This window comes from Pseudomonas sp. WP18 (genome assembly GCF_036689585.1).
Taxonomy (GTDB): Bacteria; Pseudomonadota; Gammaproteobacteria; order Pseudomonadales; family Pseudomonadaceae; genus Aquipseudomonas; species Aquipseudomonas chlororaphis_E.
Genome location: NZ_CP144758.1, coordinates 1,471,731 through 1,933,103 on the forward strand (window position 1 = coordinate 1,471,731; position 461,373 = coordinate 1,933,103).

General features: G+C 62.2%; 398 protein-coding genes, 2 tRNA genes, 8 pseudogenes and 1 riboswitch (2 of these 409 running past the window's edge). Of the genes and pseudogenes, 264 read left to right on the forward strand and 144 right to left on the reverse strand.

What is annotated here, in order from left to right; all coding sequences use genetic code 11:
* The 3 genes in view from V5F23_RS06480 to V5F23_RS06490 are tightly spaced (at most 32 nt apart) and all read right to left on the reverse strand, a layout consistent with a single transcriptional unit that may run on beyond the window.
* Positions 1–693, reverse strand: partial view of an alkene reductase gene (locus tag V5F23_RS06480; protein ID WP_042730867.1) — the 5' portion only. Its footprint begins 357 nt before the window's first position; 693 of the gene's 1,050 nt are visible here — the first part of the coding sequence; its start codon is at positions 691–693; its stop codon lies off the left edge, out of view.
* 32 nt (positions 694–725) lie between these two features.
* The gene (locus V5F23_RS06485; protein WP_042730868.1) at positions 726–1,892 is read right to left on the reverse strand and encodes an MFS transporter; all 1,167 of its coding nucleotides are present in this window, start codon (positions 1,890–1,892) and stop codon (positions 726–728) included.
* 18 nt (positions 1,893–1,910) lie between these two features.
* The gene (locus V5F23_RS06490; protein WP_042730869.1) at positions 1,911–2,213 is read right to left on the reverse strand and encodes a metalloregulator ArsR/SmtB family transcription factor; all 303 of its coding nucleotides are present in this window, start codon (positions 2,211–2,213) and stop codon (positions 1,911–1,913) included.
* A 165-nt stretch (positions 2,214–2,378) separates the two neighbouring features.
* Here V5F23_RS06490 and V5F23_RS06495 point away from each other — a divergent pair, with 165 nt between their 5' ends.
* The gene (locus V5F23_RS06495; RefSeq protein ID WP_042730870.1) at positions 2,379–2,963 is read left to right on the forward strand and encodes an ACP phosphodiesterase; all 585 of its coding nucleotides are present in this window, start codon (positions 2,379–2,381) and stop codon (positions 2,961–2,963) included.
* Between the two features lie 114 nt (positions 2,964–3,077).
* Here V5F23_RS06495 and V5F23_RS06500 read toward each other — a convergent pair whose 3' ends face one another.
* Both V5F23_RS06500 and olsB read right to left on the reverse strand, forming a co-directional pair.
* Positions 3,078–3,869 carry a lysophospholipid acyltransferase family protein gene (locus V5F23_RS06500; protein WP_047738489.1) on the reverse strand — a complete coding sequence of 264 codons (792 nt, stop codon included), beginning with the start codon at positions 3,867–3,869 and terminating at the stop codon, positions 3,078–3,080.
* On the reverse strand, positions 3,869–4,624 hold the full coding sequence (olsB, locus tag V5F23_RS06505; RefSeq protein ID WP_003198679.1) for an L-ornithine N(alpha)-acyltransferase: 756 nt from the start codon (positions 4,622–4,624) through the stop codon (positions 3,869–3,871). The genes V5F23_RS06500 and olsB overlap by 1 nt, the downstream gene beginning before the upstream one ends.
* 147 nt (positions 4,625–4,771) lie before the next feature.
* On the opposite strand from olsB, the gene V5F23_RS06510 reads away from it, so the two are divergent.
* From V5F23_RS06510 to V5F23_RS06530, 5 genes are all read left to right on the forward strand, one after another.
* Positions 4,772–5,656, forward strand: a complete 885-nt coding sequence (locus V5F23_RS06510) for an acyl-CoA dehydrogenase (RefSeq protein WP_212803476.1) — start codon at positions 4,772–4,774, stop codon at positions 5,654–5,656.
* A gap of 236 nt (positions 5,657–5,892) precedes the next feature.
* Complete coding sequence (locus V5F23_RS06515; RefSeq protein ID WP_042731087.1) at positions 5,893–6,987, forward strand: serine hydrolase; 1,095 nt, start codon at positions 5,893–5,895, stop codon at positions 6,985–6,987.
* Positions 6,984–7,295, forward strand: coding sequence for a hypothetical protein (locus V5F23_RS06520; RefSeq protein ID WP_042731086.1), 312 nt, complete (start codon positions 6,984–6,986; stop codon positions 7,293–7,295). The genes V5F23_RS06515 and V5F23_RS06520 overlap by 4 nt, the downstream gene beginning before the upstream one ends.
* 234 nt (positions 7,296–7,529) lie before the next feature.
* The gene (locus tag V5F23_RS06525; RefSeq protein ID WP_042731085.1) at positions 7,530–8,120 is read left to right on the forward strand and encodes a YceI family protein; all 591 of its coding nucleotides are present in this window, start codon (positions 7,530–7,532) and stop codon (positions 8,118–8,120) included.
* Position 8,121: 1 nt separating this feature from the next.
* Positions 8,122–9,279, forward strand: a complete 1,158-nt coding sequence (locus tag V5F23_RS06530; RefSeq protein WP_047738495.1) for a phosphatidylserine/phosphatidylglycerophosphate/cardiolipin synthase family protein — start codon at positions 8,122–8,124, stop codon at positions 9,277–9,279.
* A 132-nt stretch (positions 9,280–9,411) separates the two neighbouring features.
* Here the strand turns inward: V5F23_RS06530 and bglX are convergent, their stop codons facing one another.
* The gene (bglX, locus tag V5F23_RS06535) at positions 9,412–11,703 is read right to left on the reverse strand and encodes a beta-glucosidase BglX (RefSeq protein WP_338497806.1); all 2,292 of its coding nucleotides are present in this window, start codon (positions 11,701–11,703) and stop codon (positions 9,412–9,414) included.
* A 247-nt stretch (positions 11,704–11,950) separates the two neighbouring features.
* On the opposite strand from bglX, the gene V5F23_RS06540 reads away from it, so the two are divergent.
* From V5F23_RS06540 to V5F23_RS06560, 5 genes are all read left to right on the forward strand, one after another.
* A complete protein-coding gene (locus V5F23_RS06540; RefSeq protein WP_042731082.1) occupies positions 11,951–12,559 on the forward strand; it encodes a LemA family protein in 609 nt (202 codons plus the stop codon).
* A 28-nt stretch (positions 12,560–12,587) separates the two neighbouring features.
* Positions 12,588–13,358: a TPM domain-containing protein gene (locus V5F23_RS06545; protein ID WP_042731081.1), complete on the forward strand. Its 771-nt coding sequence runs from the start codon at positions 12,588–12,590 to the stop codon at positions 13,356–13,358.
* A 28-nt stretch (positions 13,359–13,386) separates the two neighbouring features.
* Positions 13,387–14,004 (forward strand): TPM domain-containing protein, encoded by a 618-nt coding sequence (locus tag V5F23_RS06550; protein ID WP_042731080.1) that lies wholly within the window; start codon positions 13,387–13,389, stop codon positions 14,002–14,004.
* A 243-nt stretch (positions 14,005–14,247) separates the two neighbouring features.
* Positions 14,248–15,462, forward strand: coding sequence for an SAM-dependent methyltransferase (locus tag V5F23_RS06555; RefSeq protein WP_042731079.1), 1,215 nt, complete (start codon positions 14,248–14,250; stop codon positions 15,460–15,462).
* Positions 15,463–15,662: 200 nt separating this feature from the next.
* Entirely contained in the window at positions 15,663–16,244 is a 582-nt protein-coding gene (locus tag V5F23_RS06560; protein WP_042731078.1) for a DJ-1/PfpI family protein, read from the forward strand.
* A gap of 50 nt (positions 16,245–16,294) precedes the next feature.
* On the opposite strand, the gene V5F23_RS06565 is transcribed toward V5F23_RS06560, so the two are convergent.
* The gene (locus V5F23_RS06565) at positions 16,295–17,314 is read right to left on the reverse strand and encodes a DUF4917 family protein (protein ID WP_042731077.1); all 1,020 of its coding nucleotides are present in this window, start codon (positions 17,312–17,314) and stop codon (positions 16,295–16,297) included.
* Between the two features lie 140 nt (positions 17,315–17,454).
* On the opposite strand from V5F23_RS06565, the gene yiaY reads away from it, so the two are divergent.
* Positions 17,455–18,603, forward strand: a complete 1,149-nt coding sequence (yiaY, locus tag V5F23_RS06570; protein ID WP_338474376.1) for an L-threonine dehydrogenase — start codon at positions 17,455–17,457, stop codon at positions 18,601–18,603.
* On the opposite strand, the gene V5F23_RS06575 is transcribed toward yiaY, so the two are convergent.
* The gene (locus V5F23_RS06575) at positions 18,600–19,763 is read right to left on the reverse strand and encodes an MFS transporter (RefSeq protein ID WP_042731459.1); all 1,164 of its coding nucleotides are present in this window, start codon (positions 19,761–19,763) and stop codon (positions 18,600–18,602) included. The two genes, yiaY and V5F23_RS06575, sit on opposite strands and share 4 nt — an antisense overlap.
* Before the next feature lie 13 nt (positions 19,764–19,776).
* A complete protein-coding gene (locus tag V5F23_RS06580; protein ID WP_042731458.1) occupies positions 19,777–21,012 on the reverse strand; it encodes an aminotransferase class I/II-fold pyridoxal phosphate-dependent enzyme in 1,236 nt (411 codons plus the stop codon).
* A 326-nt stretch (positions 21,013–21,338) separates the two neighbouring features.
* On the opposite strand from V5F23_RS06580, the gene V5F23_RS06585 reads away from it, so the two are divergent.
* Positions 21,339–22,688, forward strand: a complete 1,350-nt coding sequence (locus tag V5F23_RS06585; protein ID WP_042731457.1) for a diguanylate cyclase — start codon at positions 21,339–21,341, stop codon at positions 22,686–22,688.
* A gap of 125 nt (positions 22,689–22,813) precedes the next feature.
* Entirely contained in the window at positions 22,814–23,317 is a 504-nt protein-coding gene (locus V5F23_RS06590; RefSeq protein WP_042731456.1) for a DUF4142 domain-containing protein, read from the forward strand.
* A gap of 91 nt (positions 23,318–23,408) precedes the next feature.
* Here the strand turns inward: V5F23_RS06590 and V5F23_RS06595 are convergent, their stop codons facing one another.
* Positions 23,409–23,813, reverse strand: a complete 405-nt coding sequence (locus tag V5F23_RS06595) for a low affinity iron permease family protein (RefSeq protein ID WP_042731455.1) — start codon at positions 23,811–23,813, stop codon at positions 23,409–23,411.
* Between the two features lie 210 nt (positions 23,814–24,023).
* On the opposite strand from V5F23_RS06595, the gene V5F23_RS06600 reads away from it, so the two are divergent.
* Positions 24,024–24,329: a type II toxin-antitoxin system HicB family antitoxin gene (locus V5F23_RS06600; protein ID WP_234407889.1), complete on the forward strand. Its 306-nt coding sequence runs from the start codon at positions 24,024–24,026 to the stop codon at positions 24,327–24,329.
* 3 nt (positions 24,330–24,332) lie between these two features.
* Here the strand turns inward: V5F23_RS06600 and V5F23_RS06605 are convergent.
* The 12 genes and pseudogenes from V5F23_RS06605 to V5F23_RS06660 all read right to left on the reverse strand — a co-directional run bounded on the left by V5F23_RS06605 (position 24,333) and on the right by V5F23_RS06660 (position 37,386).
* A tRNA-Gly gene (locus tag V5F23_RS06605) sits at positions 24,333–24,406 on the reverse strand.
* Positions 24,407–24,566: 160 nt separating this feature from the next.
* Positions 24,567–25,451, reverse strand: a complete 885-nt coding sequence (locus V5F23_RS06610; RefSeq protein WP_042731453.1) for an alpha/beta hydrolase — start codon at positions 25,449–25,451, stop codon at positions 24,567–24,569.
* Between the two features lie 311 nt (positions 25,452–25,762).
* Complete coding sequence (locus tag V5F23_RS06615; protein WP_123579521.1) at positions 25,763–26,455, reverse strand: pseudouridine synthase; 693 nt, start codon at positions 26,453–26,455, stop codon at positions 25,763–25,765.
* A 33-nt stretch (positions 26,456–26,488) separates the two neighbouring features.
* Entirely contained in the window at positions 26,489–26,707 is a 219-nt protein-coding gene (locus tag V5F23_RS06620) for a cysteine-rich CWC family protein (protein ID WP_123579520.1), read from the reverse strand.
* Positions 26,700–27,317 (reverse strand): annotated as a pseudogene (locus tag V5F23_RS06625) (GGDEF domain-containing protein); the annotation flags it as partial. The pseudogene V5F23_RS06625 and the gene V5F23_RS06620, both read right to left, overlap by 8 nt.
* A gap of 250 nt (positions 27,318–27,567) precedes the next feature.
* A complete protein-coding gene (gene atzF / locus V5F23_RS06630; RefSeq protein ID WP_212803483.1) occupies positions 27,568–29,346 on the reverse strand; it encodes an allophanate hydrolase in 1,779 nt (592 codons plus the stop codon).
* A gap of 22 nt (positions 29,347–29,368) precedes the next feature.
* Positions 29,369–33,010 carry an urea carboxylase gene (gene uca / locus V5F23_RS06635; protein WP_338497817.1) on the reverse strand — a complete coding sequence of 1,214 codons (3,642 nt, stop codon included), beginning with the start codon at positions 33,008–33,010 and terminating at the stop codon, positions 29,369–29,371.
* Positions 33,011–33,310: 300 nt separating this feature from the next.
* Positions 33,311–33,952: an urea amidolyase associated protein UAAP2 gene (locus V5F23_RS06640; RefSeq protein WP_042732480.1), complete on the reverse strand. Its 642-nt coding sequence runs from the start codon at positions 33,950–33,952 to the stop codon at positions 33,311–33,313.
* A gap of 11 nt (positions 33,953–33,963) precedes the next feature.
* Positions 33,964–34,689, reverse strand: a complete 726-nt coding sequence (locus V5F23_RS06645; RefSeq protein ID WP_123579516.1) for an urea amidolyase associated protein UAAP1 — start codon at positions 34,687–34,689, stop codon at positions 33,964–33,966.
* Positions 34,690–34,702: 13 nt separating this feature from the next.
* Positions 34,703–35,491: an ABC transporter ATP-binding protein gene (locus tag V5F23_RS06650; protein WP_042731928.1), complete on the reverse strand. Its 789-nt coding sequence runs from the start codon at positions 35,489–35,491 to the stop codon at positions 34,703–34,705.
* Entirely contained in the window at positions 35,488–36,303 is an 816-nt protein-coding gene (locus tag V5F23_RS06655) for an ABC transporter permease (RefSeq protein ID WP_042731927.1), read from the reverse strand. The genes V5F23_RS06650 and V5F23_RS06655 overlap by 4 nt, the downstream gene beginning before the upstream one ends.
* A 15-nt stretch (positions 36,304–36,318) precedes the next feature.
* Entirely contained in the window at positions 36,319–37,386 is a 1,068-nt protein-coding gene (locus V5F23_RS06660; RefSeq protein WP_042731926.1) for a putative urea ABC transporter substrate-binding protein, read from the reverse strand.
* 60 nt (positions 37,387–37,446) lie between these two features.
* A riboswitch (guanidine-I (ykkC/yxkD leader) is annotated at positions 37,447–37,548 on the reverse strand.
* Positions 37,549–37,851: 303 nt separating this feature from the next.
* On the opposite strand from V5F23_RS06660, the gene V5F23_RS06665 reads away from it, so the two are divergent.
* The gene (locus tag V5F23_RS06665; protein ID WP_080922149.1) at positions 37,852–38,247 is read left to right on the forward strand and encodes a hypothetical protein; all 396 of its coding nucleotides are present in this window, start codon (positions 37,852–37,854) and stop codon (positions 38,245–38,247) included.
* 95 nt (positions 38,248–38,342) lie between these two features.
* Here V5F23_RS06665 and V5F23_RS06670 read toward each other — a convergent pair whose 3' ends face one another.
* A complete protein-coding gene (locus V5F23_RS06670; RefSeq protein ID WP_042731925.1) occupies positions 38,343–39,455 on the reverse strand; it encodes an enoyl-CoA hydratase/isomerase family protein in 1,113 nt (370 codons plus the stop codon).
* Between the two features lie 128 nt (positions 39,456–39,583).
* On the opposite strand from V5F23_RS06670, the gene ung reads away from it, so the two are divergent.
* A complete protein-coding gene (ung, locus tag V5F23_RS06675; protein ID WP_161796124.1) occupies positions 39,584–40,279 on the forward strand; it encodes a uracil-DNA glycosylase in 696 nt (231 codons plus the stop codon).
* Positions 40,280–40,336: 57 nt separating this feature from the next.
* On the opposite strand, the gene V5F23_RS06680 is transcribed toward ung, so the two are convergent.
* The 4 genes from V5F23_RS06680 to V5F23_RS06695 are packed head-to-tail and all read right to left on the reverse strand — an operon-like array spanning position 40,337 to position 44,377.
* Positions 40,337–41,374 (reverse strand): AbrB family transcriptional regulator, encoded by a 1,038-nt coding sequence (locus tag V5F23_RS06680; RefSeq protein ID WP_042731923.1) that lies wholly within the window; start codon positions 41,372–41,374, stop codon positions 40,337–40,339.
* On the reverse strand, positions 41,367–42,881 hold the full coding sequence (locus V5F23_RS06685; protein ID WP_338497820.1) for a tripartite tricarboxylate transporter permease: 1,515 nt from the start codon (positions 42,879–42,881) through the stop codon (positions 41,367–41,369). The genes V5F23_RS06680 and V5F23_RS06685 overlap by 8 nt, the downstream gene beginning before the upstream one ends.
* Position 42,882: 1 nt before the next feature.
* A complete protein-coding gene (locus V5F23_RS06690; RefSeq protein ID WP_042732117.1) occupies positions 42,883–43,344 on the reverse strand; it encodes a tripartite tricarboxylate transporter TctB family protein in 462 nt (153 codons plus the stop codon).
* 55 nt (positions 43,345–43,399) lie between these two features.
* Positions 43,400–44,377 carry a tripartite tricarboxylate transporter substrate binding protein gene (locus V5F23_RS06695; RefSeq protein ID WP_042732116.1) on the reverse strand — a complete coding sequence of 326 codons (978 nt, stop codon included), beginning with the start codon at positions 44,375–44,377 and terminating at the stop codon, positions 43,400–43,402.
* A 447-nt stretch (positions 44,378–44,824) separates the two neighbouring features.
* On the opposite strand from V5F23_RS06695, the gene V5F23_RS06700 reads away from it, so the two are divergent.
* Both V5F23_RS06700 and V5F23_RS06705 read left to right on the forward strand, forming a co-directional pair.
* On the forward strand, positions 44,825–45,496 hold the full coding sequence (locus tag V5F23_RS06700; RefSeq protein ID WP_042732115.1) for a response regulator: 672 nt from the start codon (positions 44,825–44,827) through the stop codon (positions 45,494–45,496).
* Entirely contained in the window at positions 45,489–46,880 is a 1,392-nt protein-coding gene (locus V5F23_RS06705) for a sensor histidine kinase (protein WP_042732114.1), read from the forward strand. The genes V5F23_RS06700 and V5F23_RS06705 overlap by 8 nt, the downstream gene beginning before the upstream one ends.
* Before the next feature lie 29 nt (positions 46,881–46,909).
* Here V5F23_RS06705 and V5F23_RS06710 read toward each other — a convergent pair whose 3' ends face one another.
* Both V5F23_RS06710 and V5F23_RS06715 read right to left on the reverse strand, forming a co-directional pair.
* Positions 46,910–47,731, reverse strand: coding sequence for an HDOD domain-containing protein (locus V5F23_RS06710; protein WP_042732113.1), 822 nt, complete (start codon positions 47,729–47,731; stop codon positions 46,910–46,912).
* 35 nt (positions 47,732–47,766) lie between these two features.
* On the reverse strand, positions 47,767–48,708 hold the full coding sequence (locus tag V5F23_RS06715) for a folate-binding protein YgfZ (protein ID WP_338497822.1): 942 nt from the start codon (positions 48,706–48,708) through the stop codon (positions 47,767–47,769).
* Positions 48,709–48,857: 149 nt separating this feature from the next.
* Here V5F23_RS06715 and V5F23_RS06720 point away from each other — a divergent pair, with 149 nt between their 5' ends.
* Both V5F23_RS06720 and V5F23_RS06725 read left to right on the forward strand, forming a co-directional pair.
* Entirely contained in the window at positions 48,858–49,112 is a 255-nt protein-coding gene (locus V5F23_RS06720) for a succinate dehydrogenase assembly factor 2 (protein WP_042732111.1), read from the forward strand.
* On the forward strand, positions 49,096–49,548 hold the full coding sequence (locus V5F23_RS06725) for a protein YgfX (RefSeq protein WP_212803486.1): 453 nt from the start codon (positions 49,096–49,098) through the stop codon (positions 49,546–49,548). Before V5F23_RS06720 ends, V5F23_RS06725 begins: the two co-directional genes overlap by 17 nt.
* Here V5F23_RS06725 and nadB read toward each other — a convergent pair.
* Positions 49,517–51,133 (reverse strand): L-aspartate oxidase, encoded by a 1,617-nt coding sequence (gene nadB, locus V5F23_RS06730; RefSeq protein ID WP_212803487.1) that lies wholly within the window; start codon positions 51,131–51,133, stop codon positions 49,517–49,519. The genes V5F23_RS06725 and nadB overlap by 32 nt on opposite strands.
* Before the next feature lie 559 nt (positions 51,134–51,692).
* On the opposite strand from nadB, the gene rpoE reads away from it, so the two are divergent.
* From rpoE to V5F23_RS06750, 4 genes are all read left to right on the forward strand, one after another.
* Positions 51,693–52,274: an RNA polymerase sigma factor RpoE gene (rpoE, locus tag V5F23_RS06735; RefSeq protein ID WP_003172477.1), complete on the forward strand. Its 582-nt coding sequence runs from the start codon at positions 51,693–51,695 to the stop codon at positions 52,272–52,274.
* Between the two features lie 31 nt (positions 52,275–52,305).
* Complete coding sequence (locus V5F23_RS06740) at positions 52,306–52,893, forward strand: RseA family anti-sigma factor (RefSeq protein ID WP_042732348.1); 588 nt, start codon at positions 52,306–52,308, stop codon at positions 52,891–52,893.
* A 13-nt stretch (positions 52,894–52,906) separates the two neighbouring features.
* Complete coding sequence (locus tag V5F23_RS06745) at positions 52,907–53,854, forward strand: MucB/RseB C-terminal domain-containing protein (protein ID WP_042732347.1); 948 nt, start codon at positions 52,907–52,909, stop codon at positions 53,852–53,854.
* 231 nt (positions 53,855–54,085) lie between these two features.
* Entirely contained in the window at positions 54,086–55,516 is a 1,431-nt protein-coding gene (locus V5F23_RS06750; protein WP_042732346.1) for a DegQ family serine endoprotease, read from the forward strand.
* Positions 55,517–55,655: 139 nt separating this feature from the next.
* Here the strand turns inward: V5F23_RS06750 and V5F23_RS06755 are convergent, their stop codons facing one another.
* On the reverse strand, positions 55,656–57,089 hold the full coding sequence (locus V5F23_RS06755) for a M48 family metalloprotease (protein ID WP_047739241.1): 1,434 nt from the start codon (positions 57,087–57,089) through the stop codon (positions 55,656–55,658).
* Between the two features lie 98 nt (positions 57,090–57,187).
* Here V5F23_RS06755 and V5F23_RS06760 point away from each other — a divergent pair, with 98 nt between their 5' ends.
* Both V5F23_RS06760 and V5F23_RS06765 read left to right on the forward strand, forming a co-directional pair.
* Positions 57,188–57,427, forward strand: a complete 240-nt coding sequence (locus V5F23_RS06760) for a sulfurtransferase TusA family protein (RefSeq protein ID WP_025212368.1) — start codon at positions 57,188–57,190, stop codon at positions 57,425–57,427.
* Positions 57,428–57,457: 30 nt separating this feature from the next.
* Entirely contained in the window at positions 57,458–58,528 is a 1,071-nt protein-coding gene (locus V5F23_RS06765; RefSeq protein ID WP_042731971.1) for an AI-2E family transporter, read from the forward strand.
* Between the two features lie 138 nt (positions 58,529–58,666).
* On the opposite strand, the gene V5F23_RS06770 is transcribed toward V5F23_RS06765, so the two are convergent.
* Both V5F23_RS06770 and V5F23_RS06775 read right to left on the reverse strand, forming a co-directional pair.
* Positions 58,667–59,140, reverse strand: a complete 474-nt coding sequence (locus V5F23_RS06770; protein WP_042731972.1) for a peroxiredoxin — start codon at positions 59,138–59,140, stop codon at positions 58,667–58,669.
* A 10-nt stretch (positions 59,141–59,150) separates the two neighbouring features.
* Positions 59,151–59,711: a glycine cleavage system protein R gene (locus V5F23_RS06775; protein ID WP_003184325.1), complete on the reverse strand. Its 561-nt coding sequence runs from the start codon at positions 59,709–59,711 to the stop codon at positions 59,151–59,153.
* Positions 59,712–60,028: 317 nt separating this feature from the next.
* On the opposite strand from V5F23_RS06775, the gene dapA reads away from it, so the two are divergent.
* The 8 genes from dapA (at position 60,029) to V5F23_RS06815 (ending at position 66,495) form a co-directional block, all read left to right on the forward strand.
* Positions 60,029–60,907, forward strand: a complete 879-nt coding sequence (gene dapA, locus V5F23_RS06780; protein ID WP_042731973.1) for a 4-hydroxy-tetrahydrodipicolinate synthase — start codon at positions 60,029–60,031, stop codon at positions 60,905–60,907.
* A 17-nt stretch (positions 60,908–60,924) separates the two neighbouring features.
* Positions 60,925–62,040, forward strand: coding sequence for an outer membrane protein assembly factor BamC (gene bamC / locus V5F23_RS06785; protein WP_042731974.1), 1,116 nt, complete (start codon positions 60,925–60,927; stop codon positions 62,038–62,040).
* A 4-nt stretch (positions 62,041–62,044) separates the two neighbouring features.
* Positions 62,045–62,803 (forward strand): MBL fold metallo-hydrolase, encoded by a 759-nt coding sequence (locus V5F23_RS06790; protein ID WP_042731975.1) that lies wholly within the window; start codon positions 62,045–62,047, stop codon positions 62,801–62,803.
* Between the two features lie 27 nt (positions 62,804–62,830).
* Positions 62,831–63,544 (forward strand): phosphoribosylaminoimidazolesuccinocarboxamide synthase, encoded by a 714-nt coding sequence (purC, locus tag V5F23_RS06795; RefSeq protein ID WP_016963914.1) that lies wholly within the window; start codon positions 62,831–62,833, stop codon positions 63,542–63,544.
* Positions 63,545–63,627: 83 nt separating this feature from the next.
* Positions 63,628–63,717 (forward strand) — tRNA-Ser (locus tag V5F23_RS06800).
* Between the two features lie 213 nt (positions 63,718–63,930).
* A complete protein-coding gene (locus V5F23_RS06805) occupies positions 63,931–64,164 on the forward strand; it encodes a type II toxin-antitoxin system Phd/YefM family antitoxin (RefSeq protein WP_221178971.1) in 234 nt (77 codons plus the stop codon).
* A gap of 10 nt (positions 64,165–64,174) precedes the next feature.
* Positions 64,175–64,459: a type II toxin-antitoxin system RelE/ParE family toxin gene (locus V5F23_RS06810; RefSeq protein ID WP_123579511.1), complete on the forward strand. Its 285-nt coding sequence runs from the start codon at positions 64,175–64,177 to the stop codon at positions 64,457–64,459.
* Positions 64,460–64,860: 401 nt separating this feature from the next.
* Positions 64,861–66,495: a methyl-accepting chemotaxis protein gene (locus V5F23_RS06815; RefSeq protein WP_212803488.1), complete on the forward strand. Its 1,635-nt coding sequence runs from the start codon at positions 64,861–64,863 to the stop codon at positions 66,493–66,495.
* 42 nt (positions 66,496–66,537) lie between these two features.
* Here the strand turns inward: V5F23_RS06815 and V5F23_RS06820 are convergent, their stop codons facing one another.
* The gene (locus tag V5F23_RS06820) at positions 66,538–66,729 is read right to left on the reverse strand and encodes a DUF1508 domain-containing protein (protein ID WP_042729651.1); all 192 of its coding nucleotides are present in this window, start codon (positions 66,727–66,729) and stop codon (positions 66,538–66,540) included.
* A 338-nt stretch (positions 66,730–67,067) separates the two neighbouring features.
* Between V5F23_RS06820 and V5F23_RS06825 the strand changes: the two genes are divergently transcribed.
* The 6 genes from V5F23_RS06825 to V5F23_RS06850 all read left to right on the forward strand — a co-directional run bounded on the left by V5F23_RS06825 (position 67,068) and on the right by V5F23_RS06850 (position 73,137).
* Positions 67,068–68,036 carry a glycosyltransferase family 2 protein gene (locus V5F23_RS06825; RefSeq protein ID WP_042729652.1) on the forward strand — a complete coding sequence of 323 codons (969 nt, stop codon included), beginning with the start codon at positions 67,068–67,070 and terminating at the stop codon, positions 68,034–68,036.
* Positions 68,037–68,039: 3 nt separating this feature from the next.
* Complete coding sequence (locus tag V5F23_RS06830) at positions 68,040–68,750, forward strand: methyltransferase domain-containing protein (protein WP_047739235.1); 711 nt, start codon at positions 68,040–68,042, stop codon at positions 68,748–68,750.
* 5 nt (positions 68,751–68,755) lie between these two features.
* Positions 68,756–69,130, forward strand: a complete 375-nt coding sequence (locus V5F23_RS06835; protein ID WP_042729668.1) for a GtrA family protein — start codon at positions 68,756–68,758, stop codon at positions 69,128–69,130.
* Complete coding sequence (locus V5F23_RS06840; RefSeq protein ID WP_338497824.1) at positions 69,127–71,211, forward strand: DUF6311 domain-containing protein; 2,085 nt, start codon at positions 69,127–69,129, stop codon at positions 71,209–71,211. Before V5F23_RS06835 ends, V5F23_RS06840 begins: the two co-directional genes overlap by 4 nt.
* A gap of 536 nt (positions 71,212–71,747) precedes the next feature.
* Entirely contained in the window at positions 71,748–72,671 is a 924-nt protein-coding gene (locus V5F23_RS06845) for a LysR family transcriptional regulator (RefSeq protein WP_042729655.1), read from the forward strand.
* Between the two features lie 100 nt (positions 72,672–72,771).
* Complete coding sequence (locus tag V5F23_RS06850) at positions 72,772–73,137, forward strand: 5-carboxymethyl-2-hydroxymuconate Delta-isomerase (protein WP_042729656.1); 366 nt, start codon at positions 72,772–72,774, stop codon at positions 73,135–73,137.
* A 12-nt stretch (positions 73,138–73,149) separates the two neighbouring features.
* Here the strand turns inward: V5F23_RS06850 and V5F23_RS06855 are convergent, their stop codons facing one another.
* Positions 73,150–74,073, reverse strand: coding sequence for a LysR family transcriptional regulator (locus V5F23_RS06855; RefSeq protein WP_047739233.1), 924 nt, complete (start codon positions 74,071–74,073; stop codon positions 73,150–73,152).
* 511 nt (positions 74,074–74,584) lie between these two features.
* Between V5F23_RS06855 and V5F23_RS06860 the strand changes: the two genes are divergently transcribed.
* The 6 genes from V5F23_RS06860 to V5F23_RS06885 all read left to right on the forward strand — a co-directional run bounded on the left by V5F23_RS06860 (position 74,585) and on the right by V5F23_RS06885 (position 81,119).
* Positions 74,585–75,967, forward strand: a complete 1,383-nt coding sequence (locus V5F23_RS06860) for a glutamine synthetase family protein (protein WP_338497826.1) — start codon at positions 74,585–74,587, stop codon at positions 75,965–75,967.
* A 191-nt stretch (positions 75,968–76,158) separates the two neighbouring features.
* Positions 76,159–77,808 (forward strand): phosphoethanolamine--lipid A transferase, encoded by a 1,650-nt coding sequence (locus V5F23_RS06865; protein WP_042729659.1) that lies wholly within the window; start codon positions 76,159–76,161, stop codon positions 77,806–77,808.
* A 69-nt stretch (positions 77,809–77,877) separates the two neighbouring features.
* Positions 77,878–78,519: a class I SAM-dependent methyltransferase gene (locus tag V5F23_RS06870; protein WP_338474388.1), complete on the forward strand. Its 642-nt coding sequence runs from the start codon at positions 77,878–77,880 to the stop codon at positions 78,517–78,519.
* Between the two features lie 121 nt (positions 78,520–78,640).
* Positions 78,641–79,774: a ribonuclease D gene (gene rnd / locus V5F23_RS06875; RefSeq protein WP_338497827.1), complete on the forward strand. Its 1,134-nt coding sequence runs from the start codon at positions 78,641–78,643 to the stop codon at positions 79,772–79,774.
* Positions 79,771–80,064, forward strand: coding sequence for a YcgL domain-containing protein (locus tag V5F23_RS06880; RefSeq protein ID WP_042729662.1), 294 nt, complete (start codon positions 79,771–79,773; stop codon positions 80,062–80,064). Before rnd ends, V5F23_RS06880 begins: the two co-directional genes overlap by 4 nt.
* A gap of 122 nt (positions 80,065–80,186) precedes the next feature.
* The gene (locus V5F23_RS06885; RefSeq protein ID WP_042729663.1) at positions 80,187–81,119 is read left to right on the forward strand and encodes a D-2-hydroxyacid dehydrogenase; all 933 of its coding nucleotides are present in this window, start codon (positions 80,187–80,189) and stop codon (positions 81,117–81,119) included.
* Between the two features lie 124 nt (positions 81,120–81,243).
* Here V5F23_RS06885 and V5F23_RS06890 read toward each other — a convergent pair whose 3' ends face one another.
* Positions 81,244–81,837 carry a nitroreductase family protein gene (locus V5F23_RS06890; RefSeq protein WP_042729664.1) on the reverse strand — a complete coding sequence of 198 codons (594 nt, stop codon included), beginning with the start codon at positions 81,835–81,837 and terminating at the stop codon, positions 81,244–81,246.
* A 160-nt stretch (positions 81,838–81,997) separates the two neighbouring features.
* Between V5F23_RS06890 and V5F23_RS06895 the strand changes: the two genes are divergently transcribed.
* Both V5F23_RS06895 and V5F23_RS06900 read left to right on the forward strand, forming a co-directional pair.
* On the forward strand, positions 81,998–82,447 hold the full coding sequence (locus V5F23_RS06895) for a YcgN family cysteine cluster protein (protein ID WP_042729665.1): 450 nt from the start codon (positions 81,998–82,000) through the stop codon (positions 82,445–82,447).
* Positions 82,448–82,477: 30 nt separating this feature from the next.
* On the forward strand, positions 82,478–83,707 hold the full coding sequence (locus tag V5F23_RS06900; RefSeq protein WP_042729666.1) for a hypothetical protein: 1,230 nt from the start codon (positions 82,478–82,480) through the stop codon (positions 83,705–83,707).
* Positions 83,708–83,828: 121 nt separating this feature from the next.
* Here V5F23_RS06900 and V5F23_RS06905 read toward each other — a convergent pair whose 3' ends face one another.
* The 4 genes from V5F23_RS06905 to V5F23_RS06920 form a co-directional block, all read right to left on the reverse strand.
* Positions 83,829–84,206, reverse strand: coding sequence for a DUF2892 domain-containing protein (locus V5F23_RS06905; protein ID WP_042729667.1), 378 nt, complete (start codon positions 84,204–84,206; stop codon positions 83,829–83,831).
* A 77-nt stretch (positions 84,207–84,283) separates the two neighbouring features.
* The gene (locus V5F23_RS06910; protein ID WP_003198862.1) at positions 84,284–84,754 is read right to left on the reverse strand and encodes an RNA methyltransferase; all 471 of its coding nucleotides are present in this window, start codon (positions 84,752–84,754) and stop codon (positions 84,284–84,286) included.
* Positions 84,755–84,981: 227 nt separating this feature from the next.
* Positions 84,982–85,356: a YajD family HNH nuclease gene (locus V5F23_RS06915; RefSeq protein WP_003184246.1), complete on the reverse strand. Its 375-nt coding sequence runs from the start codon at positions 85,354–85,356 to the stop codon at positions 84,982–84,984.
* 47 nt (positions 85,357–85,403) lie between these two features.
* The gene (locus V5F23_RS06920) at positions 85,404–86,090 is read right to left on the reverse strand and encodes an MnmC family methyltransferase (RefSeq protein ID WP_212803492.1); all 687 of its coding nucleotides are present in this window, start codon (positions 86,088–86,090) and stop codon (positions 85,404–85,406) included.
* 124 nt (positions 86,091–86,214) lie between these two features.
* Here V5F23_RS06920 and V5F23_RS06925 point away from each other — a divergent pair, with 124 nt between their 5' ends.
* Positions 86,215–86,502, forward strand: coding sequence for a hypothetical protein (locus V5F23_RS06925; protein WP_047739228.1), 288 nt, complete (start codon positions 86,215–86,217; stop codon positions 86,500–86,502).
* Between the two features lie 131 nt (positions 86,503–86,633).
* Here the strand turns inward: V5F23_RS06925 and V5F23_RS06930 are convergent, their stop codons facing one another.
* Both V5F23_RS06930 and V5F23_RS06935 read right to left on the reverse strand, forming a co-directional pair.
* Complete coding sequence (locus tag V5F23_RS06930) at positions 86,634–87,107, reverse strand: cyclic nucleotide-binding domain-containing protein (protein ID WP_042732995.1); 474 nt, start codon at positions 87,105–87,107, stop codon at positions 86,634–86,636.
* Positions 87,108–87,306: 199 nt separating this feature from the next.
* On the reverse strand, positions 87,307–89,361 hold the full coding sequence (locus tag V5F23_RS06935) for a S9 family peptidase (RefSeq protein ID WP_338497829.1): 2,055 nt from the start codon (positions 89,359–89,361) through the stop codon (positions 87,307–87,309).
* Between the two features lie 101 nt (positions 89,362–89,462).
* Between V5F23_RS06935 and V5F23_RS06940 the strand changes: the two genes are divergently transcribed.
* From V5F23_RS06940 to V5F23_RS06970, 7 genes are all read left to right on the forward strand, one after another.
* Complete coding sequence (locus tag V5F23_RS06940) at positions 89,463–89,960, forward strand: hypothetical protein (protein ID WP_042732977.1); 498 nt, start codon at positions 89,463–89,465, stop codon at positions 89,958–89,960.
* Positions 89,961–89,992: 32 nt separating this feature from the next.
* Complete coding sequence (locus V5F23_RS06945) at positions 89,993–90,769, forward strand: class II glutamine amidotransferase (RefSeq protein WP_042732978.1); 777 nt, start codon at positions 89,993–89,995, stop codon at positions 90,767–90,769.
* Positions 90,770–90,781: 12 nt separating this feature from the next.
* The gene (locus V5F23_RS06950; RefSeq protein WP_042732979.1) at positions 90,782–91,324 is read left to right on the forward strand and encodes a DUF2937 family protein; all 543 of its coding nucleotides are present in this window, start codon (positions 90,782–90,784) and stop codon (positions 91,322–91,324) included.
* A 299-nt stretch (positions 91,325–91,623) separates the two neighbouring features.
* Entirely contained in the window at positions 91,624–92,910 is a 1,287-nt protein-coding gene (locus V5F23_RS06955) for an MFS transporter (RefSeq protein WP_042731663.1), read from the forward strand.
* Between the two features lie 61 nt (positions 92,911–92,971).
* A complete protein-coding gene (locus V5F23_RS06960) occupies positions 92,972–93,724 on the forward strand; it encodes a 5-oxoprolinase subunit PxpA (RefSeq protein ID WP_042731662.1) in 753 nt (250 codons plus the stop codon).
* Complete coding sequence (pxpB, locus tag V5F23_RS06965) at positions 93,721–94,425, forward strand: 5-oxoprolinase subunit PxpB (RefSeq protein WP_042731661.1); 705 nt, start codon at positions 93,721–93,723, stop codon at positions 94,423–94,425. Before V5F23_RS06960 ends, pxpB begins: the two co-directional genes overlap by 4 nt.
* Positions 94,422–95,342: a biotin-dependent carboxyltransferase family protein gene (locus V5F23_RS06970; protein ID WP_042731660.1), complete on the forward strand. Its 921-nt coding sequence runs from the start codon at positions 94,422–94,424 to the stop codon at positions 95,340–95,342. Before pxpB ends, V5F23_RS06970 begins: the two co-directional genes overlap by 4 nt.
* Positions 95,343–95,459: 117 nt before the next feature.
* On the opposite strand, the gene V5F23_RS06975 is transcribed toward V5F23_RS06970, so the two are convergent.
* The 3 genes from V5F23_RS06975 to V5F23_RS06985 form a co-directional block, all read right to left on the reverse strand.
* Complete coding sequence (locus tag V5F23_RS06975) at positions 95,460–96,638, reverse strand: VWA domain-containing protein (protein WP_042731659.1); 1,179 nt, start codon at positions 96,636–96,638, stop codon at positions 95,460–95,462.
* A 34-nt stretch (positions 96,639–96,672) separates the two neighbouring features.
* The gene (locus V5F23_RS06980) at positions 96,673–97,518 is read right to left on the reverse strand and encodes a MoxR family ATPase (protein ID WP_042731658.1); all 846 of its coding nucleotides are present in this window, start codon (positions 97,516–97,518) and stop codon (positions 96,673–96,675) included.
* A 168-nt stretch (positions 97,519–97,686) separates the two neighbouring features.
* Positions 97,687–98,763, reverse strand: a complete 1,077-nt coding sequence (locus V5F23_RS06985; protein ID WP_042731657.1) for a DUF748 domain-containing protein — start codon at positions 98,761–98,763, stop codon at positions 97,687–97,689.
* A 130-nt stretch (positions 98,764–98,893) separates the two neighbouring features.
* Between V5F23_RS06985 and cysK the strand changes: the two genes are divergently transcribed.
* Positions 98,894–99,868 carry a cysteine synthase A gene (gene cysK, locus V5F23_RS06990; protein ID WP_042731656.1) on the forward strand — a complete coding sequence of 325 codons (975 nt, stop codon included), beginning with the start codon at positions 98,894–98,896 and terminating at the stop codon, positions 99,866–99,868.
* Between the two features lie 324 nt (positions 99,869–100,192).
* Positions 100,193–101,131 (forward strand): aspartyl/asparaginyl beta-hydroxylase domain-containing protein, encoded by a 939-nt coding sequence (locus tag V5F23_RS06995; protein ID WP_042731655.1) that lies wholly within the window; start codon positions 100,193–100,195, stop codon positions 101,129–101,131.
* A gap of 98 nt (positions 101,132–101,229) precedes the next feature.
* On the opposite strand, the gene V5F23_RS07000 is transcribed toward V5F23_RS06995, so the two are convergent.
* Complete coding sequence (locus tag V5F23_RS07000; RefSeq protein WP_047739224.1) at positions 101,230–102,132, reverse strand: DMT family transporter; 903 nt, start codon at positions 102,130–102,132, stop codon at positions 101,230–101,232.
* Between the two features lie 130 nt (positions 102,133–102,262).
* On the opposite strand from V5F23_RS07000, the gene aceK reads away from it, so the two are divergent.
* The 8 genes from aceK (at position 102,263) to V5F23_RS07040 (ending at position 114,606) form a co-directional block, all read left to right on the forward strand.
* Positions 102,263–103,972 (forward strand): bifunctional isocitrate dehydrogenase kinase/phosphatase, encoded by a 1,710-nt coding sequence (gene aceK / locus V5F23_RS07005; RefSeq protein WP_338497834.1) that lies wholly within the window; start codon positions 102,263–102,265, stop codon positions 103,970–103,972.
* A 119-nt stretch (positions 103,973–104,091) separates the two neighbouring features.
* The gene (gene hrpA / locus V5F23_RS07010) at positions 104,092–108,003 is read left to right on the forward strand and encodes an ATP-dependent RNA helicase HrpA (RefSeq protein WP_042730830.1); all 3,912 of its coding nucleotides are present in this window, start codon (positions 104,092–104,094) and stop codon (positions 108,001–108,003) included.
* Positions 108,004–108,332: 329 nt separating this feature from the next.
* Positions 108,333–109,454 carry a beta-ketoacyl-ACP synthase III gene (locus V5F23_RS07015; protein WP_042730831.1) on the forward strand — a complete coding sequence of 374 codons (1,122 nt, stop codon included), beginning with the start codon at positions 108,333–108,335 and terminating at the stop codon, positions 109,452–109,454.
* A 195-nt stretch (positions 109,455–109,649) separates the two neighbouring features.
* Positions 109,650–110,261 (forward strand): RNA polymerase sigma factor, encoded by a 612-nt coding sequence (locus V5F23_RS07020; protein ID WP_042730832.1) that lies wholly within the window; start codon positions 109,650–109,652, stop codon positions 110,259–110,261.
* A complete protein-coding gene (locus tag V5F23_RS07025; RefSeq protein ID WP_042730833.1) occupies positions 110,255–110,491 on the forward strand; it encodes a zf-HC2 domain-containing protein in 237 nt (78 codons plus the stop codon). The genes V5F23_RS07020 and V5F23_RS07025 overlap by 7 nt, the downstream gene beginning before the upstream one ends.
* 287 nt (positions 110,492–110,778) lie before the next feature.
* The gene (locus V5F23_RS07030; RefSeq protein ID WP_042730834.1) at positions 110,779–112,089 is read left to right on the forward strand and encodes an OprO/OprP family phosphate-selective porin; all 1,311 of its coding nucleotides are present in this window, start codon (positions 110,779–110,781) and stop codon (positions 112,087–112,089) included.
* A 188-nt stretch (positions 112,090–112,277) separates the two neighbouring features.
* Positions 112,278–113,354: an RHS repeat-associated core domain-containing protein gene (locus V5F23_RS07035; RefSeq protein ID WP_237614165.1), complete on the forward strand. Its 1,077-nt coding sequence runs from the start codon at positions 112,278–112,280 to the stop codon at positions 113,352–113,354.
* Between the two features lie 127 nt (positions 113,355–113,481).
* On the forward strand, positions 113,482–114,606 hold the full coding sequence (locus tag V5F23_RS07040; RefSeq protein ID WP_042730836.1) for a GNAT family N-acetyltransferase: 1,125 nt from the start codon (positions 113,482–113,484) through the stop codon (positions 114,604–114,606).
* Positions 114,607–114,781: 175 nt separating this feature from the next.
* Here V5F23_RS07040 and V5F23_RS07045 read toward each other — a convergent pair whose 3' ends face one another.
* The 4 genes from V5F23_RS07045 to V5F23_RS07060 form a co-directional block, all read right to left on the reverse strand.
* Positions 114,782–116,614 carry an ABC transporter ATP-binding protein gene (locus V5F23_RS07045; RefSeq protein ID WP_042731671.1) on the reverse strand — a complete coding sequence of 611 codons (1,833 nt, stop codon included), beginning with the start codon at positions 116,612–116,614 and terminating at the stop codon, positions 114,782–114,784.
* 80 nt (positions 116,615–116,694) lie between these two features.
* Positions 116,695–117,249: a peptidylprolyl isomerase gene (locus V5F23_RS07050; protein WP_042731672.1), complete on the reverse strand. Its 555-nt coding sequence runs from the start codon at positions 117,247–117,249 to the stop codon at positions 116,695–116,697.
* A gap of 4 nt (positions 117,250–117,253) precedes the next feature.
* Positions 117,254–118,057 carry an alpha/beta hydrolase gene (locus tag V5F23_RS07055; RefSeq protein WP_042731673.1) on the reverse strand — a complete coding sequence of 268 codons (804 nt, stop codon included), beginning with the start codon at positions 118,055–118,057 and terminating at the stop codon, positions 117,254–117,256.
* Between the two features lie 12 nt (positions 118,058–118,069).
* The gene (locus V5F23_RS07060) at positions 118,070–118,993 is read right to left on the reverse strand and encodes a LysR family transcriptional regulator (protein WP_042731674.1); all 924 of its coding nucleotides are present in this window, start codon (positions 118,991–118,993) and stop codon (positions 118,070–118,072) included.
* A gap of 50 nt (positions 118,994–119,043) precedes the next feature.
* On the opposite strand from V5F23_RS07060, the gene V5F23_RS07065 reads away from it, so the two are divergent.
* The 3 genes from V5F23_RS07065 (at position 119,044) to V5F23_RS07075 (ending at position 121,369) form a co-directional block, all read left to right on the forward strand.
* Positions 119,044–119,358, forward strand: a complete 315-nt coding sequence (locus V5F23_RS07065; protein ID WP_042731675.1) for a hypothetical protein — start codon at positions 119,044–119,046, stop codon at positions 119,356–119,358.
* Between the two features lie 151 nt (positions 119,359–119,509).
* A complete protein-coding gene (locus V5F23_RS07070) occupies positions 119,510–120,109 on the forward strand; it encodes an FMN-dependent NADH-azoreductase (protein ID WP_042731676.1) in 600 nt (199 codons plus the stop codon).
* 393 nt (positions 120,110–120,502) lie between these two features.
* Positions 120,503–121,369, forward strand: coding sequence for a carboxylate/amino acid/amine transporter (locus V5F23_RS07075; RefSeq protein WP_042731677.1), 867 nt, complete (start codon positions 120,503–120,505; stop codon positions 121,367–121,369).
* Between the two features lie 111 nt (positions 121,370–121,480).
* Here V5F23_RS07075 and V5F23_RS07080 read toward each other — a convergent pair whose 3' ends face one another.
* Positions 121,481–122,779, reverse strand: a complete 1,299-nt coding sequence (locus V5F23_RS07080) for a mechanosensitive ion channel family protein (protein ID WP_042731678.1) — start codon at positions 122,777–122,779, stop codon at positions 121,481–121,483.
* 193 nt (positions 122,780–122,972) lie between these two features.
* Between V5F23_RS07080 and V5F23_RS07085 the strand changes: the two genes are divergently transcribed.
* Positions 122,973–124,319: a DEAD/DEAH box helicase gene (locus V5F23_RS07085; RefSeq protein ID WP_042731679.1), complete on the forward strand. Its 1,347-nt coding sequence runs from the start codon at positions 122,973–122,975 to the stop codon at positions 124,317–124,319.
* 245 nt (positions 124,320–124,564) lie between these two features.
* Here V5F23_RS07085 and V5F23_RS07090 read toward each other — a convergent pair whose 3' ends face one another.
* Positions 124,565–124,837 carry a hypothetical protein gene (locus V5F23_RS07090; RefSeq protein WP_042732913.1) on the reverse strand — a complete coding sequence of 91 codons (273 nt, stop codon included), beginning with the start codon at positions 124,835–124,837 and terminating at the stop codon, positions 124,565–124,567.
* 216 nt (positions 124,838–125,053) lie between these two features.
* Here V5F23_RS07090 and V5F23_RS07095 point away from each other — a divergent pair, with 216 nt between their 5' ends.
* The 5 genes from V5F23_RS07095 (at position 125,054) to V5F23_RS07115 (ending at position 141,378) form a co-directional block, all read left to right on the forward strand.
* Positions 125,054–126,760 carry a ShlB/FhaC/HecB family hemolysin secretion/activation protein gene (locus tag V5F23_RS07095; RefSeq protein WP_053146339.1) on the forward strand — a complete coding sequence of 569 codons (1,707 nt, stop codon included), beginning with the start codon at positions 125,054–125,056 and terminating at the stop codon, positions 126,758–126,760.
* A 24-nt stretch (positions 126,761–126,784) separates the two neighbouring features.
* On the forward strand, positions 126,785–139,660 hold the full coding sequence (locus V5F23_RS07100; RefSeq protein ID WP_338497840.1) for a filamentous hemagglutinin N-terminal domain-containing protein: 12,876 nt from the start codon (positions 126,785–126,787) through the stop codon (positions 139,658–139,660).
* Between the two features lie 8 nt (positions 139,661–139,668).
* Positions 139,669–139,914 carry a hypothetical protein gene (locus V5F23_RS07105; protein ID WP_080922174.1) on the forward strand — a complete coding sequence of 82 codons (246 nt, stop codon included), beginning with the start codon at positions 139,669–139,671 and terminating at the stop codon, positions 139,912–139,914.
* Between the two features lie 226 nt (positions 139,915–140,140).
* Positions 140,141–140,842 carry a transposase gene (locus V5F23_RS07110; RefSeq protein WP_053146343.1) on the forward strand — a complete coding sequence of 234 codons (702 nt, stop codon included), beginning with the start codon at positions 140,141–140,143 and terminating at the stop codon, positions 140,840–140,842.
* A 287-nt stretch (positions 140,843–141,129) separates the two neighbouring features.
* Positions 141,130–141,378, forward strand: a complete 249-nt coding sequence (locus tag V5F23_RS07115; RefSeq protein WP_338497843.1) for a MafI family immunity protein — start codon at positions 141,130–141,132, stop codon at positions 141,376–141,378.
* A 380-nt stretch (positions 141,379–141,758) separates the two neighbouring features.
* On the opposite strand, the gene V5F23_RS07120 is transcribed toward V5F23_RS07115, so the two are convergent.
* Positions 141,759–142,952, reverse strand: a complete 1,194-nt coding sequence (locus V5F23_RS07120) for an IS4 family transposase (protein WP_338497845.1) — start codon at positions 142,950–142,952, stop codon at positions 141,759–141,761.
* A 213-nt stretch (positions 142,953–143,165) separates the two neighbouring features.
* Here V5F23_RS07120 and V5F23_RS07125 point away from each other — a divergent pair, with 213 nt between their 5' ends.
* The 3 genes and pseudogenes from V5F23_RS07125 to V5F23_RS07135 all read left to right on the forward strand — a co-directional run bounded on the left by V5F23_RS07125 (position 143,166) and on the right by V5F23_RS07135 (position 144,609).
* On the forward strand, positions 143,166–143,576 hold the full coding sequence (locus V5F23_RS07125; RefSeq protein ID WP_152622967.1) for a hypothetical protein: 411 nt from the start codon (positions 143,166–143,168) through the stop codon (positions 143,574–143,576).
* Positions 143,577–143,717: 141 nt separating this feature from the next.
* A pseudogene (locus V5F23_RS07130) lies at positions 143,718–143,879 on the forward strand (transposase); the annotation flags it as partial.
* A gap of 205 nt (positions 143,880–144,084) precedes the next feature.
* Positions 144,085–144,609 (forward strand): hypothetical protein, encoded by a 525-nt coding sequence (locus tag V5F23_RS07135; protein ID WP_338497847.1) that lies wholly within the window; start codon positions 144,085–144,087, stop codon positions 144,607–144,609.
* A gap of 48 nt (positions 144,610–144,657) precedes the next feature.
* Here V5F23_RS07135 and V5F23_RS07140 read toward each other — a convergent pair whose 3' ends face one another.
* Positions 144,658–144,930, reverse strand: a complete 273-nt coding sequence (locus V5F23_RS07140) for a hypothetical protein (RefSeq protein WP_042732337.1) — start codon at positions 144,928–144,930, stop codon at positions 144,658–144,660.
* Positions 144,931–145,690: 760 nt separating this feature from the next.
* Here V5F23_RS07140 and V5F23_RS07145 point away from each other — a divergent pair.
* Positions 145,691–145,948, forward strand: a complete 258-nt coding sequence (locus V5F23_RS07145) for a BrnA antitoxin family protein (RefSeq protein WP_042732339.1) — start codon at positions 145,691–145,693, stop codon at positions 145,946–145,948.
* 189 nt (positions 145,949–146,137) lie between these two features.
* Here the strand turns inward: V5F23_RS07145 and V5F23_RS07150 are convergent.
* A pseudogene (locus V5F23_RS07150) lies at positions 146,138–146,870 on the reverse strand (thioredoxin family protein).
* 215 nt (positions 146,871–147,085) lie between these two features.
* Here V5F23_RS07150 and V5F23_RS07155 point away from each other — a divergent pair.
* Positions 147,086–147,478 carry a transcriptional regulator gene (locus tag V5F23_RS07155; RefSeq protein ID WP_042732336.1) on the forward strand — a complete coding sequence of 131 codons (393 nt, stop codon included), beginning with the start codon at positions 147,086–147,088 and terminating at the stop codon, positions 147,476–147,478.
* A 125-nt stretch (positions 147,479–147,603) separates the two neighbouring features.
* Here V5F23_RS07155 and V5F23_RS07160 read toward each other — a convergent pair whose 3' ends face one another.
* The 3 genes from V5F23_RS07160 to V5F23_RS07170 form a co-directional block, all read right to left on the reverse strand.
* The gene (locus V5F23_RS07160) at positions 147,604–148,470 is read right to left on the reverse strand and encodes a DUF6279 family lipoprotein (RefSeq protein WP_042732335.1); all 867 of its coding nucleotides are present in this window, start codon (positions 148,468–148,470) and stop codon (positions 147,604–147,606) included.
* A 238-nt stretch (positions 148,471–148,708) separates the two neighbouring features.
* On the reverse strand, positions 148,709–149,419 hold the full coding sequence (locus V5F23_RS07165; protein WP_053146361.1) for a TorF family putative porin: 711 nt from the start codon (positions 149,417–149,419) through the stop codon (positions 148,709–148,711).
* 198 nt (positions 149,420–149,617) lie between these two features.
* The gene (locus V5F23_RS07170; protein ID WP_018607615.1) at positions 149,618–149,806 is read right to left on the reverse strand and encodes a hypothetical protein; all 189 of its coding nucleotides are present in this window, start codon (positions 149,804–149,806) and stop codon (positions 149,618–149,620) included.
* Between the two features lie 338 nt (positions 149,807–150,144).
* On the opposite strand from V5F23_RS07170, the gene V5F23_RS07175 reads away from it, so the two are divergent.
* Together V5F23_RS07175 and V5F23_RS07180 are read left to right on the forward strand one after the other, a co-directional pair.
* Positions 150,145–150,981, forward strand: a complete 837-nt coding sequence (locus V5F23_RS07175; RefSeq protein WP_338497851.1) for a S1-like domain-containing RNA-binding protein — start codon at positions 150,145–150,147, stop codon at positions 150,979–150,981.
* Positions 150,982–151,519: 538 nt separating this feature from the next.
* Positions 151,520–152,871, forward strand: a pseudogene (locus V5F23_RS07180) (NCS1 family nucleobase:cation symporter-1).
* Here V5F23_RS07180 and V5F23_RS07185 read toward each other — a convergent pair.
* Entirely contained in the window at positions 152,872–154,044 is a 1,173-nt protein-coding gene (locus V5F23_RS07185) for a YbfB/YjiJ family MFS transporter (RefSeq protein WP_047737710.1), read from the reverse strand.
* Positions 154,045–154,146: 102 nt separating this feature from the next.
* On the opposite strand from V5F23_RS07185, the gene V5F23_RS07190 reads away from it, so the two are divergent.
* Both V5F23_RS07190 and V5F23_RS07195 read left to right on the forward strand, forming a co-directional pair.
* On the forward strand, positions 154,147–155,040 hold the full coding sequence (locus V5F23_RS07190; RefSeq protein ID WP_047737706.1) for a LysR family transcriptional regulator: 894 nt from the start codon (positions 154,147–154,149) through the stop codon (positions 155,038–155,040).
* A 139-nt stretch (positions 155,041–155,179) separates the two neighbouring features.
* Complete coding sequence (locus V5F23_RS07195) at positions 155,180–155,308, forward strand: PA1414 family protein (RefSeq protein WP_003198971.1); 129 nt, start codon at positions 155,180–155,182, stop codon at positions 155,306–155,308.
* A gap of 121 nt (positions 155,309–155,429) precedes the next feature.
* Here V5F23_RS07195 and V5F23_RS07200 read toward each other — a convergent pair whose 3' ends face one another.
* The 4 genes from V5F23_RS07200 to speB all read right to left on the reverse strand — a co-directional run bounded on the left by V5F23_RS07200 (position 155,430) and on the right by speB (position 159,929).
* Positions 155,430–156,818, reverse strand: a complete 1,389-nt coding sequence (locus V5F23_RS07200; protein ID WP_042732951.1) for a sodium:solute symporter — start codon at positions 156,816–156,818, stop codon at positions 155,430–155,432.
* A gap of 134 nt (positions 156,819–156,952) precedes the next feature.
* Positions 156,953–158,491, reverse strand: a complete 1,539-nt coding sequence (locus V5F23_RS07205) for a cytosine permease (protein ID WP_338498867.1) — start codon at positions 158,489–158,491, stop codon at positions 156,953–156,955.
* Positions 158,492–158,542: 51 nt separating this feature from the next.
* The gene (locus V5F23_RS07210; RefSeq protein WP_042732846.1) at positions 158,543–158,968 is read right to left on the reverse strand and encodes a nuclear transport factor 2 family protein; all 426 of its coding nucleotides are present in this window, start codon (positions 158,966–158,968) and stop codon (positions 158,543–158,545) included.
* 10 nt (positions 158,969–158,978) lie between these two features.
* Positions 158,979–159,929 (reverse strand): agmatinase, encoded by a 951-nt coding sequence (gene speB, locus V5F23_RS07215; RefSeq protein WP_053146376.1) that lies wholly within the window; start codon positions 159,927–159,929, stop codon positions 158,979–158,981.
* A gap of 328 nt (positions 159,930–160,257) precedes the next feature.
* On the opposite strand from speB, the gene V5F23_RS07220 reads away from it, so the two are divergent.
* Together V5F23_RS07220 and V5F23_RS07225 are read left to right on the forward strand one after the other, a co-directional pair.
* Positions 160,258–161,151, forward strand: a complete 894-nt coding sequence (locus tag V5F23_RS07220) for a LysR family transcriptional regulator (RefSeq protein WP_047737698.1) — start codon at positions 160,258–160,260, stop codon at positions 161,149–161,151.
* Positions 161,152–161,160: 9 nt separating this feature from the next.
* Complete coding sequence (locus V5F23_RS07225) at positions 161,161–161,757, forward strand: DTW domain-containing protein (RefSeq protein WP_338497856.1); 597 nt, start codon at positions 161,161–161,163, stop codon at positions 161,755–161,757.
* Positions 161,758–161,889: 132 nt separating this feature from the next.
* Here the strand turns inward: V5F23_RS07225 and V5F23_RS07230 are convergent, their stop codons facing one another.
* From V5F23_RS07230 to V5F23_RS07240, 3 genes are all read right to left on the reverse strand, one after another.
* Positions 161,890–163,254, reverse strand: a complete 1,365-nt coding sequence (locus V5F23_RS07230) for an HlyD family type I secretion periplasmic adaptor subunit (RefSeq protein ID WP_338497860.1) — start codon at positions 163,252–163,254, stop codon at positions 161,890–161,892.
* A gap of 184 nt (positions 163,255–163,438) precedes the next feature.
* Entirely contained in the window at positions 163,439–165,598 is a 2,160-nt protein-coding gene (locus V5F23_RS07235) for a type I secretion system permease/ATPase (protein ID WP_338497861.1), read from the reverse strand.
* An 18-nt stretch (positions 165,599–165,616) separates the two neighbouring features.
* Positions 165,617–166,975, reverse strand: a complete 1,359-nt coding sequence (locus V5F23_RS07240) for a TolC family outer membrane protein (RefSeq protein WP_042732802.1) — start codon at positions 166,973–166,975, stop codon at positions 165,617–165,619.
* 451 nt (positions 166,976–167,426) lie between these two features.
* Between V5F23_RS07240 and V5F23_RS07245 the strand changes: the two genes are divergently transcribed.
* The gene (locus tag V5F23_RS07245) at positions 167,427–175,283 is read left to right on the forward strand and encodes a retention module-containing protein (protein ID WP_338497862.1); all 7,857 of its coding nucleotides are present in this window, start codon (positions 167,427–167,429) and stop codon (positions 175,281–175,283) included.
* Positions 175,284–175,394: 111 nt separating this feature from the next.
* Here the strand turns inward: V5F23_RS07245 and V5F23_RS07250 are convergent, their stop codons facing one another.
* The 3 genes from V5F23_RS07250 to V5F23_RS07260 form a co-directional block, all read right to left on the reverse strand.
* Entirely contained in the window at positions 175,395–177,257 is a 1,863-nt protein-coding gene (locus V5F23_RS07250; protein ID WP_338497864.1) for a trypsin-like peptidase domain-containing protein, read from the reverse strand.
* A gap of 112 nt (positions 177,258–177,369) precedes the next feature.
* Positions 177,370–177,765 (reverse strand): YbaN family protein, encoded by a 396-nt coding sequence (locus tag V5F23_RS07255; RefSeq protein WP_212803512.1) that lies wholly within the window; start codon positions 177,763–177,765, stop codon positions 177,370–177,372.
* A gap of 8 nt (positions 177,766–177,773) precedes the next feature.
* Positions 177,774–178,361 (reverse strand): YecA family protein, encoded by a 588-nt coding sequence (locus V5F23_RS07260; protein ID WP_030141133.1) that lies wholly within the window; start codon positions 178,359–178,361, stop codon positions 177,774–177,776.
* Between the two features lie 451 nt (positions 178,362–178,812).
* Between V5F23_RS07260 and recQ the strand changes: the two genes are divergently transcribed.
* The 3 genes from recQ (at position 178,813) to V5F23_RS07275 (ending at position 183,611) form a co-directional block, all read left to right on the forward strand.
* Positions 178,813–180,939 (forward strand): DNA helicase RecQ, encoded by a 2,127-nt coding sequence (gene recQ, locus V5F23_RS07265; RefSeq protein WP_042730119.1) that lies wholly within the window; start codon positions 178,813–178,815, stop codon positions 180,937–180,939.
* Positions 180,940–181,056: 117 nt separating this feature from the next.
* Complete coding sequence (locus V5F23_RS07270; RefSeq protein ID WP_042730118.1) at positions 181,057–181,491, forward strand: MarR family transcriptional regulator; 435 nt, start codon at positions 181,057–181,059, stop codon at positions 181,489–181,491.
* Between the two features lie 101 nt (positions 181,492–181,592).
* Complete coding sequence (locus tag V5F23_RS07275) at positions 181,593–183,611, forward strand: FimV/HubP family polar landmark protein (RefSeq protein WP_338497866.1); 2,019 nt, start codon at positions 181,593–181,595, stop codon at positions 183,609–183,611.
* Between the two features lie 61 nt (positions 183,612–183,672).
* Here the strand turns inward: V5F23_RS07275 and V5F23_RS07280 are convergent, their stop codons facing one another.
* A complete protein-coding gene (locus V5F23_RS07280; protein ID WP_338497868.1) occupies positions 183,673–185,874 on the reverse strand; it encodes a patatin-like phospholipase family protein in 2,202 nt (733 codons plus the stop codon).
* Positions 185,875–185,943: 69 nt separating this feature from the next.
* On the opposite strand from V5F23_RS07280, the gene V5F23_RS07285 reads away from it, so the two are divergent.
* Positions 185,944–186,231, forward strand: coding sequence for a SelT/SelW/SelH family protein (locus V5F23_RS07285; protein ID WP_042730115.1), 288 nt, complete (start codon positions 185,944–185,946; stop codon positions 186,229–186,231).
* On the opposite strand, the gene V5F23_RS07290 is transcribed toward V5F23_RS07285, so the two are convergent.
* Positions 186,225–187,115, reverse strand: a complete 891-nt coding sequence (locus V5F23_RS07290) for a DMT family transporter (RefSeq protein ID WP_047737677.1) — start codon at positions 187,113–187,115, stop codon at positions 186,225–186,227. The genes V5F23_RS07285 and V5F23_RS07290 overlap by 7 nt on opposite strands.
* A gap of 212 nt (positions 187,116–187,327) precedes the next feature.
* Entirely contained in the window at positions 187,328–188,077 is a 750-nt protein-coding gene (locus tag V5F23_RS07295) for an AraC family transcriptional regulator (protein WP_047737675.1), read from the reverse strand.
* Positions 188,078–188,212: 135 nt separating this feature from the next.
* Here V5F23_RS07295 and V5F23_RS07300 point away from each other — a divergent pair, with 135 nt between their 5' ends.
* On the forward strand, positions 188,213–189,028 hold the full coding sequence (locus V5F23_RS07300) for a UDP-2,3-diacylglucosamine diphosphatase (protein ID WP_042730112.1): 816 nt from the start codon (positions 188,213–188,215) through the stop codon (positions 189,026–189,028).
* A 16-nt stretch (positions 189,029–189,044) separates the two neighbouring features.
* On the opposite strand, the gene V5F23_RS07305 is transcribed toward V5F23_RS07300, so the two are convergent.
* Together V5F23_RS07305 and V5F23_RS07310 are read right to left on the reverse strand one after the other, a co-directional pair.
* On the reverse strand, positions 189,045–189,632 hold the full coding sequence (locus V5F23_RS07305) for an HD domain-containing protein (protein WP_042730111.1): 588 nt from the start codon (positions 189,630–189,632) through the stop codon (positions 189,045–189,047).
* Between the two features lie 21 nt (positions 189,633–189,653).
* Positions 189,654–189,965 carry a DUF962 domain-containing protein gene (locus tag V5F23_RS07310; RefSeq protein WP_338497871.1) on the reverse strand — a complete coding sequence of 104 codons (312 nt, stop codon included), beginning with the start codon at positions 189,963–189,965 and terminating at the stop codon, positions 189,654–189,656.
* Positions 189,966–190,102: 137 nt separating this feature from the next.
* Here V5F23_RS07310 and V5F23_RS07315 point away from each other — a divergent pair, with 137 nt between their 5' ends.
* Positions 190,103–191,164 (forward strand): AraC family transcriptional regulator, encoded by a 1,062-nt coding sequence (locus tag V5F23_RS07315; RefSeq protein ID WP_338497876.1) that lies wholly within the window; start codon positions 190,103–190,105, stop codon positions 191,162–191,164.
* On the opposite strand, the gene V5F23_RS07320 is transcribed toward V5F23_RS07315, so the two are convergent.
* Positions 191,121–192,575: a TrkH family potassium uptake protein gene (locus tag V5F23_RS07320; protein ID WP_042730108.1), complete on the reverse strand. Its 1,455-nt coding sequence runs from the start codon at positions 192,573–192,575 to the stop codon at positions 191,121–191,123. The genes V5F23_RS07315 and V5F23_RS07320 overlap by 44 nt on opposite strands.
* 165 nt (positions 192,576–192,740) lie before the next feature.
* Between V5F23_RS07320 and V5F23_RS07325 the strand changes: the two genes are divergently transcribed.
* Positions 192,741–193,304: an NAD(P)H nitroreductase gene (locus V5F23_RS07325; RefSeq protein WP_042730107.1), complete on the forward strand. Its 564-nt coding sequence runs from the start codon at positions 192,741–192,743 to the stop codon at positions 193,302–193,304.
* 182 nt (positions 193,305–193,486) lie between these two features.
* Here V5F23_RS07325 and V5F23_RS07330 read toward each other — a convergent pair whose 3' ends face one another.
* The 3 genes from V5F23_RS07330 to phhA all read right to left on the reverse strand — a co-directional run bounded on the left by V5F23_RS07330 (position 193,487) and on the right by phhA (position 195,919).
* Positions 193,487–194,680: an amino acid aminotransferase gene (locus V5F23_RS07330; protein WP_338497879.1), complete on the reverse strand. Its 1,194-nt coding sequence runs from the start codon at positions 194,678–194,680 to the stop codon at positions 193,487–193,489.
* Positions 194,680–195,036 carry a 4a-hydroxytetrahydrobiopterin dehydratase gene (locus V5F23_RS07335; protein WP_047737665.1) on the reverse strand — a complete coding sequence of 119 codons (357 nt, stop codon included), beginning with the start codon at positions 195,034–195,036 and terminating at the stop codon, positions 194,680–194,682. The genes V5F23_RS07330 and V5F23_RS07335 overlap by 1 nt, the downstream gene beginning before the upstream one ends.
* Positions 195,037–195,133: 97 nt before the next feature.
* Positions 195,134–195,919: a phenylalanine 4-monooxygenase gene (gene phhA, locus V5F23_RS07340; protein WP_047737662.1), complete on the reverse strand. Its 786-nt coding sequence runs from the start codon at positions 195,917–195,919 to the stop codon at positions 195,134–195,136.
* Between the two features lie 285 nt (positions 195,920–196,204).
* Between phhA and V5F23_RS07345 the strand changes: the two genes are divergently transcribed.
* The 58 genes and pseudogenes from V5F23_RS07345 (at position 196,205) to V5F23_RS07630 (ending at position 261,838) form a co-directional block, all read left to right on the forward strand.
* Positions 196,205–197,764, forward strand: a complete 1,560-nt coding sequence (locus V5F23_RS07345) for a sigma-54-dependent transcriptional regulator (RefSeq protein WP_338497881.1) — start codon at positions 196,205–196,207, stop codon at positions 197,762–197,764.
* 129 nt (positions 197,765–197,893) lie between these two features.
* The gene (locus tag V5F23_RS07350; protein WP_042731951.1) at positions 197,894–198,595 is read left to right on the forward strand and encodes a WbqC family protein; all 702 of its coding nucleotides are present in this window, start codon (positions 197,894–197,896) and stop codon (positions 198,593–198,595) included.
* A 50-nt stretch (positions 198,596–198,645) separates the two neighbouring features.
* Positions 198,646–202,188: a glycosyltransferase gene (locus V5F23_RS07355; RefSeq protein WP_338497883.1), complete on the forward strand. Its 3,543-nt coding sequence runs from the start codon at positions 198,646–198,648 to the stop codon at positions 202,186–202,188.
* 43 nt (positions 202,189–202,231) lie between these two features.
* Positions 202,232–202,960 carry a class I SAM-dependent methyltransferase gene (locus V5F23_RS07360; protein WP_047737654.1) on the forward strand — a complete coding sequence of 243 codons (729 nt, stop codon included), beginning with the start codon at positions 202,232–202,234 and terminating at the stop codon, positions 202,958–202,960.
* Positions 202,957–203,805 (forward strand): NAD(P)-dependent oxidoreductase, encoded by an 849-nt coding sequence (locus V5F23_RS07365; protein ID WP_042729474.1) that lies wholly within the window; start codon positions 202,957–202,959, stop codon positions 203,803–203,805. The genes V5F23_RS07360 and V5F23_RS07365 overlap by 4 nt, the downstream gene beginning before the upstream one ends.
* Entirely contained in the window at positions 203,802–204,779 is a 978-nt protein-coding gene (locus tag V5F23_RS07370) for an ATP-grasp domain-containing protein (protein ID WP_042729473.1), read from the forward strand. Before V5F23_RS07365 ends, V5F23_RS07370 begins: the two co-directional genes overlap by 4 nt.
* The gene (locus V5F23_RS07375) at positions 204,760–205,437 is read left to right on the forward strand and encodes a metallophosphoesterase family protein (RefSeq protein WP_042729472.1); all 678 of its coding nucleotides are present in this window, start codon (positions 204,760–204,762) and stop codon (positions 205,435–205,437) included. Before V5F23_RS07370 ends, V5F23_RS07375 begins: the two co-directional genes overlap by 20 nt.
* A 51-nt stretch (positions 205,438–205,488) precedes the next feature.
* Positions 205,489–206,634: a dTDP-4-amino-4,6-dideoxygalactose transaminase gene (gene rffA / locus V5F23_RS07380; protein ID WP_042729471.1), complete on the forward strand. Its 1,146-nt coding sequence runs from the start codon at positions 205,489–205,491 to the stop codon at positions 206,632–206,634.
* A gap of 232 nt (positions 206,635–206,866) precedes the next feature.
* On the forward strand, positions 206,867–207,604 hold the full coding sequence (locus V5F23_RS07385; RefSeq protein ID WP_003199043.1) for a flagellar basal body rod protein FlgF: 738 nt from the start codon (positions 206,867–206,869) through the stop codon (positions 207,602–207,604).
* 49 nt (positions 207,605–207,653) lie between these two features.
* The gene (flgG, locus tag V5F23_RS07390) at positions 207,654–208,439 is read left to right on the forward strand and encodes a flagellar basal-body rod protein FlgG (protein WP_042729470.1); all 786 of its coding nucleotides are present in this window, start codon (positions 207,654–207,656) and stop codon (positions 208,437–208,439) included.
* Between the two features lie 70 nt (positions 208,440–208,509).
* Positions 208,510–209,205 carry a flagellar basal body L-ring protein FlgH gene (gene flgH, locus V5F23_RS07395; RefSeq protein WP_042729469.1) on the forward strand — a complete coding sequence of 232 codons (696 nt, stop codon included), beginning with the start codon at positions 208,510–208,512 and terminating at the stop codon, positions 209,203–209,205.
* A gap of 42 nt (positions 209,206–209,247) precedes the next feature.
* A complete protein-coding gene (locus V5F23_RS07400; protein WP_161796106.1) occupies positions 209,248–210,321 on the forward strand; it encodes a flagellar basal body P-ring protein FlgI in 1,074 nt (357 codons plus the stop codon).
* 10 nt (positions 210,322–210,331) lie between these two features.
* Complete coding sequence (gene flgJ, locus V5F23_RS07405; RefSeq protein ID WP_212803518.1) at positions 210,332–211,636, forward strand: flagellar assembly peptidoglycan hydrolase FlgJ; 1,305 nt, start codon at positions 210,332–210,334, stop codon at positions 211,634–211,636.
* 10 nt (positions 211,637–211,646) lie between these two features.
* A complete protein-coding gene (flgK, locus tag V5F23_RS07410) occupies positions 211,647–213,713 on the forward strand; it encodes a flagellar hook-associated protein FlgK (protein WP_047737644.1) in 2,067 nt (688 codons plus the stop codon).
* Between the two features lie 13 nt (positions 213,714–213,726).
* Complete coding sequence (locus tag V5F23_RS07415) at positions 213,727–215,292, forward strand: flagellar hook-associated protein 3 (protein WP_042729465.1); 1,566 nt, start codon at positions 213,727–213,729, stop codon at positions 215,290–215,292.
* 108 nt (positions 215,293–215,400) lie between these two features.
* Positions 215,401–218,982 (forward strand): glycosyltransferase, encoded by a 3,582-nt coding sequence (locus tag V5F23_RS07420; RefSeq protein ID WP_212803862.1) that lies wholly within the window; start codon positions 215,401–215,403, stop codon positions 218,980–218,982.
* Positions 218,983–219,045: 63 nt separating this feature from the next.
* Complete coding sequence (locus tag V5F23_RS07425) at positions 219,046–221,949, forward strand: TIGR00180 family glycosyltransferase (protein WP_338497884.1); 2,904 nt, start codon at positions 219,046–219,048, stop codon at positions 221,947–221,949.
* A gap of 318 nt (positions 221,950–222,267) precedes the next feature.
* Positions 222,268–223,194, forward strand: a complete 927-nt coding sequence (locus tag V5F23_RS07430; RefSeq protein ID WP_042729478.1) for a ketoacyl-ACP synthase III — start codon at positions 222,268–222,270, stop codon at positions 223,192–223,194.
* 337 nt (positions 223,195–223,531) lie between these two features.
* Positions 223,532–224,380, forward strand: a complete 849-nt coding sequence (locus V5F23_RS07435) for a flagellin domain-containing protein (protein ID WP_042729463.1) — start codon at positions 223,532–223,534, stop codon at positions 224,378–224,380.
* A 72-nt stretch (positions 224,381–224,452) separates the two neighbouring features.
* On the forward strand, positions 224,453–224,818 hold the full coding sequence (locus V5F23_RS07440; protein WP_047737641.1) for a flagellar protein FlaG: 366 nt from the start codon (positions 224,453–224,455) through the stop codon (positions 224,816–224,818).
* A gap of 82 nt (positions 224,819–224,900) precedes the next feature.
* Complete coding sequence (fliD, locus tag V5F23_RS07445) at positions 224,901–226,331, forward strand: flagellar filament capping protein FliD (RefSeq protein ID WP_047737639.1); 1,431 nt, start codon at positions 224,901–224,903, stop codon at positions 226,329–226,331.
* A 131-nt stretch (positions 226,332–226,462) separates the two neighbouring features.
* Positions 226,463–226,858 (forward strand): flagellar export chaperone FliS, encoded by a 396-nt coding sequence (gene fliS / locus V5F23_RS07450; RefSeq protein ID WP_042732556.1) that lies wholly within the window; start codon positions 226,463–226,465, stop codon positions 226,856–226,858.
* An 11-nt stretch (positions 226,859–226,869) separates the two neighbouring features.
* Positions 226,870–227,166, forward strand: a complete 297-nt coding sequence (locus V5F23_RS07455; protein WP_042732557.1) for a hypothetical protein — start codon at positions 226,870–226,872, stop codon at positions 227,164–227,166.
* A gap of 169 nt (positions 227,167–227,335) precedes the next feature.
* Entirely contained in the window at positions 227,336–228,811 is a 1,476-nt protein-coding gene (locus V5F23_RS07460) for a sigma-54 dependent transcriptional regulator (protein WP_042732558.1), read from the forward strand.
* Positions 228,812–229,049: 238 nt separating this feature from the next.
* Positions 229,050–230,240 (forward strand): ATP-binding protein, encoded by a 1,191-nt coding sequence (locus V5F23_RS07465; RefSeq protein ID WP_185057655.1) that lies wholly within the window; start codon positions 229,050–229,052, stop codon positions 230,238–230,240.
* Positions 230,241–230,245: 5 nt separating this feature from the next.
* Positions 230,246–231,640, forward strand: a complete 1,395-nt coding sequence (locus V5F23_RS07470; protein WP_047737636.1) for a sigma-54 dependent transcriptional regulator — start codon at positions 230,246–230,248, stop codon at positions 231,638–231,640.
* Positions 231,641–231,855: 215 nt separating this feature from the next.
* On the forward strand, positions 231,856–232,182 hold the full coding sequence (gene fliE / locus V5F23_RS07475) for a flagellar hook-basal body complex protein FliE (RefSeq protein ID WP_042731730.1): 327 nt from the start codon (positions 231,856–231,858) through the stop codon (positions 232,180–232,182).
* Between the two features lie 15 nt (positions 232,183–232,197).
* Entirely contained in the window at positions 232,198–233,982 is a 1,785-nt protein-coding gene (fliF, locus tag V5F23_RS07480) for a flagellar basal-body MS-ring/collar protein FliF (RefSeq protein ID WP_042731731.1), read from the forward strand.
* A complete protein-coding gene (fliG, locus tag V5F23_RS07485; protein ID WP_024778656.1) occupies positions 233,975–234,994 on the forward strand; it encodes a flagellar motor switch protein FliG in 1,020 nt (339 codons plus the stop codon). The genes fliF and fliG overlap by 8 nt, the downstream gene beginning before the upstream one ends.
* Positions 234,995–235,001: 7 nt before the next feature.
* Positions 235,002–235,832, forward strand: a complete 831-nt coding sequence (gene fliH, locus V5F23_RS07490; protein WP_123578557.1) for a flagellar assembly protein FliH — start codon at positions 235,002–235,004, stop codon at positions 235,830–235,832.
* Positions 235,822–237,180: a flagellar protein export ATPase FliI gene (gene fliI / locus V5F23_RS07495; RefSeq protein WP_042731733.1), complete on the forward strand. Its 1,359-nt coding sequence runs from the start codon at positions 235,822–235,824 to the stop codon at positions 237,178–237,180. Before fliH ends, fliI begins: the two co-directional genes overlap by 11 nt.
* A gap of 6 nt (positions 237,181–237,186) precedes the next feature.
* Positions 237,187–237,636, forward strand: a complete 450-nt coding sequence (fliJ, locus tag V5F23_RS07500; protein ID WP_042731734.1) for a flagellar export protein FliJ — start codon at positions 237,187–237,189, stop codon at positions 237,634–237,636.
* A gap of 111 nt (positions 237,637–237,747) precedes the next feature.
* Positions 237,748–238,059, forward strand: a pseudogene (locus V5F23_RS07505) (STAS domain-containing protein); the annotation flags it as partial.
* Positions 238,060–238,132: 73 nt separating this feature from the next.
* Positions 238,133–239,839, forward strand: coding sequence for a fused response regulator/phosphatase (locus V5F23_RS07510; protein ID WP_042731735.1), 1,707 nt, complete (start codon positions 238,133–238,135; stop codon positions 239,837–239,839).
* A gap of 30 nt (positions 239,840–239,869) precedes the next feature.
* A complete protein-coding gene (locus V5F23_RS07515; protein ID WP_042731736.1) occupies positions 239,870–240,214 on the forward strand; it encodes an Hpt domain-containing protein in 345 nt (114 codons plus the stop codon).
* An 88-nt stretch (positions 240,215–240,302) separates the two neighbouring features.
* On the forward strand, positions 240,303–241,667 hold the full coding sequence (locus V5F23_RS07520) for a flagellar hook-length control protein FliK (protein WP_338497886.1): 1,365 nt from the start codon (positions 240,303–240,305) through the stop codon (positions 241,665–241,667).
* Positions 241,668–241,870: 203 nt separating this feature from the next.
* Positions 241,871–242,374 (forward strand): flagellar basal body-associated protein FliL, encoded by a 504-nt coding sequence (gene fliL, locus V5F23_RS07525; protein WP_042729111.1) that lies wholly within the window; start codon positions 241,871–241,873, stop codon positions 242,372–242,374.
* Between the two features lie 9 nt (positions 242,375–242,383).
* Positions 242,384–243,352, forward strand: a complete 969-nt coding sequence (gene fliM, locus V5F23_RS07530; protein ID WP_003184019.1) for a flagellar motor switch protein FliM — start codon at positions 242,384–242,386, stop codon at positions 243,350–243,352.
* 75 nt (positions 243,353–243,427) lie between these two features.
* The gene (gene fliN, locus V5F23_RS07535) at positions 243,428–243,886 is read left to right on the forward strand and encodes a flagellar motor switch protein FliN (protein ID WP_042729112.1); all 459 of its coding nucleotides are present in this window, start codon (positions 243,428–243,430) and stop codon (positions 243,884–243,886) included.
* Positions 243,887–244,324 (forward strand): flagellar biosynthetic protein FliO, encoded by a 438-nt coding sequence (gene fliO / locus V5F23_RS07540; RefSeq protein WP_047737631.1) that lies wholly within the window; start codon positions 243,887–243,889, stop codon positions 244,322–244,324.
* The gene (gene fliP / locus V5F23_RS07545) at positions 244,324–245,073 is read left to right on the forward strand and encodes a flagellar type III secretion system pore protein FliP (RefSeq protein ID WP_042729114.1); all 750 of its coding nucleotides are present in this window, start codon (positions 244,324–244,326) and stop codon (positions 245,071–245,073) included. Before fliO ends, fliP begins: the two co-directional genes overlap by 1 nt.
* Before the next feature lie 23 nt (positions 245,074–245,096).
* Positions 245,097–245,366: a flagellar biosynthesis protein FliQ gene (fliQ, locus tag V5F23_RS07550; protein ID WP_042729115.1), complete on the forward strand. Its 270-nt coding sequence runs from the start codon at positions 245,097–245,099 to the stop codon at positions 245,364–245,366.
* Positions 245,367–245,370: 4 nt separating this feature from the next.
* Positions 245,371–246,153 carry a flagellar biosynthetic protein FliR gene (fliR, locus tag V5F23_RS07555; protein WP_047737628.1) on the forward strand — a complete coding sequence of 261 codons (783 nt, stop codon included), beginning with the start codon at positions 245,371–245,373 and terminating at the stop codon, positions 246,151–246,153.
* Between the two features lie 2 nt (positions 246,154–246,155).
* Entirely contained in the window at positions 246,156–247,292 is a 1,137-nt protein-coding gene (flhB, locus tag V5F23_RS07560) for a flagellar biosynthesis protein FlhB (RefSeq protein ID WP_042729117.1), read from the forward strand.
* A gap of 136 nt (positions 247,293–247,428) precedes the next feature.
* Entirely contained in the window at positions 247,429–249,558 is a 2,130-nt protein-coding gene (flhA, locus tag V5F23_RS07565; RefSeq protein ID WP_042729118.1) for a flagellar biosynthesis protein FlhA, read from the forward strand.
* A gap of 11 nt (positions 249,559–249,569) precedes the next feature.
* A complete protein-coding gene (flhF, locus tag V5F23_RS07570; RefSeq protein WP_042729119.1) occupies positions 249,570–250,919 on the forward strand; it encodes a flagellar biosynthesis protein FlhF in 1,350 nt (449 codons plus the stop codon).
* 114 nt (positions 250,920–251,033) lie between these two features.
* On the forward strand, positions 251,034–251,864 hold the full coding sequence (fleN, locus tag V5F23_RS07575) for a flagellar synthesis regulator FleN (protein WP_042729120.1): 831 nt from the start codon (positions 251,034–251,036) through the stop codon (positions 251,862–251,864).
* On the forward strand, positions 251,861–252,604 hold the full coding sequence (gene fliA, locus V5F23_RS07580) for an RNA polymerase sigma factor FliA (RefSeq protein ID WP_042729121.1): 744 nt from the start codon (positions 251,861–251,863) through the stop codon (positions 252,602–252,604). Before fleN ends, fliA begins: the two co-directional genes overlap by 4 nt.
* Before the next feature lie 160 nt (positions 252,605–252,764).
* Positions 252,765–253,136 (forward strand): chemotaxis response regulator CheY, encoded by a 372-nt coding sequence (locus V5F23_RS07585; RefSeq protein ID WP_003199125.1) that lies wholly within the window; start codon positions 252,765–252,767, stop codon positions 253,134–253,136.
* 19 nt (positions 253,137–253,155) lie between these two features.
* Positions 253,156–253,941, forward strand: a complete 786-nt coding sequence (locus V5F23_RS07590; RefSeq protein WP_042729122.1) for a protein phosphatase CheZ — start codon at positions 253,156–253,158, stop codon at positions 253,939–253,941.
* A gap of 23 nt (positions 253,942–253,964) precedes the next feature.
* On the forward strand, positions 253,965–256,244 hold the full coding sequence (locus tag V5F23_RS07595) for a chemotaxis protein CheA (RefSeq protein WP_338497891.1): 2,280 nt from the start codon (positions 253,965–253,967) through the stop codon (positions 256,242–256,244).
* A gap of 48 nt (positions 256,245–256,292) precedes the next feature.
* Positions 256,293–257,426 (forward strand): chemotaxis response regulator protein-glutamate methylesterase, encoded by a 1,134-nt coding sequence (locus tag V5F23_RS07600; RefSeq protein WP_123578560.1) that lies wholly within the window; start codon positions 256,293–256,295, stop codon positions 257,424–257,426.
* Positions 257,426–258,166, forward strand: a complete 741-nt coding sequence (locus tag V5F23_RS07605) for a flagellar motor protein (RefSeq protein ID WP_042729125.1) — start codon at positions 257,426–257,428, stop codon at positions 258,164–258,166. The genes V5F23_RS07600 and V5F23_RS07605 overlap by 1 nt, the downstream gene beginning before the upstream one ends.
* 15 nt (positions 258,167–258,181) lie before the next feature.
* Positions 258,182–259,066 carry a flagellar motor protein MotD gene (gene motD / locus V5F23_RS07610; RefSeq protein ID WP_042729126.1) on the forward strand — a complete coding sequence of 295 codons (885 nt, stop codon included), beginning with the start codon at positions 258,182–258,184 and terminating at the stop codon, positions 259,064–259,066.
* A gap of 49 nt (positions 259,067–259,115) precedes the next feature.
* A complete protein-coding gene (locus V5F23_RS07615) occupies positions 259,116–259,907 on the forward strand; it encodes a ParA family protein (RefSeq protein ID WP_042729127.1) in 792 nt (263 codons plus the stop codon).
* Positions 259,908–260,003: 96 nt separating this feature from the next.
* Positions 260,004–260,882, forward strand: a complete 879-nt coding sequence (locus tag V5F23_RS07620) for a CheW domain-containing protein (protein WP_042729128.1) — start codon at positions 260,004–260,006, stop codon at positions 260,880–260,882.
* A gap of 73 nt (positions 260,883–260,955) precedes the next feature.
* Positions 260,956–261,441, forward strand: a complete 486-nt coding sequence (locus V5F23_RS07625; protein ID WP_024778681.1) for a chemotaxis protein CheW — start codon at positions 260,956–260,958, stop codon at positions 261,439–261,441.
* Position 261,442: 1 nt separating this feature from the next.
* Positions 261,443–261,838, forward strand: coding sequence for a DUF2802 domain-containing protein (locus V5F23_RS07630; protein WP_042729129.1), 396 nt, complete (start codon positions 261,443–261,445; stop codon positions 261,836–261,838).
* A 141-nt stretch (positions 261,839–261,979) separates the two neighbouring features.
* On the opposite strand, the gene V5F23_RS07635 is transcribed toward V5F23_RS07630, so the two are convergent.
* Positions 261,980–262,309, reverse strand: a complete 330-nt coding sequence (locus tag V5F23_RS07635) for an EscU/YscU/HrcU family type III secretion system export apparatus switch protein (protein WP_042729130.1) — start codon at positions 262,307–262,309, stop codon at positions 261,980–261,982.
* A complete protein-coding gene (locus V5F23_RS07640) occupies positions 262,306–263,877 on the reverse strand; it encodes a flagellar hook-length control protein FliK (RefSeq protein WP_338497895.1) in 1,572 nt (523 codons plus the stop codon). Before V5F23_RS07640 ends, V5F23_RS07635 begins: the two co-directional genes overlap by 4 nt.
* A 196-nt stretch (positions 263,878–264,073) precedes the next feature.
* On the opposite strand from V5F23_RS07640, the gene ccmA reads away from it, so the two are divergent.
* From ccmA to V5F23_RS07695, 11 genes are all read left to right on the forward strand, one after another.
* Complete coding sequence (gene ccmA, locus V5F23_RS07645) at positions 264,074–264,709, forward strand: cytochrome c biogenesis heme-transporting ATPase CcmA (RefSeq protein WP_042729132.1); 636 nt, start codon at positions 264,074–264,076, stop codon at positions 264,707–264,709.
* Positions 264,706–265,374, forward strand: a complete 669-nt coding sequence (ccmB, locus tag V5F23_RS07650; RefSeq protein WP_042729133.1) for a heme exporter protein CcmB — start codon at positions 264,706–264,708, stop codon at positions 265,372–265,374. Before ccmA ends, ccmB begins: the two co-directional genes overlap by 4 nt.
* 94 nt (positions 265,375–265,468) lie before the next feature.
* Entirely contained in the window at positions 265,469–266,224 is a 756-nt protein-coding gene (locus V5F23_RS07655; protein ID WP_042729134.1) for a heme ABC transporter permease, read from the forward strand.
* Complete coding sequence (ccmD, locus tag V5F23_RS07660) at positions 266,221–266,397, forward strand: heme exporter protein CcmD (RefSeq protein WP_042729135.1); 177 nt, start codon at positions 266,221–266,223, stop codon at positions 266,395–266,397. The genes V5F23_RS07655 and ccmD overlap by 4 nt, the downstream gene beginning before the upstream one ends.
* On the forward strand, positions 266,394–266,849 hold the full coding sequence (gene ccmE, locus V5F23_RS07665; protein WP_042729136.1) for a cytochrome c maturation protein CcmE: 456 nt from the start codon (positions 266,394–266,396) through the stop codon (positions 266,847–266,849). Before ccmD ends, ccmE begins: the two co-directional genes overlap by 4 nt.
* Before the next feature lie 3 nt (positions 266,850–266,852).
* Complete coding sequence (locus tag V5F23_RS07670; RefSeq protein ID WP_123578562.1) at positions 266,853–268,841, forward strand: heme lyase CcmF/NrfE family subunit; 1,989 nt, start codon at positions 266,853–266,855, stop codon at positions 268,839–268,841.
* Entirely contained in the window at positions 268,838–269,374 is a 537-nt protein-coding gene (locus V5F23_RS07675) for a DsbE family thiol:disulfide interchange protein (protein ID WP_053146500.1), read from the forward strand. Before V5F23_RS07670 ends, V5F23_RS07675 begins: the two co-directional genes overlap by 4 nt.
* Entirely contained in the window at positions 269,371–269,844 is a 474-nt protein-coding gene (locus V5F23_RS07680) for a cytochrome c-type biogenesis protein (protein ID WP_013973856.1), read from the forward strand. The genes V5F23_RS07675 and V5F23_RS07680 overlap by 4 nt, the downstream gene beginning before the upstream one ends.
* On the forward strand, positions 269,837–271,057 hold the full coding sequence (gene ccmI / locus V5F23_RS07685) for a c-type cytochrome biogenesis protein CcmI (protein WP_053146502.1): 1,221 nt from the start codon (positions 269,837–269,839) through the stop codon (positions 271,055–271,057). The genes V5F23_RS07680 and ccmI overlap by 8 nt, the downstream gene beginning before the upstream one ends.
* Before the next feature lie 14 nt (positions 271,058–271,071).
* Complete coding sequence (locus V5F23_RS07690) at positions 271,072–271,479, forward strand: hypothetical protein (protein WP_042730425.1); 408 nt, start codon at positions 271,072–271,074, stop codon at positions 271,477–271,479.
* A gap of 429 nt (positions 271,480–271,908) precedes the next feature.
* Positions 271,909–274,002: an LTA synthase family protein gene (locus V5F23_RS07695; protein WP_123578563.1), complete on the forward strand. Its 2,094-nt coding sequence runs from the start codon at positions 271,909–271,911 to the stop codon at positions 274,000–274,002.
* A gap of 58 nt (positions 274,003–274,060) precedes the next feature.
* On the opposite strand, the gene V5F23_RS07700 is transcribed toward V5F23_RS07695, so the two are convergent.
* Positions 274,061–274,213, reverse strand: a complete 153-nt coding sequence (locus V5F23_RS07700) for a DUF3309 family protein (protein ID WP_003183939.1) — start codon at positions 274,211–274,213, stop codon at positions 274,061–274,063.
* Positions 274,214–274,488: 275 nt separating this feature from the next.
* On the opposite strand from V5F23_RS07700, the gene V5F23_RS07705 reads away from it, so the two are divergent.
* The 3 genes from V5F23_RS07705 (at position 274,489) to csrA (ending at position 276,044) form a co-directional block, all read left to right on the forward strand.
* Entirely contained in the window at positions 274,489–275,304 is an 816-nt protein-coding gene (locus tag V5F23_RS07705) for an SDR family oxidoreductase (RefSeq protein WP_042730427.1), read from the forward strand.
* A 57-nt stretch (positions 275,305–275,361) separates the two neighbouring features.
* Positions 275,362–275,694: a YnfA family protein gene (locus V5F23_RS07710; protein ID WP_042730434.1), complete on the forward strand. Its 333-nt coding sequence runs from the start codon at positions 275,362–275,364 to the stop codon at positions 275,692–275,694.
* A 149-nt stretch (positions 275,695–275,843) separates the two neighbouring features.
* The gene (csrA, locus tag V5F23_RS07715) at positions 275,844–276,044 is read left to right on the forward strand and encodes a carbon storage regulator CsrA (protein ID WP_042730428.1); all 201 of its coding nucleotides are present in this window, start codon (positions 275,844–275,846) and stop codon (positions 276,042–276,044) included.
* Here csrA and V5F23_RS07720 read toward each other — a convergent pair.
* The 6 genes from V5F23_RS07720 to mnmC all read right to left on the reverse strand — a co-directional run bounded on the left by V5F23_RS07720 (position 276,033) and on the right by mnmC (position 284,755).
* A complete protein-coding gene (locus tag V5F23_RS07720; protein WP_024778700.1) occupies positions 276,033–276,260 on the reverse strand; it encodes a YheU family protein in 228 nt (75 codons plus the stop codon). The genes csrA and V5F23_RS07720 overlap by 12 nt on opposite strands.
* 188 nt (positions 276,261–276,448) lie before the next feature.
* Positions 276,449–277,636 (reverse strand): osmoprotectant NAGGN system M42 family peptidase, encoded by a 1,188-nt coding sequence (locus tag V5F23_RS07725; RefSeq protein ID WP_161796114.1) that lies wholly within the window; start codon positions 277,634–277,636, stop codon positions 276,449–276,451.
* A gap of 180 nt (positions 277,637–277,816) precedes the next feature.
* The gene (gene ngg, locus V5F23_RS07730) at positions 277,817–279,562 is read right to left on the reverse strand and encodes an N-acetylglutaminylglutamine synthetase (protein WP_123578564.1); all 1,746 of its coding nucleotides are present in this window, start codon (positions 279,560–279,562) and stop codon (positions 277,817–277,819) included.
* 3 nt (positions 279,563–279,565) lie between these two features.
* Positions 279,566–281,338 carry an N-acetylglutaminylglutamine amidotransferase gene (locus V5F23_RS07735; RefSeq protein ID WP_123578565.1) on the reverse strand — a complete coding sequence of 591 codons (1,773 nt, stop codon included), beginning with the start codon at positions 281,336–281,338 and terminating at the stop codon, positions 279,566–279,568.
* 278 nt (positions 281,339–281,616) lie between these two features.
* Positions 281,617–282,486, reverse strand: a complete 870-nt coding sequence (locus V5F23_RS07740) for a D-glucuronyl C5-epimerase family protein (RefSeq protein WP_338497898.1) — start codon at positions 282,484–282,486, stop codon at positions 281,617–281,619.
* Between the two features lie 286 nt (positions 282,487–282,772).
* On the reverse strand, positions 282,773–284,755 hold the full coding sequence (gene mnmC, locus V5F23_RS07745) for a bifunctional tRNA (5-methylaminomethyl-2-thiouridine)(34)-methyltransferase MnmD/FAD-dependent 5-carboxymethylaminomethyl-2-thiouridine(34) oxidoreductase MnmC (RefSeq protein WP_338497899.1): 1,983 nt from the start codon (positions 284,753–284,755) through the stop codon (positions 282,773–282,775).
* Between the two features lie 167 nt (positions 284,756–284,922).
* On the opposite strand from mnmC, the gene pap reads away from it, so the two are divergent.
* Positions 284,923–286,443: a polyphosphate:AMP phosphotransferase gene (pap, locus tag V5F23_RS07750; protein ID WP_042732828.1), complete on the forward strand. Its 1,521-nt coding sequence runs from the start codon at positions 284,923–284,925 to the stop codon at positions 286,441–286,443.
* Between the two features lie 103 nt (positions 286,444–286,546).
* Complete coding sequence (locus V5F23_RS07755) at positions 286,547–287,731, forward strand: thiolase family protein (RefSeq protein WP_042732829.1); 1,185 nt, start codon at positions 286,547–286,549, stop codon at positions 287,729–287,731.
* Positions 287,732–287,946: 215 nt separating this feature from the next.
* Here the strand turns inward: V5F23_RS07755 and V5F23_RS07760 are convergent, their stop codons facing one another.
* Positions 287,947–288,144, reverse strand: coding sequence for a DUF6316 family protein (locus V5F23_RS07760; protein WP_047737600.1), 198 nt, complete (start codon positions 288,142–288,144; stop codon positions 287,947–287,949).
* A 190-nt stretch (positions 288,145–288,334) separates the two neighbouring features.
* Between V5F23_RS07760 and V5F23_RS07765 the strand changes: the two are divergent.
* Positions 288,335–289,296: pseudogene (locus tag V5F23_RS07765) on the forward strand (DMT family transporter).
* Between the two features lie 54 nt (positions 289,297–289,350).
* Here the strand turns inward: V5F23_RS07765 and V5F23_RS07770 are convergent.
* Positions 289,351–290,745 (reverse strand): class II fumarate hydratase, encoded by a 1,395-nt coding sequence (locus V5F23_RS07770; protein ID WP_338497901.1) that lies wholly within the window; start codon positions 290,743–290,745, stop codon positions 289,351–289,353.
* A gap of 191 nt (positions 290,746–290,936) precedes the next feature.
* Between V5F23_RS07770 and V5F23_RS07775 the strand changes: the two genes are divergently transcribed.
* The 7 genes from V5F23_RS07775 to V5F23_RS07805 all read left to right on the forward strand — a co-directional run bounded on the left by V5F23_RS07775 (position 290,937) and on the right by V5F23_RS07805 (position 298,928).
* A complete protein-coding gene (locus tag V5F23_RS07775) occupies positions 290,937–291,458 on the forward strand; it encodes a DUF2059 domain-containing protein (protein ID WP_042732949.1) in 522 nt (173 codons plus the stop codon).
* A 12-nt stretch (positions 291,459–291,470) separates the two neighbouring features.
* Positions 291,471–291,770 carry a BolA family protein gene (locus V5F23_RS07780; protein WP_338474432.1) on the forward strand — a complete coding sequence of 100 codons (300 nt, stop codon included), beginning with the start codon at positions 291,471–291,473 and terminating at the stop codon, positions 291,768–291,770.
* A gap of 260 nt (positions 291,771–292,030) precedes the next feature.
* Entirely contained in the window at positions 292,031–292,972 is a 942-nt protein-coding gene (locus V5F23_RS07785; RefSeq protein ID WP_338497903.1) for a rhodanese-related sulfurtransferase, read from the forward strand.
* Positions 292,973–292,975: 3 nt separating this feature from the next.
* Positions 292,976–293,611 carry a DsbA family protein gene (locus tag V5F23_RS07790; protein ID WP_338497906.1) on the forward strand — a complete coding sequence of 212 codons (636 nt, stop codon included), beginning with the start codon at positions 292,976–292,978 and terminating at the stop codon, positions 293,609–293,611.
* Complete coding sequence (locus V5F23_RS07795; RefSeq protein ID WP_338497908.1) at positions 293,604–295,430, forward strand: ABC transporter ATP-binding protein; 1,827 nt, start codon at positions 293,604–293,606, stop codon at positions 295,428–295,430. Before V5F23_RS07790 ends, V5F23_RS07795 begins: the two co-directional genes overlap by 8 nt.
* A gap of 190 nt (positions 295,431–295,620) precedes the next feature.
* A complete protein-coding gene (locus V5F23_RS07800; protein WP_042731751.1) occupies positions 295,621–298,080 on the forward strand; it encodes an EAL domain-containing protein in 2,460 nt (819 codons plus the stop codon).
* Positions 298,081–298,124: 44 nt separating this feature from the next.
* Positions 298,125–298,928 carry an iron-containing redox enzyme family protein gene (locus V5F23_RS07805; protein WP_042731750.1) on the forward strand — a complete coding sequence of 268 codons (804 nt, stop codon included), beginning with the start codon at positions 298,125–298,127 and terminating at the stop codon, positions 298,926–298,928.
* A 145-nt stretch (positions 298,929–299,073) separates the two neighbouring features.
* Here V5F23_RS07805 and V5F23_RS07810 read toward each other — a convergent pair whose 3' ends face one another.
* The 5 genes from V5F23_RS07810 to V5F23_RS07830 form a co-directional block, all read right to left on the reverse strand.
* Positions 299,074–300,000 (reverse strand): GGDEF domain-containing protein, encoded by a 927-nt coding sequence (locus V5F23_RS07810; RefSeq protein ID WP_042731749.1) that lies wholly within the window; start codon positions 299,998–300,000, stop codon positions 299,074–299,076.
* Positions 300,001–300,360: 360 nt separating this feature from the next.
* Positions 300,361–301,101: a YciK family oxidoreductase gene (locus tag V5F23_RS07815; RefSeq protein WP_042731748.1), complete on the reverse strand. Its 741-nt coding sequence runs from the start codon at positions 301,099–301,101 to the stop codon at positions 300,361–300,363.
* A gap of 188 nt (positions 301,102–301,289) precedes the next feature.
* Positions 301,290–301,961: an N-acetylmuramic acid 6-phosphate phosphatase MupP gene (gene mupP / locus V5F23_RS07820; protein ID WP_047737590.1), complete on the reverse strand. Its 672-nt coding sequence runs from the start codon at positions 301,959–301,961 to the stop codon at positions 301,290–301,292.
* Positions 301,962–301,965: 4 nt separating this feature from the next.
* Complete coding sequence (ubiG, locus tag V5F23_RS07825) at positions 301,966–302,664, reverse strand: bifunctional 2-polyprenyl-6-hydroxyphenol methylase/3-demethylubiquinol 3-O-methyltransferase UbiG (RefSeq protein WP_042728087.1); 699 nt, start codon at positions 302,662–302,664, stop codon at positions 301,966–301,968.
* Positions 302,665–302,727: 63 nt separating this feature from the next.
* Positions 302,728–304,059 (reverse strand): TRZ/ATZ family hydrolase, encoded by a 1,332-nt coding sequence (locus tag V5F23_RS07830; RefSeq protein ID WP_047737587.1) that lies wholly within the window; start codon positions 304,057–304,059, stop codon positions 302,728–302,730.
* A 106-nt stretch (positions 304,060–304,165) separates the two neighbouring features.
* Between V5F23_RS07830 and mtnA the strand changes: the two genes are divergently transcribed.
* The 26 genes from mtnA to V5F23_RS07960 all read left to right on the forward strand — a co-directional run bounded on the left by mtnA (position 304,166) and on the right by V5F23_RS07960 (position 334,601).
* Positions 304,166–305,242, forward strand: coding sequence for an S-methyl-5-thioribose-1-phosphate isomerase (gene mtnA, locus V5F23_RS07835; RefSeq protein WP_042728085.1), 1,077 nt, complete (start codon positions 304,166–304,168; stop codon positions 305,240–305,242).
* Between the two features lie 445 nt (positions 305,243–305,687).
* Positions 305,688–308,351 (forward strand): DNA gyrase subunit A, encoded by a 2,664-nt coding sequence (gene gyrA / locus V5F23_RS07840; protein ID WP_042728084.1) that lies wholly within the window; start codon positions 305,688–305,690, stop codon positions 308,349–308,351.
* 222 nt (positions 308,352–308,573) lie between these two features.
* Entirely contained in the window at positions 308,574–309,659 is a 1,086-nt protein-coding gene (gene serC, locus V5F23_RS07845) for a 3-phosphoserine/phosphohydroxythreonine transaminase (protein WP_042728090.1), read from the forward strand.
* Positions 309,659–310,753 carry a prephenate dehydratase gene (gene pheA / locus V5F23_RS07850; RefSeq protein ID WP_042728083.1) on the forward strand — a complete coding sequence of 365 codons (1,095 nt, stop codon included), beginning with the start codon at positions 309,659–309,661 and terminating at the stop codon, positions 310,751–310,753. The genes serC and pheA overlap by 1 nt, the downstream gene beginning before the upstream one ends.
* A gap of 13 nt (positions 310,754–310,766) precedes the next feature.
* On the forward strand, positions 310,767–311,879 hold the full coding sequence (gene hisC / locus V5F23_RS07855) for a histidinol-phosphate transaminase (protein ID WP_042728082.1): 1,113 nt from the start codon (positions 310,767–310,769) through the stop codon (positions 311,877–311,879).
* 28 nt (positions 311,880–311,907) lie between these two features.
* Positions 311,908–314,115: a bifunctional prephenate dehydrogenase/3-phosphoshikimate 1-carboxyvinyltransferase gene (locus tag V5F23_RS07860; RefSeq protein ID WP_042728081.1), complete on the forward strand. Its 2,208-nt coding sequence runs from the start codon at positions 311,908–311,910 to the stop codon at positions 314,113–314,115.
* Positions 314,112–314,801, forward strand: coding sequence for a (d)CMP kinase (cmk, locus tag V5F23_RS07865; protein WP_047737581.1), 690 nt, complete (start codon positions 314,112–314,114; stop codon positions 314,799–314,801). Before V5F23_RS07860 ends, cmk begins: the two co-directional genes overlap by 4 nt.
* A 120-nt stretch (positions 314,802–314,921) precedes the next feature.
* Positions 314,922–316,616, forward strand: a complete 1,695-nt coding sequence (rpsA, locus tag V5F23_RS07870) for a 30S ribosomal protein S1 (protein ID WP_042728079.1) — start codon at positions 314,922–314,924, stop codon at positions 316,614–316,616.
* 200 nt (positions 316,617–316,816) lie between these two features.
* Positions 316,817–317,095: a hypothetical protein gene (locus V5F23_RS07875; protein ID WP_212803532.1), complete on the forward strand. Its 279-nt coding sequence runs from the start codon at positions 316,817–316,819 to the stop codon at positions 317,093–317,095.
* A 144-nt stretch (positions 317,096–317,239) separates the two neighbouring features.
* The gene (ihfB, locus tag V5F23_RS07880) at positions 317,240–317,533 is read left to right on the forward strand and encodes an integration host factor subunit beta (protein ID WP_042728077.1); all 294 of its coding nucleotides are present in this window, start codon (positions 317,240–317,242) and stop codon (positions 317,531–317,533) included.
* Between the two features lie 24 nt (positions 317,534–317,557).
* On the forward strand, positions 317,558–317,797 hold the full coding sequence (locus V5F23_RS07885; RefSeq protein WP_042728076.1) for a LapA family protein: 240 nt from the start codon (positions 317,558–317,560) through the stop codon (positions 317,795–317,797).
* A gap of 208 nt (positions 317,798–318,005) precedes the next feature.
* Positions 318,006–319,082 carry a dTDP-glucose 4,6-dehydratase gene (rfbB, locus tag V5F23_RS07890; RefSeq protein WP_042728075.1) on the forward strand — a complete coding sequence of 359 codons (1,077 nt, stop codon included), beginning with the start codon at positions 318,006–318,008 and terminating at the stop codon, positions 319,080–319,082.
* Complete coding sequence (rfbD, locus tag V5F23_RS07895) at positions 319,079–319,975, forward strand: dTDP-4-dehydrorhamnose reductase (protein ID WP_338497911.1); 897 nt, start codon at positions 319,079–319,081, stop codon at positions 319,973–319,975. The genes rfbB and rfbD overlap by 4 nt, the downstream gene beginning before the upstream one ends.
* Positions 319,972–320,850 carry a glucose-1-phosphate thymidylyltransferase RfbA gene (gene rfbA / locus V5F23_RS07900; protein ID WP_042728073.1) on the forward strand — a complete coding sequence of 293 codons (879 nt, stop codon included), beginning with the start codon at positions 319,972–319,974 and terminating at the stop codon, positions 320,848–320,850. The genes rfbD and rfbA overlap by 4 nt, the downstream gene beginning before the upstream one ends.
* 161 nt (positions 320,851–321,011) lie before the next feature.
* The gene (locus V5F23_RS07905; RefSeq protein ID WP_042728072.1) at positions 321,012–322,079 is read left to right on the forward strand and encodes a Wzz/FepE/Etk N-terminal domain-containing protein; all 1,068 of its coding nucleotides are present in this window, start codon (positions 321,012–321,014) and stop codon (positions 322,077–322,079) included.
* 40 nt (positions 322,080–322,119) lie between these two features.
* Entirely contained in the window at positions 322,120–323,115 is a 996-nt protein-coding gene (gene rfbC, locus V5F23_RS07910; protein WP_338497913.1) for a dTDP-4-dehydrorhamnose 3,5-epimerase, read from the forward strand.
* Between the two features lie 57 nt (positions 323,116–323,172).
* Entirely contained in the window at positions 323,173–324,294 is a 1,122-nt protein-coding gene (locus tag V5F23_RS07915) for a DegT/DnrJ/EryC1/StrS family aminotransferase (protein ID WP_042728070.1), read from the forward strand.
* A 6-nt stretch (positions 324,295–324,300) separates the two neighbouring features.
* Positions 324,301–325,572, forward strand: coding sequence for an O-antigen translocase (locus tag V5F23_RS07920; RefSeq protein ID WP_338497914.1), 1,272 nt, complete (start codon positions 324,301–324,303; stop codon positions 325,570–325,572).
* A gap of 5 nt (positions 325,573–325,577) precedes the next feature.
* Entirely contained in the window at positions 325,578–326,579 is a 1,002-nt protein-coding gene (locus tag V5F23_RS07925) for a glycosyltransferase family 2 protein (protein ID WP_338497915.1), read from the forward strand.
* Between the two features lie 6 nt (positions 326,580–326,585).
* Complete coding sequence (locus V5F23_RS07930; RefSeq protein WP_338497918.1) at positions 326,586–327,761, forward strand: O-antigen polymerase; 1,176 nt, start codon at positions 326,586–326,588, stop codon at positions 327,759–327,761.
* 53 nt (positions 327,762–327,814) lie between these two features.
* The gene (locus V5F23_RS07935) at positions 327,815–328,948 is read left to right on the forward strand and encodes an NAD-dependent epimerase/dehydratase family protein (RefSeq protein ID WP_042728067.1); all 1,134 of its coding nucleotides are present in this window, start codon (positions 327,815–327,817) and stop codon (positions 328,946–328,948) included.
* 10 nt (positions 328,949–328,958) lie between these two features.
* Positions 328,959–329,525 (forward strand): serine O-acetyltransferase, encoded by a 567-nt coding sequence (locus tag V5F23_RS07940; RefSeq protein WP_042728066.1) that lies wholly within the window; start codon positions 328,959–328,961, stop codon positions 329,523–329,525.
* On the forward strand, positions 329,522–330,520 hold the full coding sequence (locus tag V5F23_RS07945; RefSeq protein WP_338497921.1) for a hypothetical protein: 999 nt from the start codon (positions 329,522–329,524) through the stop codon (positions 330,518–330,520). The genes V5F23_RS07940 and V5F23_RS07945 overlap by 4 nt, the downstream gene beginning before the upstream one ends.
* Positions 330,517–331,497: an NAD-dependent epimerase/dehydratase family protein gene (locus V5F23_RS07950; protein WP_338497922.1), complete on the forward strand. Its 981-nt coding sequence runs from the start codon at positions 330,517–330,519 to the stop codon at positions 331,495–331,497. The genes V5F23_RS07945 and V5F23_RS07950 overlap by 4 nt, the downstream gene beginning before the upstream one ends.
* Positions 331,498–331,508: 11 nt before the next feature.
* The gene (locus tag V5F23_RS07955; protein WP_212803539.1) at positions 331,509–332,534 is read left to right on the forward strand and encodes a glycosyltransferase family 4 protein; all 1,026 of its coding nucleotides are present in this window, start codon (positions 331,509–331,511) and stop codon (positions 332,532–332,534) included.
* A 72-nt stretch (positions 332,535–332,606) separates the two neighbouring features.
* Positions 332,607–334,601 (forward strand): nucleoside-diphosphate sugar epimerase/dehydratase, encoded by a 1,995-nt coding sequence (locus V5F23_RS07960; RefSeq protein ID WP_338497926.1) that lies wholly within the window; start codon positions 332,607–332,609, stop codon positions 334,599–334,601.
* Positions 334,602–334,759: 158 nt separating this feature from the next.
* Here V5F23_RS07960 and V5F23_RS07965 read toward each other — a convergent pair whose 3' ends face one another.
* Positions 334,760–335,254, reverse strand: a complete 495-nt coding sequence (locus tag V5F23_RS07965; protein WP_042728061.1) for an acyltransferase — start codon at positions 335,252–335,254, stop codon at positions 334,760–334,762.
* Positions 335,255–335,680: 426 nt separating this feature from the next.
* Here V5F23_RS07965 and V5F23_RS07970 point away from each other — a divergent pair, with 426 nt between their 5' ends.
* Positions 335,681–336,013, forward strand: coding sequence for a ComEA family DNA-binding protein (locus V5F23_RS07970; protein ID WP_212803540.1), 333 nt, complete (start codon positions 335,681–335,683; stop codon positions 336,011–336,013).
* A gap of 227 nt (positions 336,014–336,240) precedes the next feature.
* Positions 336,241–337,092, forward strand: coding sequence for a DUF1989 domain-containing protein (locus V5F23_RS07975; RefSeq protein WP_338497930.1), 852 nt, complete (start codon positions 336,241–336,243; stop codon positions 337,090–337,092).
* A 221-nt stretch (positions 337,093–337,313) separates the two neighbouring features.
* Here V5F23_RS07975 and V5F23_RS07980 read toward each other — a convergent pair whose 3' ends face one another.
* Together V5F23_RS07980 and eat are read right to left on the reverse strand one after the other, a co-directional pair.
* The gene (locus V5F23_RS07980; RefSeq protein ID WP_003183831.1) at positions 337,314–337,481 is read right to left on the reverse strand and encodes a DUF2897 family protein; all 168 of its coding nucleotides are present in this window, start codon (positions 337,479–337,481) and stop codon (positions 337,314–337,316) included.
* Between the two features lie 119 nt (positions 337,482–337,600).
* On the reverse strand, positions 337,601–338,965 hold the full coding sequence (gene eat, locus V5F23_RS07985) for an ethanolamine permease (protein WP_042728058.1): 1,365 nt from the start codon (positions 338,963–338,965) through the stop codon (positions 337,601–337,603).
* Between the two features lie 372 nt (positions 338,966–339,337).
* Between eat and kdpF the strand changes: the two genes are divergently transcribed.
* From kdpF to V5F23_RS08015, 6 genes are all read left to right on the forward strand, one after another.
* Entirely contained in the window at positions 339,338–339,427 is a 90-nt protein-coding gene (gene kdpF / locus V5F23_RS07990; RefSeq protein ID WP_003218754.1) for a K(+)-transporting ATPase subunit F, read from the forward strand.
* An 8-nt stretch (positions 339,428–339,435) separates the two neighbouring features.
* Entirely contained in the window at positions 339,436–341,130 is a 1,695-nt protein-coding gene (gene kdpA / locus V5F23_RS07995) for a potassium-transporting ATPase subunit KdpA (RefSeq protein WP_212803541.1), read from the forward strand.
* A 16-nt stretch (positions 341,131–341,146) separates the two neighbouring features.
* Entirely contained in the window at positions 341,147–343,195 is a 2,049-nt protein-coding gene (kdpB, locus tag V5F23_RS08000; protein ID WP_338498872.1) for a potassium-transporting ATPase subunit KdpB, read from the forward strand.
* Between the two features lie 63 nt (positions 343,196–343,258).
* Positions 343,259–343,804, forward strand: coding sequence for a potassium-transporting ATPase subunit KdpC (gene kdpC / locus V5F23_RS08005; protein WP_047737560.1), 546 nt, complete (start codon positions 343,259–343,261; stop codon positions 343,802–343,804).
* Between the two features lie 128 nt (positions 343,805–343,932).
* Positions 343,933–346,584 (forward strand): sensor histidine kinase KdpD, encoded by a 2,652-nt coding sequence (locus V5F23_RS08010; RefSeq protein WP_338497934.1) that lies wholly within the window; start codon positions 343,933–343,935, stop codon positions 346,582–346,584.
* A 54-nt stretch (positions 346,585–346,638) separates the two neighbouring features.
* On the forward strand, positions 346,639–347,337 hold the full coding sequence (locus tag V5F23_RS08015; protein WP_338497937.1) for a response regulator: 699 nt from the start codon (positions 346,639–346,641) through the stop codon (positions 347,335–347,337).
* A 168-nt stretch (positions 347,338–347,505) separates the two neighbouring features.
* On the opposite strand, the gene V5F23_RS08020 is transcribed toward V5F23_RS08015, so the two are convergent.
* On the reverse strand, positions 347,506–348,543 hold the full coding sequence (locus V5F23_RS08020; RefSeq protein ID WP_042728337.1) for a patatin-like phospholipase family protein: 1,038 nt from the start codon (positions 348,541–348,543) through the stop codon (positions 347,506–347,508).
* Positions 348,544–348,749: 206 nt separating this feature from the next.
* On the opposite strand from V5F23_RS08020, the gene V5F23_RS08025 reads away from it, so the two are divergent.
* From V5F23_RS08025 to V5F23_RS08035, 3 genes are all read left to right on the forward strand, one after another.
* On the forward strand, positions 348,750–349,040 hold the full coding sequence (locus V5F23_RS08025) for a hypothetical protein (protein ID WP_042728340.1): 291 nt from the start codon (positions 348,750–348,752) through the stop codon (positions 349,038–349,040).
* A 126-nt stretch (positions 349,041–349,166) separates the two neighbouring features.
* On the forward strand, positions 349,167–349,928 hold the full coding sequence (locus V5F23_RS08030; protein WP_047737552.1) for a CHAD domain-containing protein: 762 nt from the start codon (positions 349,167–349,169) through the stop codon (positions 349,926–349,928).
* A 145-nt stretch (positions 349,929–350,073) separates the two neighbouring features.
* Positions 350,074–350,871, forward strand: a complete 798-nt coding sequence (locus tag V5F23_RS08035) for an acyl-CoA thioesterase domain-containing protein (protein WP_042728335.1) — start codon at positions 350,074–350,076, stop codon at positions 350,869–350,871.
* Between the two features lie 18 nt (positions 350,872–350,889).
* Here V5F23_RS08035 and V5F23_RS08040 read toward each other — a convergent pair.
* From V5F23_RS08040 to V5F23_RS08050, 3 genes and pseudogenes are all read right to left on the reverse strand, one after another.
* Positions 350,890–351,102: pseudogene (locus tag V5F23_RS08040) on the reverse strand (terminase); the annotation flags it as partial.
* Positions 351,103–351,388: 286 nt separating this feature from the next.
* Positions 351,389–352,870 carry a methyl-accepting chemotaxis protein gene (locus V5F23_RS08045; protein WP_338497940.1) on the reverse strand — a complete coding sequence of 494 codons (1,482 nt, stop codon included), beginning with the start codon at positions 352,868–352,870 and terminating at the stop codon, positions 351,389–351,391.
* A 207-nt stretch (positions 352,871–353,077) separates the two neighbouring features.
* The gene (locus tag V5F23_RS08050; RefSeq protein ID WP_338497943.1) at positions 353,078–353,887 is read right to left on the reverse strand and encodes a TatD family hydrolase; all 810 of its coding nucleotides are present in this window, start codon (positions 353,885–353,887) and stop codon (positions 353,078–353,080) included.
* A gap of 231 nt (positions 353,888–354,118) precedes the next feature.
* Between V5F23_RS08050 and V5F23_RS08055 the strand changes: the two genes are divergently transcribed.
* The 3 genes from V5F23_RS08055 to V5F23_RS08065 all read left to right on the forward strand — a co-directional run bounded on the left by V5F23_RS08055 (position 354,119) and on the right by V5F23_RS08065 (position 356,685).
* Positions 354,119–355,540 carry a transglycosylase SLT domain-containing protein gene (locus V5F23_RS08055; RefSeq protein ID WP_338497946.1) on the forward strand — a complete coding sequence of 474 codons (1,422 nt, stop codon included), beginning with the start codon at positions 354,119–354,121 and terminating at the stop codon, positions 355,538–355,540.
* Between the two features lie 98 nt (positions 355,541–355,638).
* Complete coding sequence (locus V5F23_RS08060) at positions 355,639–356,073, forward strand: DoxX family protein (RefSeq protein WP_047737539.1); 435 nt, start codon at positions 355,639–355,641, stop codon at positions 356,071–356,073.
* Between the two features lie 303 nt (positions 356,074–356,376).
* Positions 356,377–356,685, forward strand: a complete 309-nt coding sequence (locus V5F23_RS08065; protein ID WP_024618163.1) for a hypothetical protein — start codon at positions 356,377–356,379, stop codon at positions 356,683–356,685.
* 12 nt (positions 356,686–356,697) lie between these two features.
* On the opposite strand, the gene greB is transcribed toward V5F23_RS08065, so the two are convergent.
* The 3 genes from greB to V5F23_RS08080 are packed head-to-tail and all read right to left on the reverse strand — an operon-like array spanning position 356,698 to position 360,417.
* Complete coding sequence (gene greB / locus V5F23_RS08070; RefSeq protein WP_042728330.1) at positions 356,698–357,195, reverse strand: transcription elongation factor GreB; 498 nt, start codon at positions 357,193–357,195, stop codon at positions 356,698–356,700.
* A 34-nt stretch (positions 357,196–357,229) separates the two neighbouring features.
* Positions 357,230–359,734 (reverse strand): ABC transporter permease, encoded by a 2,505-nt coding sequence (locus V5F23_RS08075; RefSeq protein ID WP_047737535.1) that lies wholly within the window; start codon positions 359,732–359,734, stop codon positions 357,230–357,232.
* Positions 359,734–360,417: an ABC transporter ATP-binding protein gene (locus tag V5F23_RS08080; protein WP_042728328.1), complete on the reverse strand. Its 684-nt coding sequence runs from the start codon at positions 360,415–360,417 to the stop codon at positions 359,734–359,736. The genes V5F23_RS08075 and V5F23_RS08080 overlap by 1 nt, the downstream gene beginning before the upstream one ends.
* A 10-nt stretch (positions 360,418–360,427) precedes the next feature.
* Here V5F23_RS08080 and V5F23_RS08085 point away from each other — a divergent pair, with 10 nt between their 5' ends.
* The 3 genes from V5F23_RS08085 (at position 360,428) to V5F23_RS08095 (ending at position 362,489) form a co-directional block, all read left to right on the forward strand.
* The gene (locus V5F23_RS08085; RefSeq protein WP_042728327.1) at positions 360,428–361,033 is read left to right on the forward strand and encodes an arylesterase; all 606 of its coding nucleotides are present in this window, start codon (positions 360,428–360,430) and stop codon (positions 361,031–361,033) included.
* Positions 361,034–361,089: 56 nt separating this feature from the next.
* Positions 361,090–361,383: a hypothetical protein gene (locus V5F23_RS08090; RefSeq protein ID WP_042728326.1), complete on the forward strand. Its 294-nt coding sequence runs from the start codon at positions 361,090–361,092 to the stop codon at positions 361,381–361,383.
* A gap of 134 nt (positions 361,384–361,517) precedes the next feature.
* Complete coding sequence (locus V5F23_RS08095) at positions 361,518–362,489, forward strand: L,D-transpeptidase family protein (RefSeq protein WP_042728325.1); 972 nt, start codon at positions 361,518–361,520, stop codon at positions 362,487–362,489.
* Between the two features lie 127 nt (positions 362,490–362,616).
* Here the strand turns inward: V5F23_RS08095 and oprI are convergent, their stop codons facing one another.
* Positions 362,617–362,868 carry an outer membrane lipoprotei OprI gene (gene oprI / locus V5F23_RS08100; protein WP_025113130.1) on the reverse strand — a complete coding sequence of 84 codons (252 nt, stop codon included), beginning with the start codon at positions 362,866–362,868 and terminating at the stop codon, positions 362,617–362,619.
* Positions 362,869–363,503: 635 nt separating this feature from the next.
* On the opposite strand from oprI, the gene V5F23_RS08105 reads away from it, so the two are divergent.
* Positions 363,504–363,785, forward strand: a complete 282-nt coding sequence (locus V5F23_RS08105) for a GNAT family N-acetyltransferase (RefSeq protein WP_042728324.1) — start codon at positions 363,504–363,506, stop codon at positions 363,783–363,785.
* A gap of 87 nt (positions 363,786–363,872) precedes the next feature.
* Here V5F23_RS08105 and V5F23_RS08110 read toward each other — a convergent pair whose 3' ends face one another.
* Entirely contained in the window at positions 363,873–364,949 is a 1,077-nt protein-coding gene (locus tag V5F23_RS08110; RefSeq protein WP_047737531.1) for a 3-deoxy-7-phosphoheptulonate synthase, read from the reverse strand.
* A gap of 222 nt (positions 364,950–365,171) precedes the next feature.
* Here V5F23_RS08110 and V5F23_RS08115 point away from each other — a divergent pair, with 222 nt between their 5' ends.
* The 4 genes from V5F23_RS08115 (at position 365,172) to cysB (ending at position 368,732) form a co-directional block, all read left to right on the forward strand.
* Positions 365,172–366,125: a putative 2-dehydropantoate 2-reductase gene (locus tag V5F23_RS08115; RefSeq protein WP_042728322.1), complete on the forward strand. Its 954-nt coding sequence runs from the start codon at positions 365,172–365,174 to the stop codon at positions 366,123–366,125.
* A 19-nt stretch (positions 366,126–366,144) separates the two neighbouring features.
* Positions 366,145–367,050 (forward strand): 5'-nucleotidase, encoded by a 906-nt coding sequence (locus tag V5F23_RS08120; RefSeq protein ID WP_047739510.1) that lies wholly within the window; start codon positions 366,145–366,147, stop codon positions 367,048–367,050.
* A gap of 96 nt (positions 367,051–367,146) precedes the next feature.
* On the forward strand, positions 367,147–367,647 hold the full coding sequence (locus V5F23_RS08125; RefSeq protein ID WP_042728320.1) for a universal stress protein: 501 nt from the start codon (positions 367,147–367,149) through the stop codon (positions 367,645–367,647).
* Positions 367,648–367,757: 110 nt separating this feature from the next.
* Positions 367,758–368,732 (forward strand): HTH-type transcriptional regulator CysB, encoded by a 975-nt coding sequence (cysB, locus tag V5F23_RS08130; RefSeq protein ID WP_003183769.1) that lies wholly within the window; start codon positions 367,758–367,760, stop codon positions 368,730–368,732.
* A 9-nt stretch (positions 368,733–368,741) separates the two neighbouring features.
* Here the strand turns inward: cysB and V5F23_RS08135 are convergent, their stop codons facing one another.
* Both V5F23_RS08135 and V5F23_RS08140 read right to left on the reverse strand, forming a co-directional pair.
* Positions 368,742–369,224, reverse strand: a complete 483-nt coding sequence (locus tag V5F23_RS08135; RefSeq protein ID WP_042728319.1) for a GreA/GreB family elongation factor — start codon at positions 369,222–369,224, stop codon at positions 368,742–368,744.
* 2 nt (positions 369,225–369,226) lie between these two features.
* A complete protein-coding gene (locus V5F23_RS08140; protein ID WP_042728318.1) occupies positions 369,227–369,613 on the reverse strand; it encodes a hypothetical protein in 387 nt (128 codons plus the stop codon).
* Positions 369,614–369,740: 127 nt separating this feature from the next.
* Between V5F23_RS08140 and earP the strand changes: the two genes are divergently transcribed.
* Positions 369,741–370,874 (forward strand): elongation factor P maturation arginine rhamnosyltransferase EarP, encoded by a 1,134-nt coding sequence (gene earP, locus V5F23_RS08145; RefSeq protein ID WP_338474443.1) that lies wholly within the window; start codon positions 369,741–369,743, stop codon positions 370,872–370,874.
* A gap of 48 nt (positions 370,875–370,922) precedes the next feature.
* On the forward strand, positions 370,923–371,492 hold the full coding sequence (locus V5F23_RS08150; protein ID WP_003226785.1) for an elongation factor P: 570 nt from the start codon (positions 370,923–370,925) through the stop codon (positions 371,490–371,492).
* A gap of 120 nt (positions 371,493–371,612) precedes the next feature.
* On the opposite strand, the gene V5F23_RS08155 is transcribed toward V5F23_RS08150, so the two are convergent.
* The 3 genes from V5F23_RS08155 to V5F23_RS08165 all read right to left on the reverse strand — a co-directional run bounded on the left by V5F23_RS08155 (position 371,613) and on the right by V5F23_RS08165 (position 373,890).
* Positions 371,613–372,626 (reverse strand): alpha/beta hydrolase, encoded by a 1,014-nt coding sequence (locus V5F23_RS08155; RefSeq protein WP_338497955.1) that lies wholly within the window; start codon positions 372,624–372,626, stop codon positions 371,613–371,615.
* Positions 372,627–372,662: 36 nt separating this feature from the next.
* Positions 372,663–373,082, reverse strand: coding sequence for an organic hydroperoxide resistance protein (locus tag V5F23_RS08160; RefSeq protein WP_047737518.1), 420 nt, complete (start codon positions 373,080–373,082; stop codon positions 372,663–372,665).
* A 346-nt stretch (positions 373,083–373,428) separates the two neighbouring features.
* Positions 373,429–373,890, reverse strand: a complete 462-nt coding sequence (locus V5F23_RS08165; RefSeq protein ID WP_338497959.1) for a MarR family transcriptional regulator — start codon at positions 373,888–373,890, stop codon at positions 373,429–373,431.
* A 145-nt stretch (positions 373,891–374,035) separates the two neighbouring features.
* Here V5F23_RS08165 and V5F23_RS08170 point away from each other — a divergent pair, with 145 nt between their 5' ends.
* The gene (locus tag V5F23_RS08170) at positions 374,036–374,785 is read left to right on the forward strand and encodes a sulfite exporter TauE/SafE family protein (protein WP_042728313.1); all 750 of its coding nucleotides are present in this window, start codon (positions 374,036–374,038) and stop codon (positions 374,783–374,785) included.
* On the opposite strand, the gene V5F23_RS08175 is transcribed toward V5F23_RS08170, so the two are convergent.
* Positions 374,775–375,629 (reverse strand): LysR substrate-binding domain-containing protein, encoded by an 855-nt coding sequence (locus tag V5F23_RS08175; RefSeq protein WP_172679721.1) that lies wholly within the window; start codon positions 375,627–375,629, stop codon positions 374,775–374,777. The genes V5F23_RS08170 and V5F23_RS08175 overlap by 11 nt on opposite strands.
* Before the next feature lie 97 nt (positions 375,630–375,726).
* On the opposite strand from V5F23_RS08175, the gene V5F23_RS08180 reads away from it, so the two are divergent.
* A complete protein-coding gene (locus tag V5F23_RS08180; protein WP_042728311.1) occupies positions 375,727–375,945 on the forward strand; it encodes a DUF1127 domain-containing protein in 219 nt (72 codons plus the stop codon).
* Between the two features lie 64 nt (positions 375,946–376,009).
* A complete protein-coding gene (locus tag V5F23_RS08185; protein WP_338497961.1) occupies positions 376,010–377,239 on the forward strand; it encodes a winged helix-turn-helix domain-containing protein in 1,230 nt (409 codons plus the stop codon).
* Between the two features lie 134 nt (positions 377,240–377,373).
* Here V5F23_RS08185 and V5F23_RS08190 read toward each other — a convergent pair whose 3' ends face one another.
* Complete coding sequence (locus V5F23_RS08190; protein ID WP_042728309.1) at positions 377,374–378,720, reverse strand: 3-deoxy-7-phosphoheptulonate synthase class II; 1,347 nt, start codon at positions 378,718–378,720, stop codon at positions 377,374–377,376.
* Between the two features lie 128 nt (positions 378,721–378,848).
* Between V5F23_RS08190 and V5F23_RS08195 the strand changes: the two genes are divergently transcribed.
* Together V5F23_RS08195 and V5F23_RS08200 are read left to right on the forward strand one after the other, a co-directional pair.
* Positions 378,849–379,604, forward strand: a complete 756-nt coding sequence (locus tag V5F23_RS08195) for a spermidine synthase (protein WP_042728308.1) — start codon at positions 378,849–378,851, stop codon at positions 379,602–379,604.
* A gap of 293 nt (positions 379,605–379,897) precedes the next feature.
* Positions 379,898–381,605: pseudogene (locus V5F23_RS08200) on the forward strand (DEAD/DEAH box helicase).
* Positions 381,606–381,722: 117 nt separating this feature from the next.
* Here the strand turns inward: V5F23_RS08200 and V5F23_RS08205 are convergent.
* A complete protein-coding gene (locus V5F23_RS08205) occupies positions 381,723–382,490 on the reverse strand; it encodes a class III extradiol ring-cleavage dioxygenase (RefSeq protein ID WP_042728306.1) in 768 nt (255 codons plus the stop codon).
* A gap of 103 nt (positions 382,491–382,593) precedes the next feature.
* Between V5F23_RS08205 and V5F23_RS08210 the strand changes: the two genes are divergently transcribed.
* Complete coding sequence (locus V5F23_RS08210) at positions 382,594–383,247, forward strand: thiopurine S-methyltransferase (protein ID WP_338497967.1); 654 nt, start codon at positions 382,594–382,596, stop codon at positions 383,245–383,247.
* 98 nt (positions 383,248–383,345) lie between these two features.
* On the opposite strand, the gene htpX is transcribed toward V5F23_RS08210, so the two are convergent.
* Together htpX and V5F23_RS08220 are read right to left on the reverse strand one after the other, a co-directional pair.
* Positions 383,346–384,233, reverse strand: coding sequence for a protease HtpX (htpX, locus tag V5F23_RS08215; protein WP_042730445.1), 888 nt, complete (start codon positions 384,231–384,233; stop codon positions 383,346–383,348).
* Between the two features lie 301 nt (positions 384,234–384,534).
* Positions 384,535–385,746 (reverse strand): pyridoxal phosphate-dependent aminotransferase, encoded by a 1,212-nt coding sequence (locus tag V5F23_RS08220; protein ID WP_042730444.1) that lies wholly within the window; start codon positions 385,744–385,746, stop codon positions 384,535–384,537.
* 220 nt (positions 385,747–385,966) lie between these two features.
* Here V5F23_RS08220 and msrB point away from each other — a divergent pair, with 220 nt between their 5' ends.
* The 3 genes from msrB to V5F23_RS08235 all read left to right on the forward strand — a co-directional run bounded on the left by msrB (position 385,967) and on the right by V5F23_RS08235 (position 387,547).
* Positions 385,967–386,362 carry a peptide-methionine (R)-S-oxide reductase MsrB gene (gene msrB / locus V5F23_RS08225; protein ID WP_042730443.1) on the forward strand — a complete coding sequence of 132 codons (396 nt, stop codon included), beginning with the start codon at positions 385,967–385,969 and terminating at the stop codon, positions 386,360–386,362.
* 241 nt (positions 386,363–386,603) lie between these two features.
* The gene (locus V5F23_RS08230) at positions 386,604–387,089 is read left to right on the forward strand and encodes a glutathione peroxidase (protein WP_042730442.1); all 486 of its coding nucleotides are present in this window, start codon (positions 386,604–386,606) and stop codon (positions 387,087–387,089) included.
* Positions 387,086–387,547: a MarR family transcriptional regulator gene (locus tag V5F23_RS08235; protein WP_042730441.1), complete on the forward strand. Its 462-nt coding sequence runs from the start codon at positions 387,086–387,088 to the stop codon at positions 387,545–387,547. Before V5F23_RS08230 ends, V5F23_RS08235 begins: the two co-directional genes overlap by 4 nt.
* On the opposite strand, the gene V5F23_RS08240 is transcribed toward V5F23_RS08235, so the two are convergent.
* Complete coding sequence (locus V5F23_RS08240; RefSeq protein ID WP_042730440.1) at positions 387,531–389,852, reverse strand: response regulator; 2,322 nt, start codon at positions 389,850–389,852, stop codon at positions 387,531–387,533. The two genes, V5F23_RS08235 and V5F23_RS08240, sit on opposite strands and share 17 nt — an antisense overlap.
* A 163-nt stretch (positions 389,853–390,015) precedes the next feature.
* Here V5F23_RS08240 and V5F23_RS08245 point away from each other — a divergent pair, with 163 nt between their 5' ends.
* Complete coding sequence (locus V5F23_RS08245) at positions 390,016–390,906, forward strand: ATP-binding protein (protein ID WP_042730439.1); 891 nt, start codon at positions 390,016–390,018, stop codon at positions 390,904–390,906.
* Positions 390,903–391,385, forward strand: a complete 483-nt coding sequence (locus tag V5F23_RS08250; protein WP_042730438.1) for a GAF domain-containing protein — start codon at positions 390,903–390,905, stop codon at positions 391,383–391,385. Before V5F23_RS08245 ends, V5F23_RS08250 begins: the two co-directional genes overlap by 4 nt.
* 110 nt (positions 391,386–391,495) lie before the next feature.
* On the opposite strand, the gene V5F23_RS08255 is transcribed toward V5F23_RS08250, so the two are convergent.
* From V5F23_RS08255 to V5F23_RS08285, 7 genes are all read right to left on the reverse strand, one after another.
* Positions 391,496–394,447, reverse strand: coding sequence for an HD domain-containing phosphohydrolase (locus tag V5F23_RS08255; protein ID WP_338497972.1), 2,952 nt, complete (start codon positions 394,445–394,447; stop codon positions 391,496–391,498).
* Between the two features lie 115 nt (positions 394,448–394,562).
* Complete coding sequence (locus tag V5F23_RS08260; protein WP_338497973.1) at positions 394,563–398,180, reverse strand: transporter substrate-binding domain-containing protein; 3,618 nt, start codon at positions 398,178–398,180, stop codon at positions 394,563–394,565.
* A 10-nt stretch (positions 398,181–398,190) separates the two neighbouring features.
* Entirely contained in the window at positions 398,191–398,817 is a 627-nt protein-coding gene (locus V5F23_RS08265) for a response regulator transcription factor (protein WP_042730435.1), read from the reverse strand.
* A 429-nt stretch (positions 398,818–399,246) separates the two neighbouring features.
* Positions 399,247–400,575 carry a deoxyguanosinetriphosphate triphosphohydrolase gene (locus tag V5F23_RS08270; RefSeq protein ID WP_047737490.1) on the reverse strand — a complete coding sequence of 443 codons (1,329 nt, stop codon included), beginning with the start codon at positions 400,573–400,575 and terminating at the stop codon, positions 399,247–399,249.
* Between the two features lie 99 nt (positions 400,576–400,674).
* On the reverse strand, positions 400,675–401,010 hold the full coding sequence (locus V5F23_RS08275; RefSeq protein WP_042731699.1) for a hypothetical protein: 336 nt from the start codon (positions 401,008–401,010) through the stop codon (positions 400,675–400,677).
* Positions 401,007–401,399, reverse strand: coding sequence for a phage holin family protein (locus V5F23_RS08280; protein ID WP_123578582.1), 393 nt, complete (start codon positions 401,397–401,399; stop codon positions 401,007–401,009). The genes V5F23_RS08275 and V5F23_RS08280 overlap by 4 nt, the downstream gene beginning before the upstream one ends.
* On the reverse strand, positions 401,399–401,713 hold the full coding sequence (locus V5F23_RS08285) for a DUF883 family protein (protein WP_042731698.1): 315 nt from the start codon (positions 401,711–401,713) through the stop codon (positions 401,399–401,401). The genes V5F23_RS08280 and V5F23_RS08285 overlap by 1 nt, the downstream gene beginning before the upstream one ends.
* 339 nt (positions 401,714–402,052) lie before the next feature.
* On the opposite strand from V5F23_RS08285, the gene V5F23_RS08290 reads away from it, so the two are divergent.
* Positions 402,053–403,261, forward strand: coding sequence for an ammonium transporter (locus tag V5F23_RS08290; RefSeq protein WP_042731697.1), 1,209 nt, complete (start codon positions 402,053–402,055; stop codon positions 403,259–403,261).
* Positions 403,262–403,425: 164 nt separating this feature from the next.
* On the opposite strand, the gene V5F23_RS08295 is transcribed toward V5F23_RS08290, so the two are convergent.
* A complete protein-coding gene (locus V5F23_RS08295; protein WP_338497977.1) occupies positions 403,426–405,138 on the reverse strand; it encodes a monovalent cation:proton antiporter-2 (CPA2) family protein in 1,713 nt (570 codons plus the stop codon).
* 189 nt (positions 405,139–405,327) lie between these two features.
* On the opposite strand from V5F23_RS08295, the gene V5F23_RS08300 reads away from it, so the two are divergent.
* The 3 genes from V5F23_RS08300 (at position 405,328) to V5F23_RS08310 (ending at position 406,938) form a co-directional block, all read left to right on the forward strand.
* A complete protein-coding gene (locus tag V5F23_RS08300; RefSeq protein WP_338497980.1) occupies positions 405,328–405,606 on the forward strand; it encodes a glutaredoxin family protein in 279 nt (92 codons plus the stop codon).
* 51 nt (positions 405,607–405,657) lie between these two features.
* The gene (locus V5F23_RS08305) at positions 405,658–405,978 is read left to right on the forward strand and encodes a hypothetical protein (RefSeq protein ID WP_042731694.1); all 321 of its coding nucleotides are present in this window, start codon (positions 405,658–405,660) and stop codon (positions 405,976–405,978) included.
* A 72-nt stretch (positions 405,979–406,050) separates the two neighbouring features.
* Positions 406,051–406,938 (forward strand): pseudouridine synthase, encoded by an 888-nt coding sequence (locus tag V5F23_RS08310; RefSeq protein WP_047737488.1) that lies wholly within the window; start codon positions 406,051–406,053, stop codon positions 406,936–406,938.
* A gap of 184 nt (positions 406,939–407,122) precedes the next feature.
* Here V5F23_RS08310 and V5F23_RS08315 read toward each other — a convergent pair whose 3' ends face one another.
* Positions 407,123–407,344 (reverse strand): YgdI/YgdR family lipoprotein, encoded by a 222-nt coding sequence (locus V5F23_RS08315; protein ID WP_003183689.1) that lies wholly within the window; start codon positions 407,342–407,344, stop codon positions 407,123–407,125.
* Between the two features lie 75 nt (positions 407,345–407,419).
* The gene (gene mobA / locus V5F23_RS08320; RefSeq protein WP_338497983.1) at positions 407,420–408,019 is read right to left on the reverse strand and encodes a molybdenum cofactor guanylyltransferase MobA; all 600 of its coding nucleotides are present in this window, start codon (positions 408,017–408,019) and stop codon (positions 407,420–407,422) included.
* A gap of 78 nt (positions 408,020–408,097) precedes the next feature.
* Between mobA and moaB the strand changes: the two genes are divergently transcribed.
* Together moaB and glp are read left to right on the forward strand one after the other, a co-directional pair.
* A complete protein-coding gene (gene moaB / locus V5F23_RS08325; RefSeq protein WP_042731691.1) occupies positions 408,098–408,637 on the forward strand; it encodes a molybdenum cofactor biosynthesis protein B in 540 nt (179 codons plus the stop codon).
* Positions 408,621–409,847, forward strand: a complete 1,227-nt coding sequence (glp, locus tag V5F23_RS08330; RefSeq protein ID WP_338497986.1) for a gephyrin-like molybdotransferase Glp — start codon at positions 408,621–408,623, stop codon at positions 409,845–409,847. Before moaB ends, glp begins: the two co-directional genes overlap by 17 nt.
* Positions 409,848–409,904: 57 nt before the next feature.
* On the opposite strand, the gene V5F23_RS08335 is transcribed toward glp, so the two are convergent.
* Positions 409,905–410,213, reverse strand: coding sequence for a hypothetical protein (locus V5F23_RS08335; protein ID WP_237614164.1), 309 nt, complete (start codon positions 410,211–410,213; stop codon positions 409,905–409,907).
* Positions 410,214–410,562: 349 nt separating this feature from the next.
* Here V5F23_RS08335 and yegS point away from each other — a divergent pair, with 349 nt between their 5' ends.
* Positions 410,563–411,480 carry a lipid kinase YegS gene (yegS, locus tag V5F23_RS08340; protein ID WP_042730754.1) on the forward strand — a complete coding sequence of 306 codons (918 nt, stop codon included), beginning with the start codon at positions 410,563–410,565 and terminating at the stop codon, positions 411,478–411,480.
* Here yegS and V5F23_RS08345 read toward each other — a convergent pair.
* The 3 genes from V5F23_RS08345 to V5F23_RS08355 form a co-directional block, all read right to left on the reverse strand.
* Entirely contained in the window at positions 411,464–412,123 is a 660-nt protein-coding gene (locus V5F23_RS08345; protein ID WP_042730755.1) for a response regulator transcription factor, read from the reverse strand. The genes yegS and V5F23_RS08345 overlap by 17 nt on opposite strands.
* Entirely contained in the window at positions 412,120–413,013 is an 894-nt protein-coding gene (locus V5F23_RS08350; protein ID WP_338498874.1) for a sensor histidine kinase, read from the reverse strand. The genes V5F23_RS08345 and V5F23_RS08350 overlap by 4 nt, the downstream gene beginning before the upstream one ends.
* 196 nt (positions 413,014–413,209) lie before the next feature.
* Positions 413,210–413,680: a hypothetical protein gene (locus V5F23_RS08355; RefSeq protein WP_042730757.1), complete on the reverse strand. Its 471-nt coding sequence runs from the start codon at positions 413,678–413,680 to the stop codon at positions 413,210–413,212.
* Positions 413,681–414,159: 479 nt separating this feature from the next.
* On the opposite strand from V5F23_RS08355, the gene V5F23_RS08360 reads away from it, so the two are divergent.
* Positions 414,160–415,083 carry a chemotaxis protein CheV gene (locus V5F23_RS08360; RefSeq protein WP_042730758.1) on the forward strand — a complete coding sequence of 308 codons (924 nt, stop codon included), beginning with the start codon at positions 414,160–414,162 and terminating at the stop codon, positions 415,081–415,083.
* A 72-nt stretch (positions 415,084–415,155) separates the two neighbouring features.
* Entirely contained in the window at positions 415,156–415,965 is an 810-nt protein-coding gene (locus V5F23_RS08365) for an MOSC domain-containing protein (RefSeq protein ID WP_338497989.1), read from the forward strand.
* A gap of 83 nt (positions 415,966–416,048) precedes the next feature.
* On the opposite strand, the gene V5F23_RS08370 is transcribed toward V5F23_RS08365, so the two are convergent.
* The 6 genes from V5F23_RS08370 to V5F23_RS08395 all read right to left on the reverse strand — a co-directional run bounded on the left by V5F23_RS08370 (position 416,049) and on the right by V5F23_RS08395 (position 423,676).
* Positions 416,049–416,333 carry a pyrimidine/purine nucleoside phosphorylase gene (locus tag V5F23_RS08370; protein ID WP_042730760.1) on the reverse strand — a complete coding sequence of 95 codons (285 nt, stop codon included), beginning with the start codon at positions 416,331–416,333 and terminating at the stop codon, positions 416,049–416,051.
* Positions 416,334–416,426: 93 nt separating this feature from the next.
* Positions 416,427–416,969 (reverse strand): exonuclease domain-containing protein, encoded by a 543-nt coding sequence (locus tag V5F23_RS08375; RefSeq protein WP_338497991.1) that lies wholly within the window; start codon positions 416,967–416,969, stop codon positions 416,427–416,429.
* 62 nt (positions 416,970–417,031) lie between these two features.
* Positions 417,032–419,005 carry an acetyl/propionyl/methylcrotonyl-CoA carboxylase subunit alpha gene (locus V5F23_RS08380; RefSeq protein WP_338497994.1) on the reverse strand — a complete coding sequence of 658 codons (1,974 nt, stop codon included), beginning with the start codon at positions 419,003–419,005 and terminating at the stop codon, positions 417,032–417,034.
* A 40-nt stretch (positions 419,006–419,045) separates the two neighbouring features.
* Positions 419,046–420,203 (reverse strand): citronellyl-CoA dehydrogenase, encoded by a 1,158-nt coding sequence (atuD, locus tag V5F23_RS08385; protein WP_042730763.1) that lies wholly within the window; start codon positions 420,201–420,203, stop codon positions 419,046–419,048.
* Positions 420,204–420,239: 36 nt separating this feature from the next.
* Positions 420,240–421,856 carry an acyl-CoA carboxylase subunit beta gene (locus V5F23_RS08390; RefSeq protein ID WP_042730764.1) on the reverse strand — a complete coding sequence of 539 codons (1,617 nt, stop codon included), beginning with the start codon at positions 421,854–421,856 and terminating at the stop codon, positions 420,240–420,242.
* Positions 421,857–421,885: 29 nt separating this feature from the next.
* Positions 421,886–423,676 (reverse strand): acyclic terpene utilization AtuA family protein, encoded by a 1,791-nt coding sequence (locus tag V5F23_RS08395; protein ID WP_338497997.1) that lies wholly within the window; start codon positions 423,674–423,676, stop codon positions 421,886–421,888.
* Between the two features lie 177 nt (positions 423,677–423,853).
* Between V5F23_RS08395 and V5F23_RS08400 the strand changes: the two genes are divergently transcribed.
* The 3 genes from V5F23_RS08400 (at position 423,854) to V5F23_RS08410 (ending at position 426,456) form a co-directional block, all read left to right on the forward strand.
* Complete coding sequence (locus V5F23_RS08400; RefSeq protein ID WP_042730200.1) at positions 423,854–424,480, forward strand: TetR/AcrR family transcriptional regulator; 627 nt, start codon at positions 423,854–423,856, stop codon at positions 424,478–424,480.
* A 114-nt stretch (positions 424,481–424,594) separates the two neighbouring features.
* Positions 424,595–425,371, forward strand: coding sequence for a transporter substrate-binding domain-containing protein (locus V5F23_RS08405; protein WP_185057656.1), 777 nt, complete (start codon positions 424,595–424,597; stop codon positions 425,369–425,371).
* 71 nt (positions 425,372–425,442) lie between these two features.
* Positions 425,443–426,456, forward strand: a complete 1,014-nt coding sequence (locus V5F23_RS08410; RefSeq protein ID WP_042730201.1) for a GNAT family N-acetyltransferase — start codon at positions 425,443–425,445, stop codon at positions 426,454–426,456.
* A 69-nt stretch (positions 426,457–426,525) separates the two neighbouring features.
* On the opposite strand, the gene V5F23_RS08415 is transcribed toward V5F23_RS08410, so the two are convergent.
* Positions 426,526–427,074, reverse strand: a complete 549-nt coding sequence (locus V5F23_RS08415) for an RNA polymerase factor sigma-70 (protein ID WP_042730202.1) — start codon at positions 427,072–427,074, stop codon at positions 426,526–426,528.
* Positions 427,075–427,366: 292 nt separating this feature from the next.
* On the opposite strand from V5F23_RS08415, the gene V5F23_RS08420 reads away from it, so the two are divergent.
* Together V5F23_RS08420 and V5F23_RS08425 are read left to right on the forward strand one after the other, a co-directional pair.
* On the forward strand, positions 427,367–440,353 hold the full coding sequence (locus V5F23_RS08420) for a non-ribosomal peptide synthetase (RefSeq protein WP_338497999.1): 12,987 nt from the start codon (positions 427,367–427,369) through the stop codon (positions 440,351–440,353).
* A gap of 193 nt (positions 440,354–440,546) precedes the next feature.
* On the forward strand, positions 440,547–441,353 hold the full coding sequence (locus V5F23_RS08425) for an alpha/beta fold hydrolase (protein WP_053146669.1): 807 nt from the start codon (positions 440,547–440,549) through the stop codon (positions 441,351–441,353).
* Between the two features lie 301 nt (positions 441,354–441,654).
* Here the strand turns inward: V5F23_RS08425 and dsbG are convergent, their stop codons facing one another.
* Genes dsbG through dsbD form a run of 3 tightly spaced genes read right to left on the reverse strand, consistent with a single transcriptional unit; the run spans position 441,655 to position 444,997 of the window.
* Entirely contained in the window at positions 441,655–442,422 is a 768-nt protein-coding gene (gene dsbG / locus V5F23_RS08430; protein WP_338498001.1) for a thiol:disulfide interchange protein DsbG, read from the reverse strand.
* On the reverse strand, positions 442,398–443,267 hold the full coding sequence (locus tag V5F23_RS08435) for a TlpA disulfide reductase family protein (RefSeq protein ID WP_338498004.1): 870 nt from the start codon (positions 443,265–443,267) through the stop codon (positions 442,398–442,400). Before V5F23_RS08435 ends, dsbG begins: the two co-directional genes overlap by 25 nt.
* Positions 443,267–444,997 (reverse strand): protein-disulfide reductase DsbD, encoded by a 1,731-nt coding sequence (gene dsbD / locus V5F23_RS08440; protein WP_338498006.1) that lies wholly within the window; start codon positions 444,995–444,997, stop codon positions 443,267–443,269. The genes V5F23_RS08435 and dsbD overlap by 1 nt, the downstream gene beginning before the upstream one ends.
* A 178-nt stretch (positions 444,998–445,175) precedes the next feature.
* Here dsbD and V5F23_RS08445 point away from each other — a divergent pair, with 178 nt between their 5' ends.
* From V5F23_RS08445 to V5F23_RS08460, 4 genes are all read left to right on the forward strand, one after another.
* Positions 445,176–445,856 (forward strand): response regulator, encoded by a 681-nt coding sequence (locus V5F23_RS08445; protein WP_042731910.1) that lies wholly within the window; start codon positions 445,176–445,178, stop codon positions 445,854–445,856.
* Entirely contained in the window at positions 445,853–447,184 is a 1,332-nt protein-coding gene (locus V5F23_RS08450; protein ID WP_042731911.1) for a sensor histidine kinase, read from the forward strand. The genes V5F23_RS08445 and V5F23_RS08450 overlap by 4 nt, the downstream gene beginning before the upstream one ends.
* 105 nt (positions 447,185–447,289) lie before the next feature.
* Complete coding sequence (locus tag V5F23_RS08455; RefSeq protein WP_042731912.1) at positions 447,290–448,702, forward strand: aspartate aminotransferase family protein; 1,413 nt, start codon at positions 447,290–447,292, stop codon at positions 448,700–448,702.
* Between the two features lie 84 nt (positions 448,703–448,786).
* Complete coding sequence (locus tag V5F23_RS08460; protein WP_338498009.1) at positions 448,787–449,014, forward strand: MbtH family protein; 228 nt, start codon at positions 448,787–448,789, stop codon at positions 449,012–449,014.
* Positions 449,015–449,201: 187 nt separating this feature from the next.
* On the opposite strand, the gene V5F23_RS08465 is transcribed toward V5F23_RS08460, so the two are convergent.
* Complete coding sequence (locus tag V5F23_RS08465) at positions 449,202–450,020, reverse strand: pyruvate, water dikinase regulatory protein (RefSeq protein WP_042732259.1); 819 nt, start codon at positions 450,018–450,020, stop codon at positions 449,202–449,204.
* 179 nt (positions 450,021–450,199) lie between these two features.
* Here V5F23_RS08465 and ppsA point away from each other — a divergent pair, with 179 nt between their 5' ends.
* The 8 genes from ppsA (at position 450,200) to V5F23_RS08505 (ending at position 458,321) form a co-directional block, all read left to right on the forward strand.
* A complete protein-coding gene (gene ppsA / locus V5F23_RS08470; protein WP_042732261.1) occupies positions 450,200–452,575 on the forward strand; it encodes a phosphoenolpyruvate synthase in 2,376 nt (791 codons plus the stop codon).
* 157 nt (positions 452,576–452,732) lie between these two features.
* A complete protein-coding gene (locus tag V5F23_RS08475) occupies positions 452,733–453,722 on the forward strand; it encodes an alpha/beta fold hydrolase (RefSeq protein WP_042732262.1) in 990 nt (329 codons plus the stop codon).
* A gap of 126 nt (positions 453,723–453,848) precedes the next feature.
* Positions 453,849–454,340: a ribonuclease E activity regulator RraA gene (rraA, locus tag V5F23_RS08480; protein WP_042732263.1), complete on the forward strand. Its 492-nt coding sequence runs from the start codon at positions 453,849–453,851 to the stop codon at positions 454,338–454,340.
* 25 nt (positions 454,341–454,365) lie between these two features.
* Complete coding sequence (locus V5F23_RS08485; RefSeq protein ID WP_042732264.1) at positions 454,366–455,361, forward strand: zinc transporter ZntB; 996 nt, start codon at positions 454,366–454,368, stop codon at positions 455,359–455,361.
* Positions 455,362–455,424: 63 nt separating this feature from the next.
* Entirely contained in the window at positions 455,425–455,670 is a 246-nt protein-coding gene (locus V5F23_RS08490; RefSeq protein ID WP_047737446.1) for a hypothetical protein, read from the forward strand.
* A 2-nt stretch (positions 455,671–455,672) separates the two neighbouring features.
* Positions 455,673–456,497, forward strand: coding sequence for a mechanosensitive ion channel domain-containing protein (locus tag V5F23_RS08495; RefSeq protein ID WP_003183617.1), 825 nt, complete (start codon positions 455,673–455,675; stop codon positions 456,495–456,497).
* Positions 456,498–456,588: 91 nt separating this feature from the next.
* Positions 456,589–457,179, forward strand: a complete 591-nt coding sequence (gene sigX, locus V5F23_RS08500) for an RNA polymerase sigma factor SigX (RefSeq protein ID WP_042729583.1) — start codon at positions 456,589–456,591, stop codon at positions 457,177–457,179.
* Positions 457,180–457,286: 107 nt separating this feature from the next.
* The gene (locus V5F23_RS08505) at positions 457,287–458,321 is read left to right on the forward strand and encodes an OmpA family protein (RefSeq protein ID WP_042729584.1); all 1,035 of its coding nucleotides are present in this window, start codon (positions 457,287–457,289) and stop codon (positions 458,319–458,321) included.
* Positions 458,322–458,537: 216 nt separating this feature from the next.
* Here V5F23_RS08505 and cobA read toward each other — a convergent pair whose 3' ends face one another.
* Positions 458,538–459,293, reverse strand: a complete 756-nt coding sequence (cobA, locus tag V5F23_RS08510; RefSeq protein ID WP_042729585.1) for a uroporphyrinogen-III C-methyltransferase — start codon at positions 459,291–459,293, stop codon at positions 458,538–458,540.
* 10 nt (positions 459,294–459,303) lie between these two features.
* Positions 459,304–461,373 carry the 3' portion of a molybdopterin-dependent oxidoreductase gene (locus V5F23_RS08515; protein WP_338498013.1) on the reverse strand. It continues 657 nt past the right edge of the window, so 2,070 of the gene's 2,727 nt are visible here — the last part of the coding sequence; its start codon lies off the right edge, out of view — the gene reads right to left on this strand; its stop codon occupies positions 459,304–459,306.

The window sequence follows — 461,373 nt, forward strand, 5'->3', positions numbered from 1 at the left end:
GTCGGCCCGAGGTGCCAGGTGCACGCCGACCCGGCCGGCGCCCCAGACTTCGATGGCGGCATCGGTCACTTCCAGCAGCAGGCGGGCACGGTTTTCCAGGGAACCGCCGTATTGGTCGGTGCGCTGGTTGGTGCTGCTTTGCAGGAACTGGTCGAGCAGGTAGCCGTTGGCACCATGGATTTCCACACCGTCGAAACCGGCGGCCTTGGCGTTCTCGGCACCGACGCGGTAGGCGTCGACGATGTCGGCGATCTCAGCGGTTTCCAGGGCGCGTGGGGTCGGGTAGTCCGCCAGTGGGCGCACCAGGCTCACATGGCCCTTGGGCTGGATGGCGCTGGGGGCTACCGGGGTTTCGCCGTTCAGGTACGACGGGTGGGAGATCCGGCCGACGTGCCACAGTTGCAGGAAGATCTTGCCGCCGGCGCCGTGGATGGCCTTGGTCACGTTGGCCCAGCCACGCACCTGGTCGTTGGACCAGATGCCGGGGGTGTCCGGGTAACCCACGCCCATCGGCGTGACGGAGGTCGCTTCGCTGAGGATCAGGCCGGCGGAGGCCCGCTGCACGTAATACTCGGCCATCAGGGCGTTGGGGACGCGGCCTGCGTCGGCGCGGCAGCGGGTGAGCGGGGCCATGATGATGCGGTTTTTCAGCTCGATGTCGCCGAGTTTGATAGGGTCGAAAATAGTTGCCATGGATTACAACCTCGAAATGGAAAGGGTAAAAGTCAACGCGTTGCCGGAGCCAGGTCGGGGTTAGCGCCCTGGCGGAAAGTGATCAGGGTGACCAGCAGCGCCAGCACGGCGAGCGCGCCGGCGGCCAGTGGAACGGTGGTCAGGCCGAGGCCGTGGTCGATGACGCTGCCGCCAACCCAGGCGCCCAGGGCGTTGCCGATGTTGAAGGCGCCGATGTTCAGGGTGGAAACCAGGTTCGGCGCGGCCTTGCCGAAGGTCACCACATTGACTTGCAAGGCGGGCACGGCGGCGAAGCAGGCGGTGGCCCAGAGGAACAGCGTGATCTCGGTGGGGATCAGCGCGACGCTGGTCCAGCTCAGCACCGTCGACACCACAGCCATGGTGATGAAGACGCCCATCAGTGTGTTCACCAGGCTCTTGTCCGCCAGCTTGCCGCCGATGATGTTGCCCAGGGTCAGGCCCAGGCCGATCAGCACCAGGGTCCAGGTCACGCCACGGGGCGATACGCCGGTGACCTCTCCCAGCAGCGGCGCGACGTAGGTGAACAGGGTGAACACCGAGGCGGAAAACAACGCGGTCATGCTCAGGGACAACCACAGGCCGGCCCCCTTGAGGGCGACCAGTTCCGAGCGCATGTCGAGCTTTTCTTCATCGCGCTTGGCCGGCAGGAAACGCACCAGGCCGATCAATGCCACCACACCAATGGCTGTCACCGCCCAGAACGTCGAACGCCAGCCGGCTTCCTGGCCCAGCGCGGTGCCCAGGGGCACGCCCAGCACGTTGGCCAGGGTCAGGCCGGTGAACATCAACGCGACGGCCGAGGCGCGTTTGTTGGGCGCCACCAGGCCGGCGGCCACCACCGAGCCGATGCCGAAGAACGCGCCGTGGCACAGGGCAGTGATGACCCGGGCGAACATCAGCACGTTGTAGTCGCTGGCGATGGCGCAGAGCAGGTTGCCGATGATGAAAATGCCCATTAGCGCCACGAGGGCGGCCTTGCGTGGCAGCCGTGCGGTGGCGAGGGCCATGAACGGCGCACCAATGGCCACGCCCAGGGCGTAACCAGTCACCAGCCAGCCGGCGCCAGGTATCGAGACACCCAGGTCGGCCGCCACATCGGGCAGCAGGCCCATGATGACGAACTCGGTGGTGCCGATGGCGAAGGCACTCAGGGCCAGGATGAGGAGCGAGAGGGGCATGTCGGGGTCCTTGTCAGGTCAGAGCTCTTGGCTCATTTGCTGGAGGAACTGCTGGATCAGTTCCTCGTTGCGCTTGAAGAAATGCCACTGACCGACCTTCTGGCTGGTAATCAGCCCCGCCCGTTGCAACACCGCCAGGTGCGCCGAGACCGTGGACTGCGAGAGGCCGCAGCGCTGGTCGATCTGGCCGGCGCAGATACCGAATTCGTGGTTGTGCAACTGCTCGGGGAACTGGACCTTGGGGTCTTTTAGCCAGTTGAGGATGTCTCGCCGTACTGGGTGTGCCAGGGCTTTTATTATTTCGTCGAGGTCGAGGGTCATGGTGGCGGTTCGTAATGGGCTCAAGTGGATAAAACGCTATATCGCGATGAAGCGAACCTTAAATCGTTGCTTCGCGATATACCAATATGTATTTGTTCTGAAGACCGAATAAATCGCTATATCGGGTTATAACGATATGGGCGCGACGGTGCTAAGCTGCCGACCATGAACTATCTCGCACACCTGCACCTCGGCGGCTCGGGCCGCGAACAACTGCTCGGCAGCCTCTACGGCGACTTCGTCAAGGGACCGCTGCAGGGCCAGTACACGCCGCAGATCGAAGCGGCCATTGCGCTGCACCGGCGCATCGACATGTACACCGACCGCCATCCGCTGGTGGATGGCGCCCTGTCGCGTTTTTCCACGGTGCGCCGACGCTATGCCGGCATCGTGCTCGACGTGTTCTTCGATCACTGCCTGGCCCGGGACTGGGCGTCGTACGGCGAGGGGCCGCTGGGGGCGTTCACGTCACGGGTGTACCAGGTGCTTTCTACCGAACCGCAGTTGCCGGGGCGGCTGGCGCAGATTGCGCCACACATGGCGGCGAATGATTGGCTGGGTTCTTATCAGGCGTTCGACGTACTCGAGCAGGTACTGCGCGGTATTTCCCGACGCCTGACCCGCCCCGAGGAACTGGCCGGGGCGATGGAGGAGCTGACCAGGCTCTATGAGCCGTTGAGCGAGGATTTCCGGTTGTTTTATCCACAGCTTCAGGACTTTGCCCAGAGCCAGGTCACACCGAATAACTAAATGTGGGAGCGGGCTTGCTCGCGAAGGCGGTGGATCAGTCAACCTCTGTGTTGAGTGTACTGCCGTCTTCGCGAGCAAGCCCGCTCCCACATGGGATCTGTACAGCGATTCGGATCAGGCCGCGATGGCGGGGCGCATTGGCACTGGCTGCTTTTCGGGCACGGCGCCGAACAACGCCTTGTGCACCGCTTGCTGCGCCTGGAACGCCAGGGCCGCACGCTCCTGGCCGTGGCAGGCGATGGGTTGCAGCAGATGGATGTGCACGTCGCCCCGGTCGTTGGCGAACAACCGCATCAGGTGCGACAACAGGTCGTCGTCGCCAATGAACGGCGCCAGCGAATCAGGCTCGCCATTGCGCAGGTAACGGATCGCCACCGGCTGCAACGCCACGTCCGCATCGATGGCCGCCGACAGCAAGCGACCATGGAAGGTGCGCAACGAACGGCCATCGGTGGTGGTGCCCTCCGGAAACATCAGCAGCGGGTGGTCCTGCTCCAGATGACGGCTCATTTGCTTGCGGATCAACTGGCTGTCGCCCGAGCCGCGACGGATGAACAGGCTACCGGCCTTGGCGGCCAGCCATCCGGCGACCGGCCAGGTACGCACTTCGGCCTTGGACAGGAACGACAGCGGCGTGAGCATGCCCAGCAGCGGGATGTCGGTCCAGGACACGTGGTTGCTGACCCACAGCATCGGCCGTTGCGGCAGTTGCCCATGGACGGTGACGGAAAAGGGCAGGGCATTGCTCAGCCGTGCCATGAAAAAACGCGACCAACGCTGGCGCCGCACCATGGAGTTTGCAATCCCCAGGCGTTCGAACAGGCCGAAAATGCTCGCCATGCAAAGGCCCAGTGTCACCACCAGCAACACCCGCGCGATCCGCGCGTACACGCGCAACCGGCTCATCACACGGCTGCCTTGAAGTGGCGGGCGTAGCGCGGGCAGAGTTCGTCGCGCTTGAGCAGGATGAACACGTCGGCCACTTGGAAATCCTCGTCCCAGCAAGGCTCGCCGCAGATTTTCGCACCCAGGCGCATGTAGGCCTTCAGCAGCGGGGGCATCTCGGCGATGACGTTGGACGGCACGTCGAGGGTCGGCAGCGGTTTTTTTGGTACGGCCTGCAAGTGTTCGGTGCACAGGTAGCGTTCGCGCAGGCGCTGCATGATTGCCTGGGCCTGGATGCCGCCATCTTGCATCGGAATGCTCGCGCAGCCCATCAGGTAGCTGTAGCCGCCTTCGTTCAAAACTTCGGCCAGCTCCCCCCAGAGCACGGCGATGGTGCCGCCGTTGCGGTAGGCCGGGTCGACGCAGGTGCGGCCGATTTCCAGGATCGGGCCCTTGAGGTGGACCAGGCCATGGAGACTGAATTCTTCTTCGCTGTAGAACCGGCCCAGGCTGCTGGCGGCCTGGTGGTCGAGCAGGCGGGTGGTCGCCACGAGGCGGCCGGTGTTCAGGTCGCGTACGCCGATGTGGGCGCAGTGAACATCATAGTCGTCCATGTCCAGACCCATTTCCGCGCCTTTGAGCTTGGCGTTGAATTCGCCACTGAAGACGTTGAAGCGCAGGGCCTGGGCTTCTTGCAAGGCCTGGGCGCCGATCAGGCGTTCGGCTTGCAGGCGGCGTTCATTGCCGGTGTCGCTGATGCGGGCGATCTGGGTCATAGCGAATCTCCGTGCTGGCCGTCTTAAGGTTGCAGCCAATCAACTTTCTTTATGCAGCCATGTTGTGCAAAGTCAGGCTATGTAGCCCCGGTGTCATCGCCATGAAGCTTTGGTGATGCTTATATGACAGCCTTCGAGGAGCCGCCCATGCCCTGGCAAAACCTGATCGAACGCAGTGAACGCCTGCCCGCCCACCCGGACCTGGCCGAGGGTTACGCGACCTTGCAGCAGCGATTGGGGCCGGTGACGCCGTTCGAACTGGCGGTGGCCGGCGCACGGTTGATGGCGACGCCGGGGCTGGCGTTCCTGGTGGGCTATCAGGCGGCGTTGCGCGTGCTCTGGCCCAGTGCGCCCCAGGGCCTGGGCGCGCTGTGTGCCACCGAGCAGCGCAGCCTGCGCCCGGCCGACCTGCACACCCGCCTCGACGACTTGCGCCTGAGCGGGCGCAAGGACTTCGTCACCGCCGGCGACGCCGCCGAGTGGCTGCTCATCGCCGCTCGCAGCGAAGCACCGGGGCAAACGCCGCGGCTGAGCCTGGCGGTGGTCTACCCCGGCGAGCCCGGGGTGAACCTGGAGACACTCCCGGCCATCGCCCTGATGCCCGACATCAGCCATGGCCGCGTACACCTCGACGGCGCCTCGTGTGAATTGCTCGCGGGCGATGGCTGGGATGCCTATGTGAAACCGTTCCGCACCCTGGAAGACCTTTACGTACTCAGCGCCATGACCGCCTGGCTGTATGGCGTGGGGCAAGAGTGCGACTGGCCCCAGGCGCTGCAACTGCGCTTGCTGGCACTGCTCGCCGGGTGCGCGGAAGTGAGCCGGCACAACCCTTCCAGCGCTGCCGGGCATGTACTGCTGGGGGGCTTGTTCGCTCAGTTCCAGGGGCTGGAGGGGGAATTGAATGCCGCACTGGCCGCCGGGCCGACGCCCTGGCGCGAGATGTGGACGCGGGATAACGCCGTGATGGACATGGCGGCGGGCGCGCGGGCCAAGCGGTTGGCCAAGGCGTTGGGCAGCACGGCTAAGTGACCCACCCCTGTGAGGGCGAGCAAGCTCCCACCCGGGATTTGGCGTGTACGCCGCCTTTGCATCCACCACCTGACTCTGTGGGAGCGGGCTTGCCCGCGAAGACGGCGGCACATCCAGCCTCTTCATGACAGACACGCCGCTTTCGCGACCAAGCTCGCTCCCACCTCCCACCCCGGCACTCAAACTGTCATCAAGCTCGACTAGGATCAGCAGGTTCAATCCTGCGAGCCCCACGCATGTCCAAAGGCTGGTTGCTGATCCCGCTCCTGCTGCTCACCCTGAGCGCCCACGCCGAAGACTGGCCTGGCGAGCAATGGCCCACCGGCCCTGCAATCAGTGGGCCGGCGGTTGAAGCCCTGGAGCAATACGCTTTCCCGGCTCGGGACGACGCCACCCGTCAAGGCATCCGTACCGACGCGCTGCTGGTGATCCAGGACGGTCGCCTGGTCTACGAACGCTACGCCGGGCCGAACAGCGCCGACACCTTGCACCTGACCTGGTCCATCAGCAAAAGCCTGCTGGCGACGCTGTTCGGCGTGGCCTACGGGGAGCGGCTGTTCGATCTGCAGGACCCGGCCGCCCGGTATTACCCGGCCTTGGACCAGCAGCCGACGATGACCCTGGCGGATCTGTTCCACTGGGCGTCCGGCCTGGACTGGCAGGAGGACTACGAATACGCGCCGCTCAATTCGTCGGTGGTGGCGATGCTGTACACCCGCGGACGCCACGACATGGCGGCGTTCACCGCACGCCATGAGCGCTACAGTCCACCGGGTCAGGCGTTCCGTTACTCCAGCGGCGACAGCAACCTGCTGGCGGCGGCGCTGAGGAACATCGTCGGGTCGCAGCGTTATCCCGATTACCCCTGGACGGCCCTGTTCGAACCGCTGGGCATTCGCCGCGCCACCTGGGAAAGCGACACCAGTGGCACGTTCGTCGGTTCGTCCTATGCCTACCTCACGGCACGGGACCTGGCGCGGGTGGGGCTGTTGATGCAGCGCGACGGACGCTGGGGTGAGCGGCAACTGATCCCCAAGGCCTGGGTCGCGTTCAACCGCGAGCCCTTCGTCCACTTTCAGGCCGGCCAGGATGAAGCGGTTCCCGGAGGCCATTGGTGGCTCAATCGCGCCGCTGACCCGGCCATCCACCCTTGGCCCGATGCGCCGCCGGACACGTTCGCCGCGCTGGGCCATTGGGGCCAGGCGTTGTACGTCATTCCCAGCGCGAAGTTGGTGATCGTGCGCTACGGTGATGACCGCGACGGCTTGTATCGCCACAACGAACTGCTCAAGCGTGCGATGGCGGCGTTCGCCGAAACGGTGCAGCCATGAAGCGGCGCTGGCTGCTCGTGCTGTTGGCGGTTCTGTTCGTGGCGCTGGCCAGTTGGCTCTGGCGCGAGCGAACGGCGCTGCGGGTCTTTCCGGACATCATCAGCGCCTACACCGCCAAGGAGTACTGCTCGTGCCGCTACGTGATGCTGCAACCGGCCGACTATTGCCGTGGCTATGTGAAACAGTCGGTGCCCATCAGCGCATTCCTGGAAACCCCAGAGGCCAAACGCGTCACCGTCAGCGGCTTGGGTCGTAGCCACAGCGCGCGGTGGCTGGGAGAGCAGCAGGGGTGTCGGTTGGAGCCCTGAAAGCTGACTTTGGCGGTTGCCTTTTGTGGCGAGGAAACTTGCTTGCGCTCGAGTGTGCAGCGCTCGCAAATTCTTCAGTCGGTCGTAATCTTGGGGCTGCCTCGCAGCCCAGCGGGAGCAAGCTCCCTCGCCACGGAATGTGTGGATAGCCGGTTCACTGTTGCAACAGACAGTTTGCAAGCGGCCCTGGCCCGGTTAAGGTTCGCCACAGGTTTATCTGTCTGCCGAGTGTGTATGTTCAAGCGGTCTCTCTCCCACGCCGTCGCCACCTTGCTACTGGCCTGCGCCGCGCTGCCGGCCCAGGCCAACTGGTACCTGGACGGTGAATCGTCGCGGCTGTCGTTCATCAGCAGCAAGAACGGCAATGTCTCCGAGGTCCAGCGGTTCCTGGTGCTTCATGGTCAAGTCCAGCCCAATGGGCTGGCGCGCCTGGAAGTGGAACTCGACTCCATCAACAGCGGCATCCCCCTGCGGGACGAGCGCATGCGCGCCGAGCTGTTCGAGGTCAAGCAGTTTGCCGAAGCGACGGCCACCGCGCAGATCGACCTGGCACCCATCCAGGACCTGGCCAACGGCGCGCAACTGGAACTGCGCCTGCCGCTGACGGTGGACTTGCATGGCAAGCAGCATGAGTACAACGTCGAGCTGCTGGCCACTCGCCTGGATGAACGCCGCTTCCAGGTGGTGACCCTGGAGCCGGTGGTACTCGACGCCGCGGATTTCGAACTGGCGCCGGGCCTGGAAAAACTGCGCCATCTGGCCGGGTTGTCGGCCATCAGCCTCTCGGTGCCGGTCAATGCGGTGCTGATCTTTACGGCGCGCTGACATGAGCGGCCCGGTCTTCCCCTGGCGTGACGGCAACCGCTTCGAGCTGCTGATCGACGGGCCGCAATTCTTCCCGCGCATGCTGGTGGAAATCGCCCGCGCCCAGGAACAGGTCGAGCTGGAACTGTACCTGGTGGAAGCGGGGCACTGTGCCGAGGCGATGGTCCAGGCCCTGGTGCAGGCGGCCGAGCGCGGTGTTCGCGTGCGGTGCCTGTTCGACGACTACGGCAGCCTGGCGTTTACCCTCAGCCTGCGCAATCGCCTGGTCGAAGCCGGGGTGGAGCTGCGTTTCTACAACCGCCTGAGCTGGCGGCGTTGGGTGCGCAATTTCTACCGTGACCACCGCAAGTTGTTGCTGGTGGACCAGCGCTTGGCAGTGGTGGGCGGCACCGGCGTGACCGATGAATTCTGGAACCCCCTGGATGATCGCAGCGAATGGCACGAGGTGATGGTGGAAATCGTCGGCCCGCTGGTGCTCGACTGGCAGTTGCTGTTTGACCGCCAGTGGCTCGCCAACCGTCATCGGCGCGCCTGGAAGCCGGCTTCCAACTTCGGCTTGCCGCGCCTGCCACGTGTTCCGCCGGCGGGCGAGGGCATGGGGCGGGTGGCGTATGCCGACGCCCGCCAGCACCGCGACATCCTGCAATCATTGTCCCGGGCGCTGAACAGCGGCCAGAAACGCATCTGGATGGCGACCCCGTATTTCCTGCCGACGTGGAACGTCCGGCGCTCCCTGCGCAAGGCAGCGGCCCGGGGTATCGACGTGCGCCTGCTGTTGACCGGCCCGCGCACCGACCACCCCTCCGTGCGCTACGCCGGGCACCGTTACTACCCGCGATTGCTCAAGGCCGGGGTGAAGATCTTTGAGTACCAGCCCTGTTTCCTGCACCTGAAGATGGTGCTGGTGGACGACTGGGTCAGCATCGGCTCGTGTAACTTCGATCACTGGAACCTGCGCTTCAACCTGGAAGCCAACCTCGAAGCCCTGGACCCCGGGCTCAGCCAGGCGGTGGCGGCGAGTTTCGAGCGCGATTTCAGCCAGAGCCTGCAAGTCAGCCTCGACGCCTGGCGGCGCCGACCGCTGTGGAAGCGGTTCAAGCAGCGGCTGTGGGGATGGGTGGACCGGTTGGTGGTGAACCTGTTGGATCGGCGAGGCTAGCCTGAACACCCAGATACAACGGTGGGAACGAGCTTGCTCGCGATGGCGGTCTGATGTTCGACATCTGAGTTGAATGTTAAGCCGCTATCGCGAGCAAGCTCGCTCCCACATGGGTTTTGTGTTGCCTGGGGATCAGAGCAACTCAAAACTCTGTTGCTTCACATCCTGGGAGTCCAGGCCGATCTGCACATTGAACTTGCCCGGTTCGGCGGCGTACTTGAGCTGGGCATTGAAGAACTTCAGGTCATCCTCGCTGATGGTGAAGTGGACGACCTTCTTCTCGCCGGCCTTGAGCATCACCTTGCGGAAGTTCTTCAGTTCCTTCACCGGGCGGATGATCGAGCCGGTCACGTCCTGGATGTACAACTGCACCACGGTCTCGCCGTCACGCTTGCCGGTGTTCTCCACCGTCACGCTGGCGTCGAGCTTGCCGGTCTTGTTCAGCGTGGTCGACGACAGGGCCATGTCCGACAGGCTGAACTCGGTGTAGCTCAGGCCGTAGCCGAAGGGGTAGAGCGGGCCGGTGGTGTCGTCGAAGTATTGCGAGGTGTAGTTGCCTGGCTTGCCGGGTGTGAACGGCCGGCCGATGCTCAGGTGGTTGTAGTAGGTCGGAATCTGCCCAACCGAGCGTGGGAAGGTGATCGGCAGCTTGCCCGATGGGTTGTAGTCGCCGAACAACACGTCGGCGATGGCATTGCCGCCTTCGGTGCCGCTGAACCAGGTTTCCAGGATCGCATCGGCCTGTTGCTGTTCTTCCAGCAACGACAGCGGACGGCCGTTCATCAACACCAGCACCAGCGGCTTGCCGGTGGCCTTCAGGGCCTTGATCAACTCGCGTTGGCTGGCCGGGATGTTCAGTTCGGTGCGGCTCGATGACTCGTGGGACATGCCACGGGATTCACCCACCGCGGCCACCACCACATCGGCGTCCTTAGCGGCTTTCACCGCTTCGTCGATCAGCACCTGGGCCGGACGCGGGTCGTCCACCACTTCCGGGGCATCGAAGTTGAGGAAGTTCAGGTAGTCGAGCACCTTCTTGTCGCTGGTGATGTTGGCGCCACGGACGTAGACCAGTTTCGACTCGGCGCCCAGGGCGCGGGTCATGCCGTCGAACAGCGTGACCGACTGCGCAGGGCGCCCGGCGGCGGCCCAACTGCCCATCATGTCGATCGGCGCCTTGGCCAGCGGGCCGACCAGGGCGATTTTCGCGCTCTTTTTCAGGGGCAGGGTCTGGTTGCGGTTCTCCAGCAACACCAGGCTGCGGCGTGCCACGTCACGGGCGTCGGCGCGGTGCAGGCGGCTTTCGGCGTAGGTGTCGGCCGGGTCATCCTCGGCCTTGCCGATGCGCAGGTACGGGTCCTTGAACAGGCCCATGTCGTACTTGGCAGCCAGCACTTCACGCACCGCGTTGTCGATGTCGCTCTGCTCGATCTCGCCGGACTTGAGCAGCCCCGGCAATTCCTTGCCATACAGCGAGTCGTTCATGCTCATGTCGATGCCGGCCTTGATCGCCAGCTTCGCCGCTTCGCGACCGTCCCGGGCGACGCCGTGCTTGATCAGTTCGAAGATCGCGCCGTGATCGCTCACGGCCAGGCCCTTGAAGCCCCACTCCTTGCGCAGCAGGTCGTGCATCAGCCAGGTGTTGGCCGTGGCCGGTATGCCGTTGATGGAGTTCAGCGCGACCATTACCCCGCCGGCGCCGGCATCGATGGCGGCGCGGTAGGGGGGCAGGTAGTCCTGGTACATTTTCACCGGGCTCATGTCCACGGTGTTGTAGTCCCGGCCGCCTTCCACGGCGCCGTACAGGGCGAAGTGCTTGACGCTGGCCATGATGCTGTCGGCGGCGTTGGCGCCGTTGCCCTGGAACGCCTTGACCATCACCCCGGCGATGCGCGACACCAGGTAGGTGTCTTCGCCAAAGCCTTCGGACGTCCGCCCCCAGCGCGGGTCGCGGGAGATGTCGACCATCGGCGCGAAGGTGATGTCCAGGCTGTCGGCAGCGGCTTCCTGGGCGGCGATGCGCCCGGAGTGGTAGATGGCGTCCATGTCCCAGCTCGACGCCAGGGCCAGGGGGATCGGGAAAATGGTGCGGTGGCCGTGGATCACGTCATAGGCGAAGAACATCGGGATCTTCAACCGGCTGCGCATGGCCGCGTCCTGCATCGGACGGTTTTCATCGCGGGTGATGGAGTTGAACGTGCCGCCGATGTTCCCCGCGGCGATTTCCTTGCGGATCATCTCCCGGGGCATTTCCGGGCCGATGCTAATCAGCCGCAACTGGCCGATCTTCTCTTCGAGGGTCATCTGCTTCATCAGGTTGCTGATGAAGGCATCCTTGTTCTCTATGGGGGCTGGCAGGTTGTCGGCTACTACGGATTGACTGGCCAGGGTGACAAACAGGCCCAGCAAACACAGCTTCTTCATGAATAGTTTTCTCGCAAGCCTAAAGGGCGGTGAGCACACGCCGGTCAGCCAAAATGTGAGGAGCGGCTATTGTTGTTCGGTCAAATACAGCACACTTTCGAGCCCGGTGGGCTGAACTTAGTTTCGCACCGCGCATCTTTTAGCCCATCGCCCTGATTGAATCCAGTGCGGCGGCAGATTATGCCCTAGACGCCGAGGCGATAGGTGGCCGGGTTTTTTAATGTCATGCAAGGGAGAGCTTCACCCGATGAATCTACGACTGAACCACCGCAGTGGCTTACAGGTGCTGGTGCTGATGCTGTTCACCACGCTGCTGGCCGGTTGCGGCATCAACAACATCCCGACCCTGGACGAACAGGCCAAGGCCGCCTGGGGCCAGGTGCAGAACCAGTACCAGCGGCGTGCCGACCTGATCCCCAACCTGGTGGAAACCGTCAAGGGCTACGCCCAGCATGAACAGGAAACCCTCACCGCCGTGGTCGAGGCCCGGGCCAAGGCCACGTCGATCCAGGTCGATGCCAGCACCCTGGACAACCCGGAAAAACTCAAGCAGTTCCAGCAGGCACAGGATCAACTGTCCGGGGCATTGAGCCGGCTGATGGTGGTGTCCGAACGTTATCCGGACCTCAAGGCCAACCAGAACTTCCTGGCCCTGCAATCGCAACTCGAAGGCACCGAGAACCGCATCGCCGTGGCCCGTCGCGACTTCATCCTGGCGGTGCAGCAGTACAACACCGAGATCCGTACCTTCCCGGGACGCCTGTGGCACAGCGTGATGTACAGCGACCTGCCGGTCCGCCAGACCTTCGAGGCCACCAGCCCCGATGCCGAGAAAGCGCCCCAGGTGAAGTTCTGATCGGTACCCGGCGCCTACAGGAGTTCCAATGCGCGTGTTGAAATTTGGCCTGGTGCTGTTGCTCTGGGTGTTTGCAGTCACGGCCCAGGCCGAGTTGAAGTTTCCGGCGCTGACCGGGCGGGTGGTGGACACCGCCCAGTTGCTTGAGCCGGCGGTGCGCGAGCAACTGGATGCGCAGCTCAAGTCCCATGAGCAGGCGACCGGCGAGCAGGTGGTCGTCGTCACGGTGCCAGACCTGCAAGGCGCCAGGATCGAGGACTTCGGCTATCTGCTCGGGCGCCACTGGGGCATCGGGCAGAAGGATAAAAACAACGGCGCCCTGCTGATCGTCGCCCGGGATGACCGTAAACTGCGCATCGAGGTGGGCTACGGCCTGGAGGACCGCCTGACCGACGCCCAGAGTTCGGTGATCATCAACCAGGTGATCACCCCGGCGTTCAAGACCGGCAACTTCAACAAGGGCATCAGCGACGGCGTGTCGGCGATGCTGGTGGTGCTGGGCGGCAGCCCGCTGGATGAACCGGCGCCGGTGTACAGCACGGACGAGCAGCAGGAGGGCGATTTCGTCCAGCGGCACCCGTGGCTGTTCGTCCTGCTGGTGATGCTGTTTATCATCACCGTGATGGTGTGCCAGGTGCTGGGCATCCTGCCCGTAAGCATCGGCAGCTCCAGCGGTTCCAGTAGCAGTGGTTCCAGTGGTGGTTTTGGCGGCGGTGACTCCAGCGACGGAGGGGGCGGCGGAGGCTTCAGCGGGGGCGGTGGCAGTTTTGGAGGCGGCGGTTCGTCGGGCGGCTGGTGACAATAATAATGAACGGGCATTTCTAACCATGGCATTACTGACTGAACACGAACAACGCAAGGTGGCCGAGGCCATTGCCCGGGTCGAGCAGGACACCGACGCCGAGCTGGTCACGGTGCTCGCCGCCCGTGCCGACGACTATGCCTACATCCCGCTGCTGTGGGCCAGCCTGCTGGCCCTGGTGGTGCCCGGCGTGGTGCATTACCTCACGGGCTGGCTGGCGATGCACAGTTTGCTGCTGGTGCAATGGCTCAGCTTCATCGGCTTGTGCCTGGTGTTTCGCATTCCCCGCATCACCACGCACCTGATCCCCCGTTCCGTACGGCATTGGCGCGCCTCCAACCTGGCGCGCCGGCAGTTCCTCGAACAGAACCTGCACCACACGGTGGGCGGCACGGGCATGTTGATCTTCGTCTGCGAGGCCGAGCGCTACGTGGAAATCCTGGTGGACGAGGGCATTTCCAAGCGCCTCGACAACAAGCATTGGGACGCCATCGTCGCCACGTTCACCCAGCAGGTGCGCCAGGGCCAGACGTTGCAGGGCTTCGTGAACTGCATCGAAGCCTGCGGCACCTTGCTCAAGGAACACGTGCCGGTGACCCAGGCGCGCAATGAATTGCCGAACCGGTTGGTGGTGTTGGGCTGAAGATCTGCTGTCGAACATCGTTGTGGCGAGGGGATTTATCCCCGCTGGGGGCGAAGCCCCCCAAAGAGCCGACGGCTGGAACGCCAAGCGATCTGGTCGCCTGTTTTTTTGAGGGCTGCTGCGCAGCCCAACGGGGATAAATCCCCTCGCCACATTAATTTCCCAATTCCCCGTGCCCTCGAACCCCATCCCCCCTAAAATACCCACCACTCCCGTTTCGCCCCGCCCCGAGGCCGCTTGTTCATGTCCGTTACCGCCACCCCCGCCCGTCCCGCGCCGGATCATCACGCCCAGTTCATCGAGCTGTTGCGCACCAGCCTTGCGCAAAACGCTTTCATCAAACTGGTACTGGCCAAGCATGTCGGGGATGAAGCGGACCTCCAGCGGTTGATCATCAAGCCGCTGACGGTCAAGGAGCAGCCGTGCCTGTCCTTCGTCTACCGCTACAAGACCCGCGACATCACCAAGAATTTCCCATTGGCCGAAGGGGTGGACACCGTTGCTGCGCTCTTGCCGGCGTCGTTCAAGAACGCGCACCTGCTGGCGGTCACCGACGAGGCGCAGCTGGAATACAGCAAGAAGGGCAAGCCTTCGCTGTTCAGGAGCAAGCCCCAGCAGTTGCGTGAGGTGCCGTCCGGCGAGCACAACCGCGAGAAGAACCGCTTCCTCGACCTGAGCCGGCCGTTCCTTGCCGACCTGGGTGTGACCAACCACAAGCACGAGCTGATCCCAGCGATGTCGCGCAAGTGGAAGCAGATCAACAAGTTCATCGAGGTGTTCAGCCATGCGCTGACGTCTTCGCCCCTGGCCCTGGACAAGCCGGTGCGGGTCTCGGATTTCGGCTCGGGCAAGGGCTACCTCACCTTCGCCATCCACGATTACCTGCGCAACACCTTGCAGGCCGAGGGCGTGGTCACCGGTGTCGAGCTGCGCGAAGACATGGTCAAGCTGTGCAACGAAGCGGCGGCGCGCCTGGAGCATCCGGGCCTGAGCTTCCAGCACGGTGACGTGCGCAGCGTCGCGCCGAGCGCGGTGGACGTGATGATCGCCTTGCACGCCTGTGACATCGCCACCGACTACGCGATCCACATGGGCATTCGCTCCGGCGCCTCGATCATCATGTGCTCGCCGTGCTGCCACAAACAGATCCGCCTGCAGATCCAGAGCCCAGCCTTGCTCAAGCCCATGCTGCAATACGGCCTGCACCTGGGCCAGCAGGCGGAAATGGTCACCGACAGCCTGCGGGCGCTGTTCCTCGAAGCCTGTGGCTATGAAACCAAGGTGTTCGAGTTCATCTCCCTGGAACACACCAACAAGAACAAGATGATCCTGGCGGTCAAGCGCGCCGAACCCATCGATCCGACCGAACTGCTGCGCAAGATCCAGGAACTCAAGGCGTTCTATCACGTCACCGAGCATTGCCTGGAGACCCTGCTGCGCGCGGATGGACACCTCTGACGCCGCCCCTGTGGGAGCGAGCTTGCTCGCGAAAGCGGTACATCAGCCCCATTGCCGTGGACTGCACACCGTCATCGCGAGCAGGCCTGTTTCTCTCTCGTCGTGCAGCCCGTCCGGTAATGCCGGGTTGGCGCTGCACGGCCGGGCCACCGGGCTACCTTTAATGCGTTCACCCTTCTCGCATACAAAGGAGCTCAACCATGGCCGCCAAGAAAATCCTGATGCTGGTCGGCGATTACGTCGAAGACTATGAAGTGATGGTGCCGTTCCAGGCCTTGCAGATGGTCGGCCATACCGTGCACGCGGTGTGCCCGGACAAGAGCGCCGGGCAGACGGTGCGCACGGCGATCCACGATTTCGAAGGTGACCAGACCTATAGCGAAAAGCCTGGGCACCTGTTTGCCCTCAATCATGACTTCGCCACTGTCGCCGCCGCCGACTACGACGCATTGCTGATCCCGGGCGGGCGTGCGCCGGAATACCTGCGCCTGAATGAAACGGTGTTGCAACTGGTGCGGGATTTCGATCTGGCCGGCAAGCCGATCGCGGCGGTTTGCCACGGCGCGCAATTACTGGCGGCCGCCGGCATCCTCGAAGGTCGCGAATGCAGTGCTTACCCGGCCTGCGCCCCGGAAGTGCGGCTGGCCGGAGGCACCTACATCGACATTCCGGTGACTCAAGGCCATGTCCAGGGCAACCTGGCGACCGCTCCGGCCTGGCCGGCACATCCGAACTGGCTGGCGGGGTTCCTGACCTTGCTGGGCACGGCGATCACGTTATAGCCATGTCGCCAGGCATCGCCAGCGCCTAGGCCACGATGGGGGGGCGGCGGTCAAACCTCCACCGGCACCGCCAGCTTCGGATCGCCCAGGGGATGACTCTTGGCGTCGAAGAACCGCAGCTCCACCGCCAATCCCTGGAACACGTTGGCGTAATGGCGTTTCTGGTGCTGGATGAATGCCTGGCTGCGCGGGTAGATCGAGATCGCCACGACCTTGGGGGCCGCCAGGCGAAGGGCGTCGACGATGTGCCGGTCCTGCTCGCCGAGGGCATGGCCGAACAGGCACAGGTTGTCGCCGTGATGCAGCAACTGGTCGTAGCAGAATGACAGGTAGTCGGAGCTGCGGATGGTCTTGAGCTTGTCCTGGCTCGGGCCTTCATTCACGAACAGCGGCACATCGTCGAGGGTCTTGAGGGTGTTGTTGATGGCGAAGCTGCCCAGCAACGTGCCTTCGGTGGAGCTCAACCTGCGCGCCATGCCGTCCTGGTTGCGCACCAGGTGCAGGCCGCCGTGCAGGTACAGCAGGCGCGGTTTGTCGGTGCTCACCTGGCTCAGATCGAAATGGTGATCGCTGCCCGTGAACAGGTCGGTGAGGGTGCCCGGCGCGTGCTGGATCGCCCAGTGATTGAGCAGGTCGTAGTTGGTGGTGAACACCGTGCGGTAGTGGCTCAACGCCTGATTGAGCGTCGCCAACATGGAAGGCTGCACCAGTCGCCACGGGATGTGCACCGCGTGCACGGTATTGATCAGCGCTTCCTTGATCGCATAGTAGCGGTTGCGCGGGGCGGCGGAGCTGACGGCCAGGGCCTTGTTGACCCGGCTGGTGGTCTTGAGCGCGCCGAGCACCTGCTCGAAGCTGCGCGTCTGCATCGCATCGAACACACTCAACTCCGACGGGCTCAGGGGCTTTTCCTCGACGGTGCGGGCGTTTTCGAACAGTGAGTCGTAGCCGAAATCGTCCCACACCGCGCGACTGGCACCATTGCCCAACAGCAGGCCGCTGAAGTCGGTGCTGGCCTGCAGGGCCGCCCAATCTTCAAGCCGGGCGTCGTATTCGTGGAAATCGGTCATCGCGAAGCTCATCCAAAACGTGGCAAAGGCAGGGCGCGACTTTATCACGACAAACTCTTGAGCCAGATCAAGGAACGCCGTGACTGATCGGTCAATCCTGTATACCCCTACCGATCCGGTCTCTTCCAGGAGCGTGTCCCATGAGCAGCACCTTTTTCATTCCAGCCGTGAACATCATGGGCCTGGGTTGCCTCGACGAGGCGATGACCGCCATTCGCAACTACGGTTTTCGCAAGGCCTTGATCGTCACCGACGCTGGGTTGGCGAAGGCCGGCGTGGCCGGCAAGGTGGCTGAGCTGCTGGCAGTCCAGGACGTCGATGCGGTGATTTTCGACGGCGCCAAGCCCAATCCAAGCATTGCCAACGTCGAGCTTGGGCTGGGGCTGCTGAAGGAGAGCGGGTGCGACTTCGTCGTGTCGCTCGGCGGAGGTTCGCCCCACGATTGCGCCAAGGGCATTGCCCTTTGCGCCACCAACGGCGGGCAGATCCGTGACTATGAAGGCGTGGACCGTTCCAGCAAGCCGCAACTGCCACTGATCGCCATCAACACCACCGCCGGCACGGCCAGCGAGATGACCCGCTTCTGCATCATCACCGACGAGACGCGCCACGTGAAAATGGCGATCGTCGATCGCAACGTGACGCCATTGATGTCGGTGAACGACCCGGCGCTGATGGTCGCGATGCCCAAGGGCCTGACGGCGGCCACCGGCATGGATGCGCTGACCCATGCGGTCGAGGCGTACGTGTCCACCGCTGCCACGCCGATCACCGATGCCTGTGCCCTGAAAGCCGTCACCCTGATCAGCAACAACCTGCGCCTGGCCGTGCGCGACGGCAGCGATCTGGCGGCGCGGGAGAACATGGCCTACGCACAGTTTCTCGCCGGGATGGCGTTCAACAACGCTTCGCTGGGTTTCGTGCACGCCATGGCCCACCAACTGGGTGGCTTCTACGACTTGCCTCACGGGGTGTGCAACGCGGTGCTGTTGCCGCATGTGCAGAGCTTCAATGCCACGGTGTGCGCCGCTCGCCTGGCTGAGGTGGGGCGGGCCATGGGCGTCGACGCGCCGAGGGCCACCCCGGAAGAGGGCGCACAGGCCGCCATCGCGGCGATCCGCAGCCTGGCCCAGGACGTGGACATCCCCGCCGGCTTGCGTGAATTGGGCGTACGCCTCAATGACGTACCGGTCCTGGCCTCCAATGCGCTGAAAGACGCCTGCGGCCTGACCAACCCCCGAGCGGCGGACCAGCGCCAGATCGAGGAAATCTTCCGCAGCGCGTTCTAATCGCCCTGGGGCGGCCTGGACCTCACGCAGGCCATCGCCGCCACACCCAGCAAGGCGCACATCGTCGCCAGTGGCCAGGCCTGTTGGCTCAGCAACAGGCTGGCCACGGCACCGATCACCGAAGCCAGCAGTTGATGCAGGAAACCGCTCAACGCCATGGCATAGGCACCGGCCACCGGCGAGCCTTGGTTGGCCAGGGACAGGCTGATGGGGTAGTTGACCGACTGGCCGAACACCGCAAAGCAATAGGGCAGCCAGAACAGCAAGGCGACGTGGCTCAGCGCCAGGCTGCTGACCAACATGATCGTGCTGCCGGCCAACACCAGGGCAATGCCCCAGCCCATCATCCGCTGCTGGCCGGTACGCAGCACGAAAGCATTGACCGTCAGCGCTCCGAGCAGGTACGCCGCGCTGATCGGCCACCCCAGCAGCCCGTATTCGATGGGCGACCAGTCAAAGCCTTCCTGCAGAATCAATGGCGCTGCGGTATTGAAGGCAATGATCACGCCGTAACCCAGCCCGCCGGCCAATGCCGGTCGCAAAAAGTGACGGTGCCTGAGTATCCGGGCGTAGATTCGCCAGGCCGATGGGCTGTCCTGGCTCGGCGCCACCACCGGAAACCTGGCCCGGGAGACCGCCGCCGCCATGACCAGGCTGGTGGCGCCCACCCCTTGGAAAATCGCCTCCCAACCCAGTGCAGCCTGGATCAACGAGCCCAGGTATTGACCGATGCCGAGGGCCACCACGAAGGCGATGGATATCCATGAAAGGGCCTTGGCCAGCAGGTCACCGCTGAAACTGTCGCGAATCAGCACCCGTGCCATCACCGAGATACCGCTGGCGCCGATGCCCTGGATCAGCCTCATCGCCAGGAATGCCTCGGCGTTGCTGCCCATCGGCAAGGCCAGGTTGCTCAGGCCGTAGAGCCCCAATGCCGCCAGCAACACCACCTTGCGCCCCAGCCGCTGGCTCAGGCTCCCCCACCACAGCATCGGCAGGGCCATGCCGATCAGGTACGCCGCCAGGCCCCAGGACACCCGGGAGGCGTCGGTTCCCAGGGCCTGGGCGATGTCAGGCAGGGCCGGCAAATAGATGCTCATGCCCAGTTGTGCCAGGAACACGGTCGTGCAGGTGACGATCAGGGTGGTGCGGTTGTTCATCAGGAGGCTCGTTTCATGGGCGGATGTCGCGTCCGTGGGCAGCCAGCAGTTGGGTGATGCCTTGGCAGAATTCGCTGATCACCTTTGGCTCCATATCGGCGCGCAGGGTAATACGGATCGCAGCCTTGCCTTGGGGCACCACCGGGAAAAAGACCGCCGAGGTGAAGTACCCTCGTTCGGCCAGTTCGGTCGCCAGGCTGTTCGCCAGGGTGGTTTCACCGCAAGGCACCAGTCGGATCGCCATGGGGCTGCCGTGCTGTTCGGTACGAACGAGGCGGTCGAAGAGGCGGATATTAGCCTGCAAACGCTCCTGCAAGCTGCCGAGCTCGCGGCTGTGGTGCAGGCGAATCGAAGCCATGCCGGCACCGATGGCTGCCGCGTTCAAGCTCTGGGACCAGTTGCTTGGCCCACCGTAGCGTTGCACCAGCGCCTTGTGCCGTTCGCTGCCGAACATCGCCAGCCCACCGCTGGCCCCGAAGGATTTCGCCAGCGAAGCGACGATCAGGGTGCGCTCGTCCAAGGCGGGCAGGCGCGAGCGGACCAGGCCCATGCCGCGCTCCCCGACGGCCGACAGCGCATGAGAATCGTCCAGGTAGAGAAACAGACCGTACCGTTGCTTGAGGTACATCAGGCTGTCCAGGTCCGCGAGGCCGCCCATGCTGTAGGCACCGTCGGCCACGTACGCCACGTTGCGCTGGCGCTTGCACACGTCCTCGATGAAGTCCATGTCGTTGTGCGCACAGGTGAGCACCTGGGTTTCATCGGCGCAAGCCGCCTTGATGTGATTCATCGAATAATGGGCCAGCTTGTCGAACACCATGACGGGCGATCGATTGTCCGAGAAGGCACCGCTGGCCAGCAGCGGCAGGATCCCGGCACTCGCCGCGCTGCACGACAGCGCACTGAGGCAACTGGCGCCGAACAGCTCCGACAATTGGGTCTCGTACTGCGCAAGGATCGCCAGCTTGCAGCGGTTCCTGGAGTTGGCGACTCGCAAGGTCCCGGTTTCCCACAGGGCGGTCATGGCGCCATCCAGCAAGGCCGGGTGGTAATCCAGCCCCAGGTAGGACGTGGTGCAGAAGTGATGGAGGGTACGGCCATATTGGTCGACCAGGACATTGGGCGTCTTGACCTCGACATTGAGCCCTGAGATTTTTCCGGCTTCAGCGCATTGCCAATCCTGATCCGCGAGGGAAATGACTTTACGGTAGTGGGTGAAGCGATGGGTGGGGTGTGCAGTCTGGTTCATGGTTCGATCACATTCCTTGATTCACGACGCTGTCCGTGGCGTGTTTCGTCGCCGTGTTTCCAGACTTTACAGCGCAGGGCCATAGGCTTTGAATCGGTCGTTTCCGGCATGTTTGAGTGTTACTGGAGACTTCTGCGTAGGAGTTTGCCTAGGAACCTGGACGGCAAATCCATTTGCGAGTGCGAGGTGCCGGCAGGTTATGCTCTGCGGGCTGGGGGGCTCTATTCTTTAATGGGGGGGCGTGGCTTGCGCCTCGGTCACCTGCGCTATCCTCATCATGACTTTCGCCCCTTTACCGCTGCACTCACCCGGATGACTCCAGCACCATGGACACCCGAAGCCACACGCCGCTGGCCAGTTACATCGACCTGATGCTGGACGCCGTGTGCGCGGTCGATGGCCAGGGGCGCTTCGTGTTTGTCAGTGCTGCCTGCGAGCGCATTTTCGGCTATACCCCGCAGGAATTGATGGGGCAGGCGATGATCGACCTCGTGCACCCCGCCGATCGCCAGCGTACCCTCGAGGCCGCGCGGGAGATCATGAACGGGGAGCCCAAGCTCAATTTCGAGAACCGCTACCTGCACAAGGATGGCCGGGTGGTGCACATCCTCTGGTCGGCGCGCTGGTCGCCGGTGGACCAATTGCGGATCGCCGTGGCGCGCGACATCACCGAGCGCAAGCTGGCAGAGTCGCGCCAGGCGGCGTTGTATGCGATTTCCGAGGCCGCCCATGCGGCGGCGGACCTGTTGGCGCTGTTCAAGCGCGTCCACCAGATCATCGGCGAATGGCTGCCGGCGTTGAATTTTTCGGTGGCGCTGTACGACGAGCAATGCGCGCAGTTGAACTTCGCCTATCACGTCGACGACCTGGAGCAGCAGCCCGAGCTTCCCGGCACGATGACCGGGCGTTTGTGCGCCGAGGTGATCCGCAGCGGCCAGCCGATCCTGTTGACGCCCGGTTGCAGCTCACTGCCGTCGGGGTTCTGCGACCTCGTGGCGCAGCCGGGCGCGCCCTGTTGGCTCGGTGTGCCGTTGAACTCGCAGAACGGCACGATCGGGGCGCTGATCGTCAAGAGTGCCCCGGACAACGAGCGCTACACCGAGCAGGACAAGGACCTGCTGCAATACGTCTGCGCTCAAATCACCATCGCCATCGAACGCCAGCAATTGCATGCCCGGTTGCAGCACATGGCGCAATACGATCAGTTGACCCAGGTGCCCAACCGTGAATTGCTGCGTGACCGGTTCAAGGCTGCACTGGCCAGCGCCCGTGCCGTGTCGGGGCGCATGGCCTTGCTGTACATCGACCTCGATCGCTTCAAACAGATCAACGACACCTACGGCCACGGTGTAGGCGACCTGTTGTTGCAAGCGGTGGCCAGCCGTCTCAAGGGCTGTATACGGGATGTCGACACCGTGGCGCGCATCGGCGGGGACGAGTTCGTGGTGCTGCTTCATAGCATCCAAGCGTTGGACGATGCTCACCGCGTGCAGGAAAAAATCCGCCAGGTGCTGAGTCAGCCGCTGCGGCTGGACGGCTATTGCCTGAGCATCGAGCCGAGCATCGGGGTCGCTTGTTTTCCCGACCATGGGGTCGAAGATGTGGCGCTGTTCCGTCATGCCGACGAGGCGATGTACGCCGCCAAGCGTCAGAACCATCGGGCATTCAGCCACTGAGCGTAGGTCGCCGTTCGTCGCGGCGAGGCACTTGAATCAAACTTTTCAGCCCTTTTGCCTTTCGAAACCCTGGCAGGTCCCGTGGTGGGGCCGCTGCCGAATGTTCAATTGAGGAGGGCGCGACCATGAACCGGATGGCCACCTTTTTTCGCACCACCAGCCTCGTCGTGTTGATGGGCCTGGGTGCCAACAGTGCCTGGGCCCAATCGCCTGCCGAATTCATCAACGACGCTTCCGCCAAGGGCATGGCCGACATCGAGGCCAGCCGCATGGCCCATGGCAAGGCTGAGTCCAGGGAGGTCAAGGACTACACCATCATGGTGATCAACGACCGTACTACCGCCAACCAACACCTGGCGAAGATCGCGAAGAAGCTCGACTTGCCCGTCGCGCCTCGGGAGGAAATGGCTGACAAGGCCAAGACCCTGATGCCGCAGGTGCAGGAGGGTGAGTCGTTCGAGGCCGCCTATGCCGCCAGCCAGGTCAAGGCCACGGAGGAGGCCATTACCCAGATCCAGGAGCAGGCCCAGACCACCGAAGTGCCTGAGATCAAGGCCTTCGCCGATGAGACCCTGCCCAAGTTGCAAACCCATCTGGAGATGGCCAGGGCGCTGCAAGCCAGCCGCTGAGCCGCTGCACCTTTTGACGTGAGGGCGACATCCATTGCCTTGACGGTGGCCGGGAAGACGCGAGGGGCATCACGCCCCTCGCGTCTTCGTATCAGCACTGATTCAGGTCAACGTTGCTTTTTTGCTCAAGGCCTTCAAGGTTCTTGACCTCGCCCTGGCCCATCGTCTGGTAGTGCTTCCTCAATGCCTCCAGTTGCTTGAGGTCCAGCGATTCGAGACCGAGCATCGCGTTCTGCGCCTCCGCCGTGGCTCGCAACAACTCATCGATCTTCAGGTGCAAGATGTCTGTGTCGCGGTTCTGCGTGTTCTGAATCAGAAATACCATCAGGAAGGTGATGATCGTCGTCGACGTGTTGATGATCAGCTGCCAGGTGTCGTTGAACTGGAAAAAGGGGCCGCTGATCGCCCAAAGCGCCAGTAATACAATGGCGCCCAAGAACGTCTTCGGGCTTCCCGCCCATAGAGCCAGCTTCTGTGCGATTTTTGCGAAGTTCATTGCCGTGTTCCTTAATGGGATTCACCTGTCTGGTGAGACAGCAACGACGCGTTGAAAATTCTGCTTACATTTGCACCGCTCCCACAGGTTTATTTGCGAGAGGCCCCGGGCCGATCAATTGATAACAACCAGCCGGTGTTGTGATGTGCAGTTCTCGGATTCTGCCTACAAGCCAAGCGGAAGGTGTCTGCTATCCACAGGAGTGACCCCGTGAACGTTATGAATTATCAAGGCTACGCCGCTCGGATTGACTACAGTGACGAGGACGGTCTGCTTGTAGGCCATATCGCGGGGATCAAGGATGTCGTCGGGTTTCACGGCGAATCTGTCAGCGAGCTTCGAGCGGCGTTCAAGGAGGCGGTGACTGACTACCTGGAGACGTGCGCCAAGCTGGGGCGCGCACCGCAGAAGCCTTATTCAGGCCATCTCATGTCACTGGAGTGTGCGCTTGAGGAAAAACAGGTTCAGCGCTTTGGGTTGCAGGCATTCCCGGACTTGGATATCCAGGGAAAGTAAATGTGGAGCGGGTGAAGGGAATCGAACCCTCGTTATCAGCTTGGGAAGCTGGAGTAATGCCATTATACGACACCCGCTCAGAGCGGCTGACTTTGTACCAGATGTGGGCGAGGATTTGAAGTTTTTCTTTGCCTGATGCGCGTGCGCTCGTCTACGCAGGCCTTGGATCAAAGCGGTCTTTCGCGGGCAAACCCCGTTTTGTTGGCGCGGGGCGGGGCTTGCTCGCGAGGACTCGTTTCAGATTGCCAGTGCATGGTAGTCCTGCACGAAGCTGTAGCGCGGACGGCTTTCGCGGTGTGTCGGCGTGAGGAAGTTCATCACGGCGTTGCGGCTGTCGCGGCAGGCGGCCTTGTGTTCCATGTCCAGGAAATGCCCGGTGGCTTGCACCGTGCTGAACGTACTGTGCCGGACATGGTTGGCAAAAAGCCTGGCGTCGTCGGCCGAGGTGTATTCATCCCATTCGCCGTTGAGGAACAGTACCGGCACGTTGATTTTTCTCGCCGCGTTGACGTAGCACTGCGGGTCGCTCTGGAGCACGTCAGTGATGTGGAAATGCATCTGGCCGTACTCATGCTCGGCCAGGCTGCTGACATGGCGATAGTTGAAGCGCTTGAACAGCGGCGGCAAATGCTTGCCGATGGTGCTGTTGACCAGGTGGCCGACCCGGTCGCGGTCCAGGTTGCTCAGGTAATCCACGCCACGCTCCAGGTAGTCGCGCATCGGTGCGTTGAGCACCGGCGAGAACGAACTGATCACCGCTTTTTCAATCCGCTGTGGGCGCTGGGCCAGGGCGCTCAACGTGGCGGCGCCGCCCCAGGAAAAGGACAGCACATGCTCGGCGGCAAAGTGGTCGATCAGTTCCAGGAGAATCTGCCCTTCGATCTCCTTGGTGAGCATTCTTTCATGCCGGTTGTGCGCTTTTGACTTACCCGCATAGGGCTGGTCGTACAACACAACGTTGAATTGCGGATGGAGGCTTTTGACGGTCTGTGCAAACGACGCAGTCGTGGCCATCGAGCCGTTGACCATGATGATGGTCTTTTGTGCGGCGTCTGCGCGATAGAACTCCGTGTAAACCCGATACTGACCTTGTATATCCAGCACAGCGATTTCTGGCCTCATGTCATAAGACTCCTGGCAAGCGGGTATGCGCGCAATGAGATTGCACGGGCAATGTGACAGGTAGGCATACGCCTGGAAGATAAGGCCCATGTCGATCCACTGAAGCGGTCGACGGGTGTTGTTGTAGGCGGGCAGTTTGCCGGGAGAGATACGGCGGAGCCTGGGGGCTCTGGCCGGCAAAAAGTTTCTTGGAAGTATGTTGTGACTCATCGGTCACATTTCGGCCGACGGTTTGATTCAAGCAGGGGGACGACCGTTGTGCAAGTACCGCTTGGAAAATTGTTCGACACTTCTGCCCGACGGTAATGGGCTCAGATCAGGCTGATCTCGTCAGCGCCCAGGGCGCGGTACTGGCCCGGTTCGAGAGCAGGGTCCAGCACCAGGGGGCCCATGCGTTCGCGGTGCAGGCGCAACACCTTATTGTCGAAGTGGCCGAACATGCGCTTGACCTGGTGATAACGCCCTTCGACGATGCTCAGGCGCGCCGTGGTCGGCCCCAGCAGCGTCAACCCTGCCGGTTGGGTGGTGAGGTCTTCGAAGGCGAAATACAGACCCCGCGCGAAGGTGTCGGCGTACTCGGCGGTGATCGGCTGTTCGGTTTCGACGTAATAGACCTTGGGCAGCTTGGTCTGCGGTTGGGTCAGGCGGCGCGACCAACTGCCGTCATTGGTGATCAGCATCAGGCCGGTGGTATTGAAGTCCAGGCGCCCGGCGATGTGCAGGTCGTCCTTGTCAGGTTCATCGAGCCAATCGAGCACGGTCGGGTGTTGCGGATCGCGGGTGGCGCTGACGCAGCCGGGTGGCTTGTGCAGCATGAAATACCGTGGACGTCGGCCCGCCTGCAGCACCTCGTCATCGACTTCAACACGACTGAACTCACGCACCTGGGCGTGCGGGTCGGTGACGGTCTGGCCGTCGATCCGCACCCGGCCCGCCACCAGTAACAGGCGGGCCTGCTGGCGATTGAATCGGGGTAGATTGCTGAGAAAGCGGTCAACGCGCATGGGGCAGTTCAGGCCAGGAAGAGGGCGCGCATCTTACGCGATCGGCCGGGGCTTGGCGTGCAGTTGGGCTTCAACCTGTGCACAGCGTGGGCACAGGCAGGATTGATCACGCAGCTCTGCCGGCAGCGCTTCGAGCACGGCCGGGTCGATGCTTACGCCAAAACACCAGCAGGCCCGGTCGACGGTCCTCGGATCGGCGAGTGAGCAATCATTGGCGCCACCGCAGGCGGGGCAAAGGTCAGGTTTATTCATAGCTGGAGTGAGGCATGTCCACACAGGTTCGGTTGCACCCGCTTTGCCGGGCGCGTTGCAGGGCATGATCGGTCCGGGACAGCAGGCTGTGCAAGGTGTCTTCGTCCTGCACCGTGGTCAGTCCGATGCTGACCGTGACCAGCAATTGTTTCCCGCTGCAGAAATAGCGCTGTTTTTCGATGTGCTGACGAATTTTCTCAGCGATTTTCAGACCGGTCTGTCCATCGGTGTCCTTGAGCAGGACGACAAAGGCATCGGTGCTCCAGCGACAGACGATGTCTGAATGCCGCAGGCTCTCAGTCAGGCTGCGGGCGAACCCGGTCAACAGTTGATCGGTGGCGATATGACCGTGAGTGGTGTCCAGTCGCTTGAAGTCGTCCAGTTCCACCAGCAGCGCCGTCAAGGGTCTGGGCTCACGCTGGGCTTCGTGCAGGGCTTGCACGGCCAGCAGATCGAAGCCACGGCGGTTTGGCAATTCGGTCAGGCTGTCGAGGGTGGCCTGGGCGTCGATGCGTTGCTGGTAGTCGTTGATCAGCCGATAAACAATGGTCAGGACCGCCAGTGTCACGAGCACGCCGATCAGCAGGTTCAGGTACAGCGTCCTGAGAATGTGCTCGCGTATCGAGGCCTGGGCTGCGTAATAGCCCAGCAACGTAATGATCAGGAAGCCAGTACCGAGCAGCGCCACCACCGCCAGCAGCGGCTTGCACAGGGAATACAACGGCGAACGGAGCGACATGGCGATTCCCTTGGCGCAGACCCAATGAAGTCAGTTTAGTGGCCTTGTGGGAAAAGACAGTCGATTTTGCCGGTTTGCAAGATTGTGGCGAGGGGATAAATCCCCTCGCCACAGGTACTGTTTACTCAAGGGTAGTTAGATAAGCCCGCCATCCCCCCAGATGGCTGATGTCCTGAGCGCCCTCCAAACCATACGACTCACAGATGAATCCGTTTTCCCAGCGCCCATCGGCCAGTTGCACCTTGCCCAGTCCCAACGGGGCGGGAATGCCAGTCAGGAACGAGCCCAGTTCACTGCTCGGCAGCTCCCAGACTTCGACCTCGATCGCCACGCCGCCTTCACGAACCCGAACCATGCCGGGGCGCGAGGGTGGGCCGCCGGGCAAGGCATGCAGGCGGTAGTCTGGCGAGCTTTGGGTGGCCTCGATCAGCCGGGCGCCGCGTTGCCTGAGCTGCCAGTTCAGCGCCAACCCGTCCAGGTGTGCGCCGCACACGACCAGCCGCGCCCGGTCGTGGCGCGCCGGGTGGACGGCAACGGGCAACGTCTTGTCCTGTTGACGCTGCAAGGCATCGGCCAGGCTCAAGAGGTACTGATCGGTGAAGGCTCGACCGAACAGCGTCACGCCCCAGGGCAAGCCGTTGGCCATGAACGCGCTGGGGACGGCGACGGCGGCGTAGTCCAGCAGGTTCATGAAATTGGTGTAATAACCCAGTTCCGAGTTGCGCAGTACCGGTTCGGCGGCCAGTTCGGCGAGGGTCACTGGCCGGCCGATGGTCGGTGTGAGTACGCAGTCAAGCGCGTCCATGGCTCGGTCGCATTGGGCTTTGAGCGCTTGCAGACGGTACCGGGCGCGGAAGGTCTGTACGCCATCTACCGTAGGCGCTTTCGCCAGCACGGCACGAATGACGGGCAGCACGGCGTCGGGCTCGCGCTCCATCAATGGGCCGGCGACGCTGTAGCGCTCGGCTACCCACGGACCTTCATAAAGCAGCCGTGCGGCTTCCAGGAACGGCGACAGGTCCAGTTCCACGGCTTCGCCGCCCAGGCGTTCGAGTCGTTTGACGGCTTCCTGAAACAGTTGCGGACCTTCAGGGCAACCGAAAAACGCCAGGTCTTGCTGGCGCGGCACACCGAAACGAAAGCGCCGAGGCACGCCGAACGCAGAGCCATCGTTCCACTGCGGGTTGTGGCGGCTGTAGTCGTCACGCGGGTCTGGGCGGGCTGTCAGCGCCAATAGCTGGCTGGCTTCCCTGGCCGTCGCCGTGAAGGTGGTGACGCAGTCCAGTGTGCGACAGGCCGGGACCACGCCCGCCGTGGAGATCAATCCCAGGGTGGCTTTCAATCCCACCAGGTTGTTCAGCGCGGCGGGCACCCGACCGGAGCCGGCGGTATCGGTGCCCAAGGCAAAACTTGCCAGGCCCAGGGCTACGGCCAGCGACGAGCCGGCGCTCGAACCGCCTGCCGGATAGTCGGGCAACACGCTGTTGCGGCAGGCGCCGTAGGGCGAGCGGGTGCCATTGAGCCCGGTGGCGAACTGGTCGAGGTTGGTCTTGCCCAGGGGGATCGCGCCCAGTGCCAGCAACTGCTCGACAATGGTCGCCGAGCGCGGCGGCACATAGGCAAACGCCGGGCAGGCTGCCGTGGTCGGAATGCCGGCCAGGTCGATGTTGTCCTTGATGGCAAACGGCACCCCATACAGCGGCAGGCTCTCCAGGTCGCGGCTTTCCAATGCGGCCAGGTAGGGCTCCAGTTCCTCGACCGTCAGCAGGTGGATGAACACGTGATAGTCCGGGTTCAGCGCCGCGGCTTTTTGGCGCAGTTCCAACAGCAATTTGCGCGGCGTCAGTTCGCCGCTGCGATAGGCATCGCGCAGGTCGTCCAAGCGAAGCGAAAGGTTCATGGTCTTAATCCTTTGATTGAGTTCAGTCACGTTCCAGCACCACGACGCGCTGTCCGGCGCGCACCGCCGAACCGGCCTGGACGCGCACCTCGCGCACCACGCCGGCCGAGGGCGCAAGCAGCGGGATTTCCATCTTCATCGACTCCAGGATGACCAGCACATCGCCGACGGCGACCCGAGCGCCAACCTGCACCTGGACCTGCCAGAGGTTACCGGCGATGTGGCTGTCGACGCTCAGTTGACCTTCGGTCAGCAGCGAATCTTCGCTCGGCGCGATGGGCGGTTCTTCACTGTCAAAGTGCGCCTGGCCACTGGCGATCCAACGCTCGCGCTCGGCATCGAAGGCACCTTGTTGCTGGCGGCGGAACGTGGCGATGCTGTCGGCTTCCTGCAGCAGGAAACGCTGGTAGTCGGCGAGGTTGAGCTGGCTGTGCTCGATCTTCAGGTCGAAGCGGCCCAGGGGGAATTCGCGGCGGATGTTCAGCAGCTCATCGGCGCTGACCGGGTAGAAGCGGATCTGATCGAAGAATCGCAGCAACCAGGGCTTGCCGTCGAATGCGGCGACGTCCCGATAACGATTCCACATCTGCAACGTGCGCCCGACGAACTGATAGCCGCCCGGCCCTTCCATGCCGTACACGCACAGGTAGGCGCCGCCGATGCCCACCGAGTTTTCCGCGGTCCAGGTCCGGGCCGGGTTGTATTTGGTGGTCACCAGTCGATGGCGTGGGTCGAGCGGTGTGGCGACCGGTGCGCCGAGGTAGACGTCCCCCAGGCCCATCACCAGATAGCTGGCGTCAAACACTGTGCGTTGCACTTCGTCGAGGTTGGGCAGGTCGTTGATGCGTCGAATGAACTCCAGGTTGCTCGGGCACCAGGGCGCGTCCTTGCGCACCGTGGTCATGTATTTCTCGATGGCCAGCTGACAGGCCGGGTCATCCCAGGACAGCGGCAGGTGAACGATGCGCGACGGCACTTGCAAGTCCTGCGCGGCGCACACGGCGTCCCACTCACCGGCGACGAGGCTCAGTAGATCGGCCAGGGGCAGTTGTTCGGGTTGATAGTGCACTTGAAGCGAACGAATGCCCGGCGTCAGGTCGATCACCCCGTGCAATTGTTTGTGTTCCAACGCCTGCATCAAGGCATGGGCGCGAAAGCGCAGCACCAGGTCCAGTTCGGGGGCGCCGATTTCCAGCAACAGATGAGTGTCGCCAGCCAAGCGAGCGACCAGGCAGGTATCGTCCTGCCCGATATCCAACACCACAGGCGACACGATCCCCTGTGGGAGCGAGCTTGCTCGCGAAGGCGATGGCACATTCAGCATTGATGTATCCGACAGACCGCTATCGCGAGCAAGCTCGCCCCCACAGGGAGCCCATTTCAGGGCCAGTGAGCGCGCGGTCGATATATCCACCGGCACGAATCGCACCTTGTCCCCCGCCTTGAGTTGCCCCAACTGCCAGAGATCCGCTTCGATCACCGTCACCGGACAGACAAAACCGCCCAGGCTCGGGCCGTCGGGGCCGAGGATGACCGGCATGTCGCCGGTGAAGTCCACGGCGCCGATGGCGTAGGGGTTGTCATGGATATTGGAAGGGTGCAGCCCGGCCTCGCCACCGTCGGCGCGAACCCATTCAGGTTTCGGCCCGATCAGTCGGACGCCGGTGCGGCTGGAGTTGAAGTGCACTTCCCAGGCGGTGTCGAAGAACGTCTGGATGTAGCGCTCGGTGAAATATTCGGGCGCGCCGTGCGGGCCGTAGATCACGCGGATCTGGCGCACGCTCGGCAGTTCCAGGATCGGTGCGCTCGTTGGCGGCAGCGTCGCTTGCTCATCCAGCGGCACCAGATGCAACACGTCGCCGGTACACAACGCCCGTCCGCCATGGCCGCCGAACTGACCGAGGGTAAAGGTGCTTTTGCTGCCCAGGTAATCCGGCACTTGTACGCCACCCTGCAGGCACAGGTAGCTGCGCGCCCCGGCACCGGAAATGTTGCCGATGGCGAGGGTGGAGCCGGCAGTGATCGACAACGGCGTGTTCATCGGTACGGCTTCACCGTCGAGTGTGAGGGCAATCACCGCACCGGTCACCGCCACCCGGGCATCGCAGTTGAAACGCAGCAGTGGCCCGTTCATGGTGATTTCCAATGCCGCCGCACCTTCTTCATTGCCCAGCAGGCGATTGCCCAGGCGCAACGAACGGCTGTCCATCGGTCCTGACGGCGGCACCCCCACTGCCCAGTAACCGAGGCGGCCGGGATAGTCCTGGACGCTGGTCTGGGTGCCGGGGCTGAGCACTTCAACGGTGTTGGCACGGTAGACCAACGTCTCCAGGCAGCGGGTCCAGGGCTGGCCGTTGGCAAACGGTGCATCGAGGAGAATCTGTTGCAGGTAGTCGCGATTGGTTTCGACGCCGTACAGCTGGCTTTCGTCCAGCGCTTGGTGCAAGCCCAGGCGGGCCTGCTCGCGGGTTGGAGCCCAGCGAATGACCTTGGCGATCATCGGGTCGAAGTAGGGCGGGATCTGGCAACCAGCCTCGACCCAGGTGTCGATGCGTAGCTGTTTGCCGTCGGCCTCGGGGAATTTCACGGCGGTCAGTAGCCCCGGGCTTGGCTGGAAGTCCCGACCTGGATCCTCGGCATACAAGCGAGCCTGGATCGCGTGGCCCTCGGCTTTTAAACCCTCGCTCAACGCTTTCAGTGGTGGCAGGTCTCCGGCTGCCAGTTGCACCATCCAACGCACCAGGTCCACGCCCCACACCTGCTCGGTGACACCGTGCTCCACTTGCAGGCGGGTGTTCACTTCCAGGAAATAGAAGCGCCCCGCATCGCTGTCGAAGACGAACTCCACGGTGCCGGCGCTGCGGTAGTTCACGGCCTGGGCCAGTTGGATCGCCGCTGCGCAGAGTTCGTCGGCCATGCCTTCGGGCAGGTTGGGGGCCGGCGTTTCCTCGATGACTTTCTGGTTGCGTCGCTGCACCGAGCAGTCGCGCACGCCCAGGGCGATCACCTGGCCCTGGCCGTCGCCGAACACCTGGACCTCCAGGTGCCGGGCCTTCTCGATGTATTTCTCGATGAACACTCCGGCGTCGCTGAAGTTGTTCTGGCCCAGGCGCTTGACCGCTTCGAAGGATTCGCTCAGTTCGGCGGCACTGCGGCACACGCGCATGCCGATTCCGCCGCCGCCGGCGGTACTTTTGAGCATGACCGGATAACCGATCCGGGTGCCGGCCAACAGTGCGGCGTCGAGGCTGTCGAGCAGTTCGGTGCCTTTGAGCAGAGGCACGCCGTGCTGTCGCGCCAGGTCGCGGGCGGTGTGCTTGAGGCCGAACACACGCAGTTGTTCTGGTGTCGGACCAATGAAGGCGATACCGGCAGCTTCGCAGGCTTCGGCGAAGGCTGCGTTTTCCGAGAGGAAGCCGTAGCCGGGATGAATCGCTGTCGCGCCGCTGCTTTTGGCAATCGCCAGAAGCTTGTCCACCGCCAGATACGTATTGGCCGCCGCGCCTTCGCCCAGGCTGTGGGCTTCGTCGGCCTGCAAGATATGCAGGCTGGCGGCATCGGCTTGGGAATACACCGCCACGCCTTGGACCTTCAGTTCGCCCAAGGTCCGCAGGATGCGGCAAGCGATGGCTCCACGGTTGGCGATCAGGATTTTTTCGAACATGGCATTGCCCCCTCAGGCATGCGTGCTGCCTGAACTGGGATGCGGGCCGTCCCGCAGTTGTCGATGGCCACCGGGGTCGTCCCCGTGAGCGAAATAATCAATCTTACAAACACTGCTGACCCCTGTGGGGGCGGGTTTGCTCGCGAAATCGGTGAGTCAGTCAACATCAATGTCACTGTCGTACCGCTTTCGCGAGCAAGCCCGCTCCCACATGAGGTTTTGGGTGTCAGTGCTGTTTGATGCATTGCCCCGATCGGCTCTGGCACAGCGTGAACAGCCAGCGACGCAGGCAGGTGAGTTTCAGTTCCATATCAAAAGCTCCGCTGGCGTGGGGTTGTAGGCGTTGCAGGGGTTATTCAGTTGCGGGCAGTTGGAGATCAGCACGATCACATCCATCTCGGCCCGCAGGTCGACGTATTTGCCTGGCGCCGAGATCCCGTCTTCGAAGGTCAGGCCGCCGTCGGCGGTGACCGGCACGTTCATGAAAAAGTTGATGTTCGGCCCGATATCGCCCTTGCCCAGGCGACCATCGTGGGCGCAGGCCCGCAGATAATTGTCACGGCAACTGTGCATGTAGCGTTTTTCCAGGGCGTAGCGCACGGTGTTGCTTTCCTGGGCGCAAGCGCCGCCGAGGGTGTCGTGGCGTCCACAGGTGTCCTCGACGATGGTCAGCATCGGGTGGCCGAGGTTGGAATACAGCACGCTGCCGGTGCTCAAATAAACGCTGTTTTGCCGGCGCAGGGTGCGCTGCACGTCGTAGCGCTCCTTGGGGTTGGCCAGGCTGTAGAACAGCGTATCGACTGCCTGGTTACCTTCCAGGTCGAGGATGCGTAGGGTCTGGCCTGCCTTGACCTCCACCAGCCAGGGTTCCCCGGCGGGAATCGTGGCACGGTAGACGGCGGTATCGGGTTGTTTGTGTGCGGTGGCGATGGCGAGTGACATGGCAGCGATCCTCAGGCGAACAGGCGGTCGGTGTTGATGAAGCCGCGCTGGTTTTCCGGGCGCGAAAGGCGGCAGTGCTCGGCGACGCTGGCATCGGCGTTCATCCAGCTGAGCTTGAGCGGTTGCGGGGCGTATTGCGGGTTCGGGTCCATCGGGTGTTGCAGCGCGGTCAGCACCACCAGGGTGTCCATCGGTGCGTACAGCTCGATGTAGTCGCCGGCCTTGGAATGGCCTTCGACGAAGTGAAAGTGGCCGGCCTCATCGACGTTGACCCGGCTGAACAGGTTGAGGGTCATCAACAGGTCGGATAGGCCCAGACCCCATTTGCCCAGTTCCACCAACAGGTTGTCGGTGCCGTTGCGAAAGAAGCCGTTGCGCAGTTCCTGATAGCGCCCCTGACCGTACTTTTGCGCGACTTCCTCGGCGCAGAGCACACCGCCCAGGCTGTCGCTCCAGCCGCAGGTGTCGGCGGTGATTGCCGCCAGTACCCGGCCCATGTCCGAGTAGAGGCAGTGGCCGGCGGTGAGTTTGGCGGTGTGTTGGCATTTGAGGCTGTCAGGCAGGTTCAGGCGTTCGGTTTTCTCGTTGGCATTGAGTAGCGTCAGGCTCACATTGGCCCCGCCGCGCAGATCGGTCAGGCGCAGCAGTTGGCCGCGCTTGAGCACGAACGAACGGTGGCCGCCGCCGGGCAGCAGTTCTTCGGCGAAGGGTGTAAACAAGCGGGTCGAATCGGTCATGGAAAAACTCCTTTCAAGCGATACGCAATGTGCCGGCCAGTTCGGCGGGCAGGGCGTCGACGGCGGCACGGGCGGTGCGGCGGTCGCTGTTCAATGGAATGTCGTAGGTGATGCGTGCGCCATAGGCGCCAGGGGCGTGGGGATCGACACGGACTTTGTCGAACACCAGCAGGCGCGTGCCGAGGCTGAAACCTTCGCTCAGGTCATGGGTGACCATGAACACGGTCAGCCGGGTTTCGCGCCACAGCTCCAGCAACAAGGCATGCATGTCCTTGCGAATGCCCGGGTCGAGGGCGCCGAAGGGTTCGTCCAGCAGCAGGACGCGCGGCTTCATGATCAGTGCCTGGGCGATGGCCAGTCGCTGCTGCATCCCCCCGGACAGTTGCGCCGGGTATTTATCCCGCGCATGGCCGAGTCCGACCTTGTCCAGCAACTGTGCGGCTTCTTCCCGGGCCTGGCGCTTGGCGCTGCCGAACAGACGGCCCAGCAGCGGCGAGCGCGGCAACTCCAGGCCCAGGGCGACGTTGTCCAGCACGCTCAGGTGCGGGAACACCGAGTAGCGCTGGAACACCACGCCCCGGCTCATATCCGGCTCGCCGGACAAGGGGGCGTCGTCCAGGAGAATCTGTCCACGACTGGCGCACTCCTGGCCCAGTAGCAATCGCAGGAAGGTCGACTTGCCGCAACCCGAGGCCCCCACCAATGTGCAGAACTCACCCTCGGCGACGTTCAGGTTCAAGCGCTCCAGTACCACCTGGTCGCCGTACTGTTGCCAGACGTTGTTCACCGTAATGAAGCTCATGCCTTCGCCCCCTCATACCAGGGGAACGCCTGCCGGGTCAGGCGCTTGAGGCCCCAGTCCATCAGCCAGGCGAGCAGGGTGATCCACACCACGTACGGCAAGATCACGTCCATCGCCAGGTAACGGCGCACCAGGAAAATCCGATAGCCCAGCCCATCGGTGGAGGCGATGGCTTCGGCGGCGATCAGAAACAGCCAGGCCGAACCGAGCATCAGTCGCAGGGAAATCAACAGGCGCGGCAGTAATTGCGGCAGCACCACCCGCAGCATCAGGGTCCAGGTCGAGGCGCCGAGGGTCTGGGCCTTGATCAGCAGCTCGGAGGGGATTTCCCGGGCGCGCTGTTCCAGGTCCCGGGCCAGGCTCGGGGTGATGCCAATCACGATCAGCATCACTTTGGACAACTCTCCCAGCCCGAAGACGATGAACAGGATCGGCAGGATAGCCAGCGGCGGCACCATCGACACCACGGTGAGCAGCGGCGATAACGGCGCGCCCAATAGCGGCAACGTGCCGGCGGCCATGCCCAGGCACAGCCCGGCCAGGGCACTGATGCCCAGGCCGATGACTAACCGGCGCAGGCTTGAGCCGGTGTCTTGCCAGAGCAGGTACTCGCCGCTGCGGGCGTCAGCGGTGAAGGCCAGGCGCTTGACCGCATCGGCCATTTGCACGGCGCTGGGTAGCAGTTTGTCGTTGGGATTGTCCGTCAACCGTTCGGCCGAGCCCATGAAGTAGGCGAACAACACCAGCGCGAAAGGCAGGATCACCAGCAACAAGCGGCTGGGGCGATCCGGGTAGCGGTTGATCAGGCGCATGCCAGGTCCTCCGGTTTACAGCTTGGCGTCGGCGGCCAGCTGTACGTAGGTCGGGTCAAAGCGCAGCTTGAGGTTGGCCTTGTCGCCGCGGGTCACGCCATTGGCGAACGTCATGCCGACCGCGTTCGTGTCCTTGGCGCCTTCGCCCAACAAGCCGTGCTGAAAGGAGAACTCGGCCACCTTGCCCATGGTGGCGGGCAGTTGTTCGCTGGTGGCGAAGTTGAGCGCTTCTTTGGGGGTGGCGAACAACTTGGTGGTGTCCAGTTGCGCCTGGAAACCTTTGAGGTCGGTGCCCGAGGCTTTGGCCATGTGTTCCAACGCGGCCTGGCTGGCTGCGTTTTTCGCATTCATCAGCGCCACCACTTCAAACCAGGCGCCGGTCAACGCTTTGCCCAGGGCCGGGTTGTCCTGCAAGGTCTGGGTATTGACCACCATCATGTCCATGATCTCGCCGGGAATCTGGCTGGAGTTGAACACTTCACTGACGCCTGGCTGGGCCTTGATGTCCGAGAGCATCGGGTTCCAGGTGGTGACGGCCTTGACCTGATCGGTGTTGAACGCGGCGGAGATGTCGGCGTCGGAGGTGTTGACGACTTTCAGGTCTTTTTCGGCGAGGCCGACGGAGTCCAGGGCGCGGGCCAGCAGGTAATGGGACACTGACAGTTCCACCAGGTTGACGTCCATGCCCTTGAGATCGGCCACTTTCTTGCCCTCGCCCTTGAGGACGATGCCGTCGTTGCCGTTGGAGAAATCGCTGACGATCAGCGCGGTGCTGTCCACGCCACCGGCCGCGGGAATGGTCAGGGCGTCCATATTGGTCATGGTGCAGCCGTCGAACTGACCGGCGGTGTACTGATTGATGGATTCAACGTAATCGTTGAGCTGCACGACATCGATCTTGATGCCGTACTTTTTTGCCCATTTGTCGACGATGCCTTGGCTGCCGGCGTATTCCCAGGGCATCCAGCCGGCGTAAATGGTCCAGCAGACGCTGAAGTGGTCTTTTTGTGCGGCAGCGGATGAAAAGCTCACGAGGGCCGAGAGGGCGGCGAGGAGCAAGGCGGACAGACGAAGCTTGAGCATGGTGGTTCTCCAGTTGATCAAGGGCGGACAGGAGCAACGCGGCACCGCGAACGGTGGCTTGTCTCCCGGGCTTTTGTCCCGCCGTGTAACCTCAACTGGAGGTCGCCAACTCTCGGACCAGCCACTCGCCAGAAGCGAGCCGGAACCCTAGTCAGCCATTGCAAATTGTGGTGCCGCGAACCTGTGATGACTCCTGCACGGGTTTGTTAAAGCGAGAGACGTGCCAACTCCGGCAAAGGCCCGGGCCAGAGACGGCAGGTGTTGGGGAAGGAGGGGCGAGGGCGGATTTGTGCTTGCTTGTGGTGCTGTCGCGCACCGGAAGAGGGCGACGAGGGACATGTTTCCAGTTGTTGCCATATCGCACCAGATTCCGATTTTGCTGTCTGAATATTCGTCAGTCATCCAAAGACGACTGCCGCCCATCAGCGTCGCTGATGTGGCCCATTCGCGGTCCAGGAGGCCGCCATGTATCGACGACTGCTGCTCCTTGCGTTTCTCGGTTTGACTCTTTCGGCCTGCGTGCCTTACTACGACGGAGACTCGAGCTACTACCGTTCAGAGGTCTACACTTCACCCGCGCCGGTCTACTACGGGGGCGCTGGTTATTATTCGGCCCCACGTGGCTATTACGCACCGCGGTATTACCAACCGGCGCCGCGCTACTATTCGGCCCCGCGCTACTACCAACAAGGCCCGCGCTATTACGCGCCACCGCGGGCCGCCTACCGGCCTTATCCGAACCGGGGTGGCTGGGATGGCTGGGGCGGTCGCGACCGGGGCGGCTGGAATGACGATCGAGGTGGACATGATCATCGAGGACGCGGTGATCATGACGGACGAGGCAGAGGCGGCCACCGCTGATCCCCTGGCAATAAGAAGCGGCGCATCGAGCGCCGCTTTTTTTTGCCTGGCTTACACCCACGTTGTGGCCCGCACTGACAGGGCTCGTTCAACGCCTATTCGTTGGACAAGTCCGCCAACGGGTGCCGACCTTCCCAAGCCTTGTGGAAATGCGCTTGCACCACGGCTTCCGGAATATGGTTGATGTCCGGCCAGTGCCAATGGGGCTTGTGATCCTTGTCGATCAGCCGTGCCCGTACGCCTTCGCTGAATTCCGGATGGCGGCAGCAGTTGAGGCTCAAGGTGTATTCCATTCGGAACACACCGGCCAATGACAGGTGTCGGGCGCGGAGGATCTGCTCCCAGACCAGGTGCGCGGTCAGGGGCGAGCCTTCAGTCATTGTCCGGGCTGCCCGAGCGATCAGCGGGTCCTGGTGGTCCACCAGCAGGCTCAGTGCTTTCCAGGCGCAGCGCACGTCGCTGACATCCAGCCACTCATCGATTTTTTGCCGGCGCGGCAGCCATTGGGCTTCGGGCAGTTGCGCGACGGCTTCCTGCTGCAAGGCTTTGAACAGGCTGTTGAGCTGCATCTGGGTCTGTTCCTGCCAGTTGAGCTGCAACAAGCCTTCGATCAGGTCGTCCTGTTGTTCGTCCAACAGGAAACGGTCGGCCAGGCCCAGGTCGAGGGCATCCCGAGCGTTCATGTGGGCGCCGGTCAGGCCGAGGAACAAACCGAGCTTGCCCGGCAGGCGCGACAGGAACCAACTGGCGCCGACGTCCGGGTACAAGCCGATGCTGATCTCGGGCATCGCCAAGCGACTGCTGGGCGTGACGATGCGCGTGCTGGCGCCTTGCAGCAGGCCCATGCCGCCGCCCAATACGTAGCCATGGCCCCAGCACAGCAGAGGCTTGGGGTAGGTGTGCAGGTTGAAGTCCAGCCGGTATTCCGCCGCGAAGAATTGCGCCGCCAGCGGCGGCACTTCACCGGGACTGGCCCGGCAGGCCTCCACCAGGCTGCGGACTTCACCGCCGGCGCAGAAGGCCTTGGCGCCGTTGCCACGCAGCAGCACGCAGACGATTTGCGGTTCTCTGGCCCAGGCATCGAGACGGTCACGCAGGGCGTTGATCATCGGCAGGGACAGGGCGTTCAGGGTTTTTTCGGCATCCAGGGTGGCGACGCCGATGCGCGCTCCTGTGATACCCGTCAGTTCTTCGAAGTGCAGATTCATCGTGACCTCGATCCGAAATTTGAATGTTCAGTATGACCGTTGCGTGGGAAAGTGCCGGTTCTGTGTCAGATCAATTGACAAGCCATGTAGGCTTTCCTAGGGTGCGCCCATTGTTTCTACCGGGTGCAATCATGACTGCTGATGACCGTATCAAACTCGAACCGAGCTGGAAGCAGGCACTGCGTGCCGAGTTCGACCAGCCCTACATGGCAGAGTTGCGCGAATTCCTGCGTCGGGAGTACGCCGCCGGCAAGGAGATCTACCCACCGGCATCGCTGATCTTCAACGCCCTCAACTCCACGCCGCTGGACAAGGTCAAGGTGGTCATCCTCGGCCAGGACCCGTACCACGGCCCGGGCCAGGCCCACGGCTTGTGCTTCTCGGTGCAGCCGGGCGTGCCGACGCCGCCGTCGCTGGTGAACATCTATAAGGAATTGAAGCGCGACCTGAACATCGACATTCCCAACCACGGCTACCTGCAAAGCTGGGCCGACCAAGGGGTGCTGCTGCTCAACACCACCATGACCGTGGAGCGCGCCAATGCCAATGCCCACGCGGGCAAGGGCTGGCAGCATTTTACCGACCGGGTCATCGAAGTGGTCAGCGAGCACCAGCCGCACCTGGTGTTCCTGCTGTGGGGTGCCCATGCGCAAAGCAAGCAGAAACTGATCGACGCGACCAAGCACCTGGTGCTGACCTCGGTGCATCCGTCGCCGTTATCGGCGTACCGGGGGTTCCTGGGGTGCGGACATTTCAGCCGCACCAACAAGTTCCTCGAACAGCACGGCGAGGCGCCGATCGACTGGCGATTGCCGCCGGTCTGAGTGTTCGTCCTCGGGGCCTGTTCGCCAGCAGGCTCGCGAAGAAAACACCCCAGGCAATCAGGCCTGCCCCTGGCGCCGTATCCAGTAACGGAACAACGGTTCTGCCAGAAACAGCACGAACAACAGTCGCATGACCTGCAACGCCGTCACCAACGGCACCGACAATTGCAGCGTCTCCGCCGTCAAGCTCATTTCCGCGATGCCGCCGGGCATCATGCCGAGGGTCAGTGAGCGCAGGTCCAGGTGGGTCAGTGTGCTCAGGCCCAGGGCCGCGAGGCTGGCGATCAGCATCGTCAACACGGTGCCGATCAGGGTGCGGCCCATGAACGACGGCGCCCGCCGGAAGAACTGTCGGTTGAAATGACAACCCAGGCCGCTGCCGATCAGCCATTGGCCAATCTGGCTGGCGCCGTGGGGCAAGCCGATGTGCAGGTCCCAGCCGATGCTCACTGCCGCGCTCACCAGCAGCGGCCCGAACAGCCACGGGTTGGGTTGGCGCAGGCGCTCCCAGACCCAGGCGAGCAGGGCGCCGGCTGGAAACAGCAGCGCCAACCAGAGCCAGTCCACGGTCGTGGCATGTTGTACCGGGGAGCCTTCGCCCAACAGGTACTTGAACGCCGCGGGCACGCACAGCACCACCACCAGCACCCGCAAGCTCTGGCCCGCGGCGACGCGACTCAGATCGGCGCCGTTACGGGCGCCAAGGTTGACCATTTCGCCGGAGCCGCCCGGCATGCTGGAAAAGAAAGCGGTGGCGCGGTCCTCGCCGGTGCGGCGCATCAGCCAGACACTCACCCCGCTGGACACGCTGGTGATCAGCGCGCCAAAAAAAATCAGGCCGAAGTGGCCCAGGACCTGCTCCATCACCAGGGGCGTGAAGTGCAGGCCGATTCCGATACCCACTACCCATTGGCCGCATTTGCGGCCGCCGGGGATTTCCTTCAACTGCCAGGGTGTCAGGCAGCGCACCAGGATGATCGCCAGCAACGAGCCGACCATCCAGGGCAAGGGCCAGCCAACCAGGCTGGCCAGGTAACCGCCGGCCAGGCCGACCAGCGGTGTTCCCCACCATTGTCTAAAAGTCGCCTCAGACATTGGCCAGGGCACGTCGTTGGGCGGCGCGACGACGCCAGAACCGCAACAATGGCATGAACAGCATGATCGCCGTCAGGATCCAGCAACCGAAGGTGATCGGGCTCAACCAGAGGATCTCCAGTGCGCCATTGGAAATCGACAACGCACGCCGCAGGTTCTGCTCCATCAGGCCGCCCAGGATAAAGCCCAGCAGCACCGGTGACAGCGGGAAGTCCAGCTTGCGCAGGATGTAGCCGAAGATGCCGATGCCGATCATCAGGAACAGGTCGAACGTGGTGGCGTGCACCGCATAGACACCGATGCCGGTGATGATGGCGATGACCGGTACCAGCGCCCAGTTCGGTACCGCCAGGATGCGGGTGAACACGCGGATCATCGGGATGTTGAGGATCACCAGCATGACGTTGGCGATGAACAACGACGCGATCAGGCCCCAGACGATGTCCGGCTGTTGCTGGAACAGCAACGGGCCAGGGGTGATGTTGTACAGCGACAGCGCGCCGATCATCACCGCCGTGGTGCCCGAGCCGGGAACGCCGAGGGTCAGCATCGGCACCAGCGCACCGCAGGCTGCGCCACCGATGGCGGTTTCCGGCGCGGCGAGGCCACGCTTGTCGCCCTGGCCGAACGTGCCGCTGGCACCGGCGATGCGCTTCTCGGTCATGTAGGCCACGGCACTGGCGAGGGTGGCGCCGGCGCCCGGCAACACGCCCATGATGAAACCGAGTAGGCCGCAACGCAGGTTCACGACAAACACCGATGCCGCTTCCTTGAAGTTGAACATCATCCGCCCGGTGGCTTTCACCGCTTCCTGGCCGCGGTGGGTTTTCTCCAACAGCAACAGGATCTCGCTGATGGAAAACAGGCCGAGCACCAGCACGACGAACTGGATCCCGTCGGTCAGGTGGATGTTGTCACCGGTGAAGCGGTACACGCCGCTGTTGGCATCGATCCCGACACTGGACAGGAACAGGCCGATCAGCGCTGCGATAAACGTTTTGAGGGGACGGTCGCCGGCCATGCCACCCAGGCAGACGATGGCGAACACCATCAGGACGAAATACTCCGCCGGTCCGAAGGCAATTGCCCATTTGGCCAGCAGCGGGGCAAACAGGACCATGCCGCAGGTGGCGATGAACGCACCGATGAACGAACTCCACGCCGACAGTGACAACGCCACTCCGGCCAGGCCTTGGCGCGCCATCGGGTAGCCGTCGAGGGTGGTCATCACGGTGGAGGCTTCGCCCGGGATGTTGAGCAGGATCGAGCTAATGCGCCCGCCATATTCGCAACCCAGGTACACGGCGGCCAACAGGATAAGCGCCGACTCCGGCGGCAGGCCAAGGGCGAATGCAATCGGGATCAGCAGTGCCACGCCATTGATCGGGCCCAGACCCGGCAACAAACCGACCACGGTGCCGATCAAGGTGCCGGTCAATGCGGTGACGAGGTTGTAAGGCGTCAGTGCCACGCCAAAACCCTGGCCGAGATAATTCAGGGTATCCATATCAATTCTCCAGGACGTCGAGCAGGCCGAGGGGCAGGGGGACGTCCATCAGCTTGTCGAACAACAGATACAGACCAATGGCCATCAGGCTGATGATCACCACGCTCGGCACCCAACGGCCGCCATACAGGCGTGCCATCGGCACTCCGACCAAAATGCTGGCGAGGATGAAGCCCAAAGGTTCGAAGGTGCCGGCGAACACCAGCAGCAGTGCTATGCAGATGCCGATTTTCTGCAGGGTTTCGCGGTCCAGTTGCGGGTCTTCGTCGCTGTGTATGACCGGTGCGGGACGAAACAGCATGTACAACAAAGCCAGGCCCATCAGCCCAAGCATCAGCAGGGGAAAGGCGCGTGGGCCAACGGGTTCATAAGAAAAAGCCGCCTGGTAAGGCCAGGCCATCAGTGCCAGGCCAACACAGGCCAGCAACAGCACCGCCGCAAAAATACGTTGAAGGGTGAGCATGACTAACTCCTGGGCAGCGTCGGGGTAGCCGACGCCGCCGCGCGAACAGAGACGGTTACTGGATCAGGCCGAACTCTTTGGCCAGCACCTTGTAATCGGCGACTTGCTTCTTCACGTAGGTGTCCAGTTCCTGGCCGGTCATGGCGAACGGGAACAACTCGCGCTGGTCTCGCAGCTTGGCGAACTCTTCGGAGGCCAGCAGCTTGTCGAAGGCGTCTTTCCACCAGGCGTAATCTTCGTCGCTGACCTTTGGCCCGAGGTAGAAGCCGCGCACCACCGGCCAGACGATGTCGTAGCCTTGTTCCTTGGCGGTCGGGATGTCTTTCATTTCCGGCTCGTCGATGCGTTTTTCGGCGAACACGGCCAGCAGGCGCATGTCACCGCTCTGGATATGGGGCATGGAGTCGGAGATGTCGGTACTGCCGACCTGGATGTGCCCGCCGAGCAGGGCAGTAGCGATTTCACCGCCGCCTTCGAGGGCCACATAGCGCAGGTCGCGAGGGTTGATCCCGGCGGCCTTGGCGATGAGTGCGGTCTGCATCCAGTCCTGGCTGCCCACGGTGCCGCCGGAGCCGATGACCACTGAGCCTGGATCTTTCTTCAGGGCTTGTACCAGATCATCGAGGGTCTTGTAGGGCGAATCACTCTTCACTGCGATGGCGCCATAGCTGGTACCGACGGCGGCCAGCCAACGCACGGCGCTTTCGTCGAAGCGACCGAACTTGCCCTGGGCCAGGTTCAACAGCGAGCCGCTGGACCAGGCCACCAGGGTGCCGGCGTCCGCCGGGCGCTGGGCGACCACGGCGTTATAGGCCACCGCGCCAACGCCACCGGGCATGTAGGTGACGCGCATCGGCTTGGTCAGCAGCTTCTGGTTGACCAGTGCGCTTTGCGCAAGCTTGCACGTCAGGTCGAAACCGCCGCCGGGGGAGGCCGGTGCGATGCATTCGGGGCGCTTGGGTTCGGCGAGCAACTGCCCGGCGAACATCAGGCAGCCGGCGGCCAGGACGACTTTACGCAGTGATAGGCTCATTATTGTCTCCACAGGAGTTGTTGTTGTGTGTGGTACGAAGGGGGCGATGCCGGCTCCTTGCCTTGCTCATCGAGGATGGCCGACACAGGTCGTGGCAGGGAGGGGCGCGATGGAACAACGGCAGGCCGGGCAGCAGTGAAGCTGGCCAGGACGGTCTGTTGGAAGCGGGAAAGGTGGGCTGGCACGGTGGCCTGACGCTGCATGGACAGCATGATGAACACTCCGCTTTTATTGTTCTTATCGGCGAAAACGCTTCGAGGCGTTTTTCGTTCGCGATCCGCATCGCGACCGGCAGTCGAAACTGTCCGTCCTGGGACTCTAACGGCCCAACCTTTCGCTAACCTTTCAATACCTTTCAGGCTGTTTTTTGGCTTCACAGTGGGCGTTGCGGCTGTAAACTCCGCGCCAAAGAATGGCGTCGGCCATCCCTGAATCGAGGAATAACCCATGCGTGTTCTGCTCGTCGAAGACCATCTGCAGCTTGCCGAAAGCGTTGCCCAGGCGCTCAAGAGCACCGGTTTGACCGTCGATGTGCTGCACGATGGCGTGGCCGCAGACCTGGCCTTGAGCAGCGAGGAGTACGCCGTGGCCGTCCTCGATGTCGGGCTGCCGCGCATGGACGGTTTCGAAGTGCTGGCGCGCCTGCGGGCTCGCGGCAAGACCCTGCCGGTGCTGATGCTCACCGCCCGCAGCGACGTTAAGGACCGCGTCCACGGCCTGAACCTGGGGGCCGACGATTACCTGGCCAAGCCCTTTGAACTGACCGAGCTGGAGGCCCGGGTCAAGGCGCTGTTGCGGCGCAGTGTCCTGGGCGGCGAACGCCAACAGCGCTGTGGTGGGCTGGTGTATGACCTGGACACCCGTCGTTTCACCCTCGACGATGAACTGCTGACGCTGACATCCCGCGAGCAGGCGGTGCTGGAGGCGTTGATCGCCCGGCCGGGGCGGGTGATGAGCAAGGAGCAGTTGGCCGCCCAGGTATTTGGCCTGGACGAAGAAGCCAGTGCGGATGCCATCGAGATCTACGTCCACCGGCTGCGCAAGAAACTCGATGGCCATGCCGTCGCCATCGTGACGTTCCGTGGCCTGGGCTACCTGCTGGAAAACCGCGATGCATAAGCCCGACAGCCTGCGCTGGCGGTTGCTCTGGAACCTCGCATTGCTGTTGGTGGTGCTGATGCTCGCCAGCGGCCTGAGCGCCTACTGGAACGGTCGCGAAGCCGCGGATACCGCCTATGACCGCACGCTGCTGGCCTCGGCCCGAACCATCGCCGCGGGGCTTTCCCAGCGCGATGGCAGCCTGAGCGCGGACGTGCCCTATGTGGCCCTGGACACCTTCGCCTATGACAGCGCCGGGCGCATTTATTACCAGGTCAATGACATCAACAAGCAGTTGATCTCTGGCTATGAAAACCTTCCCGGCCCGCCGCCCGGTACGCCACGCACCGACGATTACCCGGCCCTGGCGCGCTTCTACAACGCCAGTTACCAGGGCCAGAACGTGCGGGTGGTGAGCCTGCTCAAAGCCGTGAGCGAGCCGAACATGAACGGCATGGCGGAGATTCGCGTTGCGGAGACCGAAGAGGCGCGGGTCAGCATGGCCCGCAGCCTGATGGCCGACACCTTGCTGCGCCTCGGGATGCTGGCCGTGGGGGCGTTGCTGCTGGTGTGGTTCGCGGTCAGTGCCGCATTGCGTCCACTGGAGCGCTTGCGTACGGCGGTGGAGGAGCGCCAGCCGGACGATTTGCGTCCGCTGCCGCTGGTGGAAGTCCAGCATGAGCTCTGGCCCCTGGTGCGGGCCCTCAACCACTTCACCGAGCGGCTGCGCGGGCAGTTCGAGCGCCAGGCGCAATTCATTGCCGATGCCGCCCATGAACTGCGCACACCGTTGGCCGCGCTCAAGGCCCGCCTGGAGCTGGGCTTGCGCGCCAGTGAGCCGGCGACCTGGCGTGAAACCTTGGAAACCGCCGCCCAAGGCACCGACCGCTTGACCCATCTGGCGAATCAGCTGTTGTCCATGGCCCGCGTCGAAAACGGCGCCCGCGCCATCGCCGAGGGCGGCGCGCAGTTGCTCGACATGAGTCAGCTGGCCCGGGAGCTGGGCATGGCCATGGCGCCGCTGGCCCATGCCCGGGGTGTGGCGTTGGCGCTGGAAGCCGATGAGCCGGTGTGGCTGCGGGGCGAGCCGACCTTGCTCAACGAGTTGCTGAGCAACCTGGTGGATAACGCCCTGGCGCATACCCCATCGGGCGGCAACGTGATCCTGCGGGTCACCGCGCCGGCGGTGCTGGAAGTTGAGGACGACGGCCCTGGCATTCCCCTGCACGAGCGCGATCGGGTGTTCGAGCGCTTCTATCGTCGCAACCAGCAAGTGGCCGGGTCCGGCCTGGGGTTGGCGATCGTCGGTGAGATCTGCCGCGCTCACTTGGCGCAGATCACCCTGCACGATGGGCAGGAGCGGGGGCTGAAGGTGCGGGTGAGTTTTGTACCGGGCTCGGACTGATTCCAATGCGCTTCGGCGCACCCGGCTCGCTAGTAAAACATCGACCGCGCTTCTTCGATGTGCGCGCAGCGATCCTTGTTGTCCAGGTCGATGCCCAGCTTCTTGAAGGACGGCACCGCAAACACATCGATCTTGCCGAGAGGGTGGTCGGTGTCTCTGTAGCAATACAGCGCAGCGACCTGCACCAGGTCGACATAATCGACCTGCCGGGTATCCCGGGTGAAATCCAGGTACAAGCCCGGCAGTTTCACCAGCCTCTCTGGAAACTCCCAGACACTGAGCAACTTGTCCCCCAGCACCGGATGAATCGTCTCGATGACATGGTTGAGGCTGACGGGGTCGGACAACAATTCGTTGTTGTCTTGCGCGTACGTCAGGATCGGCAGCACGCCGATCTGGTGCACCAGCCCACCGAGGGCCGCCTGGTCGGGCTTGAGCTGCGTGTAGCCGCGGCACAGCGCATAGCTGACACCGGCGATCTCCAGGCTCTTGCGCCAGACTTCGCGCATTTTCTGTTCGACCACCTCGGAGCGGGCATGGAAAATCTGCTCCATGACCAGGCCAATGGCCAGGTTACTGCTGTAGTTGACGCCAAGCCGGGTGATGGCCGTGTGCAGGTCGGTGACTTCCTGGGTGGCGCGAAGCAGCGGGCTGTTGACCACTTTTATCAGGCGAGCCGAAAGCGCCGTGTCGCGACCGATCACTTTGCTCAGGTTGCTTACGCTGATTTCCGGGTCTTCAGCGGCCCGGCGAATCTGCAGGGCCACTTCCGGTAATGTTGGCAACACCAGGTCATCGTTATCGATGGCCTCCACCAAATCCCGTTGGACCTTCTCCGCCAAATCGCTCATTTCGGTTCTCTAGGGTGTTGCGACAAAGGCTGCGATCAGCGCTGGATCTCGCGGTCGCGGTCCAACTCGTAAGGCAAGTCGAGCAACTGCAGGGTTGGGCCTTCCAGGGCGCCCAGGTGCAGGTTGCCATCTTCCGCTGCTTCGGCCTGCAACACCGCCAGCAGTTCAATGTTTTGCTCGGCTCGCGCAGCCATCACCACTTCGCCGATGGAGCTGCCGTGGGTCGGGGAGAACAGCGCCGTGCCCGGTTCCGGCAGTTCGCTGGCGTCCAGTTGCAGGCGATACAGGCGCCGTTTGAGCTTGCCCAGGTACTGCATGCGGGCGACGATTTCCTGGCCGGTGTAGCAACCTTTCTTGAAACTCACGCCGCCAACGGCTTGCAGGTTGAGCATCTGCGGGATGAACAGCTCACGGGTGGCCGGCATCACCTGACCGATACCGGCGCGGACCTGGCCCAGCAGCCACGGGTTCAGGTCTTTCTCGGCGAGTGCCGCGGCCAGTTGGCTCCTGAGCGCTGGCGCCTGCTCGGCGCGGGCCCAGAGTTCAGCACGGCCGGGGGAAACCCGCACGGCGATCAGCGACTCATGGCGAACCACACTGTCGGTGTCGGCCGGCAGTTCGAGGCCCAGGCCGGCGAGCACGTCGTCGGCGTTTTCCAGGCCGAAGCGAACCCAGGCCAGGCTTTCGTCGGTGAGTTTGGATTTGGAGAACACGGCGTATTTTTTCAGGTCCGCCAGTTGAGGCTCGAGCAGCTCGCTGGCCATCGCCATCAGCACGCCGTCGCCTTCGAGCAGGATGCGGAAGCTCGATTGCATCCGGCCTTTCTGGGTGCAGCGGGCACCAAGGCTGGCACGGCTGTCGCTCAGGTAGTTGAGATTGCAGGTCAATTGACCTTGCAGGAATTTGCCGGCATCCACGCCGCGGACCGCGAGAACGCCTTCGTGGGACAGGGTGCAGAAAAAAGCGGAATCAGCCATGGGACATCGCAGGGTAAAAAGTCTGGTGGACATCATAAGGGGGCGCCCTTGAAATGGGTAGTTCACAAAGGAACGGTCGTGGCCGACCAATGCTGTCTGTTCCACCACGGCGGGGCCTGTATACTTGCGCTCTATTTGAGGAGCGCTCCATGGTCGAAGATGTTGAACTGAATCGCCTCTACTGGCACAGCCGTCGCGGCATGCTTGAGCTGGACGTGTTGCTGGTGCCGTTCGTGAAAGAGGTCTATCCCCATCTCAATGAAACGGACCGCGCGTGCTATGTCCGCCTGCTCGAATGCGAGGACCAGGACATGTTCGGCTGGTTCATGGAGCGTAGCGAATCCGACGATCCAGAGCTGCAGCGCATGGTTCGGATGATTCTGGACCGTGTCCAGCCAAAGTAACCGCTTCGAATGCCGCTGGCAGGCCTCCAGGCAACTGCTGGCGGCCTACCTGCTGGCCCAGGCTGTCGCCCTGGGTTCGTTGTGTCTCCTGTCTGTCCCTTTCCCGTTGGCAGCGCTTGGCGTGGTGCTGTGCCTGGCCCATGGCGCCTGGGTCCTGCCGCGACAGCTCTTGTTGACCCATCGACAGGCCTTCAGTGGTTTGCGTTACGATGCGGCCGGTTGGCACCTGTGGAGCCCGGCTCACGGTTGGCGGGCGGTGCAGTTGCGCCCCGACAGCCTGGCGTTGCCGATGATCGTCGTGCTGCGTTTTCGCCTGCGGGGCGAGTGGCGGGTCCGCTCGCTGTGCGTGCCGCGCGACGCGATGGCGCCGGATGTTCATCGGCGCCTGCGGGTGCGGCTCAGGTTCAGTCGACGTAGGTGGGCGGCACCAGGATAGTGTCCAGTGCCTCGGGCAGTAGGTTCGGGTAGTCGAGGGTGTAATGCAGCCCTCGGCTTTCCTTGCGCTCCATGGCCGAGCGAATCATCAGTTCGGCCACCTGGGCCAGGTTGCGCAGCTCGATCAGGTCGCGACTGACTTTGTAGTTGCTGTAGAACTCGTCGATTTCATCCAGCAGCAAGCGCACCCGATGCTGGGCCCGTTGCAGGCGCTTGTTGGTGCGCACGATCCCCACGTAGTCCCACATGAAACGCCGTAGTTCGTCCCAGTTGTGGGCGATGATCACGTCTTCGTCCGAATCGGTGACCTGGCTGGCGTCCCACGAGGGCAGGGCGGCGGGGATGGCGATCTGTGGCAACTGTTGCAGGATGTCTGCCGCCGCCGAGCGGGCGTAGACGAAGCATTCCAGCAGCGAGTTGCTGGCCATGCGGTTGGCGCCGTGCAGGCCGGTGAAGCTGGTTTCGCCGATGGCGTACAGGCCCGGCACGTCGGTGCGGCCCTGCTGGTCGACCATCACGCCACCGCAGGTGTAGTGCGCCGCCGGCACCACCGGGATCGGTTGCCGGGTGATGTCGATGGAAAACTCCAGGCAACGCTCGTAGACGGTCGGGAAATGGCTCTTGATGAAGGCTTCGGGCTTGTGGCTGATGTCCAGGTAGACGCAATCGATGCCCAGGCGCTTCATTTCATGGTCGATGGCCCGGGCGACGATGTCCCGGGGCGCCAGTTCGGCACGCGGGTCGAAGCGCTGCATGAAGCGTTCACCGTTGGGCAGCTTCAGGTGGGCCCCTTCGCCACGCAGGGCCTCGGTCACCAGGAAACTCTTGGCCAGCGGGTGGTAAAGGCAGGTGGGGTGGAACTGGTTGAATTCCAGGTTCGCCACCCGGCAGCCCGAGCGCCATGCCATGGCGATGCCGTCGCCGCAGGCGCCGTCGGGGTTGCTGGTATAAAGGTAGACTTTCGCGGCCCCGCCGGAGGCCAGGATGACGAAACGCGCGCCGTAGGTGTCGACTTCGCCGGTGCCGCGATTGAGCACGTAGGCGCCCAGGCAACGATCACCCTCCAGGCCCAGGCGCTTTTCGGTAATCAGGTCGACCGCGACGCGCTGCTCCAGCAACTCGATGTTCGGCCGCTGCCGGGCCTGGGCGAGCAATGTCTTGAAGATCGCCGCGCCGGTGGCATCGGCCGCGTGGATGATCCGTCGATGGCTGTGGCCGCCTTCGCGGGTCAGGTGAAATTCGAAACCGCCGTCTTCGTTGCCGGAGTGCTCGTCACGGGTAAATGGCACGCCCTGGTCGATCAGCCACTGGATGGCTTCCCGGCTGTGCTCGACGGTAAAGCGCACCGCGTCCGGGTGACACAGGCCGCCACCAGCGTTGAGGGTGTCGTCGACATGGGACTCGACGGTATCGGTATCGTCCAGGACGGCCGCGACGCCGCCCTGGGCCCAGAATGTCGAGCCGTTGGCCAGGTCGCCCTTGCTCAGCACGGCGATGCGCAAATGCTCCGGCAAGGTCAGGGCAAGGCTCAAACCGGCGGCTCCGCTGCCGATTACCAGAACATCATGTTGGAACTGTTGGCTCATTCGAATGGTTTCCGCTCAAGGCGACCCGGGTCGGGGTTGGCGCAGGACACCGTTTCATCGGGTCACGCAGCCACGCAGCCCACTAGTATATAGAGGGGGGGACCGGCACAATAGCCGGGCGAATCATGGCAATGTGGTACCAGTGTGGTGGAACAGCGGCACGCTTCGTCGGATCGCGGTTTCGCATGGGTGGGCAACAAGGCGGCCGTTTCGAGGACAGAGCGTGGTTTATCCCGTCACGGTTGGCCAATGTCCACTTCACAGCGCTATAAAATAGAGGGAACTTTTGCCAGGCGCCTACGTTCAATAGACGGTTGTCTGCAAAAGGGAGCAGCGTTGGGTGTGCAGGATTTCGATTGAAGTCCTTGCCGACAGGCCCGGCGATAGATTATTCGCGCAGCCGGGGAATCTCGTGCTGCGTTTTTCGTGCGTGCCGAGATCAGAGCGCGCCGGAAACTTGCTTGGAAGGGGGAGAACTTTTGCGAAAAGCCCGAGTCTATGTTTGCAAGCCCGGACAATTAGTAATGCAAGCCTCCTTCGAGCTTATCGAGGAGTGTTCATGCTAACCCAGGAAGAGGATCAGCAGCTGGTTGAGCGCGTACAACGCGGCGACAAGCGAGCTTTCGATCTGCTAGTGCTGAAATACCAGCACAAAATTCTCGGGTTGATCGTGCGGTTCGTGCACGACACCCATGAAGCGCAGGATGTTGCTCAGGAGGCCTTCATCAAGGCCTACCGTGCACTTGGTAATTTTCGCGGCGACAGCGCGTTCTACACGTGGCTTTACCGCATCGCCATCAACACGGCGAAAAACTATCTGGTTTCACGCGGCCGCCGGCCGCCGGATAGCGATGTAAGTTCTGAAGATGCAGAGTTCTACGATGGCGATCACGGCCTCAAGGACCTCGAATCCCCGGAACGCGCATTGCTGCGGGATGAGATCGAGGGCACTGTCCACCGAACCATCCAGCAACTGCCCGAAGATTTGCGTACGGCTTTAACTTTACGCGAGTTCGACGGTCTGAGTTATGAGGACATTGCGAGCGTCATGCAATGTCCGGTGGGTACCGTGCGCTCCCGGATCTTCCGCGCTCGGGAGGCCATCGATAAAGCCCTGCAACCGTTGTTGCAGGAAAACTAAAGACAGCGGCGATAGCCAAGAGAGGAACGCCATGAGTCGTGAAGCCCTGCAGGAATCGCTGTCCGCAGTGATGGATAACGAAGCGGACGAACTGGAATTGCGTCGGGTATTGAATGCCTTTGACGATGTTGAAACCCGTGAGACCTGGGCTCGTTACCAGATCGCTCGGGCTGTAATGCACAAGGACCTGCTGCTTCCGCGCCTGGACATCGCTGCGGCCGTTTCTTCTGCATTGGCTGACGAAGCCGTACCGGCAAAAGCCTCCCGCGGACCATGGCGCAGCCTGGGTCGCCTGGCCGTTGCCGCTTCGGTCACCGTAGCCGTACTGGCCGGTGTGCGCCTGTACAACCAGGATGAGATTGCCGGCGTGCAAATGGCGCAGCAGTCCACCCAGCCTGGCCTCGCCGCTCCACAGGTCAAGGGCCCGGCAGTGCTGGCCGGCTACAGCGAAGGTTCGGAAGCTGCAGGTCCGATGACCAACGGTGTGCTGCAAGGCCAACCTGGCTGGCATGACCAGCGTCTGCCTAACTACCTGCGTCAGCATGCCCAGCAAGCTGCCTTGAAGGGTACTGAAAGCGCGCTGCCCTATGCCCGTGCAGCCAGTATGGAAAACCGTTAATTAAGGACGACCATTGCGCGCCATACCTTTATTCGCGCTGTTGCTGGGAGGCTGGTGTACGGTTCCAGCCTATGCCGATGAGGCTCAGGACTGGTTGAACCGCCTGGGCCAGGCCGAGCAGCAACAAAGCTTCCAGGGCACTTTCGTTTACGAGCGCAACGGTAGTTTCTCTACCCACAACATCTGGCATCGTGTCCAGGATGGCAAGGTCCGCGAGCGGCTACTCCAGCTCGACGGCTCGGCACAGGAAGTCGTGCGCATTGATGGACGGACTCAATGCGTCAGCGGCTCCCTGATCGCGGGGTTGGGCAATACGCCAGACGGCACTGCAAGGGCGCTCGATCCGCAAAAACTCAAGAATTGGTATGACCTTGCCGTCATTGGCAAGTCGCGTGTGGCTGGGCGTCCGGCGGTCATCGTTGCGTTGACGCCCAAGGACCAGCATCGCTACGGCTTCGAACTTCACCTGGACAAAGAGACGGGGTTGCCGCTCAAGTCCTTGTTGCTCAATGACAAGGGGCAACTGCTCGAACGGTTCCAGTTCACGCGCATGAATGTTGCCGCGCCGGCGGAGGCCGATTTGCAGGCCTCGGCTGATTGTAAGGTGGTTGCACAGGACCCGGACAAGGCCGCTGCGGTGAAAGCCTCCTGGCACTCGGACTGGCTGCCGCCGGGCTTCGAGTTGGCCAGCAGTACCGCGCGCAAGGACCCGGACACCAAGGTCCTGGTCAACAGCCTGATGTACGACGATGGCTTGGCGCGCTTCTCGGTGTTCCTTGAGCCATTGAATGGCGCCAACGCCACCGATACCCGTACTCAGCTCGGCCCGACGGCCGCCGTCTCCCGTCGACTCACCACGCCCCAGGGCGAAATGATGGTCACGGTGGTTGGCGAGATTCCCATCGGGACGGCGGAGCGGATCGCGCTGTCCATGCGTTCCGATGTCACGGCGACCCAGTAGCGTATTGGCTGGGTGGCCTGAATGCGCGAAAGGCTGATGGCGCCGGGGTCTGATCGAAATGCCGAAACTTCCTGTCAGCATTTTCATTTGCAAAAACACGGTTTTTTTTCTATTAGGTCAGAGCCGCTCGGCCCTGGCCTTGTCTGTTTGCGGAACAAAAATACCGGCGTATCTTTCCCTGGTATTGCTTGCTCCATATCGCTTAACCATGCTCGTCGTAACGGGAGCCGTATGTCGATACCACGCTTGAAAACCTATCTCTCCATCTTTGCCACCGTGCTTGTGCTCGGCCAGGCTGTCCCTGCCGTGGCAGCCGAGTTGCCTGACTTCACGCAGTTGGTCGAGCAGGCGTCGCCCGCAGTGGTGAACATCAGTACGACCCAGAAGTTGCCGGATCGTCGGGTATCGGACCAGCAGATGCCGGACCTCGAAGGCCTGCCGCCGATGCTGCGCGAGTTCTTCGAGCGCGGGATGCCGCCGCAACCGCGGTCGCCGGGTGGCGGTCGCCAGCGTGAGGCGCAATCCCTGGGTTCCGGCTTCATCATTTCGCCTGATGGCTACATTCTGACCAACAACCACGTGATCGCCGACGCCGATGAGATCCTGGTGCGCCTGGCTGATCGCAGTGAACTCAAGGCCAAGCTGATCGGCACCGACCCACGCTCCGACGTGGCCTTGCTGAAAATCGACGGCAAGGACCTGCCCGTGCTCAAACTGGGTAAATCCCAGGACCTGAAGGCCGGCCAGTGGGTCGTGGCCATCGGTTCACCGTTCGGTTTCGACCACACCGTGACCCAAGGCATTGTCAGCGCCATCGGGCGCAGCTTGCCGAACGAGAACTACGTGCCCTTCATCCAGACCGACGTGCCGATCAATCCGGGTAACTCCGGTGGCCCGCTGTTCAACCTTGCCGGTGAAGTGGTGGGTATCAACTCGCAGATCTACACCCGGTCGGGCGGCTTCATGGGCGTGTCCTTCGCCATCCCGATCGACGTGGCCATGGACGTGTCGAGCCAGCTGAAAAGCGAAGGCAAGGTCAGCCGTGGCTGGCTGGGCGTCGTCATCCAGGAAGTGAACAAGGACCTGGCCGAGTCGTTCGGGCTGGAAAAACCAGCCGGTGCGCTGGTGGCGCAGATCCAGGAAGGGGGGCCGGCGGCCAAAGGCGGCCTGCAAGTGGGTGACGTGATCCTGAGCATGAACGGCCAGCCGATCATCATGTCCGCCGACCTGCCGCACCTGGTGGGCGCCCTCAAGGCCGGTGCCAAGGCCAATCTGGAAGTGATCCGCGAAGGCAAGCGCAAGAATGTCGAACTGACCGTCGGGGCCATTCCCGAGGAAGGCAAGGAGCTGGATTCGCAGACCAAATCCGGTGTCGAGCGCAGCAGCAATCGACTGGGCGTGGCAGTGGCCGAGCTTACCGAAGAGCAGAAGCGCACCCTGGAGCTTCAGGGCGGCGTGGTGATCAAGGAAGTGCAGGACGGTCCTGCGGCCCTGATCGGCTTGCAACCAGGCGACATCATCACTCACCTGAACAACCAGGCCATCGGTTCGGCCAAGGAGTTCACCGATATCGCCAAGGCACTGCCGAAGAATCGCTCGGTGTCGATGCGGGTCCTGCGTCAGGGACGTGCGAGTTTCATCACCTTCAAGCTGGCCGAATGACCGGTTAGCGCCGCAATGAAAAAACCGCCTCAAGAGAGGCGGTTTTTTATGCGTGGTAAATACTGCCTGCCACGCAGATGGGTGACGAGCCCATGACCCTGTGGGAGCTGTGCTGGGCCGTAAACCTGGCGTCGCAGCCTTACCCCATCATGTCCTTGACCATGCGTTCCTGTTCCATGAGCTCCCGTTGCCGGGCGTCGATGCGTGACGACAGCGGGAAGTTGGTGCCGGCGCGACGTTTGGCGAAGTCCAGTTGCTGGATGGCCTGGCGGTAGTCGCCAACCAGCGCGAAGTACTCGGCACGCGCCTGATGCAAGCCAATGATGTTGCCCGACAAGCCGCGAGTCTCGGCCACCATGTACCAAACGTCCGGGTCGTCCGGGCGGGACTTGAGCAGCGTTTCCAGGGCCTTCTCGGCGTCGGCGGGGCGGTTTTGCTTGAGCAGCAGGTCGACCCGTACCTGGTTGAGGGGGTAGTTGCCTGGGTATTGCGTCAGCATCCGGTCGACGCGCGATTGTGCGTCGGCCAGCTTGTTGCTGGTGATGTCCAGGTCAACCTGGGCCAGGTTGTAGATGATTTCGTTGGGTGATTTGGCCAGTAGCGGCTTGAGGTTTTCCCGGGCCTCGTTCAATTGGCCGCCCTTGATCTGCGCGATCGCCAGGCCATAGCGCGCCACGTCGTTCTTCGGGTTCTCATCCAGCTGCGCCCGGAAGCGCTTGGCGCCCAGGCCCGGGGTTTCTTCGTAGATCAACTGGACGCGTGCGCGAATCAGTTGATAACGCACGCTGTCCTCGATGCCGCCCGGCTTGGCCTGTTCGGCGCGGTTACGGGTGTCGGCGATCCGGGATTCGGTCACTGGGTGAGTCAGCAGGAACTCCGGAGGCCGGGCGTCGAAGCGGTACTGGCGCATCAGGCGCTCGAACATGGTCGGCATGGAGCGCGGATCGTAACCGGCCTTCTCCAGGTTCAGGATGCCGATACGGTCGGCCTCCTGTTCATTCTGGCGGGAGAAGCGCCGCTGTTCCTGGATGGCGGCTGCCTGGGTCCCGGCGATGGCGGCGATGCCGGCGTCACCGCCACCGGCGGCGGCGATCACGATGCCGGTCAACAGCGCCGCCATCATCGGCACTTGCATGCGCTGCTGGGCTTCGACGCCGCGGGCGAAGTGGCGTTGCGACAAGTGCGCCAGTTCGTGCGCCATGACCGAGGCGTATTCGCCTTCGGTCTGGGCGTTGAGGAACAGGCCGCCGTTGACCCCTACGATCCCGCCCGGCGCGGCGAAGGCGTTGAGTTGCGGGCTGTTGATCAGGATGAACTCCAGGCGCCGGTCATTGACCTGGCTGGTTTCCACCAGCTTGTAGACGCTGGTTTCAACATAATCCTTGAGCTGTGGATCGTTGAGCTGGGACACCTGGCTGCGCAACAGGGCCAGCCAGGCGCGACCCAGCTGGTGTTCCTGTTCCGGCGAGACGATGGCAGAACTGGCGTCGCCAAGTGACGGCAGGTCGTCGGCGAAGCCCGGTGAGGCAAGCAGGCAAGCGAGCGTCAGCAGGGTGGGGCGCAGAAATGTCATGCACGAAGCCTTAGTCGACAAAGACCTTACTGTAGCCGGACACCGGGCCCGGGACCAGATATTCTAGGCGGCTCAACGACCTGCCGCGGAGTGAACCGATGACCGATGCTGTAGCCCACGATGCCGAACTGGACGCCAGCGGCCTGAACTGCCCGTTGCCGTTGCTCAAGGCCAAGCTGGAACTCAATCGGCTGGCCAGTGGCGCGGTGCTCAAGGTGACCGCCACGGATGCGGGCTCCCAGCGTGATTTCCGCACCTTCGCTCGGTTGGCCGGTCATACGCTGCTGCGTGAAGAAGACGATAACGGCGTTTACCGTTACTGGCTGAAAAAGGCCTGAGCAATCGATGACGCTTCTTAAGGATTTTTAATGTTCAAGGTGTTACGCGACTGGATTCAACGCTACTTCTCCGATGAGGAGGCGGTGGTCCTGGCTGTCCTGCTGTTCCTGGCCTTCACCGCCGTGCTCACCCTGGGCGGCATGCTGGCACCGGTGCTGGCGGGGATGGTGCTGGCGTACCTGATGCAGGGCCTGGTCACCACCCTGGAGCGCCTGCGTTTGCCGGGCGCCGTGGCCGTCGGCTTGGTGTTCGCCCTGTTCATGGGCTTGCTGGTGCTGTTCATCGTGGTGATCGTGCCGCTGCTCTGGCACCAGTTGGTGACGCTGTTCAACGAGTTGCCGGGGATGCTCGCCAAATGGCAGTCGCTGCTGTTGCTGCTGCCCGAGCGTTATCCGCACCTGGTGTCCGACGAGCAGGTACTGCAGACCATCGAGGTGGTGCGCGGGCAGATTGGCAAGTTCGGTCAGTGGGCGCTGACGTTTTCACTGTCCAGCCTGCCGCTGCTGGTCAACATCATGATTTACCTGGTGCTGGTGCCGATCCTGGTGTTCTTCTTTCTCAAGGACCGGGAAATGATCGGGCGCTGGGTCCGGGGCTACCTGCCTCGCGAGCGCACGCTGATCACTCGGGTGGCCCAGGAAATGAACCGCCAGATCGCCAATTACATTCGCGGCAAAGTCATCGAGATTTTCATCTGCGGCGGCGTGACCTACATCGGCTTCGTGGCCCTGGGGCTCAACTACGCGGCGCTGTTGGCCTTGCTGGTGGGAGTTTCCGTGGTGGTGCCGTACGTGGGCACCGTCGTCGTCACCGTGCCGGTGGCGCTGATTGCGCTGTTCCAGTGGGGCTGGAGCGATCAGTTCATTTACCTGATGGCGGTCTACGGGATCATCCAGACCCTGGATGGCAACGTGTTGGTGCCGCTGCTGTTTTCCGAGGCGGTGAACCTGCACCCGGTGGCGATCATCTGCGCGGTGCTGCTGTTCGGCGGGTTGTGGGGGTTCTGGGGCGTGTTCTTCGCCATTCCCCTGGCGACGCTGTTCAAGGCCGTGCTGGATGCGTGGCCGAGCAAGGAGCCGGTGGTGGCGCCGTTGTTGTAGCGGTCACATCTGAATGAGTCGGTGAGGTTGATGGCGCCATCGCGAGCAAGCTCGCTCCCACAGGGATTGATTAACACCACCAATCCATAGTGGGAGCGAGCTTGCTCGCGATGGCGCCAGTACAGGGCAGTGAGAATTTCAGGCCTTGTCGAGCGCCTGGGCCGCCGCCAGCACCGCATCCACATGCCCCGGCACTTTCACACCACGCCACTCCTGGCGCAGTACACCGTCCTTGTCGATCAGGAAGGTGCTGCGATCCACGCCCAGGTATTCCTTGCCATAGAGCTTTTTCAGTTTGATCACATCGAACAGCTGGCAAACGGCTTCGTCCTTGTCGCTGATCAGCTCGAACGGGAATTCCTGTTTGCACTTGAAGTTCTCGTGGGACTTGAGGCTGTCCCGGGAGACGCCGAACACCTCGGTGTTGGCGGCCTGGAACTGCGGGTACAGGTCACGGAACCCCTGGCCTTCGGTGGTGCAGCCTGGCGTGCTGTCCTTCGGGTAGAAGTAGATCACCACCTGCTTGCCTTTCAGGGCCGCGAGGCTGATGGTCTGCCCGCTGGTGGCGGGCGCCTGGAAATCGGTAACCGGTTGGTCGACGGCAACGGCCATGAACGCTTCCTTACATTGGGTTTTGTGGACGCCACGGTTCGATCAGCGCATCCAGGTTCATCGCGTCGGCGAAGTCCAGGAACTGATCGCGCAGCCAGCTGATCTGGGTGCCGGCCGGCAGGGTCACGGTGAACGTGGCATTGAGCATGGTGCCGCCGGTCTGGGGTGCCTGGTAGGTGTCGCAGGTCAGGTTTTCCAGCTCGACGTGGTGGTCCATGAAGAATTGGCACAGCTCGTTGATGATGTCCGGGCGGTAGGCCGAGCTCACGTAGGCCACGTAGGGCAGGGCCTGGGGACGGTTCTCCAACGCGGCGCTGCGCACCACGTTGACGGTGAAGGCGTGCTTCTTCGCCAACACGGGGAGGCTGCCTTCCAGGCGAGCGAGGGCGTCCCAGCTGCCGGAAATTTCCAGCACGAGCGCACTGCATTCGCCGTGACGGGTCAGGCGTGAGGTCACGACGGCGCAGCGATTTTCATGGCTGGCGCGGCACAGGACGTTAGTCAGCTCCATGGGGTTGGCGCCAAGGGCACTGATAACAAGGAATTGTTCGCGGACTGTGGGGGTGGACATGCAGCATTCCTAAAGCGATGAGCGGTCGGTACTTTTTACAGCCCGGTACGGCGCCAGGCCCCGGAAAAGCGCACGGCCCAGGCCCAGTGTCCGGGGTTGCGCCGTGTTCCGCGATGGCAGCAACGGACCGGGACAAACGCAGGATCGGGGCTTGTGGCGACGAAAACGGAGGCTGGAAACCGGCGTACGAGCTTATCGGTACCGATCAAAGCCTGAAGGGTAGCGAAAACCATCGCCAAGGGGAATGGTAGTTCGCTTGTACAAGCATCTTGGCGCCAGTACCATTACCGCTCTCTTTTTCCGGCAGGAGCGGTTTCATGATTGCGGGCAGTATGGTGGCACTGGTCACACCCATGGATGCACAAGGGCATCTTGACTGGGCCAGCCTCAGCAAACTCGTGGACTTCCACCTTGAAAACGGCACCCATGCCATTGTCGCCGTCGGCACCACCGGCGAGTCGGCCACCCTCGACGTCAACGAACACATTGAAGTCATCCGGGCCGTGGTCAAGCAGGTCAATGGTCGCATCCCGGTCATCGCCGGCACCGGCGCCAACTCCACCCGCGAAGCCGTCGAACTGACCCGCAATGCCAAGGAAGCCGGCGCCGATGCCTGCCTGCTGGTTGTCCCGTACTACAACAAGCCGACCCAGGAAGGCCTGTACCAGCACTTCAAGCACATTGCCGAAGCCGTCGACATCCCGCAGATCCTCTATAACGTTCCCGGCCGCACCTCCTGCGACATGCAGGCCGAGACGGTGATCCGCCTGTCCACCGTGCCGAACATCATCGGCATCAAGGAAGCCACGGGCGACATGAAGCGCGCCAAGGCGATTCTCGATGGCGTGAGCGAGGATTTCCTCGTGCTGTCCGGTGACGACCCGACCGCCGTCGAGCTGATCCTGCTGGGTGGCAAGGGCAACATCTCCGTGACTGCCAACGTCGCTCCGCGCGAAATGGCCGACCTGTGCGAGGCCGCGCTCAAGGGCGACGCCGAGACCGCCCGGGCCATCAACGAAAAACTGATGCCGCTGCACAAGGACCTGTTCATCGAGGCCAACCCGATTCCGGTGAAATGGGCCTTGGTCGAAATGGGCCTGATGCACGAGGGTATCCGCCTGCCACTGACCTGGCTGAGCAACACCTGTCATGAACCGCTGCGGCAGGCCATGCGCCAGTCCGGCGTCCTGGTTTAATTGAGGAAGTACAACGCATGAAGCGAATGGCCGGACTTTCCGCACTTGCCTTGATTATCTCCAGCACCAGCGGCTGCGGATGGATCTGGGGGCCGGAAGGTTACTTCCGCGACCGTGGTAGCGATTACCTGCAGGCGCAACAGACTGCACCGATGCAATTGCCGCAAGACGTCAACGTCGCCAAGCGCCTGGATCCGCTGCTGCCGATCCCGCGCAACGTTGCCGACGACACCGCCAAGGGCGAATACGTCGTCCCACGCCCGCAGCCGCTGTCGGCCGTGGCCGAGGCCAGCGACTACACCTTGCAGAAAAGTGGCGATTCCAGCTGGGTCATGGGCCAGCATCCACCGGCTGAAGTCTGGCCCGTGGCAATCCAGTTCTTCCAGGACAACGGTTTCCGCCTGGATGAACAACGCCCGCAGACCGGCGAATTCACCACCACCTGGCAGCGCGCCGATGAACTGTCCGCGGCCATGGGCAAGCGCCTGAGCGCCGCCGGTGTCGCATCCGACGCCGAAACCCGCGTGCGGGTGCGCATCGAGCCTGGCGTGCAGCGCAACACCAGTGAAATCTATGTCGTCAGCGCCGAGCGTCCTGCCGGCAGCACCGCCGACGTGGCCTTCACCAACCGTTCGGTCAACACCGGCCTCGACGCAGCACTGGTCGATGACATGCTGGCCAGCATGAGCCGTACCGCCGAGCAGGGTGGTTCGGTTTCGATGCTCGCCACCCGCGACTACGACACGCCAAGCCGCGTCAGCCTGAGCGAAGACGGCAGCGGCAACCCGGTGCTCAACGTCGGCTCCGACCTGGACCGTGCCTGGTCGAGTGTTGGCCGTGCATTGGAGCAGGGCGAATGGCGAGTTGAAGATATCAACCGCAGCCTGGGCCTGTACTACATCAACCTCGCCGAAAAAGCCGAGAAGAAAGACGAGAAGCCGGGCTTCTTCAGTGGCCTGTTCGGCAGCAAGCCGGACAAGGAAGAAGTTGAAGCCCGTGCCGAGCGCTATCAGGTTCGCCTGAGCAAGGTGGGTGACAGCGTCCAGGTGACCGTCGAGAAGAACATCAACACCGTGGCGCCGGCCGAAGTGGCTCGTAAAGTGTTGAGCGTGATTCAGGACAACCTGGGCTGATCCGATGCGTTTTGCCGTTCTCGGCAGCGGTAGCCAAGGGAACGGCACGCTGGTCGCCAGTGCCGGTACGTATGTGCTGGTCGATTGTGGTTTCTCCCTGCGGGAAACCGAGAAGCGCCTGTTGCGCCTGGGTGTGCATCCGGCGCAACTGAGCGCGATACTCGTGACCCACGAACATGCCGACCACGTGCATGGCGTGGGTTTGCTGTCTCGGCGCTACAATCTGCCGGTGTACCTGAGCCGTGGGACTCTCGGCGGCCTGCGCAAGCCCATCGAACCGGCGGGGTTCGTGGCCGGTGGCGAGCAATTGCGCATCGGCTGCCTGGACATCAGTGTGGTCAGCGTGGCCCATGATGCCCGTGAGCCGACGCAATATGTGTTCAGTGACGGCGAGCGGCGTTTCGGCTTGTTGACCGACCTGGGTTCGTATTGCGACAGGGTGATGGACAGTTACCGCGATCTCGATGCCTTGATGATCGAGTCCAACCACTGTCGTGACATGTTGGCGCGCGGGTACTACCCGTACTTCCTCAAGCAGCGGGTCGGCGGGGAACACGGACATTTGAATAACCACCAGGCCGCGTTCCTGGTGGCCGAGTTGGGCTGGCAAGGCCTGCAACACCTGGTCCTGGCCCATCTGAGCAGCAAGAACAACCTGCCGCAGCTGGCCCGGCAATGTTTTGTCGACACCCTTGGGTGCGACCCGGACTGGCTGCAACTGGCCGATCAAGATTCAGGGCTCGACTGGCGACATATCGCCTAGCCCACTACTTAGCAAGCGGAGCCCATCATGGAAAAACGTGAAGAACTCTACCGCGGCAAAGCCAAGTCGGTTTACAAGACCGACGACGCCGACCGTTTGATCCTGCTGTTTCGCAACGACACCTCGGCGTTCGACGGCAAGCGCATCGAACAGCTGGACCGCAAGGGCATGGTGAACAACAAGTTCAACGCCTTCATCATGCAGAAGCTCGAAGCCGCCGGCGTGCCGACCCAGTTCGACAAGCTGCTGGGCGACAATGAATGCCTGGTCAAGAAGCTGGACATGATCCCGGTCGAGTGCGTCGTGCGTAACTACGCCGCCGGCAGCCTGGTCAAGCGCCTGGGCGTGGAAGAGGGCATGAAGCTCAACCCCTACACCTTCGAATTGTTCCTGAAGGACGACGCCAAGGGCGACCCGTTCATCAACGAATCCCACGTCGTGGCATTCGGCTGGGGCACCGCCGAGCAACTGGCGCGCATGAAGGAACTGTCCCTCAAGGTCAACGAGGTGCTGAGCAAGCTGTTCGACGACGCCGGCCTGCTGCTGGTGGACTTCAAGCTCGAGTTCGGCGTATTCAGCGACGGCTCCATCGTCCTGGGTGACGAATTCAGCCCGGACGGCTGCCGCCTCTGGGACAAGGCCACCAAGAAGAAAATGGACAAGGACCGCTTCCGCCAAGGCCTCGGTGATGTCATCGAAGCCTACGAAGAAGTCGCCCAACGCCTGGGTGTGCCGCTGTAAACGACGCAAGCATCTGATAGCACGGAAAAAATTTCGCTCGGGGGTTCGCTTCCGGCGAATGTGCTGGTATGATGCGCGCCACTGGAGAGATGCCGGAGTGGCCGAACGGGACGGATTCGAAATCCGTTGTACTGGCGACAGTACCTAGGGTTCAAATCCCTATCTCTCCGCCATTATTGAATACGATTAAGCCCCTGAAATGGTTGAACATTTCAGGGGCTTTTTCGTTTTTCGGGTTTGAGTGATTCTAGTGCGCATTGTTTTGCGCATTACTTTACGTATACTCAGGGTGCGCGCCTAAGCAGCGACGTTAACAAATGAATTGAGGCAACTAGCGCATGAGTGCACTTCTAGACCGAGCTGAGCAGGCAGTCTCCGCTACCGCGATGGTTCGCGGTTTCAGTGCGAAATTGAAGGAAGTCACCAGTGGGGAGGTCACCCACCTGGTGATTTTCAAAGACAACGAGCCGGCTGCTGTGTTGGTAGGCGTAGATGCCTATCAAGCCCTGCAGGATGAGCTTGAGGATCTGCGTGCCGAGCGCCTGGCCATCGAGCGTCTGGCAACCTTGGACGAACAGAACACGGTAAGCCTTGAGAGTATGGAGGCTTGCTTCAAGTAGGCAGCAGCTAATGAAATGGAGCGTCCGATTTCACCCCGATGTTGAACATGACTTGAAACAGCTGGGCAATGCCAAGGCGAAACAAATCCTGAAGGTGATACGCGAGCGTATTTCAGAAGGAGAGCCCGAGAAGATCGGTAAGGCCCTTCGTGGAGCGCTTGCCGGTTATCGCCGAATTCGGACGGGTGATGTACGCATCGTCTATCGCATCAACGGCACCGAAATTATCTTGGTCCTGTGTGTAGGCGCAAGACGCGACGATGAAGTTTATGAAGTCGCCAACCGTCGAGTCTGACCAAGCTCTTGTTTTGACATAATTGATAGCACCAAGCCCCTGGAAATGAACATTTCAGGGGCTTTTTCGTTTCTGGCGTTTGATTTTCAGGCGGTGATCTCGTCACAACGCCACGGACTTGGGGCTAGCGCTGATCAACGCTACCCGCTACCCGATTTGCCAGCAGTTCGCCCAGATCGATCACCTGCTGAATACCCATCGCCGCATGCCGCCGTGACCCTTCAAGGTCGAATACTAAAGGTACCGCTTCACAGCCCTGCGGGGGGCAAGCGCCCTCGCCACGCCAATTCCCAGCGTAATCCTCTGTGCATGTCACCACCCTGTGACAATTGCGCTAATGTCTCTCTAGCAGAAGGCTTGCCTGCCGATAGGTAAGACATACCCTAAAAAGGAGTGACCTCATGCCACGGTTCTTCGCCGATCTGGGCTTTCGCTGGAAAATCACCCTGCCCATTGCTTTCCTGGCGTTGTTGCTGGTGTTGATGGGGTGGTCGGGGATGCGGGGCATTGGCCAGGTGACGGAGTCGAGCACGCAATTGACCAACCGTTATCTGCCGGCGATCAGCCTGCTGCTCAACGCCGATCGCGACCTTTACCAGGCGTTTGTCGCCGAACGCAGCCTGCTGGGGGGCAATGCGGGGGAGCATCTGGAGGCGTTGCGGGCCAGTCATCGGGACAACCTGAAGCAGGCTTATGATCGCGTGCAGAAATACGCCGCGATGCAGCCGGGGGCCGATGCGATGGCACTGGTCAGTCAGTTCAATGACCGCTTTGCCCAGTGGTCGCAACTGTCACGGCAGGTGGTCGAGCAGGCGGCAAGCAATCCACAGGCGGCCAGCGCCCTGAGTTTCGGCGAGGGTGAAAGTAAGTTCGATACCATGCGCGATGCCATCGACAAGCTCGGTGAGTTGGAGGATGCCGCGTCGCAACGCGAGGGGCAGGCGGCAATTGATCATGGTGAAGCGGTGGGAGTGCAGCAGGGCGGCATTCTGTTGATTGGGTTGCTCGGCTGCATGGTGTTGATTGCGGTCTTGCCCTTGGTGGTGTTGCGTCCGATGCGGCGTTTGCTGCACCGCGTCGAGCAGATTGCCGAGGGCGGCGGCGATCTGAAGGGGCGCCTCGAGGTGGGCTCGGCGGATGAGCTGGGCCAGCTCGGCAGTGCTTTCAACCGTTTCCTCGACAAGCTGCAACCGCTGATTGCCGAGGTGGGCCGGGTGTCCGGTGAGGTCGATTCAGCGGCACGCGCCATGGCGAAGATGGCGGCGACCAATGATCAACTGATCAGCAGTGAACATGCCGCCCTCGACCAGGTCAGCACCGCCGCGACCCAGATGAGCGCCGCCGTACACGAGGTGGCCCACAATGCGGTGAGCGCGTCCGACGCCGCACAGCAGGCCAGCAGCCAGTCCCGTGAGGGCACCGAGGTGGTCAACAGCACCATCGACTCGATTCGGCAACTCGCCCAGGAAGTGGAAAGTGCGTCGTCTACCATCGAGGCCTTGGCCCAGGAAACTTCCAGCATCGGCGCCGTGCTGGAGGTCATCCGCGGGATTGCCGAGCAGACCAACCTGCTTGCGCTGAACGCAGCCATTGAGGCCGCTCGGGCCGGCGAGCAGGGCCGCGGTTTCGCTGTCGTGGCGGACGAAGTCAGGGCCCTGGCGGCGCGCACCCAGGATTCGACCAAGGACATCCAGGTTCGCATCGAACGCCTGCAATCGGGCGTCGCCAAGGCCGTCCAGGCCATGCAGGTAGGCAGCGGCAAGGCCCGCGACAGTGTCGCGCAGGCCGCCGGGGTCGATCAGGTGCTCAGCGGTACCAGCGGCTCGATCCAGCGGATCAACGACATGGCTGCGCAGATCGCCAACGCCTGCGAGGAGCAGAGCAGTGTCACCGAGGAAATTGCCCGCAATATTTCCGATATCCGTGATTTGTCCAACGAAGCGGCGCAGAATTCCGCCCAGAGCATGCAGGCCAGCCAGCAGCTTTCCACCCTGTCGAAGAACCTGGCGCAATTGACGGGGCGTTTCCGCGTTTGAGGCCGTGGCCCCGGGATCGTGCGTCCTGGAGCCCTCCAACGGTCAGATCTCCTTTACGGGTGTCTCGCCCTGGACGTTCTTGATCAGCCCGATGGCATGCATGCAGTCGGCCTTGTTCACATAGGATTCGCCGCTGGCGATCGTTTCATGGTTGCCGGCCCTCAAGCGCCAGCGCCATTGGCCTTTTCCGGTGCAAAGGGTGCCACGGGTTTGCCGGTAGATTTCAAAATACATCGATTCGCTCCCTGCGATGATTCAGTCAAGACATGTGGTGCACATGTGGCTCACAGCCTAGCCAAGCGGCCGGATTTGGCTACGTGAAAATCGTTTCCATTGGTTATCAGGTATGTCCGGGCGCAGGCTCTGGCAAACGGCTCGACCATGAGTGGAAAACAAGTCATGTTGCGGCCGGCGAGTCTGTGGCAAGTTCCGGTTTCATCCTTGCGTTGCCCTGACCGGTCCTGCTTAATACGGTTCGACACGGGCCTCCTCCAATGAGGGCCTGGGGGCCGGTAACCTGAGGTGGGGCTGTCCGACAGGTCCGAAAACACTATAAGAAAAAGAGCCATCAAGTGACTGAATATCCAGGAACGGATCTGCAAGGACGTCTAGCGCTTTCGCTTGTCATACCGGTTTACAACGAAGTCCAGTCCATTGACTTGTTCATCACCAGGATCGACCAGGTCTTTGTCCATGAATCGCTGGTGGACCTGGAGCTGGTGTTCGTCAATGACGGCAGCGTGGACGACACCCTGGTGCTGCTGCTGGAACGGCAGAAGACCGACCCGCGTATCCGCGTTGTCGACCTGAGTCGCAACTTCGGCAAGGAGGCGGCATTGAGCGCTGGCCTGCAAGCCGCGCGCGGCCAGGCGGTGGTGCCGATCGACGTCGATCTGCAAGACCCTCCCGAGGTCATTCTCGAAATGATCACGCACTGGCGCAACGGTGCCGAGGTGGTGCTGGGGCACCGGGTCAACCGCGACTCCGACTCCTGGGCCAAGCAGGTTTCCGCCAACAGCTTCTACCGCCTGCACAATAAAATCGCCGACCACAAGCTGCCGGAAAACGTCGGTGATTTCCGCTTGATGGATAGGTGCGTGGTCGATGCCTTGCAGACGTTGCCCGAGTCCCGGCGCTTCATGAAAGGGCTGTTTGCCTGGGTTGGGTTCCGCACCACGTACGTCGATTACGTCAGGCCTGAGCGTGCCGCCGGCCACAGCAAGTTCAACGGCTGGCGCCTGTGGAACTTCGCCCTCGAAGGCATCACCAGCTTCAGCACTGAACCGCTGCGCATCTGGACCTACCTGGGGCTGTGCGTCTCGCTGGTGTCTTTCGCCTTTGCGGTGTTCATCATCCTGCGCACCCTGATTTCCGGCATCGACTTGCCAGGTTATGCCTCGCTGATGGTGGCGGTCACGTTCCTCGGTGGGTTGCAATTGATCGGCATCGGCGTGCTGGGGGAGTACCTGGGCCGCACCTACATCGAATCCAAGCGTCGACCGGTGTTCCTGGTGCGACGCATCTATGACCCTAAGGACTGAACCGTGGATCTCAAGGAAACCGATATCCTGGGGCCCGATATCGGGCAGCACTGGTATTACCGTTCCAAGGCGCTCGCCATGCGCCACCTGCTCAAGGGCATTTCGGCCCGTACGTTGCTGGATGTGGGCGCCGGGTCGGGTTTTTTTTCCCACCATCTGCTGACCCATACCGACACGGCCCAGGCGTGGTGCGTGGACATCAGTTACCCGGACGATTCCGATGCCACCACCGCCGGCAAACCGGTTCATTATCGACGCGCCATCGACACGCTGGACGCCGACCTGGTGTTGCTGATGGATGTGCTGGAGCATGTGGACGACGACGTCGGGTTGCTCAAGGGCTATGTCGACAAGGTGCCGTCCGGCAGCCGTTTCCTGATCACCGTGCCGGCGTTCCAGTTTCTCTGGAGCGGCCACGACGATTTCCTCGAACACAAGCGCCGCTATACCCTCGGGCAATTGGAGGGCGTCGTGGCGCAGGCCGGGTTGCAGGTGCAGCAAGGCGCCTATTATTTCGGCCTGGTGTTCCCCATTGCCGCCGGCCTGCGGCTGGTGCAGCGCAGCACGTCCAGCGAGGCGCCCAAGTCCCAGCTGGCGCGGCATCATCCGTGGGTCAACGGTGTGTTGAAGGCCTTGTGCAGCCTGGAGCGCCCGTTCATGGGCGCCAATCGTCTCGCCGGCCTGACGGTGTTCTGCCTGGCGCAGAAGCCGTGACCTGGATGCATTCGCCGTTGCTACGCCGTGCCCTGCGTTTCGGCCTGACGGGCCTGCTCGTCACCGCGATACACGTGGTGGCCGCCGTGGCGTTCATGCACCTGGTCATGGCCAACCCACCGCTGGCCAATGGTTTCGCCTTTATTGTCGCCACTCTCGTTTCCTACCTGATCAACACCCTGTGGAGTTTTTCCAGCCAGTTGCAGGGTCGCACCCTCGCTCGTTTCGTGGTGGTGTCGATCGGCGGGTTCTGGCTGGCGATGCTGGTGGCCTGGGTGGCCCAGAGCGCCGGCCTGGACTACCTGGCGGGCATCGCGGCCGTGGCGCTGATCATCCCGGTGTTTACCTTCATCCTGCACAATTTCTGGACCTATCGATGACCGCTCGCGGCCGGCACTACTCGCTTTCCCTATTGCCCCTGCTGCTGGGTGCGCTGGCATTTCTGCTGGTCATCGGCCCTCGGGTGCTCGACCCGACGAACATTGCCTGGCTGGGGGAGGGCGATGCGGCGACCCACTACATGGGCTGGGCCTTTTTCCGCCATTCGCCCTGGACTTTTCCACTGGGCATGAACCCCTCCTATGGGCTGGAGTTGGGCAACGGGATCATCTTTTCCGATTCCAACCCGCTGCTGGCGTTTATGTTCAAACCTTTCAGCGCCTGGCTCCCGGACACTTTCCAGTATTTCGGTTTCTGGTTGCTGGCCTGTTTTGTCCTGCAGGCCTGGTTCGCCTGGAAGCTGACAGGGTTGTTGTCGTCCTCGGTGTGGGTGCGGTTGCCGGGGACCGGCCTGTTCGTGTTTTCGCCGCCGATGTTCCTGCGCATGGGCGGGCACCTGTCGTTGTCCGGGCATTTCCTGATCCTGGCGGCGCTGTACCAGGCGCTGCGCCCCGGTACAGAGAAGAGTCGGCTGGCGTGGGGGGCGTTGCTGGCGGCAACGGCGTTGGTGCATGCGTACCTGCTGGCGATGGTGGCGTTGATCTGGCTGGCGGACCTGGCGACCCGAACCCACCAGGGCACTTTGTCGCGGCGCCGTGCCGGGATCGAGCTGGCGGGCCTGTTTCTGCTGGTTGCGTTCTGCTGTTGGCAGGCGGGTTATTTCAGTGTGGGCGGCGGGACCGTGGCGGGCGGTTATGGCCTGTATCGCCTGAACGTCATGTCGCTGGTCAACCCCAGCGGCTGGTCGCATGTGTTGCGGGATATCCCCCAGGGGCCGGGGGATTACGAAGGCTTCAATTACCTGGGCTTGGGCATCCTGGTGCTGGCGATCTGCGCGGGCGTGGCCCTGCTGCAAGGCAATACGGGGCTGGGCAGGGCCGTGCGTAACCGGTGGTTGTTGCTGGTGGCGCTGATCGGGCTGACGCTCTTTTCGCTGACCAACCACCTTGGCATCGGCCTGCTGGAGGTGCATTACTGGCTGCCCAAAAGCCTTGAACAAGCGGCGAATGTGTTTCGCGCGGCCGGTCGGATGTTCTGGCCGGTGTTCTACGCCATCGTGTTTGTCGTGATCTTCCTGGTGATCCGGGGCAACAGGCCGCGGGCGGCGGCATGCCTGCTGGCCATCGCCCTGGTGGTCCAGGTCCTGGATACCCATGCCGGCTGGGCTGGCCTGCGCAAGAACCGGATGCAGCCCGCCGCGTCGAGTTGGCCGACCTCGATGAGCGATCCGTTCTGGGCCAGTGCAGCCGGGCATTATTCGAAGGTCCGCACGTTGATGCCGCAGAATCAGCCGGAAAACTGGTTGCTGACCAGTCAGTACGCCCTGAGCCATGGGCTGGGAACCGACGGCGTTTACCTGGGGCGCATGGGCACCCGCGAGATCGAACAGGCCCAACGGCGCGCCGACCAGATGCTTGCCAGCGGTGAGTATGAGGCGGACTCGCTGTACATCCTCGACAGCCGCGCCGCGCTCCTGGCGGCGAAAACCGTTCATCGCCAGACCGACCTGCTGACCCGTGTCGATGGCTTGGTGGTCCTGGCACCGGGCTGGAAGTCCTGCGCCCAGTGCCGGCCATTTGCCGATGAGACGTTGGATGTGCAAGCCCGGCTTGGTGAGCGCCAAGTGTTCAACCGCGCCAATGCGATGCTGACCAGTGGCTGGGGTCGTGTCGAGGATTGGGGCACCTGGTCCGAAGGCATGGCGGCTGAGGTGGTGTTACGCGTACCACCCCAGGCCCGCGGGATTGCCATTGAAGCGGCGGCCTTCATCCAGCCCCGGCATACGAGCCAGCGGGTCGAGGTTTCGATCAATGGTATCGCGGTGCTGTCGACGCGGCTCACTCGCTTGCAGGACAACACCCTCGAGCTGCCGCTGACACCCGCCATTCGAGAGGCGATGGAAGTGGAAGGCCAGGTGCGCGTGCAGTTCCATTTGCCCGATGCCATCAGCCCCAAGGCGCTGGGGTTGGGGACGGATGAGCGAGTCCTGGGGTTGGGGCTGAAATCCCTGACAGTGAACTGAATACTCATCCTGTAGGAGCGGGCCTGTGGGAGTCTGCCCGCGAAAGCGGTGTGTCAGTCGGCGGAGATGTTGGATAGACCGGCCCCTTCGCGGGCAAGCCCGCTCCCACAGATTGATCGTTGGCGGGCACGAGATGTGTGTTCACCGTAGATCCCCGGTGGGAGCGGGCTTGCCCGCGAAAGCGGTGTGTCAGTCGATGGAGAGGTTGGCCAGGCCCGGCCCCTTCGCGGGCAAGCCCGCTCCCACAGGTTGACCCTTGGCGGACACAAGATTTGTGTTCATCGCACATCCCTTGTGGGAGCGGGCTTGCCCGCGAAAGCGGTGTGTCAGTCGGCGGAGATGTTGGCTAGACCGGCCTCTTCGCGGGCAAGTCCGCTCCCACATTTTGGTCGTTGGTGGGCACGGGATGTGTGTTCACCGTAGATCGCCGGTGGGAGTCTGTGGATGATTGCAACCCCGCGCTTGGACCTTTTGTGGATAGACGCGCAACCCTCGGCGTTTCTACACTGCACCCAGTTCGGGATTGGGAGCTGTGGATGAATCGCAACGAATTGCGCAAGGCCGACATCAACCTGATGGTGGTGTTCGAAACGCTGATGCTCGAACGCAACGTCACGCGGGTGGCGGAGAAGTTGTTCCTGGGCCAGCCGACCATCAGCTCGGCCCTGAACCGTTTGCGCAAGATGTTCAACGACCCGCTGTTCATTCGCGTCGGCCATCGCATGGAGCCGACCGCCCGAGCCGAGGAGATCATCCGGCATTTGTCGCCGGCCCTGGACTCGCTGTCGGTGGCCTTGAGCCTGACACACGATTTCGATCCCGCCAGCAGCACCATGACGTTTCGCATCGGCCTGTCGGACGACGTCGAGTTCGGCCTACTGCCGCCCTTGCTGAGCAGCCTGCGCCAGGAAGCGCCGCAAATCGTGTTCGTGGTCCAGCACGTCGACTACTGGCGCATCCCCGACCTGCTGGCATCGGGTGACATCACCGTGGGCATCAGCCAGACGCGTGGGCTGCCGGCCAATGCCAAACGCAAATTGTTGCGACACATCCAGCCCCGGGTATTGCGCGCCGATGCATCGGACACGCCGCTGACCCTCGACGAATACTGCGCGCGCCCGCATGTGCTGGTGTCCCACACCGCCAACGTGGCCGGTTTTGCCGACGAGTGGCTGGCCGAGATCGGTCGGACGCGCCAGGTGGTGCTGTCCGTGCCGCAGTACAGCGCGTTACCGGCGCTGCTGGCGGGCACGGACCTGATCGCCAGCCTGCCGGATTACACCGCCGCGGCAATGGCCGCATCGGGCCAGTTGTTCAGTGAACCTTTTCCCTTCAAGACCCCCACCCTGGACTTGTCCATGGTCTGGCTGAGCCATGTCGACAGCGACCCGGCCGAGCGCTGGCTGCGATCCCGGCTGGAGGCGTTCATGGGCGAACGCATCGCGCCAGGGCGTTCCTGAGCTCGCCGGACGACGAAACAAAAAACTGCCGCACAGACGAAAGTCGAGCTATGGTTGCCAGGTTTCATCACCTCGTCATTCTCGAACCGGAGTCGAATACATGCCCCACCTGCACATGGAGTACACCGCCAACCTGCCCGAGCTCAAGCCCGAGGTCGCCCTGTTGCGCCTCAATAATGCGCTGGTGGCGTCCGGTCAGTTCGCGGCGGAGTCGGACATCAAGAGCCGGGCCATGAAGGTGGAAACGTTTCGGGTCGGCACCGGTCTGGGCGAGCGCGCTTTCGTGCACGTGAAGCTGGCGCTGTTGAGCGGTCGCTCGCCGGAAATCAAGAAGCAACTGGCCGACAGCCTGCTGGCGGTGATCCAGGAGCTGGGTCCTTGGCCGGAAGGCGTGTCCGTGCAACTGTGTGCGGAAATCCTCGACATCGATCGCGGCCCGTACGCCAAGGCCTTGATCGAGCGTTGAGCGTCGGGCGCCTTACCCGGCGCAGGCCTTGATGATCTGTTCGCGCAGCCAGGCATTGGCGCTGTCCTGGTCGGCGGCCTGGCTCCATTGCATGTTCAAGGTAAAACCCGGCAGCCCCTTGGGCACTTCGTGGTGATTGAAGATCGCCTCGTTCGCCAGCAGTTTCTGGATGCGGCGAGGCAGAGTCAGGATGAAGTCGGTGCCGGTGATCATCTTCAGCGCGGCGCTGTAGCTGTTGGCTCGTGCGGCAATCTGGCGCTGGTGCGCCTGCTGCGACAGCCAGCCGTCCACCATGTTGCTGGATGACATCCAGGGTGTCGGAAAAACGTGCCGGCGCTGTACGAATGATTGAAGGCTCAGTTGCGGCTCCAGTGGCGTCGCCCGCTTGTCCACGACACACACCAGCTCTTCCTCCAGCAACTGCCGGGATTTGAAGTCGGCGTGGTTGCTGTGGAAGTTCGGACCAAAGCAGATCACCAGGTCGAGGCTGCCGTCTCGCAGTTCTTCGGCAGGAATATCGGCTTCGAGCTTGTGCACGTTGACCACCACGGGCAGGTCGGCGTAGTCGAAGTTTCGCAGCAACTGCGGCAGGATCACGTGCTCGAAATACTCCGGCGCGCAGATATTGAACGTGATGGCCTGCCGGGTCGGATCGAACGTTGGCGTACCGGCGTGGCACAGGTTGATGCTTTGCAAAATGGCGCGCACGTGGTCGTACATGCCCTCGGCCTTGTAGGTAGGACGCATGCCGGTGCGGGTGTTGATAAACAGCTCGTCTTCGAAACAGGTTCGCAGTTTCTTCAGGCAGTAGCTGACAGTGGACTGGCTGACACACAGCGCCTCGGACACGCCGGTGACGCTGCTTTGCTCGTACACGGCGCTAAACACCATGAGGTCTTGCATATCGAGCTTTCTGAGGGAGTTACTGTTCAGCATCCTTTCTGTCTCTCGCTGTGCTCCTTGCGCGGATCTTGCGCAAACCAGGCTGATGATCGTAACGGAACGATGGTCCCAAGAGAATGCCGGGCAGGCCGTTTCACGGTCGGCAGTGGGACACATAATGTAGGGAATACGACGCGTCGATCAACGCCCGGGTCGATGATTCATTGTTTAGCTCGGCCCGATCCGAACTCCATCAAATCAATGTTTAACGTCTGTAGGTTGTCGTGGGACGCTGCTCGGATCTGTTTTTCAGTGATGCGCTCATGGACGGTTGGCCTTCAGCAAACCCGTACTCGTCACCGACTGCCCTGGGGCCGCGCTGCGTCGCGACGCCCTCGCTGAGCGCGCTGCCTTCGGAACTGGCCTTCTGGGCACTCTGGCATTGTCGCCATGCCCGGCCTCCGGACTGCCGTATTTCCTGTTGATCCCTTCACGGTGCTTGCCCATGCGAGCACGGGTTGACGGCGCCTGGGCGCCTGTCCGACATGACCATACGAGCCTTGTGATGAACCTTGCCAAGACACCCTTCGCGTCAGTACAGCACGCCGACGCCTTCCTCACCGAAAACCCTGATATCGAACTGTTCGAGCTGTTCATTCTCGACAACAACGGCGTGCCTCGCGGCAAGTTGTTGCACCGGGACGAATTGCGGGCGGTCTACACCAGTGGCCGGCCGCTGCCCAGCACGATTCTCGGGCTGACCCTCAATGGCGACGACGTGGAAAACTCCGGGCTGGTGTGGGACGTCGGCGACATCGATTGCCGGGCCTATCCCCTCAGCGGCAGCTTGCAGCGCCTGCCCTGGCGGCTGATCCCCACGGCTGCGGTGCAGGTCAGCATGCACCCCGAGGAGGGAATGCCCGCGACCGTCGCCGATCCGCGCTACCTGCTCAGCCGGGTGATCGCGGCCTTGCAGGCGGACGGCTATTACCCGGTGATGGCGGCGGAGTTGGAGTTCTACCTGCTGGACGCGCAACGCGACAGCCAGGGGCGGCCGCAACCGGCGCGGGATGCTGACGGTGCTCGCCCGAGTGCGACCCAGGTCTATGGTTTGCGTGAGCTGGAACAGATCGAACCGTTCCTGGCGGACCTTTATGCCGCATGCAAGCTCCAGGGGATTCCCGCCCGGACCGCGATTTCCGAGTACGCGCCGGGCCAGGTGGAGATCACCCTCGAGCATCGCGCCGATGCCTTGCAGGCCATGGACGAAGCGGTGCGCTACAAGCGGCTGGTCAAGGGCGTGGCGCATAAACACGGCATGGCCGCGTGCTTCATGGCCAAGCCTTTCGCCCACTTGGCAGGTTCCGGCCTGCACATGCATGTCAGCCTGGCGGACGAGAAGGGCCACAACCTGTTCGCCAGCGAAGCCGCCGAGGGCACGCCGTTGTTGCGCCATGCGGTGGGCGGGATGCTCGAAACCTTGTTCGACTCGTTGCTGATGTTCTGCCCGAACGCCAACTCCTACCGACGCTTCCAAAGCCACAGCTACGCGCCGCTGGCGGCGACCTGGGGCGTGGACAATCGCACCGTGAGCCTGAGGGTGCCGGGCGGTCCCGCTTCGTCCCGGCACATCGAACACCGCATCTGCGGCGCAGACGCCAACCCGTACCTGGCGGCCGCGGCGATATTGGCCGGTATCCATCACGGCATACGCCAGCGGTGCGATCCCGGGGCGCCTGTCGAAGGCAATGGTTATGCCCAGGCGACCGCGTTGTTGCCCACCGACTGGCTCACCACCCTGAGTGCCCTGGAGGCATCGACCTGGGCGCGGGAAGCGTTGGGCGATGAGTTTCTCAATGTTTATCTAGCGGTCAAGCGCGCCGAGTACCGCCAGTTCATGGGGGAGGTGGGCGAGCAGGACTGGCGTTGGTACTTGCATCACGCCTGACGCCCGGGCAAGCCGCGCGGGGCATGCGCCCCGTGCGGCGTGTTGCTTAAAAAATTATTTAATAGCAACTTTTTCACGAAAAATTGATGGTGGCCTACTTAAAGTTTGTGTTGCCGTAGGGAATGAATTTTTCACATTCACCTGCGGCACTTCTTTTTCAAAGAGCAACTTTCAGGAAACCGTCAATCATCATGCCGACTATTAAAGCCGTGCGCCCGGAGTGGGTGACACTGGTGGCCAGTGCCTTCTTGTTAGTGGGCTTCAACATTGTGCTCTGGCAACACTTGCTGGCGATCACCACGGCGGACGCCCGGGGCCTGCTGATGTGCCTGGCCTTTGGCGTGATGATCTTCTGCGCCTTCAACCTGGTGTTGACGCTCGTGGCGTTCCGGCCGCTGCTCAAGCCGGTGTTGATACTGCTGTTCATGATCAGCGCCGGCGTGGCCTATTTCATGGCGCAGTATGGCGTGCTGATCGATGCCGGGATGCTGCGCAACTTTGCCGAAACCAATGCCACGGAAGTCCGCGACCTATTGTCGCTGAAGTTGTTTGCCTACATCGTTTTACTGGGTGTCGTGCCGTCCTGGTTATTGTTCAAGACACCGATCAACTATCGTCGCTGGCCAAGGGAGTTATTAAGTAAGTTGTTGGTCGGCGTGGCGTCGGCGGCGGTGATCGGTGGCGTCGCGTTGGTCAACTACCAAGGGTTGTCGTCGTTGTTTCGCAACCACCACGAATTGCGCCTGATGGTCGTGCCCAGCAACTACATCGGGGCGACCGTCGGCTACTTGCGCGAACAGGTCGCGTCGGCCAAGCAACCCTTCATCGCCGTGGGTGAGGACGCCAGCCGCAACCCGGCCTGGCAAACCCACGGGCGCAAATCCCTGACGGTGCTGGTGGTGGGGGAGAGCGCCCGGGCCGAGAACTTCGGCATCCTCGGCTACAACCGCGACACCACCCCGAACCTGGATAAGGAAGCCGGCCTGATCGCCTTCACCGATGTGCATTCCTGCGGGACCGAGACCGCCGTGTCGGTGCCGTGCATGTTCTCCAACATGGGGCGCAAGAACTACGACGCCAGCAAGGCCAGGAATGAAGAAGGCCTGCTGGACGTGCTCAAGCGTGCCGGGCTGGAGGTGATCTGGCGCGACAACCAGTCTGGCTGCAAGGGTACCTGCGACCGCGTCACATTGCAGGATGTGAGCAACCTCAAGGATCCGGCGCTGTGCGCCAACAGCGAGTGCCGCGACGAAATCCTGTTGCAGGGTCTGCAGCACTTCATCGACAACCTCGACAAAGACACCGTGCTGGTGCTGCACCAGATGGGCAGCCACGGGCCTGAGTACTTCAAGCGCTACCCCAAGGAGTACGAGCACTTCACTCCGGTGTGCGAGAGCAATGCGCTGAACAATTGCAGCCGCGAGAGCATCGTCAACGGCTACGACAATACGTTGGTGTACACCGACCATGTGCTGTCGACGCTGATCGACCTGCTGCGGGCCAACCAGGACAAGGTCGACACGGCCATGCTCTACCTGTCGGACCATGGCGAGTCCCTGGGCGAGTACAACCTGTTCCTCCATGGCACGCCCTACATGCTCGCCCCGGAACAACAGAAGCACGTGGCGATGCTCGCCTGGTTTTCCGACAGCTATCAGAAGGCGTTCTCGGTCGACACCCATTGCTTGCAACTGAGCCGGGAGAAACCTCTGAGCCAAGACAACCTGTTCCATTCGATGCTCGGGCTGCTGGAGGTCAGCAGCAAGGTCTACAACCCGGACCTGGACCTGTTCGCCAATTGCCGCGGCGCGGTCATCGACGGCGTGTTGGCGCGCGAGTGAGTGCCTACACCTTTTTTTCACGCGACGCCGGTTAACCTGTCTGTCATCCATTTCCCAAGAGCCGTTCGTATGTCCGCGTTACCCCCTTCCACCGTCGAGCTTGAGTTCGCCAGGCAGCACGACCAGGAGCATGCGCAGGTCTGCTGCCAACCGGCGCCTCGACGGCTGCGCCTGGCGTTCTGGCGGGATGAGCACATGGTGCGCAACGCCCTGAAAGTGGCTGGTGAACCGGGGTTGGTGCTGGATGTGGCATGCGGGGCCGGGCGGTTCTGGCCGGTGCTGGCTGAGCATGCCAACCGGGTGATCCTGGCGGCGGACCCATCGCCGGACATGCTCGAGCACGCGCTCACCCACCATGGTGGCGCGCTGCTCCAGCGGGTCAGGACGTTTCCCAGTTCGGCGTTCACCATCGGGCTCTCGGCCAACGCGGTGGATTGTATTTTTTGCCTGCAACTGTTTCGGCACGTCAGCGCCAGCGAGCATCGCCTGGCCTTGTTGCGCGAGTTTTATCGGGTCAGCCGCGACACGGTGATCGTTTCGGTGCAAATCGAGGGCCGTCTGAAGATCGGCCATTCTTCGCCGCGCAAACTCGCCGGCAAGGCGGACATCGAGACCGAATTCCGAAAGGCCGGTTTCAACGTGGTGTGGCACCAGGATTTCCTGCCCGGTTTTGCACTGACGCGGGTATATGTATTGCGTAAGACCAGTTAGTTCGTAATGTAGGACTATTCTTGCGTTTGCGCGGGCAATTTCTCTCAGGCTCTGGCTCTACGAATGCTCGCAATCGCCGGCGGCGATATATACTGCGCGCCATTCTTCAAGGGAGAGCCGTGTGGCCATCGATATTCACTGGATTCGCGACAACGATAGCCTCGGTCAGTTTTGCGCCGAATGGCAGCAGTTGCCCTTCGTCGCCCTCGACACCGAATTCATGCGGGTCGACACCTTTTACCCGATTGCCGGCTTGCTGCAGATCGGCGATGGCAAGCGCGCCTACCTGATCGACCCCTTGACCATCGACAACTGGCAACCCCTGGCCGCACTGCTGGAGAACCCGGCGGTGCTCAAGGTGCTGCACGCCTGCAGCGAAGACCTTGAAGTGCTGCTGCGCCTGACGGGCAGCCTGCCCGCGCCGTTGTTCGACACCCAACTGGCCGCCGCGTACCTGAACCTGGGGTTCTCCATGGGGTACTCGCGCCTGGTGCAGGACGTGCTGGGGATCGACCTGCCCAAGGGTGAGACCCGTTCCGACTGGTTGCAACGGCCCTTGTCCGAGACGCAGATCAGCTACGCCGCCGAAGATGCGCTGCATCTGGCGGAAGTTTTCGTACAACTGCGTCCGAAACTGTCCGATGAAAAATACGCCTGGGTCCTGGAGGATGGTGCCGAACTGGTGGCCAACCTGCGTCGTGAAATCGACCCGTATGAGGTGTACCGCGAAGCCAAGCTGGCCTGGAAACTCTCCCGCGCCCAATTGGCCGTGCTGCGCGAGCTGTGTGCCTGGCGCGAGCGTGAGGCGCGTGCCCGCGACCTGCCGCGCAACCGCATCATCCGTGAGCATTCGCTGTGGCCCCTGGCCCGCACGCAGCCGGATAACCTCGGGGCGTTGGCTAAAATCGAAGACATGCACCCGCGCACCGTGCGTCAGGACGGCGAGTTCCTGCTGGACCTGATCCAGCGCGCCGGCAGCGTACCGCCCGACCAATGGCCGCCGGCCGTGGCCGAGCCGTTGCCGATCGAGGCCGCGGCCCTGGTCAAGCGCCTGCGGGCACTGGGACAAGCCGAAGCCGAACGCCTGAGAATTGCCCCGGAGCTGATGCTGCGCAAGAAAACCCTCGAAGCCCTGATCAAGAGCGGCTTTCCCGAGGGCCCTTACCAATTGCCCGATTCGCTGCGTGGCTGGCGCCGCGAATTGATGGGCCAGGCGCTGCTCGACAGCCTGGCCACTGCCGGAGAACAGCCTTGAAACGTATCTGCTCCATCTACCGAAGCTCGAAGAAAAACGAGATGTACCTGTATGTGCTCAAGAGCGATGCACTGGCGCGGGTCCCCGAGCCGTTGATGGCGGCCTTCGGCAAGGCGATCCATGCCTTTGACCTGGTCCTGACCCCGGAGCGACAGCTGTCCCGGGAGGACATCAACCGGGTGCTGGAAAACCTCGATACCCAGGGCTACCACTTGCAGATGCCGCCCGCCGAAGACGAGTACATCGAGCATCTGCCCGAAGAGTTGCTGCGCCGTAACGACCCGGTCTGACAGGTACCCCGAGGCCCCGTCCTGGGGCGCTTGAAACACTGGAATGGATTTATCGATGATGACCCCAGGGCGGAAAACGCTCCGCCGGCGGTCGTCTGTACTGTTTTTGAAAGGTTTGATTCATGCGCGTTCTGATTGCCGAACACGATCATGCGGTATACGCCCAACTGCTGCGCCAGGCTGCCCCCGATCTTGAAGTCCTGACCAGCGGCGATTCCGCCGAACTGGCGCGGCTGGCCGCCGATTGCCCGGTCTGGCTCGGCCAGCCCGACCTGCTCGCCACACTGTTGCGCCAAGGCCACCAGCCGCAGTGGTTGCAGTCGACCTGGGCCGGCATCACGCCGTTGCTTGCCGAAGGCTTGACCCGCGACTACCGCCTGACCCGGGCGGTGGGCATTTTCGGCCAGGTGATGGCCGAATACGTGCTCACCTACATGCTCGGCCATGAGCGCGAGGTCCTGGCGCGCCTGGTCAGCCAGGTGGAGCGCAAATGGGACAACCGGCAGGGACAGGGCCTGGTGGGGCGCAAGGTGTTGATCGTCGGTACGGGCGATATCGGCCAGCGCGTGGCGCAGTTCCTGCTGCCGTTTGGCGTGCAGTTGTATGGCATTGCCAGCGAGGCCCGCGAGCAGGCGCCGTTCGTCGAAGTGGGAGCGCTGGAGGATCTGCCGCGGCTGGTGGGGGAGGCGGACTACGTCATCAACCTGCTGCCCAACACGCCCGACACCCATGATGTGTACGATGCGGCGTTATTCAAGCAGTTCAAGCCCAGCGGTCTGTTCATCAACGTCGGACGCGGCGTGGCGGTGGTGGATGCGGACCTGGTCGAGGCCCTGAAGGAAGGGCACCTGGCCGGCGCGGTGATTGACGTCTGCCGCCAGGAGCCGCTGCCGCAACGCCATCCATTCTGGACTGCCTGGGGCCTGCTGCTCACCGGCCACAGCTCCGCCCCGACCTCGCCACCGATGATGGCGCAGCTGTTCCTGGAAAACCTGCGGGCCTACCAGGCCGGCGAGGCACTGCGCGGGGAAGTGGATTTCACTCGGGGTTACTGAAACCACCGATCAATCTTGTGGGAGCGGGCTTGCTCGCGAAGACGATGGTTCAGCCAGAGTCAATGTTGGCTGACACATCGCCTTCGCGAGCAAGCCCGCTCCCACAGGGGGATTGTGTGGCGGGTTACAGAGTGAAATCGCCTTCGGCCACCAGTTCGCTCAACGGCCGGCGCGGGCTAGGGGTTTCGCGGGCCTGGAGGTACTCGGCCAGGGTGGATTTGTCCCCCAGCTTGCCAATCGCCACGGCCGCGTGCAGGTCATAGCCCTCGGGGATCTTCAGCTCCTGGCGGGTCAGTGCCTGATCGAACCCGGCCATGCCGTGGGTGTGCCAGCCGCTGAGGCTGGCTTGCAGCGCCAGGTGGCCCCAGGCCGCGCCGGTGTCGAAGGCGTGGCTCTGCGCCGGGGTTTCTTCGGTGGCGCCGGGTACGGCGAAGGTGGTCTTCGACACGATGATCACCAGCGCCGAGGCATGCTGGGCCCAGCTGCGGTTGAATTCGTTGAGCAGGCCCAGGAAGCGCTCCCAGTTCGGCGTGTCACGGCGCGCGTACAAGAACCGCCACGGTTGCGAGTTGTAGGCCGATGGCGCCCAGCGCGCGGCTTCGAAAAAGCCCAGCAGGGTGTCTTCGGCAATGCTTTCGCCCGTAAAGGCGCGGGGCGACCAGCGTTCGATGAACTGCGGATGAATGGCGTAATCGGCGATGCGGGAATTGGCGCTCATGACTCACCTGACAGGGCTGTTTGGAAAATGTCGCAACAACCTACGTCGCGGCGTGCGGCCTGACAAGACCCCGCCTACCGACAGTCGCCAATGCTTGGCCTGAAGCAGCCCGGGCACTAGACTGTCGGCCTTTTCACCACCTGATGTTGATGCTTGAGCCATGGCCGCCAAAGTCGAACCGTTCTGGATACGCAAAACCCTCGATCAGCTGGATGCCCAGGAATGGGAATCGCTGTGCGACGGCTGCGGCCTGTGCTGCCTGCAAAAGCTCGAAGACGAAGAAGACAACAGCGTCTACTACACGCGCATCGCCTGCAAACTACTGGACCTCAAGACCTGCCAGTGCAGCGACTATGCCAACCGCCGTGCGTTCGTTCCCGATTGCATTCAACTTACTCCGGGCAAGGCCGATGAGTTCAAGTGGCTGCCACCGACCTGCGGTTATCGGCTGGTCAGCGAGGGCAAGGACCTGCCGCTGTGGCACCACCTTGTCTGCGGTGATCGCGATGCGGTGCACCACGAACGCATTTCCCAGTCCGGGCGCATGCTGGCCGAAGGCAGCGTGCCCGAAGAAGATTGGGAAGATCATCTGATTTTTCGCGCCGGCTGAGCCGCCGGGCATCGCTACCAGGGAGAACCCATGGCTGCAGGATTGAAACGGATGCTGGCGGCCGGGTGCCTGGTCGTGTGTGGCCCTTTGTGGGCGGCGCAGAAAGTCGACCTGGATTATCACGTGCACCTGCTGCCCCAGAGCGACCAGGCCGAAGTGCGCCTGACGCTGGCCCGCGGTTCGGCGGTGCGCAGCCTGGATTTCGACCTCGACGACGGCAGCCGCTACAGTGATTTCAAGGCCGACGGCCAGTGGCAACTGACCCCCGGCAAGCACGCCCGGGGTGTCTGGCGGCCGACAGCCGACAAGGCCAGCCTGAGCTACCGGGTGCGCATCAGCCATACGCGCAAGAATGGCACCTTCGAAACCCGCATGACTCCGACCTGGGCCCTGTTTCGCGGCGACGACCTAGTGCCATCGGCCAAGCTCGACCAGCAGGACGGTGTCGAATTGGTCGCGCGCCTGGAAGTCGAGTTGCGCGACGGCTGGAAAAGCATCGAGACGCCGTGGCCGCGCATCGGCAAGCAACGTTTTCGCATCGACAACCCCTCGCGCCTTTTCGACCGGCCTACCGGCTGGATGCTCGCCGGCAAACTCGGCAGCCGCCGCACACGCCTGGGGGAAACCGAAGTGACGGTGGCCTCGCCCCAAGGCCAGGGCATGCGCCGGATGGACGTGCTGACGCTGCTGACGTTCGTCTGGCCGCAGGTGCAGGCCGTGGTGCCGCGTCATCCCGCCAAGCTGCTGATCGTCGGCGCGGGCGACCCGTTATGGCGCGGTGCCCAGGGCTCCCACGAATCGATCTACCTGCACAGCCGTCCGCCGCTGGTGAGCGAGCGGGGCAGCAGCCCGCTGTTGCGAGAGTTGATGCAAGTGCTGGCACGGGTCAACGACCGTGATCGCAGCGACTGGATCAGCGAGGGGCTGACGGAGTTCTATGCCATCGAACTGCTGCGTCGCGCCGGTGGCCTGAGTGACGAGCGCTATCAGGCCCTCAATGAGCGGCTCGCTCGGGACAGCCGGGGTGTCACGACTTTGCGCGGCGAGCAGATCAGCCCCGCGATGGTGGCCAAGGCGGTCCTGCTGTTGCAGGAACTGGACCGTGAGATCCGCCTGAAAACCCGTAACAAGCGTTCGCTGGACGATGTGCTGCAAGGGGCGATGCGGCTGGAGACGGTCGATACCGAGGAGTTCGTGCAGCTCAGCGAAAGCATCCTGGAGGGCGCTTCCACCGTCCTGGATAACCGCTTGCTTCAGTGACGGCGCTTTCGCGAGCTGGCTCGTTCCCTCAGGGGAATCAACGGTGTTCTGCGGTCTTGTGGCCGAGACACTGTAGGCGCGAGCCTGCTCGCGGTGGGGCCATCAGCCCCGGCGCAAAAGATCAGAGCCCGGCTTTGGGCGAAACCAGCGAATCATTCCCCGTCACCGTAGCCGTGCTCGTCGCCGCTTCGGCGTTGGCCTTCATGCGGCTCAGCTCTTCGCCGGCCTGTTCGATCCGGGCGCGAGCGTTGTCGAGGTTCTGGCGATTTTTTTCCAACAGCGACTTGGCCGAGCAATGCCCGGTGATGCCCCGCGCCAGTGCCATGCCGCCAATGGCCAGTTGAGCCAGCCCGATCACCCCGCCACGGCGCAAGCCCTTGCCCATCATCAGCACCCCACCGGCCAGCGAGCCGATGCGCTCCCAGCCGTGCACGTTCTGCCGCGGGTGGGATTGGAAAGGGGTGCTCTGAATCGGCTCGAATGGATTGTTATCGCTCATGATCTGTCTCCAGTGTGGGGATTGGTATAAAGCTGACTGCCCGAGCGTTTGCCTTGTTCAATCGGATTTGACGCCGATCAGCGGAATTGCGGACCGGAGCGGGTGTTGTTGCCTTTGGCCATGCGGTCGTACAGCACGACGTTGACGGTGGCGGCCAGGTTCATACAGCCCGTGGTCGGGATGTACACCACGTCTTCGCACCAGTCGCGGATGTCCTTGTCCAGCGAGCCGTCTTCGGGGCCGAAGATGTACAGGGCCCGGTCCGGGTGGGTGTATTCGGGCAGCGGACGGGCGCCTTCCACCAGTTCCACGGCCACCGGTACGCAGCCCAGGGGCAGGATTTTCTTCAGGTCGTCGATGCCGATCAGTGGAATGTCGTAGTGGACTTTCTTGGTGTCGGTGACGAAGTCGGCGGCGCGCTCGTAGCGCTTGCCGGTGTAGAACACCGACGCCACGCCGTAGCAGCCGGCGGCGCGCATGACCGAACCGACGTTTTCCGGTGACTTTGGGTTGAACAGACCGATGCAGCTGTAGCGTTTGTTGGCCACGGGCGGGGTGCCTTTGGGGAAAAAGGCGAGATTATACGGGGAATGGGGGAGGGGCGGCAGTTTCGAGATTGGCGGTGACTGTCGGACCGCTTTCGCGAGCAAGCTCGCTCCCACAGGGGGCTATCGGCGTACGTGAGCTTCTGTGTACACCTCGATCCACTGTGGGAGCGAGCTTGCTCGCGAAGAGGCCCTGACAGCCCCTGAAGAGGCTGTCAGGCCCTTGCCGATCACTCGTCCTTCTTCATCAACCCAGCCAGCGCGGCGAAGGGGTTGTGGGTCGCCTTGGCGATTTTCGGCGTGCTGAGGGAGCCGTCGCCGAAGTACTGCTGGTCGGTGTAGCGCGAGTGCTCGTTGTCGTGGCAGTACAGGCACAGCAGTTCCCAGTTGGAACCGTCCTGCGGGTTGTTGTCGTGGTTGTGGTCGCGGTGGTGAACGGTCAGCTCGCTCAGGCGCTTGCCGGAAAATTCACGGGCGCAGCGGCCGCAGACGTGGGGGTACATTTTCAGGGCCTTGTCGCGGTAGCCCATTTCCCGGTCGCGCTGGGCGTCGGCGAGGATGCGGTCCAGCTTGGCGGTGTTGGACGGTGGCGTTGACGAACTCATGGGTTCACCTTGTAGAAAAGACAAATGACGGTTGAATGCAGTTTAGCTCAGCCCTTGAGCTTCTCGGCAATCCAGATGGTGTGGCGGGTGCCTTTGTTGCCGTGGGCGAACACTTGCACTTCCTCGGCCTTGAAGCCGGCTTTTTTCAGTTTGTCGGAAAACTGCCGGTCAGCGCTGGCCGACCACACCGCCAGCACGCCCTTGGGGCGCAGCGCCTTGGCGCAGGCGGCCAGGCCGGCAGCCGAATACAGCCAACTGTTGGCTTTCTGGGTCAGGCCTTCGGGACCGTTGTCGACATCGAGCATGATCGCGTCGAACCCTTGGGGTTCGGCCTGCAGGACCTTGGCCACGTCTTCAAGGCGGATGACGGTGCGCGGGTCCGACAGCGGCCGCCCAGCCTTTTCACCCAGGGGGCCGCGATTCCACTCCACCACGCCGGGCACCAGCTCGGCCACCACCACTTCGGCCTGCTTGCCCAGGTGCTTGAGGGCCGAGGCGAGGGTGAAACCCATGCCAAGGCCGCCAATCAACACTCGTGAATCGGGCCGGCCGGCGACCTTGCGGCAGGGGATCTCGGCCAAGGCATCCTCGGAACCGTGCATGCGCGTGTTCATCAACTGGCCGCCGTCACCGCCCTGGATCTTGATGACGAAGTCTTCGCCGTACTCGAACAGGCACAAGGCGCCGCCGTTGGCCGGGATGGGGGTGGTGTCGAGCAGAACGAAACGTTTCATGGAAGTCTCATGAGGGAGGGTGGACCGGTGTGCCAGCGGGCTGTGCGGTTAATTCCAGTGCATCCATTAGCCACACAGGCCTCCTGGGTCTAGCCTGAAGGCAACAGTCGCCACGGAGCCATTGATGAAGTGCATCATTCTACCGGCCATTGTCCTGGCGGTGTGCTCGATGAGTTGCGCGCAGGCCCAGCAGCCGACGATTCCGGTCAACCCGCCGAGCATCCCCGGTTCGCCCGGCACCGCCACGCCCCTGCCGTACCCGCCGGTCGCGCCCAGCGGCCTACCCAAGACCGGCCCCGGAAGCGCCGGGCCGCCTTTGCTGCCGCCGATCGAAATGCCCCACCCGCCCAAGGACCAACCGCTACCGGGCATGGAGTCGCAAGCGCCGAAGGCCAAGTCGCCGGGGGGATGAACCTGATAGGTGAATGACGGGCCCTGTGGGAGCGGGCTTGCTCGCGAAAGCGGAGTGTCAGTCGACATCAATGTTGTTTGACACTCCGCTTTCGCGAGCAAGCCCGCTCCCACGCCGATTGTGGTTGGCCGTCAGACCTGCTGCGACAGCAGCTGTCCATCGGCCATGCGCAGGCGCTTGGACAGGGACACAGCGAGGGCGCGGATGATCTTGGCGGCGATCTTGGGGGCGTCGTTGAGCATTTTTTCCAGGGAGTCCTTGCCCAGGTTCAGCAACTGGCAGGGGCTGGCCGCGATGCAACTGGCCGAGCGCCGCTCGCCGTCCAGCACGGCCATTTCCCCGAACGCCCGGCCACTGCGCAAGGTGGCGATGGTCACGGGTTGGCCGTCGGGGCCGGTTTTCTGCACGGCCACCTGGCCGGTGTGGATGATGCACATGAAACTGCCCGCATCACCCTCTCGGAAGATCGCCTCGCCCTCGGCGATGGCGCTGATGCTGAAATAGCCCGACGCCGCCGCGAAGTCGGCAGGCTGCAATTGGTCGAACAGGCCGCAGTCCATCAGCCAGTCGCGGATTTCTTTGTTCAGTAAGGTCGGTTCTGACATGTCGTCACGGTCTTTTTCTTGTGTCTGCTACGGTTTGGATTGCTTGGCTGCAAGCAGGGCCCTGTAGGAGCGGGCTTGCCCGCGAAGGCGCCATATCAGTCACTGCTGATGTCGGCTGACACATCGCCTTCGCAAGCAAGCCCGCTCCCAGCTTTTGAGCGCGCGTCGTTTCTAAGACCCGGCCGTCATCCAGAGTTCCTCAGGCCTTGCCCAAAACCTTCAAGACAAATGCATATTCGAGGGCTACGTCACGCAATCCCTGGTAGCGCCCGCTCATGCCACCGTGGCCTGCGCCCAGTTCGGTCTTGAGCAGCAAGGGGTTGTCGTCGGTCTTGGTGGCGCGCAGTTTCGCCACCCACTTGGCCGCTTCCCAGTACTGCACGCGGCTGTCGTTGTAGCCGGCGATGACCAGCAGCGCCGGGTATGCCTGGGCCTTGACGTTTTCGTACGGGGCGTAGGCGCGGATCCGATCATAGACGTCCGGCTCCTGCGGGTTGCCCCATTCGTCGTATTCGGTGACGGTCAGTGGCAGCTCCGGGTCGAGCATGGTGTTGAGCACATCGACGAACGGCACTTCGGCAATGGCGACCTTGAACAGCTCCGGGCGTTGATTGAGCACCGCGCCGATCAACAGGCCACCGGCGCTGCCGCCACTGATCGCCAACTGCTCGGCGGTGGTGAAACCGTTGGCGATCAAATGCTCGGCGCAGGCGATGAAGTCGCTGAAAGTGTTGGCCTTGTGCTCCTGCTTGCCGGCGCGGTACCAGGCTTCGCCCAGTTCACCGCCACCGCGTACGTGGGCGATGGCGAACGCCACGCCGCGATCGAGCAAACTCAGCCGTGCGTGGGAAAACCAGGGGTCGAGGCTCTGGCCATAGGCGCCGTAGCCGTACAGGTACAGCGGCACCGGTTGGCCGAGGGCCTCGCGCTTGACCACCAGGCTGATGGGAACTTGCGTGCCATCCGGGGCCGTGGCCCAGATCCGCTGGCTGACGTAGGCGTCGGCATCGAACGGCCCCAGCACCGGGGTTTGCTTGAGGACCACCTGCTCACCGCTGGCCAGGTCCAGTTGGCGGATCTGCGCGGGGCGGTTCAAGGCTTCGTAACGCAGGCGAATGCGCGGGCTGGAAAACTCCAGGCTGTTCTGCACGTGCAGGCTGTAGGCGGCGTCCGGCAGTTGCACGCGATAGGCCGGCAGGTCCTGTGGGTGGACTTCGATGATCGGCAGGCCACCTTCGCGCAGGCTCAGGGTCATCGCCTCGGCATTCAGGCTCAGGCCGTCGATCATCACCGTTTCGCTGTGGGGAATGAGGTTCTGCCAGTCGGCTTCGGTCGGCGCTATGCCGGTGTCCGCGGCCTGGTACAGGGCAAAGTTGATGCCGTCGCGGTTGCTGCGGATCAGCCAGGTCCACTGGCCATCCAGCAGGCCGTGGTCGAGGTCGTATTCGTGGTGTTCGCGCCGTGGCGCCAGGCAAGTGAAAGGCTGTTGCGGGTGCGCGGCATCCAGCACCCAGGCTTCGCTGGTGGTCTTGCTGCCCAGGGACAGGATCAACTGGCGCTCGGAGCTGGAACGGTAGCAGTGCAGGAAGAAACGTCCATCCGGCTCGTGGAACACTTCTTCGGCGGCGGTGCCATCCAGGCGATAGCGCCAGAGCTTGTGGGGGCGATGGGTGTCGTCCAGTTCGCCGAAGAACAGCGTCAGGCTGTCGTTGGCCCACGTCATGCTGCCGTCGCAGTGTTCGAAGGACAGTTCACTGATCTTGTCGTTGGACAGTTCCTTGACGAACAGCGTGTAGATCTCGTCGCCGGTGGTGTCCAGGCTGTAGGCCAGGCGCTGGTGGTCGGGGCTGATGCTGAACGCACCGAGGGAAAAGAAACCGCCGCCCGCCAGCGCGTTCGGGTCCAGCAGCAGTTGTTCGCGACTCTCGTCCACGCTCAGGCTGTCGTCGGCCGGACGCGGGCAGCGGTAATGGCGCGGGTATTCGTCGCCGGCGGTGGTGCGGGTGTAGTACAGGTACGGTCCCCAGGGCGAGGGCAGGGACAGGTCGGTCTCCAGGATCCGTCCCTTGATCTCCTGGAACAGGGCCTCGCGCAGGTCGGCCTGGTCGGCGAGTTGGTCTTCCTGGTAGCTGTTTTCGGCCTTGAGGTAGTCGAGCACCGCGTCGGTGTCGCGTTCCTGCAGCCAGGCGTACGGGTCCACCCCGGCGTCCCTGCGGGCAATCGGGGCGTTGGAAACGTGGGCAGATAAGGACATGGAAGGCTCTCGAACGTTGTACGAAAAGGGGCTTGGCAGACGCCGGGGCAGCCTGACGAGCGAAAAGTCGTTACTATAAGCGCCTCTTTGCCTGCCTTGCCATGGACACCATGACCGAGAACGACTATCTGATCGCCTGGGGCCTCTATGCCTTCGCGGCCCTGGGCTGCCTGCTGGTGTGGATGCGCATGACCCGCTGGATGTGGCGCTGGTTGCGCGAGCCGCTGCGCTTGCTGATGGCGGTGTTGCTGTTCTGCCCGACCATTGTCGACCCGGTGAAGGACAAGTTTGCCCCTGCCGTGGCCATTGTCGCCCTGGACGTGCTGTTCAAGGTGGGCAACAACGTATGGCGGGCCGCGTCCGACCTGCTCATGTACGGCATGATCGCGTTCGGCGTCTACTTGCTCTTCGCGCTGGTGCGCTTGCCCATCGAGCGCGCATCCAATGCCCGCAAGGCACGTGCCGCCGCCGCAAAAGCCGCTGCCGCCGCCGATGAGCCCGAGGATGAGCCGCCGTTCGGCGTGGCCGGCGATGATCGCTACGGTCGTCCGCCGGTGCCGAGCAATCCCCAGCGTTCGCGCATCGAACCGCGCCTGTAGCCAAGCCTGCCTTTTGAAGCGAGAGTCCGAGCATGTGTGAGTTACTGGGCATGAGCGCCAATGTGCCGACCGACATCGTGTTCAGCTTTACCGGGCTGATGCAGCGCGGGGGCAAGACCGGGCCGCACCGGGACGGCTGGGGCATCGCCTTCTACGAAGGCCGGGGCTTGCGCCTGTTCCAGGACCCGGCCGCCAGCAGCGAGTCGGAAGTGGCGAACCTGGTGCAGCGCTATCCGATCAAGAGTGAAGTGGTGATCGGGCATATTCGCCAGGCCAACGTCGGCAAGGTCTGCCTGGCCAACACGCACCCGTTCGTGCGCGAGCTGTGGGGCCGCAACTGGTGTTTCGCCCACAACGGCCAGCTCGCGGATTTCCAGCCGGGCGTGAGTTTCTACCGCCCGGTGGGCGACACCGACAGCGAAGCGGCCTTCTGCGATTTGCTCAACCGCGTGCGCCAGGCCTTCCCGGAACCGGTGGACGTGGAGCAACTGCTGCCGGCGCTGATCGAAGCCTGCGGCGAATACCGTCGCAAAGGCGTGTTCAATTGCCTGTTGAGCGACGGCGACTGGCTGTTCTGCTATTGCTCGACCAAACTGGCCCAGATCACTCGGCGTGCGCCATTCGGCCCGGCACGGCTGAAGGATGTCGACGTGATCGTCGATTTCCAGGCCGAAACCACGCCCAACGACGTGGTCACGGTGATCGCCACCGAGCCCTTGACCGAAAACGAAACCTGGACCCGCTACGAACCGGGCCAATGGAGCCTGTGGCGGCGCGGCGAATGCGTCAGCCAGGGCCGGACCGAATAAGGACGTCACGCTATGTTGCTCAGTTATCTACGGCTGGTGTTGTTCGCGATTGGCCTGCTGGTGGGGGTCCAGGTGCCGGGCTTCATCAATGATTACGCCAAGCGGGTCGAGGCCCACCTGATCGAGGCACAGACAGGCCTGCAAGGTTTCCAGGGCACCGCCAACCAGTTTTTCAAGGGTGACATGCAGGCCCTGGTCGCCCATTACCGCGCCAGCGAAGACCCGATCTTTCGCAGCGACGCCGACAGCCTGAACACCTTGCTCGTGCGCCAGCAGGCCTTGGACAAGCAGTTCCAGGCGATGCAGGGGCCGTGGTACATCCGCTTGCTGCAAGTGGCACTGGCCGCAGACCCGGACATTCGCAAGGAAACCTGGAACGGCTACAGCTACCAGATCCTGCTGACCCCCGAGGCCATGGTCTGGGGCATCAGCGGCGCAATGCTGCTGTCGTTCGGCCTGGAATGCCTGTTCCGCCTGATCGACTGGGTCGTGCTGGGCGGCAAGCGCCTGCGCCAGAGCCGACCGATCGAAGAGCGGGATTTGCGCGGGCTTTGACGCTCACGCTAGAACGCTTTTTGTGGCGAGGGAGCTTGCTCCCGCTTGAGTGCGAAGCGCTCATCGCTTTTTTGGGGCCGCTGCGCGCTGGAGCGCCAGCCCGGCCCAGCGGAGCAAGCTCCCTCGCCACAAAGGCTTTGCGCCGTTTCCGCGGGTAGTTCTACCCATCAACTTTTTCTTATGACCCGTCCGAGGTTTTATTAGTAGGACGCGCCGGCGCCTGCGCTCAAGAATCACGGCACCCGATCCCGACGTTTGCAGCGTCGAGGCTTAAAACAATAAAACCGTGGAGAACCACCATGAGTGCACCCGACATGCTCGGCGTCCCCGAGTCCAAGGCCCGTTCCGGCCCGTTCGATTGGTATCGCAACATCAACCAACAGGAACGTCGCACATTCTGGAGTTGCAAGATCGGCTACGCCTTGGACGGCATGGACACGCAGATGCTCAGTTTCGTGGTGCCGACGCTCATCGCGATGTGGGGCATCACCACCGGTCAGGCGGGGCTGATTCACACCAGCACCCTGATCGCCTCGGCACTTGGCGGTTGGGTGGCCGGCATTCTCTCGGATCGTATCGGCCGGGTCCGCACCCTCCAACTGACCGTGCTGTGGTTCGCGTTCTTCACCTTCCTCTGCGGCTTTGCCCAGAACTACGAACAATTGTTGATCGCCCGTACGCTGATGGGCTTCGGCTTCGGCGGCGAGTGGACCGCTGGCGCGGTGTTGATGGGCGAGGTGATTCGCGCCAAGGACCGTGGCAAGGCGGTGGGCATGGTGCAATCGGGATGGGCGCTGGGTTGGGGCATGACGGCGATTCTGTACGCGCTGCTGTTCTCGGTGCTGGCGCCGGAAGACGCCTGGCGCGCGCTGTTCATCCTTGGCATCGTGCCAGCGGTGTTCGTGATTTTCGTCCGTCGGCTGGTCAAGGACCCGGAGGTCTACAACCAGACCAAGGCCCGCCTGGCGTCTGGCAATAACGCCAGGTTCTACGAGATTTTCGCCCCCGGCATCCTCTTCACCACGATCCGCGCTTCGCTGCTGACCACCGGCGCCCTGGGTGGCTACTATGCAATCACGTCCTGGCTGCCGACGTTCCTGAAGAACGAGCGCGGCTTGAGCGTGCTGGGCACCGGTGGCTACCTGGCGATGGTGATCGTCGGCTCCTACGTGGGTTACGTCATCAGCGCATACTTGTCGGACATACTGGGGCGCAAGAAAAATTTCGTCCTGTTCGCCGTCGGCTCGTTCACCATCGTGCTGCTGTACACCCAGGTGCCGGTGAGCAATAACGTGATGCTCTGGCTGGGCTTTCCCCTGGGCTTCTTTGCCTCCGGGATGTTCAGCGGCATGGGCTCGTTCCTCACCGAGCTGTTCCCCACACGTATCCGGGGCTCGGGCCAGGGTTTTTGCTACAACATTGGTCGGGCGGTGGCGGCATTGTTCCCGCTGCTGATCGGCCTGCTGAGCCAGCGGGTGCCGTTGAGCGTCGGGATCGGTGCGTTTGCGGCCGTGTCCTACGGCGTGGTGATTCTGGCGGCCCTGAGCCTGCCGGAAACCCAAGGCAAGCAACTGGAAGCCGAGTAACGAGTAACCTGGGGGTGTGTGCCCCCAGGGTCAGAAGAAAGTACCTACAGGAGCGTTCAGCGTGAACCGCCTGCTATTGAATTGTGACATCGGCGAAAGCTTCGGCAGTTGGACCATGGGTCTGGACGCCGAAGTGATGCCCTTCATCGATTGCGCCAACATCGCCTGCGGCTTTCACGCCGGCGACCCGAGCATCATGCGCAAGACCGTCAGCCTGGCCCTGGCCAACGGCGTGCAGATCGGCGCACACCCGGCCTATCAGGACCTGGCCGGCTTCGGCCGCCGCTCCATGGCCTACGCTGCCCAGGAACTGCAGGACCTGTTGCACTACCAGATCGGCGCCCTCGACGGCATCTGCCGGGCCCAGGGTGGACGGGTCAGCTACGTCAAGCCGCACGGCGCGATGTACAACGACATGATGGCCAACCCGGCGCAGTTGCGCGCGGTGATCGAGGCGGTGGCCCACTATGACCCGGACCTGCCGCTGATGCTCATGGCGACCCGGGATAACAGCGCCGCCCAGGCCCTGGGTGACGAATATGGCCTGACGTTGTGGTTCGAAGCCTTCGCCGACCGTGCCTACGACAGCGCTGGCCGCCTGGTGTCGCGGCAGGCGCCGGGGGCGGTGCATCACGATCCCGAAGCCATCATTGCCCAGGCCCTGACCATTGCCCGTGGCGATGCCTTGGCCGCCAGCGATGGCAGCGCGTTGATCCTGCACGCCAATACCTTGTGCGTGCACGGTGACAACGCCAGCTCCGTGGCCGCCGTGCAACGCATCCGCGAAGCGCTGGACCGGCAGCGTGCGTCATGAAGCCACGTGTGGAAGTGGTCGCGGTGGACTGCCTGATGGTGCGCCTGTTCGATGAAATCGCCGAAGACAACATGCCGTGGATGCTCGCCGCCAGCGAGCGCCTGCGCGCGGTGTTCGCCGCCGACCTGATCGACCTGGTGCCGTCCTACACCACGTTGATGGTGCATTACGATCTGTTGGCCTTGAGCCCGGCGCAGGCCCGGTCGCTGGTCAGCGAGGCGCTGAACCATTTGTCGCCCGATGCTCGCTCGGCTGGGCGCTGCCATGTGCTGCCGGTGTGGTACGACCTGAGCGTCGGACCGGAACTTCTGCTGTTGTCGGGTCGCAGCGGGTTGACCGTGGAGCAGGTGATCCGGCGCCACAGCGAACACGAGTACCAGGTTTTCGCCCTGGGCTTCGCTCCGGGGTTTGCCTTCATGGGGTTGGTGGACGAAGCGCTCGCCGCGCCGCGCCTGGACACGCCGCGCAAGCGGGTGGCCGCAGGCAGCGTCGGGATTGCCGAGCGCCAGACCGCGGCGTACCCGCTGGTGTCGCCTGGCGGCTGGAACCTGATCGGCCGCACCCCGGCCAAACTGTTCGACCGTGAACGTGACGGCTACAGCCTGATGCAACCCGGCGACACGGTGCGTTTTGTCGCCGTGGACCGCGCCGAGTTCATCCGCTTGGGCGGCGATGACACACCCCAGGAGGCCCAGGCATGAGCCGCTTATTGATCCAGGCCAGCACCCCGCTGTGCCTGTTGCAGGACGCCGGCCGCTTTGGCGTCCGCCACCTGGGCGTGACCCAGGGCGGTGCGGCGGATTGGCTGTCGATGGCCTGGGCCAACTGGATGCTGGGCAATGCCCTGGACGCGGCGGTGGTGGAAGTCACCCTTGGCGGCTTCACGCTGGTGGCCGAGGACGACTGCGTGCTGGCGCTGGCCGGGGCCGACCTGGGCGCCCGGGTGGACGGCCAGGCCGTGGCGCCTTGGCGCTATTTCAGCCTGCGCAAAGGCCAATCCCTGGCGCTCACCCAGCCCGTGCTGGGGGCTCGTGCCTACCTTGCGGCCCCTGGCGGCTTCGAAGCCCCGGCGGTGTTGGGCAGCCGGGCAACGGTGGTGCGCGAAGCGCTCGGCGGGTTGGATGGGCTGGGGCGGGCGTTGGCTCGCGGCGAGCGCTTGAGCTATGGGGGGGCGGCCACGCCTCGGCCGATGCCGGGCCGGTTGATCCCGGATTTCCAGCAGGCTCAGCCGCTGGAGCTGATCCTGGGCGCGCAGAACGGGGCGTTCAGTGGCCGCAGCCTGTTCGATGCGTTCAACACGCCCTGGACGCTGGACAGCCGCGCCGATCGCATGGGCATCCGCCTGCTGGGAACGCCGCTGGAGTACCAGGGCCCGCCGATGATTTCCGAAGGCATTCCCCTGGGGGCCGTGCAGGTGCCGCCGGACGGCCAGCCCATCGTGTTGCTCAACGACCGGCAAACCATCGGTGGCTACCCGCGTCTGGGCGCCTTGACCCCGCTGGCCCTGGCCCGGTTGGCGCAATGCCTGCCGGGGGCGCAGGTGCGGTTGCGGCCGGTGGTGCAGGAGGTGGCGCATCGGCAGCAGGTGGAGTGCTTGCGCGGTTTTCTCGACCGCTAAAAGCATCGCGAGCAAGCTCGCTCCCACAGGGGATCTCATGTGTGACGAAGATCCAGTGTGGGAGCGAGCTTGCTCCGGGCGGCGATCCGACGATGAGGCCCTAAAGGGCACCAACGATCACTTGGAAAGAAACCGCATCCCTTCCTCCAACCCTCGCAGGGTCAGCGGATACATCCGGTCCTCCACCAGTTCCCGCACGATGTTGGTGGAGGCGGTGTAGCCCCAGGTGTCCTTGGGGTAGGGGTTGATCCAGATGAGTTTCTTGTACTTCTCCATGAAGCGCTGCATCCACACGTAGCCCGCTTCTTCGTTCCAGTGCTCGACGCTGCCGCCCGGCTGGGTGATTTCATAGGGCGCCATGGCGGCGTCGCCGATGAAGATCACTTTGTAGTCGGCGCCGTACTTGTGCAGCAGGTCCTGGGTGGAGGTGCGTTCGGAGGTGCGGCGCAGGTTGTTCTTCCACACCGACTCGTACACGAAGTTGTGGAAGTAGAAGTACTCCAGGTGCTTGAACTCGGTCTTGCAGGCCGAGAACAGCTCTTCGCAGATCTTCACGTGGGCATCCATCGAACCGCCGATGTCGAACAGCAACAGCAGCTTGACGGTGTTGCGCCGCTCCGGCCGCATCTGGATGTTCAACAGGCCGGCATCCCGGGCGGTATGGTCGATGGTGCCGTCGATGTCCAGCTCTTCGGCCGCGCCCTGGCGGGCAAACTTGCGCAGGCGGCGCAGGGCGATCTTGATGTTGCGGGTGCCCAATTCCACCTGGTCGTCGAGGTTCTTGTACTCGCGTTGGTCCCAGACCTTCACGGCCTTGCCCTGGCGCTTGCCGGCGTCGCCGACACGGATGCCTTCGGGGTTGAAACCCCCGGAGCCGAACGGGCTGGTGCCGCCGGTGCCGATCCACTTGTTGCCGCCGGCATGGCGTTCCTTCTGTTCTTCCAGGCGCTTCTTGAATTCCTCGATCAGCTTGTCGAGGCCACCCAGGGACTGGATCTGCGCCCGCTCTTCATCGGTCAGCGAGCGCTCGAACTCCTTGCGCAACCAGTCTTCGGGGATCAGCGCCTGGAGATGATCGTCGAGTTTCTCCAGGCCATTGAAGTAAGCGGCGAAGGCCCGGTCGAACTTGTCGAAATGGCGTTCGTCCTTCACCAGGATCGCCCGGGACAGGTAATAGAACTCGTCCATGTCGGCGAAGATCACCCGCTGTTTCAGCGCATTGATCAGGTCCAGCAGTTCACGCACCGACACGGGCACCTTGGCGGCGCGCATCTCATTGAACAGGTTCAGCAGCATGGCAGTTGCCCTCGCGCTTGTTGACGAAGAGGGCTCAACGCGTGCCGCGACGGCTCATGAACGCCAGGCGCTCAAGCAGCTGCACGTCCTGTTCGTTCTTGACCAGGGCACCGGCCAGCGGCGGGATGGCCTTGGTGGGGTCGCGCTCGCGCAGGACCGCGTCACCGATGTTGTCGGCCATCAACAGCTTGAGCCAGTCCACCAGCTCGGAGGTGGAGGGCTTTTTCTTGAGGCCCGGCACCTTGCGCACGTCGAAGAACACGTCCAGCGCTTCGCTGACCAGGTCTTTCTTGATATCCGGGTAATGCACATCGACGATCTTCTGCAGCGTCGCGCGGTCCGGGAAGGCGATATAGTGGAAGAAGCAGCGGCGCAGGAAGGCGTCCGGCAGCTCCTTTTCATTATTGGAGGTAATGATGATGATCGGCCGCTGCTTGGCCTTGATGGTTTCGTCGGTCTCGTAGACGTAGAACTCCATCTTGTCGAGTTCTTGCAGCAGGTCGTTGGGGAACTCGATGTCGGCCTTGTCGATCTCGTCGATCAGCAGGATGACCCGTTCCTCGGACTCGAACGCTTCCCAGAGCTTGCCTTTCTTCAGGTAGTTGCGCACGTCATGGACCTTGTCCACACCCAGTTGCGAGTCCCGCAGGCGGCTGACCGCGTCGTACTCGTACAGGCCTTGGTGAGCCTTGGTGGTGGACTTGATGTGCCAGGTGATCAGGCGGGCGCCGAAGGACTCAGCCAGTTGCTCGGCCAGCATGGTCTTGCCGGTGCCCGGTTCGCCCTTGACCAGCAGCGGCCGCTCCAGGGTGATGGCGGCGTTGACGGCCAGCTTCAGGTCATCGGTGGCCACGTAGGCGCGGGTGCCTTCGAACTTCATCTGCGGATTCCTCGAACGTGTCGTCGGCCCGGCGAGGCGGGGCGCGCGAAAATAAATGTCGTGCCCGACTATAACGCGACGTCCCGCCGACTGTGAACGCAGACGCTGTATTCAGTCTCTGAATGGAGCGTCACATGTTGACCCGGTCTCACTACAGGATTGATGCGCCTAGTCTTTGGATGGCGGTGGCTGTTCATAGCGGGCGTTGAAGGCCTGGACGAAGCCGTTGCGCAATATCTGCAGGAAGGCTTCGAAGGCGCTGATGTTCTGTTGATGGACATTGCCGCTGAGTTCGACCCGGGTGGCGAACTGGTTCTTGCGCTGGTTCTTCAGTGTCGTTTCACCCGCGCCGACCAGCGCTTCCCAGACCGAGCGGAAAATGTTCTTTTTCTCGTTTTCCACGTCCTGCTGCCAATCGAAGACGTCCACATCGCGCAGCAGCGGCTTGATGTAGCCGCTGAGCTTGGCGTCGGTCGCCTGCGCTTCGATCACCAGGTCGCCGTGGCCGGCGTTGAAGTCGAACTTGCCATAGGCCGCGGCGAAGTCGTTGAGGCGCTTGAGTTCGATGTCCGTGGCCCGCAGGCGGAAATCGAAATCCTCGAAATTGCTCAGTGGATCGAAGGTGGCCAGCACTTCCAGGGGCGCGTGCTCGGCCACCAGCGCCTTGCCCTCGAAACGCGCGTCACGCTTGCCTTCGGTGTCGACCACGTTGGTCAGGTTATAGAAGCTGGCATTGACGTCGGTGGCCCGCAGGTTGACGGGCGGCTTGGAGTTGAAGTTGCGAAAGGTCACGTGGCCATCCCTGATCCGCACTTCGTTGAAGGTGATGGGCAGCAGTTTGCTCAGTTGTTCGCGCCAGTTGGTGCCCTGACCGGTCTGGGAGTTCTGTCGGTTGCCACCGCCGTCGACGAAGTTCACTTCGGGCCGGGCGAACTCCGCCTCGGCCACCACCGCATGGTCGTACCACAGCGAATGCCAACTGACGGACAAATCGACCAGCGGTGCATCGACGAAAGGCACCGGGACCTTGCCGTCGACCTTGATGATTTTCAGGCCGTTGATCCGATAGGCCCCGCGCCACCAGGCCAGGTCCACGTCGGTGACTTGGCCGCGATAATCGCCCATATTCGCCAACTTGTCGTTCAGGTAGTCGCGAACCAGATAAGGCAAGGTGAAGTGCAAGGCCACCAGCAGCACGACGAGGGCGGCGAGTCCCCACAGTGGCCAGCTGTATCGACGCTTCATGTCAGTCAGTCTCCAGCGTTGTTAAAGCCATTGACCGTTGTCGCCGTGCGAACGTTCGGTGCAACTGGACGCCCATGGGCAACAGGCTTACCTTAAAGCGCTTAACTATCCGCAGCCTCAAGGACCGGTCATGAGCCGCATATTCGTCGACAACGCCCATTCCATTGGCAATACGCCGCTGGTGCAGATCAACCGCATCGCGCCGCGTGGCGTGACCATCCTGGCCAAGATCGAGGGGCGCAACCCGGGTTATTCGGTCAAGTGCCGGATCGGCGCGAACATGATCTGGGACGCCGAAAGCACCGGCAGGCTCAAGCCGGGCATGACCATCATCGAACCGACCTCGGGCAACACCGGTATCGGCCTGGCGTTCGTCGCCGCCGCCCGCGGCTACAAGCTGATGCTGACCATGCCGGCGTCCATGAGCGTCGAGCGGCGCAAGGTGCTCAAGGCCCTGGGCGCGGAACTGGTGCTCACCGAGCCGGCCAAGGGCATGAAAGGCGCCATCGAGAAGGCCGCCGAGATCCTCGCCAGCGACCCTTCCCGCTATTTCATGCCGCAGCAGTTCGAAAATCCGGCGAACCCGGCGATCCACGAAAAAACCACCGGCCCGGAAATCTGGAACGACACCGATGGCGCGGTGGATGTGCTGGTCGCGGGGGTCGGCACCGGGGGAACCATCACCGGCGTTTCACGGTATATCAAGAACACGTGTGGCAAGCCGATCCTGTCGGTGGCGGTCGAGCCCGAAACCTCGCCGGTGATTACCCAGGCGATGGCGGGGCAGGAGATCAAGCCCAGCCCCCACAAGATCCAGGGGATCGGTGCCGGCTTCGTGCCGAAGAACCTTGACCTGTCGATCGTCGACCAGGTCGAGCGGGTCACCGACGAGGAGTCCAAGGCCATGGCTTTGCGCCTGATGCAGGAGGAGGGCATCCTCTGCGGCATCTCTTGCGGCGCGGCGATGGCCGTGGCCGTGCGCCTGGCGGAAAAACCGGAAATGCAGGGCAAGACCCTGGTGGTGATCCTGCCGGATTCGGGCGAGCGCTATCTGTCGAGCATGTTGTTCAGTGATTTGTTCACCGAGCAGGAGATCCAGCAGTAACGGCCAAGCAATCGATGCTTTTTGTGGCGAGGGGATTTATCCCCGTTGGGTTGCGAAGCGACCCCAAACCCGACCCCGAGATAAATGGAGCCGGATGAGTTGTTGGGACTGCTGCGCAGTCCAGCGGGGATAAATCCCCTCGTCACAGTGGACTGCATCAGCCAACGTTCAGCTCATGCGTGTTAAGAAGGGCATTGTTGCGTCATTCTCAACAGTGAATGTTGCCTGGGGCGGTTTCTTCCCCGGGCAAGGCTCTATACCATGGCCGGCCGTCGCGCCGGGCTGATGGCGTTGCGCAAGTCGTTTTGGACAAGGAGTTTTACAATGACCGTTTCGTTTGTCGCCAAGGCCTCGGTATTGCTGCTGTTCCTGGGCAGTACGCTGTATGTGCACTTGCGCGGTCGCGCGCGTTTGCCGGTATTGCGCCAGTTCGTCAATCACTCGGCCTTGTTCGCCCCCTACAACGCCTTGATGTACCTGTTTTCCGGCGTGCCCTCCAAGCCCTACCTGGACCGCAGCAAATTTCCCGAGCTGGATGTGCTCAAGGACAACTGGCACGTCATTCGTGACGAGGCCATGCACCTGTTCGACGAGGGCTACATCCGGGCCGCGGAAAAGAACAACGATGCCGGCTTCGGATCGTTCTTCAAGAAAGGCTGGAAGCGCTTCTACCTCAAGTGGTACGACAAACCGCTGCCGTCTGCCGAGCTGCTGTGCCCGAAAACCGTCGAGCTGGTCAGCGCCATTCCCAACGTGAAGGGCGCAATGTTTGCCCTGCTGCCGGGCGGTAGCCATCTGAACCCTCACCGGGACCCGTTCGCCGGTTCCCTGCGCTATCACCTGGGGCTGTCCACGCCCAATTCCGACGACTGCCGGATCTTTGTCGACGGCCAGGTCTATGCCTGGCGTGATGGCGAAGACGTCATGTTCGATGAGACCTACGTGCACTGGGTCAAGAACGAAACCCCGCAAACCCGGGTGATCTTGTTCTGCGACGTCGAACGCCCGCTGAAAAGCCGGCTGATGACCCGTCTCAACCGCGCCATCAGTGCCTTCCTCGGTCGCGCCACCGCACCGCAGAACCTCGACGACGAACGCGTCGGCGGGATCAACCAGGCTTACGCCTGGAGCAAGAGGTTCAGTGACGGCTTCAGTGGTCAGGTCAAGCAGTGGAAGCGCAAGCATCCCAAGGCCTACCGGGTGATGCGCCCCGTGTTGGCGGTGCTGGTGCTGACGGCCCTGGGCTACTGGTTGTTCGGCTGACCTATGGCGAGGGAGCTTGCTCCCGCTGGGTGGCGCAGCCGCCCCAGAAAACGAGGGCCGCTTCGCGCCCGGCGAGAGCAAGCTTCCTCGCCACGGCCTTACTCTACCTCAACAGGCTTCGTCACCCCTGGCTTCAACACCAGCCACAACGCCGCCGCAATCAGCACCCCGCCATACAGATGCGCCATGCCCAGCGGCTCATCCAGCAGCAACGCCCCCCACAACACGCCGAACGGCGGGATCAGGAAGGTCACGGTCATGGACTTGACCGGACCGATGGAACTGAGCAGCCGGAAGTACAGAATGTACGCCAGTGCCGTGCACACCAGCCCCAACCCCAGCAGCGACAACCAGACGCTCCAGCCGCCCCAGCTGGCCGGGGGCTGGCTGATGGCGGTGTAGCCGAACAGCGGCAGCAAGAACACCGTGGCGCCGAACATGCTGCCCAGCGCGGCGAGGCGGCTGTCCAACCCCCCTTGATGATCGAGCCAGCGGCGAGTGAGGAAGCCGGCAAAGCCATAGCAGGTGGTCGCCAGCAGGCAGGCGAGGGCGCCCATCAGCAATTGCAGGTCGAAGGCCACCGGCCCGGCGCCGGTCAGGATACCCACCCCGAACAGGCCCAGGAACACCCCGCTGACCTTGGCCACGGTGAGTTTTTCGCTGAAGAACAGGCCGCCGATCAGCACGCCCATCAATGGCGTGGTGGCGTTGAAGATGGCCGAGTAGCCGGCGGGCAACACCTGGGCCGCCAGCGAGTAGAACGTGGCCGGGATGCCCGAGTTGATCAGGCCCAGCACCATCACCACTTTGAGCTTGCCGCGAAAATCAAAGTCGATACGCATCAGCGTCAGGATGACCAGCAGGCCGACGAAGGCGATGGACACGCGAAAAAATGCAGTGGGGATCGTGCCAATGACGGGGGCGATAATGCGCATGAACAGAAAGCTGGCCCCCCAGATGGCGGCCAGTGATAGCAAACGCAGGGTATCGACGAGGTTCACGGTGCTTTCCTGGCAGAATCGGGCGACAAGTGTCGCTGCCCCGGATACCGATGGCAATGGTTGCGCTGGCGCGCGATTGGCCTCTAAGCTCAGTCGCCAATAACAAGCCTGACCCGCCGAGGTTCACCCTATGCCGCAACCATGGCCCGCCACCGATATCGCCCGTTCGATCCTCGAAGGCTTCGACGATTATCGCGAGCATTTCCGGCAGATTACCGACGGCGCCCGCGCCCGGTTCGAGCAGGCCCAGTGGCTGGAGGCGCAAGCGGCGTCGGCGGCGCGGATCAATCTGTATGAAGAAAAAGTCTTTGAAACCGTGGCGCGGCTGCGCAAGGCCTTCGAAGCCGAGGCGTTGATGGACGTGGGCTGCTGGCCGCTGGTCAAGAGCGCCTACATCAGCCTGATCGACCTGCGTTTCGACGATGAACTGTCGGAAACCTGGTACAACTCGATCTTCTGCGGGCTGTTCAGCCACGACCTGATCAGCGACGGCACCATGTTCATCCACACCACCCGGCCCAGCCTGCGCCGGGCCCGGGCCGCCCAGACGCGTACCTACAAGCCCCAGGGCCAGCTCGACCGGATGCTGGCGAACATCTTCGCCGACTACCGCTTCAGCGAGGACTACGCCGACCTGCCGGGCGACCTGCAGCGCCTCGAAGCCCAACTGCGCGAGAACCTGCCGGACTGGGTCTGCAAGGACCCGGAACTGACGGTGGAGTTGTTTTCCTCAGTGCTGTACCGCAACAAGGGCGCCTACCTGGTGGGCCGGATCTACACCCAGGACGACCAATGGCCCCTGGTGATCCCGCTGTTGCACCGCGAAGGCCGGGGCATCCAGATCGACGCGCTAATCACCGACGAGGCGCAGGTGTCGATCATCTTCTCGTTCACCCGTTCGTACTTCATGGTGGACGTACCGGTGCCGGCGGAATTCATCGGCTTTCTCAAGCGCATCCTGCCGGGCAAGCACATTGCCGAGCTGTACACCTCCATCGGTTTCTACAAGCACGGTAAGTCCGAATTCTACCGGGCGCTGATCAACCACCTGGCGAACACCGACGACCAGTTCATCATGGCGCCGGGGGTACGCGGCATGGTCATGAGCGTGTTCACCCTGCCGGGCTTCAACACTGTGTTCAAAATCATCAAGGACCGTTTCTCGCCGTCGAAAAACGTCGACCGGGCCACGGTGATCGAGAAGTATCGCCTGGTGAAAAGTGTCGATCGGGTTGGGCGCATGGCCGATACCCAGGAGTTCGCCGACTTCCGCTTCCCGCTGAGCAAGTTCGAGCCGGCCTGCCTGGAAGAACTGCTCGACGTGGCACCGTCCACGGTGTCGGTGGAGGGCGATACCGTGCTGATTCGCCATTGCTGGACCGAGCGGCGCATGACGCCGTTGAACCTCTACCTGGAAAACGCCAGCGAGGCCCAGGTGCGCGAGGCGCTGGAAGACTACGGCCTGGCGATCAAGCAACTGGCGGCGGCGAACATTTTCCCCGGTGACATGTTGCTCAAGAACTTCGGCGTGACCCGCCACGGCCGCGTGGTGTTCTACGACTACGATGAGATCTGCTTCCTCACCGAAGCCAACTTCCGCCACATCCCCCAGCCCCGCACGCCGGAAGACGAGATGGCCTCCGAGCCCTGGTATTCCATCGGCCCGCTGGACGTGTTCCCCGAGGAATTCCCACCGTTCCTGTTCGCCGACGTGGGCCAGCGCAAGCTGTTCGACCAATTGCACGGCGAGCTGTACAACGCCGACTACTGGAAAGGCCTGCAAGAGGCCATCCGGGCGGGGAAGGTGATCGACGTGTTCCCGTATCGGCGCAAGGGATAGAAGCAGCTTCAAGCTTCAAGCTTCAAGCGGTAAGTTTTGGGTTTCCGGTCAACGCGGCTTGCAACTTGCAGCTTGCAGCTTGAAACTTGCCGCTGCTCTTTTTTCCCCTTGCGTACCTGATGACTGACCAAGCCCCCGCTATCGACAAGCTGCTGAAGAACCTCGACCACGCCATGCTCGCCGACCGTCACCGGTTGCGGCGCCAGTTGCTCGAGCTGCGCAAGAAACCCGACGAGGCCAAGCTGGCCCAGTGGGTGGCGCGCATGCAGGCATCGTGTGACCAGGTGCTGGCGCGTAAGGCCAGCCTGCCGGTGATTCGCTACGACGACAATCTGCCGATCGCGGCCAAGCGCGATGAAATCAAGGACGCGTTGCTCAAGCATCAGGTGTTGATCATCGCGGGCGAAACCGGCTCGGGCAAAACCACCCAGTTGCCAAAGATCTGCCTGGAAATCGGTCGCGGTCAGCATGGCCTGATCGGCCACACCCAGCCGCGCCGCATCGCCGCTCGCAGCGTTGCCAGCCGGGTCGCCGAGGAACTGGCGACGCCGTTGGGCGCGCTGGTGGGCTACCAGGTGCGGTTCGAGGACCAGAGCGACGCCAACACCCTGATCAAGCTGATGACCGACGGCATCCTGCTGGCCGAGACCCAGAACGATCGCTACCTCGAACGCTACGACACGATCATCGTCGACGAGGCCCACGAACGCAGCCTGAACATCGATTTCCTGCTGGGCTATCTCAAGACCCTGCTGCCGCGCCGCCCGGACCTGAAAGTCATCATCACCTCGGCGACCATCGATCTTGAGCGCTTCTCCAAGCATTTCGACGATGCGCCGATCGTGGAGGTCTCGGGGCGCACCTTCCCGGTGGAAACCTGGTATCGGCCGCTGACCCTGGAGCAGGACGAAGAAGGCAACCGGGTCGAAGACGACCTGACCGTCGACCAGGCGATCCTCGCCACCCTCGATGAAATCGCCGCCCATGAACGCAGCGAGCGCCGTAGCCCCGGTGACGTGCTGGTGTTCCTGCCAGGCGAGCGGGAGATTCGTGACGCGGCGGAAATGCTGCGCAAGGCCCAGCTCAAGCACACCGAGATCCTGCCGTTGTATGCGCGCTTGTCCCCGGCCGAACAACAGCGAATTTTCCAGTCCCATCCGGGGCGGCGCGTGGTGCTGGCGACCAACGTCGCCGAAACCTCGCTGACCGTGCCGGGCATCCGCTACGTCATCGACAGCGGAACCGCGCGTATCAGCCGCTACAGCTACCGGGCCAAGGTCCAGCGCCTGCCCATCGAAGCCATTTCCCAGGCCAGCGCCAACCAGCGCAAGGGCCGTTGCGGCCGGGTCGAGCCGGGGATCTGTGTGCGGTTGTACAGCGAGGAGGATTTCCTCGGCCGGCCGGAATTCACCGACCCCGAGATCCTGCGCACCAACCTGGCGGCGGTGATCCTGCAGATGCTGCACCTGCGCCTCGGTGAGATCACCGATTTCCCGTTCATCGAGCCGCCGGACGGCAAGGCCATCAGCGACGGTTTCAACCTGCTGCAAGAGTTGTCGGCGGTGGACCGCAATGGCCAGCTCACGGCGTTGGGCCGCCAGTTGGCCCGCCTGCCGGTAGACCCGCGCATGGGTCGCATGCTGCTGGAAGCGGCGAAGCTGGGAAGCCTGCAGGAGGTGCTGATCGTGGCCAGCGCCATGTCGGTCCAGGATCCGCGCGAGCGTCCGCCCGAGCGCCAGCAGGCCGCCGACCAGGCCCACGCCCAGTGGAAGGACACGGACTCGGACTTCGCCGGGCTGGTCAACCTGTGGCGCGGTTTCGAAGAGCAGCGCCAGGCCCTGACCGCCAGCCCGTTACGCAACTGGTGCCGGAAGAACTTCCTCAACTACTTGCGCCTGCGCGAGTGGCGCGACGCCCATCGGCAATTGAGCCTGATCTGCCGCGACCTGCAGTTGAGCCTCAACAAGGAACCGGCGGATTACCCGAAGCTGCACAAGGCGGTGCTCTCGGGGCTGCTCAGCCAGATTGGCCAGAAGACCGAGGACGGCGACTACCTGGGGGCCCGTCAACGGCGGTTCTGGGTCCACCCGTCATCCGGCCTGGGCAAGAAACGCCCGCAGTGGCTGATGACCGCCGAGCTGGTGGAAACCACCAAGCTGTATGCGCGCATGGTCGCCAAGATCGAGCCGGACTGGATCGAGCCGCTGGCCGGACACCTGATCAAGAAGAACCATTTCGAACCCCATTGGGAGAAGAAGCGCGGGCAGGTGGTGGCGTACGAGCAGATCACCCTGTTCGGGCTGATCGTGGTCGGTCGTCGGCCGGTGCACTACGGGCCGGTGGACCCGGTGGTCTCCCGCGAACTGTTCATCCGCGAAGCGCTGGTGCGTGGCGAGATCCAGTCCCGGGCCAAGTGCCTGGGGGCCAATACCCGGCTGCTGGAGCAGCTCGACGAGCTGGAGGCCAAGGCCCGTCGTCGCGACATCCTGGCGGATGAAGAAACGCTGTTCGGTTTCTACGACGCGCGCTTGCCAGCGGAGATCCACCAGACCGCGACGTTCGACAGTTGGTACCGGATCAACAGCCAGAAAGACCCGCAACTGCTGATTATGCGCGAAGAAGACGTACTGGCTCGCGAGGCCAGCGAGGTCACCGCCGCGTACTACCCGGACACCTTGCGCGTCGGCGACCTGACCTTGCCGTTGAGCTACCACTTCGAGCCCAACCACCCCCGCGATGGCGTGACCTTGCGCGTACCGGCGCCGCTGTTGCCGATGTTGCCACCGGAGCGCTTGGAGTGGCTGGTGCCGGGGATGATCGAGGCCAAGTGCATCGCCCTGGTGCGCAACCTGCCCAAGGCCTTGCGCAAGAATTTCGTGCCAGTGCCGGACTTCGTCAAGGCCGCGCTGCAACGCATCACCTTCGCCGAGGGTTCGTTACCCCAGGCCCTGGGGCGTGAACTGCTGCGCATGACCGGGGCGCGGGTTAGCGACGAAGCCTGGGTCGAAGCGGCGCAGCAAGTCGAAAGTCATCTGCGCATGAACCTGGAAATCGTCGACGGCCAGGGCAAGTTCCTCGGCGAAGGCCGCGACCTGGCCGAACTGACGGCGCGCTTTGCCGAGGCCAGCCAGGCCGCATTGGCGGTGCCGCAAACGGCGAAAAGCCAGGCGCCGGTGGAGGCGAAAGTCTTTGCGCCGGTGGCCGAGAAAACCCAACAGAAGATCGCCGGGCTGTCGATGACGGTCTACCCGGCGCTGGTGGAAGAGGGCGGCGTGGTCAAGGAAGGGCGCTTCCCGACACCGGCCGAAGCCGAGTTCCAGCACCGCCGCGCCTTGCAGCGCCTGTTGATGCAACAACTGGCCGAGTCCGCCAAGTTCCTGCGCGGCAAGCTGCCGGGGCTGACCGAGTTGGGCCTGCTGTATCGCGAGCTGGGGCGCATCGACAGCCTGGTCGAAGATATCCTGCTGGCGAGCCTCGACAGTTGCGTGCTGGACGGCGAGGCGAGCCTGCCCCGCGACGGCGCCGCGCTCGCCTCCCTGGCCGAGCGCAAGCGCGGCGGGTGGACCGAGCACGCCGAGCGTCTGGCGAAGCTGACCCTGGACATCCTCAAGCTCTGGCACGGCCTGCAAAAGCGCTTCAAGGGCAAGATCGACCTGGCCCAGGCCGTGGCTCTGAACGACATCAAGCAGCAGCTCGGCCACCTGGTGTACCCGGGCTTCGTGCGCGAAACTCCGCATCAATGGCTCAAGGAACTGCCGCGCTACCTCAAGGCCATCGAGCAGCGCTTCGAGAAGCTCGGCGGCCAGGTGCAGAAGGACCGAGTCTGGAGCGGCGAGCTGTCGAACCTCTGGGCCCAATACCAGGCCCGTGCCGACAAACATGCCCAGGAAGGCAAGCGCGACCCGCAACTGGAGTTGTACCGCTGGTGGCTGGAGGAATACCGGGTGTCGCTGTTCGCCCAGCAGTTGGGCACCAAGGTGCCGATTTCCGACAAGCGCCTGGGCAAGCAATGGAGCCAGGTGGAACCGTGATCGCAAAGCCCCTCTAACCCCTGTGGGAGCGAGCTTGCTCGCGATAGCGGTGTATCAGTCAACATCAATGCAGGCCGAACCATCGCTATCGCGAGCAAGCTCGCTCCCACAGGGTATGGGGTTGTGATGAATGGAGAATGGGCCAAACCCCAGGGTTTATGGCAAACTTCGCGCCTATAAATGCCGGTCCCGTGGTTTTTGAGCTTCAATCCCTCGGGCGGATCGGAATAAAGCGCTGCCAGGGCTGCTTCCCCGGATGGGAAAAGTCCCTTTGTGTATTGGTACGTCGGTGCCAATGCTTTCTGCCTGAACAGATCAGAGACACGCCCATGCATAACGTCGTCATCAGCGGCACCGGCCTGTACACCCCGGCCAACAGCATCTCCAACGAAGAACTGGTGCACTCCTTCAATACCTATGTCGCCCAGTTCAACGCCGACAACGCCGAGGCCATCGAGCGCGGTGAAGTGGAGGCGCTGACCGAATCCAATGCCGCGTTCATCGAAAAGGCTTCTGGTATCAAGAGCCGCTTTGTCATGGACAAGGACGGCATCCTCGACCCGCAACGCATGACCCCGCGTCTGCCCGAGCGCTCCAACGACGAGTGGTCGGTGCTCTGCGAAATGGCGGTCGGTGCCGCCAGGCAAGCCCTGGAGCGCGCCGGCCGCACCGCTGCCGACATCGACGGCGTGATCGTCGCCTGTTCCAACCTGCAGCGGCCGTACCCGGCCATCGCCATCGAGGTTCAGGAAGCGCTGGGCATCGAGGGCTTCGGCTTCGACATGAACGTGGCCTGCTCCTCGGCAACGTTCGGCATCCAGGCCGCCGCCAACAGCGTGCAACTGGGCCAGGCCCGGGCGATCCTGATGGTCAACCCGGAAGTGTGCACCGGGCACCTGAACTTCCGTGACCGCGACAGCCACTTCATCTTCGGCGACGCGGCCACCGCCGTGATCATCGAACGCGCCGACCAGGCCACCTCGGCGCACCAGTTCGACGTGGTCAGCACCAAGTTGCTGACCAAGTTCTCCAACAACATCCGCAACAACTTCGGCTTCCTCAACCGCGCCGCTGAAGAGGGTGTCGGCAGCCGGGACAAACTGTTCGTCCAGGAAGGCCGCAAGGTGTTCCGCGACGTCTGCCCGATGGTGGCCGAACTGATCGGCGCCCACCTGGATGAGAACCAACTGGACGTCGGCCAGGTGAAGCGTTTCTGGCTGCACCAGGCCAACCTGAGCATGAACCAGTTGATCGTGCGCAAGCTGCTGGGACGCGAAGCCACCGAAGAAGAAGCCCCGGTCATCCTCGACCGCTACGCCAACACCAGTTCGGCAGGTTCGGTCATTGCTTTCCACCTGTACCAGGATGACCTGCCGGCGGGCACCGTGGCCGTTCTCAGCTCGTTTGGCGCCGGCTATTCGATTGGCAGTGTGATTCTGCGCAAGCGTTGATCCACTGTTGCGGTGAGCGGATTTTGTGGCGAGGGGATTTATCCCCGCTGGGCTGCGCAGCAGCCTCAAAACAGGCGATGCACTCATCCTGATATACCGTGATGCGTGAGATTAGGGTCGCTTCGCAACCCAGCGGGGATAAATCCCCTCGCCACAAAAGCAATATCAAGTTTCCCTGGCATTTGGGGCGTTTGAATGACCGCCAGCGATGACACCCAACTGCTCCAGCGCCTGCTGGCCGGTGAGCAGCGTGCCTACAAGGAACTGGTCAGTACCTACCAGGGCCCGATGCGCGCGGTCGCCTATGCCATCGTCGGCAACCGCCACGCCGACGAAGTGGTGCAGGACGCCTGGTTGTCGGTGGTGCGCAATCTCAGCGGTTTCCAGGGGCGTTCCAGCCTCAAGACCTGGCTGTTGACCATCACCGCCAATGCCGCCAAGGGCCGCTACAAGCAGAACCGGCGGGAAGTGCTGCTCGACGATCTGCCGGCGCCCCACGGCACCCTGGGCGACGAACGCTTCGCCGCCGACGGGCATTGGTTGCTGGCACCGTTCGCCTGGCACCAGGACACCCCCGAAGCCCTGCTCACGGAAAGCGAGTTGCGCGATTGCCTGGAGCACACCTTGCTCAGCCTGTCGGACCTGCAGGGCAGTGTGCTGACCCTGCGTGAGCGTCAGGGCCTGGAGCTGGAAGAAATCTGTAATCTTCTCGACATCTCGCTCTCCAACGTTCGTGTGCTGTTGCATCGCGCCCGGCTAAAGGTCTTCGCGACCGTGGAACATTTCGAGGAAACCGGCGAATGCTGACCTGCAAGGAACAAGTGGCGCGCTCCAGCGATTACCTCGATGGGCAACTGAGCTTTCGCGAGCGCCTGATGGTGCGCCATCACCTGATGTTCTGCCCCAACTGTCGGCGTTTCATCCGCCAGATGCGCCTGATGCAGGCGACCCTGAGAAAACTCCCTGAACCGCCGGTGCCCGATCTCGACCACCTCGCCGAAAAACTTGCGGCCGAACGTCGTCGATCCAGCCACTAAAATCCGCCAACCGCGCAATTTGTGGGAGCGGGCTTGCTCGCGAATACGGTGGCACATTCGATATCCATGTCGACTGGCACACCGCTTTCGCGAGCGAGCCCGCTCCCACAGGGGGCTGCGTCGCCTCTGGTTATTCCCTTTCGAAGTAAAAAGTTCCGCTGTCATAAAATCTTTATGTGATAGCAACTCGCCTGACACAACCTGCCGCCAAGATCCCCTCCCAACACCAGCGGGCCCAGTTCCGCGTGTTTTCTAACGCATAGACTACCAACTAGGGGAATTCTTCGATGATCCGTAAGCACTTCGCAGGTTTTGCCGCCAGCGCACTGGCAATGGCAGTAACCGCCCAGGCTTTCGCCGGCACCGTCACCACCGATGGCGCCGATATCGTGGTCAAGACCAAGGGCGGCCTTGAGGTCGCTACCACTGACAAAGAGTTCAGCTTCAAGCTCGGCGGTCGTTTGCAGGCTGACTACAGCCAGTTCGACGGGATCTACACCGACAACGGCAAATCTGCCGATGCCGCTTACATCCGTCGCGCATTCCTGGAACTGTCCGGCGTGCTGTACACGGACTGGGCCTACACCATCAACTACGACATGTCCCACAACAGCGGCGACTCGGACAACGGCTACTTCGACGAAGCGTCCCTGGCCTATAACGGTTTCAAACCAGTGTCGATCAAGGTCGGTCGTTTCGACCCCGACTTCGGCCTGGAAAAAGCCACCAGCTCCAAGTGGGTCACCGCGCCTGAGCGTAACGCTGCTTACGACCTGATCGACTGGGCCAACAGCCACCAGAACGGCCTGGGCCTGCAAGCGTCCAGCACCTTCGCCGATTCGTTCTATGCATCGGCCGGTGTGTTCAGCAAGGACACCGACGACACCGACGGCGACAGCGTCAAGCAAGTCAACGGCCGCTTCGTGTTCGCCCCGATGCACGAGGCTGGCAACGTGTTGCACTTCGGTGTGAACGTGGCCTCGCGCGATGTCTCCGACACCGTGTTCGATGCACGTTATCGCTCTCGCCTGGGCATGCGTGGCGTAGAAACCCTCGGCGGCAACGATGCCGGCCCTAACGGTAACCGTCCGGTACTGGGCGGTGCCAACAACTCGCCGGCCGGTTCCTACGACCGCGACACCGCGTTCGGCCTGGAAGCCGCCTTCGCCATGGGGCCTGCGTCGATCCAGGGTGAGTACATCACCCGCAAGACCAAGGCTGATGCCGACGGCTTCGAAGACCTCAAGGGCCATGGCTTCTACGTTCAGGGCGCCTACACCCTCACCGGTGAATCGCGCGGCTATAAAGTGGGCAAGTTCGACGCCATCAAGCCTCAGAACAAATCCATCGGCGCCTGGGAAGTGTTCTATCGCTACGACAGCATGACCGTCGAAGACGACAACATCACCACCGCCAGCGCCACCCGCGACGTCGGCGATGCCGAAGCCAAGGTGCACAACCTGGGCGTGAACTGGTACGCCAACGAAGCGGTGAAAATCTCCGCCGCCTACATCAAGGCCAAGACCGACAAAGTCACCAACGTCAACGGTGACGACGACGGCGATGGTTTTGTCATGCGCGCCCAGTACGTGTTCTAAGCCACGTACCGCTACACCGCTCTCGCTTCATCCGTTAAGCTCCTTTGAACCCCGCCTCTGGCGGGGTTTTTTTTGGCCTTTTTTCCGGGGGCACTGTACGGGCATGCACCTGTAAACCCTGACAGTTTCACGGTTTCCGGAAAACGTGCTTACTTCGTTCAGGCGCAATGGCAGATGCGGAGAACGACATGGCGGGTTCAGATAAAGTAGGACAGCCTGGGTCCAATGGCTCTCTCGGCGACTCCGGGGTTTCACGCAACGAAACGACTGACGGCTTTCACTATGACGCGCTGGACAACTTGATTGGTCGAACGACCTCCGCCGGTAGAGAGCAACGTTTCTACCGAAGCGATGAATTGGCGAATGAAACCAACGGGAACATCAACAGCACTTTCATCCGCGCCGAGGGTGTCGTACTTGCCGAGCACCGGACCGGCAGTGGTTCAGAGGTCATGCTGTTGGCGGGCGATGACAAGAACAGCGTGTTGAGTGAGATCAGCCAGGGTGCTGTCAAAAGCATCGCTTATTCGGCGTACGGCCATCTTACGCAGAGCGCCTCGGTGAACTGTCATCTGGGCTACAACGGCGAACGACGTGAGACACAAACCGGTTGGTATTTGTTGGGCAACGGCTACAGAGTCTTCAATCCGTTGTTGATGCGATTTCACAGTCCGGACAACTTGAGCCCGTTTGGCAAGGGGGGCTTGAATGCGTATATCTATTGCGTGGGGGATCCGATAAATAGCGTGGATCCAACGGGGCATAGTCCGTGGGGATGGTTGCTGAGAGGTTTCAGGAACACGATTGGATCTCCAAGGGTCACCACCGCTACGCCTGGTTATGAAAAATTGCCGAAGATACTTTCTAGAAATTCGAAGTCTCATCCGACAACGTTGTATCCGATTGAAAAGAAACATATTTCTCGTTTGAGAAAACGAGCGCTTTTGTTTTGGGATGATGCGGAGAAAGCAGGGCAGCGCAATGCTTTGGATTTCGAGACATTGAAAGATGATGCGATATTAGCCACTACGGCTCACGAGTACGCCAAAAAAAACGAAGGGAAAATCGGTATCACTAGGGAGGGCGCTGCGACAATCAAGAGAGTCGCCGAGGATTACGATTCTAGAATGGCAATCAGAGCTCTTGCGAATAAAGGTAGAGTTCGGGCGAACCTAGAAGTCCAAATTAAGGAAGTCAGAGCTGCAAGGCCGCGTGAGCCAAACGTAAGGAAGCGGCACTTAGGTTATCAGCCTGACGGTGATTGATCGAATGGAGTAGCAATGGGAATTCACGCCCATCGGCCATGAACTCAAAAACTACTTTGCTCCTCGTCTCACCGGGTCCAGATAGGCGATACTCGCTCCATCCATCGTCCGGCTATCGAGGACCCGCATGCCGCTTCACGTACTGGACACTCTCTCCACCATCGCGTCCCAGGAATGGGACGCGATGGTGCCCGACCATCAACCGTTCCTGCGCCACGCCTTCCTGAGCTCCCTGGAAGACAGTGCCAGCCTCGGCCCGCAATCCGGTTGGCAGCCCGAGCATTTGCTGCTCGTCGAAGACGGTCGTCTGCTGGCCGCCTTGCCCAGTTACCGCAAGTGGCATTCCTACGGTGAGTACGTGTTCGACCACGGCTGGGCCGATGCGTGTGCCCGGGCCGGTATCGACTATTACCCCAAGCTGCTGACGGCGGTGCCGTTCAGCCCGGTCAGCGGTCCGCGTCTGCTGGCGGCGCGGGGGGAGGATGGGCTGGCGTTGTTGGGCAGCGTGCCGGGGTATCTGGAGGTCGAGGGGCTGTCCAGCGCCCACATCAACTTTACCGATGACTTCACCGATACCGCGCTGGCCGGGCAGGAGGGTTGGTTGCAGCGGATTGGCTGCCAGTACCATTGGCAGAATCGCGGTTACCGGGACTTCCAGGATTTTCTCGATGCGCTCAGTTCCCGCAAGCGCAAGCAGATGCGCAAGGAGCGCGAGCAGGTGGCGGGGCAGGGCATCGAGTTCGAATGGCTCGATGGCCATCAACTGGACGAGGCGCAGTGGGATTTCGTCTACGCCTGTTACGCCAACACCTACGCGGTGCGTCGGCAGGCGCCGTACCTGACGCGGGCGTTCTTCAGCCTGCTGGCCGAACGCATGCCCGAGGCGATTCGCGTGGTGCTGGCCAAGCAAGGCTCACGGCCGGTGGCGATGGCCTTCAGCCTGGTGGGCGGCGACAGCTTCTATGGGCGTTACTGGGGTTGCCTGGCGGAATACGATCGCTTGCACTTCGAGACCTGTTTCTACCAGGGCATGGATTATGCGATTGCCCACGGCTTGCAACGCTTCGATGCCGGTGCCCAGGGCGAGCACAAATTGATACGTGGGTTCGAGCCGGTGATCACCCGGTCGTGGCATTACTTGCGCCATCCGGGGTTGAAGGCCGCGGTGGCGGACTTCCTGGCGCGCGAGCAGGAAGGGGTTTTGGCTTACGCCGAGGAGGCCAGGACTGCACTGCCGTATCGACAGTGCTGAACTCACTGGCTGGCACGGCCCTCTGTGGCGAGGGGATTTATCCCCGCTGGGCTGCGAAGCAGCCCTAAAACCTGGCACCTCGGTGTATCAGGCTGATTGAGTTGGACTCTTTTGGGGCTGCTCCGCAGCCCAGCGGGGATAAATCCCCTCGCCACAGGTACGGTTGAGTCAGGTCCTAGTCGATCCCCACAAACCCACCCGTCTGGTGCTGCCACAGCCGCGCATACAACCCGCCGTGCGCCAGCAGTTCGGCGTGGCTGCCGGTTTCGGCGATGCGGCCATGCTCCAGGACCACCAACCGGTCCATCCGGGCGATGGTGGAGAGGCGGTGGGCGATGGCGATCACCGTCTTGCCTTGCATCAGGGTCTCGAGGCTTTCCTGGATCGCCGCTTCGACTTCCGAGTCCAGGGCTGACGTTGCTTCGTCCATGATCAGGATCGGCGCATCCTTGAGCAGCACCCGCGCGATAGCGATGCGCTGGCGCTGGCCGCCGGAGAGTTTCACGCCGCGCTCACCCACGTGGGCATCGAAGCCGGTGCGCCCCTCGGCGTCCGACAGCAGCGGGATGAACTCATCGGCGCGGGCCTTGTGCACGGCCTCCCAGAGCTGTGCGTCGGTGGCGTCGGGCTTGCCGTAGAGCAGGTTCTCGCGAATCGAACGGTGCAGCAGCGAGGTGTCCTGGGTGATCATGCCGATGCGCGAGCGCAGGCTTTCCTGGCTCACTTCGGCAATGTCCTGGCCGTCGATGAGAATGCGCCCGCCCTGCACGTCATAGAGACGCAGCAGCAGGTTGACCAAGGTGGACTTACCGGCGCCGGACGGACCGATCAGGCCGATCTTCTCACCGGACTTGATGGTCAGGTTGAGGTCGCTGATCACCCCGCTTTTCTTGCCATAGTGGAAGTCCACATGTTCGAAGCGCACCTCGCCCCGGGCCACCGCCAGGGGCTTGGCCTGGTCGCGGTCGGTGACGCTGACCGGCTGGGCGATGGTCTGTAGGCCATCCTGGACCATGCCGATGTTTTCAAAGATGCCGTTGACCACCCACATGATCCAGCCGGACATGTTGACGATGCGAATCACCAGCCCGGTCGCCAGGGCAATCGCGCCGACGCTGATCAGCGATTGGGTCCACAGCCACAGCGCCAGGCCCGTGGTGCCGACGATCAGCAGGCCGTTCATGCTGGTAATGACCACGTCCATGCTGGTCACCACGCGGCCGGCCAGCTGGGCTTTTTCGGTCTGTTCCTGGATCGCCTCGCGGGCGTATTGCTGTTCGAAGTTGGTGTGGGCGAACAGCTTCAGGGTGGTGATGTTGGTGTAACCGTCGACGATCCGGCCCATGAGCTTGGAGCGGGCATCGGACGACACCACCGAGCGCTCCTTGACCCGCGGCACGAAGTAGCACAGGGCGCCGATGTAGGCGGCGATCCAGAGCAACAGCGGGATCATCAGGCGCCAGTCGGCCTCGGCGAACAGCACCAGCGAGCTGATGGCGTAGATCAGCACGTGCCACAGCGCATCCACGGCCTGCACCGCCGAGTCGCGCAGGGAGTTGCCGGTCTGCATGATGCGCTGGGCGATGCGCCCGGCAAAATCGTTCTGGAAGAAATTCAGGCTCTGCTTGAGCACATAGCTGTGGTTCTGCCAGCGGATCAGGCTGGTCATGCCGGGGCTCAGGGTCTGGTGCACCAGCAGGTCATGCAGGGCCACGAAAATGGGGCGAAAGATCAGCGCCACCACGGCCATCCAGGCCAGCTCCAGGCCGTGGATCTTGAAGAAGTCCACATTGGGCGTGCCCTGGGCCAGGTCGATGATGCGGCTCAGGTAGCTGAACAGCGCCACTTCGATCAGTGCGCCGACCAGGCCCACCACCAGCAGCACGGCGAAGCTCGGCCAGACCTGTTTCAGGTAATAGGTGTAGAAGGGTAGGACGCGGTTCGGCGGTGCCGAAGTGGGGGCGTCGCGGAAGATGTCGATCAGTTGTTCGAAACGGCGATAAACCATCGGTCAATGCCCTGGCAGGGGCTCTCCTTTTGCTGTGAGCGGCGCGCGATTGGCCTCGCCGCTCAGGCTTGCCGTGTGCCTCAGTCGATGCGCTTGGCCGACTTGATGATCACAGGGTCGATTGGCACGTTCTGCATGCCTTGCTTGGTGGTGGTCTGAGAGTTGACGATGATGTCCACCACGTCCATGCCCTTGACCACTTTGGCGAACACCGCGTAACCGGCGTCACGGCCCGGGTCGAGGAACGCATTGTCGGCCACGTTGATGAAGAACTGGCTGGTGGCCGAGTTCGGATCGGAAGTGCGGGCCATCGACAAGGTGCCGCGAACGTTATGCAGGCCATTGCTGGCTTCGTTCTTGATCGGTGCCTTGGTGTCCTTCTGTTGCATCTGTTGGGTGAAACCGCCGCCCTGGGCCATGAAGCCGGGGATCACGCGGTGGAAAATCGTGTTGTTGTAGAAACCGCTGTCCACGTACTCGAGAAAGTTCTTGGTACTGATAGGGGCCTTGACCGGGTCCAGTTCGATTTCGATCTGGCCATTGGTGGTCTCCAGCAGCACGTGAGGCGCAGGCGCGGCCATCAGGTTGGCGGCGAACAATACGGTACCGGCGGCGAGGGCGATTTTTTTCAGCATGGGGTCAGTGATCCTGAGTGGTGGAGTCGGTTGCGCTCAAGAAGTGCAACAGGGTTTGGTTGAAGCGTTCGGGTTGATCCAGCGGGGTAGCGTGCCGTGAATCGGCGATGACCGCCAGTTGCGCATTCGGCAGCCGCTTCACATAGGCTTCTTTGAGCGCCACAGGGGTGTAGTCATGGTCGGCGCAGATGACGAGCGTTGGACAGGTGACCTGCGACAGTCGTTCCTGGACGCCCCAACCCACGATCGCGTCGAAGCTGGCGAGATAAGCACGTTTGTCGTTCTTTGCCCAGCGTCGGGCCATTTCCAGGCGTAACTCGATCTGCCCGGGCTTGGGAAACAACTTGGCGCCCAGGGCCTTGCCGATGGTTTCCAGGCTGAGGAGGCGCATCAGGCTCCAGCGCTTGAACCATTGCCAGCAGTCGTCGGGCGTGCGGACCTTGACTTCGGGGGCGCTGTTGACGATGCACAGGCTCCTGACCCGCGCAGGTTCGTCCACGGCCAGCTGAAAGGCGATCATCCCGCCCATGGACCAGCCCACCAGGTGCACCGGGCCGAGGTCGAGGTGTTCGATCAGGGCGATCAGGTCGGCGCTGAAACCCTCGATGCTGTAGCGCTCGCGAGGCTTGTCGGAGCGGCCGTGGCCGCGCACGTCCATGACGATCAATCGATAGTGAGCGGACAGCGCCGGGATCTGCTGTTCCCAGTCCCGAGTGCTGGAACCCAGGCCGTGGACCAGCAGCAAGGGCGCACCGTGGCCGTATTCCTCGTAGTGCAGGTGACAACCTTCATGTTCGAAGTAGGCCATCGATGACTCCTGTCAGGCTTGTTCAGGGGCGGCGAACGGCGCATCCAGCGGCGCGGTGTCGAAGGTGCGCAGCAGTTCGACGAGGATCTGCGTTGCCGGGCCCAGGGGTTTTTCCTTGTTTGAATACAGGTAGAAACTCGGGTTACGGCTGCCACCCTGATCCAAGGGTAGTCGTTTGAGCGTGCCTTCCTTGAGTTCTCGCTCGATCATGTGCCGGGGCAGCCAGGCGAAGCCCAGGCCGCTGCTGACGAACGTGGCGGCGGTGGCGAGGCTGCCGACGGTCCAGCGCTGCTCGGCGCCGAGCCAGCCCACGTCCCGGGGTTGCTGGCGCCCGGAGTCGCGGATCACCACTTGCAGCTGGCTTTCCAGGTCCTGGAAGCTCAGTTCGCGATTGAGCCGGTGCAGGGCATGTTCAGGGTGCGCCACTGCGACGAACTCTACATCGCTCAACTCCGCGCCGAGGTAGCCAGGAATATTGAAACTGCTGATCGCCAGATCGGCCACGCCTTCGAGCAACACTTCCTCCACCCCCGACAGCACCTCTTCGCGCAGCCGGACCCGGCAGCCACGGCTTTGCGGCATGAACGCCGTCAACGCGCGCACCAGGCGGGCCGAGGGGTAGGCCGCGTCGACCACCAGGCGCACTTCCGCTTCCCAGCCTTGCTCCATGTGGTGGGCCAGGTCTTCCAACTGGCTGGCCTGTTTCACCAGTTGCCGGGAGCGCCGCAGCAACACGCCGCCGGCCTCGGTCAACACGGCCTTGCGCCCGTCGATCCGCAGCAGCGGCACGCCGAGCTGGTCCTGCATGCGGGCCACGGTGTAGCTGACCGATGACTGGGAGCGATGCAACACTTCGGCGGCCTGGGCGAAACCGCCGTGGTCCACCACGGCCTGCAACGTTCGCCATTGATCAAGGGTCACGCGGGGCGCTTTCATATTGAGCTCCTCTTGTCCTAAGCTGGCGGTCCCTGGGTGGAGACTGCCGAATGAAAAAAATCTGTTGTGCGGTGCTGGCCTTGCTGCCGCTGACCGCGTTTGCGTACCCGATCGATGTGGAAAAACACCTCAACGGCCTGAGCATCGACTACAACGCCTACGACACCGATGCCGACATCGGCTCCATCCAGGTCAACAACTACGGCAACACGGACGCGGCGTGCACGGTGGTCTTTCGCAACGGCCCCGAAGCGCCACGCACCCGCAAGCTCGAAGTCGCCGCCGGCAAGTTCAAGAACGCCACGGCCAAGTTCAACCGCAACATCATCAAGCTGCGCATCGTGCTGACCTGCCAACCGAAATAACGGCATAGCGGGGCAAGCGCCGAGTGCTTGCTCCGCTTATAAACGAATTTATCGATGCTTTACAGCAGTTATTTGCGCTTTTTCATCGATATGCTCATGTTTAATCTTCACTCCATCGACTGACAACATTTTCAGATGGAGCCTACAACCCATGTCACGCGTCCTGATCATCGAAAGCAGCGCCCGCCAGCAAGACTCGGTTTCCCGTCAACTGACTCAGACGTTCATCAACCAGTGGAAAGCCGCGCACCCGGCCGATGAGATCAAGGTCCGTGACCTGGCCGTCAACCCGGTGCCGCACCTTGACGCCAACCTGCTGGGTGGCTGGATGAAGCCTGCCGAGCAACGCAACGACAGCGAAAATGCCTCGCTGGAACGTTCCGATCAGTTGACGGAGGAACTGTTGGCCGCCGATGTGCTGGTGATGGCGGCGCCGATGTACAACTTCGCGATTCCAAGCACCTTGAAGGCCTGGCTCGACCACGTACTGCGTGCCGGCGTGACCTTCAAATACACCCCCACCGGCCCGCAAGGCCTGCTGACCGGCAAACGCGCCTTCGTGCTGACCGCCCGTGGCGGTATCCATGCCGGCGGCAGCACTGACCATCAGGAACCGTACCTGCGCCAGGTCATGGGCTTCATCGGGATCCACGACGTGACCTTCATCCATGCCGAGGGCATGAACCTGGGCGGCGACTTCCAGGAGAAGGGCCTGAACCAGGCCAATGCCAAGCTCTCCCAGGTCGCCTGATCCGTTAATCCTCGGGTAATCGCCAGGTGGTCTAGTGACCTGGCGCTTCCCTTCAAACCGTTTTGCGCATCGAACCTCCCTTTGCACTTATTGCTCCTGAGTGCATCAGCCCGATTGAACGCCCTGGCGAGATCGGGCTTTTTTTTGCCTGCGATTTCACTCACACAAAACCCTTTGTGGGAGCAGGCTTGCCCGCGAAGGCGGCTCATCAGTGACAAATTTGTTGGCTGACACGCCGCTTTCGCGGGCAAGCCCGCTCCCACACGGAAGTGCGGTGCTTACGGATCTTGTGTGCGCTGGGCTGGATCTGTGAATGCACCGCCGCCATCGCCAGCAAACTCGCCCCCACCGCGTAAAACCGCTATCTTCGCCGCCATTCGAAACGAGGGGCTTATGGGCTATCTACTTTTTGTGACGCTGATCCAGGCGTTTTCCTTCAGCCTGATCGGCGAGTACCTGGCCGGGCACGTCGACAGCTATTTCGCGGTGCTAGTGCGGGTCGTGCTGGCAGGGCTGGTGTTCATTCCATTGACGCGCTGGCGCCAGGTCGAGCCGTCGTTCATGCGCGGCATGTTGCTGATCGGTGCCTTGCAGTTCGGCGTGACCTACGTCTGCCTGTACCTGAGCTTCCGGGTGTTGACGGTGCCAGAAGTGTTGCTCTTTACCATCCTGACCCCGCTGCACGTCACCCTGATCGAAGACGCACTGAACCGCCGCTTCAACCCATGGGCGTTGATCGCGGCGCTGGTGGCCGTGGCCGGTGCGGCGGTGATTCGCTATGACCGGATCAACCCGGATTTCTTCATGGGCTTTTTGCTCCTGCAACTGGCCAACTTCACCTACGCGGCCGGGCAGGTGCTGTACAAGCACCTGGTGGCCCGCCACCCCAGCGACCTGCCGCACTACCGGCGTTTCGGCTATTTCTACCTCGGTGCGCTGGCGGTGGCGTTGCCGGCGTTCCTGCTGTTCGGCAAGGCCGACTTCTGGCCCGAGGCACCGCTGCAATGGGGCGTGCTGCTGTTTCTCGGCCTGGTGTCCACCGCGCTGGGGCTGTACTGGTGGAACAAGGGCGCGTGCCTGGTCAACGGCGGCACGCTGGCGGTGATGAACAACCTGCATGTGCCGGTAGGGTTGCTGCTGAACCTGCTGATCTGGAACCAGCACGAAGCACTGGGCCGCTTGCTGCTGGGCGGGTCAGTGATATTGGCGGCGGTGTGGATCAGCCGGTTGGGGGTACGCCAGCCTCAGCCTTCACCCTGAACACTGTAGGAGCGAGCTAGCTCGCGATAGCCGATCATCAGTCAGCATCTATGTTTCTGACACACCGCTATCGCGAGCAAGCTCGCTCCCACAGGGGGGTGGTGGTTGGCTTTAGACCACCTGCTTCTGCGGCTCCGGCAGGTGGCTCGCCCCCAACACCGCCGGCAGCAGGCCTGAGCGCAGGTCCGTGCCGCTGGGCTGTTGGTACAGGTTCAGGCCGAACTCCGGCATCACCGCCAGCAGGTAATCGAAGATATCCCCCTGGATCCGCTCATAGTCGGCCCACACCGTGGTGCGGGTGAAACAGTAGATTTCCAGGGGGATGCCCTGGGCCGTGGTCTGCAACTGGCGGACCATGCAAGTCATGTTCGGCTGGATCTCGGCGTGGCTTTTCAGGTAGGCGAGGGCATAGGCGCGGAAGGTCCCCAGGTTGGTCATGCGTCGACGGTTCGCCGACATTGCCGCGACGTTGCCCTGGGCTTCGTTCCAGGCCTTGAGCTCAGCTTGCTTGCGGCTGATGTAATCCGTCAGCAGCCGCACCTGGGTCAGGCGCTGTTCTTCCTCGTCATGCAGAAAACGCACGCCGCTGGCGTCGATGAACAGGCTGCGCTTGATGCGTCGGCCGCCGGATTGCTGCATGCCACGCCAGTTCTTGAACGACTCGGACATCAGGCGCCAGGTCGGGATCGAGACGATGGTCTTGTCGAAGTTCTGCACCTTGACCGTGTGCAAAGTGATGTCCACCACGTCGCCGTCCGCCCCGACCTGGGGCATCTCGATCCAGTCGCCGACCCGCAACATGTCGTTGCTGGTCAACTGCACGCTGGCGACGAACGACAGCAAGGTGTCCTTGTAGACCAGCAGGATCACCGCCGACATCGCACCCAGGCCGGACAGCAGCAACAGCGGCGAGCGGTCGATCAGGGTGGCGACGATGATGATCGCGGCAAACACATACAGCACCATCTTGGTCAGTTGCACGTAGCCTTTGATCGAGCGGGTGCGCGCGTGCTCGGTGCGCGCGTAGACATCCAGCAGGGCACTGAGCAGCGCACTGAGGGCCAGCACCATGAATAGGATGGTGAAGGCCGTGGCGACATTGCCAAGGAACACCAGGCTGGCCTTGCTCAGTTCCGGCACCAGGTGCAGGCCGAACTGGATGATCAGCGACGGCGTTGTCTGCGCCAGGCGATGGAAGACCTTGTTCTGGCGCAGGTCATTGATCCAGTGCAGGGCCGGTTGGCGCCCCAGCAGCTTGGCGGCGTGCAGGATCAGGTAGCGCGCCACGCGCCCGAGCACCAGCGCAATCACCAGCAGCAACATCAGGCCGAGGCCGGAGTGCAGGAGTGGGTGCTGGTCTAGGGCACCCCAGAGGTCTTGAAGGTGGACCCAGAGTTGTTTGATATCCATGGACGAAACGGTTCTTCTCTATAAGACGCGACGGCGCGATTAGAGCATTTAAGCCGGCCCAGGTGACCGTTAGGGCGCGCGGAGGCCGGAAAAAATCGCATATTGTCGGCGTTTGCATAAAGAAACTCGGCCTTCGCGCTCGAAACCGTTACCCTATGCAGCTGTTTTTTTGCATTTCTTCGAGGTAGCACCCGTGTTTTCCGAATTCGCCCTGCACGAACGCCTGCTCAAAGCCGTGGCCGAGCTTAAATTTGTCGAGCCAACGCCCGTGCAGGCAGCGGCCATTCCGCTCGCGCTCCAAGGGCGTGACCTGCGGGTGACGGCGCAAACCGGCAGTGGCAAGACCGCTGCGTTCGTGCTGCCGATTCTCAACCGCCTGATCGGCCCGGCCAAGGTCCGCGTCAGCATCAAGACCCTGATCCTGCTGCCGACCCGTGAACTGGCCCAGCAGACCTTGAAGGAAGTGGAGCGCTTCTCGCAGTTCACCTTCATCAAGTCCGGCCTGATCACCGGCGGTGAAGACTTCAAGGTCCAGGCCGCCATGCTGCGCAAGGTGCCGGACATCCTGATCGGCACCCCAGGGCGGATGATCGAACAGTTGAACGCCGGCAACCTGGACCTCAAGGAGGTCGAAGTGCTGGTATTGGACGAAGCCGACCGCATGCTGGACATGGGCTTTGCCGAAGACGTGCAGCGCCTGGTGGACGAGTGCGCCAATCGCCAGCAGACCATGCTGTTCTCCGCCACCACCGGTGGTTCGGGCCTGCGCGAGATGGTCGCCAAGGTGCTGAACAACCCTGAGCACTTGCAGCTCAACGCGGTCAGCCAACTGAACTCCACGACCCGCCAGCAGATCATCACGGCGGACCACAACCAGCACAAAGAGCAGATCGTGAACTGGTTGCTGGCCAACGAAACCTACGAAAAGGCCATTGTGTTCACCAACACCCGCGCCATGGCCGACCGCATCTACGGTCGCCTGGTGGCGCAGGAATACAAGGCTTTCGTCCTGCACGGCGAGAAAGACCAGAAGGACCGCAAGCTGGCCATCGACCGCCTCAAGCAGGGCGGCGTGAAAATCCTCGTCGCCACCGACGTTGCCGCCCGCGGCCTGGACGTGGACGGCCTGGACATGGTCATCAACTTCGACATGCCTCGCAGCGGCGATGAATACGTGCACCGCATCGGCCGTACCGGCCGCGCCGGCAATGACGGCCTGGCGATCTCGCTGATCTGCCACGGCGACTGGAACCTGATGTCGAGCATCGAACGCTACCTCAAGCAGAGCTTCGAGCGCCGCACCATCAAGGAAGTCAAGGGCACCTACAGCGGACCGAAAAAGGTCAAGGCGTCGGGCAAGGCCGTTGGCGTGAAGAAGAAAAAGGTCGACGGCAAGGGCGACAAGAAGAAAGCCGCCGCCAAGTCCCCGACCAAGCGCAAGACCGCCAACCGCCCGAAAGCCGACGCGCCTTCGCTGGTCAGCAAGGACGGCATGGCCCCGCTCAAGCGTCGCAAGCCAGAGGCTCCGGCGGCGGAGTGAGGGGGCTGTAGCGTTGCAAAAAAAACCGGACCCTGAGTCCGGTTTTTTTTTTTGCCTGGCACAGGAACCGTGGCGAGGGAGCTTGCTCCCGCTGGGCTGCGCAGCGGCCCCATCAGGCTGCCTGTTCACCTGACTCAAGGGGTTGATCCCACGTTTGGGATGTTTCGCACGGGAGCATTCGCCTGCCGGCTCAGCGGGAGCAAGCTCCCTCGCCACAAAGACCTGTGGCACTCCGGTTGGGGCAATCAACCCGCCTTCTGCTGCGCCTCTTTCAACTCTTGCAAACGCTTGTCGATCAACTGGCACTTGTCCGGCAAATCCTTGCTGGCGGTCTTCAGATCCATGGCCTGCAGTTCATCGTTGATTTCCTTGGCCTTGGCCGGATTCTGCTGAGTGAGCCTGGTCACTTCCTGGGCCAGTTGCTCGCGTTTGGCGGTGGCTTCCTCGGGCGTGCAGGCCCAGGCGGGCAGGGCGCAGGCGAGGGTGGTGGCCAGGGTGAGTTTCAGGAAGGTTTTCATGGGGCGGGCCTCGTATTCCTTGTTGGGCGGGTAAGGGGTTGAGGCTGGTTTGGGCCTGAAAGTTCACCTTGAAAGAGTTCAATCCGACGTCACCGGGTTTCCGACCAACGTTCCATGAAACTTTCATTTTTCGGGCAGTGGTTAATTGACGCCAAAATGATGGCTCTCTAATATCGCGCCACTATTTTGATGTCATTTTTGCTCGAGGGATCGAACATGTCCTCACCCGCCCATTGGGCGAGGTTGTGCCTGGCTCTGCTGTGCCTTTCTCCGCTGACCGACGCCCGCGCCGCCCCGACACCCGGTGAAACCGACCTGATCCGTGAGCGCCAGAATCGCCTGCTCGAAGAGCAGCAGCGTCGCCTGGAGGAGCTCAAGGACTTGCCGGGCCAGGAAGCGAAGCCGGCCCAGCCGACGGCGCCGGTCGATGCCCGTTGTTTCCCCATCAAGACCATCGAACTCAAGGGCGCAGACAGTCTCTCCGCCAGTGAGCGCGAGCGTCTGCTCAAACCTTACATCGGCCAGTGCCTGGGGGTGACCCAGCTCAACGAGTTGCTCAAGGTCATCACCGACCGCTACATCGAAAAAGGCCTGGTCACCAGTCGTGCCTACCTGCCGCAGCAGGATCTGTCGGGCGGGCACTTGAGCGTGCTGGTGGTGGAAGGGCGGCTCGAAGGCCTTGAAGGCGCCGAGAACAGCCAACTGTCGGATCGTGAGCTGGCGATGGCGTTTCCCGGCAAGGCCGGCGACCTGGTCAACCTTCGAGAGATCGAACAGATGGTGGACCAGCTCAATCGCCTGCCGTCGAACCAGGCAAAAATGGAGCTGACCCCCGGCCAGAACGTTGGCGGCAGTGAAGTGCGCGTCACCAATGACCCGCGAAAGCCCTGGCGTGCCGGCCTGTCGCGCAGCAACGACGGCCAGCGCAGCACCGGTGAGCAACAGTGGGGCACTCGCTTTGAATGGGACAGCCCGCTGGGCCTGGCTGATCAACTGATGTTGCGCGGTGGTCACGACGCGATGACCGACCACCAGCACACCTCCAACAACGCCATGCTCTATTACAACCTGCCGTTTGGCTGGTGGAACGTCAGCTACACCTACAGCCAGAGCGAGTACCGCTCGCAGATCGCGGCGAACGGTTTCAACTTCAAGCAGACCGGCGACAGCCAGAACCACCAGTTGCGCGTTGAGCGAGTGATCCACCGCGATGCTCTGAGCAAGACCTCCCTGAACACTGGCCTGGCTTACCTGCGCAGCAATAACTTCATCGAAGACAGCAAGCTGGCGGTCAGCAGCAATCGCCTGAGCGAAGCACAGTTCGGCATCAACCATGGCCGGCGGGTCGGCAGCGCCTTCATCAACCTGGACCTGGGCATGCAGCAAGGCATTGGCGCGTTCGATGCCCAGGACAACAACAGCCCGGGCCCCGGCCAGGCCGATGCCCGCTACCGCAAGTACACCGCCACCGCCAGTTACCTGCTGCCCTTCAAGCTGTGGAACGAGTCGTTCAGTTTCAGCAGCCTGATGACCGGTCAGCGCAGCGAGGATGTGCTGTTCAGCCCGCAGCGCATAAGCCTGGGCGGGCAGTCGTCGATTCGCGGCTACAAGGATCAGTCGCTGTCCGGCGACAGCGGTGGCTACTGGCGCAACGACCTGCGTTGGAGCCGTCCGATCTCCCAGGCCTGGCTGCGCCCGGTCTTCGCCGAATACGGCGCCAGCCTTGGCTACGACCAGGGCGTGATCCGCGGTGACCGCTACAACGGCGATCAGCACGGGCGCATGTCGAGCAACTCGGCGGAGCTGTTTGCCCGCGGCGAGCACCTGACCGCCAGCGTCACCTTCGCCCATTCCCTGGAACGGCCGGATCCCCTGACCGAGCGCGAAGCGCCGATCTACTTCCGCCTGGACGTACTTCTTTAATTTTTGCTGCAAAGAGACTTGAACATGGACGCTCGCCAATACGCCTTCCTGGCCCGCCAACCTTCTGCTGCCCTGCAAACCCGCGAACGGTTCTGCGGCATGCCCAAGCGCGGCCTGGCGTTCCTGTTGGCCAACGTCATGTTCTGGCAACCGATGTGGGCCCAGGCCGACGGGATTGCCGTCAGTGCGGCGGGCACCGGCCTGGACCGGGCCGGCAATGGCGTGCCCATCGTCAACATCGCCCGGCCCAACGGCAACGGCCTGTCGCACAACCAGTTCACGGACTACAACGTCGGCAGCAACGGCGTGATCCTCAACAACGCCACCGCCCGCACCCAGGCCACGCAACTGGGCGGGATCATCCTCGGCAACCCGAACCTGAGCGGCACCGCGGCCACGACCATCCTCAACGAAGTCAACGGCGGCAACCCCAGCCAACTGCGCGGCTACACCGAAGTGGCGGGGCAGTCGGCCCGCGTCATCGTCGCCAACCCCTACGGCATCACCTGTAACGGCTGTGGGTTCATCAACAGCCCGCAAGTGACCTTGAGCACCGGTAAACCGGTGGTGGAAAACGGTCGGCTGGACCGCTACCAAGTGGACCAGGGCAGCGTCACCGTCGAAGGCGCCGGTCTCAACGCCACCAACGTCGACCGCTTCGAAATCATCACCCGCAGCGCCAGGATCAACGCCGAGATCCAGGCAAAAAACCTGACGATTGTTGCCGGTCGCAACGACGTCAACGCCGACACCCTCAACGCCACCGCCCGCGCCGACGACGGCAGCGCCAAGCCGCAACTGGCCATCGACTCCTCGGCCCTGGGCGGGATGTACGCCGGAGCCATCAAGCTGGTGGGCACCGAGGCCGGCGTCGGTGTGAAGCTGGACGGCAAACTGATCGCCAGCGGCGGCGACATCCAGCTCGATGCCAACGGCCAGTTGAGCCTGGCCGAGACCTCCGCCACGGGCGCGGTCAACGTCAAGGCGGCCAGCGCCACCGTGCAAGGCGCGGTCTATGCCGGCACCGCACTGAATGTGCAGACCCAAGGCAACCTGAGCAACCAGCAAACCCTCGCGGCGCGAGACAGCATCACCCTGAACGCGGGCGGGCAGTTGACCAACAGCGGCATTATCGAGGCCGGGGTCAATGCGGATAACACGCGTAATGCGGCGGGGGATGTGAGCCTGACGGCGCAGAGTCTGAGTAACGAGGGTAAGAGCGTTGTTGCCAGTCGTAATCTCACAGCCAACGTGACGCAGACGCTGAGTAACCAAGGCGGAACGCTGAGCGGTGGGCAGACCACCACGGTCAACGCCGCGACCCTGGACAACCAAAACCAAGGTCGGGTGCTGAGCAACAATACCCTGAACATCACCGCCAACACACTGCTCAACACCCAGGGCACGGTCAGCAGCAACGGCAACCTGACGGCCAATGTCGGGCAGTTGAATAACACCCGTGGCGAATTTACCGGCCTGAGCGGCGTCACGTTGCGCGTTGCTTCGCTGGACAACGTCGCGGGTCTGGTCGCGGCGGGGCAAGGGTTGGATATCAATGCCAGCGGCCAGGTGAACAACCGCAGTGGTCGGCTCACTTCAAGCAAGAGCGTCCAGCTCGGTGCTGCGTCGATGGATAACACGGCGGGCCGTTTGCTCAGTGACGGCGCGCTCACCGCCAGCCTTTCGGCGCAACTGCTGAATCAGGCGGGATTGCTATCGTCGGCTGGACTGCTGACGCTCAATGCGGCGAGCCTGGACAACCGCCAGAATGGCGTTGTCACCACTATCCAGGCCGCCGGCCTCAATGTAGGCAAGGTGGATAACCGCGGCGGTGAGCTGTCGAGTCAGGGCGCCCTGACGCTGACCGGCACCGAGCTGGATAATGGCAACAGCGGCAAACTGATTGCCTACGGCGACCTGCGCCTGACCCTGGAACGCCTGAGCAACCAGAGCCAGGGCGTGATCTCCAGCCGAAGCGCCTTGGCAGTCAACGCCGGGCAACTGGACAACCGCCAGGGTTCGCTTTACGCCCGGCAAGGGATGAACCTGGACCTGAGCGGGCAACTGCTCAATGCCCAAGGCGGCATCAAAGGCGATACCACCGCCAACGTCAAAGCCGCCGGGATCACTAACGATGCGGGCCAACTGACCAGCGTCGGTGCGTTGAACATCGACAGCGCCGCGACCTTGAGCAACCTGGGCGGTAGCGTGATCAGCGGCGACACGCTGCTGTTGAAGGCCGGCCAGGTGAACAACGCCACCGGTCGCATTGCCAGCGCCAAGGCCCTGAATGCCAGCGTCACCGGGCTGGCGCAACAGAATGGCCAACTGGTCAGCAACACCAGTCTCTCTCTTGACCTTAACCATGGGCAGTTGAGCAACCAGGGCGGGCTGATCAGTACTCCCGGCGCGCTGCTGCTGAACAACCTCGCCGCTGTGGATAACCGTGGCGGTGAGATCTCCAGCGACAAGGCCTTCAGCCTGGACGCCAGTGCGTTGGACAACAGTGCTGGCAAGGTCGTCAGCAAGCAGGGCCTCAACCTGACTATTGCCCAGGCGTTGAACAACGCCCAAGGACGGATCTCGGCCAATGGCCTTGCCGTGCGCGCAGCCAGCCTGGACAACAGCAGCGGCACCTTGAGCAGCGACGCCGACCTGAGCGTGAACCTCGACGCCGCGCTGACTAACCTGGCGGGGGAAGTGTCCAGTGCCGGGCTGACCCGACTCAACGCAATGACCCTGAACAACCGCAACGGCCAGGTGCTGGGCGATAACGCCCTGGAGATCACCCTGGGTGGTGCGCTGGACAACCGTGAGGGCGTGCTCGGTTCGGGCAAGCGGGTGGACATCCAGGCCGCCAGCCTGAACAACAGCGGCGGCGGGCAGATAATCAGCGACGACAGCCTGCGCGCCCGCATCAGCGGCCTGCTGGACAACCAGAGCCAGGGCGAAGTGATTGCCAAAGGCGCACTGGACCTGCAAACCGGCAGCCTCGACAACCGTAGCGGACGCCTCACCGGCAAGGATCTGCTGACCTTGCGCAGCGATTCGCTCGACAACCGTGGCGGCAACGTCCGTGCTGACAAAGCGCTGCAACTGACAGTCGCGCAACTGGACAATCGCAACAACGGCGTCATCACCGGCAAGGCCCAGGTCACCGTCGAAAGCACGCGGCTGGACAACAGCGGTGGCCTACTGAGCAGCGTCGGCCCGCTGAACTTGAAGGCCGATGAAGTACAGAACGGTCTTGGCCGAATCTCCAGCCAAACCGACCTCACCGCCGTGATCGATACCTTGCAACAGCAGGGCGGTGCGCTGGTCGCCCAAGGCAACCTGAGCCTGACCGGCAGCGTTCTGGATAACCGCAACGGTGGCTTGGTCGGCACTACAAAAGCGCTGGATCTGCAGGTGGGGCAGATCGATAACCGCGCGGGCGAACTGTCCGCGGGGCTGGGCGTCAAGGTCGGCGCTCAACGGCTGGACAACAGCGACGGCGGCAAACTGATTGCCGGCAACGCTCTTGAATTGAAAGTCGCGCAACTGATCAACCAGACCAAGGGCCTGATCCACGCCCAAGGCGGCCTCACGCTCACCGGCGGCACCCTGGACAACAGCGCAGGCTCCCTCAGCAGCCTTGAGGCGTTGGTGATCACCCTCGACAACGCACTGCTCAATAACAAAGGCCTGATCAGCAGCGAAGATGCACTGACCGTCAACGCCGGCAGCCTCGACAACACTGCCGGCAGCCTGGGCAGCGCCGGTGCGTTGTCGCTTGTCAGTACGGGCGGTTTGATCAACCAGGGCGGCTCCATCAGCACCGATGCCGCGCTGACGCTCAACAGCGCCAGCCTGGACAATAGCCAGAAAGGCCTGGTCTCGGGCAGCGCCGCCACTGAAGTGCGCACTGGCGCTTTCAATAACAGCCAGGGCGGGCGCCTGACCTCGGGCAATACCCTCACGCTCACCGCCACTCAGGTGAACAACGCCGCTGGCCGTATCGCCAGCAGCCAGGCCCTGAGTGCATCGGTCACTGGCCTGGATCAACAGCAAGGCGAGTTGTTCAGCAACACCCGCGTCAGCCTGGACATGAACCAAGGCCAACTGAACAACCAGGGCGGCCTGATCAACGCCCCGGGTCTGTTGCTGCTCAGCAACCTCAAGGACGTCAACAACCAGGGCGGTGAAATTTCCAGCCGGCTGGCGTTCACCCTGGCGGCGCGCAACCTCGATAACAGCGGCGGCAAATTGCTCAGCAACCAAGGCCTGATGCTTCGAACAGTGCAGGCGCTGAACAACGCCAAAGGGATTATCTCGGCCGCGTCCGTGGACAGCCACAGCGCCAGCCTGGATAACCGTGATGGCCTGATCAGCAGCCTCGATCAACTCGATTTGACTGTCGATACGTTGCTCGACAACCAGCGCGGTTCGCTGATCGCCGACGGCGCGCTGGTATTGAACGCTGATCGCCTGGACAACCGCACCGCCAGCATCGCCGGCAAAGCCGGGCTCGACGTCACCGTCACCGCCCTGGACAACCGTCAAGGCACGCTGGTCAGCACCACGGACCTGACCTTGAAGGCATCCAGCCTGGACAACCGTCAGGCCGGTTTGATCGGCGCAACAAAAGCGCTGGATCTCAAGGTTGACGATCTCGACAACCGTGGCGGCGAGCTGAGCGGCAACACGGGTGTCACCCTGGTGAGCAAAAACCTCGACAACAGCGACAGCGGCCAGTTATTCGCCGGGCAGACGCTGAAGCTCACCGTGGACAAACTGATCAACCGCAACAAGGGCCTGCTCAGTGCCAAGACACAGTTGAACCTCGATGGCGCTTCGCTGGACAACAGCGGCGGCTATCTGATCAGCCAGCAAAACCAGCGCATCGAGCTCAGTGGCGACCTGATCAACACTCAAGGTCAACTCAGCAGCGAAGGTACCCTGGACGTCAGCGCCGCCAACCTGAGCAACACCGGCGGCAGCCTGTCCAGTGCGGCCAATCTCACGGTTAAAAGCCTGGGCCGCCTCGACAACCAGGGCGGCGAACTGGTGACCGACGGCGCGTTGCTCCTCACCAGCACGGCGCTGGACAACCGTCAGCAGGGCAGCATCAGCGGCAAAGGTGCGGTGAACGTCACCACCGGCGCGTTCGACAACAGCCAGAACGGACGCCTCAACAGCGGCAGCACCCTGAGCCTCAACGCGGCCCAGGTCACCAACCAGGACGGCGGCCGTATCGGCAGCCAAGGCGCGCTGACGGCTTCGGTGTCCGGCCTGGATCAACAGGGTGGCCAGCTGTTCAGCAACACCTCGCTGAGCCTGGACCTGAACAACGGCCAGCTCAACAACCAGAACGGCCTGATCAACGCCCCCGGCACGCTGCTGCTGAAAAACCTGCTCGGCGTGAACAACCAGGGCGGCGAAATTTCCAGCGCCCAAGCCTTCACCCTGGCGGCGCAAAGCCTCAACAACGACGGCGGCCGGTTGCTCAGCAACCAGGGCCTGACCCTGCGCATCGCCCAGGCGCTGAACAACGTCAAGGGCCTGATCGGCGCGACAACCGTCGATGCCCACGCCCAAAGCCTGAACAACAATGGCGGCACACTCACCAGTCGCAGCAACCTCGTTCTGGCGATCGATCAACAACTGGATAACCAGGCCCAAGGCCTCATCAGCGCCGCGCAATTGCTCACGCTCAACAGCGGCAATCTGAACAACCAGGGCGGCAGCGTGTTGGCCAGCGGTGCCTTGCTCCTCAACGCCATGGCGCTTAACAACAGCGCCAACGGCCTGATCAATGCCCAGGGTGATCTCACGCTGACTGCCAACGCGCTGGACTCCAGCGACGGTGGCGAAGTGTCGGCCAAGGGCGATATGCACCTGACCCTCGCGGCGTTGACCCAAGACGGTGGGCGTCTGTTGGGCGAACAAGCCATGGCGCTGAACCTGGGCGGCCATGACCTGAACAACCGCAATGGCCTGATCACCGCTAAAGGTCCGCTGACCCTCAACGGCCTGCGCAACCTGAACAACCAGAGCGGCGAAATTTCCAGTAGCCAGAGCTTCACGCTCAGCGGCCAGACACTCGATAACAGCGGCGGCAAACTGATCAGCAGCCAGAGCCTGAGCCTCGACGGCGATAGCTTGGTCAACCAGAGCGGCTTGATCTCTGGATGGCAAGACTTGCAGGTCAATGGCAGCAGCCTGGACAACCGCAACAACGGCACGCTCTCCAGCCGCAACGGGGACGTCGGCGTCACCCTCAGCGCAGCGCTGCTCAACGGCGCTGCCGGTGCGCTGGTCAGCCAGAAAAAACTCACGGTCAGCGCCGCCAGCCTGGATAACCGGGGCGGGATTCTTTCCAGCGGTGCCGACCAGACCCTGACCGTCACGGGCGGTTTGCTGAACAACGCCCAAGGCGGCCTGATCGACAGCGGCGCAACCCTGGTCATGAACGCCATGACGCTGGGCAACGCCAACGGCACCCTCAATGCACAGAACGCTCTGAGCTTCACCGGCACCAGCCTGGACAACAGCGGTGGCAACCTGATCGGCAACGCCGCTGTCACCCTGGACCTGCTCGGCGCCCTGACCAACACCAACGGCAAGCTCGCCAGCGTCGGCCCCCTGCGGGTCGAGCGCGCCACGCAAATCAACAACCAGGGCGGCCAGATCGCCAGCCAAGGCCTGTTGACCTTGCTCACCGGTGGCCTGGACAACCGCAATCGCGGCACCGTCGCGGCTAATGATCAATTGATCCTCAACACGACCGGCACGGTACAGAACGACGCCGACGGTCTGATCTACAGCCAGAACAGCGACGTGCAGATCGACGCGGCCAGCCTCGGCAACGGTAAGGGTGTCGTGCAAAGCCAGGGCGCGCTGACGCTCACCGTGACCGGCGACATCGACAACCAGAGCGGCCGCCTCCAAGCCAAGGCCGGTGACGTGGCGGTCGTCGGGCGCAACCTGGACAACCGCGGCGGCGTGCTCGCCAGCCTGCAAGGCCTGCTCACCACCCAACTGAGCGGCGTGCTGAAAAACGGCTACGACCTGAACAACAACCGCCAGGGCGGCATCACCCAGGCCCAGCGCCTGAACCTGATCGCCCTCGGCGGCCTCGACAACTACGGCGGGCGCATCTCCGCGCAAACCGGCGACGCCACCGTCACCACCCGCAACTTCGACAACCGCAACGGCGGCCTCTACGCCAAAGGCAAGGTCAACGTCACCGGCAACGATTTCGATAACAGCGGCGACAACGACGGCCAGATCGCCGGCAGCCAGATCGACCTGAACCTCACCGGCGCGCTGAACAACCGCCTGGGCATCATCGAGAGCGACAGCACCCTGGCAATCAAAGCGGCGAGCCTCGATAACCAGACCGGGCAGTTGCGGGCATTGGGCGGGAGCGGTACGACCAACTTCCAGATTGGTGGGCTGTTCGATAACCGTAACGGCACGCTGGAAACCGCCAACAACGGCCTGATCCTCAACGCCGCCAACTTCCAGAACCTGGGCGGCAGCTTGTTGCATGTTGGCAGCGGCGACTTTGACATCTCCACCGCCAACCTCACCAACGCCGGCGGCAGCCTCGTCACCCGCGGCGGCTTGACGCTGACCGCAGACAGCTGGACCAACAGCAGCGTGATCCAGGCCGGGCGACTGACCGTCAATGTGAACAACCTGACGCAGACCGGGACGGGGCAGTTGCTGGCTTCTACCCGTTTGGTGGGGAGTGGGGGAAATTGGAGCAATGATGGGCTGATTGCCAGTGATGGTTCGATCAACCTTACCTTGGGGGGGAGCTATGTTGGCAACGGGCGGATGTCGAGTCTCGGTGGGATTGACCTGACCGCGGCCCAACTGAGTCTGGGCGCGGCCTCCAGCATCGCCGGTGGTGGTGACTCGACAGTGACCATCGGCGGACAACTGAGCAACGCCGGGCGTCTCACCTCCAGTGCCAACCTGACCGTCCAGGCCGGAAACCTCATCAACGCCGGGACCCTGGGTTCGGCCCGCAACCTCGTGTTGAAAACCCCTTCGCTGCTTAATGACCGTGGGTTGGTATTCAGCGGTGCGGATATGACGCTGGGGGTGAGTAACTTCACCAACCAGAGCGGTGATCTTTACGGGTTGGGGAATGTGTTGATAGGGGGTTATGGCGCCGCCGCGCGAGCCGCCAGCGTAAACAACGTCTCCGGTTCGATGGAGAGCGGCGGCACATTCACGATCAACGCCGATGGGTTCCAGAACCGTACCGAGGGTGCGGTGGCGTCTGGTGGGCGCAAGCTGATTTCGGGGTTTATCGCCAATATATGTAATGACTGCAAAGGGGACTACTACACCTTCACACTGGCGGCCCGTGAGGTCTTCGAAAGTGTTGACAACGACACCAGTGCCTCGTCATTGCTGACGGCCGGCAAGGATTTCGTGTTCCAAGGCAGCAGCTTTCTCAACAGTAAAAGTACGGTGAGCGCCGGCGGCAATATCAACATCGTGGCCGACAACGTGCAGAACATCGGTGCGCAGAACGGAACCATCGAGCGCACCCGCATGTATCAAGTCGCAGGTATGAGCGACGGCGGTACTGGACGGTTTTTCGCCAACGTCCTGACTCCTTACAACCAGCGCAATAACCCTGATTTCCCGTATGTCTATTACCTTGATCTGGACGGGAATATTCACAAGGCCATCCCCAAATCGACTCGCTACAGGGAAGGGGGGCGAGACGGTGAATCGTTTTCCGTGGTGAGTCTTACAGATGCCGATACAGGGGGCACGGTCAAAACACGTGGAGACTACAACCTCGTACTGCCCGGGCTGGCCTACGGTTTCGAGAACACCACGCAATCCCAGTACGATCCGAACAACCTGCTTCAGATGCCAAACCTGGATCAGTACAACCTTCTAAGTGACATCGAAATCGCCAAAGACAGTTCCGGCACCGCCAGTACAGTCGGCAGCCGTAACGCCGTCATCCAGGCCGGCGGTAACGTCTCGATCACCGCCACCAAAGACCTGCAGAACAGTGTCATCCATGAGGACTACACCGCCAGCGGCGGTACCAACAAAGTCGCGAATACCCAGGCAAGCGGAACCGGCACCACCATCGTCAGGATCAACAATCAGCTGCCACCTGATCGCGCCCAGCAGCAGGTGAACCCACTGAGCCTTCCTGGCTTCGCCTTGCCAACCGGTCAAAACGGTCTGTTCCGCCTGAGCGGCCAAGGTGGTTCGGCTCAACAGGCCACTCAGGCCAACTCCGGCTCGCCAAACTGGAGCATGGGCAGCGCCTCGATCAGCACCAGCCAGCGCCAACAAGACCTGCCGGATACTCAAGCCCGTGCTGTCCAGGTAGGTGCGATCGCGGCGGTGGGTGCCAGTGATCGGCAACTGTCCCTGATCGCTCGTCAAGCCAACGACAGCGACGTGAGCGCCAGTACGCTCAACGTCAGTGCGCCTGCACAAGACAGCCACTCGCTGCCGATGCCAAGTCGCAACAGCAGCAGCGCCGGGACTCAAGTGGCCGCGGTGAATGTCACAGGCACCAACCTGCTCCCAACGGCCCAGGTCGTCCCCCAGGTGGGCAATGTGGTTGATACGCCAGCCGCCAGCCAGACGGTCGCGCGCGTTCAAGGTATACCAGAGACCTCCTTCAAGCCTAACCCGCAAAAGTACCTGATCGAGACCAACCCGGTACTCACCGACCTCAAGTCGTTCATGAGCTCGGACTACCTGCTGCAAAACCTTGGCTACGACCCGGACCAAAGCGCCAAACGCCTGGGCGACGGCCTCTACGAACAGCGCTTGATCCAACAAGCGGTCGTCGCCCGTACCGGCCAGCGCTTCATCGACGGCCAGACCAGCGACGAAGGCCTGTTCAAATACCTGATGAACAACGCCATCGCCAGCAAGCAGGAGCTCGGCCTGTCGGTGGGCGTGACGCTGACTTCAGAGCAAGTTGCTGCGCTGACCCACGACATCGTCTGGCTCGAAGAGCACGAAGTGAATGGCGAAAAAGTCTTGGTACCGGTGTTGTACCTGGCGCAGACCGAAGGCCGCCTCGGGCCTACCGGTGCGCTGATCGCCGGTAATGACGTGACGCTGATCGCCGGCCAAAACCTCGACAACGTCGGCACCCTGCGCGCTTCCAATAATCTTTCGGCGACCGCTGGCAAAGACCTCGTCAACAGTGGCTTGATCGAGGCCGGTAATCGCCTGGACGTGTTGGCGGTCAACAACATCGCCAACCAGGCCGGTGGGATCCTCGCCGGGCGTGACGTCAGCATCAAGGCGGTGATGGGGGACGTCGTCAACGAGCGTACCGTTACCACCGCAAACGACAGTCGGCGACAGGACTTCATGGACAGCGCCGCCCGTATCGAGGCTGCCAATGACCTGGACATGGGTGCCGGACGCGATTTCAAGAGCGTCGGTAGCGTCATGGTCAGTGGTCGTGACACCACGATCGATGCCGGTCGGGACGCGATCATTGCCTCAGCCCAACAGGAAAGTGCCAGCAACAACGGCGTTCGCAAAAGCGCGGTGACGCAATTCGGCTCCAGCGCCCAAGCAGGTCGCGACCTGACCGTGAACGCTGGTCGGGATTTCACTGCCATCGCCAGCCAACTCGGGGCCGAGCGCAACGTCGCATTGACCGCCGGGGAGAATATGACCATCTCCTCCGCAACTGACGAAACCCACTCTTATTCCAAAACGAAAAAAGTCACCACCCAGGAAGATCACGTCAAACAGATTGGAAGCGCCATCAGCGCTGGCGGTGACGTGACGATGGGGGCCGGAAAAGACATGGCCATCATCTCCAGCCGCATCAGTGCCGGGGATGAGGCTTACCTGGTGGCGGGCGAAAACCTCGACGTCTTGGCGGCGCAGGACAGTGACTACTCGCTGTACGACAAAAAGAAAAAGGGCAGTTGGGGGAAAAAGCAGACCAAGCATGACGAGGTGACCAAGGTCACGAACGTGGGGAGTGAAATCACCACCGGAGGCGATTTGACGTTGGTCAGTGGGGATGACCAGCGGTATCAGGCTGCGAAGTTGAACAGTGGGGCTGACCTGACTGTGCAGAGTGGAGGGACGATTACTTTTGAGGGGGTGAAGGATCTAGTCCAGGAGACGCATACCAAAAGCAATGGCGATGCGTTCTGGACCTCATCGAAAGGAAAGGGCAACACCGACGAAACCCTGCGCCAGACCCAGCTGGTGGCCGCCGGCAGCATCATGATCAAGGCGGTCGATGGCCTTCATATCGATGTCACGCAGGTCAATAAGGAAACGGTTAGCCAATCCATCGATGCGATGGTCAAGGCTGATCCGAAACTGGCTTGGTTGAAAGAGGCCGAAGCGCGGGGGGATGTGGATTGGCGGCAAGTGAAGGAGATTCATGAGTCGTTCAAGTACAGCAACTCCGGGTTGGGGCCTGCTTCGCAGTTGATCATCGCGATCATGATGTCCGTAGTCATGGGCCCGGCAGGTCTGGGCGTAGTAAGTGCAGGCGCTGGTGGGGCTATCGCCACCAGTCTGGCGACTACGGCGGTGACCAGCACCATTAACAACAAGGGCGACCTTGGGGCTGCGTTTAAGGAAACGTTTAGTGCGGATAGTCTGAAAGGGGCTGCCATTGCGGGGGTCACCGCCGGCGTACTTAATTACGCAGACGCCAATTGGTTCTCCGCCGCATCGCAAGGTCCAAAAGCCGCCAACCTACTCACCAGCACCAACTTCACCGATGTTGCTATCCGGACGGGTGGCCGCGCGGTGCTCTCCAGTGGCATCTCGACTGCCATTGGTGGAGGCAGTTTTGGTGACAACCTTGGTGCGGCTTTGGCGGGAGAGGCTGGTAGTGTGGCGATGGCCACGGGGTTTAACTGGGTTGGTGATACCGTTAAGTTTCCAGATGGCGGCCTTCAGAAAATTGTTGCACACGCGATCATGGGAGGGCTGCTGGCTGAACTGACGGGGAGTGATTTCAAGACAGGTGCGGTCGCTGCTGGCTTGAATGAAGCGCTGATTCCCGGCCTGACCACACTTGCGAATGGAAACGAAGAACTGCAGGTGGCGCTGTCGCAACTGACGGGGTTGTTAGCAGCGGCTGCGGTCGGAGGCGATCTGGATACAGCCTCTAAGATCGCCCAGAACGCGACTACCTATAACTATCTGTTTCATGCGGAATTGGTTGAAAAAGAACAAAAGCTGAATGCCTGCACGTCACCAGCCGAGTGCCAGTCCATCCGGGACTACTACAACAACCTTGACGCTGCCCGGAACAAGGAATTTGGTCAGTTCTGTCGACAAAACCCAACGGGCTGCGGGACGATCACGCAGCAGTTGGTGGCTGAAATTCCTGAAAATGAAAAATTGCTTGAGGCGGTCAGGGTTTCCGGCAGCAAAACCAGTTTTGCAGATTCAATACAACTTTGGTTGTCTGCACAGAATAACCAGCAGGCCATCAATACCAGCATTGTAGAGAAGTCCCGGTCTGAAAATGGGCAGGTAGTAGGGCTGTTGACGGACGTTGCTTTGGGGGCGCTGTATCCGGACCTGTTCGCATCGACTGCTGGGGGGAAGGGTGGTACAACTGGAATTAAGATCGGGGTTGTAGGGAACGATGGTGCAAAGGAAATAGGGACGATTACCACAAGAACAACAAAAAATACCACTCGATTAGGAGGGGAAGCCGGTGAGCCGGCGATTAAAATTACCTATAAAGATGGTACGGAATTCGATATGACCAGGACTCGAGTTAAAGAAACAGAGCTCAATCCTTACGTGCCGGGGGCGACACGGCCGATTAGATATGAGGATGCGTTAGATAATAAGGGAATTAAAAGAGCACCTACTCAGAAAGAGTTGGACTGGTTTAACAGTATTAAGTGGTAAGGTGAATTATGCGTGACTCGAAAACCGGTGAGATAATTATGGTGGCTATCCATCCGAAGTATGGGCCTTTTATTCGGGTTTCAACGTATGAAGATGCAGGTGCGCTAGAAGATTTGCTGGATGAAAAATATTTTGTAGTGTATTGGAAGTCCGTTCCTCATGATCTTGTCGATAGTGGAGGGAATGAATATTATTTTGGTAATGCTGCGGATCCTCTGAAGCTACAGATTATTTTAGATTCAATTTTATTTTGAACTGGGAAAAGAGGAGGAAGATTTGAATGGCACTTCCTTAACGTGTTAGCAAAAAGGGGACAGCAAACAGGGGGCAGATTTATTTTTCAATCCTCTGCCACGCTGAAAGCTTCCAAGGATACAGGAAGCGAATATGCCAAGAATGCGGCGAAAACAGAAAAAGGGGACAGATTTATTTTTCATTCCTCTGCTACGCTGAAAGCTTCCAAGGATACAGGAAGCGAATATGCCAAGAATGGGACGTATTGTTTTACCAAATTATCCGCATCACGTGGTACAGCGCGGCCATAACCGGCAGGTAGTGTTTGCGGCGGCGGAGGATTATCAGCGCTATCTATCTGATCTGCGTGAGCTGAAGGATGCGTTCGGAGTAAAGGTCTACGCCTATTGCCTGATGACGAATCATGTCCATTTGTTGCTAGCTCCAGGGGAGTCGACCGTTGGGCTGGGGCAGTTAATGAAGGCACTGGCTGCCCGTGCGACGCGCTATCGAAATCGATTGGAAGGGCGTTCAGGCACCCTGTGGGAAAGCCGTTACAAATCCAGCGTGGTCCAGTCGGATTCATATTTGCTCGCTTGTAGTCGTTACATTGAGTTGAATCCTGTACGTGCTCGTATGGTCGCTGATGTCGCAGACTATGTATGGTCGAGCTATCGAAGCCGGGTAAGTGATGGGCCTGGTAGGTGCTGGTTAGATGCTGATCCCTGCTTCTTGGCTTTGGGTGATACCCCGCTGGAGCGGCAGCTTCGGTATGGGGAGTTTGTGCGCCAAGCCATTCCGTCTGATCAGCTTCGATTGATCCGCGATGCCTTGCAGCGAGGCCAACTGACGGGAACAAGCCGTTTCGTAGATGAGGTGGAGCGAATTGTTGGTGTGAGGGTAGAGCAGCGAGGGCAGGGGCGGCCGAGGGCTGAGTTGGGAAAATAAATCTGTCCCCTTTGTGCGGAGGACATCTATGGCCGGGAGCCCCAGGAAAAACAGCTTTCCCTGCCTCTTGGAACGGCGATAAGGTCATGCACAATGTTTCTGACTTGGCTACAGATCCTAAAGCTTCGTGGTCGCAATTGACTGGTAAGCCTGGTGCCCAGCTCACCACGAAAGGTAAGCCTGTCCGCTGGGCTGTAGAGGGTGTGCGTGATGGTGTGAATATTCGTGTAATAGTTGAGCCTCATGGAGAGGGGATTATTACTGCATATCCTAAGTAGAGGTATGACGTGCGCGAGCCAGAAGAAATAATAAAAGCAGTCTTGGAAGAGATTTCGGGATGCTTTGGCGACGATACAGAAAAAAATGTCAAAGAGCTTCTCGTATGTGGAGAGCCTGGAGTTGCGCTGGAAGTGCTTTGCTCCCAGTTAGTAGAATTTGACATAGCTATTCCATTTGAAACGAAAGAGCAGCTTGCAATGGTGGCAGGTTTCATGGGAATGGATATTGAGGAGTTGCAAGATTTAAAATCTTTGTAGTTTTTTTGGTGCAAATAGAAAAAGGGGACGGAAAAGGGGACAGATTCTGAGGGATCCCCACAAATCTACTCCAATGCCTGCGCCTCTTGATGAGTCTCTGCGCACAGCACGTGCTCAAGCCTCTCCAAGGTGCTTGTAGGGAAATAATAAAAGAGGACAGATTTATTTTCCGAAAAAAAGGTGCCGGTATGAGGCGTTTGTACGCCAAATTATTCCGACTGATCAGATTCGATTGATCCTCGATGCGTTGCAGCGAGGTAAATTGACGGGTACAAACCGTTTGTGGAGCGGATTGTGGGTGTGCGCGTAGAGCAGCGAGGACAGGGAGGGCGAGGACTGAGTCGGAAAAATAAATCTGTCCCTGAGGGATCCCCACAAATCTACTCCAGTGCCTGCGCCTCTTGATGTACCTCTGCGCGCAGCGCGTGCTCAAGCCTCTCCAAGGTGCTTCGAGAATTTGAACCGCGTCCGCTGCGCGAGTATTCCAAGCCCAGCCGCCACAGCGATAGCACTCGTCGGCGTTTAAGGCTGTTGCTTTGAAAACGGTGCTCATGACCCGCTTCGCGGGCCTGCAACCCTGTTAAACACATGATGTAATTAGCCAGAGCCGAGATCAGCAAAAGCACTTCGATTCGGCGTGGACAGCGACTCCGATGGCGAGTGATGCCTACGCCAAAATACTCACTTTTTACATCCCTGAAGCCTTCTTCTATCTGCATGCGCTGTTTGTAAATGGCCACGATTTTCGATGGGTTCCATTGATCTTCCGGCAGGTTGCTGGCCAACAACCAGGGCTCTCGTTCACGATTGGCCGATTGCCTACTGAGTTTGTTTTTGGCAATTGAGCCGGTGACACGCTGGTGTTTGCGACCCTTTGCCGAATGCCTAACGCAATACAGATGAATGATGTGCGGAGCGCTCTGGGTCATCTCGATCCGTCCCAGTGACTTCGGTGAGGACGATGCCAGAGCGTAGAGGCTTTTAACGGGTACCCAAGTGTCTGCGTCGTTTCGGTAGAGATCCCGATTACGCACACGTCCCACGTAATACCAGCCTTGCGCTTCGACGGCTTTGATCCATGGCCGGCGAAAACCTGCATCAGCCACAAGGATCGGAACGCAGTCTTTGGGGAGTATTTCGGCCAGCGTTTGTAGCAGTCGTTTTTGATATTTCGGACAACCCTCGCGTTCGTGAACACTCTCGTAGATCGGGAACGAACGTCCTGCCAAAGGGATGGCAGCGCGCAACAAAAAGAACTCTCCAGCCGCATCAATAGGTGACCAGTCAACCAGGATCAACGGATGTTTCAGCGAGCTCAGCAATGCTCTCAGCATGACCCAGTAGAACAACGGGCGCTCGGTTTGCAGATGCCGATTACCCAGCAACCGATCCACTCGCTTGATGGTGTGTTTGGGATAGGCTTTGCTCGGCAAGAATCGACCAAGCCCCGTCAGAGTGAGCCGACGTCCTCGGAGTAAAGCGCTGACACAACACATCAACGTTTTCAGACGATGAGAATGAACATCGGGAAGTGCTTGGGCGAGCGCGCTGTGTAAGAATCGGATGGCCTGCATGGGTCGGGATCTTGTTTTGTGTGGTGCAACACAAGCTGCCGATTCATGCAGGTCTCTTCAATATTCCAACTTCTTGATTTTGCGTAAGAAAATTCGGGGATCCCTCAGAATCTGTCCCCTTTTTTTCTTTTTTTCTTTTTTTCTTTTTTTCTTAGACGGTGTGCTGTATAGAAAGCCCTCTAATTTAACGCATATACCCGTGGATTTCTAGATATGAAAAGTATTGCTTACTACTCTGCGCTGCCTGACTCAATGACTAGTGGCGAGCTTTGTTCTGAATTTCTAGAATTATTGGGCGGTCTTGAGTCTGAAGGTGTAAGTAGTGATGATTTTTTAAAGTCATTATTAGAGTTGAGTGATAGGCAATGGCATACCTATAGTCTTTTAGAAGCTAGCCTCAAAGAACGAATTGAGCGATGCTTGATGTCATTGTGGGATGGTTACGATCTAGTTATGACTGAAGATGTGATTGGTATTATGGTGAGATTAGGTCTTGAGGGGATAAGTAACTTTCTGGCCTCGCGCTCACCAAAAGAGGTATCGTCGGAAGTTTTCAACGAGATTTCACGTGCCCTCTCTGAACTAGGCAGTTCAGTTTCAGATCCATTCAGTGGTATGCGTTAAAGGGTACAAAAACAACTGGCGGGGCGGTAGACCGTGCTACTACTGGGATTGAGGGGGAAAAAGGGGAAAAGGAGGGGAAAAGGAGAGAAAAAGGGGACAGATTTATTTTCCGAAAATGGGGGGCGGTATGAGGCATCTGCACGCCAAATTATTTTGGCTGATCAGATTCGATTGATCCGCGATGCGTTGCAGCGAGGCCAATTGACGGGTACAAGCCGTTTCGTAGACGAGGTCGAGCGGATTGTGGGTGCGCGCGTAGAGCGGCGAGGACAGGGGCGGCCGAGAACTGAGTCAGGAAAATAAATTTGTCCCCTTTTTTACTCCAAATTATTTTGGCTGATCAGATTCGATTTATCCGCGATGCGTTGCAGCGAGGTCAATTGACGGGTACAAGCCGTTTCGTAGACGAGGTCGAGCGGATTGTGGGTGCGCGCGTAGAGCGGCGAGCACGGGGGCGACCGAGGACTGAGTCGGGAAAATAAATCTGTCCCTTTTTTGCTTTTTGATCTTGTCGCTGTCAAGTTGCAAAACCAACGTCCGAGACTCTTCCCCAACCCTGCTCAACAACGGTATCCAGCTCCAACAAAACAAAATAGCCGTCGACGCCCAGCATGCCAAGGTCATCATGAAAGCGACAGGCAACGTCGTCCCAGTGGAGTTTTCAATCAGGCGCGCAATGGACCCGGACCAGCGCCTTGATGTGCAGGGAACCGTAGTGGATTCCGGTCGTGGCAAAGTGTTCGGCTGGGTTGTCAAGCTTAACGAAGCGACTCACAGAGCGACCTTGAAGCACTTCCCTCAGTTGGAAGTCCAAGCCGACCCGGACCAGCCATTCGAGGTATCGGGTTACGCCAGCGGTGAGAGTATCAACCGTGGCTACCGCTGTGGTCCGATCAACACCACGTTCACGCCGGAGAAAGGTAAGGTTTACTTGGCGGAGTTTCAGTTTGTGGGTCAGGGTTGTGAGCTGCATGTCTATGCCACCACGCAGCCTCAGCAGCGCATTCCTGTTACGAGCGCACCTAGCCTTTGATTTGGTTTATGAGTGCGAAACGGGCGACCAACAGGTCGCCCATTTTCATTATTCCGCCGCCTGCGCTCGTAACCGCCGTCCAATCACATCCATCACATCACACCCATCGCGCAACGCTATCGTTATCATTTTGCAAAAGTCGGAAAGCACGACGGTGTCGGAGCTGATATCCGAACGAAACGCGATGTTCTCCAACACCTGAGTCACGGTCCGAATACGGTAGTCGGCGGTTTCGAAAAGGACGTCGAGTGGAGCTTCGGTGTCGATGAGCAGGGTGGCGGGGACGCAGTCGATGCCAGTGATGGGCATGTATCGATTCATTTTGAAGATCTCTGTTTGATTGGCTGAAAGCCATCACTCAGTCGTCGCCAAACAATTGGGTGGTGGCTGTGCGCAGGTTGGCGAACCGGTTACAGAGAAAACCGGCAGATCCGAAGATCTCCCGCGCACAGCCGCCGTGGAATATAGCGGCTTTGCGGGTGCGTCGGTACCTGCAATGAGCTGGTAGCTTTCGCATTCTCTGTAGTCGGGTCGCCAAACCCGAATCGCCTTTTGGGGCGATGGGGGACTATAGGCCGACCCATCCCGAGCCACAAGACGCCACTTTCCGAGCTTTGTGTAGGACCTTTGGCCCTGCATCAGTCGGCTTTTGGGGCTGCCGCGGGTCAGGCAAAGCAAGCGACTGCTACGCAGTCGAGCGGGAGCAAGCTCCCTCGCCACGGAGCGATGTCGGCCTAAGGATTGGTTTTTAGCCGTATGAGCAGCCATGTGGCTTGGCGTCTTCATACTTCATCACGGTAGCGGAGCAAGTTCCCGTTTCCTTGACTACGACCTGCTGTAATTCTGTCCGTCTGTTTCGCAGGAGGTTTCCACGTCTGTGCAGGTTCTTTCGTACTTTTTTTCGGGATGCGTCTGATTTCAGAAGAACGGTTTCGGCAGTAGTCTTCGGTGAAGAGGCGCCATGCGTCGAACCATTGGCTTGATCAAATCGATGATTGGCATGGTCGTGTACATCGAGCTGCGGGGCGATGTGATCTGCATCATCTCCTTCCGAAAAGCCATAAGCAGGAGGCCATACGGTATGGCGAAAACATCGAAAACTGACTGGGAGCGCCTGGCCAAGTTGAATGACCCGAACATCGATACCAGCGATATTCCTGAGCTGGGTGAGGATTTCTTCCGCCGCGCGGAGCTGCGTGTTCCAACAAAACAAGCGGTGACCATTCGCCTCGACTCCGATGTGCTGGAGTGGTTCAAGGGGCAGGGCGCTGGTTACCAGACGCGCATCAATCAACTTCTGCGTCAGTACATGCAAGCGCAGCAAAACCACCGGCAATAAAGGATCCAGCAATGAAACGGGCGAATCAGGTCGTCCGTTTTCATTATTGTTCTTCCTGCGGCCGCAATCGTTTCCAATCACATTCAAGTGGTGGTGTTGATTCAGGCATCGCGGGCGCCTGCTACGCAGTCGAGCGGGAGCGAGCTCCCTCGCCACAGGGGTCGCGCTCGACTTGTGCGGGTTGGCGCATCAGTCGTGGCAGCAGCTGTGTGGCTTGGCCTCGTCGTACTTATCGTGATGCCGTACCCAGTCCCATGATTTCGTCCTCATTACGACCCTTCGGCGTGAGGTCGAGGTAGTGGTAGGTCCCGACCAGCATGTCCAAACCTCGGGCATAGGTGGAGTAGGTGTGAAAGATCTCGCCGGCTTGGTTGCGATAGAAGACGCTCAGGCCTGGGAGTTCGCCTTCGGCGGTGTCGGTTTTTTCGTAGTTGTAGGTGGCCGTTCCGGCAGCGGTGTCTTCGGCTTTGAAACTGACGCCGAAGTCGTCGTTGAAGTCGCAACCGTTTGAGGAGACCCAGTCGAAGGCCCAGCCCATGCGCCGCTTGAACGGCTGGAATTCGGCGAACGGCGCGCGGGAGACGGCGACCACTGCCACGTCGTGATGGGCGAGGTGTTGGTTGGCGCCGTCGATGTGGTCGGACAGGAAGGAGCAACCGTGGCAACCTTCTTTCCAGCCGGGGCCGAACATGAAGTGGTAGACGACCAGTTGGCTGCGGTCGCCGAACAGGTCGGCCAGGCTGAGTTCGCCGTGGGGGCCCTGGAAGCGATAGGGTTTGTCGATCTTGACCCAGGGCAGGGCGCGGCGTTCGGCGCTGAGTCTGTCCCGTTCGCGGGTAAAGGCTTTTTCGTGGGCCAGGTGTTCGCGGCGCGCAGCGAGCCATTCTTCCCGCGAGACGACTGGATGATTCTCGACGTTCATGATGATTTCTCCTGTAGTCAGGGTCGTTCAGCAGGTGCTTGTGTCAGTGGTCGTTTGGCCGTGTGTGAATTCGACAGACCGTTGGTCGGCAGATGAAATGGCCCGTCGGGAAGCCCAGCTGAACGGCGGCGCAGCGTCTCGGTCACACCCTTAGTGTCTTTATTTGCGAAACAGGACACTGGGAAGGCATCTCATTCTTTGGAGGATGGACCAGGATGACGACTTATAACTGGGACTTGATCGAACGGTTGCTGCACGAAGTGCAGAACGGCGCCGGCCACAGCTTTACCCCTCGGCCTTATGCGGAGCAGCACGCGGCGGCCAAGGCGGCGCAGGGCGAGGAGATCGAGAATCTCGATCATCTGAAAGCGGTTGCCGGGGAGTATGAAAAGCTGCTGCTGGAGCGTGGCTTCATTGAACCGCGGCCGGAGGAAGAAGGCGGTAATGGCGAGAACTTCGTGCTCACGCCCCGCGGTTCGCGCTTGCTGAGCCTGATTGACAGCAGCATTCCGGGCAATGATCACCCACGCCAGGTGCTGGATGAGCAGGACGATGCGCTGGATGAGTTCACGTTCGATGACTTGGCTTCGAAGGCGCAGATTGCTTGATGGGTGTGCGCCTTGTTTGTGGGAGCAGGCTTGCCCGCGAATGCGCCGTGTCAGCCAACATGATCGTTAGCTGGTAGATCGCATTCGCGGGCAAGCCCGCTCCCACATTGGATTTTTTTGTGGTTTCAAGAGCGTGCCGATTTCAGGCATTTCAGGTCGCTGAAGTCCTTCTTCACCCCGTCGATTTTCTTCAGCAAACGCTCGCGCTGGGGCGGGGTGCTGTCGGCCAGCAGGTCGATCAACAGGCTGAGGGCCTGGGCTTCGGTCTTGCTGAAGGCTTCGCGATAGGCCGGGGTCCAGAGGCTTTCGCGGTTGACCAGCAGTTGCTCGATGCGCTGCGGGAAATCGGGGCTGTGGCGTTGGGCCACGGCTTGGCTGAACTGGTTCTGCCAGTGGGCGCGGTTGGCGATCCACTGTTGGTTCTGGTCGCCGAGGGCAGTGGACCATGCCATCACACGTTGACGCTGAGCCTCGTTGATTGGGCCGAGCCAGTCGTTCAGGCGTTTCTCCATGCGTTTGCTGCGCGCCTGGATTTGCTCCTGCAATGACGGCTTGAGGTATTCCTCCTGGCGCTTGCGCTGGTCCTTGACGAAGGCGGCGTCCATGTCCGCCACTTGTTCGTCGCTAAGCCCCTGGAGCAACTGGATGGCCGACGGGGTGATTTCCCGGGCGGTTTCGGCGATGGCGGCCTTGGCTTCCTGAGTGCGCTGTTGCAGGGCGGCATCGGTCACCCGGTTGGTTTGCACCATGGTCTTGAGGCGGTCCAGCCAGTCGAGGTAGCCCGGTAGCTGCGTGGTGCAGTGCCAACTCAGGTGTTGCTTGAGGCGTTCGTTGAACCAGTCTTTTTGCTCGCCGTTGATTTCCAGGTAGTCATTGAGGGTCCACGGGATGATCAGGTCGAGGTTGCGGTAGGCCAGGCCTACCCGGCTGCAGGCGGTGAGCGTCAATAGCACGGCGATGAACAGGGCGGTGCGTGTTAACCAGCGCGACATGAGCGAGTCCTTGCGAGGGCGTAGGTGCTTTGTTGGAGCATTGCAGACGCGCGGCAGTTCAGCCGATTAAAAGCGTAACGCCTAGGATGTGTACGAAATAGTTTGAAACGCAGGTTAGGCAAGGCAAAAACCGGCTTGGAACGACCGGGGTCGCGCTCGACTTGACTGGTTGTCAATGAGCATTCCGAGCCGGTTTTTAACGCCGCATAACCAAGTTTCAAGCTATTTCTTACATAGCCTAGTAAAAAGGGTGGGCCATCTTGAGGGTCAGCAGGCTGTCGCACTGGCTGTTGTGCCCGGAATAGGCCGAGCAGCTGCTGCCGCTGAGGCTCGAGTCGCTGTAGATCAGGTCCAGGTCGAGGCCTTTCCAGGGGCGGGAAATTTTCAGCGACCAGTCACTGAAGCTGCTGACATAACCGTTGTCCACCGACACGGGCGTGTTGAGCTGGTGGGTGGTGTACTTGGCGCTGATGCCGATGCCGAAGGGCACGTTGCCGCCGAGGTCGGCAAACAGCGTGCTGTTCAGCTTATCCGGATCGTTGCTCAAGGCAGCACCGAAGCGGCTGCCGAGCACGGTCAGGCCGCCGAAGAATTCCTGGCTGTCGAGGGTATCGGCGGTGGGATAGCTGTAATGGATCAGGCCGACTTCATAGCCAAGCGTCTGGTCGAAGGGGTGTTTAAAGCCCATGTAGGAATCGACTTCAAGGTCCGACGTCAGACCGGCGCTCGGGGACCATTGGCCGGCGTACCAGCCGCTGTCGTGGCTCAGGTCCAGGCCGCCATGGAACGAGCCGGTGCTCGATTGGGTCACCAGGCCCTGGGCCATGCTGCGGGTCGGCGTGGTGCCAAGCTTGAGGTCGAAGTCGCCAAGCTCGCGCTGGAAGACCTGCCCATAGGCCAGGGAACATGTCATCAGGCTGGTCGTCAGCACAGCAACAGGAAAGCGCATGCTTCACTCCGGAATTAGCGAGGAGCAGGAACGGAAACTAAGCTGAAACGCTTGAGCTAGAGAGGTGCAAGGATACCGGCGAATACTCGGCAGCGATGGCCGTTCGTCGATTCGTGGGAAATGCAGGAGGCAGGGAAGGGATTTTCCAGTCCAAGCGCTTCGAAGCTCAAAGCGCTTTGGGACAAGGTGAGGCGCAGGTTACTTCTTGCCCAGGCTGATCTGCTTGGACGGGCCGAACGTCTGGCCGCTGACACCTTTGGCAATTTGCTGGATCTCGCCGCCGGACTTGAGGAATGCCGCGATCTGGTCGTTGATCGACTCGCTGGTTTCAACGGCTGGAGCTGGCTTTGCTTTGCTGTTGGATGCTTTTACGCGCATGACGGCCATTAACCTATAGATCATTAATTGGGCCAGGCATCGTACAGGAAATACTTGACAATAGCTTGGGAAATATCCCCCGCGAGGCCTACTGCCCAAGTGCAAATGGCACCCGGATAATCCAGCCATTGTTGCCCTAACCCTCTGTTTTTAAATAACAACGGTTCGGAAATATAACGCCGCGGGCCGGCGTTCGGCTCCGTCACTGGTCTGACGAATGGCCACTGTTCGCGCGAAAAGCCAGGAAAATCAACGGTTGCGCGGGGCTTCCCGGCAAAGCGCGTGACGGCCACGAACCGCGCCGCAAAACCGGGTAGAATGCCGCCCACGCAATGAGGGTATTGGAAATGGCTTTAATCGGGCGCTACAACAGTCTGCAAGTGGTTAAACACACTAATTTCGGTTTATATCTGGACGGCGGGCCGGACGGCGAAATTCTGCTGCCCAACCGTTATATCCCCAAGGATATTTCCAGCGAAGATGAAGACTGGCTCAATGTTTTTATTTATTTGGACAGCGATGACAAACTGATCGCGACCACGGAAAAGCCCAAAGTCCAGGTCGGTGAGTTCGCCAGCCTGAAAGTGGTTGAAGTCAACAGCATTGGCGTGTTCCTCGACTGGGGCCTGCCCAAGGACTTGCTGCTGCCGTACTCCGAGGAAAAGCGCCAGTTGAGCGCTGGCGATTACTGCGTGGTGCACGTCTACCTCGACAAGCACACCCGCCGCATTACCGCCACCGCTCGCCTGGACCGTTACCTGGACAAGACACCGGCCAACTACACGCCGGGCCAGGAAGTGGATTTGCTGGTGGCCGAGGCCACCGACATGGGGTTCAAGGCGATCATCAACAACAAGCACTGGGGCTTGATCCACAAGAACGAAATCTTCAAGTTCATGCGTGCCGGCAAGCAGGAAAAAGGCTTCATCAAGGAAGTCCGTCCGGACGGCAAGATCAGCTTGAGCCTGCAGCCGGTGGGCCAGGAAGCCGCCACCAGCCTGAACGCCAAGATCCTCGCCAAGCTGCGCGAGAACAACGGCACCCTGGCGGTCAGCGACAAGAGCGATCCGGCGCTGATCAGCAGCCTGTTTGGCGTGAGCAAGGGCAACTTCAAGAAAGCCATTGGCGCGCTGTACAAGAATGGGCAGATTGTCATTCATGCTGATCGCATTGAATTGAGCTGAGCACCCATCGCGCTTGCTGCCCTGTGGCACAAAGCATGTGCCTCTGGGCAGCAATCTGTATCTCCTGTGGCGAGGGAGCTTGCTCCCGCTGGGTCGCGAAGCGGCCCCTCGACCATGCCCCTCGGTGTGTCAGTTTTGATTGAGCACACGTGTTTTAGGCCTGCTTCGCAGCCCAGCGGGAGCAAGCTCCCTCGCCACGAGATCTTCGCTGTATACAAAAAACTGCACCTTCAGCATGCACCCACGCCCTGTTCGTGGGCGTAGGCGCCTGCCTGGGCGGTTGCATCCTTCGCTGTACACCGCGTTTTGTCGCATATCTTCTCTCTATGGCACGCATTCTGCGTAGTGCTTCGTATACAAACCATGCCGGCTCCCGTGCGCAGTATGGTGAGCAGGTTGATGCGGGGGCACGGCGGTACTCAAAAGGAGCCCCGCAATGTCCAAGCAATTGCCCAACGGCTACAGCCCACGCCTCTACAACGAGGACCTGGGCCCGCTGCCGCAGAAATGGAATTGGTACAACATCTTCGCGTTCTGGATGAGCGACGTGCACAGCGTGGGTGGCTACGTCTTTGCCGCCAGCCTGTTCGCCTTGGGCCTGGCCAGTTGGCAGGTGTTGATTGCCTTGCTGGGCGGGATTTGCATCGTGCAGTTGATCGCCAACCTGGTCGCCAGGCCGAGCCAGCAGGCGGCGGTGCCGTACCCGGTGATCTGTCGGCTGGCGTTCGGGGTCTTCGGGGCGAACATTCCGGCGGTCATCCGCGGTTTGATTGCCGTGGCCTGGTATGGCATCCAGACCTACCTGGCTTCCAGCGCGTTGATCATCGTGGTGCTGCGGTTCTTTCCTTCAATGCAAGCCTACGCCGAGCCGCAGTTTGCCGGCCTGTCCTACCTGGGCTGGTTCGGTTTCCTCGGCCTTTGGTGCGTCCAGGCGTTGGTGTTCTGGACGGGGATGGACTCGATCCGCCGGTTCATCGACTGGGCCGGGCCAGTGGTCTATGCGGTGATGTTCCTGTTGGCCGGCTGGATCGTGTGGAAGGCCGGTTGGAGCAACATCAGCTTCACGCTGGCGGAAAAGTCCTTGTCGGGCTGGCAGGCGGTCGGCCAGGTGATCGTGGCGACGGCGCTGGTGGTGTCGTACTTTTCCGGTCCGACCCTCAATTTTGGCGATTTCAGCCGTTATTGCCGGAGCATGTCTGACGTGCGCCGAGGCAATTTCTGGGGGCTACCGTGAATTTCCTGGCGTTCTCCCTGGTCACGGTAGTGATTGTTTCCGGGACCCTGCCCGTGTTCGGCGAAATGCTCCACGACCCGATCGCCACCGTGGCGCGCATCGACAACGATGTGGCTGTGCTGCTGGGGGCCTTTGCCTTCGTCACCGCGACCATCGGCATCAACATCGTCGCCAACTTCGTGTCCCCCGCGTTTGACTTCGCCAACGTCGCGCCGAGCAAGATCAGTTGGCGCGCGGGCGGCATGATTGCCGCCGTGGCCTCGATTTTCATCACGCCGTGGAACCTGTTCAACGACCCGGAGGTGATCCACTACACCCTGGACGTGCTGGCGGCGTTCATTGGCCCGTTGTTCGGGATCCTGCTGGCGGACTACTACCTGATCAAGAAACAGCACATCGATGTGGATGCGCTGTTCAATGACGGGCCAAGCGGGCGTTATTACTACAGCGGCGGCATCAACTGGACGGCGGTCAAGGCCATGATTGCGGCGACGCTGGTGGGGGTGGCGATTACCTTTACGCCGGTGCTGCAACCGATGGCTAACTTTGCCTGGTTCACCGGTTGCCTGCTTGGGGGCGCGCTGTACTTCGCCCTGGCGCGGCGCGAGTCGATCCTGCAGCGCGGTCCCTCGCTCAACCCGGCCGGCCAGGCCTGATCAACGCAGGATGGTGCGAGGGCAGGGGCTCGCCGCAGCCTGGCTGGCGGGCCGCAGCAACAGCCCGCCGGCCAGCACCAGGCCGCTGCCGGCGATGATCAGTGCCGGTTGCAACCCACCGCTGAAATGGCTGCTCAGTGCCGCGAGCAGTGGGCCGCTGAGCTGGCCCACGGCAAAGCAGGCGGTCAGCAACCCGGCGTTGCGCTGGGTGGCGTGGGGAGCCAGTTCCCGCGAGCGCAGCATCACCAGTTGCATACAGGCCAGGAACGGCGCGCCGCAGAGTAGGACCCCCAGTGCCAGCCCCAAGCCGCTGCCCAGCAGGCAGGCGAACACCCCGGCGGCCTGCAGCCAGAGCGTGCCGATCAACCAGCGACCGGTGGTGTTCGGGTCCGGGCGACGCCGGCTGACCAGCAGCACGCCCAGCGCGGCGGCCAGGCCAAAGCTGGGCCAGAACAGGTCAGCCTGCCATTGCCCGTGGAATTGGGCCGAGGCCATTTGCGACAGAAACGTGGCCGGGATGATGTAGCCCACGCCGTAGAGGGCGTACACCACACCAAGGCGGGCAATGCCACGGCTGGGTGAATGGCGGGGCGGCGCTGCGACGGCGGCGGTTGCGGCGGGCTGCGGCAGGATCGGCAGGATTCCGAGCAGCATCGCCAACGCCACGCCGGCGTAGACCAGCCACAGGGTGGCGGAGGCCTGGCCCAGCAGGTTCGAGCCCAGGGCGAGCAAGCCGGTCAGCGCAATCCCCAGGCCTGGGCCGGCAAACACCAGGGCACCGAGGCGAGGGCGTCCGGCCGCCGCGGCCAAGGGCTGGCTCAAGGCCGTGATCATCACCAGCACCCAGGCACTCGCCACGCCCGTGCCGAAACGCAGCGCCAGGTGCGGCCAGAAGCCCCAGGCCCAGAACGATGCCAGGGTCAGCAGCACGCACAGCCACAGGCCGCCGAGCAACCGGCGCCTCACCTGTTCCGCACGACGGGCGAACATCGCATCCAGCGCGCCGAGGAAGTAACCCAGGTAGTTGGCGGCGGCAATCAGACCGGCGGCGGTCAAGTCGACCTGGCCCTCGCCGATGAGATGAGGTAACTGGGGCGTCAGGGCAAAGCGACCAATGCCCATGGCCATCATCAAGGCGATGAAGCTGCCGAGCAGGCGAGTGAGAGGTGACATGTCGTTCTCCAGCGTCGAGGCGAATGACTGTCAGGCTAGAACCGATTGACTTTCATTAAAAATGAATAATAGTGAGTGACTTGTTCTTTTTTGGAGAATGTCGTGGAGTTCAGCCAATTGCGGATTTTCCAGGCCGTGGCCGAGGAAGGATCCATCACCCGGGCGGCCGAACGCTTGCACCGGGTGCCGTCGAACCTCTCGACCCGGCTCAAGCAGCTGGAAGAACAGCTGGGGGTGGATCTTTTCTTGCGCGAGCGTCAGCGCTTGCAGTTGTCACCGGCGGGAAAAGTCCTGCTGGACTATGCGAGCAAGCTTTTTGCCCTGCACGACGAAGCCCACGCGGCGGTGCAGGGTGGGCAACCGGCCGGGGATTTTGTGTTGGGCACGATGTACAGCACCGCGGCGATTCACTTGCCGGACCTTCTGGCCGCTTATCACCGTACTTACCCGGCGGTGAACCTGCAGGTGCAGTCCGGGCCCAGCGGCGAACTGCTCGAAGGCTTGCTCACCGGGCGCCTTGATGCCGCGCTGGTGGATGGCCCGCTGGAGCTGGCGGGGCTGGACGGCGTGCCGCTGTGCGACGAGCGGCTGGTGGTGATCACCGAGGCCGATCACCCGCCGGTGCGCAGTGCGCTGGATGTCCAGGGGCGCTCGGTGTTCACGTTTCGCCGGGGCTGTTCGTACCGCATGCGCCTGGAAGCCTGGTTTGCCCATGACCACGCGACCATGGGCCGGGCGATGGAGATCGAGTCTTACCAGGGGATGCTGGCGTGTGTGATCGCTGGCTCCGGGGTGGCGTTGTTGTCCGAGTCGATGCTGGCCAGCATGCCGGGCCGCGAGCGGGTGACGGTGCACCCCTTGGCCGAGCCGTTTGCCAGCGCCACGACCTGGCTGATGTGGCGTAAGGGCATGGTGGGCGCCAACCTGAATGCCTGGATTGAATTGCAACAACAGGCCTGGCCGCGCGTGCCTGCGGTGACGGCTCGATCGGCTTGAACTCCGGGCGTGGGATTTGGATCAATTCAGTAACAGATCATTGCAAACTGAGACGAGCATTGCGTAACACATCGGACTATTATCAGAGCGAAGGGGCCATAGCATTCTGCCGCTCGTATTACCCTGAGGGGGCACCACGATGAAAGAGAAAATCCAGAACTGGCTTCACGACCTGGGTGTTGCGCTTGGCTTGATCGAACCGCCGATGCAGCCGGTCCCGATCCGTACCGATGACGAGCAACGCCGCCGCCAGCCGCGCCGCCGCTGATTAGCTGTCAGGTCGGTTTTTGTGGGAGCGAGCCTGCTCGCGAATGCGTTGTATCAGCGTAAGTGGTGGCTGATACGTCGCCATCGCGAGCAGGCTCGCTCCCACAGTCGTTTACCGATTATCAGACCATCTTCGCCACCGCATTCGCTCGTGGCGACAACAGGCTTACCACCACAAAACTCACCAGCGCCACGCTCAGGCTGTAGTAGATCGGCGTGTTGGCGTCCAGGCCGTCCTTGACCATGAAGAACAACGCCGTCAGGAAGCCCAGCGACATGCTGCTGATCGCGCCGGCGGTGGTGGCGCGTTTCCAGTAGATGGCGCCAATCAACGGGATCAGCATGCCGCCCACCAACAGGTTATAGGCCAGGGTCAGGGCGCTGATGACGTCACTGACCACCAGGGCGATAACCAACACCAATGCCCCCATCAGCAGGGTGGCGATGCGGTTCTCGTGGACATCGCCGCTGCCGCCTTCACGGCCTTGGCGCAAACGTGGCAACAGGTCCTGCACCACCGTGGTGGACGCCGCGAGCAGGCCGGCTGCGGCGGTGGACATCAAGGCCGCCAGGGCAGCGGCGACCACCAGCCCGCGAATTCCATTGGGCAGGCTGGTCTGGACCACGCTGGCAAAGGCGTTGTTGACGTTGGCAAGGTCCGGCAGCAACACCTTGGCGGCCATGCCGATCAATGCCCCGGCCAGGCCGTAGAGCACACAATATAGGCCGGCGGCGGTGCCGGCCACTTTCGCCACGCCTTCGCTGCGAGCGGTGAACACCCGCTGCCAGATGTCCTGGCCGATGAAAATCCCGAAGAAGTAGATCAGGAAGTAGGTAAGGATGGTGTCCCAGCCAATGGCGGTGAAATCGAAGTAACTGGCCGGCAGTTTCGCCACCATCGCATCCCAACCGCCGGCGTCGACGATGGACATCGGCATCAGCAGGAACACCAGGCCGATGGTCATGATCAGAAACTGCACGATGTCGGTGAGGGTCAGCGACCACATGCCGCCGATGGTGGAGTACAGCACCACCACGCCACCGCCCACCAGGATCGAGACCCAGAAGGGCAGGCCGAACAGCACTTGCATCACCGTGCCGATGGCGATGGTCGAGGTGGCGCCGATCATCAACGCATACACCAGCATGATCAGCGCACTGGCGTGACGCGCGGCCGGGTTGTAGCGGCGCTCCAGCACCTGGGTCACGGTGTAGATCTTGAGTTTGAGCAGCGGCTTGGCCAGAAACAGGCTCAGGCCGACGATGCCCAGGCCGATGGCGCCGCACAGCCAGAAGCCGGAAATCCCATGGACATAGCCCAGGCGCACGGTGCCGATGGTGGACGCGCCGCCCAGGACCGTCGCGGCCATGGTGCCCAGGTAGAAGCCCGGGCCGAGGTTGCGTCCGGCGACCAGGTAGTCGTCGCGGGTCTTGGCGCGACGCATGCCATACCAGCCCAGGGCGATCATGCCCGTGGCGTAGAGAAGAACGACGATTAAGTCCAAAGCCATGGTGGCGAGTCTCCGATTGTCTTTTTATAGGAAGGTCGGGATGAGTGATGCCCTTGTGGCGAGGGGATTCATCCCCGTTGGGCTGCGAAGCAGCCCCAAAATAGTCAACTCAATCTGGCTGGCACACCGAGGTGTCAGGGTTTGGGAGCGCTGCGCGCTCCAGCGGGGATAAATCCCCTCGCCACAGGTTCTGTGCTCGGCTGGTTTTTGCTACGCGGATCCTGCGGCCCATACACCGCCGCCGGCTCGGCGAACAGCCCAAGCAACACCAGGTACACCACCGACGCCAGGCCCAGGGTCACCGGCAGGCTGATGTCGATGCCACCGGCCAGTTCACCCAACGGGCCGACGAACTGCCCCGGCAGGTTGACGAAGCACAGCCCGACCAGTGCGCTGGGGATCCACGCCCCCAGGCCGCGCCAGTTCCAGCCATGGTTGAACCAGTAGCGTCCGCCGGTTTCGCCTCGGGTGAACACTTGCAGATCGTCGGGGCAGTAGAAACCGCGTCGCACCAGCAGGCCGATGATCATGATCACCATCCACGGGGTGGTGCAGGTGATGATCAGCACGGCGAAGGTCGACACGCTCTGCACCAGGTTCGCGGCGAAGCGCCCGATGAAGATGAAGGCAATCGACAGCACGCCGATCAGCAACGTCGCCTTGACCCGCGACAACAGCCGTGGGAACACGCTGGACATGTCCAGCCCGGTGCCATACAGCGACGTGGTGCCGGTGGACATGCCGCCAATCACCGCAATCAGGCACACCGGCAGGAAGAACCAGCTCGGCGACACCGCCAGCAGCCCGCCCACGTAGTTGTTCGCCGCGATGTAGTCCGGGGCCTTGATCGCCACGATGGTGGCGGTGGCGAGGCCGAACAGGAACGGGATCAGGGTGGCCAGTTGTGCGGCGATCACCGCCAGCATGATGCGTTGCTTGGAGGTGTGGCGCGGGATGTAGCGCGACCAGTCACCGAGGAACGCGCCGAAGGAAATCGGGTTGCTCATGGCCACCAGCGCCGCGCCGATGAACGCCGCCCAGAAGCCCGGTTGACCAAACCCGACAGTGCCGGCGAACTGGCTGTCGAAGCTCGGCGCGAACGCCACGATGCCCAGCAGGAACAACAGGCTGGCGGCCCATACGGCCACGCGGTTGACCCACAGCATGAAGCGAAAGCCGTAGATGCACACCGTCAACACCAGCAGGGCGAACAGGCCGTAGGCCAGGCCCAGGCTCAGGTCGGTTTCCGGGACGCCGACCAGCCGCTTGGCGCCGCCGATCAATGCGTCCCCGGAGCTCCACACCGACAACGAGAAGAACGCGATGGCGGTCAGCAGCGACAGGAACGAACCGACGATCCGACCATGCACGCCGAAGTGCGCACCGGAGGACACCGCGTTGTTGGTGCCGTTGAGTGGGCCGAACAGGCCCATGGGGGCGAGGATGATCGAACCCACCAACACCCCCAGGACGATCGCCCAGGCGCCGGCCTGGAACGACAGGCCGAACAGCACTGGGAAACTGCCCAGCACGGCGGTGGCGAAGGTGTTGGCGCCGCCGAAGATCAGGCGAAACAGATCGCCCGGGCCGGCGGTGCGTTCGTGGTCCGGGATCTGTTCGACCCCGTTGGTTTCGATTTGCGTGAGGCTGTTTTCATTATTGTTATGCATGATCTGCTCCGATCATCGAGGCGCGTTCATCGAAGGTGGACGTCGCCTGTTTGGCTAAGGGGGTGGCAGCCCTTCCGGCATGGCGGACAAATGTTCATGGCAGGCCAGCCAAAGGCCCTGTTGTTCTTGTGTGCGTCCTTCCTGCTTGCGGAACAGGATGGTTTCGCGCTCCTGGCTAAAGTGTCGCTCCCCTTGCAAGCGCAGCTCGGTGGCCACGTCATGGATGAAAACCGCCACGTCACCTTGCAGGCTGACGAAGGCGTTGCTCGAGGTGCACGCCAGCACCTCGAAGCCATCCTCGGACCGCCAGCGATCCCACAACGCCTGGTAGGCATCGCGTGACAGCAACGGCTGTTCGAGGGTGTGGAACACGAAGCTCGCATCGGCGGTGAACGCGCCGAAGTAAGCCTCGCGGTCGTTGCGGGCGAAGGCCGCCACCAGTTCGGCGGCGGCCAGCAGGACTTGCTCGCGTTCGTTCATGGCGCGCCCCTCAGCGATGAGCCACGCCAGGCAGTACGCAGAGCATCTCGTACAGCAGGTTGGCGCCCAGCAGTGAGGTATTGCCGGTGGTGTCGTACGGCGGCGAGACTTCTACCAGATCGCAACCGACCAGGTCGAGGCCCTGGCAGCCGCGCACGATTTCGATCGCCTGGATGGTGGTCAGGCCGCCGATTTCCGGGGTGCCGGTGCCTGGGGCCCAGGCCGGGTCGATGCCGTCGATGTCAAAGCTCAGGTACACCGGGCCGCCCCCGACCTTCTCCCGGACTTCAGCCATCAGCGGCGCCAGGGAACGGTGCCAGCACTCTTCGGCCTGGACCACGCGAAAGCCCTGGCGGCGGCTCCAGTTGAAGTCATCGGCGGTATAGCCCTGGGCGCGCAGGCCGATCTGCACCACGCGATCGCAATCGAGCAGGCCTTCTTCCACGGCCCGGCGGAACGTGGTGCCGTGGGCGATCTTCTCGCCGAACATGTGGTCGTTCACGTCGGCGTGGGCGTCGATGTGCACCAGGCCGACCTTGCCGTGTTTCTTGTGAATGGCCCGCAGGATCGGCAGCGTGATGGTGTGGTCGCCGCCCAGGGTCAGGGGGATGACGTCGTGTTCGAGGATGGTGTGGTACGACTCTTCGATGATCCGTACCGCGTCCAGCAGGTTGAAGGTGTTGATTGCCACGTCGCCGATGTCGGCGACCGACAGCGAGTCGAAGGGCGCAGCGCCGGTGGCCATGTTGTAGGGGCGGATCATCACCGATTCGGCGCGGATCTCGCGGGGGCCGAAACGGGTGCCGGCGCGCAGGGAGGTGCCGATGTCCAGCGGCACGCCGACGAAGGCAGCGTCCAGGCCGGCGGCGGTGGGCACGTGGGGAAGGCGCATCATGGTGGCGATGCCGCCGAAGCGCGGCATTTCGTTGCCGCCCAGTGGCTGGTGAAGAATCTTGTCCACGGGTAGGGCCTCATCGTTGTTTTATTTATCAGGGGCCGATTCTGCGAAAAGCCGTGGCGCTGAAAAATCGCTGGGGGCAAATACTTAGTTCAGATTTTTCTAAACTAATGTGGGGTAGGGCGATAGACTCCGCGTCAGCACGGTCCCCCTGTTTGGATGGGTGTGGTTCTGTGGCGAGGGGATTTATCCCCGCTGGGGCGCGAAGCGGCCCTAAAACCTGAAAGCTCGGTGTGTCAGGAAAATGGTATTGGGGCTGCTTCGCAGCCCAGCGGGGATAAATCCCCTCGCCACACAGTCTTGCAGTGATACGCCGGTACGGAGAAACCCAATGGCCAACGCACTACCCGACCTGAAACTGCTGCGTATTTTCGTCAGCGTGGTCCGGCACCAGGGGTTTGCCAACGCCCAGCACGAACTCAACCTTTCGACATCGGCCATCAGCACCTACATGAGCCAGCTCGAATCGGCCCTGGGCCTAGTGCTGTGTCATCGCGGGCGAGGTGGGTTCAGCCTGACCAGCAAGGGCGAGTTGTTCCACCAGGAAACCCTGCGCCTGCTGGGTGAGCTCGAAGGGTTCGAACAGTATGCGGCGGCCCTCAAGGGGGAGCTGCGCGGCACGCTGAACCTGGGCGTGATCGACTCCACCGTCAGCGACAAGGCCTTGCCATTCGCCGAGGCCATCGGTGCCTACAGCCAGGAGCATCCGGCGGTGCACCTGCACCTGTCCGTCCTGAGCCCTTATGAACTGCAGCTCGGTGTGCAGGACAACCGCCTGGACCTGGCCATCGGCGCGTTTTCCACGCGCATGAGCGGGCTGGTCTACATGCCGCTGTACCGCGAGCAGCATTGGTTGTATTGCAGCAATCGTCACCCGTTGTTTCACGAGCGACGCATCCCCGAACCAGTCATTACCCAGCAGCGCATGGTCGGACGCGGGTATTGGAGCCAGGCCGAACTGGCCCGCCATGGTTTCAAGCACAGCGCGGCGACGGTAGAGAGCATGGAGGCGCAGTTGATCCTGGTGTTGTCCGGTGCCTATGTCGGTTACTTGCCCGAGCATTACGCCCAGGCCTGGGTCGACAAGGGCGATTTGCGGGTGCTGCTGCCGGCCACCTTTGGCTACCAGGCGCCGTTTTCGATGATCGTGCGCCGTGGCCGCAGCCGCGAACCTTTGATCCAGACCTTCCGCGACCTGCTCAAGGCGCAGCTCAACCAGGCCTGAGGTGCCGCCATGTCCCGAATCCATTGCCCGCGTTGCCACCGGCCACAAAGCCATTGCCTGTGCCCGCTGATTCCCAGCCTCGACAGCCGTACCCGGGTGTTGCTGCTGCAGCATCCCAGCGAAGTCAATCACGCCTTGAACACCGCCCGGCTGGCGGCCCTGGGGCTGAACAATACCGAGCTGATCGTGGGCGAAGTGTTCGAAGACTTGCCGCAATTGCTCCACCGGCCGGGGTATCAGGCACGCCTGCTGTTTCCCGGCGAGGTCGCGCAACCGCTGCAGGCTTATGCAGCGTCCGACGATCCACTGCTGTTGGTGGTGCCGGACGGTACCTGGCGCAAGGCGCGCAAGTTGCTGCACCTCAATCCATTGCTGGCGGCACTGCCGAGGGTGACGCTGGCTGACGGCGGGGTGTCCCGCTATCGCTTGCGCAAGGCACCGGGGCCAGGGGCGCTGTCGACGGTGGAGGCGATTGTCCAGGCGTTGCAGGTACTGGAGGCACCGACGAGTTTCGAGCCGTTGCTGAAGCCGTTCGAGGCGTTGATCGAAGGGCAGATTGCGGCCATGGGGGAGGAAACGTTTCGGCGCAACCATGCTGAAAAATAGTGCGTGTTCCTGCCGCCCCCTTCGCGGGCAAGCCCGCTCCCACACCGGATTGATGGTGCGCCTCAGAGCCTCTGTGGGAGCGGGCTTGCCCGCGAAGGGGCCCGAATGGCCACAGATAATCCCAGCCAGAGACTACCGCTCGCGCATCGCCTCGGTCCGCGCCTTCAGCACCGGTTTGAGCAAGTAGTCCAGCACGCTTTTCTCCCCGGTGATGATGTCCACGGTCGCCACCATCCCCGGGATGATCAGCAGCGGCTTCACGTCGCCTCCCAAGTGGTTTTTGTCGGTGCGGACCTGGATCAGGTAGAAGCTGTTGCCCTTGTCGTCGGTGATGGTGTCGGCGCCGATCAGTTCGAGGCGGGCGCTCAGCCCCCCGTAGATGGTGTAGTCGTAGGCGCTGAACTTGACCATGGCTTTCTGGCCCGGATGCAGGAACGCCACGTCCTGGGGACGGACCTTGGCTTCGATCAGCAGGTTGTCTTCCAGGGGCACGATTTCCACCATGTCGCTGCCCGGCTGCACTACGCCGCCGATGGTGTTGACCTTCAACTGCTTGATCACCCCGTGCACCGGCGACACCACGGTGGTGCGGGACACGCGGTCGTCGATGGCGATGCTCGAGGCGGTGATTTTCGACAGCTCGGTGCGTTTTTCGTTGAGGTCCTTGGCGGCGTCTGAACGGAAGGTCTGTTCCGATTCATCGATCTTGCTCTTGATCTCATTGATCGCCGATTCGGCCCGGGGAATGGCCAGGGTGGTGGCGTTGAGCGAGCCGCGGATTTCCACCGCGTTGCGTTTGAGCCGCAGGATCTCCACCGGCGACACGGCTCCGGTCTTCACCAAGGGCGCGGACATGTTCATTTCTTCTTGCAGCAAGGCCAGGGCAGAGCTGAACTGGCTTTGCTTGGAGCGAAACTCCGCCAGTTCCTGGGTCTTCTGCCGCAGTTGTTCGGTCAGGGTCCGTTGTTCGCTGGCCAGGCGCCGTTGCCGTTGTTCGTACAGCGCGCGTTCGTCCTCGGCCACTTGCGGGGCCTTGCTGGCCACCTCGGCCGACAGCGTGAAGGGGCGCCCCTCGGCCTCGGCCGAGAGCCGTTCGACCTGGGCGGTCAGGGCATAGCGGTCGGCTTCGCTTTCGCCCTTGTTCGACAGGAACCGCGTGTCATCCAGGCGCAACAGGGTGTCGCCCTTGTTCACCATCAGGCCTTCGCGCACGAAAATCTCGGTGACGATGCCGCCTTCCAGGTTCTGGATCACCTGCACTTTGCTCGACGGAATCGCCTTGCCTTCGCCGGTGGTGACTTCCTGCAAGACCGCCAGCTTCGCCCAGACCAACCCGGTGATGATCAGCCCGGCGGCCAGCCACACGGTGACCCGCGATCGCCGAGGCGAATCCTGCAACGCCGCGCTGGCGGTTTCCGCCATGAACTCGCTTTCGGCGCTTTTGTTGAAACTGCCGAAGTAGCTTCGGGCAGTTGGATCGGGTGTTTGGGCAGACATGGGGATACCCGTTGGTTAAGTGAAATAAAGCCAAGTGAGGCTTTTGTGGCGAGGGAGCTTGCTCCCGCTGGGCTGCGAAGCGGCCCCCAAAAAAGTCAACTCGATCTGCCTGACGTTCCGCGGTGTCAGGGTCCGGGGCCGCTACGCAGCCCAGCGGGAGCAAGCTCCCTCGCCACGGCATTGACTAGACGGCGCCAGACCCCACCCGTCCCTTGCGCAGCGCATCGATCACCGCATCCTTCGGCCCGTCCGCCACGATCCGGCCGTTGTCCAGCACCACCAGACGGTCCACCAGGCTCAGCATCGAGGTGCGGTGGGTGACCAGCAGCACGGTCTTGCCCTGCACGCGGGTGTGAAGTTTTTGCCGCAAGAGGTCCTCGCTGCTGTTGTCCATGGCACTGGTGGGTTCGTCCAGCAGCAGGATCGGCGGATCGAGCAGCAGGGCCCGGGCCAGCAGCACCGCCTGGCGCTGCCCGCCGGAGAGCAGTTGGCCACGCTCACCCACCGGGCGGTCGAAGCCTTGGGGATGCTGGCGGGCCAGTTCGGTGACGCCGGTCAGTTCCGCCACTTCCAGCATGCGCGCGTCGCTGACGTAGCGGGCGCCCAGGGTGAGGTTGTCGCGCAGGCTGCCGGCCAGCAACGGCAAGTCGTGGGCCACGTAGCCGACCTGTTGGCGCAGGTCGGCGACGTCCAGTTGCCGCAGGTCCAGGCCGTCGAGCAGCAGTTGACCTTCCTGCGGCGCATAGAAACCCATCACCAGGCGCGCCAGGGTGCTTTTGCCCGAACCGCTGCGCCCGATGATCCCGACCCGTTCGCCGGGCTTGAGGCTGAAGCTGATGTCGGCCAAGGCCGGAGCGCTCTGGCCGTTGTAGTGGAACGTCACGCCGCTGATGTCCAGCGCACCCTGCAATTGGGTGCGCTCCAGCGGCCGCTGCCTGGCATCGCGCTCCTGGGGCAGGGCCATCAGGGCATCGGTGCTGCGCATGGTGAGCTGGGCTTGCTGGTAGCGGGTGATCAGCCCGGCGATCTGGCCCAGGGGCGCGAGCACCCGACTGCCGAGCATGTAGGTGGCCACCAGCGCGCCGACGCTGAGGTTGCCGGCGATGATGCTGTAGACCCCGGCCACGATGGTCGCCATGCCGGCCAGTTGTTGCAGGAACAGCGTGCCGTTGGTCGCCAGCGCCGAGAGGTTGCGCGCGTGGCTGTCCAGGCGGGTGAGGGCGCCGTGGGTGCTTTCCCATTGATGCTGACGCTCGCTTTCGGCGCTGCAGGCCTTGAGGGTTTCCAGGCCGCCCAGGGTTTCGATCAGCAAGGCCTGGCGTTGGGCGCCCAGGGCCAGGCTTTTTTGCACGGTGTCGCGCAGGCGCACCTGGATGATCATGGCGAAAACAATGGTGATCGGGAACGCGATGACCGGAATCACCACCAGCCAGCCGCCCAGCAAGCCGATCACCACCAGCATCAGCACGGCGAAGGGCAGGTCGATGAGGCTGGTGAGGGTCACGGCGGTGAGAAATTCGCGCAGGCCCTGGAAGTCATGGATGCTCTGGGCGAACCCGCCGATGGTCACCGGCTTGGCTTTCATGGCCATGCCGGTGATGCGTTCGAACAGGGTCGCGGAGAGGATCACGTCGGTTTTCTTGCCGGCGGTGTCCAACAGATGAGCGCGCACCACCCGCAGCACCAGCTCGAACCCGGTGCCGATCAACAACCCCACGGCCAGCACCCACAAAGTCGAAGTGGCCTGGTTGGGCACCACGCGGTCGTAGGTCTGCATGACGAACAGCGGCACCATCAACCCCAGCAGGTTGATCAGCAAGCTCGCCAGGATCGCGTCGCTGTACAGCCAGCGCGACAGTTTCAAGGTGTCGCGAAACCACGCTTCGACCCGCGGCACCAGGGGCGCGCGCAAGTCTTCGAGTTCATGCCGTGGCCGGGCGAACAAGGCCTGGCCACTGTAGTCGAGGGCCAGTTCCTCGCGGCTGACCCATTGTTCGCCGCCGTCGGCTTCGCTGGGCAGGATCAATGCCCGGCCGTCCTCGCCCCAACGCCGCAGTACCGCACAGCGCCCTCCCGTCAGGATCAGCATCACCGGCAGGTTGAGCGGCGAGATGTCGGCCAGCTCGCGGCGCAGCACCCTGGCCTGCAAGCTGGCCCGGGCTGCTGCGCGGGGCAGCAGCTCCAGGCCCAGGCGTTGGTGCGCCATAGGAAGCCCGGCGCTGAGGCTGGCGCGACTGGCGGTCGCGCCATGGAGTTTGCAGAGGATCAACAGGCCGTCCAGCAAGGGATCATCAAAGTTCAGGCGCGGGTCGGCGCCGGGGGTTGCGGGTTCCATGCTGGTCATGTCGGTCGCTCCCAGGCGCTACTTGAGTTCTGGCAACCGCGCTTCGTTCTTGACCTCGGTCTGCGCAATCGCGTCGGCCGGCAGCACCACCCGCTGTTTGTTCAGCAGCAGGCCCATGTTCGCCAGCACCCGGTACATCGAGTATTCCTCGGTGTAGCGCACTTCGGTGTAGCGCCGGTTGGCGTTGTACAGCTCGTTTTCGCTGTCGAGCAGGTCGAGCAGGGTTCGCTGGCCGAGGCCGAACTGGTCCTGGTAGGCCGCGCGCACACGGGTGGTGGTCTCGGCGTATTCGCGGGCGGTAGGGGTCTGCTTACGGGCGTTGGTCATGGCGTTCCAGGCCAGGCGCGTGTCTTCGTTGAGCTGGCGCAGGGCATTGTTGCGGATGTCCATGGCCTGGTTGATCTGATGGGCGTTGGACGCGAGCCGGGCCTTGTCGCTGCCGCCGCGAAACAGGTTGTAGTTCATCACCACGCCCACGCGCCAGTTGTTGTCGTGGCCTTCCTCGCCGCCGAGGTTGTTGTTGGCGCCCACCGCGGCTTCGGCATCGAAGCGTGGGTAGAACGGCGACTTCGCCACCTCGTACTGGCTTTCCGCAGACTGGATGTCGGCCTGGGCCGATTTCAGGTACGGGTTGTTGTCGATCATGCTCTGCTGGGCCTGGCGCAGGTCGGCGGGCATTTCACCCTTGGTCGAGGGCGGGGTTTCCAGTTCATCGGGCATGCGTCCGACCACGCTGTAGAAGTTCGCCTCGGCATCGGCCAGGTCCACTTCGGCGGTGTCGAAGTTGTTTTCCGCCAGGGCGCGACGGGCCCGGGACTGGTCGGCGTCGGCGGTGCTGCCCACCCCGCGTTCGGTGCGCAGGCCGATCTGGTCGTTGACCCGCAAGTGCGCTTGCAGGTTGTTCTTGGCCAGGGTTACCAGTTCGCGACGCTTGAGCACTTCCAGGTAGACCTCGATGGTGCGCAGGGCCAGGTCCTGGGCGGTGCCCTGGGCGTAATAGGCGCGGGAGTTGACCACGCCCTTGGTGCGTTCCACTTCATTGGCGACGTTGAACCCGTCGAAGATCATCTGCCGCAGGCGCAGCTCCGATTGGGTGTAGTTCAGGATATTGGTGTGGTGGTTGCCCAATGCCCGGGTGTTGGTGTTGTCGCTGTAGCCACGGCCGTAGCCGGCGTTCAAATCCACCGACGGGTAGAAGCCCCCCTTGGCGACCTTGACGTCTTCATTGGCCGACAGACGGCTGTCCACCCGCTGTGCCAGTTCCGGGTGGGTCGCGATGGTGCTCTGGATCGCTTCGGTCAATGACATGGCCTGCGCCTGAGAAGAGCAGGCCATGGCCAGCAAAACCGCGCTGCAGAGGGGGGTTAGAACGCGCATGGGGTGCATCTCCTGAGGTCTGTAAGTGCTTCGTTGTCGCCAGAAAATTGACGTATTTAAGATCAAAACCGTTTCAACCTTGTAACAACACAGCTAAGAACATCCTGCGAGAAACCTAAGAAGAATTTCTCATAAGGCTTATTTCGAAAAAAACTTATGTGCTCTTCGAAAACCAGCACATTGTTCAAAGCGCAAGCCTTTGAATCTGCGGGTTATGACGACTTTTAGGCGTCAATAAAAGTTTCAGGCGATTTTCTAGACGACGTGAAGAAGTGTCGAAAGTGGGGATGGCGGGGCGAGATTAAGCGACGGTTTTTTGTCATTCTGTCGAAAAGCCAGCACCTTTCGACCCTGTAAAAGCTGGCAGATTTTCCAGCTTTCGATCGCCATCCCGAGGACGGATTCTTCACCCAGACACGTGCCGATTGCAGTCGGCAACGGAGGACAGCACATGGCAGCGCTCATCGGTACCGTCAGCAAAGTGGTAGGGCAGGTTTTCGCAGAAGCGGCCGGAGGGCTGCGGCGGCCCCTGGTGGAAGGCGATCGGCTTTATGCCGGCGAACACCTGGTTACCGGTGCCGAGGGCGCAGTGGCGGTGCACTTGCAAAACGGCCAGGAACTGACCCTGGGCCGTGAGAGCAACCTGACCCTGACGGCGCAATTGCTCGCGCACCAGGCACAGGCGCCGCATGTGGAGACGCCGGAAGCGACGGCCCCCAGCGACGCGCAACTGACCGATGTGCAAAAACTGCAACAAGCCATCGCGGCCGGCGCCGACCCGACCCAGACGGGCGAAGCCACGGCAGCAGGCCCTGGGACGGGCAACGCCGCGGGCGGCCTGGGTGGCGGCCACAGCTATGTGCTGCTGGAAGAGGTGGGCGGGCAGGTTGATCCGCAGATCGGTTTCCCCACCGCCGGGTTCAACGGGGTTCCCGAGTTTCCGCAATTGCGCCTGGCCGCTGAGCCAGACAATAACGGCAACGACGCCGGCGTGCCGCCGGTGACGCCTCCCGATAACCCGGTGACCCTCGATGGGGTCAATGTGCAAGGCGGTGAACTGACCACCAACGAGGCCAACCTGGCCGATGGCACCGCCAGCAATCCGGGGGCGCTGGTGCAGAGCGGCACTTTCACGGTGACCGCCCCCGACGGGCTGAGCAGCTTGAGCATCGGTGGCATCAGCGTGATGACCGGTGGCGTGCCTGTGGGCTTTCCCCAGGCCATCACCTCGACGTTGGGCAATACGCTGACCATCACGGGCTATGACCCGGCCACCGGAGTGGTCAGCTACACCTACACCCTCACGGGCAATGAAACTCACCCGACCGGCGGTGGTGCCAACAGCATTACCGAACAGTTCCCGGTGGTGGCGGTCGACACCGACGGCGACACCGCCACCGGCACCCTCGACGTGAACATCACCGACGACGTGCCGCAGGCGATCGACGACAACAACGCCAATAGCGCCTCGGAAACCCTGGTCACGCTCACTGGCAACGTGCTGCCCAACGACCTCCAGGGCGCCGACCGCATCCCCACCGGCCCCGACAGCGGCCCGATCGTGGGTGGGACGTTCACCGGCACCTATGGCACCCTGGTGCTCAACCCCAACGGCACGTACACCTACACCCTCAACACCAGCGACCCGCAATTTGTCGCGCTGCATGGGGGAGGCAGCGGTACCGAGACGTTCACCTACACCCTGACCGATGCCGACGGCGACACCAGCACCGCGAACCTGGTGCTGCAAGTCCACAACAATGACGACCCGGTGATCATCACCGGCCTCGACACCGATGGCGGCGAGCTGACGGTGCAGGAGAAAAACCTCAGCGACGGCAACAGCCCCGATGCCCCGGCACTGACCCAGAACGGCACCTTCACCGTCACCGCGCTGGATGGCGTGCAAACCCTGAGCGTCGGCGGTATCAACGTGGTGAGCGGTGGCGTGGCCGCCGGTTTCCCTCAGTCAATCACCACCGCGCTGGGCAACACGTTGACCATCACGGGCTTCAACGCCACCACGGGGGTGGTGAGTTACAGCTACACGCTGCTCGACAATGAAGCCCATCCCAACGCCAACGGTGCCAACAGCCTGAGCGAGCAGTTTTCGGTTGTGGTCACCGATGACAACGGCACCACCGCCAACGGCAACCTGGACGTGAACATCGTCGACGACGTGCCCAAGGCCGTGGACGACAGCAACGCCGCCACCGCGTCGGAAACCCACCTGACCCTGACCGGCAGCGTGCTGACCAATGACACCCAAGGTGCGGACCAGGTCGCGTCCGGCCCCGTGACGCCCGGTACGTTCACCGGGACTTACGGCACCCTGGTGCTCAACGCCGACGGTTCCTACACCTACACGCTCAACACCGCGGATGGAGACTTCAAAGGCCTGCACGGCGGTGGCAATGGCAGTGAGACCTTCACCTACACCCTGACCGATGCCGACGGCGACACCAGCACCGCGAACCTGGTGCTGCAAGTCCACAACAATGACGACCCGGTGATCATCACCGGCCTCGACACCGATGGCGGCGAGCTGACGGTGCAGGAGAAAAACCTCAGCGACGGCAGCAGCCCCGACGCCCCGGCACTGACCCAGAACGGCACCTTCACCGTCACCGCGCTGGACGGCGTGCAAACCCTGAGCGTCGGCGGTATCAACGTGGTGAGCGGTGGTGTGGCCGCCGGTTTCCCTCAGTCAATCACCACCGCGCTGGGCAACACCCTGACCATCACGGGCTTCAACGCCACCACGGGGGTGGTGAGCTATAGCTACACGTTGCTGGATAACGAAGCCCATCCAAACGCCAACGGTGCCAACAGCCTGAGCGAACAGTTCGCGGTCGTGGTCACCGATGACAACGGCACCACCGCCAACGGCAACCTGGACGTGAACATCGTCGACGACGTGCCCAAGGCCGTGGACGACAGTAATGCCGCCACCGCGTCGGAAACCCACCTGACCCTGACCGGCAGCGTGCTGACCAATGACACCCAAGGTGCGGACCAGGTCGCGTCCGGCCCTGTCACGCCTGGGACGTTCACTGGGACTTACGGCACCCTGGTGCTCAACGCCGACGGTTCCTACACCTACACGCTCAACACCGCGGATGGAGACTTCAAAGGCCTGCACGGCGGTGGCAATGGCAGCGAGACGTTCACCTACACCCTGACCGATGCCGACGGCGACACCAGCACCGCCAACCTGGTGCTGCAAGTCCACAACAATGACGACCCGGTAATCATCACCGGCCTCGACACCGATGGCGGCGAGCTGACGGTGCAGGAGAAAAACCTCAGCGACGGCAGCAGCCCGGATGCCTCGGCGCTGACCCAGAACGGCACCTTTACCGTCACCGCGCTGGATGGCGTGCAAACCCTGAGCGTCGGCGGTATCAACGTGGTGAGCGGTGGCGTGGCCGCTGGTTTCCCTCAGTCAATCACCACGGCGTTGGGCAACACCCTGACCATCACGGGCTTCAACGCCACCACGGGGGTGGTGAGCTACAGCTACACGTTGCTCGACAATGAAGCTCATCCAAACGCCAACGGTGCCAACAGCCTGAGCGAGCAGTTCGCGGTTGTGGTCACTGACGATAACGGCACCACCGCCAACGGCAACCTGGACGTGAACATCGTCGACGACGTGCCCAAGGCCGTGGACGACAGCAACGCCGCCACCGCGTCGGAAACCCACCTGACCCTGACCGGCAGCGTGCTGACCAATGACACCCAAGGTGCGGACCAGGTCGCGTCCGGCCCCGTGACGCCCGGTACGTTCACCGGGACTTACGGCACCCTGGTGCTCAACGCCGACGGTTCCTACACCTACACGCTCAATACGACGGATGCAGACTTCAAAGGCCTGCACGGCGGGGGCAATGGCAGCGAGACCTTCACCTACACCCTGACCGATGCCGACGGCGACACCAGCACCGCGAACCTGGTGCTGCAAGTCCACAACAATGACGACCCGGTGATCATCACCGGCCTCGACACCGATGGCGGCGAGCTGACGGTGCAGGAGAAAAACCTCAGCGACGGCAGCAACCCCGATGCTTCGGCGCTGACCCAGAGCGGCACCTTTACCGTCACCGCACTGGATGGTGTGCAGACCTTGAGCGTCGGCGGTATCAACGTGGTGAGCGGTGGCTTGGCCGCTGGTTTCCCTCAGTCGATCACCACCGCGTTGGGCAACACCCTGACCATCACGGGCTTCAACGCCACCACGGGGGTAGTGAGCTATAGCTACACGCTGCTGGATAACGAAGCCCATCCAAACGCCAACGGTGCCAACAGCCTGAGCGAGCAGTTCGCGGTCGTGGTCACCGATGACAACGGCACCACCGCCAACGGCAACCTGGACGTGAATATCGTCGACGACTTACCAACCGCTCACGCCGACTCGGCCTCGGTGGTGGAGGGCGGGACGGTGAGCGGCAACGTACTGGACAACGACGTGGGCGGTGCCGACGGGCCGGCTGCCAGTGGCGCAGTGATCGGCGTACGGGCTGGCAACGACACTTCGTCCCCGGTGATCGGCGGCCTCAACACCCAGATCAACGGCACCTACGGCTACCTGACCCTGGACGCCAACGGCAACGCCGTCTACCACAGCAACCCCAATAGTGTCGGCGCACCGGGCGCCACCGACGTGTTCACCTACACCGTACGCGATGCCGATGGCGACCAGAGCACCACGACCATCACCATCGACGTGCACAACAGCTGCCTCGTCGCCACGTCGGACCAGGACATCACCGTCTACGAAAAAGCCCTGGACCTGAACCAGGACGGCCAGGACCTGGCCCCCGGCACCGTCACCGGCAGCAACCCGAATTCCACCGGCGAAACAGCCAGCGGCAGCCTGGTCGGTTCGGTGTCCGGTGCCGTGGGTGCCGTGACGTTCGCCTTGGTGGGTAATGCCACCGGAGCCTACGGTCAGTTGTTGCTTCACGCCGACGGGACCTACACCTACACCCTGACCGCGCCCACCACGACCACGCCCCACGCCAACGACGGCCCGAACGTCTTGAGCGAAAGCTTCACCTACCAGGCCACGGACTCCCTGGGCAATACCGTCACCAGCACCATCGTGATCAACATTGTCGACGATGTGCCCAACGCCCATGCCGACTTCGCTTCGGTGGTGGAGGGCGGCACGGTCAACGGCAATGTGCTGGGCAACGACGTGCTCGGCGCCGACGGCGGTGAAGTCATCGGCATCCGGGCTGGCAACGACACCTCGTCCCCGGTGATCGGTGGCCTCAATACCCAGATCAACGGCACCTACGGCTACCTGACCCTGGACGCCAACGGCAACGCCGTCTACCACAGCAACCCCAACAGCGTCGGCGCACCGGGCGCCACCGACGTGTTCACCTACACCATACGCGATGCCGATGGCGACCAGAGCACCACGACCATCACCATCGACGTGCACAACAGCTGCCTCGTCGCCACGTCGGACCAGGACATCACCGTCTACGAAAAAGCCCTGGACCTGAACCAGGACGGCCAGGACCTGGCCCCCGGCACCGTCACCGGCAGCGACCCGAGCGCCACCAGTGAAACAGCCAGCGGCAGCCTGGTCGGTTCGGTGTCCGGTGCCACGGGCGCGGTGACCTTCACGCTGGTGGGCAACGCCACGGGGGCGTATGGGCAATTGCTGCTCCATCCGGACGGCTCGTACACCTACACCCTGACTTCGCCCGCCACGACCACGCCCCACGCCAACGATGGCCCAAACGTATTGAACGAAAGCTTCACGTACAAGGCCACCGATGCCCTGGGCAACAGCGTCACCGGCAGCCTGGTGGTGAGCATCGTCGACGATGTGCCCAAGGCGGTCGCGTCCGAGCGATCGGTCACGGCGGTGGAGATCGATTCGAACCTGCTGATCGTGCTCGATGTGTCTGGCAGCATGAAAGACGATTCCGGCGTGCCGGGGCTTTCGCGCATGGATCTGGCCAAGCAGGCGATCAGCGCCTTGCTCGACAAATACGACGACATGGGCGACGTCAAAGTCCAGCTTGTGACCTTCAGCGGCAGTGCCACCGACCAGAGTAGCGTGTGGGTGGACGTGGCAACGGCCAAGACGCTGATCGCCGCGCTGAACGCGCACGGTGACACCAATTACGATGCGGCCGTGGCGATGGCCAAGACGGCGTTCGCAACCCCCGGACAACTGACCGGCGCACAGAACATTGGTTATTTCTTCTCCGATGGCAAGCCGACCCTGGGCGAAATCGGCTCGGCGGACGAGGTCGCGTGGAAAGCCTTTCTCGATGCCAACAACATCAAGAATTACGCCGTCGGCCTGGGCAGCGGCGCCAGAAACGTCAACCTCGACCCGCTGGCCTATGATGGCAGCACCCACACCGACACCAACGCGGTGGTGGTCACTGACTTGAACCAGCTCAATTCGGTGCTTTCCGGTACGGTGCAGGGCGTGCCGGTGACCGGTAGCCTGTTCGGCGAGGGCGGCTCGTTCGGCGCCGACGGCGGGTTTATCAAGAGCCTGGTGGTGGACGGCACGACCTACAGCTACAACCCGGACGCCAACGGTGGCCAAGGTGCGCTGACCGCCAGCGGCGGGGCCAACCACGGCTCCTTCAATACCGTGACCAACACCCTCAGCATTGCCACCGCCCATAGCGGCATGCTCGTGGTGAATCTCGATACCGGTGCGTTCAGCTATGCCTCCCAGACCACCACCAGCACCGTGATCACCGAGAACATCGGCTATACCCTCAGCGATAACGACGGTGACCTGGCCAGCTCCAACCTGGTCATCAAGGTCCAACCCAACAGCCCACCGGTGGCGGTCGATGACAACATCATCACCAACGTGCTCTCGGGCAACATCGTGATTCCGGGCGAACTGCTGCTGGGCAACGACGGCGATGCCAATGGCGATCCGCTGAGCGCTTCGCCCACCAGCTTTAACACCGGCTGGGTGGCCCGTGGCGCGGACTTTACCGGCAGCACCGGCACGGCGAGCTTCACCGGCAACAATGTGCAGTCGATCAACCTCAGCCGCAGCACGTTCGTCGCCAATGCCGCGACCATGACTGCCGTGCTGGTGGTCAGCGGCGCATTGGGGGCGGTGTCCAACAACAACGCCAATGATGAAGACCGGCTCAACATCAGCCTCAAGCAAGGTGAAACCCTTACCCTGGATCACAACCTGGCGGCCGGCCACGTCAGCCTGGAATACGCCCTCAACGGCGGGCCATTCATCGCCATTGCCGATGGCGGCTCGTTCACGGCCGCCGCCGATGGCAATTACCAGATCCACGTGACCAACATTGCCAACCCCGGCAACGGCAACGTCAATGCGGCGGAAAACTACCAACTGACCCTGACCGTCAACTACGCCGGCGCCCACGACATCACACCGGATTACCACGGCACCTACACCGCCAGTGACAACCATGGCGGCAGCGACGGTGCGGCGGTGAGCATCAGCTACCAGGCCGGGCACACCCTGACGGGCACCAGCGGTGATGACGTGCTGGTGGCCGGCGATGGCGACAACGTCCTCAACGCCGGCGACGGCAACGACATCCTCAGCGCGGGCTCGGGCAACAACGCCCTGCACGGTGGGGCGGGCAATGACTTGCTTTACAGCGGCGCGGGCAACGACCTGCTCGACGGCGGCACGGGCAACGACACTGCCAGCTACGCGCACGCCACGGCCGCGGTGACGGTGAACCTGGGCCTGTTGGGCGCGCAAAACACCCTCGGTGCAGGCACCGATACCTTGAACGGCATCGAAAACCTCGTCGGCTCGAACTTCAACGACACCCTCACCGGTGACGCCGGCAACAACCGCATCGATGGCGGGTTGAGCAATGACGTACTCAATGGCGGGGGGGGCGACGACCTGCTGATCGGCGGCCTGGGCAACAACACCCTGACCGGTGGCAGCGGCGCCGACACCTTCCAGTGGCGGGCGGGCAACAGCGGCCACGACGTGATCACCGACTTCACCCCCGGCGTCGACAAACTCGACCTGTCGCAACTGTTGCAGGGCGAAAACGGCAGTGCGGCGTCCCTGGACGATTACCTGCACTTCACCGTCAGCGGCAGCGGTGCGTCGGTCACCACCAGCATCGACGTCAGCGCACTGGCCGGCGCCACGCCGAGCCAGACCATCGACCTGGCGGGCGTCAACCTCGCCAGCCACTACGGTGTCACGCCGGGGGCAGGTGGGATGATCGCCGGAGGCGCGGACACGGCGACGATCATCAACGGGATGCTGAACGACCATTCCTTGAAGGTGGACACGGTGTGATTTGAGCGGTACCGCGGCGTCTGGTCTGGGGCGGTTTCGTCCCTTGCCGGTCCAGTCCCTCAGTGGCTGATCGTTCCCATGCGGTACGTGGGAACGATCAGCCTCGTGCTTTTATATCGTGCCGACAATGATGATGAACGTCGCCGTCTTGCCGTTGGAGGTCGCGGTGACCGTCACGAAACCGTATTGGTCGCCGGCGATCAGCTTCGGCGACACGGCGTCACCCTGGCTGTTGGTCGTCGCGGTCGGTGTCTGGTCGTCCCCGACGAAGCGGGTTCCGGTTTCCCTGTCGTCGATGATCGTGTAGGTGACCCAGGCGCCCTCTACCGGATTGCGGTCCTGATTCAAGGTGCGCGCCGTGAGGGGCAGGGGGAACTCAGTCCCTTCGGGCGCGATCTGGCCTTGCCCCGTGACCACGGACAGATGCTCCACGTTCTTCGTCGGGTCGCCCTCCTGCGACACCACTCGCAAGTGGAACGTGGCTGTCCGGCCGCTGGACAGGGCGGTGACCTGCAACGTCCCCGTCCTGGCGTCGGTCACCAGCGCTGGCGACGTCGCATCACCCTCGGCGTTCGTCTGCACGATCGGTGTCTGGTCAGCCCCTTCGAACCGGGTCCCGGTTCCGCCATCATCAGTGACTGCAAAGGTGACCTGTGCACCCTCGATCGCTGCGTCCAAGGGGTCTCTTGCCCGTGCGGTCAATGGCTTCGCAAACCGGCTGTCTGTGGGGGCGGCCTGGAGATTTCCCGCCTGCGTTCGTAGCGACTGAACCTCGCCCGACCCACGGGACATCACGGTCAGGGCGAGGTGGCTTGCGCCGCGGATCTGCCCGGTATCGGACAACAGCCGTACCCGGCCATCGGTGATCCGGCCCTCGGGGGCGCTGTCATCCACACGCAGCATGGCCGTTTGTGCCGTGGCCCAGTTGGCTGCGCCTTGCAGGGTGCATGACGCGGCTTTACCGTCCTCGGCGATCCATTGGGTGGCGCCGCTCTGGCAGGACAGGTCAGTGATCGCGGTATGGGTGGGGGCGTGGTAATACAACTGCTCGCCGGGTTTGCCTGCCACCGGGGATTCTCCGTCCACCTGGGTCACGCGTACCGCAATCGGCACGCCAGCCGCTCCCGGCTTGGCCACTGGCACGCTCGGCTGTTCCACCGGGACACTGCCCTCGGGCAACCGCTCATCGAAATATCCCGCGACTCCGGGCCAGATGCTGCTGATCTGCGTGCCAGCGTTGTACCCCGAACTGAAACCATAGTTCAGGGCAACCACCGCATTGGTTCGCGCATCGATCACTGGCGATCCGGAGGACCCTGAGTCGGTGTCGCAGTTGTATTTTGCGAAATCCGTCCGACCGTTGTTACGCACTTCGGTCACCCAGCAAGGGTGCCCGTCGTCGTGAAAGCGCGAAATTCGTTTCGGCCCCGCCAAGGGGTGGCCTGCAATGTAGACCGGGTCGCCAACCTCCGAGATGCGGGTATCCAGGCCCAGGTAGCCGAAGGCGTCCAATACGCCGCTGTCGACCGCCGCCTGATTCAGGGCCAGCAGCGCAAAATCACCCGAGCCATCGGATGCAACGATTCGCTCGACCGGCACCCGGACAGCAGGCCGCACAGCCTCCGAGTCGCAGCTCGTTTCCTCGTAATCGAACTCCACCACCATCCGCGTTATGTCCGGGTTCTCACCGATGACATGCAGGTTGGTGAACACGAGGTTCCCAGGCCCTACCCGCCATGCAGTGCCATAGCTGCGCCCGGTATAAATCCTCCCGACCGCCCGTGAGCGCTGGTACTTTGCCGGGTCCGACGCCTGTACGCATCGGGCCTTTTCGAGCTGGCTCTCGCCGATGATCTGGCCAGGAGTGATCGGGGTGGCAGGCGCAGGCTGCACGGCAGCGACCGCCAACCCGGCGGCCAGTACCAGCCCGGCAAAGGCCAGCGGCGCCAGCTTGTTTTTCAATGGGGTCGGCATGGCGGATGCTCCGGTCGCGAAAGGACGATGGAGCGATTAATGAGGTGGATTCGGTTCGCTGGCTACTGTCGGATCTGACAGGTTGCGCGCGTGGCTGACGGATGGTCGGGGCTTACGGTTTGCGCAGGGTCTTCTGCTTGAGGATGTAGACCGTCACCAGCACCGCGCTGGTGAGCATGAAACCGCGGGCCCATGGCAGCGGGACCAGGTAGCAGGAAAAGAGGATGCTCGCCCACATCAGGCCGATGGCGTAGACCTTGCCCTTGAGCGGGATGCCATTGCCGTTGAGGTAGTCACGGATCCACGGGCCGAGGCGGGGATGTTCTACCAGCCATTGGTAGAAGCGCGGCGAGCTGCGCGCGAAGCAGGCTGCGGCCAGGAGCAGGAAAGGAGTCGTGGGGAGGACGGGAACGAAGATACCGATGACCCCCAGCACCACGCTCAACCAGCCGATGGCCAGCAGAGCGTAACGCAGGATCAGCGGGCGATTGCCGATGGGCGCGGACACCCAGGCACTCAGTGGTGACGAGGCTTGAGGATCGCCGGTTTCTCATCCGGTGCGTTGCACAGCAGGTACAGGGCGGTGAGCGCCTCCGGGATCTGCACGATCATGTCGTCCATCAGGTTGGCGTCGGCAGCGATGTCGGAAAACTCCGGCTGCTCGTCGAACAGCCCGGAACCGACCATGATCGGCAGCAGCATCTCGCTGACTTCCTCTTCGGCGGTTTCGAACCAGGCGGCTTCGCGCAGGAACACGCCTTCCATGAAGCCGATGCACCAGCCACGCAGTTCCGAATCGTCCGGGTCATCGCCCAGGTCCAGTTCACAGGGCAGCTCGAATTCCTCGTCGGAAGCCAGCTGACGGGCGATGTGGGCCTTGAGGCCAACCAGCGTGGCTTCGATTTCGGCACGTTGGGCTTCGTCGCTGTAATGCGGCTCTTCGGCGAACAGGGCATCGATCCATTCGCGATCCGGCACCGGTTCGGAGCAGATCGACAGGGCGGTCAGATAGCCATGAGCGGCCACGTAATCCAGCGCCTCTTCGTGCAGCTCATCGGCGTCGAGGAAGACTTGCAGGCGGGTCAGTTGCTCAGCGAAGGACATTACGGGCTACCTTGGGGAATAAACAATGCGGGAATTCTAGGCCTTCTTGCGCCCACAGGCCAGCCGCGTGGCGTATTTGCCTCCTTCTCGATGGTAGACGCAGCCTCTGTGGCGAAGGGAATGACCTGTGGCGAGGGGATTTATCCCCGTTGGGCTGCGGAGCAGCCCTGAAACCATGCGCCCCGGTGTGTCAGGTGGGTTGAGTTGCCTCTTTTGGGGCTGCTCCGCAGCCCAACGGGGATAAATCCCCTCGCCACATGGAACGATGTCTGGATTCAACCACCTCTTGTCAGCAGCGCCCTTTGCACCGAAGGCCTCGGGTATACTGCCGCGTTTTGTGATGCCCTGCGGCGTCCCGCCGGTTCGAAACGCACACTTACGATTTGCCCAGGCAGCGTGGGTGATTCTGAACCAGCCTTGCAGGGATGTTTCGGTGATTTTTGGAGTTCCTATGCTCGAACAGGCTCAACGCGTCCTCAAGGACATCTTCGGCTACGACAGTTTCCGTGGCCGCCAGGGTGCCATCATTGAGCGCGTGGCCAGCGGTGGCGATGCCCTGGTGCTCATGCCCACCGGCGGCGGCAAGTCCTTGTGCTTCCAGGTGCCGGCGCTGCTGCGCAACGGCCTGGCCGTGGTGGTGTCGCCGCTGATCGCCTTGATGGATGACCAGGTCGCGACCCTCGAGGAACTGGGCGTGGCCGCCGCGTCGCTGAACTCCACCCTGAGCGCCGAGCAGCAGCGGGACCTGGCGGCGCGGATCAAGCGCGGCGAAGTGAAGATGTTGTACCTGGCGCCGGAGCGCCTGGTGCAGCCGCGCATGCTGGCGTTCCTGCAGAGCCTGGAAATCGCCCTGTTCGCCATCGACGAAGCCCACTGCGTGTCGCAGTGGGGCCACGATTTTCGTCGTGAATACCTGCAACTGGGGCAACTGGCGGAACTCTTCCCCGACGTCCCACGTATCGCCCTGACGGCCACCGCCGACAAGCGTACCCGCGAAGAGATCGTCGAGCGCCTGCACCTGCAGAACGCCGAGCGATTCCTCTCCAGTTTCGACCGTCCCAATATTTTCTACCGCATCGTGCCCAAGGAGCAGCCGCGCAAGCAGTTGCTGGCGTTCCTCGCCGAGCGGCGCAGCGACGCCGGCATCGTCTACTGCCTGTCGCGCAAGAAGGTCGATGAAGTGTCGGCGTTCCTGTGCGAGCAGGGGTTTCCGGCGTTGCCCTACCATGCCGGCCTGCCCAACGACCTGCGGGCCTACCACCAGAAGCGCTTTCTCAACGAAGAAGGCCTGATCATGGTGGCCACCGTGGCGTTCGGCATGGGCATCGACAAGCCGAACGTGCGCTTCGTCGCGCACCTGGACCTGCCCAAATCCCTCGAGGCGTATTACCAGGAAACCGGACGTGCAGGCCGCGACGGCCTGCCGGCCGATGCCTGGATGGCCTACGGCCTGCAAGACGTGGTGATGCTCAAGCAGATGTTGCAGAACTCCGAAGGCGACGAGCGGCACAAGCGCCTGGAGCAGCACAAGCTCGACGCGATGCTCTCGCTCTGCGAGGAAACCCGTTGCCGGCGCCAGACCCTGCTGGCCTATTTCGACGAAGACATGCCCCAACCGTGCGGACACTGCGACAACTGTGTCGACGGCGTGCAAACCTGGGATGCCACCGAGCCGGCTCGCCAGGCGTTGTCGGCCATTTTTCGCACCGGTCAACGTTATGGCGTGGGGCACCTGGTGGATGTGCTGCTGGGCAAGGACAACGAGAAGATCCGCAGCTTCGGTCACCAGCACCTGTCGGTCTACGGCGTGGGCAAGGCCCGCAGTGAAAGTGAATGGCGATCGTTGTTCCGTCAGCTCGTGGCCCGCGGCCTGGCCGACATCGACCTGGAAGGCTACGGCGGCTTGCGCCTGACCGAGCGCTGCCGCCCCTTGCTCAAGGGCGAGGTCACGCTGGAGTTGCGCCGCGACCTCAAGCCAGCCACCGCGGTCAAGAGCAGCAAGAGCCAGGCCAGCCAACTGGTGCGCGGCGAAGAGCGCGACCAGTGGGAAGCCTTGCGCGCCTTGCGCCGCAAACTGGCCGAGGAACATGGCGTGCCGCCGTACGTCATCTTCCCCGATTCGACGCTCTTGGAAATGCTCCGCAGCCAACCCGCGACCCTGGCCGACATGGCTCGGGTCAGTGGTGTGGGGGCGCGCAAGCTGGAACGTTATGGCGAGGCCTTCCTCCAGGTGCTGGGCGGCGAGGCCGAGGCGCCGGCGGCGGTGCTCGACGTCCGCCACGAACTGATCACCCTGGCACGGGCCGGCATGACGCCGCTGCAGATCGCCGGGCAGTTGCAGTGCTCGGAAAAGAACGTCTACACGATGCTGGCCGAGGCCATCGGCCAGCAGCAGTTGTCCCTGGAGCAGGCGCTGGACCTGCCCGAGGACTTGATGGGCGAGGTGCAGGACGCGTTTCTGGATGGCGAGGGCGAGTTGCCATCGGTGTCGGAAGTTGCCGCACTGTTTGTAGGGCGAGTGCCAGAAGGTGTGCTGTATTGCGTCAGAGCCGCCTTGCAGTCGGAATTTGAAGTCTGATCAGTGTGTTAAGCGCCTTTAACGATTCACTACAGGGCAACCCTTGCTTGAATCCGAAGCTCATGCTTAGCTGACTAATAATTAGCATTTCCCTATTTCAGATCTGATGAGTTTTTTATGCCGTTAACCGATCAACACCGATTTGGCATGCAACTGGCGCAGATGTCCCGGGGCTGGCGCGCCGAGCTGGATCGTCGCCTGGCGGGGCTGGGCTTGTCCCAGGCACGCTGGCTGGTGCTGTTGCACCTGGCGCGTTTCGAACAGGCGCCGACCCAGCGTGAGTTGGCCCAGAGCGTTGCCGTCGAAGGCCCGACCCTGGCCCGCTTGCTCGACAGCCTGGAAACCCAAGGGCTGGTGCAGCGCCAGGCCGTGGCCGAAGATCGGCGTGCGAAGAAGATCGTGCTGTGCCCGCCGGCCCGACCGCTGATCGAACAGATCGAAACCATTGCCACGCAGTTGCGCCGGGAGTTGTTCGAAGGCATCGACGAAGCGGACATGCGTGTGTGCATGCGGGTCCACGGCAGGATCCTGGCCAACCTGGAAAAATCCTGAGGCATATCGGCGGTATCCCGACTTTTGAGATTCGGCCGTTAGCGAACTATAACCAGTACTGAGCAATCGTATTGGATGCGTTCGAATCGAAAGGGATACCCATGCTTGAAAGTCTGCAGTCCACGTTGCGCAGTGGAGTCAACGTGTTGGTCGTCGTGGGGGCATTGGGGTATTCGGCCCTGGCGTCTGCGCTGGGGCTGGGGGAGATCACGCTTCATTCTGCCTTGAACCAGCCGTTGCGCGCCGATATTGCCCTGGTCGATGTCGCCGGGCTCGCCGAGGGCGACCTGTCGGCCAGCCTGGCAAGCCCGGACGATTTCAATCGCGCTGGCGTGGAACGGGTGTTTTTCCTCAACAACCTGCGCTTTACGCCGGTATTGCGAGGTGAGCGCAGTTACATCCGGGTGACCTCCAGCAAACCGGTGGAAGAACCGTTCCTCAACTTCCTGGTACAAGTCAGCCAACCCAATGGGCGCCTGTTGCGCGAGTTCACCGTGCTGATGGACCCGCCCGGCACACCGGGGATCGTGCCGGCCAATGACGAACCCGGTGCAGCCGCGCAGTCGTCGACACCGAGCCAAGCCGCGCCGGCCATCAAGCCGCCCCCTGCGACACAAGGCAAGCGCTACACCGTCGTGCCGGGGGACAACCCCTGGGTCATCGCCAAGCGCTTGCATGATGCCGGCAGCAACGGCTCGGTCAACGAGCTGATGGAAGGCATCCAGGCGCTGAACCCCGGCAGTGACCGGCTCTCCATCGGTCAACGCTTGTTGCTGCCTGATTCGGCCGTGTTGCCGACCTCCGTGGGGCCTGCCGCTGGCGCTGCCACTGCAACGGCCGCCTCCGATGAACAGTTGGCCGCCAGCGTGCTGCAAAACCAACAGCAACAGAAAACCATCGAGGCGTTGCAGGCCCGGCTCCAGGCGCAGGACGAAGAAATCAACGGCCAGCGCAAGCAGATCAGCGAATTGCAGGCGCGTTTGGCCGAGTCCGCCCCCGCGCCTGCCGTGGCCGCCCAGGCGTCGTCGCCACCTTCGACAGCGGCCCCGGTGGCGGACGTCCAGTCGACAGCGCCAGCGGCCACCGAGCCGGAGCCGGACGGCATCGACTGGCTGTGGGTGGGCGGGCTGGTCGGCTTGCTGGGCTTGCTCGGATTGCTGTTGTTCATTCGTCGTCGCCAGCAGGAACAGGTCGATTCGACGCCGATCCCCGAGCGCCCCGCGCTGATATTGGAAGATGCGGCCGAACCCTATGGCGTGCCCCTCGACAAGGCGCAACCCGAGGCCGCCAGCACCTTCAATCACGGCGATACGCCCCTGGGGGATGTGCTGGAAGGTGTCGGGATCTACCTGACCTACGGTCGCTTCACCGAGGCGGCGGGGTTGTTGCGCGCGGCCTTGCTGGCGGAGCCGGAGCGCACGGACCTGGGCCTCAAGTTGCTGGAGGTGCTGGGCAGGCAGGGCGATGTCATCGGTTTCCAGGCCCAGGAACAACATTTGCTGGCCCAGGGCGTCGACGCCGAGGTGCTGGAGGGTATCCGCGGGCGCTACCCCAAGGTGGCGACCCTCGCCACAGCGGCTGCGGTTCCCGCCGTGTTTCAGGCATCGGCCGCCGAGCTCGCGCCGCAACCGCCTGCTGCTGCGCCGGCCCCGCCACCCACCCACGTGCCGGGCGACGAATTCGAACTGGACCTCGACGCGCTGTCCCTGGAAACCAGTTGGGATTTGGCCGATGTTCCGTCGCCTGCCGTAGAAAAGCCGGCATCGGCGGCCTCTGACGAGTTGTCGTTCTCGGGATTCGGTGAACCGGAACTGCAATGGGAGGCCCCCCTGGAAACCGAGTCGTTGGACGATGATTTCCTCGACAGCTTTGCCGATGAAGAGCAGGCGCTGGAGCTGGAAGCATTGCCCTTCGAACCGGGTACCATTGAAGCCGATTCCCTTGAGTCCTTTACCCTGGAGCCCGAGGTGCCGGAAACCTCGGAGAAGTTGGAGCAGGCGCAGAACTGCATCGATGATGGCGACCTCAAGACCGCCATCTCACTGCTGGAAGAACTGCTCGAAGAGGGGGACGAGCCCCTCAAGCAGACCGCCCGGGTGTTGTTGGCCGGGATTCGCTAGGCAATGACGGGGTATCGGCTTGCCGGGCTCTTCGCGAGCAGGCGCCAATGCCCCAGGTCCCTCAGAACGTCTGGCCCAGGTTCAGGTACACCGCTTGCTCGTCATCGTCATTGAAGCCATAGCTGAAATTCAGTGGCCCCAGCGGTGTGTCGAAGCCCAGGAAAAGGCTGGCGGCCTTGATGTAGCCGCTGTCGAACGCATTGTCGTTGTTCCAGGCCCGGCCGCGCTCCAGCGAGCCGCCGATGTACAGCGGGAAGTCCAGCGGCAGGTACGCCCGCGGCGTGAGGCGGCGATAATACACGGCGCGCATCAGGCTCATGTTCTGCCCCGAGATACTGTCTTCGCGAAAGCCCGACAGTTGCCGTGCTCCCCCCAGGACGAAGCTTGAAGTCACGATTTCGGCGGTGTCGAGTGTCCGCCCGTAGCGCCCGCCCAGGATGAAAGTGTTCGGGCCGCTGCTCAGGGCCTTGTCCAGCTTGAACTCCCACTGGCGGTAGCGCTGGTCGGACCCCAATCCCGGTTCGTACTGGCGCCAGGCCAGGCCAATGTCCTCGCCTTCATGGGGGAAATACACATTGTCGAAGGAATCGAACGAGTATTTCAGTTCGTAGAAGCCCTCATTGAAATTTTCGCTGGGCTGGTCGTGGTCGCCGATGCGCACGTCCGCCTTGCCCCAGGCCTGGCCGACACCGAGGCGGACCTCGCCGCTGTTGCCGATCTGTCGGCCCAGGTTCAGGCCGAAGCCGTAGCGCTCGACGCGATACTGGGCGATCGGATCGTTGTCCAGGATAGCCTCGACGTTGCGCGACTCGAATTGCCCATAGGGTGCGATGAAATAGCGCGAGCCGACGTCCAGCGGTTGGTAGAACTCGCTGTACAGCTCCTGCCTGTCGCCGATCTGCGCCCGCGTCAGCCATTCGGCGCCCAGGCGATTGATCCCGTTGACCCGGTAGCTGGCGCCGAGGTTGAACGCGCTGTCGCCGCGCATGTCGTCCGACAGGCTTAGCCCCAGCCGCAGGTAATCGGTGCCGGTTCGTTTGCCCCGGGCGCTGATCACCAGCGTATGGTCCTGGCCCTTGCGCACCACGCGGTATTGCACCTGCTCGAAGTAATCCAGGCCATACAGCGTGCCCATGTCGGTCTGCAAGCGCCCCAGGTCCAGCGGCTCGCCGATCTGTTGGCGGACGTAGTAGCGAATCACGTCGTCGCCGACTTTCGAATCGTTTTCCACCCGGATCGCGGTGATGACCGGCGTGCGTTCACTTGGCGTGCGCGCCGCCATGAGCTGCGGGTCGGGCGGTTCGGCGGGGCGCAGGTGTGCCAGGCGGGCCTGGAGGATTTGCGTGGCGCGGTAGCCGGCATCGATCATTTCCCGGGCGCGTCCGAAATCGGTGGAGCCGAAGCTCGCCAGGGCCGGCTGGATCAACACGTCGTCCTGTTTCAGCGTGGCCAGTTGCTCTTCGGAGTTGCGCCGGGTCATCAGGGTGGTCGACTGGTTCAGCACGTCGACCACCGTGACTAACTGCTTGCGGTTGCGCAAAGGCGTGCCGATGTCGACCACGATGGCCACGTCCACGCCCATTTCCCGGGCCACGTCCAATGGAATGTTGTCGGCCATGCCGCCGTCCACCAGCAACCGGCCGTCCAGTTCTACCGGGGCGAACACCGCCGGGATCGACATGCTGGCGCGAATGACCTTGGGCAAGTGGCCTTTGCTGAACACCACCTTTTCGCCGCTGGCGATGTCGGTCGCCACTGCGCGGAACGGGATCGGCAGCTTGTTGAAGTCGCGGGTGTCGCTGGCGTGGGCCAACAAACTTTCCAGCAGCAGGTCCAGGTTCTGCCCCTGGATCACGCCCAACGGCAGGCCCAGGCTGCCGTCGTCGCGAAAGCTCAGTTTCTGCTTCACCAGGAAGTCCCGGTCATCCTGTTTGCGCCTGAAGGGCACATCCTTGCGAGGCGGGGCGTCGGACAGCGCCTGTTGCCAGTCGATGCCCAGGGCCAGCTTCTCCAGTTCGTCGATCTTGTAGCCCGACGCGTACAGCCCGCCGATCACCGCGCCCATGCTGGTGCCGGCGATGGCGTCGATCTTGATGCCTTGTTCTTCCAGGGCCTTGAGCACGCCGATATGGGCCAGCCCCCGGGCCGCGCCGCCGGACAGCACCAGGCCGATTTTCGGTCGCGCGGTTTGTGCGGCGGGTGCGTCGGCATGACCGAACAGGGGCAGCAACAACAGGAGCAGGCAGGGCAGCAAGCGGCGCATCGTCAATCTCGGGCGAACGGTAAAGGCGGGTATTATAACGACGCCCTCGACCCCAGGAGTTCACTCGCAATGACCGCGCACAAACCGGAAATCGTCATCACCTATTGCACCCAGTGCCAATGGCTGCTGCGCGCCGCCTGGCTGGCCCAGGAGTTGCTCAGCACCTTCGCCGACGACCTGGGCAAGGTGTCGCTGGTGCCGGGCACTGGTGGGGTCTTCCACATCAGTTGCGACGGCACCTCGATCTGGGAACGCAAGGCCGACGGCGGGTTTCCCGAGGCCAAGGTGCTCAAGCAACGGGTTCGCGACCAGATTGATCCGGCGCGCGACCTGGGCCATAACGACCGGGTTCAGTGAGACGCGGCCTCGGTGCCGACACTCGGTTTCTTCGAACCGGCCACCTGGCTCGACACGACGATTGCAACGATGATCACCGCGCCGCCGATCAACATGCGCAGCGTCGGGTTTTCATCGAACAGTAACCAGGCGATGGTGATGCCGTAGACCGGCTCCATGGCAAAGACCACGGCCGCCGTGCGGGCCTTGATCACCGCCAGGCTGGCGACGAACAGGCTGTGGGCCAGGCCGGTGCAGAACACGCCGAGCAGCGCGATCCACAGCCAGTCGAGAGGGCGTACATCGGCCAGTTGTGGCGCGGCCATGGGCAGCAGGCACAGGCCGACCACCACGTTCTGGCACAGTGCGGCCTGCACCGGCGGCACATGCGCCGAGCCGGCGCGGTTGGTCAATGACAACAGCGAGAACAGCAACCCCGAGGCCACGGCCCACAGCAGGCCGGTAGTGGCGCCGCTGGCCAGGTCGAAGTCTGGCGTGACCAGCACCAGGCCGATGCTCACCAACACCACCAGCAGGATTTCATTGGCGCGAATCCGCTCGCGGAAGATCAGCCCTTCGAGCAACACCGTAAAGGCCGGGAAACTGGCGAACCCCAACGTCGCAATCGCCACGCCGGCGACTTTGACCGCGATGAAGAAGCTCACCCAATGCCCGGTCAACAGCAACCCGCCCAACAACAGTCGACGGCCATCGGTTGCCCGCAGTTTTTGCCAACGGGTAGGGCTGGCGAACCGGGCAAACACCGCCAGGGCCAGTACGGCGAAGACGGCGCGACCGAACACGATGACCGCCGGCGAAGCGGCGGCGAGCTTGCCGAACACGCCGGTCAGGCCAAACATGAGGGCGCCGATGTGCAGGGCGCCGAGGGCGGTACGGGGAGTCATTGCGGTCCTTGGGCTGGTGGATTGGAACGGGTGGATAAGGGCATGGGCTCACTGATCGCTATCAGCCAACACAATTCCCTGTGGGAGCTTGCTCAATCAATGCAACGTTGACTGGCAGGCCGCCATCGCGAGCAAGCTCGCTCCCACAAGGGTATTTAAGCGTCAAGGACGCCTTGGTGTCTGTCGCGATCCTGGCGTTTTTTAGCGCCAGGCTAGCGTTGGCGTCGCAACTGGCCCGGTGAGGCGCCGAATTCGCGCAGGATGGCGGCGGCGAAGGCGCTCTGGGAGCTGTAGCCGACGCGATGGGCGATCTCGCCGATGGGCAGGTCGCTGTCGCGCAGCAACGCCACGGCCTTGTGCAAGCGGCGGCTGCGGATGTAGTCCATCGGGGTCTGGCCGCACTCGGCGATGAAGCGGGCGTGCAAGCGCGCGCTGGAGAGTCCGGCGACCTTGGCCAGATCGGCCACTTGCAGCGCATAGGCGGCGTACTGGTCGATGTGGGCGTCGAGGGCGGCAAAGGGCAGGCGCCGGCCACCGGACGGCTGCGGGCCAATGCCATTGAGGCTGGCCAGGAGCAGCACCGCACCTTGCTGGGCGATCACCGGGTCGTCCACCGGGCTGCCCGCCAGCCAACTGACCAACTGGTTTTGCCCCGCATCCAGCGGCAGGCGCGCGCAGCGGTCCAGCAACCGCCGGCTGGCGTCGGCATGGTCGCCCAGGGATTGCCCGACCCACTCATCGCTCGGCACATCCAGCACCAGGCAGCGGCTGCCGCGGGGGCTGTCACAGGCATGGTGGGCACCGGCCGGCACCACCACGAAACTTTGCTGCACCACCTGGCTGCCGCAGCCCTCGACCTCGAAATCCAGCGCGCCCGACAAGCCGAACACCAACTGGGCGTGGTCATGGCTGTGGACGATCAGGTCCTGGCTGTAGTGGCGTAGCGTGAGGATCGGTCTCATCGCGGTCTCCCGGGGGCAGGCCGCCAGTCTACACCCGGCGCGCCGCGCCTCGCGTTGTCATGTAACCGACTTGTGCCTGTCATGGGCCATTAACCGCCTGGGTGCACAGTGGCACAAACGATCAGAGGGTTGCCCATGACCAGCGCCGAGCTCGCCAGACCCAGCCGCAAACAACGTGTTCGCACCCTGTGGATCTCCGATGTGCACCTGGGCACCCGGGATTGCCAGGCCGAGCACCTGTCGCATTTTCTCAAGGGCTATCACGCCGACAGGATCTATCTGGTCGGCGACATCATCGATGGCTGGAAGCTGCGCGGCGGCATGTACTGGCCCCAGGCCCACACCAACGTCATTCGCCGCTTGCTGACCATGAGCAAGCGCGGCACCGAAGTGATCTACGTCACCGGTAACCATGATGAGTTCCTGCGCCGCTATTCGAAACTGATCCTGGGCAATATCCAACTGGTGGACGAAGCCGTGCACGTCACCGCCGACGGTCGGCACCTGCTGGTGATCCATGGCGACCAGTTCGACGTCATCACCCGGTACCACCGTTGGTTGGCGTTCCTCGGCGACTCGGCCTACGAATTTACCCTTACGCTCAACCGCTGGCTGAACCACTGGCGGGCCCGTTATGGCTATGGGTACTGGTCGCTGTCGGCCTACCTCAAGCACAAGGTCAAGACCGCGGTGAGTTTTATCAGCGACTTCGAAGAGGCCATCGCCCACGAATGCGTCAAGCGCGAGCTGCATGGCGTGGTGTGCGGGCACATCCATCATGCCGAGATTCGCCAGGTGGGTGGCGTGGAGTACCTCAATTGCGGCGACTGGGTCGAGTCATGCACGGCGCTGATCGAGCATTGGGACGGCTCGATCGAGCTGTATCGGCTGGCGGATGCCCAGGCGCGGGAGGCGCAGTTGAAGGCCCTCAAAGTGGCTGAGCCTGCCTGAGTCGTCTGCTGTTGTGTCAGGCGGGTGCGTCAGCCATCGCCGCCTTGTAGATCGACTGCTTCGGCGCGGCGAATACCCTTTCCAGCAGGGGTTCGAAGAAGCTCAACGGCAGCGTGTCGTAGTCGGCGTCGAACGCCGCCGCGTCGTAGCGGGCGCAGAATTCGAGGGTGGCCTGGTACTGCGGGTGTTCGCGAAATTGCTCGCGCAGGTGCCGGTCCATGCCCAGGTGATGGAAGAAGTAGTAGCCCTGGAAAAGCCCGTGCTTCTCCACCATCCACAGGTTTTCGGCACTGACGAAGGGCTTGAGGATCGCCGCGGCGATGTCCGGGTGGTTGTACGAGCCCAGCGTGTCGCCGATGTCGTGGAGCAGGGCGCAGACCACGTATTCCTCGTCTCGCCCGTCGCGGTAAGCGCGGGTGGCGGTCTGCAAGGAGTGGGTCAGGCGATCCACCGGGAAGCCACCGAAATCACCATCCAGCAGTTTCAGGTGGGCCAGGATCCTTCCCGGCAACTGCCGCGCGTAGGCGCTGAAGTCGGCCGCGATGATCGCCCAGTCTTCCCGGGTGCCGTCCTGCATGTGGGTAAAGCGTGCGTGGGTGCTCATCGACAATCCCCTGGTACCTGGTTAAAACGCCACCTTGCCCAGTATCATGTCCCGGTACATGACGAAGTCACCGAGCAGGCTGTAGAGCGGGTGTTGAAAGGTGGCCGGACGGTTTTTTTCGAAGAAGAAGTGCCCGACCCAGGCAAAGCCGTAGCCGGCGACAGGCAGGGCGAGCAGCCACCAGGCGCTGCCGACGACCCACGCCACGGCAACCAGCAGGATGACCAGGGAGGTGCCGATGAAGTGCAGTCGTCGGCAGGTGCTGTTGCTGTGCTCGCCGAGGTAGTAGGGGTAGAACTCGGCGAAGCTGTTGAATGATCTGACCTTTCCCAAGACGGCAGGCTCTTTGAGGGTTATTGTCCTTTCAAGTCTAGAGCGCTCATCTGCATCGGCCAGTGACAATGAGGGCCAGTCTAGTATCCTTCGCAAATCCGGCCGCAGCACGCGGCTCCTCGTGCAAGTGATCCGTCATGAGCGAACGAACGACTTCTTCAAGCTGGGCGATGGGGATTGTCAAGGCGCTGGAAATGGACGGCCTCGATTGTCGGGCGCTGTTCAAGCAACTGGGGTTGGATTTCGAGGCCCTGGACGATCCGGACGCGCGCTTTCCCCAGGACTCGATGACGCGGCTCTGGCAGCAGGCCGTGCAACTCTCGGGCAACCCGGCCATTGGCCTGAACATGGGCAAGGTAGTGCGCCCGGCTTCCTTCCACGTGGCGGGCTACGCCCTGATGTCCAGCCGCACGCTGGTGGAAGGTTTCCAACGGCTGGTGCGTTACCAGCGGATCATCGCCGAAAGCGCCGAGTTGAGTTTTCGTCAGTTCGAAGAGGGCTACGGGCTGATCCTGACGGTGCACGGCGATCATCTGCCCCCCACCCGCCAGAGCGCCGAAGCATCCCTGGCCTGCGCGCTGGCCCTGTGCAACTGGTTGACCGGGCGCACCCTGCGTCCGGTGAAGGTGCTGTTCCAGGGAGAGGAACCGGCGGACCTGGCGCCTTATCGCCAGGCGTTTCCCGCGCCGCTGGTGTTCGGTGCGCCTTACGACGCGCTGATCCTGGAGCGCAGCGACCTGGAAGCGCCGCTGCCCACGGCCAACGAGGACATGGCGAGGCTGCACGACCGGTTTGCCGGCGAGTACCTGGCGCGGTTTTCGGAAAGCCGTGTGACCCACAAGGCGCGGCAGGTGCTGTGCCGACTGCTGCCCCAGGGCGAGCCCAAGCGCGACGTGGTGGCGCAGACGCTGCACCTGTCCCAGCGCACCTTGCAACGCCGCCTGCAGGAGGAGGGCACCAGTTTCCAGAGCCTGCTCGACGACACCCGCCGCGAGCTGGCCGAACAGTACCTGGCGCAACCGGCCATGACCTTGCTGGAAATCGCCTACTTGCTGGGCTTTGCCGACCCGAGCAATTTTTTCCGGGCCTTTCGCCGTTGGTTCGACACCACGCCCGGTGAGTACCGGGCACGGCTGGCGAGTGCGACGAAACCGGTCAGTGACGCCAGAACGCCGGGATACACAGCACGAACACCGTGATGATCTCCAGCCGTCCCAGCAGCATGCCGCCGGACAGGATCCACTTGGCGGCATCGGGCAGCGGTGCGAAGTTGCCGGCCGGGCCGATGGTTTCCCCCAGCCCCGGGCCGACGCCGGACACGGTGCTGGCCGCGCCGGTCAGGGCAGTCATCCATTCCACCCCCAGCAGCGACAGCAGCAGGGCGATCACGCAGATGGTGATGGCGAAGAAGAACGAGAAGGTCAGGATCGAACGGACGATTTCCTCGTCGAGGCGGTGGCCGTTGTACTTCTGCTTGATCACTGCCCGAGGGTGGATCAGCTGATTGAGGTTGGCCCGCAGCAGGATGTAGGCGACTTGGAAGCGGAAGATCTTGATCCCGCCGGCCGTCGAGCCCGAGCAGCCGCCGACGAAGCCCAGGTAGAAGAACAACATCAGTGAGAAATTGCCCCACAGGCTGTAGTCCCCCAGGGCGAAGCCGGTGGTGGTGACGATCGACGTCACGTTCAGTGCCACGTGCCGCAGGGCGTCCAGCCAATGCAGGTCGGTGGTGGCCCAGTACCAGGTGCCGAGCACCAGCCAGGTGACCAGCAGCACCCCGATCAGGCCCTGGACCTGCTGGTCCTTGATCAACGCCCGGCGATTACCGCGCAGGGTCGAGACGTACAGGGCGAACGGCAGGCTGCCGAGGATCATGATGACGATGGCCACCCAGTGCACGGCCGGCTGCGTCCATTTGGCCAGGGACAGGTCCGAGGTGGAGAAACCGCCGGTGGAAATCGCCGACATCGAATGGTTGATCGCGTCGAACAGGCTCATCCCGGCCCACCACAGGGCCAGTGTGCCGAGAATGGTGATGCCCACGTAGGACGCCACGATCAGCCGCGCCACCATGTGCGAGCGAGGCATGACCTTTTCCGAGCGGTCCGACGACTCGGTCTGGAACAGCCGCATGCCACCGATGCGCAGCAGTGGCAGGATCGCCACCGCCATGCCGATGAAGCCGATCCCGCCGAGCCAGTGCAGCAGCGAGCGCCACATCAGGATGCCCGGGGACATGGTGTCCAGGCCGCTCAGGACCGTGGCGCCGGTGGCGGTGATCCCCGACATGCTCTCGAAGAATGAATCGGTGTAGCTGATGTGCTGAGTCAGCAGGAACGGCAGCGCGGCGAAGATGCACACCACCAGCCAACTGCTGACGGTCAGCAGGTACATGTCGCGCGGGCGCAGGTGAATGTGTTCCGGGCGCCCGGGAAGGACCAGGGCCAGGCCGGCGACGAAGGTGATCATGCTCGACCAGAGGAACGACGGCAGGTCACCGGTGCGGTCGAACACCAGCAACGTGGCCATGGGCACGACCATGAAGATCGCCAGGGTGATCAGGAAGATGCCGATGATGAAACCTATGATCCGCAGGGTCGGCAACGCCATGAAGTCCGCTCGGGCTGAAAGGGGAAGGGCGCCATTCTACCGACGGCAAGCGGCATGTAAACCGCACCCGGCGCGACGGGCGTGTGCCTCGGCGTTCTAATTTGCGCTAACGAACTCGCCGTACAGCCACTAGAATAGCCGGACATTTTTTCAGGGAGGTGGCCGATGCAGGCTCTCGACGCTTTGCTCAACCGTGTTTCCGTCCCGCGCCTGGTGGACCCGGCCCCTACGCCGGAACAGCGCGAGGTCATGTTCGCCGCTGCGATGCGGGCGCCGGATCACGGCCAGTTGCGGCCTTGGCGTTTTCTGACGGTGGAGGGGGCGGCGCGCCAGCGCATGGGCGAACTGCTGGCCGAAGCGGCGCGCTTCAACGACCCGCTGGTGGCCGAAGCCGTTGTGGAAAAAGCCCTCAACGGCCCGTTGCGTGCGCCGTTGGTCGTGGTGGTGATCGCCCGCCTGCAGGATCATTTCAAGGTTCCGAAGGCCGAGCAGATGCTGGCGGCCGGCTGCGCGGCCCATGCCATCCTGCTGGCGGCTTATGCCCAGGGCGTCGGTGGCGTCTGGCGTACGGGCGAGCTGGCGTATTCCCCGCACGTGGCCAAGGGGCTTGGCTTGGAGGACGGCGAAGAGGTGATCGGTTTCCTTTACCTGGGCACCCCGCAGAAAGAGGCACGCGTTGCCCCGAAGGAAGACACCGCCGAATTTGTTCGTGAGTGGACAGGGCTGTAGCTACAACTGGCGGGCTCTTGTGGCGAGGGGATTTATCCCCGCTGGGCTGCGCAGCAGCCCCCCAAACTGTTTTTGCAGGTCCATCTGACACAGCCGAGGCGTCAGCTTTCAGGGCTGCTGCGCAGCCCAACGGGGATAAATCCCCTCGCCACAAAGGGGTATGTGTCAGATAGGGATGACAGTTATTTACAAACGTCAGCAATCGCCTCGGCCAATTGGTCCAGGCGTGTCGCGTCGATGCCCGCCACGTTGGCCCGGCCCGTGCCGACCATGTACACGCTGTGCCGCTCGCGCAGATGCCGGACCTGCTCCGGCGTCAGGCCGGTGTAGGAAAACATTCCGCGTTGTACGCCGATATGGGCGAAGCGCTCCCGCAGGCCGTGGGGCTCGAGGGCGTCCAGCAGGCCGCTGCGTAGCTGGGCGATGCGCAGGCGCATGGCCTGGACTTCATCGGCCCACAGGCTTTTGAGTTGTGCGTCGCCAAGGATGGTCGCGACCACGGCGGCGCCGTGATCCGGCGGCGTCGACCACAGGTTGCGGGCGATGTTGGCCAGTTGGCTGCGGATATCCAGCAACTTCCCGCTTTCCCCGGCGCAGACGATCAGCGCCCCGGTGCGATCGCAGTACAGGCCGAAGTTCTTCGAGCAGGAACTGGTGATCAGCACTTCCGGCAGCGCCTGGGCAAACAGCCGCACCGCCCACGCATCCTGTTCCAGCCCGTCGCCAAAGCCCTGGTAGGCGAAGTCGATCAACGGCAACAGTTCACGCTGGCGCACCACGTCCAGTACCTGGCGCCATTGATCATGGGTCAGGTCGAAACCGGTGGGGTTGTGGCAGCACGCGTGCAGCAGCACCACATCGCCTTTGGGCGCCTGGTTCAAGGTCGCCAGCATGGCCTCGACATCCAGGCGATTGTCGGCGCCCACGTAGGGGTAGTGACTGGCCTTGACGCCAGCGGCGGCGAAGATGGTCTCGTGGATCGGCCAGGTCGGGTTGCTCAGCCAGACGCCCCGTCCGGGCAGGCACTGGGCGATGAAGTCGGCACTCAGGCGCAGGGCCCCGGTGCCCCCTGGGGTCTGGGTGGCGCCGGCGCGTTTTTCGGCGATGTGTGCCGAGTCCGCGCCCAGCACCAGTTCACTGATCAACTGGCCGAACGCCGCGTCGCCGTGACCGCCAATGTAGGTCTTGGTGGTCTGGCGATCCACCAGGCGCTGTTCGGCCTGCTTGACCGATTCGAGGATCGGCGTCAGGCCCTGGGCGTCCTTGTAGACCCCCACGCCCAGGTCGAACTTGCTCGGGTTGGTGTCCGCGCCGTAGGCCTCCATCAGGCCGAGGATCGGATCGCCGGGCACCCGGCCGATGGCGTCGAAATGCATTACTTGCGACCCTCGGCGGTCTTGGCCACTTCATCGGTGCGCGCGGCCATGATGAAGTCATTGCGGTGCAGGCCCTTGATGGAGTGGCTCCACCAGGTCACGGTGACTTTGCCCCATTCGGTCAGCAGGCCCGGGTGATGGCCCTCGGCTTCGGAGATCTCGCCGACGGCGTTGGTGAAGGCCAGGGCGTGCTTGAAATTCTTGAACAGGAAGACCTTTTCCAGCTGCATCACGCTGTCGCGCACTTCGATGTTCCAGTCCGGGATCTGCTTGATCAGTACCGGCAGTTCTTCGTCGCTGACTTGCGGGGCATCGGCGCGGCAGGCTTCGCAATGGGCTTGGTTCAGAGTGTTCATGGTGTGTTCCTGGATCGAAAGAGTAGAACGTCGATGCGCCCACGCTAAAGCAAAGCCGTGCGGCGCAACAGACTCAATTGGGCTCAAAAAAAGCCATTCAGGCCGCTTTTGGCGGAAATTTCGGCGTGTGCAGGCCCAGTTCCCGGCCGCGCTTGACCAGGCTCATGATGTCTTCATGGGCCAGGTCGAACAGGCGCTTGAGCTCGGGAAGGACGAAGTACACCGGTTGCAGGATGTCGATGCGATACGGCGTGCGCATGGCTTCCAGCGGATCGAACGCCTGGTGCTCGGGCTCGTCGGACAGGCAGTACACCGTCTCCTTGGGGGACGACAGGATGCCACCGCCGTAGATGCGTCGGCCCTGGGGCGTGTCCACTAGGCCGAACTCGATGGTCATCCAGTACAGGCGCGCTAGGTAGACGCGTTCTTCCTTGGAGGCCTGCAGGCCGAGCTTGCCGTAGGTGTGGGTGAATTCGGCGAACCAGGGGTTGGTCAGCAGGGGGCAGTGGCCGAAGATCTCGTGGAAAATGTCCGGCTCTTGCAGGTAGTCCAGTTCTTCACGGGTACGAATAAAGGTCGCCACCGGAAACTGCTTGCTGGCCAGCAATTCAAAAAAGGTCTGGAAGGGGATCAGCGCCGGCACCCGGGCGACTTGCCAGCCCGTGGTTTCGCCCAGCACTTTATTGATTTCACCCAGTTGCGGGATGCGATCGTGGGGCAGGCCGAGCTTTTCGATGCCGTCGAGGTATTCCTGGCACGCGCGGCCCTCGATGACTTTCAACTGGCGGGTGATCAGCGTGTTCCACACCGCATGTTCTTCGGCGGGGTAGTCGATAAAACCTTGCGCATCGGGCTCGCGGGCCACGTACTGCGTCTGCTTCATGCTGTTCTCCTGCTGATTTCCCTCATGGGGGAAAGGCGTGTTTTGTTGTTATGTCCAGCGATGCAGTAGAGATAACGCGAAGCAGACGAATGTGCAGCAGGGCCATGGCGACGTGGGTGGATGGAATGGCGCTGTTTCGTAAATTTTTCGTTACAGATGGGCCGGTGCGTCCATGCCGATTGGTTTTTCAGCTGGGAAATGCCCTACGGCTGTCACATAATCTTGACGGTTATTTGCACTCAGTCTCAGAAAAATCCTACCCACAACGAGCTCCCGGGCCTCCTTATGCGCATCAAAGTCCATTGCCAGAACCGCATCGGCATCCTGCGGGACATCCTCAACCTGTTGGTGGAGTACGGCATCAACGTCGCCCGCGGGGAGGTTGGTGGCGAACATGGCAATGCGATCTACCTGCACTGTCCCAATCTGATCAACATTCAATTCCAGGCGTTGCGTCCGAAGTTCGAGGGCATCGCCGGGGTGTTTGGCGTCAAGCGTGTAGGGCTGATGCCCAGCGAGCGTCGGCACATGGAGCTCAACGCCTTGCTGGGCGCCCTGGAGTTTCCGGTGCTGTCCATCGACATGGGCGGCTCCATCGTCGCCGCGAACCGGGCGGCGGCGCAGTTGCTCGGGGTGCGGGTGGATGAGGTGCCGGGAATCCCGTTGTCGCGTTATGCCGAGGATTTCGACCTGCCGGAGCTGGTGCGCGCCAACCAGTCGCGCATTAACGGCCTGCGGGTCAAGGTCAAGGGCGATGTGTTCCTGGCCGATATCGCGCCTCTGCAATCGGAGCACGACGACAGCGAGGCCATGGCCGGCGCGGTCCTGACGTTGCACCGCGCCGATCGGGTCGGCGAGCGTATCTACAACGTGCGCAAGCAGGAGTTACGCGGCTTCGACAGCATCTTCCAGAGCTCCAAGGTGATGGCGGCGGTGGTCCGTGAAGCCCGGCGCATGGCGCCGCTGGATGCGCCGCTGTTGATCGAAGGCGAGACCGGCACCGGCAAGGAATTGCTGGCGCGGGCCTGCCACCTGGCGAGCCCGCGCGGGCAATCGCCGCTGATGGCGCTCAACTGTGCCGGCCTGCCGGAGTCCATGGCCGAGACCGAACTGTTCGGCTATGGCCCTGGCGCCTTCGAAGGTGCCCGGGCCGAAGGCAAGCTCGGCCTGCTGGAACTGACGGCGGGGGGCACGCTGTTTCTCGACGGGGTCGGGGAGATGAGCCCGCGCCTGCAAGTGAAGCTGCTGCGCTTTTTGCAGGACGGTTGTTTTCGTCGGGTCGGCAGCGATGAGGAGGTGTACCTGGATGTGCGCGTGATCTGCGCCACCCAGGTGGACCTCTCCGAACTCTGCGCCCGCGGCGAATTCCGCCAGGACCTCTACCACCGCTTGAACGTTCTGTCGCTGCACATTCCGCCACTGCGCGAATGCCTGGATGGGCTGACGCCGTTGGTGGAGCACTTTCTCGACCAGGCCAGCCGCCAGATCGGCTGCCCGTTGCCAAAGCTGGCCCCGGCGGCAATGGAGCGCCTGAGCAACTACCATTGGCCGGGCAATGTCCGGCAACTGGAAAACGTGTTGTTCCAGGCGGTGTCCCTGTGCGATGGCGGGAAAGTGCGGGCCGAGCACATTCGCCTGCCGGACTACGGCGTGCGCCAGCCCCTTGGCGATTTCTCCCTTGAGGGCGGGCTCGACGAGATCGTCGGGCGCTTCGAGAAGGCGGTGCTGGAGCGCCTCTACTCCGAGCACCCCAGCAGCCGGCAATTGGGCAAGCGGTTGGGGGTGTCCCATACCACCATTGCCAACAAGTTGCGGGCGTACGAGGTGGGCAAGGCTGAGTCCTGACCGTAGCGGCGGCTGAAATAGTTGGTATGGGATTTGCTCGACCGAGGTCGGTGCGCCGCTTATTCCCATTCTGTGGCGACTTTTTGACAGGGCTCAGCCCCGGTTCCCGCTGCGTACGTGAGATTCAGAATGCATAAGAAAATTGCAGTGGTGCAGTCGAACTACATTCCCTGGAAGGGCTACTTCGATCTGATCCGCAGCGTCGATGCGTTCATCCTGTACGACGACGTCCAGTACACCCGCAGTGACTGGCGCAACCGTAACAAGATCAAGACCGCCCAAGGCGAGTATTGGCTGAGTATCCCGGTCAAGAAAAAGGGCCGCCTCGGCCAGTTGATCAATGAAGTCGAGATCAGCACTCCGGGCTGGGCTGCCGCGCACTGGAAAACCATCGAGCAGAGCTACCGACGCGCGCCGTATTTTGCGCAGATGCAAGCGCCGATTCGGGCGCTCTACGAGCAGGCGGCCGACCTGACCCACCTGACCCGGATCAACCACCTGTTCATCGCCGGCCTGTGCCCCCTGTTGGGCATCCACACACCGCTTTACCGTTCTGAGGACCTGGGTGGGGTCGAGGGCAAGAACGAGCGTCTGATCCACCTGTGCCAGGCCCTCGGTGCCGAGCATTACCTTTCCGGACCGGCAGCCAGCCATTACCTCGACGAAGCCGCGTTCGCCGCCCAAGGCATCACGGTGTCGTACATGAGCTACGCCGGCTACCCCGAATACCCGCAGGTGTACGGCGACTTCCAGCACGCGGTCAGTGTCATCGACCTGTTGTTCAATACCGGCGCGGATGCATCGGCTTTCATGACGCGAGGGGCTGCCTGAGCGGGCCTTGCAGTCACACCCTGTTTGATTTGATTGTGGAGATGCACCCGATGTCGAACCCCGCGCAGTTGGACGCTCATTCGCTTGAACAGGCGTTGGCGCGTTTGCGGCTGATGTATGCCAAACCCGAGCATCCCTACTATTTCGCCGCACCTGCCTACCGTGAATCGTCGTCGGGCGTGGTCTCGCTGCATTACCTCTGCCACATGCTCAATCTCAGTGGCCGTGAGGCTTACATCTGCGGCAGCGACGTGGTCAATCCAGACCTCAAGACCCCGGTGATCACCTCCGCGATCAAACAGCGCCACAAGGCCGCCGGCAAAGTGCCGATCGCGGTGTACCCCGAGGTGTTCCCCGGCAATCCGCTGAACTGTTCGGTCGTGGCGCGTTTTCTGCTGAATTTCGAGGGCTTCCTTACCGGAAACAGCATGGACGCGGCGCCCACCGACTTGTTTTTCTATTACGCAGCCCGGCTCGCCGAGCACCGGGGCGACCCTGACGGCGACCTGCTGTGCCTGCCGACCATCGACATCGAAATGTTCTCCAGCGTGGGCACCGATGCTGTGCGCGAGGGTAGCTATCTCTATCAGAACCGCCACCCGCTGGAAAAGATCGACTACGCGCAACTGCCCGCCGACATTCGTCTGCTGAGTATGGCCAATCCGCTGACCCTGCCTGAGTTGGCCAAGGTGTTGCGCAAGGCCGAGGTGATGTATTCCTACGAGTGGTCGATGACCTGCGTGATGGCGGTGCTGTGCGGCTGCCCGGTGATCTTCATTCCGGGGCATGGCGTCGACCAGCCGCTGCTCGACACCAGTTTCTTCGGCAGTGTGGGCTTTGCCATGCTCGACCAGCCGGACCCGTTGGCGCATGCCCGGGCCAGCCTCGGTGACGCTTTGCCGCGTTACGTTGAGCGCACCGCGTCTTTCTGGCAGCAACTGGATGTGTTCATTGCCCGGACCCAGGCGACCGCCGCCCGGGAAGCCGTCGGCAACCGCCTGGGGGCGCTCGACTGGTTGCGCCAGCGCTACCCGACGGCCCAGCAGTTGCGCCTGGTCAACGAGCGCTTGGCGATCCCAACGGCCCCCAGCTTCACGGTCCTGGTCCGCGATGACGGCAACCCGCTTGCATTGGCGCACACCCTCGACAGCCTGGATCGACAGTTGTACCAGCGCATCCATGTGTGCGTGATGGGCAGCGTCGATCCGGCGCGCGCCAACGTCCAGTGGTTGGCCTGTGATCCGAGGCAGCCGGTGACTGCGATCAATGGCTTGCTCGCTGGCATCCAGAGCGACTGGGTGATGATGGTCGAGGCGGGGGAGGAGTTCGTGGCCGCAGGCTTGCAGGTGACGGCGCTCAACCTGCTCGACGCCCCCGACAATTGCCTGGCGGTGTACGCCGACGAGGCGCTGCGCATGGCTGGCGTGGTCAATGTCGCGCTGCGCCCCGATCTGAACCTGGACTTGCTGTTGGCCAACCCGGCCAGTTTTTCCCGTCACTGGATGTACCGTCGCGAAGCGCTGGTGCAGCTGTGCGGTTTTGACGAGACCTGCGGCGGAGCCTTTGAGCTGGCCTATCAGTTGCGCCTGATCAGCGAGCAAGGTGGGCAGAGCGTGGGGCATGTCAGCGAGCCCCTGCTGATCGGCAACGAGCCGAGGCCGTCGGACTGCGCCGATGAGCGTGCGGTCATCGACGCGCATCTGCAGGCGCGTGGCTACGTTCAAGGGCAGGCGATCGCCCTGGACATGCAGCCCGGCGGCTACCGCATCGACTACGGCCATGAGCGCCAGGCCTCGGTCAGCATTGTGATCTACCTCGAAGGGCAACTGGTCAATTTCCAGCGTTGCCTGGAAAGCCTGCTGATCCAGACCAGCGCCGTGGACTTCGAAGTCTTGCTGGTCGAGCCGGGCGGCGACGACCCTGCCTTGCTGGAGTGGCTGGCGCTAGTCGAGGAGATGGGCGAAGGCCGTTTCCAGGTGTTGCGTTTCATGCCGGGACAATCCCGTGCAGCCATGTGCAATGCGGCGGCGCAGGAAGCGCGTGGCGAGTACCTGCTGTGGCTCGATGCCCATGCCGCCGTGCTGGAACCCGGCTGGTTGCACGCGTTGCTCAACCAGGCCCAGCGCCCGGAAGTCGGCGCCGTGGGCGGCAAGTCCCAGGACAACCAGGGGCGCATTCGCCAGGCGGGCCTGGTGCTGGGGTTGGGAGGAACGGTCGGTCGGGCTTTCGAGGGTGTGTCATCCCAGGTGGCGGGCTACATGGGGCGGCTGGGGCTTGAGCAGAGCTGCTGCGCGGTGGACGGTGAGTGCCTGATGCTGCGTCGGGCGTTGTTCCTCGAAGCGGGCGGCTTCGACACCGATCCGTTGTTGGCGCCCTGGACCTCTATCGACCTGTGCCTGAAGTTGTACCAGGCGGGGTACCTTAACGTCTGGACGCCTTTCACACGCCTGTTGGTCGACCCGCTGCCGGCCCCCCGTGCGAGCCGCGAGCAGGAGGACGCGTTGTTCGCCCGCTGGATGCCGCAGTTGGCCCGCGACCCTGGCTACAACGCCAATTTCTCGCTGCGTGCCGGTGAGGGCTTTACCCTGGAAAACAACGACCTGAGCTGGTATCCGCTGCAAGGCAGCGTGCCGAGGCTGCTGGTTTGCATCACTGACCCGCAGGCGACGGGGCACTCGCGGCTGATCCAGCCGTTGCGGGCCATGCTGGAAGCCGGGCAGGTCGAGGGTACGGCGGTTTCAACGGTGTTGTCGGCGGTGGAGATCGAGCGCCTGGCGCCGGCCACCGTGGTGTTGCAGCGGCCTCTGGATGACGCGGGGCTGTTGGCCCTGAGCCGCCTGAGGGCGTTTTCCAAAGCGTTCACGGTCTACGACCTGGGCGGTTACTTGCCGCAGATGGAATTGAAGGGTGATGACTCGGCCGATGAGCTGTTGGAGCGCCTGCGGTTCGGGCTGCTACAGGCCGATCGGGTATTGGTCTCTTCACCGACGCTGGCCGAACTGTTGCAGGGCCAGCACGATGATATTCGCCTGGTGGAAACCCTGCTGCCGGCCGCCTGGGGGCGCCTGCAGAGCAAGCGTGCCGTAGGCGTCAGGCCGCGCCTGGGCTGGCTGGGTGGCAAGGACGCCGAGCTGTTGGCCGATGTGCTGCCAGCGTTGGCCGGCGAAGTGGACTGGGTGGTGCTGGGCGACTGTCCGGCGGCCATGCGGCCTTTCGTGGCAGAACTGCACCCGGGTGTCGGGCAGCAGCAGTTGGCGGGCGCCCTGGCCGCGTTGAACCTTGATCTTGCCTTGGTACCGATGGCCGAAACCCTGGGCAACGCCTGCTCGGCCGACCTGCGCGTCCTGCAGCATGCCGCTTGCGGGCATCCGGTCATTTGCAGCCGGGTGCCGGGGTTTGTCGGTGGCGAGGTATTGCCGCTGTCGCGCGTGAGCAACGAGGCGCAAGACTGGATCCGCACGATTCGCCTGCACCTGGAGGATCGTGAGGCCTCGGCGACCCTGGGAGACGCCTTGCAGTCGGCCGTGCGTACCCAGTGGCTGCTCGAAGGTGAGCGCCTGGACGCCTGGCGACAGGCCTGGCTGGCTGATTGAACCGTACCGATGACTATTTGGCCGCCCAGCGGAGTGCAGTGACATGAGCAACGATCTTGATACCTTCATCGCCGCCTACAGCGACAGCTTTGGCTATGCGTATGACAACAACATCATTCTCAATTGGTATCCCCAACGCATCATGGCGCTGTGCACCCAGGCGCAAAGCCTGCTGGAGCTCGGCGTGGGCCATGGTTTCAGTACCCATCGCTTCTCGAAGTTCTTTAGCAAACACACGGTCATCGACGGCTCCGCCTCGGTGATCGCCCAGTTCAAGGCCCAGTACCCGGACAGCCCGGCCGAGATTGTCGAAAGTTATTTCGAGACCTTCGACACCGACCAGCGTTTCGATCTCATTGTGATGGGCTTCGTGCTTGAGCACGTCGATGATCCGCAGGTCGTGCTGCAACGGTTCAAGCGTTTCCTGGCGCCGGGGGGGCGTTGCTTCGTGCTGGTGCCCAATGGCGAGTCCCTGCATCGGCGCTTCGGCCATGCTGCCGGGTTGCTTGACGACATGATGGCGCTGGGCAGCGGCGATCTGGAACTGGGTCATGTGCGCAGCTATTCGCTACAGTCCCTGACGGCCGAGCTGCAAGCCGCAGGGCTTGAGGTGGTGCGCAAGGAAGGCGTGTTCCTCAAGCCTTTCACCACCGGTCAACTGAAGGAATTGAACCTGGGGGCGGACATCGTCCAGGCCATGTGCACCGTGGGGATCGATTACCCGGAGCTCAGTTGCGCGCTCATGCTCGAAGCGACAGTCGCTGCGTCATGAGAAGCCTGGTCATCGGAAGTACCTCGGTCATCGGCCAGGCGGTTGCTCGCGGCTTGTCGCGCCATGGCCAGGTCAGGTTGGCGGGGCGCCGGGATGCCGACATCGCCTTCGACTTGAGTGCCCAGGCGCCCGTCGCCTGCGATGAGCGCTTCGACGTTGTCGTGTTGGCCGCTGCCGATTTCGGCGGGCGCCAGCCGGATGAGCTGGTTCGCGCCGAGCTGGTCAACAGCGTGGGTACGCTGGCGGCCTGTCGCCTGGCGGAACAATGCGGGGCCCGCCATTTCATCTTGCTGTCGTCGCGTTCAGCCTGCGACCAGGTGACGGATCCCTACTTTGGCATCTACTCGCTGTCCAAGCGCCATGCCGAGGAAGTGGCGAGCCTGTATTGCCAGGAGCGCGGCATGGCGTTGAGCATCCTGCGTATCAGCCAGGTCTACGGCAGTGACGAGCAGTGCCGGTCTCATCAACCGCTGTTGTATGCCATGGCCGACAAAGCGCAAGCCGGGCAGGCCGTCGAGCTGTATGGCCGCAACGACGCCAAGCGCAACTACCTGCACCTGAACGACCTTGCCGAGCTCTGCGCACGGGTAGCGACCCACGGCATTACAGGGCTGTTCAACTGCGGCCATCCGCAATCCCCGCGTCTTTCCGAGATCGCCCAGGCCGCGTTCGAAGCATTTGGCAAGCCGCTGGACGTCCGCTTCCTGGCGGAAAAAAACGACATCCCCGACCTGCCGCCCTTCGACGATTTGCAGGCGCTCCACGAGCAAACGGGTTTCACCCCGCGAATCGACATTCGCCAGGGATTCGAGTTGATGCGAGCGCACCGGGAGACCCTGGCATGAAGACCGTCATGGTGACTGGCGTAGGGGCCATCATGGGCTATGGCCTGCTCAAGTCCTTGCGTGCGGCGGATGCCTCTGTCCGGCTGATCGGCACCGATATCTACGACGACGCTGTCGGGCGCGCCTGGAGCGATGCATTCGAGCAAGCCCCGCTGACCGCTGACCCGGGATATGGCCAATGGCTGGGCGACACCCTGGCCCGGCACAAGGTTGACCTGCTGATTCCGGGGATCGAACAGGACCTCCATTGGCTGTCGGACAACCGCGCGTTGTTGGCCACGCTTGACTGCCGGGTGGTGCTCAACAATTCGCACCTGATCGACCTTTCCCGGGATAAATGGGCCATGGACCAGGCGCTGGTGGCGCTGGGGGATGCCTGCCGTATTCCCAGCCTGCTGTCCGGGGACTTTCATTCGCTCACGGCCGCGCTGGGCCTGCCGTTCCTGCTCAAGCCGCGCAGGAGCTACGCTTCCAAGGGGTTGGTCTGGGTTCGCGAGGAGCGCGACTTCACGCCTCACGCGCCGTTGCTGGGTGAGTACCTCATGGCCCAACCGATCATTGGCAGCGCGGCCGACGAGTTCACCGTGGCGGCGTTTGGCGACGGTCGCGGCGACCCCGGGCCGATCATTGCCTTCCAGCGCCGCCTGGCCTCGGATGGCTCCACCGCCAAGGCTTGGGTGTATCAGGACGATTCGCTGGAACAGGTGGTGGTCAGGTTATGCCGTGCCTTCAAGCCTGAGGGGCCGACCAACTTGCAGTTCCGGCGTGGCGGCGACGGTTCCTGGAGCCTGCTGGAGATCAATCCGCGGATCTCCTCGACCAGTTCGATACGCCGCGCATTCGGCTACAACGAGGCGGCCATGTGCCTGGACTATTACCTGCACGGCAAGACGCTGGCCCGGCCTACGCTGCGCAGTGGTTTCGCTGTTCGTTATATAGAGGACTTCATTGTCTATGATCGGGATCATTTCTGACGTACATGGCAATTACAGCGCCCTTCGGACAGTGCTGGCCAAGCTCGACGAACTGGGTGTTACACAGATCATCTGCTTGGGCGACACCGCCGGTTACTACAGCCAGGTCAATGAATGCTGCGACGCCCTGCGCGAGCGGGACGTCTTCTCGGTGATGGGCAACCACGACTGGTACCTGGCCAAGCACGAGCGATGCCCTCGTTCCAACAGCGCCAATGCCTGCCTGGACTACCAGCAAGGCGTCGTCACGGCGCAGAACCTGGCCTGGCTGGGCTCGCTTGCGCAGCGCTCGAACCAACAGGGGGTGAGCATCGTCCACGGTGGCTGGAACGATCCGTTGGATGAGTACGTGCGACCTTCGCAGGCGTATTTTTCGCCCTTGCCTGGCCGCTACTTCGCCTCGGGCCATACTCATGTCCAGTACCTGTGGAGCGGCGAAGGCAAGGTCTACTGCAACCCTGGTTCAGTCGGCCAGCCCCGTGATGGTGACGCTCGGGCCGGTTTCGCCACCTGGGACGGTGAGGCGTTCGAGCTGCACCGGGTTGAATACGACATCGTTGAAACCCAGCAGGCGATGAAGCGAGCCGGATTCACTCCGTACTTCTATGAAAATCTTGATACAGGCAGCCAGATAGGTGGGCGGATCAGTGCGGTTTGAGGTTTTGTCCTGCGCGCCACCCATGACCATGCCCATCCAGGGAAGTTTGCAATGAGCAAAGAAACGATCTTCTTCAATCGCCCTTACATGACCGGCAAGGAACTGGATTACATCGCCCAGGCCAAGTTCGGCAACATGCTCGCCGGCGATGGCCCCTTCACCAAGCGGTGTCATCGCTGGCTGGAGGCGCAAACGGGCAGCAACAAGGCCCTGCTGACCCATTCATGCACCGCGGCCCTGGAAATGACGGCGTTGCTGCTGGATATCCAGCCTGGCGATGAAGTCATCCTGCCGTCGTATACGTTCGTCTCCACCGCCAATGCCTTCGTGTTGCGCGGCGCGGTGCCGGTCTTCGTCGATGTGCGGCCCGACACCCTGAACCTGGACGAGCGCCTGATCGAGGCGGCGATCACGCCACGGACCAAGGCCATCGTACCTGTGCACTACGCAGGCGTGGCCTGCGAGATGGACGAGATCCTGGCCATTGCCCGCAGGCATGGGCTGGCCGTGGTGGAAGACGCCGCGCAAGGTGTGATGTCGACCTACAAGGGGCGGGCGCTGGGCAGTATCGGTGACCTGGGGGCCTTCAGCTTTCACGAAACCAAGAACGTGATTTCGGGGGAGGGCGGGGCCTTGCTGGTCAATGATCCCGCGTTGGCGTTGCGGGCCGAGATCATCCGGGAAAAAGGCACCGATCGCAGCCGGTTCTTCCGGGGTGAAGTAGACAAGTACACGTGGCAGGAAGTGGGCTCCTCGTTCCTGCCGGGGGAAATGACGGCCGCGTTCCTCTGGGCCCAGTTGGAAGAGGCGCAAGCCATCACCAACCGCCGCCTGGCCCTCTGGGACAATTACCATGCGGCGCTGGCGACGCTTGAGCGGCAAGGGGCGCTGCGGCGTCCGATAGTGCCTGAAAACTGCCAGCACAACGCGCACATGTACTACGTGATCCTCGCCCCGGGCGTCGAGCGCCAGGCCGTCCTCGAAGAGCTCAAGCGACATGCCATCTACGCGGTGTTCCATTACGTGCCGCTGCATTCATCGCCCGGTGGCCTGCGTTATGGACGCGTGCAGGGGTCGATGGAGGTGACTGACGGCTATTCCGAGCGCCTGTTGCGTTTGCCCATGTGGCTCGGCTTGACCCATGAGCACCAGGAGCAGGTGGTGGGTGTGTTGGGCGATGCCTTGGCAAAGGCCTGACCTCCGCCAGCCGATGAGGCGCCTGGCATCAGGCCAGGTGCCAGGCCTTGCCACCTAGCGGCATAACACCGCCGGTTTTTCGACTTCGACACCCTCAACCTATCCTCTGTAAATCCCCCAGGCCCTTTGTTTACCGGGCCTTGGCCCGCCAGAAAAAAGTTGGTCTGCAAATTGCTTAAGGCTGTGCAACACAGCAGTGGACGGCAAACGTCCGGCATGCAGAGGAACGACAGTGGACAAGTACCTTTATGTGGCAATGACCGGCGCCAGCCAGAACGCACTGGCGCAACGGGCCCATGCCAACAACCTGGCGAACATTTCCACCAATGGTTTCCAGAAAGACCTGGAGCAGGCGCGCTCGATGCCGGTGTTCGGCGACAGCTTTCCGGCGCGGGCGTTTGCCATGTCCGAGCGACCTGCCACGGACTTCACACCGGGCGCGTTGGTGGAAACCGGTCGCGACCTCGACGTGGCGGTCAGCGGTCCGGGCTGGATGGCGGTACAGAATCCCGACGGTGGTGAAAGCTACGTGCGCACCGGCAGCCTCAATGTTGACGCCCTGGGCGTGCTGCGGGCCGGCAACGGCATGCCGGTGATGGGCAACGGCGGTCCCATCGCCGTGCCGCCGGAGCAGAAGATCGAAATCGGCCAGGACGGCACCATCAGCATCCGCGCCATGGGCGAAGGCCCGCGGGTAATGGCCGAGGTGGACCGCATCAAGCTGGTCAATCCGGACCTCAAGAACATGACCAAGGGCCTGGACGGTTCGATCCGGACCAAGGACGGCCAGCCGGCACCCATCGATGCCAACGTGCAGTTGGTCTCGGGGTTCCAGGAAGCGAGCAACGTCAATGCCGTGGACGAGATGACCTCGGTCCTGGCCCTGGCCAAGCAGTTCGAGCTTCACGTGAAGATGATGAACACCGCCAAAGAAGGCGATGAGGCTATGGCTCGGGTCTTGCAGATCTAACTATTAATGACAGCGTCGCGCCGATAATCAGGCGTACGAGGAGAATCGAATGCTTCCGGCTTTGTGGGTTGCCAAAACAGGTTTGTCCGCCCAGGACACCAACCTGACCACCATTTCCAACAACCTGGCGAACGTCTCGACCACGGGTTTCAAGCGTGATCGTGCCGAGTTCCAGGACCTGCTGTACCAGGTCAAGCGTCAGCCAGGTGCCCAGTCGACCCAGGACAGCGAGCTGCCGTCGGGCCTGCAAGTGGGTACCGGTGTGCGCATCGTCGGCACCCAGAAGAACTTCAACGCCGGCAGCCTGCAAACCACCGAGCAGCCGCTGGACATGGCCATCGACGGTCGCGGTTTCTTCCAGATCCTGCAGCCGGACGGCACCACGTCCTACACCCGTGACGGTACCTTCCACCTCGACTCCAATGGCCAGATCGTCAATGCCAGCGGTTTCGCCCTGGAACCGGCCATCATCATCCCGAACGATGCCCAGACCTTCACCGTGGGCCGCGACGGTACCGTGTCCATCACCGTGGCAGGCAACCCGGCCGCCCAGGTGATCGGCAACCTGCAGACCGCCGACTTCATCAACCCGGCCGGCTTGCAGGCCGTGGGCAACAACCTGTTCCTGGAGACCGCCGCCAGTGGCGCGCCGCAAATCGGCACCCCGGGCCTGAACGGTTTCGGCACCACGCTGCAGAACACCCTGGAAACCTCCAACGTGAGCACGGTCGAGGAGATGGTCAACATGATCACCACCCAGCGCGCCTACGAAATGAACTCCAAGGTGATCTCCACCGCCGACCAGATGCTCTCGTTCGTCACGCAGAATCTGTAATCGTCCCAACATCTGTACTTACGTAGACAGGGCGGCCCGTAGGTCGCCTGCAACACCGAGAGGTAGGGTCATGAAACGCTTTGTATCTGTACTGGCATTGAGTGGGATCACCGCGCTTGCGGGTTGTGTCGCGCCAACGCCCAGGCCCAATGACCCGTACTACGCGCCGGTGTTGCCGCGTACACCGTTGCCGGCTGCGGCCAACAATGGCTCGATCTACCAGGCCGGCTTCGAGCAGAACCTGTACAGCGACCGCAAGGCATTCCGGGTCGGTGACATCATCACCATCACCCTGAACGAGCGGACCCAGGCCAGCAAGAACGCCAACTCGCAGATGGACAAGACCAGCGCCACCAGCGTCGGCCTGACCTCGCTGTTCGGTTCCAGCCTGACCACCAACAACCCGATCGGCAGCAACGACCTGAGCCTCAATGCCGGCTACAACGCCGACCGGGCGACCAAGGGCGACAGCAAGTCCGGCCAGAGCAACAGCCTGACCGGTTCGATCACCGTGACCGTCGCCGACGTGCTGCCCAACGGCATCATCGTCGTGCGGGGCGAGAAGTGGCTGACCCTCAACACCGGTGACGAACTGGTGCGCATCGCCGGCATGGTTCGTGCCGACGACATCGCCACCGACAACACCGTTTCGTCCACCCGCGTGGCTGATGCGCGCATTACCTATTCGGGCACCGGTGCCTTCGCCGATGCCAGTCAGCCCGGTTGGTTCGATCGTTTCTTCCTCAGCCCGAAGTTCCCTTTCTAGGTGGCCCCGTTGAATCTTAAACAGCTGTTGCTCGGTGCGCTGATGATGTCGGCAGCCTTCGCCGCTCAAGCCGAGCGCCTGAAGGACATCGCCAGCATTTCCGGCGTGCGCTCCAACCAGTTGATCGGCTACGGCCTGGTCGTGGGCCTCAATGGCACCGGTGACCAGACCACCCAGACCCCGTTCACGCTGCAGACCTTCAACAACATGTTGTCGCAGTTCGGCATCAAGGTGCCGGCCGGTTCCGGCAACGTGCAGTTGAAGAACGTCGCGGCGGTGTCGGTCAGTGCCGACCTGCCGGCTTTCGCCAAGCCCGGCCAGCAGGTGGATATCACCGTTTCGTCCATCGGTAACTCCAAGAGCCTGCGCGGCGGTACCTTGCTGCTGACGCCGCTCAAGGGTATCGACGGCAACGTCTACGCCATCGCCCAGGGCAACCTGGTGGTGGGCGGCTTCGACGCCGAGGGGCGCGACGGTTCGAAGATCACTGTCAATGTTCCGTCGGCCGGTCGCATCCCTGGCGGTGCGTCGGTGGAACGTGCGGTGCCGAGTGGTTTCAACCAGGGCAACAGCCTGACGCTGAACCTCAACCGTTCCGACTTCACCACCGCCAAGCGCATCGTCGACAAGATCAACGACATGCTCGGCCCAGGCGTGGCCCAGGCCATCGACGGCGGCTCGATCCGGGTCACCGCGCCGCTGGATCCGAGCCAGCGGGTCGACTACCTGTCGATCCTGGAAAACCTCGAAGTGGATCCGGGCCAGGCCGTGGCGAAAGTCATCATCAATTCGCGCACCGGTACTATCGTGATCGGCCAGAACGTCAAGGTTTCACCGGCCGCCGTGACCCACGGCAGCCTGACCGTGACCATCACCGAAGACCCGATCGTCAGCCAGCCGGGTCCGTTGTCCAACGGCCAGACCGCCGTCGTGCCGCGGTCGCGGGTCAATGCCGAGCAGGAAGCCAAGCCGATGTTCAAGTTCGGCCCGGGCACCACCCTGGATGAAATCGTCCGGGCGGTGAACCAGGTCGGCGCGGCACCGGGCGACTTGATGGCGATCCTCGAAGCCTTGAAGCAGGCCGGCGCGTTGCAAGCCGACCTGATCGTGATCTGAGGGTCGAGCCATGGATATGCGCAAGGGCGCTTTGACCAGCGGCGACTCGGCGTCCTACTCGGACCTGAACCGCTTGAACCAACTCAAGGTTGGCGACAAGAACAGCGATGGCAACCTGCGCAAGGTGGCGCAGGAATTCGAGTCGCTGTTCCTCGGCGAAATGCTCAAGTCCATGCGTTCGGCCACCGAGGCCCTGGGCAAGGACAATCCGATGAATACGCCTGAAGCCAAGCAGTACCAGGAAATGTACGACCAGCAGTTGGCCGTTTCCATGTCCCGCGAAGGCGGCGGTATCGGCTTGGCCGACGTGCTGTTGCGCCAGATGTCCAAGAACAAGCCGCTGGCCCCGGGCGAAGCGGCCACGCTGTCGGCGGCCAAGCAGCAAGAGGCGCTGGACAAGGCGACCAAGGCGGCCGTGCCGACCCCGGTTGCCGCCGGCACCCTGCCCACGGACGGCCCGTTGTCGCGCACCAGCGGCCAGCGTCCACTGTGGGCCTCGCGGGCCGTCAGTGCGCCGCAGGGCGCCGAGGGTGGTCATCGCAACGACATGGAACTGCTCAACCAGCGTCGCCTGGCCCTGCCGCCGAAGCTGGCCGACCGCCTGCTCGCGGGCCTGGTGCCTTCGGCCTCGGTCAATGCCGAGGCCCCGGCGCAGAACCTGCTGCCCGATCGTGCTGTCGCCGCCGTCAAGCCGTCGAGCGGCGAGCTGGGCAACGGCGACTGGCTGGCCGCGCTCAAGGCGGCCGACGCGAAACCGGACATGCAGGTCTACGGCCGTGCCGTCGCGCAGCCGCCATTGGCACCGGCGCGCAAGGCTTTCCGCGATGCCGACGAATTCGTCAACGCCATGTTGCCGATGGCCAAGGAAGCTGCGGACCGCATCGGTGTCGACCCACGCTACCTGGTGGCCCAGGCGGCCTTGGAAACCGGTTGGGGCAAATCCGTCATGCGCCAGCCCGATGGCAGCAGCAGCCACAACCTCTTCGGCATCAAGGCGAGCCAGAACTGGAAAGGCGATTCGGCGCGGGCGATCACCAGCGAGTTTCGCAATGGCGAGATGGTCAAGGAGACGGCCGAGTTCCGTTCCTATGCGTCCTATCGCGACAGCTTCCACGACCTGGTCAATCTGTTGCAGAGCAACAGCCGCTATCAAGATGTGCTGAAGTCGGCCGATAACCCCGAACAGTTTGTACGCGAGTTGCAGAAGGCCGGTTACGCCACCGACCCGAACTACGCCCGCAAGATTTCGCATATAGCCCGGCAGATGACGAGTTACCAGAACTACGCATCGGCAGGCGCCACCACGACGTTATAAGGTCTGAACCATGAGTTTGCTCAATATAGGGATGTCAGGTCTGTCCACAAGCCAGACCGCGTTGGTGACCACGGGTAACAACATTGCCAACGTCGATACCGCCGGGTATTCGCGTCAGCAGACCGTGCAGACGACCAAGGCGTCGAACCAGTACGGCAACGTGTTCATCGGCTCTGGCACCACCCTGGCCGACGTGCGTCGGGTGTATAACTCCTACCTCGAAGCACAGCTCAAGACCACCACCTCGCTCAACAGCGATGCGGCGGCCTATCAGGGGCAGATCACGCCGCTCGATTCCCTGTTGTCCGACAGCGGCACCGGCCTGAACGGCGCACTGACCAAGTTTTTCGCCTCGGTGCAGAACGTCAATGCCAAGCCGGGCGACGACGCTTCCCGCCAGTTGCTGCTCAGCGATGCCCAGGCCCTGAGCAACCGCTTCAACTCGGTGGCCAGCCAGTTGACCGCGCAGAACGACAACATCAACGGCAACCTGTCGAACATGGTCGACCAGATCAATAGCCTGGCCACCACCATTTCCCAGTTGAACAAGAAGATCTCCGAAGTCTCCAACTCGGGCGGTGCGCCCAATGACCTGCTGGACTCGCGCGGCGAAGCCATTCGCCAGCTGTCGACCTTCACCGGCACCCAGGTCGTGGAGAACGGCAACAGCCTGGATATCTACCTCGGTTCCGGCCAGCCGCTGGTGATGGGCAACATCACCAACACCCTGCAAGCGGTGCCGGACAAGAACGATCCGGGGCGCATCGGCATCCAGCTCAACAGTGGTTCCAGTTCAATGGACCTGACTCAGGTGCTGACCGGCGGTGAGATCGGTGGCCTGATGCGCTACCGCAGCACCGTGCTCGACCCGGCCATGAACGAGCTGGGCCGTGTGGCGCTGGTCGTCGCCGACCAGATGAACAGCATCCAGGCCTCGGGTATCGACAAGAACGGTGCCTTCGGTTCCAACCTGTTCAGCAGCATCAACAGTGCCGCGCAGATGAGCCAGCGCAGCGTCGCCGCCCTGAACAACAGCGCCGGCGCCGGCAACTTCAACGTGTCCATCGAGGACACCGGCAAGCTGACCACCAACGACTACAAGATCACCTTTACCAGCGGCAGCGACTACACCGTCCAGCGCCTGCCCGATGGCACCTCGATGGGCGCGTTCAACACCGCGACCACGCCGCCACCGGTGGTCGATGGCTTCTCGCTGACCTTCGCCAACGGCACCGCGGCCGCCGGCGACTCGTTCAAGATCACCCCGACCCGCAATGCGGCGGGCAGCATCAAGACCGAGATGACCGATTCCAAGCGGCTGGCGATTGCCGCGCCGTTGGGCGCCGCCATCGCAGCGGGCGGCAGTGGCACGCTGACCATTCCGGCCAGTGGCCAGCCGGCGATGACCACCAAACTGGACATCTACGACGAAGCCACCACCAGCATCATCCAGAACGGCATCCAGAACTCGATGCCGGTCAAGGTGGTGTTCGGCGCGACCTCCGCTGACGGCACGAGCCAGGGTTACCAGTTGCTCGATGCCAAGGGCGGCACGATCAGCAGCGGCACGATCAAGCCTGGCCAGAGCAACACCCTGAGCCTGAGCGTTCCACTCAAGGACGCCAGCGGCAACCCGATCATGGACTCGTCCGTCCCGCCGGTGCAGCGTACCGTCTCGTTCGACATGTCCATCGCCGGCGCGCCTTCCCAGGGGGCGGGCATCAACATCAGCCTCAGCCAGGCCGGCAGCCTGGATAACCGTAACGGCACCGTCCTGGCCGGTTTGCAGACCGCCAAGACCGTGGACACCAATTCCGGCAGCAAGGGCATTTCCCTGAACGATGCCTACGGCAAGCTGGTGGAAGGTGTCGGTGCCAAGGCCGCCCAGGGCAAGCTGGACAGCGCCGCCACCGGCGCCATCCTGAACAACGCCAAGAGCGCCCGCGACTCGCTGTCGGGCGTGGACCTGGACGAAGAAACCGGCAACCTGGTCAAGTTCCAGCAGTACTACACCGCGTCTTCGCAGATCATCAAGGCTGCGCAACAAATCTTCAGCACATTGATCAACAGTCTTTAAGGAGCCGTAGCCCATGCGCATTTCTACCTCTCAGTTTTACGAAAGCACGGCTGCGAACTACCAGAAGAACTTCGCCAATGTGGTCAAGACCAGCGAAGAGGCCAGCAGCCTGGTACGGGTGAACACGGCCGCCGATGATCCGGTGGGCGCTTCGCGTCTGCTGCAACTGGGCAACCAGGCGTCGATGCTTTCGCAATACGAAGCGAACGTCACCACGATCAAGGCGACCCTGGGCACCACCGAAGCGGTCATGACCAGCATCGGCAACGTGCTGCAACGCGCCAAGGAATTGGCCGTCAGCGCCGGCAACGCCGCCTACACCGACTCCGACCGCAAGGCGGTGGCCTCGGAATTGGGGTCGATCGAAGAGCAACTGCTGAGCCTGATGAACACCAAGGACGAGAACGGCAAGTACATCTTTGCCGGCTCCAAGGGCGATGTCGTGCCGTTCACCCGCAACGACGACGGCACCTACAGCTACAACGGCGACCAGGTCACCTTGGACCTGCCGATCGGCGACACCATGTCCATGGCCACCAACAGCACCGGCTGGGAAGCATTCCAGCAAGCCGTCAACACCAGCCGTAGCCAGGTCACCATGACTGCGCCAGCGGTGGATGATGGTCGCGTGGTGTTGACCAACGGCCAGGTCTCGTCCGCCGTGACTTACAACAGCCAGTTCCGCAGCGGTGAACCGTACACCGTGGAGTTCGCCAGCGGCACTCAGTTGAAAATCACCGATTCGAGCGGCAACGACGTGACGGCCGAAGCCAGCAAGGGCGGCGTCATCAACCCCAACACCCAGGCTGGGCAGACCGTTAGCTTTCGCGGTGTCGACCTGACCTTGAACGTCAACCTTCATACGGGCGACGCGGCCGGCACGGTGCTGCCTGGTCATACCTTCACCCTGGCGGCCAAGCCCGACAGCTTCACGCCGGCCCGCAGCCCGGGCAACACCACGACGACCCAGATCACCGGCAGCACCATCACCGACCCGGTGGCCTACCACGCCAGTTTCCCGTCGGGGTCGGCCGTGATGAAATTCACCAGTGCCACGGATTTCGACCTGTACGCCGCGCCACTGACCGCCGACAGCAAGCCGGTATCCAGCGGCACCCTGGCAGGCAACGTCGCGACCGCCTCCGGCGTGAGCTTCACGCTCAACGGTGCCCCGGCCGCCGACGATCAGTTCAGCATCGCGGTCAACACCCACGAGACCCAGAACATCCTGGACACCGTGAACCAGTTGCGCTCGGCATTGGAAACGCCCGTCGATGGCAACAACATCGCCGGCCAGAAACTGAACGCGGCGCTGGCTTCGGCCATGGGTAACCTGGCCAGTGGCACTGACCAGCTGACCAGCGCGTTGAGTTCGGTCGGTGGTCGTGGCCAGTCCCTCGACACCCAGAGCGACACCAACCAGAGTTTTGTGTTGGCCAACTCCCAGACCCAGTCGGCGATTCGTGATTCCGACCCGGCCGAAGTGATGACGCGCCTGACCTTGCAGCAGACTATGCTGCAGGCATCGCAGTTGGCGTTCAGCAAGATCGCTCAATTGGGTCTGTTCAACAAAATCTGATCCGGGGCAGGGACCGTGACGCCAGCGCGGTCCCTGACTCGCTCCTTATACGATTCAGGACGTCCTGCTCTCGCCTGAGTTGACGCCCGCCGGTTGAGAGCCATGCGTGTGAAATCAGCTCCTCTTGTCAGTATTGCCATCCCCGCGTTCAACCCACGCTTCTTCACTCTCGCTTTGCAAAGTGCGCTCGACCAGACCTACGAGAACCTGGAGATTGTCATCTGCGACGACTGTCGCACCGATGAAGTGGAGCAGATTGTCCAGACCCTTGGCGCGGGTTCCAACGTCCCCGTGCGCTACCTGCGCAACCCGCAGCGGCTGGGATTCCAGCAGAACCTGTTGCGCTGCCTTGAAGAGTCCCGGGGCGAATTCATCAAGTTCCTGTGCGATGACGACCAGTTGTTGCCGCTCTGCGTCAGCCAGCAGGCGGCGATGCTGCAGGAGCATGCGCAAGTGTCGTTGGTGGTCAGCAAGCATCACCTGATCGATGCCGACAATTACGCCTTGCCGATCCGCTTGGAAAACACCGGCATCACCCAATTCGATGCGCTGTTCAACGGCACTGACATGCTGGCGTATTTCGAAAAAACCACCCGTAATATTCTCGGCGGCTTCAGTGGTGCGTTAATGCGCCGCACCGATGCCGAGGCCTTGCTGCCCGCGTTGGCGCGGGCCGGTGAAGGCTTCGAGGCTGTCCTCGACTTTGCCTTGTTCATCTGCCTGTTGCGCCGCGGCAACCTGGTCCAGCTTTATGCCGAGGGCAGCGGCCAGCGGTTGCATCCGGATCGCCTGGGGCGTCAGCCCAAGATGCTCGATGCGGCCACGGTGGAACTGACATGGCTCAAGGAAATGCTCGCCCAGCGCAGTGGCGAGCCGGCGCCCGCCAGTGGCTGGGTGCGTTACCAGACGCTGGGGCAGCCCAAGGAGCCGGGGGCACCGGAGTGGGAGGAGGTCAACGTCTACTCGATCATTGCGACCCGGCAGGGCGTTATCGGTTCGCAAGTCGGTACGGACATCGAAAGCTACGCAGACCTCTACGTGCAGTGGCTGGAGTGCCGGCGTTTCAGCCCATTGCGCAAGCAAGTCCTGTCTCGACAGATCGCCCGCTGGGCCTATCGTCCGAGGATAGTCCCCGTCATCATCGACGCGCAGGACGATGCCTATGCGCTGGGGATTACCCTGCAGAGTATTGCTGCCCAGGCCTATGCCTGCGAATCGGTGCTGGTGTTGTCCAATGGTCGCCAGTCACTGGACAACCATGTCCTGCGCCTTGGGCTGCAAGCAGATTGGGCGCAGCAGCTCAATGGCTTGCTGCCCCAGCTGGACGGTGCCGACTGGTTCTACCTGCTGCAGGCCGGCGATCGCCTGACCGAATCGGCGCTGTTGATAATGGCCGACCGGATTGTCGGTTCGCCGGGTGCGGTCTGTCTCTACAGCGATGAAGGCGCGCTGGTGGATGAAAAATCGGCCGAGCCGATCTTCAAGCCCGACTTCAACGTCGACCTCATGCGCGGCTATCCCTATGTCGGTCGGACACTGGCGTTCGAGCGCGAGCGATTCCTGGGCTCGGGTGGGTTCGATCCGAGCCTGGGCGAGTTGGCCCCCCATGACCTGGTCTGGCGACTGGTGGAAACGGACGGGCCGCAAGTCATTGGGCATATTCCCGAGGTCCAGGTCGAGTCGATGTTCTCGTTCGCCCAATGGCTCTCGCTGCCCGAGGTCATCGAGCAGAACGCCCGGCTGGTCGGCGCTCACCTGCAGCGCATCGGCGTACCGCACCGGCTGCATCCGGGGCCGCTCCTGGCGTTGATCCCGCGCATCGAATATCTGTTCGACGAGCGGCCGCTGGTGTCGATCGTCATCAGCGTCAAGGATGACCTGGGCGCGCTGGAACGCTGCGTCAACAGCCTGATCAGCACGACCACGTATCCGCACTACGAAATCATCATCGTCGATAACGCCAGCGAGAACGCCGAGCTGCAACATTGGTTGCGGGCAATGGCCGAATTGGGCAGCGACACCCTGCGAATATTCACCCACCCGGGAAGCGACAACGAAGCCGTTATCCGCAACTTCGCCGTGCAGCAGGCCCGCGGTGAATACCTGTTGTTGCTCAACCCCAATTGCATCGTGCTGGAAGCCGCCTGGCTGGACGAGCTGCTCAATCATGGGCAGCGTCCCGAGGTTGGCATCGTCGGGCCCCGCACACTCAACCAGCAAGGGCGGGTCATCGATTCCGGCATGATCATGGGGCTCGGTGGCCTGGCGGGCAGGGCCTTTGTCAACGAGTCGGTCACGTCAGGCGGCTATATGCAACGCTTGCAGACCGTGCAGAACTGGAGCGCTGTCGGTGATCACTGCCTGTTGGTGCGCAAGCAGGTGCTGGAGGAGACCGGTGGGTTCGATGAGTCGATCACGACGCAGCGCATCAACGCCCTGGAGCTGTGCCAGCAGGTCGGGAAAAACGGTTACCTGATCGTCACCACCCCTTACAGTGACGTGGTGCTGGCGTCTGGCGTGGAAGCCAGTCGCGATGCCTCCTGGAAGCAGCGGTTGGAGCACGAGCAGGAGGCGTTCTATCAGCGCTGGTTGCCCAGGATCGCCAATGATCCTGCCTACAACCGTAACCTGACCCTGACCGGGAAAAGCTTCAGCCTCGAACCCGGACCCCGCACCGGCTGGAATCCGTTGATTACCCGCAACGTGCCTTCGATCCTGGGGATGGCGGTCAATACCTCGGCGGTGGGGCACTACCGGGTCAGCCAGCCGTTGTTCGAACTGGAAGCGGCAGGGCGGATCGTGGGACGTGTTGCCTACGATACGCCCTCGATCATCGATATCGAGCGTCAGTCACCCGATGTGATCGTGCTTCAAGGTCGCTATAACGTGGGTAAGTTCAAGGACATCGCCCAGGTCAAGAATTACTCCAAGGCCATGCGCATCTACGAATTGGATGACTACATCGCCAACGTCCCGGAAAAAAACGAACACCGTCGCAATATGCCGGACAACCTCGAAGACTTGCTACGCCGGGGGATCGCCCAGTGTGATCGGGTGGTGGTTTCCACCCATCCGCTGGCGGACGTCTTGTCCAGCATGCACCACGATATCCGCGTGGTGCCGAACATGTTGGCGGCCGGCCTGTGGCACCAGCTCAGAAGCCTGCGTGCCACCTCCAGCAAGCCGCGTATCGGTTGGGGCGGCGGCACCAGCCACCGTGGCGACCTGGAGCTCATTGCAGATGTCGTGCGTGAACTGGCTGACGAAGTCGAATGGGTTTTCTTCGGCATGTGCCCGGATCTGCTCAAGCCCTATATCCATGAGTTCCATCCTGGCGTGAGCCTGGCGGCGTATCCGGCAAAGCTTGCCAGCCTGAACCTTGACCTGGCCCTGGCGCCGCTTGAGTTTCATGTTTTCAATGACTGCAAGAGCAATCTTCGCCTGCTGGAGTACGGTGCGTGTGGCTATCCGGTCATTTGCTCGGATACCGAAGCTTACCGGGGGCATTTGCCTTGTACGCGGATTCTCACCAACAGCAGCGAAGAATGGCTGGAGGCGATCCGCATGCACCTGGCAGACCCGATTGCCAGTTACCGGATGGGCGACGAATTACGTGAAGTGGTGCTGCGCGACTTTATCTTGCGCGGCGATAACCTGCAGTACTGGGCCAACGGCTGGCTGCCGGATTGATGGGTTTCAACCTTGAAACTCCCGGTGTCGCTGATGCGGTCACCCACTCGTTAAGGAATGAATATGCAAAGCAATGTCCCAACAGGATCGTCTGCGCCGTTGAATGAACGGTTGACCCTGGTGCTGCTCGCTCACGACCAGTCGACTGCCCTGCGGCGGGCGTTGCACCACTACCGCGACGGTTCATTCGCCGTGCTGGTCATCGACTCGTCCAGCCAACCCGGCGGCGACATCACGGCAGCGTTCCCAGGCGTGCAATACCTGCATGCACCCACGGCCACGGGTTTCGGCGACAAGGTTCGCCAGGCTGTCGAGCGCGTCGCCACGCCTTACCTGGCAGTGGCCGATGCCGAGGATTTCCTGCTGCCCCAAGCGCTCGAGCAGGCGTTTCAGTTCCTTGAGGCACACCCCGACTACAGTGCCTGCCAGGGCTACAGCCTGGCGTTCGAGGCCCACGCCGATCGCGTCGACTACTACCTGTTCGACCGCAAGGGCAGTGATGACTACCGCGGAGCATCGACCGAAGCGCGGCTGGCTGCGTTTGCCGAAGATTGCCCGTCGCTGGCCAATGCCCTCGTGCGCACTGAAACCCTGCGGCGCAGCTACGCGTCGTTGCCCACCGGTTTTGATTCGCGATTGCAGGAAGCCGGCCATACCTATGGTGTGGTGAGCGAAGCCTCGGTGCGCCTGCTGGACATTCCGTACGGTGTGCATGAACGCGGTCGCGTGGCGCCGCCGCGAAGCCCGTCCGCAGTGCCGGGTTCCCAGGACCTGCGCGCGGCCGCCGAACAGGAACGCCTGGCCACGACGTTGGCTAGCGCATTGGGTGCGGGAGCCTCGACGCGCGAGCACGCCAAAACCATCGTGAAGAAACTGGCCGAGCGCTCGGTGCCGCAGTCCGGCAAGCTGTTGGAGTCCGCTTGGGATTCGCGGCGTGGCGAACCGGTTCGCCGGTTCGAACCGACGCAATACGTCGAGATGCCTTTCTATAACCGGGCGTTCTTTGACGAACTCACCGACCTGGAATTCCTGCTTCATGCGGCGCCAAGCGGGCAGGTGCAGTTGAGGGAGCTGGAAGCGGTCATGCTCAAGCAGAAGGAGCTGTCTCGCCCCCAACGCAATGCCAGCGCCGAGCCGCTTGATGAACAACTGGCGAGGGCTTTCCTCAGCTATGCGTTCAACCAGGACCTGATCAAGCAACTGCTCGAACTCATGCAGGCCAAGGGTGACAAGCGCTACGTGCAAATGCTCCAGGCCTGGGACCAACGGCTCAAGGCGGCGGCGTTTGAAAATACCGCGAGGTTGTTCGACACCACGCGCTCCGGCCAATTGCTGGCCTGGCTCGAAGCGCGTGAGCCGAGCGCCAGTGACGCCCGGAAAGTCTCCAAATACCTGGCCGCCCGCAACGGTGGCCCGACGTTCGGCATTTTGATCCTGGACCTGGACGCCGACATCTTCAAAATGCAGGCGACGTTCGACAGCGTCATCAATGGCTATTGCCGGGCGTTCAAGATTGTTGTGTTTACCACCGGCGATCTGCCGGCCGAGACCACGTCAAAGAATGTCCTGCATTTCGTCAAGGTCAACGAAAGCAACTACGTCGACAAGATTAACCAGGTGGTCAGCCAAAGCGATTGCGATTGGATGGTCATGGCCGAGGCCGGTGATGAGCTGACGCCGGGCGGCCTGTTCCGCGCGGGTGTGGAATTGCTGGGCGCTCCACAGTGCCAGGCTGTGGCAATGGATGAGTTCCAACGTCAGCCCGACGGGACGCTGGCCGATGTGTTCCGGCCAGGGTTCAACCTCGACTTGCTGCTGAACGCCCCGGCCTTGATGGCCCGTCATTGGCTGGTACGCCGCGAGACGTTGGTCAGGCTCGGCGGCTATTCCCGCGAGTTCAAGCAAGCGATGGAATTCGACCTGCTGTTGCGTTTGATCGAGCAGGACGGCCTGGAAGGGCTTGCCCACCTAGATGAGCCTTTGCTGACCTGCCAGGCGCCGGCGGTGGAAGACAACGCCGATGAACGCAAGACGTTGCTGCGTCACCTGGCGGTGCGTGGTTATCAAGCCGATGTGAGCGCGTCGGTGCCGGGGACACACAAGATCGACTACCGCTTTGCCGAGCGTCCGATGGTGTCGATCATCGTCCATGGCATCACCGACCTGACGCCGCTGCAGCGCTGCTTGCTCAGCGTGCTGCAACGCACCCGGTATCAGCGCTACGAGGTGTTGGTCCCGCTCGTGGCGGCCGAGCACGCGACGCTGCGCACCTGGCTCGGTGGCCAGGGGCATCAGGCCAGTCGGGTGCGGTTGCTGGAGATCGAACCCGGCGTCGCGACAGGGTCGTTGATCAACGCCGTCAGCCAGGAGGCCAAGGGTGACTATCTGGTGACCCTGGCGGCCGACAGCGAGGTGCTCAACGTCAACTGGATCGAGTCGTTGCTCAACCAGGCCTTGCGTCCGGAAGTCGGTGTGGTCGGCGCCAGGCTGATCGAGCGCGATGGGCGTATCACCCAGGCTGGCTTGATCCTGGGCTTGAATGACGAGGTGGGCTCGCCTTTCATCGGCGAATCGAAAACCGCCAAGGGCTACATGAACAGGCTGGTGGTCGAGCAGAACTGTTCGGCGGTGTCGTTCGCCTGCCTGATGATTTCCCGGCAGTTGTTCAACGCGGCCGACGGCATCGACAGCGGACTGTTCGACGAGGCCCTGGGGGATGTCGACCTGTGCCTCAGGGTGGGCCAGGCGGGTTACCTGACGGTCTGGACGCCCCACGTGCAGGTCATCCAGTCCGGCGTGCTGGCCAGTACGCCCGAGGCGCTTGCGGCGCTGCGTGGCAAGTGGTCCGGGGCGTTCGCTCAGGACCGTTTCTACAACGCCAACCTGTCGCTGCAAGGTGCGGGTTTCGCCCTGGGACCGGTGCGCAACGTACCGTGGACCGACCTGCTCGACGAACCTGCCGCCTGACCTCGCTGCTCAGCGTCGGCAGGGTGAACCTGCCGGCGCGCTTGCCGAAGTACCCCACTCATCACCCGATGCCTGCCCGCAGTCTCTGACGGACGCGGGCAATGACACGGCTTCGTTTGTCATGAAAAAATGCCTCTGCGGGACAAAACGGCGTGACGCATAGGTCATAAAGTGCATCTTCACTGTATTGTATTCCGCAGAGTGGAGGCCCGTTCGTTTGCCTGGCAATGGCCTGCGCCCTTGGAAATCAACCATTTTGAAGCGCCCCTGAGCTTTTGGGGGTGGAACCTAGTCGCAGTTTATGATCGGGAAGCCATGATGATTGGCATAAAAAGCATAGCGAGTTACGTGCCGACCGCTGGCGTGGATAACTACGCTCAGGGTGCCAAATTCGAGAAGGATGAGGAGTTCATCCTTGGCAAGATCGGTTCGGCGTTCCTGCCGCGCAAAGACGCCGACCAGGAAACCTCGGACCTGTGTGTCGAAGCCGTGAACGCCTTGTTCGCCAACAACCCGCAGCTGTCGCGCGAGTCCATCGACGCGCTGATCGTGGTCACCCAGAACGGTGACGAAGAAGGGCTGCCCCATACCGCGGCCATCGTGCAGGACAAGCTGGGGCTGCCGACTCACGTGGCGGCATTCGATATCTCGCTGGGCTGCTCGGGCTACGTCTACGGTATCTACGCTCTCAAAGGCTTCATGGAGGCCGCTGGGCTGAAGAACGGCCTGTTGGTGACGGCTGACCCTTATTCGAAGATCGTCGACCCTGAAGACCGCAACACCACCATGCTGTTCGGCGATGCCGCCACGGCCACCTGGATGGCCGAAGGGGCCAACTGGCAGTTGGGCAAGTCCAAGTTCGGCACCGACGGCTCCGGCGCGCCGCACTTGAAGGTCAGCGACGGCGTGTTTTTCATGAACGGCCGCCAGGTGTTCAATTTTGCCTTGTTGAAAGTGCCGGCCCATTTGCACGAGCTGCTCGATGAATCCTCGCTGCAAGCCAGCGACATCGATGCCTTCTGCATCCACCAGGGCAGCGCGGCGATTGTCGATGCCGTGGCGCGCCGTTTCGAGGGTGAGCCCGAGAAATTCATCAAGGACATGGTCGAGACCGGCAACACCGTATCGTCGAGCATTCCGTTGCTGCTGGAGAAGCACGTGCTGGATGCCGACTGGAAGCGCGTGGCGATCAGCGGTTTCGGCGTGGGCCTGTCGTGGGGATCGGCGATTCTCTATCGCGACTGATTCACACCGGAACATAAGTGTGGGAGCGGGCTTGCCCGCGAAGGCGTCGGTACTTCAGCACAGATACAAGCTGATCCACCGCCTTCGCGAGCAAGCCCGCTCCCACTTTTTTTGCCTGCGATTTCATGGATCAGGTTTTTGACGCCATTTTTCAGCGCTTCGCTCCACGCTAAGCCCTTGTTTATCAAGGGGTGGCAGTCTGCTAGCAAATTTTTTGAAAAAAGCCCTCAAGCAAGTTCCCAACCCGACGATAACTATTACGAAGGTTCTCTAGGCCACACCCCGGCGGTTGCCAAAGGGCCGGAAGCCGCAGTACCCAACCAACGAGGAATTCGTCATGGCTTTAACAGTAAACACCAACACTACTTCGCTGAACGTTCAGAAGAACTTGAACCGTGCTTCCGACGCTCTCTCCACTTCGATGACTCGTCTGTCTTCCGGCCTGAAAATCAACAGCGCCAAAGACGACGCCGCCGGCCTGCAGATCGCTACCCGTATGACCTCGCAAATCCGCGGTCAGACCATGGCAATCAAAAACGCCAACGACGGTATCTCCATGGCGCAGACCGCTGAAGGCGCGATGCAAGAGCAAACCAACATTCTGCAGCGTATGCGTGAACTGGCCATCCAGTCCCGTAACGATAGCAACAGCGCAGATGACCGTATCGCTCTGAACAAAGAGTTCTCGCAGATGAGCGACGAACTGACCCGTATCGCCAACAGCACCAACCTGAACGGCAAGAACCTGCTCGACGGTACTGCTAGCACCATGACCTTCCAGGTTGGTTCGAACACCGGTTCCGACAACCAGATCTCCCTGACCCTGAGCGCCAGCTTTGACGCCGCGGCCCTGGGTGTTGACTCGGCAATCACCATCGTTGGTTCCGACAGCGCTACTGCTGAAACCAACTTCTCGGCCGCAATGGACGCAATCACCAGCGCGATCGACACCATCAACAGTGCTCGTGCCGACCTCGGTGCTGCTCAGAACCGTTTCGCCAGCACCATCTCCAACCTGCAGAACATCAACGAAAACGCCAGTGCTGCACTGGGTCGCGTACAAGATACCGACTTCGCTGCTGAAACTGCACAACTGACCAAGCAGCAGACTCTGCAGCAAGCGTCGACTTCGGTTCTGGCCCAGGCCAACCAACTGCCATCCGCTGTACTGAAGCTGCTTCAGTAATAGCTGGATGAGTTTTAGCGGGGGAGTGCGCATGCGTGCTCTCTCGCTTTTTCCGTTCAAGAGGTGATGGACATGGATATGAGCGTGAAGCTGAACTTGTCTTATCCAGCGGCGAAGCCGACGCCTACAGTGGCCGACAAGCCAGTGGAGAAGCCTCAAGCCGATGTTGTTTCCGTGGCACCGGTCAAGGAAACTCCCAAGGACGCTGCTGCCGAGCAAGACAAACTCAAGAAGGCCGTTCAGGAAATCGAGAAGTTCGTCCAGTCGGTCAAGCGTAATCTGGAGTTCTCTATTGATGAGCCTTCAGGCAAAGTAGTGGTCAAAGTCATCGCCAGCGGTTCCGGTGAAGTGATTCGCCAGATCCCGAACGAAGAAGTTCTGAAACTGGCGAACAGTTTGAATGATGCAAACAGCTTGTTGTTCAGCGCTGAAGCCTGACAATCGGCACGAATTTCGTTGCTATGTACTTTTGGGCGTTGTAGGGGTCAAAAGGCCGGCGACACACTGAAGGGAGTTCCTCATGGCAAGTCCAATTCTACCTGGCCTGGGGCTGGGTTCTGGCCTTAATACGACTGAGATCGTCAAGGCGCTGGTCGATTCCGACAAGGCTGCCAAGCAAGGTCAGATCACCCGAGCCACCACCACGACTAGCAACAGTATCTCGGGGGTCGGAACCCTGAAGTCGTTGCTGGCAGCCTTCAACACCGCCATGAAGGACTTGGGCAACACCAGGACCCCGCAATTCGCGGGTTTTGCCGCAACCTCTTCCGTCCCCGGTGTCCTCACGGCTACCGCCAGCAACACGGCGGTGAACGGCACTTACGCCATCAAGGTCACCAACCTCGCCACGGCGTCCAAGGTCACCTCGGCGGCTTTCGCCGGCGGTACGACCAGTGCGATCCCTTCCGGCACGCTGACCATCGCGCAGAAGGGGGTCAACTACAACCTCACTGTGCCGGATGGTTCGACCCTGCAATCGGTGCGTGACGCGATCAACGCCGACTCGTCCATGAAGGCCGCCGGTTTGAGCGCCAACATCGTGACCGACTCCTTTGGTTCGCGGCTGGTGCTGGGTTCCACCACCACCGGCGCAGGTTCCGACATCTCGGTCAGCGGCATCGCCGGGCTGGAGATCGATGGGACGAACGTCGTGGGTGCCAACGGTGCTGCGCTGACGGCCACCTCGGCGGGCGCTATCGGTGCCCTGGCCCAGGACGCCGTGTTTTCCGTCGACGGCATGAAGCTGACCAGCGCAAGCAACACGGTGAGCACGGCGATTTCCGGACTGACCCTGAATCTGGTCGGAGTGCCAGGAGACGGAACGTCAACCGTTACCGTCGCGCCGAACAATGATGGCCTGAAAGCCTCGATCCAGAAATTTGTCGACGCCTACAACGCGGTCGCCAACAGTGTCACTGCGCTGACCAAGCCGTCCCTGGACGATGATGGCAACCCGACAATACCGGCCAAGCTGACCGGTGACTCTTTGCCTCGCTCGCTCCTGGCGACGATCCGCGAACCGTTGTCCCAGACGGGCGCCGGCGACAAGCTGACGGTGCTGGCCCAGCTGGGTATTACCACCGACCAGAAGACGGGTGCGTTGAACTTCGATACCGCCAAGTTCAACACGGCCATGAATGACAAGAAACTCAGCGGTGAAGTCCAGACGATGTTCACCGGTACCAACGGCTTGCTGGAGCGCATGGGCAAGGCGATCGAGCCCTTCACCCAGACCGGCGGCATTCTCGACCAGCGGACCTCTGCGCTGACCAAGACCCAGACCCGCCTCAAGAGCGATCAGGCGGCCCTGGATCGCCGGGTCGAGACCTTGACGGCCTCGTTGACCAAGAAGTACAACGACATGGACACCCTGGTCGGCAAGCTGAAGGCCACGGCCAGTAACATCACTTCGATGTTCGAGGCTCTGACGGCGCAACAGCGAAACAGCTGATTTCGACCGATGCAAAAAAGCCCGGCAACGTTTTGACAACGTTCCGGGCTTTCGGCTTTTCGGTCTAAAGTTTTTTGACGCAGCGTCGATACGCTGTTTATACGAACCGAAGATTTTTGATGAGGTAGAACATGAATCCGATGTTGGCCCTTCGCCAATACCAGAAGATTGGCGCCCAGGCGCAAACCTCCGAGGCAAGTCCCCATCGTCTGGTGCAGATGCTTATGGAAGGTGGGCTGGACCGTATTGCCCAGGCCAAGGGCGCGATGGAGCGCAAGGACATCGCCAGCAAAGGCATCCTGATCAGCAAGGCCATCGGCATCATCGGCGGCCTGCGTGAAGGGCTGGACCTGGAGAACCAGGCCGAGTCGGTGACGGAGCTGGACAACCTGTATGCCTACATGATCAAGCGTCTGACCGACGCCAACATCCAGACCGACCCGAAGATCCTCGACGAAGTCGCCGATCTGCTGCGCACGGTCAAAGAAGGCTGGGATGGCATCGCCGCGCCTGGTCCGCAATTCTAAGGAGTACTCTCATGAGTCTTGTCTTGCAGCGAATAGAACAAACCCGTGATGCGCTGGTCGATGCCCTGGCCCAGCGCAACTGGGAGGCAATCGGTCAGTTGGACTTGACGTGCCGTTCGTGCATGGAAGACGTCCTGAGTGAATCCGGGGTGGACGAGGCGACGTTGCGTAACAATCTTGAGGAATTGCTGGGGGTCTACAAGCAGTTGCTCGAGGCGGCGACAGGGGAGCGCCAGGCAATCGTCGACGAGATGTCGCAAGTCCATCAAGCACAGAACGCTGCAAAGGTTTACCATCTGTTCGGTTAATGCTCAGTTAATCCAACGCCGCTGCGCCATAAATTTGACTGTGCACGGTTTTTTGACTTAACTAGTATCTGTTTACAGATTTGAGGCGTCTACAGGCATGACAAGTCTGCAAGCGTCTAGCTTGCCCCCTAATTTCGGGCATTGGGTTGACTAGGGAAGTTGCTATTGCATGTGGCGTGAAACCAAAATTCTCCTGATCGATGACGATAGCGTTCGCCGCCGTGACCTGGCGGTGATCCTGAATTTTCTTGGCGAAGAAAATCTGCCCTGCGGCAGCCATGATTGGCAGCAGGCCGTCGGCTCCTTGTCGTCCAGCCGTGAAGTCATTTGTGTCCTTATCGGGACCGTAAATGCTCCCGCTACGCTATTGGGCTTGCTAAAGACACTCTCAACCTGGGATGAGTTCCTTCCGGTTTTGTTGATGGGCGAAAATTCTTCCCTTGACTTGCCAGAAGACCAGCGTCGCCGTGTGCTTTCCACGCTCGAAATGCCGCCCAGCTACAGCAAGTTGCTGGATTCGCTGCACCGTGCGCAGGTCTATCGCGAGATGTACGACCAGGCCCGCGAGCGTGGCCGGCACCGCGAACCCAATCTTTTCCGCAGCCTCGTCGGCACCAGCCGGGCCATCCAGCACGTCCGCCAGATGATGCAGCAGGTCGCCGATACCGATGCCAGCGTGCTGATCCTGGGCGAGTCGGGCACCGGCAAGGAAGTGGTCGCGCGCAACCTGCATTACCATTCCAAGCGCCGCGAAGCGCCGTTCGTGCCGGTCAATTGCGGAGCGATTCCGGCCGAGTTGCTGGAAAGCGAACTGTTCGGCCATGAGAAGGGCGCCTTCACCGGTGCCATCACCAGCCGCGCCGGGCGTTTCGAGCTGGCCAATGGTGGCACGCTGTTTCTCGATGAAATCGGCGACATGCCCCTGCCGATGCAGGTCAAGCTGCTGCGGGTCTTGCAGGAGCGTACATTCGAGCGCGTGGGCAGCAACAAGACCCAAAGCGTCGATGTACGGATCATTGCCGCGACCCACAAGAATCTCGAGAGCATGATCGAGATCGGCAGTTTCCGCGAAGACCTCTATTACCGCCTCAACGTATTCCCGATCGAAATGGCGCCGCTGCGTGAGCGGGTCGAAGACATTCCGCTGCTGATGAATGAATTGATTTCGCGCATGGAGCACGAGAAGCGCGGTTCGATCCGCTTCAACTCGGCAGCGATCATGTCCTTGTGCCGGCATGGCTGGCCGGGCAACGTCCGCGAGCTGGCCAACCTGGTGGAGCGCATGGCGATCATGCACCCGTACGGGGTGATCGGTGTGAACGAACTGCCGAAAAAATTCCGCTATGTCGACGATGAAGACGAGCAGATGGTCGACAGCCTGCGCAGTGATCTGGAAGAGCGGGTGGCGATCAACGGCCACACGCCGGACTTCACCGCCAATGCCCTGCTGCCACCCGAAGGCCTGGACCTCAAGGACTACCTTGGCGGCCTGGAGCAAGGGCTGATCCAGCAGGCCCTGGACGACGCCAACGGAATTGTCGCCCGTGCTGCGGAACGCCTGCGCATTCGCCGGACCACCCTGGTGGAAAAAATGCGCAAGTACGGCATGAGCCGACGCGAAGGTGATGAACAGGCGGATGATTGACGCCTGTTTTCCACGCGCCTGACTGTTGAAGGTGGGGGCGTTTGTCCCTGCTGGTTCGCCTGACAGGCTCTAAACAGTGCCGCTGCACGTCCTGGCGGGAGCAAGCGCCCTCGCTACACATGCACTTTTTCTTTGCTCTTTGTCTCGGCACGGGTATTGCTACACCCCTCGCAACGTTCCGTTTAACTGACGGTCAGCCAAGCGAGAGAGCCCGATGAGCCAAGCCGCCCAAGCCCAGATGTCTCCTGTCCCTGATCCGGGACACCTGCCGAGCGCCGAACAGGCGAGCCGGCTTGGACTCGAGCAGGCCTTTTCGCTGTTCAATCAGATGTCCAGCCAACTGACGGACTCCTACAGCCTGCTGGAAGCCCGGGTGACCGAGCTCAAGGGGGAGCTGGCCGTGGTCAGTGCCCAGCGCATGCAGGAGTTGGCGGAAAAAGAGCGTCTGGCGAATCGCTTGCAGAATCTTCTCGACTTGCTACCGGGGGGCGTCATCGTCATCGATGCCCATGGTCGCGTGCGCGAAGCCAACCCGGCCGCCTGCGAGTTGCTCGGCCTGCCGTTGGAAGGTGAGCTGTGGCGCCACGTCATCGCCCGCTGCTTCGCGCCCCGCGAGGATGACGGCCACGAAGTGTCCCTCAAGGACGGCCGACGGTTGTCCATCTCGACCCGTTCGCTGGACGCCGAGCCTGGCCAACTGGTGTTGCTTAACGACTTGACCGAAACCCGTCACCTGCAAGATCAGCTGGCCCGCCATGAGCGCCTGTCTTCCTTGGGGCGGATGGTGGCGTCGTTGGCGCACCAGATTCGCACGCCGCTGTCGGCCGCGCTGCTCTACGCCAGTCATCTGACAGAACAGCCCCTGCCGATGGAAACCCAGCAACGGTTCGCCGGGCGCTTGAAGGAACGCCTGCATGAGCTGGAGCACCAGGTGCGTGACATGCTGGTGTTCGCCCGCGGCGAGCTGCCGCTGACCGACCGCGTGACTCCCAAGGCGCTGCTTCAATCATTGCAGGCTGCCGCGTTGACCCATGTGCAGGGCCTGTCGATCCGCTGGCAGTGCGACAGCCATGCCGGGGACATATTGTGCAACCGCGACACGCTGGTGGGCGCGGTATTGAACCTCATTGAAAATGCGATCCAGGCCAGTGGCAGCGATGTCCGGCTGAAAGTGCACCTCTATACCCGCGACAACACCTTGCGCCTGTGCGTCAGTGACAGCGGCAGTGGCATCGAGCCGGCCGTGCTGGCGCGGTTGGGTGAACCATTCTTCACCACCAAGACCACCGGGACAGGCCTTGGCCTGACTGTGGTCAAGGCTGTGGCCCGTGCTCATCAGGGAGAATTGCAGTTGCGCTCGCGGTTGGGGCGCGGCACTTGCGCGACGGTGCTCCTGCCGCTGTTTTCCAGCGCGCCAGGAATGGAGTGAGAGCCATGGCGACCAAAGTACTGCTGGTTGAAGACGATCGAGCCCTGCGCGAAGCGCTGGCCGATACGCTGATGCTGGCCGGGCATGATCATGTTTCCGTCGGGTCGGCGGAAGAGGCGTTGCTGGCCGTGGGACGGGAGGCGTTCAGCCTGGTGGTCAGCGACGTCAATATGCCGGGCATGGACGGCCATCAATTGTTGGGCCTGTTACGTGTCCGCCAGCCGCAACTGCCGGTGCTGCTGATGACGGCCCACGGTGCTGTCGAGCGCGCGGTGGATGCCATGCGCCAGGGGGCCGCCGATTATCTGGTCAAGCCATTCGAGCCCAAGGCGCTGCTGGACCTGGTGGCTCGCCATGCGCTGGGCAGTCTCGGGCCCGAACGCGAAGGGCCGGTGGCCATCGAGCCGGCCAGTGCCCAGTTGCTGGAGCTGGCCGCGCGGGTGGCGCGCAGTGATTCGACCGTGTTGATTTCCGGGGAGTCCGGTACCGGCAAGGAGGTGCTGGCGCGCTATATCCACCAGCAATCGCACCGCGCCAACGAGCCGTTCATCGCCATCAACTGCGCGGCGATTCCCGACAACATGCTCGAAGCTACGCTGTTCGGTCATGAAAAGGGTTCGTTCACCGGCGCCATCGCTGCCCAGGCGGGCAAGTTCGAGCAGGCCGACGGCGGCACGATCCTGCTCGATGAAATTTCCGAGATGCCCATGGGGCTGCAAGCCAAGTTATTGCGGGTGTTGCAGGAGCGGGAAGTGGAGCGGGTGGGGGCACGCAAGCCCATCAGCCTGGATATCCGCGTGGTGGCGACCACCAACCGCGACCTGGCCGGCGAAGTGGCGGCGGGGCGTTTTCGTGAGGACCTGTATTACCGCCTGTCGGTCTTTCCGCTGGCCTGGCGCCCGCTGCGCGAGCGCACCGCCGATATCCTGCCGCTGGCCGAGCGGCTGTTGGCCAGGCACGTCAATAAAATGAAGCACGCGGCCGCCAGGTTTTCTCCGCAGGCCCAGGCTTGCCTGATCGCTTATCCATGGCCGGGCAATGTCCGCGAATTGGATAACGCCATTCAGCGGGCGTTGATCCTGCAGCAGGGTGGTGTGATCCAGCCGGAAGATTTCTGCCTGGCCGGCCCGGTGGCCTGCGCGCCATTGCCGGCCTTGTCAGTGGTTTCAACCGTGGCTGCGGCGCCTGCGGTCGAAGTGGAAGGCGAGTCGGCCGGCGCCCTGGGAGATGACCTGCGCCGGCGTGAATTCCAGATGATCATCGACACCCTTCGGGCCGAGCGCGGCCGCCGCAAGGAAGCCGCCGAGCGCCTGGGCATCAGCCCTCGCACACTGCGCTACAAGCTGGCGCAAATGCGCGACGCCGGCATGGACGTAGAGGCCTACCTGTTCGCCAGTTGAGGCGTGTAAACCAGTCATTCACTTGTGGGAGCGAGCCTGCTCGCGAAAGCGCTCGGTCAAACAATACAGATGTTGTCTGGCCCACCCCTTCCGCGAGCAGGCTTGCTCCCACTCATTTGTTTATTGCGGTCATCGAGCTGGCACCCTTGTTGCTACTACCTGGGTACCCGCTGAGTAAGTGTCAAAAAAATGCGGGCCGCCAAAGAGAGTAGACCATGAGCCAAGGTATTGAATTTAATCGATTGATGTTGGACATGCGGGCCATGCAAATGGACGCCATGGCGCAGCCCAAGTCGGTCGCGGTCCCCCAGGTGGGTGGCAGCAGCTTTTCCGACATGCTCGGTCAGGCCGTCAATAAAGTGAACGATACCCAGCAGGCGTCGAACCAATTAGCCAGTGCTTTTGAAATGGGCAAAAGTGGTGTCGACCTCACAGACGTGATGATCTCTTCGCAGAAAGCCAGTGTCTCGTTCCAGGCGTTGACCCAGGTTCGCAACAAACTGGTTCAAGCCTATCAAGACATCATGCAGATGCCGGTTTAAGGAAACTATTGAGTCATGGCAGAAGCAGCCGTAGATAACGTTCCAGCCAAGGCCACCGCACCAGACGGCAAACCGCCGCTGTTCGGCTTGTCCTTCCTGGAAAATCTCTCCGAGATGACCATGTTGCGTCAGGTTGGCCTGTTGGTCGGCCTGGCTGCCAGCGTGGCGATTGGTTTTGCCGTGGTGTTGTGGTCCCAGCAGCCGGACTACCGTCCCCTCTATGGCAGTCTGGAGGGCATGGATGCCAAGCAAGTCATGGAGACGCTGTCTTCCGCCGACATTCCTTATACCGTCGAACCCAATTCCGGTGCCTTGCTGGTCAAGGCCGACGATGTCGCCCGTGCGCGCCTCAAGCTTGCCGCGGCGGGCGTGACGCCAAAAGACGGCAACATCGGTTTCGAGATCCTCGACAAGGACCAGGGCCTGGGCACCAGCCAGTTCATGGAAGCGACCCGTTATCGTCGCGGCCTGGAAGGTGAGCTGGCACGGACCATTTCCAGCCTGAACAACGTCAAGGCCGCCCGTGTGCACTTGGCGATCCCGAAAAGCTCGGTGTTCGTGCGCGATGAGCGCAAGCCGAGTGCGTCGGTATTGGTTGAGCTGTACGCCGGCCGCTCCCTCGAGCCTGGCCAGGTCCTGGCCATCGTCAACCTGGTGTCCACCAGCGTCCCTGAACTGAGCAAATCGCAGATCACCGTGGTCGACCAGAAAGGCAATCTGCTGTCCGACCAGGCGGAAAACTCCGAACTCACCATGGCCGGCAAGCAATTCGACTACAGCCGCCGCATGGAAGGCATGTTGACCCAGCGGGTGCACAACATCCTGCAACCGATCCTGGGTAACGACCGCTACAAGGCCGAAGTGTCGGCCGACGTGGACTTCAGTGCAGTCGAGTCGACTTCCGAGCAGTTCAACCCGGACCAGCCGGCGTTGCGCAGCGAGCAGTCGGTGAATGAACAACGTACCGCCAGCAATGGCCCGCAAGGCGTGCCGGGTGCCCTGAGCAACCAGCCGCCATCGCCGGCCAGCGCGCCGCAAACCACGGGAGGTGCCGCAGGTGCCGCCGGCATGGTGCAGCCAGGCCAGCCACTGGTGGACGCCAACGGCCAGCAGATCATGGACCCGGCCACTGGCCAGCCGATGCTGGCGCCGTACCCGGCCGACAAGCGTCAGCAGTCGACCAAGAACTTCGAGCTTGACCGTTCCATCAGTCACACCAAGCAACAGCAGGGCCGGTTGAACCGCCTGTCGGTTGCCGTGGTGGTGGACGACCAGGTCAAGGTCAATCCGGCCAACGGCGAAACCAGCCGTGCCCCTTGGAGCGCCGACGAATTGGCGCGTTTCACCCGCCTGGTGCAGGACGCCGTCGGTTTCGACGCCAGCCGCGGCGACAGCGTCAGCGTGATCAACGTGCCGTTCTCTTCGGAGCGCGGGGAAGTGATCGCCGATATTCCGTTTTATTCGCAACCCTGGTTCTGGGATGTGGTCAAGCAGATATTGGGCGTGCTGTTCATCCTGATCCTGGTGTTCGGCGTGCTGCGTCCGGTGCTCAACAACATTACCGGCGGCGGCAAGAGCAAGCAGTTGGCAGGCCTGGGTGACGTAGAACTGGGCGGCATGGGCGGCCTGGATGGCGAATTGGCTAACGATCGCGTCAGCCTTGGCGGGCCGCAGAGCATTCTGCTGCCAAGCCCGAGCGAAGGCTATGACGCACAGTTGAACGCCATCAAGAGTCTGGTGGCAGAAGATCCGGGTCGTGTGGCCCAGGTCGTGAAAGAGTGGATTAACGCAGATGAGTGATAATCGAGCCGCTGTTGCCAAATTGTCCCGGGTCGACAAAGCCGCGATCCTGCTGCTGTCCCTGGGTTCGACCGACGCTGCCCAGGTGCTGCGCCACATGGGGCCCAAGGAGGTCCAGCGCGTGGGCGTGGCCATGGCGCAGATGGGCAATGTGCATCGCGAGCAGGTTGAACAGGTGATGAGCGAGTTCGTCGACATCGTCGGCGACCAGACCAGCCTGGGCGTCGGCTCCGACGACTACGTGCGCAAGATGCTGACCCAGGCTCTCGGCGAGGACAAGGCCAACGGCCTGATCGACCGTATCCTGCTGGGTGGCAACACCAGTGGCCTGGACAGCCTCAAGTGGATGGAACCGCGCGCCGTTGCCGACGTGATCCGCTACGAGCACCCGCAGATCCAGGCCATCGTGGTGGCTTACCTCGACCCGGACCAGGCCGGTGAAGTACTGGGCAACTTCGACCACAAGGTGCGCCTGGACATCATCCTGCGGGTGTCCTCGCTCAACACCGTGCAGCCGGCGGCCCTGAAGGAATTGAACCAGATTCTGGAGAAGCAGTTCTCGGGCAACTCCAATGCCTCGCGCACCACCCTGGGTGGTATCAAGCGTGCGGCGGACATCATGAACTTCCTCGACAGCTCGATCGAAGGCCAGCTGATGGACTCGATCCGCGAGTTCGACGAAGACCTGTCCGGCCAGATCGAAGACCTCATGTTCGTGTTCAACAACCTGGCGGACGTCGACGATCGGGGCATCCAGGCGCTGTTGCGCGAAGTGTCTTCCGATGTGCTGGTCCTGGCCCTCAAGGGGTCGGACGAAGGCGTCAAGGAAAAGATTTTCAAGAACATGTCCAAACGGGCGGCGGAACTGTTGCGCGACGACCTCGAGGCCAAGGGCCCGGTGCGCGTCAGCGACGTGGAAACTGCGCAGAAGGAAATCCTTACCATCGCCCGCCGCATGGCCGAAGCCGGAGAGATCGTGCTCGGTGGCAAGGGCGGCGAAGAGATGATCTAAGGTCGTTATGTCTGCCAAGAGCGATGAGTCACCCAGCGACCTGATCCGCGCCCGGGACGTCGGTGGTTTCGACGTCTGGTCGCTGCCCAGCTTCGATCCCCATGTGCCCGAGCCTGAACCGGAGCCGGTGGAAGAACTGCCGGAAATCGAGGAAGTACCGCTGGAGGAAGTCCAGCCGCTGACCCTTGAGGAAGTCGAGAGCATTCGTCAGGAAGCCTATAACGAAGGCTTTGCCGTCGGCGAGAAGGAAGGCTTCCATAGCACCACCCTCAAGGTTCGCCAGGAAGCCGATGTGGCGCTGACGGCCAAGCTCCGGGCGCTGGAATCGCTGATGGTCAACCTGTTCGAGCCGATCGCCGAACAGGACACCCAGATCGAGAAGTCCCTGGTGGACCTGGTGCAGCATATTTCCCGGCAGGTGATTCAGCGCGAACTGGCGATCGATTCGAGCCAGATCGAGCATGTCATGCGTGAAGCCCTCAAGCTGTTGCCGTTGGGCGTGGGCAATGTGCGGCTGTACATCAATCCCCAGGATTTCGAACTGGTCAAAGCCCTGCGCGAGCGCCACGAAGAAACCTGGCGCATCGTCGAGGATGCGTCGTTGCTGCCGGGCGGTTGCCGGGTGGAAACCGAGCACAGCCGCATCGATGCGACCGTCGAGACGCGCATCAACCAAGTCATGGCCAAGTTGCTCGACCAATTGCACGAGCAAGCCTTGCACCCGGCCCCCAGCGATTTGAGCCTGGAGTTGCCGGACGAACCCAAGGGCGCCGCCGGTATCGACCTCGAAGGCGTCGAACCGGTTGCAACGACAGCGGACGACCGCGATGCGCCTTGAGCGAACCAGCTTCGGCAAGCGCCTGGGCAGTTACGCCGAGGCGACCGAACTGGCCGGCCAACCGATCCTCGAAGGGCGCCTGTTGCGCATGGTCGGCCTGACCCTCGAAGCCGAAGGCCTGCGCGCGGCCATGGGCAGTCGCTGCATGGTGATCAACGACGACAGTTATCACCCGGTGCAGGTTGAAGCCGAAGTCATGGGCTTTGCCGGCAGCAAGGTTTTCCTGATGCCGGTGGGCAGCGTGGCCGGGATCGCTCCGGGCGCACGTGTCGTGCCGTTGGCCGATACCGGTCGCCTGCCCATGGGCATGAGCATGCTCGGGCGCGTGCTGGACGGTGCCGGACGGGCTCTTGACGGCAAGGGCGGCATGAAGGCTGAAGACTGGGTGCCGATGGACGGCCCGACGATCAACCCGCTCAAGCGCGACCCCATCAGCGTTCCACTGGACGTGGGCATCCGCTGCATCAACGGTTTATTGACGGTAGGACGCGGGCAGCGCCTGGGTCTGTTCGCCGGTACCGGCGTGGGCAAGAGTGTGCTGTTGGGCATGATGACCCGTTTCACCGAAGCCGACATCATCGTGGTCGGGCTGATCGGCGAACGGGGCCGCGAGGTGAAGGAGTTCATCGAGCACATCCTCGGCGAGGAAGGCCTCAAGCGTTCGGTGGTCGTGGCATCGCCCGCGGACGATGCGCCGTTGATGCGCCTGCGGGCGGCCATGTATTGCACGCGTATCGCCGAGTATTTTCGCGACAAGGGCAAGAACGTCCTGTTGCTGATGGATTCGCTGACCCGTTTCGCCCAGGCCCAGCGGGAAATTGCCCTGGCCATCGGCGAGCCGCCGGCCACCAAGGGGTATCCACCGTCGGTGTTCGCCAAGCTGCCGAAACTGGTGGAGCGCGCCGGTAACGCGGAGAAGGGCGGTGGTTCGATCACCGCCTTCTACACCGTGTTGTCCGAAGGCGACGACCAGCAGGACCCTATCGCCGACTCGGCGCGGGGTGTGCTCGACGGTCACATCGTGCTGTCCCGGCGCCTGGCCGAGGAAGGGCATTACCCGGCCATCGACATCGAGGCGTCCATCAGCCGGGTCATGCCGTCGGTCATCAGCACCGAACACCTCAAGCGCGCCCAGCAGTTCAAGCAGTACTGGTCGCGCTACCAGCAGAGCCGGGACCTGATCAGCGTGGGCGCCTACGTGCCCGGCGGTGATCGCGAGACCGACATCGCCATCAATCTTTACCCGGCAATGTCCGTCTACCTGCGCCAGAGCCTGAACGACAACATTGGCTTGGGCGCCAGCGAAGCGCACCTGGAAAGTATCTTCACGCCGATCGCCGGCGGGTAACCGATCATGGCCACGAGTCGTGCGGCGCGTCTGGCGCCAGTGGTCGAGATGGCGGAGAAGGCCGAGAAAACCGCCGTCCAGCGATTGGCCTATTTCCAGGGCCAGGTGGCGGTTGCCGAAAGTAAGCTGGCCGACCTGGAAAACTTTCGCCTCGAATACCAGGAACAGTGGATCACCCGTGGCAGCCACGGTGTCTCCGGGCAATGGCTGCTGGGTTACCAAGGGTTTCTTGCACAATTGGGCACCGCGATCGACCAGCAACGACAAAGCCTGGTCTGGCACCAGAACAATCTGGAAAAGGCCCGCCAGAGTTGGCAAGAGGCGTTTGCCCGGGTCGAAGGCCTGCGCAAGCTGGTGCAACGCTATATCGATGAAGCACGGCAGTTGGAAGACAAGCGCGAGCAAAAGCTGCTGGATGAATTGTCCCAGCGCCTGCCGCGACAGAATCCGTACTGATCATGGAGTTTTTAGAGTGAATGCTGTGAAACCTTGCTCAGGCTTCGACCAAGTGCTAAACCTTGTACACGTATGTCCATGACAGGGAAGCCAGCTATGCAAGCTCAAGCGATACAAGTCTTTACCGAATTATCGAGCAATGGAAAAAAGCTGACGATTTCGGTCAAGGGGCGGTTCGATTTCAAGCTCCATCAAGAGTTTCGGCAGTCTTACGAGAAGTACGAAACACTCAATGCACAGCTTGATAGCTATGTCGTGGACTTGAAAGACACCACTTACCTCGACAGCTCCGCGCTGGGCATGCTGCTGTTGCTGCGCGACTACGCGGGCGGCGAGGACGCCGACGTGAGTGTCATCAATTGCGGCGCGGATGTGCGCAAGATCCTCGCGATCTCCAATTTCGAGAAGCTGTTCGATATCAACAGCCCGAAAGAAGACAAGTCGGCGGAGGGACGGCAGCAGGCAGGGCAATCCTCGGGCAAAGCCTGATACAGCCATGTTGTCCGCCGCCGAATCACTGACAGTCCTGATTGCCGAGGACAGTGCCGCTGACCGCCTGCTGTTGTCGACCATCGTCCGCCGCCAAGGGCATCAGGTGCTCACTGCCGCCGATGGCGCCGAAGCGGTCGAGGTCTATCTGGAGCAGCGCCCGCACCTGGTGCTGATGGATGCGATGATGCCCGTCATGGATGGTTTCGAGGCCGCGCAGAAAATCAAGCAGTTGGCCGGGGATCAGTTGGTCCCGATCATTTTTCTCACCTCGTTGACCGAAAGCGAAGGCCTGGCGCGTTGCCTGGAGGCCGGCGGCGACGACTTTCTTGCCAAACCCTACAACCAGGTGATCCTGGCCGCCAAGATCAAGGCCATGGACCGTCTGCGGCGGTTGCAGGCCACAGTGGTAGAGCAGCGCGACCAGATTGCCCGACACCATGACTACCTGCTCAACGAGCAGCGCGTCGCCAAGGCGGTGTTCGACAAGATCGCCCACTCCGGCTGCCTGAGCGCGCCGAACATCCGTTACCTGCAATCGCCCTATGCCCTGTTCAACGGCGACCTGTTGCTGGCCGCGTTCAACCCCGCCGGCGACATGCATATCCTGCTCGGGGACTTCACCGGGCATGGGTTGCCGGCGGCGGTCGGTGCGATGCCGCTGGCCGAAGTGTTCTATGGGATGACCGCCAAGGGCTACGGCCTGGCGCAGATCCTGCGGGAGATGAATGCCAAGCTCAAACGCATCCTTCCGGTGGACATGTTCTGTTGCGCGACCCTGCTGTGCCTGAGCTTCCAACGGCGCACGGTGGAGGTCTGGAACGGCGGCATGCCCGATGGCTACCTGCATGACAGCCTGAGCGGGGCGCGCACGCCGCTGCCGGCGCGGCACCTGCCGTTGGGTGTACTCTCGCCGCAGCTGTTCGACGACCGCACCGAAGTGCACCCCATGTCCCTGGGGGACCGGGTGTTCCTGCTGTCCGACGGGGTGATCGACACCGCTAACGATGACGAGCAATTGTTCGGCGTGGAGCGTCTGCAGCAGGTGTTCGCGGCCAACCGTGAGCCAGACCTGCTGTTCGAGGACATCCAGCAGGCCCTGCGGGACTTTCGCGGTGAGGCCCGGGACGATTTCAGCATGGTCGAGGTCAGCCTGGTCGCCGCGACGCAACTCAACCCGCCGCCACCGGTCTATTCCGATAGCGGTCAATCGAGCCCGCTGGACTGGTCGGTGAGCTTCGAGTTCCGGGCGCAGACGCTCAAGCGCTTCAACCCGATGCCGTATCTGCTGCAGTTACTGCTTGAGGTCCATGGGCTTCGGGCGCAGAGTGGCGCCCTCTACAGTGTTCTGTCGGAGCTCTACTCCAACGCTCTGGATCACGGGGTGCTGGGGCTCGACTCGGACCTCAAGCGCGACGCGTCAGGATTTGCACGTTATTACAACGATCGCAATACGCGTCTGGATGAGTTGAGCGCCGGTTACGTGCGGGTTCATCTGCACGTCACGCCAAACGGCGACGGTGGCCGTCTGGTTATCGAGGTCGAGGACAGCGGCGAAGGTTTCGATGTTGCCCGGGTGTTGGCACGGCCCGTGGACTGTGATCGGTTGTCCGGGCGCGGCGTAAGCCTGGTGCGTCAGCTGAGCCATCAGGCCCGTTGGTCAGACGATGGTCGTAGTGTACGCGTGGAGTTTTTCTGGGAGGCTCTGGCATAATCGGGTCATTCTTGATCAGGGAGCGAACAAGTGAGTGAGATTCATCTGGATCGCGACGTGCTCAGCACGTTGAAGGAAGTCATGGAAGAGGGCTATCTGGAACTGCTGGATACCTTCCTCAACGACTCCGAGGCGCGTTTGCGCGTGCTGCATGAAGCCCGGGACGCTGAAAAACTGAGCGCCACCGCCCACAGCTTCAAAGGCAGCAGCAGTAACATGGGAGCCATTCGCCTCGCCGAGTTGTGTGGTGAGCTGGAACAGCGTGCCAAACAGCCTTCGCTGGGGGGTATCGAAAAACTGGTCAGCGAAATCGACAGCGAATTTGCCCATGTCCGCAATCTTTGCCGGGAAGAGCGCGAAGGCTTCCACTGCTGAGATCTACGAGCCACTCAAGCGTTGGCCCGCCCCTTGCATTGTCTTGTCCGACTGTACCTATGAATCCAGTGCAGCGGAGAGAATGTTCATGCCTGTCACCCCTAATACGCTGCTCCAGGCCACTGCCCAGGCCAAGCCCCAGGCAGCCGTCAATTCACCGGCGGCGGCCCCGGACAATGGGGATAGAGCCTCCAGCTTCGCTCAGGTCTTCGCCCGTCAGGCGCCCGCCAAGTCATCGGCTGCCCCTGAACCGTTGGTAAAACCGATGCGCGACAAGTCTTCCGATAACACCGTCAAAAAGGACGCCGGCAACGAAACCGCTGCCGCCCCCGAGCGGACGGTTGCCGATAGCGGCAAACCCTTGCCCGCGGACAAACCCGCCGATGCCGACGACCAGGTCGCGAGCGATGACGCCGCAGATTCGACCGACGCGCCAGTGGCTGACGCTGCGCCGGTTGATCCGACATTGCTGCCGGAGGTCACCACGCCCGTGGTGACGACTGCGCCGGAGCCCGCGCCAGTAGTGGTGGCGGCGGATCCCCAGGTGGCCGCTGCGGTAGTGGCTCCAGTTGTCTCGCAGGCGCTGACCACGCCGCCTGCGGACCCGGCGACGGACCCTGCGTTCGATCCCCAAGCCGACCCGCTCGACGCGATGCCTGCCTTGCGGCTGGCCATGGAGCAGGGTGGTCATGTTTCCGCCGCCAGCCAGGCCCAGCCCAAGGCTGCCGCCCCGGCGGCGCTTGATGCCGAGCCGACGTCGGCGCAAACCTTCGCCGCCGGCATGGCGAGCATGCTCACCGTGCAGGCTGACCAGGACAGCACCAACCCTGGCAGCCAGGGCGGTGAAAAGGCTTTTGGCGGCTTGATCAACGAGGGCCTCAAGGACCTGACCAGTGCGGCCAGCGACACCCGGGTCGACGACTTCGCCAATCGCCTGGCGGCCCTGACCCAGGCGGCGACGCCGAAGACAGCCAACGCGGTGCCGGTCAACCAGCCCATTGCCATGAACCAGAATGGCTGGACCGAAGAGGTGGTCAACCGGGTGATGTACCTGTCGAGCGCCAATCTCAAGGCGGCCGACATCCAGCTGCAACCCGCCGAACTCGGTCGACTGGACATCCGCGTGAACATGGTGCCGGACCAGCAGACCCAGGTCACGTTCATGAGTGCTCACCCGGGCGTTCGCGAAGCCCTCGAAGGCCAATTGCACCGCCTGCGGGACAGCTTCACCCAGCAGGGCATGGGGCAGGTTGACGTCAACGTGTCCGATCAGTCCCGAGGATCGCCCAACCAGGACCAGCCGGCCCAGCAGCAGGCCCAGGCCGGACGTACCACCTCATCGGGCGGTCGAGCGGATGCGTCGGTGGATGAGCATCTGCCGGCTGGCGTGGCCGAAGTTGCAGCCAGTACGACCAGTGTGATCGGCAGCAGCGCGGTCGATTACTACGCCTGACCTGATGAGGTAACCTTTTGTGGGAGCGGGCTTGCTCGCGAAGGCGGTGTGCCAGTTGATAATCATGTCATCTGACGCACTGCCTTCGCGAGCAAGCCCGCTCCCACAGTTGTTTTCGGGTGGCGTAAATTGCTTCTGGCATAACACTTGCTCCTGCCTTGCCAGGCAACCGTGAACCCCCCGATTAGTGACGGATTATTGGCATGGCGAAGAGTGAAGCAGCAGCTGTAAAAGACCCGGCAACCAAGGGCAAGCTCAAGATGATCATCATGATCGTGGTGGGTCTGCTGTTGGCGATCGGGGTGTCCGTGGGGGCTACCTGGTATTTCATGCATGGAGCCCAGAGCAAGCCGGCTCCCGTGGCCGAAGCCGCCCCCGTCGGTAAGCAACCGGCCATTTTCGAATCCATGGCGCCTGCGTTCGTCGCCAACTACACCCAGAATGGCCGCCAGCGCTACATGCAGGTCAGCATCACCCTGATGGGGCGCAACCAGGCCGACCTGGAGGCCCTGCGGGTGCACATGCCGCTGATCCGCAACAACCTGGTGATGCTGTTCTCCGGACAGAATTTCGACACCCTGGCCACCCCTGTCGGCCAGGAAATGTTGCGCCAGAAAGCCACGGCCAGCGTCCAGGAAGTGGCTCAGAAAGAGCTGGGCAAAGTGGTGATCGAACAATTGCTCTTCACTAACTTCGTATTGCAGTAGGAACACGACATGGCCGTGCAGGACCTGTTGTCCCAGGACGAAATCGATGCGCTGTTGCATGGTGTCGACGATGGCCTGGTGCAGACCGAAAATGCTGCTGAACCGGGCAGCGTCAAAAGCTATGACCTGACCAGCCAGGATCGCATCGTTCGTGGACGCATGCCGACGCTGGAAATGATCAACGAGCGTTTCGCCCGCTACACCCGCATCAGCATGTTCAACATGCTGCGCCGCTCGGCCGATGTGGCCGTCGGTGGCGTACAGGTGATGAAGTTCGGTGAATACGTACACTCGCTGTACGTACCCACCAGCCTCAACCTGGTGAAGATCAAGCCGTTGCGTGGCACCGCCTTGTTCATCCTCGATGCCAAGCTGGTGTTCAAGCTGGTGGACAACTTCTTTGGTGGCGACGGCCGTCATGCCAAGATCGAGGGCCGTGAATTCACCCCGACCGAGCTGCGGGTCGTGCGCATGGTGCTGGAACAGGCCTTCGTCGACTTGAAGGAGGCCTGGCAGGCGATCATGGAAGTGAACTTCGAGTACATCAACTCCGAAGTGAACCCGGCCATGGCCAACATCGTCGGCCCGAGCGAAGCCATCGTGGTCTCGACTTTCCACATCGAGCTCGATGGCGGTGGCGGCGACCTGCACGTGACCATGCCGTACTCGATGATCGAGCCGGTGCGAGAAATGCTCGACGCCGGTTTCCAATCGGACCTCGACGACCAGGACGAACGCTGGATCAACGCGTTGCGCCAGGACGTGCTGGATGTCGACGTGCCGATCGGTGCGACGGTCGCCCGACGCCAGTTGCGTCTGCGGGACATCCTGCATATGCAGCCGGGGGACATCATTCCCGTCGAAATGCCGGAAGACATGATCATGCGCGCCAACGGCGTACCGGCCTTCAAGGTCAAGATGGGTTCCCACAAGGGCAACCTGGCGTTGCAGGTGATCGAGCCGATCGAACGCCGCTGACCGGTGTCGAAGTGGCTGAGCCTTTTTTACTGACTTTTACGTTTTGAACCGATTTTTGCCCGCCGAGGACACATGATGGCTGACGATATGAATACCCAGGATGACCAGGCGCTGGCCGACGAATGGGCTGCGGCCCTGGAAGAAACCGGCAACGCCGGGCAGGCCGATATCGATGCACTGCTGGCGGCCGATACGGGGGCCCACGCTTCCAACCGTCTGCCGATGGAAGAGTTCGGCAGCATGCCCAAGAGCAATGAGCAGGTTACCCTGGACGGTCCGAACCTGGACGTGATCCTCGACATCCCGGTGTCGATCTCCATGGAAGTGGGCAGTACCGACATCAACATTCGCAACCTGCTGCAACTGAACCAGGGTTCGGTGATCGAGCTGGACCGTCTGGCGGGCGAGCCGCTGGATGTCCTGGTCAACGGCACGCTGATCGCCCATGGCGAAGTGGTGGTGGTCAACGAGAAGTTCGGCATTCGCCTGACGGACGTGATCAGTCCGAGCGAACGCATCAAGAAGCTGCGCTGAGTGAAAGGTTTCCTTGGCGCTGCATTGATGCTGCCGTTCAGCGTGCTGGCGGCCGAGCCGGTGGCCACTGCGGCCGCTACGTCGGCCAGTGGCAGCGGCGTGGCCGGGCAATTGGCGCAATTGGTGATCGGCCTGTTGCTGGTGCTGGGCCTGATCTTCTTCCTCGCCTGGTTGCTGCGCCGCGTGCAGCAGGCCGGGCCGGCGGGCAAGGGGCAGGTCATCGACATCGTCAGCACGCGCGCGCTCGGCCCACGGGACCGGCTGGTGCTGGTGCAGGTCGGCAACGAGCAGATCCTGCTCGGCCTGAGTCCAGGCAGCATCACCGCCTTGCACGTCCTCAAGGAGCCGGTGCAGGTGCCCTCCACCGAGCAGGCTACCCCCGAATTTGCCCAGCGCCTCATGGAACTGCTGGGCAAAGACCAGAAGGATAAGAAGTAATGCCGTTGCGCATTCTGTTGGCGCTGGCCTTGATGCTGGCCGCGCCGTCGGTCTTTGCCGCCGATCCGCTGTCAATCCCGGCGATTACCCTGGGCACCAACGCCGACGGGGCCCAGGAATATTCGGTCAGCTTGCAGATCCTGCTGATCATGACCGCGCTGAGCTTCATTCCGGCGTTCGTCATGTTGATGACCAGCTTTACCCGGATCATCATTGTCTTCTCGATCCTGCGCCAGGCCCTGGGTCTGCAACAGACACCGTCGAACCAGATCCTCACCGGCATGGCGCTGTTCCTGACGATGTTCATCATGGCCCCGGTGTTCGACCGGGTGAACCAGGATGCGCTGCAACCCTACCTGGCGGAAAAACTCAGCGCCCAGGACGCGGTTGCCAAGGCCCAGGTGCCGATCAAGGACTTCATGCTTGCCCAGACTCGCAGCAGCGACCTGGAGCTGTTCATGCGCCTGTCCAAGCGCACCGACATCGCCAGTCCGGACCAGGCGCCGCTGACCATCCTGGTGCCGGCGTTCGTCACTTCCGAGCTGAAGACCGCGTTCCAGATCGGCTTCATGATCTTCATCCCGTTCCTGATCATCGACCTGGTGGTCGCCAGCGTGCTGATGGCCATGGGTATGATGATGCTGTCGCCGCTGATCATTTCCTTGCCGTTCAAGATCATGCTGTTCGTGCTGGTGGATGGCTGGGCGTTGATCATTGGCACCCTGGCGGGCAGTTTCGGCGGTGTTTAGACCTTCCCTGCGGATAGCAAGATATGACGCCTGAAGTTGCGGTAGACCTGTTTCGCGAAGCGCTCTGGCTGACCACCATGATGGTCGCCATCCTGGTGATCCCCAGCCTGCTGGTGGGCTTGCTGGTGGCGATGTTCCAGGCCGCGACCCAGATCAACGAACAGACCCTGAGCTTCCTGCCGCGCCTGCTGGTGATGCTGGTCACGCTGATCGTGGGCGGCCCCTGGATCGTGCAAACTTTCATGGAATACATCCTGCGTTTGTACGGCAGTATTCCGCAGTTGATCGGCTGACCTGATGTCGATGCTTGCGCTGACCGACACCCAGATCAGTTCCTGGGTGGCGGCGTTCGTCCTGCCGCTGTTTCGCGTCACCGCCGTGCTGATGAGCATGCCGGTCTTCGGCACGACCCTGTTGCCGCGACGCGTGCGCTTGTATTTCGCCCTGGCGATCACGGTGGTCATCGCCCCCGGCCTGCCGCCGATGCCGCCGGTCCATGCATTGGACCTCAGTGCGTTGATGCTGGTGGCCGAGCAGATCCTCATCGGTGCCCTGATGGGGTTCTCGTTGCAGCTGTTTTTCCAGGCATTCGTCGTGGCCGGGCAAATCATTTCGATCCAGATGGGCATGGCCTTCGCCTCCATGGTCGACCCCACCAACGGGGTCAACAGTGCGGTGATCGGGCAGTTCCTGACCATGCTGGTGACCTTGCTGTTCCTCGCCATGAACGGGCACCTGGTGGTGTTCGAGGTACTGACCGAAAGTTTCACCACGATGCCTGTGGGCAGCGCGCTGCTGGTCAATCATTTCTGGGAGATTGCCGGCAAGCTCGGTTGGGTCCTGGGTGCGGCGATGGTGCTGGTATTGCCGGCGATCACCGCACTGCTGGTAGTGAACATCGCTTTCGGCGTCATGACCCGGGCGGCGCCGCAACTGAACATCTTCTCGATCGGTTTCCCGCTGACCCTGGTGCTGGGCATGGTGATCTTCTGGATCAGCCTGGGGGATATTCTCAACCAGTATCAGCCGCTGGCGACCCAGGCCCTGCAGCTGCTACGTGACATGGCACAGGCGCGCTGACCATGGCTGAAAGCGAGAGTGGCCAGGACAAGACAGAAGACCCCACGGAGAAGCGCAAGCGCGAATCCCGGGAAAAGGGCGAGATTGCCCGCTCCAAGGAGCTCAACACCCTGGCGATCATGCTGGCCGGGGCGGGTGGCCTGTTGATCTACGGGGGTGGGTTGGCCCTGGACCTGCTGGAAATCATGCGCCTTAACTTTTCCCTGCCTCGCGAAATACTGCTCACGCCCGGCGCAATGACGCAGTACCTGTTGCACTCGGGCAAGATCGCGATCCTGGCGGTGCAGCCGATTCTGATTTTCCTGCTGCTGGCGGCCTTTATCGGGCCGATTTCCCTGGGCGGCTGGCTGTTCGCCGCCGGCAGCCTGGCGCCCAAGTTCAGCCGAATGAACCCGCTGTCGGGCCTCAAGCGGATGTTTTCCACTTCGGCGCTGATGGAACTGCTGAAGGCCTTCGGCAAGTTCCTGTTGGTCCTGTCCGTGGCGTTGACGGTGTTGCAGGGCGACATCGACGACCTTCTGAGCATTGCCCACGAGCCGTTGGAGCAGGCCATCATCCACAGTGTGCAACTGGTGGGGTGGAGCACGTTGTGGATGGCTTGCGGGCTGATCCTGATCGCCGCCATCGACGTACCGATCCAGCTTTATCAGAGCAAGCAGAAGCTGATGATGACCAAGCAGGAGGTGCGCGACGAGTACAAGGAGCAGGAGGGCAAGCCGGAGGTCAAGCAAAAGATCCGTCAGCTGCAGCGCGAAGTCTCCCAGCGCCGGATGATGGCGGCCATTCCGGAGGCCGATGTGGTCATCACCAACCCGACCCACTACGCCGTGGCGCTCAAGTACGACCCCGAAAAAGGCAACGCGCCGGTGTTGCTGGCCAAGGGCAGCGACTTCCTGGCCTTGAAGATCCGCGAGATCGCCGTCGCCAACCAGGTGATGCTGCTCGAATCCCCGGCCCTGGCACGGTCGATCTACTACTCCACCGAACTCGAAGAAGAAATCCCCGGCGGCTTGTACCTGGCCGTGGCCCAGGTGTTGGCCTACGTCTACCAGATCCGCCAGCACCGCGCCGGCAAGGGCAAGCGTCCCGAGCCGCTGAAAGACCTGCCGATTCCGCCGGATTTGCGGCGTGATTCCTGAGTCGGGCCAAGGCTGATGTGGGCGCGCGCTGCGCCTCTATTGCTACCCCTGACAAAAGTTGGAAGGCTTCTTGCAATGCCCCGTTTGCGCTCGTTCCGGGCGTCAAAAGTTTGCTTCACAGAAACGGGGAATATCGGTGAATCGCTCTCAGCTACTCAGCACCGCGCGCAGCAACGCTGTGACTCTCAGCCAAGGCAACCTCGGGGTGCCGCTGCTGCTGATGGTCATGCTTGCCATGATGATGCTGCCCGTGCCGCCGTTCCTGCTGGACGTGTTCTTCACATTCAACATCGCCCTGTCGATCGTGGTGTTGCTGGTCTGCGTCTACGCCCTGCGCCCCCTGGATTTCGCGGTGTTCCCCACCATCCTACTGGTGGCGACGTTGCTGCGCCTGGCGCTGAACGTGGCGTCCACCCGGGTGGTCATGCTCCACGGCCAGGACGGTCATGCCGCCGCCGGTAAGGTGATCCAGGCCTTCGGCGAGGTGGTGATTGGCGGTAACTACGTGGTGGGTATCGTGGTTTTCGCCATCTTGATGATCATCAACTTCGTCGTGGTGACCAAGGGTGCCGGGCGGATTTCCGAGGTGAGCGCGCGTTTTACCCTCGACGCGATGCCCGGCAAGCAAATGGCGATCGACGCCGACCTCAACGCCGGCCTGATCGATCAGAACCAAGCCAAGACGCGACGCCTGGAAGTGGCCCAGGAAGCCGAGTTCTACGGTTCCATGGACGGCGCCAGCAAGTTCGTGCGCGGTGACGCCATCGCCGGCCTGCTGATCCTGTTCATCAACCTGATCGGCGGCATGGCGGTCGGTATCTTCCAGCACGGCATGAGCTTTGGCGATGCGGGCCGGGTCTACGCCTTGCTGACCATCGGTGACGGTTTGGTGGCGCAATTGCCATCACTGTTGTTATCCACAGCGGCCGCGATCATGGTGACCCGTGCATCGGGTTCCGAGGACATGGGCAAGCAGATCGGTCGGCAGATGTTCGCCTCGCCCAAGGCCCTGGCCGTGGCCGCTGGTCTGATGGCGGTGATGGGCCTGGTGCCGGGCATGCCCCATGTCTCCTTCCTGAGCATGGCCGCATTGGCGGCGGGTGGTGCCTACCTGTTCTGGAAAAAACAGAACGCCCAGAAAATCCAGGCCCTGCAAGAGGTCAAGCGCCAGCAGGAACTGCTGCCGTCGCCGGCTCGCGCACTGGAGACCAAGGAACTGGGCTGGGACGACGTGACCCCGATCGACATGATCGGCCTGGAAGTCGGCTACCGCCTGATTCCATTGGTCGATCGCAACCAGGGCGGCCAGTTGCTGGCGCGGATCAAGGGCGTGCGCAAGAAGCTGTCCCAGGATTTGGGCTTCCTGATGCCGACCGTGCATATCCGTGACAACCTCGACCTGGCGCCGAGTGCCTATCGCCTGACACTGATGGGGGTGATCCTGGCCGAAGCCGAGATCTACCCGGATCGCGAGCTGGCGATCAATCCGGGACAGGTCTACGGTTCGCTCAACGGCATCACCGCCAAAGATCCGGCTTTCGGCCTGGAAGCGGTGTGGATCGAAATCAGCCAGCGGGCGCAAGCGCAGTCTCTCGGCTATACCGTGGTGGACGCCAGCACCGTGGTTGCCACCCACTTGAACCAGATTCTGTACAAGCACTCCAGCGAGCTGATCGGTCACGAAGAAGTCCAGCAATTGCTGCAAGTGCTGGCCAAGGGCTCGCCGAAGCTGGCCGAAGAGTTGGTGCCGGGGGTGGTTTCGCTGTCGCAACTGCTCAAGATCCTGCAGGCGCTCCTGGCCGAGCAAGTGCCAGTGCGCGACATTCGCAGCATCGCCGAAGCCATCGCCAACAACGCTTCCAAGAGTCAAGATACCGCCGCGATGGTGGCGGCGGTGCGGGTCGGTGTATCCCGCGCAATCGTCCAAAGCATTGTAGGTACTGAGTCCGAGCTGCCTGTGATCACCTTGGAGCCAAGGTTGGAACAGATATTGCTCAATAGTTTGCAGAAGGCAGGACAAGGTTCGGAAGAGGGTGTTCTGCTGGAGCCAAGCATGGCCGAGAAGCTGCAGCGTTCGTTGATCGAAGCAGCCCAGCGGCAAGAGATGCAAGGGCAACCGGTGATCCTGCTGGTGGCCGGTCCGATTCGCGCGATGCTCTCGCGGTTCGGGCGCCTCGCGGTCCCGGGGCTGCATGTGCTGGCTTACCAGGAAATACCGGACAACAAGCAAGTGACCATCGTTGCGACAGTAGGGCCCAACGGCTGAGGTAGTGGTTTATGCAAGTGAAGCGTTTTTTCGCCGCCGATATGCGTCAGGCCATGAAGCTGGTTCGTGACGAGCTGGGCGCCGAAGCAGCCATCATCGGTAATCGCCGGATCGCCGGCGGTGTCGAGCTGACAGCGGCTCTGGACTACAAATTGTCGGCGCTGGCCCCGCGTGTTCCGAACATGGAACTCGAGGACGAGCTGCGCAAGACCCAATCGCGCATCGCCAGTGCCCAGGCCGAACTGAGCCTGCGCAGCAGCGAAGGCGAGGCCGCGCCAGGCACCAATCGTCAATTGTTCGCCGGTCAGCCACTGACCGCCGGCCTGCCGCTGACTGCCGCTGAACCGCTGATCGAGCCTACCCAGGCCGAGCCGCGTCGGCCGGCGCCAGCGCCCGCCGCGCCAGCCCGTGGGGTCGACCCGCGTGCCCTGGACTCGATGCGCTTTGAACTCAACAGCCTGCGCGAACTGATGGAAGTCCAGCTCGGCTCCCTAGCCTGGAACCAGTTGCAAGGCAGCCGTCCGGCCCAGGCCAACCTGTGGCGTCGCCTGCAACGCATCGGTCTGTCCGGTCCGTTGTCCCGCGACTTGCTGGCACTGATCAATGGGATCGAAGAGCCTCGCCAGGCCTGGCGCATGCTGTTGGCGCACCTGGCGCGTATGATCGCCACGCCGGACGTCGAGCCACTGGAAGAGGGCGGGGTGATTGCCATGGTCGGTCCTGCCGGCATGGGCAAGACCACCACCCTGGCCAAGCTCGCCGCCCGTTATGTACTCAAGTACGGTGCCCAGAGCATTGCGCTGGTGAGCATGGACAGCTTCCGCATCGGAGCCCAGGAGCAACTCAAGACCCTGGGCCGCATCCTCAATGTGTCGGTAACCCACGTGGACCCGGGCCAGTCCCTGGCCCAGGCGCTGGAGCCTTTGCTGCGCAAGCGCGTCGTGCTGATCGATACCGCCGGCCTGCAAGCCAGCGATCCGGCCCTGCGCCTGCAGCTCGAAAGCCTGGCCGGGCGCGGTATCAAGTCAAAAAATTATCTCGTGTTGGCAACCACCAGCCAGAAACAGGTTCTAACCGCCGCATACCACAGCTACAAGCGCTGCGGGCTGGCCGGCTGCATCCTGACTAAGCTGGACGAAACGGCAAGCCTGGGCGAGGTGTTGAGCCTGGCGATCGGTCATGAACTGCCGGTGGCCTACCTGACCGACGGGCCGCGGATCCCGGATGATCTGCATCTGCCGCGCCGTCATCAACTGGTCAGTCGTGCCGTGAGTGTGCAAATGCAGGAAGAACCCAGCGAAGAAGCCATGGCTGACATGTTCGCTGATATCTACCACAGCCCATCCAAACAGGTCGGCTGAGGTTATCATGAGTATTTTTTGTACCTACATCGATGGTCTGCCATGCATTGTTCCGTGTGAACGCGCAGCCAGTAATGTGGCCTCCGTCTAAGTAAGACAAGGTAAAGAACGAACATGGGCAGCATGCATCCCGTACAGGTGATCGCGGTGACCGGCGGCAAAGGTGGCGTCGGGAAGACTAACGTGTCAGTGAACTTGTCCCTGGCTCTGGCAGAGCTTGGCCGACGGGTCATGCTGCTGGACGCCGACCTGGGCCTGGCGAACGTCGACGTGTTGCTGGGGCTTACCCCAAAGCGCACGCTGGCGGACGTGATCGAAGGCCGCTGTGAACTGCGCGACGTACTGTTGCAAGGACCTGGCGGGATTCGCATCGTGCCGGCCGCCTCCGGCACCCAGAGCATGGTTCACCTGACCCCGGCCCAGCACGCGGGCCTGATCCAGGCGTTCAGCGACATCGGCGACAACCTCGATGTGCTGGTAATCGACACCGCGGCCGGCATCGGTGACTCGGTCGTCAGTTTCGTGCGGGCCGCCCAGGAAGTGCTGCTGGTGGTCTGCGATGAACCGACTTCCATCACCGACGCCTATGCCCTGATCAAGCTGCTGAACCGCGACTACGGCATGAACCGCTTCCGCGTCCTGGCCAACATGGCGCAGAGCCCGCAGGAGGGACGCAATCTGTTCGCCAAGCTGACCAAGGTCACGGATCGCTTCCTGGATGTCGCCCTACAATACGTCGGCGCCGTGCCCTACGACGAAAGTGTCCGCAAGGCCGTCCAGAAGCAACGTGCCGTCTATGAAGCTTTTCCACGTTCCAAATGTGCGCTGGCGTTCAAGGCAATCGCCCAGAAGGTCGATAGCTGGCCGCTGCCGGCCAACCCGCGCGGGCATCTGGAATTTTTCGTCGAGCGTCTCGTGCAACAAACAGCAGGGCCCGTGCTATGACAGCCAGCAGTTACAACCACCTCTACAAGAAATCGGCACGGGACGCCCAGTACGAGTTGATCGAGCGTTACGCGCCCCTGGTCAAGCGTATCGCCTATCACTTGCTGGCGCGGCTGCCGGCCAGTGTCCAGGTCGAGGACCTGATCCAAGCCGGCATGATCGGCCTGCTCGAAGTGTCGAACAAATACGACGCGAGCAAGGGCGCCAGTTTCGAGACCTACGCCGGTATCCGTATCCGCGGCGCGATGCTCGATGAGGTCCGCAAGGGCGATTGGGCACCGCGTTCGGTGCACCGCAACACCCGCATGGTGAGCGATGCGATCCGTGCGATTGAAGCTAAAACCGGGCGTGACGCTAAAGATCACGAGGTTGCGGCCGAACTCCAGTTGAGTCTCGATGATTATTACGGGATTTTGAACGATACCTTGGGCAGCCGCCTGTTCAGTTTCGACGACCTGTTGCAGGACGGCGAGCATGAAGGGCTGCACGAGGATGGCGCGAGTGCTCACATGGAGCCATCGCGTGACCTGGAAGATGAACGCTTCCAGAGCGCGCTGGCCGAAGCGATTGCCAATTTGCCGGAGCGTGAGCGACTGGTCTTGGCGCTGTACTACGACGAAGAGCTGAACCTCAAGGAAATCGGTGAGGTCCTGGGGGTCAGCGAATCGCGGGTCAGCCAGTTACACAGCCAGTGCGCAGCCCGTTTGCGGGGGCGTTTGGGGGAATGGCGAGCGCGCTGATACGCAGTGCGGGGGCGCTGCGAACGAGGCTGGCAGGTACTGCACGGTCTCACCCGTTGTGCTGCGCGCTGTTGTCGAGCGTTGTGCCGGATTGATTGAAATGGCGCGTTCAGGTGCTGGACGCGTTTAAGACTGCTTGGAGGTCGAATTGGACAAGAACATGAAAATCCTCATCGTTGATGACTTCTCAACGATGCGGCGGATCATTAAAAACCTGTTGCGTGACCTTGGGTTCACCAACACGGCCGAAGCAGATGACGGGACCACTGCGCTCCCGATGTTGCACAGTGGCAACTTCGATTTTCTGGTCACCGACTGGAACATGCCCGGCATGACCGGCATCGACCTGCTGCGCCAGGTGCGCGCTGATGAAAAACTCAAGCACCTTCCCGTGCTGATGGTCACCGCCGAAGCCAAGCGCGAGCAGATCATCGAAGCGGCCCAGGCCGGTGTGAACGGCTACGTGGTCAAACCCTTCACGGCCCAGGCGTTGAAAGAGAAGATCGAAAAAATCTTCGAACGCATCGGCTAACGGCGCCCCGGGGGGAGCTATGGATAACGAATCTTCAATGGGCGATTTCGAATCGACCCTGAAAAAACATGCCCGTGAACTGGTCGAAAGCCTCGAAAAAGGCCGTTTTGGCGATGCGGTTCAAATGATCCATGAGCTCAACCAGACCCGTGACCGTGGTCTGTATCTGGAAGTGGGCAAGCTCACGCGTGAATTGCACAGCGCGATTGTCAATTTCCAGATCGACCCGCGCATGCCGCAGGCCGAGGAAGTCTCGCAGATCACCGACGCCACCGAGCGCCTGGGGTATGTGGTCAAGCTGACCGAAGCGGCGGCCAACCGCACCATGGATTTGGTGGAGAGCGCCACGCCGCTGGTCAATGGCCTGAGCGAGGAAGCCCAGGCCTTGAGCACCGACTGGGGTCGGTTCATGCGTCGCGAGGTGGGGGCCGAGGAGTTTCGCGAGTTGGCCCGCCGGGTCGACGGTTTCCTGACGCGCAGCAGCAGCGAAAACCGCGCCGTCGCCAGCAACCTCAACGACATCTTGTTGGCCCAGGACTATCAGGACCTGACCGGCCAGGTGATCAAGCGCGTGACCCAACTGGTCACCGAAGTGGAAAGCAATTTGCTCAAGCTGGTGTTGATGGCCAGCCAAGTCGACCGCTTTGCGGGCATCGAACACGACCGTGAAGCGATGCTTGCTGAAAAAGATCCACAAAAACATCTCTCTCAGGGTGAAGGTCCGCAAATTCATGCCGATAAAAGAGAAGACGTTGTGTCCGGTCAGGACGATGTGGACGATTTGCTGTCCAGCCTTGGATTTTAGCCTGTTTTAGGAGCACCCCATTAATGAGCTTCGGCGCCGATGAAGAGATCCTTCAGGATTTCCTGGTTGAGGCTGGCGAGATTCTTGAGCAACTGTCCGAGCAATTGGTCGAGCTGGAAAGCCGGCCGGATGATGCGGATCTGCTCAACGCAATCTTTCGCGGTTTCCACACTGTAAAAGGAGGCGCCGGCTTCCTCCAGCTCAATGAGCTGGTGGAGTGCTGTCACATTGCCGAAAACGTGTTCGACATCCTGCGCAAGGGTGAGCGTCGCGTTGATTCGGAGCTGATGGACGTGGTGCTTGAAGCGCTGGATGCGGTCAACAGCATGTTCAGCGAAGTGCGCGAGCGCTCGCCGATTACCCCTGCCACGCCTGAGCTGCTCGCTGCGCTGTCGCGCCTGGCCGAGCCTCAGTCGGCGGATGAAACCGCTGCCGTGGCCGAGCCGGTCATTGAAGAGCCGGCCGTCGAGGAACCCGTCGCCGAGGAATCGGGCGACATCACCGATAACGAATTCGAACAACTGCTGGACTCCCTGAGCGCCGCCAAGGCCCAGGCCGAGGCGCCGGCGGCTCCGGCTGCCGCACCGGCGGGCGATGCCGCTGCCAGCGATGAAATCACCGACGCCGAGTTCGAGTCGTTGCTCGACCAGTTGCATGGCAAGGGCCAGTTCGCCGTCGATGCCGTCGCGCCTGCAGCGGCCCCGGCCGCCCCGAAAGCGGCGGGCGACAACTCGGACATCACCGACGACGAATTCGAAGCCTTGCTCGATCAGTTGCATGGCAAGGGTACCTTTGCCGTCGACGCCCTGGATTCGGCCATCGCTTCGGCGCCAAGCCCGGCGCAACCTGCCGCCGCTGCGGCCGGCAGCGACCTGATCAGCGACCACGAATTCGAGTCGCTGCTGGACGAGTTGCACGGCAAAGGCAAATTCACCGAAGTCGGCACGGCTTCCGCTACGGGGGCTGGCGCTGCGACGGCTGCACCGATGGCCAAGGCCGCGCCGAAACCGGCTGCCAAGGCGCCGGAGCCAAAGGCCGAGACACCTGCGCCCGCGGCCAAGCCAGCCGCTGCGGCCGCGCCAGCACCGGCTCGTGCCGCGTCGGCGCCGCCAGCGGAAAAACCAGCGAGCGAAGCCGAGACCACCGTTCGGGTCGACACCGCACGCCTGGACGAGATCATGAACATGGTCGGCGAACTGGTGCTGGTGCGTAACCGCCTGGTGCGCCTGGGCCTCAACAGCCAGGACGAAGCCATGTCCAAGGCCGTGTCGAACCTCGACGTGGTCACGGCCGACCTGCAGACCGCGGTCATGAAGACCCGGATGCAGCCGATCAAGAAAGTCTTCGGGCGCTTCCCGCGCCTGGTTCGCGACCTGGCGCGACAGCTCAAGAAAGAAATCAACCTGGAACTGGTGGGTGAAGAAACCGACCTCGACAAGAACCTTGTCGAGGCCCTGGCCGACCCGCTGGTTCACTTGGTGCGCAACGCGGTCGACCACGGTATCGAGTCGCCGCAGGAGCGAGAAGAAGCGGGCAAGGTCCGCAGTGGCAGGGTGATCCTGGCCGCCGAGCAGGAGGGCGACCACATCCTGTTGTCGATCTCCGACGACGGCAAGGGCATGGACCCGAACGTGTTGCGCTCCATCGCGGTGAAACGCGGCGTGATGGACAAGGATGCCGCCGACCGCCTCAGCGACACCGAGTGCTACAACCTGATCTTTGCCCCGGGCTTCTCCACCAAGACCGAGATCTCCGACGTGTCGGGCCGTGGCGTGGGCATGGACGTGGTGAAAACCAAGATTTCCCAGCTCAACGGTTCGATCAATATCTACTCGACCAAGGGCCAGGGCTCGAAGATCGTCATCAAGGTCCCGTTGACCCTGGCGATCATGCCGACCCTGATGGTGATGCTGGGCAACCAGGCGTTCGCCTTCCCGCTGGTGAACGTCAACGAAATCTTCCACCTCGACCTGTCGCGCACCAACGTGGTGGACGGCCAGGAAGTGGTGATCGTACGGGACAAGGCATTGCCGCTGTTCTACCTCAAGCGCTGGCTGGTCAGTTCGGCGGCGCACGAGGAGCAGGGCGAAGGCCACGTGGTGATCCTTTCGGTGGGCACCCAGCGGATCGGCTTCGTCGTCGATCAGTTGGTGGGCCAGGAAGAAGTGGTCATCAAGCCGTTGGGCAAGATGCTCCAGGGCACCCCGGGCATGTCCGGCGCCACCATCACCGGCGACGGCCGTATCGCACTGATTCTCGATGTGCCCAGCATGCTCAAGCGCTACGCCGCCCGGCGTATTTGATTCTGGAGGAGGGCGGTCCATGGCCGCGCCTCGTCTAACGGAGTGTTTATGGTAGTTAAAGTCCTGGTGGTGGACGATTCGGGTTTTTTTCGCCGCCGCGTCTCGGAAATTCTTTCGGCTGATACGAGTATCCAGGTTGTCGGTACGGCAACCAACGGCAAAGAGGCGATCGATCAGGCCCTGGCACTCAAGCCGGATGTGATCACCATGGACTACGAGATGCCGATGATGGATGGCATCACGGCCGTGCGCCACATCATGCAGCGCTGCCCGACTCCGGTATTGATGTTCTCGTCCCTGACCCACGAAGGCGCCCGGGTGACCCTCGATGCGCTGGACGCCGGGGCCGTGGATTTCCTGCCGAAAAACTTCGAAGACATCTCGCGCAACCCCGACAAGGTCCGGCAGTTGCTGTGCGAGAAGGTCCACAGCATTTCGCGCAGCAACCGCCGCGTCGGTGGCTACAGCGCCCCGGCACCGGCCGCTGTCGCCGCGCCAAGCCCTGCGCCGACGCCAAGCGCTTCGAGCAGCTTCAACCCGCCACCGGTGCGCAGTGCACCGGCACCGGCCCCCACTCGTTCGGCCCCGGCCAGCGCCTCTTCGGCGGCGCCCAAGCGCAAAGCCTACAAGCTGGTCGCGATCGGTACGTCTACGGGCGGCCCGGTGGCGCTGCAACGGGTCCTGACCCAATTGCCGGCCAATTTCCCGGCCCCCATCGTGCTGATCCAGCACATGCCCGCGGCGTTCACCAAGGCCTTCGCGGAGCGCCTGGACAAGCTGTGCAACATCAGCGTCAAGGAAGCCGAGGATGGCGACATCCTGCGTCCAGGCCTGGCGTTGCTGGCGCCGGGTGGTAAACAGATGATGGTCGACGGGCGTGGCGCGGTGAAAATCCTGCCGGGCGACGAGCGCCTGAACTACAAGCCGTGCGTGGACATTACCTTCGGTTCGGCGGCCAAGTCCTACGGTGACAAAGTTCTGGCGGTGGTGCTCACCGGCATGGGCGCCGACGGGCGCGAGGGCGCACGCCTGCTCAAACAGGGCGGCAGTGCGATCTGGGCCCAGGACGAAGCCAGTTGCGTGATCTACGGCATGCCGATGGCCATCGTGAAGGCCGATCTCGCCGACGCGGTGTACAGCCTGGATGACATAGGTCGACACCTGGTCGAGGCATGCCTGTAATGGATGTGCTCAGCCTGATCGGCATCATCATGGCGTTCGTCGCCATCATCGGTGGCAACTACCTGGAAGGCGGGCATCTCGGTGCCCTGGCCAATGGCCCGGCTGCGTTGATCGTGCTCGGTGGCACCATTGGCGCGGCGCTGCTGCAATCGCCCATGAGTGCATTCAAACGGGCGATCCAGGTGCTGGTCTGGATCCTGTTTCCGCCGCGTGTCGACCTGGCCGGCGGCATCGACCGGGTGGTGAACTGGAGCCTGACCGCGCGCAAGGAAGGCTTGCTGGGCCTGGAAGGGGTGGCCGACGCCGAACCCGACAGCTACTCGCGCAAAGGCCTGCAATTGCTGGTGGACGGTGCCGAGCCGGAAGCCATCCGCAGCATCCTGGAGGTGGATTTCTACACCCAGGAAGCCCGCGACATCGAAGCGGCCAAGGTGTTCGAAAGCATGGGCGGCTACGCGCCGACCATCGGCATCATCGGTGCGGTGATGGGCTTGATCCACGTGATGGGCAATCTGGCCGACCCATCGCAACTGGGCAGCGGCATCGCCGTGGCCTTCGTTGCCACGATCTACGGCGTGGCGAGCGCCAACCTGGTGTTGCTGCCGATTGCCGCCAAGCTCAAGTCCATCGCATTGCGCCAGTCGCGCTACCGCGAAATGCTGCTGGAAGGGATCCTGTCGATCGCCGAGGGTGAAAACCCACGCTCCATTGAGTTGAAGCTCCAGGGCTTCATGGATTAATGGGGGTAATGGACCATGGCCCGTCGCAGGCACACTGAAGAACACGTCAACCATGAACGCTGGCTGGTTTCCTACGCTGACTTCATCACGCTGCTGTTCGCCTTTTTCGTGGTCATGTATTCGATCTCGTCGGTCAACGAAGGCAAGTACAAGGTCATTTCCGAGGCCCTGATCGGCGTCTTCACCGACTCTGATCGCGCCCTCAAGCCCATCCCCATTGGCGAAGAGCGGCCCAAGACCACGACCCCGGCCCAGCCGCTGGTCAAGGATTCCGAGCAGGTCGATGCCGGCATCGCCGGTGGCAGCGATCCATTGAAAAGCATTGCCGACGACATCAGCGCGGCATTCGGTGACCTGATCAATTCCAATCAGATGACCGTGCGCGGCAACGAGTTGTGGGTCGAGATCGAACTCAATTCCAGCCTGTTGTTCGGCAGCGGCGACGCAATGCCCAGCGACATGGCCTTCAACATCATCGACAAGGTGGCGGCGATCCTGAAGCCGTTCGACAACCCGGTCCATGTCGAAGGCTTTACGGACGACCAGCCGATCCGGACCGCGCAGTACCCGACCAACTGGGAGCTGTCCTCGGCCCGTTCGGCCAGCATTGTCCGCATGCTGGCGATGCAGGGCGTGAACCCCGGTCGCCTGGCGTCGGTGGGCTATGGCGAGTTCCAGCCGGTGGCCAACAACGCCACCGCCGAAGGCCGTGCGCGCAACCGTCGCGTGGTGCTGGTGGTGTCGCGCAACCTTGATGTGCGCCGTAGCCTGACCGGTACAGGGACGGCCAACGCAACACCGGATGCGGCGTTGAAGCGTGCTGGCACACAAACTGCACCGGCTGCGGTCAAGTCGCCGGGACAGCGGAGCGCCGTCAATTCTCCGTCACCCGCTTTATAACCGAGCTATTTCTCGGTCGAGCCTGTTTCGGCCGGGAGGAACGATCCGAATGAGAGTCTGGGCAGTCGCCAATCAAAAAGGTGGTGTGGGTAAAACCACATCTTCCATCGCTCTAGCTGGCTTGCTGGCCGAGGCGGGCAAGCGCGTGGTCATCGTCGACCTGGACCCCCATGGCTCGATGACCAGCTATTTCGGCTACGATCCCGATAGCCTGGAGCACAGCAACTTCGACCTGTTCCTGCACAAGGGCACCGTGCCCGAGGGCTTGCCGGGGCAGTTGCTGTTGTCCACCAGCCACGAAAGCATCTCGCTGTTGCCATCGAGCACCGCCCTGGCCACGCTGGAGCGCCAGTCGCCGGGCCAGAGTGGCCTGGGCCTGGTGATCGCCAAGAGTCTGGCGCAGCTGTGGCAGGATTTCGATTACGCCATCATCGACAGCCCGCCGTTGCTGGGCCTGTTGATGGTCAACGCCTTGGCCGCGAGCCAGCAATTGGTGATCCCGGTGCAAACCGAGCACCTGGCGGTCAAGGGCCTGGAGCGCATGGTCAATACGTTGGCGATGGTCAACCGCTCACGCAAGCAATCGCTGGCGTTCAACATCGTGCCGACCCTGTTCGACCGCCGTACCCAGGCGTCCCTGGGGACGCTGCGCGTTCTGCGGGACAAGTACCCGGATGACATCTGGCAAGGCTACATCCCCGTCGATACGCGCTTGCGGGACGCCAGCCGCGTCGGCGTGACCCCGTCGCAGTTCGATGGCAAGAGCCGCGGTGTGCTGGCTTACCGGGCGCTGCTCAAGCACTTGTTGGCCCAGCAACTCGTTTCGCAGCAGGTGGCTTAACGTGACGAGGTTTCCTACAGGCATTGCGCCGACTCGTGAGCGCTCAAGTCCTACAGCATTCATGCCGATAACCTTTTCAAGTGGCGGACTTTTCCAATGAACCGCCCGATAAAGACGACCTCGCGTCCCCAACTGGCCCTGCAGTCCTACCTGGACGGGCTGTTGCAGGAAGCGACCGAAGAATTACCACCGTCGCCGAGTGTGATCGAGGCGTTGCCCGAGCCCGAGCCTGTCGAAGCCGAAGGTGTGCTGGATGAGTTTCAAGCGGCCGTGCTCGAAGAGCAGGCTCGTGACGCCCGTACGTCGGTGGTTGCCGCAGCGGTCGAGGCACCGTTCGTCAAGCCGTCGCTGAAGGTCATGGACGCACCCGCGCCGATCCTTGCGCCGGTGTCGACGGTTGCACCGCTGTTGCAGGGGCTGGTGACGCCGGTGGTGGAAGTCCACCTGCCGCCGAGCAGCCCGCCGCCGCCGGAGCCGACCGATGACCGCCCGAGCTGGGCCGCCGAGCCGTTCGAGTGCCTGTTGTTCGATGTGGCCGGGTTGACCCTGGCGGTGCCGCTGGTGTGCCTGGGGTCGATCTACTCCCTGGCCGGGCAGGAATTGACGCCGTTGTTTGGCCAGCCGCAATGGTTCCTTGGGATCCTGCCGAGCCAGGCCGGTAACCTGAAGGTGCTCGATACCGCGCGCTGGGTGATGCCGGACCGTTATCGCGACGATTTTCGCCAGGGCCTGCAATACGTGATTTCGGTGCAGGGGTACGAGTGGGGATTGGCGGTTCACCAGGTCAGCCGTTCGCTGCGCCTGGATCCGAACGAGATCAAGTGGCGCAGCCATCGAGGGCAACGGCCATGGCTGGCCGGTACGGTGATCGAGCACATGTGCGCCTTGCTGGACGTTTCCGAGCTGGCAGAGCTGATCGCCAGCGGCGGGGCAAAACACCTGGATGGCAGCCTGCCGGTCCAGAAACCGAAATAACACAACCGGTGGCGCACAGCGTCGCTGGACAGAATACACGCCGCCACAAGGCGGTTTTTCGAGGGGTCAGGGTATGAATGATAAGGCGTCGTCTCTCAAGGGTTCCGAAGATCCGATTTTGCAATGGGTGACCTTCAAGCTCGATAACGAAACCTATGGCATCAACGTGATGCGGGTCCAGGAAGTGCTGCGCTATACCGAGATCGCTCCGGTTCCGGGTGCGCCAAGCTACGTGCTGGGGATCATCAACCTGCGCGGCAACGTGGTCACGGTGATCGACACCCGCCAGCGTTTCGGCCTGAATTCCACCGAGGTCAACGACAACACCCGTATCGTGATCATCGAGGCTGACAAGCAAGTGGTCGGTATCCTGGTCGACAGCGTGGCCGAAGTGGTTTACTTGCGTCAGTCGGAAATCGAAACCGCGCCTAACGTCGGTAACGAAGAGTCGGCCAAGTTCATCCAGGGCGTCTGCAACAAGAACAATGAGTTGCTAATCCTGGTCGAGCTGGAAAAAATGATGAGCGAAGAAGAGTGGTCGGAACTGGAGAGTATCTGATTTGATTCTTGAGGTAGCAGTCATTGTCCTGTTCCTGTTTTGGGCAGGCACGCTGGCAATGTTCGTGGCGTACATACGCGACCAGCGACAAGTTGCTGCTCAGCAGGCCCAAGGCGATGCGCTGCGTGACCAGCGCATCAAGGAGCTGGCCAAGCGCGTCGACGACTATCAGAACGGCACCGTGCGCATGGGCGAAGCGCTCCATGAGCTGCGGGCCGTGGTCGCGCCGTTGCCGGACAAACTCGCCCAGCTGGAGCAGCGTGACCCTTCCACCCTCTCGTTCGCCCAAGCCGCCCGCCTGGTAGGCATGGGTGCCAGCATCGACGAACTGACCCAAGCCTGCGGCCTGACCCAGGCCGAAGCGGAGTTGATGAGCAAGTTGCACAAGGGCGGCTGAGCCGTTCGGCGCCCAGCACCATCACCATGGCGAGGGCGATCGTTGCCGCAGGGCAGCGCAGCGGCCCTCGCTTTTTTGCGGCTGCTGCGCACTGGAGCGCCAGCCCGGCGGAGCGGGAGCAAGCGCCCTCGCCACGGTCGATCAGTAGTCGTCCCCGCGCTCCGTCACATCTTTCTCGAGGCTCGGCGCATTCGGGTCGTAGCCCTTGGGGAACTTGCCTTTCAGGTTCCAGGCGAACGCGATGATCTCGGCGATCGTGCGGTACAGCTCCTCCGGGATGCTGTCGCCCAGTTCCAGCCTGGCCAGCAGTTTCACCAATTCGGCATTTTCATAGATCGGTACTTCGCTGTCCCGGGCGATCCGCAGGATTTCCTCGGCCAGGGCTTCGTCGCCCTTGGCGGTGAGGGTCGGGGCGTGGTGGCCGTCGTATTTGAGGGCGATGGCCTGGCGCGGTTCGGTGTGGGTTGTCATGCGGTTTCATCCACCCAGCGTTGTTCGAGTCGGGTCTTGGGCCCTTGGGGCGGGATGCCGAGGTGGCAGTCCAGGTCGCTGACGTTCAAGCCGCAGTCCAGCAGGCGTTCACGCAAGGTCGCCAGGTTGCTCTCGATCAGGCTCGCGGTGTACGGCCGCTGCGCCCACAACTGGCTCGACAGGCTACCGCTGAGCAGTTGGGCCTGGACCTGCAAGGGGCCCAGCGGCTCCATGTCGAACGCCAGTTCGACCCGCCAGAGTTGCTGCTTCGGTTCACGTTCTTCCCGGCGCTCGTCAGGTTGTTCCCGAGGCGGGGTTTCCTCGCGCTGAAACTTGACCTGCAAGGGCACGATGTCCTGCAGGTTGCGCATGGGGATCTCCAGTTGCCAGGTGCTCATCAGCCTGCCGTCGGGGGTCAGCCCCGTTTGTTCCAGGCTCGACAGCTGATGGCTTTGCAGGCGCGACACGGCAGCGGCGGCCAGGCGCAGCAGGTGCTCGAGGTCGCCTTCGTCATCCTGCTCCTTCAGCAGCCGCGAGGGCAGGGGGAAATTGGTCGGTTGCGGCTTGGCGCTGACCTGGCCGAGCATCCCCAGGGCGCTGCGCACAAAGGTGGGCAAGGCCTGGGCCAAGGTGTTGGCGGCGATGATGGCGCCCAGGTTGGTGGAGGCGGGCAGCGACGGGGTCAGTTGGGCGATCAGCTTCAACAGGTCGCCTTTCATGTCTGCCGCCGGACCCAGCGCAGGCCCGGCAAGCAGTTTGCTTTCCAGGAACACCCCGCTGGCCACCATGGCCTGGGCCAGGCCTTTGGGCGTGCTCAATTGTTGGACATCCGGCAGGCCGGCCAACAGCCGCGTCACGGCTGCGCGCAGCTCGGCACCGGTGTCGTCAGTGGCCGGGAGGTTCTGCAAGGCGCTGATCAGGCTGTCCAGCGAGCCTTGGCGGCTCACTTGGGTGGCCAGTTGCTGGCTTACCGCCAGTTGCTCCTGGTGGTTGCTCAATGGCACGAACTTCAGGGTCTGGGCGTCTTGCACCTGGGCGCTCAACAATGTGCCGATGCGCAGCGGCTGCGGGCTGTCGATGTCGAGGGTGGCCCCTGCCTGGGCGGTGTTGAGCAGGCTCACCAACGACCGGTACACCACCGGCTGCCCCGGCAGTTGCGGCAGGGCCTGGCTGGTCAGCACCTTGCCTTGCAGCAGGGTCCCGACCGGCATTTGCGCGGTGTCGATGCGGGTCAGTGCGGCGACGCTGGAGGCGATGGCCTGTTGCACCGTCACGGCCAGGTTGGTGGCCGAGGGCTGGGTCACGGCCAGGCTGGTGCCCTGGGGCAGCGGCTGCATGCTGGTGGCCTGGACCGTGGTCTGGCGGCCGCTTTCCAGGGTGACCTTGAGCAATAGCTGGAATGTCTGGTCGGCCTGCTTGAGCGAAAGGACTTCGGCACTCGCCGTCTGGCCGGCACCGATCAGGCCCTCGACCGGCGTCAGCAGTTTGAGCAGCTCGCCACTAACCACGGGCGTACGCGTCGTCGCCGTGGGCTGAGGCAGCGGCTGAATGTTCATGTCACCTGTCATCAGCAGTCTTACCTTGGGAAAAAGCCCTCTTTCGCGCAGGGCACGACATGTATAATGCCGCCCGTCTTACAGGGAGTGGCGAAAACCTTGCAATTGTTTGACGCAGCTCTGTGGAACAGGCCGTCAATGCATCTATGCTGCATCTCTTTAACGGCCGCTGCACCGCCGACTTGAACCGTATAAGGCCCGCGATCCCTTGACCAGTCCTCTTTTGCAAACCGTCGGCCTCGCTTGTGAGCGAGACTTGCGGCTGCTGTTCGAACATCTCGAATTGAGACTCTCGCCCGGCGATATGGTGCAGGTCAGTGGCCCCAACGGCAGCGGCAAGACCAGCTTGCTGCGGCTGCTGGCCGGGTTGATGCAGCCCACCGCCGGCCAGGTGCTGCTCAATGGCCACCCGTTGCAGAGCCAGCGCAGTGAACTGGCGCGCAACCTGCTCTGGATCGGCCATGCCGCCGGGATCAAGGATCTGCTCACCCCGGAAGAAAACCTCAGTTGGCTCTGCGCCTTGCATCGCCCGGCCGGACGCGAGGCGATCTGGCAGGCGTTGGCCACGGTGGGCTTGCGCGGTTTTGAAGACGTACCGTGTCACACCCTGTCCGCCGGCCAGCAGCGTCGCGTGGCCCTGGCCCGGCTGTATCTGGATAGCCCGCCGCTGTGGATCCTCGACGAACCCTTCACCGCCCTGGACAAGCAGGGCGTGGCGCAGCTCGAGGAACACCTGGCCGGACACTGCGAGCGCGGTGGCACGGTGCTGTTGACCACTCACCACACGCTGGCGCGGATGCCATCCGGTTATCGCAGCATTGACCTGGGGACCTGGGCGATATGAGCGTGTTCGGTTTGTTGTTGGCCCGTGAGGCTCGGCTGTTGTTTCGTCGTCCGGCTGAATTGGCCAATCCGCTGGTGTTCTTCGCGATCGTGATTGCATTGTTCCCGTTGGCCGTCGGCCCGGAGACTCAATTGTTGCAAACCTTGTCGCCAGGACTGGTCTGGGTGGCCGCGCTTTTATCGGTCCTGCTCTCGCTGGACGGGCTTTTCCGCAGTGATTTCGAGGACGGCTCCCTCGAACAGTGGGTCCTTTCGTCGCACCCCCTGGCCCTTCTGGTTTTGGCCAAGGTACTGGCACACTGGGTTTTTTCCGGGTTGGCGCTGGTGCTGCTCTCGCCGCTGCTGGCCATGATGCTTGGCTTGCCCAGCGCGTGCATGCCGGTGCTGCTGGTGTCGCTGCTGCTGGGTACGCCAGTGCTGAGCTTGCTCGGTGCGGTGGGCGCGGCGTTGACGGTGGGTTTGAAGCGCGGCGGCCTGCTGCTGGCATTGTTGATCCTGCCGCTGTATATCCCGGTGTTGATCCTCGGCAGTGGCGCCTTGCAGGCGGCTTTGCAGGGCATGCCGGCGACGGGTTATCTGCTGTGGCTTGGGAGCCTGACCGCCCTGGCGATAACCCTGACACCCTTTGCAATAGCCGCTGGCCTGAAGATCAGCGTCGGCGAATAATAATGAGGCCTGGTCAAAAACTGACCACTTCCCTGGAAGTCAAGGCCGCCCCGGCGGTTCGTGATGGCGAGCCGCAACCGTGATGGAAACAGCAATGAACTGGACCTGGTTTCACAAGCTCGGCTCACCCAAGTGGTTCTATGGCATCAGCGGCAGGCTGCTGCCCTGGCTGAGCATCGCCGCTCTGCTGCTGATCGGTTCCGGCATCGTCTGGGGCCTGGCCTTCGCCCCGCCGGATTACCAGCAGGGCAACAGCTTCCGCATCATCTACATTCATGTGCCCACGGCGATGCTGGCCCAGTCCGTCTACGTGATGCTGGCGGTGTGCGGGGTGGTCGGGCTGGTGTGGAAGATGAAGCTGGCCGACGTGGCCCTGCAATGCGCGGCGCCCATCGGCGCCTGGATGACCGCCGTTGCGCTGGTCACCGGTGCCATCTGGGGCAAGCCGACCTGGGGTTCATGGTGGGTCTGGGATGCCCGACTGACGTCGATGCTGATCCTGCTGTTCCTGTACTTCGGTCTTATTGCGCTGGGCAACGCCATCAGCAATCGTGACAGCGCCGCCAAGGCGTGCGCGGTGCTGGCGATCGTCGGCGTGATCAACATCCCGATCATCAAGTACTCGGTGGAGTGGTGGAACACCCTGCACCAGGGCGCGACGTTCACCCTCACCGAAAAGCCGGCGATGCCGGTGGAAATGTGGCTGCCGCTGCTGCTGACGGTGCTGGGGTTCTATTGTTTCTTCGGCGCGGTGCTGCTGCTGCGCATGCGCCTCGAAGTGCTCAAGCGCGAAGCCCGCGCCAGTTGGGTGAAGGCCGAAGTACAGAACAGCCTGGAGGCCGCTCGATGAGTTTCGCTTCATTCGGCGATTTCCTCGCCATGGGCCATCATGGCCTGTATGTCTGGTCAGCCTATGGCATTTGCCTGGCGGTACTGGCCCTCAACGTGGCGGTGCCGATCCTGGCCCGCAAGCGGTATCTGCAACAGGAGGCGCGTCGTCTGCGCCGGGAGAACGGTCAGTGAATCCGCTGCGCAAAAAACGTCTTGTCATCATTCTGGCGATCCTGGTGGGTGTCGGTGCCGCGGTCGGCCTGGCGCTCAGTGCCTTGCAGCAGAACATCAACCTGTTCTACACCCCGACCCAGATTGCCAACGGCGAAGCGCCCCATGACACACGCATCCGCGCCGGTGGCATGGTGGAAAAGGGGTCGCTGGTGCGTTCCGGGGATTCGCTGGACGTGACCTTCAACGTCACTGATTTCAACAAGACCGTCACCATCACCTATCGCGGCATCCTCCCGGATCTGTTCCGCGAGGGGCAGGGCATCGTCGCCCTGGGCAAGCTCAACGCCAGTGGCGTGGTGGTGGCCGATGAAGTGCTGGCCAAGCACGATGAAAAATACATGCCGCCGGAAGTGACCAAGGCCCTGAAAGACAGCGGTCAGTCGGCGCCTGCTCCCGTGAAGGAGGGCTGATCGATGAGCACCGGTATCTTTATTCCCGAGTTGGGCCACCTGGCGATGATCCTGGCCCTCTGCTTTGCCCTAGTGCAGGCCGTGGTGCCGTTGCTCGGTGCCTGGCGCGGCGACCGCCTGTGGATGAGCCTGGCCCAGCCGGCGGCGTGGGGCCAGTTCGCCTTCATGGTGTTCGCCTTCGGTTGCCTGACCTACGCCTTCATGACCGACGATTTTTCCGTGGCCTACGTCGCCAGCAACTCCAACAGCGCGTTGCCCTGGTATTACAAGTTCAGTGCGGTGTGGGGTGCCCATGAAGGTTCGCTGCTGCTCTGGGCATTGATCCTGGCCGGCTGGACCTTCGCCGTCTCGGTGTTCTCCCGGCAGTTGCCCCAGGTGATGCTGGCCCGGGTACTGGCGGTGATGGGCATGATCAGTACCGGCTTCCTGCTGTTCCTGATCGTCACCTCCAACCCGTTCGAGCGCATCCTGCCGCAGATGCCCAGCGATGGCCGCGACCTCAATCCGCTGTTGCAAGACATCGGCCTGATCGTGCACCCACCCATGCTGTACATGGGGTACGTCGGCTTCTCCGTGGCCTTCGCCTTCGCCATCGCGGCCTTGCTCGGCGGACGCCTGGATGCCGCCTGGGCTCGCTGGTCGCGGCCCTGGACCATTGTCGCCTGGGCCTTCCTCGGCATCGGCATCACCCTCGGTTCGTGGTGGGCCTACTACGAACTCGGCTGGGGCGGCTGGTGGTTCTGGGATCCTGTGGAAAACGCCTCGTTCATGCCCTGGCTGGTGGGCACGGCACTGATCCATTCCCTGGCCGTCACGGAAAAGCGCGGCGTGTTCAAAAGCTGGACCGTGCTGCTGGCCATCGCGGCGTTTTCCCTGAGCCTGCTCGGGACGTTCCTGGTGCGCTCCGGTGTCCTGACGTCGGTGCATGCCTTCGCCTCGGACCCTGAGCGCGGCGTGTTCATCCTGATGTTCCTGTTGTGCGTGGTCGGCGGTTCGCTGACGTTGTTCGCCCTGCGCGCGCCGGTGGTGAAAAGCCAGGTGGGCTTCAACCTCTGGTCGCGGGAAACCCTGTTGCTGGGCAACAACCTGGTGCTGGTGGTGGCCGCGTCGATGATCCTGCTGGGGACGCTGTACCCGCTGGTGCTCGATGCGTTGTCCGGGGCCAAGCTGTCGGTCGGTCCGCCGTACTTCAACGCCTTGTTCATCCCGCTGATGGGGATCCTGATGGTGGTGATGGCCATCGGCGTACTGGTGCGCTGGAAAGACACGCCGGTCAAGTGGTTGCTGGGCATGCTGACGCCGGTGCTGCTGGGCACGGCGGCCCTGGCCGTGGTGGCCGGGGTGGCCTATGGCGACTTCAACTGGGCGGTGCTGGCCACTTTCGTGCTGGCGGCCTGGGTGCTGCTGGCCGGTGTCCGAGACATTCTCGACAAGACCCGCCACAAAGGCCTGGTCAAGGGCCTGCCAACCCTGACCCGCAGCTACTGGGGCATGCAGATCGCCCACCTGGGCATCGCCGTCTGCGCCCTGGGCGTGGTGCTGTCCAGCCAGAACAGCGCCGAGCGCGACCTGCGCCTGGCCCCGGGAGAGTCCATGGAGCTGGCCGGGTATCAGTTCGTGTTCGAGGGCGCCAAGCATTTCGAAGGCCCGAACTTCACCTCCGACAAAGGCACCGTGCGGGTCATTCGCGACGGCCGGGAAGTGACGGTCCTGCACCCGGAAAAACGCCTGTACACCGTGCAGAACTCGGTGATGACCGAGGCCGGCATCGATGCCGGTTTCACCCGCGACCTGTATGTGGCACTGGGTGAATCCCTGGGCGATGGCGCCTGGGCCGTGCGGGTGCACGTCAAGCCGTTCGTGCGCTGGATCTGGTTCGGTGGCCTGCTCACCGGTCTTGGCGGGGTCCTGGCGGCGCTGGATCGGCGTTATCGGGTCAAGGTGAAAACCCGGGTGCGCGAAGCCCTGGGCGTGACGGGAGCCACTGCATGAGACGTTGGATGATGGTGTTGCCGCTGGCGCTGTTCCTGGTGGTGGCGGTGTTTCTGTACCGGGGGCTTTACCTGAACCCGGCCGAGCTGCCCTCGGCGATGATCGGCAAGCCGTTCCCGGAGTTTTCCCTGCCGTCGGTGCAGGGTGACAAGACCCTGACCCGCGCCGACCTGCTGGGCAAGCCGGCGCTGGTCAATGTGTGGGGCACCTGGTGCATCTCTTGCCGGGTCGAGCACCCGGTGCTGAACAAACTGGCGCAGAACGGCGTGGTGATCTACGGCGTCAATTACAAGGACGTCAACGCCGACGCGCTGAAATGGCTCGCCGAGTTCCATAACCCTTACCAGTTGGATATTCGCGACGAGGAGGGCTCCCTGGGCCTGAACCTGGGGGTCTATGGGGCGCCGGAAACCTTCTTCATCGACGCCAAGGGCATCATCCGCGACAAGTTTGTCGGGGTGATCGACGAACAGGTCTGGCGCGAGAAGTTGGCCGCCAAATACCAGGCACTGGTTGACGAGGCCAAGCCATGAGGCGCTGGCTGGCAGCCGCCATGCTCGGGTTGAGCCTGGTGGGGGTGGCCCACGCCGCCATCGACACGTACGAATTCGCCAACGAGGGCGAGCGCGAGCGGTTTCGCGAGCTGACCAAGGAACTGCGCTGCCCCAAGTGCCAGAACCAGGACATCGCCGACTCCAACGCACCGATTGCCGCTGACCTGCGCAAGGAAATCTTCCGCATGCTCGGCGAGGGCAAGGACAACCAGCAGATCATCGACTTCATGGTGGACCGCTACGGTGAGTTCGTGCGCTACAACCCCGCCTTGTCCTCCAAGACCGCGCTGCTCTGGTTCGGCCCCGCCGGGCTGTTGCTCGGTGGCTTCGTGGTCATCGCCGTGATCGTTCGCCGCCGTCGGGTGCAGCGTACGGCCGCCCCGGACACGCTTTCCGTCGAAGAGCGCCAGCGCCTCGACCAACTGTTGGATACAACCAAGCATGATTGATTTCTGGCTCGCCGCAGGTCTGCTGCTCCTGATTGCCCTGAGTTTTCTGTTGATTCCTGTGTTGCGTGGTCGCCGTGCCCAGCGCGAAGAGGACCGTACCGCGCTCAACGTGGCGCTGTACCAGGAGCGCGTCGCTCAACTGCAGGCCGAGCGGGAGGAGGGCGTGCTCAACGCCGCGCAGTTGGACACCGGCCGCGCCGAAGCCGCCCGTGAGCTGCTGGCCGACACCGAGGGCGCCGATGCGCCGCGCGAGTCGCGCCTGGGCAAGCCCTTGCCGTTGCTCGCCGCCGTGCTGGTACCGTTGCTGGGCTTGGGGCTGTACCTGCATTTCGGTGCCAGCGACAAGGTCGAACTGACCCGTGAGTTCGCCCAGGCGCCGCAGTCGATGGAAGAAATGACCCAACGCCTGGAGCGGGCGGTGGCGGCGCAACCGGACAACGCCGAGGGCCTGTATTTCCTTGGCCGTACGTACATGGCCCAGGATCGGCCCGCGGATGCAGCGAAGATCTTCCAGCGCACCGTGGCGGTGGCGGGCCGCCAACCCGAACTGCTGGGCCAGTGGGCCCAGGCGCAGTACTTCGCCGACGGCAAGAAATGGTCGGACCAGGTCCAGGCCCTGACCGACGAAGCGCTGAAGCTCGATCCCAAGGAGGTCACCAGCCTCGGCCTGCTGGGCATCGCCGCGTTCGAGGGCGAACGTTACCAGGACGCGATCGATTACTGGAGCCGCCTGTTGGTGGAGCTACCGGAGGGTGACAAGTCCCGCGAGGCGTTGCAGGGCGGTATCGCCCGCGCCACCGAGAAGCTTCAGGCCGCTGGCGGCCAGGTTGCGCCGGCCCAGGCTCAGACCCAGGCACCTGCCGCCAAGGCGGCCGCCGTGCTCAAGGTGCGTGTCGAGCTGGCGCCGGCGCTCAAGGCCAAGGTGCAGCCAGGCGACAGCGTGTTCATCTTCGCCCGCGCCGCGTCCGGCCCGCCGGCCCCGCTGGCGGCCAAGCGCCTGACCGTCGCCGACCTGCCGGTGACCGTAGAGCTGGGGGATGCGGACGCGATGATGCCGCAGCTGAAACTGTCGAACTTCCCTGAAGTCCAACTGGTGGCGCGGATCTCCCGTGCCGGTCAACCCACCGCCGGTGAATGGATCGGCCGCAGCCAACCCCTGGCGAGCAGCACCACCGCGTCGCAGCACCTGACCATCGACAGCCCGGACCAATAACAGGAATTCGCACCATGACCGCCATCGCTCGCATCACCTTGCTCACGCTCGTCCTGGGCCTGAGCGCTTGTGCGGTCCAGCGTCCGCCGGAGCCTTCGACGCCACTGCCGCCGATTCCGCCGTCGACCCCGACCACCAAGCCTGGCCCGTCCACGCCGCCGGGCAAACCGGCCACCCCGAGCAAACCGGCCAAGCCTGTGCCACGCACCTCCGCCAGCTTCGCCCCGCCGCCGGGCGGCAACAGCCATTGGGATGCCAAGCTGGGGGTGTATGTGCTGGATAACCAGACCAACACCTTCTATCGCCAACGCACCTACTACCGCTGGAACAACGGCTGGAGCCGCTCCGTCAGCCCGAACGGCCCGTGGGAAGACACCACCATCGAAGGCGTGCCGGCGGGGTTGGGGCGGCAGTTTCACTAATCGCTAAGAATCCCTCTGGGGAGAGCTTTCTGAGGCAAAGGTGCATTCTGTGGCGAGGGAGCTTGCTCCCGCTGGGCGGCGAAGCAGCCCAATCCAGTCACCGCGCTTGATCAGGCATGTCTCATTTGGTCGGTTTTGCGACTGCCGCGCAGCTTCGCGCGAGCAAGTTCCTTCGCCACAATGAGTTCGTCTCGCCTATGCGTAGCACCGGGGATTTTGTGTTTCTGAATATTCATTGAACAAAATTTTCACAAAACCTTGCGGACAATCCCCCGCGCTTTTATCGCGGCCGGTTATTTAATGGCAATGCCATGGCCGTTCGTGCAAACATTTGCGCACTCGCGCAAGCCCCGGGGCCAGGCATTGGCCAACAGAGGGCGCGCCGTTGTTCCTTTTTGTCACTCAAACTCCAATAGGTCCTAAAACGACATGGCAATCCCGGACGCCCTGAGTCAGCAGCGCACTACGCATCGCCTGCTGCAACCGACCGTCAAATCGCACCTGGCCTACACCCTGCTTTGCGCCCTGGTGATGATGGTCATGTTCAGCCTGCTGCGCGTGGCGCTGCTGGTCTACAACCGCGAGATGATCCTCGACACCCCGGCCTCTACCTTTGTCGAAGCGTTCGTCAACGGCTTGCGATTCGACCTGCGCCTGGTGGTCTACCTCTGCATTCCATTGCTGCTGGCGTTGTTCAGCGCCAGGGCCATGGCGGCACGTGGGTTCTTTCGTTTCTGGCTGACGGTCACCTCCAGCATCGCCTTGTTCCTGGGCCTGATGGAGATGGACTTCTACCGTGAATTCCACCAGCGTCTCAACGGCCTGGTCTTCCAGTATGTAAAGGAAGACCCGAAGACCGTGATGAGCATGCTCTGGTACGGCTTCCCGGTGGTGCGCTACCTGCTGGCCTGGGTCGGCGGCACGATCATCCTGAGCCTGGCGTTCAAGGGCGCCGACCGGGCGACCCGTCCGCGCGGCCCGTTCAGCGGTGGCAGCATCGGCACGCGCCAGATCGCCCCGTGGTACGGACGTGTAGCGGTGTTCATGGTCTGCCTGCTGGTGGCCGTGGTCGCCGCCCGTGGCACTCTGCGCCAGGGCCCGCCGCTGCGTTGGGGCGACGTGTACACCACCGACTCGAACTTCGCCAACCAGCTGGGCCTCAACGGCACGCTGTCGCTGGTGGCGGCGGCCAAGAGCCGGATGTCCGAAGACCGTGACAACATCTGGAAAGCCACCCTCGAACAACCGTTGGCCCAGCAGACCGTGCGCGACATGCTGGTCATGCCCGACGACAAGCTGGTGGACACCGAGACCGCCGCCGTGCGCCGCGACTACACGCCGCCGACCGACAAGACGCTGCCCATCAAAAATGTGGTGGTGATCCTCATGGAAAGCATGGCCGGTCACTCGGTGGGCGCCCTGGGCGCATCGGGCAACATCACGCCTTACCTGGACAAGCTGTCCAAGGAAGGCCTGCTGTTCGATCGCTTCTTCTCCAACGGCACCCACACCCACCAGGGCATGTTCGCCACCATGGCGTGCTTCCCGAACCTGCCCGGTTTCGAATACCTGATGCAGACGCCGGAAGGCAGCCACAAGCTGTCGGGCCTGCCGCAATTGCTCAGTGCCCGTGACTACGACGACGTGTACGTCTACAACGGCGACTTTGCCTGGGACAACCAGTCGGGGTTCTTCAGCAGCCAGGGCATGACCAACTTCATCGGGCGTAACGACTTCGTCAACCCGGTGTTCTCCGATCCGACCTGGGGCGTGTCCGACCAGGACATGTTCGACCGTGGCCTGATCGAGCTCAAGGCGCGGGAAAACGGCAAGCCGTTCTACGCCTTGCTGCAGACCCTGTCGAACCACACGCCGTATGCGCTGCCGACACCGTTGCCAGTGGAGCGGGTGACCGACCGTGGCAGCCTGAACGAACACCTGACCGCCATGCGCTACGCCGACTGGGCCCTGGGCCAGTTCTTCGAGAAGGCCCGCAAGGAACCGTACTTCAAGGAAACCCTGTTTGTGGTGGTGGGCGACCATGGCTTCGGCAACGAACGCCAGATCACCGAAATGGACCTGGGCCGCTTTAACGTGCCGTTGCTGCTGATCGGCCCGGGCGTCCAGGAGAAGTTCGGCCAGCGCAGCCACACCGTGGGTACCCAGGTCGATATCGTGCCGACCATCATGGGCCGGATCGGCGGTCAGGTGCGCAACCAGTGCTGGGGACGTGACCTTTTGAACCTGCCGCAGGGCGATACCGGTTTTGGCGTGATCAAGCCATCGGGCAGCGAACAGACCACGGCGATCATCAAGGACGACCAGATCCTGGTGCTGCCGAAGGAAAAGGAAATGCCGCCAAAGATGTATCGCTATGAACTGGGTGCCAACCCCCGTGCGGAGATCGTCCCGGATGCACCGGACACCGCAGCGATGAAACTCAAGCTCGAGTCGTTCCTGCAGACGGCCACCAAGAGCTTGTTGGATAACACCGCCGGTGTTATCGACGGCAAGCCGGACTGATTATCGGCGAGCATAAAAAAAGAGGCCCGTGAGGGCCTCTTTTTTTGTTCTTAGTGGTTCATATCTTGCCCAGTAGTAGCAGGACCAACAGCACCACCAACACCACACCGATAATACCGGACGGGCCGTAACCCCAGCTTCTGGAGTGCGGGAAGACCGGCAGACCACCGATCAGCAGGAGGATCAGAATAATGATAAGAATTGTGCCCATTGTAGATTTCCTTATTGGTCAGTTCTGGGTTGATGCAACTTTTGACTGCCAGCGCGCATGCATTAAATCCGGGCGGCTTAATAGGTCCGACCGTAACGTCCTGTAAAAAATTCAATGTTTTTTAGTACCCGCTACACAGTGTGCAAGCCGCCACGGGGCCCTTCACATCCCGCCATGGTTTGCCCTCGCCATTCAGCAATCTGATGGAGCGTGGGGACGGGCGGGTCCTTCGCTACACTCGGCCTATCTCTCCCGGAACAACAAGGCTGTCTGCTATGCAAAATCGCATGATGATCACTGGGGCCGGCTCCGGCCTGGGCCGCGAAATCGCGTTGCGCTGGGCCCGCGAAGGCTGGCGCCTGGCCTTGTCGGATGTCAGTGAGCCCGGCCTGGTGGAAACCCTGAGGTTGGTGCGCGAGGCAGGCGGCGACGGTTTCATCCAACGTTGCGATGTGCGCGACTACAGCCAATTGACGGCCTTCGCCCAGGCCTGCGAAGAGAAATTCGGCGGCATCGACATCATCGTCAATAACGCCGGTGTGGCCTCGGGCGGGTTCTTCAGCGAACTGTCCCTGGAAGACTGGGACTGGCAGATCGCAATCAACCTGATGGGCGTGGTCAAGGGCTGCAAGGCGTTCTTGCCGTTGCTGGAGCAGAGCCGCGGCAAAATCATCAACATCGCCTCCATGGCCGCGCTGATGCAAGGGCCGGCCATGAGCAACTACAACGTGGCCAAGGCCGGCGTGGTGGCCTTGTCGGAAAGCCTGCTGGTTGAACTGGCCCAGCAGGAAATCGGCGTGCACGTGGTGTGCCCGTCGTTCTTCCAGACCAACCTGCTCGACTCCTTCCGTGGGCCGACACCGGCCATGAAGGCCCAGGTTGGCAAACTGCTGGAAAGCTCGCCCATCAGCGCCGCCGACATCGCCGATTACATCTACCAGCACGTCGCCCAGGGCCAGTTCATGATCCTGCCCCACGAGCAGGGGCGGGCGGCGTGGGCGCTCAAGCAGCAGGCCCCGCAGAAGCTCTACGACGAAATGACCGTCATGGCCGACAAGATGCGCGCCAAGGCTCGACAGAACCCGAGTTGACCTGGCGGCCCGGTGTCCTCAGGATGGCGCGATTCGGCCTTCCTGATGGACATTTGCATGCTCAATTACCTGTGGTTCTTTCTTGCCGCGCTGTTTGAAATCGCCGGTTGCTACGCGTTCTGGATGTGGCTGCGCCAGGGCAAGAGCGCCTGGTGGATCGCCCCGGCGCTGATCAGCCTGACCCTCTTTGCCCTGTTGCTGACCCGCATCGAAGCCACTTATGCCGGTCGCGCCTACGCCGCCTACGGCGGTATCTACATCATCGCCTCGATTGGCTGGCTGGCCGTGGTGGAGCGGGTGCGGCCGCTGGGTTCGGACTGGATCGGCGTGGCGCTGTGCGTGCTGGGGGCGAGCGTGATCCTGTTCGGGCCACGCTTCTCGGCGACCTGAAATAAACGCCGCTATACAGGTTTTGCAGGACGTTTCCGTCAGCCCGAAGTGCTTTGCTTGTAGGGCCTTACTGATTTGTCGTGGGAGCCTTGAGAAGCTGAATCAGGCCGGGCATGGTCAAGGTCCAGACATTCTTAAGGACAAGAACCATGCTCGTACTAAGCCGCGCTGTGGGCGAACTGATTTCCATCGGTGACGACATTTCCGTTCGCGTGCTGTCGGTCACCGGCGGCACCGTGCGTTTTGGCGTCGAAGCGCCCCGACACATCGATGTCCATCGCTCCGAAATCTACGAAAAGATCCAGAAGAAAAAAGCCCACGCCCAGCGCAAGGCCTGTTCAGTCGAATAGGTGCTTGGGCACGTCGTGCTTGAGCATCAGTTGGCACTGTTCGCTCTCGGGATCGAACACGATCATCGCCTGGCCCTTGGTCAGCGCTTGCCGCACGCGCAGTACGCGGGTTTCGAGGGGCGTGTCGTCGCCATTGTCGGTGCCGTCGCGGGTCACGAAATCCTCGATCAGGCGGGTGAGTGTGTCGACTTCGAGTTGGTCGTGGGGAATCAGCATGGGGTACCTCGGCTAGACAATGAGGCGATGCTACGGCCAACGGGCGTTTGCGGCTAGCCTTGGGGGGCTGCCGGGGTGCGTTGTCGGCTTCGCGAGCAAGCTTGCTCTCACATTGGCATGCAACCTTTGTGGGAGCGAGCTTGCTCGCGAAATCGGTTTTGCTGGCGCCGCCCCGCAAGGCGGGCGACTCAGCTGTCCGACCGCTGCCCCAGCAGGCTATCCACCGAAGGCACCCGGGTATCGCTTTCCATCTGCGCATCGTGTTCGATCTGGTGACTGAAGCGGTCCAGCGAGCCTTGGGCCGGTTGCGCGTCGCTGGCAAACACGGGTGGGCTGAGGATGTAGGCGCCGAGCAGGCGGCTGAGGGCGGCCAGGCTGTCGATGTGGGTGCGTTCGTAGCCATGGGTGGCGTCGCAGCCGAAGGCCAGCAGGGCGGTGCGAATGTCGTGGCCGGCGGTGATGGCCGAGTGGGCGTCGCTGAAATAATAGCGGAACAGGTCCCGGCGGGCCGGCAGCTCGTTCTCCTTGGCCAGTTTCAGCAGGTGCCGCGACAGGTGGTAGTCGTAGGGGCCACCGGAGTCCTGCATGGCCACACTCACCGCATGTTCGCTCGACTGCTGGCCGGGCGCGACCGGCGCGATATCGATGCCGACGAATTCGCTGACGTCCCAGGGCAGCGCGGCGGCTGCACCGCTGCCGGTTTCCTCGGTGATGGTGAACAGCGGGTGGCAGTCGATCAGCAGTTCTTCACCGCTGTCGACAATGGCCTTGAGTGCCGCCAGCAGCGCGGCGACGCCGGCCTTGTCATCCAGGTGGCGGGCGCTGATGTGACCGCTTTCGGTGAACTCCGGCAACGGGTCGAAGGCCACGTAGTCGCCAACGCTCACGCCCAGGGTTTCGCAATCGGCGCGGGTGGTGCAGTAGGCGTCCAGGCGCAGTTCGATGTGGTCCCAGCTGATGGGCATTTCATCAACGGCGGTGTTGAACGCATGCCCGGATGCCATCAAGGGCAGCACGCTGCCGCGAATCACGCCGGTGTCGGTAAACAGGCTGACCCGGCTGCCCTCGGCAAACCGGCTCGACCAGCAGCCCACCGGGGCCAAGGTCAGGCGTCCATTGTCCTTGATGGCCCGTACCGAGGCGCCGATGGTGTCCAGGTGCGCGGACACCGCGCGGTCGGGGCTGTTCTTGCGGCCCTTGAGGGTGGCGCGGATGGTGCCGCGACGGGTCATTTCAAAGGGGATACCCAACTCTTCGAGCCGTTCGGCGACGTAGCGCACGATGGTGTCGGTGAAGCCGGTCGGGCTGGGAATGGCGAGCATTTCCAGCAAGACTTTTTGCAGGTATTCGAGATTCGGTTCGGGAATTTTGCTGATCATGGAAACTCCTCTCGGACGATAAGGTTAGGCAGAAGAGCCTTGTGGCGAGGGAGCTTGCTCCCGTTCGAACGCAAAGCGGTCGCAGCTCCAGCCCTGAATAATCCGGGACATTCGCATCGAAGGGGGGGCGCTCCGCGACCCAGCGGGAGCAAGCCCCCTCGCCACTGTGAACGGTGCTCAGGCCACCGCCTGACTATGGGGAAACAGCAGGTCCACAAAGCGTTCGGCAGTGGGTTGCGGTTCGTGGTTGGCCAGGCCGGCGCGTTCGTTGGCTTCGATGAACACATAGTCGGGCTGGTCGGCCGCCGGCACCAGCAGGTCAAGGCCGACCATGGGAATGTCCAACGCTCGGGCGGCGCGTACCGCCGCATCGGCCAGGGTCGGATGGAGGATGCCGGTGACGTCTTCCAGTACCCCGCCGGTATGAAGGTTGGCCGTGCGCCGCACGAACAGGTGCTCTCCGGCCGGCAGGACGCTGTCGTAGTCGAACCCCGCCGTCTTGAGCGTGCGCTCGGTCTCCGCATCCATCGGGATCTTGCTTTCGCCACCCGTGGCGGCCTGGCGTCGGCGACTCTGGGCTTCGATCAGGGCGCCGATGGTGTGGCGGCCGTCGCCGATCACTTCCGCCGGCCGCCGGATGGCGGCCGCCACCACTTCGAAACCGATCACCAGGATTCGCAGGTCCAACCCTTCGTGGAAGCTTTCCAGCAGCACCCGGCTGTCGAACTGCCGGGCCGTTTCGATGGCGGCTTGTACTTCTTCAATGGTGCGCAGGTCCACTGCCACGCCCTGGCCTTGTTCACCGTCCAGCGGCTTGACCACGACCCGTTCGTGCTCGTCGAGAAACGCCAGGTTGTCGTCGGCATTGCCCGCCAGTTGTTGCGCCGGCAGGTTCAGGCCGGCGTTCTTCAGCACCTTGTGGGTCAGGCTCTTGTCCTGGCACAGGGTCATGCTGATGGCGCTGGTCAGGTCACTCAGGGATTCGCGGCAACGCACCCGGCGGCTGCCGTGGACCAGGGTGAACAACCCGGCCTCGGCGTCGTCCACCTGGACCTCGATGCCGCGACGGTGGGCTTCCTCGACAATGATCCGCGCATAAGGGTTGAACTGAGCCTCGGGACCCGGGCCAAGGAACAGCGGCAGGTTGATGCCGTTCTTGCGTTTGATGGCAAAGGTCGAGAGGTTGCGGAAACCGAGCTTGGCGTAGAGGTTTTTCGCCAAGCGATTGTCGTGCAGCACCGACAGGTCGAGGTAGCTCAGGCCCCGGCTCATGAAATGCTCGATGAGATGGCGCACCAGCACTTCGCCAACACCTGGCCGTGAGCATTGCGGGTCCACGGCGAGGCACCAGAGGCTGCTGCCGTTTTCCGGGTCGTTGAAGGCTTTCTGGTGATTCAGGCCCATGACGCTGCCGATCACCGCGCCGGTATCGTCGTCTTCGGCCAGCCAGTAGACCGGGCCGCCTTCGTGACGCGGGGTCAGGCGTTGCGGGTCGATGGGCAACATGCCGCGGGCCTGGTAAAGCTGGTTGATGGCTTGCCAGTCGGCGTCCCCTTGCGCCCGGCGGATGCGAAACCCACGGAACACCCGCGTGGCCTGGCGATAATCGCTGAACCACAGGCGCAAGGTGTCGGACGGGTCGAGGAACAGATGCGCCGGTTCCAGCCCCAGGACTTGCTGGGGCGCGGCGACGTACAGGGCAATGTCGCGTTCGCCCGGTTGCTCATTGAGCAGTTCCTGGGCCAGGCAAGCCGGGTCGGGGAACGTGTGGCCGATCAGCAGCCGACCCCAGCCGCAGTGGACGGCGATCGGGTCGGCGCCCATTGCGCTGCCATCTTCGGCCAGGCGCGCCTGCAGACGTTCGTACGAAGGCGCCTGGCCCCGCAAGAGGCGTTGGTTGTGAACGGTAGGGTGGGGTTTCATCAATCAGATTCCTTGCTCGCTGAGCCACAGGTTCAGCGCAGCCAGTTGCCACAGGCGCGAACCGCGCAGCGGGGTCAATTGGCCGTTGGGGTCGGTGAGCAGGCGGTCGAGCATGGCCGGGTTGAACAGGCCGCGATCCTGGCTCGGATCCAGCAGCAGTTCGCGCACCCAGGCCAGCGTGTCGCCTTCCAGGTGCTTGAGCCCAGGCACGGGGAAATAGCCCTTCTTGCGGTCGATGACCTCGCTGGGGATCACGCGCCGGGCGGCTTCCTTGAGCACCTGCTTGCCGCCGTCGGGCAGCTTGAACTTCGCCGGCACCCGGGCCGAAAGCTCCACCAACCGGTAGTCGAGGAACGGCGTGCGCGCTTCCAGGCCCCAGGCCATGGTCATGTTGTCGACGCGCTTGACCGGGTCGTCCACCAGCATCACCGTGCTGTCCAAGCGCAGCGCCTTGTCGACCGCGGCGTCGGCGCCGGGTTGGGCGAAATGTTCCTTGACGAAGTCACCGGCGGCGTCATTGGCCGTCAGCCACTTGGGCTCCACGGTGTCGGCGTATTCCTCGTAGCTACGGTCGAAGAATGCGGCACGGTAGGCCGCGTAAGGGTCGCTGGCGCCGTCCACTTGCGGGTACCAGTGATAACCGGCGAACAGCTCATCGGCACCCTGGCCGCTTTGCACCACCTTGCAATGCTTGGCCACTTCTCGCGACAGCAGGTAAAAGGCGATGCAGTCGTGGCTGACCATCGGTTCGCTCATGGCGCGGAAGGCCGCCGGCAGTTGTTCGATGATCTCTTTTTCGTCGATGCGCAGCTGATGGTGGCGGGTGCCATAGTGCTTGGCGATCAGGTCCGAATACTGGAATTCGTCGCCGCGCTCGCCGCCGGCATCCTGGAAACCGATGGAAAAGGTGGACAAGTCTTCCACGCCGACTTCGCGCAGTAACCCCACCAACAGGCTCGAGTCGACGCCGCCGGACAACAGCACGCCCACATCGACGGCCGCGCGTTGGCGAATGGCGACGGCTTCGCGGGTGCTGTCGAGCACGCGGTCGATCCAGTCTTCCAGGTTCAGGTTCTGCTCATCGGCGCGGGGGCCGTAGGGCAGGGTCCACCAGGTTTTCTGCTCGGTGGTGCCGTCGGCTTCGACCCGCATCCAGGTGGCTGGCGGTAGTTTTTCGACGCCGGCCAACAGGGTGCGAGGCGCCGGCACCACCGCATGGAAATTCAGGTAATGGTTCAAGGCCACCGGGTCGAGCATCGGGCTGATGTCACCGCCCTTGAGCAGGGCCGGCAGGGCCGAGGCAAAGCGCAAGCGCTGGCCGGTGCGCGACAGGTACAGCGGCTTGACGCCGAGGCGGTCGCGGGCGATGAACAGCCGCTTGGCGTCCCGTTCCCAGATGGCGAAGGCAAACATGCCGTTGAGCTTGGGCAGGAGGGCCTCGCCCCAGGCGTGATAGCCCTTGAGCAGCACTTCGGTGTCGCCGCCGGAATGGAAGGCGTAGCCCAGTGCTTCAAGCTCGGCGCGCAGTTCCGGGAAGTTGTAGATGGCGCCGTTGAAGGCCAGGGACAGGCCCAACTGATTGTCGATCATCGGCTGCGCCGAGCCGTCCGACAGGTCCATGATCTTCAGGCGACGGTGGCCTAGGGCAATCGGCCCCTGGCTATGGAAACCCCATGCGTCAGGGCCACGCGGGGCCAGGTGATGGGTGATTCGCTCTACGGCCGCAAGGTCCGCAGGTTGTTGATCGAAACGTAACTCTCCAGCTAATCCGCACATAAGTCCTTACCGGTTTTTCCGTTGGGGAGGGGTCAAGCAACGTCCGCCGAAAGGGCGGGTACTCTGAAACTGACCGGTGGGATTGCTGTGAGTTTTAGATCGATGCGTTATAAGCCGACGGACGGGACGGCTCCGGCGGGCTCTCGCATGACGCCGATGCAGAAGCTGGCGGGGCTAATGGTACTGCCCCTGCACTGATGGTCGCCGACGCAGGTGCGACCGGCAGTGCAGGAATGGCGGATGGGCCTGCTATGGGGTAACCGCCAACGACAGGACCATCACTTCGACCATTCATTGAAGAGCTTCTGATACCGAACAGCGATGGGGCATATTTCGTCGCGGAGTTTGCAGGAAGCAACAGCGAAGTTTACTGCACGCTGCTGACCATAATCCTTCATGTGTTTGAAACCATCAGCGTATGAGAAGTATCCTTCCTGAATGAACTTTGGCAACTCGTCGCGCATGGTATCCAATCCTTGGGATATTGGCCTGTCGTACCGATTTGTTTTACTCATGCTCTTCCATTCATACATGGCGGCGACCACGAAGAAGTGACCGTTGATCACGCTCACATGGCCATCAGGGAGGTCATCAGAGATGTATTCAGCAAACCATATGTTTCCTTCAGGGGTCTTGTATGAATACTTCTTGACGATGGTGTCCAGGTATTCATTATTCAACCCATCGTTCGATGTGTCCCCTGTCGAGTTCCTGATGTGCATCAGGCCTACAGCGATAGCCGCGTTCCCGAAAGCCGAGTACCAAGGCGCCGACATCGGGTACTTGTCGAAGACGTATGGGAACCGGTAGATGACTCGGTAGTTACCATCGCTATCAACAATCGAGTTTGCCTTCATCTCATCCATCAGAGCCCTGACCGTCGCCTCAAGGCGAGGCTTGTCATTGGCGATGCTCTGAAGCGCCGCTGCATTCGATGCCCAGAAATAAGGCGACCATTTGGCAGGGTTCTGCGATTTCTCGTACTGGGAGTCAGAACTTGCCCACGTAGGGTTGTTGTGAGCTTGCAAGGAAATGGGCTTGAGCATCTCGCCTGGCGACAAAGTGTTGAAGTTATCCTGCTTGCTGCATGCAGCGCTTGTGATAATCGCAGCCAGTGCGATAAGCCTTATTATTTTATTCATGCCCATGCCCTAACTCCATTCAGTGGCGCGAACTCTACTGTTCGTGCAGGATTTTACACAATGCGTCATGGCCAGCTACGGGGCTGGCGGCTGTCCAAATGCGAGGTTCGGCCCTGAACCATGGCAGGCTTTAGATGAGGTTAGAGATGCATATTGGATAGCTCCGACTGAATCTGCATCGACGGCAGAATAGGGCTTATTCTGGGGTGCTTATCACGGCCAGTGCAGTTTTCACGAATTCATCGTTCCGTTCGAGAGTCGCCAACGGCTTCCATAGGGATTCTTATGTGGTTCAGGCCTTGCCTCGAATCAACGCTCGCAACGCGAACCGGTTCGGGTGGCAGGCTTCGGCCACGCTTCGGGGCAGCGGCAGGGGTTCGTCGTCGAGCCAGGCGGCGATCAGTTCGCCCGACAGGGGCGCGGTGATCAGGCCGCGCGAGCCGTGGCCGCTGTTGACGTAGAGGCCGTCGAGCCAGGGGCAGGGGATGTCCGGCACTTGCCGGGCGTCTTTGCTCAAGGCGTGGTAAGCCTCGTGGAAGGCCTGGCTGTCAGCTAGGGGCCCTACGATCGGCAGGTAGTCCGGGCTGGTGCAGCGGAACGCCGCGCGGCCTTCGAGCCGTTGCGGGTCCAGGGTGGCGGCGCCGAGGCGTTCGAGCAGGTCCTCGGAAATTTCTTCGAGCATCTGCAGGTTGCCGGCGTGTTCGGCAGCGGTGGGGGTCAGGTCGTCGCTGTTGAAGTCGAAGCTGGCGCCCAGGGTGTGCTCGCCCAGACGTGGCGGCGCCACGTAGCCTTCGGCGCAGACCACGGTCGCCAGGTCCTGGCTGCGCGCGGTTTGCGGCAGCCGGGTGATTTGCCCGCGAATGCGCTTGAGGGGCAATCCGGCGGCCGGTTCGAAACGCTTGATTTCGGCGGCACTGGCGAGGATCACCACCGGCGCGCTGGCCAGGCAGCGTTGACCGTCCCACGCTTGCCACTGGCCATCGACGCGACGCAATTGCAGCACGTCATGGTGCGCTTGCACCTCGATCGCGGTGCCCGAGGCCTGCCAGCGGCACAGCGCCGGCGGATGCACCCAGCCGGCTTCGGGATAGAACAGACCACCGCAGGCCAGGCCGATACCTGACAGCCTTTGTGCCTCGGGCTGCGCCAGGGGGTGCAGCAAGTCAGCGGGGAACGCCTCGGCCAGTTGCGCCTGGCGCTCGGCTTCCTTGTGATTGAAGGCCAGTTGCAGGACGCCGCAGCCGTCCCAGTCGACGCCCCGTTGCAGGTGCTCCAACAGACGGCGGGTGTAGCCGAAGCCGCTGAGGATCATCTGCGACAGCGCGGTGCCGTGGGCCGACAGCTTGAGGTACAGCACGCCCTGCGGATTGCCCGACGCCTCTTCGGCCAACCCGGCGTGTCGTTCCAGCAGCGTCACCTGCCAGCCCCGCGCGGCGAGGCTGGCGGCGCTGGCGCAACCGGCCAGGCCGCCACCGATCACCAATGCCCGACGCTCGTTGCCGAGGGCCGCGGGGCGGGCGTACCAGGGTTTTGCCGCGGACGGCGCCGGTGTCTGTTCCGGCCGGCCCAGGAACACGCCGCGCAGGATCTCCCATTTATGGCCGATGCCGGGCATGCGTTTCATCTTGAAACCTGCCGCGTTCAGCAACCGCCGAACCCAACCGGTGCTGGTGAAGGTGCTGAGGGTCGATCCCGGGGCCGCCAGCCGCGCCAGTTCGGCGAACAGCTCGGCCGTCCACATCTCGGGGTTCCTGGCGGGTGCAAACCCGTCGAGGAACCACGCGTCGATGCGGGCATCCAGTTGCGGCAACTGCTCCAGCGCGTCGCCGATCAGCAAGGTCAGCGTCACCCGGCCATTGGCCAGGACCAGGCGTTGGAAACCCTGGTGGATGGCCACGTATTGGTCCAGTAACTGCTGCGCCTGGGCTTGAAGCTGCGGCCAGAGGGCCAGGGCGCGACGCAGGTCCTCGGGGCTCAAGGGGTACTTCTCGACGCTGACGAAATGCAGCCGCGCCCCGGCCGGTGCGCACTGCTCGAACAGTTGCCAGGCGCAGAGGAAGTTCAGGCCGGTGCCGAACCCGGTTTCGCCGATCACCAGGCGCCCGTCCTCGGGCAGCGCGGCGAAGCGCTCGGCCAGCTGGTTCTGTTCAAGGAACACGTAGCGGGTTTCATCCAGCCCCGACTGATCGGAAAAATACACGTCGTCGAACACCCGCGAACGCGGGCGACCCTGTTCATCCCAGTCGAGTTGGGCGTGTTGCTGGATGGGCGTCATGGCAGGCTCGGTGAAAACGGGGAGGCCATTCTAGCTGATCCACAAAGCCGAACGCGCAGCGTGCGCACAGGCATTGTCATGCCAGGCGTAGGGAATGATCCTTCCTGGTGCTACACCGCAGGGCATCCAATCCGCTAGTCTTGGCTGATCCTTGGAAGGAGTTGCCCATGTTTGAATCCGCTGAAATCGGTCACGTCATCGACAAAGACACCTTCGAGGCCGAGGTGCCGGCCCTGCGTGAAGCGCTGCTCGAAGCGCAATTCGAGTTGCAGCAGCAGGGCCGTTTTCCGGTCATCGTGCTGATCAACGGCATCGAAGGCGCGGGCAAGGGTGAGACGGTGAAATTGCTCAATGAGTGGATGGACCCGCGGCTGATCGAAGTGCGCACCTTCGACCAGCAGACCGACGAGGAACTGGCGCATCCTCCGGCCTGGCGCTACTGGCGGATGCTGCCGGCCAAGGGGCGCATGGGGATCTTCTTTGGCAACTGGTACAGCCAGATGTTGCAGGGGCGGGTCCATGGCGAGTTCAAGGATCCGCGGCTCGACCAGGCGATCAACGCCGCCGAGCGCCTGGAAAAAATGCTTTGCGACGAAGGCGCGTTGATCTTCAAATTCTGGTTTCACCTGTCCAAGAAACAGATGAAAGCCCGGCTCAAGGGGCTCAAGGATGACCCGCTGCACAGTTGGCGCATCAGCCCGCTGGACTGGCAGCAATCGCAGACCTACGACAAGTTCGTCAAATACGGCGAGCGAGTCTTGCGTCGTACCAGTCGCGACTACGCGCCTTGGCACGTGATCGAGGGCGTGGACAGCTGTTATCGCAGCCTGACGGTGGGGCGGATTCTGCTCGAAGGCTTGCGCCAGGCGTTGGACCGGCCGAAGGTCAAGCCGGAAAAAGTCGCCGTGGCGCCGCTGCCGGCACTGGACGACCAGGTCACGCTGATCGACAGCCTGGACATGACCCTGCGCCTGGAAAAGGACGACTACGAAGAACAGCTGATTACCGAGCAGGCGCGTTTCGCCGGCCTGCTGCGGGACAAACGCATGCGCCGGCATGCGCTGGTGGCGGTGTTCGAAGGCAACGATGCGGCGGGCAAGGGCGGCGCGATCCGTCGGGTCGCGGCGGCCCTCGATCCGCGCCAATACAGCATCGTGCCGATCGCCGCTCCCACCGAGGAGGAGCGCGCCCATCCCTATATGTGGCGGTTCTGGCGGCATCTGCCGGCACGGGGCAAGTTCACCGTGTTCGACCGTTCCTGGTATGGCCGGGTGCTGGTGGAACGGGTCGAGGGCTTTTGCAGCCGGGCCGATTGGTTGAGGGCCTACGGCGAGATCAACGATTTCGAGGAACAGATCGCCGACGCCGGCGTGGTGGTGGTCAAGTTCTGGCTGGCCATCGACAAGGAAACCCAGCTTGAACGCTTCCAGGCGCGTGAGGAGATCCCGTTCAAGCGCTTCAAGATCACCGAGGACGATTGGCGCAACCGCGACAAGTGGGACGCCTACCGGTCCGCGGTGTGTGACATGGTGGACCGCACCAGCACCGAGATTTCCCCCTGGACACTGGTGGAGGCCAACGACAAGCGTTGGGCCCGGGTCAAGGTGTTACGCACTCTGAACCAGGCGCTGGAGGACGCATTCGAGCGCGCCGACAAGCAGGCGCGCAAACGCAAATCCAGGAAATAGGCCGATGGCGGCGCATACGCGAGGTGAATGATTGTCGCGATCGGTTATGCAGTGGATCTATGCTCGATCCACTCTCAACCGACTACAACAATGGAGTACCGCCATGCGTGAAGTGGTGATCGTCGATAGCGTACGAACCGGCCTGGCCAAGTCTTTTCGCGGCAAGTTCAACATGACCCGCCCGGACGACATGGCGGCGCATTGCGTCAACGCGTTGTTGGCGCGCAATGACCTCGACCCGGCCAGCGTCGAGGACTGCATCGTCGGTGCCGGCTCCAATGAAGGCGCCCAGGGCTACAACATCGGCCGCAACGTCGCGGTGCTCTCGCAACTGGGCACCGGCACCGCCGGCATGACCCTCAACCGCTTCTGCTCCTCCGGCCTGCAAGCCATCGCCATCGCTGCCAACCAGATCGCGTCCGGTTGCAGCGACATCATCGTGGCCGGCGGCGTGGAGTCCATCAGCCTGACGATGAAGAGCGTCAACACCGATAACCTGATCAACCCGCTCCTCAAGGAGCAGGTGCCGGGGATTTATTTCCCCATGGGCCAGACGGCCGAAGTCGTCGCGCGCCGTTACCAGGTCAGCCGCGAGGCGCAGGACCGCTACGCCTTGCAGAGCCAGCAACGCACCGCCAAGGCCCAGGCCGCCGGGCTGTTCGCCGACGAAATCATTGCGATGTCGGTCAAGTACCGGGTCGAAGACAAGCACACCGGCGCGGTGCAGATCCTCGACGGCGTGGTCGACCATGACGACTGCAACCGCCCCGACACCACCTACGAAAGCCTGGCCGGGCTGAAACCGGTGTTTGCCGAGGACGGTTCGGTCACGGCGGGCAACTCGTCGCAACTGTCCGACGGCGCCTCGATGACCCTGGTGATGAGCCTGGAGAAAGCCCTGGCGCTGGGGCTCAAGCCCAAGGCGTTTTTCCGTGGCTTTACCGTGGCCGGTTGCGAGCCCGACGAAATGGGCATCGGCCCGGTGTTCTCGGTGCCCAAGCTGCTCAAGGCCAAGGGCTTGCAGGTGGCCGATATCGACCTGTGGGAACTCAACGAAGCCTTCGCCTCCCAGTGCCTGTACAGCCGCGACCGGTTGGAGATCGACAACGAGAAGTACAACGTCAACGGCGGCTCGATTTCCATCGGCCACCCGTTCGGCATGACCGGCTCGCGGCAGGTGGGGCATCTGGTGCGCGAACTGCAGCGGCGCAATCTGCGCTACGGCGTCGTGACCATGTGCGTGGGCGGCGGGATGGGGGCGACGGGGTTGTTCGAGGCGGTTGGATAACCCCTGCTAACAGAGGTTTTGTGGCGAGGGAGCTTGCTCCCGCTCGGCTGCGCAGCGGTCGTCAATCCTTCGCTACGGTACGGGGGCAAGAGGGGGGCCGCTTCGCGGCCCAGCGGGAGCAAGCTCTCTCGCCACAGCAGGCTCCCTCGCTACAGCAAGTTCTCTCGTCTCAACAAGCTGCCTGTCATAGGTGGGTGGAGCTATTCAGGCAGTGCTCAGCCCACGACTTGCGGCAGTTGCAGCATGCGCTCGATGTACGCCGCGACCTCGCGTTCCGCTGTTTCACGATCGGGGAATGGCCCCTCATGCGTACCTTCCCGGGTGTTGAAATAAAATTGGCCGTTCACCCGGCAAATTCGGTCACTGGGAAAGACCATCGCGGGGACGACGTCTTCGGCACGTTTGCCAAGCATGAGCGGCTCCAAAGGAAGGCGAAAGCTGATGGAGTGAAGTTTATGTGTTGTGGCTGGCGGGCGCTTGGGCAGCCGATAGGCGGCAATGTGCCATCCCTTATCATGAACTGTTAGTGACCAACTGTCCCTGTGTTGCCCCGTGATCCATGCCTAGAATAGACGCTCTTTTGTCCTGGGCTTCGAGGATTGCATGCATATTTCATCCGGTCGCTGGGCTACGGCCTGTTTCTCGCCCTGCTGACCGCCCTGTTATGGGGAATCCTGCCGATCAAGCTCAAGCAAGTGCTGCACGTGATGGACCCGGTCACCGTGACCTGGTTTCGCCTGTTGGTGTCCGGCGGCCTGCTGTTCATCTACCTGGCGGCTACCCGTCGTTTGCCCAGTCGCCGGGTGCTCGGCCCCAGGGGCGGCTGGCTGGTGGCGATGGCGGTGCTGGGGCTGGTGGGCAACTACGTGTTGTACCTGATGGGCCTGAACCGTCTGAGCCCCGGCACGGCGCAACTGGTGGTGCAGATGGGCCCGATCATGCTGCTGGTCGCCAGTCTGTTCGTGTTCAAGGAGCGCTTCAGCATCGGCCAGGGCATCGGCCTGGCGGTGCTGTTGATCGGTTTCGCGCTGTTCTTCAACCAGCGCCTCGTTGAGTTGCTCACATCGCTGAGTGAGTACACCGCCGGGGTGCTGCTGGTGTTGCTGGCGTCCACGGTCTGGACCTTCTATGCCTTGGGGCAGAAGCAATTGCTGACGGTGTGGAATTCACTGCAGGTGATGATGGTGATCTACCTCTTCTGCGCGTTGCTGCTCACGCCCTGGGTGCATCCCTTGGAGGCGTTGCAATTGAGCCCGGTACAAGGTTGGCTGCTGTTGGCCTGCTGCCTCAATACCCTGATCGCCTATGGCGCATTCGCCGAAGCCCTGGCGCACTGGGAGGCGTCACGGGTCAGTGCGACGCTGGCGATTACGCCGTTGGTGACCTTCGCCGCCGTGGCGTTGGCGGCCTGGTGGTGGCCCGACTACGTGCATGCCGAGCAGATCAACCTGCTGGGGTATGGCGGGGCGGTGCTGGTGGTATTGGGCTCGGCGCTGGTCGCGCTGGGGCCTTCGCTGATCGCCGGGCTCAGGGCGCGGCGTCAGCGGTTGGCGGTGGGGCGCTAGGGCAGGGCTTTTCGCGAGCAGGCTCACGAAGGCCTGCTCGCGGTCCATCCAGGCTCAGCCCTGGCTGCCGGCTTCCAACATGTTTTCCGGCCTCACCCAGGCGTCGAACTGTTCATCGGTCAGGTACCCCAGTTGCAACGCCGCCTCACGCAAGGTCAGCCCTTCGCTGTAGGCTTTCTTGGCGATTTCGGCAGACTTGTCGTAGCCGATGTGCGGGTTCAGCGCGGTCACCAGCATCAGCCCACGTTCCAGGTGCGCGGCCATCTGCTCGGCATCCGGTTCGAGGCCGGCGATGCAGTGCTGCTGGAAGTTGCTGCAGCCATCGGCCAGCAACTGGATCGATTGCAGCAGGTTGTGGATGATCACCGGCTTGAACACGTTCAACTGCAAGTGACCCTGGCTGGCGGCGAAGCCGATGGTGACGTCGTTGCCCATCACCTGGCAGGCGAGCATCGACAGGGATTCGCATTGGGTCGGGTTGACCTTGCCAGGCATGATCGAGCTGCCCGGTTCGTTGGCCGGCAATTTCACCTCGGCGAACCCGGCCCGTGGCCCGGAGCCCAGCAGGCGTAGGTCGTTGGCGATTTTCATCAGGGTCACCGCCAGGGTTTTCAGCGCGCCGGACAACGCGGTGAGCGGTTCATGACCCGCCAGCGCGGCAAACTTGTTCGGCGCGGTGACGAACGGCAGGCCGGAAAGTGCCGCGAGTTCGGCCGCGATCGCTTCGCCAAAGCCATGGGGCGAATTGAGCCCGGTGCCCACCGCCGTGCCGCCCTGGGCCAGTTCACACACCGCTGGCAATGCGGCACGGATCGCCCGTTCGGCATAATCGAGCTGGGCAATGAACGCCGACAGTTCCTGGCCGAAGGTAATGGGCGTGGCGTCCATCATGTGGGTGCGACCGGTCTTGACCAGCTTCAGGTGGCGCGCCGCCAGTTCCGCCAGCCCGCCGGACAATTCGCTGATGGCCGGCAACAGTTGCTTGTGGACGGCCTGCACCGCGGCGATGTGCATGGCGGTGGGGAAGCAGTCGTTGGAGCTCTGGGAGCGGTTGACGTGATCGTTCGGGTGCACCGGGGTCTTGCCGCCGCGGGGGTTGCCCGCCAGCTCGTTGGCGCGCCCGGCGATCACTTCGTTGACGTTCATGTTGCTCTGGGTGCCGCTGCCGGTCTGCCAGACCACCAGTGGGAACTGGTTGTCATGCTGGCCGTCGAGCACTTCGTCGGCGGCCTGTTCGATCAGCCGGGCGATGTCGGCGGGCAGGTCGCCGTTGCGGTCATTGACCCGCGCGGCGGCTTTCTTGATCAGCGCCAGGGCATGCAGCACCGACAGCGGCATGCGTTCATTGCCGATGGCGAAGTTGATCATGGACCGCTGTGTCTGGGCGCCCCAGTAGGCGTCGTCAGGGACTTCAACCTGGCCCAGGCTGTCGGTTTCGGTACGGCTCATCGGGTCAAACTCCTTTAAGGCTGAATGCGCAGTTTAGGCCCGATTGGGCGGCGCCGGTTCCGTCAATCTAGGGGCGGTGAGTCCGGCCCGTCAATCGGACCCAACAAGCGTCGGGGTTGAGGCCCGGCGTTTATTAGGCGCAGAATGGTCGCCCTTGGGGTTTTACCTCGCCTGTAATGAAAGGAAACTCGATGACCCGTCTTCGTGCCATCTGTACCGCAGTTGCTCTGGTATGTGCCAGCGGCCCTGTTTTCGCCGATACCGCCAGCCATAACGCCAGCGCCGAAGCGTTCCTGACCCTGGCGCACGCTGACAAACTGGGCACCCCGGTGTACATGCAAGTGCAGCAGATGTTTGCCCAGCGCTTTGAACAGACCAAGGCCCCCGAGTCGAAGAAAGCCACCCTGGAAACCTACCAGGCCAAGGCCAACGCCGCGCTGGACCAGGCCATCGGCTGGAACAAGCTCAAACCGGACATGGTCAAGCTCTACACCAGCAACTTCAGCGAGTCGGAGCTCAAGGACCTGGTGGCGTTCTACCAGTCGCCGCTGGGCAAGAAAGTCCTGGAAAAAATGCCGCAGCTGACCCAGCAATCGGCCCAGTTGACCCAGGCCAAGCTTGAAAGCGCGGTGCCGGTGGTCAACAAGCTGCTGGCGGACATGACCGCCGAGCTCGAGCCAAAAGCCGCTGCGCCGGCCAAGAAAAAGCCGTAAGCGGAGCCCGGTATGAGCATGCAGCAACGCATCGAATCGACCCTCGGGCTGTTGCAGCCCGAGCACCTGCAAGTGCTGGATGAAAGCCACATGCACAGCCGTGGGCTACAGACCCACTTCAAGGCCGTGGTGGTCAGCCGGCATTTCGAGGGGCTCAATCGCGTCAAGCGCCACCAGAAGGTCTACGGCACGCTGGGCGAGCTGATGGGCGAGTTTCACGCGTTGGCGCTGCACACCTACACCCCCGAGGAGTGGGCGCAGATCGACGCCGCGCCCGCTTCGCCGACCTGCGCAGGTGGCAGCAAGCACTGATTCAGGCGCTGTGGCGAGGAAGCTTGCCGTGGTGAAGGCGCTTTCCGTGGCGAGGGAGCTTGCTCCCGTTGGACCGCGAAGCGGTCCCCCCTGAATAACGCAGGCGACGGCTTCGCCGCCGAGCGGAAGCAAGCTCCCTCGCCACCGGTGTGCTCCTAAAGCCACCGTGTATTTGCTAGAATCCGCAACGCGCCTGCAAGGGCGCTTTTTTTTCGCATCCGGTTCACCCTTTGCGAGGGTAGCCACCTGGAGAAACACCCATGACACAACCCATTGTCGTGGCGGCACTGTATAAGTTCGTCACCCTTGAAGACTACGTCGAACTGCGCGAGCCCCTGCTCAAGGCCATGCTCGATAACGGCATCAAAGGCACCCTGCTGATCGCCGAAGAAGGCATCAACGGCACGGTCTCCGGCACCCGCGAGGGCATCGACGGGTTGCTGGCCTGGCTCAAGAACGATCCTCGCATGATCGACATCGACCATAAAGAGTCGTACTGCGACGAGCAGCCGTTCTATCGCACCAAGGTCAAGCTGAAGAAAGAAATCGTCACCCTCGGCGTCGAAGGCGTGGACCCGAACAAACAGGTCGGCACCTACGTCGAGCCGCAGGATTGGAATGCGCTGATCAGCGATCCGCAGGTGCTGCTGATCGACACCCGTAACGACTACGAAGTGTCCATCGGCACCTTCGAAGGGGCCATCGACCCCAACACCACCAGCTTTCGCGAGTTCCCCGAGTACATCAAGGCCCATTTCGATCCGGCCCGCCACAAGAAAGTCGCCATGTTCTGCACCGGCGGCATCCGCTGCGAGAAAGCCTCCAGTTATATGCTCGGCGAGGGTTTCGAGGAGGTCTACCACCTCAAGGGCGGCATCCTCAAGTACCTTGAGGAAGTGCCCCAGGAACAATCCAAGTGGCGTGGCGACTGTTTCGTGTTCGATAACCGCGTCACCGTTCGCCACGACCTCAGCGAAGGCGACTACGATCAATGTCATGCCTGTCGTACGCCGGTCAGCGTCGAAGACCGTGCTTCGGAGCACTATGTGCCGGGTATCAGCTGCCCGCATTGCTGGGACACGCTGAGCGAGAAAACCCGCCGCAGCGCCATCGACCGGCAAAAGCAGATCGAACTGGCCAAGGCTCGCAACCTGCCGCACCCGATCGGCTACAACTACAAGCAGTCATCTTCCGAGGCTTGAACCATGGCGCCACGCCTGCTCTATGTAATGGACCCGATGTGTTCCTGGTGCTGGGGTTTTGCACCGGTGGCCGAGGCGCTGGTGGAGCAGGCGCAGGCGGCGGGGGTGGAGTTGCACCTGGTGGTGGGCGGCTTGCGCACCGGCAGCGGGTCGGCGCTGGAGCCGACGACCCGACGCTACATTCTCGAACACTGGCAGGCGGTCACCCAGGCCACCGGCCAGCCGTTCACGCTTGAAGGCGCGCTGCCGGACGGGTTTGTCTACGACACCGAGCCGGCCTGCCGCGCCGTGGTCACCGCCCGCACCCTGGCGCCGGACCTGGTCTTCAAGCTGCTGAAGCTGATCCAGCAGGCGTTTTACGTGCAGGGGCGCGACGTCACCCACGCCAGCGTCCTGGTGGAATTGGCCGAACAGGCCGGGCTGCCGCGCATCGAGTTCGCCGCCGCCTTCGATCGCGCCGACCAGCACGCGGCCACCGCCGCCGATTTCACCTGGGTGCAGGACCTGGGGATTGCCGGGTTTCCCACGCTGCTGGCCGAGCGTGACGGTCAGTTGGCGTTGTTGACCAACGGCTACCAGCCCCTGGAATCCTTGTCGCCCTTGCTGGGCCGTTGGCTGGAGCGCGCCGCCTGTGCCTGACCGGCCGGAGCACTCGCCAACCCCGCAACGCATCGATCGGTTGAGCTGGGCCGAAATCCGTCGCCTGGCCCTCAAGCACAAGAAAGCCCTGTGGATCGCCAACGGCGTGGCCGTGCTGGCGACGCTGTGCAGCGTGCCGATTCCATTGCTCCTGCCGCTGTTGGTGGACGAAGTGTTGTTGGGGCGCGGCGATGCGGCCTTGAACGTGATGAACCAGGTGTTGCCCGCGGGGTGGCAGCAGGCGGCCGGCTATATCGGGCTGATGCTGCTGGCGACCCTGGTGCTGCGTTGCGGTGCATTGCTCTTCAACGTGTTGCAGGCGCGGCTGTTCGCCCGGTTGGCCAAGGACATCGTCTACCGCATTCGCATCCGCCTGATCGAACGGCTCAAGCGCATTTCCCTCGGCGAGTACGAAAGCCTGGGCAGCGGCACCGTGGCGGCGCACCTGGTCACCGACCTGGACACCGTCGACAAGTTCGTCGGTGAAACCCTCAGCCGTTTCCTGGTGGCGATGCTGACCCTGGTGGGCACCGCCGGGATCCTGGTGTGGATGCACTGGAAACTGGCGCTGCTGATCCTGTTGTTCAACCCGTTGGTGATCTACGCCACGGTGCAATTGGGGAAAAGGGTCAAGCACCTCAAGAAGCTGGAAAACGACAGCACCTCGCGCTTCACCCAGGCCCTGACGGAAACCCTGGACGCCATCCAGGAAGTGCGCGCCGGCAATCGCCAGGGCTTTTTCCTCGGGCGCCTGGGCATGCGGGCAAGGGAAGTTCGCGATTACGCCGTGAGTTCGCAGTGGAAAACCGACGCGTCCAGCCGCGCCACCGGCCTGCTGTTCCAGTTCGGCATCGATATCTTTCGCGCCGCGGCCATGCTCACCGTGCTGTTTTCGGACTTGTCGATCGGGCAGATGCTGGCGGTGTTCAGCTACCTGTGGTTCATGATCGGCCCGGTGGAGCAGTTGCTCAATCTGCAGTACGCCTTTTATGCGGCGGGCGGTGCGCTGTCGCGGATCAATGAGCTGTTGGCCCGTGCCGACGAGCCGCAGTACCCCGGCGGCAGCGACCCGTTCAAGGGCCGTGACACGGTGGGCATCGACATTCAGGGGCTGGATTTCGGCTATGGCGAGGAATTGGTGCTCAACCAGTTGAACCTGTCCATCCTGCCCGGGGAGAAAGTCGCCATCGTCGGTGCCAGTGGCGGTGGCAAGAGCACACTGGTGCAACTGCTGCTGGGCTTGTATACGCCGCAGGCGGGCAGCATCCGTTTCGGCGGTGTGACGCAACAGGAGATTGGCCTGGAGACCATCCGGGAGAATGTCGCGGTGGTGTTGCAGCATCCGGCGCTGTTCAACGACACGGTACGCGCCAACCTCACCATGGGCCGCGAGTGCACCGACGAAGCCTGTTGGCGAGCCCTGGAGATCGCCCAGCTCGATGCCACCGTGCGCGCGCTGCCCCAGGGGTTGGACAGTGTCGTCGGGCGTTCCGGGGTTCGGCTGTCCGGTGGTCAGCGGCAACGGCTGGCGATCGCCCGCATGGTATTGGCGGATCCGCGGGTGGTGATCCTCGATGAAGCCACGTCCGCGCTGGACGCTGCCACCGAGTACAACCTCCACCAGGCCCTGGCGCGTTTCCTGCGCGGGCGCACCACGCTGATCATCGCCCATCGGCTCTCCGCGGTGAAACAGGCCGACCGCGTGCTGGTGTTCGATGGTGGGCAGATCGCCGAGGACGGCGACCATTTGCAGCTGATTGCCGAAGGTGGCTTGTACGCTCGACTCTACGGTCACTTGCAACAGATACAGCAGCCTTGAGTTTCCGGCACTTTTCTGTGCTTAGTATCGAAAAAAAATCAGCCAAACACCCCCGACTTCACTGAATTTCCAGCTAGAGCCCCTCGATTCTTCCTACCGGCGTTCCAAGGATCGAAAACTAGCCTAGGCTCTGGAATTAGCAGCGGATTTCTCGCGGGTGCTTATCGGCAACGCCTGTGCAAGGGACCTCATGAAGCAAAAACGGACTCTCGGAACGCCTCGATTGTTGGGCATCGTCTGGCCCTTTATTGCCGTTGTGCTATTTCAGGCATTGCTCGGTGGCGTGAGTCTCTACGTATTGTCGGCGGTTCGCGGTTACGTAGCGGGGGAGAGCCTCTGGTCCAAGGGGCAGAAAGACGCCATCTATTACCTCAACCTCTATGCCGACAGCCGCGACGAAGCCATTTTCCTCAAGTACCAGCAAGCCATCGCCGTTCCCGAGGGCGGGCATGAGCTGCGGGTGGCGCTGGACCGCCAGCCGCCGGACCTGGAAGCGGCCAGGACCGCCATCCTCAAGGGCGGCAATCACCCGGACGACGTGGCGAGCCTGATCTGGCTGTATCTGAATTTTCGTCACTTCAGCTACCTGGAAGAGGCCATCGACCTGTGGACGGTGGGGGACGGCTACCTGATCGAGCTGGATAACGTCGCCCAGCAGATGCACGCCAGCATCAGCGCGGGCCAGGCGACGGAGGTCGATGTCCGCGGCTGGAAGGCGCGGATCTTTGCCATCAACGATTCCGTCACCCCGGCGGCCAAGGCATTCAGCGATGCGCTGGGCGAGGGCTCGCGCTTCATCCTGCGGCTGTTGCTGGTGACCAACTTCGCCACGGCGCTGGGGTTGATCGTCCTGGCATTGCTGCGTACCCACAAATTGCTGGCCCAGCGGCAGGTCTTTGCCAATGCGTTGCAACTGGAGAAGGAACGCGCCCAGATCACCTTGCAATCGATCGGCGACGGCGTGATCACCACCGACGTCGAGGGAGCCATTGCCTACATGAACCCCGCCGCCGAGGCGATGACCCACTGGAAAGCCGAACATGCCATGGGTCTGCCCCTGGCGGCGCTGTTCAATTTGCTCGATGACAACGCCCAGGCGGAAGGGCTGACCCTGATCGAGCACATCCTCAGCGGCCGGCTCAGCGGTGCCAGCGAACACTCCAAGCTGATCCAGCGCCTGGACGGCAGCACCGTGTCGGTCACGCTGGTGGGCGCGCCGATCCGCCATGCGGGCAACGTCAGCGGCGCCGTGCTGGTGCTGCACGACATGACCCAGGAGCGCCAGTACATCGCCAACCTGTCCTGGCAAGCCACCCATGATGCATTGACCGGGCTGGCCAACCGCCGGGAGTTTGAATACCGGCTCGAACAGGCCCTGCACAACCTCACGCGCCAGGTCGGTCGCCATGCCTTGATGTTCCTCGACCTGGACCAGTTCAAGCTGGTCAACGACACCTGCGGCCACGCCGCGGGCGACGAGTTGTTGCGCCATATCTGCGCCTTGCTGCAATCGGGGCTGCGGGAAAATGACACCCTGGCCCGGTTGGGCGGGGACGAGTTCGGCATCCTGCTGGAAAACTGTTCGCCGGAGGCCGCGGAAAAAATCGCCGAGGGGCTGCGCCAGACCGTGCAGAACCTGCATTTCGTCTGGAAGGGTCGGCCGTTCGTGACCACGGTGAGCATCGGCCTGGTGCACATCGCCCAGACCCCGACGACCCTGGAGGCCTCCTTGCGGGCCGCCGACATGGCCTGCTACATGGCCAAGGAGAAGGGCCGCAACCGGGTCCAGGTCTACCATGCCGACGACTCGGAGCTGTCCCTGCGCTTTGGCGAGATGGCCTGGGTCCAGCGCCTGCACATGGCCCTGGAGGAAAACCGCTTCTGCCTCTACGCCCAGGAAATCGCCGCGTTGGGGCCTGGCGACCATGGCGGCGGGCACATCGAAATCCTGTTGCGGCTGCACGACGAGGCCGGGCGGATGATCCTGCCCGACAGCTTCATTCCCGCGGCGGAGCGCTATGGCCTGATGACCTCCCTGGACCGCTGGGTGGTGGAGAACGTGTTCAAGGTCATTCGCCAATGCCTGAATGAATCACGGCAGGCGCCGATGGCCATGTGTGCGATTAATCTGTCAGGTACGACTATCGGAGATCAGGCGTTCCTCGACTTCTTGCGTAAACAATTCGCGGCCTACTCGATCCCCCCGGAAATGATTTGTTTTGAAATTACCGAGACCAGCGCTATTTCGAATTTGGGCAGTGCGATCCGCTTTATCAATGAACTCAAGAGCTTGGGTTGTTACTTCTCGCTGGATGACTTTTGCGCCGGAATGTCTTCATTCGCTTACCTGAAACATTTACCTGTAGACTTCCTGAAGATCGACGGGAGTTTCGTAAAGGATATGCTGGACGACCCGATTAACCGTGCAATGGTCGAAGTGATCAATCATATCGGCCACGTCATGGGTAAGCGCACGATTGCCGAGTTTGTTGAAACCACCCAGATCGAGCAGGCATTGCTGGAAATCGGGGTGGATTACGCTCAAGGGTATGTGATTGAACGCCCGCAATTGTTTACCTGTGACACGTTGCAATGTAGGCCGGCCCGGCCCCAGCCGTTGTTATTCAAGGCCCCCGGCACGTTCCGCTGAACCTCTTGTTGATCCGGAAAATCACAATCAAAAGGAGCCAGACAGTGATCGACACATTCAACCGAACAGGCCCGCTCATGGAGGCCCAAAGCTATCCGAAATGGGCACAGCAGCTCATTATCGATTGCAGCGAGAGCAAGCGCCGGGTTGTCGAACACGAGCTGTATCAGCGCATGCGCGATAACAAGCTCAGCGCCAAGACCATGCGCCACTACCTCATTGGTGGTTGGCCGGTCGTTGAACAGTTCGCCTTATACATGGCACAGAACCTCACCAAGACCCGCTTTGCCCGCCATCCCGGCGAGGACATGGCCCGTCGTTGGCTGATGCGTAATATCCGTGTCGAACTCAACCATGCCGACTACTGGGTCAACTGGAGCGCCGCCCATGGCGTGACCCTCGAAGACCTGCAGGCCCAGCAAGTGCCTCCGGAGCTTCATGCGCTGAGCCACTGGTGCTGGCACACCAGTTCGTCGGACTCGCTGATCGTGGCCATCGCCGCGACCAACTATGCCATCGAGGGCGCCACTGGGGAGTGGTCGGCCTTGGTGTGCTCCACCGGCGTCTACGCGGCGGCGTTCGCCGAAGAGGAACGCAAGCGGGCGATGAAGTGGCTGAAGATGCACGCCCAGTACGACGATGCCCATCCTTGGGAAGCCCTGGAGATCATCGTTACGCTGGCGGGCATGAACCCGAGCAAGGCCCTGCAAACGGAGCTGCGCCAGGCGGTGTGCAAGAGCTATGACTACATGTACCTGTTCCTGGAGCGTTGCATGCAACTGGAACACTCGGAGTCCGTGGGCAAGTCGCCAGTCAACCGTGAGCGCCTCGCGCTGGCCGGCAGCTGAGCCGTTTCCCGGACATAGCTGAACCCCTCGGGGAGTGAGTCAGCTCGCGATAGAGCCTGCAGAGTCGACGGGGAGGTCGACTGTCAGGCCCTCATCGCGAGCAGGCTCGCTCCCTCAGGTGATGATGTTATTCACTTGGTTGGCTTCAACCCGCCATCGCCAACCGATTGCGCCCCTCGCGCTTGGCCACATACAGCGCGCTGTCGGCTCGCCGCAACAGGCTTTCGGCTGATTCGCCGGGCAGCAGGGTGGCGCAGCCCAGGCTGACGGTGAGTTCGATCCGGGTGCCCCCGGCGAAGTAATCCTGGACCTGGGCGGCATGACGCAGGCGTTCACCCACCATGGCCGCGGCGTCCCGGCTGGTGTTGGCCAGCAGGATCAGAAACTCCTCGCCTCCGAACCTAAACACCATGTCCACATTGCGCAGTTGATTCTTGATCGACTCGGCCACGGCCTTGAGCACGTCATCGCCGACGCTGTGCCCATGGTTGTCGTTGATATGCTTGAAGTGGTCGATGTCCAGCATCAGCAACGACAGGGGCTGCGAATGGCGCTTGGCCATGTCGATTTCCCGGATCAGCGTCTGGTCCATCGCGATGCGGTTGCCGGTGCCGGTCAGGGGGTCGCGCAGGGCGCTCTGGGTCGCCGCGCGGTAGAGCAAGGCATTGCGCAGTGGATACAAGAGCGTGGAGAGCATCGCTTCCAGGTCGGCCTGTTCGGCGTCGGTGAAGCGTTGGTTGCGGCGAAACACCAGTTCGCCCAAGTGTTCGCCTTCGTGGCTGAGGTTATAGCTGACGGTGTGGTGCCCACGCTGGCCGAACTCCAGGCGCAGATCGCTCGGCTTGTGTTGATACGCCAATGCATCCAGAGGCACGAGCCGCTGAACCTCGCGGAAGAACAAGCCCAGGATGCGTTGCGGCTCCAGGCTGGTCTGCAATTGCTGGCCCAGTTGCTGGCGCAATTGCGACAGGCTGACAGAGCGCGCCGCGAGCGGCGACGGCTGGCCGAGGCCCAGGCGCTGCAACTTGGCACTGTCAAAATCAATCGCGTTCATCTGCATGGGCGTTTTCATATGGCGTTAGCCCCTAAGCTAAATCTGTCCCGGCAGGCTGGGTGTGGCGGCTTTGGGCTGCGCGTCGTACTGGTCCATCAGTCCCGTAGGACTCTGATAGGAGTCTAGTCGGCTTTCCCTGGCTGGCTAAGTCTCGTCTCAACGTCCGTTACCCGCCGAACATGGCGTGTTTTGAGGATATTTAGAGCGAAAGTCGTGCCATTCGGTTCATTTCAATAAAAACCGATGGGAAATCAAGGTCTTGTGTGTGCGTTTCAAGTTGCCGGGGGCACTGAGGTGACGAGGGTTTGGCGTTTCGCCTGGCTGCGTGCCGTGCAAAGGCGCGTCGCGACGGGAAGTCGTCGCGACGCGAGCCCGGTGTTACTGGGCGTTGAAGGCCTGGCCGTTCACACCTGTGCTGTCCGGCCCCATCAGGTAGAGGTAGACCGGCATGATTGCCTCGGGCGTCGGGTTGTCGAGCGGGTTTTCCCCAGGGTAGGCCTGGGCGCGCATGCTGGTGCGGGTCGCACCCGGGTTGATGCTGTTGGCGCGCACGGCGGCAACGCTGTCGACTTCGTCGGCCAGGGTCTGCATCAGTCCCTCGGTGGCGAACTTGGACACGCCATAGGCGCCCCAGTACGCCCGGCCCTTGCGGCCAACGCTGCTGGAGGTGAACACCACGGACGCATCCTTGGACAGCTTGAGCAGCGGCAGCAAGGTGCTGGTGAGCATGAACATGGCGTTGACGTTGATGTGCATCACCCGCATGAAGTTCTCCCCGGACAACTGCTCCAGCGGCGTGCGCGGGCCGATGATCGAGGCATTGTGCAGCAGGCCGTCCAGGTGACCGAACTCGGTCTCGATCATGGCCGCCAGTTCATCGTATTGATGGGGCAGGGCGGTCTCGAGGTTGAACGGGATCACCGCCGGCTGCGGATGGCCGGCTGCCTCGATTTCGTCATAGACCTGGGTCAGGTTGGCTTCGGTCTTGCCGAGCAGCAGCACGGTGGCGCCATGGGCCGCGTAGGCCTTGGCAGCGGCAGCCCCGATACCGCGACCGGCGCCGGTCACCAGGATGACCCGGCCCTGGAGCAGGTCGGGGCGGGCGGAATAATCAAACATAAAAAAACCTCACGAAACATAACGATGCGTAGTGACGAGCTGTTGTGGCGAGGGGATTTATCCCCGCTGGGTCGCGAAGCGACCCCCTTCGTTTACTTGATTCATCGCGGTGACAGACAGTTTGTGGAGGCGCTTCGCGCCTCAGCGGGGATAAATCCCCTCGCCACAGGAGCGATACTCGATTTGCCTCAGCAACTGCACAACGCGTTATCCAGCACCTCGCGCAGTGCCAGCGGGTGATCGATCACCACGTCAGCGCCCCAGTGCTTGGGGTTGTCGTCCGGGTGGATGTAGCCGTAGGTCACGGCGCAGGTTCGAGTGCCGGCGCTGCGACCGGACTCGATGTCCCGCAGGTCGTCGCCTACGAACAACACGCTGGCCGGGTCCAGGTCGAGCATCTTGCAGGCCAGGGTCAGCGGTTCCGGGTCGGGCTTGCTGTTCGTCACATGGTCGGGGCAGATCAGCACTTTCGAGCGCTGCGCCAGGCCCAGTTGCTGCATGATCGGTTCAGCGAAGCGCACCGGCTTGTTGGTGACCACGCCCCAGATCAGGTTGGCCGCCTCGATGTCGGCCAGCACCTGGGCCATGCCGTCGAAGAGATGGCTGTGCACGGCGCAACCCTTGAGGTAGCGGTCGAGGAATTCCTGGCGAAGGTCCTCGAACCCGGGCGATTCCGGGTCCATGGAGAAGGTCACCGCGACCATTGCCCGGGCGCCGCCGGAAATCTCGTCGCGGATGTGCTGCGGGTTCATCGGTGGCAGGCCGCGATCAGCGCGCATGGCCTGGCAGATGGCGATGAAGTCCGGCGCGGTATCGAGCAACGTGCCGTCCATGTCGAAAAGAACCGCTTTGAGACGCATCGCCTTACTCCTCGCGCAGGGTCTGGATCATGTAGTTGACATCAACGTCGGCGGCCAGCTTGTAGTGCTTGGTCAGCGGGTTGTAGGTCAGGCCGATGATGTCCTTGACGGTCAGGCCGGCCATGCGGCTCCAGGCGCCGAGCTCGGACGGGCGGATGAATTTCTTGAAGTCGTGGGTGCCACGCGGCAACAGCTTCATGATGTATTCGGCGCCGACGATGGCGAACAGGTAGGCCTTCGGGTTGCGGTTGATGGTGGAGAAGAACACCTGGCCGCCCGGCTTGACCATGCGGAAGCAGGCGCGGATGACCGAGGACGGATCCGGTACGTGCTCGAGCATTTCCAGGCACGTCACCACGTCGAACTGGCCGGGCATTTCCTCGGCCAGGGCTTCGGCGGTGATCTGCCGATATTCCACGTTGACGCCGGATTCCAACTGGTGCAACTGGGCCACCGCCAGCGGCGCCTCCCCCATGTCGATGCCCATCACCGTCGCCCCACGCTGGGCCATGGCCTCGCTGAGGATGCCGCCGCCGCAGCCGACGTCGAGCACCTTCTTGCCAGCCAGGTTGACCCGTTCATCGATCCAGTTGACCCGCAGTGGGTTGATGTCGTGCAGCGGCTTGAACTCGCTTTCACGGTCCCACCAGCGATGGGCCAGGGCTTCGAACTTGGCGATTTCGGCGTGGTCGACGTTGCTCATGTGCAGATCCTCGAAAAGCTGGGAAAGTCAGGTGCCCCGAGCCTGGTGGCTCAAGGGGCGTGGTTATTCGTCGTGTCCGCTGATGCGGCGCCCCCAGGCCTGGGCCGTGGCGGTCAATTGCGATTCGTCGAGGCGCGTCAGCCGGCCGTCTTCCAATAACGGCTTGCCGGCCACCCAGAGGTGTTTCACACAGTTGCGCCCCGTGGCGTAGATCAACTGCGACACTGGATCGTAGATCGGCTGCTGCGCCAGGCCCGACAGGTCGAAGGCCACCAGGTCGGCGGCCTTGCCGACTTCCAGCGAGCCCACGGTGGACTCGATGCCCAGCGCCCGCGCGCCATTGAGCGTGGCCATGCGCAGCGCTCGGTGGGCGTCCAGGGCCGTGGCGGAACCGGCGACAGCCTTGGCCAGCAGGGCAGCGGTGCGGGTTTCCCCCAGCAGGTCCAGGTCGTTGTTGCTGGCCGCGCCGTCGGTGCCAATGGCGACATTGACCCCCGCCTGCCATAAACGCTCCACCGGGCAGAAGCCGCTGGCCAGTTTCAGGTTCGATTCCGGGCAGTGGATCACGCTGCAATTGCTTTCTACCAGCAAAGCCTGGTCTTCATCGCTGATCTGAGTCATGTGCACGGCCTGGAAGCGCGGTCCCAGCAGGCCAAGCCGGCCCAGGCGCGCCAGCGGTCGCTCGGCGGTGTTATCCACAGCCTGCTGCACTTCGAAGGCGGTTTCGTGGACATGCATGTGGATGGGCGCGTCCAACTCCTCGGCGATCACGCGGATTTTCTCCAGGTTCTCGTCGCCCACGGTATAGGGCGCATGGGGGCCAAATGCGATTTTGATCCGAGGATGGTGCTTGAGGTCGCCAAACAGCTCGATGCCCTGACGAATGGCGTCATCGGCGCTGGCCGCACCGGGGATCGGGAAGTCGAGGATCGGAATGGCCAGTTGCGCGCGCATGCCGCTGTTGTGCACGCGCTCGCTGGCCACCTTGGGGTAGAAATACATGTCGCTGAAGCAAGTGATGCCGCCCTTGATCTGCTCGGCGATCGCCAGGTCGGTGCCATCGCGGACGAAATCCTCGTCGACCCACTTGGCCTCGGCCGGCCAGATGTGCTGCTCGAGCCAGGTCATCAAGGGCAGGTCGTCGGCCAGGCCACGGAACAGCGTCATGGCCGCGTGCCCGTGGGCATTGACCAGACCGGGGGCCAGGAGCATGCCGGGCAGTTCGCGAACCTCTGCGGCGTCACACTTGAGGGCTTCTGTCCGCGGGCCGATAAATACGATGCAACCGTCGCGAATGCCCAGGCCATGGTTCTGGAGCACTACGCCGGCGGGTTCGACAGGCACTAACCAGCTCGGCAGCAATAATAAGTCGAGCGCAACGGCAGGCTTGGGCATCGTGGAGCGGTTCCATGGGGTATAAAGGATGGCGAAGTATACCCGAGCGTCTTCGCAGAGGGATCGCTATAATCGGCGGCTTTTGTTCATGAGTGCGGGGTGAGGGATGCGCGATCGACTGTTGGCTGCGGAGAAGGTGAAGGCCATCGATTGGCGCGATGGCGTCCTGTACTTGCAAGATCTGCGGGCATTGCCATTCGAGCAAAACTGGATCGCCTGCACCAGCGCCGCCGAAGTGGCCGACGCCATTGGTGCGCGAGTGGTGCGCGGCGCCCCCGTCATTGGCATTTGTGCAGCGTACGGCGTCGTGCTCGCCGCCCGTGCCCGGATGACGCAGGGCGGTGACTGGCAGGCCGCGTTGGAAGCCGACTTTGCCGTGCTGGCTGCCGCCCGGCCGACGGCGGCGAATTTGTTCTGGGCGCTGGATCGGATGCGTGATCGGTTGGGCCGCCTGAAGGAGCACGCCGAACCGCTGGCGGTGCTGGAGGCCGAAGCCATCGCGATCCATGTGAGCGATCGCGAGGCCAACCTGACCATGGCCCAGCTCGGCGTCGACCTGATCCGCAAGCACCAGGGCAACGCCCAGGCCATCCTCACCCACTGTAACGCCGGGGCCCTGGCCACCGGCGGCTTCGGTACCGCCCTGGGGGTGATTCGTGGCGCGTTCATCGAAGGCATGGTCGAGCGTGTCTATGTCAATGAAACCCGGCCTTGCCTGCCAGGCTCGCGCCTGAGCGCCTGGGAGCTGGCCGAGGAGGGCCTGCCGGTGACCATTAACGTCGATTCCGCCGCCGCCCATATCATGAAGACCAAGGGCGTGACCTGGCTGATCGTGGGGGCTGACTGCATTGCCGCCAATGGTGACGTGGCGAACCGGATCGGTACGTATCAACTGGCCGTCTGCGCGATGCATCACGGTGTGCGCTTCATGGTGGTGGCGCCGAGCTCGGCCATCGACATGAGCCTGGCCTGCGGCGAGGACATTGTGCTCGAGGACGGCGATGGGCGCGCATTGCTGGAGATGGAGGGCCAGCGCATCGGCGCCGACGTCGAGGCCTTCGACCCGCGGTTCGATGTCACCCCGGCGGACCTGATCGACGTCATCGTCACGGAAAAGGGCATCGTCGAGCGTCCCGATACGGCGAAACTGGCGCAGTTGATGTGCCGCAAGCGGCTGCATTGAGACGGTTGTTGTCAGTAATGTCGCCATCGCGAGCAAGCTCGCTCCCACACTGGAATGTGTTATGGCTGACATCCCTGGCATACACAAATCCCCTGTGGGAGCGGGCTTGCTCGCGAAGAGGCCTCTACAGGCAACAAATTCCTTGCATTTGTGCTCTTGTTCTCCATCCATAGCGCCTCTAAGCCCCTCTGATCCCATATCAGCCTGTCACCGGTCAACTAACTACGCACCATGCGCATCTGGGGGATAGGTGCGTGGCGGCTCTTGTGATAACATCCGGCGGTTTCCAAGGCTGCCTCGCGAGGCGGCCTTCACTGCGCAGATCCATGGCATAACTCGTTGATTTGTCGTAAGTCGTTGCACGGCATTTGTTCGGCAGCGGCGAGCTTCGTTCGTCCCATCTGGATGTGACGAGGTTTCACCAGAAAAAGGAATCAGGCTTCTCATGGGCGAACTGGCCAAAGAAATCCTACCGGTCAATATCGAAGACGAGCTGAAACAGTCCTACCTCGACTACGCAATGAGCGTAATCGTCGGGCGGGCGCTGCCGGATGCGCGCGATGGCTTGAAGCCCGTGCACCGGCGCGTGCTGTACGCGATGAGCGAGCTGGGCAACGACTTCAACAAGCCGTACAAGAAATCCGCCCGTGTCGTCGGTGACGTGATCGGTAAGTATCACCCTCACGGTGACACCGCCGTGTACGACACCATCGTTCGGATGGCCCAGCCATTTTCCCTGCGCTACCTGCTGGTAGACGGCCAGGGCAACTTCGGTTCGGTGGACGGCGACAACGCCGCGGCCATGCGATACACCGAAGTGCGCATGACCAAGCTGGCCCACGAGTTGCTGGCCGACCTGCACAAGGAAACCGTGGACTGGGTGCCGAACTACGACGGCACCGAGATGATCCCGGCGGTCATGCCGACCCGTATCCCCAACCTGCTGGTCAACGGCTCCAGCGGTATCGCCGTGGGCATGGCGACCAACATCCCGCCGCACAACCTCGGTGAAGTCATCGACGGTTGCCTGGCTCTCATCGACAATCCCGAGCTGAGTGTCGATGAACTGATGCAGTACATCCCCGGCCCCGACTTCCCGACCGCCGCGATCATCAACGGTCGTGCCGGCATCATCGAAGCCTACCGCACCGGTCGTGGGCGCATTTACATGCGTGCCCGCTCGACCGTCGAGGACATCGACAAGGTCGGCGGCCGCCAGCAGATCGTCATCACCGAGCTGCCGTACCAACTGAACAAGGCCCGCCTGATCGAGAAGATCGCCGAGCTGGTCAAGGAAAAGAAACTCGAAGGCATCACCGAGCTGCGTGACGAGTCCGACAAGGACGGCATGCGCGTCGTGATCGAGTTGCGTCGCGGCGAAGTGCCCGAGGTAATCCTCAACAACCTCTACGCCCAGACCCAGCTGCAAAGCGTGTTCGGCATCAACATCGTTGCGCTGATCGACGGTCGTCCGCGGATCCTGAACCTCAAGGACCTGCTGGAAGCCTTCGTGCGTCACCGCCGCGAAGTGGTCACCCGCCGTACCGTGTTCGAACTGCGCAAGGCCCGTGAGCGTGGTCACATCCTCGAAGGCCAGGCCGTCGCCCTGTCGAACATCGACCCGGTGATCGCCCTGATCAAGGCTTCGCCAACCCCGTCGGAAGCCAAGGAAGCGCTGATCAGCACCCCTTGGGAGTCCAGCGCGGTGATGACCATGGTCGAGCGCGCCGGCGCCGATTCCTGCCGCCCGGAAAACCTCGATCCGCAATATGGTCTGCGTGACGGCAAGTACTTCCTGTCCCCGGAGCAGGCCCAGGCCATTCTGGAACTGCGCCTGCACCGCCTGACCGGCCTGGAGCACGAGAAGCTGCTGGCCGAGTACCAGGAGATCCTCAACCAGATCGGCGAGCTGATCCGCATCCTCAACAGCGCCACGCGCCTGATGGAAGTGATCCGCGAAGAGCTGGAAGTGATCCGCGCCGAATACGGCGATGTGCGTCGCACCGAGATCCTCGATGCGCGCCTGGACCTGACCCTGGGTGACATGATCCCGGAAGAAGACCGCGTGGTGACCATTTCCCACGGCGGCTACGCCAAGACCCAGCCATTGGCTGCCTACCAGGCCCAGCGCCGGGGTGGCAAGGGCAAGTCGGCGACAGGCGTCAAGGACGAGGACTACATCGCCCACCTGCTGGTCGCCAACAGCCATACCACGCTGCTGCTGTTCTCCAGCAAGGGCAAGGTGTACTGGCTCAAGACCTACGAAATCCCCGAGGCCTCCCGTGCCGCCCGTGGCCGTCCGCTGGTCAACTTGTTGCCGCTGGACGACGGTGAGTACATCACCACCATGTTGCCGGTCGAGGAGTACACCGAAGGCCACTACATCTTCATGGCGACCGCCAACGGCACCGTCAAGAAGACCCCGCTGGAATCCTTCAGTCGCCAGCGCAGCGTCGGCTTGATCGCCCTGGAACTGGACGAGGGCGACGTGCTGATTTCCGCTGCCATTACCGACGGCGAGCGCGAGGTCATGCTGTTCTCCGACGGTGGCAAGGTGACGCGCTTCAAGGAGTCCGATGTCCGCGCCATGGGCCGTACCGCCCGCGGTGTGCGCGGCATGCGCCTGCCAGAAGGGCAGAAGCTGATTTCCATGCTGATCCCGGAAGAAGGCAGCCAGATCCTCACGGCTTCCGAACGTGGTTATGGCAAGCGCACCGCCATCGGCGAATTCCCCGAGTACAAACGTGGCGGCCAGGGCGTCATCGCCATGGTCAGCAACGAGCGTAACGGTCGTCTGGTCGGCGCGGTCCAGGTGCTCGATGGCGAGGAGATCATGCTGATCTCCGACCAGGGCACCCTGGTGCGTACGCGGGTCGACGAGGTGTCGAGCCTGGGTCGTAACACCCAGGGCGTGACGCTGATCAAGCTGGCCAGCGATGAAACGCTGGTAGGGCTGGAGCGGGTCCAGGAGCCGTCGGAAGTCGAAGGCGAGGAGCTGGAAGGCGAGGATGACGTGGCGTTCGACGGCACGCTCGGTGCCGATCTCGACGATACGGTTGGCGATCAGTCGCTGGATGCCGCCGCAGACGAAGAAGAACCGCAGGACTAAGCGGACACGCAGGGGGCGGATGAAGATTCGCCCCCTTGTTGTTTGTCCCTTTTGAAAATTTGCGACACTGCGCATTCTCCTTGTGGGAGCGGGCTTGCTCGCGAATGCGGTGTGTCAGTCGACATTTAAATGGCTGACATACCGCATTCGCGAGCAAGCCCGCTCCCACAGGGGGGCAGAACACAAGATTTATGTGACCACCAGATCAGAGCGAGATTGGATGTGAGCAAGAGAGCCTATAACTTCTGTGCCGGCCCGGCGGCGCTTCCTGAAGCGGTCCTGAAGCGCGCCCAGGGTGAACTTCTCGACTGGCATGGCAAGGGCCTGTCCGTCATGGAAATGAGCCATCGCAGCGATGAGTTCGTGTCCATTGCCACCAAGGCCGAGCAGGACCTGCGTGATCTGCTGAACATCCCGTCCAACTATAAAGTGTTGTTCCTGCAAGGCGGCGCCAGCCAGCAGTTCGCCCAGATTCCGCTGAACCTGCTGCCGGAAAACGGCAAGGCCGACTATATCGACACCGGTATCTGGTCGCAGAAGGCCATCGAAGAAGCTTCGCGCTACGGCCACGTCAACGTCGCCGCCACCGCCAAGCCCTATGATTATTTCGCCATTCCCGGCCAGAACGAGTGGAACCTGTCCAAGGACGCGGCCTACGTGCATTACGCGCCGAACGAAACCATCGGCGGCCTGGAATTCAACTGGATCCCGGAAACCGGCGACGTGCCGCTGGTCGCCGACATGTCCTCGGACATCCTCTCGCGCCCGGTGGACGTGTCCCGTTTCGGCATGATCTACGCCGGTGCCCAGAAGAACATCGGCCCGAGCGGCATCCTGGTCAGTATCATTCGCGAAGACCTGCTGGGCCGTGCCCGTTCCCTGTGCCCGACCATGCTCAACTACAAGGTCGCGGCGGACAACGGCTCGATGTACAACACGCCGCCGACCCTGGCCTGGTACCTGTCCGGCCTGGTGTTCGAATGGCTCAAGGAGCAGGGCGGTGTCGAAGCCATCGGCAAGCTCAACGAAGTGAAGCAGCGCACGCTGTATGAGTTCATCGATGCCAGCGGCCTGTACAGCAACCCGATCAACAAGACCGATCGTTCCTGGATGAACGTGCCGTTCCGCCTGGCCGACGACCGTCTCGACAAGCCGTTCCTGGCGGGTGCCGACGAGCGTGGCCTGTTGAACCTCAAGGGCCATCGCTCGGTGGGTGGCATGCGCGCGTCCATCTACAACGCCGTGGACATCAACGCCGTCAATGCGTTGGTGGCCTACATGGCAGAGTTCGAGAAGGAACATGGCTGATGTCTGAACAGGAACTCAAGGCGCTGCGCCTGCGCATCGACGCCCTGGACGAAAAGGTCCTGGAGCTGATCAGCGAGCGCGCGCGCTGCGCCCAGGAAGTCGCCCGGGTGAAAATGGCGTCGTTGGCGGAAGGCGAAGTGCCGGTGTTTTATCGTCCTGAGCGTGAAGCGCAGGTGCTCAAGCGGGTCATGGAACGCAACAAGGGCCCGTTGAGCAATGAAGAGATGGCGCGGCTGTTCCGCGAGGTGATGTCTTCGTGCCTGGCGCTTGAGCAGCCGCTGAAAGTCGCCTACCTGGGCCCCGAAGGCACCTTCACCCAGGCCGCGGCCCTGAAACACTTCGGCCACGCGGTGATCAGCAAGCCCATGGCGGCCATTGACGAAGTCTTCCGCGAAGTGGCGGCCGGCGCGGTGAATTTTGGCGTGGTGCCGGTGGAAAACTCCACCGAAGGCGCGGTCAACCACACGCTGGACAGCTTCCTCGAGCACGACATGGTGATCTGCGGCGAAGTCGAGCTGCGCATCCACCATCACCTGCTGGTCGGTGAAAACACCAAGACCGACAGTATCAGCCGGATCTATTCCCACGCCCAGTCGCTGGCCCAGTGCCGCAAATGGCTGGATGCTCATTACCCGAACGTCGAGCGCGTGGCGGTCTCCAGCAACGCCGAGGCGGCCAAGCGGGTCAAGGGCGAATGGAACTCGGCGGCGATTGCCGGCGATATGGCGGCCGGCCTCTACGGGTTGACTCGCCTGGCCGAGAAAATCGAGGATCGCCCGGATAACTCCACGCGGTTCCTGATGATCGGCAGCCAGGAAGTGCCGCCGACCGGCGACGACAAGACATCGATCATCGTTTCCATGAGCAACAAGCCCGGTGCGCTCCATGAGCTGTTGGTGCCGTTCCATGACAATGGCATCGACCTGACCCGTATCGAGACGCGTCCGTCGCGCAGCGGTAAATGGACCTACGTGTTCTTCATCGATTTTGTCGGCCACCACCGCGATCCTCTGGTCAAAGGTGTGCTTGAGAAAATCAGTCAGGAAGCAGTGGCACTCAAGGTGCTGGGTTCCTACCCCAAGGCAGTTCTTTAAGGGCGGATAGCAAATGAGTGGCAACTTCCTCGCACTGGCGCAGCCAGGCGTGCAACAACTTTCGCCTTATGTTCCGGGCAAGCCTGTGGATGAGTTGGCCCGCGAGCTGGACCTGGACCCGGCCAGCATCGTCAAGCTGGCGAGCAACGAAAACCCGCTGGGCGCAAGTCCCAAGGCGCTGGCGGCGATCCGTGACGAGCTGGCCGAGCTGACCCGTTACCCCGATGGCAACGGCTTTGCCTTGAAAAGCCTGCTGGCCGAGCGCTGTGGCGTAGAGCTGAACCAGGTGACCCTGGGCAACGGCTCCAACGACATCCTCGAGCTGGTGGCCCGCGCCTACCTGGCGCCGGGCCTCAATGCGGTGTTCAGCGAACACGCGTTCGCGGTTTACCCGATCGCGACGCAAGCTGTCGGCGCCGACGCCCATGTGGTGGCGGCCAAGGCGTGGGGGCACGATCTGCCGGCGATGCTGGCGGCCATCGACGCCAACACCCGGGTGGTCTTCATCGCCAACCCGAACAACCCGACCGGCACCTGGTTCGATGCCCAGGCCCTGGATGACTTCCTGCAGGACGTGCCGGAGCATGTGCTGGTGGTGCTGGACGAGGCCTACATCGAGTACGCCGAAGGCAGCGACCTGCCTGATGGCCTGGATTTCCTAGCGGCCTACCCGAACCTGCTGGTTTCGCGCACGTTCTCCAAGGCCTATGGCCTGGCGTCGCTGCGGGTTGGCTACGGCTTGTCCACGGCCGTGGTGGCCGATGTGCTGAACCGCGTGCGCCAGCCGTTCAACGTCAACAGCTTCGCACTGGCCGCGGCCTGTGCCGCGTTGCAGGACGAGGAATACCTGGCGCAGAGCCGTCGTCTCAATGAGGCCGGCATGCAGCAGCTCGAAGCCGGTTTCCGCGAGTTGGGCCTGGACTGGATCCCCTCGAAAGGCAATTTCATCTGCGTCGACCTCGGGCGTGTCGCCGCCCCGGTGTTCCAGGGGTTGTTGCGTGAGGGCGTGATCGTGCGTCCGGTGGCCAACTACGGCATGCCGAACCACCTGCGCATCACTATTGGGCTGCCGGCGGAGAACAGCCGTTTCCTGGAGGCGTTGAGCAAGGTCCTGGCTCGTGGTTGATGTCACTTCATTGCAACCTGCTGTTCCTATGATCGGGCGCCTGGTGGTGGTCGGCCTGGGGCTGATCGGTGGTTCGTTTGCCAAGGGATTGCGCGAAAGTGGGCTGTGCCGGGAGGTGGTCGGCGTCGACCTGGACCCGCAGTCACGCAAGCTGGCGGTCGAGTTGGGTGTGGTGGATCGCTGTGAAGACGACCTGACGGTCGCCTGCCAGGGCGCGGACGTGATTCAGTTGGCGGTGCCGATCCTGGCCATGGAAAAACTGCTGGCGCGCCTGGCGACCATGGACCTGGGGCGCGCCATCCTCACGGATGTCGGCAGTGCCAAGGGCAATGTCGTGCGGGCGGCCACCCTGGCGTTCGGCGGGATGCCGGGGCGCTTTGTGCCGGGGCACCCGATTGCCGGTTCCGAGCAGAGCGGGGTGGAAGCCTCCAACGCCGAGCTGTTTCGCCGGCACAAGGTGATCCTGACGCCGCTGGAGCAGACCGATCCGGCTGCGTTGGCGGTGGTGGACCGCCTCTGGCGCGAGCTGGGCGCCGACGTCGAGCATATGCAGGTCGAGCGCCACGATGAAGTCTTGGCCGCCACCAGCCATTTGCCGCACCTGTTGGCGTTCGGGTTGGTGGATTCATTGGCCAAACGCAATGAAAATCTTGAGATCTTCCGTTACGCTGCCGGCGGTTTCCGCGATTTCACGAGAATCGCCGGTAGCGACCCGGTCATGTGGCACGACATCTTCCTCGCCAACCGTGAAGCTGTCCTGCGCACACTCGATACATTTCGCAGCGATCTCGACGCCTTGCGCGACGCGGTCGATGCAGGGGACGGGCACCAATTGCTGGGCGTTTTCACACGCGCCAGGGTGGCCCGCGAGCATTTCAGTAAAATCCTGGCCCGTCGGGCCTATGTGGACGCTATGAACTCCAACGATCTGATTTTCCTGGCACAACCTGGTGGCTCCCTGAGTGGGCGTATTCGTGTACCGGGCGATAAATCGATTTCCCACCGCTCGATCATGCTCGGCTCCCTGGCCGAAGGCGTGACCGAGGTGGAAGGCTTCCTCGAAGGCGAAGACGCCCTGGCGACGCTGCAGGCGTTTCGCGACATGGGCGTGGTCATCGAAGGTCCGCACCACGGTCGCGTGACCATCCACGGTGTCGGGCTGCATGGCTTGAAGCCAGCGCCTGGGCCGATCTACCTGGGTAACTCCGGGACGTCGATGCGCCTGCTGTCCGGCCTGCTGGCCGCGCAGGATTTCGACAGCACGCTGACCGGCGACGCCTCGCTGTCCAAGCGGCCGATGAACCGTGTCGCCAACCCGTTGCGGGAAATGGGTGCGGTCATCGAGACGGCTGCCGAAGGTCGTCCACCGATGACCATCCGTGGCGGCAACAAGCTCAAGGGGCTGACCTACACCATGCCGATGGCCAGTGCGCAGGTGAAATCCTGTCTGCTGCTGGCTGGTCTCTACGCCGAAGGTAAGACCATCGTGACCGAGCCTGCGCCCACTCGTGATCACACCGAGCGCATGCTGCGTGGCTTCGGCTACCCGGTCACCGTCAACGGCGCAACTGCGTCGGTCGAGTCCGGCAGCAAGCTGACCGCGACTCACATCGAAGTCCCTGGCGATATCTCGTCGTCGGCATTCTTCCTGGTGGCCGCGTCCATCGCCGAGGGCTCCGAACTGGTGCTCGAACATGTGGGTATCAACCCGACCCGCACCGGCGTGATCGACATCCTGCGCCTGATGGGCGCCGACATCACCCTGGAGAACCAGCGTGAAGTGGGCGGTGAACCGGTGGCGGACCTTCGCGTAAGAGCGGCTAAACTCAAGGGTATCGAGATTCCGGAGGCTTTGGTTCCGCTGGCCATCGACGAGTTCCCGGTGCTGTTCGTGGCCGCTGCCTGTGCCGAAGGCCGCACAGTGCTGACCGGTGCTGAAGAGCTGCGGGTCAAGGAGTCGGATCGTATCCAGGTAATGGCCGACGGCCTGCTGGCCCTGGGCGTGAAGTGCCAACCGACACCGGACGGCATCATCATCGACGGCGGCCAGATCGGCGGCGGCGAAGTCCATGGTCACGGCGATCACCGCATTGCCATGGCCTTCAGCGTTGCATCGTTGCGCGCCAGCGCGCCGATTCGCATCCATGACTGCGCCAACGTCGCCACGTCGTTCCCGAATTTCCTGGCGCTGTGCGCACAGGTCGGCATTCGAGTAGCACAAGAGGCGCAGTCGTGATCATCAAGGCACCGGTCATCACCATCGATGGCCCGAGCGGTTCGGGCAAGGGCACCGTGGCCGGGATCCTGGCCAGGCAACTGGGCTGGAACCTGTTGGATTCGGGTGCCTTGTATCGCCTGCTGGCATTCGCCGCGGCGAACCATGGTGTCGACCTGACCAACGAGGAGTTGCTCAAGGCTCTGGCCGCGCACCTGGATGTCCAGTTCATCGCAGCCACCGATGGCCAGTTGCAGCGCATCATCCTGGAAGGCGATGAAGTCAGCGATGTCATTCGCACCGAAAGCGTGGGGGCCGGGGCTTCCCAGGTGGCTGCGCTGCCGGCGGTGCGCGAAGCGTTGCTGCAACGCCAGCGTGCTTTCCAGGAGCTGCCAGGGTTGGTGGCCGACGGTCGTGACATGGGCACGGTGGTATTTCCTGAAGCGCCCTTGAAGATTTTCCTCACCGCCAGCGCGGAGGAGCGGGCTCGTCGTCGATATTTGCAGTTGAAGGGCAAAGGCGAGGATGTTAGTCTGTCGAGTCTGCTAGATGAGATCCGTGCACGCGACGAGCGTGACACCCAGCGCGCAGTGGCCCCGCTCAAGCCGGCGGCCGATGCGATACAGCTGGATTCCACGGAGTTGTCCATCGATCAGGTGTTGCAACGCATCATGAGCGAAATCGCACTGCGCGATCTCGCCGGGTGACCAGGAAGCTCTGCAGGGGACCAGTCATAGTCCTGCGGTGCTTCTTCTACATGAAACTAACCCACACCGTCTGGGGTGTGGAGCCGGGCGTATCCTTCGCCCCAATCATCAGGAATTAAAATGAGCGAAAGCTTTGCGGAACTCTTTGAAGAAAGCCTAAAAACCCTGAACCTTCAGGCTGGCTCCATCATCACCGGTGTTATCGTCGATATCGATTACCAGGCTCGCTGGGTAACCGTTCACGCTGGTCTGAAGTCTGAAGCACTCATCCCGCTTGAGCAGTTCTACAACGACGCTGGCGAACTGAACATCAACGTCGGTGACGAAGTTCACGTTGCGCTGGACTCGGTTGAAGACGGCTTTGGTGAAACCAAGCTGTCCCGTGAAAAAGCCAAGCGTGCTGAATGCTGGATCGTTCTGGAAGCGGCTTTCGCAGCTGAGGAAGTGGTCAAGGGCGTTATCAACGGTAAGGTTAAAGGCGGCTTCACTGTCGACGTTAACGGCATCCGTGCGTTCCTGCCAGGTTCCCTGGTTGACGTCCGTCCAGTGCGCGACACCACGCACCTGGAAGGCAAAGAGCTGGAATTCAAGGTCATCAAGCTGGACCAGAAGCGCAACAACGTTGTCGTTTCCCGTCGCAGCGTCCTGGAAGCCGAGAACTCCGCCGAGCGTGAAGCTCTGCTGGAATCGCTGCAGGAAGGCCAGCAGGTCAAGGGTATCGTCAAGAACCTCACCGACTACGGCGCATTCGTTGATCTGGGCGGCGTCGATGGCCTGCTGCACATCACCGACATGGCCTGGAAGCGTATCAAGCATCCTTCGGAAATCGTCAACGTTGGCGACGAGATCGATGTCAAGGTTCTGAAGTACGATCGCGAGCGCAATCGTGTTTCCCTGGGCTTGAAGCAACTGGGTGAAGACCCATGGGTTGCTATCAAAGCCCGTTACCCAGAAGGCACCCGCGTCACCGCTCGTGTTACCAACCTCACCGACTACGGCTGCTTCGCTGAGCTGGAAGAAGGCGTTGAAGGCCTGGTACACGTTTCCGAAATGGACTGGACCAACAAGAACATCCACCCTTCGAAAGTCGTACAAGTCGGCGACGAAGTGGAAGTCATGGTTCTGGACATCGACGAAGAGCGTCGTCGTATCTCCCTCGGCATCAAGCAGTGCAAGTCCAACCCATGGGAAGACTTCTCTGGCCAGTTCAACAAGGGCGATAAAATCTCCGGCACCATCAAGTCGATCACCGATTTCGGTATCTTCATTGGTCTGGACGGCGGCATCGACGGCCTGGTTCACCTGTCCGACATTTCCTGGAACGAAGTGGGCGAAGAAGCCGTACGCCGTTTCAAGAAGGGCGACGAGCTGGACACCGTTATCCTGTCGGTTGACCCAGAGCGCGAGCGCATCTCCCTGGGTATCAAGCAACTGGAAAGCGATCCGTTCTCCGAGTACGTTCAAGAGAACGACAAAGGCGCAATCGTTAAGGGCATCGTGAAAGAAGTTGACGCCAAAGGCGCCATCATCACTCTGGCCGACGATATCGAAGCGACTCTGAAAGCCTCCGAAATCAGCCGTGACCGCGTTGAAGACGCGCGCAACGTCCTGAAGGAAGGCGAAGAAGTAGAAGCCAAGATCATCAGCGTTGACCGCAAGAGCCGCGTAATCCAGCTCTCGATCAAGTCGAAAGACGTTGAAGACGAGAAAGAAGCTATCCAAAGCCTGCGCGACAAGCCAGCTTCGGACAGCGTCGCTGCTGGTCCTACCACTCTGGGCGACCTGCTGCGTGCACAAATGGAAAAACAGAACTGAGTTCTGTCAGACCATAGAAAAAGGGCGACTTCGGTCGCCCTTTTTTGTGGCCGCGATTTGCCTTGGTTTCTTAAGGAGCCGGGGTTTCACGTTGGCCATGAAACCTATCCCTTAATAAAACTGTCTCTTTTGTTATGCAGATCAATCATCTATATAACGACTAAGGGTTGCCTTGAGGTGCTGGGGTGATAGGGATTTGAATGAACAGACTCTTTCTCGTGCTGTTGGTTGCGGCCCTGGCAGGTTGCTCTACCAGTGCAAAGACGCATGCCGTGCGTGGTGTCAGTGGTATCGAGGTCGACTGCTCGGGGTTGGGTTCGGGCTGGGAAAAGTGCCAGAAGCGGGCAGCGAAGGAATGCAAGGGGGCGGGCTACAAGGTGATTACCCGATCCGATGACGCCAGGGACGACGACCAATATCCCTTCGGCTTCAATCCGGCAGGCTACCTGACTCGCACGATGCTGGTCATGTGTCGTTAGCGCCTGAAATGACGCCCATCTGCCCAAAAAAGGGGCAGGCTGAGCTTGTAGGCGATATGTCAATACTTGGGCTGTTCAAAATCCTCCGGGCATGCTAAAACCTTTGAAGCGCTGATCTAGCTGCTTGAAAAAGAAGGGAAAAATATGACGAAGTCGGAGTTGATCGAACGAATTGTCACCCATCAAGGGCTACTCTCATCCAAGGATGTAGAGCTGGCCATCAAGACAATGCTTGAACAAATGTCCCAATGCCTGGCGACTGGAGATCGTATCGAGATCCGTGGCTTCGGCAGCTTTTCCCTGCATTACCGCGCTCCTCGGGTGGGTCGCAACCCCAAGACCGGTCAGTCCGTCAGCCTCGACGGTAAATTCGTCCCTCATTTCAAGCCGGGCAAGGAGCTCAGGGATCGTGTCAACGAAGAGGAGGAGGCGGATTGAAGGCTACTAACCAAGGGGCAGGCCATGCGTAATCTAAAGCGTGTTGTACTTGCCGTATTTCTGTTGCTGGTGATTCTGATTGTCCTGGCGTTCGTGCTGGAAAATCAGCAATCGGTTTCCTTGCTATTCTTAGGTTGGAGCGGGCCTGAGCTACCTGTCTCTGTAATCATCGTTCTTGCACTGTTGATGGGCATGTTAATTGGCCCATTATTGGGATGGCTTGTCACTCGTCTGATGCGATCTTCGCGAAAGCAGCTTATTTAACAAAAAAATAGGAAGGTTCCTACAGACAGCTCAGGAGTTGTCGGTCTATATCCATTAGTAAATCATTTATTTACCTGTAAAATGCACCGCTTGACCGCAACATGGCACATGTAAGCGCCAGTCGGGGTAACGAGGCCTAGGCTTCGTATTCAAGGATTAGACAGCGCTCGGTTGGCAGCCCTGTCGTCAACTCAAGGTACGGTTTCGCGTGAAAATTCTAGTCACCGGCGGCGCAGGGTTCATCGGTTCGGCCGTCATTCGGCATATCATTTCCGACACGGCTGACTCTGTCGTGAATGTCGACAAGCTGACGTATGCCGGCAATCTCGAGTCCCTGATTGATGTGTGCCAGAGTCCTCGCTATGCATTCGAGCATGTCGATATCTGCGATCGTGCAGCCATTGACCGGGTCTTGAGAGAGCATCAACCGGATGCCATCATGCACCTGGCTGCTGAGTCCCATGTGGATCGTTCCATTTCCGGGCCATCGGAATTTATCCAGACCAACATTATCGGCACCTATGTCTTATTGGAAGCGGCGCGCCATTATTGGGCCACTTTAGATGAGGCGCGCAAGCCCGGCTTTCGTTTTCATCATATTTCCACAGACGAAGTGTACGGCGATCTTGAAGGCCCCGAAGAGTTGTTCACCGAAACGACACCTTATCAACCCAGCTCTCCGTATTCGGCCAGCAAGGCAAGCTCCGATCACTTGGTACGCGCATGGGCCCGTACTTACGGTTTACCGACGCTGGTCACCAATTGTTCGAACAATTACGGCCCATACCATTTCCCCGAAAAATTGATTCCTCTGATCATCCTCAATGCACTTGAGGGGAAGCCGCTGCCCGTATATGGCAAAGGCGACCAGGTTCGGGATTGGCTTTATGTGGAAGACCACGCTCGGGCCCTCTACAAGGTCGTGACCGAGGGTGTCGTCGGCCAGACGTACAACATCGGCGGCCATAACGAGAAACAGAACATCGAGGTCGTGCGCACCCTTTGCGCCTTGCTGGATGAGTTGCGTCCGGGCTCGCCTTACCGTCCCCATGCCGAATTGATCAGCTACGTTCAGGATCGCCCTGGCCACGATCAGCGTTACGCCATCGATGCGAGTAAAATTCAACGGGAGTTGGGCTGGGTGCCTGAGGAAACGTTTGAAAGTGGCATTCGCAAGACTGTGGAGTGGTACCTGAACAACACCGAGTGGGTGGCGCATGTAAAGAGCGGAAGCTACCAGCAATGGATTGACCAGCACTACAACGATCCTTCGAGTGAATCATGAAGATCCTTCTGCTTGGGAAAAACGGGCAGGTAGGCTGGGAGCTTCAACGTTCACTTGCGCCACTGGGAGATGTGATTGCACTGGATCGTCAAACAGTGGATGGGCTTTGTGGTGATTTGACCGATGTTGACGCTCTGCGTGAGACGATTCGGCAAGTCAGCCCGGACATCATCGTTAACGCAGCCGCTTACACGGCTGTGGACAAGGCTGAGCACGACGAACCTGAGCTGGCTGATCGTATAAATGGCGACGCCTGTCGGATAATGGCACAGGAAGCTGCATCGCTGGATGCCTGGCTTATTCACTATTCCACGGATTATGTCTTCAATGGCCAAGGGAGCAGGCCTTGGCAGGAAACAGATCCCACGGCACCGGTCAACCACTACGGTGCCAGTAAGCTGGCCGGCGAGCAGGCGATTATCGCATCTGGTTGCAACTACCTGATATTGCGTACGAGTTGGGTATATGGTGCTCGCGGTAATAACTTTGCCAAGACCATGTTACGTCTGGCGAAAGAACGCGAAACATTAAACGTCATTGCCGATCAAATTGGCGCGCCAACTGGGGCGGATCTCATTGCTGATGTCACTGCCCTGGTGATTCGGCGACTGGATGAAGGGGCGGGCTCTAGCGGCATTTATCATTTGGCCGCGAGTGGAGAGGTTTCCTGGCACGGCTACGCCAGTCACGTCATCGATTTCGCCCGTAGCCATGGCGAGCCGTTGATGGTAAGCGCAGTAAATCCCATCGAAACCAATGCTTATCCAACCCCGGCAAAACGCCCGCTGAACTCACGCTTGAATACCCAGAAACTGCGCGATCAATTTTCACTGCATCTGCCGGATTGGCAGAGCGGCGTCACCCGAATGCTTAGGGAAGTAATGAATAAATGACAACAACAAACCGTAAAGGGATCATTCTCGCTGGTGGATCGGGCACTCGGTTGCACCCATTGACGCTCGGTGTATCGAAACAGATGTTGCCGATCTACGATAAGCCGATGATTTTTTATCCGCTTTCAGTGCTGATGCTTGCGGGGATGCGGGAGATCTTGATTATTTCCACCCCCGAAGACTTGCCTTGTTTCAAGAAGCTGCTGGGTGATGGCAGCCTTTACGGTATTCAATTGACCTACGCCGAGCAGCCAAGTCCCGATGGCCTGGCCCAGGCGTTCATTATTGGTGAAGCGTTCATCGGTAACGATCCTTGCTGCCTGATTTTGGGTGACAACATTTTTTACGGGCAACACTTTTCGGATAATTTGCGTTCGGCCACCCATCAAAAGGAAGGCGCAACAGTATTTGGTTATCACGTGTCTGATCCGGAGCGTTTTGGGGTAGTGGAGTTCGATGACTCGGGACGTGCCCTCAGCATCGAAGAGAAACCCGTCGCTCCCAAGTCAAATTACGCCGTCACTGGTCTTTATTTTTACGATAATGATGTGGTTGGCATAGCAAAGAGCATAAAGCCTTCTGCCCGCGGTGAGTTGGAAATCACCGACGTCAATCGTGTCTACCTGGAGCGCAAGAAACTCCGTGTGGAAATGCTCGGCCGCGGTTTTGCATGGCTTGACACAGGGACCCATGATTCTCTTCTGGAGGCCAGCCATTTCGTTCATACCATTGAGCAACGACAGGGCCTTAAAGTAGCTTGCCTGGAGGAGATAGCTTTTACCAACGGCTGGATAAACAGAGCGCAATTGGCTGAGCAGGCTGAACGCCTTAAAAAAACCGGATACGGCCACTATCTTTCCAAGCTTTTGAGTTAATCGATACCCATCCGCACCAGGATTCATTTCCTGTTGCTTAATAGATCTTAAGTAGCACATCGACGCAGCGACTGCTTAATGACAGTCGCTGTGGAATGGGCAGAAAACTCAAACTCGCTCTCAACAGCGTGCTGAAGTAGATAAAACAAGGCTTAAAGACTATGCAAAGTGATGCTGCGAATAATCAATACGCCAATGAATTTGATGCCTTCCAGATCGCGCGAGCGTTATGGCGCCAAGTGTGGGTCATTATCAGCGTAACCGCTATTGCCGTTGTCCTGGGGCTGATGTATGCGTTTTTCAGCGAGCGAGTCTTTGAGGCCCGCGCCTATCTGGTGCCTCCGACCCAAAGTGATATTGCCGAGTTAAATGCAGGGCGTACCAAGGAATTCGAGCTTGAGCCCTATACCATTGAGCATGTATATCGTTTATTTGTGCGAAATCTACTCTCCGAGACGCTGCGCCAGGAGTTTTTTGAAAGTACGTACCTTCCATCGCTGAGTGAAGATGAAAAAAAACGCTCGCAGGATGCGTTGTACGCCGAGTTCCTGAAGAAACTGAAGGTGACTCCGGTTACGGCTGATGAGGTGGGTCGCTACTCCGTGATTGCCCAGACGGGTAACGCAGAACAGTCAGTGGACTGGGTCAAGAAATATATCAGGCATGCAGAATTACAAGCAGTCAACGAAATCACCAAGAACGTTTCATATGAAGCCAAGGTCCGTGCCCAGAATATGGGGCGGGAGATAGATGCCAAGCGTGAAACAGGTGAGGCCATGCGCGCTGATACGTTGGTCAAATTACGAGCGTCGCTAGGCGTCGCTGAGGCGGTTGGCGTGCAGAAACCTACGATGATATTCGATGGTACCCCGAACGCGGCAACCACGAACATGACAGGGGAAATGAGCTTCTTAAGAGGCGTCGAGGCGCTTAAGGCTGAAATAAAAAGCATAGAGGGCAGGTCTTCCAATGACGCATTCCTGTCCGGCTTGAGGGACCTTCAAGCCAAGAAGAGCTTTTTTGAAAAGCTGGCAGTCACCCCCCTGAAAATCGATATGTACCGCTATGACGGCGATGTTGAAGTGCCACAAGAGGCTATCAAGCCGAAAAGAACACTTGTTGTGTTGCTGGCATTGGTCCTCGGCCTGATGCTGGGTGTCTTGGCAGCGCTTTCGGTCCATCACCTGGGCGGGAAGTCGGCAAAAAAATCTCCAGGTTATCAAGTCTGAACCCTATTTTGATGTGCCCAGTTGGTTAAGGAAACACTCCATGAAATTGCTAAAAACCGATTTGCAGGACGTAGTGATTATAGAACCGACGGTTTTTAGGGATGAACGGGGCTGGTTTTTTGAAAGTTTTAATGAACCGCGTTTTCACGACGAGCTTTCAAAGTTAGGTTTGCCCATACCCAGAAGCTTTATTCAAGACAACCATTCCTCCTCGCAGAAGGGCGTTCTTCGCGGTTTGCATTATCAGCTCGCACCCCACGCTCAGGGTAAGTTGGTCAGAGTTGTCTCGGGATCGGCCTATGACGTTGCTGTCGATATTCGCAAGGGGTCGCCCACCTATGGGAAATGGGTGGGGGCCGAGCTAAGCGCAGAAAACCATCGCATGCTGTGGATTCCTGAAGGATTCGCACACGGCTTTGTAGCGTTGGAAGATAACACGCACTTTTTATACAAGACCACGGATGTCTACAGTAAAGAACTTGAGCGCAGCATCAAGTGGGACGACCCTGATTTAGGCATCGACTGGCCTGCTGGGGCTGATTTTATTATCAGTGAAAAAGACAGGCAGGCGAGCCCGTTGAAAGACGCTGATCTTCCAAGTCTGTATACCCCCGGCAGTACTCAAGCGCTGACGCTGGACATTATTGGGGATAGCCGAGGAAGTCTGATCGCCTTGGAAAAGTCGAGTCAGATACCATTTGAGTTTAGACGCGTCTATTATATTTTTGGCACGCAACCTGAGGTCAGCAGAGGGTTTCATGCGCACAAAGATCTTCGTCAACTGGCCGTGTGTGTTTCGGGAAAGTGCCGGATGTTGATGGATAACGGCGTGACGAAGGAAGAGATCTGGTTGGACTCGCCGACAAAAGGGGTTCTGATCAATAATCTTGTCTGGCGGGAAATGCATGATTTTAGCCCGGACTGTGTGTTGGTCGTATTCGCCAGCCATGAATATGACGAAAAAGACTATATTCGAAATTACAAAGAATTTACTAATTTAGTAGCCGCCGCTGCCGTATCCAATGAGGCTGTTTGATCCCGGCTTGCTCTTGAAGCCAGCTGATTTGATCTATACGCAAAGAACAGGTGTTTAATGATTGAGTTTCTAAGTTTGAAAGATGTAAACGCGGCCTACGCTTCCGAACTCAAAGCTGCCTGTGCGCGAGTCATCGATTCTGGCTGGTATATTCAAGGAAAAGAGCTGGAGGCCTTCGAGAGTGATTTTGCGAAGGCGTGTGGCGTGCAATTTTGTCTTGGCGTAGCGAATGGGCTGGACGCGCTGACGCTAACCTTGAGAGCGTGGAAGCTCCTCGGCAGGTTGACCGAAGGCGATGAAGTGATCGTCCCTGCCAACACTTATATAGCGAGTGTCCTGGCCATTACCGAAAATGGCTTGACCCCTGTGCTCGTTGAGCCTGATGAAACCTTGAACATTTCGCCGGCGTTGATAGAGTCTTCTATCGGCCCCAAAACCAAGGCAATTATTCCCGTTCATCTTTATGGTCGCTTGGCTGATATGCCAAGTATCATGAGTATCGCAAAAAAGCATAATCTTTTGGTTTTGGAGGACTCCGCACAGGCGCACGGTGCGAGTATTGACGCAAAAGTGGCCGGTAGTTGGGGCGATGCAGCCGGATTCAGCTTCTATCCAGGGAAAAATCTCGGCGCACTGGGTGATGCTGGGGCGATTACCACGAATGACCCGGAACTGGCTACAGTACTAAAAGCACTACGCAATTATGGCTCTCACGAGAAATACAAGAATATCTACCAAGGTGTCAACAGCCGGCTTGATGAAATACAAGCCGCAATGTTGAGCGTTAAATTAAAATATCTGTCGACTGATATTCAAAGTCGCAGAAAGATTGCGCGTGCGTACAGTGACGGTATCCGTAATGCTGCGATCCGTCTGCCCATCCAGGAAAATGTGTCTCCCTTGGATTTTGAAGGCCATGTCTGGCATCTTTATGTTGTTCGCTGCCAGCACCGTGATGCTTTGCAGAAGCACTTGGCTGCATCAGGTATCCAGACATTGATACATTATCCAATACCTCCGCATAAACAGCTTGCTTACAAAAACTGGAATAGCCAGTCGTTCCCGTTAACCGAGAGGATACACGACGAGGTACTCAGCCTTCCGATTGGTCCCACCATGACCCTCGAAGACGCGAGCGCTGTGATTGATGCCTGCAATAGTTTTAATGGCCTTGGTTGAAGGCTAATGACGCTGATAAAAACAAGTCTGCTTAACGGGGTTGCCGTACTCGTTAAAATGTTGACGTTGCTTGGAATAAATAAAGTCCTGGCCATCTACGTTGGTCCTGTGGGTTATGCAGCGCTTGGGCAGTTTCAAAACGCTATTCAAATGATCACTACTTTTGCCAGTGGTGCTATTAATACAGGTGTTACGAAGTACACGGCGGAATATCATTATAACGAGGACAAGCAGCACGCCGTCTGGCGGAGTGCTGGGACTATAGCCTTGTTAGGCTCACTGCTTTGCAGTGTCGTTATAATGATATTCAGTGATGAGCTGGCGGTTGCATTTCTAAAGAACTCCGACTTTGCCGGTGTCTTCAGATGGTTTGCGGCTACGCTGGTATTCTTTACATTAAATGCGCTTTTGCTGGCGATACTTAACGGTAAAAAAGATCTGCTTCGTTACGTTTTCGCAAATATTGCTGGAAGCGTCTTTGCCTTTCTAGTAACTACGGCTTTATCAATGTATTTCGGCCTGTATGGCGCGTTGATAGCTCTGGCTATTTATCAATCAATTAGTTTTTTTGTGACTCTTGTTATTTGTCTGAAAGCGCCTTGGTTTCGCTTTAACTATATGGTGGGGCGCGTCGATTATGCAGTGGCCAAAAATTTTCTGAAATATACGGCCATGGCCCTTACATCAGCTATTTGCGTACCGGTCAGCCATATCTTCGTGCGAAACTACCTGGGTTCATCATTTGGTTGGGATGCGGCCGGCTACTGGGAAGCCATGTGGCGTCTTAGTGCCGCCTACCTCATGCTCGTAACAACGACCCTCAGCGTTTATTATTTGCCCAGGCTTTCTGAATTGGAAAGCCGGGAAGCGATAAGAGCGGAAGTTCTATTGGGCTACCGTGTCATATTGCCCTGTGCCGCGTTGTGCGGACTGATTATCTTTGTCTTGCGTGACTTCATCATACATGTGTTGTTTACAGCGGATTTCCTGCCCATGAGGAGTCTTTTCGCCTGGCAGATCGTTGGCGATACTCTCAAGATAGGTAGCTGGATCCTTGCTTATGTCATGCTGGGTAAGGCCATGTTCAAGCTCTTTATCTTTTCCGAAGTGTTTTCTGCAATTTCTTTTTATGTCATGACGGTCGTTTTTACAAAATTATTGGGCTTGGAGGGAGTGTCTCTGGCTCACGCGGTGAACTATGCAGTTTACTGGGCGTTGTTAATGCTGTTCGTTACGATGGAGTTGAAGAAAGTGAAAGCTGACGGGCTAGTTGGCTGAATGATTTGCTGGATAATGGTTTTTCTGTTGAGGCGCTTGCGTTGAATATTTATAATCCAAAAGTTTCTGTGATGATCATTACTTACAATCAGCAGCATCTGATTGCGGAAACGATCGAGAGTGTATTGACGCAAGACTATGACAATTTCGAGATTGTGGTAGCAGACGACGCCTCTACAGACGGTACGCGCGAAGTTATTCTGGACTTTTATAATAAATATCCTGATGTGATTGTGCCGGTCTTGAATGAGAAGAATCTCGGCATTACCGGCAACTCCAATGCGGCTTTTTTTGCCTGCAGCGGAGAGCTGGTCGCAGTGCTAGGTGGCGATGACCTGTTTTTACCCGGGAAGTTGAAGGCCCAGGTGGCGCTTTTCGAGGATCCCAAGGTCGTACTGTCTTACCATCCTGTGGATATTTTTAATCACGCTGATGGTGCGTTGATTTTTCGTACCAATACTACTGAAAAAGAGCGAATCAATAACGTCCACGATTTAATATCGAAGGGGGGTATTCCAGGTGCTTCTTCGGTCATGGTTAGACGTTCTGCGTGTCCTACGCACGGCTTCGATCCGCTCTTTCCCGTCGTTTCAGACTGGATCTTTTATATTGAAGTCGCGTTGCAAGGCGAAATTCGTGAACTCCCGGGTGTCTATGGCAAGTATCGTAAGCATGGTCTAGGGGCTAGCGACAGGACATTCGAATTGCTGCAAGAGTCTCTGCTGACCGTCGATCTCATTGCCGAACGTTATGAACATGATCCGGCCATTAGGGAAGCGTGCCAGCAAGGTGGCTACCGTTATCTTCTAGGTGAGCTTTTCAGGCAGGTTGTTAAGAAGAACAAGGCCAACGTCGAGGCGCTGCGTCCGTTATTCCTGAAGTACTCATCCGGAAACAAACGAACAATGACCAATTTGCTTTTTGGGATTCTGCGTCGCCCCATGATTTTCAATGTTGTTTCGGGGGTGCTGCCCCGGCTGAAAAATGCCCTAAAGCGACAGGTATAAACGACTATGCTGAACCCTGCATTTGTTTATATTGCCATGTGGTCGCTGGTCCTGTTGCTGTATTTTTTTGACTTGACCACAAATTTGGTCTCCCCCTCGGCGGTGGGACTGATGGTGATAGTCATGAATATGGTCAGCATATTGTTATTGTATTTGCTTTTAAGGGGGCGGAAAAAGATCGAAGTTCCCAGTGAGGCACAGGCCGATTTTTATATAAGTGTCGTGTCGCGTTTTTTAATGTTGTTAGGGTGTGTGTGGTTTCTTGGCACCGCTTTCGAGATTTATTATTCGGGGGGAGTGCCTCTTTATTGGCGCTTGGTAGGTATTAATAAACTGTACACCGAGTTCGGTGTGCCTTCCCTCCATGGAGTCATGAATGCCTGCTATCTGCAGGTGCTGTCAATGGCGACTTATTTGTCTATAAAAAAACACTCCAAAAAAATGGCTGTATTGATTCTGGTTCTTTTGCTATGGCCGGTGTTGATGCTGGGCCGCGGTATTCTGCTGAGTGGATTGATTCAGGTCGTTTGTGTTGCATTGCTACTGACGAAGGTATCCTCTAAGAAGATACTTTCGCTGGCTGTCGTCGCTGTAGCGGTTGTGGTGATTTTTGGCTACTTGGGTGATATGCGGCAAACCTCAAACCCCTTTGCCTATTTGGTATCTGGTCAATCCGGAGAAGTGTTTGATGCCTTGCCCAGCGGTTTTCTCTGGTTTTACGTCTACCTGACAGCAGGGCTCAGTAATTTTTTCCATAACATTGATACTGTGATTCCAAACTGGTCGGTATCCTATTCGATGTCCAATATGCTGCCTTCGATTGTGAAGGCGTATTTTGAGTTGGATGCCAGGAACGATCTGTTCACGTTTGTGGATAACAATTTGAATACCTCTACCATTTATGCAGGCTTCGTATCGGACACCGGGGCTTTGGGTGGCTTTATATTTGTTGCGCTGATTCAATTGGTTTGCTGCTGTGTATACAAAGTCTCGCTCAGGGGGCGACCCTGGGGGATCTTTGCTTATTCGGTAGCCTTTCAGATTCTCGTGTTTTCAATTTTCTATGATATGTTTTTCCTGTTGCCGACATTGTTCCAATTTTTTATTTGCTGTTCTCTGTATGTTTTTGCCGGCCTCCGTTCCGGTAGACATGAAAAATACGCGCGGCAAGACGCACCCTAAGCGCCCATGTCAGACGCAAAGATGTTTTACTGTTGATGGATAGAGGTACCGTTATGAAAAAGATTCTAATCACTGGTGGTGCAGGGTTCATAGGTTCGCACCTCGTTCCCAAACTGTTGAAAACGAACCATACCGTTAGAATTCTGGATCCTCTAACCGTTCAGGTGCATGGCAGTCTACCTGTTGACCTCGATTGGTTGAATGGTGAAGGCATCGAGTTCATTCGCGGAAGTGTCACTTCGCGAGAAGATTGGACAAAGGCGCTTGAAGGCGTTGACGGCATCGTCCATTTGGCGGCAGAAACCGGCACTGGTCAATCGATGTACGAGATTGCCCGCTATAACGAGGTTAACTCCCAAGGCACTGCCTTGATGTTTGACGTCCTGGGCAAGTTACCGGCGCATCGTGTTAAGAGAATCATTCTCTCCTCAAGTCGTTCGGTATATGGAGAGGGGGCCTATATCAACCCTCTCACTCAACAGCGTGTATGCCCGACCGCTCGTTCCGCTGACGCGCTGAGTAAACAAATGTGGGAACCTCTTTGCCCCTTTACAGGCGATGCATTGCAACTTGTACCGACGAAGGAAACGGATCTGATCGCCCCGTCCTCGTTCTATGCAGCGACCAAGTATGCGCAAGAGGATCTTGTCAGGATTGGCAGTCAGTCAATGGGCATAGATTATACGATTTTCCGTTTGCAGAATGTTTACGGTGAGCGACAGTCGCTCAATAATCCGTACACTGGCATATTGTCCATATTTTCCACCAAGATTCGTCGCGATACCGTTCTTCCACTTTTCGAAGATGGCCTCGAGAGCCGCGATTTTGTGCATGTCGATGATGTGACAGATGCGTTGGTTGCGGGTTTGCTTGTTGAAAAATCACCCAATACCGTCGTTAATGTGGGTAGCGGGATTGCCACTTCTGTTAAGGAAGTCGCCGAGGAGTTGACAGTCGCGTTTGGGAAAAAACCGAATGTTCAAGTGACCGGGCAGTTTAGAGTTGGCGATATTCGTCATAATTACGCTGATATTGAACGGTTGAATAAGTTGCTCGGTATTCATCCCAAGATTACGCTGAAAGAAGGTCTCAAGCGCTTCGCTGAGTGGGTGCTCCAGCAGCCGTTGCCAGAGGATCAGCTGGAAAAGGCTAATCAAGAATTACGCGCTCGAAAGTTGATGAATTAAGGAGCTCGCCATGGAGCAGGACAACCCGGGTTTGTGGCGTCTGTTGTGCGCAGACATTGAGAGGCAGAGGGCACTATTCAAGGCTCCTGCGACCAGGTCAAAGATGAAGTTGGTGTTGGCTATGGTTTCTCCTAGATTTGCTCCCGTGCTGCTCTACAGGCTAGCATATTCAATGAATTCCAACGGGCTGAAAATAATCGGCCGGTTTTTTTCCTTGTTGAATTACACCGTCTTTGGGATAGAAATAGCGGTTGCCTGCAAAATTGGTCCGGGCCTGTTTTTCCCCCATACCCAGGGAACCGTTATCGGTGCTGTCAGCGTAGGCGCAAACGCTGTTATCTATCAAGGCGTGACGCTGGGCGCCAAGGATCTGGATTTTACCTACGACGCGGACCACCGTCCCGTTATTGGTAACGATGTGGTAGTCGGTGCCGGGGCGAAAGTGCTGGGGGGGATAACGGTGGGCGATAATGTTACGGTGGCCGCCAACTCGGTGTTGCTGACGAGCATGCCGGCAAATGTCATCGTCGCCGGCATGCCTGCAAAAATCGTTAAACAGCGAGCGACGTTGGTGTGAATGAATTGTTAAAGAATAAAAACGTCTTATACGTGGCTCCGATGTTTTTTGGTTATGAGTCCGAGATAAAGGGAGAACTGGAGCAACAGGGCGCCAGCGTCACTTTTCTATTGGACCGTCCATTCGAATCGCCTTTTCTAAAGGCGCTCACAAAGTTTCGTCACGCGTGGGTAATCGGCGCTGCCGATCGATATTATGAACGACAGATGAGCTCCGTTCATACGGAGTTTGACTACGTTTTTGTTGTCAATGGACAGACGCTCTCTGCGAAAACACTTTCTGCGTGGCGTGAACGGTATCCAAAGGCAAAATTTATCCTATATATGTGGGATTCTTTTTCCAATCGACAACAGACGCTTCATAATCTAAAGTATTTTGATAGTGTGTTTACCTTCGATAAAAATGATGCTGAAAAGTACAATGTCAATTTTCGACCTTTATTTTTTTCTGCGGGTTTTAATGCTGTCGTCGAGACGAAGACAGAATACGATATAAGTTTTATCGGTACAGCACACACCGATCGGTTTTTTATTGTCGATAAAATAGATCGCCAATTGGATGCGTCAACAAGAAGATATTGGTATCTTTACTTGCAGGCCAACTGGGTTTATTGGTTCTATCGCTGCTTTAATCGCGCCTATCGGAATGCCAGGAAAAGTAATTTCAAATTCGCGTCGATACCCAAGTCTGAGGTTCAGCGTGTTTTTAACGTTTCAAATGCGATACTCGATATAGAGCATCCTCAGCAGACGGGGTTGACCATGCGTACGTTGGAAACATTAGGGGCAAGGAAGAAGCTGGTTACCACCAATGCAAGCGTTAAACAGTACGATTTTTACGCTGAAGATAATATTCTTGTCATTGATCGTTGGGAACCCGTTATCAGCAGGGCGTTTCTTGAACGGCCTTATAGGGCTGTTGATCCTCATATTTATCATCGCTATAGCCTGGCCGGCTGGCTTGATGAAATTATTATGCTGGTGAACAAAAAATGAAAATCCTAGTGACGGGGGCAAGTGGCTTTATTGGGCGTTCTTTGTGTCTTGATCTTCAGGCAAAGGGGTTTGCCGTGCGTGCGCTTATGCGCAAGCCTTCGGCGGCCGCCGCAGATTATGAATGCCTGTTCGGTGAGCTGGACAATGAAGAGTTCCTTTCCGAAGCGTTGTCTGGCGTAGATATCGTTGTCCATCTCGCGGGCAGGGCGCATCAATTTGGCAAAGCCGCCAAGGATGTCTCGGCGATGTTCAAGGTGAACAGAGACTTCACCTTGAGGCTCGCCTCCATTGCGGAGCAGCGCGGAGTCAAGCGCTTTATTTTCGTCAGTTCTATTGGTGTCAACGGGGTCGAAACCGGATTAGCGCCTATTGACGAAACCAGCCCTGCCACCCCCGTCAAGGATTATGCTTTATCCAAGTACGAGGCCGAAGTCGCCCTCAGCCGTGCATACATAGAGGGTGCCAGTGGGATGGAATTGGTTATTATCCGTCCGCCCCTTGTTTATGCGGCCAATGCGCCGGGTAATTTCCAACGTCTGTTGAAACTCGTCAGGAGCGGTTTGCCCTTGCCCTTTTCTGGGGTCGCCAACCGAAGAAGCATGATCTCTCTTGATAATTTGACTGATTTTATACGCGTGTGCGCCATTCATCCCGATGCCGCTGGAGAGTTATTTCTTGTATCCGACGGTGACGACCTCGCCTTGCCGGAAATCATTGATGCTCTTTCTGTTGGCATGGGGAAGCGGCCCCGGGTTTTCTATTTTCCTGTCAAGCTCATTTATGCGGCCGGCCACCTCGTCGGTAAGCGTGCTTTGGTAACCCAGTTGTGTGGATCTTTCGTTGTCAACCCCGCAAAGGCGATGAAACTATTAGGGTGGACACCACCTTTTTCTTCTCGCAATGAGCTTGTCAGGTCGGCACGGGAGTTTATGTTGTCCGCAGAAAAGTGTCGTTCAAGACCGGAACAGTCTGAATAAAGGAGTTTTTAATGCTGTGGTTCGTTTTGCCGGTTATCGCGATTGCTTCCTTCCTGCTGACCTGGGTCCTGCGTCGGTATGCATTGGCTCGCAGTCTTATAGACGTACCTAATGCCCGCAGTTCCCATACTGCACCCACGCCCAGAGGCGGCGGGGTGGCAATTGTCCTATGCTTTTTCGCAGCGGTGGCGGCATCGTTTTTCCTGGGCATCCTGCCATTGAATCCGGTCGCGGCGCTCTTAGGGGCAGGGTCGTTGGTGGCTATCCTGGGTTTTCTGGATGATCATGGTCATATTGCTGCGAGATGGCGCCTGTTGGGTCACTTTATCGCCGCGTTTTGGGCGTTATACTGGGTCGGTGGCCTTGCACCGCTTTCCATGTTCGGCATGAACGTGGAGTTGGGTGTTTTTGGTTATGTGGTTGCGGCGTTGTTTCTGGTCTGGATGTTGAATCTTTATAATTTTATGGATGGTATCGACGGGATCGCCAGTGTCGAGGCTATAACGGTCTGCCTGAGTGCTGCGCTGCTAGGTGGGTTGCAGGGTGCTGGCAACGTTGTCGGTCCGTTGCTGCTTGCCAGTGCTGTGCTGGGCTTCCTGTGCTGGAATTACCCGCCTGCGAGGATTTTCATGGGCGATGCCGGGAGTGGTTTCCTGGGTATCACGTTGGGCATTTTTGCACTTCAGTCTGCCTGGATATCGTCTGATCTGTTTTTTGCCTGGCTGATCTTGCTCGGCGTTTTTATCGTGGATGCAACAGTGACGCTGATTCGCCGTCTACTGAGAGGAGAAAAGCTCTACGAAGCTCATCGCAGCCATGCCTACCAATTCGCCTCGCGGCATTACAAGCAACATTTGCCTGTGACATTGACAGTGGGGGCACTTAATCTGCTGTGGCTGCTGCCTATGGCTTTTCTGGTGGTCGAGGGGGTTGTGCAAGGCGTTGTTGGGGTACTGGTAGCGTATGTACCTTTGATTTTACTGGCACTGAAGTTTCGAGCTGGCTTGGCAGAGGGTACTCAGCAGAAACTGGTTTAGGTTTCTGGCCTCTGGATCTTCATCGAGAAGAGACTGACTGTTCAGCCGTTTTATTAGGTACCCAAAGGATTTATGGATAAATTACGAACTTTCTTGCTGGAGCTATCGCGCCGGCAGAAGCGCTTGATTCAAGTGTCTGCGGATATCGTTCTGGTCTGGTTGGCGCTGTGGCTTTCGTTTGTGGTGCGTTTGGGCGTCGATGCGCTGATCAATCCATTCACTGCCCATCAGGTTCTGTTCCTGAGTGCGCCGGCCATCGCGATTCCGTTGTTTATCCGTTTTGGAATGTACCGCGCGGTGATGAGGTACTTTGGCAATGACGCACTTATCGCCATCATCAAGGCTGTCAGCCTCTCTTCGTTGATTCTGGGGATCGTCGTCTTCTGGTACAGCAATCATCAGAACATTGTGCCCAGGTCGATCATCTTCAACTATTGGTGGCTTAGTCTGATCATGATTGGCGGACTGCGCCTGGCGATGCGTCAGTACTTCCTGGGCGACTGGTTCACGGCGGCGCAGCATGTTCCTTTCACGAATCGTGACGATGGATTGCCAAAGGTCGCCATCTATGGCGCAGGTGCTGCCGGTAACCAATTGGTAGCTGCACTGCGTATGGGGCGTGTCATGCGTCCGATAGCGTTTATCGACGACGATAGCAGTATCGCCGATCGGGTGATCGCGGGTCTGCAGGTCTACAAACCCAAAAACATTCAGCGCATGATCGATGTCACGGGGGCGCAGGAAATTCTACTGGCCATTCCCTCGGCAAACCGGGTAAGGCGTCGTGAGATCCTGGGCTTCCTCGAAGGCTTCCCCCTTCACGTACGCAGTATTCCCGGCTTTATGGACTTGGCAAGCGGGCGCGTAAAAGTTGACGACATTCAGGAAGTCGATATCGCCGATCTGTTAGGCCGTGATGCAGTACCGGCCCAGGAGAGCTTGCTCGAGCACTGCATCAAGGAGCAGGTGGTTATGGTGACGGGCGCCGGAGGGTCGATCGGCTCGGAACTGTGCCGCCAGATACTTGAATTGCGCCCGTCGACATTAATAATGTTCGAACATAGCGAGTTCAATCTGTACAGCATCTTGTCCGAGTTGGAGCAGCAGGTTGCCAGGAAGTCCCTTTCCGTACGTCTTTTGCCGATCCTGGGTTCAGTAACCAACCCGCGTAAACTGCTTGACGTGATGAATGTATGGCAAGTGAACACTGTCTACCATGCAGCAGCCTATAAACACGTTCCTATAGTCGAACATAATATTGCCGAAGGTGTTCTGAACAACGTTATTGGTACATTGAATACCGCCCAAGCGGCGCTGCAGGCAGGGGTTGCCAATTTTGTTTTGATTTCCACAGACAAGGCTGTACGTCCTACCAATGTCATGGGCAGTACTAAACGTCTGGCAGAGCTAACGCTGCAGGCGCTTAGCCGGGAAATAGCACCGGTGCTTTTTGGCGATAATGCTAACGTATCACGTGTCAATAAAACCCGTTTCACGATGGTTCGTTTCGGTAATGTTCTCGGCTCGTCAGGTTCGGTCATCCCTTTGTTCCATAAGCAGATAAAGTCAGGTGGACCGCTGACTGTCACTCATCCGAAAATCACCCGATATTTCATGACGATCCCAGAAGCTGCGCAACTGGTTATTCAGGCCGGGGCCATGGGGATGGGGGGGGATGTTTTCGTATTGGACATGGGAGAACCGGTCAGGATCGTCGAACTGGCCGAGAAGATGATTCATCTCTCGGGCTTCAGTGTGCGTTCGGAAAAGAACCCCCATGGAGACATTGCCATTGAGTTCACGGGGCTGCGGCCTGGAGAGAAGTTGTACGAAGAGTTATTGATTGGCGATAACGTAGTGCAAACTTCTCATCCGATGATTATGAGTGCCAATGAAGACTTCATACCTTGGGATGCGTTGAAGGGTAAATTGGCTGAGTTGCTCACCGCCGTCGAGACTGACGATTATTCGCGTGTACGCCAGTTGTTGCGCGATACAGTCAGTGGTTATGCACCCGATGGAGAAATAGTGGACTGGATCCACCAGCAAAGACGACGCGACCCTTGATCAAGGCTGAGCGTTCACTGGTCAGCGTAAGCAACGGTCTCTGCCCCGCTTGTTCTTGAACGATGATAAAGACGTTCGATAAATGCGCAGGGCACACCTTCAGGAAAATTGAGGATGTGCCCATTCTGTTTGGGTGCCGAAACCGTCCAAAGGCTCGTTCAAGCCTGGTTTTGGCCTTCATCCTTGCGCTGCAGTATCTTTGCTGGGTTACCCACCACCGTGACATTGGCGGGCACTGAACGGGTGACCACCGCCCCTGCGCCAATCATCGCGTTCTCCCCAATAGTTATTCCTGGAAGAATAGTGCAATTGGCGCCCAAGGAGGCGCCTTTGCTTATTACGGTTCTGTCGAAGCTTTCAGGATAGACCTTGCTTCTTGGAAAGCGGTCATTGGTGAATGTGGCGTTGGGACCAATAAACACATCGTCTCCGATGGAAACACCATCCCACAGCTGAACACCGCATTTGATTGTTACCCGGTCTCCTACGACGACGTCGTTTTCGATGAACACGTGGTCGCAGATATTGCAGTCCTGGCCGATTTTGGCCCCGGGTAGCAAGTGGGTGAAGGCCCAAACCCGAGTGCCTTTGCCTATCTGGGAGGTTTCGCATAAAGCGTGGGAATGCACGAAGTAATCTTTATGATCGCTCATTGTTATCCGTTCCATTGGATGGTTGGAACACCACCCTGTGTTGGCAAGTTTCGTAAGATTATTGGCTTATAAGCCATTGATCCAGCGGCTGATAATAAAGTAACTGCTCAAATTTTTCTGTGCTACAGGCAAAGCGAAAGAGTCATGGCGATTGATAAACCCGGGAGCAGGGGCCCTTGCAGGGGATTTCGCAGCTCGAAGTAGGTGGCCTTAGCTTGAGCATCAATGTGTTTTTGCCGTCACCGTTTCGCTGGCGTGGGATGCGATTGACCTACCCATTTCGCGTGAGCCCCTGAAAGTCTAATACGCCTCGTTATTACATTTTTTGCAATGGTCGCCTTTTTGACAGCCCTCAATCATCGCCTAAGTTTGGAATGCAGCGTCACAAAGCTGCTTCCTCTTGACGGTATCAAGGAGCTTCATTTTATGCGTAAAGGATATTTTTACCCGCTGATTTTTGCCCTCCTGGCCAATGCCTCGGTCGCGGTAGGCGCGACCGCAGTGGTCAAGCCCGAGGTGGCAATACCTCCTGTGGTGCAGAGCTCGGTGTCTTCGCAAGAGGGCAAGGTGGATTTGAACCAGGCAGATGCTACGACGCTTCAGCGTGAGCTGACTGGGATAGGTAAGGCGAAGGCTGATGCAATTGTTGCATATCGTGAAAGTAATGGCGCTTTTTCGTCAGTCGAAGAGTTGTTGGAGGTCAAGGGCATTGGTAAGGCAATCCTGGACAAAAATCGGGATAAACTGGAAGTGAATTGAGCTGAATCGAAAGGAATGGCCAGTCGATGGGACTGGCTTTTTCCGTTTTATCGATAGCGGGCTGCGTGGGTTCGCTCTTTGAGTGAATTGATCCACTTTTTTGCCGCTTATAGGCCATTCAAACTGAAGCATGACGCTGGACTCGACCTCACCGTTCATATCCCGTTGGATGAGCAGCCTCATAGCCTCATTGGCCGCTCGCTAACAGGCGATCAAGGAGCCTTGCCATGTACAAAGACTACCCAGCTGCCTACCAGGTCAGCAAAGGTTCCGCCCTCCAGGTGGACAAGCCTTTCTACGACCGAATCCGTACCCGGCAGGACCAGCGCACGCTGATCGAGCAGTTCGAAGTCCCCATTCGCACTGGCCGTGCCTGGCATGTACCCGCCGGGCACGTCTTTCGTGTCACCACGCCGCAGGGCCCGCAGGTCGGCGACTTCAACGTCTGGAACGCCCACGACCCGCGGGAGCGATTGTGGGCCGCGCGTACCCGGCAGTTGCAGGGCGCCCATGTCAGTACCCACGACCGGTTGTGGTCGAACTTGCCGTTCCTGCGGCCGCTGGTGACCATCACCGGCGACAGCCTGGCCGGTTATGGCATCGACGAGCACGGGGGGCGGTTGCACGATCTGCTGGGCACGCGTTGCGACCCTTACGTCAACAAGATGCTGACCGGCGAGGATTTCCACCATCACTGCCATTCGAACCTGACTCGCGCGGTGTTGCCCCACGGCTTGACCGAGTTCGATGTGCACGACGTGCTGAATATCTTCCAGTGCACCGGGCTGAACCATGACGACATGTACTTCATGAAGGCCTGTCCGGCACAGAAAGGCGATTACCTGGAGTTCTTTGCCGAAATTGATCTGTTGTGCGCCCTGTCCACCTGCCCGGGCGGTGACCTGTCACTGGCCATGTGGGGGCCGGATGCGCAGGATCCATTGAGCGTCTGTCGGCCACTGGGGGTGGAGATCTATCGGTTGGACCACGCATTGTTGGAAGGCTGGAGCCAGCCTGAGCGGGCGGCGTACAAGGGGTTGTATGGCTTGCACATTGCCAGGGCGGATTGGGAGAAGTAACGCAGTAGGCGGACAGGACGCGGCCTTCTGTGGCGAGGGGATTTATCCCCGCTGGGGCGCGCAGCGGCCCCTTTTAAAACCCACCCAGTCGATCGGATAGACCGCGTGACAGGTTTTGGGGCTGCTGCGCAGCCCAACGGGGATAAATCCCCTCGCCACAAAAGTTTTGTGTCAGGCAGCACTCCACAGTGTTGTGCCAGCCAGCAGCCAGCAGCCAGCACTCAACGATCCTTGGCCTCCTTCGCGTCCATCTCGGCGTTGCGCTCGGCAACACGCTTGCGTTGTTCGTCCGTCAACTCGACCTTGTTGGCGGTGTCGCGCAGCATCATCAGACCACCAACGATCGAGCCGATTGCAACAATCAGAATCAACCAGGCATACCAGGGCATAGGGCTCTCCTTGAGGGCGCGGCCAGTGGGCGTCTGTTCGCCAATCTGCCGCGCCTACCACTTATGAGCGAAGCTCGTTCGCAGTGGTTCCATACTACGCCCGTTCGGCCGGCTTCACCTCAAGGCCCGGTCAGCATTGCATCGGCTGGAGCCGCCGCTCGCAGTTGTGCGGTCAGGGTGAAGTAGACGAAGCCCGCCGCCATGAACGCGACGAAGATCAGGCCGATCAGCGCATTGAACCAGGCCATCGCCACCAGGCATACCACCGCCAATACCAGGGCGATTCCCGGCACGAGAGGGTAGCCCGGCGCGCGGAAGGTGCGCTCCAGGTTGGGCTCGGTTTTGCGCAGTTTGAACAGGCTGAGCATGCTCATGATGTACATGACGATCGCACCGAACACCGCCATGGTGATCATCGCGGCGGTCAGGGTCATGCCGCCGAGGTTGATCAGGCCGTCGCTGTAGATCGCGGCAATGCCGATCAGGCCTCCGGCGATGATGGCGCGGTGTGGCGTCTGGAAGCGTGAGAGCTTGGCCAGGGACGCGGGCAGGTAGCCGGCGCGCGCCAGGGCGAAGAACTGCCGCGAGTAGCCCAGGATGATGCCGTGGAAACTCGCCACCAGGCCGAACAGGCCGATCCACACCAGCATGTGCAACCAGCCGGAGCTTTCGCCGACCACGGTTTTCATGGCCTGTGGCAGCGGGTCGTTGATGTTCGACAGGGTGCGCCAGTCACCGACGCCGCCGGCGAAGAACATCACTCCCATCGCCAGCACCACCAGGGTCAGGATGCCACTGATGTAGGCCTTGGGGATGGTGCGTTTCGGGTCCCTGGCTTCTTCGGCCGCCATGGCCGCGCCTTCGATGGCCAGGAAGAACCAGATGGCAAACGGGATGGCGGCGAACATTCCGGCAATGGCAGGGGCACCGAATACGTCGGAGCCGGCCCAGCCGTTCAAGGCGAAGTGACTGAAGCTGAAGGCCGGGGCCACGACGCCCATGAACACCAGCAGCTCGGCCACCGCCAGGACGCAGACGATCAGTTCGAACGTCGCGGCCAGTTTGACCCCGAGGATGTTCAGGCCCATGAACACGATGTAGGCGCCGACCGCCGCGTGCTTGGGGTCCAGGGCCGGGAATTGCACGTTCAGGTAGGCCCCGATGGCCAAGGCAATGGCGGGCGGCGCGAAGACGAACTCGATCAGCGTCGCCAGCCCGGCGATCAATCCGCCTTTCGCGCCGAAGGCACGACGGCTGTAGGCAAACGGTCCGCCGGCATGGGGAATGGCCGTGGTCAGTTCGGTGAAGCTGAAGATGAAGCAGGTGTACATGGCCGCGACCATGAATGACGTCACCAGAAAACCCAGTGTCCCGGCCACGCCCCAGCCGTAGCTCCAGCCGAAATACTCGCCGGATATCACCAACCCGACGGCGATCCCCCATAAATGCAGGGTACCCAGCGTGGGTTTGAGTTGTGTGTTCATCGGTGGCTCCCCTCGATCCATAGCAAAAGCGCTGGGGAGGGCAGTGCAGTGGGCGTGCCAGTGTGTCGGGGGCGGTCGCAACGGGTGAAATCCTGTCGTATCGGGGATGTTCCTTGCTTGATGTGCCCCTGTTGTGCGCCAGTTGAGGGCGTTGGCGCTGATGGTGCCGCCTTCGCGGGCAAGCCCGCTCCCACACTGGACTTGCGCTGAGCAGTCGGCGGGCTGGCTCTCGAAGAAGCCGCCCAACCATCGATTCAGCTTTTTTTTACAGATTCTTTATCCCCCAACCGCTCTCTCGATCTCGTTCCTTTACGCCCGCCGTGCCGACAATCACTCCATACACGGCATGACGCCGTACGACGGAGAAATCCCATGAGTGTTCTGGACGGGGTGTCGCTGCTGTTGGCAGTGGCGCTGTTCATTTACCTGCTGGTTGCGCTGTTGCGCGCGGATCGGAACTAGGAGCGGCTATGCACGGTTATGATTTCGGGCTGATCCTCGCTTTTTTCGCCCTGGTGCTGATTCCAGCACCGTTGCTGGGGCGTTTTTACTACCGGGTGATGGAGGGCCAGCGTACCTGGCTCTCTCCGGTCCTCGGGCCCGTGGAGCGGGGTTGCTATCGGCTGGCAGGCGTTGATCCCGGCGCTGAGCAGAGCTGGCAGAAATACACCCTGGCCTTGCTCGCGTTCAACCTGGCGGGCTTTGTGCTGTTGTTTGCGATTCTTCTGTTCCAAGGGCATCTGCCGCTCAACACTGAACAACTGCCAGACATGGAATGGACCCAGGCTTTCAACACGGCCGTGAGTTTCATGACCAACACCAACTGGCAGTCCTACAGTGGCGAGGCGTCGGTGAGCTACCTGAGCCAGATGGTCGGCCTGACGGTGCAGAACTTTGTCAGCGCCGCCACCGGACTGGCGGTGCTGGTAGCGTTGTGTCGCGGGATCGGGCGCAAGTCCGCCGCGACGCTGGGCAACTTCTGGGTCGACATGACCCGCGCCACCCTTTACGGGCTGTTGCCGTTGTGCCTGCTGTTGGCGCTCTTCCTGGTGTGGCAGGGCGTGCCGCAGACCTTCGCTCACTATGTGCATGGGATGACCCTGCAGGGCGCCGATCAGGTGATCCCGCTGGGGCCGGCGGCCAGCCAGATTGCGATCAAGCAATTGGGCACCAACGGTGGTGGGTTCTTCGGCGTCAACTCGGCGCACCCGTTCGAGAACCCGACGGCCTGGAGCAACCTGTTCGAGCTCGCGTCGATCATCCTGATTCCCGCCGCGTTGGTGTTCACCTTCGGCCATTACGTCAAGGACCTGCGCCAGAGCCGGGCAATCATCGCCTGCATGCTGGTGCTGTTTCTGATCGGTGGTGCCACGTCGCTGTGGGCCGAGTACCAGCCCAACCCGACCTTGAACAACCCCGCCGTCGAACAAACCGCGTCGCTGGAAGGCAAGGAAGCGCGCTTCGGGACCACCGCGACGGTGCTCTGGTCGGTGACCACCACGGCGGCCTCCAATGGCTCGGTCAACGGCATGCACGACAGCCTCAACCCGCTGAGCGGCATGGTTGCGCTGGTGAACATGATGGTCGGCGAGGTGATTTTCGGCGGTGTCGGCGCAGGGCTCTACGGCATGTTGCTGAACGTGCTGATCGCGGTGTTCCTGTCCGGGTTGATGATCGGCCGCACACCGGAATACCTGGGCAAGAAGCTCGGCGCCCGGGAAGTTCAGTTGCTGGTGGTCACCCTGCTGGTGATGCCGGTGAGTGTGCTGGTGCTGGGCGCCATCGCCGCAAGCCTGCCCGGGCCGGCAGCCGCGGTGAGCAACCCGGGTGCCCACGGTTTCAGCCAGTTGCTGTACGCCTACACCTCGGCGGGGGCGAACAACGGCTCGGCCTTTGGTGGGTTCAGCGCCAATACCCCTTTCCACAACCTGATGCTGGGCCTGGGCATGTTGATCGGTCGTTTCGGCTACATCCTGCCGGTGCTGGCGTTGGCCGGTAGCCTGGCACTGAAGAAAACCGCGCCGATCGGGCAGAACAGCTTCCCCACCCACGGCCCGCTGTTCGTCACTTTGTTGACCGTGACGATTCTGCTGGTGGGCGGCCTGACCTTCCTGCCGACCCTGGCCTTGGGGCCGATCGCCGAACACCTGAGCATGGGCTTCTGAGGAATTGATGATGAATATGCCGATGAGCAAAGCCGTCGTCGCCAAGACGTCGGAACCCCTGAAAACCAACTTCTCGTCCTTGTGGCGGCCAGCGCTGGTGCAAGCGTTCGTCAAGCTCGACCCACGCCAGTTGCACCGGGCCCCGGTGATGCTGGTGGTGGAACTGACCGCCATCCTCACCACTGTGCTGTGCTTCGTTCCCGACACGGCGGTGCCGACGTTCGTCGCCGTGCAGATCGCTCTGTGGCTGTGGTTCACCGTACTGTTCGCCAACTTCGCCGAAGCCTTGGCCGAGGGGCGCGGCAAGGCGCGGGCCGACAGCCTCAAGGCCGGCAGCGAAGGCCTGAGCGCACGGCGCCAGACCGCCAATGGATTTGAAGTGGTGCCCGCTACCCGTCTGCGCAAGGGCGACGTGGTGCGTGTCGCGGCCGGGGAGATGATTCCCGGGGACGGCGAGGTGATCGAAGGCATCGCTGCCGTCAACGAGGCGGCGATCACGGGTGAGTCGGCGCCGGTGATCCGCGAGTCCGGCGGCGATCGTTCGGCGGTCACCGGCAACACTCGGCTGGTCTCCGACTGGTTGCTGGTGCGCATTACCAGCAACCCTGGCGAGTCCACCCTGGACCGCATGATCGCCCTGGTGGAAGGGGCCAAGCGCCAGAAAACCCCGAACGAAGTGGCACTGGACATCCTGCTGATTGGCCTGACGTTGATCTTCCTGCTGGTGGTGGTGACGCTGCAACCTTTCGCCCATTTCGCCAACGGCAGCCTGCCGCTGGTGTTCCTGGTGGCACTGTTGGTCACCCTGATTCCCACCACCATCGGTGGGCTGCTGTCGGCCATCGGCATCGCCGGCATGGATCGGCTGGTGCGCTTGAACGTGATCGCCAAGTCCGGTCGCGCGGTGGAGGCGGCGGGGGACGTGCATGTACTGATGCTGGACAAGACCGGCACCATCACCTTTGGCAACCGACGCTGTGCCGCGGTGCATGCCGCCCCTGGGGTGAGCGCCAGGGAGTTGGCCGAAGGTACGCTGTTTGCCTCGCTGGCCGACGATACGGCCGAAGGCAAGTCTATCGTCGAGTATCTGCGAGGCCTGCATCCGCTGCCCGAACCTGGCCTCGAGTCGCTGACCGCCGTGCCGTTCAGCGCCGAAACGCGCTTGTCCGGGGTCGATTACCAAGGGCGCATTTATCGAAAGGGCGCCGTGGATTCGCTGCTGGAGTTCATCGGTATGCCACGCAGCGAGTTGCCGGCGGCGCTGGCCCGGGAAGTCGACAAGATCGCCCAAAGCGGCGGCACACCGTTGCTGGTCTGCGCGGACGGCCGGCTGCTGGGTGTCATTCATCTCAAGGACGTGGTCAAGCCAGGCATTCGCGAACGCTTCGCCGAGTTGCGCAAGTTGGGCATCCGCACGGTGATGGTGACGGGCGACAACCCGCTGACCGCCGCCGCGATTGCCGCAGAGGCAGGCGTCGACGACGTGCTGGCCGAGGCCACGCCGGAGAAAAAACTGGCGCGCATCCGCCATGAGCAGAATGACGGTCGGCTGGTGGCGATGTGCGGCGACGGTGCCAACGACGCCCCGGCCCTGGCCCAGGCCGATGTCGGCATGGCCATGAACGACGGCACCCAGGCGGCGCGGGAAGCGGCCAACATGGTCGACCTCGACAGTGACCCGACCAAGTTGCTGGACGTGGTGCAGATCGGCAAGGAATTGCTGGTGACCCGTGGTGCGCTGACGACGTTCTCCATCGCCAACGACATCGCCAAGTATTTCGCGATCCTGCCGGCGCTGTTCGCCTCGATTTATCCACAGCTCGGCGTGTTGAACGTGATGCACCTGAGCAGCCCGCAAAGCGCGATTGTGTCGGCCATTGTCTTCAACGCCCTGATCATCGTGGTGCTGATCCCCCTGGCCTTGCGCGGCGTACGGGTGCAAGCGGCGAACGCGGCGGCCTTGTTGCGGCGCAACCTGCTGATCTATGGCCTGGGCGGGATCGTGGTGCCGTTCGTGGGGATCAAGCTGATCGACATGGCGTTGACGGCGTTGAGGCTGGTTTGAGGTGACTGCACTTCTGGCAGGCGCCCTCGCCACACCTGTGTGTTCTGATTCGAGGAGTTTGAAATGTCCACTCTGATACGCCCGGCCCTGAGCCTGATTCTGCTGATGACCCTGGTCACCGGTGTCGCTTACCCACTGGTGGTCACGGGCGTGGCGCAAGTCGCGTTTCCCGCCCAGGCCAACGGCAGCCTGGTGAGGGATGCCGAGGGCAAGGTCCGCGGCTCGTTGTTGATCGCCCAGGACTTCACGGGCGATGCCTGGTTTCATCCACGGCCATCGGCCGCGGCCTTCGCCACGGTCGCCAGTGGCGCGAGCAATCTGTCACCCAGTAATCCGGCCCTGGCGGCACGAGTGATCGCCGACGCCGAGAAGTTGCAGGTGCCCGGCGCAGGCCCGGTGCCGCTGGCGCTGCTGACCACCTCCGGCAGTGGCTTGGACCCGCACTTGCCACCGAGCGCAATTGCCTATCAACTGGCGCGTGTCGCTGCGGCGCGCAACCTGCCGGTCTCGACGCTGGAGCAACTGCTCGATGCCCATGTCGAGCAACCCCTGGTGGGGCCGCCGGTGGTGAATGTCCTGGCGCTGAACTTGGCGCTGCAAAAGCTGTAAACCCTGTAGGAGCGAGCTTGCTCGCTATGGCTTTGTATCAGTCGGCCTGAGTGGCGACTGTCCCACCGCCATCCCGAGCAAGCTCGCTCCCACAAGGGCTTGATTAATGCCTGAACGAGACCCCCAACATGAGCGATTCCGGCCGCGCCGACGCACTGTTAGCCCATCTACCGCGCAACGGCCGTGGCCGGCTCAAGGTCTTTCTTGGCGCGGCGCCCGGCGTCGGCAAGACCTACGCCATGCTGCAAGCGGCCCACACCCAACTGCGCCAGGGCGTGAAGGTGATTGCCGGTGTGGTCGAGACCCACGGACGCAGTGAAACCGAAGCGCTGTTGGGCGGCCTGCCGCAGCAGCCGCTGGTGCGTTCGGAGTATCGCGGCGTGATGCTCGAGGAGATGGACCTCGACGGTCTGCTCGCGGCCCGGCCGGCCCTGGCCCTGGTGGATGAGCTGGCCCACAGCAACGCCCCGGGCAGCCGCCACCTCAAGCGCTGGCAAGACATCCAGGACCTGCTCGCCGCCGGTATCGATGTCTACACCACCGTCAACGTCCAGCACCTGGAAAGCCTCAACGACCAGGTGCGCGGCATCACGGGCGTGCAGGTGCGCGAGACGCTGCCGGACTGGGTCCTGCAGGAGGCCGACGAGTTGCTGCTGATCGACCTGCCGCCGCGCGAGCTGCTGGAGCGCCTGCGCGATGGCAAGGTCTACGTACCGGAACAGGCTCGCGCGGCCATCGACGCCTTCTTCACCCAGACCAACCTGACCGCCTTGCGCGAGCTGGCCATGCAGACCGCCGCTGCCCAGGTCGATAACGATCTGGCCCAGGGCTATCGACAACTGGGCCAGGCCGCTCCGGCTGTGCGTGGGCGATTGCTGGTGGGCGTGGACGGTGACCTCCAGGCGGAGCGTCTGGTACGCCACGCCAGTCGCGTCGCCCAGCGGCGGCATTTGCCATGGAGCCTGGTGCACGTGGACAACGGCAGTGTCCGCGACGAAGCCTCGCGCCAGCGCTTGCAGAATGCCCAGCAACTGGCCGAACGCCTGGGTGGCGAAGTGGTGCTACTACGGGCCGCGGAGGTGGCCCGGACACTGATCCAGCATGCCAGCGAACGTCGCGCCACACTGTTGCTGGTGGGCCAGTCCAGCCCTCGTCTGCGTCGACGTTGGCTGGGCGGTGGCCTGGCCTCACGGCTGCTGCGCGATGCCCGAGGCCTGGAAATCAACGTGCTGGACGGCGACGAACAACCGCGCCCGGCTCGTGTGCGTTCAAGCAGCGTGCAGACCGGCTTCGATTACGTGCTGGCATTGGTCGCGACAGTCATGGCCAGTGCCCTGGCTTGGGGGATCTCGGGAGTGTTGGCGTTGCCCAATATTTCCCTGGTGTTCCTGATGGCGGTGTTGCTGGTGGCCGTGCGCAGCAGCCTCGGCCCGGCGCTGGCTTGTGCGGCGCTGTCGTTCCTGGCCTACGACTTCCTGTTCATCCCGCCCAATTTTTCCCTCACTATCCAGCGCGAAGAAGACGTGCTGACCCTGGTGTTCTTTCTCTTGATGGCGGCGTTGACCGGCAACCTGGCCGCCCGCCAGCGTCGCCAGTTGCAGGCGCTGCGCGACACCCAGCAGGAAACCAGTGAACTGCTCGACCTGTCGCGCAAGCTCACCGCCGCTACCGATCGCCAGGCCGTCATCAGCGCCGCCACGCAGCACCTCGGTGGCGGGCACGACTTGCAACTGTGCCTGCTCAACCGCGACGGCCAAGGTCACTGGAAGGTCGAGAGCGGCGAACCGCTGACGTTCACCGAAGCCGAACGCGCGGCCGCCGATTGGTCCTGGCAGCACGATCAACCGGCCGGCGCCGGCACCGGGACGTTGCCATCCGGACGCTGGTGGTGGTGGCCGCTGTCGGCAGAGGGCGGCCCGCTGGCCTTGCTGGGTGTGTGTCCGATGGAAGGCGCGCAGCTCAGTGGCCAGCGCCGCCGTTTACTGGCGGCCCTCAGCCAGCCATTGGCCCAGGCGCTGGCCCGGGCACAATTGGCCCAGGACCTGGAAGCGGCGCGCCTGCACGGGGAAACCGAACAGTTGCGCAGTGCCTTGCTGGCGTCGGTGTCCCATGATTTGCGCACACCGCTGACCGCCATGCGTGGCAGCATCGACAGCCTGCTGGCGCTGGGCGAGGCGATCCCGCTGGAGGACCGCCGCGAATTGCTCGAAGGGACGCGCGATGAGGCCGAACGACTGGACCGCTATATCCAGAACCTGCTGGACATGACCCGCCTGGGGCACGGCGCGCTGAAACTGGCGCGCGATTGGGTGTCGCCGGCCGATATCGTCGGCAGTGCCCTGAACCGCCTGCGCGCGGTGTTGGCGCCCCTGGCGCTTGCGGTTGAAGCCTCGCCTGAACTGCCGTTGCTGTACGTCCATGCGGCGCTGATCGAGCAGGCGCTGGTGAACGTGCTGGAGAACGCTGCGCGTTTCTCGCCGGCCCACGGGCGGCTCCGGTTGAGTGCCGGGGCGACGGACAGCGAGGTGTTCTTTGCCGTCGCCGATGAAGGGCCGGGCATTCCCGAAGAAGAGCGGGAGAAGATCTTCGACATGTTCTACACCGCTGCCCGTGGCGACCGCGGCGGGCAGGGCACCGGGCTGGGGTTGGCGATCTGTCAGGGCATGGTCGGCGCCCATGGTGGGCGCATCAGCGTGGGTGATGGCCTGGACGGGCGCGGCACCTGCATCACTTTGCACCTGCCGTTGCAGACGCAACCGGGCCTGGACGATGAAGCCTGAGCGGCCCTGCGATATGCTTGCCGCTTGCTACCCACCCAGCGTTGAACGAGCCCCATGAACCAGACCGCGACCCTCTTGGTCATCGATGACGAACCGCAGATCCGCAAGTTCTTGCGTATCAGCCTGGCCTCCCAAGGCTACAAGGTGTTGGAGGCCGGCACGGGGGCGCAAGGGCTTGCCCAGGCGGCGCTGAACAAGCCCGATTTGCTGGTGCTCGACCTGGGGTTGCCGGACATGGACGGCCAGCAGGTGCTGCGCGAGTTGCGCCAATGGTCGACGGTGCCGGTAATGGTGCTCTCGGTGCGAGCCAGCGAAGCGCAGAAGGTCGAAGCGCTGGACAACGGCGCCAATGATTACGTGACCAAGCCGTTCGGGATCCAGGAATTCCTCGCCCGCATCCGCGCCCTGTTGCGCCAGGCCCCGGCCGGGGCGCCTGAGGAAGCGGCGCTGCGATTCGGCCCGCTGACGGTGGACCTGGCCTACCGACGGGTGTTGCTGGATGGCGCCGAGGTGGCCCTGACCCGTAAGGAATATGCGGTTCTGGCGCAGTTGGCGCGGCACCCGGGGCGGGTCATCACCCAGCAGCAACTGCTCAAGGACATCTGGGGCCCGACCCATGTCGAAGACAGCCATTACCTGCGGATCGTGGTCGGTCACCTGCGCCAGAAACTGGCCGACGACCCGACCCGGCCTCGCTTCATCGCGACCGAGGCGGGGGTGGGGTATCGGTTGTTGGGGGAGGGTGGACTCTAACCCATCGGGCTTCAGTCAAACGCCGTTGTGGCGAGGGGATTTATCCCCGCTGGGCTGCGAAGCAGCCCCAAACCAGGCCTTGGAGTGGAGCAAAACGATTGAAGGGGTGCGCTTGGCGCCCCAGCGGGGATAAATCCCCTCGCCACCAGAGCGTGGCGATGATCATATCTATTTCTGCTCATTCTCATACCGATCCAGCGTGTCGCTGGCAATCTCCCGCCCCAGCGCGATCAGCTCCGGGGCCTTGTAGAACTCGAAGAAACGGCACACCCGCTTCGGCACGTTGATCAGTACATCCGGCGGATAACCGGCAATCTTGTACTGGGCCAATGACGTCTGCATCACCTCGAAACTCTGGTTGATCAAATCCAGCAACGAGGCCGGGCCGACGTTGTCGATGATGAACGAACCCGTGGCGGATTTCGGCGCGCCTTCGGCCTCGGGCGCCGCGGCCGGTTGCTGGCCTTCGGGTTCCGCCGATTCCAGCCAGGGATTGATCTCGGCCGCCTCGGCCTTCAGCGCCTCCTGTTCCAGCAGCAACAGTTGCTCGGCCTGCTTGCGGCGAAACGGCAGGCGCGAACCCAGCGAGCTGACGAGGGTGTCGAAGCGTCGCCGGAACGCGGCGGGGCGCTGGATGACCGGGAGCTTGTACTGCTTCTGGTTGGTGGCGTTGAGGTTGACCGCGATGATCAGGTCGCAATGGCTCGACACGACCGGCACGATCGGCAGCGGGTTGAGCAGGCCACCGTCCACCAGCATGCGGTTGCCCTGCATCACCGGGGTGAACAGACTGGGGATGGCCGCCGAGGCACGCATCGCCTGATGCAGGCAGCCTTCCTGGAACCAGATTTCCTGCTGGTTGGTCAGGTCGGTGGCAACGGCGGTGTAGGGAATGCGCAGGTCTTCGATGTTGAGTTCGCCGACGATCTTGCGGATCTGGCCGAAGACTTTCTCGCCGCGAATCGCTCCCAGGCGAAAGCTCACGTCCACCAGCCGCAGGACATCCAGGTAGTCGAGGCTTTCAATCCAGTGGCGGTAATCCTTGAGCTTGCCGGCGGCATAGATCCCGCCGACCACCGCGCCCATCGAACAACCGGCGATGCAGGCAATGTCGTAGCCACGTCGTTCGATTTCTTCGATCACCCCGATATGGGCATAGCCCCGGGCGCCGCCCGATCCCAGTACCAATGCGACACGTTTTGTCATGACCCGGCCTCTTGTCGAACAGACTTCAACAATGCACTGATCAGCGGCTTGGCTCAATCGTTGTGGCGCAGGCGTCGTTTTTTGACACGCCGCCGTGGCATTTGCGTATGCTCGCCCACGCTGGAATATACGCGGCTGGCCTCGGCACTTTTTGCCGGCGAAACCGTCTTACCTGCACGACTGTTTACCTGACTCGAGGTGTAATGATGAAAGCCCGGATCTGCCTTCCCCTGGTAGCTTCCCTGATGGTTCTGGCCCTGACCGGTTGCGCGGCCAAGACCGCTTACCGTGACAGCTGCGGTACCCAGCTCGATGCCGCCTGGCATGAACTGGACCTGGCCAAGGCCGAAGGCTTTGCCGGCACCGTCAGCTACTCCAAGGCACTGTCGCTGTTGACCGGCGCCAAGACCCAGCAGCAATTCGAAGCGTTCGAAGGTTGCTCCAAAAAAGCCGAGAAGGCGCGCTTCTACATTCGTGAGTCTCGCGCTGGCCGTTGAGCCCCGCGAATCCATTACAGGACGTTAAAAGCAGCGACAAGCGATGGGTTGCAGGCTACAAGTGAAGGGCGCACCGTGTTCCTCACTTGTAGTCCGCAGCGCTAAGCTGCTTACGGAGTAGTGTCCATGATCGATCGGCTGGTGGCCCGGATACTGGGCCTGGAAGTCCGCCTGCTGGCCTGTCAGGCCCGCCTCAATGCCCATACCGACAGCGAAGCGCTGCATGACCTGCGGACCACCGTCCGCCGCCTGCGCAGTCTGCTTCGTCCGCTGCGTGGCTTGCCCGGGGTCGAACAGCTGGAAACCGCCGCTTCCGCGGTCGGCACCCTGACCACGCCGTTGCGCGACCGGGAAGTCCTGGCGGCCTACCTCGAACAACATGGCCAAGTGGAGGCGGCGCGCCGCCGCCGGGCGCTGATGGCCGACGCGTACCCCAGCGTGGCCGGCAGCCCGGAGCTGGGCCAGTTGCTGATGATCCTCGATGCCTTTCCTCGCTTCATTCGCGCTGCCCAGCGGGAGGGGCTGCTCAAGGGCTTGCGCAAGCGCATCGAAAAGCGCCTGGACAAACAATGGCAAAAACTCGGTGAAGCTTTGCGCGACCCTGCCCATGACCGTCACCGGTTGCGCCTGCTGATCAAGCGTGTGCGCTACGCCCTCGAAGCCTACCCTGAACTCGACCGCTTGCCCGAGGCGGCCATGCCACGGCTCAAGTCCGCCCAGGGCGCGCTGGGTGACTGGCACGACTGCTGGCAATGGCTGGCCAGGGCCGAGGAAGAGGCCGACCTGCGATCCTGCGTGCCCACCTGGCAGCGCACGATGGAAAAGGCCGAGGCCAAGTCCGACAAGGTGCTCGATAAGCTCATTGCGAGCTGCTTCGAAAAATCCTGAGTTTCCCTGTGTGGGGGCGAGCTCGCTCCCACTGATTCAATAGCGGCGGCTTATCTGCCAGTCTCTTTGGCCGGAATGAGCGCTGTGCCGCTTGCCGGCGCTGGTTAAGATCCCTTTATCTCTTTTCCCTGCTTTCGAGGTCGTCATGCGCTTTTCCGATTTGATCGATGCCGTGCGCCGTCAACCAGAGGCCGTCACCATCGCGCCTGAATGGGGCCAGGGGCGCGCCACGTTTGGCGGGTTGGTGGCGGCGTTGCAGTATGAGGCGATGCGTGCCCGGGTGCCGGCGGATCGCCCGGTACGTTCACTCGCGATCACGTTTGTCGGCCCGGTCGAGCCGGATGTGCCGGTCAGCTTTGAAGTCGATGTACTGCGCGAAGGCAAGGCGGTGAGCCAGGTGTTGGGGCGCGCCGTGCAGAACGGCCAGGTGGTGACGGTGGTGCAGGGCAGTTTTGGTGCCTCGCGTTCTTCCGTGGTGGCGGTTCAGGCCGACCCGGCGCCGGAGTTCAAGAGCGTGGAACAGTGCCAGGAGCTGCCTTACGTCAAGGGCGCTACCCCTGAATTCATGCGTCACCTGGCCATGTGCTGGAGCGTCGGTGGCTTGCCGTTCACCGGCAACACATCCCGCAGCATGGGTGGTTGGGTGCGTCTGCGCGGTGATGTTAAGGAAGAACCGTTGAACGAGAGCCACATCCTGGCGCTGGTGGATGCCTGGCCACCGGCATTGCTGCCTCATCTCAAGCAAATGGCCCCGGGCAGCACGTTGACCTGGACCATCGAGTTTGTCCAGCCGTTGCTGGAGCTGACGACCCTGGACTGGTGCAAGTACCTGGCCGAGATCGACCATGCCCAGGATGGCTACGGCCATGTCGCCGCCAAATTCTGGAGCGCCGATGGCCGCTTGATCGCCTTGAGCCGGCAGACGGTGACGATTTTCGCCTGAGGCGATGGATCACGGATGGTGGCGCTGCAACCCCAATGCGGCGACCACGCCGATGGTGCCGATGGCGATGTCCGCCGCGCTGGCACTGAACACCCCGGACACAAGCAGCAGGAACGCAATGATGAACAGCGGCACCGCCATCAGGTGCAACACCTGGTGGGTCGGTTGGCGGTCAGGGGCGGGCCAGGTGCGCCATTGCCAAGCGGGTAAGTGAGGGTGACGTTTGCCCATGATGCATGTCCTTGAGTTCACGAAATCGAATAACCCAAGAATAGGCCCGGCCGGGTGAAGCGGCGAATCGCGCTTGGCTATCGATGTGATAGGGCGAAACAGGTGTTGGGAAGATCCACTTTTTGTGGCGAGGGGATTTATCCCCGTTGGGGTGCGAAGCGCCCTCAAAGGCGCCTCCGTAAGGTTGGGTACCTCGGTCAAATGCTTTGGGGCCGCTGCGCGACCCAACGGGGATAAATCCCCTCGCCACAAACAGCAGCCACCCCAGGCCGGTAGGATTGGCGCCCTAAAACTTCAACTGCCCGATCGCTTTGTTCAACTCGCCCGCCAGGGTCGCCAGCTCATGGCTGGTGGTGGCCGAGTCGACGGTTTGGCGCACGGTGTTTTCGGTGACGTCGCGAATGCTCACCACCGCCCGGTTCATGTCCTCGGCAACCTGGCTCTGCTGTTCGGCCGCGACGGCGATCTGGGTGTTGCTCTCGCGCATCTGGGCCACGGCGGCGGTGATCTGCGCCAACGCATCGCCGGCCTCGCGGGCCTGTTGCACGCAGTCGTCGGCCTTGTACGAGCTCTCCTGCATGAAGTCCACGGCGTCCCGTGTACCGGCCTGCAGGGCCACGATCATGGTGGTGATTTCGTCCGTGGAAATCTGCACCCGCTTGGCCAGGTTACGGACCTCGTCGGCCACTACGGCAAAGCCCCGTCCCATTTCTCCGGCCCGTGCCGCCTCGATGGCAGCGTTCAACGCCAGCAGGTTGGTTTGTTCGGCAATGCTGTGGATCACACTGACCACGCCACTGATCTTCTGGCTGTCTTCGGCGAGGCGCTGGATCATCTCGGCGGTCTGTTGCACCCCCGAGGACAGCCCGGTGATCGACTGCTGAACGCGGCTCACCACGTCATGACCGTTGCCGGCCAAGGTGTCGGCGGTCTTCGACAGGTCACGGGTGGCGCTGGCGTGCTGGGCGATGTGGTAGACCGTGGCAGACATCTCGTTGATCGCCGTGGCGGCCTGGTCGGTCTCGCTCTGCTGGCCGAGCATGCCGTGGCGCACGTCGGTCATGCTCGACGCCAGGCGTGCCGCGCCGGTGTCCAACTGCCGAGCCGTGCTGGCGACGGTGTCCACGACCCGTTGATAACCGGCCTGCATGGCATTGAACGCGGCCGCCATCTGGCCTACTTCATCCTTGCAGGCCAAGGGGACGCGGGCGGACAGGTCACCGGTTTTTTCCACGTGCAGCATGACGTCCTTCAGCGTGTTGAGCTGGCTGAGCAGGAAGCGGATCAACAGTTGCGAGGCCCCCAGCATTGCCAGCATCAGCACGAATACCGCCACGGCGTATTGGCTGAAGCGTTCGCCAAACACCTGGCCCAGGCTGACGCCATGGGCCAGGACGGCCAGTTGTTGGCCGTCGCCGCGCCGGATCACTTCGGCTCCCAGTAGCGGGTCGTCGCCCAACAACGGGCTGGCATCCAGTTCGACCCAGCCGTTGGCTTGCGTCAGCGCCGGCAGTGGCTGTTCATGGAACACCGGTACCTGGTCGCGCTGGAGCGCCAGGACGGTGTCGAGCTTGGGCAGCGCCTGTCCGGCCGGCCAGGCGCCCAACAGGTACGCCTGGGCCTGGGCATTGGCCTGGGCCGCATGATTGCGCGCCTGCTGTTCAAGGTGCACTGCGTAGAGCACCAGCAGCAGGGTAGTGACAAAGGCGACCGCGTTGACCGCCCAGAATTTGTACTTCAGTGAGATATTGCTAAGCCAGGCACCCATGGAAGGTCTTCTCTGATAGCGGAAACAGTTTTGGCAAGGTGCCATTATTGTGCCGCTCCCCCAGGGCTGGGAGGTTGATGTGGGTCAACAGACACCCCGAAACCCTCTGTGGGAGCGGGCTTGCTCGCGAAGGCTGTGGGTCATTCACAGCAGGATGAACGGGTCTAGTGCATTCGCGAGCAAGCCCGCTCCCACACAGAGGTGTGTTTAAACCGATAGGACGGGCAATCCAAAAAACGCCCGTGCGCACGCAGTGGTATGGGCCGCCAGGTCTTCCGGGGTTTCGCCACGGTGTACGGCCACTTCCCGTAGCACCTCGGTCAGATAGGCCGGTTCGTTCCGGCCGTTTTTCGGCTTGGGCCGCAGCGTGCGCGGCAACAGGTATGGCGCGTCGCTTTCGAGCATCAGGCGGCCGCGAGGGATGTCGCGCACCAACGGATGCAGGTGCGTGCCCCGGCGTTCATCACAGATCCAGCCGGTGATACCGATGTGCAGGTCTAGGTCGAGGTAGTTGAACAGGGCCTTTTTTTCACCGGTGAAGCAGTGCACGACGGCGGCCGGCAACCGGTCGCGAAAATCCCGCAGGATGTCCAGCAGCCGCTGGTTGGCGTCACGCTCGTGGAGAAACACCGGCAATTGCAGTTGGACCGCCAAGGCCAGGTGCTCTTGCAGCACCTTCTCCTGCTGCGGCCTGGGGGAAAAGTCGCGGTTGAAATCCAGCCCGCATTCACCCACCGCCCGCACGCGGTCGTGGCTCAACAGGTCCTTGAGGTGCCTGGCGCTGTCGGCGGTCCAGTCGCTGGCGCTGTGGGGGTGAATACCGGCAGTGGCGAACAGACGCTCGCCGCGCTCATCCAGGCGCTCGCACAGTGCCAGGGCCTGTTCGCTGCCCTCGATGCTGGTGCCGGTCAAGACCAGTTGGCAGACCCCCGATTCATAGGCGCGGTCGAGCACTGCCTGATGTTTATCGGCAAAACTGGGGTTGGTCAGGTTGACGCCGATATCGATGAGTTGCATGGTGCTACCTCGGCCCAAAGGCCGGAAAGCATATCAGAGCTGTAGATTTATAAGAAAAGCCAAGAACTACAACGAGTTGTGGCTGTCTGTTGAGGCCGCGAGACAGGTCGGGTTGGTATAAACGCTATCACTGTGCCAGTCTTTCGCACTTTTCAGCGCCCCAAGCGCTCTGTTTCTGTCGTCCCCAGCCTCGTTTTCGAGGCGGCCGGCAGTGTTCCTTCCGGAGAGTGGATGACACGTCCCCAGGCGTTGCTACTGCTGTGTTGCTCGCTGCTCTTGCCGATCCCGGCGGACGCGCGGCTGCCTGGGCCGGTGCAGGTCGTGGCGCCGGGCACCGTACGCGACCTGGCGCAAATCCGCAGCAGCCGGGTGCTGAAGGTGCTGGTCAACCAGAGTCGCAACAGCTCCGGCGAAGTCCAGGGCCAGCCCATCGGTGTCGAATACCACCGGTTACGCGCCTTCGAGCAGTACCTCAACGGTCACGCCCGGGACGGCCAGGAAATCACCCTCAAGATCATCCCCAAGGCCAAGGATCAGTTGCTCGGTGCGTTGCAGCGTGGCGAGGGCGATCTCGTGGCCCCCGGCGAGCTGCTCGAGCCCCTGGCCAGCCATGCGGTCAGCCCCAGCGATCCGATCCGCAGCGATGTGCCATTGCTGCTGGTGGGCATCAAGGGCGAGAAGCGCTACAACCGCGTGGAACAACTTTCCGGTAAGACCCTGGCCCTGCCCAACGGCAGTGCGGCGGGGGATGCGGTGAGCCAGATCAACCAGAAACTGGCCCTGCTCAAATTGCCGCCGGTGAAAATCGAATGGGTCGACCCGACCCTGGCGGTGGAAGATGTGCTGGAGATGGTCCAGGGCGGGATTTTCCATCTGACCATCGTCGAGCAACCCATTGCCGAACGCTGGGGCAAGATTCTTCCCAAGTTGCGCTTCGACCGCCAGGTGCTGATCGGCGAGCCCGGCGATGAATACTGGTTCGTGCGTCGTGATGCCGCCATGCTCCGGGCTAGCATCGACCGGTTCCTGGCGACCTACAAAGTGCCGGACAACCAGGACGCAGCGTTCCTGTGCATCTACCGGCGGCTGTATCAGGTTCACTATCCGCTGGCCCGCGCCGATCGCCAGCGCCTGGAGAAGCTGCGTCCGGTGTTGCAAAAACATGCCGAGGCCCAGGGCATGGACTGGCTCAACCTGGCGGCCCTGGCCTTCAAGGAATCAGCCCTGCAACCCAGCGCTCGCGGTAGCGGTGGCCCCACCGGGCTGATGCAGATCACCCCGTCGGCAGCCCAACGGGTGGGGGTGGACAACATCCAGAACCTCGACGCCAACGTGCAGGCGGGCGCCAAGTACCTGGCCATGATTCGCCGCAAGTTTTTCGCCAGCCCCAAGCTCAATGAGCGCGAGCGCATGGCATTCGTCCTGGCCGCCTACAACATGGGGCCGGAGCGCGTCCAGGGCATGCGCGCCGAAGCCCGGCGACGTGGGCTGAATCCCAACCAATGGTTCTTCCAGGTCGAGCGCATTGCCATGGAGCAGGTGGGAATGGGCGCCGTCAGCTACGTTAATAGCGTGAACAAATACTATTTGGCTTTTGATCGGGAGCGAGAGTCCCTGGAGCCGACCGGGCAGAAGATCGCTTTACGGAAATGATCAATTAAATTGATTGGTGTGTCGCAATTTTTGCGCTTTTAGCACAAGTTTTTTTGATTAATATGGCGTCCAACCACCACACATCTAGGGATGAACCCATGAGCTCGCTGATCAACAAAATAATGTCCACCCGTGCCGGCTACGGCCTGACTGTCCTGCGTATTGCCGTCGGCATCATCTTCGCCGCGCACGGTTCGCAGAAGCTCTTCGGCCTGTTCGGCGGCTACGGCCTGGCTGGCACGGCGCAATGGATGGAAAGCATTGGCCTGACCCCTGGCTACCTTATGGCGACATTGGCCGGCGGTACCGAGTTTTTCGCCGGGCTGGCGCTGATCATCGGCCTGCTGACCCGTCCGGCGGCACTGGGCCTGGCCTTCCTGTCACTGGTGGCGATTTTCTCGGTGCACATTGGTAACGGTTTGTTCATGGCCAACAACGGCTATGAGTTTGCCCTGGCGTTGTTGGCGGGCAGCGTTGCCATCCTGGTCGAAGGCGCTGGCAAACTGTCGGTGGATCGAGCCATCGCCGGCTGATGCTCAACTGAAAACAAAGGCGCTTTCCTTTTTCGAGGAAAGCGCCTTTTTCTTTTGCGGCTGACAGCCGCCATGGTCGTGCCCTCCCACAGGGGGTGACCCTGCCGCCGTTCTTGACACCGCCCGGTCAGCTTCTCTAGGATGCCGCTCATGCGCCGATTTAAACAGCTACTTGCGGGGCGCCAGGTGACTCTCCAGTTGCCGACAGAAGCCGGGTTACGCGGCTTCGAAGTACCGCTAAAGCGCTGGTTCGGTGTTGCCTCTCACCTGCCATGCAGACTTTTGAGGCAGAGACACGACACGATGAATGCACCCAGCCCCCTTGTACGTCTTGCGCCCATCACGGCGAACCTAGTGCAACGCAACCCGAAAATCCTCCTGGGTGGCACCCACCAGCCCACGTTGCTGCGCTACCTTGACGGCTGGCCGCGACGTAACCACGGGCCGGCCGCTTTCCTGATCCAGTTTGTCGAAGACGGTGAATCCTTGGCGCGTTTCGCCAATGACAGTTTCGACCTGGCCGTTATCCAATCACCCAGCGCGGCGGACGCCCCCGAGATGATCCGGCAACTGACCCGTGTCGCGCGGCAGGGGCTGATTACCCGCCGTTGAGGTGTCCGGCCCTTACGGATAGGTGATGTCGACGATATAGACCATTTTTTCGCCGGTCGGTGTCTGGACCTTGACTTCCGCATCCAGGGCCTTGCCAATCAGGGCCCGGGCCAGTGGCGAGTCGATGCTGATCAGGTTCTGTTTCAGATCCAGTTCGTCAGGGCCGACGATGCGATAGCGCGACGCCTTGCCTTCCTCGTCCTCGACGGTGACCCAGGCGCCGAAATACACCTTGTTGGGATCGCTGGGCTTTTCACTGACCACCTTCAGCGCTTCAAGGCGCTTGGTGAGAAAGCGCACGCGACTGTCGATTTCCCGCAGCATTTTCTTGCCGTAGGTGTACTCGGCATTTTCCGAGCGATCACCCTGGGCCGCCGCCTCGCTGACCGCCTGGGTCACCTGGGGGCGGCGCACATGCCACAGCTCATGGAACTCCGCGCGCATCCGCGCTTCACCTTCGGGGGTGATCAGCGCGGTGCCGGCGGTGCGGGGTGGGCGATAGCGGCTCATGGCAACTTCTTGTAATGGCGAAGCCGGAAGTCTATCAACCCTCGCGCAACACTGTCAGCGGGCTGGCATTGAGCGCTCGTCGGGTGCCGAACACCCCGGCGCCGCCGATCAACAAAGCGCCCACCAACGGCAACAACAGCAGCCACGGATGCGGATGCCATGGCAGGTCGAACGCGTAGCGGTAGAGCACGAGGCTCACCAGCTCCGAGCCCAGGGCCGCAAGCAGACCGCTGACCGCACCCAGCAGGCCGAATTCGATGCGTCGGGCCTTGACCAGCAATGGCCGCTCGGCCCCCAGGGCCCGCAACAGCGCACCCTGGCGAATCCGTTCATCGAGGGTCGCCTGCAGGCCGGAGAACAGCACGGCCATGCCTGCCGCCAGGACGAACAGCAGCACATATTCCACGGCCAGGGTGACCTGGGCCAGGATGCTGCGCAGCTGTTCGAGCAGCGCCTCGACTTGCAGGATCGTCACCGCCGGGAAGGCCCGGGACAGGTCGACGATCTGCTGGTCGTGGCCCGCCGCCAGATAGAAGCTGGTGAGGTAGGTGGCCGGCAGGTCCTTCAGCGTTCCGGGCTGGAAGATCATGAAGAAGTTGGGCTGGAAGTTGTCCCAGTTGATTTCCCGCAGGCTGGTGACCTTCGCTTCGCGGTTGACGCCGCCCACGCTGAAGACCAGGCGATCACCGAGCTTGATCTTGAGGTTGTCGGCGACTTTGCCTTCCACCGAAACCCCCGGGATATCGTCTGGTGGTTGTTGCGGCCACCAGGTGCCGGCCGTGACGACGTTGCCCGCCGGCAGGTCCGCGGCCCAGGTCAGGCTCAAGTCGCGCTGCAGGGCCCGGTCACCGGCGGAGTCCTTGGTGACGAACTCGCTGGCCGGCTCGCCATTGATACTGATCAGACGCCCCGGCACCACGGGGTAGAGTGGCGCCGATTGTGCCGACAGCGCCACCAGCTTGTCGGTGAAGGCCTGCTTGTCGTCGGGCAGGATGTTCAGGGCGAAATAATTGGGCGCGTTCTTCGGCAACTGGTTTTGCCAGGTGTCCAGCAGCTCGCCGCGCAACAGCGCAATCAGCGCCATGGACAACAGGATCAAGCCAAATGCCAGGGCCTGGCCGGCCGCCGCCAGGGGATGGCGCAGCAGTTGGCCGAGGCCGAGCCGCCAGGGCAGGGCGGCGCGGGCCAGCAGGCGACGCAGGCTCTGGAGCAGCAATAGCAACAGCCCACCGAGTACCAGCGCCGCGACGACGCCGCCACCGAGCAGGGCGAACGTGAGGACCAGGTCCAGGCTCAGGCGCCACATGATCAGGCCCAGGGCGCCCAATGCGGCGCCATAGACCACCCAGGTGCTGGACGGGATCGGCAGCATGTCCCGGCGCAGCACGCGCAGCGGCGGCACCCGGCCCAGCGCGGCCAACGGTGGCAGGGCAAACCCCGCCAGGGCCACCAGGCCGGTGCCGATCCCGGCGATTGCCGGCAGCACGCCCCCTGGCGGAACCGCCGTGGGCAAGAGGTCATGCAGCAGCGCGAACAGGCCCAATTGGGCGATCCAGCCGAGTAGGGCGCCGCTGATGCTGGCCAGGAGGCCGAGCACTGCCAATTGCAGGCTGAACAGCACCATGGTTTCCCGGCGTGACAAACCCAGGCAGCGCAGCAGGGCGCTGGCATCGAAACGGCGGGTGGCAAAACGGTTGGCCGACAGCGCGACCGCGACGCCGGATAACAGCACCGCCACCAGGCTGGCCATGTTCAAGTAGCGCTCGGCCTTGCCCAGGGCTCCACCGATCTGCCGGTTGCCGTCGCGGGCATCCTGCAGGCGCTGGTTAGGCTCAAGGCCTGGCTTGACCAGGTCGCGATAGGTTTGCAGCGCCGGCGCCGGGCCGCGCCACAGGTCGCGATAGCTGACACGGCTGCCGGGTTGCACCACGCCGGTGGCGTCCAGGTCCTTGAGGTTGATCATGACCCGCGGCGTGAGGCTATAGAAATTCCCGGCGCGATCGGGTTCATAGGTCAGGACCCGGCTCAGGCGCAGGGTCTTGTTGCCGATGTCGATGCTGTCGCCGATCTTCAGGTCCAGGGCCGTCAGTAGCCGGGACTCGACCCAGGCTTCGCCCGGGCTCGGACGCCCGCCGGTTTCTTCCGGCGCGAACGGCGCGGCGGCGCTCTTCAGCTCGCCGCGCAATGGGTAGAGGTCATCGGCAGCCTTGACGCTGGATAACTGGATGCCATTGTCAGTGGCGACGACGCTGGAGAACTCCACCACCCGGGCATGTTCCAGGCCCAGTTCGGTGCCGCTGCGGATCTGTTCCGCGCGGGCCGGCGAGCTGCCTTCGAGCAGCAGGTCGGCGCCGAGGAACTCGGTGGCACGCAACATCATCGCGCCGTTGAGGCGGGCACCGAAGTAGCCGATGGCGGTACTCGCCGCCACCGCCACCAGCAGGGCGAAGAACAACACCCGCAACTCGCCGGCGCGGGCGTCGCGCAGCAATTGACGAACAGCAAGACTGAACAGGCGCAACAGCGGCAAGCGTGCCATCAAGGCTCCAGGGGCGCGACCATCTGGCCGGCTTCAAGTCGGATCAGGCGCCGGCAGCGATGGGCCAGGCGTTCATCGTGGGTGACCAGCACCAGGGTCGTGCCGCGTTCCTTGTTCAGTTCGAACAGCAGGTCGCTGATGCGCTCGCCGGTGTGGCTGTCGAGGTTGCCGGTCGGTTCGTCGGCAAACAGCACATCGGGTTCGGCGGCAAAGGCGCGGGCAATCGCCACGCGTTGCTGCTCGCCGCCGGAGAGCTGGCGGGGCGAGTGGGTCAGGCGCTGGCCCAGGCCGACCCGTTGCAGCAGTTCGGCGGCGCGTTCGCGGGCGTCCTTGCGCCCGTCCAGCTCCAGCGGCAGCATGACGTTTTCGAGGGCGTTGAGGCTGTCGAGCAACTGGAACGACTGGAAGACGAAGCCTACGTGCTCGGCGCGGATCCGCGCCCTCTGGTCTTCATCAAGGGCGCTCAGGGCCTGGCCGGCGAGCGTGACCTCGCCGCTGCTGGGCAGGTCGAGGCCGGCCAGCAGGCCCAGCAGGGTGGATTTGCCGGAGCCGGACGCGCCGACGATCGCCAGGCTGTCGCCTTTGTTCAGTTCCAGGCTGAGTTCGTGCAGGATGGTCAGTTCACCTTCCGCGCTGGAGACCACTTTGCTAAGGTCCGTCGCGGTGAGAATGCTTGAGCCCATGGAGAATCCGATGCGTGTGTGGTTTTTGAGTGCCGGCCTGGCCTTGATGTGCATGGTCCAGAACGCAGCGGCGGGTACAGTCCTGATCGTTGGCGATAGTATCAGCGCGGCTTTCGGCCTGGATACCCGGCAGGGCTGGGTGTCGTTGCTTGAACAACGGCTCAAGGCCGAGGGTTTTGACGACAAAGTGGTCAATGCGTCGATCAGTGGCGACACCAGCGCGGGAGGCCAGGCGCGGCTGCCGGCGCTGCTTGCAGCCCATAAACCGGACCTGGTGGTCCTGGAACTGGGAGGCAACGATGGCTTGCGCGGACAACCGCCAACACAATTGCAACAAAACCTTGCAGCGATGATCGACAGCGCCCGTGCCAGCGGTGCCAAGGTCCTGCTGCTGGGCATGCAACTGCCGCCCAACTATGGGCGGCGGTACACCGATGCGTTTGCCCAGGTCTACAGCACCCTGGCCGAGGAGAAGAAAGTCCCCCTCGTGCCGTTTTTCCTCAAGGACGTCGGCGGTGTTCCGGGGATGATGCAGGGCGACGGATTGCACCCGTCCGTCGCCGCCCAGGGCAAGTTGCTGGAAAATGTCTGGCCGACGCTGAAACCGCTGCTTTGACGCTTTTCTAGAGGCGGGCTTTCGGCTAATGTGGCGCCCCCGATTTGGAGCCCCCGATGCCGCGTCCCGCCTGGTCCTTGTTTGCCTACCAACTGATCGAGCCTGACGAGCAGTTGGACCTGTTCGCCTGCCAGGAAGTGCGGGTGCATCTGGTAACTCGGCAGCTGGAACTTGGCGGCTCCGCCGACCGTACGCTCTGCGGCAGCCTGCTGCCGGCCCAGCCGCGCTGGTCGAGTGTCGATCGGCGGATCTTCCAGGACCATCGCCTGTGTTCCTTGTGCCGGGCGATCCTCGAATCCCAGAAGCGCGGCACCTCGCCGATCTGGCCGGAGCTGCGGTTCGAGCTGTAATGCCTGCGGGAGTCTGTGCAGCCCTCGATCTGCTGCACATCGGACGCCTTGATGCCGCCCTCCCCGAAGTAACAGGCTGCGGTGTACAATCGGCGCTTTCATACCCTCTGTTCGATCTGCGAAGGATTTCCCGGATGTTGCCGCGCTTGCCTGCCGTCGCCCGCTGCCTGTCTCTAGCCGCCCTGTGTATGGCCGGCCCCGTTGCAGCACTGGAGCTGCCTTTGCCACCGCCGGGTGAAGACATCATCGGCCAGGTGCAAGTCATCAAGGCCAAGTACGAAGACACCTTCGCCGACCTGGGCACCACCTATGACCTGGGCTACACCGAGATGGTCGCGGCCAACCCGGGCGTCGACCCCTGGTTGCCGGGCGCGGGCACCGAGATCGTGCTGCCGACCCGCTTCATCCTGCCGCCGGGGCCGCGCGAGGGGATCGTGATCAACCTGGCCGAGTACCGCCTCTACTACTTCCCCAAGGGCCGGAACGTGGTCTACACCTTCCCGCTGGGGATCGGCCGTGAAGGCTGGGGCTCGCCGATCGCCCACACCAGCATCATTGCCAAGACGCCTAACCCGACATGGACCCCGCCAGCCTCGATCAAGGCCGAGCACGCCGCCGATGGCGACCCGCTGCCGAATGTGGTGCCGGCCGGCCCGGATAACCCGCTGGGGCCTTTCAAGTTCACCCTGGGCACCCCGGGCTACCTGATCCATGGTTCGAACAAGAAATTCGGCATCGGCATGCGTACCAGCCACGGTTGCTTCCGGATGTTCAACAACAACGTCCTGGAAATGGCCGGCATGGTGCCGGTGGGCACGTCGGTGCGGATCATCAACGACCCCTACAAACTGGGCTTGAGCGGCGGCAAGGTTTACCTCGAAGCCCACACTCCGCTGGATGACAACGGCAACCCGTCGGTGGTGGACAAGCACACGGCGGTGATCAACGCGATGCTCAAGCGCGAAGACATCACCAGCAACCTGCGCATGAACTGGGATGTGGTGCGGGACGTGGTGGCGGCCGAAGATGGCCTGCCGGTGGAGATCGCCGTGCCGAGCACGTCGGCCCCGATGGTCTCGAGTGCACCGATCGACCTGCAGCAGTAATAACGCTCCAAGGCAACCCGCCGACGTCTCGCGAGGTCGGCGGGTTTTTTATTACCCGAAAAAAACACCGGGCAATAAAAAAGCCGACCCATGAATGGGTCGGCTCGATAACAATCCCGAAGGACTATTACTTGCGGCTAGCTTTGTCCAGCATGCGCAGAGCACGCTCGTTAGCTTCGTCAGCAGTCTGTTGTGCTTTTTGAGCAGCAGCCAGAGCTTCATCAGCTTTACGGTAAGCTTCGTCTGCACGAGCTTGGGCGCGAGCAGCTGCGTCTTCGGTAGCAGTCAGACGTGCTTCGGTTTCTTTCGATGCGCTGCTGCAACCGGTAGCCAGAACTGCGGCCAGGGCCAAAGCAGAGAATTTCAGAACGTTGTTCATCGTGTTCCCCTTCAAGGACTTTCTATTAGTGACTGTCTCCCCAGACTGGGGAGTTAGCCGGCGTACATACTACCCATTACTTGTAGTAAGTAAACTGACGTAACGCAAGAAGCAAAAAAATTGTAGGCGGTGATTCTTTTTCGAGCAACTTTTCTGTGCGCTGTTGAACAAGCACCAGCGCCAAGCCCCAGACTGGAGTGTCTAGATGAAGAAAAGTTCCGCGCCGGGATCAACTCCCCAAAGGCCCGCTAACGTCGTTGTTGATTGATTCGCCTAGACTTTTGTACATTTTTTGCGCAATCTCCCAGGCATCTTTATTGGGTCTTGGCGGTGACTTTAACTACCGGCGCTCGTCTCAAGACTCAACAACTGGCGATGTTCAGCTATTGCACCGCGACACCGACTTCAGCACGGCGATGGCGCCCGGTCGATAAAACCGACGAGGTTACCCCTTCGATGACAGGTGTGTCTTGAGCATTTGCGTCATTGGTGCCTACTATTCACGACGTGCTCGGGTTTGAGCGGATCGGTTTTGGCGCTCGGTGACCAGGAAGGCACGGGGTGGCGTAGATGTTCCTTCGCCGGAAAAACATCGGTAAGGTAGGGGTCAGCATTCAGACCCGCGAGGAGTAGTGATGAGCGAGGCGTTGTCCATCCACCATGACCAGGCTGGTCATCAATTCGAGACCACCGTGGACGGTCATCGTGCCTATCTGACCTATATGGACCTGGGCAAGCAGACCCTGGACATCTATCGCACCTTCGTGCCCAACGCCCTGCGCGGCCGGGGCATTGCGGCGGCGCTGACCGAAAAGGCGCTGCAGTACGCCGAAGAGATGGGCTACACGGTGATCCCGTCCTGCTCCTACGTGGAGCGCTACATGGAGCGTCACCAGCGGCACGCTGCGAAGCTTTGACCGAAGACGGATTCCCCAATGAAAAATGCCGGGCTTTTCAGCCCGGCATTTTTTTGCCTCGATCTTCCTGATAGGGAAGACGCTCGATCAGCCGCGCTGACGCTTGGGCAGCACGTCCTTGAGTTTGGCGTGCATGCTGCGCAGGGTGTTTTCGGTCGCGCTCCAGTCGATGCAGGCATCGGTGATGGAGACGCCGTACTGCAAGTCGGCGAGGTCTTTCGGGATCGCCTGGCAACCCCAGTTCAGATGGCTTTCGACCATCAGGCCGATGATCGACTGGTTGCCTTCCAGGATCTGGTTGGCCACGTTCTCCATCACCAACGGTTGCAAGGCGGGGTCCTTGTTGGAGTTGGCGTGGCTGCAGTCGACCATGATGTTCGGCTTGATCTTTGCCTTGTTCAGCGCCTGTTCACACAGCGCGACACTGACCGAGTCGTAGTTCGGCTTGCCGTTACCACCGCGCAGCACGACGTGACCGTAGGCGTTGCCCTTGGTGGTGACGATCGACACGCCGCCTTCCTGGTTGATGCCCAGGAAGCGGTGAGGGCTGGAAACCGATTGCAAGGCGTTGATGGCCACGGTGAGGCCACCGTCGGTGCCGTTCTTGAAGCCCACCGCCGACGACAGGCCGGACGCCATCTCGCGGTGAGTCTGGGATTCGGTGGTGCGCGCACCGATGGCCGACCAGCTGATCAGGTCCTGCAGGTATTGCGGCGAGATCGGGTCCAGCGCTTCGGTGGCGGTGGGCAGACCCATTTCAGCCAGGTCCAGCAACAACTGACGACCGATGTGCAGGCCGTCCTGGATCTTGAACGAGTCGTCCAGGTACGGGTCGTTGATCAGGCCTTTCCAGCCGACGGTGGTACGCGGCTTCTCGAAATACACCCGCATCACCAGGTACAGGGTGTCGGACACTTCCGCCGCCAGGACCTTCAGGCGCTCGGCGTATTCGTGGGCGGCCTTGATGTCATGGATCGAGCAGGGCCCGATGACCACGAACAGGCGATGGTCGCTGCCGTCGAGGATATTGCGGATGACTTCCCGGCCCTTGGTCACGGTGCGCAGGGCAGCGTCGCTCAGGGGGATATCGCGCTTGAGCTGGTCAGGCGTGATGAGGGTCTCGTTGGAGGCGACGTTAAGGTCATTGATCGGTAAATCAGCCATCGTGTTACTCGTCAGGTCACGGGTGCCGGCCGCCAGCGATCCCCGCGCGGCGGTGCACAGCGGATTTAAGCGCGTCGGGGAGCCGAACCTTATCGCGTTACGAGGGGGCTCGACAATGGGCAGGGGCCGGTTTGAAGGGGATTTATCCCCGGTGGGATAAGTCCCCGAGTCCCGGGGGGCTGTGCAATGATGTGCAGGGCCGTTTACCAGAGGAGCGCAAAGATGCAGGCAGGTGTTAAACCGCGGATCGGCATGATCGGCACCGGGGCCATTGGCGGGTTCTATGGCGTGATGCTGGCGCGTGCCGGTTTTGACGTGCACTTCTTGTTACGCAGTGAGTTCAATGCGGTGGCCGAAGGCGGGTTGCAGGTCGACAGTGCGGTTCATGGCGCACTGGCCCTCAACCCGGTCCAGGCCTACCGCTCGGCGGCCGAGATGCCGCCCTGCGACTGGTTGCTGGTGGGCGCCAAAACCACCAGCAACGCCGAGTTGGCCCCGGTCATCCGCCAGGCGGCTGCGCCCGGGGCAAAGGTCCTGCTATTGCAGAACGGCCTGGATGTCGAGGAGGCGCTGCGCCCCTTGCTGCCCGACTCGCTGCACCTGTTGGGCGGGCTCTGCCTGATCTGTGTTCATCGGGCCGGTCCCGGTGTCATCACCCACCAGGCGCTGGGCGCGGTCAACATCGGTTACCACAGCGGTCCGTGCGGCGATCAGGCTGAACGCATGCTGATTGTCGAAGAGGCTGCGACGCTGTTTCGCCATGCCGGCATCGATGCCCAGGCCATGGCCGACCTGCAACAGGCCCGTTGGCAGAAATTGGTGTGGAACGTGCCCTACAACGGTCTCTCGGTGTTGCTGGGGGCCAGCACCACGCCGTTGATGGCCGATGCCGCCAGTCGCGAGCTGATCCAGGCGTTGATGCGCGAAGTGGTGCAGGGGGCCCAGGCCTGCGGTCATCACATCGCACCGGGCTACGCCGACTACCTGTTCGCGATGACCGAGAAGATGCCCGACTATTGGCCGAGCATGCACCACGATCATCTGCATAAACGCGCGCTGGAACTGGAGGCAATCTACGCCCGGCCGTTGGCGGCGGCGAAAGCGGCGGGGTGTGCGCTGCCGAAAATTGAAGCCTTGTACCAGGCGTTGGCGTTCATGGATCGGCATAACCGCTGAGCGCGGATGGGGGGGCGACATGGCAAACAATATTGACGACAAGTTGGTGCTGGCGATTTCATCGCGGGCGTTGTTCGACCTCAGCGAAAGCCACAAGGTGTACCTGTCCAGTGGCGTCGAGGCCTACCGGCAATACCAGATCGAGCACGAAGATGAAGTCCTGGCGCGGGGAGACGCGTTCGCCCTGGTGGAGAAACTGCTGAGCCTCAATGCACACCTGGGGCGTGCCCGGGTCGAAGTGGTGCTGGTCTCGCGCAACAGTGCCGACACCGGCCTTCGGGTGTTCAACTCGATTGGTCACTATGGCCTGGCGATCTCGCGTGCCGCGTTCGTCGGCGGCCGCAGTCCTTATCCCTACCTGAAGGCGTTCGGCTGCGACCTGTTCTTGTCCACCCATGCCGAAGACGTGCGCAGTGCCCTTGATGCCGGGTTCGCCGCGGCGACCATTCTCTCCGGCGGTGCCAGCCGCGCCGCCAGCGAGGAATTGCGCATCGCGTTCGACGGCGACGCGGTGCTGTTCTCCGATGAGTCGGAGCGCGTCTATCAGGCCGGTGGCCTCGAAGCGTTCCAGGCCAGCGAACGGCAGGCGGCCCGCGAGCCATTGCGAGGCGGACCGTTCAAGGGCTTCCTGGCCGCGCTCAATGCCCTGCAACGCGAGTTTCCCGAGGACGCTTGCCCGATTCGCACGGCGCTGGTGACGGCCCGTTCGGCACCGGCTCACGAGCGGGTCATCCGTACCTTGCGTGAATGGGATATTCGCCTGGACGAGTCGCTGTTCCTTGGCGGCCTGACCAAGTCGGCATTCCTTGAAGCCTTCGCCGCCGACGTGTTTTTCGACGACCAGACCGGCCACTGCGAACTGGCCCGCGAGGTGGTCGCCACGGGGCATGTCCCCCACGGCATCAGTAACGAGGTGAAGCCCTGACGACCGGTTGTTCAGGACGCTAAGCCGCACGTCGTGCTGGCGAAGGCGCTGCTAAGCTCAATCCATCTCCGCCATTCTGGCACGCGAGGAGGTCACATGATCCGTTCGATGCTGTACGCCACAGACCTGGGGCTCTACGCCCCTTATGTGATGCAGCATGCCTTGGCGTTGGCACGGACGTTTAAAGCCGAGTTGTATGTGGTGCATGCGGTAGAGCCGATGGGGTTGTTCGCCGAATCGGTGTTGCAAAGCTATCTCGACGAGCAGGCGCTGAACGAATTTCATCGCCAAGGTCTGAATACGGTGATGGCCAACATTGAGCAACGGGTGCTCGACAGTTTTCGCGAGGAGTTGGGCGAAGGGCAGCAGGACTTGCAACTGATCAAGTCGGTCAGGGTTTTCCAGGGTGATCCTTCCCAGGTCATCCTCGAGCAGGCTGCGAAGCTCTCGGTCGATTTGCTGATCGTCGGCAGTCATTGCCAGGGGGCCAATGGAGAAAGCCCCCTGGGCAGGACTGCCGCCCGGGTATTGCAGTTGTCCCGGGTGCCGGTCTACCTCGTGCCGCTGGTGCAGCGTCGACGCCAGGGAGAGGCTTGAGGCTAAATGATGGCTTTTTATAAAAAGTTCTAGATTTATTGCCAAAACCTTTCATATAGTTATATACCGTCGCTGATGCCCGTGGCGTCCAACTGCTTTGAGGGATACATATGAAGCTTCAACAACTGCGCTACATCTGGGAAGTGGCGCACCACGACCTCAACGTTTCCGCTACTGCCCAGAGCCTGTACACGTCACAACCCGGCATCAGCAAACAGATCCGCCTGTTGGAAGACGAACTGGGCGTCGAAGTCTTCGCCCGCAGCGGCAAGCACCTGACCCGCGTAACCCCGGCGGGCGAGCGCATCATCACCACGGCCGGCGAGATCCTGCGCAAGGTCGAAAGCATCAAGCAGATCGCCCAGGAGTTCTCTAACGAGAAAAAAGGCACCCTGTCGATCGCCACCACCCACACCCAGGCCCGTTATGCACTGCCGCCGGTGATCAGCAACTTCATCAAGCAATACCCGGACGTGGCGCTGCACATGCACCAGGGCTCGCCGATGCAGATCGCCGAAATGGCCGCCGACGGCACCGTGGATTTCGCCATCGCCACCGAGGCCCTGGAACTGTTCGGCGACTTGGTGATGATGCCGTGCTACCGCTGGAACCGCTGTGTGGTCGTGCCCCAGGGCCATCCCCTGACCAAGTTGCCGAAGCTGACCCTCGAAGCCCTGGCCGAGTACCCGATCGTGACCTACGTCTTCGGTTTCACCGGTCGTTCGAAGCTTGACGAAGCCTTCAGCCATCGCGGCCTGACCCCCAAGGTGGTGTTCACCGCCGCCGATGCCGACGTGATCAAGACCTACGTGCGCCTCGGCCTGGGCGTGGGCATCGTGGCCAAGATGGCGGTCGACACCAAGCTCGACAATGACCTGGTGGTGCTGGATGCCAGCGAGTTGTTCGAGTCCAGCGTGACCAAGATCGGTTTCCGTCGCGGTACTTTCCTGCGTGGCTTCATGTGCGATTTCATCGAGAAGTTCGCACCGCACCTGACCCGTGAAGTCATGGCCAAGGCCATCCAGTGCCACAACAAGCAGGAACTCGAAGAGCTGTTCGACGGCGTCGAACTGCCCGTGCATTAAGCCAGCTTTCTAGATCGCCTCGGTGACAGCGAACTGTTGCCGGGCGCCCGCCACGACAATCTCCACTTCATCCCCTTCGAACTTGCCCAGAAGGCCCCGGCCCAGCGGCGAGCGAGGGGTGATGACCGTGATCGGCTGGCCCACCAGCGAGACCTTCAACCCCGCCGCGTCCGGCCCCAGGAACAGCCACTGCTGGCGGCCGTCTTCATCTTCCAGCCCGATCAACGTACCGACCTCGATCCCGCGCTGCTCGCTGTAGGGCCTGGGCGAAAGGTTCTGGCAACGGGTGAGGGCCTGGCGGATTTCCTCCACGCGCCTGGCCTGGCCGGCGGCGAGGTAGGCGGCCTCAAGGCCGAGGGTGTCGTATTTGTTCTCGGCGATGTTTTCTTCGTGGGTCGCGGTTTCATACGCGGTCAGGGCCGCGCGTTCGGCGATGTCGAGATCGATCCTGAGCTTGTCCAGGATCAGTTGGTGGACGGTCTGTTTGTTCATGCTCATTCGCAGAATTGCAGCACGTTGGCGCGGCTTTTTTCGCTGGGCGCGTTCTGGTCCTGTTGCAACCAGAACTGGCACTTGGGGTTGGACAGGTTGCGGGGGTTGTTGCGGACCTGGTCCAGCGCTTGCCGCTGCTCGTTGCGTTGCAGGTTCTGCTGGTATTGCTCGAACATTGGCGTGGGCGGTGGCGGGGCCGGTTGCGCCGCCGGTGGTTGTGCCAGTTGATGCACGGCAGCGGCGACCGGCGCCAGGGTTTCACCCAGGAACAATCGCGACATGAGCCAGCCCGTCAGGACAATGGCAAGGAACCCCAGCCACAGGCCAAGGGCAATACTGACGGTCAGTTTCAAGGCTGAAAGACGTGGGGCGGGCGGGTAATCAGACATGGCTGCTTCCTGGCAGGGGCATGGGCATGGGCAGGGAGTGATTGTCGCATGAAGATTAATCGCCGTCGGCTCTTCTGCATGCCTGGTTTATTCGGGACAATCAGGCCTTTGCCACAGGGAGTCGGGAATGACCGTGCGCTGGGATATTTTTTGCACCGTCGTCGATAACTTTGGCGACATTGGCGTCACGTGGCGCCTGGCTCGGCAACTGGTGGCCGAGCATCGATGCGTGGTGCGGCTGTGGGTCGACGACCTGCGGGCGTTCGAGCGGCTGTGCCCGGAGGTCGACACCACGTTGTCCGAGCAATGGCAGCAGGGTGTGGAGGTGCGCCACTGGCCGCAGCAATGGCCGACCACCGAAGCCGCCGACGTGGTGATTGCCGCGTTCGCTTGCCAACTGCCAAGTGCCTACATGGACGCAATGGCCGAGCGCCCGACACCGCCGTTGTGGATGAACCTCGACTACCTGAGTGCCGAAGACTGGGTAATCGGTTGCCACGGCTTGCCGTCGGTCAAGTACCACCACGTGCAGAAGTATTTCTTTTTCCCGGGCTTTGCGCAGGGCACCGGAGGCTTGCTGCGCGAAGCGGGCCTGCTGGAGCGCCGTCGGCAATTTCAGCTGGATGCCCAGGCGCAGACGCTTTTCCTACAGGGGCTGGGCGTCGATCGGTCGCCCGATGCGTGCCTGATCTCGCTGTTTGCCTATGAAAACACCGGGCTCGCCAGTTGGTTCGACGCCATGGCCGCCGATACCCAGGCGTTTCACGTGCTGGTGCCCGAAGGGCGGGTGCTGGGGGATGTCCAGCGCTGGCTCGGGGTCGATGGCCTGGCCGTGGGTGCGGTGCATCGACGTGGCGCCCTGACGGTGCAGGTGCTGCCGTTCATCCGCCAGGACGAATACGATCAACTGCTGTGGTGCTGCGATTTCAATGCGGTGCGTGGCGAAGACTCCTTCGTCCGTGCCCAATGGGCCGGCCGGCCACTGCTCTGGCATATCTACCAGCAGGAAGAAGACGTTCACCTGGAAAAACTCGAGGCTTTCCTCAGGCTGTACACCCAGGGTCTTTCGGAGGCGGCGCAAAATGCGATCAGCGGTCTTTGGCGGGCCTGGAATGCCGGCCAGGACATGGCCGAACACTGGCGATCGACCCGCCAACAGCAGCAGGAACTGGCCGAACATGCCCAGGCGTGGTGTCTGGAACAGGCCTCGCGACCCGATCTTGCCGCGGCGCTGGTGAAGTTTTATGGAAATTGGATATGATACGCGGCCTAGATTTTTGTAAATCCCATCCAAATTCGGATATTCGCAATGAAAACTGGTAAAGAACTCAAACCCGGTACCGTGATTCGTATCGACAACGATCCTTGGCTGGTTCAGAAAGCTGAATTCACCAAGTCGGGTCGTAACAGCGCGATCATGAAGACCAAGCTGAAGAACCTGCTGACCGGTTACAAGACCGAAACCGTTTACGGTGCGGACGACAAACTGGACGACGTGATCCTCGACCGCAAGGAAGCGACCCTGTCCTTCATCAGCGGCGACACCTACACGTTCATGGACACCACTGACTACACCATGTACGAGCTGAACGCCGAAGACATCGAAAGCGTTCTGCCATTCGTGGAAGAAGGCATGACCGACGTCTGCGAAGCCGTGTTCTTCGAAGAGCGCCTGGTGTCCGTAGAGCTGCCGACCACCATCGTGCGTCAGGTTGACTACACCGAAGGTTCCGCTCGCGGCGACACTTCCGGCAAGGTCATGAAGCCTGCCAAACTGAAGAACGGTACCGAACTGTCGGTGGCCGACTTCATCGAAATCGGTGACATGATCGAGATCGATACCCGCGAAGGCGGTTCCTACAAAGGCCGCGCTAAATAAGCGAAGCCTTTGCATGAAAAAGCCCGACCATCGAGTCGGGCTTTTTTATTTCGGGACTAGGCACCCAATCGCCCGTGGCGAGGGAGCTTGCTCCCTCGCCACAAGAGTTTCGGCGTGCAGTCACTTCAAGTGCTGCTTGAGCTCTTGCGACACTTGCAACATCGCCGAGCGCACCGCTGGCACTTGGCTGACCACGTTGAGCAAACCGTAGTCGTGGATCATGCCGTTGTAGCGCACGGCCGTGACCGGCACTCCGGCGGCGTCCAGTTTGCGCGCATAGGCTTCACCTTCATCACGCAAGACATCGGCCTCGGCGGTCTGGACCAGCGCTGGCGGCAGGCCCTTGAGCTGGGCGGTACTGGCCCGCAACGGCGAGGCATAGATCTCGCTGCGTTGCCCAGCGTCGGTGGTGTAGTTGTCCCAGAACCATTTCATCATGTTCTTGCTGAGGAAATGCCCTTCGGCGAACTGGTTGTAGGACGCGGTCTCGAAGTTGGCGTCGGTCACTGGCCACAACAGCGCCTGGAAGCGGATCGCCGGGGTGCCCTTGTCCTTGGCCATCAGGGCCACGACGGCCGCCATGTTGCCACCCACGCTGTTGCCGACCACCGCCAGGCGCTTGCCGTCGACATTGATCTGCTTGCCGTGTTCGGCCACCCATTTCGTCGCGGCGTAGGCCTGGTTGATCGCCACCGGGTAATGCGCCTCAGGTGAAGGCGTGTAGTTGACGAACACCGCGACAGCACCCGAACCCGCCACCAGGTCCCGAACCAATCGCTCGTGGGTCGGGAAATCGCCCAGCACCCAGCCGCCGCCGTGGAAGAACATGAACACGGGCAACTCACCCTTGACCCCGGCCGGACGGACGATGGTCAGGCTGATCGACTGGCCATCGGCCTGGATGGTCTTCTCACTGACATCGGCCTTGGGCAAGGTCAGCTTGACCCCGGCCTGGACGCCCACCAGCACGGCGCGAGCGTCCTTGGGCGACAGTTGTTCCAGTGGCTTGCCGGTGCCGGCGTTCAGCGCATCGAGAAATGCCTGGGTGTTGTGTTCCACGATGCCGTTGGCGAAAGCGCTGCTGACGCTGAGGGCGAGGAGGGTACCGGTCAAGGCTTTGCTGAGCGTGTTCATGTGAGCGTCCTTAGGTTCGAATTCGGGAACGGTGGGTTAAACCGTGACGTGCAGGCGCACATCGACGTTGCCACGGGTGGCGTTGGAGTACGGGCAGACCTGGTGGGCTGCGTCGACCAGCGCCTGGGCATCGGCTTGATCAAGGCCCGGCAGGCTGATGTGCAGGTCGATGTCCAGGCCGAAACCGCCAGGGATCTGGCCGATGCCGACATGGGCGGTGATCGAGGCGTCGTCCGGGATCTTGCGCTTGCCCTGGCTGGCGACGAATTTCAGCGCGCCGATGAAGCAGGCCGAGTAGCCGGCGGCGAACAGTTGTTCAGGGTTGGTTGCCGCACCGCCGGCACCGCCGAGTTCCTTGGGGGTGGCGAGTTTGACGTCGAGGATGTTGTCGCTGGAGATCGCACGGCCATCACGGCCGCCGGTGGAGGTTGCGATGGCGGTATAGAGTGTTTGCATGGTGAAATCCTCATTTCTGGTTGATGTTTTGCGCTAAATGTTTGCGCGCTAAGTAGGTGTGAAGAGAATGTATAGCGCTAATGTTTTGCGCGCAATATAAATTTTCAAGAAAGTTTTGGCGAAAGGCCTTTCATCAGGCTGAAACTATTGAGTTAGAGCTGTTTGAAGGGGGTGAGATTTTTTTGGTGAGGGAAGGTTTTGGTGGAAGGGCTGGCGCTTTCGCGAGCAGGTGGGCAGCTGGACGTACGCCTATCCAAGATCCAGGGTGGGAGCGAGTCTGCTCGCGAAACGGTGTGTCAGCTATCGAAGTGCTGAATCGGCTCGCTCCACCGGGACGTTCTGATGGCTACAGGGTGTCTTGCAGATGGCTGCGCAATGCCTGGAGCTCGAGTTGCAGTTTTTTCAACTGCTCCATGGTCTGGCCGCTGGCGGCGAGGATGCATTGGGGGATGCCGAGGGCTTTTTCGCGCAGGGCACGGCCTTGCTCGGTGAGTTCGACGATCACCACGCGTTCATCTTCGCGGCTGCGGGTGCGGCTCAACAGGCCTTCGGCTTCCAGGCGCTTGAGCAATGGGGTGAGGGAGCCGGGATCGGTGAGTAGGCGGGTGCTGATTTCACCGACAGTCAGGCCATCTTTTTCCCACAGCACCATCATTGCCAGGTATTGCGGATACGTCAGGCCCAGTGCCTGGAGCAACGGCTTGTAGACCTTGGTCATCATCAAGGAGGTGGAATGCAGGGCGAAGCAGACCTGGTTGTCGAGCAACAGGGCTTCGCAAGCTTCGGGGGTGCCGCGCTGGGTGGTCATGGCAGAACCTTCAAACAGAGATGAGCTGAATCTAGCGGGCGAATCTTTAATGCGCCAGATAATTCTGACGATCTGATCAGATGTTGCGTTCCCTCGCTGGCGGCGACTGCGTAGGATAAGCGCCTTGGTGAAAGGGGAGTCGTCTGTGATCGAGTTTGTGGTGTTTCTGTTGTTCGGTGCCGCGCTGGGCACCCTGGGGGGATTGTTTGGCATCGGTGGCGGGCTGATTGCAATTCCGGTGCTGGGCGTATGGTTCGGGCTTGACCAGCAACTGGCCCAAGGCACGGCGCTGGTCATGGTGGTGCCCAATGTCATGCTCGCGCTGTGGCGTTATCACCAGCGCAATCGTATCGAACTGCGCCATGTCCTGCCGTTGGCGTCCATGGGCTTCTGTTTTGCCTGGCTCGGATCGATCTGGGCCGTCGGTATCGATGCCCAGAGCATGCGGATCGGTTTCGTGGCGTTCCTGGTGGCGCTGACGCTCTACAACCTTGCCCGCATGTTCACCGCGACGGCACCGCCTTCGGCGCAGATGCGTCATGGCTGGCCATGGCTCGGTGTATTGGGGGCGGCGTCCGGTGCCATGGGCGGGTTGTTCGGTGTGGGCGGGGCGGTCGTTGCAACGCCGATCCTAACCAGCCTGTTCGGCACCACCCAGGTCGTTGCCCAAGGGTTGTCCCTGGCGCTGGCCTTGCCCAGCACTGGCGTGACCCTCGCCACGTATGCCTTCCATCACGAGGTGGACTGGAGCATCGGCCTGCCGCTGGCCGTCGGTGGCCTGTTGAGCATCAGCTGGGGCGTGAAGGTGGCCCATGCCTTGCCCGAGCGGCTGCTGCGCGGGCTGTTCTGCGGTTTCCTGGTGCTGTGCGCGGTGCTGCTCGCCCTTAAAGTTTGAAGCCCTCGACAATGTGCTCGGCCAGGCACTCGGTGATCGGCGACGGATTGTGCAGGTTGCGGATCAGCATGATGCTGGCCTCGGGCAATTCCGGCAGGTCTTCGGCCTCGCCCAGCACGCGCATGTCCGGGGTCAGCAGGCTTTCCAGCTGGGCGGTGATGGCCAGGCCCGCGCCCACCACTGCCATGAGCGCCGACAGGCTCGAACTGTTGTACGCCACGCGATACTCGCGGCCCATGGCATCCAGCGCGTTGCAGGCCCACTGCCGGCAGAAGCAATCGCTGTTGAACATCGCCAGTGGCAACGGCGTCTGTTCGTGAACGTTGAAGCACGCGGCTTCGGCCCAGACAAAACGTTCCTTGCGCAGCAGCTGGCCGATTTCGTCCCCCGGTTTGCGGGTGACGATGGACAGGTCCAGGTCCTGGCGAAGCAACAATTGCTTGGACGACTCGCAGTGCACCTCGATCTCTATCAGGGGATAGAACTGGGCAAAGCGCTGCAGGATCCCCGGCAGGAACCGCATCACGTAGTCGTCCGGCGTGCCGATGCGCACCGTGCCGACCATGTGCGGTTCGCGCAGGGTATTGAACACCTCGCTGTGCAGCTTGAGGATCCGCCGGGCGTAGCCGAGCAGCACCTGGCCTTCGGCGGTGAGCTTGACCTGGCGCCCGTCACGCTCGAACAGCCGCCGCTGCAGCACATCCTCTTCCAACCGCTTCATCTGCATGCTGACGGCCGATTGGGTGCGATTGACCAATTCGCCGGCGCGGGTGAAACCGCCTTGGTCGGCGATGGCGACGAAGGTGCGCAGCACTTCCGTATCGATGCTCGGGTAACTCGACAATTGATCAATCTCCGAGATGTATTGCATAAAAAACATTCGTTGGATTGATCTTAGCGTTGGCGCGAGACTTGAGCCATCCCCAACGGAGGACATCACGATGAAAGGTCAAAAAGGATATCTACTGGTAGACAAACTCTCCCATGGCTTCTCGCTCAGCGCGCTGATGCACAAGTTTAGCCGCTGGTACGAATTGCACCACGAACGTGAACTGCTGGCCGGCATGAGCGACGAGGCACTCAAGGACATTGGCGTCAGCCGTGCCGACGTGGAACGGGAAGTGGTCCGGCCATTCTGGGATGACCCGATGCACAAATGAGCCATCCTTTCCTACACAAACCCCTTATTGGTGAGGTAGGTTGCGAGCAGACAAGGAGATCTCCATGCCCGCGACGCTGTCCTTTACCCTCAAACAGGCCCGGCGTCTGGCGTTGGCCGCCCAAGGATTCGATGGGCGGTCGCCGCCAGCTTCGGTGCAACCCTCGCGCCTCAATCGCCTGATCGAACGCCTCGGCGTCCTGCAGATCGACTCGGTCAATGCGCTGGTGCGCTCGCACTACCTCCCGCTGTTCTCCCGTCTCGGTACCTACAACCCCGATTTACTCGACCAGGCGGCCTGGAGCCAGGGCCGACGCCGGACGCTGTTCGAATATTGGGGTCATGAAGCGTCGTTGTTGCCGATGGCGTTGTATCCGCTGATGCGTTGGCGCATGCAGCGTGCCGCCCGTGGCGAGGGGATCTACCAGCAGTTGGCGCGTTTCGGGCAGGAGCGCCAGGACGTGATTCGTCGGGTGCTGGCGTCGGTCCGGGCGCAGGGCGCCGTGGGCGCGGGCAGCTTGTCCACGCGCCAGGAAAAGGCCGGGCCCTGGTGGGACTGGAGCGAGGAGAAGCATGCCCTGGAATGGTTGTTCGCCGCAGGCGAAGTGACGGTGGCGGGGCGGCGAGGCTTCGAGCGGCTCTACGATTTGCCGGAACGGGTGTTGCCCGCCGAAATTCTGCAACAGGGGCCGCCGGACGAGGCCCAGGCTCAACGGGCGTTGCTGATGCGCGCCGCCGACGCCCTGGGGGTGGGTACAGAAAAGGACCTGCGCGACTACTTTCGCCTTGAACCGGCGGACTGCCGTGGGCGCCTGGCCGAGCTGGAGGAGGCCGGCGAATTAGTGCGCTGCCAGGTGCAGGGCTGGAAGCAAGTGGCCTGGTGTCGACCCTCGGCGAAAATCCCTCGCAAAGTGGCGGCCAGCGCCTTGTTGTCACCTTTCGATTCCCTGGTGTGGGAGCGCAGCCGTACCGAGCGGCTGTTCGATTTTCGTTACCGGCTGGAGATCTACACCCCGGTGCACAAGCGGGTGTATGGCTACTACGTCTTGCCGTTCCTGCACAACGAACGCATCGCGGCGCGGGTCGACCTGCGGGCAGAGCGGGCCTTGGGCCGACTGGCGGTGCATGCGGTGCACGAGGAGGCACCGGAGTTGGACGAGGAGGGTGTGCAGGCCTTGGCGCTGAACCTGCGTCGCATGGCCCGGTGGCTGGGGTTGGAGCGGGTCCAGCTCAACTGCCAGCGGGTGAGTGGGGTTCGGTTGGCCCAGGCATTGGCTCAGTCAAGTGGTGACTGAACTGGCCATTTCGCGAACAAGCCCGCTCCCACACAGGATCTGTTGAGTTCACAAAATCAGTGACTGACTCGGTCCAATGTGGGAGCGGGCTTGCTCGCGAAAGCCATAGGCCAGGCCCTACAAAACGGTCAGGTTCAGCGCCTGACCTGCTTCAACGTCTCGGCAATCAGGAACGCCAGCTCCAACGACTGATCGGCATTCATCCGTGGGTCGCAATGGGTGTGGTAGCGGTCCGACAGCCCATCTTCGGTGATCGGTCGTGCGCCGCCGATGCATTCGGTGACGTTCTGCCCGGTCATCTCGATGTGGATGCCGCCGGCATAGGTGCCTTCCGCCTCGTGGGCCTGGAAGAACTGTTTCACTTCGCCAAGGATCTGCGCGAAGTCCCGGGTCTTGTAGCCACTGCTGGCCTTGATGGTGTTGCCGTGCATGGGGTCGGAGCTCCACAGCACTTGCCTGCCTTCGCGCTGCACGGCACGCAACAGCGGCGGCAGGTGATCGCCGACCTTGTTGGCGCCCATTCGGGCGATCAGGTTCAGGCGGCCCGGGTCGTTGTCCGGGTTGAGCGCATCAATCAGGCGGATCAGGTCGTCAGGGTCCATGCTCGGCCCCACCTTGACCCCGATCGGGTTGTTCACCCCGCGCAGGAACTCGACGTGGGCGCCGTCCAACTGGCGGGTCCGGTCGCCGATCCAGAGCATGTGCGCCGAGCAGTCGTAGTAGTCGTTGGTCAGGCTGTCGCGGCGCACGAAGGCTTCTTCGTAATTGAGCAGCAGCGCCTCGTGAGCGGTAAAGAAGCTGGTTTCGCGCAGTTGTGGCGAGCTGTCCATGCCGCAGGCGCGCATGAAGGCCAGGGTCTCGTCGATGCGGTCGGCCAGATGACTGTATTTTTCCGCCAGGGCCGAGTTGGCGATGAAGTCCAGGTTCCATTGGTGCACCTGGTGCAGGTCGGCGAAACCGCCCTGGGCGAAGGCGCGGAGCAGGTTCAGGGTGGCCGTGGACTGGTGGTAGGACTGCAGCAGTCGCTCCGGGTCCGGTACGCGGCTTTTTTCGTCGAAGCCGATGCCGTTGACGATATCGCCCCGGTACGCTGGCAGCGTGACACCGTCGATGGTTTCATCGTTGGCCGAACGCGGCTTGGCGAACTGTCCGGCCATGCGCCCGACCTTGACCACCGGGCAGCCGGCGGCAAAGGTCATGACGATCGCCATTTGCAGCAGGACCTTGAAGGTGTCGCGGATCTTCGCCGCCGAGAACTCGGCAAAGCTCTCGGCGCAATCGCCACCTTGCAGCAAAAACGCCCGGCCCTGGGTCACCTCGGCGAACTGACGGCGCAACTCCCGCGCTTCACCGGCAAACACCAGCGGTGGATAACTGGCCAGGGTCTGCTCCACCCGCGACAGGTGCGCGGCGTCGGGGTAACGGGGTTGTTGCTGGATCGGCAGGGCGCGCCAGCTGTCAGGGCTCCAGGGTTGGCTCATCATGATCTCTAAGGTGGTTTACGCTCGGACAGCCATGTTAGCAGCAAATTAGTGCGTGACCTGTTTGCGTGGCTTCGCGGACAATCACGGCTTTTGCGCCGCCGGTGCGGCAACCATCAGGAGATGAAATGACAGAGGAACGCGTCGAGCATCTGCTCGCCGAGGTGCACGACGAGTTCGGCATGATCCGGGTCTTCGAAGTGGCCGATTACCGGTTTCTGGAGTTCGGCGATGCCATCGAGCAAAGCTGCGTGTTCACGGCCGACCCCAGTTGGCTCGAATACGATTACACCCGCGCCATGCTGATCGGGGCGTTGTGCCATGAGCAACCGGACAGTGCCTTGTTCCTCGGGCTGGGGGCCGGGACGCTGACCCAGGCCTGCCTCAAGTTCCTGCCGCTGGAGGACGTCGAGGCCATCGAGCTGCGTCCCGACGTGCCCCGCCTGGCGATTGAATACCTGGGCCTGGATGACGATCCGCGCCTGTACATCCGCATCGGCGACGCCCTGGAGCTATTGGAGACCGCCGAGCCGGCTGACCTTATTTTCGTCGACCTCTACACCGACGTCGGCCCTGGCGTCGGGCACCTGGCCTGGGGCTTCCTGGAAAACTGCCAGAAACGCCTCAACCCGGGCGGCTGGCTGGTGATCAACCAATGGGCCACCGACGATGGCAAGCCCTTGGGCGCGGCGCTGTTGCGCGGATTGTACCACCGGCATTACTGGGAACTGCCAGTGAAGGAGGGCAACGTGATCCTGATCGTCCCGGCGGACCTGGACCAGGCACTGGACATGCAAGGCCTGGTGGCCCGCGCCGAAGCGCTCTCGCCACAGCTGGGTTATTCCTTGCTGCCGCTGATCAAGGCGATTCGGCCGGCGACTTGAAACTCGGCGGCTCCTGTGGCGAGGGGATAAATCTCCTTGCCACATTACTGAGATGAAGCGTTTCAGCTGGATTAAAAAAAGCTCCCTTTTCGGGCGAATTCCGGTATAGTGCGCGCCGGCCTTTAGCCGGGCCGCGTCAAGGTAGCGCAATTTCGAAGGCAACTTCGGTTGCATGTCCGCACAACGGACACACCCACGACGTTCTTTTTCATTCATTCGTTTTCGCAAATCCCCGCCGACAAAGCTGCCAGGGCGACTCTTGAGTCTCAACACGGCATGCGCAGCTTTGGAGCATGGGTCTTTGCGGATGCACTTAGAGGCAGACCCATGACCCAGGAAATCGGCGGCTTCGCCGCTCTTGAACTTCATCCCAATATTGTCGCTGCAGTAGTCGCTACCGGCTATGAAGAGCCTTCGGCCATTCAGCAGCAGTCGATCCCGATCATCCTCGCCGGTCACGATATGATTGGCCAGGCGCAAACCGGTACGGGTAAGACCGCCGCGTTCGCCCTGCCGATCCTGCACCGCATTGATCCGTCCAAGCGCGAGCCGCAAGCTCTGATCCTGGCCCCAACTCGTGAGTTGGCGCTGCAAGTTGCAACCGCTTTCGAAACCTACGCCAAGCAAATGCCAGGCGTGACTGTCGTGGCTGTCTACGGCGGCGCGCCGATGGGCCCACAACTGAAAGCAATCCGTAATGGCGCACAAATCGTTGTCGCCACCCCTGGCCGTCTGTGCGACCACCTGCGTCGTGACGAGAAAGTCCTCGCCACCGTGAACCACCTGGTTCTCGACGAAGCGGACGAAATGCTCAAGCTGGGCTTCATGGACGACCTGGAAGTCATCTTCAAGGCCATGCCGGAAACCCGTCAGACCGTCCTGTTCTCGGCCACCTTGCCGCAGTCGATCCGTGCGATCGCCGAGCGTCACTTGAAAGACCCGAAACACGTCAAGATCCAGAGCAAGACCCAGACCGTCACCGCGATCGAGCAGGCTCACCTGCTGGTTCACGCTGACCAGAAGACTTCTGCCGTGCTGAGCCTGCTGGAAGTCGAGGATTTCGACGCCCTGATCATGTTCGTTCGTACCAAGCAAGCGACCCTGGACCTGGCCAGCGCCCTGGAAGCCAAAGGCTACAAGGCTGCCGCGCTGAACGGTGACATTGCCCAGAACCAGCGTGAGCGCGTCATCGACTCCCTCAAGGATGGCCGCCTGGACATCGTCGTGGCGACCGACGTGGCTGCCCGTGGCCTGGACGTTCCGCGTATCACCCACGTGTTCAACGTGGACATGCCGTACGATCCGGAATCCTACGTCCACCGTATCGGCCGTACCGGCCGTGCCGGTCGCGAAGGTCGTGCACTGCTGCTGGTCACCCCGCGTGAGCGCCGCATGCTGCAAGTGATCGAGCGTGTGACCGGCCAGAAAGTGGCCGAGGTTCGCCTGCCGGACGCCCAGGCCGTGCTCGATGCGCGCATCAAGAAACTGACCAACAGCCTGTCGCCGCTGGTGGCCGATGCCGAATCGACCCATGGTGATCTGCTCGACCGCCTGACTGCCGACATCGGTTGCACTCCGCGTGCCCTGGCTGCTGCCCTGCTGCGCAAGGCCACCAATGGTCAGGCGCTGAACCTGGCGGCCATCGAGAAGGAACGTCCACTGGTGCCGAACAGCGCACCGCGTGGCGACCGTCCTGAGCGCAGTGGCGATCGTCCGGACCGTGGTGACCGTGAGCGTCGCGCACCGATCCCGCTGGCCGAAGGCCGCGCTCGCTGCCGTACCGCTTTGGGTGCCCGTGACGGCATCGCGGCCAAGAACCTGCTGGGTGCCATCCTCAACGAAGGTGGCCTGGCGCGTGAGGCCATCGGTCGCATCCAGGTGCGTGACAGCTTCAGCCTGGTTGAACTGCCGGAAGATGGCCTGGAAAAACTGCTGACCAAGCTCAAGGACACCCGCGTGGCCGGCAAGCAACTCAAGCTGCGTCGCTACCGCGAAGATTGATCGGCCCCTGGGCTGATTGAGCGAAAAAAATCCCCGACTGGTTCGGGGATTTTTTTTGCCTGTTGCCGGGTGACGGCGCTCAAGGGCGTTGAGGCCCTTCGCGAGCCGGTCTACCGGTCAGTCAAACCGGTAGATGTCCATTCCCAGCGTCCCCATCTCGAACCCTTGGTGGGCAACGCTGAACACGCCTCCCGCCCCCCGGGCGAAATACAACGGCAGCAGGTGTTCATCGCTGGGGTGGCTGCGCACGGCATGGGGCGCCTGGCGGCGGTAGTCATGCAGCGCGGGCTCGTCGTCGGCTGCCAGTTTCTCGACCATCCAGTCGCGAAAGGCCTGGGCCCAGGGTTCGACGCTTTCAGGGCCAGCATTCCAGTCCAGGTCGCGCAGGTTATGGGTGATGCTGCCGGAGCCGATCAGCAGCACACCTTGCTGGCGCAGGCTTGCCAACGCCTGGCCGACCCGGGTCTGCAACGCGGGACCCTGGCGGCTGGGCAGAGACACCTGCACCACCGGGATGTCGGCCTCGGGGTACATCAAGGACAACGGCACCCAGACGCCATGGTCGGCGGGCCGCTGGGTATCGAGGCGTGCCGGTAGGTGCGCGGCGTTGAGCAGCTCTGCGACCTGGGCCGCCAACGCCGGGTCGCCTGCTGCCGGGTATTGCACTTGGTACAGCGCCGGAGGGAAGCCACCGAAGTCATGCCAGGTGCGAGGCTGCGGGTTTGCGTTGACCAACAGTTCGTCGCTCTCCCAATGGGCGGACACCAGGACGATGGCCTTGGGCCGGGGCAATTGTGCGGCGAGGCGAGCCAATGCCGGGCCGCTGGCGCCAGGCTCCAGCGCGAGCATCGGTGAGCCATGGGAGATAAACAGGCTGGGCAGCATGAGCGGGCTCCTGAGCGTTAAGATGCCGTCATCTTCCGTCAGGACTATGATCGGAATCTAATATAAGTTTTAGCCCGTTTTGATCGAACTTCTGGAGGGAAACATGGAGCCCGAGTTTTGGCACAAGCGTTGGTCATCGAACCAGATCGGCTTTCACTCGCCGCAGGTGAACCCTTACCTGCAACGTTTCTGGCCGCAACTGGGGGTGGCCCAGGGCAGTCGTGTGCTGGTGCCGCTGTGCGGCAAGACCCTGGATCTGATCTGGCTCGTCCAGCAAGGGTATTCGGTGCTGGGGGTGGAGTTGTCGGAAAAGGCCGCGACTGATTTTTTCCTTGAGCATCAGCTTGAGCCGAGCGTGAGCGAGGAGGGCGCATTCAAGGTCTTTCGTGCCGCCGGTATCGAGATTCGCTGCGGTAATTTCTTCGCCCTGGAGCCGGGTGATGTGGCTGACTGTTCGGCGTTGTACGACCGCGCGGCGCTGATCGCCTTGCCTGTGCCGATGCGGGAACAGTATGCGGCTCACCTGCAGAGCATTTTGCCCCGCGGCGTCGGCCTGTTGATTACCCTCGATTACACCCAGGATGAAATGCCTGGCCCACCGTTCTCCGTGGGAGATGACGAGGTGCAGCGGCTGCTGGGAGGTGCCTGGCAGTTGGAGGTCTTGCAGGTGCAGGATGTACTGGGGGAGAGCTGGAAGTTTTTGCAGGCGGGTGTGACGAGGCTGGATGAGCGGGTGTATCGGATTTCCAGTCGTTGAAGCGCGGGTGAGCGCCCCAAAAGGACGCTCCGCATTCAGCCTTGGGACACATAGAGTCCCAGGCTGCGTTCCCACGCAGCGCGTGGGAACGATCATGCTCAGCCGCGACGGCGCAGGGCTTCGATCCGCTCTTCCAGAGGCGGGTGGCTCATGAACATGCGCGCCAGGCCCTGCTTGATGCCACCGTTGATGCCAAAGGCGTTCAGGGTGTCGGGCATGTGTACCGGCAAGCCTTGTTCGGCTCGCAGGCGTTGCAGGGCGCCGATCATGGCACCGGTGCCGGCCAGGCGTGCACCGGCGTCGTCGGCGCGGAACTCGCGCTTGCGCGAGAACCACATGACGATGGCGCTGGCGAGGATACCCAGGACCAGCTCGGCAAAGATGGTCGCGATGTAGTAGGCCATGCCCTGGCCTTCTTCGTTCTTGAAGATCACCTTGTCGACGAAATTACCGATGATCCGGGCAAAGAACATCACGAAGGTGTTCACCACGCCCTGGATCAACGCCAGGGTCACCATGTCGCCATTGGCGACGTGGCCGATCTCGTGGGCCAGCACGGCCCTGACTTCGTCGGGTGTAAACCGCTCGAGCAAACCCTGGCTGACGGCGACCAGGGCGTCGTTCTTGTTCCAGCCAGTGGCGAAGGCGTTGGCCTCGTAGGCGGGGAAGATCCCGACCTCGGGCATCTTGATACCGGCTTCGCGGGACAGCTGCTCGACGGTTTGCAGCAGCCATTGTTCATGGCGAGTGCGCGGCTGAGTGATGATCTGGGTGCCAGTGCTCATCTTCGCCATCCACTTGGAGATGAACAGCGAGAACAGGGAACCGGCGAAACCGAACACCGCACAGAAGATCAGCAGCTGATTGAGGTTGAGGTCAACCCCATTGGCCGCCATGAACCCGTTGAAGCCGAAAAGGCTCAGGGTGATGCTGGCAATCAGCACGACCGCCAGGTTAGTGGCCAAGAACAGCAGGATGCGCATCATGGTGGTGGAATTCTCCTCATGCTTAAGATGTAGCGTCATGCGGGGTATATAAGGTGCTGCCGCAGGCGATTCAACTGAGCGACTATTTCAAACTGTGTCCTACAGGCGTCCTAAATGATTGAAAGACTTTTCTGAAAGTGACGAGGGAAAAAAAATGGGGCGCCAGCCCCCGTGAACGTTGAACGGGGGTGCGCGCCGGCCATCCAGCCTTGAGTGTAGAAGGCCAGTCGGCGTCATCGGAACGGATATGTTGCTGAATCAGACAGCGTGCGAGGCAAGGAGGCCTCGCACGCTGTCTGGCTTACTGGCGGTAGGACTTGAGGAAGTTGCCGATCCGGCCGATGGCCTGGTCGAGGTCATCGACCCGCGGCAGGGTCACGACACGGAAGTGATCCGGCCACGGCCAGTTGAAGGCCGTGCCCTGGACCACCAGCAGCTTTTCCGACAGCAGCAGGTCGAGGACGAACTTTTCGTCGTTGTGGATCGGGCAGACTTTCGGGTCGATCCGTGGGAAGGCATACAGCGCGCCCATCGGCTTGACGCAACTGACGCCGGGAATGTCGTTGAGCAGCTCCCAGGTACGATTGCGCTGTTCCAGCAACCGGCCCGGGGGCAATACCAGGTCGTTGATGCTCTGGTAGCCGCCCAGTGCCGTCTGGATTGCGTGCTGGCTCGGCACGTTGGCGCACAGGCGCATGTTGGCCAGCATGTCGATGCCTTCGATGTAGCTCTGGGCGTGATGCTTGGGACCGGAGATGGCGATCCAGCCGGAACGGAAGCCGGCGACCCGGTACGACTTGGACAGGCCGTTGAAGGTCAGGCACAGCAGGTCCGGTGCCAGGGACGCGGTGCACACGTGCACGGCATCGTCGTAGAGGATCTTGTCGTAGATTTCATCGGAGAACACCACCAGGTTGTGCTGGCGGGCCAGCTCCAGCATGCCCAGCAGCACTTCCCTGGAATACACGGCGCCGGTCGGGTTGTTCGGGTTGATGATCACCAGGGCCTTGGTGTTCGGTGTGATCTTGGCCTTGATGTCCGCAAGGTCAGGGAACCAGTTGGCCTGCTCGTCGCAGAGGTAATGCACCGGGTTGCCTCCGGAGAGGCTCACGGCGGCGGTCCACAGTGGGTAGTCCGGCGCTGGCACCAGCACTTCGTCGCCGTTGTTGAGCAGCGCCTGCATCGACATCACGATCAGCTCTGAGACGCCGTTGCCCAGGTAGATGTCTTCGATGCCGACACCTTCGACCTGCTTCTGCTGGTAGTACTGCATCACGGCCTTGCGGGCGCTGAACAGGCCCTTGGAATCGCTGTAGCCCTGGGCGGTCGGCAGGTTGCGGATGACGTCCTGGAGGATTTCATCGGGCGCTTCGAAACCAAAGGGCGCCGGGTTGCCGATGTTCAGCTTGAGGATGCGATGGCCTTCCTCTTCCAGGCGCTTGGCGTGCTTGAGCACCGGGCCGCGAATGTCGTAGCAGACGTTGGCGAGCTTGTTCGATTTGCTGACCTGCATGGCGATGTGTTCCTGAAAATGAACGATCCAGGCGGTGAGTGAACTACCGTACTGGGGATCCTGCGCCTGTGCCCAGGCCTGACGCGGTATGGGCGTCACAATCCGTTTGAATGCGCATGGCGTGACTGCCAGACTGGCGTCTGACGAGGCGCAATCATACGTGCCGCCCGATCCGCGGAAAAGCGTCGGATCGGGCTTTTTCAATTGCCGAGGTAGGACGATGGAAAAGTTGGAGAAAACCCTTGAAGAATGGCGTGCCATGCTCGACCCGGAGCAGTACAACGTCTGCCGGCTGAAAGGCACCGAGCGGCCGTTCTCCGGTAGATACAACGCCACCAAGACCGACGGCGTGTACCACTGCATCTGCTGCAACGAACCGTTGTTCGATTCGCAGACCAAATTCGATTCCGGCTGTGGCTGGCCGAGCTTCTATGTGCCGATAGAGGGAAGTGCGGTGGTGGAAGTGCGGGATATCAGCCACGGCATGATCCGCACCGAGGTCGTCTGTGCCAGATGCGACGCACACTTGGGCCATGTCTTCCCCGACGGCCCGCCGCCCACGGGCCTGCGCTATTGCATCAACTCGGTGTGCCTGGATCTCGTCCCCCGCGAATAGACGTGTGGCGAGGGGATTTATCCTCGCTGGGGCGTGAAGCGCCCCCAAGGCCTGAGCATGCGGTTTGTCAGACGGACCGAGGGGGACTGCTTCGCAGTCCAGCGGGGATAAATCCCCTCGCCACATGTCCGTTGTCGGCAACAGCCCAAGATGTTCCAGTGCTGTTTGCTGGTAATTAAATTGCACACAATTGAATTGCTCGCTATCTTGCACGCCAGTCCCATTCCTTTGGAGCCTTGCCATGAGCGACAACCTGCTGAGCATCCCGTGCACCACCCTCCAGGGTGAGCAAAAGACCCTGGCCGACTTCGCCGGCAAGGCCGTGCTGGTCGTCAACACCGCCAGCCAGTGCGGATTCACCCCACAGTACAAAGGGCTCGAGGCCCTGTGGCAGACCTACAAGGACCAGGGCCTGGTGGTGCTGGGCTTTCCCTGCAACCAGTTCGGCAAGCAGGAACCGGGTAACGAGGCGGCGATCAGCGAGTTCTGCGAGCTGAACTTTGGTGTGAGTTTCCCGCTGTTCAAGAAAATCGAGGTCAACGGGGCCAACGCCCATCCGTTGTTTGTCCAGCTCAAGCAACGGGCCCCCGGGGTGCTGGGGTCCAAGGGCATCAAGTGGAATTTCACCAAGTTCCTGATCGGCAAGGACGGCCAGGTGGTCAAGCGGTTCGCCCCGACCACCAAGCCCCAGGACCTGACTGGCGAGATCGAAGCACTGCTCAAATGAACCCGTTGCCAGCCGATGCGCTGAAGCTCGACAGCCAGTTGTGCTTCAAGCTGTACGCCGCCTCGCGGGCGGTGATCCGTGGCTACAAGCCGATGCTCGACCAGCTCGGCCTGACGTACCCGCAATACCTGGTGATGCTGGTGCTGTGGGAATGGCAGGAAACGGCGCCGGAACAACCCACCGTCAAGGCCCTGGGCGAGCGCTTGTCGCTGGACTCCGGCACGTTGACGCCGCTGCTCAAGCGCCTGGAGCAACTGGCGCTGGTCCAGCGCCAGCGTTCGCCTCGGGACGAGCGTGAGGTGCACCTGAGCCTGACACAGTCGGGGCGGGCCTTGCGAGAGCAGGTCGGGCCGCTCAAGGCCCGCCTGTTATGCGACAGCGGGATTGACCTGGACCGCCTCGGGGAACTGCGCGACGGTCTCGATCATTTATTGGGGCAGATCAGAGCGCTGACGTAGTGGGCACCCACTGGTCCAGGATCGCCGCCAGTTCTTCGCGGCGAAACGGCTTGGACAGGTAGTCGTTCATGCCCGCCGCGCGGCAGCGCTCGCGCTCCTCGGGCATGGCATTGGCCGTCAGCGCGACAATCGGCAACTGCGACCAGCGACCACTGCGCCGGATCTGCCGGCTGGCCTCGTAGCCATCCATCACCGGCATGTTGCAGTCCATCAGCACCAGGTCGAACACATGCTGTTCGAGCTGGTCCAGGGCTTCGATACCGTGGGCGGCAATGGTGACTTCGCAGCCCAGTTTCCCCAGCATGCCCTTGGCCACCAACTGGTTGACCGGATTGTCCTCCACCAGCAACACCCGGCCACGCCTGGAGGGCGCCAGGGTATCGATCCGGGCATCGTTGATGGTGGTTTCCTCGCTTTGCAGGGCTCGGCGCAGAATCTGGTACAGCGCATGACGCGCCAACGGCCGGGCCTGTTGCAACAGCGGGGCGAGGGCCGCGGCCTGTTCGCTGGGCATGAAGCTGCCGTAGGCGGTTACCAGCAGGATCGGGGCGTCGAAGGTCGGCCGCAGGTTGAACAGGCACTCCGGGCAGTCGGTGATCAGCACGTCGGGTTCGAGCCCCAGCAGTCCGTCATCCACGGAGCGCCGTAGATAGTCCAGGCCCCAGCCGGGCAACAGCATGCCCAGCAACTCGGCCAGCCCGCTGTTGCTGTCGGTGATGGCAACGACCTTGCCGCGCAGTGGTTCGACCGACGGCGCCGGGGTGTGGCAGGGCAGGGGCAGGTCGGCGCAGAACTGGCTGCCGAAGCCGGCCTCGGAGCTGATCGTCAACCGGCCCTGCATGGCTTCGCAGAGGTTGTAGGTCAGTGCCAGGCCCAGCCCGGTGCCACCGAACTGGCGGGTGATCCCGGCGCCGGCCTGGGTGAACGGTTGCAGGATCCTGGCCTGTGCTTCCTGGGGAATCCCGATGCCGGTGTCGCAGACCTCGATCCGCACCCCCCCTTCGTGCTGACTCAAGCGCACATCGACCCGGCCGAAGCGGGTGAATTTCAACGCGTTGGACAGCAGGTTGCTGACGATCTGGCGTACCCGCGTCGGGTCGCCCAGGACCTGGGCTGGAAACTGCGGGTCGATCAGGCAGGCCAGCTCGACGCTGGGGGCGGCATTCTGCGACAGCAGGTTGGCGGTGTCTTCGACCAGCGAGCCAAGGTCGAACGGGATGCGCTCGAGTTCCAACTGACCGGCGTCGAATTTCGACAGGTCGAGGATGTCGTTGAGCAGTTCCACCAGGACCTTGCCCGAGTCGTGGGCAATCGACAGCTGCTGCTGTTGTTCGGCCGTTAGCGGGCCGTCGAGGGACAGGGCGATCATCCCCAGCAGGCCGTTGAGCGGCGTGCGAATCTCGTGGCTCATGTTGGCGAGGAAGGCAGAGCGGGCCTCGGCCATGTCCAGCGCGGTACGCCGGGCCACTTCCAGCTCTTCGTTGGACTGGCTGAGGCGGGCGTTGATGGCCTTGAGTTCGGCAGTGCGCGCCGAGACGATGTTTTCCAGTTGCGCCAGGTATTCGGTGAGGCGGTTTTCGGCGGTGCGCCGCTGCTGGATTTCGGTGGAGATGTTCTCGAACTGTTGGTTGGCCACTGACACCAGCACGCCGATTTCGTCGTATTGGTGGCCGGCGGGGCATTCCAGGCGGCTCTGTTCGCTGCTGCCCGGGTCGCGACTGCTCAGCTCGCGGATGACCCGTACCAGGGGCTTGGTCAGCATCACGTAGAACAGCGCCAGCAGCAGGCCGGTCAGGATCAGGCTGCGGGCGAACCCGTTGAGCAGGGTGACTTCGGCCCGGCGCAGGAAGCGGCTGCCGAATGAGTAGGTGTCGACATCCAGGCGCAGCACGCCGAGGGACTCGCCAGGCAGATGGTCCAGGTAGAGACGGTCCTCGAACTGGCGCTGGGCGCCAAACAGGAAGTCGCTGATGAATCGATAGCTGCTTTGCAGTTCGGGTCGCTTGACGCTGGCCAGCACCGTCCTGTTGTTGTCCACCAGTTCGGCGCCGATGATGGCCGGTGAACGCAACAGGCCCTGGGACAGCTCCTGGGCCAGTTCCGCGTCGATGTTGTAGGCGATGCGCGAGGCCGGGTTGTGGCTGATTTCCAAAAGCGACAGGATTTCACGGTTGATCGAGGCGTCTTCGCTGGCATAATCGATGCCGATCTGCATCAGGCTCAACAAGGTGCCCAGCACGAAGCCCACCAGGACGGTCAGGCGGGCCTGTTTGTAGGACAGCCGCTGGGTGAATCTGATGTCCATTGAGTGATGAACCACTTACGTTTCCCTTCGCCGCTCAAGCATAGCTGATCATCGCTGAATTCCGGCGTGGCCGGTTTATGTTATTTGGGGTAGACCCGCCATTGGGTAAGGCGTTTCGTCGCTGCAGCGCCATCATTACCGTGAACCAGTCCGAGGAAAAGACGTGGACTCTCGATTGAATGCTTTTCTTGAACGCGCCGATGCGGTGCTGGCCCGGATCGAGCCCTTGTTGCCTGCGCCGCGCCCTGCCATCGATTGGACCCAGACCCTGGCCGCCCGCTGGCAACGGGATGGGCGCAGCGGTTTCCTGCTGCCGCTTCAGGTCAGCCTCGACATGCGCCTGTCGGACTTGATCGGCGTGGATCGCCAGGTCGAGCAACTGGGGCGCAACACCCGCCAGTTCATCGACGGCATGCCCGCCAACCACGCGCTGCTCTGGGGCTCGCGGGGCACCGGCAAATCGTCCCTGGTGCGTGCGCTGTTGGCCGAACATGCCCAGCACGGCTTGCGGTTGATCGAGATCGAGCGTGACCACCTGGCCGACCTGCCTCGGGTGGTCGAGCAGGTGGCGAAACTGCCGCAGCGTTTCGTGCTGTTCTGCGATGACCTGTCGTTCGAGTCCGGCGAAGGCGATTACCGCGTGCTCAAAAGCGTCCTGGACGGCTCCCTCGAACAGGCACCGGATAACGTGCTGTTGTACGCCACCTCCAACCGCCGTCACCTGGTGCCGGAAAAGGAGAGCGACAACGAGAACTGGAAGCGAGTCGATGGCGAGCTGCACCCCAGCGAAGCCGTCGAGGACAAGATCGCGTTGTCCGACCGCTTCGGCCTGTGGCTGTCGTTCTATCCATTTACCCAGGAGCACTTTCTCGACGTGGTGGAGCACTGGATCGGTGAGCTGGCGGCCAAGGCCGGGTTGACCTGGCAGCGCGACGAGGCGCTGGACGTGCAGGCGGTGCGCTGGGCCACCGGCCGCGGCAACCGCAACGGACGTTGCGCCTACCAGTTCGCCCGTTATTGGGTAGGGCTCAAACTCTTGGAGCACAAGGCATGATCGATTTGAAGAGCACCGGCCAGGGCCTCGACGGCTATGGTCTGTTATCGGCACAGCTGCAATCCCTGTTGGCCGATGAGCGTGATTTCATCGCCAACGCGGCACAGTTCTCGGCGTTCCTGTTCAGCCAGCTGGAGGACCTGAATTGGGCCGGTTTCTACCTCAATCGCAACGACGAGCTGGTCCTGGGGCCGTTCCAGGGCCAGATCGCCTGCGTGCGGATTCCCTTCGGCCGGGGCGTGTGCGGTGCGGCGGCGGCGACCCGACAGACCCAGCGGGTTGAAGATGTCCACCAGTTTCCCGGGCACATCGCCTGCGACAGCGCGTCGAACAGCGAGCTGGTGGTGCCTCTGGTCAAGGACGGGCGCCTGATTGGCGTGCTCGACCTGGACAGCCCGAAACTGGCGCGTTTTACCGAGCACGATCAGGCCGGCATCGAAGCGTTGGCGGCGATTTTCCTGCGCCTGACCGAGTGCTGAACGAGGCCAACCGGCTGGATCAAGGCTGGCCCGCCATCGCGCGGGCCCTGTCGGGTGCATGACCTTGCGATGGGCCGGCAGGTTTGCTCCAACACGGGGTGCGGTGCGATTCAGCATGGTCGTAATCCCGCTCGGGCCAGCAGGGCGTCCCGGTCGATCTCATCGATCTGCTGCGGGTCGAGAAACTGCTCGGCGTAGCGGGCGTAGATCTGTTCTTCGATGAACAAGCCGAACAACTGCGGATCGATATGGGCGTCGCGGCACATGGTGGCCATGATGCCCAGGGCTTCGCTCAGTTTCTTGGCCTTCTTGTAGGGCCGGTCGGCTGCCGTCAGCGCTTCGAAAATATCGGCGATTGCCATCATGCGGGCCGGCAGGCTCATTTCCTCGCGCTTGAGTCCCTTGGGGTAACCGCTGCCGTCCATCTTTTCATGATGGCCGCCGGCGATTTCCGCCACGTTGTCCAGGTGGCTGGGGAAGGGCAGTTGGCTGAGCATCAGGATCGTCTGCACCATGTGATGGTTGATGACGTAGCGCTCCTCACGGGTCAGCGTGCCGCGGGTGATGCTCAGGTTGTAGAGTTCACCGCGGTTGTACTTCCAGCGCGGCACGTCGAGCTTGAAGCCCCACGGGTTGTCCGCCGGGATCAGCTCGGCTTCGTGACGCTCGAACAGGTGCTCTGGCTTGTCCGCCAACAACGCTTCGGTGACGGGCAACGTCGGCGGGGGCGTGCGCGCCTGGCGGCGGTTTTCTTCCCAGGACACCCCCAGGCGGTCATCGAGCGTGCGCTGCCATGGGCGTTGGGCGATGTTTTGCAGGCGCTGCAGGTCGGCGTCGACCATGGCTTCGGAGCCCAGGTTGCAGCGGGCGACGAAGGCAAAGTCGTCATCGAGGCTGGCCAATGTCGCATCGCGTTGCTGCGCCAGTGAGGCCGGGTCGCCGCCCGCCGCCATCGCTTGCCAGTAGTCGACCCAGGCGTCTCGCTTGAGCACTTCGAAGCGCGTGCGAATCTCGTGGATCCGGTCGTTCAGGGTTTCCAGCTTGGTGGCCTTGTCGACGACGTATTCGGGGGTGGTGACCTTGCCGCAATCGTGCAGCCAGGCGGCGATGTGCAGCGCTTCCCATTCATCTTCCGTTGGCTGGTACGCCTCGAACGCCGACGCCTGGCTCGCCGCCGCGGCCTCGGCGATCATCAGGGTCAGCACCGGCACCCGCTGGCAATGGCCACCGGTGTAGGGGCTCTTGGCGTCGATCGCGCCGGCCAGCAACTGGATGAACGAATCCAGCAATTGCTTCTGTCGGGCTTGCAGGCGCTGGCCTTCGATGCTGACGGTGGCGGCCCCGGACACCGCCTGGAGAAACGCGATGCGGTCCGGTTGCAGCTTTTCCAGGTCGGCTTCGGTGCCGCTGTCGTTGATCAGCAACACCAGGACGCCGACGGTTTCCTGGTGGCGATTGCGCAAGCGGATGCCGATCAGGTGGGCCCGGGGAGCGTCCATCGCCCTCAGGACACCTTGCAGGTCGGCCGCCTGTTCGAAGCCCAGGGAGGTCACCAGATTGTCCGAGACAGCCAGTTGCTGGAGCCATTGCGGGCTGCGCTCGGCCTGCAGCTCGTAACTGTTGAGCTTGAACGCTGCCAGGTCCCGGGGGACACCTTCGATCACCAGCCCATACGGCTTGACCCGATTGTCATCGTTTTCGCGCAGGTAGATCAGCCCGGCCTGGGCCTGGCCGATGGCCACGGTCTCGAACAACACCCGCTCCAGCAGCGGCGCGAAGCGGGTCTCGGCGCGCAGGCTGGCGGTGATCTTGAAGAAGCTGGCCAGGGTCTCCTTCATGCGCGCCATCGACACGCTCAACTGGTCGACTTCCAGCACTGGTGAGCGCCGCGAGACCGGGTAATTGAAGTCGAAGCTGCGAATGGCATCGGCCTCTTGCACCAACGCGCGCAGCGGCTTGACCAGGATCCTCGACGTCAGCCAGCCCAGCGGCAGGCACAACAGCAGGGTGGCCAGGGTGATCAGCGCGCCTTGCCAACGCATGCGATAGGCCTCGTCGAGCAGTTCGTCCTCGGGCACCAGCAGCGCCAGTTCCAGGCCTTGCGGTCCGCCTTCCTGCATGTGGCTGTGCGATACGATCCAGCGCCGTCCGGCGGCCTCCAGGCGCGACGTGCCCGTGCTGTCGTCGAGGGTGGCGGCGATGGCCGGGTTGAGGTCGCGGGCCTTGACCAGGCGCGCGGATTGAGCGTCCGCCACCAGTCGGCTGCTGTCGGGATAGGCCACCGCGTTACCCTTGGGGTCGAGCAGGACGATCTCGGTGTCGGTGGTGACCTTGTGCTTGGCCAGGGTCTGTGACAGCGCCGCGAGTGTCAGGTCGGCGCCGATCACCGCTTGCTCGCCGCTGCGCCGGGCCAGGGTGGTGCCGATGGTGTGGGTGGAGAAGAACAGATAGGGCTCGGTGGTGATCTGCTCGGCGGAGCCTGCGGCGCTGCGAAACCAGCTTCGATTGCGCGGATCGAACGTCTCTTCAGCGATGTCCCGGTGATCGATGAGCGTCAGGTGTTCGTCGTAGAACAGCGACTGGGCGCGAACCGAGCCGTCGGACGTCGCTCGCTCCACGGTCCAGACCTGGTAGGCCGCGTCGGCCGGGGCGCCCACGGCGGTTTTCAGGGCCGCGCTGCGCAACGGCCGGACCATCAGGAAATCACCCAGGGCATCACCCAGGTACAACGAGGCCAGGTTCGGGTTGTCCCGCAGCGCCTGGCTGAAGGGCCCGAGCAAGGCCAGGCGTTGCTCCATCCGGGGTGAGCGCGTGGCCGGGTAATCGGCCAGCAGACCCAGCAGGTGGCGGATCGGTTCGTAGGTGTCGTACAAATCCAGGCGCACGTCCTGCTCGATCCGGTTGAACAGTTTTTCACTGCTGGAGAGGATGATTTGCGTGGTCTGCCGATAGTTGAAAATGCCCAGTACCACGCCGGTCAGCAGCAGAAGCAGGGTGAACATCACGCTGATATGGACGTGCAGGGGGAACCGGCGTTTTTCCGTACGCGGTGCGCTGGGCATTGCAGTCACTCCAAGTGTAAGGGGCGTTCTCAAAGGGTGTTTCCGCGTGGAGGGGACGCTGATCGAGAACACCCCTGGTACGCACTGCTCAGGCAACAGCATAGTAAACGCTGGGTTATCGTGCCTTGGCGAGTGCTGTTTGGAGGGCAACCCCGACGTCGATCATGGCCTGGTCGAGGGCTTCGACGCATTCGCTGATCCGCTGCGGTGCCGAGGCGGGCTGACAGGCCTGTTCCAGTGCCTCGCAACGCTGGATCAACGACGTCGCCTGCATGATCCGGGCGACCCCCTTGATCTTGTGCGCCGTCTCGCTCAAGGCCTGGCGCTCGCCGCTCCGGGCCACGTCGAGCAGCTCCTGGCGATCCAGGCGATTGCTGTTGAGCATCTCGCTCAGCAGGCGGTGGGTGGACGAGGGATCGCCGCCGGTCAGTGCTTGCAGGCCTTGCAGGCTGAAAACCCGGGCCTGCCGGCTGGGTTTGACGGCCTTGATCCACTGGCTCAGGGCGCTCAGGCTGATGGGCTTGAACAGGCAGTCGTCCATTCCAGCGTCCTGGCACCGTTGTTTTTCTTCCGGCTGCGCATTGGCGGTGAACCCCAGGATGGTGCAGGGAGGGCGTTGCTGCTCGGACTCCTCGCGGCGAATCGAACGCGCCAGTTCATAGCCGCTCATGATGGGCATGTTGCAGTCGGCGATGACCAGGTCGAAATGCCCTTGCTGCCAGACCTCGAACCCATGGGCGCCATCATGGGCAACCTGATAGGGGTAGCCGAGGTACTCCAGTTGCTGTGACATCAGCAGGCGGTTGGCCGGGTGATCGTCCACCACCAGGACGTTCAGCACGCCTGCCGCCGTTTCGATGACCGGCTCGGCGGCCACGCCGGCCGGCGCCGCTGGCAAGACGTTCAGCCGCAGCCGGACCTGGACCTGGGTGCCAAGGCCGGGCTGGCTGTTCATGTGCAGGTTGCCCCCCATCATCTGGCACAGGTTGCGACTGATCACCAGCCCCAGTCCGGCGCCCTTGCGCGCCATCCGGCCATTGTTATCGACCTGGGCAAAGGGTTCGAAGAGGCGCTTGAGGTCTGCCGGGCCGATGCCGATGCCGCTGTCGTTGACCTCAAGGTGCAAGTGCAGGACGTCGTCCTGGTCGGTGGGTGACAACCGGACCTTGACCAGCACCCGGCCCTGTTCAGTGAACTTGAGGGCGTTGCTGATCAGGTTCGAGAGCACTTGTTTGAAGCGCAACGGGTCGATCGACACGTCCGGGTTGCCTTCGGCGGCGTCGAACTGCAGCGACAACGCCAGGTTTTTCTGCCTCGCCACGCCTTCGAATACCCGGATCACCGATTGCAGCATGGCCCGCAGGTTGACGCGCTCGGGTGCCAGGCTCAGGTGGCCCGATTCGATCCGGGCGATGTCCAGGATGTCGCCGATCAGCTCCAGCATGCCGGCGGCCGATTCGTAGGCCACGGCGATGGTCGAACGGTCCACATGACCCTTGTCGGTCTGTTTCAGGGCCAGTTCAAGCATGCCGATCACCGCGTTCATGGGCGTGCGGATCTCATGGCTCATGGTCGCCAGGAAGGTGCTCTTGGCGCGGTTCGCGTCTTCGGCCTGCTTCTTGGACGCCCGCAGCTCTTCGAAAAGCTGGCGTCGCTCACTGATGTCGATCCACCCGCCGATGATGCCCTGCACCTGCGCGGCCGAGTTCCGGTAGGGGAGGATCCAGTGATAGATGGTCAGTTCCCTGTCCCCGATGTGCAGGGGGCGATCGACGATCAGCGGGGTGCCTTCGGCCATCACCCGTTGATAGTCGGCCTGGTACTCCTGCGCCTCGAAGGCATTGCTCATGGCCCCCGGCATCACGTTCTTGCCAATGACGTCTTCGCGCCTGGCGTCGAACGTTTGCAGGTAACTGTCGTTGCAGCTTTGCAGGCAGCCGTTGCGGTCCCTCACGTAGATCGGGTGCGGCGTGCCGTTGAGCAGTGCGTGCATGAATTCCAACTGGTCGTTGAGGGCGAGCTCGGCCCGTTGGCGTTGCCGGATCTGGCGCTGCATGTAGGCGTTCCAGGCCAGCGACAGCAGCAACAGCAGGCCGACGCCTGCGACGATCTGGAAGAACAGGCGGTTATAGGTGCGCCAGGTATGTTGCGACGCCGAGACGTAGCCGCGCCAACGGTTGTTGATCACCCCCAGTTGATCGGGGTCGATGCTGGTCAGGGCCTTGTCGAGGATGGAATTGAGTTCGGTGGCATTTTTGGCGCTGGCGAGGGCGAACAGGGCCGGCTGGGTGCCGACGGTGCTGTTGATCTGCAATGTGTCGCGCCAGGAGTGGGACGAGATGAAGTAGTTAGCCATGACCAACGAGCTGACCCCGCCGTCGACCTGGCCCTGGGCGAGCATCTCCATGGCCCCCAGGGTGCCGTCTGCCTCGACGATCCTGATGTCCGCAAAGTGCTGGCGCAGCCATTCGATCAGTGGGTTGCCCTTGGCGATGGCCAGGCTCCGACTGCCGAACTGGTCGAGCGTCGCCGGGGTGCCGGACTGTTTACGGGTCAGAAGGACGAACGAACTGTCGAGGTAAGGTCGGCTGAACTTCAATTTCTGCTGCCGTTCGCTACTGGGCAGGAATGCGGCGATCAGGTCGGCCTGGTCTTCCTGGATCGCGGCGATCATCTCGCTGTCGCTCTGGCGACGCTGGATATCCAGGCGCAGGCCGGTGCGCAGGCGGATCAACTCCAGCAGGTCGGCGCTGATCCCACGCAAGGCGCCGTCCGAATCGAAGAAGGTGAAGGGCGCGGAATGTTCATTCACCACCACCCGCACCACCGGATGCGCCGCCAGCCAGCGTTGTTCGCGGTCGGTCAGTTGGATCCGGTGATCGGCGAGGTACATGTCGCTGCCGGCACTCCAGCGCTTGGCGATGCTGGTGTGTTCGGCGAGGGGAATCTGGTTCAGCGTGGCATTGATGATCTCCAACAGGCGGGTGTCGCTGCGGCGCACCGCGAACCCGAAGCCAAAGGCCTCATGCTTGCCGAAGCTGGCCATGCGGATGTTGCTCAGGTAGCCCTTGCTGATCATGTAATGGGTGGACAGGGTGTCGCCGAGGAAGACGTCGGCCTGGCCAAAGGCAACGGCGTTGATTGCGTTCTGGTAGGAGGGGTAGGTGGTCAGGTGGGCCTTGGGGTACAGGTGCTCGATTTCCTCCAGGGGCAGGTAGTGGTAGACCATGCTCAGGCGCAGGCCTTCGAGGCCTTCGGCCAGGGAACGGCTTTCATTGGCGCGAGTGACGAGCACCGGCTGGTCCACGGCATAGGGCGTCGACAGCAGGATGTCGGGCTGGCGGGCTTCAAAGCCATTGGCGGTGCCCAGCAGGTCGATCTGCCCGGCCTTGAGCGCTGCCACGGCGGCGTCGCGGGATTCGAAACGCAGGACCTTCATGGGCAGGCCGGTTGCCTGGGCGAGGAGGCCGGCATAGTCGGCGGTCATGCCTTCGTAGTCGTGGCCGCTGGTGGAAAGGTCGAAGGGGGGATAGTCGGGCGCGGACGTGCCCAGGACCCATTCACGCCGACCCTGCAGCCAGGCCTTCTGGGCGTCGTCGAGCTGGATCGACGCAGCCGCCGTCGAGCGGCCCAGCAGCGTCAGGTGCTCGGGCATGGCTGGCGCCGCCGCGAGGACACTTGCATATAACCCTGCACTCACTAGCAGCAGGCATTCCTTTATGCGTCTGAGCATCCTGTTCTTCTCACACAAGTGCGTTGCGTTTCGCCATTTCGATCAGTTCTACGAGGGACTTGACCTTGAGTTTCTGCATCAGTCTTTTTTTGTAGGTACTGACGGTTTTATTGCTCAGAAACATGCCCTTGGCGATTTCCTTGTTAGTGCGGCCCTGGGCAAAAAGTTGCAGGACCATCAACTCCCTGTCGTTGACGCTCTTGAAAAGATCCAGCTCTATACTGCGCGGATCATCCGGGCGTATCGGGTTCAAGGCCTGGCTCGGAAAGTAGTTGTAGCCAGACAGTACGGCCTTGATGGCACTGACCAGTTCGCTGAGGTCTTCCTGCTTGCACACATAGCCGGAAGCGCCCGATTGCATGCAGCGGATGCCGAACAGGGTCGGCGACTGGGCCGTGAGCACCAATGTCTTGAGGGGCGTGGTCATGGCGTTGAAGCGCGAGAGGATTTCCAGCCCGTCAAGTTTTGGAATGCTGATGTCCAGGATCACCAGGTCTGGCATGCATTCGCGCACCATTTGCATCGCATCGACGCCGTTGTCAGTTTCCCCCACGACCTTATAGCCCTCATGCTCCAGGAGCATGCGAACGGCGAGGCGGATGACCGGATGATCGTCGACAATGAAAACGGAGTTCATGAATAAAATACCCTGCGAGCTTAATAAAGCGCGCACCTTAGCCCAGTTACAGCCAGGGTCGTACGAAGAGACGGGCACCCAACTTCAATTTCAGAAGTTTCCTACAAAAAAAGAGGCAAGATATTACGATGTAATCGGTTTTTTAGTAGGTGGGTCAAACAGGGCGGAGAAATAAAGGCTTTTTTGTGAAGAGGTGTTTCTTTTCGCGGGATGTTTATGCAAACAAGTGGCGTGCAGGGCTTATTGAATGTTGCTGACAGGTTTTCCGTGTTTTCGCCTGTGAAACTTGCATGAATCCCTTGTGAAAGCGGGCTTGCTCGCGAAGGCGCAGGTCATTCGATACCGTCGCAATTTGACCCACCGCTTTCGCGAGCAAGCCCGCTCCCACAGGGTTGGGCCAGGCCCATCAAACCGTCGTTCCCACACCTTTTATTGACGCGTGCGGCCTGTCATCTCCTGGGCCATGTCGCTGGCGTAGCTGTCCGTCATCCCGGCGATGAAGTCGATCATGCGCAGGAATGCCGCGTGCAGTGGGCCATTCGGGTCGGGGGCGTTGTTGCCCAGCAGGTCGAGGATGCGGCGGTTCTTGAAGGAAGGCGTGCGGCCGCCATGCTGTTCGAGTGCGGCGCCGCAGAACCCGTTGAGCAGGATCTCCAACGTGGTATACGCGCCGATCTCATGCAGGGTCTTGCGCTTGTCCTGGAAAATTTTCTTGCGGGCCATGTCCTTGGCATTCAGCACGCAGCGCTTGGCCGGGCCGTGCATGTGCTCCACCAGGTCCCCCGGCAGCGTGCCGGCCAGCAACGCCTCCTGCTGTTCGACGAATGCCCGGGCGGCGGCGTTGGTCAGGTGCTCGATGGCCTTGCCCCGCAGGATCGCCAGTTTGCGCCGCCGGGAATCCTGCGGGCCCAACTGGCGGTAGGTGTCCGGAAGGTCGTCCCCCACCAGGTCCAGGAGCAGCGATTCCACCTGTGGGTATTCCAGCAGATCCATTTCCACGCCGTCTTCCAGGTCGATCAACGCGTAGCAGATGTCATCGGCGGCCTCCATCAGGTACACCAGCGGATGCCGGGCCCAGCGCTGGTCCTCGATCTGCGGCAGGCCGAGTTTGTTGGCGATCTGCTCCAGCAGCGGCAGTTCGCTCTGGTAGCAGCCGAACTTGTGCTTCTTGTAGCCCAGGGAGTCGGCGTGGCGAGCGGTCCAGGGGTACTTCAGATAGGTGCCTAGGGTGGCGTAGGTCAACCGCGTACCACCGTCGAACTGATGGTATTCAAGCTGGGTAAGCACGCGAAAGCCCTGGGCATTGCCTTCGAAATTCAGGAAATCGCCGCGCTCGGCTTCGCTCATGGCATCCAGCCAACCTCGCCCGGCGGCCTGCTGGAACCAATAGCGGATGGCATCCTCGCCCGAGTGACCGAACGGTGGGTTACCGATGTCGTGGGCCAGGCAGGCCGATTGCACGACCATGCCCAGGTCGCTCGGCTCACACCAGTCGGGCAGGGCGCTGCGGATGGTTTCGCCCACGCGCATGCCCAGGGAGCGCCCCACGCAACTGACTTCCAGCGAGTGGGTCAGGCGCGTGTGGATGTGGTCGTTGCTGGACACCGGATGCACCTGGGTCTTGCGCCCCAGGCGGCGGAAGGCGCCGGAAAAGATGATCCGGTCGTGGTCCTTGTGGAAGGGGCTGCGGCCCAGCTCTTGCGGGCTGTGAAGGGGTTTTCCGAGGCGTTCGCGTGTCAGCAGGGTGTGCCAATCCAAGGCCGGTTGCTCCGTTTGATAGGGTCGATGCCCTAGCTTCCCGGTTCGTGAGGCATGGTGCAAGGGCAAGTCGATTTACCTGCCCTTGTCACCGTTGCCTCAGGGTTTGCGCGCGCTCTTGGCCAATTTGATCAACGGCAGCAGCGTCGTGGCCAGCCGGACCAAACCGGTGAGGCCGCCGGTACGCCCGGCGCGGGTGCGCCTGCCGGTGAAAAAGCCGAGCAGCGACACCGCCGCCACGCCCCACAATGGCGCGTGCTTGATGCCGAAGCCTTCGTGCCAGCTCTGCGACAGGCCGCGTACCCGTCGCAGGGGGAGCAGCAACTGGCGTGTTTCCTGGCGGATCTCCTGGCGATGCATCTCCATGCGCAGGCGCACCAGCGCCTTGCGCATTTCCTGGCGGGTCTGGGCTTGAGGGATATCAGGCAGGCTCATGGCAGCAGGCGCTCCCGATCGTTGGCCAATTCTTCAAGGGTGGCATGGAAGGGCGACGATTCGTCATAGATCGCTGCTCGCAACCGAAGGCCACAGAACAGCGCCGCCAACAGGTAGAACAGGCACAGGCCGATGATGCCCGCCAGGCGATAGGTATCCCACACCAGGATCAGCACCAGGGCCGAGAGCCCTACCAGCAGGAGCAAGGCGAACACCAGGGCAAGGCCCGCGAACAACAGCAGGCTGACGGTGCGCGCTTTCTGCTCCTGCAATTCGATGCCGAACAATTCGACATGGCTGTGCAGCAAACCCAGGAAGGCTGCGCTCAGGCGACGTGCCGTGGGGGCGGTGCCCGCTTCGGGCGAGCCGGATTCGTCGAGGCCGATCATCAGCGTCTGGTCGCCAGCAGGCCGATCAGAAAGCCCACGCCCGCCGCGATGCCGACGGATTGCCAAGGGTTGGCCTGGACATATTCCTCGGTGGCGTCCACGGCCGCCTGGCCACGTTCGCGCATGGAATCTTCGGTCAGCTTGAGCGTTTCACGGGCGCGCAAAAGCGTTTCCTGGATCTGGCTGCGCAGCACGTCCGCCTGGTCACCCGCCAGCGTTGCGGTGTGGTCCAGCAAGCGTTCCGTGTCGTTGACCAGCGTCTGAAAATCTTCCTTCAGGATTTCTTGAGCAGTCTGTGCCTGGGTTCTGGCCATGGGGTGAATCTCCGTAAGTGACGTCTGAAGCGTTCGAGTATGAGCCTTGCCGGAAGGTTCAGTGAAAGTGACTGGTACAACTTTTGCTCTGGCTTTTGCCATGTACTGGTGCGTCAGCCCGCGCTGGTGCGCTGAAGCTGGGCGCGAGCCCGAAAACCTTAACCCAAATAATCAAAACCCGCGAAGCGCCTTGAAGCGGGACTGCGTTTCAGCCGTTTCGATGCACCAAAGCGGTTCGCCCGGCTGGCCAAAGCCGGCGACGCGTTTCAACTTGGTGCGTTGTCGGCGCGAGCGAACCGGTTTGGTGCTTTTCTCCACTTTTTCAGGTCTGCCATCACCATGGAAAATATGCAAAGTGCCGTGGACAGTCTGGTCCACAGCTCCAACACACTGTTCATCCTGCTGGGTGCGGTCATGGTCCTGGCCATGCATGCCGGTTTTGCGTTCCTGGAAGTGGGAACGGTCCGGCAAAAGAACCAGGTCAATGCGCTGTCGAAGATTCTCAGCGACTTCGCTGTTTCGACCCTGGCCTATTTCTTCATCGGCTATTGGATTTCCTATGGCGTGACCTTCATGCAACCGGCGGCGGTGCTCAGCACCGACCATGGCTACAGCCTGGTGAAGTTCTTTTTCCTGCTGACGTTCGCCGCCGCCATCCCGGCGATCATTTCCGGCGGTATTGCCGAACGTGCCCGGTTCGCTCCGCAGTTGTGCGCCACGGTGCTGATCGTGGCGTTCGTCTACCCGTTCTTCGAAGGCCTGGTCTGGAACGGCAACTTTGGTGTGCAGGCCTGGCTGCAAGCCCGCTTCGGTGCTGGTTTCCACGACTTTGCCGGCTCCGTGGTGGTGCATGCCATGGGCGGCTGGCTGGCACTGGCCGCGGTACTCCTGCTCGGGCCGCGCAATGGCCGCTACCGGGACGGTCGACTGGTGGCGTTCGCGCCGTCGAGCATTCCGTTCCTGGCCCTGGGGTCGTGGATCCTGATTGTCGGCTGGTTCGGCTTCAACGTGATGAGTGCTCAGACCCTGCCGGGGGTGAGCGGGTTGGTGGCGGTCAACTCGTTGATGGCGATGGTCGGCGGTACCGTGGCGGCATTGCTCGTGGGGCGCAATGACCCCGGCTTCCTGCATAACGGCCCGCTCGCCGGCCTGGTGGCGGTCTGCGCCGGTTCCGACCTGATGCACCCGGTAGGTGCGCTGGCCACCGGCGCCATCGCCGGTGCGTTGTTTGTCTGGTGCTTCACCGCCGCCCAAGGCAAATGGAAGATCGATGATGTGCTCGGGGTCTGGCCACTGCATGGGCTGTGCGGTGTCTGGGGCGGCATTGCTTGCGGCATTTTTGGCCAAGGCGCGTTCGGCGGCCTGGGCGGCGTGAGCCTGGCCAGCCAACTGATCGGCACGGCGCTGGGCGTCGGCATTGCCCTGGCCGGCGGCTTTGCGGTGTATGGCGTCATCAAGGGGCTGCTGGGGCTGCGCCTGAGCCAGGAAGAAGAGTATTACGGCGCCGATTTGTCGATTCACAAGATCGGCGCCATCAGCCAGGACTGACCGATGCACTAGGCTCTGTCTGAAAAGCCTTGATACTCGTTCATGCTGCGTTGAAAACCGGCTCGGAATGCTCATTTACTCCAGTAAAGTCGAGCGCGACCCCGGCCGTTCCTCGCCGGTTTTCGCCTTGCCTGACCTTCGTCTCAAGACTTTTCAAACAGAGCCTAGGGCGCCTTGTCCTGGTCGCCCGGGTAGAAGCCGTGCAGCAGGCGATAGCGGTCGTGCCGAACCTGGTCCACGTGATGGCGGACCTGCTGCTCGGGCAGGCCGAGCATGATCAGGGCATGGGAGGCCAGCATCAGGCTCGACTCGAGCAACTCCGGGACCACTTCGCTGGCCCCGGCCGCTTGCAGCTCGGCCAGCTGGCTGTCGTCGCGGGTGCGCACCAGGATCGGCACCTGCGGGTTGACCCGCCGTGCCTCCTTGAGCACGGTGATGGCGATGTCGGTCTTGTCCACGGCAATCACCAGCAACCTCGCACGATTCAAACCGACCGCTCCCAGCAGGTCGCCTCGGCGCGAATCGCCGTAATGCACGCAGCGTTCGTCGACGCTGGCTTCCTGGATGATCACCGGGTCGTCATCCAGGGCCACGAACGCCAGGCCTTCGCGCCGCAGGAACCGGCCGATGGACTGGCCGACGCGGCCGTAACCACAAATGACCACATGCCCTGACAGCCCGGCGTTGAGCGCGCTGATCTGCTCCAGTTGTGCCTCTTGGTTGGGTTTGCGGTGCAGACGGGCGGCGATGTGGGGGGCGGCACGCAGCAACAGCGGGGTCAGCAGCATCGAGCAGAATGTCGCGGCCAGCAGCAGGCCACTGATGTCGGCAGGCATCAGGCGGTTCTGCTGCATGAGCGCCATCAGGGCAAAACAGAATTCGCCACCCTGGGCCAGGGCCAGGCCACTGCGCCAGGCGGTTTCACCGTCGCTGCCGCGCGACTTCACCAGGGCAGCGACCACGCAGCCCTTGATGAGCATCAGGCCGAGCGTCAGGCCGAGGATCAACAGCCCGTCGTCGACGAACAATTGCAGGTCGATCAGCATGCCAATGCTGACAAAGAACAGCCCCAGCAGGATGTCGCGGAAGGGGCGGATGTCGGCCTCGATCTGATGCCGGTAGTGGCTTTCACCCAGCAACATGCCCGCCAGGAATGCCCCCAGGGCGGGGGACAGGCCGAGCAGGTGGGTCAGCCATGCCGTCAACAGCACGATCACCAGGGCCAGCAGCACGAACAGTTCTGCGGACCGCGAGGCAGCCACCTCATGGAACAATCGGGGCAGCAGCAGGCGGCTGGCCAGCAACAAACCAGCGAACAGCACCAGGGTCTTGCCGAGGGTCAGTGGCAGCGCCCAATACCACGGGTGCTCGCTGCTGCCGGCGAATACCGGCACCAGGGTCAACAGCAGCACGGCGATGACGTCCTGGAACAACAACACCCCGATGGCGTTCTGGCCATGGCTGCTGAAGATTTCCCCCAGGCTGGTCAGTTCCTTGCTGACGATGGCGGTGGACGACAAGGCCAGCCCTGCCCCCAGCAACAGCGCCGCGGCCAGGGGCGCGCCAGAGAAGGCCAGCAGCCCGGCGAGGACCGTCCCCGTGGCGAGTACTTGCAGGCTGCCGAGGCCGAACACCACCCGACGCAGCTCGAGCATTTTCGACAGGGAAAACTCCAGCCCCAACGAGAACAGCAGGAACACCACCCCGAGTTCGGCCAGGTCGGGCAGTTCTTCGCTGTCGTTCACCCAGTCCAGCGCGGTCGGCCCCACGGCCAGCCCGACGCAGAGATAGCCCAGCACGGGCGGCAGTCGCAGGCGTCGGAACAAGGCGATGACCACCAGGGATGAGGCAAGAATGATCAGCAGATTGGCAAACAAGGGGCACTCCGTTTCAAGACGACAACTGACAGCGTAGCGGGGGAAAGGCACCCAGCCTCGCCGCAAAAGCCTCAATCTTCAGTGATTTGCATCAGCGTTTTGCCGAAACACCCTGAAGCGAGGCAGCGGCTCGACGGTTTCCCGGTGCGGGCCTAGAATGACCGTCTATCTTTTTTGGGTCTACCTGCCATGTCTTCTGAATGCCAGCTGCTCGGCACCCTGGGTTGTCACTTGTGCGAAGTTGCCGAGGGTGTGTTGATGCCTTTCGTCGAGCATGGATTGCTGGTGGAACTGGTGGACATCGCCGAGAGCGAGATGCTGACCGAGGCCTATGGACTGCGGATCCCGGTCCTGCGGCGAACCGATACCGGCGCGGAGCTGGACTGGCCTTTCGACGATCCCGACCGGGTGGCCGCGTTCCTGCTTGAACCGTTCGCACCTTCCATTCGCCCGCGGTCATTGGCGTAAGCTGCAGTCTTCGGTTACTGTATGCCCATACAGCTATCTGGAGTGCGTCCCTTGGTCAATGTCGAACAACTGAAAAGCAGCGTAAACAGGATGTCCGCGGACGTTGTGCGCGAGGCGGTCCTGGAACTGCGCCTGGATGGCTTGGTCACCGAAGGCAAGACACCTTTCAATAAATTGCATTTCAACACCTGTTTCGCCGAGATCGAGGCGTTGTTCCAGCGTGCCGGCTATCACAAGCAACTGGATGTAGTGGGTTACCAGGGCTTGCTGTACGCATTGTACGACCCTGGTCGCTGGGAGGCGGTGGAGGTGTTGCGCTGGTTGAAGGAGTTCACCGAGGCGGCAGCCAAACCGGCGTCGGTCCCGGCCTGAAGCAATCATTGCTGGGCGGGCTTGCGCGACTGGCGGATAATACCGCTCTGCGAAAAGGCTCAAGAGTTTTTCATGGTTTCATCATTTTCCGCTGCACACCATCAGGCCAGCACGTTGTACCTGCCCCCGGGCTCCTGGCCGACGGTGCTGGAGTGCCTGTGCGAACATTTCAAGGCCATCAGCCGCGAGCAATGGCTGGACCGGATCGCTCGCGGGCGGGTGCTGGACGGGGAGGGCAACGCGATCCGTGCCGACCTGCCTTACCGTGAGGGCCTGCGCATCCACTATTTCCGTGAAGTGCCCGACGAGAAGCCGATCCCAGTGGTGGAGTCGATCCTGTACGCCGACGAACACCTGGTGGTGGCAGACAAACCACATTTCCTGCCGGTCACGCCGGCGGGCGAATATGTCGAGCAAACCTTGTTGCGGCGGCTGATCCGACGCCTGGACAATCCCCACCTGGTGCCGTTGCACCGAATCGATCGACACACTGCCGGCCTGGTGCTGTTTTCCGCTAACCCCGACAGTCGTTCGGCGTATCAAGCGTTGTTCCCCACCCGGCAGATCGAAAAGCACTACCAGGCCATTGCCCCGGCGCTGCCTGGGTTGAGCTTTCCCCGCGTGCATAAAAGCCGAATGATCGATGGCGAGCCGTTCTTTCGGATGTGTGAGGGGCCGGGCGAGCCGAATACTGAAACGGCCATCGAAGTCCTGGAGCGAAACGGCGAGCTGTGGCGCTATGGCCTGTCTCCGGTCACGGGCAAGAAGCACCAGTTGCGGGTGCACATGAATGCCCTTGGGGCGGGTATCTGCAACGATCCCTTCTACCCCGACGTGCTGCGGGATGTGGAGGACGATTACGCCAACCCGCTCAAGCTGCTGGCGCAGGGGCTGCGTTTTAACGACCCGCTGAGTGGTCAGGAGCGGGTGTTCGAGAGCCGTATTACGTTGCAGTGGTGAGCTGAGGCGGGGCTCTGGTCACAGGCTAAGTTGCCCTGATCGAAACTTTTCCGTTCACCACGGCTGCTTTCTCTAGAACGGTCCCATAAAAAAAACGGCGCTTGCCTTTGAAAAAAGGCAGGCGCCGGTTTTTTTGGTCAACAGCAATGCGCCGCTATTTCACAGCAGACGCCAGCGTCGAAGATTACAGATCCTTGACGGTACGAACCTGATCCTTGTTCACGCGGGTTTGCTTGCCATCCAGTTGCTCGAATTCATAGAAGCCGCTTTCTTCGTCGTACTTGGGTGTGTCGACGGCCTGGATTTCGCGACCGTCATTCAAGGTGATCACTGTTGGCGAGGCGCAACCGGCGAGGGTGGCGAGGCCCAGAGCAAGCATGAAAGTGGCGAGGGTCCGTTGAGTCATGGTGTTTCTCCGAAATGGATTCTTCAAGTTACTAACCCTCAGACGTATACAACGCGCGCAAGTTCCTGGCTAGTGTCAATCTGACACGCCTTTGTAACGGGTCAGTAATTCCGGCGTGTTCAGGTTGGCCAGTCGCGGGTCGTCGGCGGGGCATTGCAAGGCAACGGCGTGCAGCGTGCGCATGATCCGGCCGGGGCTGCGTTCGCCGTCGTGCCAGGCCTTCTCGAAGGTGTCGGCCAATGTCAGTGGGATGACGCACAGCAGCGGTTCCCAATGCTCGCCGTGCCGCACCATCAGCGGTTTGTCTGGGTGCTGGCTGGCCGCCCGGCGCATGCTGTCGAGCAGGCTGGCATCGATTTGCGGCACATCACACGGCAGCACCAGCAACTGTGCGTGTCGGGCCACCTTGAGGCCGGCGCGGATGCCTGCCAGCGGGCCGGGAAAGTCACCCTCGTCGTCATGCACCAGTTGGTCGGCGTACACCGCGTAGCGTGCCGGATTGCGGTTGCACGAAATGATCAGGTCGTCGCTTATCGCGCGGGTCTGGCGGTGGAGATGGGCAATCAATGGCTCGCCTTGCCACTCCAGGAGGCCCTTGTCCTGGCCGCCCATGCGTTGGCCGCGTCCGCCTGCCAGCAGCAGGATCGAGCAGGGGGGCAGGGGCGTGTTGGTCATGTTGTGTCTCCGCACGGGCGAATAAATGAAGCGCTGTGATATAACACCGGCCTGTTTCCCCTACAACTGGACGAGCCTATGAAAGCCAAGGCTGATGTACCTTTCGTGCCGCTCAATATCGCGGTGCTGACAGTCAGTGATACCCGTACCCTGGAAACCGATACCTCCGGGCAGGTCTTTGTCGATCGGTTGATGGCGGCCGGCCACAACCTGGCGGCGCGGGTCCTGCTCAAAGATGATTTGTACAAGATCCGCGCGCAAGTCGCGACCTGGATCGCCGAGGACGTGGTGCAGGTGGTGCTGATCACCGGCGGCACCGGGTTCACGGGGCGCGACAGCACCCCTGAAGCGGTGACGTGCCTGCTGGACAAGCAGGTCGATGGCTTCGGCGAGTTGTTCCGGCAGATCTCCGTGGCGGACATCGGCACCTCCACCGTCCAGTCGCGGGCCCTGGCCGGCCTGGCCAATGGCACGCTGGTGTGTTGCCTGCCGGGTTCCACCAACGCGGTGCGTACCGGTTGGGATGGGATCCTGGCTGAACAACTGGATGCACGGCACCGACCCTGTAATTTCGTGCCTCATCTGAAACAGGCGGCGCCGTGTGAATCCCGTGGGTAAACCGGGCAAGGCCGGGGCCTTGATGGCTGTCGAAGTGGCGTTGCAGCGCTTGCTCGACATGGCGGCAGCCGCGCCGATCGTCGAGCGCGAAACATTGCCGTTGGCTGCGGCACAGGGAAGGGTGCTCGCGCAGGACCTGGTGTCGACCCTTGATTTGCCGCCATGGCCCAACAGCGCCATGGACGGCTATGCCTTGCGGCTGGCGGACTGCAAAGACGAGCCGTTGGTGGTCAGCCAGCGGGTTTTTGCCGGTCAGGCCCCGGCGCCGCTGGCGGCCGGAACCTGTGCGCGAATCTTCACCGGGGCGCCTGTTCCTGCGGGCGCGGATTGCGTCGAGATGCAGGAAAATGCCGTGGTCGAAGCTGACGAGCGCGTTCGCTTCACCGAGCCCATGGTCATTGGCCAGAACATCCGCCCTCAGGGGCAGGAAACCACCGTCGGTGAGCAGGTTCTTACGGCGGGTACGCGCCTGGGGCCGGTCGAACTGGGGTTGGCGGCATCCCTGGGGTGCGCATCGCTGGAGGTGGTGCGCAAGGTCCGTGTGGCTGTCCTGTCAACCGGCGACGAGCTGGTCGAGCCGGGCGAGCCACTGGGGCCGGGCCAGATCTACAACAGTAACCGCGTGCTGCTGTGTGGCTGGCTGCGAGGTCTGGGCTGTGAGGTGGTCGACGCGGGTATCCTGCCCGACGACTTGCCGACCACCCGTGAACGCCTGGCGCAGTTGTCGGATGTCGACCTGATCCTGTCCACCGGTGGCGTATCGGTGGGAGAGGCGGACTTCCTGGGCATTGCCTTGCGCGAGGACGGTGAGCTGGCGCTTTGGAAGCTTGCCATCAAGCCTGGGAAACCGCTCACGTTCGGGCACTACCGTGGCGTGCCGGTGATCGGCCTGCCTGGGAACCCGGCTTCGACTCTGGTGACGTTCGCGCTGTTGGCACGGCCTTATCTGCTCAGGCGCCAGGGTGTCGAGTCGGTGATGCCGCTCAAGTTCAAGGTGCCGGCCGGTTTCGCCTGGCCGAAGGCGGGCAGCCGACGGGAGTACTTGCGAGGCCGAATGGAGAATGGTCGCGCGATCATCTATCGCAACCAGAGCTCCGGTGTCCTGCGCAGCGCGGCCTGGGCCGAAGGGCTGGTCGAGGTGCTGGAAGGGCAGACCCTGGTCGAAGGCGACGAAGTGGGTTTCATCCCCCTGAGCGAAGTCCTCGGCTAGCGCCGTGCAGTGTCGTGGGGCCCGGGGCGGATACCCGGACCCTCGCTTGCATGGCCATTATCCCGTGAGCAGTCCCACCAGTTGGTCGAAGCGACTGTTGGCCACCCAGCCCAACAGACCGAGGACCACCGCCGCCGCGCCAGCCGAGTAGGCCAGCCTGTGGCGGATCACCCTGACGTCGGTGCGAATCTCATCCATGTCTTTGCGGATGTACTTGAGGTGGGTTTCCAGTTCAACGACGCGCGGTTCCAAATCAACTCCTCCAGCGGGATGACTGCAATGCTTGCAATCGTTTTGAGGGTCGGCCCGTCCGCTCCCAAAAGACGCGAGCTGTGGGGGCGACAGCTTGTATTCACGGCTATGCATGGGACGGTTCATCCCCTTGGCCATTACGTTCAGAACCCTTGATCCGGCCCCGACGGGCCGTGACGTATCTATTCATGGTCTGGCACTTCCTTGTGTGGTGATGAGCGTTTTACCGGTCTGGCAAAACAGAATGCCAAGTTGTCTCAATAGCGCTGGAGGGTCAATTGAGCTGATTCGCCGGGTCTTGTAAGAAAACTCTTCGAATGCAGAAGTATCGGTCGGGCCACCCCTGTGCATGGGGTTCGCTTGGGCAGTCGTTTGCGATTTTTCCATTAAATTGAGCCAGGCCGGGCTTTTTCGGCGCAATGAGTGGTCCCATTTGCTGAACCTTCCAATGACGGAGACGACGATGAGCAAGGGCAAGGCGCTGTTGATTTTGCATGGCAAGCAAGCGCTCAACGAAGAGGTTCGCGCGGCCGTGATGCTCAAGCGCGAGCAGGGGTGGGACCTGGCGGTGCGGTTGACCTGGGAGGCCGGGGACGCCCGACGATGCGTCGAGGAAGCCCTGGCGGCGGGCTACGAGCAATTGATTGCCGGCGGCGGTGATGGAACCTTGCGCGATATCGCCGAGGCGATGGCCCTCAATCCCGGCGATGCCAGCCTGGTGCTGATGCCGCTGGGCACCGCCAATGACTTTGCCCGCGCCGCCGGTGTGCCGCTGGAACCGGAACAGGCCCTGGACTTGCTGGACGTGGCGGCCCAGCCCGTTGACCTGGGCGAGGTCGGCGGGCGGATGTTCCTGAACATGGCCACGGGCGGCTTCGGCAGCCAGGTTACCGCCAACACGTCCGAAGACCTCAAGAAGGTCCTCGGAGGCGCCGCCTACCTGTTCACCGGCCTGTCGCGATTCAGTGAGCTGAGCGCCGCCTATGGCGAGCTGCAGGGGCCTGATTTCCATTGGGCGGGGGATCTGTTGGCGCTGGGCATCGGCAACGGCCGGCAAGCGGGAGGAGGGCATGTACTGTGCCCCGAGGCGTTGGCGGACGATGGGCTGCTGGATATCAGCATCTTGCCGGCGCCCCAGGAGGTGGTCGGCACGTTGAAGGACTTGCTGGCGGGCGGGCTGGGCATCGACAACATGTTCGTGCGCGCCCGCTTGCCCTGGGTGGAGATCAAGGTCGCCCAGGGCCTGGACATGAACCTGGACGGTGAGCCATTGCAGGTCGACACGCTGCGTTTCACGGTGCGCCCGAAGGCGCTGCGCGTGCACCTGCCGACCGATTCGCCGCTGCTGGGAGGCTCGACGGCACTCAATCGTCCAGGCTGATGATCTGCTCGCGTACCGCGAACAACACCAGGCCGGCGACGTCATGGATCTGCAGGCGCTTCATGATCTGCGCCCGGTGGGTTTCCACGGTCTTGATGCTCAGGCTCAGGCCGTTGGCGATTTCCCGGGTGGACTTGCCGCGCACGATCAACCGCAGTATTTCCAGCTGGCGCGCGGTCAGGTTATGGGTCTGGGCAGGTTCGGGCTGACGTTTCTGGACGCGGGTCAGCGCCTGGTTGATCACGGTATGGGCGATGGCCGGGCTCAGGTAACGCTCGTTCTTGCGCAGCGCTTCCAGGGCATGTTTCAGCTCATTGACGGTGGTGTCCTTGAGCAGGTAGCCGTGGGCGCCGCATTCCAGCGCCTGCATGATCAGCGCCGGATCCGTGTGCATGGACAGGATCAGTACCTTGCTGTGGGGGCGCACCCGCTTGAGTTGCTGCAAGGCTTCCAGGCCGCCGGTGTCCTTCATGGAGATGTCCAGCAACACGATGTCGGGCTCGAGCCGTTCCACCAGCTCCACCAACTGCTTGCCGTCGCTGGCTTCGCCGATGACCGCGTAGCCTGGGATATCCATGACCAGGGCTCGTACGCCGGCCCTGATCAGGGAGTGGTCATCGACCAGAAGCAAATTACAGATCAATGGAGAACCTTATTCTTGCTGGCCCGTTCCAGGGCGCGGGGCGCCCAGGGGAAGCGTGCTTCAATGTGAGTGCCTTTGCCGGCCTCGCTGGTGACCTCGAGCGTGCCGCCCAGTTGCTCGACCCGCTCCGACATGCCGGCCATGCCGCGTTGGCCTTCGCGGCCAGGGTGGGTGGCCGGGGCGAACCCCTGGCCATCGTCGCTGATCAGCAGGGTGAGGCCATCCGGTAGGCGTTGCAGGCGCACCAGCAGGTTGGTCGCGCGGGAATGGCGCAGGATGTTGGTGACCGCTTCCTGGGTGATCCGGAACACGGCGACCGACATTTCTTCGGGAATGCCGGTCATGCGCTGTTGGCAATCGAGGCTCCATTTCACCGGCGCATTGGCCAGCGTCTTGAGCAGGTGCGCCCGCAGGCTGGCTTCCAGTCCCAGGCTGGCCAACTGCCTGGGGTTGAGGATCGCTGACACGTCGCGGACCTTGTCGAGGGTCTCGTTGAGGGTGTCGCAGAGGATGGCGCACTGGCCCTGCAACTCTTCCGGCATCCGCTGCTTGAGCCATTCGCTTTGCAGTTTCGCGGCGGTCAGCAGTTGGCCGATGTCGTCGTGCAATTCGCGGCTGAGTCGATGGCGTTCGTTTTCCTGGACTTCAAGCAAGCGGTCGGCCAGTTCCTGGGGCTGCAGCTTGATGGATTTGCGCGACAGTCGATGGCCGATCCAGACACAGGCCACGGCCACCAGGTTCAGCACCACCACGCTCAGCGGCAATGTATGGGCGAACAGGTAGGTCAGCAGGCAGCCCAAGGCAGAGCAGACGCACAACAACAATGTGAAGCGGCGGGCATTTTCTCGGGAGGGAGGCCAGGTGATGAATGACTTGAGGCTGGCGTACATAGCGGATGGAGCCAATGATGTTCGCTGCGGGCTGGCCGGTCAGCGCATCTGACAGGCCGGGTTGGGTAAACGTTTCAGGTCGAGGGCCGCTTCGGTGGGCGGCCATGACGGCGCGGTCGTGAAGCGACTGACGCGAGAGATACTACCACTTCGCGCAACGTTGGTCGCGCTCGGCATCGCGCCGTCGGCATCGAAGTCAGGCTTGTTTCTGGGCGTAATGCACCAAGGCCAGTGGGCGTGAGGCAGCCAGCGCCTCGCAGGGGCTCTGACCAACCTGGAAGGCAAAGGCTTCGATCAGCGAGGTCTGTTCGCTGCGATCCAGGCCCAGCGTGCCGGTGGTGTGGTCGACCAGTTCCAGTTGCCAGGCCATCAGGGTGAAGCAGTCCTTCAAGGCGCACAGGGCCTGGTCATGCAGTTCCATGTGGTTCTGCGCATGGCTGAGCAGGCCATGGATGTGCAGCGAGAATTCCGAAAGGGCTTCCAGGGCGAGGGCATTGGCCTTGCCTGCCAGTTTCAGCAAGGTACTGAGCATGCAGTCGATCGCATCCCTGTCATTGCTGATCAATTGCAAATGGCTCAGGCACTCTTCCGACTTGGCCAACAGCGTCTCGGCCTCGACCAGGAGTTCGGGCAGGCGCTCATTCCAGTTCCTGCGATCATTCGGCATGCTTATCTCCACAACATCATGTCAGGCGAAAGAAAACCGTGTACAGCGAACGGCTGGATCTCAAGGTCGACGACGGACACGCGCGCGGCATGAGGTCCGGGCCGATCAACGGCGACGAACCCGCAAACGATTGCACGGGTGGGCTCGGCTACAAGGCCGGAATCCGATGTCCTGGGGTCGCGCACAGAAGCCTGACTCCGTTCAGCAATGAGAATGGCGTCACATTAATGGCTATTGGATAGCGGGAATATCAGGTTGGACCTGATTGTGCCTAGGGGAATCCCTTAGGCAGCGGAACCTAATGCGCAAACCGAGGTCGCGCAGTGGGGAAAATAGCGGATGAAAATGCTGCGCCAGTAAAGCATGATGTTAATGTGACATCAATGCCCCGCGCTTGTATTTTATCAGGGGTCAAGATCCGGCGAACCCAGCCGATATCCCTTTCATTGGATTCATCCGAACAAGCCCAGGAGTCATCGATGGCCGGCATTCTCGACACAGTAGATCAACGAACCCAACTGGTGGGTGAGAATCGCCTGGAAATTCTCATGTTTCGCCTGGCGGGCCGGCAACTGTTCGCCATTAACGTGTTCAAGGTCCAGGAAGTGTTGCAACTGCCGAAGCTGACGCTGATGCCTCAGCGCCATCCCTTCGTCTGTGGCGTGGTCAATCTGCGGGGCCAGACGCTGCCGGTGATCGACCTGTCCCAGGCCATCGGTATGCGGCCGCTGGTGCCGGGTGCCAACAGCACCATCATCGTTACCGAGTACAACCGTTCGGTCCAGGCGTTCCTGGTGGGCGGCGTCGACCGTATCGTCAACATGAACTGGGAAGCGATCCTGCCACCTCCGGGCAGCGCGGGACGCGAGCACTACCTGACGGCCATCAGCAAGGTGGACGATCAGTTGGTGGAAATCATCGACGTGGAAAAGGTCCTGGCCGAAATCGTGCCGTACAACGCCAAGGTCTCCCGGGACAAACTCGAAGACCCGGTGCTGGAGCGTGCCCGTGGCCGCGAAGTGCTGCTGGTGGACGACTCCAATGTCGCGCTGTCGCAGTTGCGCGACACCCTGGGTCAGTTGGGGGTGAAGATGCACATCGCCAGCGATGGCTTGAAAGCCCTGAACATGCTCAAGGCCTGGGCCGACACCGGCGAGGTGATGACCGACAAGTTGCTGATGATCTTCACCGACGCCGAAATGCCGGAAATGGACGGCTACCGCCTGACCACCGAGATCCGCAACGATCCGCGGTTGCGTGGGCTCTATGTGGTGCTGCACACCTCGCTGTCCGGCAGCTTCAACGACTCGATGGTCAAGAAGGTGGGTTGCGACAATTTCCTCTCCAAATTCCAGCCGGACAAACTGGTGGATGTGGTGCGCCAACGCCTGTCGCTTGACTGAGGTCGCTGGGTGGTTTGCTTCAACGGTCGGCTCGTATAAGGTGGCACTTTTTCGCCCCCAGGGAAGTTGAGCATGTTGCGGCTGAGCGCGCTGTACCGTTATCCGTTGAAGTCCGGCAAGGGCCAGCCCCTGCAAGGGATTGGCCTGGACAAGCTCGGGCTGGACGGTGACCGGCGCTGGATGCTGGTGGACGAAGGCACGGGGCGTTTCCTGACCCAGCGGGCCGTGGCGAAGATGAGCCAGCTCTCGGCCTTGTGGAATGAGGCCGGTGGGCTGACGCTCAGCGCACCGGGCCATGGCACCCTCGACGTGGCGCTGCCGTCCACGGTCGAGGCGTCACTGCGCGGGGTGATCATCTGGCGCGACACCTTGCGGGTACCGGACGCCGGCGACGAGGCGGCCGCCTGGGTCAGTGCGTTCATTGGCAACCCCACGCGGTTGGTGCATGTGCCGGTGGAACTGGCGCGCACCACTGCCGCCGGTTATGGCAAGGATGACGACAAGGTCGCGTTTGCCGACGGTTTTCCGCTGCTGCTCATCGGCCAGGCCTCATTGCAGGACCTGTCCAATCGGGTCGGGCGTCCATTGGAAATGCTGCGCTTTCGCCCCAACCTGGTGGTCGAGGGCAGCGAGGCGTTTGCCGAGGATGGCTGGAAGCGCATTCGTATCGGCGACGTGGAGTTCCGGCTGGTCAAGCCATGTTCGCGTTGCATCATGACCACGGTCGATCCGCAAACCGGTGATCGCGACCCCAACCGCGAACCTTTCGCGACCTTGCAGCAATACCGCTCGACCCCTGACGGCGCGATGTTTGGCCAGAACCTGGTCAATGACGGCAATGGCCGGCTGGAAGTCGGCATGCCGGTTGAGGTGCTTGAGTAAGTATTGCGCTTGAAAAAAATGCCCGTGTCATTGGACACGGGCATTTTTGTTTCTCATACCGACACTCTGTGGCTGCTTGACGGTCAGCCGCGGTATTCACACAGGTAAGCGGTGTCGACGGCCACTTTGAGCTGGAACTTGCTGTCGGCCGGTACGTTGAACTGGCTGCCCGCCGCGAAGGTTTCCCAGTCGCTGCTGCCTGGCAGTTTTACGGTCAGGGCGCCGGAAACGACGTGCATGATTTCCCGCTGGGCCGTGCCGAATTCGTATTCGCCCGGTGCCATGACGCCGATGGTCGCAGGGCCTTCGGCAGTGCCAAAAGCGATCGACTTGACGGTGCCGTCGAAGTACTCGTTGACTTTAAACATGGGCGATTCCTCGAAAAAGGGGCTGAAAAAGGCCGGCCAGTATGCACAAGGCGTCGGTGTTCGTCATCTGCCGAGCGGGTTCGGGCTCGCCCCTCAACCCGGCAGTACCAATGGCAACAGCCGCGCGGTGTTGCGGGCATCCTCCAGCGCGCGGTGCTGTTGACCGCAGAATTGCAGGCCCGCCAGTTGCAACGCGGCATTGAGGCCCAGGGGGCGTTCCAGGCGACGGGCCTTGGCGAAGCGCTGCTTGAGGTTCATGTGCGGCAACTGGCCCAGCGCGCTGTGCAGGTGTTGGTGCTGCCATTCCTGGAGCAGTTGCTTGCGGTCGTAGTCGCCCCAGCTGACCCAGCCTTCGAGGTTCGAATGATACGGCGCCAACCAGCGTTCGAATGCCGGCCAGACCTCGGTCAGCGGTGCGGCGCCGTCGATGTTGGCCTGGGTGATGTGGGTCAGTTCGCGACAGAAGGACGTGAGCAGCGGACGTCTCAAGGGGCGTACGAAGCGCTGGAAATGATCGACCTCACGCCCGTCACGATTCACCAGCGTGGCGCCGATTTCGATAATTTCCATTTCGGTTACCGGCCAGCCGCCTTCATCGGTGGTGGCCTCCAGATCAATCACCAGCCAGTGAGGCATCGCAAGGTTCCCGGTATCGGCGTGCTGATGGCTTTGAGCGTAGTCAAACCCGGCGCATCCGCCTAGTGCGCTGTCTCGACTCGCAACAAAACCTGCTGCTGCCTGACCTGTTCGCCGGGCGCGACCTGCAATTGCCTGACCACTCCGTCGAAGCCCGCCTTGAGGGGGTGCTCCATTTTCATCGCTTCCAGCACCAGCAACAGCTGGCCCTGGCGAACCCGCGTGCCTTCGCTGACCAGCACCTCGACGATCGCGCCGTCCATGGGGGCCTTGAGCAGGCCGTCGCCAGGGGCGCTGGCGGCGGGCGTGATGGGGGCGCGGGTCCGGTCTTGCAGCGGCAGGCCACCGGGGCGGGTGAACAACCACAGATCGTTGCCGTCGAGGCGCCAGCGATGGCGTTGGCGAAGGCCATCGAGCATCAGCACGGCGCCAGACTGGTCGACCTCCAGCCATTTCAGTTCGACCGAGCGTTCGGCGCCGTGGATGCTCAGCGTCCCGTCGGGCCTGGCCAGCAGGTCCAGGGTCCAGTCGCGCTCGCCCATGCCGATCCGGTAACGCAGCGCCGAGCCGGCGTTGTTGCGCCAGCCGCCCAGGTCGGCGGCATGCCGGGCGCGGGCGCATTGATAGAACAGGGCCGTGGCGATGGCGAGTTGTTCGGCGGATGGCGTCGATGCCTGGAGGGCGACATGCCGGGCAAAGTGCTGCTCGATGAAACCGGTGCCGACGTCGCCGTCGATGAAGCGCGGATGCGCCAGCAACGCCGCCAGCAACCGCTGATTGCTCTGCACGCCCAGCAGTACGCAATCTTCCACTGCCCGCAGCAATCGGCGTCGGGCTTGCTCGCGGGTGGCGCCGTGGGCGATCAGTTTGCCCAGCATCGAGTCGTAGAACGGCGTGATGGCCTGGCCTTCCAGCAAACCGTGGTCGATTCGCACGCCCTCGCCCGTGGGGGGCTCCCAGCCGATCAAGCGGCCGGTCTGCGGCAGGAAATCCGCCGCGGGGTCTTCGGCGTACAGGCGCACCTCCATGGCATGCCCGTCCAGTTGTACTTGGTCTTGGCGCAGCGGCAGGGGCAGGCCGGCGGCGATGTCCAGTTGCCAGGCCACCAGATCCTGGCCGGTGATCAGTTCGGTGACCGGGTGTTCGACTTGCAGGCGGGTGTTCATCTCCAGAAAGTAGAACCGACCGTCCGCGGCCAAGAGGAATTCCACGGTCCCGGCACCGACGTAGTCCACCGCACGGCCCGCCATGAGCGCCGCATTGCCCATGGCCTGGCGCAGTTCGGCGGTCATGACCGGGCAGGGCGCTTCTTCGATGATTTTCTGGTGGCGCCGCTGGATCGAGCAGTCCCGCTCGCCGAGGTGGATCAGTTGACCGTGGTGGTCGCCGAAAATCTGGATTTCCACGTGGCGCGGGTCGAGCAGTGCCTGTTCGAGGATCAGTTCAGCGTCGCCGAACCCGTGCAGCGCCTCGGCGCGAGCGACGCGCAGTTGTTCAGGCAGGTCCTCGGCCCGCTGCACCAGGCGCATGCCCCGGCCACCGCCACCGGCGCTGGCCTTGATCATCAGCGGGTAGCCGATGCGCGCGGCTTCCCGGCACAGGCTGTCGTCGTCCTGGGCTTCACCTTCATAGCCCGCGATGCAAGGCACGCCGGCGGCGAGCATGGCGATTTTCGAGCGGCGCTTGTTGCCCATCCGTTCGATGGCCTCGGGACTGGGACCGATGAACACGATACCGGCCGCCGCGCAGGCCCTGGCGAACCCGGCGTTTTCGGCGAGGAAGCCGTAGCCGGGGTGGATCGCATCGGCGCCGGTGCGCCGGGCCGCCTCGAGGATGGCCGTCGGATCCAGGTAGGACTGCTGGACCGAGGCCGGGCCGATCAGCACGGCCTCATCGGCCATGCGCACATGTCGCGCATCGGCGTCGGCTTCGCTGAACACCGCGACCGTGCGATAACCCTGGGCTTGGGCGGTGCGCTGGATCCGACAGGCGATTTCGCCGCGGTTGGCAATGAGCAGTTTGCTGAAGACGGGCATGGGTTCTGTCCTGGGTTCTGCGGTGTCTGGTGGGCCGCTTTCAGTGCTGCTTGCCCGGCAACGTCCCCATGAGCTTGCAGAGGATGCCCAGCATGATCTCGTCGGCCCCGGCGCCGATGGACACCAGCCGTACGTCGCGGTAGGCCCGGGCGACCGGGTTGTCCCACATGAAGCCCATGCCACCCCAGTATTGCAGGCAGCTGTCGGTGACCTCCCGGGCCAGGCGTCCGGCCTTGAGCTTGGCCATGGACGCCAGCCGGGTCACGTCCTGGCTGTTGATGTACTGCTCGGTGGCCTGGTAGACCAGCGCCCGCAGGCATTCGACCTCGCAGGCCAGTTCCGCCAGGCGAAAGTGGATCACCTGGTTGTCGATCAGGGCGCTGCCGAAGGTCTTGCGCTCCCGGCAGTACTCGATCGTGCTGTCGATGCAACGCTCCATGCCCTTGAGCATGTTTGCCGCGCCGAACAGCCGTTCTTCCTGGAACTGCAGCATCTGCATCATGAACCCGGCGCCTTCCTGGCCGATTCGATTGCGTTGCGGCACGCGCACGTCATCGAAGAACACCTGGGCGGTCTGCGAGCTGCGCATGCCGAGTTTGTCCAGGGGCTCGCCGAGGCTGATACCGGGGCTGCGCATGGGCACCATGATCAGGGATTTGTTGTGGTGGGGCTTGTCGTCGGAGGTGTTGGCGAGCAGGCACATGAAGTCGGCGCTCGGGGCGTTGGTGATCCACATCTTGCTGCCGTTGATGAGGTAATCGTCGCCGTCCTTGCGGGCCGTGGTCTTGAGCCCGGCGACGTCGGAACCGGCGCCGATCTCGGAAACGCCGATGCAGCCCACCTGTTCGCCACGGATGGCCGGGCGCAGGAACTCTTCACGCAGCGCATCGGAGCCAAAACGCGCCAGCGCTGGCGTGCACATGTCGGTCTGTACGCCGATGGACATCGGGACGCCGCCGCAATGAATCGTCCCGAACGCTTCGGCCGCGACGATCGAATAGCTGTAGTCCAGGCCCATGCCGCCGAACTGTTCGGGCTTGGAAATGCCCAGCAAACCCAGGTCGCCGGCCTTGCGCAAGACCTCGTGGATAGGGAACTGCCCGGCTTGCTCCCATTCGTCGACGTAGGGGTTGATGTCGCGCTCGACGAACTGGCAAACGCTACGCCGCAGTGCTTCGTGTTCCTGGCTGAAGATCATTTTTTTGTTCTCCGTGGTCGCAAGTCCATCACCGGGTCAGAAACGGGCCACGCCAAAGCTGTTGGCTTGCAGCGACCGCCGCTCGGCTTCGTGGCAGATGTCCAGCAGGTAGCCCAGCAGCGTGCGGGTGTCACGCGGATCGATGAGCCCGTCGTCCCACAGGTGGGCGCTGCCGTAGAGGGCGCTGGACTGGCTGTCGAGTTTTTGCGCGGTGGTCTGTTCGAGCAGGTCCAGCATCTTCGGGTCGGGGCTCACGCCCTGCCTGATCTGCGTGGCCTCGGTGACGATGCGCAGCACCTTGCCGGCCTGGGCGCCGCCCATCACGGCCGTGCGGCTGTTGGGCCAGGCGAAGATGAAGCGCGGGTCCAGCCCGCGACCGCACATGGCGTAGTTGCCGGCGCCGTAGGAACCGCCCACCACGACCGTCAGCTTGGCCACCCGGGCATTGGCCACGGCCTGGATCATCTTGGCGCCATGCTTGATCACACCTTGTCGTTCCGATTCGGTGCCGACCATGAAGCCGGTGGTGTTGTGCAGGAACAGCAGCGGCGTGCGGCTCTGGTCGCACAACTGGATGAACTGCGCGGCCTTGCTGGCGCCCTTGGCGGTGATCGGGCCGTTGTTGCCGATCACGCCGCAGGCATGGCCGCGGATGTGCAGATGGCCGCAAACGGTTTGCGGGTCGAATGCTTGCTTGAACGCCAGGAACGCCGAGCCGTCGGCGATGCGGGCGATGATTTCCGCCACGTCGTAGGGCTTCTTCGGGTCGTCGGGCACCAGCCCCAGCAGGTCGTCGGCGGGGTACAACGGCTCGGCCCAGGTCCGTTCGGGCGAGGGCGCCAGTTGCGCGTTCCAGGGCAGCAAGCTGAGGATCTCCCGGGCAAGGCGTATGCCGTCGGCATCGTCCTGCGCCAGGTATTCGGCGGTGCCTGCCACTTGCGCATGCATCTGCGCACCGCCGAGTTCCTCTTCGCTGGCGACTTCGCCCGTGGCGGCCTTGAGCAGCGGCGGCCCGGCCAGGAACAACCGCGCCTTGTCGCGCACCACCACCACGTAGTCCGACAGCCCCGGCTGATAGGCCCCGCCGGCGGTGGCCGAACCATGGACCACGGTGATCTGCGGCAGGCCCATGGCCGACATCCGTGCCTGATTGGCAAAGCAGCGCGCCCCTTCGACAAAGATCTGCGCGGCATAGTTGAGGTTGGCGCCGCCGCTTTCGGCCAGGGTGACCACCGGCAGTTTGTTTTCCATGGCGATCTGTTGCAGGCGCAGGGTTTTCTGCAAGCCGCTGGGGGAAATGGTCCCGCCCTTGATCGCGCTGTTGTTGACCACCACCAGCACCCGCACGCCGGACACATGGCCGATCCCGGCGATCAGGCCACCGCCGGCCTGGCTGCCATCCTTGTCATCATGGCGCTTGTAGCCGGCCAGGCTCGCCAGTTCGAGGAACGGCGCGCCGGGGTCCAGCAGCAGGTTCAGGCGCTGGCGCGGCAACAACTGGCCGCGCTGGTCGAAGGTGTCCTGGGCCTGGGCGGCTTTTTCCAGCACGGCCTGTTCAATCGCGCGCAGTTGCTCGACGCCCGCCAGCATGGCCGCGTGGTGGCGGGCGAAGTCGGTGCTGTGAGGGTCAAGCAGCGTTTCGATGACCGGCATGGACCGTTCTCCTTTTCGATGCGAACGCGCTAGTCGAGTTGATCGGCGATGCTTTGCGGCACCGGTATCTGGATATCGAGCAACTGCTGGGCCAGCGCCTTGCCCTGGGGGTCGCCGCGCAGGCTGGCGGCACCACCGCCGCCCAGGGCGTTTTCCAGCAGGAAATTCAGGCTATGGGTGCCCGGCAGGTACCAGCGTTCGACGCGGCCCAGCAACGGGTCAAGGACGTGACTCATCCAGTCGACCACCACTTCCGGCGTCAGGGCTTCGGCGATCCACGGCAGGTATTCGGGCGCACGCGCGATCACGCCGATATTGACGTGGTTGCCCTTGTCGCCGGAGCGCGCCACCGCCAGCTTGACCAGCGGCACGCTGGCATCGGCCCGACCCTGGGGTTTGGGCACGTCTGCGGCGAGCGGCAGGTCGCCGGTTTGCAAGGTGTCGAGAGGGGGCAGGGGGCACGGGTGGCGTTGCCCCTGGCATTCAATCGCGAGCGTGCAGTGGGCTTTGTCGATCAGGAACGAAAACAGGCGGATCAACGGCGACACGGTCGGCCTGCCACCCACCATGCCGGTCAGCCCGGGTGCCATGCCGGTGGCGGCCTGGGCGATTTCCCGGGAAAACAGCACCAGCGCTTGCCTGTCCGGGTGCCGAACCGCCAGTTTGAGCACCACTTCACGGGTGTCCTGGCGCCGGCGGTGCTGACCGTAAGTGGCTTCGCTGCCCAACAACTCGACGTTCACCTCGCGGTAGGGCGCCCAGCCGCGCTGGCTGAACATCTGCGAGGTCCTGGCGATAATTGCCTGGCCGACCCGTTCAGCCTTTGCCACCGCATCGATACCGGCGATCAGGCAGGTGGCGGTGCAGCGGTAGCCGTCCAGCCCGGTGGCGCAGACCTTGTACTGGTCGCTGGGCGGCAGGCCCCGGGCGCCATGGACGCGTACCGCATGCTTGCCTTGCTGGATCAGCCGGACCTGGCTGAAATCGCAGATCACGTCGGGCAGCAGGTAGCCTTGCGGGTCGCCGATCTCGTACAGCAATTGCTCGCCGACTGTCAGTGGCGTGATCAGCCCGCCGGTGCCGGGGGCCTTGGTGACGATGAACTGGCCATCGGCGCTGACGTCGACGATGGGAAAGCCGATGTGCTCGTAGTCCGGCACCTCCCGCCAGTCGGTGAAGTTCCCGCCGGTGCATTGTGCCCCGCACTCGATGAGGTGGCCCGCCAGCGCGGCCTGGGCCAGTTTGTCGTAGTCGTCCCAGGCCCAGCCGAATTCATGCACGAGAGGGGCACTGACCACGGCGCTGTCCACCACCCGCCCGGTGATCACGATGTCCGCGCCCAGGCGCAAGGCTTCGACGATGCCCGGCGAGCCGAGGTAGGCGTTGCTGGACACGCACGCGGGCGGCAGGGGCTCGCCGCTGAACATCTCGCGCAGGCCCTGGCCGGCGAGCCGATCCCATTGCCCTTGCAAGTCATCGCCCAGCAGCACGGCGATCTTCAACGGCACGCCCGCCTGGTCACACGCCGCTTGCAGCGCCGCGGCGCAGGCCTGGGGATTGACTCCGCCGGCGTTGCTGATCACGCGGATCCGCTCGGCGTGCAAGCGCGGGAGCAGTGGCGTGAGCACCTCGATGAAGTCCGTGGCATAGCCGGCCTGGGGATCCTTCAGGCGCGCCCCGGCCAGGATCGACATCGTGACTTCCGCCAGGTAGTCGAACACCAGGTAGTCCAGCGCGCCTCCTTCGACCAGTTGCGCGGCGGCGCTGCAGGTATCGCCCCAGAAGGCGCTGGCGCAACCGATGCGGATCGTTCCTGGCATGAGATTCCCTCCGGCAAGCGTGGCTCGAGACTACCAAGCAAGCGCTTGGTCTGTAAACGGCTGCGGGTTTTCCACCCGAGCGCTTGCTTGGTGGCCTGGGTCGGCTTAAATTGCCCGCGCAGCTCTGTTGATTGGGACGCGGCCGCGCATAGGTTGATCGACTGTAGGAGAGAATGGGTGGACGAGCAAAAAGCCCTGGATGTGATGCACGAGCTGGTCGACAACGGGCAACTGACCGACCCGCAGAGCGCGCGTGGCAAACTGCTCCAGAGCGCTGCCCATCTGTTTCGCAACAAGGGCTTCGAACGCACCACCGTGCGCGACCTGGCGAGCGCCGTGGGCATCCAGTCGGGCAGCATCTTTCACCATTTCAAGAGCAAGGACGAGATCCTGCGGGCGGTGATGGAGGAAACCGTGCGCTACAACACGGCGTTGATGCGGGCCGCGCTGGCCGAGGCGAGTGGCGTGCGCGAACGGGTACTGGCGCTGATCCGCTGTGAATTGCAGTCGATCATGGGCGGCACCGGCGAGGCGATGGCCGTGTTGGTCTACGAATGGCGCTCGCTGTCCCAGGACGGGCAACGGCAGGTGCTGGCCCTGCGCGACATTTATGAAGACTTGTGGCTCGAGGTTCTGGGCCAGGCCAAGGCGGCCGGGTATATTCGCGGAGACGTGTTCATTACCCGGCGTTTCCTCACCGGCGCATTGTCCTGGACCACCACCTGGTTTCGCGCCGAAGGCAACTTGAGTCTCGATGAGCTGGCCGAGCAAGCCCTGATCCTGGTGCTTGAAGAAAAACAATAATCAAGCGGTGCTTTAAATCGCCATAGGGCTGGCTAAGCGGCTGAAACCGCCTAGCTTGATTGTATTGACGGGTACTTTTGGGGAGTGGGGATCTTGACGTTTTCGCCGATGGGGATGACTTCCCGTGTGCTGCTGGCTGCCCTGGCCGCTTTCCTGGCGTTGCCGGCTTCGGCGGCGCAATTGGTCCGGATCGGTGCCGCGCATTTTCCACCCTACACCGTTCGTCCCGAGAACGGTGCCGACACGGGCCTGCTGCCGCAGATGGTGGAGGCCTTGAATCAATCGCAGGCAACCTACCAGTTCGTCCTGGTCCCGACCTCCATACCTCGCCGCTTCAACGACTTCAAGCAGGGCCGGGTCGACATGGCGATTTTCGAGAACCCCGACTGGGGCTGGCAGGATGTGCCGCATACGGCGGTCGACATGGGCCTGGAAGACGCCGAAGTCTTCGTCGCCCAGCACCAGCCAGACCGCCAGCAGAATTATTTCGCCGACCTGAGGGGCAAGCGCCTGGCGCTGTTCAGCGGTTACCACTACGCCTTTGCCGAATTCAACGCCGACCCCAAGTTCCTCGCCGGCCAGTACAACGCCACCCTGACGTACTCCCACGACAGCAACCTGCTGATGGTCTTGCGCGGGCGCGCCGACATCGCCTTGGTGACTCGCTCGTACCTCAACGATTATGTGCTGCGCAATCCTGAGGTCGGCCCGCAATTGCTGGTGTCCGAGCGTATCGATCAGGTCTACCACCATTACGCCCTGATCCGGCCCCAGGCACCCATTACCAGCGAGGCGTTTGCGCAACTGTTGCAGACGCTGCGGGACAACGGCCAGCTGTTGAAGATCTTCAAGCCGTACCAGATCGAGCTGGTGCCCACGCACGCCCACTGAGCGGGGCCCTAAATTTCCCGGCGCGGCTCACGTCCCTCGTTGACTACCGACGACTACGCGAGCCCCTTTCCATGTCCAATCTCAACCAGCCCATGGCGTTACCCCTGCCGGGCGGGCGCCGTCTCGGCGCCGATGAAACCGAACGCCACCTGAGCCTGATGCTTGAAGGCGCGCCGCTGATCCGGCTGCGCCTGGAGCGCGGGCCCGAGTTGCATGTCCACTTGCAGGAGGTCCACGACCGTCCCGTGGGCCCGGCGCTCTGGGCGGCCTGCTACTGGTTGTTTGCCCGTGACCCGGACTGTCGACGCCTGGTCTGGCACCTTCAGGAGCGCCCCGGCGAAGCCTTGCTCAGTGGCCTGTTGACCAGCGCCGGGCGTCCCGGCGAATACGTCTGCGAGCGCACGATGTTCTGGCAGTTGCCGCAACCCTGGCTGGGGGAGTCGTTCAATGGCAGTTACCCGCAGCAGATGATCATCACTGATGGCCGGCGTCATCCGCGCCGGCCGGTCAAGCCGCGTGGCGAGGTGTACCGGCGCTTCGACGCGCGGCTGGGCGCCTGGGTATCACTGCGTACCCTGGAGATCGAGCAGGACCTGGAGCGTTTCAACCGCTGGCAGAACAGCCCGCGGGTGGCGAGCTTCTGGCAGGAGGAAGGCACCCTGGCGCAGCATCGCGAGTACCTGGACACGCTGGCGGACGATCCCCGTGTGCTGACCCTGATCGGCTGTTTCGATGACCAGCCGTTCGCCTATTTCGAAGCCTACTGGGCCAAGGAAGACCGTATTGCGCCGTTCTATGAGGCCGGGCACTACGATCGCGGCATCCACATGCTGGTGGGCGAGGAACAGCACCGCGGGCCGCACAAAGTGGCGAGCTGGTTGTCGGCGCTGGTGCATTACCTGTTCCTCGACGACCCGCGCACCCAGCGCGTGGTGGCCGAACCCCGGGCTGACAACGCGCGGATGATCGGGCACCTGCACAACCAGTGTTTCCACTGTGAAAAGGAATTCGACTTTCCCCACAAGCGCGCGGCGCTGATGATCCTGGGGCGGGAGCGGTTTTTTGACCGTTGCTCACTGATGTAGGGCAGGGCGTGCGGCGGACACCTGTGCAAGCGAGTCCGCCCGCGAAGGGGCTGTCCGATGGCCCGGCGCTTATCGCCGGGCGAAGGTATCCCCGCGTACCCCGGACACCTTGCGGCAATGCACCAGGGCGTCGCGGATCATGAAGTTCACCAGGGTCGGCGAGACGCCCAGTTCCTTGGCAATGTCTTTCTGTGGCACGCCGTGCAGGCGGTACATCTCGAAGGCATAGCGGGTTCGGCTGGGCAGTTCGGTGAGCGCATCGGCGATGTGCTCCAGCGTGGAGAAGTTGATGTGGGAGGTTTCCGGCGACGCACCCTGGATCACCACGTTCAAGCCTTCCTCCTCCGGCCCCGCGTATTTCTGCTCCAACGCCTGCTTGCGATAGTGGTCGATCGCCAGGTTGCGCACGATCTGGAACAGGTAGCTGAGCTGTGCCTTGAACGACGAAGTGATCTGTGGTGCCGATTGCAGTCGGAAGAACGCGTCCTGCACCACATCTTCCGCGCGGGACCGGCACCCGGTGATACGCGCGGCAATCTTGACCAGGATCAAGCGATTATCGACGAACGCCTGAAGTAACGGTGACTCACACCTGCTTGTGGATACTTGTTCCGTCATGGAATTCACCTTGCTGCAAAAAGTTAGCAGGACGAATGATCTGTCCGACCTGTCCTACGCATCGAGCGCCAAATTAGGCTTAATGATAATGATTGTCAATTGAGAAAAAGAATTATTGCAGCGTGTAAGTCCAGCGCCTGAAGCGCGACCCATTGCCGCAGTCGGATCACACCCCTGACAGGGTTGGCGCACGCGATCGCCGACTAATTCTTTGCCCGTGGCATCCGTTCCCTTGGTTGGATGGAAGAACACCCGATACCACTTGCAAGCCGAATTTCAGGCAGGAAACCTCATGACCGACGCGTTCGAACTCCCCAGCACCCTGGCCCATGCCCTCCAGCGCCGCGCCGCGTTGACGCCGGACCGGGTGGCCCTGCGCTTCCTTGCCGATACCCCGGAGCAGGGTGTGGTGTTGAGTTACCGCGACCTGGATGTGCGTGCCCGAACCATCGCCGCCGCGCTGCAGGCCGAAGCGGCGTTCGGCGAACGTGCGGTGCTGTTGTTCCCCAGCGGCCCGGATTACGTCGCGGCGTTCTTTGGTTGCCTGTACGCCGGCGTGATCGCGGTGCCGGCCTATCCACCGGAGTCCGCGCGCCGTCATCACCAGGAGCGCCTGCTGTCGATCATCGCCGACGCCGAGCCGCGCCTGTTGCTCACCAGCAGCGATTTGCGCGAGCCCTTGCAAGCCCTCGAATCGGCGCCGCCGGTGCTGTGCGTCGATACGTTGCAGCCCGGGCTCGCCGAGCAATGGCTGCCACCCACGTTGCAGGACGATGACATCGCCTTTCTGCAATACACCTCCGGCTCCACCGCCTTGCCCAAAGGCGTGCAGGTCAGCCACGGTAACCTGGTGGCCAACGAACTGTTGATCCGCCAGGGTTTCGGCATCGACCTGAACCCCGATGACGTCATTGTCAGCTGGCTGCCGCTGTACCACGACATGGGCCTGATTGGTGGGCTGTTGCAGCCGGTTTTCAGCGGTGTGCCGTGCGTACTGATGTCGCCTGGCTACTTCCTGGCCCGGCCCTTGCGCTGGCTCGAAGCGATCAGCGAGTACGGTGGCACCATCAGCGGTGGCCCGGACTTCGCCTATCGGCTGTGCAGCGAGCGGGTCAGTGAGGCGGCCCTGGAGCATCTCGACCTGAGCGGTTGGCGCGTGGCCTATTCGGGGTCCGAGCCGATTCGCCTCGATACACTGCAACGCTTCGCTGAAAAGTTCGCCCCGTGCGGCTTCACCGAGGCCAGTTTCATGGCCTCCTATGGTTTGGCGGAAGCCACCCTGTTCGTGGCCGGCACGCCGCGTCGCCAAGGCATTCCTTCGCTACGGGTGGACGACGCGGCACTGGCGCTCAACCGTGTCGAGCCGGGGCAGGGCAGTGCGGTGATGAGTTGCGGTGTCAGCCAGCCGGGCCATGCCGTGCTGATCGTCGAACCCACCACGTTACAGGTGCGCGAAGACAACCAGGTCGGCGAAGTCTGGGCCGCCGGGCCCAGCATCGCCCACGGCTACTGGCGCAATCGCGAAGCCAGCGCCCAGACGTTCGTCCAGCACGCCGGTCGCACCTGGCTGCGCACCGGCGACCTGGGCTTCCTGCGCGGCGGCGAGCTGTTCATCACCGGCCGCCTGAAGGACTTGCTCATCGTGCGCGGGCACAACCTGTATCCCCAGGACATCGAGCAAGCCGTCGAGCGCGAGGTCGAGGCGGTGCGCAAGGGCCGGGTGGCAGCGTTCGCGGTCGATGACCACGGTGAGGAAGGCATTGGCATTGCCGTGGAAATCAGCCGCAGCGTGCAGAAACTCCTGGCGCCCGACACCTTGATCAAGGCCATTCGCCAAGCCGTGGCCGAGGCCTGCCAGCAAGCCCCGAGCGTGGTGGCGCTGCTCAACCCCGGCGCCTTGCCCAAGACGTCCAGCGGCAAGTTGCAGCGCTCGGCCTGCCGTGCCCGGTTGGCGGACGGCAGCCTCGACAGCTATGCGCGGTTTCCGTCGCAGGCCACGGAGGCGGTCGCCGAGGCCGGGCCGTCAACGTCCCTGCAAACGCTGATCGGCCAGCTCTGGTGCGAGCAGTTGCAGGTCGAACAGGTCCAGGCTGACGATCATTTCTTCCTGCTGGGCGGCAACTCCATCGCCGCGACCCAGGTGATTGCACGGTTGGGTGAAGCCCTGGGAATGGCGCTGAACCTGCGGTTGCTGTTCGAGGCCCCGACCCTGGCCGCCTTCACCGCCGCGGTGGCCAGCCTGCCCTCGGCCAATGGTCGGGCCCAGGACCCCATCGGCACCTTGGCGCGCCACCACGCGCTGCCGCAGTCCCTGGCGCAGAACCGTTTGTGGATCACCTGGCAGCTTGATCCCGCGAGCAGCGCCTACAACATTCCCGGCGCCTTGCACCTGCGCGGTGAGCTGGATGAAGACGCCGTGCGTGGCAGCTTCCAGCACCTGATCGAGCGCCACGAATCCTTGCGCACGCGGTTCCTGGAACGTGACGGCGTCGCCCTGCAACAGATTGATCCGGCGGTGGAGTTCAACGTGCCGGTATTCGACCTGCGCGACCTGCCGAGGGACGCGCGCGACGCCCGCGCACGCCAGATCCGGGAGGAAGAAGCCAGCACCCCGTTCGACTTGGAAAAGGGCCCGTTGCTGCGGGTCCGCCTGGTGCGTCTGGACGACGAGGACCACCACCTGCTGGTGACGCTGCACCACATCATCGCCGACGGCTGGTCGATGAACATCCTGGTCGATGAGTTCTCGCGGCTGTACGCGGCGGCCTGCCAGGGGCAGGTTGCCGCGTTGGCGCCGCTGCCGTTGCAGTACGCCGACTACGGCAACTGGCAGCGCCAGTGGCTCGCCGAGGGCGAGGCCGAACGCCAATTGACCTACTGGCGGCAGCAACTGGGCGATGAGCACCCGACTCTTGCGCTGAGCACGGATCATCCCCGCCGCGCCCACTCTCGGCGCCGTGCCGCGCGGCATGGCTTGCGCCTGGAAAAGGCCCTGAGCGACGCAGTACGGCAAACGGCCCTGGCCCACGACGCGACGCCATTCATGTTGTTGCTGGCGGTTTTCCAGGTCCTGCTGCAGCGTTACACCGGCCAGGCCGACATCCGCATCGGCGTGCCCAATGCCAACCGGCCACGCCTGGAAACCCAGGGTCTGATCGGCTTCTTCATCAACACCCAGGTGCTGCGCGGACAGGTGGATTCGCGGCAGCCGTTCGCCGCGTTGCTGGGCCAGGCGCGGGAGGCCACCCTGGGCGCCCAGGCCCACCAGGACCTGCCGTTCGAGCAATTGCTGGAAGCGTTTCCCCAGGCTCGGGAGCAGGGTCTGTTCCAGGTGATGTTCAACCATCAGCAACGCGACCTGGGCGCCTTGCGTCGCCTGCCGGGGCTGCTGGCCGATGAGTTGCCGTGGCACAGTCGCGAAGCCAAGTTCGACCTGCAATTGCACAGCGAAGAGGATCGCCACGGCCGGCTGACCCTGTCGTTCGACTACGCCGACGAACTGTTCGAGGCCTCGACCATCGCTCGCCTGGCCGAGCATTACGGCAACCTGTTGCGCGCGGTCTGTGCCGATGCGCAACAAGCCATCGGCGAACTGCCGTTGCTCGGCGCCGATGAATACGCCCAGCAACGGCAGTGGAGCGCGGCGCCGTGCGCGCCGGCCAGCCAGTGGTTGCCGGAGCTGTTGAACGAACAGGCCCGGCGCACGCCGCAGCACACAGCGTTGCTGTGGGACGGCGGTCGCCTGGACTACGCCGAGTTGCACGCCCAGGCCAATCGACTGGCGCACTACCTGCGCGACAAAGGCGTTGGCCCGGATGTCTGCGTGGCGATTGCCGCCGAGCGTTCGCCGCAGTTGCTCGTCGGCGTGCTGGCGATCATCAAGGCCGGCGGTGCCTATGTGCCGCTGGATGCCGATTACCCGGCCGAGCGCCTGGCCTACATGCTTGAGGACAGTGGTGTCGAACTGCTGCTGACCCAGAGCGCCTTGCTCGATCGTTTGCCCGCCTGCGCGGGCGTCAGCGTCATCGCCCTGGACACCCTGCACCTGGAACAATGGCCGAGCAACTCACCGGGCCTGCACCTGCATGGCGATCACCTGGCCTACGTGATCTACACCTCCGGTTCCACCGGCCAGCCCAAGGGCGTGGGCAACACCCACGCGGCCCTGGCGGAGCGCCTGCAATGGATGCAGGCCACCTATGGGCTGGATGAAACCGACGTGCTGATGCAAAAAGCGCCGATCAGCTTCGACGTGTCGGTGTGGGAATGCTTCTGGCCGCTGCTCACCGGCAGCCAATTGGTGCTTGCCGACCCAGGGGAACACCGCGACCCGCACCGCATCGCCCAACTGGTGCAACAGTTTGGCGTGACCACGCTGCACTTCGTGCCGCCGCTGCTCAGCCTGTTCATCGACGAACCGCTGAGCGCCCGTTGCACCAGCCTGCGTCGCGTCTTTTGCGGTGGCGAAGCCTTGTCGGCCGAGCTGCGCAACCGGGTGCTGGCGCACCTGCCGGCTGCGCAATTGCACAATCGCTACGGCCCGACTGAAACAGCCATCAACGTCACCCACTGGCACTGCACCGAGGCCGATGGCGAGCACTCGCCGATCGGTCGGCCACTGGGCAACGTGCTGTGCCGCATCCTCGATGACGAACTCAATCCCGTGCCGGCCGGTGTGCCGGGCGAATTGTGCATCGGTGGCCTGGGATTGGCCCGTGGCTACCTTGCCCGTCCCGGCCTGAGCGCCGAGCGCTTTGTCGCCGACCCGCTGGGCGAGGCGGGCACGCGGCTGTACCGCACCGGCGACCGGGCGCGCTGGAACGCCGAGGGCGTGATCGAGTACCTGGGTCGCCTCGACCAACAGGTCAAGCTACGAGGCTTTCGCGTCGAGCCCCAGGAAGTCGAAGCGCGGCTGTTGGCCCAGGCCGGTGTCGCCCAGGCTGCGGTGTTGGTGCGGGACACCTCGGCGGGCCCGCAACTGATCGGCTACTACACCGCCCCCGATGTCTCCGAAGACCAGGATGCCATCCACGCCCGGCTCAAGGCCGCCCTGGCCGCCGAGTTGCCGGACTACATGGTGCCGGCCCAACTGCTGCGCCTGGACGCCATGCCCCTGGGCCCGAGCGGCAAGCTCGACCGGCGCGCCTTGCCCGAGCCGCACTGGCAGGTGCGCGAACACGTCGAGCCGACCAGCGCCCTCGAACAACAGATCGCCGGAATCTGGCGCGACGTCCTGGGGCTTGCACGGATTGGCCTGCGGGATGATTTCTTTGCCTTGGGCGGCCATTCGCTGCTGGCGACCCAGATCATCTCCCGCACCCGCCAGGCCTGCGACGTCGAGCTGCCGTTGCGGGCCTTGTTCGAGGCCAGCGAGTTGGGCGCCTTCGCCGAACAGGTGCGCTTGATCCAGGCCAGCGGCCAGACCAACCGCCAGCCCCCCATCGAGCAGGTCGACCGCGGCCAACCGGTGCCGCTGTCCTATTCCCAGCAACGCATGTGGTTCCTCTGGCAGATGGAACCGGACAGCCCGGCCTACAACGTCGGCGGCATGGCGCGCCTGCGCGGGGTGCTCGACGTCGGGCGCTTCGAGGCGGCGTTGCAGGCGTTGATCCTGCGCCACGAAACCTTGCGCACCACCTTCCCGAGCATCGACGGGGTTGCCCGGCAACAGGTGCACGCCGAGACAGGCCTGCGCATGGACTGGAAGGACTTCTCGACCCTGGCCGCCGACGTCCGTGAACAACGCGTGCAACAACTGGCGGACAGCGAGGCCCACCGGCCTTTCGACCTGGAAACCGGGCCATTGCTGCGCGCCTGCCTGGTCAAGACCGGCGAGCGTGAACATTACCTGGTGCTGACCCTGCACCACATCGTCACCGAAGGCTGGGCGATGGACATTTTCGCCCGCGAATTGAGCGCGTTGTACGAAGCGTTTGTCGATGACCGCGAGTCGCCCCTGGAGCCCTTGCCGGTGCAGTACCTGGACTACAGCGTCTGGCAGCGCCAGTGGCTGGAGTCCGGCGAGCGGCAACGCCAACTGGACTACTGGACCGCGCAACTGGGCGACGAACACCCGCTGCTGGAGTTGCCCGGCGATCGTCCGCGCCCACCAGTGCAAAGCCATCGCGGCGAGCTGTTTCGTTTCGACCTCAGCGATGACCTGGCGGCGCGGGTGCGTGCCTTCAATGCCGAACACGGCCTGACCCTGTTCATGACCATGACCGCCGCCCTCGCGGTGCTGCTCTACCGCTACAGCGGCCAGACCGACTTGCGCATCGGCGCGCCGGTGGCCAACCGCATTCGCCCGGAAAGCGAAGGGCTGATCGGCGCATTCCTCAACACCCAGGTGCTGCGCTGCCAACTCGACGGGCAGATGAGCGTGAGCGAGTTGTTCGAGCAGGTGCGGCACACGGTGATCGAAGGCCAGTCTCACCAGGACTTGCCGTTCGATCACTTGGTCGAAGCCCTGCAACCGCCGCGCAGTGCCGCCTACAACCCGCTGTTCCAGGTGATGTGCAACGTGCAGCGCTGGGAGTTCCAGCAGCGCCGCACGTTGGCCGGGATGAGCGTCGAATACCTGGCCAACGACGCCCGGGCCACCAAGTTCGACCTCAACCTGGAGGTCACCGACCTCGATCATCGCCTGGGTTGCTGCCTGACCTACAGCACCGACCTGTTCGACGAGCCGCGCATCGCCCGCATGGCCGGGCACTGGCGCAATCTGCTGGAGGCGCTGCTGGCCGACCCGGCCCGGTGCCTGGGTGAACTGCCGCTGCTGGCCGCCGAGGAACAGCAACAGTTGCTCGACAGCCTCGGGGTCGAACCCGGTGAGCATCGTCTGGACCAGTGCCTCCACGGGTTGTTCGACAAACAGGTCCAGGCCCGGCCCGAAGCGCCGGCCCTGACCTTCGCCGAGCAGACCCTGAGCTACGGCGAGCTGGACCGCCGCGCCAATCGCCTGGCCTGGGTGCTGCGCGAGCGCGGCGTCGGGCCGCAGGTGCGGGTGGGCCTGGCGCTGGAGCGTTCGCTGGAGATGGTCATCGGCCTGTTGGCGATCCTCAAGGCGGGCGGTGCCTACGTGCCGCTGGATCCGGAGTATCCGCTGGACCGCTTGCACTACATGATCGAGGACAGCGGCGTCGGCTTGCTGCTCAGTGACCGGGCCCTGTTCCAGGCCCTCGGTCCGTTGCCCGACGGCGTGGCGTGCTGGTGCCTGGAAGACGACAGCCCGGCGCTGGCGCAATACCCGGACCAGGCGCTGCCGTCGAACACCTTGCCGCAGCACCCGGCCTACCTGATCTACACCTCCGGTTCCACCGGCCAGCCCAAGGGCGTGGTGGTGTCCCACGGGGAAATCGCCATGCACTGCCAGGCCGTGATCCAACGCTTCGGCATGCGCCCGGACGATTGCGAGCTGCATTTCTATTCAATCAACTTCGACGCCGCCACCGAGCGCCTGCTGGTGCCGCTGCTCAGCGGTGCCCAGGTGGTCTTGCGGGCCCAGGGGCAGTGGGACGCCGAGGGCATCTGCGGGTTGATTCGCGCGCATCGGGTCAACGTCCTCGGCTTCACCCCCAGCTATGGCAGCCAGTTGGCGCAATGGCTGGCGAGCCACGGGCAAACCCTGCCGGTGCGCATGTGCATCACCGGTGGCGAAGCGCTGACGGGGGAGCACCTGCAACGGATCCGGGCGGCATTCAGCCCGAGCCTGTTCTTCAACGCCTACGGCCCGACCGAAACCGTGGTGATGCCGTTGGCGAGCCTGGCGCCGGAGCGATTGGAGGAGGGCGTTGCGAGCGTGCCGATCGGCAGCGTGGTCGGCGCGCGGGTGGCCTACATCCTCGACGCGCACCTGGCACTGGTGCCTCAGGGCGTCACGGGCGAGTTGTATGTGGGCGGTGCGGGATTGGCCCAGGGGTATCACCAGCGTCCGGGCTTGACCGCCGAGCGCTTCGTCGCCGACCCGTTCGCCACTGCTGGCGGGCGCCTGTACCGCACCGGCGACCTGGTGCGCCAGTGCGCCGATGGCCAGGTGGAATACCTCGGGCGGATCGACCACCAGGTGAAGGTCCGTGGGTTCCGCATCGAACTGGGGGAAATCGAAACCCGCCTGCTGGAACACCCGGCGATTCGCGAAGCGGTGGTGCTGGCCCTTGACCTGCCGGGGGGCAAGCAACTGGCGGCCTATCTGGTGAGCGATATCGCCGAACAGGACGCCGGGCAACAGGCGGCATTGCGCGAAGCCTTGCGCAGCCAGCTCAAGGCACAACTGCCAGACTACATGGTGCCCACGCACTTGACCCTGCTGGCGAACATGCCACTGACCGCCAACGGCAAGCTCGACCGCCGCGCCTTGCCGGCGCCGGACCCGGAGCTCAACCGCCAGCACTATGTGGCGCCGGCCAGTGCCCTGGAGCAGACCCTGGCGACGGTCTGGGGCGAGGTGCTGAACGTCGCGCAGGTCGGCCTCAACGACAACTTCTTCGAACTGGGCGGCGATTCGATCCTGTCCATCCAGGTCGTCAGTCGCGCCCGGCAGCAGGGCATTCATTTCACGCCCCGGGACTTGTTCCAGCACCAGACCGTGCAGACCCTGGCGACCGTGGCCAGTCATGTCGAGCAGGTGCGCGCCGAGCAGGGCCTGGTGAGCGGTGAGTCGGCGCTGACGCCGATCCAGCATTGGTTCTTCGAAACGCCGATGCCGAACCGTCATCACTGGAACCAGGCGCTGTTGCTGGAACCGACCAGCGCCCTCGACCCGCAGTGCCTGGAGCAGGCGCTGCGCAGCGTAGTGGAACAGCACGATGCCTTGCGCCTGGGCTTCGACGCCAGCACCGGACACTGGCGCGCCGCACACCAGCCGCTGGCCGAGGCGCGGTGGCTGGAGTCGGTCCAGGTCACGTCCCTGGAAGCCTGCGAGAGCTTGTTCGCCGAAACGCAGCGCAGTCTGGAGCTGCCCACCGGGCCGTTGCTACGCGCGCTGTTGGCGCAGTTGCCCGAAGGCCGGCAACGGCTGTTGATCGTCATCCATCACCTGGTGGTGGACGGTGTGTCGTGGCGGGTGCTGATGGACGATCTGCAAACCGCCTACCGTCAGGTGGCCGCCGGCCAGGCGCCGCAACTGCCGGCCAAGACCAGCCCGTTTCGTGACTGGGCGGCGCGCCTGCAGGCCTACGCCGGCAGCGAATCCCTGCGCGAAGAATTGGACGGCTGGCGAGAACGCTTGAGTGGCCCGGCGCAGGCGCTGCCTTGCGCGCACCCTGACGGCGGTCGCCTGGAGCGTCACGCGCAAACCGTCAGCGTGCACCTGGACCGCGAGCTGACCCGGCAACTGCTGCAACAGGCGCCGAGTGCCTACCGCACCCAGGTCAATGATCTGTTGCTCACGGCGTTGAGCCGGGTGCTGTGCCGCTGGAGCGGCCATGAGTCGGTGCTGGTCCAGCTCGAAGGGCACGGCCGCGAAGCGCTGTTCGATGACCTCGACCTGACCCGCACCGTGGGCTGGTTCACCAACGTCTACCCGCTGCGCCTGCGCCCCGAGGTCAACGACCTGGGGGCCTCGATCAAGGCCATCAAGGAACAGCTGCGCGCTGTGCCCCACAAAGGTCTCGGCCATGGCGTGCTGCGCTACCTGGCCGACGAGGCCTCGCGCGAGGCCATGGCCGTCTTGCCGCGAGCGTCGATCACCTTCAACTACCTGGGCCAGCTCGACCAGACCCTGGGCCACGACGCACTGTTCCGAGCGCTGGACGCCCCCCTGGGGGCGATCCACGACGCCGACGCGCCGCTGCCCAATGAGTTAAGCATCGACAGCCAGGTCAGCGGTGGCGAGTTGGTGGTGCGCTGGACCTACAGCCGCGAACGCCACGACGAACAAGCGATCAGCCAGCTGGCCGAGGCTTACCTCGATGAGCTGCGGCAACTGATCGCCCATTGCCTCTCGGATGAGGCGGGCGGCCTGACGCCCTCGGATTTCCCCCTGGCGAAACTGACCCAGGGCCAGCTCGACAGCCTGCCGGTTCCCGCCGCGCAGATCGAGGATGTCTACCCGCTGACGCCGATGCAGGAAGGCATGTTGCTGCACACCTTGCTGGAACCGGGCACCGGCCTGTACTACATGCAGGACCGTTACCGCATCAACAGCGAACTCGACCCGCAGCGTTTTGCCCAGGCCTGGCAAGCGGTCATCGCCCGGCACGAAGCCCTGCGCGCCTCGTTCTGCTGGAACGTGGGCGAAGACATGCTGCAAATCATCCACAAGCCCGGTCGCACGCCGGTGGATTACCTCGATTGGAGCGAGGTGTCGCCAGACCAGCAGGAAGCCAGGCTGCAAACCTTGCTCAAGGACGAGCGCGAGGCCGGTTTCGATCTGTTGAACCAGGCGCCGTTCCACTTGCGCCTGATCCGGGTCGGCGCGGCGCGCTACTGGTTCATGATGAGCAACCACCACATCCTCATCGATGCCTGGTGCCGTTCGCTGCTGATGGACGATTTCTTCGAGCTCTACACGGCCCTCGGTGAGGGCCGCGAACCCCGGCTGGCCGTGCCGCCGCGCTACCGCGACTACATCGGTTGGTTGCAACACCAGAGCCTGGCCGAGGCCCGGCAGTGGTGGCAGCGCAACCTGCAAGGCTTCGAGCGGACCACGCCGATCCCCGCCGACCGGCCGTTCCTGCGCGAACACGCCGGTGACAGCGGCGGCATGATCGTCGGCGACTGCTACACTCGCCTCGATGCCCGGGACGGTGCGCGCCTGCGGGAACTGGCCCAGGCCCATCAACTGACGGTCAACACCTTTGCCCAGGGCGCGTGGGCCCTGGTGCTACGGCGTGTGAGCGGCGACCGCGACGTGCTGTTCGGCGTCACCGTGGCCGGGCGTCCGGTGGAACTGCCGCAGATGCAGCGCACCGTGGGCCTGTTCATCAACAGCGTCGCCTTGCGGGTGCAGATGCCCGAGGACCATCAGCCGTGCAGTGTGCGCCAGTGGCTCGGCGGCCTGCTGGACAGCAACATGCAGTTGCGTGAGTACGAATACCTGCCGTTGGTGAGCATCCAGGAGGCCAGCGAGCTGCCCAAGGGCCAGCCGCTGTTCGACAGCCTGTTCGTGTTCGAGAACGCGCCGGTGGAGGTCTCGGTACTGGACCGCGCCCAGAGCCTCAACGCCACCTCGGACTCGGGCCGCACCCACACCAACTTCCCGCTGACGGCGGTCTGCTATCCGGGGGATGACCTGGGGCTGCACCTTTCCTACGACCAGCGCTACTTCAACGAACCCACCGTCCAGGGCTTGCTGGCGGAGTTCAAGCGCCTGTTGCTGGCCTTGATGGACGGGTTCCACGGGGACATGGCCGAGCTGCCGTTGATTGGCGCCCAGGAACGGGACTTGCTGGTGCATGGCTGCAACCGGAGCGAGCGGGCCTACCCGCTGGAACACAGCTACGTCGAACTGTTCGAAGCCCAGGTGGCGACCCATCCGCAGCGCATCGCCGTCAGTTGCCTGGACGTGACGCACACCTATGCGCAACTGAACGCCCGCAGCAATCGCCTCGGCCATGCGCTGGTGGCCGCCGGCGTCGGTTTCGACCAGCCGGTGGCGTTGCTGGCCGAGCGGGACGCGGACCTGTTGGGCATGATCATCGGCAGCTTCAAGGCCGGTGCCGGCTACCTGCCCCTGGACCCGGGCCTGCCGAACCAGCGCCTGGAGCGGATCATCGAGCTGAGCCGCACGCCGTTGCTGGTGTGCAGCCAGGCCTGCCGCGCCCAGGCGTTGGCCCTGCTGGACGCGTTCGCCTGTTCCGGGCAGCCGAAGCTATTGGTGTGGGAAGAGGTGCAGGCCAGCGCTGCGTCGGTGCAAAACCCTGGCATCTACAGCGGGCCGCAACACCTGGCCTACGTCATCTACACCTCCGGCTCCACCGGATTGCCCAAGGGCGTGATGGTGGAACAACGGGGCATGCTCAACAACCAGCTCAGCAAGGTGCCGTACCTGGCGTTGAGCGAAGCCGACGTGATCGCCCAGACGGCGTCCCAGAGCTTCGACATTTCGGTGTGGCAGTTCCTCGCCGGGCCGCTGTTCGGCGCCCGGGTGGACATCGTGCCCAATGCCATCGCCCATGACCCGCAAGGCTTGCTGCAACACGTGCAGCACCAGGGCATCACGGTGCTGGAAAGCGTGCCGTCGCTGATCCAGGGCATGCTCGCCCAGGACCGCATCGGCCTGGATGGCTTGCGCTGGATGCTGCCTACCGGTGAGGCGATGCCACCGGAACTGGCCCACCAATGGCTGCTGCGCTACCCGGCCATCGGGTTGGTGAACGCCTACGGTCCGGCGGAATGCTCCGATGACGTGGCGTTCTTCCGCGTGGACCTGGCCTCGACCCGTGGCACCTACCTGCCGATCGGCACGCCCACCGACAACAATCGCTTGTACCTGCTCGACGGCGCGCTGGACCTGGTGCCGTTGGGCGCCGTCGGCGAGTTGTGCGTGGCCGGCACCGGGGTGGGGCGCGGGTATGTCAGCGATCCTTTGCGCACCGCGCCGGTGTTCGTGCCGAATCCGTTCGGGGCGCCGGGAGAGCGGCTGTACCGCACCGGCGACCTGGCCCGGCGGCGCCCTGACGGGGTGTTGGAGTACGTCGGGCGCATCGACCATCAGGTGAAGGTGCGCGGCTATCGCATCGAACTGGGGGAAATCGAGGCGCGTCTGCACGAACAACCCGAGCTGCGCGACGCGGCGGTGGGTGTGCAGGAAGGCGTCCATGGCAAGCATTTGGTGGGTTACCTGGTGGCCGCCGATTCGGCGCTGAGCCCCAGCGAGCGCCTGGAGCGCATCCAGCAGCGACTGCGGGCCGAACTGCCGGAGTACATGGTGCCGCTGCACTGGCTGTGGCTCGAGCGCCTGCCGCTCAACGCCAACGGCAAGCTCGACCGCAAGGCCTTGCCGGCCCTGGAGATCGGCCAGTTGCAAAGCCAGGACTACCAGGCGCCCGGCAATGAACTGGAGCAGACCCTGGCGGACATCTGGGCCGAGGTGCTGAAGGTCGATAGGGTGGGGGTACGCGACAACTTCTTCGAGTTGGGCGGGCATTCGCTGCTGGCGACGCAAATCGCTTCACGGGTGCAAAAGGCCCTGCAACGCGAGGTGCCGCTGCGGGCGATGTTCGAATGCAGCACGGTGCAAGCGCTGGCCCGTTACATCGAGGGACTGGCGGCCAGTGAAATCACCGGGGAGAAGGTGGATCGGCTGAACGACTTGATGGCCGAGCTGGAGGGGCTGTAGGGCGGCGGTGGCGGTGAGGGCCTCTTCGCGAGCAAGCCCGCTCCCACACCAGGCTTGTGAACACTGAGCCCCTGTGGGAGCGGGCTTGCTCGCGAAGGCGGTCGTGCGTGATGCGCCGCAACCCGAGGTTGACGCCTCGCCTTGCACGGCCCAGTCTCTCCAGGCCTTTTTCATTCACACAAGGAGGTCACCGATGCCTTTTGCGACCGTTGACGGACAACCGCTTCATTACCTGGATCAGGGCCATGGCCCGGTGGTGCTGCTGGGCAGCAGCTATTTGTGGGACCACACCATGTGGGCGCCGCAGATCGAGGCGTTGTCCCGGCATTACCGGGTCATCGCCCTGGACCTGTGGGGCCACGGCCAATCCGGGCAATTGCCCGAAGGCATGACCTCGCTGGACGACCTGGCTCGCCAGGCATTGGCCTTGATGGATCACTTGCAGGTCGACGGCTTCGACCTGGTGGGGCTGTCGGTGGGCGGGATGTGGGGCGCGCGGCTGGCGCTTGCGGCGCCGACGCGGGTCAAGTCCCTGGTGCTGATGGACACCTACGTGGGCGTCGAGCCGGAGCCGACCCGCCAGTACTACTTCTCGCTGTTCGACAAGATCGAAGCCAGCGGCAGCATTCCCGAACCGCTGCTGGACATCGTCGTGCCAATTTTCTTCCGTCCAGGCATCGATCCGCAGTCCTCCTTGTACCAGCAGTTTCGTGCGACCCTGGCGGCGCTGCCGACCGAGCGCCTGCGCGACAGCATCGTGCCGCTGGGCCGGATCATTTTTGGCCGGGACGACATCCTCCCGCGCCTGACTGAACTGGACGCCGGGCGCACGTTGGTGATGTGCGGCGACCAGGACAAGCCGCGCCCGCCGTCCGAAGCGCTGGAGATGGCCGAGCGGATCGGCTGCCCTCACGTGCTGATCCCGGAAGCGGGGCACATCTCCAACCTGGAAAACCCGGAGTTCGTGACGCAGGTATTGCTGGAGTTCCTGCGCCGCTGACCTTGGCCTTCGCGAGCAAGCCCGCTCCCACAATTAATGGGGGATGTTCAAACAATCTGCGCCTGGCAAATATCCCTGTGGGAGCGGGCTCGCCCGCGAAGGGGCCCGTCCGGCCAGTATCACCGGCACAGACAGACCGCTATCGCGAGCAAGCTCGCTCCCACCATTAATGGGGGATGTTCACATAATCTGCGCCTGACAAAGATCCCTGTGGGAGCGGGCTTGCCCGCGAAGGGGCCCGCCCGGCCAGCATCACCGGCACAGACAGACCGCTATCGCGAGCAAGCCCGCCCAGCCGACATCACTTCGGCCCGAGGATCTTCACCAGTTTGTCCGGCGAAGGCGCGCCTTGCTGTTGTTGCAGTTCGCCTTTGTCGTCGAGGTAGAAAATCGCTGGGGTCGCGGTCAGTTCCAGTTCGTCCATCAACTGCTGGTTGGCGTCCATTTTCGCCTGGATGGCCGGCGGGATGTCCTTGAGGGGCTTGAGGGCGCTGCCCTTGCCGGCCTTCTCGTGGGTCTCCAGGGCTTTCTCCGGGGCCTTGGCCGCCAGCAGTGCCGCGGCTTTGCCTGGGCTGTCCTCGCGGATGATCCCCACCATGATGTGGCGCAGTTGCACCTTGCCGGCCTTGACCCAGGGCCGCGCCTGCTCCCAGAACATGTTGCAGTACGGGCAGTTCGGGTCGCTGAACAGGTACACCGTGCGCGGCGCGTCCGGGTTACCGTCGGCGATCCAATGGCTGGCGGCCATCTTCGCCCACATGGCCTTGGCCATCGGCGCATACACCAGTTTTTGCAGCGGTTCCACGCTCAGGTCCTTGCCGTCGGCATCGTACAGGTTGCCCAGCAGCACATGCTGGCCGTCCGGCGTCAGGTACAGCGCCATGCCTCGGTTCTGGTATTGCGCCGCGTAACCGCGCAAACCGTCCGGGGCGTCGAAGGTGCCGATGATCTTCGCGCCCTTGGCTTCGATCTTCTTGATCGCCGCGGGCAGCTCTTCGGCCTGCAGCAGTGGCGCTTGCAGCAACGCGGCCGAAAAGCCCAGGATCAGCAGGTGGCGGAGGCGGGGCATGGCGATTTCCTTGTGACAGGGTGGGGCGGCACGGGCGAACCCGGCGCTTCAAAGTTTTCCAGGGCGCGGGCCAGGCTCGCTTCCGACAGCTCGCCCAGGTGGCTGCCCAGCAGGCGACCGTCGGCGCTGTAGAACAGCGTCGTCGGCAGGGCCATGGAGCCCACGGCCTGGCCGAGGCGACCGCTGCCGTCGAACAGCACGTTGTCCAGGCTCAAGCCCTGGGTGGCGAGGTAGGTGCTCACGCTCTGCATGCTTTCGGCCTGGTTGACGAACAGGAACGTCAGGTCCGGACGCCGCTGTTGGGCTTCTTCCAGTACCGGCATTTCACGCCGGCAGGGCGGGCACCAGGTGGCCCAGAGGTTGATCACCAGAGGGCCGCCCTGATAGTCGCCGAGCTTGACGGTCTGCCCGTCGGCGCTGCGCAGGTCGATGTCCGGCAGCCGCGTGCCCCGTTCGTAGATCGTCAGCGACAGGGACGCCACCAGCCAGAACAGCAAGCCACTGCCGACGCCGAAACCCAACGGCCGGCGCAGGGCCGGGCGCCGCCGCGCCCACAGCAATGCGCCGATCAACACCGCGACGACCCCCGGCCAGGCCAGGAAACCGCCGTCGCGCAGGTCGACGATTTGCCAGGCATCGTCCTGGTAATGGTTCCAGTAGGCGACGACAAAACCGACCCGCGCGGCCAGCAGGCCGAGCAAAAACAGCACGAACAGCACCGACTCGGGGTTCTCGCCACCGCGCTTGGCGACCCGCCAGCCCACGAAGGTCGCCAGCGCCAAGGCGCTGATCAGCAGCAGGTGGTTAAGGGCGATGGCAAAAGTGCCGAGGGTGAGCGTGAGCATCAGCGGGCATCCCGGGTGACGTTCCAGCGTTCCAGGAAGGCCTTGGCATCGACTTCCCCGGTGATCCGCTGGCTGCGGCGTTCTTCACCGTCGGCGCCGATCCACAACAGGCTCGGCGGCCCGGGCACCTGGTAGCGGCCCAGCAACGCGCGGCTGGCGGCGTTGTCAGTGGTGACGTCCAGGCGCAGCAGGCGCACGCCGTTCAAGGCGTCCTGCACGTCGGCGCGGCCGAACACCTGTTTTTCCATGATCTTGCAGGACACGCACCAGTCGGCGTAGTAGTCCAGCAGCACCCATTGGCCCTGGGCCTTGGCCTCGTCCAATTGCTGTTGCAGGGCGGCCGGCTCACTGAGCGTGACGAAGGCGTCATGGGCCTTGGCGACCGAGCCGCCCGGCGCGGTGGCGGTGTAGACCTTGAGCGGCTGGAAGAAGTCATCGCTGCCGCCCGCCGCACCGACCACCAGGACGCTGCCCCACAGGCCGAACAGCAACGAGGCGCTGCCGCAGGCATAGGCGGCGCGGCCAAAACCTTCGGTCTGGCGCCAGGCACTGTACGCGGCGATCAACAACAGCGCGCCCCACAGCCCGATCCACAGCGAGCCATCGATCACCGGGCGAATCATCAACAGGGCCGTGCCCAGGAACAGGAAGCCGAACAAGCCCTTGAGCAGGTTCATCCAGGCGCCGGGCTTGGGCAGGAAGCGATTGCCCACGGTCACCAGCAGCAACAGCGGCAGGCCAATGCCCAGGCCCATGGCAAACAGGATCAGCCCACCGTGCAGCGCATTGCCGCCCTGGGCGATGTACAACAGCGCGCCGGCCAGCGGGGCGGTCATGCACGGCCCCACCAACAGACCGGACAGTGCGCCGAGGATGCCGGCGCCCACCAGGCTGCCACCGCGGCGCTGGCGCCCGGCGTTTTCCAGGCGGTCGCGCAGGGCGGCCGGCAACTGCAACTCGAAGAAACCGAACATCGGCAGCGCCAGCAGCACGAAGATCGCCGCGAACGTGCCCAGCAGCCACGGCTGCTGCAGCAACGCCTGGAGGTTGGCGCCCAGCAACGCGGCCAATACGCCCATGGCGGCGTACACCAGGGCCATGCTGATCACGTAGCTGCCGGCCAGCGCCAGGCCGCGCCGCGGGCCGGCGCCGCTGCCCACCACCAGGCCCGCCAGAATAGGTAGCATGGGCAGGGAGCACGGGGTGAACGCCAGCAACAGTCCCAGGCCGAAGAACACCAGCAGGCTCCAGCCCAATGCCCGTTGTTGCAGGCCGCTGGCCAGGGCCTGGTCCGGCGCCTGGTTGCCGGCGGCCACAGGTGCGGCGCCGCCCAGATCGACGATTTGCGTCTGGGGTGGGTAACACAGGCCCGCGTCGGCGCAGCCCTGGAAGCCGACCTTGATCTTGCCGGTGGCGCCGGCCGGGATCTTCAGTTCCAAGGCCTGGCGATAGACCTGCTGGTCGCCGAAGAACTCGTCGCTGTGGGCTTCACCCTCCGGCAGCCTGGGTTTCTGCGCCTCGGCCAGGCCGTCGAACTTGAGCCGTTGCTGGTACAGGTAGTAGCCATCGGCGATCTGCCAGAACAGCTGCGTTTCGCCGGAGTCCAGGCGTTCGGAGGTGAACACGAAGGCCTTTTCCACCGGCAGGAAATCGGGTTTGGTCTCGAAGGGATTGGCGGCCTGGGCCAGGCCCGAAATCAGCAACAGCCACAACAAAAACAATCGACGCATGGATAAAGCCTTAGAACGAAGCAAGTGGAATGCACAATGGCGGCCGGCGATTAACCGTCGATTAACCCGGCGGCAACCGGGCCTCGGCCGCAATGATCGCCCAAATCGGGCGGACTCGTCGCATAATGTCGGCTTAATCGGCCGGCGGCCTAATGTACCTTTTTCCACGGGGCTTACCATGCACGTACTGGTCTGCGAAGACGATGAGTTGATCGCCAGCGGCATCGTCGCCGGCCTTACGGCCCAGGGCCTGACCGTCGAGCATGTTGCCACGGCGTCGGCGGCGCGGGCGATGGTCGGCGTGGCCGAGTTCGACGTCATGGTGCTGGACCTGGGGCTGCCCGACGAGGACGGCCTGAAGCTGCTCAAGCAACTGCGCCAGCAAGGCCTGGAGATCCCGGTGTTGATCCTCACCGCGCGGGACTCGGTGACCGATCGGGTCGATGGCTTGCAGGCCGGCGCCGATGACTACCTGCTCAAGCCTTTCGACCTGCGCGAACTCGCGGCGCGCCTGCACACCCTGTTGCGGCGCGTGGCGGGGCGCAGCGTCAACCTGATCGAACACGGCCGGTTGACGTACGATCCCAGCAGCCGGGAAACCTTGCTGGACGGCCAGCCGGTGGACTTGTCCCGGCGCGAGCAGTCGTTGTTGCAGGCCCTGCTGCACAGTCGCGGCCGGGTGTTGTCCACCGAGCAACTCAAGGACAGCGTCTACGGTTTCAACGACGAACTGGAGAGCAACGCCCTCAATGTCCATATCCATCACCTGCGGCGCAAGCTGGGCAACGGGATCGTCGAGACCGTGCGCGGGTTGGGTTATCGCCTGGGGCCTGCCGATGGCGGGGAGTCTTCCAAGTGATGAGCCTGCGATTGCGCCTGAGCCTGACCCTCGGCGCGGCCTTCGCCCTGATCTGGGCCCTGGCGGCGGCGTGGATGCTCAGCGACCTGCGCAACCAGATGATGTTTTCCCTCGACCAGCGCCTGGTGGCGTCGGCGCGGATGGTCGCCGGCCTGCTGGAGCAGTTGCCACCGTTGCCCAGCAAGGGCGACGGCACGCACTTCAGCGCCGAGCAGTTGAGCATCCCCGGGGGCATGGCCTGCCAGGTCAGTTCCTTGCGGGGGGAAATCCTGGCGCGCAGCCATGGCACCCCGGAGCAGGCCCTGGAAGCGGAGAAAATGGGTTTCCATGACCAGATGATCGACGGCGCGCCCTGGCGCAGCTTCACCCTGGCCCGAGGTGACGTGCGTATCACCACCGCCGACCGCCAGATCGAGCGCGAGGCCCTGAACATGTCGATCCTCCTGGCGGCCTCGGTGCCGGTGGGCGTGGCGCTGCTCGGCTGCCTGTGCCTGTTGTGGCTGGGCATCGGCCAGGGCCTGGCGCCGCTCAATCGCATGCGCGACGCGCTGATGCGGCGCAACGCCGATTCCCTGGAGCCGCTGCAGATCCATCCGCTGCCCAGCGAACTGCGGCCGCTGCTGGAGACCCAGAATCAATTGTTCCAGCGCATTGGCAAGACCCTCGAGCGCGAGCGGCGGCTGACCGGCGATGCCGCCCACGAACTGCGCAGCCCGTTGACGGCCATCAAGACCCACCTGCAGGTCGCGCGCATGACCGAAGGCGCCGCCCGCGACCAGTCTCTGGCCCGGGCTGAGGAGGGCGCCGACCGCCTGCATCGAACCCTGGAGCAGTTGCTGCTGTTGGCGCGGGTGGAGGGTAGCCTGTCGTTCGACGATGGCGTGCAGTGCAATGCCGAGCAGGTCGCGCGGTTGGCGATCCAGGACGCGGCCAGCCATGATTCCCGGCGGATCAAGCTGCAACTGGCCCCAGGGTTGTCCGAAGCGCCGGTGCAGATGCCGGCGGTGCTCTCCATCGCCGCCGTGCGCAACCTGCTGGATAACGCCTTGCGCCACACCCCCGGCGATACCGAAGTGCAGTTGAACCTGGAAATGGTCGGCCAGCGGGTTCGCTTCCAGGTGCGCGACCATGGGCCGGGCATCGCCGCCGACGACATCCAGCACCTGACCCAACGTTTCTGGCGCAACGGCCAGAGCACGGGCTGCGGGTTGGGCCTGGCGATTGTCCAGGCCATCGTCCAGCGTTGCGGCTGCGGCCTGCATTTCGACAGCCGGACGGACGGGTTGCGAGTCGAGTTGACGGTGCCGGTGCAGTCGTTGCCGGGCTGACCCCCATACCTGGGACGAGCTTTTTCTCCACAGGCTAAATCCCGGCCTCGCTGGTGCGTTTCCACATCAGGAAACCTGCACATGTGTGCACAGCGAGGTCGAGAGATGCCAGTCGCCAACAGCCTTATCGAAGCACCACCGGCCCGGCTCAGCCCGGAGCCGGCCGAGACACTCTATCAATTCAATGAGTCGCCGCTGCTGGCCCGCCAGAACCGCCAGGAGTCCAATGCCCGCAGCTATCCCCGGCGCCTGCCTCTGGCCCTCAAGCGTGCCCGCGGCTTGCATGTCGAAGACGTCGAGGGGCGTACGTTCATCGATTGCCTGGCCGGCGCCGGCACGCTGGCGCTGGGGCACAACCACCCGGTGGTGATCGAGGCGATCCAGCAGGTGCTGGCGGATGAATTGCCCCTGCACACCCTGGACCTGACCACACCGGTCAAGGATCGCTTCGTCCAGGACCTGTTCGGCCTGCTGCCGGCGGCGCTGGCGGCCGAGGCGAAGATCCAGTTCTGCGGCCCCACCGGCACCGACGCGGTGGAGGCCGCCCTCAAACTGGTGCGCACCGCCACCGGACGCAGCACCGTGCTGTCGTTCCAGGGCGGTTACCACGGCATGAGCCAGGGCGCGCTGAGCCTGATGGGCAGCCTGGGGCCGAAGCGACCCCTGGGTGCCTTGCTCAGCAATGGCGTGCAGTTCATGCCGTTCCCCTACGATTACCGTTGCCCGTTCGGGCTGGGCGGCGCGCAAGGCGTGAAGGCCAACCTGCATTACTTGCACAACCTGTTGAACGACCCCGAGGCCGGGGTGCAATTGCCGGCGGCGGTGATCGTCGAAGTGGTGCAAGGCGAGGGCGGGGTCATACCGGCCGACCTCGACTGGCTGCGCGGCTTGCGGCGGATCACCGAGCAGGCCGGCGTGGCGCTGATCGTCGATGAAATCCAGAGCGGCTTCGGTCGGACCGGCAAGATGTTCGCGTTCGAGCATGCCGGGATCATCCCGGACGTGGTGGTACTGTCCAAGGCCATCGGCGGCAGCCTGCCGCTGGCGGTGGTGGTCTACCGCGACTGGCTCGACACCTGGTTGCCGGGCGCCCACGCCGGGACGTTCCGGGGTAACCAAATGGCGATGGCCGCCGGCTCGGCGGTCATGCGCTATCTGGTGGAGCATGACCTGCCGGCCCACGCGACCGCCATGGGTGAGCGCCTGAGCGAGCACCTGCGCATTCTGCAGCGCGACTTTGCGCAATTGGGTGATATCCGCGGTCGTGGCTTGATGCTTGGCGTCGAGCTGGTTGACCCCCACGGCACGCCGGACGCCCAGGGCCATCCGCCGGTGGATGGCCGCCTGGCGCCACGGGTGCAGCGCGAGTGCCTCAAGCGCGGGCTGATCCTGGAACTGGGCGGACGCCAGGGCGGCGTGGTGCGATTCCTGCCACCGCTGATCGTCACCGCGGCCGACATCGACCGGATCGCCGACATTTTCGGGCGCGCCTTGAGCGCGGCCGTCAGCGACGCCTAATTTTCATCCGGCCCCAAACGTTCCTTTCATACCCTGGCTGCGCATGCGCCGCAGTGAACCTCGAGCAAAGATGGAGAGACACCCATGACTTCAGTATTCGACCGCGAGGACATCGTCTTTCAGGTCGTGGTCAACCACGAAGAGCAGTATTCGATCTGGCCGGACTACAAGGCCGTTCCCGAAGGCTGGCGTACCGTCGGCAAGAGCGGCTTCAAGAAGGAATGCCTGGCCTACATCGAAGAAGTCTGGACCGACATGCGCCCGTTGAGCCTGCGCAAGAAAATGGAAGAACAGGCGGCTGGGGTTCATTGAGGTAGAACCTGTGGGAGCTGCTTTCCACAGGAGGAAAGCAGGGGAATACAAATCCTGCAGTCATACCAGAACCCATGTGGGAGCGAGCTTGCTCGCGATTGGGAAGTGTCAGGCAACATTCATGCGGCTGACACACCGCTATCGCGAGCAAGCTCGCTCCCACAGGTTTTGGTGCCAGACCTCTACCTCACTTGAACCGCCGCTCCACCCCTTTCTCCACCAGGATCTTCGCCGATATCTCTTCCACGGAAAAATGCGTGGAATTGATATGCGGAATATTTTCCCGCCGGAACAGATTTTCCACTTCGCGCACCTCGAACTCGCACTGGGCATAGCTCGAATAGCGGCTGTTGGGCTTGCGCTCGTTGCGGATCGCGGTGAGGCGGTCCGGGTCGATGGTCAGGCCGAACAGCTTGTGCTGGTGGGCGCGCAGGGCGCTGGGCAGTTGCAGGCGCTCCATGTCCTCTTCGGTCAGCGGGTAGTTGGCCGCGCGGATGCCGAACTGCATCGCCATGTACAGGCACGTCGGCGTCTTACCACAACGCGACACGCCCACTAGGATCAGGTCGGCCTTGTCGTAATAATGCGTGCGGGCGCCGTCATCGTTGTCCAGCGCGAAGTTGACCGCCTCGATCCGCTCCATGTAGTTGGAGTTGTGCCCGATGGAATGGGACTTGCCGACCGAGTAGGAGGAGTGTTCGCTCAGTTCCTGCTCCAGGGGCGCCAGGAAGGTCGAAAAGATGTCGATCATGAAACCATTGGACGTTGCGAGAATCTCACGGATGTCCTGATTGACGATGGTGTCGAAGATGATCGGGCGGAAACCGTCGGTTTCGGCGGCTTTATTGATTTGCTGTACCATGGCCCGCGCTTTGTCGACGCTGTCGATGTACGGACGTGTCAGCTTGGTGAAGGTAATGTTTTCGAATTGCGCCAACAGGCTTTGACCTAAGGTTTCGGCCGTGATGCCGGTGCCGTCGGAGATAAAGAAAGCAGATCGTTTCATTTGCGCCTTGGGCCCTAGTGAGCTAGTGACGATTCTTGGATATGATAGGCGCGATTTGCCGGCCGCCAGTGGCCCGCATTCTCACTTATTTTCCAGGTCCAGGCCATATCGCCGGCAATCGCTCCCCTGGAGCCGTCGGTGCCTTGAGCTTTTCCAACACAGTTAGTGGAGAGATCACCTTGGTAGAGTACGTAGTTTCCCTCGATAAGCTCGGCGTCCATGATGTGGAGCATGTGGGGGGCAAGAACGCATCCCTGGGCGAGATGATCAGTAACCTCGCCGGTGCCGGCGTATCGGTGCCAGGTGGCTTCGCCACGACCGCTCAGGCTTATCGTGATTTCCTGGAACTGAGCGGCCTGAACAAGCAGATCCACGATGCGCTCGATGCCCTGGACGTCGATGACGTCAATGCCCTGGCCAAGACCGGCGCCCAGATCCGCCAGTGGATCATGGAAGCCGAGTTCCCCGAGCAACTGAACAGCGAGATCCGCACCGCTTTCGCCAAGCTGTCCGAAGGCAATCCCGACATCGCGGTCGCCGTACGTTCCTCGGCCACCGCCGAAGACCTGCCGGACGCGTCCTTTGCCGGCCAGCAGGAAACCTTCCTGAACATCCGTGGCGTGGAAAACGTCATCCGCGCCGCCAAGGAAGTCTTCGCTTCCCTCTTCAACGACCGTGCCATTTCCTACCGCGTGCACCAGGGCTTCGACCACAAGCTGGTCGCCCTGTCCGCGGGTGTGCAGCGCATGGTCCGTTCCGAAACCGGCACCGCCGGCGTGATGTTCACCCTCGACACCGAGTCGGGCTTCCGTGACGTGGTGTTCATCACCGGCGCCTACGGCCTGGGTGAAACCGTCGTACAAGGCGCGGTCAACCCGGACGAGTTCTACGTCCACAAAGGCACGCTGACTGCCGGCCGCCCGGCCATCCTGCGCCGCAACCTGGGCAGCAAGGCCATCAAGATGATCTACGGTGACGAAGCCAAGGCCGGTCGTTCGGTCAAGACCGTCGACGTGGACAAGGCCGAGCGCGCGCGTTTCTGCCTGACCGACGCCGAAGTCAGCGAGCTGGCCAAGCAGGCGATGATCATCGAGAAGCACTACAAGTGCCCGATGGACATCGAATGGGCCAAGGACGGTGACGACGGCAAGCTGTACATCGTGCAGGCCCGTCCGGAAACCGTGAAGAGCCGCACCCAGGCCAACGTCATGGAGCGCTACCTGCTCAAGGAAACCGGCACCGTGCTGGTGGAAGGCCGCGCCATCGGCCAGCGCATCGGCGCCGGCAAGGTGCGGATCATCAACGACGTCTCGGAAATGGACAAGGTCCAGGCCGGCGACGTGCTGGTGTCCGACATGACCGACCCGGACTGGGAACCGGTGATGAAGCGCGCCAGCGCCATCGTCACCAACCGCGGCGGGCGCACCTGCCACGCGGCGATCATCGCCCGTGAGCTGGGGATCCCGGCCGTGGTCGGTTGCGGCAACGCGACCCAACTGCTCAAGGATGGCCAAGGCGTGACCGTGTCCTGCGCCGAGGGCGATACCGGCTACATCTTCGAAGGTGAGTTGGGCTTCGACATCAAGAAGAACTCCGTGGACGCCATGCCGGAGCTGCCGTTCAAGATCATGATGAACGTCGGCAACCCGGACCGCGCCTTCGACTTCGCGCAGTTGCCGAACGCCGGCGTGGGCCTGGCCCGCCTGGAGTTCATCATCAACCGCATGATCGGCGTGCACCCCAAGGCGCTGCTGAACTACGACGGCCTGCCGCCCGAGATCAAGGACAGCGTCGACAAGCGCATCGCCGGCTACGACGATCCGGTCGGTTTCTACGTCGAGAAACTGGTAGAAGGCATCAGCACCCTGGCAGCGGCGTTCTACCCGAAAAAGGTCATCGTGCGCCTGTCGGACTTCAAGTCCAACGAATACGCGAACCTGATCGGCGGCAAGCTCTACGAACCGGAAGAAGAAAACCCGATGCTGGGCTTCCGCGGCGCTTCGCGCTACATCAGCGAATCGTTCCGTGATTGCTTCGAGCTCGAGTGCCGCGCCCTCAAGCGTGTGCGCAACGAGATGGGCCTGACCAACGTCGAGATCATGGTGCCGTTCGTGCGTACCCTCGGTGAAGCGAGCCAGGTGGTCGACCTGCTGGCCGAGAACGGCCTGGCCCGTGGCGACAACGGCCTGCGCGTGATCATGATGTGCGAACTGCCGTCCAACGCCATCCTGGCGGAAGAATTCCTCGAGTTCTTCGACGGTTTCTCCATCGGCTCCAACGACCTGACCCAGTTGACCCTGGGCCTGGACCGCGACTCGGGGATCATTGCGCACCTGTTCGACGAGCGGAACCCGGCGGTCAAGAAGCTGCTGGCCAATGCCATCGCCGCCTGCAACAAGGCTGGCAAGTACATCGGCATCTGCGGCCAGGGCCCTTCGGACCACCCGGACCTGGCCAAGTGGCTGATGGAGCAGGGCATCGAAAGCGTTTCGTTGAACCCCGACTCCGTGCTGGAAACCTGGTTCTTCCTGGCCGAGGGGCAGGGCGCGGTCTGATTGAGTGAAGGGGCCTCACCGGTGATGTAAGCCGGGTAACCTTTGTGGGAGCGAGCTTGCTCGCGATAGCGGAGTGTCAGCCAAGATTATTTTGCTGATCCACCGCCATCGCGAGCAAGCTCGCTCCCACAGTTGTCTTTTTTTGTGCAAGAGCATTATGCAAAGCAGCAGCAACCTTTTTCCTGTCGCCCTGATCAGCGCCGAGCGACGCGGTGATCTGAGCGAAGACGTCTATCGCCTCAAGCCCGGCAACAGCCCGGACTACAGCGTCGAACTGGCCGTCACCCGCCTGGGCATGGCCGACGCCGGCCAGACCCGCGGCGTTCCCGTGATCCTGTTGCACGGCAGCTTCTCCAACCGCCGCTTCTGGTATTCCCCCAAGGGTCTCGGCCTGGGGGCGTACCTGACGCGCCTGGGTTTCGATGTCTGGATTCCGGAGATGCGCGGCCATGGGCTGTCCCAGCGCAACCAGGATTACCGCAACAACCGTGTAGCTGATTACGCCCGCTACGACCTGCCCGCCATCGGTGCTTTCGTGCGCGAGCAAAGTGGGCAAGTGCCGCACTGGATCGGCCACTCCCTGGGCGGCATCACCCTGGCGGCGGCGCTAGGCGGCCATTACCTGGGCGAGCCGGCCGTGGCGTCGGCGGCGTTTTTCGGCACCCAGGTCAGCCGCACCTACTGGCCGCTGAAGATCCCGCCGGTGGAATGGAGCGGGCGTTTCATTCTCAAGCGCTTTGCTCAACTGTCCGGCTCACGGCTCAAGCGTGGTCCGGAGGACGAGCCCATCGGCCTGGCCCTGGAAAGCATGCGCTGGTATGGCCTGTTCGGGCGCTTCGGCGATGCCGAGAAGAACTGGTGGGCCGGTTTGGCCGATGTCCAGGTGCCGGTGCTGGCAGTGAGTGCCGCAGGCGATCACCAGGACCCGACCTGGGCCTGCCGCAAGCTCTTCGAACAGATCGGCTCCGAGCACAAGCAGTTTGTCTGCCTGGGCCGGGCACAGGGGTTCAGTGAAGATTTCGGGCATGTCGAGATGCTGGTCAGCAAGGCCGCGCACACGGATGTCTGGCCGTTGGTGGCGCGCTGGCTGGAAAACCCCTGCGCACCGTTGATGGCAGAACAACCCAGTCTGGCCGAGGCGGTTTGAGGCGAAGGCCCTGACAAGAGCATTTCGCTCTGGTCGGCTTGCGGCTAAGATATGACGCTTGAAGCAGTTTCGGTCACAAACGGTTGCTCATTCAGTCTGACGTTCCAGCCTTACAGGAGTTGTTCGATGAACCATTACCTCACGCCTGACCTGTGCGATGCCTACCCGGACCTGGTTCAGGTGCTGGAGCCGATGTTCAGCAATTTCGGCGGCCGCGATTCCTTCGGCGGCGAAATCGTGACCATCAAGTGCTTCGAAGACAACTCGCTGGTCAAGGAGCAAGTCGAGCAACCGGGCGCCGGCAAGGTGCTGGTGGTGGACGGTGGCGGCTCTCTGCGTCGGGCCTTGCTGGGTGACATGCTGGCGGAAAAAGCCGCGAAGAGTGGCTGGGAAGGGCTGGTGATCTACGGGTGCATCCGCGACGTCGACGTCATCGCCCAGACCGACCTCGGCGTCCAGGCCCTGGCCAGTCATCCGATGAAAACCGACAAGCGCGGCATCGGCGACCTCAACGTAGCGGTGACCTTTGCCGGCGTGACGTTCCGTCCGGGCGAGTATGTGTACGCGGACAACAACGGCGTGATCGTCTCGCCAAGCCCGTTGAAAATGCCTGAATGAAGCGCTACAGCCATAAGGGATGAGGATGTTCGAGGAAGAAAACGCGCAATGGGGGCTGGTGCATGCCCTGGTGTTGGACGGTAAGGGCGGCGCGCGTTCCATTGCCCGGACCGACCTCGACGAATTGCAGTTGCAGGCCCACGAAAGCCTGTGGCTGCACTGGGATCGCAGTCATCCGCAAACTCACACCTGGTTGCGCAAATCCAGCGGCCTGAGCGAATTCAACTGCGACCTGCTGCTGGAAGAGAACACCCGTCCGCGCCTGCTGCCCCTGCCTAACGCCGAGCTGCTGCTGTTCCTGCGGGGGATCAACCTGAACCCGGGGGCCGAGCCGGAAGACATGGTCTCGGTGCGGATCTTCGCCGCTGCCCAGCGTGTGATCTCCCTGCGTTTGCGACCGCTGCGTGCCACCGATGAGCTGTTGGCGCAACTGGCCGAAAGCAAGGGGCCGAAGACCGCGTCGGAACTCATCCTTTATATGGCCCAGTACCTCACCAACAAGGTGCAGGACCTGGTCACCTGCCTCTCGGAAATCGTCGATGGCGAGGAAGAAAAACTCGATACCGACGAACGGTACACCCCCGAGCACGACGCCATTTTGCACATCCGTCGAAGGGCGGCCGGGTTGAAGCGGTTCCTGGCGCCGCAGCGGGACATTTTCGCCCAGATGACCCGGCTGAAACTGCCGTGGTTCGTCGAAGACGATGGCGATTACTGGAACGAATTGAACAACAGCCTGACCCGTTACCTCGAGGAGCTGGAATTGACTCGCGAGCGCGTGGGGCTTGTGCTGGAGGCCGAAGACCGGCGCCTGTCGGTGCGCATGAACCGCACCATGTACCGCTTCGGCATCATCACCGGGATTTTCCTGCCGATGAGTTTCCTGACCGGCCTGTTGGGCATCAATGTGGGCGGTATCCCGTTCTCGGCGAGCCCCTACGGTTTCCTGGTCGCGTGCTTGCTGATGGTCTGTGTGGCGCTGGGACAGTGGTGGCTGTTCCGGCGTCTGCGCTGGGTGTGATGAGGCTTCATGTGACCCGACGAAATCTGATCGCGTCTTCCACAGACATCACGAGAGGTGCGTATGCACGATCCGTTTGAACAGTCTTTGCGCGACATGCTCAAGGCTTCGCCGTCCAGCCGGGACGACGACGCATGCCTGGGACGTGTACTGAAAACCGCCAACCGCCAGGTCGGCGCCAGTGATCTGTTCAGCCTGCTGGGCCGTTGGCTGCCCGCGCTGATGATCGCCTTGAACAACGGGTCGGCCCATGTCGCGCCGGTTTCCCGCCGTAAACCTGTTACTCGCACCGCTGATAAGGCTGATTGAATATGGAACTTGATCTCTGGACCCAGAGCCTCGTCACGGCAATGACCGCGTTGTGGACCAAGGTGGCCAACTTCATCCCGAACCTCTTCGGCGCCCTGGTGGTGCTGTTGCTCGGTTTCGTCGTGGCCAAATTGCTGGACACGCTGCTCTCCAAACTGCTCGCCAAACTGGGCCTCGATCGCCTGATGGGCGGCACCGGCCTGACCAAGTTGCTGTCGCGAGGCGGCATCCAGGTGCCCATTTCGACCCTGGTCGGCAAGATCGTCTATTGGTTCGTATTGCTCATTTTCCTGGTTTCGGCGGCTGAATCCCTTGGACTTGAACGAGTTTCAGCTACGCTGGACATGCTTGCGCTGTATTTGCCGAAAGTATTCGGCGCCGCGCTGGTGCTGCTGGTGGGTGTCCTGTTGGCCCAACTGGCCAACGGGCTGGTGCGTGGCGCCGCCGAAGGCGTGGGGCTGGACTACGCCGCCGGCGTTGGGCGAATCGCCCAGGGCCTGGTGATCATCATCAGTATCTCGGTTGCGATCAGCCAGTTGGAGGTCAAGACAGACCTGCTCAACCACGTGATCGTGATCGTTTTGATTACCGTTGGTCTGGCCGTTGCGCTGGCCATGGGGTTGGGAAGCCGGGAAATCGCCGGTCAGATTCTCGCGGGAATCTATGTGCGTGAATTGTATGAGGTTGGGCAACAGGTGCGTGTTGGCGAGGTCGAAGGTCAGATCGAAGAGATCGGCACGGTGAAAACCACATTGCTGACCGACGAGGGCGAACTGGTGTCGCTCTCCAATCGGATCCTGCTGGAACAGCATGTGAGTAGCCGCTAACCCGGCAAACCCTGCTAATGTATGCCGCCGCAAAATGCCTGCTATTCCAGGCTGCGGCGCACATTGACCTAGACTGTCGGCCCGACCTGTTTTGAACAAACCCCAATCGCTGTCCACGCGCTACGACCCCCGTGATCTCTCCGATGAGGAGTTGGTTGCCCGCGCGCATACGGAGCTGTTCCACGTAACGCGCGCCTATGAAGAGTTGATGCGCCGCTACCAGAGGACATTATTTAACGTTTGTGCACGGTACCTGGGGAACGATCGCGATGCTGACGATGTCTGTCAGGAGGTGATGTTGAAGGTGCTGTATGGGTTGAAGAACTTCGAGGGGAAATCGAAGTTCAAGACCTGGCTCTACAGCATCACCTACAACGAATGCATCACGCAGTACCGTAAGGAACGGCGAAAGCGTCGCTTGATGGACGCTCTGAGCCTGGACCCTCTTGAAGAAGCGTCTGAGGAAAAGGCGCCCAAACCCGAGGAGAAGGGTGGACTCGATCGCTGGTTGGTCCATGTAAACCCGATTGATCGGGAAATTCTGGTGCTACGATTTGTCGCAGAGCTGGAGTTCCAGGAGATCGCAGACATAATGCACATGGGTTTGAGCGCGACAAAAATGCGTTACAAGCGCGCTCTTGACAAATTGCGTGAGAAATTTGCAGGCATTGCTGAAACTTAGTTCGGCGCAAATATCTCTTACGTGTAGGCAAGTTCTGATAGACTTGCCGCCGAGTTGTCCCCCGGTTTGCGGGACTGCTTCACAATCACCAGATGGGGATTTAACGGATGAAACTGAAAAACACCTTGGGCTTTGCCATTGGTTCTTTGATTGCTGCCACTTCGTTCGGCGCTCTGGCACAAGGCCAAGGCGCAGTTGAAATCGAAGGCTTCGCCAAGAAAGAACAATTCGACAGCGCTCGTAACTTCAAGAACAACGGCAACCTGTTCGGCGGTTCGATCGGTTACTTCCTGACCGACGACGTTGAACTGCGTCTGGCCTACGACGAAGTGCACAACGCACGTACCGACGACGGCACCAACGTCAAGGGCGCCAACACTGCCCTGGACGCTCTGTACCACTTCAACAACCCAGGCGACATGCTGCGTCCTTACGTCTCGGCCGGTTTCTCCGACCAGAGCATCGACCAGAATGGCAGCAACGGTCGTAACCGTTCTACCTTCGCCAACGTTGGTGGCGGCGCCAAGCTGTACTTCACCGAGAACTTCTACGCCCGTGCTGGTGTTGAAGCTCAATACAACATCGACCAGGGCGACACCGAGTGGGCGCCAAGCGTTGGTATCGGTGTGAACTTCGGTGGCGGCTCCAAGCCTGCTGCTGCTCCAGTTCCAGCTCCGGCTGAAGTCTGCTCCGACAGCGACAACGACGGCGTGTGCGACAACGTCGACAAGTGCCCAGACACCCCTGCCAACGTCACTGTTGACGCTGACGGCTGCCCAGCCGTTGCTGAAGTTGTACGCGTTGAGCTGGACGTCAAGTTCGACTTCGACAAGTCGGTCGTCAAGCCTAACAGCTACGGCGACATCAAGAACCTGGCTGACTTCATGAAGCAGTACCCATCCACCACCACTACTGTTGAAGGTCACACTGACTCCGTCGGTCCTGACGCTTACAACCAGAAACTGTCTGAGCGTCGTGCAAACGCCGTCAAGCAAGTTCTGACCAACCAGTACGGTGTTGAATCGTCCCGCGTTCAGTCCGTTGGCTACGGCGAATCCCGCCCAGTTGCTGACAACGCCACTGAAGCTGGTCGTGCTGTTAACCGTCGCGTAGAAGCGCAGGTTGAAGCCCAAGCTAAGTAATTAGCCCACAGCTTTGGAAGAGCCCGGCTTAGGCCGGGCTTTTCTTTGCCTGGGATTTATGAAAATGAGGGGGGCGTTGCCGCAAAACAGTTGGTTAAACACAAAACCTGTGGGAGCGAGCTTGCTCGCGATAGCGGTGTGTCAGCCAGTATTGATGCTGCTGACCCGATGCTATCGCGAGCAAGCTCGCTCCCACATTAGGCTAGGTGTTGTTTGTTACAGCGCCGAAGCCTGAACCCACGCAGGCTGTGATGCGGTGAGTTCGGCAGCACCGGCCACCGCACCGATCACCAGGATCGCCGGGCTCTTGAGCTGGAAGGCGCTGGCATCGGCTTCCATCGACGCCAGGTCGCTGCGGCAATCACGCTGGTGGGGCAGGGAGGCGTTTTCGATCATGGCCACGGGCGTGTTTGCCGCCAGGCCACCGGCCAGCAACTGCTCGCGGATCTCGCTCAGCTTCGCCACGCCCATGTACACCACCAGGGTCGTACCGCTTTGCGCCAGCGCCTGCCAGTTCAGGCTACTGCCATCCTGGGTGTGGGCGGTCACCAGGGTCACGCCCCGGGCGACGCCGCGCAGGGTCAGCGGGATGTCACAGCGGGTGGCCCCGGCCAGGCCCGCCGTGATGCCATTGACCAACTCCACTTCGACACCTTGCGCCTGCAGCCACTGTGCTTCTTCACCGCCACGGCCAAAGATGCACGGATCGCCGCCCTTGAGGCGCACCACGCATTTGCCCTGGCGGGCATAGCGCAGCATCAGTCGATGGATGAACGCCTGAGGGGTGGAGCGGCAGCCACCGCGTTTGCCCACGGCGATGACGCGGGCACCGGGACAATGTTCCAGCACCGCCTCGTTGACCAGATCATCGATCAACACCACGTCGGCCTCGCGCAGCGCGCGCACGGCCTTGAGGGTCAGCAACTCAGGGTCGCCAGGACCTGCACCCACCAGCCAGACTTTTGCGTTCATAGTGTTTTCCTCACGAGAGAGCGGCCATCGGTTGCGCTGAGGCAACCAGCAGGCGCTTGATTTCCGGTACGCAGGAACCGCATTGCGTGCCACAGCCCAGTTCCTTTTTCAGCCCCTGCAAGTCCAGGCCACGTTCGATGCCGGCGCAGATCGCGCGCTGGCTGACGTTCAAGCAGTTGCACAGTGTCTTGCCGCCGCTACCGCCACCCACCGCTGCGCCGACATTGCCTGGCGGAGCGCTCAATGGCGCCAGCAGCCAGCGGCGCAGTTGTTCATCGGCGCGACCTTCCTGCCACAGATTCTGCAACCAGTGCCGGGCGAGGGTTTCGCCGGCCAGGCGGATGGCGGTGATGCGACCGTTCTCGATCCGCACCCGTTTGCCGATGGCACGACGCGGATCGTCGTAGGCCAGCACCGGACCGTTGATCAGCCCCAGTTGCTCGTCGATGGCCTGCAGCAGTTCGGGATCGGGCGCTGCGGCGCTGGCTGCGCGAATCACCAGCGCCGGGCGTTCACGGCCAGTGAGGCTGAGGCTGACGTAGGCAAACGCCTCACAGAGCGGTCGAAGCGTCTCCAGATGCTGTTGAACATCGCCCTCGATCAATGTGAACAACTGCCAAGGCAGGTTCACCGGTTCCAGGCGTACGCCGCTGTGCTTGAGTTCCGGCTGTTTCGACAATGGGTCGAAGGCCGGTTGGGTCAGGCGGTTGACCCCACCCTTGAGGAACCGGTCACCCCAGTGCATGGGCAGGAACGCCTGGCCGGGACGCACGCTTTCGTCGCTGTCCACGGCCACGACCACCGCGCCGCGCCGGCTTTTCAGGCTGACCAGGTCGCCGGCCTGCAAGCGATGGCGCTGCAGTTCGTCAGGATGCAGGCTGAGGACGGCTTCATTCACATGACCGAACAATTGTGCGGCGGTGCCGGTGCGGCTCATGCCGTGCCATTGATCGCGCAGCCGCCCGGTGTTCAGGGTCAAGGGGTAGCGTGCGTCGCGCAGCTCCCTGGCGGCACGATACGGTTCGGCGACAAATCGCGCGCGCCCGCTGTCGGTGGGAAAGATCCCGTCTTCGTACAGGCGCGCGGTGCCGGTCGTGGCGCCTTCCGGGAAGGGCCATTGCTGGGGGCCGAGTTCATCGATCAGGGCATGGCTGATGCCGGACAGATCGAGGTCGCGCCCGCGGGTCAGGTGTTTGTATTCGTCGAACACCTGGGCCGGGCTGGCAAAGTCGAACAGGCTGGGCTGGCCCGGCCGCAGGCGTTGTTCCAGGCGCTGGGCGAAGTCCACGGTAATCGCCCAGTCCGGGCGTGCTTCACCGGGTGCGTTGACCGCCCGGCGAACGTGGGAAATACGCCGTTCGGAGTTGGTCACCGAACCCTCTTTCTCGCCCCAGCTGGCCGCGGGCAGCAGCAGGTCGGCGAAGGCGGCGGTCTCGGTGGTGCGGAACGCTTCCTGCAACACCACGAACGGACAGGCTTGCAGCGCGTCCCGTACCGCCGTCTGGTCCGGCATCGATTGGGCCGGGTTGGTGCAGGCGATCCACAAGGCCTTGATCTTGCCGCTGCGCACTTCGTCGAACAACTCGATGGCGCTCAGGCCCGGGTTGGCCGGCAATTGCTCGACGCCCCAGTAGTGGGCGACCTCATCGCGGTGTTCCGGGTTGTTGGCTTCCCGATGACCGGGCAACAGGTTCGACAGGCTGCCGGTTTCCCGTCCGCCCATGGCGTTGGGCTGGCCGGTCAGCGAGAACGGCCCCGCGCCCGGACGGCCGATTTGCCCGGTGGCCAAGTGCAGATTGATCAACGCGCTGTTCTTCGCACTGCCGGCGGTGGACTGGTTCAAGCCCATGCACCACAGCGACAGGAAACTCGGCGCGGTGCCAACCCATTCGGCGCACTGGTGCAGTTGTTCGACACTGATGCCGCACACCTGGGCGACCATGGCCGGGGTGTAGTCGCGCACCAGGTTCTTCAATTCAGCCAGGCCTTCGGTGTGGGCCTTGATGAAATCGCGGTCGACCCAGTCTTCCCACAGCAACAGGTGCAAAATCCCGTGGAACAAGGCGACGTCGGTTCCCGG

Bases quoted from the DNA above. Each gene is read 5' to 3' on its own strand.
- V5F23_RS06485 (WP_042730868.1), bottom strand. From the start codon at position 1,892: ATGCCCCTCTCGCTCCTCATCCTGGCCCTGAGTGCCTTCGCCATCGGC.
- V5F23_RS06490 (WP_042730869.1), bottom strand. From the start codon at position 2,213: ATGACCCTCGACCTCGACGAAATAATAAAAGCCCTGGCACACCCAGTA.
- V5F23_RS06495 (WP_042730870.1), top strand. From the start codon at position 2,379: ATGAACTATCTCGCACACCTGCACCTCGGCGGCTCGGGCCGCGAACAA.
- V5F23_RS06500 (WP_047738489.1), bottom strand. From the start codon at position 3,869: ATGAGCCGGTTGCGCGTGTACGCGCGGATCGCGCGGGTGTTGCTGGTG.
- olsB (WP_003198679.1), bottom strand. From the start codon at position 4,624: ATGACCCAGATCGCCCGCATCAGCGACACCGGCAATGAACGCCGCCTG.
- V5F23_RS06510 (WP_212803476.1), top strand. From the start codon at position 4,772: ATGCCCTGGCAAAACCTGATCGAACGCAGTGAACGCCTGCCCGCCCAC.
- V5F23_RS06515 (WP_042731087.1), top strand. From the start codon at position 5,893: ATGTCCAAAGGCTGGTTGCTGATCCCGCTCCTGCTGCTCACCCTGAGC.
- V5F23_RS06520 (WP_042731086.1), top strand. From the start codon at position 6,984: ATGAAGCGGCGCTGGCTGCTCGTGCTGTTGGCGGTTCTGTTCGTGGCG.
- V5F23_RS06525 (WP_042731085.1), top strand. From the start codon at position 7,530: ATGTTCAAGCGGTCTCTCTCCCACGCCGTCGCCACCTTGCTACTGGCC.
- V5F23_RS06530 (WP_047738495.1), top strand. From the start codon at position 8,122: ATGAGCGGCCCGGTCTTCCCCTGGCGTGACGGCAACCGCTTCGAGCTG.
- bglX (WP_338497806.1), bottom strand. From the start codon at position 11,703: ATGAAGAAGCTGTGTTTGCTGGGCCTGTTTGTCACCCTGGCCAGTCAA.
- V5F23_RS06540 (WP_042731082.1), top strand. From the start codon at position 11,951: ATGAATCTACGACTGAACCACCGCAGTGGCTTACAGGTGCTGGTGCTG.
- V5F23_RS06545 (WP_042731081.1), top strand. From the start codon at position 12,588: ATGCGCGTGTTGAAATTTGGCCTGGTGCTGTTGCTCTGGGTGTTTGCA.
- V5F23_RS06550 (WP_042731080.1), top strand. From the start codon at position 13,387: ATGGCATTACTGACTGAACACGAACAACGCAAGGTGGCCGAGGCCATT.
- V5F23_RS06555 (WP_042731079.1), top strand. From the start codon at position 14,248: ATGTCCGTTACCGCCACCCCCGCCCGTCCCGCGCCGGATCATCACGCC.
- V5F23_RS06560 (WP_042731078.1), top strand. From the start codon at position 15,663: ATGGCCGCCAAGAAAATCCTGATGCTGGTCGGCGATTACGTCGAAGAC.
- V5F23_RS06565 (WP_042731077.1), bottom strand. From the start codon at position 17,314: ATGACCGATTTCCACGAATACGACGCCCGGCTTGAAGATTGGGCGGCC.
- yiaY (WP_338474376.1), top strand. From the start codon at position 17,455: ATGAGCAGCACCTTTTTCATTCCAGCCGTGAACATCATGGGCCTGGGT.
- V5F23_RS06575 (WP_042731459.1), bottom strand. From the start codon at position 19,763: ATGAACAACCGCACCACCCTGATCGTCACCTGCACGACCGTGTTCCTG.
- V5F23_RS06580 (WP_042731458.1), bottom strand. From the start codon at position 21,012: ATGAACCAGACTGCACACCCCACCCATCGCTTCACCCACTACCGTAAA.
- V5F23_RS06585 (WP_042731457.1), top strand. From the start codon at position 21,339: ATGGACACCCGAAGCCACACGCCGCTGGCCAGTTACATCGACCTGATG.
- V5F23_RS06590 (WP_042731456.1), top strand. From the start codon at position 22,814: ATGAACCGGATGGCCACCTTTTTTCGCACCACCAGCCTCGTCGTGTTG.
- V5F23_RS06595 (WP_042731455.1), bottom strand. From the start codon at position 23,813: ATGAACTTCGCAAAAATCGCACAGAAGCTGGCTCTATGGGCGGGAAGC.
- V5F23_RS06610 (WP_042731453.1), bottom strand. From the start codon at position 25,451: ATGAGGCCAGAAATCGCTGTGCTGGATATACAAGGTCAGTATCGGGTT.
- V5F23_RS06615 (WP_123579521.1), bottom strand. From the start codon at position 26,455: ATGCGCGTTGACCGCTTTCTCAGCAATCTACCCCGATTCAATCGCCAG.
- V5F23_RS06620 (WP_123579520.1), bottom strand. From the start codon at position 26,707: ATGAATAAACCTGACCTTTGCCCCGCCTGCGGTGGCGCCAATGATTGC.
- atzF (WP_212803483.1), bottom strand. From the start codon at position 29,346: ATGAACCTTTCGCTTCGCTTGGACGACCTGCGCGATGCCTATCGCAGC.
- uca (WP_338497817.1), bottom strand. From the start codon at position 33,010: ATGTTCGAAAAAATCCTGATCGCCAACCGTGGAGCCATCGCTTGCCGC.
- V5F23_RS06640 (WP_042732480.1), bottom strand. From the start codon at position 33,952: ATGTCACTCGCCATCGCCACCGCACACAAACAACCCGATACCGCCGTC.
- V5F23_RS06645 (WP_123579516.1), bottom strand. From the start codon at position 34,689: ATGACCGATTCGACCCGCTTGTTTACACCCTTCGCCGAAGAACTGCTG.
- V5F23_RS06650 (WP_042731928.1), bottom strand. From the start codon at position 35,491: ATGAGCTTCATTACGGTGAACAACGTCTGGCAACAGTACGGCGACCAG.
- V5F23_RS06655 (WP_042731927.1), bottom strand. From the start codon at position 36,303: ATGCGCCTGATCAACCGCTACCCGGATCGCCCCAGCCGCTTGTTGCTG.
- V5F23_RS06660 (WP_042731926.1), bottom strand. From the start codon at position 37,386: ATGCTCAAGCTTCGTCTGTCCGCCTTGCTCCTCGCCGCCCTCTCGGCC.
- V5F23_RS06665 (WP_080922149.1), top strand. From the start codon at position 37,852: ATGTATCGACGACTGCTGCTCCTTGCGTTTCTCGGTTTGACTCTTTCG.
- V5F23_RS06670 (WP_042731925.1), bottom strand. From the start codon at position 39,455: ATGAATCTGCACTTCGAAGAACTGACGGGTATCACAGGAGCGCGCATC.
- V5F23_RS06680 (WP_042731923.1), bottom strand. From the start codon at position 41,374: ATGTCTGAGGCGACTTTTAGACAATGGTGGGGAACACCGCTGGTCGGC.
- V5F23_RS06685 (WP_338497820.1), bottom strand. From the start codon at position 42,881: ATGGATACCCTGAATTATCTCGGCCAGGGTTTTGGCGTGGCACTGACG.
- V5F23_RS06690 (WP_042732117.1), bottom strand. From the start codon at position 43,344: ATGCTCACCCTTCAACGTATTTTTGCGGCGGTGCTGTTGCTGGCCTGT.
- V5F23_RS06695 (WP_042732116.1), bottom strand. From the start codon at position 44,377: ATGAGCCTATCACTGCGTAAAGTCGTCCTGGCCGCCGGCTGCCTGATG.
- V5F23_RS06700 (WP_042732115.1), top strand. From the start codon at position 44,825: ATGCGTGTTCTGCTCGTCGAAGACCATCTGCAGCTTGCCGAAAGCGTT.
- V5F23_RS06705 (WP_042732114.1), top strand. From the start codon at position 45,489: ATGCATAAGCCCGACAGCCTGCGCTGGCGGTTGCTCTGGAACCTCGCA.
- V5F23_RS06710 (WP_042732113.1), bottom strand. From the start codon at position 47,731: ATGAGCGATTTGGCGGAGAAGGTCCAACGGGATTTGGTGGAGGCCATC.
- V5F23_RS06715 (WP_338497822.1), bottom strand. From the start codon at position 48,708: ATGGCTGATTCCGCTTTTTTCTGCACCCTGTCCCACGAAGGCGTTCTC.
- V5F23_RS06720 (WP_042732111.1), top strand. From the start codon at position 48,858: ATGGTCGAAGATGTTGAACTGAATCGCCTCTACTGGCACAGCCGTCGC.
- nadB (WP_212803487.1), bottom strand. From the start codon at position 51,133: ATGAGCCAACAGTTCCAACATGATGTTCTGGTAATCGGCAGCGGAGCC.
- rpoE (WP_003172477.1), top strand. From the start codon at position 51,693: ATGCTAACCCAGGAAGAGGATCAGCAGCTGGTTGAGCGCGTACAACGC.
- V5F23_RS06740 (WP_042732348.1), top strand. From the start codon at position 52,306: ATGAGTCGTGAAGCCCTGCAGGAATCGCTGTCCGCAGTGATGGATAAC.
- V5F23_RS06750 (WP_042732346.1), top strand. From the start codon at position 54,086: ATGTCGATACCACGCTTGAAAACCTATCTCTCCATCTTTGCCACCGTG.
- V5F23_RS06755 (WP_047739241.1), bottom strand. From the start codon at position 57,089: ATGACATTTCTGCGCCCCACCCTGCTGACGCTCGCTTGCCTGCTTGCC.
- V5F23_RS06760 (WP_025212368.1), top strand. From the start codon at position 57,188: ATGACCGATGCTGTAGCCCACGATGCCGAACTGGACGCCAGCGGCCTG.
- V5F23_RS06765 (WP_042731971.1), top strand. From the start codon at position 57,458: ATGTTCAAGGTGTTACGCGACTGGATTCAACGCTACTTCTCCGATGAG.
- V5F23_RS06770 (WP_042731972.1), bottom strand. From the start codon at position 59,140: ATGGCCGTTGCCGTCGACCAACCGGTTACCGATTTCCAGGCGCCCGCC.
- V5F23_RS06775 (WP_003184325.1), bottom strand. From the start codon at position 59,711: ATGTCCACCCCCACAGTCCGCGAACAATTCCTTGTTATCAGTGCCCTT.
- dapA (WP_042731973.1), top strand. From the start codon at position 60,029: ATGATTGCGGGCAGTATGGTGGCACTGGTCACACCCATGGATGCACAA.
- bamC (WP_042731974.1), top strand. From the start codon at position 60,925: ATGAAGCGAATGGCCGGACTTTCCGCACTTGCCTTGATTATCTCCAGC.
- V5F23_RS06790 (WP_042731975.1), top strand. From the start codon at position 62,045: ATGCGTTTTGCCGTTCTCGGCAGCGGTAGCCAAGGGAACGGCACGCTG.
- purC (WP_016963914.1), top strand. From the start codon at position 62,831: ATGGAAAAACGTGAAGAACTCTACCGCGGCAAAGCCAAGTCGGTTTAC.
- V5F23_RS06805 (WP_221178971.1), top strand. From the start codon at position 63,931: ATGGTTCGCGGTTTCAGTGCGAAATTGAAGGAAGTCACCAGTGGGGAG.
- V5F23_RS06810 (WP_123579511.1), top strand. From the start codon at position 64,175: ATGAAATGGAGCGTCCGATTTCACCCCGATGTTGAACATGACTTGAAA.
- V5F23_RS06815 (WP_212803488.1), top strand. From the start codon at position 64,861: ATGCCACGGTTCTTCGCCGATCTGGGCTTTCGCTGGAAAATCACCCTG.
- V5F23_RS06820 (WP_042729651.1), bottom strand. From the start codon at position 66,729: ATGTATTTTGAAATCTACCGGCAAACCCGTGGCACCCTTTGCACCGGA.
- V5F23_RS06835 (WP_042729668.1), top strand. From the start codon at position 68,756: ATGCATTCGCCGTTGCTACGCCGTGCCCTGCGTTTCGGCCTGACGGGC.
- V5F23_RS06840 (WP_338497824.1), top strand. From the start codon at position 69,127: ATGACCGCTCGCGGCCGGCACTACTCGCTTTCCCTATTGCCCCTGCTG.
- V5F23_RS06845 (WP_042729655.1), top strand. From the start codon at position 71,748: ATGAATCGCAACGAATTGCGCAAGGCCGACATCAACCTGATGGTGGTG.
- V5F23_RS06850 (WP_042729656.1), top strand. From the start codon at position 72,772: ATGCCCCACCTGCACATGGAGTACACCGCCAACCTGCCCGAGCTCAAG.
- V5F23_RS06855 (WP_047739233.1), bottom strand. From the start codon at position 74,073: ATGCTGAACAGTAACTCCCTCAGAAAGCTCGATATGCAAGACCTCATG.
- V5F23_RS06860 (WP_338497826.1), top strand. From the start codon at position 74,585: ATGAACCTTGCCAAGACACCCTTCGCGTCAGTACAGCACGCCGACGCC.
- V5F23_RS06865 (WP_042729659.1), top strand. From the start codon at position 76,159: ATGCCGACTATTAAAGCCGTGCGCCCGGAGTGGGTGACACTGGTGGCC.
- V5F23_RS06870 (WP_338474388.1), top strand. From the start codon at position 77,878: ATGTCCGCGTTACCCCCTTCCACCGTCGAGCTTGAGTTCGCCAGGCAG.
- V5F23_RS06885 (WP_042729663.1), top strand. From the start codon at position 80,187: ATGCGCGTTCTGATTGCCGAACACGATCATGCGGTATACGCCCAACTG.
- V5F23_RS06890 (WP_042729664.1), bottom strand. From the start codon at position 81,837: ATGAGCGCCAATTCCCGCATCGCCGATTACGCCATTCATCCGCAGTTC.
- V5F23_RS06895 (WP_042729665.1), top strand. From the start codon at position 81,998: ATGGCCGCCAAAGTCGAACCGTTCTGGATACGCAAAACCCTCGATCAG.
- V5F23_RS06900 (WP_042729666.1), top strand. From the start codon at position 82,478: ATGGCTGCAGGATTGAAACGGATGCTGGCGGCCGGGTGCCTGGTCGTG.
- V5F23_RS06905 (WP_042729667.1), bottom strand. From the start codon at position 84,206: ATGAGCGATAACAATCCATTCGAGCCGATTCAGAGCACCCCTTTCCAA.
- V5F23_RS06915 (WP_003184246.1), bottom strand. From the start codon at position 85,356: ATGAGTTCGTCAACGCCACCGTCCAACACCGCCAAGCTGGACCGCATC.
- V5F23_RS06920 (WP_212803492.1), bottom strand. From the start codon at position 86,090: ATGAAACGTTTCGTTCTGCTCGACACCACCCCCATCCCGGCCAACGGC.
- V5F23_RS06925 (WP_047739228.1), top strand. From the start codon at position 86,215: ATGAAGTGCATCATTCTACCGGCCATTGTCCTGGCGGTGTGCTCGATG.
- V5F23_RS06930 (WP_042732995.1), bottom strand. From the start codon at position 87,107: ATGTCAGAACCGACCTTACTGAACAAAGAAATCCGCGACTGGCTGATG.
- V5F23_RS06935 (WP_338497829.1), bottom strand. From the start codon at position 89,361: ATGTCCTTATCTGCCCACGTTTCCAACGCCCCGATTGCCCGCAGGGAC.
- V5F23_RS06940 (WP_042732977.1), top strand. From the start codon at position 89,463: ATGGACACCATGACCGAGAACGACTATCTGATCGCCTGGGGCCTCTAT.
- V5F23_RS06945 (WP_042732978.1), top strand. From the start codon at position 89,993: ATGTGTGAGTTACTGGGCATGAGCGCCAATGTGCCGACCGACATCGTG.
- V5F23_RS06950 (WP_042732979.1), top strand. From the start codon at position 90,782: ATGTTGCTCAGTTATCTACGGCTGGTGTTGTTCGCGATTGGCCTGCTG.
- V5F23_RS06955 (WP_042731663.1), top strand. From the start codon at position 91,624: ATGAGTGCACCCGACATGCTCGGCGTCCCCGAGTCCAAGGCCCGTTCC.
- pxpB (WP_042731661.1), top strand. From the start codon at position 93,721: ATGAAGCCACGTGTGGAAGTGGTCGCGGTGGACTGCCTGATGGTGCGC.
- V5F23_RS06970 (WP_042731660.1), top strand. From the start codon at position 94,422: ATGAGCCGCTTATTGATCCAGGCCAGCACCCCGCTGTGCCTGTTGCAG.
- V5F23_RS06975 (WP_042731659.1), bottom strand. From the start codon at position 96,638: ATGCTGCTGAACCTGTTCAATGAGATGCGCGCCGCCAAGGTGCCCGTG.
- V5F23_RS06980 (WP_042731658.1), bottom strand. From the start codon at position 97,518: ATGAAGTTCGAAGGCACCCGCGCCTACGTGGCCACCGATGACCTGAAG.
- V5F23_RS06985 (WP_042731657.1), bottom strand. From the start codon at position 98,763: ATGAAGCGTCGATACAGCTGGCCACTGTGGGGACTCGCCGCCCTCGTC.
- cysK (WP_042731656.1), top strand. From the start codon at position 98,894: ATGAGCCGCATATTCGTCGACAACGCCCATTCCATTGGCAATACGCCG.
- V5F23_RS06995 (WP_042731655.1), top strand. From the start codon at position 100,193: ATGACCGTTTCGTTTGTCGCCAAGGCCTCGGTATTGCTGCTGTTCCTG.
- aceK (WP_338497834.1), top strand. From the start codon at position 102,263: ATGCCGCAACCATGGCCCGCCACCGATATCGCCCGTTCGATCCTCGAA.
- hrpA (WP_042730830.1), top strand. From the start codon at position 104,092: ATGACTGACCAAGCCCCCGCTATCGACAAGCTGCTGAAGAACCTCGAC.
- V5F23_RS07015 (WP_042730831.1), top strand. From the start codon at position 108,333: ATGCATAACGTCGTCATCAGCGGCACCGGCCTGTACACCCCGGCCAAC.
- V5F23_RS07020 (WP_042730832.1), top strand. From the start codon at position 109,650: ATGACCGCCAGCGATGACACCCAACTGCTCCAGCGCCTGCTGGCCGGT.
- V5F23_RS07025 (WP_042730833.1), top strand. From the start codon at position 110,255: ATGCTGACCTGCAAGGAACAAGTGGCGCGCTCCAGCGATTACCTCGAT.
- V5F23_RS07030 (WP_042730834.1), top strand. From the start codon at position 110,779: ATGATCCGTAAGCACTTCGCAGGTTTTGCCGCCAGCGCACTGGCAATG.
- V5F23_RS07035 (WP_237614165.1), top strand. From the start codon at position 112,278: ATGGCGGGTTCAGATAAAGTAGGACAGCCTGGGTCCAATGGCTCTCTC.
- V5F23_RS07040 (WP_042730836.1), top strand. From the start codon at position 113,482: ATGCCGCTTCACGTACTGGACACTCTCTCCACCATCGCGTCCCAGGAA.
- V5F23_RS07045 (WP_042731671.1), bottom strand. From the start codon at position 116,614: ATGGTTTATCGCCGTTTCGAACAACTGATCGACATCTTCCGCGACGCC.
- V5F23_RS07050 (WP_042731672.1), bottom strand. From the start codon at position 117,249: ATGCTGAAAAAAATCGCCCTCGCCGCCGGTACCGTATTGTTCGCCGCC.
- V5F23_RS07055 (WP_042731673.1), bottom strand. From the start codon at position 118,057: ATGGCCTACTTCGAACATGAAGGTTGTCACCTGCACTACGAGGAATAC.
- V5F23_RS07060 (WP_042731674.1), bottom strand. From the start codon at position 118,993: ATGAAAGCGCCCCGCGTGACCCTTGATCAATGGCGAACGTTGCAGGCC.
- V5F23_RS07065 (WP_042731675.1), top strand. From the start codon at position 119,044: ATGAAAAAAATCTGTTGTGCGGTGCTGGCCTTGCTGCCGCTGACCGCG.
- V5F23_RS07070 (WP_042731676.1), top strand. From the start codon at position 119,510: ATGTCACGCGTCCTGATCATCGAAAGCAGCGCCCGCCAGCAAGACTCG.
- V5F23_RS07075 (WP_042731677.1), top strand. From the start codon at position 120,503: ATGGGCTATCTACTTTTTGTGACGCTGATCCAGGCGTTTTCCTTCAGC.
- V5F23_RS07080 (WP_042731678.1), bottom strand. From the start codon at position 122,779: ATGGATATCAAACAACTCTGGGTCCACCTTCAAGACCTCTGGGGTGCC.
- V5F23_RS07090 (WP_042732913.1), bottom strand. From the start codon at position 124,837: ATGAAAACCTTCCTGAAACTCACCCTGGCCACCACCCTCGCCTGCGCC.
- V5F23_RS07095 (WP_053146339.1), top strand. From the start codon at position 125,054: ATGTCCTCACCCGCCCATTGGGCGAGGTTGTGCCTGGCTCTGCTGTGC.
- V5F23_RS07100 (WP_338497840.1), top strand. From the start codon at position 126,785: ATGGACGCTCGCCAATACGCCTTCCTGGCCCGCCAACCTTCTGCTGCC.
- V5F23_RS07105 (WP_080922174.1), top strand. From the start codon at position 139,669: ATGCGTGACTCGAAAACCGGTGAGATAATTATGGTGGCTATCCATCCG.
- V5F23_RS07110 (WP_053146343.1), top strand. From the start codon at position 140,141: ATGCCAAGAATGGGACGTATTGTTTTACCAAATTATCCGCATCACGTG.
- V5F23_RS07120 (WP_338497845.1), bottom strand. From the start codon at position 142,952: ATGCAGGCCATCCGATTCTTACACAGCGCGCTCGCCCAAGCACTTCCC.
- V5F23_RS07125 (WP_152622967.1), top strand. From the start codon at position 143,166: ATGAAAAGTATTGCTTACTACTCTGCGCTGCCTGACTCAATGACTAGT.
- V5F23_RS07140 (WP_042732337.1), bottom strand. From the start codon at position 144,930: ATGAATCGATACATGCCCATCACTGGCATCGACTGCGTCCCCGCCACC.
- V5F23_RS07145 (WP_042732339.1), top strand. From the start codon at position 145,691: ATGGCGAAAACATCGAAAACTGACTGGGAGCGCCTGGCCAAGTTGAAT.
- V5F23_RS07155 (WP_042732336.1), top strand. From the start codon at position 147,086: ATGACGACTTATAACTGGGACTTGATCGAACGGTTGCTGCACGAAGTG.
- V5F23_RS07160 (WP_042732335.1), bottom strand. From the start codon at position 148,470: ATGTCGCGCTGGTTAACACGCACCGCCCTGTTCATCGCCGTGCTATTG.
- V5F23_RS07165 (WP_053146361.1), bottom strand. From the start codon at position 149,419: ATGCGCTTTCCTGTTGCTGTGCTGACGACCAGCCTGATGACATGTTCC.
- V5F23_RS07170 (WP_018607615.1), bottom strand. From the start codon at position 149,806: ATGGCCGTCATGCGCGTAAAAGCATCCAACAGCAAAGCAAAGCCAGCT.
- V5F23_RS07175 (WP_338497851.1), top strand. From the start codon at position 150,145: ATGGCTTTAATCGGGCGCTACAACAGTCTGCAAGTGGTTAAACACACT.
- V5F23_RS07185 (WP_047737710.1), bottom strand. From the start codon at position 154,044: ATGTCACCTCTCACTCGCCTGCTCGGCAGCTTCATCGCCTTGATGATG.
- V5F23_RS07195 (WP_003198971.1), top strand. From the start codon at position 155,180: ATGAAAGAGAAAATCCAGAACTGGCTTCACGACCTGGGTGTTGCGCTT.
- V5F23_RS07200 (WP_042732951.1), bottom strand. From the start codon at position 156,818: ATGGCTTTGGACTTAATCGTCGTTCTTCTCTACGCCACGGGCATGATC.
- V5F23_RS07210 (WP_042732846.1), bottom strand. From the start codon at position 158,968: ATGAACGAACGCGAGCAAGTCCTGCTGGCCGCCGCCGAACTGGTGGCG.
- V5F23_RS07220 (WP_047737698.1), top strand. From the start codon at position 160,258: ATGGCCAACGCACTACCCGACCTGAAACTGCTGCGTATTTTCGTCAGC.
- V5F23_RS07225 (WP_338497856.1), top strand. From the start codon at position 161,161: ATGTCCCGAATCCATTGCCCGCGTTGCCACCGGCCACAAAGCCATTGC.
- V5F23_RS07230 (WP_338497860.1), bottom strand. From the start codon at position 163,254: ATGTCTGCCCAAACACCCGATCCAACTGCCCGAAGCTACTTCGGCAGT.
- V5F23_RS07235 (WP_338497861.1), bottom strand. From the start codon at position 165,598: ATGACCAGCATGGAACCCGCAACCCCCGGCGCCGACCCGCGCCTGAAC.
- V5F23_RS07240 (WP_042732802.1), bottom strand. From the start codon at position 166,975: ATGCGCGTTCTAACCCCCCTCTGCAGCGCGGTTTTGCTGGCCATGGCC.
- V5F23_RS07245 (WP_338497862.1), top strand. From the start codon at position 167,427: ATGGCAGCGCTCATCGGTACCGTCAGCAAAGTGGTAGGGCAGGTTTTC.
- V5F23_RS07250 (WP_338497864.1), bottom strand. From the start codon at position 177,257: ATGCCGACCCCATTGAAAAACAAGCTGGCGCCGCTGGCCTTTGCCGGG.
- V5F23_RS07260 (WP_030141133.1), bottom strand. From the start codon at position 178,361: ATGTCCTTCGCTGAGCAACTGACCCGCCTGCAAGTCTTCCTCGACGCC.
- recQ (WP_042730119.1), top strand. From the start codon at position 178,813: ATGCTCGAACAGGCTCAACGCGTCCTCAAGGACATCTTCGGCTACGAC.
- V5F23_RS07270 (WP_042730118.1), top strand. From the start codon at position 181,057: ATGCCGTTAACCGATCAACACCGATTTGGCATGCAACTGGCGCAGATG.
- V5F23_RS07275 (WP_338497866.1), top strand. From the start codon at position 181,593: ATGCTTGAAAGTCTGCAGTCCACGTTGCGCAGTGGAGTCAACGTGTTG.
- V5F23_RS07280 (WP_338497868.1), bottom strand. From the start codon at position 185,874: ATGCGCCGCTTGCTGCCCTGCCTGCTCCTGTTGTTGCTGCCCCTGTTC.
- V5F23_RS07285 (WP_042730115.1), top strand. From the start codon at position 185,944: ATGACCGCGCACAAACCGGAAATCGTCATCACCTATTGCACCCAGTGC.
- V5F23_RS07290 (WP_047737677.1), bottom strand. From the start codon at position 187,115: ATGACTCCCCGTACCGCCCTCGGCGCCCTGCACATCGGCGCCCTCATG.
- V5F23_RS07295 (WP_047737675.1), bottom strand. From the start codon at position 188,077: ATGAGACCGATCCTCACGCTACGCCACTACAGCCAGGACCTGATCGTC.
- V5F23_RS07300 (WP_042730112.1), top strand. From the start codon at position 188,213: ATGACCAGCGCCGAGCTCGCCAGACCCAGCCGCAAACAACGTGTTCGC.
- V5F23_RS07305 (WP_042730111.1), bottom strand. From the start codon at position 189,632: ATGAGCACCCACGCACGCTTTACCCACATGCAGGACGGCACCCGGGAA.
- V5F23_RS07315 (WP_338497876.1), top strand. From the start codon at position 190,103: ATGAGCGAACGAACGACTTCTTCAAGCTGGGCGATGGGGATTGTCAAG.
- V5F23_RS07320 (WP_042730108.1), bottom strand. From the start codon at position 192,575: ATGGCGTTGCCGACCCTGCGGATCATAGGTTTCATCATCGGCATCTTC.
- V5F23_RS07325 (WP_042730107.1), top strand. From the start codon at position 192,741: ATGCAGGCTCTCGACGCTTTGCTCAACCGTGTTTCCGTCCCGCGCCTG.
- V5F23_RS07330 (WP_338497879.1), bottom strand. From the start codon at position 194,680: ATGCATTTCGACGCCATCGGCCGGGTGCCCGGCGATCCGATCCTCGGC.
- V5F23_RS07335 (WP_047737665.1), bottom strand. From the start codon at position 195,036: ATGAACACTCTGAACCAAGCCCATTGCGAAGCCTGCCGCGCCGATGCC.
- phhA (WP_047737662.1), bottom strand. From the start codon at position 195,919: ATGAAGCAGACGCAGTACGTGGCCCGCGAGCCCGATGCGCAAGGTTTT.
- V5F23_RS07345 (WP_338497881.1), top strand. From the start codon at position 196,205: ATGCGCATCAAAGTCCATTGCCAGAACCGCATCGGCATCCTGCGGGAC.
- V5F23_RS07350 (WP_042731951.1), top strand. From the start codon at position 197,894: ATGCATAAGAAAATTGCAGTGGTGCAGTCGAACTACATTCCCTGGAAG.
- V5F23_RS07355 (WP_338497883.1), top strand. From the start codon at position 198,646: ATGTCGAACCCCGCGCAGTTGGACGCTCATTCGCTTGAACAGGCGTTG.
- V5F23_RS07360 (WP_047737654.1), top strand. From the start codon at position 202,232: ATGAGCAACGATCTTGATACCTTCATCGCCGCCTACAGCGACAGCTTT.
- V5F23_RS07365 (WP_042729474.1), top strand. From the start codon at position 202,957: ATGAGAAGCCTGGTCATCGGAAGTACCTCGGTCATCGGCCAGGCGGTT.
- V5F23_RS07370 (WP_042729473.1), top strand. From the start codon at position 203,802: ATGAAGACCGTCATGGTGACTGGCGTAGGGGCCATCATGGGCTATGGC.
- V5F23_RS07375 (WP_042729472.1), top strand. From the start codon at position 204,760: ATGATCGGGATCATTTCTGACGTACATGGCAATTACAGCGCCCTTCGG.
- rffA (WP_042729471.1), top strand. From the start codon at position 205,489: ATGAGCAAAGAAACGATCTTCTTCAATCGCCCTTACATGACCGGCAAG.
- flgG (WP_042729470.1), top strand. From the start codon at position 207,654: ATGCTTCCGGCTTTGTGGGTTGCCAAAACAGGTTTGTCCGCCCAGGAC.
- flgH (WP_042729469.1), top strand. From the start codon at position 208,510: ATGAAACGCTTTGTATCTGTACTGGCATTGAGTGGGATCACCGCGCTT.
- V5F23_RS07400 (WP_161796106.1), top strand. From the start codon at position 209,248: ATGATGTCGGCAGCCTTCGCCGCTCAAGCCGAGCGCCTGAAGGACATC.
- flgJ (WP_212803518.1), top strand. From the start codon at position 210,332: ATGGATATGCGCAAGGGCGCTTTGACCAGCGGCGACTCGGCGTCCTAC.
- flgK (WP_047737644.1), top strand. From the start codon at position 211,647: ATGAGTTTGCTCAATATAGGGATGTCAGGTCTGTCCACAAGCCAGACC.
- V5F23_RS07415 (WP_042729465.1), top strand. From the start codon at position 213,727: ATGCGCATTTCTACCTCTCAGTTTTACGAAAGCACGGCTGCGAACTAC.
- V5F23_RS07425 (WP_338497884.1), top strand. From the start codon at position 219,046: ATGCAAAGCAATGTCCCAACAGGATCGTCTGCGCCGTTGAATGAACGG.
- V5F23_RS07430 (WP_042729478.1), top strand. From the start codon at position 222,268: ATGATTGGCATAAAAAGCATAGCGAGTTACGTGCCGACCGCTGGCGTG.
- V5F23_RS07435 (WP_042729463.1), top strand. From the start codon at position 223,532: ATGGCTTTAACAGTAAACACCAACACTACTTCGCTGAACGTTCAGAAG.
- V5F23_RS07440 (WP_047737641.1), top strand. From the start codon at position 224,453: ATGGATATGAGCGTGAAGCTGAACTTGTCTTATCCAGCGGCGAAGCCG.
- fliD (WP_047737639.1), top strand. From the start codon at position 224,901: ATGGCAAGTCCAATTCTACCTGGCCTGGGGCTGGGTTCTGGCCTTAAT.
- fliS (WP_042732556.1), top strand. From the start codon at position 226,463: ATGAATCCGATGTTGGCCCTTCGCCAATACCAGAAGATTGGCGCCCAG.
- V5F23_RS07455 (WP_042732557.1), top strand. From the start codon at position 226,870: ATGAGTCTTGTCTTGCAGCGAATAGAACAAACCCGTGATGCGCTGGTC.
- V5F23_RS07460 (WP_042732558.1), top strand. From the start codon at position 227,336: ATGTGGCGTGAAACCAAAATTCTCCTGATCGATGACGATAGCGTTCGC.
- V5F23_RS07465 (WP_185057655.1), top strand. From the start codon at position 229,050: ATGTCTCCTGTCCCTGATCCGGGACACCTGCCGAGCGCCGAACAGGCG.
- V5F23_RS07470 (WP_047737636.1), top strand. From the start codon at position 230,246: ATGGCGACCAAAGTACTGCTGGTTGAAGACGATCGAGCCCTGCGCGAA.
- fliE (WP_042731730.1), top strand. From the start codon at position 231,856: ATGAGCCAAGGTATTGAATTTAATCGATTGATGTTGGACATGCGGGCC.
- fliF (WP_042731731.1), top strand. From the start codon at position 232,198: ATGGCAGAAGCAGCCGTAGATAACGTTCCAGCCAAGGCCACCGCACCA.
- fliG (WP_024778656.1), top strand. From the start codon at position 233,975: ATGAGTGATAATCGAGCCGCTGTTGCCAAATTGTCCCGGGTCGACAAA.
- fliH (WP_123578557.1), top strand. From the start codon at position 235,002: ATGTCTGCCAAGAGCGATGAGTCACCCAGCGACCTGATCCGCGCCCGG.
- fliI (WP_042731733.1), top strand. From the start codon at position 235,822: ATGCGCCTTGAGCGAACCAGCTTCGGCAAGCGCCTGGGCAGTTACGCC.
- fliJ (WP_042731734.1), top strand. From the start codon at position 237,187: ATGGCCACGAGTCGTGCGGCGCGTCTGGCGCCAGTGGTCGAGATGGCG.
- V5F23_RS07510 (WP_042731735.1), top strand. From the start codon at position 238,133: ATGTTGTCCGCCGCCGAATCACTGACAGTCCTGATTGCCGAGGACAGT.
- V5F23_RS07520 (WP_338497886.1), top strand. From the start codon at position 240,303: ATGCCTGTCACCCCTAATACGCTGCTCCAGGCCACTGCCCAGGCCAAG.
- fliL (WP_042729111.1), top strand. From the start codon at position 241,871: ATGGCGAAGAGTGAAGCAGCAGCTGTAAAAGACCCGGCAACCAAGGGC.
- fliM (WP_003184019.1), top strand. From the start codon at position 242,384: ATGGCCGTGCAGGACCTGTTGTCCCAGGACGAAATCGATGCGCTGTTG.
- fliN (WP_042729112.1), top strand. From the start codon at position 243,428: ATGGCTGACGATATGAATACCCAGGATGACCAGGCGCTGGCCGACGAA.
- fliP (WP_042729114.1), top strand. From the start codon at position 244,324: ATGCCGTTGCGCATTCTGTTGGCGCTGGCCTTGATGCTGGCCGCGCCG.
- fliQ (WP_042729115.1), top strand. From the start codon at position 245,097: ATGACGCCTGAAGTTGCGGTAGACCTGTTTCGCGAAGCGCTCTGGCTG.
- fliR (WP_047737628.1), top strand. From the start codon at position 245,371: ATGTCGATGCTTGCGCTGACCGACACCCAGATCAGTTCCTGGGTGGCG.
- flhB (WP_042729117.1), top strand. From the start codon at position 246,156: ATGGCTGAAAGCGAGAGTGGCCAGGACAAGACAGAAGACCCCACGGAG.
- flhF (WP_042729119.1), top strand. From the start codon at position 249,570: ATGCAAGTGAAGCGTTTTTTCGCCGCCGATATGCGTCAGGCCATGAAG.
- fleN (WP_042729120.1), top strand. From the start codon at position 251,034: ATGGGCAGCATGCATCCCGTACAGGTGATCGCGGTGACCGGCGGCAAA.
- fliA (WP_042729121.1), top strand. From the start codon at position 251,861: ATGACAGCCAGCAGTTACAACCACCTCTACAAGAAATCGGCACGGGAC.
- V5F23_RS07585 (WP_003199125.1), top strand. From the start codon at position 252,765: ATGAAAATCCTCATCGTTGATGACTTCTCAACGATGCGGCGGATCATT.
- V5F23_RS07590 (WP_042729122.1), top strand. From the start codon at position 253,156: ATGGATAACGAATCTTCAATGGGCGATTTCGAATCGACCCTGAAAAAA.
- V5F23_RS07595 (WP_338497891.1), top strand. From the start codon at position 253,965: ATGAGCTTCGGCGCCGATGAAGAGATCCTTCAGGATTTCCTGGTTGAG.
- V5F23_RS07600 (WP_123578560.1), top strand. From the start codon at position 256,293: ATGGTAGTTAAAGTCCTGGTGGTGGACGATTCGGGTTTTTTTCGCCGC.
- V5F23_RS07605 (WP_042729125.1), top strand. From the start codon at position 257,426: ATGGATGTGCTCAGCCTGATCGGCATCATCATGGCGTTCGTCGCCATC.
- motD (WP_042729126.1), top strand. From the start codon at position 258,182: ATGGCCCGTCGCAGGCACACTGAAGAACACGTCAACCATGAACGCTGG.
- V5F23_RS07615 (WP_042729127.1), top strand. From the start codon at position 259,116: ATGAGAGTCTGGGCAGTCGCCAATCAAAAAGGTGGTGTGGGTAAAACC.
- V5F23_RS07620 (WP_042729128.1), top strand. From the start codon at position 260,004: ATGAACCGCCCGATAAAGACGACCTCGCGTCCCCAACTGGCCCTGCAG.
- V5F23_RS07625 (WP_024778681.1), top strand. From the start codon at position 260,956: ATGAATGATAAGGCGTCGTCTCTCAAGGGTTCCGAAGATCCGATTTTG.
- V5F23_RS07635 (WP_042729130.1), bottom strand. From the start codon at position 262,309: ATGACAACCCACACCGAACCGCGCCAGGCCATCGCCCTCAAATACGAC.
- V5F23_RS07640 (WP_338497895.1), bottom strand. From the start codon at position 263,877: ATGACAGGTGACATGAACATTCAGCCGCTGCCTCAGCCCACGGCGACG.
- ccmB (WP_042729133.1), top strand. From the start codon at position 264,706: ATGAGCGTGTTCGGTTTGTTGTTGGCCCGTGAGGCTCGGCTGTTGTTT.
- V5F23_RS07655 (WP_042729134.1), top strand. From the start codon at position 265,469: ATGAACTGGACCTGGTTTCACAAGCTCGGCTCACCCAAGTGGTTCTAT.
- ccmD (WP_042729135.1), top strand. From the start codon at position 266,221: ATGAGTTTCGCTTCATTCGGCGATTTCCTCGCCATGGGCCATCATGGC.
- V5F23_RS07670 (WP_123578562.1), top strand. From the start codon at position 266,853: ATGAGCACCGGTATCTTTATTCCCGAGTTGGGCCACCTGGCGATGATC.
- V5F23_RS07675 (WP_053146500.1), top strand. From the start codon at position 268,838: ATGAGACGTTGGATGATGGTGTTGCCGCTGGCGCTGTTCCTGGTGGTG.
- V5F23_RS07680 (WP_013973856.1), top strand. From the start codon at position 269,371: ATGAGGCGCTGGCTGGCAGCCGCCATGCTCGGGTTGAGCCTGGTGGGG.
- ccmI (WP_053146502.1), top strand. From the start codon at position 269,837: ATGATTGATTTCTGGCTCGCCGCAGGTCTGCTGCTCCTGATTGCCCTG.
- V5F23_RS07690 (WP_042730425.1), top strand. From the start codon at position 271,072: ATGACCGCCATCGCTCGCATCACCTTGCTCACGCTCGTCCTGGGCCTG.
- V5F23_RS07695 (WP_123578563.1), top strand. From the start codon at position 271,909: ATGGCAATCCCGGACGCCCTGAGTCAGCAGCGCACTACGCATCGCCTG.
- V5F23_RS07700 (WP_003183939.1), bottom strand. From the start codon at position 274,213: ATGGGCACAATTCTTATCATTATTCTGATCCTCCTGCTGATCGGTGGT.
- V5F23_RS07705 (WP_042730427.1), top strand. From the start codon at position 274,489: ATGCAAAATCGCATGATGATCACTGGGGCCGGCTCCGGCCTGGGCCGC.
- V5F23_RS07710 (WP_042730434.1), top strand. From the start codon at position 275,362: ATGCTCAATTACCTGTGGTTCTTTCTTGCCGCGCTGTTTGAAATCGCC.
- csrA (WP_042730428.1), top strand. From the start codon at position 275,844: ATGCTCGTACTAAGCCGCGCTGTGGGCGAACTGATTTCCATCGGTGAC.
- V5F23_RS07720 (WP_024778700.1), bottom strand. From the start codon at position 276,260: ATGCTGATTCCCCACGACCAACTCGAAGTCGACACACTCACCCGCCTG.
- ngg (WP_123578564.1), bottom strand. From the start codon at position 279,562: ATGAAACCCCACCCTACCGTTCACAACCAACGCCTCTTGCGGGGCCAG.
- V5F23_RS07735 (WP_123578565.1), bottom strand. From the start codon at position 281,338: ATGTGCGGATTAGCTGGAGAGTTACGTTTCGATCAACAACCTGCGGAC.
- V5F23_RS07740 (WP_338497898.1), bottom strand. From the start codon at position 282,486: ATGGGCATGAATAAAATAATAAGGCTTATCGCACTGGCTGCGATTATC.
- mnmC (WP_338497899.1), bottom strand. From the start codon at position 284,755: ATGACGCCCATCCAGCAACACGCCCAACTCGACTGGGATGAACAGGGT.
- pap (WP_042732828.1), top strand. From the start codon at position 284,923: ATGTTTGAATCCGCTGAAATCGGTCACGTCATCGACAAAGACACCTTC.
- V5F23_RS07755 (WP_042732829.1), top strand. From the start codon at position 286,547: ATGCGTGAAGTGGTGATCGTCGATAGCGTACGAACCGGCCTGGCCAAG.
- V5F23_RS07760 (WP_047737600.1), bottom strand. From the start codon at position 288,144: ATGCTTGGCAAACGTGCCGAAGACGTCGTCCCCGCGATGGTCTTTCCC.
- V5F23_RS07770 (WP_338497901.1), bottom strand. From the start codon at position 290,745: ATGAGCCGTACCGAAACCGACAGCCTGGGCCAGGTTGAAGTCCCTGAC.
- V5F23_RS07775 (WP_042732949.1), top strand. From the start codon at position 290,937: ATGACCCGTCTTCGTGCCATCTGTACCGCAGTTGCTCTGGTATGTGCC.
- V5F23_RS07780 (WP_338474432.1), top strand. From the start codon at position 291,471: ATGAGCATGCAGCAACGCATCGAATCGACCCTCGGGCTGTTGCAGCCC.
- V5F23_RS07785 (WP_338497903.1), top strand. From the start codon at position 292,031: ATGACACAACCCATTGTCGTGGCGGCACTGTATAAGTTCGTCACCCTT.
- V5F23_RS07790 (WP_338497906.1), top strand. From the start codon at position 292,976: ATGGCGCCACGCCTGCTCTATGTAATGGACCCGATGTGTTCCTGGTGC.
- V5F23_RS07800 (WP_042731751.1), top strand. From the start codon at position 295,621: ATGAAGCAAAAACGGACTCTCGGAACGCCTCGATTGTTGGGCATCGTC.
- V5F23_RS07810 (WP_042731749.1), bottom strand. From the start codon at position 300,000: ATGAAAACGCCCATGCAGATGAACGCGATTGATTTTGACAGTGCCAAG.
- V5F23_RS07815 (WP_042731748.1), bottom strand. From the start codon at position 301,101: ATGTTTGATTATTCCGCCCGCCCCGACCTGCTCCAGGGCCGGGTCATC.
- mupP (WP_047737590.1), bottom strand. From the start codon at position 301,961: ATGCGTCTCAAAGCGGTTCTTTTCGACATGGACGGCACGTTGCTCGAT.
- ubiG (WP_042728087.1), bottom strand. From the start codon at position 302,664: ATGAGCAACGTCGACCACGCCGAAATCGCCAAGTTCGAAGCCCTGGCC.
- V5F23_RS07830 (WP_047737587.1), bottom strand. From the start codon at position 304,059: ATGCCCAAGCCTGCCGTTGCGCTCGACTTATTATTGCTGCCGAGCTGG.
- mtnA (WP_042728085.1), top strand. From the start codon at position 304,166: ATGCGCGATCGACTGTTGGCTGCGGAGAAGGTGAAGGCCATCGATTGG.
- gyrA (WP_042728084.1), top strand. From the start codon at position 305,688: ATGGGCGAACTGGCCAAAGAAATCCTACCGGTCAATATCGAAGACGAG.
- pheA (WP_042728083.1), top strand. From the start codon at position 309,659: ATGTCTGAACAGGAACTCAAGGCGCTGCGCCTGCGCATCGACGCCCTG.
- hisC (WP_042728082.1), top strand. From the start codon at position 310,767: ATGAGTGGCAACTTCCTCGCACTGGCGCAGCCAGGCGTGCAACAACTT.
- V5F23_RS07860 (WP_042728081.1), top strand. From the start codon at position 311,908: ATGATCGGGCGCCTGGTGGTGGTCGGCCTGGGGCTGATCGGTGGTTCG.
- rpsA (WP_042728079.1), top strand. From the start codon at position 314,922: ATGAGCGAAAGCTTTGCGGAACTCTTTGAAGAAAGCCTAAAAACCCTG.
- V5F23_RS07875 (WP_212803532.1), top strand. From the start codon at position 316,817: ATGAACAGACTCTTTCTCGTGCTGTTGGTTGCGGCCCTGGCAGGTTGC.
- ihfB (WP_042728077.1), top strand. From the start codon at position 317,240: ATGACGAAGTCGGAGTTGATCGAACGAATTGTCACCCATCAAGGGCTA.
- V5F23_RS07885 (WP_042728076.1), top strand. From the start codon at position 317,558: ATGCGTAATCTAAAGCGTGTTGTACTTGCCGTATTTCTGTTGCTGGTG.
- rfbD (WP_338497911.1), top strand. From the start codon at position 319,079: ATGAAGATCCTTCTGCTTGGGAAAAACGGGCAGGTAGGCTGGGAGCTT.
- rfbA (WP_042728073.1), top strand. From the start codon at position 319,972: ATGACAACAACAAACCGTAAAGGGATCATTCTCGCTGGTGGATCGGGC.
- V5F23_RS07905 (WP_042728072.1), top strand. From the start codon at position 321,012: ATGCAAAGTGATGCTGCGAATAATCAATACGCCAATGAATTTGATGCC.
- rfbC (WP_338497913.1), top strand. From the start codon at position 322,120: ATGAAATTGCTAAAAACCGATTTGCAGGACGTAGTGATTATAGAACCG.
- V5F23_RS07915 (WP_042728070.1), top strand. From the start codon at position 323,173: ATGATTGAGTTTCTAAGTTTGAAAGATGTAAACGCGGCCTACGCTTCC.
- V5F23_RS07920 (WP_338497914.1), top strand. From the start codon at position 324,301: ATGACGCTGATAAAAACAAGTCTGCTTAACGGGGTTGCCGTACTCGTT.
- V5F23_RS07930 (WP_338497918.1), top strand. From the start codon at position 326,586: ATGCTGAACCCTGCATTTGTTTATATTGCCATGTGGTCGCTGGTCCTG.
- V5F23_RS07935 (WP_042728067.1), top strand. From the start codon at position 327,815: ATGAAAAAGATTCTAATCACTGGTGGTGCAGGGTTCATAGGTTCGCAC.
- V5F23_RS07940 (WP_042728066.1), top strand. From the start codon at position 328,959: ATGGAGCAGGACAACCCGGGTTTGTGGCGTCTGTTGTGCGCAGACATT.
- V5F23_RS07950 (WP_338497922.1), top strand. From the start codon at position 330,517: ATGAAAATCCTAGTGACGGGGGCAAGTGGCTTTATTGGGCGTTCTTTG.
- V5F23_RS07955 (WP_212803539.1), top strand. From the start codon at position 331,509: ATGCTGTGGTTCGTTTTGCCGGTTATCGCGATTGCTTCCTTCCTGCTG.
- V5F23_RS07960 (WP_338497926.1), top strand. From the start codon at position 332,607: ATGGATAAATTACGAACTTTCTTGCTGGAGCTATCGCGCCGGCAGAAG.
- V5F23_RS07965 (WP_042728061.1), bottom strand. From the start codon at position 335,254: ATGAGCGATCATAAAGATTACTTCGTGCATTCCCACGCTTTATGCGAA.
- V5F23_RS07970 (WP_212803540.1), top strand. From the start codon at position 335,681: ATGCGTAAAGGATATTTTTACCCGCTGATTTTTGCCCTCCTGGCCAAT.
- V5F23_RS07975 (WP_338497930.1), top strand. From the start codon at position 336,241: ATGTACAAAGACTACCCAGCTGCCTACCAGGTCAGCAAAGGTTCCGCC.
- V5F23_RS07980 (WP_003183831.1), bottom strand. From the start codon at position 337,481: ATGCCCTGGTATGCCTGGTTGATTCTGATTGTTGCAATCGGCTCGATC.
- eat (WP_042728058.1), bottom strand. From the start codon at position 338,965: ATGAACACACAACTCAAACCCACGCTGGGTACCCTGCATTTATGGGGG.
- kdpF (WP_003218754.1), top strand. From the start codon at position 339,338: ATGAGTGTTCTGGACGGGGTGTCGCTGCTGTTGGCAGTGGCGCTGTTC.
- kdpA (WP_212803541.1), top strand. From the start codon at position 339,436: ATGCACGGTTATGATTTCGGGCTGATCCTCGCTTTTTTCGCCCTGGTG.
- kdpB (WP_338498872.1), top strand. From the start codon at position 341,147: ATGCCGATGAGCAAAGCCGTCGTCGCCAAGACGTCGGAACCCCTGAAA.
- kdpC (WP_047737560.1), top strand. From the start codon at position 343,259: ATGTCCACTCTGATACGCCCGGCCCTGAGCCTGATTCTGCTGATGACC.
- V5F23_RS08010 (WP_338497934.1), top strand. From the start codon at position 343,933: ATGAGCGATTCCGGCCGCGCCGACGCACTGTTAGCCCATCTACCGCGC.
- V5F23_RS08015 (WP_338497937.1), top strand. From the start codon at position 346,639: ATGAACCAGACCGCGACCCTCTTGGTCATCGATGACGAACCGCAGATC.
- V5F23_RS08020 (WP_042728337.1), bottom strand. From the start codon at position 348,543: ATGACAAAACGTGTCGCATTGGTACTGGGATCGGGCGGCGCCCGGGGC.
- V5F23_RS08025 (WP_042728340.1), top strand. From the start codon at position 348,750: ATGAAAGCCCGGATCTGCCTTCCCCTGGTAGCTTCCCTGATGGTTCTG.
- V5F23_RS08030 (WP_047737552.1), top strand. From the start codon at position 349,167: ATGATCGATCGGCTGGTGGCCCGGATACTGGGCCTGGAAGTCCGCCTG.
- V5F23_RS08035 (WP_042728335.1), top strand. From the start codon at position 350,074: ATGCGCTTTTCCGATTTGATCGATGCCGTGCGCCGTCAACCAGAGGCC.
- V5F23_RS08045 (WP_338497940.1), bottom strand. From the start codon at position 352,870: ATGGGTGCCTGGCTTAGCAATATCTCACTGAAGTACAAATTCTGGGCG.
- V5F23_RS08050 (WP_338497943.1), bottom strand. From the start codon at position 353,887: ATGCAACTCATCGATATCGGCGTCAACCTGACCAACCCCAGTTTTGCC.
- V5F23_RS08055 (WP_338497946.1), top strand. From the start codon at position 354,119: ATGACACGTCCCCAGGCGTTGCTACTGCTGTGTTGCTCGCTGCTCTTG.
- V5F23_RS08060 (WP_047737539.1), top strand. From the start codon at position 355,639: ATGAGCTCGCTGATCAACAAAATAATGTCCACCCGTGCCGGCTACGGC.
- V5F23_RS08065 (WP_024618163.1), top strand. From the start codon at position 356,377: ATGAATGCACCCAGCCCCCTTGTACGTCTTGCGCCCATCACGGCGAAC.
- greB (WP_042728330.1), bottom strand. From the start codon at position 357,195: ATGAGCCGCTATCGCCCACCCCGCACCGCCGGCACCGCGCTGATCACC.
- V5F23_RS08075 (WP_047737535.1), bottom strand. From the start codon at position 359,734: ATGGCACGCTTGCCGCTGTTGCGCCTGTTCAGTCTTGCTGTTCGTCAA.
- V5F23_RS08080 (WP_042728328.1), bottom strand. From the start codon at position 360,417: ATGGGCTCAAGCATTCTCACCGCGACGGACCTTAGCAAAGTGGTCTCC.
- V5F23_RS08085 (WP_042728327.1), top strand. From the start codon at position 360,428: ATGCGTGTGTGGTTTTTGAGTGCCGGCCTGGCCTTGATGTGCATGGTC.
- V5F23_RS08090 (WP_042728326.1), top strand. From the start codon at position 361,090: ATGCCGCGTCCCGCCTGGTCCTTGTTTGCCTACCAACTGATCGAGCCT.
- V5F23_RS08095 (WP_042728325.1), top strand. From the start codon at position 361,518: ATGTTGCCGCGCTTGCCTGCCGTCGCCCGCTGCCTGTCTCTAGCCGCC.
- oprI (WP_025113130.1), bottom strand. From the start codon at position 362,868: ATGAACAACGTTCTGAAATTCTCTGCTTTGGCCCTGGCCGCAGTTCTG.
- V5F23_RS08105 (WP_042728324.1), top strand. From the start codon at position 363,504: ATGAGCGAGGCGTTGTCCATCCACCATGACCAGGCTGGTCATCAATTC.
- V5F23_RS08110 (WP_047737531.1), bottom strand. From the start codon at position 364,949: ATGGCTGATTTACCGATCAATGACCTTAACGTCGCCTCCAACGAGACC.
- V5F23_RS08115 (WP_042728322.1), top strand. From the start codon at position 365,172: ATGCAGGCAGGTGTTAAACCGCGGATCGGCATGATCGGCACCGGGGCC.
- V5F23_RS08120 (WP_047739510.1), top strand. From the start codon at position 366,145: ATGGCAAACAATATTGACGACAAGTTGGTGCTGGCGATTTCATCGCGG.
- V5F23_RS08125 (WP_042728320.1), top strand. From the start codon at position 367,147: ATGATCCGTTCGATGCTGTACGCCACAGACCTGGGGCTCTACGCCCCT.
- cysB (WP_003183769.1), top strand. From the start codon at position 367,758: ATGAAGCTTCAACAACTGCGCTACATCTGGGAAGTGGCGCACCACGAC.
- V5F23_RS08135 (WP_042728319.1), bottom strand. From the start codon at position 369,224: ATGAACAAACAGACCGTCCACCAACTGATCCTGGACAAGCTCAGGATC.
- V5F23_RS08140 (WP_042728318.1), bottom strand. From the start codon at position 369,613: ATGTCTGATTACCCGCCCGCCCCACGTCTTTCAGCCTTGAAACTGACC.
- earP (WP_338474443.1), top strand. From the start codon at position 369,741: ATGACCGTGCGCTGGGATATTTTTTGCACCGTCGTCGATAACTTTGGC.
- V5F23_RS08150 (WP_003226785.1), top strand. From the start codon at position 370,923: ATGAAAACTGGTAAAGAACTCAAACCCGGTACCGTGATTCGTATCGAC.
- V5F23_RS08155 (WP_338497955.1), bottom strand. From the start codon at position 372,626: ATGAACACGCTCAGCAAAGCCTTGACCGGTACCCTCCTCGCCCTCAGC.
- V5F23_RS08160 (WP_047737518.1), bottom strand. From the start codon at position 373,082: ATGCAAACACTCTATACCGCCATCGCAACCTCCACCGGCGGCCGTGAT.
- V5F23_RS08165 (WP_338497959.1), bottom strand. From the start codon at position 373,890: ATGACCACCCAGCGCGGCACCCCCGAAGCTTGCGAAGCCCTGTTGCTC.
- V5F23_RS08180 (WP_042728311.1), top strand. From the start codon at position 375,727: ATGAAAGGTCAAAAAGGATATCTACTGGTAGACAAACTCTCCCATGGC.
- V5F23_RS08185 (WP_338497961.1), top strand. From the start codon at position 376,010: ATGCCCGCGACGCTGTCCTTTACCCTCAAACAGGCCCGGCGTCTGGCG.
- V5F23_RS08190 (WP_042728309.1), bottom strand. From the start codon at position 378,720: ATGAGCCAACCCTGGAGCCCTGACAGCTGGCGCGCCCTGCCGATCCAG.
- V5F23_RS08195 (WP_042728308.1), top strand. From the start codon at position 378,849: ATGACAGAGGAACGCGTCGAGCATCTGCTCGCCGAGGTGCACGACGAG.
- V5F23_RS08205 (WP_042728306.1), bottom strand. From the start codon at position 382,490: ATGCTGCCCAGCCTGTTTATCTCCCATGGCTCACCGATGCTCGCGCTG.
- V5F23_RS08210 (WP_338497967.1), top strand. From the start codon at position 382,594: ATGGAGCCCGAGTTTTGGCACAAGCGTTGGTCATCGAACCAGATCGGC.
- htpX (WP_042730445.1), bottom strand. From the start codon at position 384,233: ATGATGCGCATCCTGCTGTTCTTGGCCACTAACCTGGCGGTCGTGCTG.
- V5F23_RS08220 (WP_042730444.1), bottom strand. From the start codon at position 385,746: ATGCAGGTCAGCAAATCGAACAAGCTCGCCAACGTCTGCTACGACATT.
- msrB (WP_042730443.1), top strand. From the start codon at position 385,967: ATGGAAAAGTTGGAGAAAACCCTTGAAGAATGGCGTGCCATGCTCGAC.
- V5F23_RS08230 (WP_042730442.1), top strand. From the start codon at position 386,604: ATGAGCGACAACCTGCTGAGCATCCCGTGCACCACCCTCCAGGGTGAG.
- V5F23_RS08235 (WP_042730441.1), top strand. From the start codon at position 387,086: ATGAACCCGTTGCCAGCCGATGCGCTGAAGCTCGACAGCCAGTTGTGC.
- V5F23_RS08240 (WP_042730440.1), bottom strand. From the start codon at position 389,852: ATGGACATCAGATTCACCCAGCGGCTGTCCTACAAACAGGCCCGCCTG.
- V5F23_RS08250 (WP_042730438.1), top strand. From the start codon at position 390,903: ATGATCGATTTGAAGAGCACCGGCCAGGGCCTCGACGGCTATGGTCTG.
- V5F23_RS08255 (WP_338497972.1), bottom strand. From the start codon at position 394,447: ATGCCCAGCGCACCGCGTACGGAAAAACGCCGGTTCCCCCTGCACGTC.
- V5F23_RS08260 (WP_338497973.1), bottom strand. From the start codon at position 398,180: ATGCTCAGACGCATAAAGGAATGCCTGCTGCTAGTGAGTGCAGGGTTA.
- V5F23_RS08265 (WP_042730435.1), bottom strand. From the start codon at position 398,817: ATGAACTCCGTTTTCATTGTCGACGATCATCCGGTCATCCGCCTCGCC.
- V5F23_RS08275 (WP_042731699.1), bottom strand. From the start codon at position 401,010: ATGAGCCTGCCTGATATCCCTCAAGCCCAGACCCGCCAGGAAATGCGC.
- V5F23_RS08280 (WP_123578582.1), bottom strand. From the start codon at position 401,399: ATGATCGGCCTCGACGAATCCGGCTCGCCCGAAGCGGGCACCGCCCCC.
- V5F23_RS08285 (WP_042731698.1), bottom strand. From the start codon at position 401,713: ATGGCCAGAACCCAGGCACAGACTGCTCAAGAAATCCTGAAGGAAGAT.
- V5F23_RS08290 (WP_042731697.1), top strand. From the start codon at position 402,053: ATGGAAAATATGCAAAGTGCCGTGGACAGTCTGGTCCACAGCTCCAAC.
- V5F23_RS08300 (WP_338497980.1), top strand. From the start codon at position 405,328: ATGTCTTCTGAATGCCAGCTGCTCGGCACCCTGGGTTGTCACTTGTGC.
- V5F23_RS08310 (WP_047737488.1), top strand. From the start codon at position 406,051: ATGGTTTCATCATTTTCCGCTGCACACCATCAGGCCAGCACGTTGTAC.
- V5F23_RS08315 (WP_003183689.1), bottom strand. From the start codon at position 407,344: ATGACTCAACGGACCCTCGCCACTTTCATGCTTGCTCTGGGCCTCGCC.
- mobA (WP_338497983.1), bottom strand. From the start codon at position 408,019: ATGACCAACACGCCCCTGCCCCCCTGCTCGATCCTGCTGCTGGCAGGC.
- moaB (WP_042731691.1), top strand. From the start codon at position 408,098: ATGAAAGCCAAGGCTGATGTACCTTTCGTGCCGCTCAATATCGCGGTG.
- V5F23_RS08335 (WP_237614164.1), bottom strand. From the start codon at position 410,213: ATGCATAGCCGTGAATACAAGCTGTCGCCCCCACAGCTCGCGTCTTTT.
- yegS (WP_042730754.1), top strand. From the start codon at position 410,563: ATGAGCAAGGGCAAGGCGCTGTTGATTTTGCATGGCAAGCAAGCGCTC.
- V5F23_RS08350 (WP_338498874.1), bottom strand. From the start codon at position 413,013: ATGTACGCCAGCCTCAAGTCATTCATCACCTGGCCTCCCTCCCGAGAA.
- V5F23_RS08355 (WP_042730757.1), bottom strand. From the start codon at position 413,680: ATGCCGAATGATCGCAGGAACTGGAATGAGCGCCTGCCCGAACTCCTG.
- V5F23_RS08360 (WP_042730758.1), top strand. From the start codon at position 414,160: ATGGCCGGCATTCTCGACACAGTAGATCAACGAACCCAACTGGTGGGT.
- V5F23_RS08365 (WP_338497989.1), top strand. From the start codon at position 415,156: ATGTTGCGGCTGAGCGCGCTGTACCGTTATCCGTTGAAGTCCGGCAAG.
- V5F23_RS08370 (WP_042730760.1), bottom strand. From the start codon at position 416,333: ATGTTTAAAGTCAACGAGTACTTCGACGGCACCGTCAAGTCGATCGCT.
- V5F23_RS08375 (WP_338497991.1), bottom strand. From the start codon at position 416,969: ATGCCTCACTGGCTGGTGATTGATCTGGAGGCCACCACCGATGAAGGC.
- V5F23_RS08380 (WP_338497994.1), bottom strand. From the start codon at position 419,005: ATGCCCGTCTTCAGCAAACTGCTCATTGCCAACCGCGGCGAAATCGCC.
- atuD (WP_042730763.1), bottom strand. From the start codon at position 420,203: ATGATCTTCAGCCAGGAACACGAAGCACTGCGGCGTAGCGTTTGCCAG.
- V5F23_RS08390 (WP_042730764.1), bottom strand. From the start codon at position 421,856: ATGCCGGTCATCGAAACGCTGCTTGACCCTCACAGCACCGACTTCGCC.
- V5F23_RS08395 (WP_338497997.1), bottom strand. From the start codon at position 423,676: ATGCCAGGAACGATCCGCATCGGTTGCGCCAGCGCCTTCTGGGGCGAT.
- V5F23_RS08405 (WP_185057656.1), top strand. From the start codon at position 424,595: ATGACTTCCCGTGTGCTGCTGGCTGCCCTGGCCGCTTTCCTGGCGTTG.
- V5F23_RS08410 (WP_042730201.1), top strand. From the start codon at position 425,443: ATGTCCAATCTCAACCAGCCCATGGCGTTACCCCTGCCGGGCGGGCGC.
- V5F23_RS08415 (WP_042730202.1), bottom strand. From the start codon at position 427,074: ATGACGGAACAAGTATCCACAAGCAGGTGTGAGTCACCGTTACTTCAG.
- V5F23_RS08420 (WP_338497999.1), top strand. From the start codon at position 427,367: ATGACCGACGCGTTCGAACTCCCCAGCACCCTGGCCCATGCCCTCCAG.
- V5F23_RS08425 (WP_053146669.1), top strand. From the start codon at position 440,547: ATGCCTTTTGCGACCGTTGACGGACAACCGCTTCATTACCTGGATCAG.
- dsbG (WP_338498001.1), bottom strand. From the start codon at position 442,422: ATGCCCCGCCTCCGCCACCTGCTGATCCTGGGCTTTTCGGCCGCGTTG.
- V5F23_RS08435 (WP_338498004.1), bottom strand. From the start codon at position 443,267: ATGCTCACGCTCACCCTCGGCACTTTTGCCATCGCCCTTAACCACCTG.
- dsbD (WP_338498006.1), bottom strand. From the start codon at position 444,997: ATGCGTCGATTGTTTTTGTTGTGGCTGTTGCTGATTTCGGGCCTGGCC.
- V5F23_RS08445 (WP_042731910.1), top strand. From the start codon at position 445,176: ATGCACGTACTGGTCTGCGAAGACGATGAGTTGATCGCCAGCGGCATC.
- V5F23_RS08455 (WP_042731912.1), top strand. From the start codon at position 447,290: ATGCCAGTCGCCAACAGCCTTATCGAAGCACCACCGGCCCGGCTCAGC.
- V5F23_RS08460 (WP_338498009.1), top strand. From the start codon at position 448,787: ATGACTTCAGTATTCGACCGCGAGGACATCGTCTTTCAGGTCGTGGTC.
- V5F23_RS08465 (WP_042732259.1), bottom strand. From the start codon at position 450,020: ATGAAACGATCTGCTTTCTTTATCTCCGACGGCACCGGCATCACGGCC.
- V5F23_RS08475 (WP_042732262.1), top strand. From the start codon at position 452,733: ATGCAAAGCAGCAGCAACCTTTTTCCTGTCGCCCTGATCAGCGCCGAG.
- rraA (WP_042732263.1), top strand. From the start codon at position 453,849: ATGAACCATTACCTCACGCCTGACCTGTGCGATGCCTACCCGGACCTG.
- V5F23_RS08485 (WP_042732264.1), top strand. From the start codon at position 454,366: ATGTTCGAGGAAGAAAACGCGCAATGGGGGCTGGTGCATGCCCTGGTG.
- V5F23_RS08490 (WP_047737446.1), top strand. From the start codon at position 455,425: ATGCACGATCCGTTTGAACAGTCTTTGCGCGACATGCTCAAGGCTTCG.
- V5F23_RS08495 (WP_003183617.1), top strand. From the start codon at position 455,673: ATGGAACTTGATCTCTGGACCCAGAGCCTCGTCACGGCAATGACCGCG.
- V5F23_RS08505 (WP_042729584.1), top strand. From the start codon at position 457,287: ATGAAACTGAAAAACACCTTGGGCTTTGCCATTGGTTCTTTGATTGCT.
- cobA (WP_042729585.1), bottom strand. From the start codon at position 459,293: ATGAACGCAAAAGTCTGGCTGGTGGGTGCAGGTCCTGGCGACCCTGAG.